The organism is Saccharopolyspora erythraea, assembly GCF_018141105.1.
Lineage (GTDB): Bacteria > Actinomycetota > Actinomycetes > Mycobacteriales > Pseudonocardiaceae > Saccharopolyspora_D > Saccharopolyspora_D erythraea_A.
In genome coordinates this window covers 7317270-7775925 of sequence record NZ_CP054839.1, presented here as the reverse complement: position 1 = coordinate 7775925, position 458656 = coordinate 7317270, and the positions used below count along the sequence as shown (strand labels likewise).

Below are 458656 nucleotides of genomic sequence, written 5' to 3'. Positions count from 1 at the left end.
GGGCGCCGAGGCGCCGCCGGTCGACGAGGCCCAGGCACGGGAGGCCCGCCGGGGCCGCTGGCGCGTGGCCGGTGCGGCCCTGCTGTTCGTCGCGGGCTTCACCGCCGTCTTCTCCGCCGGGACGCTGCTGCTGCTCGGCCTCTCCGACGCCCTGCTCGCCAACGAACTGCTCCTGCAGCGCGTCGGCGGCGTCGTCACGGTCGCGATGGGGCTGGTGTTCCTCGGGTTGATCCCCGGTCTCCAGCGCGACATCCGCATCCACCGGGCGCCGAACGCCGGGGTCTGGGGCGCTCCGCTGCTCGGTGCCGTGTTCGGGCTGGGCTGGACGCCGTGCCTGAGCCCGACGCTGATCGGGGTCATCTCGGTGGCCTCCGGGACCGAGGCGGGCGGCTCCGCCGCGATTCGCGGTGTCCTGCTGGTCGCCGCCTACTGCCTGGGCCTGGGCGTCCCGTTCGTCGTGCTCGCGCTCGGCGCCCGCTGGGCGGTGCGCAGCACGGACTGGCTGCGGCGGCGCGGCCGGGCGATCCAGCTCGCCGGCGGCGCGCTGCTGGTGATCGTCGGCCTGATGCTGGTCACCGGCCTGTGGAGCGACCTGATCGCGCTGCTGCGCGAACCAATCTCCGGATTCGAGACCATCCTCTGATGCCTAGTCCAGTCAAGACCGCGGTCGCGTTCCTGCGCAACACCTGGCGCGGGCTCACCTCGATGCGCACCGCGCTGGTGCTGCTGTTCCTGCTGGCGCTGGCGGCGCTGCCGGGCGCGCTGATCCCGCAGCGGTCGCTGAACCAGCGCGAGGTCGACAGGTACTTCGCCGACTACCCGACGCTCGCGCCGTGGCTGGACGAGATCGGCGCGTTCGAGGTGTTCAGCTCGGTGTGGTTCGCCTCGATCTACGTCCTGCTGTTCATCTCGCTGGTCGGCTGCCTGCTGCCGCGCTGCTTCGAGTACTACAAGCAGCTGCGCGGCAGGCCGGTCCGCACGCCGCGCAACCTCGCCCGGATGCCGCACCACGACAAGTCCACTGTGGACGCTTCGATGGACGAGGTGATGACCGCGGCCAGGAAGCGGCTTCGCGGCTGGCGCACCGAGGAGCACGAGGAGGAAGACGGCTCCCGCTCGATCAGCGCCGAGCGCGGCTACCTGCGGGAGGCGGGCAACCTCGTCTTCCACTTCGCGCTGGTCGGCCTGCTGGTCGGCGTCGCGGGCGGCAAGCTGTACGGCTACGAGGGCCAGGTCATCGTGATGGCCGACGGGTCGGAGTTCTGCAACTCCGGCACCTACAACTACGACTCCTTCCGCGCCGGGCTCACCGTCGACGGAACGAAGCTCTCGCCGTTCTGCGTCCGGGTCAACGACTTCGGCGTCGAGTACCTGCACACCGGCCAGGCCCAGAGCTACAAGGCGAACCTGGAGTACCAGTCCGGTGAGGACCTGGAGACCGGCACCTGGAAGCCGTACCTGCTTGAGGTGAACCACCCGCTGCGCACCGCGGGCGACCGCGTCTACCTCTCCGGCAACGGATACGCGCCGCAGTTCACGGTGACCTTCCCGGGCGGTGAGAAGCGCACCGGGCTGGTGCAGTGGCAGCCGGTGGACATCACGACGATGCTTTCGCAGGGCGCCACCAAGTTCGACCCGCCGGGAGTCACCGACGAGGCGCAGCGGCGGCAGAACCAGCTCGCGGTCACCGGGCTGTTCGCGCCGACGGCCTCCTTCGACGGCGCGCTGGTCACCTCGCGCTTCCCCGACAATCTCGATCCGGTGGCCGCCGTCGACGTGATGCGCGGCGACCTCGGCCTGGACTCCGGGCGTGGGCAGTCGATCTTCGGGGTCGACCAGTCGATGGTCGAGCAGGGCCGCCTGAACCGGGTGGCCCGGCAGAACCTGCGCCCCGGCGAGGAGCTCCGCCTCGACGACGGCACAACGATCCACTTCGACGGGGTGCAGCGCTGGGTCAACCTCCAGATCTCGCACGACCCCTTCCAGCCGTGGGTGCTCGGGTTCGCGATCGCGGTCATCTTCGGCATCGGCGCCTCGCTGAGCATCAAGCGGCGCCGGATCTGGGTGCGCGTTCACCCGCGGGGCGGCGACGGCGAGGGCGGGCGTAGCGTTGTCGAGGTCGGCGGACTCGCCCGCACTGATCAGGCCGGTTATGGCGAGGAGTTCACCAGGCTGGCCGCGGACCTGCTCGCCACCGGCGAGCGTTCACCGGAATCACGCACGAGGGCTGAGACCGTGCGCGAAAAGGAGCACTGATGGCGGTCAACCAGGCGCTGTCGACCTACAGCGACATGGCGTACGCGACTTCGGTCGTCGTCTACATCTTCGCGATGCTGCTCTACTTCGGCGAGTTCGCATACGGGCGTCCCGCCAAGGCCACCCACAAGCGGGAGTCGGCGCTGGTCGGTGCCGGCGGCGGGTCGACCGGCGACGCGCGGGTCGGCCACGTCGAGCAGCCGCACCGCCGGCCGCTGCCGGAGCGGCTCGGCGGCATGGCCGTGGCGATGACCGTCCTCGGCGCGCTGGTGCACGCCGCCTCGCTCGGGCTGCGCGGTTTCGCGACCGGCCGCGTGCCGTGGGGCAACATGTACGAGTTCGGCTCGGCCATCTGTCTCGCGGCGGTAGTCGCGTGGCTCGTCGTGCTGCTGCGCCAGCTGCGCACCGAGCGCCGCGACGCCACGCCCGCGCAGCTGCGCGGACTCGGCGGCTTCCTGCTGCTGCCGATGATCATCCTGCTGTTCCTGTCGGGCACCGTGCTCTACGCCAAGGCGGCGCCGCTGCAGCCCGCGTTGCAGTCCTACTGGATCATCATCCACGTCTCGGCGGCGATCGTCTCCAGCGGCGTTCTGCTGTTCGCCGGCGTGGCCAGCGTGCTGTTCATGCTCCGCTCGCGCTACGAGAACAACCCGCTGAAGATGCGGAAGTTCGGTTCGCGGCTGCCCACGACCCAGGCGCTGGACCGGATGGCCTACCGCACCACTGTGATCATCTTCCCGGTGTGGACCTTCGCGATCATCGCCGGCGCGATCTGGGCGGAGGCCGCGTGGGGCCGGTTCTGGGGCTGGGACCCGAAGGAGACCTGCTCGTTCGTCGCGTGGGTCGTCTACGCCGCATACCTGCACGCCCGCGCGACGGCGGGCTGGCGCGGCGTTCGCGCGGCGTGGATCAACATCTCCGGCCTGGCGGTGATGATCTTCAACTTGTTCTTCATCAACATCGTTGTCGCCGGACTTCACTCGTACGCTGGACTGTGAGCGCGTGATCGACGGCGGGTGGCGGCGGCCGCCCGCCGTCCGCCGGGACGACCGGGACGGGCGCCGGGTGCTGGTGACCAGCGGAATCCGGTGGACCGGACGGCGGTCGGCGGCGGATTCCGCCCGACGACCCCCGATGACGTGGGGGCGTGCCTGGGACTACGGTCCCAGGCGGGGGTCGGAGGGTCTGGATTCGGTCCTGGACGGGTCGACTCAAGTCTTGGAGGGACGGCAACGGTGACCGGACGGTACGAAGAGCCCGAAACGCAGCGTGACACGGGCGCGGCAGTTCCGGCCGACGGTGCGGGGATCGAGCACGCGACGCCGGACTACGGCGACTCCGGAGGGGCGTACGCGCCCGCATCGGCAACCGGCCATCCCGCCTCGTCGTACATGGGTCCCGGACAGGTCGATCCGTCGGCGCAGCAGCCGGCTCCGGCGCCCGACGGCGGGGCGCCCAGGCCGTACTACCCGAGCGGCGCGCCGCAGCCAGGCCAGCCCGCGCCGCAGTACTACGGCGATCCGTCGGTTTCCGGACCGCAGCAGCCGAACTTCCCCGCCGCCGACGCGCAGTCCGGTCCGCATGCGGTGCAACAGGGACAGCAGTCCGGCCCGTACACCGTGCAGGGTTCGGGTCCGTACAACGTGTCCGGCCAGCAGTCCGGTCCGTACAACGTTTCGGGCCAGCAGTCCGGTCCGTACAACGTTTCCGGCCAGCAAAGCGGTCCCTACACCGTGCAGGGGCAGCAGTCCGGGCCGTACGCCGTCGGCGGCCAGTCGGGTCCGCACTCGGTGCAGGGACAGCACTCGGGGCCTTACACCGTGCAGGGGCAGCAATCCGGGCCGTACACCGTGCAGGGTTCGGGTCCGTACAACGTGTCCGGTCAGCAGTCCGGTCCGTACCCGGTGCAGCCCGACCAGTCCGGCCAGTACCCGCCCGGCCAGCAGTACGGCCCGCCCAACCCGGTGCACCCCGGCCAGCCGTACCCGGTGCCGCAGGGCCCGCACCCCGAGCAGCAGGGCCCGGCGCAGGACCTCTCGTCCGCGCAGTTGCTGCGCCAGAGCAAGCGTCCGCCGCAGTCCGGCTGGCGCAAGGCGGTCTACGTCGCCACCGGCCGCTCGGTCAACCTCGGCGAGAGCTCCTCGGACCTGCACAGGCGCGAGCTGATCTCGCGGATCAACCAGCCCCTGCAGGGCTGCTACAAGATCGCGATGCTGAGCCTCAAGGGCGGCGTCGGCAAGACCACGACCACCGCCACGCTCGGCTCGACCTTCTCGTCCCTGCGCGGCGACCGGGTCATCGCCGTCGACGCGAACCCGGACCGCGGCACGCTGAGCCAGAAGATCCCGCTGGAGACCACCGCGACCGTCCGTCACCTGCTGCGCGACTCCGGGCACGTCCGCAAGTACAGCGACGTCCGCTCGTACACCTCACAGGGCCCGAGCAGGCTGGAAATCCTTGCCAGCGAACAGGATCCGGCCGTCTCGGAGGCGTTCAGCGAGGACGACTACCGGCGCACGGTCACGCTGCTGGAGCACTTCTACAACATCGTGCTCACCGACTGCGGCACCGGCCTGATGCACTCGGCGATGAAGGGCGTGCTCGACCTCGCCGACTCGCTGGTGATCGTCTCGTCGGGTTCCATAGACGGTGCCCGCAGCGCCTCGGCGACCCTGGACTGGCTCGACGCGCACGGCTACGGCGCGCTGGTGAAGCGTTCGGTGGCGGTGATCAACTCGGTGCGCCCCGGTTCGGGCAAGGTCGACGTCGACAAGCTGATCGCGCACTTCGGTTCGCGCTGCCGCGCGGTGTCGCGGATCCCGTTCGACCCGCACCTCGAGGAGGGCGCGGAGGTCGAGCTGGACCAGCTCGCGCCGCCGACCAGGATGGCGCTGCTGGAGCTCGCGGCGGTCGTCGCCGACGACTTCCCGCACGCCCTGGGGCGTCAGCGGCAGAGCTGACCGACGACGGCGGCGATCGCGGCGCTGGTCTGGCGGATCTGGTCCGCCGACAGTGCCGCGTAGCCCAGGACCAGGCCGGGGAACGGTGCCGGACCGTGCGCGTAGCCCGACAGCGCCGGTGCGGCGATGCCCTGGTCCGCCAGCGACTCCTGCACCTGCCGGTCGTCGACCCGCGGCGGTAGCCGCAGCACCAGGTGCAGCCCGGCGGCCACGCCGACCGGCTCGCAGCCGTCGACATCGGACAGCGTGGACAGCAGCATGTCGCGCCTGCGGCGGTAGAGCGCGCGGGTGCGGCGCAGGTGGCGGTCGTAGCCGCCGGTGCGTAGCAGGTGCGCGAACGCGGCCTGGGGCAGCGTGGCGCAGCCGAGGTCGTCGAGCCGCTTGCGCTCGACCAGCTCCGGCAGCAGCGCCGGTGGCAGCACCAGCCAGCCCAGCCGCAGCGCCGGGGCCAGGACCTTGCTGACGCTGCCCTGGTAGATGACCCGCGTCGGCGCGAGCGCCTGCATCGCACCGAGCGCCGGCCGGTCGTAGCGGTGCTCGGCGTCGTAGTCGTCCTCGACCACCAGCCCGTCCTGCTCGGCCGCCCACTCCAGCAGCCGGTGCCTGCGGTCGGGGTGCAGCACGACGCCGAGCGGGAACTGGTGCGCGGCGGTCACCAGGACGGCACGGCAGCCGGTGGCGGCGAGGTCGTCGACGCGGATGCCGTGCTCGTCGACCGGCACCGGGACGGGTCGCAGCCCGTGCGAGGCGAGCAGCTCGGACTGGCCGAGGTGGCTCGGGTCCTCGACGGCGATCGAGCGGTGGCCACGCCGGTGGAGCTCGTCGGCGACCAGTGCCAGACCCTCGGCGGCGCCGTTGGTGACCAGCAGCGAGGCGGGCTCGGCCGCGACCGCGCGCACCCGGCCGAGGTAGGCCGCCAGCTCGGTGCGCAGCGCGGGCAGGCCGGCCGGGTCGGGGTATCCCAGCTCGTCGTTCGGCAGGTCGGCCAGCGCCGCCCGGTGCGCCGCGAGCCATTCCGCGCGCGGGAACGAGCTCAGCGACGGAAGCCCGGGGTGCAGGTCGACGCGGGCCCGTGGCGCTCGCGCGGTGGCGTCGCCAGCGGGTTTGCCGATGTGGCTGGTCACCCGGGTTCCCGAGCCGCGTTCGGCGATCAGGTAGCCCTCGGCGACCAGCTGGTTGTAGGCGGCCGCGACGGTGCCGCGGGATAGCCCGAGCTGACCGGCGAGGTCGCGGCTGGAGGGCACGCGGCTGCCGGGCGGCAGCCTGCCGTCGCGGATGGCCCCGCGCAGCTCGTTCTCCACCGTCCTGCCGCGCTTGCCCCGGGTCGTGCCTGCGACCGCGGGGAGCAGCAGCTCGCGCAGGGTCTGCCACTCGCGTTCCATCGGCACCGAGCTTACGTCCGGCGGGCGCCGCCCGAGCGCCGTCGCCGCACGCCGCAGACCTGTCGGGGGATGGCACGCATCACGTCTGCGAGCTGAGCGGGTCGTTTCTCGGTGGGGAAGTGGACCAAAACCTCAGTGTTCAAATGGCGCTTACCATTGGTCCACTTCCGCCCGACCATGGTGCCGTGATCACCACTGGGGTTCGATACCGGGCCGAGCGCGCCGCGATCGCGGGTGCGGCGGTGGCAGCGGCGGCGGTGGGTGCGGCGGTGCCGGTCAACGGCCTGCTGCGCGACTATCCGATGTGGACGGGCCAGGGCTTCCGCTACGCATTGGCCGGGGTTCTGCTCCTGGGATGGGCCAGGTTCCGGGGCCGGTCGCTACCGCTGCCGCGGGTGCGCGACCTGCCCGCGCTCGCAGGGCTGGCCGTGTCGGGGATGCTCGGGTTCTCGTTGCTGCAGATCCACGCCCAGCGCTACGCCGACCCCGGCTTCGTGGCCGCGGTCGTCGGCGCCGGCCCGCTCCTGCTCGGTCTGGTGACACCGCTACTGGCCCGGCGGTGTCCGTCACCGCCCGTCGTGGCGGGTGCCGCACTGGTGGTGTCCGGCATCGCGGTGCTCTCGGGCGGTGGGGCGTGGCGCGCCGCGGGCCTGGTGCTCTCGGTGGGGAGCCTGCTGTGCGAGGCGTCGTTCACGCTCCTGGCCGTCGGTGTGGTGGCGCGGCTCGGCGGACTCGCGGTGTCGACGTGGTGCTGCCTGATCGCCGGAGGTATCGGCCTGGCCGCCGGGGCCGCCACCGAGCCGCTGCGCCCACCGGCAGCGGTGGAGCTGACCGCGCTGCTGGTCGTGGCGGTCGTGGTGACGGCTGTGGCGTTCTGCCTCTGGTACCACGGGCTGGCCGTGCTCGGCGCGGACCGCGTCGGGGTGCTGATCGGCCTGATGCCGGTGTCGGGGTTCGCGGTCGCCGTCGTGCTCGGTGTCCAGCAGCCGACCCCGGCGGCGGCCGCCGGAACGGCAGTGGTCGCGGCCGGCTGCGTGCTCGGCCTGCGCCGCGGGCGCGAGGCAGGCGGCCACGGCCCGTGAGCCTTCCGGGCTGCTGTGGCGTTCCGGAGGGCTCACGGGGTCACGGGTGCGGCCGTGCCCGCCGGGTCAGCTCTCCTCGCCGGGGTTGCGCGGCTTGCGCTGCTGCTCGTCGAGCCTGCGCAGGAACTCGGGGTCGTCGTCCGGTGCGGTCGTGACGCGGCGGCTGCCGCTGGTCGGCCGTGTGGTGGTGTCCGGACCGAACGCCTTCCAGAGCAGCACCGCGACCGTTACGAAACCGATCGCCGCCAGCACGTAGATCATCTTGGCGCCACCTCCACTCGTCCCCCACGAGACTAGCCAAAATCGGGCATCGAGGTCGAAGGCGCCGGCGCGTCCGGAGCCAGGTGACGCCTCCTCTGCGGTGAGGCGTCACCTGGCTCCGCCGGGTCTTCCCGGTCGCTGTCGGCGGTCCGGGACCTACGCGCTGCGGCTGACGTCGTTGGTCAGCTCGGCGAGCAGCGCGCGGACCTCGGACTCGCGGAAGCGGCGGTGGCCACCGGGCGTGCGGATGGAACCGATCCGGCCGGCGGTCGCCCACCGGGTCACGGTCTTGGGATCGACGCGGAACAGCGAAGCGACCTCACCGGGGGTGAGCAGCTGCTCCTGTCCGTTCTGGCGGGTCTGCTGGGGCGTCGCGGTCACTGGTGACCTCCACGGTGCGAGGACGGTTTTCGGGCATTCCGGTCGCATCCTGGCACTTGGGAGGGCAGGTACTCGAACATTTGGGTCCAGGTAAAGGGAAGGTAAGGGACGAAAGCGGCGCTTCGGGCGACGGCCTGCGCCGACGGGCGCCGGAAGGCGTGCTCTACCCTGGTTGACGTGCTGAAACAGCAAGAGGACGAGCAGGTGACCGAGCAGCCCGGCTCCACCCTGGCCCGCGACGTGGCGCTTTACACGCTGGCCAGGCTGGGGATGCTGGCCGCCGCGACCGCGCTGCTGCTGGTCTTCCAGGTGCCGTTGCTGGTGGCCGTGGCCGTCGCGGTCGTGCTGGTGATGCCGATCTCGATGCTGGTGCTGGGGTCGCTGCGGCGCCGGGTCGCAACCGGCATGGCCGAGCGCGCCGAGCGGCGCCGGGCCCAGCGCGACGAGCTGCGCGCCCAGCTGCGCGGCGAGCGCGACGAAGACGACCAGTGACCCTGGTGAGCAGGGATTCCAGCGAGGACGGTGTGATGGCCGAGGTGATCGGCAGCAGCGTGGACCGCTCGTCGGCGCGCGGCCAGCGGTGGACCAGCGAGGCGATCCGGATCATCGAGGCCGACGCCAACCGCAGTGCCGACACCCATCTGCTGCGCTATCCGCTCCCGGCGGAGTGGGGCGTCGATCTTTACCTCAAGGACGAGTCAACACACCCGACGGGTTCTCTCAAGCACCGGCTGGCCCGGTCGCTGTTCCTGCACGCGATCTGCAACGGCTGGGTGACCGAAAACACACCGGTCATCGAGGCGTCCTCGGGCTCGACCGCGGTCTCCGAGGCCTACTTCGCGTCCCTGCTCGGGCTGCCCTTCATCGCGGTGATGCCCCGGTCGACCAGCCGGGAGAAGGTCGCGCTGATCGAGCGCCAGGGCGGTCGATGCCACTTCGTCGACACTCCCGGGGCGATCTACGACGAGTCCCGCAGGCTGGCAGGCGAGCTCGGCGGGCACTTCATGGACCAGTTCACCCACGCCGAGCAGGCCACCGACTGGCGGGGCAACAACAACATCGCCGAGTCGATCTTCGAGCAGATGGCGCTGGAGACCCACCCGGAGCCGGCCTGGATCGTGGTCGGCGCGGGCACCGGCGGCACCAGCGCGACGATCGGCCGCTACATCCGCTACCGCAGGCACCGGACCCGGCTCGCGGTAGTCGACCCGGAGCACTCGGTCTTCTTCGACGCCTGGTGCGACGGCGACGCCACCCGGACCGGGCAGCGCGGCTCGCTGATCGAGGGCATCGGCAGGCCCCGGGTGGAACCGTCGTTCATCGGCCAGGCCATCGACCGGATGATCAAGGTGCCGGACGCGGCGTCCATCGCGACGATCCGGTTCGCCGAGCAGGTGCTGGGCCACCGGGTCGGCGGCTCCACCGGCACGAACCTGTGGGGCGTGTTCGGGCTGGTCGCGCGGATGCGGCGCGCCGGGGAGCGGGGCAGCATCGTCACCCTGCTCTGCGACGGCGGCGAGCGCTACGCCAACACCTACTACGACGACCGCTGGGTGGCCGAGCAGGGGCTGGAGCTGGACGAGGCGCACAAGATCCTGGACCGCTTCCACGCCACCGGCGAGTTCCCGGCAGACTGACCCGAGCAGATCGTCCGCCGAGGTGGGGTAGTTCGTCGATGCGGTGTCCGAGGTTCGTCCAGCGCAGGCCCGGCAGCGGGCCGAAGTTGCTCGCCCTGGCCCCGGTGCTGGGCCTGGCGGTGGCGGGCTGCGCGCCCGGCGGGGCGCCCGGCGCGCCGAGCCAGCCGCCCGCGGCGACGACGTCCGAGGAGACCTCGTCGGAGTCGGTGACGCCGTCGATCACCCGCGACCTGCCGCCGGAGCAGCGGCGTCCGCTCACCGCCATCCCGACGAACGAGCTGTGCGGGCTGGTGAGCCCGGACGAGCTGGCCCGGCTGGCGTTCCCCGTCGAACCGGGGACCGCGCGCGAGGTCGGCTTCGACCCGCCCGCGCGGGGCTGCTCCTACCAGGCGCGCACCGGCGACCAGTCGGTGCTCGTCGCCGCGCAGCCCGAGGGCTACGCCGAACTCGGCACCACGCCGGTGAACCTGGGTTCGGCGCAGGGGACGCAGGCGCTGCACGCCAACGACTGCACGGTTTTCGTGCCGCTGCCCGGTGCCACGTTGCAGATCGTGGTTGGCGCGGGCGAGGCCGACGCGGACCAGTGCGACACCGCGCAGTCGGTGGCGCAGTACGTGCTGGGTGCGCTGGCGCGGTGACGAACTGGCCCCGGAAATGGGGCTTTTCGGGCGAGTTCCCTCCCCCGAATGTCACAGCTTGAACACTTTTGCCGGTTCTCGAGAACCGGCTCGCACCGCGCTGCTGTCATACCTCCGGCGGTACCGGAGGTCGGTACCGCCTGGATTGAACAGCGGGTCGGGAGGCGCGATGGCCGGGAATCTCAAGGCGGTTCCGGAGGAGCTGCGGGGGTTCGAAGGGCTCCTCGAACGGAATGCGAACCATTTCAGGGAAATCGATGCGTGGGCGGAGAGCACCGCGTCCAACACCAGCGGTTTCACCGGCTTGATGATGGTGTTGATCCCGGTCGTAGAGGGCGTCACCGCCCTGTACGGCGAAACCCTCGATTTCGCGCGTTCGGCGCTGATGAAGGTCAAGGAAGAGCTCGGGAACACTTCCGCCGAATACGAACAGCGCGAACAGCGGATGGCCGAGATGTTGCGCGCGATCGAAGCCGATCTCGACAAGATGAAGGTCTGAGGGGATTTCGACATGGGGGCATTCGCCGACGAGGAAGACCCGATCGCGCTGCTCGAAGCCGATCCCACCAAGAGCAACGCCGATGCGCTCGACGCCGCGGTCGAGGACGCCGGATGGCAGGTGCAGGCGGTCAACTGGGTGTACGAGAAGGTCACCGGCGAGAACCTGATCGAGTCGCTGATCGCGCCGATCACCGGTGACTTCTCCAAGATCGAGGTCAACGCCGAGGCGTGGGGCCAGGTCGGTGAGGCGCTCTCGGCGATCCGGACGAACCTCAACGCGGGCATCAGCGAGCTGCGCGAGAGCTGGGACGGCGCCGGGGCCGTGGCGTTCGAGGGGATGCTCGTCGGGACCTGGACGGTGGCGCTGGAGGGCGACGCGCTGCTGGCCCGGCTGATCGGGCAGGGCTTCCAGAAGGCCGCCGACATGTCGCGGCGGATGACCGGCAAGGCGCTGGAGCTGATCAAGAAGCTGGTCGACCGGCTGATCGAGACCGCGGCCACCGGCTGGATCCCGGTGGCGGGCTGGGCGAACGCGGTCCGGCAGGTCGAGCGCTGCGTCAGCATCGTGATGACCATCATCGAGCTCTACGAGGCGCTGACCGCGATGTACGAGGCGGTCGTGGCGCTGGTCGACAGCATCAGGAGCGCGGGGACGAACCTGTCCAAGATCAAGGAGGTCAACAGCCTCGGCGACGCGGTCAACCTCGCGATCGACATCAAGGGCGACGCCACGGCGGTCCGCGACGGGGTCACCGGTGTCCGCGACTCCGCGACGCAGGTCCGCACGAGCGCGACCGAGACGCGCGGCACCATCTCCGGCGGCTCCGGTGGTTCGGGCGGCTCCTCGGGTGGTTCGTCCGGTTCCGCCGGTCAGAACGGCTCCGGCTACCGGACAGCGGCCGCAGGCACCCTCTAGCGCACCCGAGCGGGAGAAGACGTGAGCGAAGACATGCTGAGTCCCGAGATCCGGGCGGCGCGCGACATGGTCGAGGAGCGCATGCGCCGGGTCGAGGAGGCGATGGCGAAGGCCGAGCGGCTCAGCGCCGCACTGCCCGAGGTCAGGCTGACCGAGGAGAAGATCGCCGAGATCGAGCGGCTCATCCGCGACGGCAGGGCGCCCGCGGAACTGGCCGCCCTGCAGGAACGCATCGACGCCGGTGAGCTGACCTGGAACGATGTCGCCGACGGTACGGCGCTGCGCGACGAGTCGGTCCAGGCCGCGTTCGCCGCGAGCATCGCCAACATGCAGAAGGCCAAGGAACTGCTCGACGAGGGCCACGACGTCGCGACGGTCATCAACTCCGACCCCAACGCCACCACGGACGAGAGCTACGACGATGAGCCGCCGGACTCGTTCCTGCGGTGAGGGAAACGGTGAGTGAGCAGGTATGAGTCGCAAGGCACTGATCGGCGTGACCGCGGCCTGGGGGATCGTCGTCGGCATCGCCGCGGCGGTGTTCCTGGCGATCGCGGTCTTCGGCGGCACGAAGCTCGACGAGACCAGCGCCACGCCCGGTTCCAGCAAGGTCGTCGAGCAGTATCGCTGGGACGGCAAGCCGATCCTGGTCACCTCGGCCAGGTCCGGGGGCGGCGTCGCGCGCTGCCAGGTGACGCCGGACAGCGGTGAGCCGCGGGAGATCAGCACCCGCGGTGCCGAGGGCCGCTACGAGGTCCGTGAGACCACCGCGTGGTTCTCCGGCTCGGCGACGCTGGTCTGCCGGGACCGGGCCGTCGTGCGCACCGGGTCGCAGATCACGATGTACGAGCTGGCGACCAAGAACCGGATCGCGCAGATCGCCGCCGTTGTGGTCGGCGCGGGACCGTTCCTGGCGGTGTCCGTCTTCGGGCTCGGTCGCCGCAAGGTCGACGCCTGAGGCGACCCTGCGACGACAGCGGCCCCGGAACTCGCGTTCCGGGGCCGCTTCGCTGCTCGGGTCAGGAACCGTGCCAGTGCGCCGGTCGGCTCAGCCCCGGCGGGATGCTGGTGGCCGCGTCGCCCTTGGCGGCGTTGACCTGCGCCTGGGTGAGGAAGATGCTCCCGGTGAGGTCGGCGCCGCGCAGGTCGGCGTCGCGGAAGTCGGCCCCGATCAGGTCGGCGCCGCGCAGGTCCGCGCCGCGCAGGTCGGCCGCGATGAGGTAGGCGCCGCGCAGGTTCGCCCCGCGCAGGTCCGCGCCCTTGAGCTTGGCCCCCATGAGGTCGGCGCCACGGCGGTTCTTCCTGCGCCCCGGGATCTCCGAACGCACCAGCTCGCTGGTGCGCAGCAGGAGCTCGTTGACCTCCGCGCGCACCGCGGCGACGTCGGCCTCCGCCAGCTCGTCGGCGCTGCCGCGAGTGAGGCGCTCGACCTCGTCGAGCCGACGCCGCAGGTCACCGTGGATCTCGCGGGTCTCGGTGCGGTCGAGCGCCTCGGTCAGGTACCAGAGCAGCTCGTGGAGCTGGCGCATGACGGGGAACACGTCGAACATCCGCCGCGCGGTGCCCTGGTCCTCGCGCCAGCTACGTCCGCCGAAGGTGACCTGCGAGACCTTCTGGCCCGCGCCGAAGCAGTCGAACACGGTGCAGCCGGGAAAGCCGCGCTCGCGCAGGTTCGCGTGGATGCCGCAGCGGTAGTCGGCGAGCAGGTTCGAGCAGGGCGTCCCGCCTGCCTTGTCGACGGCGAAGTCCGCCGACTTCGCGAAGGGCAGCGCGACGCAGCAGAGCCCGAAGCAGCTCGCGCAATCGGCCCGCAGGTCCGCCCGGTCGGTGCTGGTGGTCGCCGGCTGTTCGGACAAGGTGCGTGATCTCCTGCTGCTGGGCGGCGCGGCAGGCCGCCGCGCGCCGCCCATTGTCCCTCAGCCCTGGCCGAGGGCGAACGCGATGCCGGTGGCCACCGCCCACAGCAGCATCGCGAAGCCGGTGTCGCGCAGCGCCGGGATCAGCTTCCGGCCCTTGGCCCCGGTCAGCACCGCGCGCAGCGAGGTGACCAGCAGTGGCAGCGCCAGGAAGCCCAGCAGCGCCCACGTGTTGCGCAGCGCGACGAGCACCGTGATCAGGAACGGCACCAGCACCAGGGTCACGTAGAGCGTGCGTGTGTCGCGGTCGCCGAGCAGCACCGCCAGCGTGCGCTTGCCGGTGGTCCGGTCGGTCGGGATGTCGCGCAGGTTGTTGGCGACCAGCACCGCGCTGGAGAACGAGCCGATCGCGACCGCGCCGCCGATGCCGAAGCCGGTGACGCCTGCCGCCTGGGTGAACTGGGTCCCGAGCACCGCGATCAGCCCGAAGAACACGAAGACGGCGACCTCGCCGAGCCCGGCGTAGCCGTAGGGCTTCCTGCCACCGGTGTAGAACCACGCACCGGCGATGCACAGCGCGCCGAGCGCGAGCATCCACCACTGGCCGCTGAGGACCACGACACCGATGCCGGCCAGGGCCGCCAGGCCGAAGCACACCCACGCGGCGGTGCGCACCGCGCCCGGCTCCGCCGCGCCGGAACCGACCAGGCGGAACGGCCCGACCCGGTCGGCGTCGGTGCCGCGGATGCCGTCGGAGTAGTCGTTGGCGAAGTTCACGCCGAGGATCAGCAGCATCGACACGGCCAGTGCCAGCACCGCGATCGCCGGATCGAACTCGTCGATGCCCGCCGCCGCACCGGTGCCGACGAGCACGGGTGCGATCGCATTCGGGAAGGTGCGGATCCGAGCGCCTTCGATCCACTGCGCGACAGTCGCCATGTGAGCCATCTTCGCTCACGCTTTCGGACGGCCTGCCCGAGCCTCCCCGAGCAGGGACGGGCAGCGGGTGCGGTGCAGTGGTGGGGTTTCCCCGGCGCGGGCCGCTGAACAGCCAGAACTATCCGGCGAAGTGCTGCCGCAGGGCGGTCCGGTCGGGCTTGCCGGGGCCGCGCAACGGCAGCTCCGGCAGGAAGACGATGTTCTTCGGCGTAGCCGCGGGCTGGGCGCGCTCGCGGACCGCCGCGCGCAACGCCTCCGCCGACGGTGGGCGCGCCGGGTCGGCCGGCACCACCGCCGCCACCACGGCCTGGCCCCACTCGGGGTCCTCTACGCCCAGCACGCACACCTCGCGGACACCCTCGTGCTCGGTGAGGATCCGCTCGATCGGCATCGGGGCCACGTTGACCCCGCCCGTGATGATCACGTCGTCGGCCCTGCCGAGGATCTCCAGGCGGTCGCCGGCCCAGCGGCCGAGGTCACCGGTGCGGAACCAGCCGCCCGCGAACGCAGGCGACTCGGGCACGCCCCGGTAGCCCCTGGCCAGGTTCGGCCCGGCCAGCGACACCACGCCGCCCGCGTCGATGCGCACCCGCACGCCGTCCAGCGGCACGCCGTCGTACACGCAGCCGCCTGCTGTCTCGCTCATGCCGTACGTCGTCACCACGCGCACCCCCTCGTCGAGGGCCCGGCGCAGCAGCGCGGGAGGCGTCGCCGCCCCGCCGAGCAGCACGGCGTCGAACCGGCGCAGCGCCGCCAGCCCCTGCCCGCCGTCGTTGACCACGCGGCTGAGCTGCGTCGGGACCATCGAGGTGTAGTGCGGGCCGTCGTTCGCCAGCATCTCCGCGGCGGCCTCGGCGAAGCGGTCGGGCCGGAAGCCGCCCGCGGTGTCGACCGCCACCGGCGTCGTCCCGGCGAGCAGCGCGCGGACCAGTACCTGGATGCCCGCGATGTGGTGCGCGGGCATCGGCAGCAGCCAGTGCCCGGAACCGCCGAGGCGGCGGTGCGTCGCCTCGGCGGAGGCGCGCAGCGCCGAAGCGGGCAGCAGCACGCCCTTCGGCACGCCGGTCGAACCCGAGGTGGCGATGACCAGCGCGGTCGGGTCACCGGCGGTGTCCTCACCCGGCCCGAGCGCGGTGCCGGGCGCCAGCGCCCGCACCGGCTCGGAGCCCTCGGCCACCGGCAGCAGCGCCGGACCGTCCCCGTCGAGCGCCCTACGCAGCGCAGGCAGCACCTCCGGCGCACGCCTTCCGGCGGGCACCACCAGCGGCTCGATGACACGTGGGCTCGGCATGGCGCTCATTCTCGGCCAAGGCCCTCACCAGGCGAAATCATCGACCACGCGTTCGAGTGAGTTCGCTCAAGAATTCGAGTCCCTGCGGCGATGGTGTTGTCGCACTCCCCAGAGGAGATCGAGGTGACGAGCTTGGCGCCGGCCGAAGCGTCGCGGGCCTTCGATCCGCTGGCCGACCTCGCGGGCATGTGGACCACGGGGCTCGCCGAGCGGTACCTGCCCATCCCGGGCATGTCCGCGGTGAAGTACGAATGCCTGGACGGAAGGTTGACCGTGATCCCGCACGACTCGTCGGCCAATTCCCATGCGGCGGGGAAGCTGAACCGGATCTTGGCCCCGCCTGCGGAAGAGGCGGGCTTCCTCGCCTGCCTGACCATCAACGTCGCGTTCTCGCCGAAGCGGTGGATCGATCCAGCCGGACCTGACGATCGTCAAGTCGCTTCCGGAGCCCGATGTCGACGTGTGGGTCCCGACCGACCAAGTGCTGATGCCCGTCGAGTTCGTCTCGCCGTCGAGCCGCCGCAAGGACCGCATCGACAAGCCCGCGCTGTGCGCGGCGGCGAAGATCCCCTACTTCATGGAGGTCGAGGTCCGCCGGTCGCAGGTCCGATCGGAGGTCAAGCTGTTCGCGCTCGACATCGACCACTACGTCGAGGTCGCCGTCGCCGGGGCGGGTTCGCGGTTCGAGATCGAGTACCCGTTCCCGCTGTCGTTCGATCCGAAGGAGCTGCTGCCGCCGCAGCCGCGCTGACGGCAAAGGCCAGGTGTGGGTACCGCCACCATGTGCCGAGCGACACCGCTCGTGGCCGGCGGGCGATGTCTCCACGGCCACGAGCGGGCACTCGCGAGCACTGGCCACTGGTCAGCGCGCAGTGCGACCAGCCGGTAATAGCAGGGATCAGTAGTACCAGGGGAAGGACGACCAGTCCGGCTCGCGCTTCTCGAGGAAGGAGTCGCGGCCCTCGACGGCTTCGTCGGTCATGTAGGCCAGCCGGGTCGTCTCGCCCGCGAAGAGCTGCTGGCCGACCAGGCCGTCGTCGATCGCGTTGAACGCGTACTTGAGCATCCGCTGCGCGGTCGGCGACTTGCCGTTGATCTCGCGCGCCCACTGCAGGGCGATGGCCTCCAGCTCCTCGTGCGGCACGGCCTCGTTGACCATGCCCATCCGGAACGCCTGTTCGGCGGTGTAGGGGCGGCCGAGGAAGAAGATCTCCCGCGCGAACTTCTGCCCCACCTGGCGGGCCAGGTAGGCCGACCCGAAGCCGCCGTCGAAGCTGCCGACGTCGGCGTCGGTCTGCTTGAACCGGGCGTGCTCGGCACTGGCCAGGGTGAGATCGCACACCACGTGCAGGCTGTGCCCGCCACCTGCGGCCCAGCCCGGCACCACCGCGATGACGATCTTGGGCATGAACCGGATCAGGCGCTGCACCTCGAGGATGTGCAGCCGCCCCGCCCGTGCCGGGTCGACGGTGTCGGAAGTCTCACCGCGGGCGTACTGGTAGCCCGAACGGCCGCGGATGCGCTGGTCACCGCCGGAGCAGAACGCCCAGCCGCCGTCCTTGGGCGACGGCCCGTTGCCGGTCAGCAGCACGCAGCCGACGTCGCTGGTCATCCGCGCGTGGTCGAGCGCGCGGTAGAGCTCGTCGACGGTGTGCGGGCGGAAAGCGTTGCGGACTTCCGGCCGGTTGAAGGCGATGCGTACGGTGCCCTTCCCGGGCCCGTCCTCGACGCAGCGGTGGTAGGTGATGTCGGTGAAGTCGAAGCCGTCCACGGGCTCCCACGCGACCGGATCGAACAGCTCAGAGACACGCGGATTCTGCACACCTGGGACAATAGGCCCAGCAAGCACCGGGGCACGGGCCCGCCCGCACCGCCTCGGCGCCTGCCGGGCCGGCGGCCGGGGTGACGTCTGACCGCCGTCCGCAAGCGAATTTCTCAGGGGTGATGGGTTGAATCCGTCCACGGCCCAGGCCGAGGTCATCGTCGACGAGCTCGTCCGCAACGGGGTGCGCCAGGTGGTGCTGGCCCCGGGGTCCCGCAACGCACCCCTGTCCTTCGCGCTGCACGATGCCGCCGAGGCGGGCAGGATCGACCTGCACGTCCGCATCGACGAGCGCAGCGCGGGGTTCCTCGCGCTGGGCATCGCCGCCCGCACGCGGCGCCCGGTGGTCGTGGCGTGCACCTCGGGCACCGCGGCGACGAACCTGCACCCGGCCGTGAGCGAGGCGTGCCACGCCGGGATTCCGCTGATCGTGCTGACCGCCGACCGCCCGCCCGAGCTGCGGGCCGCGGGCGCCAACCAGACGATCGACCAGTACCGCCTCTACGGCACCGCGGTCAGGCTGTTCGACGAGCTCGCGGTGGCCGAGAACCGGCCCGGCCAGAACGCCTACTGGCGCACCCAGGTGTGCCGGGCCGCCTCGATGGCCGCCGGTACCACCTGGGGCGGCCCGGTGCACCTGAACCTGCCGTTCCGGGAGCCGCTGGTGCCCAGCGGCGACCGCGACTGGTGCGAGCCGCTGGACGGACGTGCCGACGGGCAGCGCTGGACCGAGGTCTCCGAGCACGAGAGCGCGCCGAGCACGCTGTCCAAGGTGCGGTCGCGCCGCGGACTGGTCCTGGTCGCCGACGGCGCCGCCGAGAGCGCGAGCGCCTGGGGCGAGCGGTACGGCTGGCCGGTGCTGTCGGAGACCGGCGGTGTCGGGCTCTCCGGCGCGGCCGCGATCAGCACCGGCATGTGGCTGCTCAAGCTGCCCGGCTTCATGCGCGACCACCTCCCGGAGCAGGTGCTGTGCGTAGGCCGCAACACGGTCTTCCGCCAGGTGCAGAGCCTGCTCGCCGACTCCGGGGTCGAGGTCCTGCTGGCCCACGGCGGCTCGCACTGGCCGACCCCCGCGCACAACGTGCGGGAGGTCGCCGAGACCTTCGGCGCCTCGCCGGGACCGGCCGACCCCGACTGGCTGACCGGGTGGCAGCAGGCGGACCAGAAGGCATCGGCGGCCCTGCACGCGGCGCTGGACCTGGAGCGGTGGCCGAACGGGCCGGTCGTCGCCCGCGACGTCGTCGACGCCCTTCCGGCGGGGTCGCTGCTGGTGCTGGGTTCCTCGAACCCGACGCGTGACGTCGCCCTCGCCGCGAACCACCGGCCGGACGTCGTCGTGCACCGCAACCGCGGCGTGGCCGGGATCGACGGCACGGTGTCCGCGGCGATCGGCTCCGCGCTGGCGCACGGCGGCCCGTCCTACGCGCTGCTCGGCGATCTGACGTTCCTGCACGACAGCAACGGGCTCATACTCGGCCCGCAGGAACAGCGCCCGGACCTGACGATCGTGGTCCTCAACGACGACGGCGGCGGCATCTTCTCCCTGCTGGAGCAGGGAAGTCCCGAACACAGCGGCTCCTTCGAGCGGGTCTTCGGCACCCCGCACGGCACCGACATCGGCAGCCTCTGCGCGGCCCACGGCGTCGAGCACACCGTGGTGCGGCAGCGCTCGGAGTTCGGTGCCGCGCTGCGCCGGCGTTCCGGGCTGCGCGTGGTCGAGGTCCGCGCCGACCGCGCCGAACTGCGCGGCGTGCACGAGCGTCTGCACGCGGCGGTGCGCGGCGCACTGCACGGCTGATCGGACGCCGCGCTTCCCGGATTCCCGTTTTTCCTTGTGATATGGGAAAAACCGCTGCCTCCGTTTGGCGCCTGGGAACACCGCTCCTTCCTTAATCTCCTTGCGGGTCACGCCTCGTGGCCCGGATTCCAAGGAGGTAGCGGGTGTTTCGACGACAGGGCCTGCGAGTGGCGGCCGCTTCCTGCTGCGCCGCGGCGTTCCTCGCCACGCCGGCGCTGGCCGGCAGCGACGGTCCCGGCGCGCCAGGGGTGGGCGACGACTACTTCCCCGGCTACGGAAACGGCGGCTACGACGTCTCGCACTACGACGTCCAGGTGCGCTACCAGCCGGCGGACGACTACCTGCAGGGCACGACCACCATCGTGGCCAAGCCGACGCAGAACCTGACCGCGTTCAACCTGGACTTCGCGTTGAACGTGAAGTCGGTGCTGGTCAACGGCCAGCGAGCGCAGTTCGAGCACGATGGGTTGGAGCTTTCCGTGACCCCGCCGCGGACGCTGCCGCAGGGCAGCCTCGCGACGTTCGTCGTCGAGTACGACGGCGTCCCCTCGACGGTCGAGGCAGGCGGGATCAAGCCGTGGATCCGCACCTCCGACGGCGCGCTGGCGATCGGGCAGCCGGAGATCTCGTCCTGGTGGTTCCCCGGCAACGACCACCCGCGCGACAAGGCGACCTTCGACATCGCCGTCACCGTCCCCGACGGCACCGAGGTGCTGGCCAACGGCGTCAACACCGGCAAGTCGAGCCTGGCGGGCCAGACCACGTGGCAGTGGCGGACCACCAAGCCCACCGCGACGTACCTGGCGTTCATGTCGGTCGGGCAGTACGACATCAGCACCAAGCCCGGCGCGTTCGGCCAGCCGTTCGTCACGGCCTACTCCGACAAGCTCGGCGAGTACGAGGGCGCGGCCAAGGCCAGCATCGAGCGGACCCCGGAGGTCGTGGAGTTCCTCTCCGGGCTGTTCGGCGAGTACCCGTTCGAGGCTCAGGGCGGCGTCGCCACTTCCGAGGGCCTGAACTTCGCGCTGGAGAACCAGACCCGGCCGACCTACAGCCACCTGTTCTTCCGCCGTGGCGCGAACATGTCGGTGGTCGTGCACGAGAACGCCCACCAGTGGTTCGGCGACTCGATCTCGGTCGACACCTGGCGCAACATCTGGCTGAACGAGGGCTTCGCCTCCTACGCGGAGTGGCTGTGGTCGGAGGCGCACGGCACCGGCACCGCGCAGCAGCTGTTCGACCACTACTACTCGTCGACGCCTGCCGACGACCCGTTCTGGCAGGTCAAGCCCGGCGATCCGGGCGCTGCCAACGTGTTCCACGGCGCGGTCTACGACCGCGGCGCGATGACCCTGCACGCGCTGCGCAACGTCGTCGGCGACGCGGCGCTGCTGGACATCACGCGCACCTGGGTCGCGGAGAAGCGCTACCAGACCGGCACCATCGAGGAGTTCATCGAGCTGGCCGAGCAGCGCTCGGGCAAGCAGCTCGACGAGTTCTTCAACGCGTGGCTGTTCACACCGGGCAAGCCGGCGGTCGGTGCGGCGACCGGCGTCCCGGCCAGCGCCACCCGCGCGTCGCTCGTGCCGCCTCCGGCGGTCGCCGAGATCGACGCGGTGCACGAGCGCGTGCACGACCACGACTGACGAACGGTTCCGTCCTGCCGGCGGCGCCGGGCACCACGCCCGGCGCCGCCGGTTCGCGTCCGGGCGCCCGCAGACCCGTGTCTTCCTGCGCTAGGCGATGCCTTCCAGCGCCTCCCGCATCGGCAGCAGCTTCGCCTCCGCCTCGGCCACTTCCAGGTCGGGATCGGAGTCGGCGACGATGCCGCATCCGGCGAACAGCCGGACCCGGCCCTCCCGGTCCGCGGGGCCCGACTGGATCTGCGCGCAGCGCAGCGCCACCCCGAACTCGCCGTTGCCGCGGGCGTCGACCCAGCCGACCGGTCCCGCGTAGCGGTCGCGGTCCATCCCCTCCAGCTCGTGGATGAGCTTCACCGCCTGCGGAGTCGGGGTTCCGCCGACAGCGGCGGTCGGGTGCACGGCATCGGTCATCCGCAGCAGCGTCGCCTGGTTGCCGCTCAACACCCCGGAGATGTCCGACGCCAGGTGCATGACGTTGCGCAGGCGAAGCACCGACGGCTCCTCGGGCACCGTCAGCTCGGTGCAGAACGGGCTCAGGCAGGTGGCCAGCGACTTGGCCGCGTAGTCGTGCTCGCTGCGGTCCTTGCCGGAGGCGAGCAGCTCGGCAGCGAGCTCGTCGGCACCGCGGCCCTCGCGCGGCCATATCGTGCCCGCGAGCACCCGGGAGCGGACCAGCTGCCCGGCACGCTCCAGCAGCAGCTCCGGAGTCGCCCCGACCAGCCCGTCCACCGCGAACGTCCAGCAGCTCGGGTAGCGGGCCGCGAGGTTGTTCAGCAGGAAGCGGCCGTCCAGCGGGTCGGACGTGCAGGCCAGCAGGTCGTGGGCCAGTACGATCTTGTCCAGGTCGCCGACCTCCCGCATGCGGCGCACCGCGTCGGCCACGGCCTGCCGGTATCCGGTGGCGCTGAGCTGCCCGTCGCTGTAGCGGACCATGCCGGGGTGCGCGACCGGTTCCGGCGGGCGCGCGGCGGCAGGCTCGCCGACGGTGGTGACCCACCGCACGCCGTCGCGCTGGCCGACGACCACCTCCGGCACCACGAGCACGGAACGGCCGGGCTCCTCGGCGAACGCCATGCTGGTGAACGCGACCGGACCCGTGCCGGGCAGTCCGACCTCGTCGTGCACCTCGACCTGCTCCGTCCAGTCCTGCCACCAGGCGTCGGCCTCGACGAAGCGCTCGGTGCCGGAGGTGTCCAGCCGGGCCGCGCAGCCCCAGCCGACCAGGCCGTCGCCGTCGCGCACCCAGCTCAACGGGGTGTCGCGCGGCAGGAGTTCCAGCAGAGGTCGATCGTGCAGGGGATCACCTGCACGGAGCCTCCGTGTACGCGCGGTCAGCAGACGCGAGGTAGTGGCCACCCTTGGAGGGTAAGCGGAGCGTGCACGAGAGTGGCGGTGGCCGATGCCCTGCCCGCCCGAGCACGCCAAGTCCCTACAATCGGTCACCGTGGCGAGCGACGCGGTGGCACCGGACGCAGCCGACTCGGTGACCGATCCGGGCACGGTAGGTGACGAGCCGACGACTCGCCGTCCCGCGTCCGGCGATGAGACGGCCCGCCGCTCGGAGGACGGCGGCGACGAGGCGACCCGGGACCCGCGCGGCGAGGACACCCGCGATTCGCACGGTGACGACGCAGCCCAGGACTCGCGCGGTGACGAATCAGCCCGGGACGCGCACGGTGACGACGAGACGGCCCGCCGTCCGCGCGCCGGCAGCGGGGCGGCTCGGCGGCCGCGGCGCGATCCGCGCCGGATCGCCGCTCGCGGCGTGCTCGGCCTGTTGCTGCTGCTCACCGGTCTCCTGCTGGCGATCGTCGTCGGCTGCTTCATCAACGACCGCACCATCGAGGAGTCCCGCGGCCAGGCGGTCGCCGAGGTGGTGGACAGCTCCTTCACCCGCACCGTCGTCCGGTTCAGCACCGACGAGGGCCGGGTCTACATCCCGCCGGCAGGCGTCCTCTACCCCGCCGGGCTCCAGCAGGGACAACTGGTCCGCGTCGAGTACGACACGCGCAACCCCGACCTGGTCCGCGTCGCGGGACGGACGATGGTGCTTTCCCTGTTGCCGGTCGGCACGGCGATCGCGGGCACCTGGCTCGTGCTGCTGCCGACATACCTGGTGCTGCGCAGGCGCCGCTGAACGCGGCGCCGGGCGCTGCCGCAGACGGTCGGCGGGAACTGGTGGCAGTTCCGCTGAACCTGGCGCGGACGCTGTGAACCTGGCGTGTGCGTTGCTGAACCCTCCGCACACAGTGGTCCCAAGCGGCGAGCACTGACTTCCGTATCGTGGCGCCCGGTGTGACACTGGTGCGTGCTCCCGGTGCCACACCGCGGCACCGTCGCACTCGCGTGCGAGGTCGTCATGAACACTCCGGGTACGCGATCCAACACGGCGGGATGGGTGCTCGGCGCACCCTCCGCCTCCACTGTGGACAGGTCGGTGCCGGACTCGGTGTCCGCAGTGGACCTCTCCGCCTACTGCCTGATGCTGGGCGACGACGCGCTGGTGCTGTCGGCCCGGCTGTCCGAATGGGGCGTTCGGGGAGCCGACCTGGCGACCGACATCGCGCTGGCCACCATCGCGCTGGACCTGTTGCGCCAGGCCAGGATTCTCCTGGAACGCGCGGGCGAGCTCGAAGGCGCCGGCCGCGACGAGAACCGGCTCGCCCACTTCCGCGACGCGGCGCACTTCCGCAACGTCCGGCTCGCCGAGGTCGACTGCGGACCGGGCCGCGGCGGCGACTTCGCGGCCACCGTCGCCCGGCTGCTGGTGATGTCGACGTGGCGCGCGGCGGTGTTCGAACGCCTCGCCCGCACCCGCGACCCCGTGCTGTCCGACCAGGCGTCCCGCAGCATCGCGACGCTGACCGCGCACCGCGACCACGCCGCGCGCTGGGCCGCGTCGCTGGGCCAGGGCGGCGCCGAGGTCCGCGCCGCGCTTGCCGACGGGTTCGAGCGCATCTGGCCGCTGGTAGGCGAGCTGTTCAGCCCGCACCCGGTCGAACTGTCGCTGGCCGAGGCGGACTGCGCGGTCGACCCGTCGGCGGTGCGCTCCGACGTCGTCGCCCACCTCGACACCGTCCTCGCCGAGGCACGCGTCGACCGCCCCGACCCGGCGGTGTTCACCGCCTTCACCCCGCCCGGCGGGCGGGAAGGGGCCCATACCGGTTCCATGGAGTTCCTGCTCGCCGAAATGCAGTACCTAGCCCGATCGGCGCGGTAAATGAGTAGTTACCCGCAAGAACCCGGTGCCGTCGCGGGTGCACAGTGAAGTGATGGGTCGGGAACCCGTCCACGGCGCGCACCGTCGCAGCAGGTGAGGGGATGGCACGGCGCTCGAGTCCGGCGCGGGTTTCCTTCCAACGCCGAGCGGAAAGGCACAACTCGACATGGACGGGTTCTGGGTGCAGGTGCTGGTAGCGGTCGTCGCGGGCGCCGTCGGCGCCGCGGCGTCGATGGTGTTCGCCGCCTCCGGGCGGCGCCGCGTTCCCGGGCGGCAGCAGCGGCAGGAGGTGCCCGCCCCGCCGCCACCCGCCGCCCCGGCAGTCCCGCCGGACCGGTGGTTACCCCAGCTCCAGCGGTGCGAACAGGCCATCCGCCGCGCGGGCAGCGCCGTCGAGTCGGTGTCCTCGGCGCACGCGCGCCAGACGCTCAACTCCGTCGTGCAGCGGATGGACGCCGAGATGCCCCACATACGCGCGCTGGTCGAGCTCGGTCGCGGTCTCGACGCCGACGCGGTGGGGCAGGAAGTGGTCCTGCACCGGGTGCACCAGCAGCTCGAAGACGCCGCGGTCCGCTTCGCGATGTTCACCGACCACGTGCTCGAGGTCGTGCTGCAACTCGTGGCCGACCCCGACATGAGCCGAGTGCACCAGCAGGTGACGGTGCTTCGGGAGCAGTTCCCGCTGCTGCGGCCGATGTCGGCCGTGCTCGCGCCGGAGTCCGCCCCGCCCCGCTCACTGCTCAACGTCTGAGCCGCGAGGGCCCCTCGGAGGGGCTGCGGTCAGCCCAACCACGGCGTGCGGTCAGCCGGACGTCCGGTCAGCCGGTCGCGCTCCGGCGTTCGGTCAGTCGGTCGACTGCGACCACCAGTGCAGGACGTTGTCGGCGACGCCGGGCGCGGCGACCAGGAGGCCGTCGACGGGCAGCGCGGTGTGCCGGCCGTGGCGGTCCAGCACCGCGGCACCGGACTCGACCGCCAGCGCCAACGCCCCCGCCACGTCCCACTCCTCGTACGAGTCGAGTACCGCGGCCATCGCGTGGCCCAGCGCGACCTGGGTGATCGCCAGCGCCGGCGACCCGAGCAGCCGCACGCCCACCTGCGCGGCCGTGGCGTTGGTGATGAACCGGTCCATGCCGCGCCAAGCGCCGGTCCTGGTCAGCTCCGTGCACACGATCCCGGCGCGGGTCTCCTGCTGGTCGGACAACCGCACCGGAGTCCCGTTCGCCCGCATCCCGCGCCCGCGCGCCGCCGCGTAGATCTGGCCCCGGTACGGGTCGGCGACCACCCCGACCACCGGCCCGTGCTCGTCGAGCATCGCCAGGCTGTAGGCGCACCACGGCAGCCCGGCGACGTAGTTCGCGGTGCCGTCGACCGGGTCGACCGACCACCGGAACCGCGCCGAGCTCGACCGCGCCGCGCACTGCTCGGCGACCGTCGTACCCGGTGAGGAGTCGAACTCCTCGCCGAACACCGGGATGCCCGGGAACTCGTCGGCCAGCACCCGGCGGGTGTGGCGCTCCAGGATGCGGCCGGTGTCGGTCACCCAGTCGAAAGGCGACTCGGTCGCCGCGGGTCTGGCTCCCCGCCCCGCCGTTTCGGTGATGACGTCGGCAGCGTCATTGGCGAGCCGGCCCGCGATCTCCAGAGCGCGGGAAACCAGGCCGGGCTCGACCCGCTGGGCGGGCTCGGATGGCAAGGCGGTCATGCCGCCTCAGCGTCATCGCGCTCGGTGTCCGCAGCGCTACGTGCAGGTGGACGGAGGGGGATGAGCAGGTCACGTTTCCGCGAGTTCTCCGCGACCGCCCAGCGAGCGGGTTTTCCGGACGGTATGGCGGAAAACGGCCGAATGGGGGGAGCGAGCCGAGGTCGGTGCGGTGGGTCGGTGGCGGCGCCGGAGGTCAGCGGAACGCTACCCGAGCGGGGCGCTCGCGGTGGGCGGTTCGGGTTTCGCGGGGTGTGACGTTGGCGATGGCGGGGGTCGGGTGTGCGTGTCCCGGACGGTAAGAGGGGGTTCAGGGCGCCTGCTGGTTGTGGTCGGCTTGGCGGGGCGCTTCCTGACGGCGGTGGTCGGCTCGGCAGTGGTGCCTGCTGGTCACGCGGCCGGCGTGTTGGGGGTGTCTTCGGTTGCCGTTGGCGCACGCGTCATGTCGCGGTCGTCTGATCGCCGGTCCGGCCCGGGACGGTATGAGCGTGCGGATCGCTATCGTCACCGAAAGCTTCCTGCCCCAGGTCAACGGAGTGACCAACTCGGTGCTGCGGGTACTGGAGCACCTGCGCCAGCGCGGGGATTCCGCGCTGGTGGTCGCTCCCGGCGCGGGCCCGGCCGAACACGCGGGCACCCCGGTGGTCCGGCTGCCCGCCGTCGACCTTCCGGTGGTCTCCTCGCTGCCCATCGGCTTCCCGACCCGCAGGCTCGTGCAGTCCCTGCACGAGTTCCAGCCCGACGTGGTGCACCTGGCATCGCCGTTCGTCGTCGGTGCCCGCGGTCTCGCCGCCGCCCGCAAGCTCGGCGTGCCGACGGTCGCGGTGTACCAGACCGACGTGGCGGGCTTCGCGGAGTCCTACGGCCTGGGCCTGACCGCCCGCGCGGCGTGGCGCTGGACGCGCAGGCTGCACAGCGGCGCCGACCGCACCCTCGCCCCTTCGAGTTGGGCCGTCGAAGCCCTGCGCGAACACGGCGTGCCTCGCGTGCACCGCTGGGGTCGAGGAGTCGACACGGTCCGGTTCTCCCCACGCCACCGGGACGAAGCACTGCACCACGAACTCGCCCCCAACGGCGAACTGCTGGTCGGCTACGTCGGCAGGCTCGCCCCGGAGAAGCACATTGAGAAGCTCGCGGTGCTCAACGAGACGCCAGGTGTGCGGGTGGTCGTGGTCGGCGACGGACCGCAGCGCGCGGCGCTGGAAGAGGCGCTGCCCGGCGCGGCCTTCCTCGGCCTGCGCACCGGCGAGGAGCTGGCACGCATCTACGCCAGCCTCGACGTCTTCGTGCACACGGGCCCGTACGAGACGTTCTGCCAGGCCGTGCAGGAGGCGATGGCCTCCGGCGTCCCGGTGGTCGCACCCGACGCGGGCGGCCCCAGGGACCTGGTGCTGCCCGGCCGCACCGGCTACCTGCTCCCGCCGGACGACACGGCCGCGCTGCGCGACGCGGTCAACGCCTTGCGCGACGGCGCGCTGCGCACCCGGTTCGGCCAGGCCGCGCGTACCGCGGTGTCGGGCCGCACCTGGCCGGCGCTCTGCGACGAACTGGTCGCCCACTACCGCGCGGTGCTCGACACACCCCTGCGGGCAGCGGCCTGAGGGCGGAGTCCCGGCAGCGCCCTGGCGGGCGGAGCCCGAGGGGTTTTGGCGGGCGGGTGCCTGACGGGCGCAGCCGCAGCGGCTTGGTCTTCGGGCGCGGGTGCGGCGGCTTGGTCTCGGGCGCGGGCGGCGCGGAGAGTCCGGAGGCGCAGCGGGCAGCGGCCTGACCTCCGGGGCCGCCGCGTAGGCTGATGGCGTGTCTAGGGCAGGTTTGGACAAGAACCCGCGTGAGGTCGCCGCGATGTTCGACGGCGTCGCGCGGCGCTACGACCTGACCAACACGGTGATCTCGTTCGGCCAGGACCGCCGCTGGCGCCACGTCACCCGCGATGCCCTCCAGCCGAAGGCAGGCGAGCGCATCCTGGACCTGGCGGCGGGCAGCGGGGTCTCCACGGTCGAGTTCGGCCGCTCGGGCGCCTGGTGCGTCGCCGCGGACCTGTCGGTCGGCATGCTCCAGGCGGGCCGCCACCGCGAGGTGCCCATGGTCGCGGCGGACGCCCTGCGGCTGCCGTTCGCGGACGAGTCCTTCGACGCGGTGACGATCATGTTCGGCCTGCGCAACCTGACCGACACGGTCGCCGGCCTGCGGGAGATGGCCCGCGTGGTGCGGCCGGGGGGACGGCTCGTGGTGTGCGAGTTCTCCACCCCCACCTGGAAGCCGTTCCGGTCGCTCTACATGCTCTACGTGATGCGGATCCTCCCGCTGGTGGCGGGCACGGTCGCCTCGAACCCGGACGCCTACACCTACCTCGCGGAGTCAATCCGCGACTGGCCCGACCAGAAGGCCCTCGCGGGCAAGATCGCCGAGGCCGGATGGAGCGAGGTCGCCTGGCGCGACCTCACCAACGGAGCCGTCGCCGTCCACCGCGCCCTCAAGCCGGAGAGCTGAGGGAGCGGCACCTCCCGCCGCGGGCCTTGCCCGTCGGCCCGGCACTGCGGTTTTCCTCGACGGCGGGGCCACCACACCAGCGGTCTTTGACGGCGGGGCTGGCATTTGCGGCGGTCTTTGACGTAGGGGCTTTGGCTGTCGGCTCGCCTTGGGTGGTGGGGGCGGGGGTTTACGGGGGACTCACCCTGGCCTCGCGGCTCACTTTGAGGAGCGGGGGCGCGGGGGTTTTCGAGGTACCCACCCTGGCTTTGCGGGTCGCCTTCCGTCGGGGTTTCTGGGGCGCTCGCCGCCCCCAGGCCCCCGGCAGGCCTCCGGGATGAGCGGGTTTTCGGGGCATCCTGCGGTGGGGAGCGGAAGGCCCCCTTGACCCGGTCTGATCGGGCTGGCGCCAGGTCGACGGGATGAGAACCACGGCACCGCCCCTGTGGGTGTGGTGCCCGTGGGGTTGTTGTTTCGGGTGGTGTTCCTCGTTCGGCTGTTCGGATCGTCACGTTCGCCGTTGGGGTGGCGGTGGGGGTGCTCTGCGGGGCGGAACAGGCCGTTCACCTGCGATGACGGTCACCCGGCTGGCCTATTTCGCGGACTCGATCGCGGGCTGGTCGCGGCCTAGACTCGGAGTTAGTGAACTCGTTCACAAGCGGGATCCGGAGGGGTCCCGGGGAGTCGAAGCACGATTCGAGGAGTGTCATGACGAGCGCCACCAGCCGCCGCGGGCCGAACGAAGACGCCGACGTGATCGTCGTCGGTGCGGGTCCGTCCGGATCGACGGCTGCGACGTACCTGGCCCGTGCGGGCCTGGACGTGCTGCTGCTGGAGAAGAGCACGTTCCCCCGCGAGAAGGTCTGCGGCGACGGGATCACGCCGCGGGGTGTCAAGCAGCTCGTCGACCTGGGTGTTGACACTCGTGAGGAGGCGGGCTGGCTGCACAACCGCGGCCTGCGCGTGGTCGGGGGCGGCGTGACGGTCGAGCTGGACTGGCCGAGTCTCGCCGACTTCCCGCCGTACGGGGTCGTGCGGCCGCGCAACGACTTCGACGACCTGCTCGCCGGGTGCGCCAAGCAGGCGGGGGCCCGGATGGTGGAGAACACCACGGTCACCGGCGCGGTGACCGACGACCGGACCGGGCGCGTGGTCGGCGTCGAGGGCAAGAGCGGGCCGGAGCGGGAGCCGGTGACCTACCGCGCGCCGCTGGTGCTGGGCTGCGACGGGGTGTCGGCGCGGCTCGCGCTGTCGGTGGGCATCCAGAAGCGCGAGGACCGGCCGATGGGTGTGGCGGTGCGCCGCTACTACAACAGCCCCCGCACCAAGGACGACTTCCTGGAGTCGCACCTGGAGCTGTGGGACCGCTCGAACCCCGACGAGCCGCGGCTGCTGCCCGGCTACGGCTGGATCTTCGGCATGGGCGACGGCACCTCCAACGTGGGGCTCGGCATCCTTTCGACGTCCAAGGCGTACGGCAAGACGGACTACCGGCAGCTGCTCCGGTCGTGGCTCGACGGCACGCCCGAGGAGTGGGGCTTCCGGGAGGAGAACGCCACCGGCCGGATCGGCGGCGCCGCGCTGCCCATGGGCTTCAACCGGGTGCCGCACTACCGCGACGGCCTGCTGCTGGTCGGGGACGCGGGCGGCATGGTCAACCCGTTCAACGGCGAGGGCATCGCCTACGCCATGGAGTCGGCCCGGCTGGCCGCCGAGTGCGTGGTGCACGCGATGGCCCGGCCCGCCGGGCACTCGAGGGAGCAGGCGCTGGGCCGGTACCCGCGGGTGGTGTCGCAGTCGATGGGCGGCTACTTCCGGATGGGCCACATCTTCACCAAGTTGATTGGCAATCCCACCGTGATGCGGATGGCCACCAAGCACGGTCTACCCAGGACCACGCTCATGCGTTTCGTGTTGAAGCTGCTGGCAAATCTCTACGACGCCAAGGACGGTGACGCCATGGACCGTGTGATCAGTGCCACTACTCGCCTCACCCCTAGCGCCTGATGGCGGGAGTCTGGTCAGATGTGCACGAAGGACGTGTGCGACAAGTCATAAAGTTAGGTTCGCCTCACTACTGAGCCGACACGGTCGACCGCATAGAGTGCGCAACTGACGGCTGTGGCGTGATTTCCGTCTCGGCGGGGGCCATCGAAGGAGGGCAGTGCGGTGCTCAACCAGTACGGGCTCGATGCCTACGTCCCGCTGGTGCTGATGTTCGCGTTGGCACTGGGGTTCGCGGTGTTCTCCGTGGCGATCGCTCCGCTGGTGGGCCCCCGCCGGTACAACCGCGCCAAGCTCGACGCCTACGAGTGCGGCATCGAGCCGTCACCGCAGCCCGTCGTCGGCGGCGGCCGGATGCCGGTCGCCTACTACCTCACGGCGATGTTGTTCATCCTGTTCGACATCGAAATGGTCTTCCTCTATCCGTTCGCGGTCTCCGCGGACGCCCTCGGCCTGTTCGGCGTGGTCGAGATCGTGTTGTTCATCGCCACCGTCGGGTTCGCCTACGTATACGTGTGGCGGCGCGGCGGCCTGGACTGGAACTAGCCGCAGCGACGCGGGAAGGAGTGCCGAGATGGGGCTGGAAGAGAAGCTGCCCAACGGCATCCTGTTGGCCAATGTGGAGAAACTCGTCAACTGGACGCGGAAGACATCCGTGTGGCCTGCGGCCTTCGGGTTGGCGTGTTGCGCGATCGAGATGATGACCGTCGGCGGATCCCGCTACGACATCGCCCGGTTCGGCATGGAGCGGTTCTCCGCCACGCCCCGGCAGGCCGACCTGATGGTCGTCGCAGGCCGGGTGACCAACAAGATGGCCCCCGTCCTGCGGCAGGTCTACGACCAGATGCCCGAACCCCGCTGGGTGATCGCGATGGGCGTGTGCGCCTCCAGCGGCGGGATGTTCAACAACTACGCCGTCGTGCAGGGCGTCGACCACGTCGTGCCGGTCGACATGTACCTGCCGGGCTGCCCACCGCGCCCGGAGATGCTGCTCGACGCGATCCTCAAGCTGCACGCCAAGATCATGGACGAGCCGATCAACGCCAAGCGGGCCGCGCTGCGGCTGGAGAGCGGCGCCCGCACCGAGCTGGTCCCGTCCTCCGAGCGCTATGCGCCGAAGAACCGCTCGCAGCGCAAGCTCGCCGAGCGCCAGCAGGCGGCGCAACGACGTGAGATGGGCGCCGAGAAGCCGTTGGGCGCTCTCGAAGAGCGCGCAGAGCTCAACGCGGGCAGGTGAGTTCGTTGACCGAGAACCAGACAACGCCGGACCCCGGCGAACCCGGCTCCAGCGCCGATCGACCCGGCGGCCTGGTGCCGACCGGCGACGGCGCGGAGTTCGTGGCCGGCCGCTCCCGCAAGGGCATGTTCGGTGTCCGCGGCACCGGTGACACCTCCGGCTACGGCGGCCTGCGGCTGCCGGCCTACGTCCCGGCCCCCGCCGAGCGCCCCTACGGCGGGTGGTTCGACGAGGTGGCCGACAGCCTCTTCCTGGCGCTGCGCGAGCGCGGCGTCCCGGCAGAGTCGGTGCTGCAGGTGAGCGTCGACCGCGGCGAGATCACCTTCTACGTCGCCCGCGAGCACCTGCTGGAGATCTGCCGCAGCCTGCGCGACGATGCCGCGCTGCGCTTCGAGATGTGCGCGTCGGTGTCCGGTGTGGACTACGGCCCCGAGGTGCCCCAGCGGCTGCACTCGGTCTACCACCTGCTGTCCATGACCTACCGGCGGCGCGTCCGGCTGGAGGTCGCGCTGGAGGTCGACGACCCGCACCTGCCGTCGGTGGTCGAGGTCTACCCGACCGCCGACTACCAGGAGCGGGAGACCTACGACATGTTCGGCATCGTCTACGACGGGCACCCCGCGCTCACCCGCATCCTGATGCCCGACGACTGGGACGGTCACCCGCAGCGCAAGGACTACCCGCTCGGCGGGATCCCCGTGGAGTACAAGGGCGCCGAGATCCCGCCGCCCGACCAGCGCAGGGCTTATTCGTGACGCACGCGGCCCGGCCGAAGTGCCACACCACAAAGGGGTGGAGATGAGTACCGAACCACTGGCCGATCCCGCCGCCGGCCTGGGTGATCCCTACGCGGCGTCGTCCCGGGAGACCACCGAGGGACGGGTCTACACGGTCACCGGCGGCGACTGGGACGAGTTCATCGACGAGTCCGCGGGCGAGGAGCGGATCGTCATCAACTTCGGCCCGCAGCACCCTTCCGCGCACGGCGTGCTGCGGCTGGTGTTCGAGCTCGAGGGCGAGACGATCGTCAAGGCCCGCTCGGTCATCGGCTACCTGCACACCGGCATCGAGAAGAACGTCGAGTACCGCACCTGGACCCAGGGCGTCACCTTCGTGACGCGCATGGACTACCTCGCGCCGCTGCACAACGAGACCGCCTACTGCATGGCGGTCGAGAAGCTGCTCGGCGTCGAGGCGCCGCCGCGGGCGCAGACGTTCCGGGTGATGCTGATGGAGCTCAGCCGGATCGCCTCGCACCTGGTCTTCCTGGCCACCGGCGCGATGGAGATGGGCGCCACCACCGGTATGACCTTCGGCTTCCGCGAGCGCGAGGAGGTCCTGCACCTGCTGGAGTACCTCACCGGCCTGCGGATGAACCACGCGTTCGTCCGGCCCGGCGGGGTCGCCCAGGACCTGCCCGAGGGCTACCGGGAGAAGGTCCTGGACTTCATCAAGGTGATGGACTCCCGGCTGCCCTCCTACGACAAGCTGTTCACCGGCCAGCCGATCTGGAAGCAGCGCCTCAAGGACGTCGGCTACCTGCCGCTGGACGGCTGCATGCAGCTCGGCGTGACCGGGCCGGTGCTTCGCTCGTCCGGACTGGCCTGGGACCTGCGCAAGGTGCAGCCCTACTGCGGCTACGAGAACTACGAGTTCGAGGTGCCCACCAGCACCGAGGGCGACTGCTACGCCAGGTACCTGCTGCGGCTGGAGGAGATGCACCAGTCGCTGAAGATCATCCGGCAGTGCCTGGACAAGATGGAGCCGGGCCCGGTGATGGTCTCCGACGCCAAGATCGCCTGGCCGGCCAAGCTGACCATCGGACCCGACGGCATGGGCAACTCGCTTGAGCACGTCCGCAAGATCATGGGTCAGTCGATGGAGTCGCTGATCCACCACTTCAAGCTGGTGACCGAGGGCTTCGACGTGCCGCCCGGCCAGGTCTACGTGCCGGTCGAGTCCCCGCGCGGCGAGCTCGGCTACCACCTGGTCTCCGACGGCGGCACCCGCCCGATGCGGGTGCACGTGCGCGAACCCAGCTTCGTGAACCTGCAGGCGCTTCCGGCGATGGTCGAGGGCGGGCTGATGGCGGACGCGATCGCCTCGCTCGCCTCGCTCGACCCGGTGATGGGCGGGGTGGACCGGTGACGGACATGAGCAACACGGGCGCGGTCTTCGGCGAGGACGTGCGGGCCGACGCCAAGCAGATCATCAGCCGCTACCCGGAGTCGCGGTCGGCGCTGTTGCCGATGCTGCACCTGGTGCAGTCGGTGCAGGGCCACGTCAGCACGGAGGGCATCGGGTTCTGCGCCGAGCAGCTCGGCCTCTCCACCGCCGAGGTCAGCGCGGTCGCGACGTTCTACACGATGTACAAGCGCAAGCCGTGCGGGCAGCACCTGGTGAGCGTCTGCACCAACACGCTGTGCGCGGCGCTCGGCGGCGACTCGATCTACCGGACGCTCAGCGAGCACCTCGGCGTCGGCCACGACGAGACCGCGGGCAGGCCCGGCGAGGAGGGCTCGCTGACGCTGGAGCATGCCGAGTGCCTGGCGGCCTGCGACCTCGGCCCGGTGCTCCAGGTGAACTACGAGTACTACGACAACCAGACTCCGGAGAAGGCGCTGGATCTGGTCAAGGCGTTGCAGCGCGGGGAGAAGCCCGCGCCGACGCGGGGCGCCCCGCTGTCGGACTTCCGGGGCGCCGAGCGCCAGCTCGCCGGGTTCTTCGACCGGCCGGGCGGCAGCTACGAGGACACCGTGGACGGCCCGTCGGCGGCGGAGGAGACGTTGCGCGGAGCGCGCATCGCCAACGAGCGGGGCTGGACCGCCCCGGCGATGCCCGACGACGCCGAGCTCCCGCCGGTGCCGGAGAAGAAGTGAGGGTGGCCATGACCGAATCCAAGCCGAGCCCGCTGACCCCGGTGCTGACGAAGCGGTGGCTGTCACCGAACTCCTGGACGCTGGCGACCTACGAGCAGCTCGAGGGCTACAGCGCGCTGCGCAAGGCGCTGAAGGCCCACCCGGACCAGCTCATCGAGCTGGTGAAGTCGGCGGGCCTGCGCGGTCGCGGAGGCGCCGGGTTCCCGGCGGGCGTGAAGTGGAGCTTCATGCCCAAGGAGCCGGTCAAGCCGCACTACCTGGTCATCAACGCCGACGAGGGCGAGCCGGGGACCTGCAAGGACATCCCGCTGATGATGGCCGACCCGCACTCGCTGATCGAGGGCTGCGTCATCGCCAGCTACGCGATGCGGGCCAACAACTGCATGATCTACGTGCGCGGTGAGGCGCTGCACTGCATCCGCCGCCTCAGCAAGGCCGTCCAGGAGGCGTACGCCGCGGGCTACCTCGGCAGGAACATCCTCGACTCCGGCTTCGACCTCGACATCGTGGTCCACGCCGGCGCCGGCGCCTACATCTGCGGCGAGGAGACCGCGCTGCTGGACTCGCTGGAGGGCAAGCGCGGCCAGCCCCGGCTCAAGCCGCCGTTCCCGGCCGCCGCCGGGCTCTACGCGTGCCCGACCACGGTCAACAACGTCGAGACCATCGCCTCGGTGCCCTACATCGTCAACGGCGGCTCGGACTGGTTCCGGCTGATGGGCAGCGAGAAGTCGCCCGGGCCCAAGATCTACTCGGTGTCCGGCCACGTCGAGCGGCCCGGCCAGTACGAGGCCCCACTGGGCACCACGCTGCGGGAGCTGCTGGAGCTGGCCGGCGGCATGAAGGACGGCATCCCGCTGAAGTTCTGGACGCCCGGAGGCTCGTCGACCCCGCTGTTCACCGCCGAGCACCTGGACGTCCCGCTGGACTTCGAGGGCGCGGCCGAGGCCGGCTCGATGCTCGGCACGACCGCGGTCATGGTCTTCAACGAGACCGTCTCGGTGCCGTGGGCGGTCATGAAGTGGACCCAGTTCTACGAGCACGAGTCCTGCGGCAAGTGCACGCCCTGCCGCGAGGGGACCTTCTGGCTGGCCCAGGTGCTGGAGCGGATGGTCGAGGGCCGGGGCACCCCGGAGGACGTCGACACCCTGCTCGACGTCTGCGACAACATCTTCGGCCGTTCGTTCTGCGCGCTCGGCGACGGCGCGGTCAGCCCGATCACCAGCGGCATCAAGTACTTCCGCGAGGAGTTCCTCGCGCTGTGCACCAAGACCGAAGAGCCCGCACTCGCAGGAGCGGCCCGATGACCGTGGCACCAGAAGCGCAGACCCGCCCCGTACCGGAGGGCCACGTTCGCCTGACCATCGACGGTGTCGAGGTGGACGCGCCCAAGGGCGAGCTGCTGATCCGCACCGCGGAGCGGATGGGCATCGTGATCCCGCGGTTCTGTGACCACCCGCTGCTGGACCCCGCGGGCGCCTGCAGGCAGTGCCTGGTCGAGGTCGAGATGAACGGCAGGCCGATGCCCAAGCCGCAGGCGTCGTGCACCATGACCGTCGCCGACGGCATGGTCGTCAAGACCCAGCGGACCTCGGCGGTGGCCGACAAGGCGCAGCAGGGCGTGATGGAGCTGCTGCTGATCAACCACCCGCTGGACTGCCCGATCTGCGACAAGGGCGGCGAGTGCCCGCTGCAGAACCAGGCGCTCAAGCACGGCAGGGCGGACTCCCGCTTCCGCGACACCAAGCGGACCTTCGCCAAGCCGGTCCCGATCTCCTCGCAGATCCTGCTCGACCGCGAGCGCTGCGTGCTGTGCCAGCGCTGCACCCGGTTCTCCAAGGAGATCGCGGGCGACCCGTTCATCGAGCTGCTGGAGCGCGGCGCGTTGCAGCAGATCGGCATCGGCGAGCAGCAGCCGTTCCAGTCGTACTTCTCCGGCAACACCATCCAGATCTGCCCGGTCGGCGCGCTGACCAGCGCCGCCTACCGGTTCCGCTCCCGGCCGTTCGACCTGGTCTCCACGCCGGGCCAGTGCGAGCACTGCGCATCGGGCTGCGAGATCCGCAACGACTGGCGGCGCGGCAAGGTGATGCGCAGGCTGGCCGGGGACGCGCCGGAGGTCAACGAGGAGTGGATCTGCGACAAGGGCAGGTTCGGCTTCCGCTACGTCACCGCCACCGACCGCTTCACCCGGCCCATGGTCCGGGAGGGCGGTGAGCTGCGGCCGGCGTCCTGGACCGAGGCGCTCGGCGCGGCGGCGGCCGGGCTGGCCGCGGCCCGCGACGGCGGTGGCGTCGGGGTGCTGCCGGGTGGGCGGCTGACCGTCGAGGACGCCTACGCGTACTCGAAGTTCGCCCGAATCGCGTTGCGCACCAACGACATCGACTTCCGGGCACGGGCGCACTCCGCCGAGGAGCTGGCTTTCCTGGAGTCCACTGTGGTCGGCAGCTCGCCGGAGAGCGGCGGCGTGACCTACGCGGACCTGGAAGCCGCACCGGCGGTGCTGTGCGTGGCGTTCGAGCCCGAGGAGGAGTCGCCGATCGTCTTCCTGCGGCTGCGCAAGGCGGCCCGCAAGAGGAAGACGAAGGTCTACCACCTCGGGCAGTGGAACTCGCCGGGCGTGGAGAAGACCACCGTCATCGTGCACGACGGCGGACCGGTGAGCACCGGCTCGCTGGTCGCCTGCCCGCCGGGCGGGGAGGCCGCCGCGCTGGCCGAGCTTCCGTCCGAAGTGGACCAGGCGCTGCGGGCCGAAGGCGCGGTGCTCGTCGTCGGCGAGCGCGCCGCGCAGGTGCCCGGCCTCTGCTCCGCGGTCCTGCGCACCGCCGCGGCCACCGGCGCCCGGGTCGCCTGGGTGCCGCGCCGCGCGGGCGAGCGCGGCGCGATCGAGGCCGGGGCGCTGCCCACGCTGCTGCCCGGCGGCAGGCCGGTCTCCGACGCGGCGGCCCGCGCCGAGGTCGAGCAGAGCTGGGGCCTGGACGTCGGGACGCTGCCTGCCGCACCGGGCCGCGACGGCAACGCCATCCTCGCCGACGCGGCCGAGGGCAGGCTCTCCGGTCTGCTCGTCGGCGGTGTCGACCCGGACGACCTGCCCGACCCCGAACTCGCCGAGCGGGCCCTGCGCAGCGTCGGCTTCGTGGTCAGCCTGGAGCTGCGGCCCAGCGCCGTCACAGAGCACGCCGACGTCGTGCTGCCGATCGCCGCAAGCGTCGAGCGCGCGGGTTCCTACCTCAACTGGGAAGGACGCCGCCGGGAGTTCCAGACAACCATCGACGGCACCGGCGCCCTGCCGGACTGCCGGGTGCTCGACACCCTCGCCGTGGAGATGGACGCCGACCTGTTCACCCAGACACCGGCCGCCGCGGCCGGTGAGCTGGAGCGGCTCGGCACCGGCACCGCCCCCCGGCCCACGGCGCCCGACCAGCCCGCGCCCACCGTCCGGCCCGGCCCGGACCAGGTGCTGCTGGCCACCTGGCGGCAGCTCCTCGACGACGGCTCGCTGCAGGACGGCGAACCCAACCTCGCGGGCACCGCCCGGCGGCCGGTCGCGCGGATCTCCCAGCGCACCGCGCAGCGCGTCGGCCTCCAGCCCGGCCAGCGGCTGGAGGTACGCACCGGGCGCGGCGCGATCACGCTGGAAGCCGAGATCAGCGAGATGCCCGACGACGTGGTGTGGCTGCCCACCGACTCCGGGCCCTCCAAGGTCAACCGCGCCCTCGGCGCGGGGCACGGCTCGGTGGTCGAACTGGCCGCCGCCACCCCGCTGCCCGCGGGCGGCAACGGCCACGTGCCGCACCTCGATGGGGGTAGAGCATGACCAACACCGCGGAACTGCTCGCCGACGACCCGATCTGGCTGGTCCTGATCAAGGTCGTGGTGATCTTCGCCTTCCTCGTGGTGATGACGCTGTTCTCGATCTGGGCCGAGCGGCGCGTCATCGGCCGCATGCAGCACCGGCCGGGCCCGAACCGGGCCGGACCGTTCGGCCTGCTGCAGTCGCTGGCCGACGGCCTGAAGCTGGCGTTCAAGGAGGACATCCGACCGGTCCTGGCCGACAAGTGGGTGTACTTCCTGGCCCCGGTGATCTCGGCGACGCCCGCGCTGGTGGCGTTCTCGGTGATCCCGCTCGGCGGCGAGGTCACCGTCTTCGGCCACCAGACCGCGCTGCAGCTCGTCGAGCTGCCGGTCGGCCTGCTGGTGGTGCTGGCCTGCGCCTCGATCGGCGTCTACGGCATCGTGCTGGCCGGCTGGTCCTCCGGCTCGCCCTACCCGCTGCTGGGCTCGCTGCGCTCGGCGGCGCAGGTGATCTCCTACGAGATCGCGATGGGCCTGTCGTTCGTCGCGGTGATCATGTACGCGGGGACGCTGTCGACCTCGGGTATCGTCGAGGCGCAGAAGGGCGGCTGGTTCGCGCTGCTGCTGCCCTTCAGCTTCCTGGTCTACGTGGTGTCGATGGTCGGCGAGACCAACCGCGCCCCGTTCGACCTCCCGGAGGCCGAGTCCGAGCTGGTCGGCGGCTTCCACACCGAGTACTCGTCGCTGAAGTTCGCGCTGTTCTTCCTCGCCGAGTACATCAACATGGTCACCGTCTCGGCGCTGGCGACGACGCTGTTCCTCGGCGGCTGGCACGCCCCGTGGCCGCTGTCGTCGATCGGCGGCGGGGTCCTCGACACCGGCTGGTGGCCGGTGCTGTGGTTCCTCGGCAAGACGCTGGCGTTCCTGTTCTTCTTCGTCTGGCTGCGCGGCACCCTGCCGCGGTTGCGCTACGACCAGTTCATGAACGTGGGCTGGAAGTTCCTGGTGCCGCTGAGCCTGCTGTGGATCATCGCGGTCACCGTCATCCGGGCCCTGCGCAACAACGACGCGGTCACCTCGCAGCAGTTCCTGATCGCGGGCGGCGTGGTCATCGCCGTCCTGCTCGTCGCGACGTTCCTGATCCCCGACCGCAAGGTCCCAGAGTCCGACGGCGAGGTCCCGCTCGCGGGCAGCGGGTACCCGATCCCGCCGCTGGACCTCGAAGTGCCGAAGGCCCCGCCGCGGCGCAGCGCGGTGCACACGGGTGCGCAGGCCGCGCCTGCCGGGCAGCTGCCGGGCGAAGGCGCCGGCTCGACCAAGGAGGAGCCCAATGGGAGTGTTTGATCCGATCAAGGGCTTCGGCGTCACCTTCTCGACGATGTTCCGCAAGGTCGTCACCGAGGAGTACCCGGAGGTCAAGAAGATCCCGGCGCCTCGGTTCCACGGCAAGCACCAGCTCAACCGTCACCCGGACGGGCTGGAGAAGTGCGTGGGCTGCGAGCTGTGCGCCTGGGCGTGCCCGGCCGACGCGATCTTCGTCGAGGGCGGCACGAACACCGAGGACGAGCGGTACTCGCCCGGTGAGCGCTACGGCATGGACTACCAGATCAACTACCTGCGCTGCATCGGCTGCGGGTTGTGCATCGAGGCATGCCCGACCCGCTCGCTGACCATGACCAACGAGTACGAGACCGCCGACGACAACCGTCGCGACCTCATCTTCACCAAGGAAGACCTGCTCGCGCCGCTGCTGCCGGGCATGGAGCAGCCGCCGCACCCGATGCGGCTCGGCGACGACGAGCAGGACTACTACGTGCGGGGTCCGGAACTGGCGCGGCAGGCCGGGGTTCCCGAGGGCGAGACCGTGGAGACCGGTCCTGAGGAGGCCAGAAGGTGATGGCACTCGCGGCCCAGATCCTCCAGCAAACGCAGTACCTGGCGCAGACCCAGGCCCAGGACGTGGTCGGCGCCGGCGAGGCCGCGGTCTTCTGGACCCTCGGCCCGCTGGCGCTGCTCGGCGCGCTCGGCATGGTCTTCGCCCGCAACGCGGTGCACTCCGCGCTCTGGCTGGTGCTGACGATGCTGTGCCTCGGCGTGCTCTACATGGCCCAGAGCGCGCCGTTCCTCGGTTTCACCCAGATCATCGTCTACACCGGCGCGATCATGATGCTGTTCCTGTTCGTGCTGATGATGGTGGGCCGCGACTCGTCGGACTCGGTCGTGGAGGTGCTGCGCGGGCAGCGGCTGGCCGCGGCGCTGGCGGGCGTGGGCTTCGCCGCGCTGCTGGTGACCGGCCTGGCCAGGGCGCTCACCGACGTGCCGGTCGCCGCGCCGCTGAACCCGTGGTCGCCGCAGGGCGGTGGCGCGGGCGGTCTCGGACGGCTGATCTTCACCGACTACCTGTTCCCCTTCGAGCTCACCTCGGCGCTGCTGATCACCGCGGCGCTGGGCGCGATGGTCCTGGCCTACGGCGGCAAGGGGCGGGCCAAGCGGATGTCGCAGCGCGACATGGCCGACGCCCGCTTCCGCAGCGCGCGGGTCTCGCCGCTGCCCGGCCCGGGCGTCTACGCGACGGCGAACTCGGTGGCCACGCCCGCGTTGCTGCCCGACGGCTCGGTCGCCCCGGAGTCGCTCTCGGAGCTGCTGGACAACCTGCCCGCCGACCGGTTCCGCGAGGAGCGCCGGGCGGTTTCGGGAGAGGCGCCCGAACCCGGGCCGCGCGCGCTGACCGGTGAGCGGGAGGCCGAGCAGGCCACGACGCCGGATCGCTCCGAGCCGGAGCACACCAACGGCGACGGACCGCACCCCGGCGGCGGCAACGGGAACGGCAACGGCAACGGCAACGGCAAGGAATCCGAGCAAGCATCCACCGAGGAGGTCCGGCGGTGACCCCGACCTACTACCTGCTGTTGTCGGCCCTGCTGTTCAGCATCGGGGCGGTGGGCGTCCTGGTCCGGCGCAACGCGATCGTCGTGTTCATGTGCATCGAGCTGATGCTCAACGCCGTCAACCTGACGCTGGTGACCTTCGCCCGCATCGAGGGGTCGGTGAACGGGCAGGTCATGGCCTTCTTCGTGATGGTCGTCGCCGCGGCCGAGGTCGTGGTCGGCCTGGCGATCATCATGTCGATCTTCCGTACGCGTCGCTCGGCCTCGGTCGATGACGCCAACCTCCTGAAGTACTGAGAGGCGCGTGGTGACGGCAATGACGACAACCGGGGAGATCCCCGCCGGGGTCCCGCCGACCTTGGACGTGGTCAGCGCGACGGGCGCGATCCAGCAGAACGCGTGGCTGCTCATCGCGCTGCCCGCGTTCGGCGCGCTGGTGCTGCTGCTGGCCGGGCGCCGGGCCAACGGGTGGGGCCACGTCCTGGGCTGCGCGACGGTGATCGGCTCGTTCGCGTACGCGGTCGCGCTGTTCTTCTCCATCAACGGCCTGCCCGCGGCGCAGCGGGAGCGGGAGCTGTACCTGTTCTCCTGGATCCCGGTCGAGGCGCTGCAGGTCGACTTCGGACTCCGGCTGGACCCGCTGTCGATGGTGTTCATGCTGCTGATCACGGGTGTGGGCGCGCTGATCCACGTCTACTCGATCGGTTACATGGCCCACGACCAGGAAGGCCGCACCGGCAGGGACAACACCGAGCGGCGCCGGTTCTTCGCCTACCTGAACCTGTTCGTCGCCGCGATGCTCGTGCTGGTCATGGGCAACAGCTTCGTGACGCTCTACCTCGGCTGGGAAGGCGTCGGCCTGGCGTCCTACCTGCTGATCGGCTTCTGGCAGGGCCGCCCGTCGGCGGCAGCGGCGGCGACCAAGGCCTTCGTGATGAACCGCGTCGGCGACGTCGGCCTGGCGCTGGCGATCTTCCTGCTGTTCGCCAACCTCGGCACCACCCAGTACTCGGAGGTCTTCGCCAGGGCCGGTGAGCTCACCCCGGGCGTGCTGCTCGCGATCACGCTGCTGCTCCTGCTCGGCGCGTGCGGCAAGTCCGGCCAGGTCCCGCTGCAGGCGTGGTTGCCGGACGCGATGGAGGGCCCGACCCCGGTCTCCGCGCTCATCCACGCCGCGACCATGGTCACCGCCGGTGTCTACCTGATCGCCAGGGCCAACCCGCTCTACACGCTCTCGCCCGACGGCAGGCTGGTCGTCACCATCGTCGGCGCGGTCACGCTGCTGGTCGGATGCGTCATCGGCTGCGCCTACGACGACATCAAGAAGGTGCTGGCCTACTCCACGGTCAGCCAGATCGGCTACATGATCCTCGCGGTGGGCCTCGGCCCGGCGGGCTACGCGCTGGGCATCATGCACCTGCTCACCCACGGCTTCTTCAAGGCCGGGCTGTTCCTCGGCGCCGGCTCGGTGATGCACGGCATGAACGACGAGGTCGACATGCGCAAGTTCGGCGGCCTCTACCGGTACATGCCGATCACGTTCGCCACCTTCGGGATGGGCTACCTCGCGCTGATCGGCTTCCCGTTCATGTCGGGCTTCTACTCCAAGGACGCGATCATCGAGGCCGCGTTCGGCCAGGAGGGCTGGCGCGGCTGGGTGTTCGGCGGCGCGGCGCTGCTGGGCGCGGGCATCACGGCCTTCTACATGACCCGCCTGGTGCTGATGACGTTCTTCGGCGAGAAGCGCTGGGAGAACCTGAAGACGAGCGACGGGAAGGACTTCCACCCGCACGAGTCCCCGGGGGTGATGACCGGGCCGATGATCGTGCTCGCGATCGGCTCGATCGGGGCCGGCGGGTTCTTCGTCGCGGGCAACCGCCTGGTCGACTACCTGACGCCGTCGCTGGGCGGGCTCGCCGAAAGCCACCACGGGGTGCTGCCGCACGAGGTGGTCCCGTACCTGACGGTCGCGCTCTCGGCGCTCGGGGTGCTCGTCGCCTGGCTGGTCGTCGGTCGCAAGCCGGTCCCGGTGGTGCGGCCGGAGCGGGTGTCGCCGGTCGTGCGCGCGGCCCGCGCCGACCTCTACGGCAACGCGCTGAACCGCGGACTCGTGGTGCTGCCGACCAGGCTGCTGACTCGCGGCCTGGTCGAGGTCGACCGCAAGGGCGTCGACGGCACCGTCACCGGGGTGGCCGGCCTGCTCGGGTTCGGTTCCACCCGGATGCGGCGCTGGCAGACCGGATTCGTCCGCTCCTACGCCCTGTCCATGCTCGCAGGCGGCGTGATCCTGATCGCCGCCCTGATGGCCGTGGGGACGCCATGACGAACCTGCCGGTGCCGTGCGCACCTCTGCCCCGCGAGACCGCGCCGGGAAGCCGCCGGACGGCTCCGGCCGCGCCGGGTGAACCGTTGGAGGAGATCCGATGACCGTGCTCCTCGCACTGATCCTGCTACCGCTGTTCGGCTCGGTGGTGGTCTGGCTGCTGCGCGGCAACGAGCCGGTGGCGAAGTGGACCGCGCTGGCGTTCTCGCTCGTCGAGGTCGTCCTGGCCGCCGTCGCCTGGCTGGAGTACGACCCGGCGGGCGCGCGGCTGCAGCTCACCAGCTCGGTTCCGTGGATCCCCGCCTTCGACATCAACCTGTCGTTCGGCGTGGACGGCATCGCGCTGGTCATGGTCGCGGTGATCGCGCTGCTGCTGCCGCTGGTGCTGGGCTACAGCTGGGGCGAGAAGCTGCCCGCGGGCCGCACCCACGGCGGGTTCTTCTCGCTGCTGCTGCTGGAGCAGGCGCTGACGGTCGGCGTGTTCGCCGCGACCGACGTGTTCCTGTTCTACGTGCTGTTCGAGATCATGCTGATCCCGATGTACTTCCTCATCGGCGGGTACGGCGGCGAGCAGCGCACCTACGCCGCGGTGAAGTTCTTCCTGTACTCCTTCCTCGGCGGCCTGATCATGCTGGCCTCGGCGATCGGCGCCTACGTCTACTCGGCGCAGGTGCTGGGACAGGGCACCTTCGACTGGGCGAAGCTGGTGCCGGTGCTGGCCGACGCGCCGACGAACGTGCAGGTGTGGATCTTCCTCGGCTTCTTCACCGCGTTCGCCATCAAGGCGCCGCTGGTGCCGCTGCACACCTGGCTGCCCGACGCCGCCGCGCAGGCGCCGATCGGCGTCGCGGTCATCGTCGTCGGCGTGCTGGACAAGGTCGGCACCTTCGGTTTCCTGCGCTACAGCCTGCCGCTGACACCGGACGCCTCGAAGCTGCTGACTCCGATGGTGCTGGTGCTTGCGGTGCTCGGGGTGCTGTACGGGTCGCTGCAGGCGTTCGGCCAGGACGACCTCAAGCGCTTCATCGCCTACGTCTCGATCGCGCACTTCGGCTTCATCGCGCTGGGCATCTTCGCCTTCACCTCGCAGTCGCAGGTGGGCGCGGTGTCGTACATGATCAACCACAGCATCGCGACCGGCATGCTCATCCTGGCCATCGGCATGGTGATCGCCCGAGGTGGCTCGACCCGCATCGCCGACTACGGCGGCATGGCGCGGCTGACGCCGCTGCTGGCGGGCGTGCTGCTGGTCGCGGGGCTCAGCACGCTGTCGCTGCCCGGCACCAACTCGTTCATCAGCGAGTTCCTGGTGCTGGTCGGATCCTTCCCGACCCAGCCGGTCTACACGGTCCTGGCGACCGTCGGCATGGTGCTGGCCGCGGTGTACGTGCTCCGGATCTACCAGCAGGTGATGCAGGGGCCGGTGCGCGGCGACGCGCTGCTGGCCTCGGCCACCGGACCCGGCGCGGTCGGCGACCCGGCGCTGCCGGAGAAGCACCGGCGCGGCATCACCGACCTCGACCTCCGGGAGAAGGCGGTCCTCGCGCCGCTGATCGTGCTCGTGCTGGCGCTGGGCTTCTACCCGAAGCCGGTGCTGGACGTGATCGGCCCGTCGGTCGGCGCAACCATGAGCGAGGTCGGCGTCACCGACCCCGTCACCTCGCAGGGAGGTAACTGACAGTGAGTCAGGTCGAGCTGCCGCTGATCGACTACGCGGCGATCATGCCGGTCCTGGTGATCCTCGGAGCGGCGTGCCTGGGGGTGCTGGTCGAGGCGTTCCTGCCGCGCCACCAGCGGTGGTCGGCGCAGGTGGGGCTGAGCCTGCTGGCCCTGGTCGCGGCCGGGGTCGCGCTGGCGCTGCACGCCCGGCAGGGCGGCACCGGCGTCACGACGCTGTCGGACTCCCTGGCCATCGACGCGCCGACGCTGTTCCTGTGGGGCACGCTGCTGGCCCTCGGCCTGGGTGCGATCCTGCTGATCGCCGACCGCTCGGTGGAGCCGGGCGGCGCGTTCGTCGCCGAGTCCAACGACACCGGCCCCGCCGGTTCCGGCGAGATGACCCGCGCGACAGCGGCGGTCGCGGGCATGCGCACCGAGGTGTTCCCGCTCGCGCTGTTCGCCCTCGGCGGGATGATGGTCTTCTGCGCGGCCAACGACCTGCTGACGATGTTCATCGCGCTGGAGGTGCTGAGCCTCCCGCTGTACCTGATGTGCGGCCTGGCCAAGCGTCGCAGGCTGCTCTCGCAGGAGGCGGCGGTCAAGTACTTCCTGCTCGGCGCGTTCGCGTCGGCGTTCTTCCTCTACGGGCTGGCGCTGCTCTACGGCTACGCGGGCTCGGTCAAGCTGTCGGCGATCGCCGCCGCGACCGCGGGCACCGACCGCTCCGACACGCTGCTGTTCGCCGGGCTCGGCCTGCTGGTGGTGGGCCTGCTGTTCAAGGCGTCGGTCGGGCCGTTCCACACCTGGACCCCGGACGTCTACCAGGGCGCGCCGACCGCGGTGACCGGTTTCATGGCGGCCTGCACGAAGGTCGCCGCGTTCGGCGGCATCCTGCGGGTCTTCCAGGTCGCCTTCCAGGCGTCGAGCTGGGAGTGGCGCGGGGTGCTGTACGCGGTGGCGATCGTGTCGATGGTCATCGGCGTCGTGCTGGGCCTGACCCAGAGCGACATCAAGCGGATGATCGCCTACTCCTCGGTGGCCCACGCCGGGTTCCTGCTGGTCGGCGCGATCGCGCTGACCGAGCGCGGGCTGGCGGGCACCATGTTCTACCTGCTGGCCTACGGCTTCACCACGATCGCGATCTTCGGCGTGATCAGCCTGGTCCGGACCTCCGATGGTGAGGCTACTCACCTTTCGGACTGGGCCGGGCTGGCCAAGCGGTCGCCGGTGGTGGCCTGGGTGTTCACCTTCCTGCTCCTCGCACTCGCGGGCATCCCGATGACCAGCGGCTTCGTCGGGAAGTTCGTGGTCTTCGAGGCCGCTCTCGCCGACGGTATGGCACCGTTGGTGGTGGTGGCCCTGGTGGCTAGTGCGGTCGCGGCGTTCTTCTACCTTCGTGTCATCGTGCTGATGCATTTCAGCGAACCGGCCGAGGACGGCCCCACCGTCAGCGTGCCGGGCGCGTTCACGACGGCGGCGATCACGCTGGGCGTGGTCGTGACGCTGTTGCTGGGCGTGCTGCCGTCGTTGGCACTGGACTGGGCCAACCTCGGTGGCTTCGTGTCGTAGAGTGCTCGCCCGTAGGGGCTAGCTTGGGGGAGCGAAGGCGACGGTGACGTGAGCAGGCCAGCGGGTGACCCGAACAGCTACCTGACGGGCGTTGTTGCGGGTCCGACGGGATTCGAGATCACCGACTCGGCACTGGCCGAGTCGGTGCGACAGGGCATCGCCGACGTCGAGGCGCTGCTGCACGAGTCGGTGCGCAGCGACCTCGAGTTCGCCACCCGCACGTCGCTGCACCTGGTGGACGCGGGCGGCAAGCGGTTCCGCCCGCTGTTCGCGCTGCTGGCCGCCCAGTTCGGGGACCCCCGCACGGAGAACGTCATCAAGTCCGCCGCGGTCGTGGAGATGGTCCATCTGGCCACGCTCTACCACGACGACGTCATGGACGAGGCGACCATGCGCCGCGGCGCGACCAGCGCCAACGCCCGCTGGGACAACTCGGTGGCGATCCTGACCGGCGACTTCCTGTTCGCCCAGGCGTCCCGGCTGGTCGCCGACCTCGGCACCGACGCCGCCCGCGAGATGGCCAGGACGTTCGAGGCGCTGGTCACCGGCCAGATGCGGGAGACGGTCGGGGTCGGCCGCGACGAGGACCCGGTCGACTTCTACCTGAAGGTGATCCACGAGAAGACGGGTTCGCTGATCGCCATCGCGGGCCGGTTCGGCGCGCTGTTCTCCGGGGCGAACCCGGAGCAGGTGACGGCGATGGAGCGGCTGGGCCGCATCCTGGGCACCGCCTTCCAGATCTCCGACGACGTCATCGACATCGCATCGCCCGCCGGCGAGTCCGGCAAGACCCCGGGCACCGACCTGCGCGAGGGCGTGCGGACGCTGCCCATGCTTTTCGCGCTGGCCGACGAGGGCACCGACGTCCGGCTGCGCGAGCTGCTGGCCGGGCCGCTGGAGCACGACGCCGACGTGGAGGAGGCGCTGAAGCTGCTGCGGGAGTGCGACGGCCTTACGCGCGCCCGGCGCACTCTCGACGAGTACGCGGCGGAGGCGCGCACGGAGCTCGCGGCGCTGCCCGACGTGCCGGCACGCGACGCGCTCGCCACGCTCGTCGACTACGTCGTCGCCCGCACCAGGTAGTCCGGCGAAGGCGTTCGCGGGGTGGTCGTCACGTCCGGTGCCGGTGCAGCCGCCCCGACGGGCTGGGCCGTGTGTGGTTCTGCGAAGCCACGCCGGGTGGTCGGTCCGGGTGAATTCACCCCGGTGAGCGATCGACGCGACACCCCGGCTCCGGCGTTGCGGGTCGCGCGCCGGTCAAGCTGCGGTAAGGATCTGCCCCCGATCACTTCCCGGTCGAGGGGCCGGGACGATACTCGTGCTTCGAGCTCGCCCGGCCGAATGCGCGAGCCCTTGGATTCGGAGGAGGGACGTCGTCCGTGACGTGGCTGTTCACCCAGGTTTGGCTGTGGAGCCTGGCCGCCTTCGCGTTGGGTTCCCTGTTCACCTGGCTGCTGTTCGTCCGGCCGCTGCGGCGCCGCCTGGACGCGGTATCGGCTGACTACGCCGACTACGTGCGCGAAACCGAGGATTCCGGGCGCGACCGGGAGCGGACGCTGACGGCGATGGAGCCGGACGAGGGCCCGCTGGACCTGCTTGAGCCCGCCGAGCCCGTGCGGGCGGACCGGCTCGGCCCGGCGCAGCCGACGGCGCTGGTCGACCGCGACGAGCTGCCCGGCCAGGCCCAGGACGAGGCGGAGGAGCCTGCGTTCGGTGCCTGGGACCGCGCTCCGCGTGCGTGGGCCGCGCCTGTCCCGCCGGCGGGAGACTCCGCGGAGGTGACCCAGCAGGTCGAGCGCATCACCGACGACGACACCGCCCGCCAGCCGGTCGAGCCGGCGCCGCGTCCGCCAGAGCCGGCGTGGGGGTCCGACGGCCCGTCCCGCGAGTTCGCCGCGCGGGTCCGCGCGGACGCCGAGCGCGAACCGGAACCCGTCGAGCCCGCGTGGCAGCCGGCCGGCACCTCGCGCGACGCGGCGGAGTCGGCGCGGGTGCCCGAGGGCATCGAGCTGGCCGACGACGAGGCCGCCGGCCGCAGCACGTGGTTCCAGAAGTCGATGCGGGCGGACAAGCAGGAGAACCCGGAGTGGCCCGCCGAGGCGGACGAGCCGACCGGCTCCGACTCGGCCCAGGACTCCGCCGAGTCGCCGGGGCGCGCTGAGCCGGCAGCCCGGGTGCCGGCTTCCGCGGAGTCCGGTGCGCGGGAGGACACCGAGCGGGATGCGCAGCTCTCCGGGCAGCTCCGCTCGCTCTTCGAGCCGCTCGGTGACCCGGGAGTCGACGAGGCCCGCAAGGACACGCCCTACGTCCCGCCGCTGGGTGCCGAGGCCACCCAGAACATCCCGCGCATCACCGACGACGCCGAACCCGACTCGGACGCGCCGCCGCTGCCGCGCCGCACACCCGGGGTGGGCCCCCGGCCGGGCAAGCCGAAGACGACGTCGAACTCCGGGCGCAACGGATCGTCGAACGGCTCCGGTCCGGCCGCGGCGAACGGCAGCTCCGGCTCCGCGTCCAACGGCTCCGCGGAAAGCCCGTCAGGCGATGCGAGCGGGAAGAACGCTCCCGCCACCGACACCAAGCAACACGTGGGCCCGACGCGGCGGGAGGGCTACATGGTCAAGGGCCACTTCGCCTCCCGGCAGTACCACACGCCGGAGTCGCCGCAGTACGAACGCATCGTGGCCGAGGTGTGGTTCCGCACCGCCGCCGACGCCGAGCAGGCCGGGTTCGAGCCATGGGACGGCCGTCAGCACAACACCTGAGCCGCCGCACAACGCCTTTGCAGACCGCGAGCCGCCGCCGTCCACCGGACGACGGCGGCTCGTCTGCGTCGCTCAGGCCTGCGGCGGTCGCTCCAGCAGCCGCGACAGCACCACCGTCGACACCGTCCGGCTGACGAACTCCACCGCCCGCAGCCGCTCCAGCGCGGTCTCGAGGTGGTGGATGTCCGCGGCGCGCAGGTGCACGATCGCGTCGGCAGGCCCGGACACCGTGTAGGCCGCGACGACCTCGGGCAGCGGCTCCAGGCCGCTGCGGATTCGTTGCGTGGGGACGTTGCCGTGGCAGTGCACCTCCACGAACGCCTCGGTGCCCCAGCCGAGCGCCTCCGGATCGACCACCGCGGTGAATCCCTGCAGGACACCCAGGTCGAGCAGCTTGTCGACCCGTCGTTTCACCGCCGGGGCCGACAGCCCCACCTCCGCGCCTATCTCGGCGTAGCTGGCCCGGGCGTCGGCCACCAGTCGCGAAACGATTCGCTGATCGAGGGAGTCCATACGCAACATTCTGCCGTATCCGCCGCAACGGAGTGACGTTGTAGGCGGTCCGGGCACCGGTTAGATTTCGATTCATGACGGTCTCCGCTGCGCCCGCCGCCGCCGACTCACGCGCCAAGCTCCCGACGGCCAGGCACTACGTGATGTGCCCGCCGAAGCACTTCGCCGTCGAGTACTCGATCAATCCCTGGATGGACCCCACCTCGCCGGTCGACACCGAGCTGGCGATGAAGCAGTGGGAGGCCCTCAAGCAGACCTACGAGCGCCTCGGCCACACCGTGCACGTCATCGAGCCGCAGCCCGGACTGCCCGACATGGTCTTCTCGGCGAACTCCGCGACCGTGATCGACGGCCGGGTGCTCGGCGCCCGGTTCCGCGCACCGGAACGGGCCGCCGAGGCCGAGCACTTCCGCCGTTGGTTCACCACCCGCGGCTACCGCGAGCTGGTCATGCCGTCGCGGGTAAACGAGGCCGAGGGCGACTTCGCCTGGACCGGGACGCTGCTGCTGGCCGGTTCCGGCTTCCGCACCGACCCCGAGGCGCACGCCGAGGCCCAGGAGGTGCTGGGCGTACCGGTCGTGTCGCTGAGCCTGACCGACCCGCGCTACTACCACCTCGACACCGCGCTTTTCGTGCTGGAACGCGGTGAGCACCCGCAGATCGCCTACTACCCGGACGCCTTCTCCGCGGGTTCGCGGCGCGTGCTGGAACGCCTGTTCCCCGACGCGGTGGTCGCCGACGCCGAAGACGCCGCGTGCCTGGGCCTCAACGGCGTCTCCGACGGCCGCAACGTGGTGCTGCCGCTGGAGGCGACGGGTCTGGCCGCCCAGCTCACCGCCCGCGGCTACGAGCCGATCATGCTCGACGTCTCGGAGCTGCGGAAGTCCGGTGGAGGGCCGAAGTGCTGCACGATGGAACTGCACTGACCCCGCTCCACTGACCCGACGACGCTAACCCGGCCGCAGGCGCTGGTGAGCGGGGGCCGACGACCCGCTCACCAGCGCCGAGTGGTGTTCGGCACGCCCGCGCGCTGGAACTTCGGCTCGCGTGACAGCGTTTCCTGAGTGACCTTCGACTGCAACGACGGTTTCCCGGCGGAGGCAGGAACGCTGTGCACAGTCACTTCAACGGGTTGAAGACCGCCCTGCTGCTGGGCGGTATGAGCGCCCTCGTGCTGCTGGTCGGCTCGCTGTTCGGGCGCGGCGGCCTGGTCATCGCGCTCGTCGTCGCGCTGGGCATGAACGGCTACGCCTACTTCAACTCGGCCAGGCTGGCGCTGCGCGCGATGCACGCACGCCCGGTCTCCGAAGCCGAACAGCCCGCGATGTACCGGATCGTGCGCGAGCTGGCCACCTCGGCCAAGCAGCCGATGCCCGCGCTCTACATCAGCCCCACCGCGGCGCCCAACGCGTTCGCGACCGGGCGCAACCCGCGCAACGCGGCGGTCTGCTGCACCCAGGGAATCCTCGAGCTGCTCGACGAGCGCGAGCTGCGCGCGGTGCTCGGCCACGAGCTGTCGCACGTCTACAACCGCGACATCCTGATCTCCAGCGTCGCGGGAGCGCTGGCCAGCGTCGTCACGTTCCTGGCGAACTTCGGGCTGCTGTTCGGCATGTTCGGCGGCGACGACGAGGACCGGCCGAACGCCTTCGCGATGCTGCTGGTCGCCCTGCTGGGGCCGATCGCGGCCGGAGTCGTGCAGATGGCGGTCAGCCGCTCCAGGGAGTACCAGGCCGACGCGTCCGGCGCCGAGCTCACCGGCGACCCGCTGGCGCTGGCATCGGCGCTGCGCAAGCTCGAGCGCGGCACCCAGCTCGCGCCCCTGCCGCCGGAACCCAAGCTGGTGTCCGAGTCGCACCTGATGATCGCCAACCCGTTCCGGCCAGGCGAACGGCTGACGCGGCTGTTCTCGACCCACCCGCCGATCAGCGAACGGGTCCGGCGCCTGGAAGGCATGGCGGGACGCCAGCTGCCCCCGGCGACGTGGTGACTGTCAGCCGGGCGCCCCGGCGTTGCGCGCGACGGACATGACGTACTCGCCGTAGCCGGACTTGGCCAGCTTCGCGCCCAGCGCGAAGCACTCCTCGGGCGAGATGTAGCCCATCCGCAGCGCGATCTCCTCGAGGCACGCGATCCGCACGCCCTGCCGGTTCTCCAGCACCTGCACGAACTGCGAGGCGTCCAGCAGCGAGGCGTGCGTACCGGTGTCCAGCCAGGCGAACCCACGCCCGAGCTCGGTCAGCCGGGCACTCCCGCGCCGCAGGTACTCCATGTTGACGTCGGTGATCTCCAGCTCGCCCCGCGCCGACGGGCGCAGCCCCCGGGCGATCTCCACCACGGCGTTGTCGTAGAAGTACAGCCCGGTGATGGCGGTGTTGGAACGCGGCCGCTCCGGCTTCTCCACGATCGAGAGGAGCCTGCCGTCCCCGTCGATCTCACCGACCCCGTAGCGCTGGGGATCGCGCACCGGGTAGCCGAAGAGCATGCAGCCCTCCAGCTCCCGCGTGCACTGCTGCAGCAGCTTGGAGAAACCCTGCCCGTAGAAGATGTTGTCGCCCAGCACGAGCGCCACCGAGTCGTCACCGACGAAGTCGGCACCGATGACGAACGCCTCGGCCAGACCGTTGGGCTCGGGCTGCTCGGCGTAGTCGATCGAGATGCCGAACTGCGAACCGTCGCCGAGCAGCCTGCGGAACAGCGGCAGGTCGGCCGGGGTCGAGATGAGCAGGACCTCCCGGATGCCGGCCAGCATCAGCACCGACAACGGGTAGTAGACCATCGGCTTGTCGTAGACCGGCAACAGCTGCTTGGACACGACCTGCGTCAGCGGGTGCAGCCTCGTCCCGCTGCCACCGGCCAGCACGATCCCCTTCACCCGGATTCCCCTCCAGCGACGGCGCCGCGGCCCAAGTTACCGGTAGTTCTCGAACTGCAGGGCGACTTCGAAGTCGCTGGACTTCAAAAGCTGGATGACGGTCTGCAGGTCGTCCTTCTTCTTGCCGGACACGCGCAGCTGGTCACCCTGGATCTGCGCCTGCACGCCCTTCGGGGCCTCGTCCCGGATCTTTTTCGAGATCTTCTTGGCCACGTCCTGGGCGATGCCCTGCACGAGCTTGCCGGTTACCTTGTAGACCCGGCCGGAGGAAGCCGGCTCGCCCACGTCGAACGCCTTCAGCGAGATGCCCCGCTTGATCAGCTTCTCCTTGAAGACGTCGATCGCGGCCTTGCAGCGCTCCTCGGTCTCGGACTCCAGGCTGATCGCCTCTTCACCGGACCACTGGATCTTCGTGCCGGTACCGCGGAAGTCGAACCGGTTGGCCAGCTCCTTGGCGGCCTGGTTCAGCGCGTTGTCGACCTCCTGGCGGTCGATCTTGCTCACCACGTCGAACGACGGGTCTGCCACCTGTCCTACCTCCTGTTGCGCTCGCCGATGCGGTCACCGGACACGCTACCGCCACGCCCCCCTGAGAATCCGGTGGACGCCGGTATGTATCCTTTCCACGCAAGCCAGTTCCGACTGGTGCGCGACGCCGGGTTGCCCGAGTGGCCAAAGGGAGCTGACTGTAAATCAGCCGCGCAAGCTTCGGAGGTTCGAATCCTCCACCCGGCACTCGAGAGTGGGTGAGCCCTGTCCGCGGATTGCGCGGACAGGGCTCTCTTCGTTTGTGCTGGTCGGGGGGGGTCGAACCCCCCGGGCCCCCCACGGTGCGGTGGTTGCTTGTGACCTGCTCCTCGCGTTCTGAGCGTTCCCGGCCTGGGGCTTTACCAGCGGGCCTTCGCTGGCGCTCAACCATTTGGGGCGCCTTCTCTGCGGTGAGCTTGTCGGCGCCTTTGGGTTGGTGACTTTGTCGGGCACCTTCTCTGCGGTGGTGAGCTCTTGGGCGCATTCGGCGGGGTGGCTTGTCCGCTGTGACCTTTGTCGTGGTCGTTTGCGGTGGGAGACCTCCTTGGTGTTCTAGGGTTTCTTGTGTGAGTGATCCGTATTTCGTGCTCGTCGAGACCTCCGAGCTGCGTGGGCTGGTGGGGGCGCTGGATGTCGTTGATGAGCGGGCGGAGCTCAACCACCGGTACCGCAAGCTCATCGCCGACTCTCGGCGGGTGCTGGAAGGCCCGCAGGTGCGGCTGACGCAGGCGCGGGGGATCGCAAAGCGGCTGATGGTGCTGGTCAAGGCCGCCGGTCCCGGCTTCGCGGACGGGCTCGACGAGCGCGAGCGCGCTGCGCTGGAGGACGGGCTCGCGCAGGCCGACTCGCTGGTGCACCGCGGTCCCGCCGCGGGTTCGTGAACCTCGGCCTCGGCCTCCACGGCGGCTAGGCTGGTGTGGTGGCCATCGATCGCGCGGCCCGCGCGCGCCGCAGGCGCGAGCAGCGCGCCGCGGCGCAGCACGCGTCTCCGCCGGAGGCGCGGCGGCGGCTGGAAGCCGCCGCGACCGAGGTCGAAGGGCTTTTCAGCACGGGCGCCAAGCACCGGCTCGAACGGCTGGAGTGGGTGGCCGTCGCGCGAGAGGACGAACGCGAGTCCGGTGCGGGGCCGCTGGACTTCGACAACGGGGTGATCCGCTTGGGACCGGCCGACGACGAGCGCACCGGCTGACATCAGCCGGAAATGAACATCCGACGCGGTGGCCCCCGGCCCCGTATGTTCGAGTTGTGCCCCTGAGCGCCCGACCGACCTCCGAGCGCCCCGCCGAAGCCGGCGCCGGATACCTCCACCACCGCCAGTGGTTGAGCTACCAGGAGTTCTTCCCCGGCGGCCTGCGCCTCACCGCCGAGACGGCACCCGACGAGCAGTGGTGGACCTGGCGGGGGATGGACGTGCACCTGGACCGGGTGGCGCACCCGGACGCCCCCGCCAAGCTCGTCGCACTGCACGGCGCGGGCGGCTACGGCCGGATGCTCGCCCCCTACGGCAGGCTCCCCTCGCTGTACGACCTCGACTACCTGGCGCCGGACCTGCCCGGGTTCGGGCTCACCGACCCCGGCCGCCACCACGTCACCTACCGGACCTGGGTGGAGTGCGTCGCGGCGCTGCTCGAGCACGAACGCCGCACCGACCCGCGACCGGTCGTGCTGCTCGGCGTCGGAACCGGCGGCAGGCTGGCCTACGACGTCGCCGCCGCGGCAGCCGGATCGGTCGCGGGAGTCGTGGTGACGTGCCTGGCCGACCCGCGGCGCGGGGAGGTCCGGCGGCGCCTGGCGGTGCGCCCGGAGCTCGGCCAGTGGTCCGGTCTGCTGTCGCTGGCCCCGTGGCCGCTGCGGCAGGCGCGGGTCCCGGTGCACTGGCTGGCCAACGTCGCCGCGGTGTCGAACAACGTCAAGTTCGCCGAGCTGGTGTGGGCCGACGCGCTGGGCGGCGGGAACTGGATCTCGCTGAGCTTCGTGCGCAGCTACCTCGCCAGCGCTCCGGTGACCGAGCCAGAGGAGTTCCGCGGGCCGCCGGTGCTGCTGGCCCACCCCGACGAGGACCGCTGGATACCCACCAGCCTGTCGACCCGCTTCTTCGACCGGATCGCCGGACCGACCCGCTTCGCGGCGTTGCGCGGCGGCGGGCACCTGCCGGTGGAGGAGATCGCGCTGGCCGACCTCGACCGGGCGGTGCGGGACTTCCTCGACGAGCTCGGCCTCACGTAGAAACCGCAGGTCGATCACCTTCCGTTCGAGCCCGGACACATAACGTGAAGGCTTTTTCGGGTTGTTGCGGGACCGCTCACAGCCGACCGGACGACTTTCTCGACAACATTTCCGGCCGGGTGCCCCGAAGCAGGTGATCGGCGATATTCGCAGGTCAGTCCGCCGGACTCGGCCGAGTGCGCGGTTCCACATGGCGAACTCCACACCCGCCGCGGTGCGGTGAGCGTCTCCGGCCACTGGCCAAGGTCGCCTGTCGTGAGTCACGATCCCAACGGCAAACCGGTGCGGCGCCCGTGTCGCCAGGCGACCAGGAGGGTGGATGATCGAGCGTCACCGCTCTCTGGAGTCGCCGGCCGCGCTCGACGCAGCCCGCCCTCCGGTGCGGGCCGAGGTCGACCCGGTGCGGCGGCGGATGTTCACCGCCTTCTCGCTCGCGGTGCTGCTCGCCGGCGTGGCCGCGTCGGCGGCGACCTCGGCGTGGCTGCCGTTCCACTACAGCCCGAACCTGCTGCTCATCGGGCCGCTGCTGGCGATGGGCTTCCTGCTCGCCGAGCAGCTCACCATCGACGTCGACGTCAAACGGGTCGGCTGGACGATCTCCTTCACCGAGATCCCGCTGATCCTCGGCCTGCTCACCGCCCCGTTCGAGGTGGTGCTCGCCGCGAACCTGCTGGCCGGGCTGGGCGCCCAGGTCGGTAGGCGGGCGGCCACCCACGTCGCCTACAACGCCGGCGTGATGTGCCTGGAGATCGCGGTCCCGTTCGCGGTCGCCAGCGTGGTCACCCGGACCGTCGGCACCGCGAGCCCGGAGTGGTTCGGCCCGGTCGTCGGCACCCTGACCTCCCCGCTGATCAGCTGCGGGTTCGCGCTCGCCGCCCTGCACGTGCTCGGCGGCGCCATGCGGGTGTCGGCGGGCGCGCGACTGGCGGTCAACACGCTGGCGGTCGGGCTGCTCAACACCTCGGTTGGTCTGATCAGCTACGAGGTCGCCAGCACCACCCCGTGGGGCTGGCTGCTGGTCGGGCTGGTCGCGGTCGCCGTCCTCGGGCTCTACCGGGCCTACTCCGGCCTGCTGCGCGAGCAGCGCGACCTGGAAGCGCTCAGCGACGTCAGCCTGAGCGTCGCCCGGTCGGGGCAGGCCACCGCGCGCGGCCCGTCCTCCGACGCCGATCTGGAGGCCCCGTCGGTCACCGAGTGGGAGCCGGTGGCCGAACGCATCCGAGAGCAGCTCAACGCGACCAGGGTCGTGCTGCGGCTGCGGCTGGACCCCAGCGGCGAGGTCAGCACCCTGGTCGCGGGCGACCCGCTGCCGGAGGCCGCCGAGCAGGCCGCGCCGTCGGCGCTGCGCGACGACCCGCTGCTGCAACTGCCGGGAAGCCACGTGCGCTCGTTCCGGACGCTGGAGGCTCCGGAGGAGGTGCGGCGGGCGCTGCGCCAGCGCGGTGCCTACGAAGCGCTCGTGGTGCCGCTGAGGGGAGCCAGCCAGCTCCTCGGCGCGGTCGAGGCGCACGACCGGGTCAGCCGCTGGCGCGGCTTCGGGCGCGCCGACGTCCGGCTGCTGCACACGCTGGCCAGCCACCTGGCCACCGCGATGGACAACCGAAGGCTGCTGGCCCGCCTGCGGCATGACGCTTATCACGATCCGCTGACCGGCCTGCTCAACCGGACCGGCTTCCGGGAGATGTCGGCCGAGGAGCTGCGCAACGGCCGGACGGCGGTCGTGCTGCGGATGGACCTCGACGTCCTGACCACCGTCAGCGAGGCGCTCGGCTACACCTGGGGCGACCGGATGGTGGTCGCGGCGGGCCGCCGGATGCGCGACGCGCTGGGGCCGGAACCGCCGCTGGCGCGGCTGGAGGCCAACGCCTTCGCGATGCTGCTGCTCGACCACACCGAGGACGAGGCGCGCGAGGTCGCCACCCGGCTCCGGGAGGTGATCGCCGAGCCGTACCCGCTGGACAAGCTGGTCGTGGAGGCCACCGCGGTCGCGGGCTACGTCTCGTCGGCCCCGGCCGACGGCGAGCCCGAGAACGACGTCGACACCCTGCTGCAACGCGCCGACGTCGCCGTCCGGGCCGCCCGCAACGGCGAGGACGGCGTGCGCCGCTACGCGCCGGCGATGGGCCAGGTCTTCCTGCGCCGCTTCCAGCTCGTCACCCAGTTCCGCCAGGCCATCGACTCCGGCCAGATCGAGGTGCACTACCAGCCGAAGGTCTCGCTGCCGGAGCGGCAGGTGGTCGGGGCCGAAGCCCTGGTGCGCTGGTCGCATCCCGAGTACGGGCGGCTCGATCCCGACGAGTTCGTGCCGGTGGTGGAGGCCACCGGGCTGGTCGACGCCCTGACCTCCTTCGTCATGGAATGCGCGCTGGTGAAGGTGCGCAAGTGGCTCGACCGCGGGCTGCGGATGTCGGTCGCGGTGAACCTCTCGGTCCGCAACCTCGCCGACGAGTCGTTCCCGGACCGGGTCGCCGAAGCGCTCGGCCGCCACGAGATCCCGCCCGAGCTGCTCACCTTCGAGCTGACCGAGTCCAGCGTGATGGAGGACCCGGAGCGCTCGATGCCGGTCCTGAGAAGGCTGCACGCGCTCGGCGTGGTGCTGGCCGTGGACGACTTCGGCACCGGCTACTCCTCGCTGGCCTACCTGCGCCAGCTTCCGGTGGACGAGGTGAAGATCGACAAGAGCTTCGTGCTCGGCATGGGCACCGACCTCGGCGACATGGCCGTGGTGCGCTCCATCGTCGAGCTGGGCCACTCCCTGGAGCTCGTGGTGGTGGCCGAGGGCGTCGAGGACGACGCGGCCCGCGACCAGCTCGTCGCGATGGGGTGCGACATCGCACAGGGCTACCTGATCTCGCGTCCGCTGCCCGAGGACCGGCTGGAGGCGTGGCTGCGGGCCCGCACCGTCCGGCGTCGCGGGCCGAGGTCGGAGACCGTGTTGACATTGGTGCACTGACCAGCGGTTTCCCCGTTAGGGCACCCCCCGTCTCAGGGGCCCCGAGAGGGTGTGTAGAGTTCTAATCGCTCCGCAAGGGCACGCCCCAATAGCTCAGTCGGCAGAGCGTCTCCATGGTAAGGAGAAGGTCTACGGTTCGATTCCGTATTGGGGCTCGGAAGGCAGCCGCGGTGCTCGACAAATGGGTACTGCGGCTGTTTTTGCATGGGATAGGCTGTATCCCAGCGCGGCGGTGTAGCTCAGTCGGTAGAGCAAGCGGCTCATAATCGCTGTGTCGCCGGTTCAAGTCCGGCCACCGCTACCATTGACCGGTTCGCGTTGTAGCGAGCTGTCCCAGCAAGTTCGAAGAGAAAGGCACCCCCGTGGCCGCGACCGACGTTCGCCCCAAGATCACGCTCGCGTGCGAGGAGTGCAAGCACCGCAACTACATCACCAACAAGAACCGGCGCAACGACCCGGACCGTCTGGCGATGAAGAAGTTCTGCCCGAACTGCGGTACGCACCGCGTGCACAAGGAGACCCGCTGACCACAGCGGATCCTCTCGCGAGATCCAGCTTCACCGAAGACCCGTCCCGGCCGAGCCGGGGCGGGTCTTCGTGCTTGCGGGCCCGGTTCGGCAGGAGTTCCTCGTGCCGGAAGTCGCACCCGGCGCCGGGACGTCCAGTGCGCGCGGTCCGGCCGGCGTGCGGGCCGAGGCGAGCCCGCCGATGAGGGCCGCCGCGGTGGTGCCGAGCGGCCGGTAATCTGCACACGTGCCGCTCGACCAGTCATTCATCGGACGTGAGTACCCGCCGACGCCGACCTACGAGGTGGGCCGGGAGAAGATCCGCGAGTTCGCCGAGGCGATCAAGGACCGCTCGCCCCTGCACCGCGACCCCGAGGCCGCCAAGGCCGCCGGGTACCCGGACGTGATCGCCCCACCGACGTTCGCGGTGCTGCTGTCGATGAAAGCCCACGACGCGATCGTGGAGGACCCGCAGCTCGGCCTCGACTACAGCCGGGTCGTCCACGGCCAGCAGGAGTTCACCCACCACCGGCCCATCCAGGCCGGCGACCGCCTCCGCACCGTCGTGCACGTCGACGACATCAAGGCCCGCACGGGCAACGACTTCCTGACCGTGCGCGCCGAGATCACCACGGTCGAGGGCGAACCGGTCTGCACGGCGAAATCGACGCTGGTCGCGCGGGGCACCGCGGAGGACCCGGAAGGTGAGGACGCATGACGCTGCGGATGTCCGAGGTCTCCAAGGGCGACCTGCTGCCGGAGCTCAGCGTCCCCGTCACCCGCGCCGACCTGGTGCGCTACGCCGGGGCCTCCGGGGACTTCAACCCGATCCACTGGAACGAGCGGTTCGCCACCGAGGTCGGGCTGCCGGACGTGATCGCGCACGGCATGCTCACCATGGCGCTGGCGGGCCGGCTGGTCACCGAGTGGACCGGCGACCCGGGCGCGATCGCCAACTACAGCGTCCGCTTCACCCGCCCGGTGGTCGTGCCCGACGACGGCGAGGGCGCGCTGGTCGAGCTCTCCGGCAAGGTCGCGGCCAAGAACGACGACGGCACGGTGAAGGTCAGCATCACGGCCCGCAGCGCGGGCCAGGGCGTCCTGGGCGGCGCCAGCGCGGTGGTCCGCCTGGCGCAGGACTGAAGGCCCGGCACCGCCCGCCGCAGCGGTGCGGGCATCGACATCCGAAACAACCGTGGGCCGCCCGGGAAGTCCGGACGGCCCACGGTTCGCGCGGTTCGGGACGCGCTACTTCGCCTCGCGCAGCAGGTCGCCCATCCGGCGGACGCCCTCGGCCAGGTCGTCGTCGCCCAGCGCGTAGGACAGCCGGAAGTAGCCCGGCGTGCCGAACGCCTCACCCGGCACGACCGCCACCTCCGCGTGCTCCAGCACCAGCGCCGCCAGCTCCACGCTGGTCTGCGGCCGCGAACCCCGGATCTCCCTGCCCAGCAGCTCCTTCACCGACGGGTACGCGTAGAAGGCGCCCTGCGGCTCCGGGCAGCTCACGCCCGGGATCGCCGACAGCAGCTCCACGATCTTGCGCCGCCGCCGGTCGAACGCCTCGCGCATCGACTCGACCGCGTCGAGCGAGCCGCTGACGGCCTCCAGGGCCGCCCGCTGCGAGACGTTGGAGACGTTCGACGACAGGTGCGACTGCAGGTTCGTCGCGGCCTTGATGACGTCGGCGGGGCCGATCATCCAGCCGACCCGCCAGCCGGTCATCGCGTAGGTCTTGGCGACCCCGTTGAGCACGACGCAGGTGTCGGCCAGCTCCGGCACCACCGCGGGCATCGAGACGTGCTCGGCGCCGCCGTAGACCAGGTGCTCGTAGATCTCGTCGGTGACCACCCAGATCCCGTGCTCGACGGCCCAGCGGCCGATCGCCTCGACCTGCTCCGGCGGGTACACCGCGCCGGTCGGGTTCGAGGGCGAGTTGAACAGCAGGACCTTGGTGCGCGGCGTGCGAGCGGCCTCCAGCTGCTCGACGCTCGCCAGGTAGCCGGTCGACTCGTCGGTGCCCACGACGACGGGAACACCGCCGGCCAGCGCGATCGCCTCGGGGTAGGTCGTCCAGTACGGCGCGGGCAGCAGGACCTCGTCGCCCGGGTCCAGCAGCGCGGCGAACGTCTGGTAGACGGCCTGCTTGCCGCCGTTGGTCACCAGTACCTGGCTCGGCTCGACCTCGTAGCGGGAGTCGCGCCTGGTCTTGGCGGCGACCGCCTCGCGCAGCTCCGGCAGCCCGGCGGCCGGGCTGTAGCGGTGGTTGCGCGGGTCGGCGCACGCCGCCGCGGCGACGTCCACGATCGGCTGCGGGGTGGGGAAGTCGGGCTCGCCGGCGCCGAAGCCGATCACCGGACGCCCGGCGGCCTTGAGCGCCTTGGCCTTGGCGTCGACGGCGAGGGTCGCCGACTCGGCGATCCCTCCGACTCGCGCGGAGATCCGCGGCTTCCCGGTGTTGTTCTCGGACTGCGTCTCAGGTGCGGCCATAGCAGCATCCTTGCAGATGAGCTGTGGTGCGCGACACGGGTGCGGGAGCTCGGGGTATGGTGTGCCGGCGGCTCGGGGAGCCCGGCTCCGATGATCTCGACACCCCGCGGGGGGTGCGGTTGGAGCTTGGTCGACTTCGTGCCGTACACTTTTGAACTTGGGATGCCACGGCACCTTCGAAACCCGCCGACCGGACCGGGTGGCGGGTCGGGTACCGGGCGTCCCGAACTGCGGTCGAGAACGCGGGCCGCAAAGGGGTGTAGCTCAATTGGCAGAGCAGCGGTCTCCAAAACCGCAGGTTGCAGGTTCAAGTCCTGTCACCCCTGCGTCGATGCGACGGTGAGCGGAGGATGGGCGTGAGCGAGGACCGCGAGCAGGAGCGGGACGGACAGCGCGAAGACGCTGCCCAACCGTCCAGCGCCGCGGCGCGGCGGGAACGCCGCGCCTCCGCCCGCTCGGCCGCCCGCAAGGGGCGGTCCGGGGAGCCGGCGAACGCCGGCTCGACCCGCACAACTGAGTCGAAGGGTCGGCCGACCCCCTCGCGGGACGGCCGGCAGGGTCGGGTTTCGCCGTTCCGGAAGATCGGACGCTTCCTGCGCGAGGTCGTCGCCGAACTGCGCAAGGTCATCTGGCCGACGCGCAAGGCGCTGATGACCTACACGCTCGTCGTGCTGGTGTTCGTCAGCGTGATGGTGGCGTTCATCGCGGGCGTGGACATCCTCTTCGCCAAGGGCGTGGACTGGCTGTTCGGCGGCTGACCACTTCCGGCCGCGCACCGCGTGGGGCGGCGGATGCCATCGACCCGGCACGCAATGCACGAGAGGAAGCGAGACCGACTGTGACCTCACACGAGGGTCAGGAACTCACCGACCCCACCGATGAGCAGGCGCCAGCCGCCGATTCGACGGCTGACTCGGTCGACGCTGTCGAGACCACCGACGCCGGCGAAGCGGTCGCCGACGAGCAGGCCGCCGAGGACAGCGCGGGTGAGGCCGCGGAGTCCGCTGACGAGCAGGCCGCCGACGCCGACTCCGGTGACGAAGCCGACGAGGAGGCCGAGGAGGCCGACCCGGTCGAGGAGCTGCGCGCCGCGCTGCGCCGCGCCCCCGGCGAGTGGTACGTGGTGCACTCCTACGCGGGCTACGAGAACAAGGTCAAGACCAACCTGGAGACCCGGGCCCAGACGCTCGACGTCGAGGACTACATCTTCCAGGTCGAGGTGCCGACCGAGGAAGTCACCGAGATCAAGAACGGCCAGCGCAAGCTGGTGCAGCGCAAGGTGCTTCCCGGCTACATCCTGGTCCGGATGGAGCTCAACGACGCTTCCTGGAGCGCGGTCCGCAACACCCCGGGTGTCACGGGCTTCATCGGGGCGACCTCGCACCCGTCGCCGCTGAGCATCAACGACGTGCTGAAGTTCCTCGCGCCGCGGGCCGAGAAGGAGGCCAAGCCGGAGGCGGGCAAGAAGGCGGCCGCGCCGGCCGCCACCAAGCCCTCGGTCGAGGTCGACTTCGAGGTCGGCGAGTCCATCACCGTCATGGACGGGCCGTTCGCGACGCTGCCCGCGACGATCAGCGAGGTCAACGCCGACGCCCAGAAGCTCAAGGTGCTGGTGTCGATCTTCGGCCGCGAGACGCCGGTCGAGCTGTCGTTCAACCAGGTTTCCAAGATCTGACCGGCTCCCCGCGCGGGGAGCACGGCGGCCGCGGGAGGACCCGGGCAGGACCCTCCCGCGGGAGCCGACGTCGCCAAGTCGTGGCCCCGTCGGCATCTCGGCTCCGTGGTTCGGGCCGATCAACCGGATAGAAGACCAAGGAAGCGAACATGCCGCCCAAGAAGAAGAAGCTCGCAGCGATCATCAAGCTGCAGATCTCGGCTGGCCAGGCCAACCCGGCCCCGCCGGTCGGTCCGGCGCTGGGTCAGCACGGCGTCAACATCATGGAGTTCTGCAAGGCCTACAACGCCGCCACCGAGAGCCAGCGCGGCGACGTGGTGCCGGTCGAGATCTCCGTTTTCGAAGACCGTTCCTTCGACTTCAAACTGAAGACCCCGCCGGCCGCGAAGCTGCTGCTCAAGGCCGCCGGTGTGCAGAAGGGCAGCGGCGAGCCGCACAAGACCAAGGTCGGCAAGATCTCGATGGACCAGGTCCGCGAGATCGCCCAGACCAAGATGGTCGACCTCAACGCCAACGACCTGGACCAGGCCGCCAAGATCATCGCCGGTACCGCCCGGTCGATGGGCCTGACCGTCGAGGGCTGAGCACGCCCCCTGCCGGGGACTTCAGCGTGGGAGGGCTCCAGCGCAGCCCGACCAACCACAACTGATCCATTGCGAGAAGGACAGACATGGCTAAGCGCAGCAAGGCATATCAGCAGGCGGCCGAACTGATCGACAGGGCGCGGATGTACGCGCCGCTGGAGGCCGCCGAGCTCGCCAAGAAGACCGCCAAGGTCAAGATGGACCCCACCGTCGAGGTCGCCATGCGGCTGGGCGTCGACCCCCGCAAGGCCGACCAGATGGTCCGCGGCACCGTGAACCTGCCGCACGGTACTGGCAAGACCGCCCGCGTCATCGTGTTCGCCGTTGGTGACAAGGCCGCCGAGGCCGAGGCCGCCGGGGCGGACGCCGTCGGTTCCGAAGACCTGATCGAGCGCATCCAGGGCGGCTGGCTCGATTTCGACGCGGCGATCGCCACCCCGGACCAGATGGCCAAGGTCGGCAAGATCGCCCGGGTGCTGGGCCCGCGCGGCCTCATGCCGAACCCGAAGACCGGCACCGTCACCCCGAACGTCACCAAGGCGGTCGCGGACATCAAGGGCGGCAAGATCAACTTCCGAGTCGACAAGCAGGCCAACCTGCACATCGTCATCGGAAAGGCCTCGTTCGACACCGACAAGCTGGTGGAGAACTACGCGGCCGCGCTGGACGAGATCCTGCGGGCCAAGCCGTCGACCTCGAAGGGCCGCTACCTGAAGAAGGTCACCTTCACCACGACGATGGGTCCGGGCATCCCGGTGGACCCGAACCGCACCCGGAACCTGCTCGAGCCCGTCCAGGTCTGAGCGGTTCCAGAGCATTGGCGGAGGCGGGCCGTCCCGGAAGGGGCGGCCCGCCTCTTCGCATTTCGGGGATGGATCCAGCGGGGTGTTCAGGCGCGGGGGCTGCGCGACCTCATCGCCTGCACTTCTCGGGCTCGATCTCATAGCCGGAGATCATCCAGCCGCCGTCGGTGCCCTTGGCGAGCTTGAAACTCCCGAGCAGTGGTCCGCCGCTGACCCGCATTCGGCACCCGTAGACGGCAGCCTCGTCTCCGACGACCTCGACCGCGTTCTCGGCGAAGTTCGGGTTCGCGTACGGGCCCTCCGCGGTGATCTGGGACTTGATCTTCTCGGCTGCGGTGGCGCAGTCCGGTGCCTGGTGGGCGCTTGCGAAGGCCGACTTGCCGGAGTCGGTGAACAGCCGGCACGCCCGGTCCGGGGGCGTCTCCCGGAGGTAGTTGTAGACGCCCTTGACCGCCTGCGTCGGGTTCGTCGAGGTGATCGGGGAGGAGTTGGGCGGGGCGCCGCCGGTGCCTGAGCCGGAGTCGTCGCGGCCGCCGCCGAAGAGGTCGGTGAGGACCAGGCCGATGAGGTTGTAGGCCACGATGACGATTACGAGCAGGTAGATCAGGCGGCGGACGAGCTTGAACCGCAGGGGCCACAGCAGGCGCTTGAACCACGCGGTGCCGCGGTGGGCGGCGCTGGTTTCCGGCCACGCCGGGGGCCCGCCCTGCGGGGCGTCGGGCCACTGGACCGGTTGCGCGGGCGGCGCCTGCGCCGGTGCCGATGGCGGGGTGGGGACGGCGACCTCGGCGCCACCCCCGATGCCCTGCTGGGAGCGCTGCCATTCCTGGAACTTCTGGAACTCCAGGAACTGCTGGTACTGGCGGAACTGCTCGTCGTCGGACGGCGGGGCGGCGCCGGCGCTCGACGCGGGGCCGTTCTCGACGACCTCGGCGTCGACGATCTCCGGCCCCCGGCTCCGGTCGGGCAGGTGGTCGTCGGGTTCCTGCGGGCGGCGGTCGCCGTGCGACTCGTTCGGGTCGGCCACGCACCACATGATGCCGTGCCCGCCGCCCGTGGTCATCAGGCGATCAACGGGCCAGGTGAGCGGGGTCGGTGCGGGCCGCCCGGCGCGGTGCCGTATGCTGGTCGAGGTTCCACCCAAGACCGCTGGTCTTCTTCGCGCTGCGGCGTGGGGAACGAAGGTCCCGTACGACACGGGCGGCCCGCGCAGGAGGACGAGGCAACATCAGTGCGCGCCCGCGCGCGCCCATGGTTTTTCACGCCCCGTGCTTGCTGCGCCGGGGCGTTTTGTCGTCTCAGGGCTTTTCGACAGGTGGATCGGTCCGGACACCGCCCCGGCGGGCGGTCGCCCGGACCTTCTGTAGTCGCGAAGCACTAGAGAGGAGGCGACATGGCGAAGCCTGACAAGGTCGACGCGGTCAACGAGATCGCGGAGCGGTTCAACACCGCGACCGCTGCGGTCGTGACCGAGTACCGCGGGCTGTCCATGGCGAAGCTGGTTCAGCTGCGCCGCGCCCTCGGCGAGGGCGCGACCTACCGTGTCGCGAAGAACACGCTGGTCAAGCGGGCCGCGGAGCAGTCGGGTGTCGAGGGTCTCGACGAGCTCTTCGAGGGCCCGACCGCGATCGCCTTCATCGAGGGCGAGCCCGTGGATGCCGCCAAGGCGCTGAAGGAGTTCTCCAAGGAGAACAAGGCGCTGGTGATCAAGGGCGGCTACATGGATGGCCGCCCGATCTCGGTCTCCGAGGTCGAGTCGATCGCCGACCTCGACTCCCGCGAGGTCACCCTCGGCAAGCTCGCCGGGGCCATGAAGGCCAAGATGAGCCAGGCCGCCGCCCTGTTCGCCGCCCCGGCGACCAAGGCCGCGCGTCTGGCCGCCGCCCTTCAGGAGAAGAGGGAGGGCGGCGAGGCCGACGCCTCCTGAGTCCGTTGTGGACCCAGGTGAGCGCCGGGTGCTTCGGCCGCACCACCACCCAAGATCTGCTCGCGGGTGCGCGGGCACCGATGTGAAAGGAACGCCACCATGGCGAAGCTGAGCAACGAAGAGCTGTTGGACGTCTTCAAGGAGATGACCCTCCTGGAGCTGTCGAGCTTCCTCAAGGAGTTCGAGGAGACCTTCGACGTCACCGCCGCCGCCCCGGTTGCCGCCGCCGCCCCGGCCGCCGCCGGTGCCGCTGCCCCGGCCGCCGAGGAGCAGGACGAGTTCGACGTCATCCTGGAGTCGGCCGGCGACAAGAAGATCCAGGTCATCAAGGTCGTCCGTGAGATCGTCTCCGGCCTGGGCCTGAAGGAGGCCAAGGAGCTCGTCGAGGGCGCCCCGAAGCCGATCCTGGAGAAGGTCGACAAGGAGAAGGGCAACGAGGCGAAGGCCAAGCTGGAGGAGTCCGGCGCCAAGGTCTCCCTCAAGTGATTTCTCGCTGACGCAGCGTGAAAGGGCGGACACCCACGGGTGTCCGCCCTTTTCGCGTTCCATGAGCTTTCCACGATGCGGACCTGGACGCCCGTGACAAATCCGGGAAATGCCGGAGCCGCCGAGATCGGACAAATCATCTATTGATCAAGCGGGTCTGGAAAAGGAACCCAACTCGTGAGTAACCTGCGCGGGTCGTGCTCGTTGCACAGGTGTGATGCGAACGACCTTCGTTAAGCGCATCACGTATGCCAGGCTCCCCGTCCGGGGAGGGTGCAACGCCCGGGGACGACGAAGGATGCGGAGGTGCTCATGGGCGTCGAGGTGGTCGTCGACGGACTCTCCAAGTCGTTCGGCTCCCAGACCATCTGGCGGGACGTGACGCTGACGCTTCCGGCCGGTGAGATCAGCGTCCTGCTGGGACCGTCGGGCACCGGCAAGTCGGTGTTCCTGAAATCCCTCGTCGGATTGCTCAAGCCCGAGCAGGGCCGTGTCCTGATCAACGGCGTGGACGTCTGCGACTGCTCGGAGTCCCAGCTCTACGAGATCCGCAAGCTGTTCGGCGTGCTGTTCCAGGACGGTGCGCTGTTCGGCTCCATGAACCTCTTCGACAACATCGCGTTCCCGCTGCGCGAGCACACCCGCAAGTCCGAGTCCGAGGTCCGCGAGGTCGTTCTCGAGAAGATGGAGATGGTCGGTCTCCTCGGGGCGGAGGAGAAGCTGCCCGGCGAGATTTCCGGCGGTATGCGAAAGCGCGCCGGACTGGCCAGGGCGCTCGTGCTCGATCCGGAGATCATCCTGTTCGACGAGCCGGACTCCGGTCTCGACCCGGTGCGCACCGCGTACCTGAACCAGCTCATCGTCGACCTCAACGCCCAGATCGACGCGACGTTCCTGATCGTCACCCACGACATCGGCACCGCGCGGACCGTTCCGGACAACATCGGCATGCTGTTCCGCCGCAACCTGGTCATGTACGGCCCGCGGGAGGTGCTGCTGACCTCGACCGAACCGGTCGTCGAGCAGTTCCTCAACGGCCGCAGGCAGGGCCCGATCGGCATGAGCGAGGAGAAGGACGCCGGGCAGATGGCCGCCGAGCTGGCGGAGCTGCGCGGCGCCGACAAGGGCGTGCCGCACATCATCCCGCAGCTGGAGGTCTCGCCCGGCCTGCCGGAGCGCTCGGCGGTGCGCCGCAGGCAGGCGCGGGTGATGCGCGACCTCGGCAAGCTGGCCCCGGCCGCGCAGCAGGAGATCATGAAGACGATCCACCCGCAGGACCTCGCGCGCACCGAGTCGATGCAGGGCTCGCTCAACGATCCCGAAGTCGCCCAGGTCCCGAGGCAGGCACCGCTGCCGCACCGCAAGCCGTCGCCGCGCCCGCGCGTGCAGGAGCACGTCCCGGCGGGCGGCGAGCCGGCGTGGACCCGGGAGCCGGAGCCCGAGACCGGCGCCGGGCAGCGCAGGCGCTGGTTCGGCCGCAAGCGGGGCGGTGAGCAGTGAGGGCACCCTCCCAGGTCCGGTTCCCCGGGGCGGGCGGGATCCGCGAGACCGGACGCCTGTTCGCGCTGATGCTCGACGTTGGCCGGGCGTTGCCGAAGCGCCCGTTCCAGGTCCGCGAGTTCGTCCAGCAGTGCTGGTTCATCGCCAGCGTCACGATCCTGCCGACCGCGCTGGTCGCGATCCCGTTCGGCGCGGTGATCGCGCTGCAGCTCGGTTCGCTGACCCGCCAGATCGGCGCGCAGTCGTTCACCGGTGGCGCGAGCGTGCTGGCGATCATCCAGCAGGCCAGCCCGATCGTGACCGCGCTGCTGATCGCGGGCGCGGGCGGTTCGGCGATCTGCGCCGACCTCGGCTCGCGCAAGATCCGCGACGAGATCGACGCGATGGAGGTGCTCGGCGTCTCGCCAGTGCACCGGCTGGTGGTGCCGAGGGTGCTGGCCGCGATGCTGGTCGCGGTGCTGCTCAACGGCATGGTCAGCGTCGTCGGCGTGATGGGCGGCTACTTCTTCAACGTGATCATGCAGGGCGGCACGCCCGGCGCCTACATGGCCAGTTTCAACGCGCTGGCGCAGCTGCCCGACATCTGGATCAGCGAGCTGAAGGCACTGATCTTCGGGTTCCTGGCCGGCGTGGTGGCCGCCTACCGCGGCCTGAACCCGCCGCCCGGCCCGAAGGGCGTCGGCGACGCGGTCAACCAGTCGGTGGTGATCACGTTCCTGCTGCTGTTCGCGGTGAACTTCGTGCTGACCACGATCTACCTGCAGCTCGTGCCGCCCAAGGGGATGTGAGGCGGATGGTGACGGTTTCCCGGCGGGCGCGCCGGATTGTTCGCAGGCCGCTGGAGTTCCTCGACGACCTGGGCGACCAGATGTCGTTCTACCTGCGGACGCTGGCGTGGATCCCCAAGGCGGTCACGCGCTACGCCAAGGAGACGATGCGGCTGCTGGCCGAGGTGAGCTTCGGCAGCGGCGCGCTGGCGGTCATCGGCGGCACGGTCGGCGTGATGGTCGGCATGACCCTGTTCACCGGCACCGTGGTCGGCCTGCAGGGCTACGCGGCGCTGAACCAGATCGGCACCTCGGCGTTCGCCGGGTTCGTGTCGGCCTACTTCAACACCCGCGAGATCGCGCCGCTGGTGGCCGGGCTGGCGCTGTCGGCCACGGTCGGCTCCGGGTTCACCGCGCAGCTCGGCGCGATGCGGATCTCCGACGAGATCGACGCGCTGGAGACGATGGGCGTGCCGAGCCTGCCGTACCTGGTGACCACGCGGGTGGTGGCGGGATTCGTCGCGGTGGTCCCGCTCTACGTGCTGGGGCTGCTGACCTCCTACCTGGCGGCCCGGTTGGTGACGGTGCACGTCTACGGGCAGTCGGCGGGCACCTACGACCATTACTTCAACCTGTTCCTGCCTCCCGAGGACGTGCTGTGGTCCTTCGGGAAGGTCCTGGTCTTCAGCGTGGTGGTGATCATGACGCACTGCTACTACGGCTACCGGGCCAGCGGCGGCCCCGCCGGGGTCGGCGTCGCGGTGGGGCGCGCGGTGCGGACCGCGATCGTGACCACCGCGCTGCTGGACTTCTTCCTCAGCCTCGCGATCTGGGGCACCACGACGACGGTTCGGATCACCGGATGAGCGCCAGAGGGGCGATGACGACGTTGCGGCGCCGCCTTCTGGGCGTCGCCTTCCTGATGACCATCGTGCTGTTCCTGAGCCTGACCGTGGCCACCTACCAGCGCGCGTTCACCTCGAGCGTGGACGTCGTGCTGCACACCGCGTCGGTGGGCAACCAGCTCATGGCCGACTCGGACGTGAAGGTGCGCGGCATGATCGTCGGGCGGGTCAGGGAGATCGAGCCGACCGCCGACGGCGCGAAGCTGCACCTTGCGCTGGAGCCGGACAAGGCGAGCCGGCTGCCCGCCGACGTGTCGGCGCGGTTGCTGCCGCGGACGCTGTTCGGCGAGCGATACGTCTCCCTCGAGGTGCCCGAGAACTCCTCCGGTGCCGTGCTGGCCTCGGGCGACGTGATCGAGCAGGACCGCAGCAGCGCGGCGGTCGAGCTGGAGACGGTGCTGGCCGACACGATGCCGGTGCTGCAGGCGGTGCACCCCGACGAGCTGGCGGTGACGCTGAACTCGCTGAGCCAGGCGCTGGAAGGACGGGGCAGGCCGCTGGGCGAGACGCTGTCGCAGCTCAACACCTACCTCGACGGCCTGAACCCGTCGGTGCCGGACCTGCGGGAGAACCTGCGCGAGCTGGTCGGGGTCGCCGAGACCTACGAGGAAGCCGCGCCGGACGTTCTGGAGGCGCTGGAGAACCTGTCCACCACCTCCCGCACGCTGGTGGCGCAGAAGGACAACCTCTCGGTGCTGACCTCGCAGCTCACCACGACCTCGCAGGACGCGACGCGGTTCTTCCAGGACAACGGCAAGAACCTGATCCGGCTCGGTGAGGCCCAGCGGCCGACGCTGGACGTCCTCGCCAAGTACTCGCCGGAGTACACCTGCTTCCTCAACCAGATGCACGAGTTCGTGCCGATCGTGCGCAAGGCGTTCGGCGAGGGGACCTCCGAGCCTGGACTGCACATCACCCTGGAGGTGGTGCCCCACCGCGGCAAGTACGTCCCCAACCAGGACGAGCCGGAGTTCGCCGACAAGCGCGGCCCGCGCTGCTACGACGTCGAGCCGCTGCCGGACCCGGTGCCGGAGTACCCGCCGGACGGGCCGTTCAAGGACGGTTCGGTGCCGCCGCCGGCGTCCCGGCCGGTCGACGGCGGGCTGCTGCCGCCGTCCATGGGCGAGCAGTACCTGCCCGCGGGCAACGCCCCGGCGAGCACTTCGCCGCAGTCGGCGGGCGGTCTCGGGATGGTGAACTCCCCGATGGAGCGCGACTTCATCTCCGCGCTGCTGGCGCCTTCGATAGGCGTTGAGCCCGCTCAGGTGCCGGGCTGGGGTTCGCTGCTGGTCGGGCCGGTTCTGCGCGGTGCGGAGGTGAGTTACCGGTGAACGGTCGCAGCATCACCGGGCCGCTGGTGAAGTTCCTGGTGTTCGTGCTGGTCACGGTGCTTGCCACCGGGATTCTGGTGCTCACCATCGCCAACAACGACCTGCGTTCGGCCGAGACCTACACCGCGCGGTTCACCGACGTCACCGCGCTCAACGAGGGTGACGAGGTGCGCATCGCCGGGGTCAAGGTCGGCGAGGTGCAGGACATCGCCGTCGTCGACCGCAGGGTCGCCGAGGTGCGGTTCAGCGTCACCGACCGCAGGCTGCCGGAGTCGGTGACGGCCACCGTCAAGTACCGGAACCTGGTGGGCCAGCGCTACATCTCGCTGGAGCAGGGCGCCGGTTCTCCCGGGCGCTACCTGCCCGCGGGCGGCACGATCCCGCTGGAGCGCACCCGTCCCGCGCTGGACCTGACCGTGCTGCTCGGCGGTTTCAAGCCGCTGTTCCAGGCGCTCTCGCCGCAGGACGTCAACAAGCTGTCCTTCGAGATCATCCAGGTCCTGCAGGGCGAGGGCGGCACGGTGGAGAGCCTGCTGGCCCACACCGCGTCGCTGACCTCGACGATCGCGTCGAAGGACCAGGTGATCGGTGAGGTCATCGACAACCTCAACGGCACGCTGGAGACGGTCAACGCACGCGACGATCAGCTCTCCGAGCTGATCGTGCAGCTGCAGCAGGTGGTGTCCGGCCTGGCCGCCGACCGCGACTCGATCGGCGACGCGGTCACCGCGATGGACGGGCTCACCAACACCACCGCCGGGCTGCTGTCGGAGGCACGTCCCGGTCTCCAGCAGGACATCGCGGCGCTGGGCGACCTGTCGAAGAACCTCAACGACCACGAGCGGCTCACCGACCACTGGCTGAAGAACATGCCCGGGAAGGTGGAGACCATCAGTCGCACCGCGGCGCACGGATCGTGGTTCAACTTCTACATGTGCCAGGCGCAGGGCACGGTCGGGGTCGGTGACCTCAACCTGCCGTTGCCGCTCGCGCCGGTCACCCAGCCGAGGTGTCAGCGATGAGCTCCTTCCAGCAGCGCGACCCGCTCAAGATCGGCATCGCAGGCATCCTGGTGCTGGTGCTGGCGGTCGTCCTCGCGATGAACTTCGAGAGCCTGCCGTTCGTGGGCGGCAAGACCTACCAGGCGCACTTCACCGAGGCGGCGGGCATCAAGCCCGACGCCGAGGTGCGGGTGGCCGGGGTGAAGGTCGGCTCGGTCAGCGACGTCGAGCTCGACGGCGACCACGTGACGGTGTCGTTCCGCGTCAGGGACGCCTGGCTCGGTGACCACACCACCGCCGCCATCAAGATCAAGACGCTGCTCGGGCAGAAGTACCTCGCGCTGGACCCGCAGGGCGGCCAGGAGCTTTCCACTTCGGACCCGATCCCGGTGCAGCGCACGATGTCGCCCTACGACGTCATCGAGGCGTTCAGCGACCTGTCCAACACGGTCGGCCAGATCGACACCAAGCAGCTCGCAGACAGCTTCCGGGTCATGTCCGACACCTTCGCCGGCACACCCGACGAGGTCACCGGCGCGCTCGACGGCCTTTCGGCGCTGTCGCGGACCATCGCCTCGCGCGACGAGCAGCTCGAACAGCTGCTGACCAACACCAGCAACGTGTCGAAAACCGTCGCCGACCGCAACGCGGAGTTCGAGAGGCTGCTGGCCGACGGGAACCTGCTGCTGGAGGAGATCCGCCACCGGCGGGAGTCGATCTCGTCGCTGCTGGACGGCACCCGCGAGCTGTCGGCGCAGCTGAGCGGGCTGGTCGACGACAACGCCGCGCAGCTCGGCCCGACCCTGGAGCAGCTCGACCGGGTGACCAAGCTGCTCCAGCGCAACCAGGACAACCTCGACGCGAGCCTGGCGAGGTTCGCGCCGTTCACCCGGCTGTTCTCCAACGTGCTCGGCAACGGCCGCTGGTTCGACACCTACATCTGCGGTCTGCTGCCACCCGCCGTCGGCCCGATCAACCAGAAGGGCTGCCAGCCATGAGGAAACCCCCGCTGACCCGGATGCTGGCCGTGGCCTGCGTGCTCGCGCTGGCCGCCACCGCAGGCGTGTGGTGGCTGTTCAGCGGCAGCGAGCGCCGGATCACCGCCTACTTCGACGCCGCGGTCGGCGTCTACCCGGGCGGCGACGTCCGGATCCTGGGCGTCGCGGTCGGCACCGTCGACGAGGTCAGGCCCAACGGCAGGACGGTGCGCGTGGACATGTCGCTGGACCGCGACGTCGACGTCCCCGCCGACGCGGGCGCCGTGCTGGTCTCGCCCAGCGTCGTCAGCGACCGCTACGTGCAGCTCGCACCGGTCTACAAGGGCGGCCCGACGATGGAGGACGGCGCGGTCATCCCAAGTGATCGGACCGCGACGCCGGTCGAGCTCGACCAGGTCTACCGCAGCCTCAACCAGCTGACCACGGCGCTCGGGCCGCAGGGCGCCAACGCCGACGGGGCGCTGACCGAGCTGCTCAACACCGGTGCGGCCAACCTGGACGGCAACGGCAAGGCGCTCGCCGACTCCATCCGCCACCTCGGCGAGCTGGGCACGACGATGTCGGGCAACAGCGAGGAGTTCTTCGGCACCGTCGACAACCTCCAGCGCTTCACCTCCATGCTGGCTGCCAACGACGAGCAGGTCCGGCGGTTCAACACCCAGATGCAGCAGGTCAGCTCCTTCCTCGCCGCAGAGCGCGGGGACTTCGCCGCGGCGATGGCCGAGCTCGCGGTCGCGCTGGGCAAGGTCGAGGGCTTCGTGCGCGACAACCGGGCGAACCTCAAGTCCAACGTGGACCAGCTCAACGGCGTCGCGCAGGTCCTGGTGAAGCAGAAGGCCGCGCTCGACGAGTCGCTGAACAACGCACCGCTGGCGCTGAGCAACCTGAACAACGCCTACAACGGCGCGTCGGGCACCCTCGACACCCGGGCGAACATCAACGAGCTGAACCAGCCGCCGCTGGTGTCGGTCTGCAAGCTCCTGCGGCAGTCGGGCCGCCAGGACGTGCCGCTGTCGCTGGCCGACGCCTGCAAGTCGCTGCAACCGGTCATCGACGGCGTGGCACCGCTGCCCACACCGGCGCAGGCCATCAACTCCCTGCAGAAGGGCCAGCTGCCACCGCTTCCCCTGCCGCTCGTCGACCCGTCGCAGGGAGGTGGCCGGTGATGGCGCGCAGAATAGGGCCGCGCGGCATGCGGCGGCCGTCCGCGACGGTGCGGCTGGTCGCGCTGGGCGCGGCGGCGCTCGTGCTGCTCAGCGGCTGCGGGTTCCGCGGCGTCGACAGCATGCCGCTGCCCGGCGGCGCCGACGTCGGCAGCGACCCCTACACGGTGAAGGTGCGCTTCCAGGACGTGCTGGACCTGGTGCCCAACGCCGGCGTGCGGGTCAACGACGTGCCGGTCGGCCGCGTCTCGGAGATCGGGCTCGCCCGGGACTCCTGGCAGGCCGAGGTGACGGTGCAGGTCAACGGTGACGTGAGGCTGCCGGCCAACGCCACCGCCCGGCTGCGCCAGTCCAGCCTGCTGGGCGAGAAGTACGTCGAGCTCGGTCAGCCCGCCGAACCGGTGCAGCCGGTGGGCAAACTGGTCGACGGCGACGTGATCGACCTGGCGCGCACCAGCCGCAACCCCGAAGTCGAAGAGGTGCTGGGCGCGATGTCCATGCTCCTAAACGGCGGCGGCGTCGCGCAGCTGCAGAACATCACCAAGGAGCTCAACGCCGCGCTGGAGGGCCGCGAGTCCGACGTGCGCAGCCTGCTGTCCAACGTGGACGAGCTGGTCGCGGGCCTGGACGCGCAGCGCGGCGACATCACCCGCGCCCTGGACAGCGTCAACCGGCTCAGCGCCAGCCTCAACGCCCAGCGCGGCAACATCGACACCGCCCTGCGCGACATCGAGCCCGGACTCCGTGTCCTCAACGAGCAGCGTGGCCAGCTGGTCACCATGCTCCAGTCGCTGGACAAGCTCAGCGGTGTCGCCACGAACGTGGTCGACCAGAGCAAGGACGACCTGGTGCACAACCTCAACCAGCTCGCGCCGACGCTGCGCGAGCTGGCGGCGGCGGGCGAGGACCTGCCCAAGTCGCTGGAGGTGCTGCTCACCTTCCCGTTCCCGGACAACGCCGTGGAAGGCATCAAGGGCAGCGACTACACCAACCTCTACGTCAACGTCGATCTCAACCTGACCAACATCCTGGACAACCTCGGCCGCAGCAGGCAGCCGCTGATCCACCCGCCGAACGGGTTGCCGCCGCTGCCGCTGCCGGGTCTCACGCCGGAGCAGCCCGCCCCGGAGCAGAGCCCGACCACCCACCCCCAGCCGAAACCGGAACCCGAGAAGGAGTCCGGTAGCTGGTGGGAGAACCTCTTCGGTGGAGGAGACAGATGATCTCGCGGAAGGTACGGCTCCAGATCGTCGCGTTCCTCGCCATCGCCCTGGTCGGGGTCGGCTACACCAGCGCCCGCTACGCCGGGCTGGACCGGCTGTTCGGCTCGCGCGGCTACGTCGTGACGATGCAGCTCGCCGACACCGGCGGCGTCTTCGACAACGCCGAGGTGACCTACCGCGGCGTTCCCGTCGGGCGGGTCGGCACCATGCGGCTGACCCACGACGGCGTGGAGGTGCCGCTGGACATCGACTCCGGCACGCGCATCCCCGCCGACGTGGAGGCGGTCGTCGCGCTGCGCTCGGCCGTCGGCGAGCAGTACGTCGACCTGCGGCCCAAGTCCGACCGCGGCCCCTACCTGCGCGAAGGCTCGGTGATCGCCCAGGAGCGGACGCAGACGCCGCTGCCGGTCGAGGACCTGATGACCAACCTGGACGCGTTCTCCAAGTCGGTGCCGACCGAGTCGCTTCGCACGGTCGTCAACGAGCTCGGCACCGCCTTCCGGGACAACGGCGGCAACCTCCAGCGGGTCATCGACACCACCCGCGAGTTCACCGCCGCCGCACAGCAGCACCTGCCGCAGACCAAGCAGCTGCTTGCCGACGGCAAGACGGTGCTGGCGACGCAGAACGAGCAGGGCTCGTCGATCCGCTCCTTCAGCCAGGACCTGCGGCTGCTCTCCGAGCAACTGCAGCGCTCCGACGGCGACCTGCGCTCGGTGATCCAGCAGGCGCCGCCTGCGGCCGCGCAGGTCAGCGGACTGATCCGGGAGAACGACCAGCTCGGGCCGCTGCTGGCGAACCTGACCAGCACCTCGCAGCTGATCTCGGCCCACAAGGACGGCGTCGAGCAGCTCATGACGCTCTACCCGGCCGTGGTCACCGCCAGCAACTCGGTGATGCCCGGTGACGGCCGGGCCCACTTCGGCCTGGTGCTCAACGTTTTCGACCCGCTACCCTGCACCGCCGGTTACGAGTCCACGCAGCGGCGGCCGGGCAACGAGATGACCCCGGTGCCGCTGAACACCCAGGCGTACTGCGCCGAGCCGCCGGGCAGCGACACCTCGGTGCGCGGTGCGCAGAACGCGCCCGGCCAGTAGGACGCCGACGAACCGCAGGCAAACCGAGAGGAGGAGCGATGGTCATCGAGAATCCGCGGCGCAACCCCAGGTGGGGGCTGGTCGCGGCGTCGGCCGCGCTCGCCGTGTCCGTCATCTCGGCGGGGTTCTTCGGCGTGTCGTGGGCGAGCGCGGCGAACAGCGGCTCGCTGGACGTCGCGCGCGAGCGCGATGCCGCGCTCGAGGCGGGCAGGCAGGCGGTGGTCAACTTCAACACGCTCGACTTCCGCGACGTCCAGCACGGCCTGGACCTGTGGGTGGACAGCTCGACGGGTCCGCTGCGCGACCAGATCCAGGCCGGCCGCCAGGCCAACGCCGCCAAGATCTCCGAGGCCAGGACGGTGACCGAAGGCAAGGTGCTCGACGCCGCGCTCACCGAGCTGGACGCGCAGGCGGGCAAGGCGCGGATGATCGCGGTCGTGGAGGTCGCGGTCGCGCCGGAGAACCAGCCACCCGCGGTCAAGCGCAACCGCTACCAGGCCGAGCTGGCCCGCGACGGCGACCGGTGGAAGCTCAGCAACCTCGGCACCGTGGCGGTCGGCTGACGCGCGCGGCGCGTGCCACCGCAGTTCTAGGAGTGACCCAGTGCCCAATCCCCGCCAGCCCGCAAGCTCCCGAGCCCGTCCCCGCGTGGCAGGGCTCCGCAGGCGCGCCACCGAGAACGGCAGGACCGGCACCGGTGGGCGGTCCGCCGCCGAGGTCGAGGAGACGCCTGAGCACGTCGAGCCGACCGGGACGGCCGATGAGCCGGAGCCGACGGAGTCCGCGCAGGAAGTCGTCGTCGAGAACGGTGTGGTCGGCGTCGCGCCCGTGCGGTCCGCCGAGATCGACGACGCCGATGCCGACGATGACTCCGAGAAAGTCGAGTCGACTGACGCCCAGTCCGCGGACACCCGGCCTGCCGAAGAGAAGCCCGCAAGCCCTGCGCAGGAGTCGGTGACCGAGCAGGTGCGCCACGAACCGCGGACGGAGGCCACGCCGCTTCCGCACGAAGAAGGCACCGGCCGCGGCAACCGCGTGCTCATCACCGCACTGCTGGTCGCGACCGCCGTGTTCGCGGTCCTCGCGCTGTTGTTCGGGTTGCAGGTGCGCTCGTTGCAGGTGAGCGGGCCCGCCGCCAACGACGCGCTGACCGACGGCCCGGCGACCAGCGAGATCAACGGCCAGGTGAGCGACGCCGTGACGAAGGTCTTCTCCTACGACTTCGCCGACACCGCCAAGACCGAGCGGGCCGCCAACGAGGTCCTCACCGGCCAGGCGGTCGACGAGTACAACCGGCTGTTCGCCACCGTCAAGCAGCAGGCGCCGCTGCAGAAGCTGGTCGTCACCACCACCGTCAAGGCCAGCGGGGTCACCCGGCTGCAGGACGACCGCGCCGAGGTGCTGCTGTTCGTCGACCAGCAGGCCGTGCGCACCGACAGCGGGCAGACCAACGTGGGCCCGGCGCAGATCGTGGTCGGCGTGGAGAAGCAGGGCGATCGCTGGAAGATCAACAAGATCACGCAGCGCTGAGGTGACGGCCCGGTGCCCCGCCGCACCGGGCCGTCACGGGTGCGATCAGGGGCCGACGTGGACGTGCCCGGCCCAGCGGTCGGGCGAGTCCGGGTAGTACTCGCGCAGCCGCCGGGCGCTGTCGTGCAGGGCGTGGGCGCAGTGGTCGGTGGCCGTCGCGTCCTGCCCGAACGCGGTCTTGTAGACGTCGGCGACCGCCTCCACGCTGCTGTCCTCGTCGACCTCCCACAGCGTCCCCACGACGTGGGTGAAGCCGGTGAAGGCCACCGTCGCGGCCAGCGACATCGCCGCCGCCGACGGGGTGTCGGCGGCGCTCGCGCACTGGCCCAGGTAGCAGAACTCGGCCTGCTCCAGCGCGAGCTGGCCGAACTCGACCACGCCCAGCGGGCGGTGCGGTGCCTCCCGGTCCAGGACCAGGCCCGCCGCGGGCTGCGACGGGTACTGCGTGCTCGGCTCGCACACGTGCAGCCACGGGTGCTGCGGCAGCAGCCGGAGCAGGTCGGTGGGGCTGGTGCTCTCCGTCGACACCACCGCCGCCGTCGGCCAGTACCGCGCCAGCACCTGGTTCTGCCGCGGCAGCTCGCGGCCGACCTGCTCGGCCGAACCCGCCGCCAGCAGCGGCTTGCCGCCTTCCGGGTGCGGTCGGTGCCTGGCGCGGATCAGGCAGCCCAGGGTCGGGGTGTAAGAGGAGATCACGCGGTCCAGCGCGCTGTCGCCGGAGCGCCCGGTGGCGGCGTGCACCGGCAGGAACGCCGCCGCGCCCATCACGTTCCACCAGATCCGCGGCCAGCGCTGGCCGGAGCCGGGCGAGCCCAGGTAGCCCATCCGGTCCAGGACCGGGCGCGTGATGTTCTGCCACAGCCAGTCCAGCGCCTCTGCCAGCGGCTCGGGGTCCTGGTCCTGGACCGCCGCGAGGGCGTTGGCCGCCTGCGTCGCGGCGAAGTCCGGCGTCGCCTTGGACAGCGGCACGGTCAGCACCCGCCCGCCGAAGACGATCAGCGCGTCGGAGCGGTAGCGGCTGAGGTTGACCAGCACCACAGCGCCCTCGTCGGCCGCCCGCGCGAGCTCGCCGATGGGCAGTGGCCGCAGGTGGTTCTCGTGGCCGGGGATCGCGCGCACCTCGTCGACCAGCGCCGCCCACGCGGTGGTGAGCCTGCCCAGGTCGGGATCGACCAGGCCGGCCAGCGCCGGTTCCTCGTCCGGCCGGTCCAGCAGCCTGCGCAGCCGCACCGCCTCGTCGGCCAGGTCCGGATGGTCGCGGTGCAGCTCGCCCAGCTCGCCACCGGTGGGCAGGAAGTCGGCCAGGATCGCCGACCGGCCGTGCTCCAGCAGCTCCACCGCGCGCTCGGGCTCGCCGTTCTCCACCGCGCACGCCGCCGCGTCCGCGGTGATCAACGCCCACCGCTGCTGCACGCCGGGTGAGGCGACCACCCGCTTGCCCCTGGTGACCAGCGGCAGCAGCTCCAGCGCCGTGCTGAACGACTCCAGCGCCTCGGCCCAGCGCTGCGCCTGCGCGGCGAGCCGGCCGCACAGGCTCGCCGCGCGCAGCCGCTGATCGGCCGGGGCGGTGGCCTGCGCCGCCGCCTCGGTGAGGATCCGCCGCGCCCAGCGGTAGAGCTTGCGGCGGCCGGAACGCTGGTGCAGCGTCTGCAGCGCCCGGCCCAGGTGCGTTGCGACGGCCGCCCGCGCGGGCGCGTCCTCGGGCATCGCCGACAGCGCCCGGTCGAAGTGGTCGACGGCGGACTCCAGGTCGCGGGTCCGGGAGGTCTGCCGGAAGCGGTGCATGGTGACCAGCCCGAGCAGCGTCAGCGCGGTGTGCTGCGGCCTGCTCTCCTGCGGCGAGAGCTCGGCGGCCTCCCGCGCGACCTCCTCGGCGCGGTCCAGGTCGGCCAGGTCCGGGCTGTGCTCGTAGCGGGACACCAGCGTCGTGGCCAGCGAGTTGAGCACCGCGTAGCGCTTGGCCGAGTCCGCGGCCGAGTCCGCGGCGGCCTCGCAGGCGGTGACAGCGGCGTCGATCACCGGTGCCTCGGCGCCGTGCAGGAAGTGCCTGCGCAGCAGGGCCCCGTAGCCGGCGAGCGCGACCGCGCGATCCGCGTCGTCGCCCGAGATGCCGCGCACCGCCGGGGTGATCGGACGCAGCACCCGGCGCAGCTGGCTTGGCTCACCCGTGCAGTCGACGTGCTCGATGACCGTGGCCGCGAGGTTCCAGATCGCCTTGCCCAGCAGCGGGTGGCCCGCGTCCAGCACCCCGAGCACGCCGATCAGCTCGTTGATCGCGGCGTTGAGGTCGGCGAGGTCGCCGTTGTGCTGGAAGCGCAGCCGCTGCGCGTTGGCCAGGTGGCACAGCGCGGTGCGGCGCGGGTCGCTGTCGGCCATGGCCCCGGCGCCGGTGCTCAGGTGGGTGATGCCCTCGTCCAGGTCCTCGACCGCCGCGGCCCGCTCGTAGCGGCGCAGCAGCGCCGAGCCGAGGTTGATCAGCAGCTCCGGCGCGGAGTCGCCGGCCGCGCTGCTGCGGACCGCCTCGCGGAAGACGTTGATCGACTCGTCGTCGGACTTCGGGTCGTCGGCCAGCCTGGCGTGCAGCTTGAGCGCGTTGCCGAGGCGCACCAGCGCCATGCCCCTGCGCTGGTCGCGGCGCGGGGTCCCCTCGACCGCCTCGCGCGCCACCCGGATGCTCTCGGCGGCGCCCTCGGCGTCGCCGCTCCGGCCGGCCTGGTCGGCCAGCGCCAGCGCGAGGTTGCAGCGGTAGAGCACCAGGTCGGGGTCGTCGTCGCGGGCGGTCGACGCGGCCGAGCGGTAGTAGGCGACGGCGTCCTCGAGGTCGGCGCGGTCACCGGTCCGCAGGTGGGTGAGCTGCGCCGCGCTGCCCAGGTTGTTCAGCACGCCGGCACGCGCCGGGTCGCTCTCGTGCAGCGCGCTCGCGGTGGTGCGGAAGACGTCGGTGACCCAGTGCAGCGCATCGAAGTCCAGCGTCGCGACGATGCGGTTCATCTCGGCGATCGCCGCGGCGTAGCGCTGCTCGGGCGTCCTGGGCTGCTCGGGCGGCTGCTGCGCGGCCTGCGGGGGCGGCTGCGCGGCCTGCGGCGGCTGCTGCGGGCCGGTGGATGGGTTGGAGAACCAGGTGGAACCGGAGTCGGTCCTGCTCTGCGATCCGGTGTTCCCGCCTGCCCAGCGCTGCAGCCCGCGAAACCTGTCGCTCTGCCGGTCTGCATCGTCCGTCATCGGCCATTTCTCCCGTGGGGTTCTCGCGCGCGTGCCAGCCGCTGGCGTGGCGAGGTCGTTTCACGTTACTGGCGTTCGCTTGTGGCGAGTAGCCCGTTCGGACCACACGCGACTGCGCGGGGCCCGCTCCGGCCTCGTCGCCGGCGGCGGCGGCCAGATCATGTCCGCCGCCAGCCTTCCTACCAGGTCGCGACCACCAGCACGCGCGCCTCGTCGGATCGGCGTCCGGATCGGCCCGGGTCGCAACAAGCGTCCCGGACATCGTCGTAGTGGGTACCGCCAGTTGGACGATCCGTCTCGCGGGGCGGGATCGGAGACGGCCGCACGTCCCGTCCCGCCGGGCGCTCGCCGAAGGCCGCTCCGACGTCGGACGGAGCCGCGTGCGGCTGCCGGCGGGACACGTGGCCGATATCCGATCGCGCGTTCGCTGTGCGAACGCAAGATCGAACTCCCGGCCGGGATTACCAAGATCGAAATCGGTGAATCGTTTCCGAAACGAGCCCGCACCACCCGTGTTGAGATGAACACGAATGGTGACCGTTCGAGGCGTTTTTGCGGAATTGCGGTCCGGTGGGGCGGACGTGGCGAATGGGGAATATCCTGGACGCCGCGCGCGTTGTGATCCCCGTCGCGCGTCCGCAGCGCCCGCGGGCGGGTTTCCGCGTGCCCGATCCGGGCGTGTCGCAGCAAACTGAACAGCGTCTGAAGCTACCGCCGGGTAGCGCCCTGACCAGGCAAGACGTAGCTTAAAGTGATCACGTGCGGTGATCGTGTCTTGCGCCACGAGGGTGATCGAAGCGTGATCTCTTGACTGCGGGCCCGCTCGGGTTCACTCTGGTCGTCGACACGGGGCTGGATCGCCGTCGGCGGGTCCCCCTTGAGAGCTGGCGTCATTCCGGCTAGACTGCTACTTTGCGCTGCCCTCTTTCCGTCTACCCCGCATGGGGGTCGTAGGATCGTGGGCGCCATTGCACCCTTGACAGCCGTGTTAGCGGGCCGGGGTCGGCAGTCGAGCCGCCGGACCTCTTCGCTTTCTGATGCGACTGTAGCCAGTTCAGAGTCCCGGAAGGACGCATCTTGGCAGTCTCCCGCGCGACCAAGGTCTCTGCAGCTTCCAACATGATGTCGGGGATCCCTGGGGCACCCAAGCGGGTCTCGTTCGCCAACATCCGCGAGCCGTTGGAAGTACCCGATCTGCTCGATCTGCAGGTCCAGTCCTTCGAATGGCTCGTCGGTGACGAGACCTGGTTCCAGCGCCGGGTCGACGCCGGCGACGAGAATCCCGTGGGCGGCCTCGAAGAGGTCCTGAGCGAGATCTCCCCCATCGAGGACTTCTCCGGATCGATGTCGCTGTCTTTCTCCGACCCACGCTTCGACGAGGTCAAGGCCTCCGTCGAGGAGTGCAAGGACAAGGACATGACCTACGCGGCCCCGCTGTTCGTCACCGCGGAGTTCACCAACCACACCACCGGCGAGATCAAGAGCCAGACGGTGTTCATGGGTGACTTCCCGGTCATGACCGACAAGGGCACCTTCATCATCAACGGCACCGAGCGGGTCGTGGTCTCCCAGCTCGTGCGTTCCCCTGGTGTCTACTTCGACCAGTCGGTCGACAAGACCACCGACAAGGACGTCTACAGCGTCAAGATCATCCCCAGCCGCGGTGCGTGGCTGGAGTTCGACGTCGACAAGCGCGACACCGTCGGCGTCCGCATCGACCGCAAGCGCCGCCAGCCGGTCACCGTGCTGCTCAAGGCGCTGGGCTGGACCGCCGAGGCGATCCGCGAGCGCTTCGGCTTCTCCGAGACGCTGATGGCGACCCTGGAGAAGGACCACACCGCGGGTCAGGACGAGGCGCTGCTCGACATCTACCGCAAGCTGCGCCCGGGCGAGCCGCCGACCAAGGAGAGCGCGCAGACCCTCCTGGAGAACCTGTTCTTCAAGGAGAAGCGCTACGACCTGGCCCGGGTCGGCCGCTACAAGGTCAACAAGAAGCTCGGCCTCGACCTGCCGTTCGAGTCGGGCGTGCTGACCGAAGAGGACATCGTCACCACGATCGAGTACCTGGTCCGCCTGCACGCGAGCGAGACCGAGATGCCCGACCGCGGCCAGGGCGGCGACGCGACCATCCCGGTCGAGGTCGACGACATCGACCACTTCGGCAACCGCCGCCTGCGCACGGTGGGCGAGCTGATCCAGAACCAGGTCCGGGTCGGCCTCTCCCGCATGGAGCGGGTCGTCCGCGAGCGGATGACCACCCAGGACGTCGAGGCGATCACGCCGCAGACCCTGATCAACATCCGCCCCGTGGTGGCCGCGATCAAGGAGTTCTTCGGCACCTCGCAGCTCTCGCAGTTCATGGACCAGACCAACCCGATCGCGGGCCTGACGCACAAGCGCCGGCTCTCCGCGCTCGGCCCGGGCGGTCTGTCCCGTGAGCGCGCGGGCATGGAGGTCCGCGACGTGCACCCGTCGCACTACGGCCGGATGTGCCCGATCGAGACGCCGGAAGGCCCGAACATCGGTCTGATCGGCTCGCTGGCCACCTTCGCGCGGGTCAACCCGTTCGGCTTCATCGAGACGCCGTACCGCAAGGTCGTCGACGGCCGGGTCACCGACCAGATCGACTACCTGACCGCCGACGAGGAAGACCGCTACGTCAAGGCCCAGGCCAACACCCCGATCGACGACGAGGGCAACTTCCTCGCCGAGCGGGTGCTGGGCCGACGCAAGGGCGGCGAGGTCGAGCTGCTGGCTCCGACCGAGATCGACTACATGGACGTCTCGCCGCGGCAGATGGTCTCCGCCGCGACCGCGATGATCCCGTTCCTGGAGCACGACGACGCCAACCGCGCCCTGATGGGTGCGAACATGCAGCGCCAGGCGGTGCCGCTGCTGCGCAGCGAGGCCCCGCTGGTCGGCACCGGCATGGAGCTGCGCGCCGCGGTCGACGCCGGTGACGTGGTCACCGCCGAGAAGGCCGGTGTCATCGAGGAGCTGTGCGCCGACTACGTCACGGTCATGGCCGACGACGGCACCCGGCGGACCTACCGGCTGCAGAAGTTCAGCCGGTCCAACCACGGCACCTGCACCAACCAGAAGCCGATCGTCAACGAGGGCGACCGGGTCGAGGCCGGGCAGGTCATCGCCGACGGTCCGTGCACCCAGAACGGCGAGATGGCGCTGGGCAAGAACCTGCGCGTGGCCATCATGCCGTGGGAGGGGCACAACTACGAGGACGCGATCATCCTGTCCCAGCGCCTGGTGCAGGACGACGTGCTCACCTCGATCCACATCGAGGAGCACGAGGTCGACGCCCGTGACACCAAGCTGGGCGCCGAGGAGATCACCCGGGACATCCCGAACGTCTCCGAGGACGTGCTGGCCGACCTCGACGAGCGCGGCATCATCCGCATCGGCGCCGAGGTCCAGGGCGGCGACATCCTGGTCGGCAAGGTCACCCCGAAGGGCGAGACCGAGCTGACCCCGGAGGAGCGGCTGCTGCGGGCGATCTTCGGCGAGAAGGCCCGCGAGGTGCGCGACACCTCGCTGAAGGTGCCGCACGGCGAGACCGGCAAGGTCATCGGCGTCCGCGTGTTCAACCGCGAGGACGACGACGAGCTGCCCCCGGGCGTCAACGAGCTGGTGCGGGTCTACGTCGCGCAGAAGCGCAAGATCCAGGACGGCGACAAGCTCGCCGGCCGCCACGGCAACAAGGGCGTCATCGGCAAGATCCTCCCCGCCGAGGACATGCCGTTCACCGAGGACGGCACCCCGGTCGACATCATCCTCAACACCCACGGTGTGCCGCGACGGATGAACATCGGCCAGATCCTGGAGACCCACCTCGGGTGGATCGCCTCCCAGGGCTGGTCGATCGACGGCGACCCGGAATGGGCCCAGCGCCTGCCGGAGGAGCTCTACGACGTCGATCCCGGCACCAACACCGCCAGCCCCGTCTTCGACGGTGCCCGCGAGGAGGAGATCACCGGGCTGCTGGCCTCGACCAAGCCCAACCGCGACGGCGAGCGGATGGTCAAGGCCAACGGCAAGGCCCAACTGTTCGACGGGCGCAGCGGCGAGCCGTACCCGTACCCGGTGGCCGTCGGGTACATGTACATCCTCAAGCTGTCGCACCTGGTGGACGACAAGATCCACGCCCGGTCGACCGGTCCGTACTCGATGATCACCCAGCAGCCGCTGGGCGGTAAGGCGCAGTTCGGTGGCCAGCGCTTCGGTGAGATGGAGTGCTGGGCCATGCAGGCCTACGGCGCCGCGTACACGCTGCAGGAGCTCCTGACGATCAAGTCCGACGACGTGGTCGGCCGCGTCAAGGTCTACGAGGCGATCGTCAAGGGCGAGAACATCCCCGAGCCGGGCATCCCGGAGTCGTTCAAGGTGTTGCTCAAGGAGCTGCAGTCGCTGTGCCTGAACGTCGAGGTGCTCTCCAGCGACGGTGCCGCGATCGAGATGCGCGACGGCGACGACGAGGACCTGGAGCGTGCCGCGGCCAACCTCGGCATCAACCTGTCCCGCAACGAGTCGCCCTCCGTGGACGACGTCGTCCAATGACCTCGCCGCCGGTCCGCGTAGCCGAACTGCGCGGACCGGCGTCCGACCCAACCTGGCATCCGCTGTCGCCCGCCGGCAGCACCTTCCGACAAAGGGAGAAGACCCGACGTGCTTGACGTCAACTTCTTCGATGAACTCCGCATCGGCCTCGCCACGGCCGACGACATCCGCCAGTGGTCGTACGGCGAGGTCAAGAAGCCCGAAACGATCAACTACCGCACCCTGAAGCCGGAGAAGGACGGGCTCTTCTGCGAGAAGATCTTCGGTCCGACCCGGGACTGGGAGTGCTACTGCGGCAAGTACAAGCGGGTGCGCTTCAAGGGCATCATCTGCGAGCGCTGCGGTGTCGAGGTCACCCGTGCCAAGGTGCGTCGTGAGCGGATGGGCCACATCGAGCTCGCCGCCTCGGTGACCCACATCTGGTACTTCAAGGGCGTGCCGAGCCGGCTGGGCTACCTGCTCGACCTGGCCCCCAAGGACCTCGAGAAGATCATCTACTTCGCCGCCTACGTGATCACCTCGGTGAACACCGAGATGCGGCACAACGAGATGTCGACCCTCGAGGCCGAGATCGGTGTCGAGCGCAAGCAGATCGCCGACCAGCGCGACGCGGACCTGGAGGCCCGCGCCCAGAAGCTGGAAGCCGACCTGGCCGAGCTGGAGCAGGAGGGCGCCAAGAGCGACGTCCGCCGCAAGGTCAAGGAGGGCGGCGAGCGCGAGATGCGCCAGCTGCGCGACCGCGCGCAGCGCGAGCTCGACAAGCTCGACGAGATCTGGGAGACCTTCACCAAGCTGGAGCCCCGTCAGCTCATCGCCGACGAGTTGCTCTACCGCGAGCTCTACGACCGCTTCGGCGAGTACTTCACCGGCGGCATGGGCGCGGAGTCGATCCAGGCGCTGCTGCAGGACTTCGACATCAACGCCGAGGCCGAGCAGCTGCGCGAGACCATCCGCTCGGGCAAGGGCCAGAAGAAGCTGCGCGCCCTCAAGCGGCTGAAGGTCGTCGCGGCGTTCCAGGCCACCGGCAACAACCCGAGCGGCATGGTGCTCAACTGCGTGCCGGTCATCCCGCCGGACCTGCGCCCGATGGTGCAGCTCGACGGTGGCCGCTTCGCGACCTCCGACCTCAACGACCTGTACCGCCGGGTCATCAACCGCAACAACCGCCTCAAGAGGCTGATCGACCTCGGCGCGCCCGAGATCATCGTCAACAACGAGAAGCGGATGCTGCAGGAGTCCGTCGACGCGCTGTTCGACAACGGCCGTCGCGGGCGTCCGGTGACCGGCCCGGGCAACCGGCCGCTGAAGTCGCTGTCCGACCTGCTCAAGGGCAAGCAGGGCCGGTTCCGCCAGAACCTGCTCGGCAAGCGCGTCGACTACTCCGGCCGTTCGGTCATCGTCGTCGGCCCGCAGCTCAAGCTGCACCAGTGCGGTCTGCCGAAGGAGATGGCGGTCGAGCTGTTCAAGCCGTTCGTCATGAAGCGGCTGGTCGACCTCAACCACGCGCAGAACATCAAGTCCGCCAAGCGGATGGTGGAGCGCCAGCGCCCGCAGGTGTGGGACGTGCTGGAAGAGGTCATCGCCGAGCACCCGGTGCTGCTCAACCGTGCTCCGACGCTGCACCGCCTGGGCATCCAGGCCTTCGAGCCGCAGCTGGTCGAGGGCAAGGCGATCCAGCTGCACCCGCTGGTCTGCGAGGCCTTCAACGCCGACTTCGACGGTGACCAGATGGCGGTGCACCTGCCGCTGTCGGCCGAGGCGCAGGCCGAGGCCCGCATCCTGATGCTGTCCAGCAACAACATCCTGTCGCCGGCCTCCGGCCGGCCGCTGGCGATGCCGCGTCTGGACATGGTCACCGGCCTGTACCACCTGACCCGTCAGGTGGACGGTGCCCAGGGCGAGGGCCAGTCCTTCTCCTCGGTCGGCGAGGCGATCATGGCCTTCGACCGCGGCGGGCTGGACCTGCAGGCCAAGGTCCGGATCCGGGTCCGCGACCTGGTGCCCAACGCCGAGCAGCGCCCGGAGGACTGGGAGCCCGGTCAGCCGTGGCTGGCCGAGACGACCCTGGGCCGGGTGTGGTTCAACGAGCTGCTGCCCGAGGACTACCCGTTCGTCAACGACCTGCTGCCGAAGAAGAGGCAGGCGGCGATCGTCAACGACCTCGCCGAGCGGTACCCGATGGTCACCGTCGCCCAGACGCTGGACAAGCTCAAGGACGCCGGTTTCCACTGGGCCACCCGTTCCGGCGTGACCGTGTCGATCTCCGACGTGGTCGTGCCGCCGAACAAGACCGAGATCCTCGACGGCTACGAGGCCAAGGCCGACCAGGTCGAGAAGCGCTACCGCCGCGGTGCGCTGTCGTACCAGGAGCGCAACGCCGAGCTGGTCAAGGTCTGGACGGCGGCCAAGGACGAGGTCGCCGAGGCCATGGAGGCGAACTTCCCCGAGGACAACTCGATCAGCATGATCGTCAAGTCCGGGGCCGCCGGTAACATGACCCAGGTCGTCCAGCTGGCCGGTATGCGTGGTCTGGTGTCGAACCCGAAGGGTGAGTACATCCCGCGCCCGATCAAGGCGAACTTCCGCGAGGGCCTGTCGGTGCTGGAGTACTTCATCTCCAACCACGGTGCCCGCAAGGGTCTGGCCGACACCGCGCTGCGGACCGCCGACTCGGGTTACCTGACCCGTCGTCTGGTGGACGTCTCGCAGGACGTCATCGTCCGCGAGACCGACTGCGGCACCGAGCGCGGCATCCGGATGCCGATCGCGGAGAAGCTGCCCGACGGCAAGATCCTCCGGGACGCGCACGTCGAGACCAGCGTCTACGCCCGCACCACGGCCGACGACGTCACCGACGCCGACGGCAACGTCGTGCTGGCCCGCGGTTCGGACCTGGGCGACCCGGCGATCGAGAAGCTGCTCGCCGCCGGCATCACCAAGGTCAAGGTCCGCAGCGTCCTGACCTGCGAGTCCGGCGTCGGCGTCTGCGCGGTCTGCTACGGCCGTTCGATGGCCACCGGCAAGCTGGTGGACGTCGGCGAGGCCGTCGGCATCGTCGCCGCCCAGTCGATCGGTGAGCCGGGCACGCAGCTGACGATGCGTACCTTCCACCAGGGCGGTGTCGCCGGTGACGACATCACCACCGGTCTGCCGCGTGTGCAGGAGCTGTTCGAAGCCCGGGTCCCGAAGGGCAAGGCGCCGATCGCCGACGCCCCCGGCCGGATCCGGATGGAGGACAACGACCGGTACTGGAAGATCACGATCATCCCGGACGACGGCAGCGAGGAGATCGTCTACGACAAGCTGTCCAAGCGGCAGCGGCTCGCGGCGATCTCGGTCGACGGCACCGAGCGGCAGATCACCGACGGCGACCACGTCGACGTCGGCCAGCAGCTGCTGGAAGGTGCGGTCGACCCGCACGAGGTGCTGCGGGTCATGGGCCCCCGCGAGGCGCAGCTCCACCTGGTCCGCGAGGTCCAGGAGGTCTACCGCTCGCAGGGTGTGGGCATCCACGACAAGCACGTCGAGGTGATCGTCCGGCAGATGCTGCGGCGGGTCATCATCATCGACTCCGGTGCGACCGAGTTCCTGCCCGGCTCGCCGGTCGAGCGCTCGCAGTTCGAGGGCGAGAACCGGCGCGTGGTGGCCGAGGGCGGCGACCCGGCTTCGGGTCGTCCGGTGCTGATGGGCATCACCAAGGCGTCGCTGGCCACCGAGTCGTGGCTGTCGGCGGCCTCCTTCCAGGAGACGACCAGGATCCTCACCAACGCCGCGATCGAGGGCGCGAGTGACAAGCTGGTAGGCCTGAAGGAGAACGTGATCATCGGTAAGTTGATCCCGGCCGGTACCGGCATCAACCGCTACCGCAACATCCAGGTGCAGCCGACGGAGGAGGCGCGGGCCGCGGCCTACGCGATCCCGTCCTACGACGACGGCTACTACACCCCGGATGTCTTCGGTACCGGCACCGGTGCCGCGGTTCCGCTGGACGACTACGACTTCGGCCGCGACTACCGCTGAAGTTGACGTCACGGCCGGATCCCGGGCTCGCCCGGGATCCGGCCGCGAGCCTCAGGGCCCCTGTCCGACTCCTCCGGACAGGGGCCCTTCGGCGTTCCTGGGTGGCTACTCCGGAATGCAGGCGGAGGCGTCGCCGGGCACTGAGAAAGCCCGCCGGGCACCGAAAAAGCCCGTGGGGCCTCCCGGCGTCCGCGACCGGAAGGCCCCACGGGCCTGGGTGTTGCTGGATTCAGCCCTCGAGCTCGGCCAGGGCCTTGCGGACCCGCTCGACCTCGGCCTCCAGCTCGGCGAGCTTGGCCTCGTGCTGTTCGCGGGCGGCGCTGATCACGCCGTCGATCGCCTCGGAGATGTCGGAGTGCAGCTCGGCGGCGGCCTTGGACACCGCGGCGGCCGGCACCTGCAGGCCCTGCACGACGCGCTTGCCCTGGTGCAGCAGGTCGGCCTGCCACTCACCTTCGGCGGTACCCGTCACGGTCAGCGTCAGCTCGACCGTGCGGGTCTTCTTGGCGGTGCTCTGCTTGCGGGCACGCGGCTTCTTCGGCGCGGAGTCGGCGGCCTCGGCCGCCGCGGACTCGGCCGCCGGAGCCTGGCTCGACTCCGAGCCCGCCTCGGCGGTGTCCTGGTCGGTCCCCGCGGTCTGCTCCTGACCTGTTTCCTGTTCGCTCAACGTTTCTCCCTCGATGTCACCGGCGCGGCTCAGAATAGAACAGGTGTTCCCTGATTTGGTGGTCGCGGCGAGTCAAGATACTGGGCCTCCCCGATGGTGGCGTCGCCAGGGAACGCGTTCAACGGGCGCGGACCGGCGCCCGCGTCCGACCCGCACGCGGAAATCCCTGATCATCGCGCTCCCGGCCGTACTATCCATCAGCGAGAGCAGCGATGATCGAGGTGAGTCATGGCGTTCCCGACAGCAGAGTGCGAGGCCGCTTTCTCCGCGGTGTACGACTCGGTACTCGCCCGGTGGCCCGACGACGTGGAGGCGCTCGACGTCCCGACGCCCTACGGCAGCACCCGGGTCCACGCGTGCGGCGACGGACCTCCGCTGTTCCTGCTGCACGGTGCCGGGACGACGTCGATGGTGTGGTTCGCCAACGTCGGGGAGCTCAGCCGCAGCCACCGGGTCTACGCCGTCGACCAGATCGGCGACGCGGGCCGCAGCGTCCACGACGGCCGGCCGATCACGGCGCTTGCCGACCTGATGGCGTGGCTGGACGCGGTGCTGGACCACCTGGAGGTCGACCGGGCCCGCATGTGCGGGCACTCCTACGGGGCGTGGATCGCGCTGCACTACGCCCTGTACTCGTCCAGAGTGGACCAGCTGGCGCTGCTGGATCCGACGGCCTGCTTCGCCCGGTGGAAGCTCTCCTACCTGATGCGCGCCGTCCCGATGCTGTGGCCGAACGCGAAGCGGACCCGCGACTTCCTGCGCTGGGAGACTGGCGGAGCGCCGATGGACCCGGCATGCCTGGAGATCCAGGCGCTGGCGGCGTCGTTCGTCGGCGCGAAGGTGGTCATCAAGCCGAACCCGAAGCCGGCCGAGCTGTCGGTACCCACGCTGGTGCTGGTCGCCGAGAACAGCAAGGCCCACGACATCCGCAAGCTCATCGCCCGCGCCCGCCGGGTCGTGCCGCACGTGGAAACCGGCGTGCTGCCCGGAGTCAGCCATCACGGCGTGCCCACCGGCAACGCCGCCGACGTCAACCGCAGGCTCCTGCGGTTCTTCGGCAAGCCCGCCCCGGTTACCGCGGCGACGGACGAGTCCTAGCGACACCACTCGGGCGGCGCCTCTAGGACGTGTTTCGGATGTGGTTCGCGTAGTGGGTCGCCTGGCGGAACCTCAGCCGCCTTCTCGCTCCGGGATCTCCGACTGATGTATGTCCGATACGCGGCGTCGAAATTGTCCTCGCGAGACGACGGCTGAGAACCCGGCGGGTGGTCGGGCTGAGTCCCACACCGCAAGCGGCTGCGCCGCTTGTGAAACAGAACCTAGCGGTCCAGGACCTCCATGAGCACGTCCAGTCCGGGCCGGAAGGCGTCGTCCGCCGGGGCGGCGTAGCCGATCACCACTCCCGCCGGGTGCTCGCCGCGCGTGGCCCAGCACGGCCCCAACAGGTCGAAGTCGACCGAGCGCTTGCGGGCCCTGGCCAGCACCTCCTGCTCCGCCGGCCCCTCGGGGTCGAGCTGGATGGTCAGGTGCAGACCGGCATCGATGGCCGCCGGGAACGGCACGTGACGCAGTCGCAGCCCGTCGAGCGCTTCGAGCAGCCGTTCCCGCCGCCACCGGTAGGTCGCCCTCGAGCGGCGCACGTGCTGGTCGTAGGCCCCGGAACGGATCAGCTCGGCAAGCGTGAGCTGTTCGAGCATCGGCGCGTGCAGTCCGCCGTGCCGCTTGTGCGTCCGCACCCGTTCCACCAGGTGCGGCGGCAGCACCAGCCACGCCAGCCGCAGTGCGGGTGCGAGCGTCTTGCTCGCGGTGCCCGCGTATGCGACGTGGTTGGGCGCCATCCCTTGCAGCGACCCCACTGGCTGCCGGTCGAACCGGAACTCGCCGTCGTAGTCGTCCTCGACGACCAGCCGCTCGCCGGTCTTCGCGCTGCGCACGAGTTCGGTGCGGCGGGCCGACCCCATGGTGGTGCCGAGCGGGAACTGGTGCGCGGGCGTGACCACCACGGCGTCACCGCGCAGCGCCGAGACGTCGATGCCGCCTTCGTCGACGGGCACGCCCCGCACGGTGAGCCCGAGGCTGGCCGGGATGGCGCGCAGTTGTGGCAGCGAAGGGTCCTCGAAGTCGACCGCGTCCCGGCCCATGTCCTGAAGGGCCTTGCTGAGCAGCCACAACGCTTGGCTGTAGCCGTTGCATATGACGATCCGATCCGGTGTGGTCACCACCGCCCGCACCCGGCCCAGGTAGTCGGCCAGGGCCTCCCGCAGCGCCGGGTGTCCCTGCACGTCGCCGTAGTCGAGGTCGCCGGGGGAGGCGTCGCGCATGGCGCGCCTGCCCGCGGCGAGCCAGTCTCGGCGCGGGAACGCGCTCAGGTTCGGCCGGCCGGGCCGGAAGTCCCAGTGCGGGACCGACCAGTCCGCGGTCGGCGGCACGTCCTCCACGTCGTCCGGGTCGCCCAACCGGGCCGCGACGGTCGTCGGCGCGCCCTGCCTGGACAGCAGGAACCCCTCCACGACGAGTTGTTCGTAAGCGCGGGTGACCGTGCCGCGCGCGATGCCGAAGTCCTGGGCGAGGGCGCGCGTCGAAGGGACCCGGCTGCCCGCCGGGAGCCTTCCGTCGCGGATCGCAGTGCGCAGCGCGGCTGCGAGCCCGCGGCTGTCCGCCCGGCCGTCCCAGTCCAGGTGCAGGTCGAGCTGGGGACTGGACCGCGACATCCTCACGGGACCGGACCCTACCCAAGCCCGGCGGCGCACCAGCGTGAGTCGCGCGAGCAGCCGGTGCGGCAACCGAGGTGCTTCTGGTCGCCGGCGGTTGGCCGTGCTCGTTTCCGCCCGTCGCCCGTCGCCCGTCGCCCGCTGGTCGTGCCGGCCGCGCCGCATTGCTCCGAAGGTGGGTGACGACGGATACAGTGCGATCTCCGGGAACCCGCCGGCCTTCGTTGATCGGATTGGTAGCGTTCTCTGCCGCAACCGGAGTTCGGCGACGACGGAAGAGCGTGGGGCATGTTCGGGGACACCAGCGCGACCGAGCGCATGGTCCGGGAGTGGCAGGAACGAGCCACGGAACGTGCCGAGAAGTTCAACCGGATGAGCGAGCAGGTCGAGCAGATCTCGGTCACCGAGTCCTCCCGCGACGGCACCGTCGAGCTCACCGTCGCCTCCAACGGCATCCTGACCGGGATCCAGATCGCCGAGAGCGCCTCCGCCCGGCCGATGTCGCAACTGTCGGCGGAGATCATGCGCACCCTGCGGGTCGCCCAGTCACGCATCCCGGAGCTGATGGAGCGGGCGGTCGCCGACACCGTCGGCTCTGACGACTCCGCGGGACAGCACATCGTCGGTCAGCTCAGGGCGCGGTTCCCGGAACCCCCGGAGGAAGACCAGGACGACCAGGTGCGCTCGCGGCACACGGGAGTCCAAGAGATGGACTACCGCGTCGAGGACGACCACGAGCCGCCGTCGCGACCCGCGCCGCCGCGCCAGGCGCCCGGGCAGGCCCCGTCGCGACCGCCCCAGCGCAGGCGGCCGGACGACGACTTCGACGAGGACTACGGAAGCGGTTCGTTCCTGCGCTGATCTTTCGCATTCGGGGGGAGGCCGTCGTGGCCGATGAGATGAACGTCGTCATCGAGGGACTGCGCGCCCACGCGTCCAAGGTGGACGGTGTGGTCGACCGGCTCGGCACGGCCGTCGACGCCTCGCAGGAGGTCACGCTGAACAACGACGCCTACGGGATCCTCTGCCAGCCCTTCGCGTTCATGATCGAGTCGGTGGAGCAGAACGGCGTCGAGACGTTGCGCAAGGCAGTGGAGGCCATGCGGGAGGTCGCCGACAACGTCCGCGCCACCGCCGAGGAGTACCAGGCCGTCGACGACGACAACTCCAGCATGCTCGGCGAGCTGGGCCGATGACCGACAACCCGCTCGTCGTCACCGAGAGCACCCTGCCCAAGGACCCCAACGCGACCCCGGACGGCTTCAAGGGCGTCGGGATCCTGGAGTCCTACCACGACGTCAGCAGCCTCAACGACGGCTCCAGCTGGGTGGAGTCGGGCTTCGCCTGGGGCGGCATGGTGATGGAGGGCGTCAGCCTCGCCGTCGACCCCGTCGGCACCCTGCTCTCCTACGGGCTGTCCTGGCTCATCGAGCACGTGGAACCCCTGAAGGAGGCGCTGGACTGGTTCGCAGGCGACCCTGACGGAGTCAAGGCGTACGGGGCCACCTGGACGAAGGTCTCCGAGGCGGTCGGCGAGGCCGCCGCCTCCTACGCCGCCGCGACGGCGGCCGACACCGCGGGCTGGACCGGCGCGGCCGGTGACGCCTACCGCGCGCACGCCGCCGAGAAGGGGCAGGCGCTCAACGCCGCGGCCGAGCTGGCGGGGACCATCAGCACCGTCGTGACGATCATGGGCGAGGTCGTCTCCTTCGTCCGGGAGTTCGTCCGCGACCTGGTGGCCGACTGCATCTCCCGGCTGATCACCTACGCGCTCGAAGCGCTGCTCCCGCCCATCGCGTCGCTGGCGTGGGTGGTGCCGCAGGCGGTCGCGTTCATCGGCAAGACCGTCGCCAAGATCGCCGACATCGTGCAGAAGCTGATCAAGACGATCAGCAACGTGGCGCCGAAGCTGGCCCGCATGGCCGAGGTGTTCGGCGAGGTCATGAAGGCCCTCGGCAAGCTGACCAAGCCGGTCGCCGACAAGGTGGGGAACGCGGCGCAGTGGGCGGGCAAGGTCGCCGACAAGATCGACGTACCCGGCAAGATGGCCGACAAGCTCGCCGAGAAGAGCTGGGGCAAGGTCGACGACGTCCTGGGCACCGACATCGTCGGCAAGCACCAGGCGAAGTTCGGCGGCCCGGACGCCCCCGGCGGTGGTGACGGTGACGGCGATGGCTCCGGTGGCGGTGGCGGCGCAGGTAGCGGTGCCGGTAGTGGGGACGGCGCCGGTGGCGGTGCTGCGGACGGCGGCGGTGCCGGGGATGGCGCCGGTGCGGACGGTGCCGGGGATGGCGGCGGTGCTGTGGGCGCGGCCGACGCGCCGGGCACGGGGTCGGGTCCTGGCTCGGGGTCCGGTGATGGCCCGGGGGCCGGTGATGGTTCGGACTCAGGTGTTGGTTCGGGGGCTGGTGACTCGCCGCGATCCGATGAGTCTCCGCGATCCGGTGGTGATCCGGGGTCCGGTGATGGCCCGGGGTCGGGTGACGGTTCGGCGTCTGGTGGTGGGCCGGCGTCTGGTGATGGGCCGGGGTCTGGTGATGGGCCGGGGTCGGGCGTCGGCAACAGCTCCGCCCACCCCGACGGAGACTCGCCATCCTCGACGAACTCGTTCGGACGCGACACCGGCGGACCGCAGAGCACCCCGGACAGTCAGAGCGGCGGCTCCGCGCCAGAGGCTCCTGGCCGGGGTTCGACCGCCGACGGTCGGGGTGCGGGGCCGAGCCCTGAGGCTGGGCAATCCACCCGCTCCACCCCGGAAGCGCCGAGTGCGGCCGCGTCTCCCGAAAGCCCGCGTGCATCCGGCGGCGTCGACTCCTCGCCCGGTACGGGGACTTCCCCGGTAGCCGGTGCCTCTCCCAGCGCCGGTTTCTCTCCTGATTCCGGTTCTTCGCCTGTCTCCGGTTCGTCGCCGGGCTCTGGTACGTCCGCTGACTCTGGTTCGTCGCCGGGCTCTGGCTCTTCCCCTGGTTCCGGCTCTTCTCCTCACTCCGGCTCTTCTTCTCCTCATCCCGGCTCATCTCCGAGCGCTGGGGCTGCTCCATCCGCTGGAGGCGCTCCTACGGGTCCGGATGCGCCCCGGCGGCCAGACGGACCCGCCGCTACAACGGCGTCCAATGTGGATGCACCGGCTCGGCCCGACCTCGGCTCTTCCACGCCCCCACCGTCCGCGCCACGCACCGACCAACCCTCCGGGCCCGGGGCGGGCAACGCCATGGGCGGCACCCCTGCGGGCGGTCCGGCGGGAGGCGCGCCCTCAGCCGGTGGCGCACCTCCGGCCGGACGCGGATCGCGTCCCGGCACCGGTGGCGGCTGGACCGGGACGCCGGGAAGCCCCGGCGCAGCCGGGCGCGCCCCGGCGGGCCCGGACAGCCCCCGCGGGCGCGGGCCGGCGGGCCCGGACTGTTCCGTTCAAGGCCACCGCCGGACTGCACCACGCCGTTCGCCACCGCGACGCGGGCACCGGCTTCACGCACCACGGCTACCTCAACCTGCTGCTGGCCAGCGCGGTGGCCGCGGCCGGCGGCGCCCGGCCAGCGGCCGGGCGGGCCGCGGCCGGACTCCCACCGTCCGGGCGGCCCTGCCCCGAACTCACCTCGCCCGGGCGCCCCGCGCCCGGACGCTCCCAACTCGAACGGACCCCGCCCTGACGCGCCACGTACCGATGCCCCTCGGCCCGGTGCGTCGCGTCCCGACGCTTCCCGCCCGGACGCTTCCCGCCCGGGCGCCCCGCAGGCCAATGCTCCGCGTCCCGACGCTCCGCGTCCCGACGGCCCGCGCACCAACAGCCCCCACTCCGCCACTTCCCGCCCCGATGCCCCCGACCGCCGGGTCGCCGCCGAGCCCGACCACTACCCGTGGGCGGGCGTCAAGCCGACCGACTTCGGCCACATCAAGGGCCACGGTGAGCCGCACTTCGGTCCCGGCTGGCAGCGGAGGATGGCCGAGGACGCCAAGATCCGCGCCGAGTCGCTCGGCTACCACCGGCCCCCGGCCGCCGACACATCCCAGCCCCCGTCCTCGACACCCGAGCCGGAGGTGCCGCCGCGTTCCACGACGGAGTCGATGGCGGCGGAGGAACCGCCGGAGAACCCCTGGCACCACGAGTACGCACGGCACCTGGGGCACACGCGTCCTCCGAAGCTGCCCGACGACCTCAAGGCGAGGCTGGGCAACGACCGCTTCGACATCCAGCTGAACCAGGCCGGGCTGTCGCTGATCCGCAAGCACGATGCCCCGGTGCCCGACGTGCGGGCGCAGCGGATCGGTACGGCGATGCCGGATCCGAAGCGCTTCACCGTCGAGGTCCACGGCAGTCCGACCGGCGTGAAGTTCGGCGGTCACGACATCAGCGCCAAGGAACTCGCCGAGGTCATCAAGGCTTCGCCGGGCTACAGGCAGGGCGAGCCGATCCGGCTGCTGTCGTGCAGGACGGGCGCCGACACACCCGACGGCAGCCCGAACTTCGCCGAGCAACTGTCGAAAGAACTCGGCGTCGAGGTGCTGGCGCCCAAGACCGACGCATGGGTCGACAACTACGGCAACATGTACGCCAGTGGGGACAGGGCGTCCTTCGACGTCGACTCCTCCGGCGCGCCGCAACCGCACTTCGACGACCCGGGCCAGTGGGTCAGCCACAGCCCTGACGGCACCAAGGCCGTCCACGACAGCCCCTTCCCGCCGGGTCACGACCCGCAATGGGTCAAACACGGCGCCCAAGCCCAAGACGCCGTCCGCCGCGGTATCCCTCCCGACCATCCGCAGGCCCCGAAGGAGTTCCACCACCCGGGCGGCCCGCGTTTCTCAGGTATCCACCACCGCAAGGACGCCTACGGCACCGACATCCCCGGACACATCTCGCCAAGCGGCGAGTTCGTGCCCCACGCCCACATCGACGCCTACGGCAGGTGGCACCCGCACGGCCAGGTCGACGCCCAGGGCCGCTGGGTCCCCGGCCACGTCGAGCCCAACGGCCGCCTGGTCCCGAACGGCCACTTCGACGACCGCGGGCGCTGGATCGCCCACGGCCGCACCGACGACGCGGGCCGCTGGGTCCCGGTCCACTTCGACGGGAGCCAGTACCACGACCTCGCGCGGTTCAACCCCCATACGCAGCGACTGGAACCTCTCGGATACGTCAACGGCAACGGGCAGTTCGTGCCGAGCACTCGCACACCGACTCCCCCTGGGCCGACGTCTCCACAGGCGCCGAACCAGCAACTGACGCCGCATACGCCCGGGCAGCAGGCGCACCCCGCGGCGCCTGCCGCTCAGCCACCGCGGAACGCCGAGGGCGGTCAGCCACCCCATCACGGATACGAGCGAACTCCGCAGCACGGCGGCACTCCACCGCGACAAGCCGACGTGCGTCCTGCCGCTGCAACGCCTCCTCCGCGTCAACAGCCGGTGCAACCGCCGGCCGCTCACCAGCAACCGGTTGATGCCGTGCCACCTCGGTCCACAACGTCATCCGAGGTACCCAGTGGGCGTCCCGTGACCGGGCAGGCATCACCGAGGAGCGCCACACCGCCTTTGGACGTCAGTGGCCCCAAGGTCGGCGCACCAGAACCTTCCACGCCACGGACGGGACCCGGGCACGGTCCGGAGGCGCCGGACCGCGTACGTGCCAGCGAGTCCGATCGGCCGCAGCAAGCACCAGCGAGTGAGGTACACGCGCCGCATCGGGATGGGAGCCCTGCGGACCCAGGTACCGATCAGCGCCCGACCTTCGACGAGCGCGTGGAAATGATCCGCGAGAAGGCGCAGGCTCGGCGCACCGAGTTGCTGCAGCAGGTTGAAGAGAAGCTGGGCCCTATGCCCGCGGGCCAGGCGCCGCAGAACCGGTGGATCGCCGAGCGGGCGAAGCTCCGGCAGGAGGTCTTCAACCAGAGTCCGGTGCCGCCGGACAAGGTCTCCGCTGCCGACTACCCCCGGCTCGCCCGGCTCGCCGAGGAGTACGGTGTGCCGCTCGTCGACCGACCGAGCGACCTCGGGTCGCGGGAGTTCGCCGCGGCGCCCGACCCGACGGGGCTCGACGCGCAGGCCTTGCACGCCGCGAACCCGAACCTGCGGATCCAGGAAGGCTTCGGACCGGTCTACCGGCATGACAGGAGGTCCCCCGCGGAGATCCTGGCCGACGGTGGCTTCCGTCCGCGAGAACGCCCGGACACTCACGAAGGGCACGGCTACGATCTCTACCGCCACGTCGACCTCAACGAGTGGTCGCACTTCGTGTCGACCTCGACCGACCTCCGCGAGACCATGAAGCGGTCGATCGTCCGGGGCCCCGGGAACGTGGACTTCGTCTACGCGATGGAGGCGCCCGGCGGGCTCAACGTGAACCGGAGCATGGACAACCGCATCTATGGTGGCGAGCAGGAGATCGCCTTCGCCGGTGGGGTGGACGCCCGTTACATAACCGGCGCATTCATGATCGAACGAACCAGTTCGGGGGACGAGACCGTCACCTGGATCCCTCGCGAGCGGTTCGCCGACTTCGTGCCCCCCGGTGCCGGCTGATCTGGACCGAGCGCCGAGTGGTGGTCCGCCTCGAGTGGAAGTCGGCGACTTAGCAACTAGCGGAAATGTGTGCAACCGATGACGGACAGGCCCCCGATCCACGCCATCACGCCGGAGATGCGAGCTGCCGCGAAGCAGACGCCGGACTCGTGGCACTACGTGATCGACCCGTTTTTCGACCCGAACGGTGAGGTGCCCGCGTGGGGGATCGCGGGTTGGTACCGGATCGGGCCGGACGGCGAGTTCGACGAGAACTTCCAGCCGAACCCGCAGTACCGGCCCTCCCCGGTAGCCATGGGGTTCCGGGCACCACGCACCGAGCTGGAAATGTTGGTGCAGCTCACCGCCACCGGCTACGGATCGGAAGACAGGCTTGCCGAGAAGCTCGTCGAAGGCACGGTGCTCGCTGCCGCCGACGAGAAGGGCACCGGGGTCGCGGTCGTCGATCGAGGCGACGGCCCCGCCAACGTCATCGTCTACAGCTCCCCGCATCTGGTTCCCGAAACGGCGAAGACCGTCGAGCTGTCGGGGCGGACCCTCGCGACGATGTCCGCGCAGGTGGAGATCGTGCTCGACCCGTCGAGCCCGGTATCCGTGCGGTTGCCGCTGGGCGCTCTCCAGAGCTGGGGCGATCGGGCCGCCAACCGCGATCCCGATGGAGCGGCACCCGACACCGCTGGCAGCGACGCGCCGTGGGGCACCTTTCCGCTGGCGTTCCTCTTCGGCTTGGTCCACGGCGGCAGCGCCGGGGTAGCGGCTGGTGCCGTTGCCACGTCGGAGCCGTCGCAAGACGTCAGCGAGCCGACCGTTTTCCGGCGCGCTGTCCATTGGCGGACCAGATCGGGCATCGACCCGTTCGTCGAGCAGACCGTGCGCGGTATCGAACTGCTGATCTCCCTGAGCACAGCGCGACGCCAGGGGGTGGAGCTCGAGCTGCAAGAGGTCCGTTTACCCACCGACGATTCCACATTGCCTCGTCTGGATTGGGCTGTGTCGTTCTGCGCGGGTCTCGCCATGTCACCGGAGACCCACAGCGCAGGCGAGAAGCTGGAGCTGGTCCTCGCCATGTCGAGGCAGTGGGACCTCGACGAGGAAGCACGGGTGACGGCCGCCGCGCACACCGCGATGCTGCACAGGATCGTTTCCGGCGATCCGTTCGGCCGCGCCTTGTTCGCGCTGATCGAGGCTCTTCGCGCGCGTCCGGAGCCGGCTGCCCAGCGGTTGCGCGCGTTGCTTTCGCGTACGGCGTTCGAGTTCCCCGCCGCCGGCGCCGCGGACGTTCTCGACGAGACGCGGGTGTCGGCCCTGGTGGGCGACGGATTCTCGGTGGCGGAGTTGTTCAACGCCGCCGTGGCGGCGGTACGGGGCACCGCATCGTTCACGAGCTCACTGCGCGTCGTCGCACGAGCCGCGGCGAATGCCCCCCTGCTGGGACTGCTCACCGGGCAGTTGTCGGGAGTTCTGCGCTCGTCGAACGATGTGATGTTGGACCTTGAGGACGAGGACGACGCCGCAGCATCGAGTTCGCCGGATCCTGACCCTCGTGGACAGGTGTTCGTGGACTTCGGGATGGAGTTCGAGGACGGGCCGCGGACCGAACGGTGGGACGACGCCGAGTGGCGTCGACGCTTCCCCGTCCCTTCCCGTCTCGATGCCGGTACGGCGCATGTTGTGCAGCAGGGTGCGAGCGACCGACCACCGCAGCCCAATGCCCACGAGCGGTTCCTCGGGAGCATGCTGGCCGGGGCGATGGGGGACGCGCTGGGGTATGCGATCGAGTTCAACGACATCGAGATGATCCGGCGGCACCACGGGCCGGACGGGGTGACCGGGCCGGTGTTGCGGGACGGGCTCGCCCACATCTCCGACGACACCCAGATGATGCTGTTCACGCTCGAAGGGCTGATCCGGGCGCATGTGGCGCGGCGGATCAAGCCGGTCGACAGCGATCCGGTGCCCGAGGTGCAGCACGCCTACCAGCGCTGGTACCACACGCAGAACCAGCCGTGGGAGCGGGCGGCAGGCCCCTACGCGCGGCACCTGGCGCAGCCGGACGGGTGGCTGGTCACCAACCGCGAGCTGTTCAGCCCGCGGGCGCCGGGCAACACCTGCATGTCGGCCCTGGCGAACTTCGCGCAGACGCACCAGCACGCCACGCCGCGGCACCGGATCAACGACTCCAAGGGCTGTGGCGGCGTCATGCGCGCCGCGCCGGTGGCGGTGTGGTCCAACGACCCGGCCGAGGTGTTCAAGGCCGCCGTCGACACCGCCGCCCTGACCCACAGCCACCCCAGCGGGTTCCTCTCCGCGGGCGTGCTCGCCGTCGTCGTGCACCAGCTGATCCGGTCCGTGCCGCTGGCAGACAGCGTGCGCGTCGCCCGGGAGCTGCTGATCCGCTGGCCCGAGCACGAAGAGCAGCTGCGGTCGCTGGACGCGGCAGTGGACCTTGGCGGCAGGGGCCCGGTGTCGCCGGAGGAGCTGAAGCAGACCCTCGGCGAGGGCTGGGTCGGTGAGGAGGCGCTCGCCATCGGGCTCTACGCCGTCCTGGCCACCGGCGATCTGCCGAGCGCACTCCTCTTGTCGGTGAACCACTCGGGGGACTCCGACTCCACCGGCATCGTGTGCGGCAACATTGCGGGGGCGATCTACGGAAACCAGGCCATTCCTCCGGAGTGGCTTGAAAAGCTGGAACTGCACGACGTGATCCACACCCTGGCGCGGGACGCGCTGGCCGAGTTCAGCCCCGGTGCGCCGACCGACCCGGCGTGGAGCAGGCGTTACCCCGCTTGGTGACCCGACAGGAGACATGCCGATGACCGACGCTCGACCGGCCGGGTCCGAACCACCGCGGCTCACCTGGGCCGACCGCTTCCGCGGCGCGATGCTCGGGGGCGCCGTCGGCGACGCGCTCGGCGCCGGGGTCCGCGACATGTCGACCGGTGAGATCCAGGGCTGGTTCGGCCCGCAGGGCGTCACCGAGTTCATCCCCGTCTTCGGGCGGCGGGGCGCGGTCAGCGACGTCACGCAGCTGAGCGTGTTCACCCTCGACGCGCTGCTGCGCGCCAAGGCCGCCGACCCGGCCGGCTCGGCGCAGCCGCCGACACCGCACGTGCTGGCGAATTACCTGCGGTGGCTGTTCACCCAGGGCGTGCCGTGGGAGTACGCGATGTCGGCGTACGTGCGCTCCGAACCCGAACCGACCGGGTGGCTGCTGCAGCGCCAGGAGCTCTACTCCACCCGCAACCCCGCCGGCAACGCGATCGCGCTGCTGGGGCGGATGGCGATGCGCTCGCCCTACGGTCCCGACGGCATGCTGTACCCGCCGACGACGAACCCGGGCCTGATCGACACCGCGGCCTGGGCGGCACCGGCGATGGTGTGGTCGGAGTCCCCGCAGCTGGTGTACTCGGTGGCGGCCGGCATCACGACGCTGTTCACCACCGGTGTGGACGCCCAGCACGCCGCCGGGATGCACAGCGACGTCCTCGCGCAGCTCATCCGCGGTGTGCCGCTGTGGGACGCCGCCGCGGAGGCAGACGGCAAGCGCCTCGGCGTGGCGTTCCCGGCGGCCTGGATGCCCGCCGACGTCCGCCGCACCGTGCACGCGGCGATGTTCGCGGGCACCCGCGGCCGCAGGCCGGAGCCGGGGCAGCTGGACATCGAGTTCGACACCGCCCACAAGCCGGGGGAGCTCGGGATCGCGCTGGCCTCGGTCGGCTGCACCTCGGACTTCGCCGACGCGGTGCGGGTCGCGGTCAACCAGTCCGCCGACAGCTCGGTCACCGGCGCGCTCGCCGGGCAGCTCGCGGGTGCGCTGTACGGGCCGGAGGCGATCCCCTCCCACTGGCTCGAGCAGCTCGACCTGCGCGACATCATCGAGCAGCTGTGCGCGGACGCCTCGGAGGCGTTCGCGCCGCCGCCGGTGCCCAGGTGGGCGCAGCGCTACGTCGACGAGCGCAGCCCGGGTTACGGCGGTCCCCTCGAACTGACCGCGTCGATGCCCGCGGTGGACGCCGAAGCCGCGGTCGAGACGACGATGGTGCTGCCTCCGATCGGTTCCGACGACGTCGTGCCGGCCGCCGACGCCGCTGACGGGGCACCTGGCCGGTTCGCCGCCGTGGTGGAAGAGCCCGTGGAGCGGCGCGACGCAGCGCCCGAGCCGGGTCTGGTCGGTACCGCCTTCGCTCCGGAGGAGTCGCGGGTGGGCTTCGCCCCTGACCAGGAGGACTGGCAGGCGGATGCGGCCGCCGCCCCCTGGGACTTGCAGGCGGGCGCCGCCTTCGGGGACGGGCCCGCCTACCAGGAGGACGGGCGGGCCGGTGCGGTCTTCGCCTCGGACGACCGGCAGCCCGGCGAAACCGCCGGCCGCGAAGGTCCGCAGGTCGGAGTGGTCGGTGGCTGGGAAGACCCGCACTCTGGTGTGGCTGCCGTCCGCGAGGACTTCGAGCCGGCGAGCGTTTGGCAGCCGCCCGCGGTGCCGGAGTCGTTCGCCGAGACGCCGTCCGGCGGCGACCGGCACGCGGAGGAGCGGACGGGGTTCGACCCGCAGCCGGTGACCGGCCCGTTCCGCGACTGGACGCGGCAGGACGCCGGTGTCGCGGGCGCCGGTGTGCCCACCTTCCCGGAGCCGGAACCGCGGATCCCGGAGCCGGGCGACCACGAGCCGCGGTCCTTCCTGCCGCCGGAGCCGGAACCTCGCACCGGCGCGGAAACCGCGCAGGCGTCGGCCGGAGACTTCGACGAGGAGCTGGCGGACGCCGTGCGCGCACACGGCGAAGACCTTCACGGTTTCGAAACACCGGGGACGACCTCGGCTCCCGCCGACGGCTTCGGCGATGAAGAGGACGAGGACGGCGCGGAGGAGTCCGCTGCCGACGATCAGGACGGCCCGGCCGTCGACGACGAGGAACCGTCACTCGCGGACGAACCACTCGCTGACGAAGCGCTCGCGGACGGAACGCTTGCGGACGGAACGCTTGCGGATGACGCGCGCGCGGCCGAACCGCCCATCTACGACCCGGACGAGGGGCTGCCCGCCCAGTCCGCGTCCGTTGGGGAGCTGACCGGCGTCGAGGACCCCGCCGACAACTGGAAGTCGGAGGCCAGGGCCGGGACGTTCCCGGCTGCGATCGGCGCCGAAGCGTCCGCTCCGGAAGTCGTGGAGAGCCCGGTCCTTGCCGAGCGGCGGCTTGCGGCGGTCACGACCCACACGACCTACGCCGCATCGGACGTCGCCGAGGACGAGGCGGAAGACACCGCGAACGACGACCTGAACGACGTCGAAGACGAAACCGCCGACTCGGATGCGGCCCCGGCGTCGGTCGACGAGCCGACCACCGCGCCCGCGGACGAAACCCACGAGCCCACCACCCCGGAAGCGGCGCCAGCCGCACACACCGAACCGGCCACCCCCGTCGAACTCGTCCCGGCTCCGGCCGAACCGCCGGTCGCCGCCGAGAGCGGCGCCGCTCCGGCGATCGCCTCCGGCGGCCACGCCAAGCCGGAAGCCCCCGAGTACGTGGCGCCGTCGCTGACCGAGCGCGTGCTGGGCAGCTTCCTCGGCGGCGCGCTGGGCGACTCGTTCGGTTCCGACCTGGAGTTCATCTCCGCCGACGAGATCACCGCGCGGTTCGGCCCACAGGGGCCCCGCGGGCTGCGCACCGCCTACGGCGTGCGGGGCGCCATCACCGACGACACGCAGATGACCCTGTTCACGGCCGAGGGCCTGATCCGCGGCAGCGTCGCCCAGCGCACGCTGGGCGCCGACGACCCGCTCCCCGAGGTGCAGCTGGCCTACCAGCGCTGGCTGCACACCCAGGGCGTGGCGTGGAAGTCGGCGGCGGGCCCGTTCGTCGCCGAGCACCCGGCACCGGACGGCTGGCTCGTCGAGGTCCCCGGCCTGTTCAGCACCCGCGGGCCGGGCAAGACCGTGTTCCGCGCGCTCGCCGGTTTCGGCGACGGCCATCCCGCGGGTTCGTTCACCGAGAAGATCAACGACTCGAAGGGCTGCGGCGGGGTCATGCGGGCCGCCCCGGTCGCGCTGTACTCGGCGTCGCCGGCCGAGGTGTTCGAGCTGGCCGCCCGCACCGCCGCGCTGACCCACAGCCACCCGGCAGGCTTCCACTCCGCGGGTGCGCTGGCCGTGATCGTCCAGCAGGCGCTGCTGGGCAGGAGCCTGGACGACGGCGTGTGGCTGGCCCTGCAGGTGCTGGAGACCTGGGAGGACCACGACGAGACCACCGCGATGCTCAAGCTCGCGGTCGAGCTGGCCGAGCGCGGGGTGCCGACCCCGCAGCAGCTGGAGGAGGTCCTCGGCGGCGGCTGGGTCGGCGAGGAGGCGCTGGGCATCGCGGTCTGCGCCGCGCTGGTCGGCGGCGACGACGTCGAGCTGGCGCTGCGGGTCGCCGCGCACCACTCCGGTGACAGCGACTCGACGGCCGCGATCTGCGGCAACATCGTCGGCGCGCTGCTCGGCGTGGGGGCGCTGCCGGTGGACTGGCTGGCCGACCTGGAGCTGCGCGACGTCGTGGAGCAGATCGCGCTGGACTGCGTCGCCGAGTTCGGTGTCGGGGCCTTCCAGCCCGACGCCGACGAGTCGGCCCGGCCCGCGGACGAGGACTGGAGCGAGCGCTACCCGGTCCGCCCGCCGCGGTCGGCCCGGCCGGCCACCCCGTCGGCGGCGGGCGAGTTCCCGACCCGCCGCATGCGTGCGGTGTCGCTGGACGAGCCGGACCAGCAGCGGTCGCAGGAGCCGGGTCCGCGCCGGTCGCAGGAGCCGGTCGCGGAGTTCCCCGCGCCGAAGCCCGCGCCGCGGCGGATCAACGGCGTGATGCCGCGGGCGACGAGGTTGGAGGGGGACGACGAGTGATCACCGGTACGCCGGGCTGGGCCACCTGGGGTTCGGTCGATGGGCAGCTGCGCAGGCTGGAGGCGGTCCCGGGCGCCGGGCTGCGCGCTGACGGCGAGCCCGTCGAGCCCGAGCGCGTCGAGCGGGCCTTCGTCGACCACCTCCCGGTGCCGGCTTCCCGCTGCCCGACGTTCCCGCAGCCCGCGGGGTACGGACCGGCCACCGAGCCCGTGCTGCGCGTCGACGTCGAGGCCGAGCTCGCCGGCGCGCTACACCGTCTCGCGCCGGAGGGCTGGCAGCGCGTGTCGCTGTCCTGCGCGGCGCTGGGCGAGCGGATCGCGGTGAGCGCGACCGCCGTCGTCGGTGGTGCGGAGCTGTCCTGGATCGCTCCACACGAGCTGGTCGAGTGGCTGCGGCGGCACCGCGTCCTCACCTACACCCCCGACACCGGTGCGTGGAGCAACCTCGTTGTCGAGGTCGCCGACGGCGGCGAGCGGGCGTTCGCCCCGGACCACGAGCCGCCGCGGTGGCCGCGCGAGACCGGCGACGAGCGCGAGTACTTCGACGAGCTGCGGCACCTGCCCCGCACCGGCGCGCCCGAGTGGCTGCTCGCCCCTGCGATCCGCTACCACCGCGAGCAGCTGGTGTCGGCGGCGGAGCTGCCCGGGCCGGTCCGGATGGCACCGCTGTTCGACGGCCGCGACTCCGAAGGGCGCCCGCAGGTCTTCCGGCCGGTGATCACCGCCTCGGAGAAGGCGATGCTGGCCGAGTACCTGTGGAACGGCCACGTCGTGCTGTCGGCGCGCAGCACGTCGGAGGACGAGGTCGACCCCTCCCGCCCGCCGGAGGTGCCCAAGGTGTTCTGCACCGACGGCGTCTGGGCGTGGCCGCTGTCGATGGCCCATTACCTGGAGCACCACGACATCACCCCGCCCGCCGAGTTCCTCGACCACGTCCGCCGCCACGCCCACCGCGTTCCGAGCAGCGTCGCCGCGCACGCGATCGACCAGGCCAAGGCGCTGGTCCTGGGCACCGACGCCTACTCGGTCGACGGCGGGTACACAGAGAACACAGTCGAGCTGATCCGGAGGCGGATCGCCAGCCTGGGCATCTCCCGGCGCTTCTACAGCACCGACGGTCCGCTGGAGGGCGGCTGGAGCATGGTGCGCGAGGCCGACGGGTGGTGGTCGGTGTACTGCGTGGACGAGGGCGTCCGCAAGGACGAGTCGCGCTTCCCGATCGTCGCCGAGGCCGGTGCGCACCTGATCGGCTGCTTGACCCTGACCCTGGAGCGCTTCCTGCGCACGCCGGAGGAGGAGCTGGCCGACTACGAGTGCATGATCCGGCCGAGCGAGGTCGACCCGCCGCTGACCGCCTTCGACCGCAAGACGGTCTTCATGCTCCCGGCAGGCGCCGAGGTGGACCGGTTCGGGCCGTCGGAGGGCAACACCGTCTTCGTGGCGGGCACCACGCTGCCGCAGCGGTCGATGCCCGTGCACGCGCCGCCCGGCGAGTACCGCAGGTTCCGGGTGACCACCGGGTTCGAGGTGGTCTCGGCGGTGGTCCGGCCGGACCACGGCCAGGTCGGTGGTGGCACCGCCTACTTCCTGCCGCTGACGGTCGCCGACCTGGTGCGGGACGGCTGGCTCGCCCCGGTGTGACGGCCCGGAGCCGTGCGCGGGCGGTGCGCTGATCGCGGGTTCGCGGCGCTGCTACCGTGCTGGGATGGCCGGGGTGTCCCGCGAACTCGACTACGACGGGTCGCCCGTCGTCGTGCCCGACGTCGTCGGGCTGGCACCGGCCGACGCGATCGCCGCGGCCGACGCGGCGGGCGTCCCCATCGTCGCCGCAGGTCCGGGCGACGAGCCCCGCCCGCTGCGGGACGACCGCGGTCCCGTGGTCCGCCAGCGTCCGCCTGCCGGGGAGCGGCTCGGCGCGGCGAACTGGCTCGTGGCCTGGACCGAGCCGTAGTGGAGCGGCTGCGCAGCGTGGCCGGTGATGCGACTTTCGGGCGCAGTGCCGCTCGACGTCTCGGTGTGGCGCGCCGCAGTGGGTAGAGTGGCGGCTCGGACACGACGAGCCCCGCTACCGGCGACGTCGAAGGAGCGCCGGTGCGATCGGGCAGGTCATGGGACCCCCGTTTTGACCCTCTCAGAACGGGGCGGGTATCTTTGTTTATCGGACCCGAGACCGATCGGGTCGATCCGCATGCCCGTGCGTGACAGGTGACTGCGTGCAGCTCCATCCGCGGTTCGCAGTCCCGGACACCGACGCGGGCGGCGGAACTCCTCCTGACAGCCCACTGGGGTAATTCCCGCTGGGACGCCATCAGCGCCGCAAGGCCGAGGAGCGGGCGACACGCCCGACCTCGTGGTGCGGGGGAGTCCCAAGTACACAGTGCCTGCAGGTGCTCGACGCCAGGGGGCACTGTGCGTCAAGCGGAGCTCGGACGAGCGGCGCTTGGCCGAGTACCCAGAAGACGCGAACGCTGACAGAAAGCCGGTCCATGCCCACCATCCAGCAGCTGGTCCGTAAGGGCCGCCAGGACAAGGTCGCGAAGACCAAGACCGCGGCGCTCAAGGGGAGCCCGCAGCGGCGTGGCGTGTGCACCCGCGTGTACACCACCACCCCGAAGAAGCCCAACTCGGCACTGCGCAAGGTCGCCCGTGTCAAGCTCACCAGCGGCATCGAGGTCACGGCCTACATCCCGGGTGAGGGGCACAACCTGCAGGAGCACTCGATCGTGCTCGTTCGCGGCGGTCGTGTTAAGGACCTCCCCGGCGTGCGCTACAAGATCATCCGCGGTTCCGCTGACACCCAGGGTGTGAAGAACCGCAAGCAGGCTCGCAGCCGGTACGGCGCGAAGAAGGAGAAGAGCTGATGCCCCGCAAGGGTCCGGCCCCGAAGCGGCCGCTGCACGCCGATCCCGTGTACAGCTCACCGCTGGTGACCCAGCTGGTGAACAAGGTGCTGGTGGACGGGAAGCGTTCGCTGGCCGAGCGCATCGTGTACGCGGCGCTGGAAGGCTGCCGGGACAAGACCGGCACCGACCCGGTGGTCACGCTCAAGCGTGCGCTGGACAACGTCAAGCCGACCCTGGAGGTCCGCAGCCGCCGCGTCGGTGGCGCGACCTACCAGGTGCCGATCGAGGTCCGTGCCGGCCGTTCCACCACCCTTGCACTGCGTTGGCTCGTCACCTACTCGCGGCAGCGTCGTGAGAAGACCATGGTCGAGCGCCTCATGAACGAGCTCCTGGACGCGAGCAACGGCCTCGGCGCAAGCGTCAAGAAGCGCGAAGACACGCACAAGATGGCGGAGTCCAACAAGGCCTTCGCGCACTACCGCTGGTGACGTCGGGTCGGCTCCTGCCCGCCTCGGCCCACCGCTTCGACAGCTGAATCCGCTGTAGGAACGGGGAAGAATCTCGTGGCACGCGACGTGCTGACAGACCTGACCAAGGTCCGCAACATCGGCATCATGGCCCACATCGACGCGGGCAAGACCACCACGACCGAGCGGATCCTCTACTACACGGGGATCACGTACAAGATCGGCGAGGTGCACGACGGCGCCGCGACGATGGACTGGATGGAAGAGGAGCAGAAGCGGGGTATCACCATCACCTCGGCTGCTACCACGACCTTCTGGGGCGACAACCAGATCAACATCATCGACACCCCCGGGCACGTCGACTTCACCGTCGAGGTGGAGCGCTCGCTGCGGGTGCTCGACGGTGCGGTCGCGGTGTTCGACGGCAAGGAAGGTGTCGAGCCGCAGTCCGAGCAGGTCTGGCGCCAGGCGGACAAGTACGAGGTCCCGCGCATCTGCTTCGTCAACAAGATGGACAAGCTGGGTGCGGACTTCTACTACACCGTGCGGACCATCGAGGAGCGGCTCGCCGCCAAGCCGCTGGTGCTCCAGCTCCCGATCGGCTCCGAGTCCGACTTCCAGGGCGTCGTCGACCTGGTGCGGATGAAGGCGCTGACCTGGCGCGGTGAGGTCAAGAAGGGCGAGGACTACGCGGTCGAGGACATCCCGGCCGAGCTCGCCGACGAGGCCGCCAGCTACCGCGAGCAGCTCGTCGAGGCGGTCGCCGAGACCGACGAGGCCCTGATGGAGGCCTACTTCGGTGGCGAGGAGCTGACCGAGGACCAGATCAAGGACGGCATCCGCAAGCTCACGATCAACCGGGAGGCGTTCCCGGTGCTGTGCGGCACCGCCTTCAAGAACAAGGGTGTCCAGCCGATGCTGGACGCGGTGGTCGACTACCTGCCCTCGCCGCTGGACGTCCCGCCGGTGCAGGGCCTGCTGCCCGACGGCGAGACCGCCGCCGAGCGCAAGCCCAGCACGCAGGAGCCGTTCGCGGCGCTGGTCTCCAAGATCTCCGTGCACCCGTTCTTCGGCAAGCTCACCTACGTCCGGGTCTACTCGGGCAAGGTCTCCTCGGGCACCCAGGTCATCAACTCGACCAAGGAGCGCAAGGAGCGCATCGGGAAGATGTTCCAGATGCACTCCAACAAGGAGAACCCGGTCGACGAGATCCAGGCCGGTCACATCTACGCGGTGATCGGGCTCAAGGACACCACCACCGGTGACACGCTCTGCGACCCCCAGAACCCGATCGTTCTGGAGTCGATGACCTTCCCGGCTCCGGTCATCGAGGTGGCCATCGAGCCGAAGACGAAGGCCGACCAGGAGAAGCTGTCCACGGCGATCCAGAAGCTCGCCGAGGAGGACCCGACCTTCCAGGTCAAGCTGGACGACGAGACCGGTCAGACCATCATCAAGGGCATGGGTGAGCTCCACCTCGAGGTCCTGGTCAACCGGATGAAGTCGGACTTCAAGGTCGAGGCGAACATCGGTAAGCCCCAGGTGGCCTACCGCGAGACGATTCGCAAGACCGTCGACAAGTACGAGTACACGCACAAGAAGCAGACCGGTGGTTCGGGGCAGTTCGCCCGGGTCATCATCTCGCTCGAGCCGATCGAGCAGAGCGCTGACAGTGCGACGTACGAGTTCGAGAACAAGGTCACCGGTGGTCGTGTGCCGCGGGAGTACATCCCGTCGGTCGACCAGGGTGCGCAGGACGCCATGCAGTACGGCGTGCTGGCCGGCTACCCGCTGGTGGGCATCAAGGTGACCCTGCTGGACGGCCAGTACCACGAGGTCGACTCCTCGGAAATGGCCTTCAAGATCGCCGGTTCGATCGCCATGAAGGAGGCCGCCGCCAAGGCGTCCCCCGCGCTGCTCGAGCCGATCATGGCCGTCGAGGTCACCACCCCCGAGGACTACATGGGTGATGTCATCGGCGACCTGAACTCCCGTCGTGGCCACATCCAGGCCATGGAGGAGCGCAGCGGTGTCCGCGTCGTCAAGGCCCAGGTCCCGCTGTCGGAGATGTTCGGGTATGTCGGCGACCTGCGCTCCAAGACGCAGGGTCGTGCGAACTACTCGATGGTGTTCGACTCCTACGCCGAGGTTCCCGCGAACGTGGCTAAGGAGATCATCGCGAAGGCGACCGGGGAGTAATCCCCAGTTCGGCGGCGGGTGGCCGGACTCCTGCGGGAGCGCCGGCCACCGGTCACCAACCCGACAGGACTCCGCCTGGCACAACAAGTCGTACGGCGGAAAGTTAACAAGTCCAGGAGGACAATCCAGTGGCGAAGGCGAAGTTCGAGAGGGACAAGCCGCACGTCAACATCGGGACCATCGGTCACGTTGACCACGGCAAGACCACGCTCACCGCGGCGATCACCAAGGTGCTGCACGACAAGCACCCGGAGCTGAACCCCTTCACGCCGTTCGACGAGATCGACAAGGCGCCGGAGGAGAAGCAGCGCGGCATCACGATCCAGATCGCGCACGTCGAGTACCAGACCGAGAAGCGTCACTACGCGCACGTCGACGCCCCCGGTCACGCCGACTACGTCAAGAACATGATCACCGGTGCGGCCCAGATGGACGGCGCCATCCTGGTGGTCGCGGCGACCGACGGCCCGATGCCGCAGACCCGGGAGCACGTGCTGCTGGCCCGCCAGGTCGGCGTCCCCTACATCCTGGTCGCGCTGAACAAGGCCGACATGGTCGACGACGAGGAGATCATCGAGCTCGTCGAGATGGAGGTCCGTGAGCTGCTGTCGGCTCAGGAGTTCCCCGGCGACGACGTCCCGGTCGTCCGCGTCTCCGCGCTGAAGGCGCTGGAGGGCGACGCCGAGTGGGGCGACAAGATCATGGAGCTGCTGGACGCGGTCGACGAGAACGTTCCGGACCCGGAGCGCGAGACCGACAAGCCGTTCCTGATGCCGATCGAGGATGTCTTCTCCATCACCGGTCGTGGCACCGTGGTGACCGGGCGCATCGAGCGCGGCGTCATCAACGTGAACGAAGAGGTCGAGATGGTCGGCATCAAGGAGAAGCCGCTCAAGACCACCGTCACGGGTGTCGAGATGTTCCGCAAGCTGCTCGACCAGGGCCAGGCCGGTGACAACGTCGGCCTGCTCATCCGCGGTATCAAGCGCGAAGAGGTCGAGCGCGGCATGGTCGTCGTGAAGCCCGGCACCACCACCCCGCACACCGAGTTCGAGGCGCAGGTCTACATCCTGTCCAAGGACGAGGGTGGTCGGCACACGCCGTTCTTCAACAACTACCGCCCGCAGTTCTACTTCCGCACCACCGACGTGACCGGCGTGGTGACCCTCCCCGAGGGCACCGAGATGGTCATGCCGGGCGACAACACCGAGATGTCGGTGCAGCTCATCCAGCCGATCGCGATGGACGAAGGTCTGCGCTTCGCGATCCGCGAGGGTGGCCGCACGGTCGGCGCGGGCCGCGTCGTCAAGATCAACAAGTGATCCGGTAGAGGGCCTGCCTCTCCCCAGGGGAGGCAGGCCCTCTGCGGTTTCCCCGGGAACCGAGATCGAATTCCCGGTGAACCCACCCCCGATTTGGGTTGACATACGGCGTGTGTCATCCTGTATGGGTTGCTCGTTCGGAGCGGTCGGATTTTCGGGCGCAAGCTCGGCTGCAATCCGGCCGCTTCGCTACGAACAGCCTCGCGCCCTTGGTTCGGACCAGGACCGGTTCTTTCGGGCCTGCGCGTGGCCGCCGCGAAGGCGGCCTGCCGATCAGGGTGGCAAGAGAAGGTGTACGGGCCGCGAGGCCCATCCCACCGGCACAGTTCGGCGGGACCGGTATGTGGTCAACAAGGCGACACGCCCGACCGCGTGTACCGGGCACCAAACACCTGAACAGGGGCGGACCGAGGGCTGTGACCCACCTGTGCCGGACATCCGGCACCCGGGGGCGCTCACACGGCTGAGGCCGCGCAGGGCACCAACGCCCAACGGGGGCGGTGCGCCCGCTCCCTGCATGCAACCGCGGCACGAGACTAGAGGAACGGCAAGCCACTATGGCGGGACAGAAGATCCGCATCCGGCTCAAGGCCTACGACCACGAGGCGATCGACGCGTCCGCGCGCAAGATCGTCGAGACCGTGACGCGCACCGGCGCTCGGGTCGTCGGGCCGGTGCCGCTGCCCACTGAGAAGAACGTCTACTGCGTCATCCGCTCCCCGCACAAGTACAAGGACTCGCGGGAGCACTTCGAGATGCGGACGCACAAGCGGCTCATCGACATCCTCGAACCGACGCCCAAGACGGTGGACGCGCTCATGCGCATCGACCTGCCAGCCAGCGTCGACGTGAACATCCAGTAGGCGGAGAGACGAGACCCATGTCTGACAGGCAGATCAAGGGGATTCTGGGCACCAAGCTCGGCATGACCCAGGTCTTCGACGACCAGAACCGGGTTGTCCCGGTGACGGTCGTGCAGGCCGGGCCGAACGTGGTCACCCAGATTCGCACCCCGGAGAAGGACGGCTACGCGGCCGTGCAGCTGGCGTTCGGCGCCATCGACCCGCGCAAGGTGAACAAGCCGCGCACCGGCCACTTCACCAAGGCAGGCGTCACTCCGCGCCGCCACGTCGTCGAGCTGCGCACCGCCGACGCCGGCGAGTACGAGGTCGGCCAGGAAGTCACCGCCGAGGTCTTCGAGGCCGGCACGGTGGTCGACGTGGTCGGCACCAGTAAGGGCAAGGGCTTCGCGGGCACGATGAAGCGCCACGGCTTCCGCGGCCAGGGCGCCAGCCACGGTACCCAGGCCGTGCACCGCAAGCCGGGCTCCATCGGTGGCTGTGCCACCCCGGGCCGCGTGTTCAAGGGCATGCGGATGTCCGGGCGGATGGGCTCCGACCGCGTCACCACCCAGAACCTCAAGGTCCACCGGGTGGAGGGCGAGTCCGGCCTGCTGCTGATCAAGGGCGCCGTCCCCGGCCCGAAGGGCGGACTGGTGCTGGTGAAGAGTCCCGCGAAGGGTGGTGCGTGATGAGCGTGACGCTGGACGTCCGTACCCCGGACGGCAAGACCGACGGCACCGTCGAGCTGCCCGCCGAGATCTTCGACGTGCAGGCCAACATCGCGTTGATGCACCAGGTCGTCGTCGCTCAGCTCGCGGCGGGCCGCCAGGGCACGCACGCGACCAAGACCCGCGGCCAGGTCTCCGGTGGTGGCAAGAAGCCGTACCGGCAGAAGGGCACCGGTAACGCCCGGCAGGGCTCGATCCGCGCCCCGCAGTTCACCGGTGGTGGCACCGTCCATGGGCCGCAGCCGCGCGACTACTCGCAGCGGACCCCCAAGAAGATGAAGGTCGCCGCGCTTCGCGGTGCCCTGTCCGACCGCGTCCGCGCGGGCCAGCTGCACGTGGTCTCCCACGTCGTCGGTGGCGAGCAGCCGTCGACCAGGCAGGCCAAGACCGCGGTGCGGACCTGGACCGAGGCCAAGCGCGTCCTGGTGGTGCTCAACAAGTCGGAGGAGACCTCCTGGCTGAGCCTGCGCAACCTGCAGAACGTCCACCTGATCGACCCGTCCCAGCTGAACACCTACGACGTCCTGGTCAACGACGACGTCGTGTTCACCAAGGCGGCGTTCGAGCGCTTCGTCGCAGGCCCGGCCAAGGGCAGGACGGCAAAGGCGGCGGCTACCTCTGGTGAGGCTGAGGAGGCGAACCAGTGATCCCCGACCCGCGAGACATCATCCTTGCGCCGGTGATCTCCGAGAAGTCCTACGGGCTGCTCGAGGAGAACCAGTACACGTTCCTGGTCCGCCCGGGCTCGAACAAGACCGAGATCAAGATCGCGGTCGAGAAGATCTTCGGCGTGAAGGTCAACAACGTCAACACGATCAACCGCCAGGGCAAGCGCAAGCGCACCCGCACCGGGTACGGCAAGCGCAAGGACACCAAGCGGGCGATCGTAACGCTCTCCCCGGAGAGCAAGCCGATCGAAATCTTCGGCGGACCGGCCGCCTGACCGGCGCTGATTAGGACGAGGTTGCGTTAGAGATGGGCATTCGCAAGTTCAAGCCGACGACGCCAGGGCGTCGCGGCTCCAGCGTGTCCGACTTCGCCGAGATCACGCGGTCGGAGCCGGAGAAGTCGCTGCTGCGCCCCCTGCACGGCCGGGGCGGTCGCAACGCACACGGCAAGATCACCACGCGGCACAAGGGCGGCGGCCACAAGCGGGCCTACCGCCTGATCGACTTCCGCCGCAACGACAAGGACGGTGTGCCGGCCAAGGTCGCGCACATCGAGTACGACCCCAACCGCAGCGCCCGGATCGCGCTGCTGCACTACGCGGACGGCGAGAAGCGCTACATCATCGCCCCGAACAACGTGCGGCAGGGCGACCGGATCGAGAGCGGTGCCCGCGCCGACATCAAGCCGGGCAACAACCTGCCGCTGCGCAACATCCCCACCGGCACCGTGGTGCACGCGATCGAGCTGCGCCCCGGTGGCGGGGCCAAGATCGCGCGCTCGGCGGGTGCCAGGGTCCAGCTGGTGGCCAAGGACGGCCCGTACGCCCAGCTCCGGATGCCCTCGGGCGAGATCCGGAACGTGGACGCGCGCTGCCGTGCCACGGTCGGCGAGGTCGGCAACTCCGAGCACGCCAACATCAACTGGGGCAAGGCCGGCCGGATGCGGTGGAAGGGCAAGCGCCCGACCGTCCGAGGTGTCGTGATGAACCCGGTGGACCACCCGCACGGTGGTGGTGAGGGCAAGACCTCCGGTGGTCGTCACCCGGTCAACCCGAAGGGCAAGCCGGAGGGTCGCACCCGCCGCAACAAGCCCAGTGACAAGCTCATCGTCCGCCGTCGCCGCACCGGCAAGAAGCGCTGAGCAGGGAGGTAGGAGAACATGCCACGCAGCCTGAAGAAGGGCCCGTTCGTGGACGACCACCTGCTCAAGAAGGTGGACGCGCTGAACGAGTCGGGCAAGAAGACCGTGATCAAGACCTGGTCCCGCCGGTCGACGATCATTCCGGACATGCTCGGGCACACCTTCGCGGTCCACGACGGCCGCAAGCACATCCCGGTGTTTGTCAACGAGTCGATGGTCGGGCACAAGCTCGGCGAATTCGCGCCGACCCGCACCTTCAAGGGTCACGTCAAGGACGACCGGAAGTCGCGCCGCCGCTGAGCGGGTCTGTGACACGAACGAACAGCAGCAAGGGGTAGCAGGATGACAGCCCGTATCGACGACACTGCCGCGGAGGAGAACCCGCGCGCAGTGGCGCGGGCCCGCTTCGTCCGCGTGACGCCGATGAAGGCCCGTCGCGTGGTCGAGCTCATCAAGGGCCGTAGCGCCAGCGAAGCCCTGGCCGTGCTCCAGTTCGCGCCGCAGGCCGCCAGCGGTCCGGTGTCGAAGGTGCTCGCCAGTGCGGTCGCCAACGCGGAGAACAACCTCTCGCTCGACCCCGACACCCTCTGGGTGCACCGGGCCTACGTCGACGAGGGTCCGACGCTGAAGCGCTTCCGGCCGCGTGCGCAGGGTCGCGCGTACCGGATCCGCAAGCGGACCAGCCACATCACGGTCGAGGTCGAGTCGCGTCCGAAGAAGGTGGCCAGCAAGTCCAAGAGCCAGAAGGGGAGTGCCCGGTAGTGGGTCAGAAGATCAACCCGCACGGCTTCCGTCTCGGCATCACCACGGACTGGAAGTCCCGCTGGTACGCCGACAAGCAGTACTCGGAATACGTCGCGGAGGACGTCAAGATCCGCCGTCGGCTCTCTCGCGGTATGGAGCGCGCAGGGATCTCCAAGGTGGAGATCGAGCGCACCCGCGAGCGGGTCCGGGTGGACATCCACACCGCCCGGCCGGGCATCGTCATCGGCCGTCGCGGTGCCGAGGCGGACCGCATCCGCGGTTCGCTGGAGAAGCTGACCGGCAAGCAGGTCCAGCTCAACATCCTCGAGGTCAAGAACGCCGAGGCGGATGCGCAGCTGGTGGCCCAGGGCGTCGCCGAGCAGCTCTCGAACCGGGTCTCGTTCCGGCGCGCGATGCGCAAGGCCATCCAGTCGGCCATGCGCTCGCCGCAGGTCAAGGGCATCCGGGTGCAGTGCGGTGGCCGTCTCGGCGGTGCCGAGATGTCCCGGTCGGAGTTCTACCGCGAGGGCCGGGTCCCGCTGCACACGCTGCGCGCGGACATCGACTACGGCTTCTTCGAGGCCCGCACCACCTTCGGCCGCATCGGCGTGAAGGTGTGGATCTACAAGGGTGAGCTCGTCGGTGGCCTGAAGCAGAAGCAGCAGGAGTCCGAGGTGCGCCCGCCCCGCGGTGACCGCGGTGACCGTGGCGAGCGCGGCGAGCGCGGTGGCCGTCCCGAGCGCGGCGGCCGTCGTCGTTCGGGTGCCTCCGGCACCACCGGCTCCGGTGGCACCGAGGCCGGTCGCGCCGCGGCGGACAAGTCCAAGGGCTCCGCGCAGAGTCCCGAGCAGGCGCAGACCTCCGGCGACGTGGCCTCGGCCAACGCCCCGCAGGTCGCCGAGCCTCGGGCCGATGAGAAGACGGAGGGCTGAGACGTGCTGGTCCCACGCAGGGTGAAGTGGCGCAAGAGCCACGCGCCGAAGCGGAAGGGCTTCGCCAAGGGCGGCACCCGGATCAACTTCGGTGAGTACGGCATTCAGGCGATCGAGCACGGCTACGTGACCAACCGTCAGATCGAGTCGGCTCGTATCGCCATCACCCGGCACGTCAAGCGTGGCGGCAAGGTGTGGATCAACATCTTCCCGGACCGTCCGCTGACCAAGAAGCCGGCCGAGACCCGTCAGGGTTCCGGTAAGGGCTCCCCGGAGTCCTGGGTCGCCAACGTCAAGCCCGGTCGCGTCATGTTCGAGCTGAACTTCCCGAACGAGAAGACCGCGATCGAGGCGCTGACCCGTGCGGCGCACAAGCTCCCGATGAAGTGCAAGATCGTGTCCCGAGAGGCTGGTGACTTCTGATGGCAGCGGGCGTCACCGCCACCGAGCTGCGCGAGCTGGCCGACGAGGAGCTCGTGCAGAAGCTGAAGGAATCGAAGGAAGAGCTGTTCAACCTCCGGTTCCAGATGGCGACCGGGCAGCTGGAGAACAACCGCCGGCTGCGCGTCGTTCGCCGGGACATCGCCCGGATCTACACCATCATGCGTGAGCGCGAACTGGGCCTGACGGTTTCACCTGAAGGCGCTGAGGAGGGCGCGGCATGAGTGACGGAGGACAGGGCGTGACCCGCAACACCCGCAAGGTCCGCGAGGGCTACGTCGTCTCGGACAAGATGGACAAGACGATCGTGGTCTCGCTCGAGGACCGCAAGAAGCACGCCCTCTACGGCAAGGTCATGCGCCAGACCACCAAGGTGAAGGCGCACGACGAGGCCAACACGGCGGGCGTCGGCGACCGGGTCCTCCTCATGGAGACCCGCCCGCTGTCGGCGACCAAGCGCTGGCGGCTGGTCGAGGTCGTCGAGAAGGCCAAGTAAGTCGGTCGCGGTCGGCCGGCCGTTGGAGGTTTCAGCGGCCGGCCGAATCGCGTGCCGGTTGACCGCGCGCGTCGGGTCGGAAATCCGTCGCGCCAGAGTGCGACCGGGCGAACGCCCGGACGCTTAGGGTCAGGAGTCAGACGTGATCCAGCAGGAGTCGCGACTTCGCGTCGCCGACAACACTGGGGCCAAGGAGATCCTCACGATCCGGGTTCTCGGTGGTTCCGGTCGGCGCTACGCGGGTATCGGGGACATCATCGTGGCGACCGTCAAGGAAGCCATCCCCGGTGCCGGAGTCAAGAAGGGCGATGTGGTCAAGGCCGTCATCGTCCGGCAGAAGAAGGAGAAGCGTCGTCCGGACGGTTCCTACATCCGGTTCGACGAGAACGCCGCGGTGCTGATCAAGCCGGGCGGCGAGCCGCGCGGTACCCGCATCTTCGGGCCCGTCGGCCGCGAGCTGCGTGACAAGAAGTACATGAAGATCATCTCGCTCGCGCCGGAGGTGCTGTGATGAAGGTGAAGAAGGGTGACACCGTCGTTGTCATCTCCGGCAAGGACAAGGGCGCCAAGGGCAAGGTGATCCAGGCCTTCCCGCAGCGGGAGAAGGTCCTGGTCGAGGGTGTCAACCGGATCAAGAAGCACACCAAGGTCTCCCGGACCGAGCGTGGTGCGCAGTCCGGTGGCATCGTCACCCAGGAAGCGCCGATCCACGTCAGCAACGTGATGGTGGTCGACTCCGACGGCAAGCCCACCCGTGTCGGCTATCGCACCGGTGAGGACGGCAAGAAGGTTCGTATCTCTCGCCGCAACGGTAAGGACATCTGATCATGACCACGACTGAGAAGATCGTCCCCCGGCTGAAGACCCGCTACCGCGACGAGATCCGCCAGGCCCTGAACGAGGAGTTCCACTACTCCAACGCGATGCAGGTGCCCGGCGTGGTCAAGGTCGTGGTCAACATGGGTGTTGGCGACGCCGCACGGGACAGCAAGCTGATCGAGGGCGCGGTGCGCGACCTGGCGATCATCACCGGTCAGAAGCCGGAGATCCGCAAGGCCCGCAAGTCGATCGCGCAGTTCAAGCTGCGCGAGGGCATGCCGATCGGTGCCCGTGTGACGCTGCGCGGCGACCGGATGTGGGAGTTCATCGACCGGCTGGTCACCATCGCGCTGCCGCGCATCCGTGACTTCCGGGGCCTGTCGGGCAAGCAGTTCGACGGCAAGGGCAACTACACCTTCGGCCTCAACGAGCAGTCGATGTTCCACGAGATCGACCCCGACTCGATCGACCGTCCGCGCGGCATGGACATCACCGTCGTTACTACGGCCAACACCGATGAGGAAGGCCGGGTGCTGCTGCGCCGGCTGGGCTTCCCGTTCAAGGAGAACTGAGCCGATGGCCAAGAAGGCGTTGATCAACAAGGCCGCCGCCAAGCCGAAGTTCAAGGTCCGGGGCTACACCCGGTGCCAGCGCTGCGGTCGTCCGCGGTCGGTGTTCCGCAAGTTCGGCCTCTGCCGCGTGTGCTTCCGCGAGATGGCGCACGCCGGCGAGCTGCCGGGCGTGAGCAAGAGCTCCTGGTGACGTCCCGCCCGACGGGGACCCGGCTGCTGCCGGTACCCTCGTCGGGCGTCACCTGGGCGTTCGCCCCTGCGCTGAGGACGCTCGCGCTCGCACGCGAAGAGAACGGCCTGCCGCTGCGGCAGGCGATGACCCCCTAATTCGTCCAGGCCGGGGTCCAGACGGTGCCTCCGGGTACGTGTCGAGACCCGCAGGAACCAGACGAGAAAGGTTGAGAAGGTCACCATGACGATGACCGATCCCATCGCAGACATGCTCACTCGTCTGCGCAACGGCAATTCGGCATACCACGACGAGGTCGTGATGCCGCACTCGAAGCTGAAGGCGAACATCGCCGAGATCCTCAAGCGCGAGGGTTACGTGTCGGGCTACCGCACGGAGCAGGGCGAGAAGGGCCAGAACCTGGTCGTCGAGCTCAAGTACGGCCCGAACCGCGAGCGGAGCATCGCCGGCCTGCGCCGGGTCTCCAAGCCCGGTCTGCGGGTGTACGCCAAGTCCACCAACCTGCCGAAGGTGCTGGGCGGACTGGGCATCGCGATCATTTCGACCTCCGGCGGTCTGGTGACCGACCGGCAGGCCATCAAGCAGGGCGTGGGCGGGGAAGTCCTCGCCTACGCGTGGTAAGGGAGGAGGAACGGCCATGTCGCGCATTGGAAAGTTGCCGATCACCGTCCCCTCCGGCGTCGAGGTGACGATCGACGGCCAGAACGTGACGGTCAAGGGCCCGAAGGGCACCCTGGAGCAGCGGATCGCCGAGCCGATCATCGTCGAGCGGGACGAAGACGGTGCGATCCTGGTGAAGCGCCCGGACGACGAGCGCAACAGCCGCTCGCTGCACGGACTGTCCCGCAGCCTGGTGAACAACATGGTGGTCGGCGTCAGCCAGGGCTACCAGAAGGACCTCGAGATCTACGGCGTGGGTTACCGCGTGCTGCAGAAGGGCTCGAACCTGGAGTTCTCCCTGGGCTACAGCCACCCCGTCCTGGTCGAGCCGCCGGAGGGCATCGAGTTCGCCACCGAGGGCGCCACCAAGCTGTCGGTCAAGGGAATTGACAAGCAGCTGGTCGGCGAGATCGCCGCCAGGATCCGCAAGCTGCGCCGCCCCGACCCGTACAAGGGCAAGGGCGTCCGTTACGCGGGCGAGACCATCCGCCGCAAGGTCGGAAAGACGGGTAAGTGACCATGAGCGAGACCACCACAGCTACCAAGCGCAAGCCAGTGGGCAAGGGCATCTCGGGCGTGCGTCGGACCGCCCGGACCAACCGCCACTTCCGCCTTCGCAAGAAGGTCAGCGGCACGCCGGCCCGCCCGCGGCTGGTCGTCACCCGGTCGACGCGGCACATCGTCGCGCAGGTCATCGACGACATCGCCGGCCACACGCTGGCCTCGGCGACCACGATGGAAGCCGAGCTGCGTTCGTTCGACGGCGACAAGAAGGCCAAGGCCGCCAAGGTGGGCGAGCTGGTCGCCGCCCGTGCCAAGGAGGCCGGGATCGCCGCGGTCGTTTTCGACCGGGGTGGCAACGCCTACCACGGCCGCGTGGCCGCGCTGGCCGACGCCGCCCGTGACGGCGGTCTGGAGTTCTGAGATGCGTAAGACAGCGAACGGAAGGGACGCCTGATGCCTGGACGCACTCGGCGTGACGGCGGTTCGGAGTCCGGCGGCAAAGACCGCCGGGACCGCCGCGACGGTGGCCGTGGCGGGGCGGCCCAAGAGAAGACCCCGCAGTTCGAGCGAGTCGTGACCATCAACCGGGTCGCGAAGGTCGTCAAGGGCGGTCGGCGCTTCAGCTTCACCGCTCTGGTCGTCGTCGGTGACGGCGACGGCATGGTCGGTGTCGGCTACGGCAAGGCCAAGGAAGTTCCGGCGGCGATCGCCAAGGGTGTCGAGGAAGCGAAGAAGAACTTCTTCCGCGTTCCCCGGCTCGGCGGCACGATCACCCACCCGGTGCAGGGCGAGGACGCCGCGGGCGTCGTGCTGCTGCGTCCGGCCAGCGCCGGTACCGGTGTCATCGCCGGTGGCCCGGTGCGTGCGGTGCTGGAGTGCGCCGGTGTCCACGACGTGCTGAGCAAGTCGCTGGGCAGCGACAACCCGATCAACATCGTGCACGCCACCGTCGCGGCGCTGAAGATGCTTCAGCGTCCCGAGGAGGTCGCGGCGCGTCGTGGCCTGCCGCTGGAGGACGTCGCACCGGCGTTCATGCTGCGGGCCCGTGCGGGTCAGGGGGCGTGACATGGCACAGCTGAAGATCACGCAGCACAAGGGTCTGGTCGGCGCCAAGCAGAACCAGAAGGACTCGATGCGGACCCTCGGCCTGCGCAAGATCCGCCAGTCGGTGGTCCGTCCGGACACCCCTGACGTGCGCGGCCTGGTCAACGTCGTTCACCACCTGGTGACGGTCGAGGAGGTCGACTGAGCATGGTCATCAAGATTCACGACCTGCGGCCTGCCCCTGGCTCCAAGCGCGACAAGATCCGCGTCGGTCGCGGTGAGGGCTCCAAGGGCAAGACCGCCGGCCGCGGTACCAAGGGCACCAAGGCCCGCAAGAACGTCTCCCCTCGTTTCGAGGGTGGGCAGATGCCGATCCACATGCGGCTGCCGAAGCTTCGCGGCTTCAAGAACCGCTTCCGCACGGAGTTCCACGGCGTGAACGTCGGCAAGATCGCCGCCGCGTTCCCGCAGGGTGGCACCGTCGGCATCGACGAGCTGATCTCCGCCGGTCTCGCCAACAAGGGCGAGCTGGTCAAGATCCTCGGCGACGGGGACCTGGAGGGCGTCAAGCTGGAGGTGACCGCGCACGCGTTCACCGGCAGCGCCCAGGAGAAGATCACCGCTGCCGGTGGTTCGGTCACCAAGCTGGACCGCTGACAGCGCCTTGAGCCGGTGAGGGCCGGTCGACCCGCGGGGTCGACCGGCCCTCGTCGTTTTCCGGGGACGGCATCTGCCGACGTGGCTGGGGGTGGGACGCCCCGGCGCGGTCTGCTTCTCGAGTCTCTTGTTGGTAAGCCTTTCGGGTTGGGTGGGCACAGCCTTTCGGCAGTGGTGGGCGCGTCCGTTGGCCGCGCGGGTCAGCGCTGTTCGCCGTGGCCGCCAGCGGCCGTACGGCGCAGCGGCCTCCGCTGCGGGGCCTCGGCCGAAGGTGCTGGGCGGCACGCCCGCATGCAGTGTGGGAGCGCTCCCATTCGTCGGTGTTCCGGGCAGTGCGGCCTTCGTACGTTGATCGTGCCGCCCGCCAGGACGGCGTCAGCGGACGAGGGGAGCCACGGACATGCGACATCGACGGACAGGGCGCACCGCCCTGGCGGCAGCGGCCGTGCTGGCCGCGACGATCTCCGGCACGGCCGGGGGCATCGCCGCGCCCGGGGGCAACGCGTCCCCGGGCAGCGCCTCCGCGGCCGAGCCCGGGCAGCCCGGTTCCGCGCGGACCGCGGTCGTGCAGCCGGCAACCGGGCAAGCGGGCTCCACGCACGCCTCACCCGGCCGGCACTGCTCCTACGACCTGCGCACCGCGGAGCGGCACTGCTTCGCGTCCAGGGACCAGGCGGTGACGACGGCCCGCGCCGAATCGGGCGAGGTCATCCAGGCCACGCTCTTCGAGAACCGCGACTACGGCGGCGCCAGCTTCACCGTCTACGGAGAGTCGCTGTGCGAGAAGGACGGGGTCGTCAACTACCAGATCGACCTGCCCGACGACTGGAAGAACCGGGTCTCCTCGGTGCAGCCGTGGGGCAACTGCTGGATCTGGCTCTACCCGGAGCCGGGCCTGGGCGGTGACCGCGACGGGCCGTTCGACGAGAACACCCCGCACGTCGGCGACCTGATGGACGACCGCACCCAGTCGGTCGGCCTGAGCTGAAGGAGGTCCGCGCATGCGCGCACGAGTTTCCCGGGCCCTGGTCGCCTCGGCGGTCGTGACCGGTGCCCTCGCCTTCCCGTTCCCGGCCACCGCCGCGCAGGCAGGCGCCGAGGACGGCCCGACGGTTCGCGAGCTGCTGGAGAAGTGCGACAACGGCACCGACAGCTGCGTCTTCCACCCGCAGGGCGAGCCGGAGTACTTCACCGGTGAGGCCCACCAGGTCGGCGACCCGGTATACAACTGCACCTCCAGCCAGCAGCGGTCGTCGGTGAACTGGTCCGACACGACCTCGCAGAGCAACAGCGTCGGGCTGTCCATGACGACCGAGGCAGGCTTCGGCAAGGTTTTCGCGGTCTCCTACGAGCAGGCCTACGAGCACAAGTGGGAGGAGTCGCACACCGAGGCGCAGACGACCTTCGTCGACACCAACCCGAACCAGGTGGGCTGGGTGCAGAGGGCGCCGCAGATGCAGAAGGTCAAGGGCACCTACGAGCTGCACTTCCCGGACAAGTTCCACGACCACTACATCTGGTACGTCGACCTGGAGGTGACCGGCCCGGCGCCGGACTCGTCATCGGCGGTCAGCCAGCACACCCGCGACATGAGCGAGGAAGAGCAGGCCAACTGCCCGTAGTGGCCGCGCGAACCGCGTTCGGCGCGCCTGCGGGCCGCCGGGAGATGGAGTCCACGATGAGACACGGCGTCACGACCGCGCTTGGATCCGCGGTGGCGATCGGGCTGCTGCTCGTCCCGCCCGCCCAGGCCGACGACGGGCCGACCGCCCGCGAGCTGCTGGAGAAGTGCGACAACGGCACCGACAGCTGCGTCTTCCACCCGAAGGGCGAACCCGAGTACTTCCAGAACACCTCGGAGCAGGTCGGAAACCCGGTGTTCAACTGCACCGACCTGCCGCAGACGATGTCGGTGTCGTGGTCGGACACGACCGCCGAGAGCAACAGCCTCGGACTGTCGATGGCCACCAGCTTCGGCGAAGTCTTCAAGGTGACCTTCAAGGCCACTTACGGCCACGAGTGGCGGGAGGAGCACACCGAGGGCCAGACGACCTTCATCGAGGTCAAGCCCGGTGAGGTCGGCCGGGTGTACCACGGCGCGATGATGCAGAAGGTCAAGGGCACCTACGAGCTGCACTTCCCGGACAAGTTCCACGACCACTACATCTGGTACGTCGACATGGACGCGACCGGCCCGGCCGACGAGCAGGGCGGCACCGTCACGCAGTCGACGCGGCCGATGACCGACGAGGAGCGCGAGGCCAACTGCGGCTGAGCGCTCGTGCGGTGCTCCGCGTGAGACCGGTGGCCCCCGGCCGGTCTCACGCGGAGCCGTGCCGCCGTGCCGCCCCCACGGCCGGGTCGTCCCGTAGCCCGATGGTGTGCTGCGCGTGGTTGCCAGTGGTGCGCTCGACGCGGGTCGCCACGGCGGGCCGCGACCGTCCGTGGTCGTTGCCGCGGGCTTCGCGTGCGCTCCGCAACCGCGCCGGGGAGACGCCCGATCCAGCGGAAACACAAGCGCCGCATGTGAAAAATGGCAACCGGTGCGGTCCCGCGGTTTCGCCGCAGCGCATTTCGCTCAAGGCGAATCGATGATCAGCCGTGAGCCCTCGGTCGCTGCCTGTGTCCACCGCGCGGCCTGCTAGAGTCGCGCCGTAGCGCCGCGTCCGACGCGGCGCTGTGTGAGAGTTTCCCGCCGTGCCGGCTGCTGGAAGCCGGCCACCGTCCCTGGCCGGTCCCGACCGGCTCGCGTACAGGAGGTTCGCGTGCTCGGCGCCTTCCGCTCGGCTCTGGCGACGCCGGACCTGCGGCGAAAGATCCTGTTCACACTGGGCATGGTCGTGCTGTACCGGCTCGGCGCCACGATCCCCTCTCCCGGGGTGTCGTACCCGAACATCCAGCAGTGCATCGTCCAGCTCCAGGGTAGCGGCAGCCAGAGCGTCTACTCCCTGCTGAACCTCTTCAGCGGCGGCGCGCTGCTGCAGCTCTCGGTGCTCTCGCTCGGGATCATGCCCTACATCACCGCGAGCATCATCATCCAGCTCCTGCAGGTGGTCATCCCGCGCTTCGAGCAGCTGAAGAAGGAAGGCCAGTCCGGCCAGGCGAAGCTGACGCAGTACACCCGTTACCTGGCGATCGCCCTCGGCGTGCTGCAGGCGACCGGTGTCGTGGCGCTCGCCGTGCGCGGCCAGCTGTTCCAGGGCTGCTCGGTCCCGGTGATCCCGGACGACTCGGTGCTCAACCTGATCGCCATCGTCGTCGTGATGACCGCGGGTGCGGCGCTGCTGATGTGGATGGGCGAGCTCATCACCGAGCGCGGCATCGGCAACGGCATGTCGCTGCTGATCTTCACCTCGATCGCGGCCCGCGTCCCGGCCGAGGGCGGCAACATCCTCAACTCGCACGGCCCGCTGGTCTTCTCGGTCGTCTGCGCCTTCGCCGTCGCGATCATCGCGACCGTGGTCTTCATCGAGCAGGCCCAGCGCCGCATCCCGGTGCAGTACGCCAAGCGGATGATCGGACGCCGGATGTACGGCGGGACCTCGACCTACCTGCCACTGAAGGTCAACCAGGCGGGTGTCATCCCGGTCATCTTCGGTTCGTCGCTGCTGTACCTGCCGCAGCTGCTGGGCCAGCTGGCGGGCAACCAGAACACCTGGTGGGCGCAGTTCATCCAGACCTACATCGTCGACCCGGCGAGCTGGGTGCACATCCTGCTGTACATGGCGATGATCGTCTTCTTCGCCTACTTCTACGTCTCGATCACGTTCAACCCCGAGGAGCGGGCGGACGAGATGAAGAAGTTCGGCGGGTTCATCCCCGGCATCCGGCCGGGACGCCCCACCGCCGAGTACCTCAACTTCGTGCTCTCCCGGATCACGCTGCCGGGCTCGCTCTACCTGGGCATCATCGCGATCCTGCCGAACTTCTTCCTCGGCATCACCGGTGGTCAGGGCCAGAACCAGAACTTCCCGTTCGGCGGCACCGCGGTGCTGATCATGGTCAACGTCGGCCTGGACACCGTGAAGCAGATCGAGAGCCAGCTCACGCAGCGCAGCTACGAGGGCTTCCTCCGCTAGACTGGACGGTCGGTGCGGATCGGCCACGGCCGTCGAGTCCTCCGGCGGAGGTCCCGGAGACCCGGGACGGAGGTCCCGTTCGGCCGCCCGGCTTCCTTGCGTAAGGTGAGCTGGATCGTGATGCCGGTCGCGCGGCCGGCGAACGCCCTGTGACGGATACCGCCAGCGCTCGGCGAAGGTGGCGCGAGGCCACCAGATTGATTCGGAGGCAGACCCTTGGTGCGATTGGTTCTCGTGGGCCCGCCCGGTGCGGGCAAGGGCACCCAAGCGGCCGTGCTCAGCGAGCAGCTCTCGGTGCCGCACATCTCTAGCGGCGACCTGTTCCGGTACCACATCGGAAACAACACCCCGCTGGGAGAAGAGGCCAGGCGCTACCTCGACGCGGGTGAGCTGGTTCCGGACGAGATCACCAACGAGATGGTGCTGGAGCGGCTGGCCGAGCCCGACGCCGCCGAGGGCTTCCTGCTGGACGGTTTCCCCCGCAACACCTCGCAGGCCGACGTGCTGGCGCGCTCCCTCGCCGAGAAGGGCACCGAGCTGACCGCGGTGCTGGAGTTCGACGTGCCGGAGGAGGAGCTGGTCAAGCGGCTGCTCGGGCGCGGCCGGGCCGACGACACCGAGGACGTCATCCGGCGCAGGCTGCAGGTCTACGGCTCGGAGACCGCGCCGCTGCTGGACTACTACCGGGACAAGCTGATCCGGATCGACGCCGTCGGTTCGGTCGAGGACATCACCGAGCGCGCGCTCAAGGCGCTGCGCGCACCGGCCTGAGCCGGAGGGGACTCGCGTGTTGCGAAGAGGGAAGGGCATCGAGCTCAAGTCCACCGGCGAGATCCAGGCGATGCGAGCGGCGGGTCTGGTCGTCGCCCGCGCGCTGGCGGCGGTGACCGCGAAGGCGCAGCCCGGCGTGAGCACCGGTGAGCTGGACGCGGTCGCCGAACAGGTCATCCGGGACGCGGGTGCGGTGCCTTCCTTCAAGGGCTACCAGGGCTTCCCCGCATCGATCTGCGCGTCGCTGAACGAGCGGGTGGTGCACGGCATCCCGTCGCGCGACGAGGTGCTGGCCGAGGGCGACCTGCTCTCGGTCGACTGCGGGGCGATCCTGGACGGCTGGCACGGCGACTCCGCGGTGACCATCGCCGTCGGCCCGATCAGCGAGCGAGACCAGAAGCTCTCCGACGCGACCCGCGAGTCGATGTGGGCCGGGATCGAGCAGGTGCGGGCGGGCAACCGGCTCACCGACATCTCGCACGCGGTGGAGAGCTCGGCGCGGGCTTCGGCGGCGGCCGACGGCATCGACTACGGGATCATCGAGGAGTACGGCGGCCACGGCATCGGCAGCGAGATGCACATGGCGCCGTTCCTGCCGAACCTCGGCAAGCCGGGCAAGGGCCCGAAGCTGAAGGTCGGGATGGCCATCGCGGTGGAGCCGATGCTGACGCTGGGCTCGGCCGACACGGTGGAGCTCGACGACGAGTGGACCGTCGTGACCACCGACGGCTCGCGGGCGTCGCACTGGGAGCACACCGTCGCCATCACCGAGGACGGTCCCTGGGTGCTCACCCAGCCCGAGGACTGATCACCGCCCGGGGTTTCGCGCTCCGGGCCCAGTCAGCTGGGGTTCTTGAGATTGGTGGGGCTTCTGGGGCTTCGGGGCCGCTGTGACGTTTCGGCCGGGGCGCTCGTCTCTCACGAGGTAGGTTCGCCCGCCGTGCCCGGCTCGATCCGGGGACGGCGGCACACGTAGACGCGGCTGGGCGGCAGGTTGCGCCACACGGTGCTGCGCGGCATCACCTCGTCGAACGTCTCGTGCAGGGCTCCGACGAACTCGCGGGTCGTTGCTCGCCACAGCGTCGTCAGATAGGTGACCGTGGTGAAGACGCCGTCGGTGTTGAGCGCCGCGGCCGCCTCGCGCAGGAGCTCGCGCTGCTTCGCCGGGGGCAGGAGGGTCCAGGGGATACTGCTGATGACGGCGTCCGCCTTCGGGGCGCCCGTGGCGCTCAGCAGCTCCCGCAGCCTTGCCGCGTCGCCCTCGACGACCTCCAGCCACGGCTTCGCCTCGCGCAGGTAGCGCACCATCGCGGGGTCGATCTCCACCGCCAGGTGCCGCCCGCGCTCGGGTAGCCGGGCGTCGATCTCGCCACTGAGGGCTCCGGTGCCGGGTCCCAGCTCGACGACGACCGGTGCGCCGGTGGTGGGCACCACGGTCGCGACCGCGGCCGCGACGTGGCGCGACGTCGGGAGCACCGCGCCGACCACCCCGGGCCGGTGCAGGGCGCGCGAGACGAACGTGCGGTACTCATGGAGCTTGGCGCGCGTGCTCACGGGTGCTCCTGCCTGTCGAGCGCGGGGAATGCGACCGACCGTAGCCGCTCTCCGGTGCGCTCGTGGTGCAGCTCGCCCGATGTGTCCGCCGGACTTCACCGGATCGTTCCGCGTCGTTGGTCGCCGGAACGAGAAGCGCCCCCGCCGGATGGCGGGGGCGCCTCGTCGGTGCCGTCGTCAGACCAGCGGCCTGCGGCAGAGGTAGTGCAGGATCGGCGGGAAGTTCTTCCACGTGGTGTGGGTGAGCACCTCGTCGAAGGTCTCGGCCAGCCGGACCCGGAACCTGCGCCCGCCCGCCGTGCGGTCGGCGGGCAGGTAGGTCAGCGCGGTGAACGCGGCGTGCGGGGCCATGGCCTCGGTGACCTGCTTGAGGACGTGGTCCTGGACGTCGTCGGCCAGCAGCGACCAGGGGATGCTGCTGACGACCGCGTCGACCTTGCCGATCCCCCGCTGGTCGAGGATGGAGAGCAGGTCGCCCGCGTCGCCGTGGACGACCTCCATCCACGGCTTGTGCTCGCGCAGGTGTTCGACCATGTCTTCGCCGAGCTCGATGCCGATGTGGCGGGCGCCCGGGGGCAGCCGGTCGTGGATGCCGTTGCTCAGCGACCCCGTGCCCGGGCCGAGCTCGAGGACGACCGGCTCGCCGGTGGTCGGCACCACCTGGCCGACGGTGGCCGCCACGGCGGACGACGTGGGCGTGGCGGCGCCGACCATGCGGGGGTTGCGGAGCGCGGTCGCGAAGAAGGTGCGGTACTCGTCGAGCATCGTCGCCGCGCCCGCCACGGCCTTGTCGTACAGGGCTTTCGGCGAGTCCGGGCTGCTTTGGTCGTGGTGGGCGGTCACGTCTCTCCTCGTTGGCTTGGCAGTGCGGCCCCGCGAGCGAAGCGATCTCGAAGGTAATGAGCGGCCGATCGGCCCCGCAACCGCCGAGCCGGGCCGGGCCGGATGGGGTGGTCCCCGACCCCCGCCCGGGCGAACTCCCTGGGCAGTCGGCCTGCCCCGATGTGGAGGCGGTTCCACCGGCCGCGTACAGTGGAGCAACGGCGCACTGGCTGCGTCGGTTCGTCGTGCCTGTGCTCACAGGGGCCGCACCGATCGGATCGGGTCCTCGTCGACCCGGACCGGACGGGTGATCGCCTTCTCGTGGCACGTTACCCCGGCTCCTCGAACCGAGGTAGTGGTGTGTCCGCCGCGGAACCCGGGAGACCGGGGATCGCGGTGCGGCAAGGAATTGTCGACAAACCGTCACCGTCACGAAACGCGGAGGACATGGGCAAGAAAGACGGGGCCATTGAGGTCGAGGGTCGCGTGATCGAGCCGCTCCCTAACGCGATGTTCCGCGTCGAGTTGGAGAACGGGCACAAGGTCCTCGCACACATCAGTGGCAAGATGCGTCAGCACTACATCCGCATCCTGCCCGAGGACCGGGTCGTTGTGGAGCTCTCGCCCTACGACCTTTCCCGTGGGCGCATCGTCTACCGCTACAAGTGACCTCCACGGTGTCCGGGAGACCGGACACGCGTCCGAGCAGGAGAGCACGACCGTGAAGGTCCAGCCGAGTGTGAAGCGAATCTGCGACAAGTGCCAGGTCATCCGCCGTCACGGGCGAGTCCTGGTCATCTGCGACAACCAGCGCCACAAGCAGCGCCAGGGCTGATCGCGGATCGCGGTCCGAGTACCGCGACGCAGGCAGCGAACGAAGGAACTCCCTTTCGACCTGCCCGTTCAAGAGCGAACGGGCCGACCCCCGGGCTCCAGGCCGGGGCTGCGCACCCGAAGTGCGCAGATGGTGAGGGAGCAGACCTGGAGCGACAACGAAGGAGACCTGCCAGATGGCACGGCTCGCCGGCGTTGATCTCCCGCGCGAGAAGCGCATGGAGATCGCGCTGACCTACATCTACGGCATCGGCCGTACCCGCTCGAAGGAGATCCTGCGGGCGACGGACATCTCGTTCGACGTCCGTCCCAAGGACCTCGACGACGACCAGCTGGCGAAGCTGCGTGAGGCCATCGACGCCTACCGGGTCGAGGGCGACCTCCGACGCGAGGTCCAGGCCGACATCCGCCGGAAGATCGAGATCGGCTGCTACCAGGGCATGCGGCACCGGCGTCACCTGCCGGTGCACGGGCAGCGGACCAAGACCAACGCCCGCACCCGCAAGGGGCCGAAGAAGACGGTCGCCGGCAAGAAGAAGGCCGGGAAGAAGTAAGCCTCGCTAGGAGACCACGACAGATATGCCACCCAAGTCTCGCGCCGGCGCCGTCAAGAAGGTGCGGCGCAAGGAAAAGAAGAACGTCGCTCATGGCCAGGCGCACATCAAGAGCACGTTCAACAACACCATCGTTTCGATCACCGACCCCACCGGTGCGGTGATCAGCTGGGCCTCCGCCGGCCACGTCGGGTTCAAGGGCTCCCGCAAGTCCACCCCGTTCGCCGCGCAGATGGCCGCCGAGAACGCTGCCCGCAAGGCCGCTGAGCACGGCATGAAGAAGGTCGACGTCTTCGTCAAGGGCCCGGGCTCGGGCCGCGAGACGGCGATCCGCTCGCTGCAGGCCGCCGGTCTCGAGGTCGGCACGATCCAGGACGTGACCCCGCAGCCGCACAACGGCTGCCGCCCGCCCAAGCGGCGCCGGGTCTGATCGCGGGAAGGGAGAGATAGAAGATGGCTCGTTACACCGGTCCCGCGACCCGCAAGTCCCGCCGTCTGAAGGTCGACCTCGTCGGAGGCGACCAGGCGTTCGAGCGCCGGCCGTACCCGCCCGGCCAGCACGGCCGCGCGCGGATCAAGGAAACCGAGTACCTGCTGCAGCTCCAGGAGAAGCAGAAGGCGAAGTTCACCTACGGCGTGCTGGAGCGTCAGTTCCGCTCTTACTACGAGGAGGCCAACCGGCGTCCCGGCAAGACGGGTGACAACCTCCTGCAGGTGCTGGAGTGCCGGCTGGACAACGTCGTCTACCGGGCGGGCCTGGCCCGCACCCGGCGGATGGCCCGCCAGCTGGTCAGCCACGGCCACTTCACGGTCAACGGCAAGAAGGTGAACATCCCCAGCTTCCAGGTGTCGAAGTGGGACATCATCGACGTCAAGCAGAAGTCGCTGGGCAGCACTCCGTTCATCATCGCCAAGGAGACCGTCGGCGAGCGCCCGGTCCCGGCCTGGCTGCAGGTCGTGCCCTCGAGCCTGCGGGTCCTGGTGCACCAGCGCCCGGAGCGCGCGCAGATCGACACCCCGGTCACCGAGCAGCTCATCGTCGAGCTCTACTCGAAGTGACGCCTCCCGCCGGCGGCCACCACGTGGTCGCCGGCGGTGGCAGTCGCGGTGGTGGTGGGCAGATACCACCGCCACCGGCCCGCTTCGAGCGGGCACGCGTCCCATCGGCGTCAAATAGCGGGCGCCGTGAGGAAAGGAAACTCAAGTGCTCATCTCCCAGCGACCTTCACTGGCCGAAGAGGCAGTCGCCGAGACCCGCTCCCGGTTCGTCATCGAGCCGCTGGAGCCGGGCTTCGGCTACACCCTCGGCAACTCGCTCCGGCGCACCCTGCTCTCGTCGATCCCGGGTGCGGCGGTCACCAGCCTGCGCATCGACGGTGTGCTGCACGAGTTCACCACGATCCCGGGTGTGAAGGAGGACGTCACCGACGTCATCCTGAACCTCAAGGAGCTGGTCGTCAGCTCCGAGGAGGACGAGCCGGTCACGATGTACCTGCGCAAGCAGGGCCCCGGTGAGGTCACCGCGGCCGACATCGTGCCGCCCGCCGGTGTCACGGTGCACAACCCCGATCTGCACATCGCCACCCTCAACGGGAAGGGCAAGCTGGAGATCGAGCTGGTCGTGGAGCGTGGTCGCGGCTACGTCCCGGCGGTGCAGAACAAGCAGACCGGTGCCGAGATCGGCCGCATCCCGGTCGACTCGATCTACTCGCCGGTGCTGAAGGTGACCTACAAGGTCGAGGCGACCCGTGTCGAGCAGCGGACGGACTTCGACAAGCTGATCCTCGACGTGGAGACCAAGCCGTCGATCACGCCGCGCGACGCGGTGGCATCGGCGGGGCGGACCCTGGTGGAGCTGTTCGGGCTCGCGCGCGAGCTCAACGTCGACGCCGAGGGCATCGAGATCGGTCCGTCCCCCGCCGAGGCGGACACCATCGCGGCCTACGCGATGCCGATCGAGGACCTCGACCTGACGGTGCGCTCCTACAACTGCCTCAAGCGGGAGGGCATCCACACCGTCGGCGAGCTGGTCTCGCGCAGCGAGGCCGACCTGCTGGACATCCGCAACTTCGGTGCGAAGTCCATCGACGAGGTCAAGCTGAAGCTGGTCGGACTTGGCCTGGCGCTCAAGGACAGCCCGCCCGGGTTCGACCCGTCCGCCGCCGCGGCGGAGTACCCGTCCGAGGGTTGGTCCTCGGAAACCGAGACCGTCGGTGGTCTCGGCCGGGTCGAGGACAACGGCTACGACGACGGCCAGGACTACGCGGAGACAGAGCAGCTGTAGCTGTTTCGCGCGGTGAGGGGAACCGATCCGCGCCTTGAGAGGAGCAACCGATGCCCACCCCGACCAAGGGAGCGCGTCTCGGCGGGTCGCCGTCGCACGAGCGGCTGATGCTGGCCAACCTGGCCACCTCGCTGTTCGAGCACGGGAAGATCACCACGACCGAGGCGAAGGCGAAACGGCTGCGGCCGCTCGCCGAGCGTCTGATCACCAAAGCCAAGAAGGGCGACCTGCACAACCGTCGCGAGGTCATGAAGACCATCCGCGACAAGGATGTCGTGCACAAGCTCTTCGCCGAGATCGGTCCGCACTTCGCCGACCGCAACGGTGGCTACACCCGGATCGTCAAGGCGATGCCGCGTCGTGGTGACAACGCCAAGATGGCCGTGATCGCGCTGGTGACCGAGAAGACCGTCACCGCCGAGGCCGAGGCCGCCCGCGGCACCAAGTTCGCCAAGGACGAGAAGGCCACGGCGGAGGCCCCCGAGGCCAAGGCCGAGGAGACCGCCGAGTCGACCGAGGCCGCCGAGTCCACCGAGGCTCCGGCCGAGGAGGCCAAGGCCGAGGACACTGCCGCGGAGAAGAAGGACGAGTCCTGATCCCTGCGCGCAGCGACGCCGTGGACGAGCCCGCCGCTCCCTCCGGGGAGGGCGGGCTCGTTCGTCTGCGTCTGGAGGTCTCCTACGACGGCACGGAGTTCTTCGGCTGGGCCAAGCAGCCCGACCGCCGCACGGTGCAGGGGCTGCTGGAGGACGCGCTGTGGAAGCAGCCGCCGGGCCGTTCGGTGCCGCGTTCGGTGGTCGTGGCGGGGCGCACCGACACGGGGGTGCATGCGACGGGGCAGGTCGTCCACGTCGACGTGGTGCCCTTCGGTCCCGGTGAGGGCGGGCGGTTGCCGCTGGACGAGCACGGGATCCCCGACCTGGACCGGATGCGCCACCGGTGGAACCGGATCCTGCCCGGTGACGTGCGGGTGCTCGGTGCGAGGGTGGCTCCGCCCGGGTTCGACGCGCGGTTCTCGGCCATGCGCAGGCACTACCGCTACCAGGTCTCCGACGCGCCCTGGGGTGCCGACCCGTTGCGGCGCCGGGACACCCTGGCCTGGAACCGTCCGCTCGACGTGGACGCGTTGAACGCCGCGTCCGAGGACCTGCTGGGGCTCAACGACTTCGCCGCGTTCTGCAAGCAGCGCGAGGGCGCGACCACGGTGCGGGAGCTGCAGCGCTTCTCGTGGGAGCGCGCTGAACCGCACCTGCTGGTGGCGCGCGTGAGCGCCGACGCCTTCTGCCACTCCATGGTCCGCAGCCTGGTCGGCGCGCTGCTCATGGTCGGCGACGGCCGCCGCTCGCGGACGTGGCCCGCCGAGGCGCTGCGCGCCGCCGAGCGAACCAGCACCGTGGCGCCCGCGCACGGGCTGACCCTCGTCGGCGTCGACTACCCGTCCGACGACGAGCTCGCCGACCGCGCCGCCCGCACGCGCGCGGTTCGCACGCTCGGCCTCGGCGGGTAGCCGAAGCCGTTCCGGGCCGTCTGCGGCCCGCTCAGCGCCGGCACGGGCGCGCTGATCGCCGCGGAGTGAGTAGTAATGCTCACCGCGAAACCCGCCCTGCGATGTTGTACTGGCGGGGTTGGGTTTCCTCCCCACAGCTGAAGCTGGGGGAATCCCTTCCGCCTCGCAACGGAAGCTTCCTGCTTCATCGCCGGTTGCCTCCCCGGTTAAGGCGAGGGACGCAGAAAGCGCCCGGAGGTCTTACACCCGCTCCACAGGCCACGTCCCACACCCCGTGGGAACACCGGAACGGCTTGATCAGCATAGCGCCGAGAGGAGGTAGGCGGTGCGTAGACATGACCAAGGGCAAGGTTCTCCGCCGCCAACAAATCCTATGAACGAAACGCATCGTCTGTCGTCGGAGCAACGTGCACGGCTGGAGCGGCTGGCCGACCGGGGTGTGCTGACCCGCGAGCAGGTGGCAGCCGTTCTCGAGGAACTCGACCACCCGCGCCCGGTGCCGGAGAGCGCCGGGACCGGGCTCTGGGAGGTGCTCGGCTACATCGGCGGCGCGCTCGTGCTCGGCGGGGCGTCCCTGCTCGTGGGCATGTCCTGGGAGGACCTCACGCGCCCCGGTCGCGTCGGTCTGCTCGCCGCGGCGACCCTGGTGCTCGCCGTGGCAGGTCTGGTCATCGCCGGTGGACCGCGCGGTGCGCGCGCGTTCGCCGGCCAAGCACCGTCGCCGCGCGGCCGGATCGTGGGGGTGCTGTTCGCGCTCGGGGCCTGTACCGCCGCGCTCGCGGTCGGCAGCGGCTTGGACGCCTACGAGTCGCTGGCGGCCACGACGACGGGGCTGCTGGCCGCGCTGCTCGGTTACGCCGTGGTGCGGGGAGTGCCGCTGCTGGTGGTGGCGATCGGCTTCAGCATCGGCGTGGTGACCTCCGCGGCCGGGGAGTGGTTCAACGACTCGACGCCGCTGACGACGACGGCGTTGGTGGCGCTGGGCGCGGTGTGGACCGCGCTCGCCGTGGCCGGAGTGCTGCGGTACCGGCACACCGCGCTGGGCGCAGGTGTGGTGATCGCCATGGCTGGATCGCAGTACCCGATGAGCTCCGAGCAGCCCTGGTGGGGCTACGGCCTGACGCTGCTGATCGCGCTCGCCTGCTTCGCCGCCTACCTCGTCGAGCGCGCCGCGGTCCTGCTGGTGCTGGGCGTGGTCGGCGTGACGGTGTCGGTGCCGGAGGCGGTCTGGGACTGGACCGGTGGGGCGCTCAGCGGCCCGCTCGTGGTGCTGCTGGTCGGGGTCGTCTTCCTGGCCGCGGGCGGCATCGGGCTGCGGCTGCGCCGGAATCCACCGCCGCTGAGGTCCTGAGTGGACGCACGAAGCCCCGGACCGTCGAGGTCCGGGGCTTCGTCGGTTCCGCGCCTGCTCAGTCGCCGCGGCGGATCGGGCCCAGGATGGCCTGTTCCTTCTCGCGGGTCACCAGCTGGATCGGCGCCCACGCCATGTTGCCCAGCGCGATGATGGTGTCGTCCTTGAGCTGGGTGAGCTGCTGCACCTGCGGCGGCTGGAGGAACCAGATGCGCTGCGCGAGCTGCGCCTGGTTCAGCGGGAGCCGTTGCAGCAGCACCAGGTCCGCCGCGTTGGCCGCGGTGCCGCTGCCGACCTGCGGGTGCAGGTACGGCAGCACGTACATCGTCGTCTGCCACGCCGCGCGGGGCGGGAACAGCTCCTGCGGGACCGCACCGCCGTCGTGGATCACCAGCAGCGGGGCGTCCTCGCTGGCCCTGGGCAGGTCGAACGGGCTGAGCCTGCGGATCTGCGCCAGCGGCACCGGCTTGCCGTCGGGGGTCTGGCCCGCCGCGCGCTCCAGCACCTTCCACGCCGCGGGACGCCCGGTGGCCACCACGACCCACGCGCCTGTGGCCATCGCGCGCAGCGCGATCTGGCGAGCCAGGTACAGGCCGCCGACGGTCACCATGCGGGTCGGCTGCGGACGCAGGATCGAGGATGCGACCGCCTTGCCCGTCGGGTCCGAGCCGATGACCATGCCGCCGCGGTCGCCGGACGGGCTGACCGCGTCGAGGGTCTCGGGTGTGACCAGGAACTGCGGTGCCGCGCCGGTGTTGCCCGGGGTGTCGATCGTCCTGGTTCGGCTCATGCCGCACCTCCCAGCGGCACCGTCGCGGCGTAGCCGGCGAGCTGCATGCCGCGCAGCGGGGTCAGGGTCAGCCCGAGACGTCCGCTGATCGCCTTGAGCCGGTCGTCGGCTGCGTCGAGCTCGCTGGGCGTGCGGGCGCTGACCCGCACCAGCCCGCGCAGGCCGACCTCGCCGTCCTCACCGGCCGGGGAGATCGACAGCGCGATGCTGGTCGACAGCGCCCGGATGCCGGTGAGCGCGTTGAGGCTGCCGCTCATCTGGCCCGGCCAGCTGGTGATGGCGTAGCTGGAGTGGCCGACACCGCCCGCGGTGACGCCGTCCCAGCGCTCCTTGAGCCCGACCGGGCGCTGCGAGCCGAGCACCGACTGCAGCTCGGCGGAGGCCACGCCGGCCTGCAGCAGCTCGTCGGGGTCCAGCGGGCGGGTCGGGATGCCCTGCCGCTCCAGCGCGTTGCGCACGCGCGAGAGCGCGCCGATCAGCGCGCGGTGGGCGCCGACGACACCGCCGCCGCGCTCGCCGATGGCCTTGGCGCAGCGCTGCGGGTCCAGCCGGACCGCGACCCACGTGGTGCGCCGGGCCGCGGCGGCCAGCGGGCCGAGGACCTCCAGGTAGGAGTTCAGCGCGGGGGAGCTCGACGGCAGCGACGCGCTACCGGGGTAGCAGTGCCAGATCACCTGGATCGCGTCGAGCACCACACCGCGGTCCTCCAGGCACGGCGCGAGCACGCCCAGCGGCAGGTTGGGCGCGGAGCCGACCGGGTTGAGCAGCGAGGGGGTGGGCTCCACCATGAGCACCGCGGTCCACTTGCCGTTGTGCCAGGCCATGCCGACCGGGTTGCGGTCATGGTCCTGGCTGCGGGCGATCACCAGATCCTCGACGACCAGCCGCAGCAGCGCGACGCGGTGGTTCTCGTCAGGACCGATGATCCCGTCGCCGTCCTTGTCCTCCGCGGGTTCCAGGACGTCGACCGTGAGCGGCTCCGACACCCTGGTGTGGCTGCGGGAGCGGTACTCGAAGACCAGGCCGACCCACTGGGTGAACCAGCGGCCGCGGCGGCGCAGCAGCGCGATGATCAGTGCGAACGCGGCCACCCCGGCCGAGACCGGCCACAGCGTCTGGTTGATCAGCACGAGGATCAGGCCGATGGCCAGGCCGACCTCGACGAGCACGATGTTGGCCACCGGAATGGCCCCGAGGGTCGCGCCGTTGGTGCGGCGTCGCGCGCGGATGCGCGTGCGCTGCGCACTGGCGGGCCCGGAGGCTTTCGGCTGGGCCGGATGTTGTGTGGTCACGGACATCCGTTCGGTCTCTCCCCCTCGCAGGTAAGTGCGGCACGCGGCGGGCGCGGGTCACTGGCTGGCCCCAGCCGCGTGAAGAGAATACTGATGGAGTCGGCGGAACCGTACCCATTCGGTACCTCCGTGCGGCTAGCATGCCGAACCGTACCTCGGACGGGAGAGCTGTAGGCGAAGAATGGCATCAACACCCACAACCAAGTCACAGGTCCAGGCATATCGGTTCGTGCTGCGCCGAATGGAATCGGCGTTGGTGCGCAAGGACGCGGTGATGCTGCACGATCCGATGGGCTCCCACAAGAGGGCCACGGTGATCGGTGCTGTCCTCGCGTGCATCGGTTTGATCGGGTTTCTCGTTTGGGGGCTGTTCGCGGGCAAGGGCACCGTGCCGGAACCCGGCTCGATCGTGATCGCAAAGGAAAGCGGAAGTGTCTTCGTCGTTACCGCCGACGACAAGGCGCAGAAGCGGCTGATCCCGATGCTGAACATGGCGTCGGCGCGGTTGCTGGTGATGGCGCAGGGCGGCGGTCAGGGCGGCGCGGCGACACCGACGACGGTCAAGGAGTCGGCGCTCGCGGAGTTCCCGCGCGGTCCGAGGACGGGAATCGTCAACGCGCCGAGCTACCTGCCGGCGGCCAACAACGGTGCGCTGCCCGCGTGGGCGGTCTGCGACGTCGGCCAGGTCAAGGACACCCTGAACTCGGCCGACATCGAGCGCTCCGCCAAGGTCGAGACCGTCGTGATCGGTGGTGACAACCACCACGGCACGCCGCTGAACCCGGAGCAGTCCCTCTACGTCAGGGACCAGTCCTCGGGCAAGAGCTACCTGGTCTACCGGGTGGAGAACCTGCCGGGCCAGCAGCGCACCCAGGCGGTCAAGTCCGAGATCGACCGCACCGACTCGGTGGTCGCCGACATCTACCGCCTGCGCGGCAAGACCCCGCGCACGATCAGCACCAACATGCTCAACGCGATCCCGAACGCACCGGGTGTGCCGGTCATGAGGGTGCCGAGCGTGCCGGGCGAGGGGACGCCGATCGACTACATGCAGGGCAAGGACGTCGGCGACGTCGTCAAGCGGACCATCCCGAACCAGCCCAACGAGTACTTCGTGCTGATGCAGGACGGCAAGCAGCGGATCAGCGCCGGTGCCGCCGGTGTCCTGCACGCTTCCCGGGAGAGCAGCAAGGAGATCCCGGACATGACCGGCGCGATCACCGACGCGCCGGACGCACCGAAGCAGCAGGAGATCAACGTCTCCGGCTACCCGATGGCGGTGCCGACCCCGCTGACCTTCCAGCAGGCCGACACGTCCTGCCTGAGCTGGGAGAACATCAACAACGAGCACCACATCACCGTCACCACCAACAAGGGCACGCCCGCGGTCAAGCCCGCCGTGAAGCTGGCCCAGTACGACGGTGCGGGCCCGAAGGTGGACTACTTCTACATGCCGGCGGGCAAGGCCGCGGTGGTGCGCGGTACGGCCAACGAGTCCGGTGCGGGCAGCGGTCCGATCTCGCTGGTCTCCGACCAGGGCGTGACCTACGGCATCAAGGACGTCGCGACGGCGCAGGGGCTCGGTGTGATCGGCACCGCGTTCGACATCAAGGACGCGCCGTCGTGGCTGCTGCGCGGCATCCCGCCGACGCTGCCCAGCGGTGACTTCCTCGACCCGGCGCAGGCGAGCTTCGTCTACGACTCGATCCCGGTGCCGCCGGGTGCGGTCAACCGCCCGCCGCCGCAGAAGCAGGGCGGTGCCACCGCAGGCAGCTGACACCGTGGGCGGGGTGCGAGCACCCCGCCCGCCACGCCGGGGAACCGAACCGGCCCTGACAACGTCCGAGGGAACAGCGAATCCGCCCGCAGCACCTTCCCGGTGCTGCGGGCGGAGCCGCATAATCAGCGACTGACGTGGGAGGTGCCGGGATGCCGGGGATCCAGGTCGACACCGAGTGGTTGACGCGGTATTCGGACGAGGTGCGCGCGGCCGGGGAGGACGTCGCCGATGCCCGGGCCGGACTCGACGCGGCGGACCTGGAGCCGGAGGCGTTCGGCGAGCTGGGCCGCCGGGCCGGAGCGGTGGAGTCCTACCAGCGGCTGGCCACCCTCCTCAAAGACCAGACGCACCGCGCCGCCGAGGTCCTGACCGGCGCGGGTGACGAACTGCGCCAGGTCGTGGATTTCCACACCGGCGGCGACGACGACAACGCCCGCGACATCGCCCGGAAGCAGGAGTGGTGACGATGCTGAGCGCACGGCGAATCGCCGCCGAGGTCTCGCAGCACCTCGAGTACCTGACGAGGGTCGCGGCCGAGCTCGACGCGCCGGAACCGGTGCGCGAGCGCTTCGAGGACGCGGTCGGGCGCGTCGACGCCCTGCGCGAGGCGGCGCTGGTCTGGCGCCGGACCGCCGACCTCGTGGAGAAGTCCGCGCAGGGCGTGGCGGGAAAGCTCGGCGGCATCGACAAGTCGTGGCAGGGCGCCGATGCCGACGCCTTCCTCGCGCACATGCGGGAAACGGGGCTGGCGGGCAACGACGTCGTGGACGCGATGCGGGCGCTGGCCGAGGCCCTCGACCACACCGCCGACGCCGTCGATGCGCTCGTCGAGGACATCGGGCAGACCGTCACCGACACCGCCGACGCGGTGTCGCAGGCGCTCGTCGTCCCGGTCGACGGTGACCAGCGGGCCCGCAAGCACCTGGAGGACCTGGAAGGGCCGGCGGGTGAGCTGTTCTCGGCGGTCGAGGACGTCTTCGGTGCCTTCGCCCGGTTCTGCGACGAGCTCCAGTCCGGCCGCGAGATCGGCGAGCTGCAGTTCGACAAGCGGATGCCCGCCCAGAACTGGCAGCCCTCCGTTCCCGAGCCGCCCGCACCGCCGGCGGCTGCGCCGGCGCCTCCCGTGCCTCCCGCCCCGGCCGCGCCCGAGGGCGCGGGCGCTGGTGGGGGCACTGGCGGCGGCGGTGGCGGCGGAGCGAGCGCCGCAGGGCGGCGGCCCGCCGCCGGGGGGGGGTACCGGGGGCGGAGCCCCCGACCTGTAGCCGGGCGGCAGCTCCGGCGCGGCGGAGCCGTCGGCGACGCCGCCCGCCGTCGCGGCGAGCGGCGGGGCCGCCGCAGGCGGGGCCGCGGCCGCCGCGGGCGGCGGGATGGCCGGCGGCATGATGCCGATGGGCATGATGGGCGGCGCGATGGGCCCGCAGGGTGGCGGCCAGGAGCGCCAGAACAAGTCGAGGCTCAAGAGCAGTTCGGAGGAGCTGTTCGGCGCCCCACCGTCTGCCCCGCCCGCGGTGTTCGGCGAGGACCCCAACAACGCCAAGGAGTCCGAGAAGCAGCCCGCGAAGCCGAAGCCGCTGCCCAAGCCCCCGATGCCGCCCAAGCGCGGCTCGGCAGGCGTCGGCGACGCCCCGCCCCCGAAGATCTGAGACGAAGAGAAGGCCCGGGACCCTCCACAGCGGAGAGTCCCGGGCCTTCCTCGTTCCAGGCCGATGTGAGAAGGCCCGGTGCCGGTCCCACGTGGACAGACACCGGGCCTTCTTCGCATGTGGCGCTACTCGCGCCGCGACTTGGTCTTGGCCGCTGCCTCGGCCTGCCGCAGGCGGACGTTGCGCACCGCGTTCACCAGGAACGCCGTGAAGATCACCGCGGCGACGCCACCGACGGAGCCGCCGAGGGCGACCAGCAGGGCGGGGTAGTCCTTCTGCGGGATCACGTCCGCGCTGAGGCGCGTCGGCTTCATCGGCGCGGGCAGCTTGCCGTGCTCGGGCGGCACGATGTCATTCAGCGCCGCCATGAAGTCGATCATGCCGTAGCCGACGATGTCGTTGCGCCCGTTGTTGCCGCCCGGGTGCATCGCGGTCGCCTTGATCCGGTCCATGATCTGACGGGCGTTGAGCGGGTTGCCCGCCTTCTCGTACTTCTCCTTGATCAGGGTGACGAGACCGGAGACGTATGGTGCGGCGAAGCTGGTGCCCTGGATCGGCTGCATCTGCCCGTCCGCGCCCGCCGCGATCTGGCTGGCGAGGCCGCTGCCGCCGCTGCCCGGGTCGAGTGAGATCAGGTTCTCGCCCGGCGCCGCGACGTCCACCCACGGGCCGGGAACGGTGAACTCTGACGGCTGGCCCTGCTGTCCGACGGAGCCGACGGTCAGCACGTAGTCGTCGAACCAGGCGGGCAGCACCGCAGTGGTCGGGCTGCCCGACGGGTTCTTCTGGCAGGTGCCGTCCGCGTTGCCAGCCGCGGCCACCACGACGATGTTCTTCCGGTAGGCGTTGGCAACCGCCTGGTGCAGCTCGTTGTTGAACCGGTCGGCCGGGTTGCTGGCCTGGGCGATCGTCTGGCACGACGACTGCGAGATGTTGATGACGTCGACGTTCTGGTTCACCGCGAACTGGATCGCCTGCGCCATCGTCTCGGTGTCGCCGATGGTCTTCTTCTCCTGCCGGTACTGGTAGAGCTTCGAAGACTGCCGGATGGACATGATCTGGGCATCAGGGGCCACGCCGACGAAGCCGGTGTTCTCGTCGGAATGTGCGGCGATGATCCCCGCGACGATCGTGCCGTGCCCGTCGCAGTCGGTGTTGGCCCCGCCACCTGGCACCGCACTACCGCCGCCTCCGTTCAGGTTCAGCCGGTGGTGGGGGTTCACGCCGGTGTCGATCACGGCGATCGTCTTGCCCGCGCCCGTCAGGTTCTGCTCGTGAGCCTGCTCGAAGCCGAGCGCGAGCTGGCTCCACGGCTTCTCCTCGATCGTGGAGTCGCCGCTGTTGGCCTGCATGCACCCCTGGGTCTGCTCAGGGGCTCCCTTCACGCCCAGAGGGCTCCCGTTGACCCCCGTCTCGCGCAGTTCCGGCGGGCCGACGAACGGCTGCGCGGTGGCGGCGGGCATCGCGGGTCCGAAGACCGCGATGCCCACCACCGCCGACAGCGCCATGGTGCGCCGCACGCTCCCGCGGCGCGTCAAGCTGGAGCGCATCACGCAGCCCCTCAGAAGAAGTTCAGGTTGAGGTCGCGAACCGCCATGTAGAGGTCCATCACGCCGAAGGCCAGCGGCAGCACCAGCGCGATCAGCACCGCTTCCAGGATGTCCACCATGCGGCGCTGGACCGGCGAGAACCTGCGGTTCGGGAACACCACGCCGAAGACCAGCGCGAGCACGCCGAGCAGCAGCAGCGGCGGGAAGACCCACGCGACCCACAGCGGCGACAGCGCCACCTGCACGATCAGGCCGATGCCCACGCCCAGGGCGGCGAGCAGACCGCACAGCAGCAGGGCGATGGCCTGGCTGCCGTTGGCGTAGTTGCGGCCGCGCAGCAGCAGCACCGCCGCGACGACCGCGGACATCAGCGGACCCCAGATCGCCGGGCCGGCGGCCGAGAGGATCGCACCGATGGCGGCGGTCAGGCCGCAGCCGATGATCAGGCCGGTCATGTAGCGGTGCGCCAGACCGGTCTGGCGCTCGATCTGCCGGTAGTCCGGGAAGCCCTGGTCCTCCTTGAGGTCCTCGGCGCTGCCGGGGACGTGCGGGAGCGGGAGCTTGGCCAGCTGGATCGTGATCCGCGGCAGCAGCGAGATGCCGGCGAGACCGACCGCGGCCGCACCGGCGGCGATGCCCGCCGCGTGGTCCTCGGCACCCGGGACCAGCGTCGCTATGACGAAGGCGATGGTGCCGAAGGCCGACACCGTGGCGGCGGCGATGAAGGTGACGATGCCCGCGCCGATCACCATGATCGAGATCGCGGCGAAGATCAGCACCAGCGCACTGGCCAGCAGCAGCCTCGGCGCCAGCGACGAGCCCGGCACGATGTTGAAGCCGCCGACGAAGGCCATCGGCAGACCGCCGGCGGCCGCGATCACGGTGCCGGTCGTGGCCGCCCCGTAGGCACGGGTGACCATCGAGCCGACACCGGTCGCCAGGATCGCCACCGCGACGCCGACGACCGCCGCGATGATCTGGTAGACCATCGCCAGCGTGCTGTCCAGTTCTGGGTGCAGCATTCCCGCGGGCCCGGCGACGCCGATCGCGGCCGCCGCGGCGACCAGGCCCAGCACACCGGAGATGTGGCCGAGCTTCTGCGCGGTCTCCTTGGTCCACGGGCGGTAGCTGCCCGGCTCGGCCTCGGCCAGCGCGTCGACGACGTCGTCGTACAACGGCGGCGGGGGGTTGTCCGACCTGCGACGGAGCTGCAGCATGTCGCCGTCGACGATGCCCAGCGACGCCAGCGTCTGGCTCGGGTCGAGCTCGTCGCCGCTGAGCTTGGCCAGGCACCAGCCGCCGTGCCGCGAACCGCCGTCCGGAGTGGCCTCACGGGCCATTTCCAGCAGCATCGGTAGCAGGTCAGCCACCGAGACGTCTGCGGGCAGCGCCAGGTCGATGCGAGTTGTCGGCGCCACCACTGTCACGCGGCTGAACACCGTGGTCCCGGTCGCCACTTGGGCCCCCTACTCCCTTGGTCCTTGCATTGCAGTATCCGTCCTGTCGGCTCGATCCAGCCGTGGGCCTGCATCAAACCAAGCCCGGGGTTTTCCTCGAAACCCGCCCGCCCGGCCGGAGAGCGCCCCTAGTATGGCCGCACCGACCACGGCCGGGTGATGGGTTTGGTCCAAGAAGTGCCAACTAGTTGGTATCTGATTGGTCACGTCTGAGGTCCGATCTCCGGCGACCCCGCTGCCGTCGGCCTCGCGGGCAGTACAGAATGCTGCCTGCGAGCAAGCATTTCGGGTATGTCGAACACGGAAAGGGTGCTGCGTCCGGTGAGCACGCTGCAGTTCAAGCGCACGCCACGCCTGGCCGCTCCGAGGCCACCGGGCGGAGAGGTGCACCTCGAACCGCCGCCGGAGATCCCGCGGACCATCCCCGGCAACGTCATCCAGAAGGTTCTTCCGGGCGTCATGATCGTCGCGTCGCTCGGGATGATGGTCTTCATGCTCCAGCGGGCAAAAGACAACCCGATGATGATGATGATGCCGATGATGATGCTCATCTCGACATTCGGGATGATGGCGGGCGGGGGCAAGGACGGCGGCCAGAAGAAGGCCGAGATGAACGAGGACCGCAAGGACTACCTGCGGTACCTCGGCCAGATGCGCGACCGCGCGCGGGAGGCCGCCGAGGAGCAGCGGCTGGCCCGCGAGTGGGTGCACCCCGACCCGCAGACGCTGTGGTCGATCGCCGCCGGCAGCCGCCGGATGTGGGAGCGGCGCGGCAACGACAACGACTTCTGCCAGGTCCGGGTCGGCCGCGGCTCGCAGCGGCTGGAGACACGCCTGGTGCCGCCGCAGACCGGGCCCGTCGACGAGCTGGAGCCGATCACCACTCTGGCGCTGCGCCGCTTCGTGCGCGCGCACTCGCTGGTGGCCGGGCTGCCGATCGCGATCTCGATGCGCGGCTTCGCCGCCGTGGGCCTGCAGGGCGACCGGGAGCTGACCCGGAGCCTCGCGCGCGCCATGATCTGCCAGCTCGCGACGTTCCACACCCCTGACGACGTGATCATCGCGGTCGCCAGCAGCGGGCGCGCCCGCCGCGAGTGGGACTGGGTCAAGTGGCTGCCGCACGCGCAGCACCCCACCGAGACCGACGGCATCGGCCCGATGCGGCTGATGGCCGGTTCGCTGCGGGCGATCGAGGAGATGCTCTCCGAGCAGCTCGCCGACCGCCCGCGCTTCCAGCGCAACGCGGCCCCGCCGGACGGCCAGCCGCACGTGGTGATCCTGATCGACGACGCCGAGATCAGCCGCGAGGAGGCGCTGATCGTCGAGGGCGGCATGGCCGGTGTGACCATGATCGACCTGTCCGACGTGCTCGGCCAGATCACCGCGCGCCGCGGCATGCGCATGGTCGTCGAGGAGGACCGCATCGGTGCCCGCGGCGGCAGCGGTGTCGAGTGGTTCGGCGAGCCGGACGCGGTGAGCATGGAGCAGGCCACTTCGCTGGCCCGCTCGCTGTCGCCGTACCGGGTCGCGGGCGGTCCCGCGGTGGAGGCCGACAGCGGCGGCTACGAGCCGCTGACCACGCCGCTGAACTACATCGAGCAGCTCGGTCTGGCCGGCGACGCGGTCACCTTCGACATCCACGAGGCGTGGCGGCCCCGGTCGAGGGACGACCTGTACCGGGTGGCGATCGGCCCCGGCGAGTACGGCGAGATCGTGCACCTGGACATCAAGGAGACCGCCTCCGGCGGCATGGGCCCGCACGGCCTGTGCATCGGTGCGACCGGTTCCGGTAAGTCGGAGTTCCTGCGCACCATCGTGCTCGGCCTGATCGCCACGCACTCGTCGTCGATGCTCAACTTCGTGCTCGTCGACTTCAAGGGTGGTGCGACGTTCAACGGGTTCGACGACGCGCCGCACGTGTCGGCCAACATCTCCAACCTCGGTGACGACTCCACCCTGATCGACCGCATGCAGGACGCCCTGGCCGGTGAGATGAACCGCCGCCAGGAGGTGCTGCAGGCCGCGGGCGCCAAGAACGTCTGGGACTACCGCAAGCAGGGCGAGGCCGGTGACGAGAAGGCGCAGGAACCGCTGCCCGCGCTGTTCGTCGTCATCGACGAGTTCGGTGAGCTGCTGGCCAAGAAGCCGGAGTTCGCCGACCTGTTCAACGAGATCGGCCGGCTGGGTCGTTCGCTGCAGGTCCACCTGCTGCTGGCGTCGCAGCGGCTGGAGGAGGGCAAGCTGCGCGGTCTCGACGCGCACCTGTCCTACCGGATCGGTCTGAAGACCTTCAACGCCGCGGAGTCCCGCGCCGCGATCGGCATCCCCGACGCCGCGGACCTGCCCGCCACGGGTGGTCACGGGTACCTGAAGCACCCCAACGGCATGGACCGCTTCCGCGCCGCGTACGTGTCGGGCTACCTGCACCAGACGACCGGTCGCAAGCCCGCGGGCGCCGCGGCCTCGCCGGTGACCGGTGAGAAGCAGCCGCGCATCTTCATCCCGGACTACATCGAGAAGCCGCCGGAGCCGGAGACGCCGGTGGTCGAGGAGGTCAAGGAGCAGCCGCAGGACGAGCTGGCCCCGACCGACTTCCAGGTCATCATCCGCAAGACCATCAACGCGGGCCCGCCGCCGCACCAGGTGTGGCTGCCGCCGCTGGACGCACCGCCCACCCTCGACACGCTGCTGCCGCCGTTGCAGGCCACCGACGACCGCGGTTACACGGCGGCGGGCTTCGCGGGCAGCGGCCGGTTGCAGGTGCCGGTGGGTCTGGTCGACGTGCCGTTCCACCAGCGGCAGGACTACTACATGCTGGACCTGGGCGGCGCGAACGGGCACGGCGCGGTCGTCGGCCGTCCGCAGTCGGGCAAGTCCAACGTGCTGCGCACGCTGGTCGCGTCCATGGCCCTGACCCACACGCCACAGGAGGTGCAGTTCTACTGCATCGACCTCGGTGGCGGTTCGCTGGCGTCGCTGAAGAACCTGCCGCACGTCGGTGGTTTCGGCGGTCGCCGCGACCCCGACACGGTCCGCCGGACGGTGTCGGAGCTCAAGGGCCTGATGGCCGAGCGGGAAGGCCGCTTCCAGTCCCAGGGCATCGACGGCATCAGCGACTTCCGCAACCGCAAGCGGCGCGGCGACATCAGCGACGACGCCTACGGCGACGTCTTCCTGCTCATCGACGGCTGGGCGGCGTTCCGGCAGGAGTTCGAGACGCTCGAGCAGGACGTGCTGAACCTCGCCTCGCAGGGTCTGGCGTTCGGCATCCACGTGTTCGTCTCGGCCAACCGCTGGGCGGAGATCCGCCCCGCGCTCAAGGACCTGCTGGGCACCCGGATGGAGCTGCGGCTCGGTGACCACACCGAGTCCGAGATCCACCGCAAGATCGCGGCCAACGTGCCCGAGGGCCGCCCTGGCCGCGGTCTGCACCCGTCGGAGCTGCACTTCCTGGCGGCGGTGCCGCGCGTGGACAGCGAGAACATCGGTGACCGCATCAACGTGGAGCTCACCGCCGCCAACGAGGAGCGCAGGCCCGCCCGCGCCGGGTGGGAGCTCTACAACGACGACCTCGCCGACGGCGTCAGCGACCTGGTCAACCGGGTCAAGAGCTCCTGGAAGGGCCGTCCGGCCCCGCAGGTCCGCCTGCTGCCGGACCTGCTGCCCTACGAGCAGCTGCCGACGCCGGAGCAGCAGCCCCGGCCGAAGCTGGTGCCGATCGGCATCAACGAGGAGGGCCTGCACCCGGTCTACCTGGACTTCCAGCAGGAACCGCACTTCTACGCCTTCGGCGAGCGGGAAGCGGGCAAGACGGCGCTGCTGCGCACGATCGTCCGCGGCATCACCACCCGCTACACCCCGAAGGAGGCGCTGATCCTGCTGGTCGACTACCGGCGGACCATGCTGGGCTTCCTCAACAGCCACCTGCTGGAGTACTCGGTGGGTGCCGACCAGCTCAAGAGCAACGTCAAGGACGTCGTCAACGCGCTGAAGAAGCGGTTGCCGGGTCCGGACGTCACGCAGCAGCAGCTGCGCGACCGCTCGTGGTGGTCGGGTCCGGAGCTGTTCGTCGTGGTCGACGACTACGACCTGGTCGCGCCGTCGGGCAACAACCCGCTGGCACCGCTGGCGGACTTCGTCCCGCAGGCGTCCGACGTCGGTCTGCACTTCGTCATCGCCCGCAACTCCGGTGGCGCGAACCGCGCGCTGTTCGAGCCGATCATCGGCAAGATGCGCGAGTCCTCAGCGCCGGGTCTGGCGATGAGCGCGAACAAGGACGACGGCCAGCTCGTCGGCAACATCAAGTCGCGGCAGCTGCCGCCGGGCCGCGGCACGCTGGTCAGCCGCTCGCTCAAGGGCGGTCCGCAGATGATCCAGACGGCCTTCATCAGGCCGGAGTGATCTGACGGCTCCGCTGGAACCCTCCCCTGTCGACTTGGACGGGGGAGGGTTCCGCTTTTTCGGGGTGTCCGTCGGTGTGTTGTTTCTTCGGCGTGTGCCGAAGCATCCGCGTCCTACGGTTCGAGCCCGTGAACACCACTACATCCGGCACAGCGCACACCGGCTCCTCGACCGATCACGTGACCATCACGCCGAGCGTCCTCTACTTCGGAACGCCGGTCGTGCTGGTCTCCACCGAGAACGAGGACGGCACCACCAACCTCGCGCCGATGTCCTCGGCCTGGGCGCTGGGACAGGTGGTCGTCCTCGGCGTCGGCGCCGAGGGGCAGACCGCGCACAACCTCCGCAGCCGGCCCGACCTGGTGGTCAACCTGCCCGCGCCGGCCCAGTGGCCCGCGGTGGAAGAACTCGCGCCCCTCACCGGACGCACTCCGGTACCCGCGCACAAGCGCGGCAAGTTCCGCTTCGAACCGGACAAGTTCGGTGCCGCGGGTCTGCGGGCTGAACCATCGGAGCTGGTCACGGCGCCCAGAGTCGCCGAGTGCCCCTTGCAGTTGGAGGCCCGTGCCGCCCGGGTCCAGCCCGACATCACCGCCGGGTTCCTCATCGTCGAAGCCCACGTGCTCACGGTCCACGCCGACCCGGGCATCGTCGTCCCCGGTACCCAGCACGTCGACCCGGCGGAGTGGAGCCCCCTGATCTACAACTTCCGCCACTACTTCGGGCTCGGCCCCGAGCTCGGCCACAGCTTCCGCTCCGAGACACCCCGCTGACGCAGGAGCAGGAGGCGGGCGTCAGCGGATGTCGCGGTGCCAGGTCAGCGCGATCGGTTCGAGGTCCCTCGGGTCGGCCGGGTCGTAGGGGAGCCAGCGCTCGGGGAACGCGTACTCCGCGCGCCTGACGCTCAGCCACTCGCCGGGGTCCTTCATCTCGCCCGCACTGTTCAGAACCGGGGTCATCCGCTGGAACGAGTAGGCGGGAAGCGTTGTGTCGGGGTCGATGTAGTAGGTGACTTCGACGCCGCTCGCTCCCGCGCCGCCGTTGCTGTAGGGGTAGGTCAGGGGCTCGATACCGGCGGCGATCAGCGCCCACTGGAAGAGCATCATGCCTGTGTACCCGGCGTCTCCGGTGCGAAGCGGCGTCACCTTGACGGGCAGGCGAACGTAGGATTCGCCGTCGTGCTCGAACAGCGTCGGCCTGCCGACCGAGACCGGGTCGCCGAACTCCCCGCGCAGGTACCGGAGGTAGCGGTCGGCCTGCTGCGCGCTGAGACCGCCGGGCGCGATCCCGTCGCCTGAGCCCACCTTGATGAGTTCCGGCGTGCAGGAGTCCTGCGGCCGTTTGCTCCATGTCCCGGTGTACTCGCTCCACCGGTGGCTTCCCCCGTCGACGCAGCGGCTTTGCGCATGGAGCACCTGGGTTCCGTCCACCACCTCGTAGTCGGCATCGGCCTCGGTTACGCGGTAGTGCTCGTAGTCGACACGGGTTTGCCGGACGGTGTGGCCGAGACGTTCGGAGTCCTCGAACCACTGGGGATTCGAGTAGTGCTCCATGGTGACCTGATGAACCGGCCGCATGAGCTGGTTGCGCAACATCGCTTCGTAGAGCGCGTCCGCGTCTGTTTCGGCCAGCACTGCCTCGTTGATCTCCATGCCCGGCTTGAAACCTGCCTTCTCGTCGAACGCCGCGGTGCTCCGGCGCGCGGTGCTGATCCATGCGACCGATGCGGCGCTGATCGCGAGCACGATCAGCACGAGAACCAACGCGACGACCAGTGCCGCCGCCCTGCGACGACGCGGTTGCCGCACGGCGTAAGGCGGCGGCACATGTGGAAATGACACTCGAACCCCAGTGGTGACTTCCCCGACGTTTCTGTGTTGGGTCGGTGGCCGGGTTCGGGTCGGGGAAGCCGAGCCCGGCCACCGTTCGGTTCGGCGCTGGGGGAGGGGCGGCGCCGAACCGGGTCTCACTCCCTCGCGGAGAGGGCCCGCCAGCAGGCAGCGCAGGTCGTTTCGCAGATCCAGTCGATCTCGCTGCGGTCGTGGAGCTGAGCGGCGTCGGTCTCGGCCCTGCAGTAGGCGGTGGCCTTCGCGTCGCCGGCGAGCTTCAGCGCTGCCACGGGAAACGCGTGCCGACCCGCGCCGGGTATGGGCCGCCAGACGAAGGTCAGTGTCACGGTGTCTCCTCGGGTTGGCGATGTGGCAATTTTTGCCAACTTTTAACAAGTTGCCAATTCCACGATCGAGGGAGATCAGCCGGATGCACGCATCCGTAAGCTGATCGCATGTCGGACACGCCCAGGGCGCGCGCATTGGCCAAGGAGCTTCGGGCTGCTCGCAAGGCCGCTGGTCTGACCCTGCGGGAACTGAGTGAGCGTGTCGGCTGGTCGGAGTCGAAGCTCAGCCGGCTTGAGACCGCGCAGCGCGGCCTCAAGCCGGCCGCGATGACCGTAGTTCTGGACGCACTTGGGGTGACGGGCTCCGAGCGCGATCACTTGCTGAAGATGGCGCGTGAGATCAAACAGCCGACGTGGTGGGAGTTCGGCGGCGGACTGCCTACCCAGCTCACCGAACTGGCTGACGCGGAAAGCCGTGCCGTCCGCATCACCGAAGTCTCCGAAGTGCTCGTTCCAGGGCTGCTTCAGACTCGAGAGCACTCGCGAGCCCTGTTCGCGGCGACCGGCGTCGAACCGGAGCGTATCGAGCAACGGACAGCGGTTCGTCAAGTCCGGCAGGGCATTCTCACCAAGGCGGAACCGGTCGAGTACCTGGTCATCCTCGACGAAGCAGTCCTGTGTCGCGCCGTTGGCGGGCCGAAGGTGATGGCCGACCAGCTGCGCGCCATGCTCAAGGCGGCAGAGCGGCCGAACATCACCATCCAGGTCGTGCCGTTCTCCGCTGGCGCCCACACAGGTCTCGACGGTTCGTTTCTCATCTTGGAGTTCGTGCGCGACCGGCCGATCGTTCATCTGGAACAGCGTCGCTCCGGTGCGTTCCTGAATGACCCGGACGACGTAGCCCCGTTCTTCGTCGCGCGGTCTAACCTGCAACAGGCCGCGATGAGCCCCGACGAGACGGGTGACCTCATCGTGGCGTATGCGCAGAGGTACGACCGCGAGGAGTGACCAGTGGTGGACTTGGCGAACTGGCGGAAGTCGAGCTACAGCGGAAGTCAGTCCGCATGTGTCGAGGTCGGCTCCGCTCCTGGTCTCGTCGGGGTCCGGGATACCAAGGACCGCGACGGCGGGACGCTGGTCTTCCAGCGCCGCAAGTGGGCTTCGTTCGTGGCCGCGTTACGGGATCGGCGCTGGTGACTGCGCCGCCTGGGTGATTTGAGTGAGATGTTCGGGATCGAGGTCCGTCCAGCCCATGCCCCCGGTAATCTCCACGCCGGTGATCTACGGAGGGGTTGATCACCGCCGATCACGGCCGTGGAGGGGGCTCCGTTGACAACGGGGATGGAGGGCTTCGCCCAGCAGGCAGGCGCGCTGGCAGGTCAAGCGCAGGGTCTGCGGGCAGCGGTGGACTCAGGCCACCTGGTCATGGACCCGGAAGCCGCGGAGCGCGTGGCCAAGGTCTACGACGACAAGGCGGACAAGGTACAGACGAAGGTAGCCCGTGCCCAAGAGCTGATCGTCAACGGTGCGTACGGTGACTGCTTCATCGGACGTTCGATGGAGAAGAAGTTCAACGAGAAAGTCCGCGGTACTGAGGGCGATCCAGATGCAGGCTTGATCCGGATTCTCCGAAAGATGGAGACGATCTTGCGGAATATGGCTCAAGCCTATCGGGACTCCGCCAAGGACATGCAGAACACGGACGACGAGAGCGCCCGGAATCTGGGACGGAACATTTGATCTGATGGTGAGTATGCGTACAACACGAACCACGGTCGCCGCCGTGCTCGCTTCTGCGGGTCTTCTGCTCGCTGGGTGCGGTGGACCAAGCGCCGGGCCGACTCCTACCAGTGACGGGCCGCAAGAGTCCGGATTGGCGAACTTCGACCCGTGCACGGCCTTGAGCGCTGAGCAGTTGCAGGCGCAAGGTATCGAAGCGCCGGGTGAGCCGGTGGACCAGGGAATCGGGGAAGTCGGTTGCGACTTCGACGGTCAGGAAATGGTTCTCACTCTCCTCAAGGCCGATGGGCGGAACCTGTCCTACTGGGAAGAACGTCGGAGCAACTTCGACAAGTTCGACAAGAACCAGGTGGCGTCCAGGCAAGGGATCAGCGGGATCGCTGCTGGTGGTATGGGGCAGGGAGTGTGTCGTCAGATCCTCGAAGCTGGCGGTGGCTCCATTATCGCCCAGGTCACCTACAGCTCCGACGCGGTCCAGGGCAACGACCCGTGCGCGAAGGCTCTTGAGATCGCGCAGCAGATCGAGCCGAAGCTGCCGAAGTAATCAACGCCGGAGTGGGGGAGGAAGGCGTGGACAATCCGTTCAAAGCTGTCGCCGGTGGCGCCTACGACATGTACCAGTCGTTCACCGGCGGCAACACCCGGGCGCAGCAGGCGGACATCGTCGCGCACAAGGCGGCACTCGCTGCCGCCGAGAAGGCGCGCGCGGATCTGGCTGCGCAGCAGCGGGGCTTGGAAATCTCGGGTACGGACCCGGCGTCGATCCAGCAGCACGACAACTGGAACGACTGGGATCACCACCGGTTGGTGAACCAGTTGCAGGCGTCGCTGAGGCCCGGCGATATCCAGAGTTCCGGCCGCGCCTGGGAGAAGTTGGGCGCCGACATCGCCAAGATCTTCGCCGATCTGGACAAGCAGGCCCGTGACGCCGCTGGCGACGGGATGCGGGGCCAGGCGGCGGATGCCGGGCTGAACGCCGCGCAGCCCTTGCAGCAGTGGGGGCAGTCCTTCGGCGACTCGGTTCGGATGACCGGGCTGAAGGTGCAGGAAGCCGGGCTCGCCGCCGAGCAGACCAAGGCGTCGATCCAGCCGCCGAACGAGGGCGGGACCGCGCGGTCGCTGCTGGCCGGCGGCATGGGGGGTATGACCGGCGGCGGCTTCGCCATGATGGACGCGGCGATGCAGATGAAGGAGCGCTCCGAGGACGAGAAGCGCGCCCGCGCCATCGCGGAGAACGTCTACAGCCCCGGCTACACCACTGTGGACGGCAGCACTCCGTCGCTGCCTCCACCGGTCGATCCGCTGAACCCGCCGCCTCCTCCACCCCCGCCGCCGGGCCAGTCGAACATCCCGGCGGGGCAGGACCCGTCGGTGTCCGGGCAGACGCCTGGCCGGTCGTTCAACCCGTCGGGCACCACGCCGGGTGGCTCGAATCCTGGAGGGATCGGGTCGGGCGGTGGCGCGCCGAACCTGCCTTCAGTCGATAGCCCCGCCGGTTCCGGATCGCAGTGGGCGGACCAGCCACGCAACCCCTCTTTCCCGCCGAACGGCCCCTTGCCCGGTAACCCCGGCGTCCCGCCAGGGGCCCAACCGCCTGGCGGCCTCGTCACCGGCCCCGGCCCCGGAACGGGCCCCAAGGCCGGTGGTGGCGGTGCGGGTGCCGGTCGCGGCGGTATGGGTTCCGGTGTCGGCGCTCGCGCCGGTGGCCCCGGTGTCGGTGCGGGCGGTCGCGCTGGAGCCGGCGGTTTCGGCGCCGGAGCCGGTGCTGCCGGCGGCGTCGGAGCGAAGGGCGCGGGTGGCGCCGGTGGCCGGGGCGCCGGCGGCGCGATGGGTGGTGCCGGTGCAGGGCGCGGCGGTGAGGGCGGCGAGGACCTGGAACACGAGCGTCCGAGCTGGCTCATCGAAGACCAGGACGTCTGGACCGACGGGATGCCCAGGACCGCACCGCCGGTCTTCGGCGAGTGAGCCGTGGTCCTCACCAGCCACATCGGTCGGTGAGGACCACGCTTTCCATTGCTACAAGGGGGAAATGTGTCCGAGCGATGGCGGCTGCCACCGCTTTGGTTCGACCTGTGCTGGGAGATCGGCGGCTTCGACGAGCAGCCGTTCCCGATCGCGGTCCGCTCGCACGGTCAGACGCTGGAAGAGCGGGCCGTGCTCAAGCAGCGCACGCTGCCCGAGCTGGAAGCGGCGGGACTGATGTCGGGGACCGCCCTGGTTCCCCGCTTCGCCGGCGTGCTGGCGCGGATCGCCAAACCCGGCCTGTGGGTGGAGGGGTTGTGGATGCCCGATGACACCAACCCCTCACCCGTGCGGCTGCTGTCGGTAGTGGCCGAAGCCGCGTCGATCCTGTTGGTGCAGGCTCCCGGCGAAGCCGAGTCCCACGGCGGTGACCTCCACATCTCGGTCCTCCAGCGCACGTCGGTCGCTGCCGCCGTGGTGCAGGGAATGCCGGCCACGCCGCCCGGGCACCGCCCGCCCGTGGCGGTGCCGGTCAGCGCGTTCGCGCCACGTCAGGACGAGAGCTACGAGAACGTCGACCTGATGGACTCCAGCACCCCGGCGCGGCAGCAGCCCGGGGAGCGGGTGCTGCGCGAGATGGTCGACGCCCAGCACTTCCGCGACGGCCAGTTCACCGCCAACCTGCGCGACCGGATGGGGCGCACGCACCGCTCCCGGCCGTTGAAGTGGTTCGACGCCTTCGAGCCGCTCGGCCGGTACGGGTTCACCCAGCGGCATCGGAGTGGCAGCGAGCCCGAGCTCGTCGTCGCGCCGCTTGGCCCGGCGGAGGTCGTCACCGGGCTCGAGAACCGGGTCGCCGAAGTTCGCGGCGCCGCCCGCTGACCGGCCGGGAAGACGACTCGCCCACGGCGGAGTGGTCCGCGGTGATCGTCGTCTGAGAGCCTGTCGGTCCCTGGATCACCGCCGACATGGGCGGTTTGGTGCGATTCGCTCACCGCGCCAACCTTTCGCGCACCGGCGCAGGGAGCCCCGGACTTCGCAAGATGCTCGCGAAGGTCACCCGATCCGGGGCAGACTGTTGTAGCGCTCGCACCCGCAACATCTAGGGTGCGCGGGGGAACCGGCCGGGCCGCGTACCGCGGTGGCCGGACGACATACGCCGGGGGAGCTCACGAGCCGCCGGCGGTGAAGGAGTTCTGGGTGTCCCTGCACGTCTCGATCGACTTCGGCACGTCGAGCACCTGCACCGTGGTGTCGGTCGGTGGCGGAGAACCGCATGTCGTCGTGATCGACGGCCAGCCGCTGGTGCCGTCCGCGGTGTTCGCGGCCCCGGACGGCACGCTGTTCGTCGGGCACGAGGCCGAACGGCAGGCCGCCGTCGACCCCTCGCGCTTCGAACCCCACCCCAAGCGCCGCATCGACGAGGGCGAGCTGCTGCTGGGCAGCACCGTCATGAAGGTCGGCGACGTGGTGCGCTCGGTGCTGCAGCGCGCGGTCGGCGAGGCCCGCCGCTACGCGGGCGGCGCGGTGGTCGACCTGCTGGTGCTGACGCATCCGGCGGACTGGGGCGCGGTGCGCGCCACCGAGCTGCGCAACGCCGCGACCGGGCTCGCCAAGGAACTCGTGCTGGTGCCCGAACCGGTGGCCGCGGCGGTGTTCCACTCCGCGGGCTACGGCCTGCCCGACGGCGGCGCGCTGGCCGTGCTCGACCTGGGCGGCGGCACGGTCGACGCGAGCGTGGTGGCCAAGCAGGGCCGCGCGTTCCAGGTGCTGGCCACCCGCGGCGAACCGAACTTCGGCGGCGCCGACATCGACCAGGCGCTGCTGGACCACATCGGCCGCACCGTCTCCGGCACCGACCCGCAGGCGTGGCGGCAGCTGGTCGAGGGCCGCGAGATGGCCGACCGCAGGCGGCGGCGGGTGCTGCGCCAGGACGTGCGCGGCGCGAAGGAGACGCTGTCGCGCCACACCTACACCGACGTCCCGATGCCGCCGCCGTTCTCCGACGCGCACGTCACCCGTGCCGACCTGGAGGCGCTGATCGCCGAGCCGCTGGGCAAGGCCGCCGACCTGGTGCCGACCGTGCTGCGCGAGGGCGGTGTGTCCCGGCAGCGGCTCGCCGGGGTCTTCCTGGTCGGCGGTTCGAGCCGGATCCCGATGGTGTCGCGGCTGATCCACGAGCGCACCGGCGTCGTGCCGACCACGCTGGACCAGCCCGAGACCGTGGTCGCCAGGGGCGCACTGCGGGCGGTGCGGCTCGACCCGGAGCGCTCCGGAGGTCTGGCGCCGTCCGGGGGCTGGAGCGGTGGCCAGCAGCGCACGGTCCGCAACTACCCGATGAGCGGACCTCCCTCCGGTGGCCACCCCGCGCCGGTCGCCGGGCCGGGCACCACTTCGGGCGACTCGCTGAGCCGCGCCTCGACGATCGTCATCGGCGGCAGCGACCAGACCCGGCCGGTGAGCACCCAGGTGCGCCGCAGCGGGGGACGTAGGCCGAAGACGTCGTGGATGGCCGTTGCCGCGGCGGCCGTCGTCGTCGCGGCGGGGGTCGCCACGGCGATCGCCCTCGCGCCCGAACCGGCACCGTCGGAGCCGGCCGACGGCGACCGCCGGATGGCGCTGTACCAGTACGAGTTCAACTACCCCGCCGACTGGCACCAGACCGGCGGCGACCCGCAGAACTGGCAGACGATCATCTCGCCGCAGAGCGGTCAGGGCAGCATCCTCGTGCAGCAGGGCGAGCTCGGCTACGACACCCAGGCGGGCCGGACCCGGGCGATGCAGGAGGTGCGGTCGCTGTACCAGGACGGGATCAACAAGGGTGCGCAGTTCACCGGCCTGGACGAGAACGCCAGTTTCGCCGGCCGCAACGTGGTGTACTACCGGGAGCACCTCTCGGATTCGACGGTGGAGTGGTACGTCATCCACGAAAAGCAGTACCGGGTCAGCATCGGGTGCCAGTGGACCCAGCAGAGCAGGCAGCAGGTTCTCGCGGCCTGTTCCGACGTCGTCGGTTCCCTCTTGGTCCGCTGAGACAATTCCCGCGGCGCCGTCGCGGTTTTCGAAATGGGGCATTTCCATGGGTGAGCTGGACGATTCCGTGCGGCGGTTGCGGGACGCGCTGGGAACCGCGGTGAGCAGGGGCAGGCGCGCCCGTTCCGAGGTTCTCCAGCGTTCGGAGTCTTTCCGGGCCCGCACGGCCGAACTCGGTGACGGCGTGCGCCGCGGAGAGCTGCGCGCTTCCGCGGACTCGGAGCGGGCCCGTGCCGCCGCGGAGTTCCGGCACGACGCGGGGCTGCCCGCGGAGGACCTCCGGGTCGTCGCGGAGTCCGATGTGGATGGACCGGGCAAAGCCGCGAAATCTCCGGAATCGCAAGAGCAAACGCCGTCCGACGGCAGCGATCTCGACTTTTCCCAAGCGCAAATCCTGCGTTGACCAGCGGGTTTCCGTTCCAGCGTTTACCTCCGCAACGGCTTGCGGGTAAATCCGAGACAAGCGGGAACCAGACGTGGCAATGTCTGCGTCGTAGGTTCATCAGAACTTCGAGTGACCACACGCCGACGAAGGGGGTCAACCCGCAATGAGCGGTTTCGCAGGTGACGTTGAGATCATCGACAAGGCTTCGGGGCAGATCGACGAGGTCCGCGGCAACATCGAGCAGGCCGTGAACACCCTGCAGGGCCAGATGGAGCCGGTCCTGGCGAACTGGAAGGGTGGCGCCTCCGACGTCTTCCGGAAGCTGATGGACGCCTTCCAGGAGAACGCGAAGAAGATCAACGACAAGCTGAACGAGCTCAGCGAGAACGTCAAGAGCTCCGGTCAGGACTACGCGCAGCGCGAAGAGGAGCAGGCGCAGGAGATCTCCAAGATCGAGGGCCTGCTGGGCTGACGCCCGCCGCGCGCGAACGGTTTTCGAGCGACTTCTTCTTTGATCCACATCACTTCTTGAGGGGAAAGCAGCAATGGAAATCAAGGTTGACTTCGGCCAGCTGAGCCAGGCCGCCGACGACCTCGGCCAGGCCGCCACCAAGATCCAGGGCGAGCTGGACGAGCTGGAGCAGATGCTCAAGCCGCTGGTCTCCACCTGGGAGGGTGAGGCCCAGGAGGCCTACCGCCAGGCGCAGGAGGAGTGGGACAAGGCCGCGGCCAACATGCAGGAGATCGCCGCCAAGATGGGCATGGCCGTCTCCACCGCGAACGACGCCTACCAGCAGGGTGAGTCGCGCAACGCCGCCCGCTTCGGCGGCTGATCGCACTTCGGCAGGAAGCCGGCCCCGGGTCTCCGGGGCCGGCTTTTTCGCAGCCGGGGCGGGCTCGCCGGGCGCGGAGCTCGCGCAACCGGGGCCGATGCGGGGCGACCCGAGCCACCGGCTATCCTGATCCGGTCGATGACGCAGGTCAGGGACGACGTTCCGGTAATCATCGGACCCGTTTTGACCCCGCTGTCGGCCACCAAGTACCCTCATTATTTGTTGTGCGGTGCGCGACTGCGATGCCCGATCACCTGCCTAGCGGCGATGGTCCGAAGGCATTGAAGGCGGCGCCGGTTTCTCCGGAGCGGAACAGCTTCGCCCGAGAGGAACCGACCCGGCGCGATTCCGACGGGATCCCCCGTGGGATACACGGGGTCCGCACCGAGATTCCGACGCGAACGACGACGAGGTAGACCCGTGCGCACGTACAGCCCGAAGGCCGGCGAGGTGACCCGCGCCTGGCATGTGATCGACGCCGAGGACGTGGTGCTCGGCCGGCTGGCTACCCAGGCCGCGCTGCTGCTGCGCGGCAAGCACAAGCCGACCTACGCTCCGCACGTCGACACCGGCGACTTCGTCGTCGTCGTCAACGCCGAGAAGGTGGCCCTCACCGGTAACAAGCGGGACCAGGAGTTCCACTACCGGCACAGCGGCTACCCCGGCGGTCTGCGGAAGCAGTCCTTCGGCCAGGTGCTGGACAAGCACCCCGAGCGGCTGCTCGAGAAGGCGATCAAGGGCATGCTGCCGAAGAACAAGCTCGGCCGGGCCATGGGCAAGAAGCTCAAGGTCTACGCCGGTCCCGAGCACCCGCACCAGGCCCAGAACCCGCAGCCGTTCGAGATCAACGCGAAGGTTCAGAAGTGACTGACGAACTGCACGAAGAGCAAGTGACCGCTCCGGCCGACGAAGCCCCGGCCGTCGACGAAGCCCCGGCCGCCGAGGACGCCCCCGTCGCCGAGGACGCCCCCGTCGCCGAGGACATCGCGCCGGTGCCCGCCGGTCGTCCGGTGCAGACGGTCGGTCGCCGCAAGGAGGCCGTGGTCCGCGTCCGGCTGGTGCCGGGCAACGGTGGCTTCAAGCTCAACGGCAAGAGCCTGGAGCAGTACTTCCCGAACAAGGTCCACCAGCAGCTCATCAAGGAGCCCCTGGTGACCGTCGAGCGGGGCGAGAGCTTCGACGTGGCGGCCACCCTGCGCGGCGGCGGCCCCTCCGGTCAGGCCGGCGCGCTGCGCATGGCCATCGCCCGCGCGCTCGTCGAGCTGGACGCCGACGACCGCCCGGCGCTGAAGAAGGCCGGCATGCTCACCCGTGACTCGCGGGAGAAGGAGCGCAAGAAGTACGGCCTCAAGAAGGCCCGCAAGGCTCCGCAGTACAGCAAGCGCTGACCTGGAGAGCACCACACAATCTGCGGGAGCAGTCGTTCGTCCCTGGGGGCGAGGGACTGCTCCCGCAGTTGTATGCACAGGTGTCCACTCCGGTGCGACCCGGCCCCGACGCTTCGCCTCACCGCTTCTGACAGGAGGATCTGCTGCACATGTCCCGGTTGTTCGGCACTGACGGAGTACGAGGGCTGGCCAACGCCGATCTCACGCCCGAGCTGGCGCTGTCGGTGGCATCGGCGGCGGCGCGGGTGCTCTACGAACGCGACGACTCCCGTCGCAGGGTGGCGCTGGTCGGCCGGGACCCGCGGGCGAGCGGTGAGATGCTGGAGGCCGCGGTGACCGCGGGCCTGACCTCGGCGGGCGCCGACGTGCTGCGGGTGGGCGTGCTGCCCACGCCTGCGGTCGCGCACCTGGTCTCGGCGACGGGGGCGGACCTCGGCGTGATGATCTCCGCCTCGCACAACCCGATGCCCGACAACGGGATCAAGCTGTTCGCGGCGGGCGGGCACAAGCTGCCGGACGCGGTCGAGGACGAGATCGCCGACCGGCTCGACGAGCGCGTCGACCGGCCTACCGGGTCCGCCGTGGGCCGCGCGCGCGACGTCCCCGAGGCGGGCAACCGCTACGTCGACCACCTGCTCGAAGCCACCCCGCAGCCGCTGGACGGCCTGCGCGTCGTGGTCGACTGCGCCAACGGCGCCGCCGCCGCTGTCGCGCCCTCGGCGTACCGGCTGGCCGGGGCCGAGGTGATCGCACTCAACGCCGAACCCGACGGGCTCAACATCAACGAAGGCGTCGGCTCCACCCACCTCGACGGGCTGCGGGCCGCGGTCGTCGAGCACGGCGCCGACCTCGGCGTCGCGCACGACGGCGACGCCGACCGCTGCCTGGCGGTGGACGCCACCGGCTCGGTCGTCGACGGCGACCAGATCATGGCGATCCTGGCGGTGGCGATGAAGGAGGCCGGCGAGCTCGCCGACGACACCCTGGTCACCACCGTGATGAGCAACCTCGGCCTGCACCTGGCGATGCGTGAGCACGGGGTCAAGCTGCGCACCACCGCCGTCGGCGACCGCTACGTGCTCGCCGAGCTGCGCGAGGGCGGCTTCTCGCTGGGCGGGGAGCAGTCCGGGCACGTGGTGCTGCCGGACCACGCCACCACCGGCGACGGCCTGCTCACGGCGCTGCGGCTGATGGGCCGGGTGGTGGAGACCGGGCGGCCGCTGGCGGAGCTGGCGGCGACGATGACCCGGCTCCCGCAGGTGCTGGTCAACGTCCGGGTCGCGGACAAGGCGACCGCGTGCGGCGCGCCCGAGGTGGCGAAGGCCGTGGCCGAGGCCGAGGCCGAGCTGGGCGACGAGGGCCGCGTGCTGCTGCGGCCGTCGGGCACCGAGCAGCTCGTGCGCGTGATGGTCGAGGCTCGCAGCGAGGGGACCGCGCAGCGGGTGGCCGGGCGTTTGGCCGAACTTGTTGCCGCGATTCGGTGATCTTTGTGATCTAGGTCTCCGCTCGCCCGCAATATGTGAGAGCCTGCTCACATGGGTGCCATCGTTGTCGCCATCACAGTCGGGCTCGTCGCGGTCGGGCTGGTCGCCGCCATGATCATTCTCTCGGCTCTGGTGCTGGTCGGGCTCAAAGCCGCGAACGTGGCCCACGTGGGTGGCTCGTGGATGTCCACCCGGCTGCGCCGCCGCCGCTCAGAGGAGGCGTGATGCGCGGCGAGTTCTTCGGCGGCGTGCTGGCCCTGCTGGTCCTGCCGCTGGCGGCCATGGCGCTGACCTTCCTGGTCGTCCTCGCCCTCACCCAGCTCTCCTGAGCCTCCCGCCGTCCTCCCCAGAGCGCGCCGGTCTCAGATACCTTCGGGACCAGTCGACCGAAGGGGAGATTCGCCGTGGGCTTCCAGCTCGTGCTCGCAGTATTGGTGGGCGCCGTCGGCGGTGCGGGCGGGGGCGCGCTCGTCGCCATGCTGATGACCAAGAACCAGTCCGGAGCTGCCCCGCCCCCGCAGGGCTTCGCGTCCCAGCAGGGCTTCGGCCAGCAGTACCCGCCTCAGCAGCAGCCGCAGCAGTTCGGCCAGCAGCAGTTCCCGCCGTCGCAGGGTTTCCAGCAGCCGACGCAGCAGGTGTATCCGCAGTCTTCCGCGCAGGGTTTCGAGCAGCCCACTCAGCACGTGTACCCGCCCTCTTCGCCTCAGGGCTCCCAGCAGCCTCCGCAGGGCCCACCGTCGCAGTGACCGCGCGTGGGGCGGCCTCGTCGACGGCCGTGTGCGTTCGGTAGCTTGGGGTTGCCCGACCAGGGAGGTTGTCATGGGGTTCTTGTTCAGCATCGTGCTGCCGCTGATCATCGGCGGCGGAGCGGGGGCGCTCGCCGCGTTCCTCATCGTCAAGAGCAAGTCTGGTCCGGCGCAGCCCCAGGGTGGCTTCACGCCGCAGCAGGGCTTCGGTCAGCAGTACCCGCCGCAGCAGCAGCCGCAGCAGTTCGGCCAGCAGCAGTTCCCGCCGTCCCAGGGTTTCCAGCAGCCGACGCAGCAGGTGTACCCGGCGTCTCCCGCGCAGGGCTTCCAGCAGCCCACGCAGCACGTGTACCCGCCGTCTTCCGCACAGGGTTTCGAGCAGCCCACCCAGCAGGTGCAACCGCCGTCCCCGTCGCAGGGCTTCCCGCAGCCGCCGCAGCAGGGCTACCAGCAGCCCCCGCAGGGCCCCTACCCGCCGCAGTAGCGTCTGTCGCCGCCCTCCGGGCAGGCGTCCCACCCCCGTCTGGTGGCGCAACCCTTCGCTAGTGCAAGTAGATGCGCCGAACCGCGCGGATTCGTGCGTGCGATCTGACAGGATCGGGAACGGAACACGACTTGGGGCCGTCTGAACGCCAGGAACGGCCGCGCGCGACGCGGGCCGTTGGGCGACGGTGAGGGGAGATTCGCGGTGACTGGGATCGGTGCCAACACCGGTGAACTCGCATCCGCCGCGACATCCATCAAAGGATGCTCGGATGCGATCGGTGAGCTGAAGAAGGGGATCGAAGCCTCGAAGCTGGGGGCGGGTGATTTCGGGCGCGAGCACAAGGGTGCCGCGCAGCCCTATTTCGACGGGCTCAAGAAGCTCGGCAAGGCGATCGAGAAGAACGCCCAGGTCACCGATGACTACGCGAACAAGCTGAATTCCGCGGCCCGCGGCTACGAATGGGATGACGCGGCCAACGCCGACACCATCAATCAGTCGGGCGGTGGGCAGTGAGCGACAACTACCCCGACCACCCGTCGTGGGCCGAGGTCAAGAAGGTCCTCGACGACCCCAACGTTCCGGTAGCCCAGAAGCAGGACCTCATCCGAAATCTCAAGGATGAGTCCCACATCATGCCGCACAAGGAATATCGCCGGGTTCAGGACTCTGATTCCGACGATAATCCGATGGACGCCAGCGACAAGGTCCGTGACGAGCTCGCCGAGTACGAGAAGAAGTACCCCGTCGATTACGACAAGACTTCTTCGGCGTCCGACAGCACCGACCTCAAGGGCTCCTACGACGCGGCCAAGAAGAGCGCCGACACCGAGGGCGGCTACGACAAGGCGGTCAAGGACGGCAAGGGCGCGCTGGAGGACATCAAGCGCAAGTCCTCCGACGGCAGCGCCGGGGTGAGCAACTCCAACGAGCTGCTGGACAAGGGCAAGCCGGCGCTGGAGTACTTCAGCAACTTCTCGCCGATCTACAAGGACGTCCCCGGCCACCTGAAGCAGCCGCCGAAGGGCGACACCTCCAGGGAGGGCGTCGAGAAGCGCTACAACGAGCAGCGCGACATCAACTTCGCGAACTTCCAGGCCGACATCGAAGAGCTGAAGAACGCCGCCAAGACCCAGCGCGACCAGAGCAAGGCCATGGCCGACCGGATGACCGGGGTATGGAACGGCTGGAGCGGCGGCGCGTCGCAGGCGTCGCAGAAGGCGTTCGCCGACATGAACGCCGGGGCCTCGAAGGTCGGCGACTACCTGAGTGACACCGGGGAGATCGCAGGTCAGGCGATCCACCAGGTGTCCGACCACGTCAACTCCAAGGCGTCGAAGGTCCTCGACTGCATCAAGGACGTCAGCACGGTCGACGGCAAGGGCAAGGACCAAGTCCGCAAGATCGTCGACGTCGCGACCAACAACTTCGACGACGACAAGCTCAAAGAGGTCTGCGGCTACTTCAACATCGAGGTCGACGACGGCTGCCTCGACGACGAGAACTTCAAGACCAAGGTCGCGAACAAGGCCCAGGAATGGATCGGGAGCGTCTTCTCCCCGAACTTCCAGGAGAAGTACAACGGCGTCATCGGTATCTGCGATGAAGCCAAGAAGGCCGTCGACGACGCGTGGAAGGTGCTGACCGACCACCTCGGCAAGGTCGAGGAGGACCCGTTCAAGAACCCCGGCGGCAGCGACAAGCCGGGGCAGCAGGGCGGCGGTCAGGGCGGTGGCCAGCAGGGCGGCGGCTCCGGCGGTGGCGGCGGCACCGGAGGAGGTTCCGGTGGCGGCGGTACCGGCGGCGGTGGAGCCGGTGCGGGTGCTGGCGGTGGCGCGGGCGCCGGTGGTGGTGGCGGTACGGGTGACATGCCCAAGCCCCCGGAGATGCCGAAGCCGCCGGAGATGCCCGAGGTGCCGCAGCCAGGCAGACCCGGTGGCGCTGCCGGAGGTGCCGGGGGCGGTGCGGGCGAGCAGCCCGAGAAGGTCACCCTCGGCGAGGGCAAGGACGCGGTCAGCATCTCCGAGCCCGGCAAGGACGGCACCGTGCCGGTCCAGGTGATCGGCGAGGACGGCAAGCCCAAGACCTACGACGTGCAGTTCCCGCCCGAAGGCGGCGGCGCTCCCGGCCAGCCGATGCCCGGTGTCACGACCATGCCCGGACAGGGCGGCGCCGTGCCCGGCGGAGTCGGGACGCCGGTGGGCGGTATGCCCGGATCTGCTCCGGGAATGCCTGGTCAGGGACCCGGGATGCCGGGCGGCGGAATGCCCGGCGGCGTTGCGGGCTCGCCCGGCGTGCCTCCGCAGGTCGGAGGCATGCCCGCCGACGGCGGCCAAGCCGGGATTCCCGTGCAGCCTGGTCCCGACGGCAAGGCCGTCATCCACGAGGGTGACCGGACGATCACGCTGGAGCGCACGCCCGACGGCGAGATCAAGGTCAACATCGACAACGGCGGTGGTCAGCCGCCGCTGAACCAGACCGTCGACTTCGGTGACGACGAGCCCGGGGCCGTCCCGCAGTCGCGGATCGGCGAGGTGCCGGAGACCGCGGCCGCGTTCGCGGGCAGCGGGGCGGCGGCGCCGGTCGGCCCGGAGGGCGCCGGTTTCGCGCCGCCGGTCGGTGCCGAGCCGGCCGCGGCTGCCGCGGCGCCCGGCGCGGGCCCGCTGCCTCCGTTCGACGCCGGTAGCGCGGTGCCGGGCTTCGACGGTGGCGCCGTCGGCGCTGCGCCGGGACATGACGGAGGGGCTCCGTCGTTCGGTGGCGGCAGCGCGATGCCCACGTACGACGGTGGCGGCGCCGGTGCGGCGCCCGGCTACGACGGTGGTGCTCCGTCGTTCGGCGGTGGCAGCGCCATGCCGACCTACGACGGCGGTGGCGTCGGCGAACCGCAGCCCGCGGGTGCGGCGGCGGGACCGGCCGCGACGGCTCCCCAGTCGGCCAGCACCAACATGTTCAGCAGCTACGGCGACGGTGGCCAGAACTCCTTCGGCAGCACGTCAGGCCAGCTCTTCGGCGGTCTCGGCCAGGAACCCGGCCAGCCGGGTGGACCGCAGCCCCCGGGCGGCCCCCAGCAGCCGGGCTTCCAGCAGCCCGGTGGCGTGCCCTTCGGGCAGGGGCCGGGTGGCCAGGCCGGAGCGACCGGTCTGGCGTCGATGAGCGACGCCGCGGCGGGAAGTCCGCAGGGCGCGACCGGCCTTGGGTCGATGGGCGACTCCGGCGGCGGGGCCGGTGCGAGCCAGGGCGCCGGTGCGAGCCAGGGCGCGATGGGCGGCGGCATGATGGGCGGCATGGGTGGCATGGGCGGTGGCGGTGCCCAGCAGGGCGGCGACCAGGAGCGGCAGAACTCCAGCCCGTGGCGCACCCAGGGCCAGCTGTTCGACGACGGCGTCGACCCGTCCAACGTGCGGTTCCGTTCGGTTCTCGGCGAAGACAAGGGGCGATGAGCCATGCCGGCAGGTGAGGTCAGCGAGGCGGTGGCCGCTGCTCGACTGAAGTTCGAGGAGATCAGGGCCACGGCGACCGCCCGCATGGAGGTCAACGTCCAGGCCGCCAACGACGCCGATCGCAAAGCGGCGGAGGCGGGCAAGAGCTTCACCGAGAAGGTCCAGAAGATCGAGCAGCGGGTGCGCGAGCGGATCGCCGAGCGCGAGGCCGCCGCGAACCCCAAGCACGGTGCCGAGGAGATCAAGATCGGGGGTGAGGACGACGACCTGGACGAGCCGAAGGACGACATCGCCGACGAGTTCGGCGACGTCATCGACAACTACCCGATCAAGAAGCCCGCTGAAGTGACCCCGGCCGCCGCCGAGCAGGCCCCGCAGCCCACCGGGCCCGCGGGCACCGGCGCCGGCGGTTGGCAGGCGCAGCGGCACGCGGCCGCTGCGGAGCACGCCGCCCCGCAGCCACCGGCACCTGATCGGCGCTGGCAGGTGCAGTCGGGGCGGTTCGGCCGCCGCGACCAGCAGCCGGCACAACCGCCTGCCGCGGCTACGCCGCCACCGCCGAAGCCTGCGCCCAGGCGGGAGCCGCCACCGCGTCAGACGTTCGACGACGATGACGACTACGAGAACCAGAACTGGCTGAGGTGACACCGCGAAGGGGGTCGGGGTCCGGAGCCCCGGCCCCCTTCGGCGTTCACGCCCGGATCACTGCACGCTGCGCTTGAGCTGGGGCAGCAGTCCCAGCACCAGCGCGGCGGCGCCGGCCAGCACGGTGACGATCGAGATCGGCCGGATGATGTCGATGACGTGCTCGAAGCTCATGATCTGCGGCGCGAGCGTCAGGGTGCCGACGATGCTGCCCGCCCAGTCCACCGGGAAGCTGAGCAGAGCCAGCGCACCCCCGAGCCAGGTGAAGCGGACCCCGGCTCGCTTCTTCTGGAACAGCTGCACGGCGCCGAAGCCGAGAACACCGCCCGCGGCGAGCAGGATCAGCGCGGCCAGCGTTGAGAGCAGCTCGCCCGGAACGGACAGGAACTCCGGGTCGGTCCACCCGTCGAGGGACTTGAGACCGAGCAGGACACCCATGACGAGTGCGTAGATCGCGACCGCGATGTCGACGATCGCGGTCGCGAGGACCAGGCCGGGGCTGGGCTTGCCCGGTGGCGGGGCGCCGAACTGCGGCGGCTGCCCGTACTGCTGCGGGGCGCCGTACGGCTGCTGTAGGTAGCCGGGCTGTCCGGGCGGTGGCTGTTGCGGGTATCCGGCCGGCGGTTGCTGCTGGTAGCCGGGGGGAGCCTGCGGGGGCGGACCGGGCGGCGGGGCCTGGGGCGGGTATCCGGGCCCCGGCTGCTGGGGCTGGCCGTAGGGAGGCTGCGGCGTGGTCATGGGGTGGATTCTCTCCGATCTCGCCGGTGCCGAGGCCGGTTCCCGCGACTTGACCGCTTCGCCTCGGCGGTTACCGATAGACCGCCTGACCGGCAGGGGCCGTCGGCTTGAAGGTGTTGCGGACGAACGGCAGCAGCGTGAGGACCATGATGACCGCGGCCGGTACCAGCGTCGCCACGCTGGCCCAGTTGTAGAGGACGTCGGCCACGCTCTGGTCTTCGTCCATGTTCACGACCCGGGTGACCATGATCCTGATCATGTCCGCGGCGAAGAGCGCGGTGGCGGCGATGGTCAGGTAGACCGAGATCCGCTGCCGGAGGATCAGCAGGACACCTGCGGCCATGAGAACCAGGCCACCGGGCACCATGAGGATCATCGTCATCGGGTAGGTGAACGAGATGAAGTCGATGACGACGTAGAGCCCGACGATGATCGCGGCGACACCCACGATGATCGCTCCGACCCTCGAGCCGCCGGATGGCGCCTGCCCGTAGCCGGGGTGTCCGTAGGGCTGCTGCGGGTAGGGCACCTGCTGTTGGCCGGGGTACTGGGGCGGCTGGGGCTGGTAACCAGGCGGGGCCTGCGGCGGGTACCCCGGTCCCGGCTGTTGCGGCAGGTATCCCGGCTGCTGGGGTTGGCCGTACGGCGGGTGCGGCGTGTTCATGGGCGCAGATTGTCGCTGATCTTGCCTGTGCGGAGGCCGGTTTCCGCGATTCGGCCGCTTCGCCTCCCACGCCGTGATCGCTGGCCTATCCTGTCGCGGGCAACCGCGGCGGCCGCGGGCGTTGGGAGGAGAGCGATGACGCAGGGATTCCCGCAGGGAGGGTGGGCGCCGCAGCCGACCGGCTGGCAGGGTGGGCCGCCGCCGGGGGCCCCGCAGCCGTCGCGGGCTCCCGTGCTGGTCGCCGGTATCGCGGGCGCCGTGCTCGGGCTGGTGCATGTGGTGGCCGGACTGTCGGTCCTGGCCGGGCCGGTGGTCCTCTACCGGTTCTTCCCGCTGGCCTCGCTGGACTTCCTGTCGCCGCTGCTGACGATGTTGTTCGGCCTCGCCGCGATCGCGGGTGGGGTGTTGCTCGTCACGCGCTTCGGCTGGGCCCGCTTCGTCGTGGCCGGTGTGGGCGTGGTGGCGGTCCTGGACTGCGTCGGCGCGCTCGCGATGGGGTTCGCCGGTGGTCCCGCGTTCGTGACGCTGCCGGTCTACATGCTGCTCTGGGTGGCGGTGGCCGTGGTGATGCTGCTTCCGGCGGTGGGCCGCGCGGCGGACGGCCGGGCGCCCGGGCAGCCGGTGCCGCAGGGCTGGCAGCCTCAGCCGCAGGGCTTCCCCGTGCCCGGCCACCCGCAAGGTCCCGTTCCGGGGCAGCAGGGCTTCGCCGGGCCGGGACCGCAGCCAGGTCAGCAGCCGATGGCCCCGGGCTATCCCCAGCAGCCGCCGCCTAGCCAGCCGCAGCAGATGCCTCCGCCGCCCCCTCAGCAGTGGGGCCAGCAGCCACCGCGCTGACCTGGCGCTCCCGCCCCGCCCGTCACGCCGCCTTGCGCCGCCGGCGTGACTTCCGCTTGTCCGCCGGCTCCACCGACACCAGGCCGCCGCGGGTGTGCGCGTGGTCGATCGCCGCGCCGGAGAGGTCGCCCTCCAGCAGGGCGTCCCCGCGCCGGTCGCCGGTCAGGGTCCGCAGCAGGAAGGCCGTGACCATGGCCTTGGCGATGCGTTGCGTGCCCCACTCCGACCTGCCGTGCAGCAGTAGCTCCGTCCAGTGGCGTCCCTCGGCGAAGCCGAGGTGGCTGGCCTTCTTCAGAGTCCGCAGCTGCACCGGCCCGCCCCACGCCTGCGCGATCGGTTCGGCGTTGGAGACCGGCGGCGCGAGCAGGTCGTTGGCTCCCGCGAGGTGCAGGCCGGGCACGTGGGCCGCCTTGGCCGCCTCGAACGCCGAGGGGTGGGTCTCCGACGCGGCCAGGGTCGCCACGGCGCGCACCCGCTCGTCCTCGGCCGCGGCCAGCACGGCGCAGCCGCCGCCCATGGCGTGCCCGGCGAGCGCGAGCCTGCCGCCGTCCACGCTGATCCGCCCCTCGCCGAGCCGGACGTTCACGCAGATGTCCAGGGCCGTGCGCAGGTCGGAGGCGAACAGCCGGTGCGACGGGAACAGGCCGCCCTGCGTGCCGGGGGCGGCGACGACGATGCCCCACGACGCGAGGTGCCGCAGCAGCCCCAGGTAGCGTCGCGGAGGCTGCAGCCACCCGTGTCCGAAGGCCACGGCCGGCAGGCCGAGCCCCTCGCGCGGCGTGCAGACGATCCCCGGCAGGCCGACGACGGCGAGGTCGCCGTGCAGCACCTCGTGCGGGCCCCGCCGGGACAGTTCTTCGAGTGCCTTCTTGGCAGTCCGCGCCATGGTCAGCAACGGTAGCGGACCCGGGTGGTTTCGCGCGGTGTCCACCGGTCCTCGCGAGGTATGGACCAATAGCGGTAGTTACGCTGCCGGGTGTGTGCGGAATCGTGGGTTACGTAGGACATCGCCAGGCGCTGGGCGTGGTGCTCGACGGGCTCAGGAGGCTCGAGTACCGCGGCTACGACTCCGCCGGCGTGGCGCTGCTGGACGGCTCCGGCGGTCTGGCCGTCGAGCGGGCGGCCGGTGCGCTGTCGAACCTCGAGACGCGGCTGGCCGAGTTCGACGGTGACCGCTTCGCGGGCACCGCGGGCATGGGCCACACCAGGTGGGCCACCCACGGCGCGCCCACCGACCGCAACGCCCACCCGCACCGCGACGTCGCGGGCCGGGTCGCGGTGGTGCACAACGGCATCATCGAGAACTTCGCCGAGCTGCGCGCCGAGCTGGAGGCCGCCGGTGTCGAGATGTCCAGCGACACCGACACCGAGACCACGGCGCACCTGATCGCCGCCGCCTACACCAACGGCAGCACCGCGGGCGACCTCACCGCCAGCGTCTCGGCCGTGGTCCGCCGCCTCGATGGCGCGTTCACGCTGGTCGTCACGCACGCCGACGACCCGGACCGGGTGGTGGCCGCGCGCCGCAACTCGCCGCTGGTCGTGGGTGTCGGCGAGGGCGAGACCTTCCTGGCCTCCGATGTGGCGGCCTTCATCGAGCACACCCGCGACGCCGTGGAGCTCGGCCAGGACCAGGTCGTCACCATCACCCGCGACGGCTACGAGGTCACCGACTTCGCGGGCGAGCCGGTCGAGGCCCGGCCGTTCACCGTCGACTGGGACCTGTCGGCCGCCGAGAAGGGCGGCCACGACTACTTCATGCTCAAGGAGATCGAGGAGCAGCCGGGCGCGCTGGAGAACACGCTGCGCGGCCACTTCCACGACGGCGGCATCATCCTCGACGAGCAGCGGCTGACCGAGCAGGACCTGCGCGACATCGACAAGGTCTTCGTGGTCGCCTGCGGTACGGCCTACCACTCCGGCCTGCTGGCCAAGTACGCGATCGAGCACTGGTGCCGGATCCCGGTCGAGGTCGAGCTGGCCAGCGAGTTCCGCTACCGCGACCCGGTGCTCGGCCGCGACACGCTGGTGGTGGCGATCTCGCAGTCCGGTGAGACCGCCGACACCCTCGAGGCCGTCCGGCACGCGCGCACGCAGCGCGCCAGGGTGCTGGCGATCTGCAACACCAACGGCGCGCAGATCCCGCGCGAGTCCGACGCGGTGCTCTACACCCACGCGGGCCCGGAGATCGGGGTCGCGGCGACCAAGACCTTCGTCTCCCAGATCGCGGCGAACTACCTGGTCGGCCTGGCGCTCGCGCAGGCGCGCGGCACCAAGTACGCCGACGAGGTCGCCCGCGAGTTCTCCGCGCTCGCCGCGATGCCCGACGCGGTCCGCCAGACGCTGGGCACCGTCGAGCAGATGCGCGCGCTCGGCCAGAAGCTGGCCGACTCCAAGGCGGTGCTGTTCCTCGGCAGGCACGTCGGCTACCCGATCGCGCTGGAGGGTGCGCTCAAGCTCAAGGAGCTCGCCTACATGCACGCCGAGGGCTTCGCCGCCGGTGAGCTCAAGCACGGCCCGATCGCGCTGATCGAGGACGGCCTGCCGGTGGTCGTGGTGATGCCGTCGGCCAAGGGGCGGGCGCTGCTGCACTCGAAGATGCTGTCCAACATCCGCGAGATCCAGGCCCGCGGGGCGCGCACGATCGTCATCGCCGAGGAGGGCGACGAGACGGTGCGGCCGTTCGCCGACGAGCTCGTCGAGATCCCGGCGGTGCCGACGCTGCTGCAGCCGCTGGTGTCCACGGTGCCGTTGCAGGTGCTGGCCGCCGAGATCGCGCGTGCGCGCGGCTACGACGTCGACAAGCCGCGCAACCTGGCCAAGTCCGTCACGGTGGAGTGAGCGGCGGTTGATCGTCGGCATCGGCACGGACCTGGTCGGCGTCGTCCGCTTCGGCGAGTCGCTGGAGCGCACGCCCGCGCTGGCCGAGCGCGTGTTCACCCCGGCGGAGCGGCGGACCCGCGACGGCGCGGCGCGTTCGGTCACCTCGCTGGCCGCGCGGTTCGCCGCCAAGGAGGCGGCTGCCAAGGCGCTCGGCGTGCCGTCGGGGTGCCGGTTCACCGACTGCGAGGTCTTGCAGGCCGACGACGGCAGGCCGTCGCTGCGGGTGTCGGGCCGGCTGGCGCGTGCCGCCGAGGCCCGGGGTGTCACCGCCTGGCACGTCTCGCTCACCCACGACGCGGAGATGGCGTCGGCGTTCGTGGTGGCCGAAGCCTGACCGCGTGCCGGCGGTGATCCCCCCGGTGCTGAGGCCGGTGGCTCGGCCAGACTGTAGGCCGCACAACCGCCGCGTCCAGGGGAGCACGCCGATGTACGGAGCATGGACACCGGACCAGATCCGCGCCGCTGAGCAGAGGCTGTTCGCGCGGACCCCTGAACCGCAGGTCATGCGCCGTGCCGCGTACGCGGTCGCGGTGCACGCCGCCCGCCTGCTCGACGAGAGCACCGGGGCAGTGACCGGCCGCCACGCGACGCTGCTGGTCGGCGCGGGCAACAACGGCGGCGACGCGTTGTGGGCCGGGGCTTTCCTGCGGCGGCGCGGCGCCGGTGTCACGGCGGTGCTGCTGTCGCCGGACAAGGCGCACCCGGCGGGGCTCGCGGCGCTGCGCAAGGCAGGCGGGCGCGTCGTCGAGGCCGAAGGCCCGAGCGCCGACACGGCGGGGATCGGCGCCGAGGCCGCCGACGCCGTCGAGCGCGCGGACGTGGTGGTCGACGGGATCGTGGGGCTCTCCGCGCGCGGCGGCCTGCGGCCCGTGGCGGCGGAGCTGGTCCGCAGGGTCACCGCGCCCGTCGTCGCGGTCGACCTGCCCAGCGGTGTCGACCCGCTCACAGGCGCGGTCGACGGGCCCGCGGTGAGCGCGGATGTCACGGTCACCTTCGGCGGCTACCGGCCGTGCCACGTGCTGGGCGCCGGTGTCGTGCACTCCGGCCGGGTCGAGGTGGCCGACATCGGCTTGGACGACTTCCTCGCAGACCCGGAGCTCTATCTGCTGGAGGACGCCGAGGTCGGCGCCTGCTGGCCGGTCCCGAGCGCTTCGGACGACAAGTACAGCCAGGGCGTCGTGGGTATCGCCGCCGGTTCGGCCACCTACCCGGGGGCCGCGGTGCTCGCCGGAGGCGCGGCGGTGCAGGCGACGTCCGGGATGGTGCGCTACGCCGGTCCTGCCGCCGACGTCGTGCGTGCGCACTGGCCGGAGGTCGTGGCCACCGGCTCGGTCTCCGACGCCGGACGCGTGCAGGCGTGGGCGGTCGGGCCGGGGATCGGTACGGGCGGCAGCGGGCGCGAGGTGCTCCGGCACGTGCTCGAAGCGGGTGTCCCGGTGTGCGCCGACGCCGACTCGATCACGCTGCTCGCGGAGGACCCGACGCTGTGGGACGCCCGCGACCCCGACACGCCGCTGGTGCTGACCCCGCACGCGGGCGAGTTCGCCAGGCTGGCGGGCGAGGTCGGAGCGGACCGGGTGTCGGCGGTGCGGGAGGTCGCGGCCCGCTACGACGCCGTGGTCCTGCTCAAGGGCAACACCACCGTCGTCGCCGCCCCGGACGGGCGGGTCCTGGTCAACTCGGCCAGGCAGTCCTGGCCCGCGACCGCCGGTTCCGGTGACGTCCTCACCGGCCTGATCGGTGCGCTGCTCGCCGCGGGGATCGACCCGTGGGCCGCGTGCGGCTTCGCCGGCCTCGTGCACTCGCGTGCGGGTCTGCTCGCCGCCACCGGCGGCGCCGGCGCCGATGCGGTGGGGGCGCCGATCGGTGCCTCGGCGCTGCTCGCGTCCGTCCCGGACGCGATCCGCGCCGTTCGCGCCGAGGCCGTGTGACCGCGCGAAGCCGGCCGGCCGGCCGCTCGCGGACGCCGCGCATGTCCGGGGTTCGAGCCTCGCGGCGTGCTCACCCGTCCGGCTCGGGGGCCTCACTCGGCCGTGACGCCCGGCGTGGGCGTGGTGACCGTCCGTCGTCCGGCGCCGCGCGCAGGTGTGGCGCCGGGCTGGGCCTGGCTGGTCGCACAGGCCGTGACGGGTGGTTTGGTGCCGATACCACAATGATCGCGCCCCGTCGATGTGCGACGATGGCAAAGCCATGAGTGACCAGCACGCCTACCGCGCTGACCTGCGCATCGACGTCGACGCGATCCGCCACAACGTCGGGGTGCTCGCGGCCCGCGCCGCAGGCGCCCGCACGATGGTGATCGTCAAGTCCGACGGCTACGGCCACGGCGCGGTGACCGTCGCCAGGGCCGCCCTCGAGGCGGGCGCGGACCAGATCGGCGTCGCGGCGCTCGGCGAGGCGGTCGCCCTGCGCGAAGCCGGGATCACCGCGCCGCTGATGTGCTGGCTGTACTCCCGCGGCGACGACTTCGCCCCCGCACTGCGGCATGGCGTCGAGCTGTCGACGTCGTCGGTGCGCGGGCTGCGCGAGATCGCCGCGACGGCCGCCGAGCTCGGCGTCGCCGCCCGGTTGCACCTGAAGATCGACACCGGGCTGAGCCGCAGCGGCTGCCCGGAGGCCGAGTGGCCGAACCTGGTCGACGAGGCCGCGAAGGCCGAGGCGGATGGGCACGTCGAGGTCGTGGCCGTCTGGTCGCACCTGGCGTGCGCCGACGAGCTCGGCCACCCGTCGATCGACGACCAGGCCCTGCGCTTCCGGCGCGCCTACGAGCGGGCGCGAGCCGCGGGTCTGGCCCCGATCCGCCACATCGCGAACTCCGCCGCGGTGCTGACCCGCCCGGACCTGCACTTCGAGCTGGTGCGGCCGGGCATCGCCGTCTACGGCCTGGACCCGGTTCCCCAGGACGGCGACCACGGGCTGCGGCCCGCGATGACCTTCCGCTCTTCGGTGGCGCTGACCAAGCGCGTCGCCGCGGGCGAGAGCGTGTCCTACGGGCACACCTGGACCGCCGACCGTCCGGTGAACCTGGCGCTGGTGCCGGTCGGCTACGCCGACGGGGTGCCCCGGACGCTGTCCGGCCGGATGTCGGTGTGGCTGGCTGGCAGGCGCAGGCCGGTCGCGGGCCGGGTGTGCATGGACCAGCTCGTCGTGCTCTGCGAGGACGACGTGGTGCAGGAGGGCGACGAGGTGATCCTCTTCGGCCCCGGCGACCGGGGCGAGCCGACCGCCGCCGAGTGGGCGGACGAGCTGGGCACCATCCACTACGAGATCGTCACCGGCATGTACCGGCCCAGGGTGACCCGCACCGTCGTCGGGGAGCGGGCGTGAGGCCCGCCCGAGCGGGCCGTGCCTGCGCAGAGCCCGCACCGCGGCTCGCCGTGCGCGGCCGTGTCGCGAAGGTTCCGGCCGCCCCGTGCGAGGCGGTCCCGCTCGGTGTTGCGGAGGTGTCGTGAGACCGCTGTGGCAGGCGTTGGCGTGGACGACCGGTGTGCTGGGCGCCGCTGTCACCGGCGCGGCCGTCGGTGTCGCGGCACGCAGCTCGCGCATCGCGACGCAGCGCAAGGCCGACGATCCCCTCGCCGACGAGCCGCTGGGCGCGCTCAAGCCCGACCGGCAGTCGACGGTGGCCGCCGACGACGGTGTGCCGCTCGTAGTGGAGGAGATCAAGCCCGCCGACGGCGGCCACGCCGAGCTGACCGTCGTGCTCGTCCACGGCTACACGCTGGACGCCCGCTGCTGGCACTTCCAGCGCCGCGATCTGCCTAAGCTGACCGACCCCAGGGTGCGGCTGGTGCAGTACGACCAGCGCAGCCACGGCCGTTCCGGGCGCTCGTCGAAGAAGCGCAGCACCATCGAGCAGCTCGGCAGGGACCTCGACGCGGTGCTGCGGGCGACCGCGAGCCGCGGACCGGTCGTGCTGGTCGGGCACTCGATGGGCGGCATGGCGATCATGGCGCTGGCCGAGCGCCAGCCGCGGCTGTTCCGCGACCGGGTCTGCGCGGTCGCGCTGATCGGCACCTCGGCCGGTGAGATCGGCGCCTCCGGCCTCCCGCGCCCGTGGCTGTCCAAGAGCAACCCGCTGACCAGGGGGCTGGCGCTGCTCGCGGGCATCCAGCCGGGGCTGGTCGAGCGGGCCAGGCGCACCGGCGGGCAGCTGACCTGGGCCGTCATCCGGGGCCTTGCCTTCGGCGACAACAGCGTGTCCCCGAAGCTGGTCGACCTGATGGCCGACATGATCGGCGCGACCTCGGTCGAGGTCGTCACCGACTTCCTGGACACGATCGGTTCCCACGACCGCAAGGCCGCGCTGGCGGGCCTGCGCCACTGCGAGGTGCTGGTGCTCGGCGGCGACGCCGACCGGCTGACGCCGTACTCGCACGCCGAGGTCATCGCGGCCGAGCTGCCGGAGGCCGAGCTGGTGCGGGTCGAGGGCGCCGGGCACATGGTGATGATGGAGCGCCACGAACTGGTCACCGAGCACCTGGTCGCGCTGGTTCGAAGGTCGGCTCCCGGCAAGGAGGAGGTGACCGGCAGTTGAGGTCGTTGCCGACGGCGGAGCTGGCGACGGAGTCCGCCACGCTGGATCTGGGCGCCCGCTTGGGCGCCGAGCTCCGGGCGGGTGACCTGGTGCTGCTGGACGGGCCGCTGGGCGCGGGCAAGACGGTGCTCGCGCGCGGGGTCGCGGCGGGCATGGGCGTGACGGGACAGGTCACCTCGCCGACGTTCGTGATCGCCAGGGTGCACCACCCGGCGGAGGGCGACGGTCCCGCGCTGGTGCACGTCGACGCCTACCGCCTCGGCGGGCTGGACGAGATCGACGACCTCGACCTGGACACCGACCTCACCGACGCCGCCGTCGTGGTGGAGTGGGGCGAGGGCGTGGCCGAGCACCTGTCGGAGGACTACCTCGTGCTGCGCATCCACCGCCGCGAGGACGACGTCCGCGAGATCACCTTCGAGCCGCACGGCGAGCGCTGGGTGCGGTGGCTGGCCGAGCACCCGGGCTTCGTGTGATCGAACTGCTGTCCGCGGTACCGGCGCAGCTGCTGCTCGCGGTGGTCGCGGTGGAGCTGATGGCCGAGTCCGGTCTGCTGGTCGGGGTCTTCCTGCCCGGCTCGCCGCTGGTGCTCGCGCTCGGTTTCCTGGCAGGGCAGGGCGTGGTGGAGGTGTGGGCGGCGATCGCGACCGTCGCCGCGGCCTCCGCGCTGGGCGGTCAGCACGGTTTCCTGCGCGGCCGCCGCCGCGGCGGACCGCTGGAGCAGCGCGTGACCGCGCGCTTGGGCGAAAGGCGCGCGCGGCGTCTGGAAGCGGCGCTGGAGGGCAGGGCCGGTGTCGCGGTCGCGGTGGCGCAGTGCTTCGGCGTGGTGCGGACGCTGGTACCGAGGCTGGCCGCCCGTTCCGGCCTGTCGCACGCCCGCTTCACCGCGTGCAACGTGCCGATGGCGGTGGTGTGGGCGAGTGCGCTGGTGCTGCTCGGCGCCTGGTCCGGAGCCGCCTACGAGCGCGTGGAGTCGGTGGTGGGACTCATGGGTTTGCCGCTCGTGGCGGCGGTCGCCGTGATTCTGCTGGTGGTCCAGTGGGTCCGGCGCCGGGCTCCTCGAGCCGCGTCCGGCTCGCCCGGCACGGCGCCCGCCTGCGCTAACGGGCGCCCGGGATCGAGCCGGTTTCGGTGATCCGGCGGGCGATGTCGCGGAGCTTGACGTTGTTCTCCTGCGAGGTGTGCTTGAGCACCTTGAACGCCTCGTCCTCGGTGATCTTGTAGCGCTCCATGATGATGCCGAGCGCTTCGCCGATGTCCTGGCGGGTCGCGATGGCCGCGTGCAGCTGCGCGGAGGTGCGGGCGCTGGAGAACGCCACCGCCGCGTGCGAGGCGAGCAGCCAGCCCACCAGCTCGGAGTGCTCGGTGAACGCGTTGGGGCGGGAGGAGTAGAGGTCCAGCGCGCCGAGCTCGTCCTCGTCGGTGTAGAGCAGGAAGCCCATCATGCTGCCGATGCCCATCCGGCGGGCGTGCGGGACGTAGCGCGTCCACCGGTACTCCTCGCGGGTCATGTCGGCGATCCGGTAGACATCCTCCTTGTTCCTGGCCGCGTCCAGGCAGGGGCCTTCACCGAGCTCGCCCTGCAGGCGGTCGGACTCGCGCACCAGGTCGCTGGTGGCGGCGGCGGTGTCGATCTCGCGGCCGGGGTGCACCAGCAGGATCCCGGCGTGCTCGCACCCGTCGACCAGGTCGACCGCGTAGGAGGCGATGTGGTCCAGGGTGCTCTGCACGGTGTTCTGGGCGAGCAGGTCGCGTGCCATCCTCGCCAGCGCCACCGCCAGCCCCTCCTGCGAACCGCCGTTCATGTCCGGACATCCTCCAGGTATCCCAGCCGACCTCTACTGGCACACGCTAGCGCCGCGTGGGGGGATCGACACTCCGCGACCCGGTCCGTAGGGTTGATGGTGGCTGGTTGAGCAAACAGCTGGCACAACGGACCCGAGGTGCCGTGTGTTTGCTCCCAAGCCGTTCGTCGCCGAACCGGCGTTTGGGCGGGCACGGCCCTCGCCTTTGGCTCCCCCTCGTCACAAGCGGGCCATTGGGCAATCGACGACGACAAGGAGCACTCGTGCTTGCCAACACGCCCGGCGCAGCCAAGTCGGAGACGACGCGCGCGCCCACCGGCGGTGTGGGCGGCCCGACCGCGGGACTTCCCCTGCGGCTGCGGCTGGACTTCACCGACCCCGAACTGGCCGTCCTCAGCGCTTCCGGCGAACTGGACGCGCTCACCACGCCCGCCCTGGCCGACCTGCTGTGGCCACGCCTGATGAGCAAGCTCTCGGCGATCGTGGTCGACCTCAGCGGGCTCAGGTTCCTCGGCGTCGCAGGTCTGGAGCTGCTCGTCGCGGCCAACCGCTACGCCCAGCACCGTGGCCTCGCCTTCGGCGTGGTCAGCAACACCCGGACCGTGGACAGGGCGCTGGCCGCCAGCGGACTGGACCGGACGCTGGCCTGCTACGACAGCGCGTCCGAGGCCCGCGCGGCCGTCCTGGCCGACGGGTCCGGCAGCTCGGAAGAGCTCGTGCCGCAGAGCCGGCGCGCTCCCGCGGACTGATCCGCGGGTCACCCGCCGGGCCGGTCGGCTCGGTCGCCGTGGGCGGATGCCGCCGGTCAGCCGCTCGCGGCGAGCCGGGCGAGTCGCCGGGGCGTCGGCCACCGGACGTGGCTGACCCAGCCGAGCTTCTCGAAGACCCAGATCAGCCGCGCCGAGATGTCGATCTGGCCGCGCTGGACGCCGTGCCGGGCGCAGGTCGGGTCGGCGTGGTGCAGGTTGTGCCAGGACTCGCCCATGCTCAGCAGCGCCAGCGGCCAGAAGTTCGCCGCCTTGTCCCGGCTGCGGAACGGCCGCTCGCCGACCAGGTGGCAGATCGAGTTCACCGACCAGGTCACGTGGTGCAGGAAGGCGACCCGCACCAGCCCGGCCCAGAAGAACGCGGTGATTGCGCCCCACCAGGTGCCCGCGATGAGCAGGCCCATCAGCGCGGGCAGCACCAGAGTGGCGATGGTGAGCGGACCGAACAGCCGGTGCACGATCCGGATGTCGCGGTCGGCGAGCAGGTCGGGGACGAACCGCTGCTGGTTGGTCAGGTCGCGCTCGAAGACCCAGCCCATGTGGGCGTGCCAGAAGCCGCGAGCCAGCGCCAGCGGTGTAGAGCCGAACGCCCACGGCGAGTGCGGGTCGCCCTCCCGGTCGGCGAAGGCGTGGTGGCGGCGGTGGTCGGACACCCAGTGCAGGATCGGGCCCTGCACCGCCATGCTGCCCACGACGGCGAGCGTGATCCGCAGCCAGCGCTTGGCGCGGAAGGCGCCGTGGGTGAAGTAGCGGTGGAAACCGATCGTGACGCCGAGGATCGTCACCACGTACCAGCCGGCTGCCAGCGCGAGGTCCCACCAGTGCAGCAGGCCCCAGCCCCACGCCAGCGGCACGGCGGTGACCAGGGCGAGCAGCGGCACGAGGATGAACACGTAGACCGAGACGTGCGGGGCCAGTGGACGCCGGCCGGCCAGCATCGGTTTCGGGACGTCGGGCGTCGGAGCGCTCATGTGGACCTCGCATCGGGGTGGCGGGGCTGGGAGGAACACCTCACGTGCGACGTCCACGAAACCGCCATCCCGCCCGGCGGGCAACGAACCGGCCATCAAGACGTGGTGAACACGGCGGGCCCGGTCGGCAACGCCCCGGGGAGCCGCCGCTCCACTGTGGACGACCGGTCGCGATGCGCGGGGACGTCCGAGCGTGGTGTTCCCTCGCGGCCGCTCACGTCTCGGGCAGGATGCCCGAGTCGGTCAGGCCGAGACGCTCAGCTCGTTCGACAGCTCGCGGGCCAGCCGCTGCATGAGCGGGATGACCTCGTCGGTGGAGATGCGCGTCATCCGGCCCTCGGGGCCGCTGATGGAGATGCCGGCCCCGGCCGGTGCGCCGGGCACGGCCACGGCGTAGCAGCGCACGCCGACCTCCTGCTCGCCGTCGTCCAGGGCGTAGCCGTCCTTGCGGATGCGGTCCAGCTCCGCGTGCATGTCCTCGACGGTGGTGATGGTGCGCTCGGTCTGCGGCCGCATGCCCGCCCTGGTCAGCATCTGCGTGACCGCCTCTGCGGGCATGCCCGCCATGACGGCCTTGCCCACGGCGGTCGCGTGCGCGTCGACCCGGCGCCCGACCTCGGTGAACATCCGCATCGAGTGCTGCGAGGGCACCTGCGCGACGTAGACGATCTGCTCGCCGTCGAGCACCGCCATGTTCGAGGTCTCACCGGTGGCCTCGGTCAGCTCGGCCAGGTACGGCCGCGCCCACGCGCCCAGCGCGCGGCTGGCGGTCTCGCCGAGCCGGATCAGCCGGGGGCCCAGCGCGTAGCGGCGCGACGGCTGCTGGCGGGCGTACCCGGCGCTGACCAGCGTTCGCATGATGCGGTGGATGGTCGGCAACGGCAGCCCGGAGGACTCCGCGAGGTCGGAGAGCGCCACCTCGCCGCCTGCGTCGGCCATCAGTTCCAGCAGGTCGAAGGTGCGCTCGACGGACTGCACACCTCCGCCCTGGTTGGCACGGCGCTGCCCGGTCGTCATCGCACACTCTTCCTCTCCACTCGAACTGCCCGACGAGTTTAGTCCGTCGAAGGTGCGACAGCTCATGTTGCTTCGAACGCTATGCGGAAACTAACATCCACGATGCAGAAAACATAACGGGCGTACCGCTAGCGAGCGAGAGCGAGCGCCGTTCAGGTGCGAGGGCGCGCTCCAAGCGGCAAGGTGAGTTTTCAAGCCACCATCTGCGAACCCGGCACTCAGAAAGAGGTGGACTTTCCATGTCCCAAACCACGGCAGAGGGCGTCCAGGTGCTCGGAGGCACGGTCGAGCGCGGGGACGAGATCCTCACCAAGGAGGCTCTCGAGTTCGTCGCCGGCCTGCAGCGCGCCTTCGGCGCGCGCCGCGATGAGCTGCTGGAACGCCGCAAGCAGCGCCGTGCCGAGGCCGCCAGGGCGGGCCGCCTCGACTTCCTGGAGGAGACCCGCGAGATCCGCGAGGGCGACTGGAAGGTCGCCGAGCCCCCGGCGGGCATCCGCGACCGCCGCGTCGAGATCACCGGCCCGACCGACCGCAAGATGTCGATCAACGCGCTGAACTCGGGCGCGCGCATCTGGCTGGCCGACCTGGAGGACGCCAACACCCCGCACTGGGCCAACGTCGTCGGCGGCCAGGTCAACCTCTACGACGTCATCCGCAAGCAGGTAGAGCTGACCACGCCGGAGGGCAAGCAGTACAAGCTGCGCGACGACGTGCAGCACGCGGTGCCGCTGGTCCGCCCGCGCGGCTGGCACTTCGACGAGAAGCACGTGCTGGTCGACGGCAAGCCGGTCGTGGGCGCGCTGCTGGACTTCGGCCTGTACTTCTTCCACAACGCCAAGGAGTCCATCGAGCGGGGCACCGGGCCGTTCTTCTACCTGCCCAAGATGGAGAGCCACCTCGAGGCCCGGCTGTGGAACGACGTGTTCACCAAGGCCCAGGCCGACCTCGGCGTCCCGCACGGCTCGATCCGCGCCACGGTGCTGATCGAGACCTTCCCGGCCGCGTTCGAGATGGAGGAGATCCTCTACGAGCTGCGCGACCACTCCGCGGGCCTCAACGCGGGCCGCTGGGACTACCTGTTCAGCGTCATCAAGACCTTCCGCGAGTCCGACTCCTACATCCTGCCGGACCGCAACTCGGTCACGATGACCGCGCCGTTCATGCGCGCCTACACCGAGCTGCTGGTGCGCACCTGCCACAAGCGCGGCGCGTTCGCCATCGGCGGCATGGCGGCGTTCATCCCGAACAAGAAGGACCCCGAGGCCAACGAGAAGGCCATGCAGAAGGTCCACGACGACAAGAAGCGCGAAGCCGGTGACGGCTTCGACGGCTCCTGGGTCGCCCACCCGGGCCTGGTCGAGATCTGCTTCGAGGAGTTCGACGCGGTGCTGGGCGACAAGCCCAACCAGATCGACAACGTCCGCGAGGACGTCCAGATCACCGCCGACCAGCTCCTCGACGTGGCCTCCACCCCGGGTGAGAAGACCGTCGAGGGCCTGCGCGCGGCGGTGGACGTCGGCGTCCGCTACATCGTGTCCTGGCTGGGCGGCAACGGTGCCGCGGCGATCCACAACCTGATGGAGGACGCCGCGACCGCCGAGATCTCCCGCTCGCAGATCTGGCAGTGGCTGCACACCGGCGTCGTGCTCGCCGACGGCCGGCAGGTCACCAAGGACCTGGTCAGGGAGGTCCTCGCCGACACCGAGAAGCAGCTGCGCTCGGAGGAAGGTTTCCCGGTCGACGACCTCGGCCGGGCCGTCGAGCTGTTCGAGCAGGTCGCGGTGGCCGACGAGTTCGTCGACTTCCTGACGCTGCCCGCCTACGAGCAGATCGACTGAGCCGTCGCCTGCGGTGGTCCCGAGGCCCGTGCGTCCCGCGTGGACGCACGGGCCGAACCCCGTCGGCGACCCGTGAGATAGGAGCGAAAGTGGCCAGAACCTCGTTGGAAGCCGCGGAAGTCGGCCGTCGTCTCGACCGGCTGTCCGCCGTGGACGACCACATCGCCCGCACCTACCCGGGGGCGCGCGACGCGCGCCAGCCCGTGCACACCTGCTACGTGCCCGCGGGCGGGGTCGACGCCCAGACCGTGCGGCAGTGGGGGTCCGAGGCTCTGGCGGTGCTCGACGAGCACGCGGGCAGCCCCGGCGCGCTCGCCGCGGTCCTGGGCATCGACGGCGAGACCGCCGCCGCGGTGCACCCGCGGGTGCGCGCCAAGCTCCAGCAGGCCCCGGTCGAGGACCTGCGGATCGACTTCGAGGACGGCTACGGCCGTCCAGGTGACGAGGCCGAGGACGCCGACGCCGTCCGCACCGCCGGGATCGTCGCGGACTGGCTGCGCGACGGGGTGGAGCCTGCCAACTACGGGCTGCGGGTGAAGTCCTTCGACACCGCCGAGCTGCGGGCCAGGTCGGTGCGGACCCTCGACGTCTTCCTCACCGCGCTGCTGCAGCAGTGGGGGAGCCTGCCACAGGGCTTCGTGCTCACCTTCCCCAAGGTCGTCGACGTGCGCCAGGTCGAGGTGTTCGTCGAGCTGCTGGAGCTGCTCGAGCAGCAGCTCGGCCTGCCGGAGCGGTCGCTGCGCTTCGAGATCCAGGTCGAGACCACCCAGTCCATCGTGGACTCCGAGGGGCGCTTCGCGCTGCCGCGCTTCGTCGCGGCGGGTGCGGGCCGGGTCACCGGGCTGCACTTCGGCACCTACGACTACACCGCGAGCTGCGGACTGACCGCCGCCCACCAGCACCTCGCGCACCGGGCGTGCGACTTCGCCCGGCACGCGATGCAGGTGTCGGCCGCGGGCACCGGGATCTTCCTGTCCGACGGCTCGACCAACGTGCTGCCGGTCGGCGACCAGGTCGAGCACGGCTGGCGCACCCACTACCAGCTCGTGCGGCGCTCGCTGGAGCACGGCTTCTACCAGAGCTGGGACCTGCACCCCGCGCAGCTGGTGACCCGCTACGCGGCGGTGTTCGCCGCGTTCCGCGAGTCCGCCCCGGCCGAGGCCGCACGGCTCTCGGCGTACGTGTCGGCCACCGGCGGTGCCGTGCTGGACGAACCGGCGACCGCGCGTGCGCTGGCCGCGTCGTTCGTGCGCGCCCTCGACAACGGCGGCACCGACGCCGAAGAGGTGCAGCGGATGACCGGCCTCTCCGAGGCCGAGGTCCGCAAGCTCGGCAGGCTGTAGGCGGCCGCACCGCCGGTTCCCGGCACCGGCGGTCCCCGGCGCGCGCATCGCCCCGGCAGGCACCGGCGCAGGTCGCCGGACGCGGTCAGCGGCGGCGCCGGAAAGCGATCGCGAAGGCGATCGCCACCGCGGCGAAGACGAGCTGCCCGCCGAGCACGATCCGGTTGACGTCGACGGCCGGGTGCCAGGCGACCTTGCCGTCGCTGCTCACGCCGAACGCGCCCGCCGGGCGAGCCATCACTCCGCCGCCGCCATTCAGCTCGCGCTTGGCGCGGCCGAAGCCGGCGCCCGCGCGGACGTCGGCCACCGGCACCAGCGTCGTGTCGCCCTGCTGGACCGGGGTGCCGAGCACCTGGTGCCTTCCCAGCCTCTCGGAGAGGACTTCCAGGACCTGCCGGTCGGTGGTGTTGGCGTCGCCGTCGCTCATGGTCGATCCGTCCTCGCTCGTCCGATACCCGCCGCCGACGTTAGCCGTTCGGCAGGCCCCGCGTCGGGCGATCGTCGATCACGCGTCCGCCTTGTCCTGTTCGGTCCGGGACGGCGTGGTCACGGCGCGGTCTGCGTCGTGCGGGCGTGGGCCGCGGGGTTGTCGTGGCGGCCGGCGCGCCTGATGCCGACCAGCAGCAGGATGTTCGCGAGCAGGAGGATCGGCCAGGGCGTGAGCAGGAGGACCACGGCGCCGGAGAGGGTCCAGATCCCCAGCGTCCACGCGATGAACGGCGGTGGGGTGATGCGTCGGTGGTTCAGCCACAGCACGGTCAGGCCGACCACGATGAGTGGCGGTCCGAAGCTGGCCAGGCTCAGCCAGTAGGCGCTGTTGGCTGCGCTCATGTCGGCGAGGTCGTCCCGCCACAGCGCCCCGCTGAACCACGTGCCGGCATGGAGTGCGGCGCTCTTCACCGTCAGGGCGCCGAGCGTGTGCGCGGCGCCGAACAGCGTGATGAGCCAGCCAGCCCACTTGATCATGTCGACTCTCCGTTCTCGTGGTGGAGGTCGGTGCCGCGCGCGGTTCGACCACGGGCGCCATCCGCAGTTCGGGTCGTTATACGGTGGCGTACAAGATGAAGCTAGACTGGTTGTACGGTTACGTACAACCGAACCGAGAGGTGAGGTGGGACACACGATGGGCGCGTTGCGCACACCGCGCGAGAGGTGGATCGAGGAGGGGTTGCGGGCGCTGGCCGCCGGCGGCGTGGACGCCGTGCGCGTCGAGGCCCTGGCCAAGGCACTCGGGGTGACCAAGGGCGGGTTCTACGGGTACTTCGCCGACCGCGCGGCGCTGCTGGAGGCGATGCTGGACGCCTGGGAGCGGGAGAGCGTGGACGATGTCCTCGAGCGGATCGAGCGGGAGGGCGGCGACGTGCTTGACAAGGTCCGCTTGGCCGGACAGCTCACCTTCTCCGGCGACCGCCTGCTCCCCATCGACCTGGCCGTGCGCGACTGGGCCCGCCGCGACCAGGCCGTCGCCGAACGCCTACGCCGCGTGGACAACCGGCGCATGCAACTGTCCCGCGACGCGTTCAGCACCTTCTGCGAGGACCCCGACGAAGTCGAGGCCCGCAGCCTGCTCGCCTTCTGCGCGGCCATCGGCAACCACTTCCTCGCCGCGGACCACCCCGGTCGCACCCGCAGCCAAGTCCTCGCCCGCGCGGCCGACCTCATCCTCAACCAACCGCCCGGCAACCCACCCCGGTAACCGCCCACCCCAGACCAGCGCGGAGCCGTCGGCCCTGCGTGCGAAGTAGGCCGGGGCGTGCGACCGAGGCTTGCCCCAAGCGCTGGTCCAGAACAGCCAGGACACCGCCCCGTGCCGTCACCGCTCGTGCGGCTTGCGGAAGCCGAACTGCCACACGTCGAGGTATCCCGAGCGGAAGCCGGCCTCGCTGTAGGCGAGGTAGAACTCCCACATCCGCCGGAAGTTGTCGTTGAAGCCGAGAGCCGCGGCCTCCGGCCAGCGGTCCAGGAACCCCGTGCGCCAGCGGCGCAGAGTCTCGGCATAGCTGGGCCCGAAGGAGTGCCGCTGCACGATCTCCATCGAGGTGTACCGCCGGAGGCCGTCCTCGATCGCCGGGACCGACAGCAGCTCGCCGCCGGGGAAGATGTACTTGTGGATCCAGTTGTGCGAGCGGCGGGTCGCCAGCATCCGGTCGTGCGGCATGGTGATCGCCTGCAACGCTGCCCGCCCGCCGGGTAGCAGCAGCTCGTCGAGGGCGCGGAAGTACCGCGGCCAGTACTCGGAGCCGACGGCCTCGACCATCTCCACGCTGACCACCGAGTCGTAGCGGCCGTCCTCCTCGCGGTAGTCGCGCAGGTGTACCTCCACGCGGTCGGCGAGCCCCGCCGCGGCGATCCGCTGCCGGGCGAGCTTGCGCTGCTCGGCCGACAGCGTCAGCGACGTGACGCGCGCACCGCGCTCGGCCGCGCGCAGCGCCAGCGACCCCCAGCCGGTGCCGATCTCCAGCAGCCGGGTTCCGGCGCGAACCCCGGCCACGTCCAGCGCCCGGTCGATCTTGTGCCGCTGCGCGTCGGCGAGGTCGGTGGTGTCCGGGCGGAACAGCGCAGACGAGTAGGTCATCGTCTCGTCCAGGAACAGCGCGAAGAAGTCATTGGACAGGTCGTAGTGCTGCCGGATGTTGCGGAGAGCCCCGGCGCGCGTGTTGCGTTCGAGCTCCGGCCGCCGCGCCTGCGCCCAGCGGCGCAGGGCCTGTAGCGGGCGCGGCACGAGCGCGGGCAGCCGCTGCGCGAACGGGGTCAGCAGGTCGGCGGGTTCGGGACTGCTCCACTCCCCGGCCATGTAGGACTCGCCGAAGCCGACGTTGGCGTGCGCGCCGAGCCGGTGGAAGAACGACCGGGCGTCGAGCACCCGCATCAGCGGCGAGCCTGAGTCCCCGGCGCCGAGCCGGGTGCCGTCGGCGAACACCACCCGGACAGGCAGCCGGGAGGCGGCCCGGCGGAACAGCGCCTCGGCGACGCGGGCGCGCGACGGCGAATTCGGCGCAGCCGCCACCGAATCCCACAGCGGGGTCACGGCGGACGGCGTGGTGGTGATCATCTGATGCCTTCCTGGTGCACGTGCGGACGTCGGGGGACTACTGGGATCCGCCGCAGCCACAGGGCGATGCCGTGCCGCCGGATCAGCACCGACACCCGCTGGGGCACCAGCGGACGCCGGAGCGCCAGACGCAGCCGCTCCCGGCGGTTCGCCGGTCGCCTGCGCCCGGCCAGCACGGCGGTCAGCAGCGGTCGGTCGTCGTCGTCGCGGAGCTGCACCCGGACCCGCACGCGTTGACCGGTCAGGTCGAAGCGCATCGCGTACCGGCCGCGTTCGGGGAGGAACGGGGAGACGTAGAACCGCTTTTCCACGTTCGCGCCGCCGGTGGAGTCGGGACGCAGCAGGTAGCAGTGCCGTTCGCCGTAGGTGTTGTGCACCTCCGCGAGGACGCAGGCGAGTTCGCCGCCGCTGTCGTGGCACCAGTACACGGTGAGGGGGTTGAACACGTGGCCCAGGACGCGGGCGTGGGCCAGCATCAGCACCTTCCCGCCGCGCAGGTCGACGCCGTGCAGCGCGAGCCAGGCGTCGACGTTCTCGCGGATCGAGCGGTGCGGTGAGCCGAGGTGGTCGCGGGCGTGGAACCCGGTGAAGGGCCGCAGCCACCAGCGTTGGCGCGGCAGCGCGTCGAGGTCGACCAGCCACGTGTAGAGCCGGTGGCGGAACGTCGTGGCGCGGTCGACGTGGCGGGTGTGGGTGACGATCACGTCGTAGAGCGCCGGTGCCGTCATGCGCCGTCACCATCCGGCCCCGAAGGCGGCCGCGGCGCGCGCGCCCGCCGCACAGCCGTCCTCGTGGAAGCCCCACCCGTGGTAGGCGCCAGCGAAGCGGATCCGGTCGTCACCGAGCTCCGGGAGCCTGCGCTGGGCGGCGAGCGACTCGGGGGTGTAGACGGGGTGGTGGTAGGTCATCCGCGCCAGGACCCGCCCGGGGTCGACGAGCCCTTCGGCGTTGAGGCTGACGACGTGGTCCCGCGGTTCTTCCAGCCGCATCAGCCGGTTCATGTCGTAGCTGACCAGCACCCGCCCGGAGTCGGCGCCGCACGAGGGTTTCAGGTAGTTCCACGACGCTCGTGCTCCGGCAGAGCGCGGCAGCGGGGACGGGTCGGTGTGCAGCCACGCGTCGTTGCGCGAGTAGCGGAAAGCGCCGAGGACCGTGCGTTCGGCGGGGCTCGGCTCGGCGAGCAGGGCGAGTGCCTGGTCGGCGTGGCAGGCCACGACGACGCGCTCGACCCGGTGCGCCACGTCGGCGTCGTCGCGGACCTCCACCCCGTCGGCCAGCCGCCGCACCGCGCGGACCGGGGTGCCGACGTGGACCGCGGTGAGATGCTTGGCGATCCGGCGGACGTACTCCTGCGAGCCGCCGACGACGGTCCGCCACACCGGCGAGCCGGCTATCGACAGCATCCCGTGGTGGCGCAGGAACTCGAACAGGTAGCGCGCCGGGTACGCCCGGCTCGTGTCCCGGTCCGCCGACCACACCGCCGACACCAGCGGCAGCGCGAAGTGCTCGACGAAGTAGGCCGGGAACCGCCCCGCTGCCAGGAACTCGCCGAAGGTCTGCTCGTCGCCGCCGGCACCGCTCTCCAGCGCGCGGCGCGCCAGCCGGTGGAACCTCGGCACGTGCGCGAGCAGCGAAAGGTAGGGCGGGCGCACCAGGTTGGCCCGCTGCGCGAACAACCCGCCGAGCCGTCTGGCACCCGCGTACTCCAGCCCGCAGCCGAGGCAGCGCACGCTCATCGACATCTCGGTGTCCTGGGTGCTGACCCCGAGTTCGCCGAACAGCCGCAGCAACTTCGGGTAGGTGCGGTCGTTGTGCACGATGAAACCGCTGTCGATCCCCAGCACCCGGCCGTCGGGGGCGGGCACCTCGTGGGTGTGCGCGTGTCCGCCGAGCCGGTCGTCGGCCTCGAACAGCAGCACGTCGTAGCGGCGTTGCAGGAGGTGGGCGGCGGTCAGGCCGGAGACACCGGCGCCGACGACCGCGACCCGCGGCCGGATCATCGCCGTTCCTCCCGGTCCGAGACCAGCGCACCGACGAAGTGCTGGACCAGCCGGTCCCAGCGCCCGTGCCGGCGCAGCATCGCGTGGCCGGAACCGGCCACGACCTCGCTGCGCACCGCCGAGGTCACCGCGCGCGCCCGGCGTGCGAAAGCCGCCGAGGCGGCGGGTGAGGTCACCCGGTCCGCGGTTCCGTGCACGATCAGCACCGACCGGTCGGCGAGCTGCTCGGCCGGTTCGCCGTCCTCGATCCAGGGAGCCAGCGCGCACACCCCGGTCACGCCAGCCGCGTCGGCGACGCGGAGCGCGACGCGGCCGCCCATGGAGTGCCCGACCAGCACGATCTGGGCCAGCGGATGGCGCGCGGTGAGTTCTTCCAGCGCCCAACGGGCGTCGGCTACCGCGTCCAGGACCGGTTCGTTCCAGCCCCGGAAGCGGTTGCGCAACGACCACACCGCGGCGCCCGCCGACGCGTTGTCGCGGTGGATGCCGCGCGCGATGGGGACCATGCGCAGGTAGGCGAGGTGGTGGCCGCGCGCCGGCTCGTGGCTGGCGATCTTGCCGCCGTGCAGCACGAGGACCACCGTGTTCGTGCGTGGGGTACCCGCGGGCAGGACCCGCAGTGCGGGTCGGCGTGCGGGAGTGTTCGAGTCGCCCGTGGGCTCTGCCGAGACATGCATATCCGTTGTCGGATCGGCACTACCGCGGTGGCTCTTGATATGAAGTCGGTCACGATCCCCGGTGTCGGTGACGCACCGGTGAGGGCCCGGCACGTCGGCCGCGGTTCGGCCGGCCGACCGGTGCGCGGCCACGGCCCTACGCCGTCTCGGCCCCGGTTTCGCGTGCGCTACCGGACTGATCGCGGTTCCGGGCGTCTCCGGCCCCGTGCCCGCTTCCGGATTCTGCTTCCGCGGCTACTCCGCGTTGGCCGGATCGACCCCGGACCAGGACTGGAGCACGTCGGCAACCTCCTGGACCGTCGGGCGGGAACCCGGGTCCTGGTCGAGGCAGGCGTCGACCGTCCGTGACAGCACGGCAGGCATCCGCCGGTGGGTGCGCAGCGGCGCGGCAGGCGACTCGGTCTGCGGGTAGCGCCTGCTGCCGTCGCCGCGCTTCTCCCGGTGCGAGAACTCCGCCCACGGCGTGGTGCCGGAGAACGCCTCGTAAAGCGTGATGCCGAGTCCCCAGATGTCGGCGGCGGTCGTCATCTCGTCACCGCGCGCCTGCTCCGGTGACAGGTAGTCGAACGTGCCGCCGGAGCTGCGGTCCCCGACCCGGCACACCAGGCTCAGGTCCAGCAGCACCGCCCTGCCGCCCGCCTCGACCACGTTGGACGGCTTGACGTCGAGGTGCACCCAGCCCTGCCGGTGCAGGTAGCCCAGCGCGGAGCAGAGCTGGATGCCCAGCACCGCGACGTCCATCGCGCGCAGCCTGCCGTGCTGCTCGATGAGGAACCCGAGCGTGAAGCCGGGCAGCGTCTCGGTGACGACGGCCGGACGCGCGGGTTCGGCGGTCAGCACGGTCTCGTAGCCGCGCACCAGGTGCGGATGCGTCAGCGTGGTCAGCAACAGTCCTTCGTTGCGCAGCCACCCGGCCGCGGTCTCGTCCTCGGCGCGTTCGGGGCGAAGGGTCTTGCCGACGCAGCGGCAGGACCGCTCCTCGCTCCACAGGTCGTAGACGTCCAGCCGGCTGCCCCGGCGCAGGTGCTCGACGACCCGGTATCCGGGAGCCAGCAGTTCGCCCGGCTCCAGCGGTTCGCCGGGCGGCCCCCAGTCCCGATCCTGTTCGCTGTAGTAGTAACTCAGCGACTCGACGAGCACCGGCTCCCCTTCTGCTCGGCCGTCAACTGTGGCTGCGCCTGCGGTAGGAGCGGTGGTCGCTGCTGCTGTGCCTGCGCCTGCGGTGGTCGCTGCTGCTGTGGCGGCGGCGGTGGTCGCTGCTGCTGCCGCGCCTGCGGTGGCCACCACTGCTGCTGTGCGAGCCGTGGACGTGCTTGGCGGGGGATAAGTGCTTGAAGAACTTGCCGAAGCTCATCTGCCTGGCTCCTGTCTCGACGGCTGTGCCGGCGGTGTCGCCGGACATCTCCTGGTGCCAACGGTGGGCGTTGGTGGGAGGTTCCCGGGCGTGATCATTGTCGCGGTTTCCGTCGGCTCGGTCGAGGCATTTCGGGCAGGTGGTTGCCGGACGCGGCCGGAACTCCCGGAGCCTCAGACCATGTACTGGTCGTGGCGCCGGTAGAGGTCGGTCCACTCCTCTTCGGTGAGCCGGCGGCCCTCCGCCGCGATCGCCGCGAGCTCCTCGAAGTAGGACTCGCGCGGTGCGCCGGGAGCGAACAGCAGCAGCATCGACGCAGGTTCGCCGGACTCGTTGCGGAATCCGTGCACCCCGCCCGGCGGGACGTGCAGGTAGTCGCCCGGCGTCGCGCTGATCGTGCGTTCGCCGTCGAATAGCCGCACCGTGCCGGAGAGGACATAGAAGGACTCCGAGATCGTCCGGTGGAAGTGCGGCGCGGGCCCGGACGGCTTCGGTCCCATCTCCCACCGGTAGAGGCCGAACTGCCCGTCGGTCGTGCCGCCGGTGCCGAGGTAGTGCACCTCGGTGCCCTTGCCGCTCCCGGTGCCCGCCCGGATGACGAGGTCCGGCGGGGTGCTCGCGGGCCGGAAAGCAGCGCTGTGCTCGCCGTTCTCGCCGAAGTAGCGAGCCTCCGGATACGACATCGTGGCCTCCAGCCTGGTTTCGGGTTCATCTCGGCCCACGACCCGTGGAACCTCGACCGGGCGGTCAGAAATCCCAGTTGATGTCGCGGTACTTCCGCTGAGACACCGCCTCGGTGCAGTTCGGGCAGCGCTCGGTGACGTTCTTCGACCTCGGATCCTGCCCGATGACGGTCGGGAACGGCACCCGGATCCACACCTCGCACAGGGTCGGGATCCAGTCGCCGGCCGGAGCCGCACCGGGGCGGATGTCGGTGGCGTGCCGCAGCTTCTCACCCACCCCGACGATCCAGAACGCCATCGGCGTCTCAACACGGTACGGATTCGGCCACATGGCGACCTTCCTTCGACTCAACCGCACGACGGAGTGATGACGCCGGAGAAGCTAGATCGATAGCCTGTGTTTCAGCGAATCTGAGACGGCCCAGTTGGCAGGGTTAGTCGCCCTTTCGATGTCTCAGGTGTGACGCACGGCTATCGCCCGAACCGGAGGTCACGACATGCGGCAGGCTGACAAGCTGCGTCAGGTCGGGCTGGGCGTGCAACTGCGGAAGCTCCGGGAAGGGAAGGGGTTGTCCACCCGTTCGGTCGCCCGATCCATCGGAATCTCGCCGTCCTCGGTGAACCGGAACGAGCTTGGCCTGCGGGCACCGAACCGGGAGGAGGTCAGCGCGCTTTGCGCCCTGTACGGCGTGACGGGCCAGGAGAAGCAGGAACTTGTCGGTCGTGTCGGTGAGACCGAGGAAACGGCCGCATGGTTGGCCACCGGGTACGTACCGGATCAGCTGGCGAGCCTGATGGTTCTTGAGCGCGAGGCCGTCTCGATCGTCAACGTGCAGACGAGCGTGATGCCTGGTTACACGCAGACTGCCGACTACGCGCGCTTGGTCCTCGGGAATCCTGAAGGGCACGAGTTGGAACGGCGGGTGGCTACGAGGCTCGGACGTCAGGCGATCCTGTCCCGACCTCGAGCACCGCAGGTAGACATGCTGATCGACGAGGCTGTGCTCTACCGGACCTTGGGGAATCGGCGCGTGCTGAGGGAACAGCTGGAGCACTTGGTGACCGTCCAGCGCCGTGAGAACGTGAGTTTGCGGGTGATTCCGCTGGACGTGGGCGCGATCCCTCCGAATGATGGCTCGTTTGAGATCTACCGACTCGCCGACGGGACACCGTACGTCTTCCTCGAAGCCCGCAGCCTGGCGGTGTTCGTCACCGATCCTGTGGAAGTGAAGCCTTTTGTGGAAATGTGTGCGTCGTTGGCCGACCACGCGCTGGACGAGCAGGCGTCCAGCGACTTGATCAAAAAGGTTTCGGAGAGTCTTGCCGATGGCTGAGCTCAGGTGGCGGAAGAGTACGAGGTCGTCGCAGACAAGTTGCGTCGAGGCGGCGGTTCTGCCCGAGGTCACGCTCGTCCGCGACTCCAAGGCTCCAGCTGCCGGGCACTTCGCCGTGTCGGCGGTGCGCTGGCGGTCCTTCCTCTCCCGAGTGAAGGCGGGCCGCTTCGACCGCTGAGCGCCGACCTGGGTGACGTTCGGCCACGTGCGGGTCACCCGCGTTGCCGTCCGCGGGATGCGTCCCAGAATCGGCTGGGTCGGACGCCGATCACGAGGAGATGCGGGATGACGCAGCGCGAGGAGTCCAGGGCCGCTGGGACACGACCGTCTTCGCCGAACGGCGAGGTGACGTGGGAGGTCGAGCCGCCACGTGAGCTGTTGAGCCGGTACGGGCCCGCGGTAAAGGCCCAGGTGCACTGGTGGGGGTTCCAGATCTACCTCAACCACGAGGCGGCGGAGGCCGTGGCGGAGATCCGCGAGCTCATCGGAGAAGCCGTCTCGCTGATCGCGGGTCTGGGCGAAGTGCTTGAGGCGGCAATCATCGCCCAAGGGCTCTGGATCAAGGCGGTCGCGGGCGGCCAGTACGGGGTGGTCCTGAACTCGCCGTGGATCTCGCCGACGATGCTGATCCCGACCAGGTGGGTCGAGCCGCAGCCGGACGACGAGCACCTGTGGTGGACGGTCTTCGATCTGGAGAAGGGCGAGTGGGGGCCGGACATCCGCTTCGCCAACGACCAGGCGTCCTCGTCGATGCCGGCGCTGGCCGAGCACCACAGCAAGCTGCTCTGCAACCACCCGGGCACCGGTGACGACCGCGACTCCCTGTTCGAGACCGTCTTCGACTTCTCGGTGGACCCCCACGTGGAGAAGTGGTCGCGCGACCGCAAGATGGGCGATATCACCACCAGCGCGGGGGTTGCCGTCTCCGAGCACAGCGGCACCCTGCGCATGATCGAACGGGTCGGCTCGGACGGATTCGACGACCTGGTGGCGTGGACCCGCGACGAGGAAGGCTGGAGCAACCCGGTCAATCTGGGAATCGACTTCCGCACCTCGGCCGCTCCCGCGATGGTGTCCTGGAACTTCCCGCTCATCGCCTACAGGGATGTCGACGGCGACAAGCTGTGGTGGAGCTGGCTCCAGGGCGCCGGTGCGTGGGCCCCACGGCGCGAGATGGGCTTCGGCAGTGCGGACGGCCCCGCGCTCGCGGTGCTGAACGACGTCCCGTACTGCGTTTTCCGGGGAACCGGTGATGACACGCGCCTGTACTGGTCCAAGCTGAAGACCGAACCCGTTGAGTGGACGGCCCCGGCGCCGCTGGGCAACCACTTCTCGGCGACGTCGCCCGCGCTCGCGGTGCTCAACGGCGCGCTGTACTGCGTGCATCGCGGCAGCAGCGACGAAAAGCTGTGGTGGACGTCCTTCAACGGCGAGAGCTGGACCGCCGACCAGGCTCTGCCCAACCACTACAGCAGCGCCACGCCCGCTCTGATCGCCTACCGCGACCCGTGGCACGGGCGGAAGGACCAGCTGCTGTGCGTCCACCGCGGCCACGGCGCCGGCTGACCGACACAGCTGCCCGGTCGTTGACCGATACGGGTGCGCCGGAATTCACACGTGCACCACGATCACGCGCTCGTCCTTCGGGCGATTCGGCTCGTCGACGAGCCGGTTGAGATCGTCTGGATCACTGGTAAGGAGGACGACGGGACGAGCGAGGCCGAGAGCCGTGGCGGCCATGATGGAGTCGATCGCGCAGCGGTGACCGGAGAGCCCGGTCGCGCCCAGGAGCTCGCCGGCCGCGCGAGCGATCTCCGGTGTCACGGGAAGCACGGAAATCCGGGCGAGCACGCGGTGCACCGAGGCATCGCGAGGACCGCCGCGGAGGACCTCGGTAAGCGTGATGGCGCTGATCACCACTCTGGCACGCCGTGTGCGTGCGGTCTCCAGGTATGCACGGGCACGGCCGTCGCCGATCGCGAGTTTCGACAGTCCCTCGCTGTCGAGGACCAGCGTGCCTCCTCCCCCTACTCGGCGTCCGGCCATGCCGCCCTTGCTTCTGCGAGATCTTCTTCGGAGATGGGACCGTGCTCGGCTTCCAGGAGGTCGGAGAGCTCGGCCAGCAGATCGAGCTCCAGTTGGCGAGCGACCGCATCGGTGACGTATTGGCTGAATGCGCCTCGGCCGACTCGTTCCTGCACGGCGGAGGTCAGCTCTTCAGGCATGGAGACGCTGACCTTGCGGGCCTTGCCGAGGGCGCGGATGTTGCCCGAGGACGCGGCGACTTGCTCCACCGCTTGTCGGAACTCGGGGGAGATCTTCCCGGCGTCGTGGAGCTGAGTCGACAGCCACGCCAGGTGATGAGCCGTCTCAGACAGCTCTCCACCAGGGGGCTCGTGCGGCAAGGCACTCATGCTTCCATGCTACCGGTGGTGGCAACTTGCTGCTAGAGGCGTTCTGGTCAGCCGAAAGGGCGGGTGCCGGGGAGCAGCACCCGCCCTTCTCCGCGCAGCGCACGGCGTCGGCGCGTCACGCCGCGCTCGGCGTCAGCGCGTCGACCCGGTTCCCTTGACCGAGCCCGTGCCCTTGACCGCCTCGGTGTCCTTCTCCGAGGCGCGGGGCGCCGGGACGGCTTCGGGGTCCTGGACGCCGGGCTCCGGGGAGAGCACGGGGGCGGCACCGTCGGGTTCGGCCTGCAGTTCCCGCCGCCGGCGGGAGCTGTTGAACAGCAGGTTCAGCAGCAGCGCGGCGATGCATCCGGTGCTGATGCCCGAGTCGAGCACGGTGCGCAGCGCCGCGGGGAAGTGCTCGTAGAACTCCGGCGAGATCACCGGCACCATGCCGACCGCCAGCGACCCGGCGAATACCAGCGCGTTGAACGGGTCGCCCAGGCCCGCCTTGCTCAGCGTCTTGATGCCGCTGGCGGTGACCGACCCGAACAGCACCAGCGCGGCACCGCCGAGCACCGGCTGCGGCACCAGCGAGACGACCGCGCCCAGCACCGGGAACAGGCCGAGCAGCACCAGCACGCCACCGCCGGTGGCCACCACGAACCGGCTCTTGATCCCGGTCAGCGCCACCAGGCCGATGTTCTGCGCGAACGCGCTGCAGGTGAAGCCGCCGAAGACGGCGCTGACCGCGCTGCCGGCGCCGTCGGCGCGCAGACCGGCGGCGATGAGCTTCTCGTCCGCGGGGCGGTCCACGATCTCACCGAGGGCGATCATGTCCGCGGTGCTCTCCATCATTGCCACCAGCATCACGATGCAGATGGACAGCGTCGCGGTGATGTCGAAGACCGGTGTCCCGAGCTGGAACGGCGTCGGCACGTTGAACAGGGGCGCCTGCTCGAACGTCGTGGTGTCGACCAGTCCCATCGGCCAGGCGGCCAGCGTGCCGACGAGCAGCCCGATCAGCAGCGCGATGCGCTGCAGGAAGCCGCGGAGGAAGCGGTTGAGCAGCAGCACCAGTACCAGCGTCGCGGCCCCGATGGCGATCTTGGGCATCGCCGCGTAGTCCGGTGCCTCGGGGTTCTGCCCGGCGATCCACTTGATGCCCACCGGCATCAGCGACAGCCCGATCAGCGTGATCACGGTTCCGTTGACCAGCGGCGGGAAGAAGCGGACGAGCCGGGAGAAGTAGGGGGCGGCCACGAACGCCAGCGCGCCGGCGATGAGCACCGAGCCGTAGATGACCGGCAGCGCGTTCTGCTGCTGTTGCTGGGCGACGATCGCCAGGATGGGAGCCACCGAGCCGAACGTGACGCCGTTGACGAAGGGGAGCCGGGCGCCGATGCGCCACACACCGACGGACTGGAGCACCGTGGCGATGCCCGCGGTCAGCAGGCTCGCGCCGATGAGGAGGGTGAGCTGCACCGGCGGCAGCCCGAGTGCCTCGCCGACGATCAGGGGCGGGGCCACCACGCCCGCGTACATCGCGGCGACGTGCTGGATGCCGGCGAAGAGCATCTTGCCGGGCGGTAACACCTCGTCTACGGGATGCGCGCCGGTTCTGCCGATGCGGGTGCCACGGTTTCGGCGGACTTTGAAGAGGGCCATCGGGAACTCCAGGGCCGCTGGGACGAATCAGATCACGTCACTATCAATGCCGGGTGTTGGATGTATTTCCTTGCGTATACGAGGAAATGAGACACCTTTTCCACTGTGGAAACAGTGCGCAGAGGTGCCCTTGCCGTTGTGGGTGCCGCTATGGCCGAGGGGGCTGCCAGGTCGTCCCGGCAGCCCCCTCGCGCGCGTCAGAACTCGGCTAGCGAGTACCAGGCCTGCGGGGCCGGGTCCACGTCGTCGCGCAGCACGGTGCCCTCGATGAGCCCGTACGGACGGTCGGCGGCGTAGAAGACCTCGTTGTTGTTCTCCAGCCCGAAGGGCTCGAGGTCGACCAGGAAGTGGTGCTTGTTCGGCAGCGACAGCCGCACCTCGGCGACCTCCGGGTGCGCTTCGAGCACCTGCTTGCCCATCTCGTACAGGCTCTGCTGGAGCGCGAGGCTGTGCGTGGTGGCGAACGCCTCCAGCATCGTGGCGCGCACGGACTCGAAGCTCTTGCCCCAGTCCAGGTCGGTGCCCAGGTAGCGCCAGCGGGCGGTGACCGCGGTGGCCAGGATGCGGTCGTCGGTCTCGGCCAGCGTCGTGTACTTGTCCTTCGGGTAGCCCCAGAACTCCGAGCCGGTGGACTTGAGCACGACCAGGTCCTTCAGGCCCGACACCACGTGCGCCTTGTCGCCGTCGACGGTGACCGCGGTGGTCCGCTTCTCGTCGGTGGAGCGGGCGAAGGAGTGGTCGTGGCCGGTGCCGCCGACCGGGATGCGCTCCCACGCGTACTCGTCGATGAGGATGCGCGCGCCGGTGATGCCCTCGGCGGTGCTGACGAAGTGGCGGCCCAGCCGCAGCGCGAAGTCCTCGATCTCGCCGATCGGCGCCTCCTTGGCGAAGGCGTAGACGGTGTTCTTCTGGGTGTCGGTCGGCAGGCAGTTGCTGTTGTCGCCGGTGAGGTGGACGGCGTCGAGGTCTCCGCGCAGCGAGGTGCCGACGTTGAGGTCCTTGATGGTGTGGCGCGGCGTGTCCTTGTTGACCGAGACGATGCGGACCTCGGCCTTGCCGTACTGGTTGGGGCCCATGACGATGCCCATGGGGTGATCAGCTCCCTCGATACGTGGAATAGGAGAACGGGCTCAGCAGCACGGGCACGTGGTAGTGCTGCTCGGGATCGGTGATCCGGAAGGTGATCTGCACCTGCGGGTAGAAGGAGTCGGTGCCCAGCCGCTCGAAGTAGTCCCCGGTGGCGAAGGTGAGCCGGTAGTCCCCGGTCTCCAGCTGCTCCGGTCCCAGCTCCCGGACCCGGCCGTCGGAGTCGGTCTCCGCGGCGGCCAGGGAGATCCAGTCGGTGCCGTCGGCGCCCTCCAGCCGGACCGCGACGCCCTGCGCGGGCCGGCCCCTGGCCGCGTCCAGCACGTGCGTGGTGACGTGACTCGTCATCCTTCGACCACCTTCGCCAATCTCAGTCGTGCGATCTTGCGGAGCTCTTCGGCGACGATGCCCAGCTCCTCCTCCGGGTCGTTGCCGAGCCGGGAGCGCAGGATCTCCAGCAGCTCGGCGCCGCTGCGGCCGCTGGCGCAGACGAGGTAGACGTGGCCGAAGCGGCGTTCGTACTCCTCGTTGCCCTCGCGCAGCGCCTCCCGCAGCGCGGCGTCGCCGGCGTCGACTCCCGCCTGCTCGCTGCGGGACCACGACGAGGAGGTGTCCGAGCCCTGCACGCGATCGCCGATGCGGGGGTGGGCGGCCAGGGCGGAGTCGATCTCCTCGCGGGTCAGCTCCCGCGCGGCGTCGTCGGCTGCCCGGTAGATCTCGGTGGTCGAGGCGAACGGCCGCCGGTCGGCGACCTCGTCCGCCCAGCGCTGCACGTCCAGGCAGGCGAGCAGCCGCTCGACCAGCTCCGGGCGCGGCAGGGCGTTGAGCCCGTCCGGCCCGGAACCGTTCCCGGAAGGTGAAGGTGGCATTGGAGTTTCCCCACGAGAGAAGCTGGCCTGCGACGGGGTCTGCGTGCCGGCGGCGGACGGGCGAGGTCCGGGCATGCCTGGCAGGCGCGGTGGTGTGGCCTCGGTCGCAAGCTTTGGTGAGACGAGAAGCTACGGCCGCCTCGGCGACGGTGTCAACACTTTGTTGAAATTCCGGGAGCTGGAACTGTGCCACCGCACAACCTCGCCAACGATTAGCGCAGCTAACGGACTGTGTTGCTACCCGAAGTGCCTCGATAGTCGCTGAAGGTAATCGAATGGCGAGGTGGCGGCGCGTCGGAAGTGCGGCGGCTCGAGGCGTGCGAGATCGGCCGCTCGCCGGAAAGGCGTTGCGGATGCGCGGGAAGGCGGGCGGTTAGCGGCAGGCATCCCTCTGCTGTGCGATCGCCGAGCGCGCTGAGGTTCCGGGGGTGCGGCCAGTCAGCTGGACCCCGGCTGCTCCCGGTTGAGGTAGTTGTAGACCGTGAAGCGGCTGACGCCGAGCGCCTTCGCGACCGCTTCCACCGACTTGCGCAGCGTGAACGCGCCCCGTTCCTCCAGCAGTCGCACCGCGCGCTGCTTGTCGGCGCGCGGCAGCTCGGGCAGCGCCGCGCCGAGCTCGGCCTCGACCTGGGCGATCATGCGGTCCAGGGCGCTGGTCAGCTCCTCGCCGGGGAGCCGCACGGCGACGGCGGGCGCGCCCTCCCAGTACAGGACGACGTCACCGGGCGCGCGCTGCTCGGCGGGTACGGCGGTGGCGCCGATCTGCTCCAGCAGCGGGGCGATCGCGGTAGCGAGCGGATGCACGGCCCTAGGACTCCTCAACTGGGGCACCGTCGACGGTGACTTGCAGGGTGATGCGGTGCGCCCCGGCGTCCAGCACGGTCTCCACCACCGCGGCCAGCGCGGGCAGCAGTGTCTCCCGGTCCGCGGTGATCGACGTGCCCAGCGGGCCGAAGTCGGGCTCCAGGCCCGCCTCGCGCAGGCGGTCGCGCGCGGCCAGGGCGTGCGCGGGCGGCTCACCCTCGCCCTCGAACGGCTCGGTGGTGAACTCGGCTCTCAGGATCATCTCGGGACCTCCGGGTGCACGGTAGGCACGGTAGCCCGCCGCGACCTGGCCCGGGGGTCCTGGCGGGAACTGCCCGGACCGGCGTGCGCACTCCGCGTTCGACGTTGAAATCGGACTTCCACCATACGGATGACCCGCAGGTCTCGGGTGGCTGGTGGGTCGGCGACGTGGAGGTTCGGTTCAAGACGTTGGGAGCGCTGGACCGCCGAGCTCCTGGGCGGGCACCTGCCGGTGTCGGCGGAACCGGTCAGCCGAGTCGGGCGAGGGGCAGGAGCATCCGCTACCTGCCCCTTTTCGCGTGAAGGACCCAGGAAACCCGGTTCAACAAAGCGTTGACCCGGAGCCGGTTGCTCGCTAGTCTATCGCTGTACGAAATAACGCTTCCGCAATACGAAATCTCTGGATCTCGGGGATCGCAGCGGAATCGCACCGGAGGACTCCCGGAGGAGGTGCCCGTGGATCTGAAGTACGCCGTGAACGCATCGCTGTTGTTCACCGAGCTCGACGTCCTGGAGCGGCCCGCGGCGGTCAAGGCCGCCGGGTTCGACGCGGTGGAGTTCTGGTGGCCCTTCCCGGTCGCCGTCCCGTCCGACCGCGAGGTGGAGCGCTTCGTCAGCGCGGTGAAGGACGCCGGCGTCCAGCTCGTCGGCCTGAACTTCTTCGCAGGCGACATGCCTGCCGGTGACCGCGGAGTGCTGTCCGACCCCGCCCGCGCGGGCGAGTTCGCCGACAACGTCGACGTCGTCGCCGGCATCGGCGAGGCGCTCGGCTGCCGCGCGTTCAACGCCCTGTACGGCAACCGCATCGACGGTGTCGACCCGGCCGAACAGGACAAGGTCGCCACCGAGAGCCTGGTCCGCGCCGCGCGGGCCGTCGACGGCACCGTGCTGGTCGAACCGGTGAGCGGGGCGCCCGCGTACCCGCTCAAGACCGCCGCCGACGCGCTCGCCGTCATCGACCGGGTGCACAACGAGGGCGGCGTGGACAACCTGCGCCTGCTGTTCGACCTCTACCACCTGACCGTCAACGGCGACGACCTCGACGCGGTTATCGACCGCCACGGCGGCGTGATCGGGCACGTGCAGATCGCCGACGCCCCGGGCCGCAACGAGCCCGGCACCGGCGAGATCGACTTCGACCACTACCTCGGCAAGCTCCAGGCCGGCGGCTACCGGGGCCACGTCGCGCTGGAGTACAAGCCCAGCGGCGCCAGCGCCGACAGCTTCGGCTGGATCAAGCGCTGAGCGCGCGGAAACACACGGAGGTAAGAGCATGACCACGATCGGATTCGTGGGGCTGGGCATCATGGGCAGCCCGATGGCCGCGAACCTGGTGAAGGCCGGCTACGACGTCGTCGGCACCAACCTCACCCAGGACAAGATCGACCTGCTCGTGCAGCAGGGCGGCCGGGGTGCCGCGAGCATCGCCGAGGCCGTCAAGGACGCCGACGTCGTCATCACCATGCTGCCCGACTCGCCCGACGTCGACGCCGCCGTGCTCGGCGAGGACGGCGTCTTCGAGCACATCCGGAACGGCGCGCTGTTCATCGACTGCAGCAGCATCCGGCCCGACACCTCGGTCAAGGTCGCCGAGGCCGGTGCCGCCAAGGGCGTCCGGGTCGTCGACGCCCCGGTCAGCGGCGGCGAGCCCAAGGCCATCGACGGCACCCTGTCGCTGATGGTCGGCGGCGAGGCCGACGGCTTCGAGGCCGCCAAGCCGATCCTGGAGGCCGTGGGCACCACCATCGTGCACGTCGGTCCTGCCGGTTCCGGCCAGACCGTGAAGATCGCCAACCAGCTCATCGTGGCGGGCAACATCGGCCTGGTCGCCGAGGCGCTGATCTTCCTGGAGGCCTACGGCGTGGACACCGAGGCGGGCCTGCGCGCCCTCGGCGGTGGCCTGGCGGGCAGCACCGTCCTGGACGCCAAGGGCGAGAAGATGCGCAACCGCGAGTTCTCGCCGGGCTTCCGCATCGAGCTGCACAACAAGGACCTCGGCAACCTGGAGGCCGCCGCCCGCGGCGCCGGGCTCGCGCTGCCGATCGGCGCCCTGGTCACCCAGCTCATCGCGGCCGCCAAGGCCCAGGGCGACGGCAAGCTCGACCACTCCGGGCTGTTCAAGCAGATCGCCCAGCTCAGCGGGCGCTCGTGAGACCCGCGGCGCCGTGCGGGACGGGACGCCTCGTCCGCACACACTCGAACCCGCGCGGCGCCGCTTCCTCACAACTTCGCACGTACAGGGGCCGGCCGAGGCGACTCGGCACGTGAAGGCGGCGGATCCCGCAGAGGATTCGCGGACCCCGGAAACTCCCACCGGCCACGGGTAGGCGGCTGCAGCCGCCAAGCATCCAGTACCGCCCACCCGCGCCACAGATCGATGCGGCAACGACCGCACCGCTGCCGATGCGGTGAACCGCGACCGGCGTCGGTGCGCCGGACCGCACCAGCGCCAGTGCGGGAGAACCCGCACCCGAGAGGTGTATACACCATGCCCAAAGTTCCTGTCATGCAGGCCGTCGTCGACGTCCTGGAGTCCGAAGGCGTCGACGTCGCCTTCGGCTGCCCGGGCGCGGCGATCCTCCCGCTCTACGCCGCGATGGAGCACCGCGACATCAAGCACCTGATCGTCCGCCACGAAGAGGGCGCGACGCACATGGCCGACGGCTGGGCGCGCACCAACGGCAAGGTCGGCGTCGCCATCGGCACGTCCGGGCCCGCCGGCACCAACATGATCACCGGTCTCTACACCGCGCAGGCCGACTCCATCCCGATGCTCTGCATCACCGGCCAGGCCGTCTCCACCAAGCTGCACCAGGAGGCGTTCCAGGCCGTCGACATCGTCGAGATCGCCAAGCCCGTCACCAAGTGGGCGGTGCAGGTCAAGGAGGCCGCGCAGGCGCCGTGGATCTTCCGCGAGGCGTTCCGCATCGCCCGCTCCGGCCGTCCGGGCCCGGTGCTCATCGACCTGCCGCTGGACGTGCAGAAGCAGGAGATCGAGTGGGACCCGTCGATCGACGCGCCGCTGCCGGTCACGGCGGTGGAGCCGCACCTGCCGCGCGTGGAGCGCGCGCTGGACCTGCTGCTGGAGTCGGAGAAGCCGCTGATCCTGGCCGGTGGCGGCATCATCCTCGGCGAGGCCCACGAGGAGTTGCGCGAGCTCGCCGAGCTCCTCAACGTCCCGGTGCAGACCACGCTGATGGGCAAGGGCTCCTTCCCGGAGGACCACGAGCTGTTCGCGGGCATGACCGGCATCCAGACCAGCCAGCGCTACGGCAACCAGTCGTTCATGGAGTCCGACCTGGTGCTCGCGCTCGGCGCCCGCTTCGGCGACCGGCACACCGGTGCGCTGGACGTCTACCGCGGTGACCGCAAGTTCATCCACGTCGACATCGAGCCGACGCAGATCGGCAAAGTCTTCGGCCCCGACCTCGGCATCGTGTCCGACACCAGGCTGTTCCTGCGGGCGCTGCTCGACGCGATCAAGCGGCGCGGCGCGTCGAAGGACCGCGCACAGTGGGTGTCCAGGGTCGTGGAGCTCAAGCGCACCCTGACCCGCCCGGACGACTACGACACGGTGCCGATCAAGGCGCCGCGGGTGTTCCGCGAGATCAACGCCCTGTTCGACCCCGACACCTACTTCGTCACCGCGATCGGGCTCTACCAGATCTGGTCCGGCCAGTTCCAGTCCGCGCACAAGCCGCGGCACTACCAGGTCTGCGGCCAGGCGGGCCCGCTCGGCTGGGAGATCCCGGCGGCGATCGGCGTCAAGGCGGCCAAGCCCGACGCCGAGGTCGCCGCGGTGGTCGGCGACTACGGCTTCCAGTTCCTGGTCGAGGAGCTCGCGGTCGCCGCGCAGTACAACGTCCCGTTCGTGATCATCATGCTGAACAACGAGTACCTCGGCCTGATCCGCCAGGCCGAAGGCGACGCGTTCGGCATGAACACCGAGGTCGACATCCACTACGACGAGTTCGGCACCGACAACGTCAAGGTGATGGAGGCCTACGGCTGCTCGGGGCGGCGCGTGATCAACCCCGCCGACCTGGGCGACACCATCGAGTGGGCCCGCAAGGAGGCGGTCGCCACCAGCCGCCCGGTGCTGGTCGAGGTGATGATCGAGCGCGAGGCCAACACCCCGCGCGGCATCCGGATCGACGCGATGATCGAGCCGGAGGAAGTCCCCAACCTGTAGGAGCTCCGGGCTCGGGCGGAGCCCGGAAACGGGTCGCTCGCCGGGACACGCGGTGGTGTCCCGGCGGGTGCCCCTTCCCCGAGGCGGGGGTATCGGCTGCAATTGGACCGGTACCCCTCGGCGTCCCCCGCCGGACCACGTGCCGGGCGTGCCCGGCGGGGGACGCTCCTACGTCGAACGTGGAGTGTGTTGTGCCAGGTCATGTCCTGATCGCGCCCGACAAGTTCAAAGGCTCGCTGACGGCTCCGGGAGTCGCCGAGGCGGTGGCCGATGGCATGCGCCGGGTGCGCGCCGACGTCGACGTGCAGGTCGCGCCGGTCGCCGACGGGGGTGACGGCACGGTGAGCGCGGCGATCGCCAGCGGCTACCGCCGGGTGCCGGTGCGGGTCACCGGGCCGGTCGGCGAGCCGGTCGACGCCGAGATCGCCGTCGACGGCGACACCGCGGTGGTCGAGCTGGCCTCGGCGTCCGGGCTCGCGATGCTGGACCCGGCGCGGCTCGCGCCGATGACCGCGACGAGCGCGGGCACCGGTGAGCTGGTGCGGGCAGCGCTCGACGAGGGCGCGCACACCATCGTCCTGGGGGTCGGTGGCTCGGCCTGCACCGACGGCGGTGCGGGCATGCTGGCCGCGCTGGGGGCGCGGCTGCTGGCCGCCGACGGCAGCCCGCTGCCACCGGGCGGCGGCGCGCTGGCGGAGCTGGACAAGCTCGACCTGGGCGACCTGGACCCGCGGCTGAACTCCGCGGAGGTCGTGCTCGCGTCCGATGTGGACAACCCGTTGCTGGGGCCGAAGGGGGCGGCCCACGTCTACGGTCCGCAGAAGGGCGCCGACCCCGCCCAGGTCGAGCAGCTCGACGCCGCGCTGGCGCGCTGGGCGCAGGCGGTGTCGGCCGCCGGGTGCGGTGACGTCTCGGGCCACCCCGGCGCCGGCGCGGCGGGCGGGGTCGGTTTCGGGGCCATCGCGGTGCTCGGCGCCCGGCGGCGCCCCGGCACCGACGTGGTGCTCGACCTGGTCGGCTTCGACCGCCGCCTGGCGGGCGCGCGGCTGGTGGTCACCGGCGAGGGCTCGCTCGACGAGCAGACCCTGCACGGCAAGGCCCCGGCGGGCGTGGCGTCGCGCGCGTCGGCGGCGGGCGTGCCGGTGGTGGCGGTCGCGGGCCGCTGCCTGCTCCCGGCGCAGCGGCTGCACGACGCGGGCTTCGCGGCGGCCTACGCCCTCGCCGACGTCGAGCCCGATCCGGAGCGCAGCATGCGCGAGGGCGCGCAGCTGCTCGTCGGCGTGGGCGAGCGCATCGCACGAGAGTGGCTGTAGGCGGGTTCGGCGCGCGGGGATGGTTCCGGTTCGGCGAGCCTTGACTGGGGCGACTCGACGACGCAGAATTCCATAAAACGGCACGTATACTTCACATCGCGGAATAAGTCGGCTCCGGCGCACGGCGGGCTTCGAGTCTCGCCGGATCGAAGCGCTGCGGCCGCAGATCCGAGTCCGGCTGGAGCCGGGGCTACCTGGGCGCCTGTCGGGCACGCCGCGGGTGTGTCGGTGGACGGCTGCCCGCGGCTCCGGTGCGCCGGAGCCGCGGACCCCGCAGACCCGTTCGGGTCGTGGTCCCTGCTCGGGCAGCGAACCCGCCGGACCGTGGAGTTCGCTCGCGGGGGCTTGACCGCGGGCAAGGCAAGGTTCAACACTTTGTTGAACCGAGTGACAGGAGGTACCCGCGTTGGCCGCACCAGCCACCGGATCGCCGGCGTTCGACGTCGTATTCCGCGCACGACGGCTCATCGGCCCCAACGGCGAGGGCTCCGGCGCAGTGGGCGTGCGCGACGGCCGCATCGCCGCCGTCGAGTCCCTCGACGCCGACCTCGACGCCGCGGAGGTCGTCGAACTGGCTGACGACGAGGTGCTCCTCCCCGGCCTGGTCGACAGCCACGTGCACGTCAACGACCCCGGCCGCGCCGAGTGGGAGGGCTTCGACACCGCCACGATGGCCGCCGCCGAAGGCGGCATCACCACGATCGTCGACATGCCGCTCAACAGCCTCCCGCCGACGATCGACGTCGACGCGCTGGAGGTCAAGCGCAAGGCCGCCCGCGACCGCGCCTTCGTCGACATCGGCTTCTGGGGCGGTGCCGTGCACGGCAACCGGGCCGAGCTGCGCGGCCTGCACGAGGCGGGCGTCTTCGGCTTCAAGTGCTTCCTGCTGCACTCCGGCGTCGACGAGTTCCCGCCGCTGGCGCCGGACGAGCTCGACGCGGCGCTGCGCACGCTGGCCGAGCACGACGCGCTGATGATCGTGCACGCCGAGGACTCCGACGCGATCGAGCACGCCCCCGCCCCGCACGGCGAGGCCTACTCCGACTTCCTGGCCTCCCGCCCGCGCGGCGCGGAGAACTTCGCCATCGCGCAGGTCATCGAGCTGGCACGGCGCATCGGCGGCCGCGTGCACATCCTGCACCTGTCCTCTTCGGACGCCCTGCCGATGATCGCCTCCGCGCGGGCCGACGGGGTGCGGGTCACCGTCGAGACCTGCCCGCACTACCTGAGCTTCGGCGCGGAGGAGATCCCCGACGGCGCGACCCAGTTCAAGGCGTGCCCGCCGATCCGCGAGGCCCGCAACCGCGAACAGCTGTGGAAGGGCCTGGCCGACGGGCTGATCGACTGCGTGGTCAGCGACCACTCGCCCTGCACGCCCGACCTCAAGCGCTTCGACATCGGCGACTTCGGGGTCGCCTGGGGCGGTGTCTCCAGCCTGCAGCTCGGCCTGTCGGCGGTGTGGACGCAGGCCAGGGTTCGCGGTTACGACCTCGCCGACGTGGTGCGCTGGATGGCGCGCAGGCCCGCCGAGATCGCCGGGCTCAAGCGCAAGGGTTCCATCGCGGTGGGCCACGACGCGGACTTCTGCGTGTTCGCGCCCGACGACGCCTTCGTCGTCGACGTCGCGAAGCTGCGCCACCGCAACCCGGTCTCGCCCTACCACGGCAGGCCGCTGTCGGGCGTCGTGCGCGGGACCTGGCTGCGCGGCAATCGCATCGCGGGCGCGGGCGTCGACACCGCGGCCGCCGCCCAGGGCCGTCTCCTGACCAGGGGAGATGCCTGACGACCTTCGGGTACTGATGCCGTCGCGCGCGGGAGCAGCCGCGCGCGGTGAAGCCGGTTTCCTGCGACCGGTGGTGTTGGAGGCTGTCTTCGGGAGCCCGCGCTCGTCGGCTCCCGAAGACAGCCTCGCTCTTCGGCGACCAAGAAGACTCACGGGTCCTTGGTGTGCGCTTGCTCCGTCCAGGCTGTTTTGAATTGGGCATATTGACCTTCGATCGTTGAACCGACAAGCTCCACCGGCAACAGCACAGGTTCAAACAATAAAAAACACAAAGCGTCGCTGTTGAAGCCCAACGGAGGGTTCATGCGAAGCGAGATACGCCGGCCAACGATCGTCGCGACAGTCGCCGCAACCGTTTCGGCGGTCGTGGCGGCCCTGCTCGCCGCTCCGACCGCCGCGCAGCCGCAGCCGCCCGGTGGCCCGGCCGATCCCGCGCAGGTCGAGTCGTACCTGGAAGATCCGCAGCGAACCGGGGAAGGCCAGGAACCGCAGCACGCGCTGCTTCGCCCCTACGCCGACGCCGGGCAGGCGCTGCGCAGCGCGCGGCACGACACCGACGCCGCCGCGGACGAGCCGACCCCGTGGACGCTGCCGCTGGACGGGAGCTGGCGGTTCCGCTACGCCGAGCACCACCGCGACCTGCCCGAGGGCTGGCAGAGCGCAGCGGGTGGCGAGGGCTGGTCGGAGGTGTCGGTCCCCGGCGTGTGGCAGCAGCAGGGCCACGACCGCCCGATCTATCGCAACGTGCCTTCCGAGGTCGCCCCGTACGACCCGCCGAATGTCCCCGACGACGTGAACCCGACCGGCGCCTACGTCCGCGAGTTCGAGGTCCCCGCCGACTGGGACGGCCGCCGCCAGCTGCTCCGCTTCGAGGGCGCGACCAGCGGCTGGTTCGTCTGGGTCAACGGCCGCTACGTGGGCTACGACCAGGGCGGCCACACGCCCGCCGAGTTCGACGTCACCGACCACCTGCGCCCGGGCACGAACACGATCGCCGTCCAGGTGCACCGCTGGGGCTCGGGCTCGTACCTGGAGAACATGGATTTCTGGCACTTCTCCGGCATCTTCCGGGGCGTGCACCTCTACAGCGTGCCGCGCACGCACCTGGAGGACGTCACCGTCCGCACCGAGCTCGACGACACCTACACCGACGCCACCCTGCGGCTCGGGGTCGACGTGCGCCGGGTCGCGGGCGGCACGGCCGGCCCGCACGCGGTGCGGGCGCGCCTGCACGACCCGGGCGGAGCCGTGGTCGCGGAGTTCGAGCGCGGGATCGAGGTGACCGGGCAGGGCGCGTCGGCCGAGCTCGCGCAGCCGGTGGCGAAACCGGCGCTGTGGAGCGACGAGACGCCGCAGCTGTACGCGGTCGTGCTGGAACTGCTCGACGACAAGGGCGCGGTGCTGCACACGACGCAGCAGCCGGTCGGGTTCCGCGAGGTCGAGGTGCGCGACCGGCAGTTGCTGCTCAACGGCAAACCCGTCGACCTGCGCGGGGTGAACCGCCACGAGCACGACCCGGCGACCGGCCGGACCGTCGGCCGCGACCGCCAGCGCCAGGACGCCGACCTGATGCTGCGGCACAACGTCAACGCCGTCCGCACCTCGCACTACCCGAACGACCCGTTCTGGTACCGGCTGGCCGACCGGCGGGGGCTGCTGCTGGCCGACGAGGTGGACGTCGAGACGCACTACCGCGAGGACTGCTCGGCCGCCGACGACTGCCTCGCCGACCGCGACGAGTGGCAGCGGGCGTTCGCCGACCGCTTCGCGGCGCTGCTGGAGCGGGACAAGAACCACCCCAGCGTGATCATCTGGGACACCGGCAACGAGGCCGGGCTGGGCAGGGCGCACTACGCGATGGCCGAGCACGCCCGCGCCACCGACCCGACACGGCCGCTGTACCACCAGTCCAACTCACCCGACGGCGACGCGCCGTTCGCCGACGTCTGGGGCCCGCGCTACCCGTCGCCGGACCGGCTGGAGCAGATCGCCCGCGAGACGACGAAACCCGTGGTCATGGGCGAGTGGCTGCACGCCATGGGCAACAGCCTCGGCCACTACGAGGACATGTGGAAGACCATCCGGCGCGAGCCGTCGTTGCAGGGCGGTTTCGTCTGGGACTGGGTCGACCAGGGGCTCGCGCGTCCGCTGCGGTCGACGCCCGACGTCTCAGGCAACGGCATCCCGGTCCACTACGGCGGAAACCCCGAGGTGGTGGAGGGCGTCTCGGGCAAGGGGCTCGAACTGTCCGGCCTGGACGACTGGGTGGAGGCCTACCGCGACCCGCGGCTGGACGTCACGGGCAAGGCGGTGACGCTGGACATCCAGGTCAAGCCGCTGTCCTGGGAGGGTTCGGGCACGTTCCTCTCCAAGGGCGACAAGCAGTGGGCGCTGCAGATGCCCGATCCCGGCCACGTCGAGTTCTTCGTCTACGGCGAAGGCCGGTGGCACACCGCGCGTGCGGCGGTGCCGCCGAACTGGTGGGGCCAGTGGCACCGGGTGAGCGGCACCTACGACGGGTCGCGGGTCCGGCTCTTCGTCGACGGCACCGAGGTCGCCGCGCAGCCCTATTCCGGGGCCATCGCGCCGAACACGATGTACACGGTCTCGGTCGGCCGCAACCAGGAGAAGCACACCGACGCCTTCGCCGGGCGCACCACGCACGCGGTGGTCGACTCCGCGCGGATCTACGACACGGCGCTGACCCCGGAGCGGCTCGCCGCCGACCCGGTGGACCAGGCGGTGTTTGCGCTGGACTTCGCCAGGGAGGAGCAGCGGGGCGAGTTCCTGGACTACGGCGCGACGAACTTCCTCGCCAACGGTGTGGTCAACGCCGACCGGACCCCGCAGCCCGAGCTGGCGCAGATGGCCTACAGCCACGCGCCGATCAGGTTCGAGGCGGGTGCCGCCGACGGCGAGTTCACCGTCCGCAACCTCAACCACACGCTGTCGACCTCGGCCTACGAGCTGAGCTGGAAGCTGGTCGAGGCCGGACGCGAGATCGCGGGCGGCCCGGTCGAGGCCGAGGCCGCACCGGGCGAGTCGGCTCCCGTGCGGCTCACGCTGCCGCCCGCGGGCCGCACCGAACGGTTCCTGGTGCTCGAAGCGCGGCGCGGCGACCACGTCGTGTCGGCCGAGCAGCTCCGGGCGGGAGGCAGCGAGCCCGCGCCACCGCCGGTCGCCCCCGGCCCCGCCGGTGACCTCGTCGTCGACGACGGGGAGGCGGCGGTGTCGGTGAGGGGTGCGGGGTTCACCTACACCTTCGACCGCGCGGCCGGGACGCTGACCTCGATGGAGGTCGACGGGCGTCAGCAGCTCGCGGGCGGCCCGGAACTCGACGTGTTCCGGGCACCGACCGGCAACGAGTGGAGCGGCTGGAGCGGGCTCGACCCCGAGGCGAAGTTCCGCGCCGCCGGGCTCGACAGGCTCGAGCCGCGGGTGCGGTCCGTGGAGGTCGAGCAGCCCTCACCGCGCGAGGTGCGGGTCAGCGTCGACACCGATGTCGCGGGCGCACCCGGCAACGGCTTCGACAGCAGGTGGGTCTACACCGTCGACGGTTCCGGCGAGGTCCGCGTCGACCACGAGGTGGAGGCGTACGGGCAGCAGATGCGGTCGCTGCCGTGGCTGCCGCGCGTCGGCATGCTGCTGCGGCTGCCGGACGCCGCCGGGGACCTCACTTGGTACGGGCGCGGGCCGGGCGAGTCGTACCCGGACCGCAAGGACTCGCAGCACATGGGGTTGTGGTCGGGCACCGTCGACCAGCAGTGGTTCGACTTCCTGCCGCCGCAGGACAACGGCGTCAAGGTCGACACGGCGTGGGCCCTGCTCTCCGGAGGCGGTGGCGGGCTCCAGATGTCGGGCGAGGGGATGGCGGTAGCCGCGGACCGGCACTCCAACGCCGAGCGGACCGCTTTCGCCCACGAACTCGTCCGCGACGGGTTCGTCAACCTGCACGTCGGCCCTGGCGTGACGGGTCTGGGCGACACCCCGGTGCCGGTGCAGGACCGCTACCGCGTCCGCGCCGACCAGAAGCACGGCTACTCGGTGACGCTGCGCCCGGTTCGGCAGTAGCCGGCCACGTCCCGCGGCACCGCTGGCAGGCGGCGGCGGTGCCGCGGGCACCCGGCCCGGCGCGCGAGATCCGCGCGCCGGGTCCCCGGGGGCGGAGGACCTTCGTGACCAGCACTGACGTAACCTGAGGAACCGTGCTCGTCATCGCGCTGGACACCTCGACCCCCGCGGTCACCGCAGGCCTGGTCGCGCTGGAGGACGGCAGCGCCCGGTCGCTGGCCGAGCGCGTCACGCTCAACCCCCGTGCACACGGTGAGCTGCTGACGCCGCACCTGACCGACGTCATGGCCGAGGCGGGCCGCGAGCTCGCCGAGGTCGACGCGATCGTGGTCGGCTCCGGGCCCGGCCCGTTCACCGGGCTGCGGGCCGGCATGGTCACCGCCGCCGCCCTCGGCCACGCGCTGGACCTCCCGGTGCACCCGGTGTGCGGGCTGGACGCCATCGCCGCGCGGGCCGCCACCGGCGGACCGCTGCTGGTGGCCACCGACGCCCGCCGCAAGGAGGTCTACTGGGCCGTCTACGGCGCCGACCGCGCCCGGCTGACCGGGCCGCACGTCCAGCGCCCCGCCGACGTGCCCGCCGAGATCGCCGGGTACGGCGTCACCGCCGCGGCCGGTGAGATGGCCGGCCTGTTCGGTCTCGACGTCGTCGAGCCGGGCCACCCCACCCCGCTGGGCCTGGTAGAGGCCGCCGACCTCGACGCCCCGCCGCAGCCGCTGGTCCCGCACTACCTGCGGCGCCCCGACGCCGAGGCGCCCGGCCCGCGCAAGCAGGTGACCGCGCGGTGAGCGGGCACGACGGGAACGCGGTGCGCGTCGCCAGGCTTCGGCGCAGCGACCTCAGTCGCTGCGCGGAGCTGGAACAGGTGCTGTTCCCGGGCGACGACCCCTGGTCTCGGGCGGCCTTCGCCGCCGAGCTCGACATGGGCCACTACTACATCGGTGCCTACGACGCCGGCGAGAACCTGCTCGGCTACGCGGGGCTGGCCGTCGTCGGCCGCCCGCCGGACGCCGACGCGGAGGTGCACACCATCGGCGTCGACCCGGAGCACCAGCGCAAGGGCATCGGCCGGATGCTGCTGAAGGCGCTGCTGACCCGCGCCGACCAGCTGCGCGCCGCGGTGTTCCTGGAGGTGCGCACCGACAACGACGCCGCCATCGAGCTGTACCGGCGCCACGGCTTCGAGATCGTCGGGCTGCGCAGGCGCTACTACCAGCCCTCCGGCGCCGATGCCCACACCATGCGACGGGCCGCGCCGACCGCCGCTGCGCTGTCCACTGTGGAGGAGTCACGATGACCGCCGAGGTCGTCGAGCGCGACCGGATCGTGCTCGGCATCGAGAGTTCCTGCGACGAGACCGGCGCGGGCCTGGTCCGGCTGCGCGGCGACGGCACGGTGCAGCTGCTGTCCGACGCGGTGGCTTCCAGCGTCGACCAGCACGCCCGGTTCGGCGGCGTGGTGCCCGAGATCGCCAGCCGCGCGCACCTGGAGGCGATGGCGCCGACCGTGCGCCGCGCCTTCGACGAGGCCGGACTCAAGCTGTCCGATGTGGACGCGATCGCGGTGACGGCGGGCCCCGGGCTGGCCGGCGCGCTGATGGTCGGGGTGGCGGCCGCGAAGGCCTACGCCACGGCGCTGGGCGTGCCGCTGTTCGGCGTCAACCACCTCGGCGGCCACGTCGCGGTGGACACCCTGGAGCACGGGCCGCTGCCGCCGCGATGCCTGGCGATGCTGGTCTCCGGCGGGCACACCCAGCTGCTGCTGGTGGAGGACATCGCCGAGAAGATCACCCAGATCGGCTCGACGATCGACGACGCCGCGGGCGAGGCCTACGACAAGGTCGCCCGCGTGCTCGACCTGCCCTATCCGGGCGGGCCGCCGATCGACCGGATGGCAAAGCAGGGCGACCCGGCGGCGATCGCCTTCCCGCGCGGGCTCACCGGCCCCCGCGACTCCAGGCACGACTTCTCCTTCTCCGGGCTCAAGACCGCGGTCGCCCGCTACGTCGAGCAGGAGCAGCGCGCGGGCCGCGAGATCTCGGTGCCGGACGTGTGCGCCTCCTTCCAGGAAGCGGTCACCGACGTGCTCACCGCGAAGGCGGTGCGCGCCGCCCGCGACCACGACGTGGACACCCTGGTCATCTCCGGTGGCGTAGCGGCGAACTCGCGGCTGTCGGCGCTGGCCGCCGAGCGCTGCGCGGCGGCGGGCATCGAGCTGCGCGTGCCGCGCCCCAGGCTGTGCACCGACAACGGCGCGATGATCGCCGCGCTCGGCGCGCACGTGCTGGCCTCCGGAGCGAAGCCGTCGCCGATGGACATCCCCGCCAACCCCGGCCTGTCCGTGGAGACCATCGTCCTGCGCTGAACCCGTCGTCGTGGTCCGGTCCGTCGTGTCGGCTGGGCGGGGCACCATCGATCTCGTGCCGCACAACGGCCCGATCTTCGTCCTGGTGACCGGTTCCGGTGCCACGTCGTTCCTTCGGAACCCCGCTGGTCACCGAGATCGTGTTGCGCGGGCACCCCGCCCTGCCGGTCGATCTGCCCGGCCACGGCTTCGGCTTCCGGTCGCGGCTCCCATGACTCGCCGACCGGTCAGGCCCGCCACCAGAACGCCTTGATCGTGGCGAGCACCTCGCGCCGCGCCCCGCGCGCGGCGACGCGGCGCAGGCCGTCGGCCGCCGCGTCGTGGCCGACGCCGTAGGCGTCGATGCCGGCGCGGCGGAACAGCGCCACGGAACGCCGCAGGTGGAAGTCGGTGGTGACGACCGTGATCGCGCGCAGGCCGAAGGTCCGCGCCGCGGCGCGGGCGGAGCTGCAGGTGTCCACGCCGGACTCGTCGAGCAGCACGTCGTCCGGCGGCACGCCGCGCGCGACGAGGTAGTCGCGCATGACGACCGGCTCGCTGTACCCGCGCGAGTGCGGGCTGCCGCTGACGATCAGGCGTCGCACCCGGCCCGCGCGGTGCAGCGCGAGCGCGATGTCGAGGCGGCCCTGCAGGATGCGGCTCGGCCGGCCGTCGTAGCGCACTCCGGCGCCGAGCACCAGGCCGAACTCGGTGGCCGGCACGTCCGCGGTGGTGCGGATCCGGCCGGCGCTGCGGGTGAGCGCCCACTGCAACGGCAGCAGCACGAACGCCGCGAGCCCCAACCCGCCCAGCGCCACCAGCCACCAACGTGCGTGCACGAGATCAAGTGTGCCGTGTGCGCGGCCCGGGACGGGGAGCGGGACCCGTCCCGGGCCGCGCAGGCGGGCAAGCCTCCGCCGGTCCGCCATCGGTGGGCGGCGTCCCGGCTGCGGGGCCCAGAGGGCTCAGGCCGGGTTCAGCGTCGGGTTGCCGTCCTCGACAACGAAGCTCTTCGCGGTTTCGGCCGCCGCGTCGGGCTTGGTCACCTGGCCCAGCACGCGGTAGTCCGCGCGAACCTGCGTCTCGGTGAACTTCGTGCGGATGTACCCGCGCCGGTTGGCGTAGAACTTCACGTGCGGGTTCTCGCCGAGCACGTCCTCGTTGCCGTCGTCGTTGCCGTCGCCGCCGCTGGTGACCGACGTGGTGACGAACTCGGTGCCCACGGCGGGGGAGTCGGCGTCGTCGTGGGTCCGCTTGATCTCCGCCGCCCAGTGCCGGTGCACGTCGCCGGTCAGCACGACGCCGTTGCGCACCTTGCTCTCGGCCATCGCGCCCGCGATCCGGTCGCGGTTGGCGACGTAGCCGTCCCAGGCGTCCATGTTGTAGCCCTCTTCCGCACCGGGAGTCAGGTCGATCTTGGAGAAGAAGACCTGCTGGCCCAGTACGTCCCAGCGGGCGCTGGTGGCGTTGAACCCGTCGATGAGCCACTTCTCCTGCTCGGCGCCGGTCAGCGAGCGGTTCGGGTCCTCGCGGTCCGAGCAGCCTGCCTGCACGCCGTCGCCGCAGACCTGGTCACTGCGGTACTGCCGGGTGTCGAGCATGTGGAAGTTGGCCAGCGCGCCCCACTGGTAGCGGCGGTAGAGCTGGGTGTCGATGCCGTTGGGCTTGGAACCGCTGCGCAGCGGCATGTTCTCGTAGTAGGCCTGCATCGCGGCCTTGCGCCGGTCGAGGAAGCCGTCGTCGGGCTTCTCCGGCGTCTCGTCGGCCCAGTTGTTCTCGATCTCGTGGTCGTCCCACACCACCAGCCACGGCGCGACCGAGTGCGCGAGCTGGAGGTCCGGGTCGGTCTTGTACTGGCCGTGGCGCTGGCGGTAGTTGGCCAGCGTGCGGGTCTCCGGCCCCAGCACCTTGCGGACGTCGGAGTCCTTCGCGGCGTACTCGTACTGGTAGTCGCCCAGGTGCAGGATCAGGCCCGGCTCGTCCTCGGCCATCCGCCGGTAGGCGGTGAAGTAGCCCTCGCCGAAGTGCGAGCAGGAGGCGAAGCACATCGTCAGCTCGCCCATGGTGCCCGGCGCGGGCGCGGTGCGGGTGCGCCCGACGGGGGAGATGGTGCCCTCGGCGCGGAAGCGGTAGAAGTACTCGGCGCCCGGCTTCAGGCCCTCCAGCTCGACGTGCACGCTGTGGCCGAGGTCCGGCGCGGCGTCCTGCTCACCGGACTGCACGATCCGGGAGAACGTCTCGTCCTCGGCGACCTCCCACTGCACCTTGACGACCTTGTCGGGCATGCCGCCGGTGCCGTCCTCAGCGGTCGGCTCGGGCGCGAGGCGGGTCCACAGCACGACACCGTCGGCCAGCGGGTCGCCGGAGGCGACGCCGAGCGTGAACGGGTCGGCGAGGCGGCGGCCGAGGCCGGCGCCGGGCGAGGACAGGGCGCTGGCGAGCGAGGTGCCGCCGAGCGTCGAGGCACCCAGCGCGGCGGCACCGCCCAGCAGGACGGCGCGGCGGGACACCGCGCGACGGGGACCGGGGTTGGTGGGATCGGACATGCTCTGGTCCTCCGGTGGTCGGTTCGGGTTCGGGTCCGCACACCTTCACGCGAACGAGTGGGAAAAGGTACCGATTGTCGGCAAGTGATCCGTGAATTTCCGGCGAAATGATCCTTCGGCCTCAGTGGCCGGCACGCGTTCGGAGCAGTCGTCGCAGGGCCGACCGGGTGTGCGGTGGGGTCCGCGATCCTCGGCGGGCGCCGAACGGGTGCTTGGACGGCCGATCGCCTTCGCCGCGGCCCCGGACTGCGGATCATTGGCTGGTTCGCGAAGTTCTCCGCTCCACGAAGACGTCTGGAGGACGTGGATGAGATCAGTGGTCCGCAGAACCGCCATCGCCTTGATCGGCGCCTCCCTGGCGCTGGTCGCGACCGCACCGGCCACGGCGGTCGCGCAGGAAGCCGCCGCGATCAAGTGCAACGACAGCGGCCAGGGTGGAAGGGCCTTCTACCCCGGTCCTTCCGCCGGGAAGGTCTACGACAGCAAGTTCGAGCAGGCCAACCGGATACCCGGCCTGACCGAGGGCTACGTCCCCCAGGGCCTGGGCGCCTGGAAGAACTGGGACGGTGCCGGCCACGACATGATGCTGATCAGCATGTACACGGACGGGTACAAGGGGCGCATCTACGGGATCGAGGCGGGCACCAGCAAGGTCTTCGGCCCGGTCGACATCCGGAGCGACCACGCCGGGGGCATCGCGGTCGTCAAGGGCTGGGTGTTCGTACCCGGCGACAACAACACGTCCATGAACAAGTACAAGGCCGCCGACCTCGCCGCGAAGTTCAAGGCCGGGGGACGGCAGACGCTCGCGCCGAACGGTCCGGCACAGAAGGTCGGAGGGGCTTCGTTCCTCACCGGATACGGCGGTGTGCTCTACACGGGCCATTTCGACGACGACCGGATGTACACCTACGAGGTGAACGGGACGACCGGCAGGCTCGAGAAGACCGCGACCTACCAGACGCCCGACAAGACGCAGGGTGTGATGGTCACGCGCACCCACTTCGTCTACAGCACGTCCTACGGCAGGAAGAACCCCAGCAACATCCACCTCGTCGCCCACGGCAAGAACATCGGTGACCCGTCCGCGAAGTGCTTCCAGGCGCCGAGCATGTCCGAGGGCATGGCCGACTACGAGGGCACGGCGTGGCTGCTGTACGAGTCCGGCGCGACCCAGGCGTACCCAGGCGCTCGCAACGTCATCGAGCACCTGCACCGGGCCCGCACCGCCGACCTGCCGGAGTTCGCGTCACGCTGAGCGGCTCGGCCGCTCGAACATGCCATCGAGCGGGAGGCGTTCTGAAAGACGCTGGTCAGGCCGGTGCGTGGGTACGTACGCGGGCGAACCTAGGTATCGGTACGTGAATTCTCCGGATGTGCGGGGGTGGCCGGGTGCCCGAACCTGGAGAGGTCCGACAGACAGCGTCAGAACGGTGAGTGGTCGTGCGGCCTCTCCGCCCGGCGGGACCCCTCCCCGGCTGGGCAAGAGGGACCGCTCCGGTGGCCGGGCGGGCCTCCCCCCGACTTCGCCCGGTCACACCGCGTGCCGCAAGCCGTTCGCCAACCACGCCCCCCCCTAGCCCCGAGGAAGTGGTTTCGATGGCCCCGAGACCCGCAGCAGGCGGGCACGCCCCGCCGCGGCCCGCCTGCGCGGCAGAAATCCCGCACCAGCGCCTGCCCTACAGCGCGCCACGGTTCCTGTCCCTGCTGCACGTGTACCGGGGCTGCGTCCTCTTCGACAACGGCCTGGTGGGCGGGCGGTCCGGCTACGTGGGTGACGAGCACCTGCGCCGGGACTCGGTCGAGCTCGACCAGGTGGCGCTGTTCGAGCTGTGGAAGGCGGCGATGATCGACGTGGACGCGACGCAGGTCTTCGCCCCGGACGGGCACCGGGTGACCATCACGCGCGCCGGTGAGGAACTGCTGGGCAGGTGGAGCCGCGCGGGCGAGGCCCGCACGGCCTGACCCGGCCCCTCGCGAACCCACCCGAGGGCATTGGCGAGAATCCCGGCCGCCGGCACCACCGACGGCAGCGGCCGGCTCCGACGACGAACGCACGGCAACAACGAGGTTGTAGGCAACGATGGGACTGATCGAGAAGTACACCCTGGCCAGCAGGCAGGAGCGGATCACAGAGGCCCCCGACCGCGTGGACACCGCGAAACCAGGTCACGCGGCGCGCTTCCACGGACGGTTCGACTCCAGCGAGCCCCCGAAGCGCGCGCCGTACCGGCGTTGGCGGCTGCCCTGACCGATCCGCGGCGGCCGTCGCTGCCTTGACCGCACTGCGGCGGCTTCGGCGGCCGCGTTGAGCGGGCCCGCAGCGGCTTCCGCTGCCCCCGCGCCCGATCGAGTCAGCCCGCGGCGGCTGCCGCCGCCGGTCCTGAACCGGAGAGCCTGGCTCCCCGCGAAGTGCGGGATCCGGGCTCAGTGCGTGCCGGGCGCCTCGCCCGCCATCGCGTACGCGCCGCCGGTGAGTCCTCGACAGCCGGGCGGGGAGGTCACTTCGGGCGCCAACTGGATCGCCCTGGTGGTCCCGAGGGTCCGGGTGGCCGGGACGGCCGGGGACGGCGCTCCCACGGCCGGTTGGTCGGTCTGGTCGGGGCCATGGTGAGGAACCTAGGGCACCGGGGGGTCTCGGTGTGAATTCCCCCGGGGGATTGGTGACATATCCCGCATGCGGATCTACCTGCGAAGATCGGCTTCTCTGACGGCATTCCAACCGGCGCGGTCGCCGATGGTCGGCATCCCCGGCTCCACGACCGCTCCCGCCGGGAAGTCGCTGCGGTGCGCAGAGCCGGAAATCGCCTGGTGGCAGGTGATTCCCGGCGCGAGCCGTCCCGCGGCGGGGACTCCCGAGCCCGCATGCGCCGCCGAACCCGTCGGCCGCGGAGCCCGGAATCCGTTCCCACGAGCCGATTCCGGGCCCCGCACGCCGTCAGCGCGCGAAGGTGGACGCTTCCCGCAGCCCCGGAACCTGGTCGGAGACCACGAAGGAAGCCTTCGTCTCCGCCGGGGCGTAAGGCCTGGACACGTAAGGGAGCACGCGGAAGTCCGCCCTCAGCTCGGTGCTGGTGACCTTGGTCCGCACGTAGCCGCGCATGGTGTCGTGGAAGCGGATGTGCGGGTTCTCCGGATCACCGCCGAACTCCTCGCCCGCGGAGTCGCCGTTGGAGGTCACCGACGTGGTCACCAGCTCGGCGCCGACGACCGGTGAGTCCGGGTCGTCGTAGTCGAGCTTCAGGTCGTTGGCGTAGTGCTCGTGGATGTCACCGGTGAGCACGACCGGGTTGCGCACACCCGCATCGACCCAGCCGCGGGTGATCCGGTCGCGGGAGGCCGTGTAGCCGTCCCAGGTGTCCATGTCGGTGACCTTCAGCGGCCCGGCCAGCTTGTCGTGCTGACCCATCATGACCTGCTGGCCGATCAGGTCCCACCGCGCCCGGGACTCGCGGAACCCTCCCAGCAGCCAGGATTCCTGCTCGTCGCCGGTGAGCGTGCGGCTCGGGTCCGACTCCTGCCCGCACGGACCGAGCAGTCCGCCGCACGCCTGGTCGCTGCGGTACTGCCGGGTGTCGAGCATGTGGAGGTTCGCCAGCGCACCCCAGCGCACCCGCCGGTAGAGCTGCATGTCGATGCCCTGCGGCACCGACGACCGCCGCAGCGGCATGTTCTCGTAGTACGCCTGGAAAGCCGCCCGGCGGCGCTCCAGGAACTCCTCGGTGTCGCCCCAGATCTCGTGGTGCTCGTCGGCCCAGTTGTTGTCGACCTCGTGGTCGTCCCACACCACCAGCCACGGCGCGACCGAGTGCGCGAGCTGGAGGTCCGGGTCGGTCTTGGTCTGGGCGTGCCTGCGCCGGTAGTCGGCCAGCGTGAACGTCTCGCCGCCCTCGACCCGGCGGGCGACGCCCGACTGCACCGGGTAGCCGAGGTGGCCGAACTCGTACTGGTAGTCGCCCAGGTGCAGCACCAGGTCCGGGTCGTCCTCGGCGATCCGGCGGTAGGCGGTGTAGAAGCCGTGTTCCCAGGCCGCGCAGGAGGCGAAGCACATCGTCAGCGGGGACGTGAGGGTGCCCGCGGCCGGAGCGGTGCGGGCGCGGCCGGTCCGGCTGAGGTGGTTCCCGCAGCGGAAGCGGTAGAAGTACTCGCGCCCGGGGCGCAGCCCGGCGAGCTCGACGTGCACGGAGTGGCCCAGCTCGGGCGCGGCCCGCTCGGTGCCGCGGCGCACCACGCCGGCGAAGCGCTCGTCCTCGGCGACCTCCCACTGCACCTCGACCGCGCGGGCGGGCATCCCGCCGAGCCCGTCATCGGCGAGCGGCTCGGTCGCCAGCCTGGTCCAGAGCACGAAGCCGTCCGACGCGGGGTCACCGGAGGCGATGCCTAGGGTGAACGGGTCGGCACTGGTGCCGGCCCTGGCGGGTCCGGCGGCCAGGCCGAGCGCGGCGGTCGCGCCCGCGGCCGCGATGAGGGTCCTTCGGGTCAGGGCGTGGCGTTCACCAGCGGGTTCGGGCATCGGGTTCCTCCCTTTGAGCTCGCGGTGGAGTCTGCGCACCAAAAATGAAAAAGATTCGTGTATCTGGTGATCGCATGATGAACACCGCGCGCCGCCGTGTCTGCCGACGAACGGCGCAACCTCGGACGGGTGGTCGTCGCGGGGATCTCGGCAGCCCGTTGTTGAGCGCTGGCACTCGCATGGGTAGAGTGCTAGACGAACGGCGCCGGAGCGCCCCGGCACCCGCGACGGCGGGGAGTCACGGAGCCGTCGTGAAACCAGCCAACGCTTCGAAGGCCCCAGAAGGTGGAGGTCACACCGTGGCGAGCATCAAGCCGCTTGAGGACAAGATCGTTGTCCAGGCGAGCGAGGCCGAGACGACGACTGCGTCCGGCATCGTGATCCCGGACACCGCCAAGGAAAAGCCCCAGGAGGGCAAGGTCCTGGCCGTGGGCCCGGGCCGCGTCGACGACAAGGGCACCCGCATCCCGGTGGATGTCAAGGAAGGTGACGTCGTCATCTACTCCAAGTACGGCGGCACCGAGGTCAAGTACAACGGCGAGGAGTACCTGATCCTCTCCGCCCGCGACGTGCTGGCCGTCGTCAACTGACGACTCGCCACCGCGAGCACCCACCGCCCCGGCGGTCCCACCGGGACCTCCGGGGCGGTCGCATGCCGGGAGCCCGTTGAGCTCCCCTTCTTCGAAACCGAAGGGCTGTTGAACCAATGGCTAAGCAGATCGCTTTCGACGAGCAGGCCCGCCGGGCGCTGGAGCGCGGCGTGAACCAGCTCGCCGACGCGGTTAAGGTCACCCTCGGCCCGCGCGGCCGCCACGTCGTGCTGGACAAGCAGTTCGGCGGGCCGCAGGTCACCAACGACGGCGTGACCATCGCCCGCGAGATCGAGCTGGAAGACCCCTACGAGAACCTGGGCGCCCAGCTCGCCAAGAACGTCGCCACCAAGACCAACGACGTCGCGGGCGACGGCACCACCACCGCCACCGTGCTGGCCCAGGCGCTGGTCCGCGAGGGCCTGCGCAACCTGGCCGCCGGTGCCAACCCGACCGCGCTGGGCCGGGGCATCCAGGCCGCCACCGACGCGGTGGTCGACGCCCTCAAGGCCAAGGCGACCCCGGTCAAGGGCCGCGACAACATCGCCCAGATCGCCACCGTGTCCTCCCGCGACGAGTCCATCGGCGCGCTGGTCGGCGAGGCGATGGAGCGGGTCGGCGAGGACGGCGTCATCAGCATCGAGGAGTCCTCGACGCTGGCCACCGAGCTGGAGATCACCGAGGGCGTCCAGTTCGACAAGGGCTTCGTCTCCCCGTACTTCGTCACCGACTCCGAGCGCCAGGAAGCCGTCCTCGAGGACGCGCAGATCCTGCTGCACCGGGACAAGATCTCCAGCATCCAGGACCTGCTCCCGCTGCTGGAGAAGATCGCCCAGAGCGGCAAGCCGCTGCTGATCCTGGCCGAGGACGTCGAGGGCGAGGCGCTGTCGACGCTGGTCGTCAACGCCATCCGCAAGACCTTCAAGGTCGTCGCGGTCAAGGCCCCGTACTTCGGCGACCGCCGCAAGGCGTTCCTGGACGACCTGGCCGCCGTCACCGGTGCCCAGGTCATCGCCCCCGAGGTCGGTCTCAAGCTGTCCGAGGTCGGGCCCGAGGTGCTGGGCTCGGCCCGCCGGATCACCGTCACCAAGGACACCACGACCATCGTCGACGGCCGTGGCCCGCAGGACGACGTCAAGGCCCGCGCGGAGCAGATCCGCAAGGAGATCGAGGCCAGCGACTCCGACTGGGACCGCGAGAAGCTGCAGGAGCGGCTGGCCAAGCTGGCCGGCGGCGTCGCGGTGATCAAGGTCGGTGCGGCCACCGAGACCGAGCTCAAGGAGCGCAAGTCGCGCATCGAGGACGCGGTCGCCGCGTCCAAGGCCGCGGCCGAGGAGGGCAGCGTCCCCGGTGGCGGCTCCAGCCTCATCCACGCGGCCAAGGAGCTGAACGGCGACCTGGGCCTCTCCGGTGACGAGGCCACCGGCGTCCGGCTGGTCCGGACCGCCCTGGAGGCCCCGCTGTTCTGGATCGCCAGCAACGCGGGCCAGGAGGGCGCGGTCGTGGTCTCCAAGGTCCGCGACCTGGACTGGGGTCAGGGCTACAACGCCGCGACGCTGACCTTCGGCGACCTGGTCCAGCCGGGCATCGTGGACCCGCTGAAGGTGACGCGCTCCGCCGTCGCCAACGCGGCCTCCATCGCCCGCATGGTGCTCACCACCGAGAGCGCTGTGGTGGACAAGCCGGAGGAGGAGGACTCCGCGGCGGCCGGGCACGGCCACGGCCACTCGCACTGACGTTCGTGACGGTGGTGGCCGTGAACGGCGCGCCACGCGAACAGAACTCGGGGCGGCACCCACGTGGGTGCCGCCCCGAGGTGTATCGCCACCCCGCCACGCCGACGAATGACGCCCCTCGTGGTCATTCGGCGGCCGGTGCGGCCGGCGATGCCGGGTCCGCCGCTTCTGCCAGGTCAGCTGGCCAGCGCGGCGACCCGGCGCTTGCGGGACTTTATGATCACTTCGCGTTCGGATTCGGACAGCCCGCCCCAGATTCCGTACGGCTCCTGCACCGTGAGTGCGTGCCGTCGGCACTGCTCAAGTACGGGGCAACGCTGGCAAACCTCTTTTGCCTTCGCCTCGCGCCGGGCCCGCGCCGGCCCCCGTTCGCCGTCGGGATGGAAGAAGTACGCGCTGTCCATGCCTCTGCAGGAGCCCCGTATCTGCCAATCCCAGATATCGGCGTTCGGTCCTGGAAGACGTCGAGTGTCCGCCATTGCGACAACCACCTCCAGTGGTGGATCCCCTCCCTGCCGCGGCGACCGCCGCGGCCTCGCGCGATCTACGGTAGAACCGCGCCAAAACTTGTTCAACCCTTATCGAGTCAAAAGCTGTTCACCGTTGGAGTGATCTCCTTGATCAGCAAGATCCGCCGCGCACCGGCTTGCTCCGGTCGCCCCGGAACCGGAACATGTGCCGGGTGACGACGCCGGAACCTGCGCAAGGGCAGGACGACTCCACTCGCATCGGCGAATCCGGGCATTCCGGCGGTGCCCCCGGCGTCGATGGCGACCAGCCGCGGCTGACCGTCGCGGCGGTCGCCCGCCGACTGGGCGTGGCCCCGGCGACCCTGCGCACGTGGGACCGCAGGTACGGGCTCGGGCCCAGCGACCACACCACCGGCCGTCACCGGCGCTACGGCCCCGACGACATCGCGCGGCTGGAGCAGATGCAGCGCGCCCTGCTGCGCGGCGCCTCACCGGCCGAGGCCGCCCGGTTCGCCCGGTCCACGACCGCGCCGCTGCCGCAGCGCTACTCGGCCGAGTCCGGATCCCCGGCGCACGTGGAGGGCGAGGCGGACGAGCCGGTGCTCTTCTCCGGTGTCCTCGACGGCGACGACGGCGCGAACGCCCTCGAGCCGGGCACCAACACCGGTGGCCGGGGCCTGAAGCTCACCGGTGCCGGGCCGCGGGCGCGCGGGCTGGGCCGGGCCGCCCTGGCGCTCGACTCCTGGTCTATCCAGCGGCTGCTGCTCGAGTCGGTCGTGGCCGACGGCGTGGTGGCGACCTGGAACGACGTGCTCCAGCCGGTGCTGCGGGCGATCAGCGAGCGGTGGCAGCGCTCGGGCACCGGCGTCGAGGCCCTGCAACTGCTGTCGGACTGCGCCTCGACCGCGCTGCGGTCGGTCATCGCCGGCGCCGCGGCACCGCTCAACCCGCGCCCTGTCGTCCTCGCGCCGGTGCCCGGGGAGGGTCAGGAGCTGGAGCTGGTCGCGCTCGCCGCCGCCCTGGCCGCCAACCGGGTCGGGCACCGGCTGTTCGGCGCCGCGCTGCCCAGGGAGGGGCTCGACGCCGCCGTCCGCCGCGCCGCCCCGGCGGCGGTGGTGCTGTGGGCGGGGCAGCCGAACTACGCCTCGGTGAAGCTCATCGGCGACATCCCCATCACCCGCCAGCGGGCGCGCGCGTTCGTGGCCGGAGCGGGCTGGGCACAGGAGCCGCTGCCGGCACATGTCGAGTTGCTCGACTCACTGGGCACGGCGGTCGCACGCGTCTCCGAGACCGTGCTCGCCTGAGTTAAGCTCAGTGTGTCGCAAATCACATAGTGGTGTGCGGGTGAGTGAAGCGATTTCACGAAGACGGGCGATGGCGGTCCGGAACGGAGTGCGTTCGGGTGAATTCCGCAGCTATGGGCCTTGATCGCGGTTCGCTGCTCCGCTCGTGTCGGGCAGTGCTCCGTTCCGGTGAACCGGGTCCGTCCGCGGGGCCGCAGAATTTCTTGACGGATTAAGCACCGGATCGTGTCAAGGTTTGGCCCAAGGCGTCCGATAGGGGTTATGGAACGTCACTCGCCTGCAGGAAGGAGTTCCCGTGACGACGGTCCTGATCTGCGATGACCGGCGTAGCGTCCGGGAAGGGCTCACTCGTGTGATGTCTGCTGTCCCCGGAGTGAGCCGGATAGATTGCGTAGCACACGGTGACGAGTTGCTCGCCCGTTTTTCGCGGCAAGCCGTGGACGTCGTGCTCGTCGGTACCCAACGCGCCGTCCCCAACGGTGTGGAGGCCACGCGCCGGCTTGTCTCGGCCCACCCCCAAGCGAACGTGATCGTGTTCGGTGCCCCGGACGACGCGGGCAGCATCGCGGCGGCGATCGCCGGCGGTGCCCGCGGCTACCTCCGCTGGGACGCCTCGCGGCCGGAGCTGGTCGCGGCCCTGGCGCACACGCTCGCGAGCACCTCGGTGCCCGCTCCCCGGCAGCCCTCGGACCCCGGCGTGCAGCTGACCGAGCGCGAGCTCCAGGTGCTGCGCGGTATGAGCCAGGGCAAGAGCAACGGCCAGATCGGCCGCGAGCTCTACCTCTCGGAAGACACGGTCAAGACCCACGCCCGCCGGCTGTTCCGCAAGCTCGGCGTGCGCGACCGGGCCCAGGCCGTGGCCCACGGGTTCCGGCGCGGTCTGGTCGCCTGATCCGTCGAGCAGGTGCACCTTCCTGCTCTGTGACTCCACTCACGACGAGCCTGCTCCGGCATCGGCGATCCGGGAAGCCGCCCGGCAGGACCATGATCCGCGTCACTCTCTCGAGGACACATGGTCGTACCGGGCGGGCCCCCGGCCCCCTGCTTTACGTGGCGAGCGCCACGATCAGTCCGGACGAGGCGCGCGGGAGCAGGCTTCGGCGTGTCCGGCGACTCCCGCGCTGATCCGTCGTTCCGGTGGAGTCGCCAAGATCATCATTTCTTTCGTTGGACTCGGTTCACCCGTTCGCCTGCCTCGGCAAACGTGGGAAACGGCGGCATCTGGTAAGTGTGGAGAGGTGACGACCACGGCCGCCTGCCCCCACTCCCTGTTCAGGGATCGACCTCTGCCCGGTACGGTGAGCTCGGCGCGGCGTGCGGTGCACGCGAAGTTCGCCGGGACAATCCGAGTCGCTTGAACGCGTAACACCAGGGCTGCTGTCTGCGATGACCAACGTGGGGGACGGGCTGGACGCTCTTGTAAGCGCCGCCGTCGACGGCGATCGCCAGTCGATCGAGCGCTTGCTGGCCGAAATCCGTCCTTTGGTGGTGCGGTACTGCCGCGCCAGAGTCGGACGTAACGAGCGTTCGTTCGCTTCGGCGGACGACGTCGCCCAGGAAGTGTGCCTCGCCGTTCTCACGGCGTTGCCCAGTTACCGGGACCAGGGACGTCCGTTTCTGGCGTTCGTGTACGGCATCGCCGCACACAAGGTGGCTGATGCGCACCGCGCGTCGGCCCGCAACCGCTCCGAACCGGTCGCGGACGTTCCGGACACCCCGGAATCCGAGGCCGGACCAGAGCAGCGGGCCATGCAAGGTGAGCTTTCGGGCAGGATGGCGCAACTTCTGCGCGTCCTCCCGGCCAAGCAGCGGGAGATCCTGCTGCTCCGGGTGGTCGTCGGGTTGTCCGCGGAGGAAACCGCCGAAGCGGTCGGTTCGACGCCGGGGGCGGTGCGAGTGGCACAGCACCGTGCATTGGCCCGGCTGAGAAAGACGCTGTCCGCGGAGGAGGTGGTCTGAGTGGCTGAGCGGAAAGGGCCCGGGGGTGAAGAGGCGGGACACGACCGTGTCGAGTCCGGCCAGCAGGACGACCGTTCGCGCGTCGAGGACGACCGGGAGGCACTTCCCGGCTCCGCCGACGCCGGCGATAGGACCGAACTGAACGAAAACCACCGAGTTTCCGACTCCGCTGAGTCTGGGACCACTGGCACCCGCAACACGGCCTCCGGTCGGCAGGACGCGGCCGGCCTGCGGGTTTCCGGACCGCGCGACGCCGAGGAGTCCGGCGGTACCACCGAGCATGCCATCGGTGCGGCCGACTCGCACGGTACGCGGGCACAGGAGCCGGCAACCGGCGCTGACGAGTGGATTTCCGTTCCCCAGGAGCAGATTTCCGCAGCGGACGTCGCCGGCGACGATGTGTCCCGTGGCGAGGAATCCGCGCAGCGGGCGGAATCCGGCTCCGACAAGACTTCCGACGGATCGGCCGCCGCCGCGGAGCGATCCGACCGGACCGCCGAGGTGATCGCCTTCCGGCCGCGCCCCGACGCCGACGCCGACGAACTGGTCGCGCTGGACGAGGGCGAAGAGGGCGAGCGGGTCGACCTGTCCGAGCTGCAGGCGGACGACGCGCTGCTGGACATGCTCGGCGGCACCAACCCCGACGTCCCGGCCGCCGGCGGTGATCCCACGCTGGACGCGCTGCTGGTCGCGTGGCGCCAGGACATCGACGCCGCGCCGATCGGCGAGCTCGTCGACGTCGACACCGCGGTCGCCACGATCGCCGAGGCCCGTCGGCCCCGGCGCAGGCTCAAGCGCAGGCACCTGGTGCCGGTGGCCTCCGCGGCCGCGGTGCTGATGATCACCTTCACCGGTGTCGGCCTCGCCGCGCGCGACGCCATGCCCGGCGACGCGCTGTGGGGTGTCGCGCAGGTGCTCTACACCGACCACGCCCGGATGGCGCAGGCCGCGTCGTCGGCGAAGGACGACCTGCACCGCGCCGAAGGGGCACTGGACCTCGGCGACCGCAACAGCGCGGAGGCCGCGCTGGACCGGGCGCACGACATGATGCAGGACGTGGACGCCGAGCACGGTCTGGACGACCTGCAGGCCGCGCACGCGTCGTTGACCGCGCGGATGGGCGAGGACGGCACCGGGTCCCCCGACTCGCCGTCGAGCTCGACCGAGCTGTCCTCGTCGTCGTCGGTGCCGCAGCCGCCACCGAGCGGGTCGGTCCCGCCGCCGCCCACGCCGCCGACCTCCACGCCGTCGACGACGCCGAGCACGTCGACGCAGCCGACGGAGACTTCGTCCCGGCCGAGCGAGACCAGCGGCAGCGGCAGCACCGACCACCCGTCGAGCAACACGGGCCCGTCGTGGGGCTCGGGGCTGTTCCCGTCCAACTGATCGAACCGAGGAAAGGGCCCTGCCGCAGGCGGGGCCCTTCTTCCGGCGGGCGGGGTCTTGCCGACGCCAAGGACGGTCGGCCGCTCCGCGTCTCTTCGGGTCCGGGCGGCTCGCTGATCGAGGTGGCGGAACGTCGCCTCGGCCTGGGCGGCGCCGGTCGGACGCCGGCTCAGTGGCTGTTCTCGTTCTCCGACTCGGTCACGCCGTCGGCGAAGCCGCGGCAGTACTCCCAGGTCACGTACTGCTCCGGGTCGGGGTCGAAGGCAGGCTCGTGCGGGCGCATCCGGCCGTCGTTGAGCAGCTGCTCCAGGCTGGCGCGCAGCAGCTCCCAGTCGTGGTAGTGAGATTCACCGCAGTCGGTGCAGTCCACGACGATGCCCCGGACGCCTCGGGGCTCCAGCAGCGCCTGGTAAACCGACAGATCGGTCAGGTCCGCGAGCAGCTCGGCCTGCTCCTCGTCGCCGAGCGGCGGGCCGAACTCGGGATCGTGATCGCCGAGCGTCATGCTCGGGTCGTCCGGGTCACCCGCGAACGGGTCTGGGGGCAACGGATCGTGCGGCACGGCCCGCACGGTACCGGCTACGTCCAGTCCCGCGACGTTCGGCGTCGGCTGGGCTGCCCTGCGGCGTCGGCCGGCGCGGACCGCGACGGCCGCGCACGGCAGCTGCCCACGGACGGGGCATCCGGGCACTGACCAGCGGTCTCTATCATGTTGGAATCCCCCTCGCCGAGTCAGCGTTGCAACCCATGCCAGCGACCCGGCGCCACCCAAGACCGCCCGCACCCTTCGGTTGTGGACCGTAGTTTGAAGGAAGGCACGCCCCCGCCATGACCAGCGAACTCACCGCACCCGGCTTTCCCTCGAAGTTCGCGAGCCTCGGGTTGACCTTCGACGACGTGCTGCTGCTGCCCGACGAGTCCGACGTCATCCCCAGCGGCGTCGACACCGGCACCCAGCTGTCGCGCAACATCAGGCTGCGCGTCCCGCTGCTGTCCGCGGCGATGGACACCGTCACCGAGGCCAGGATGGCGATCGCGATGGCCCGCCAGGGCGGGGTCGGGATCCTGCAGCGCAACCTCTCGGTCGAGGAGCAGGCCGCCCAGGTCGAGGTGGTCAAGCGCTCCGAGGCCGGCATGGTCACCGACCCGGTGACCTGCTCGCCGGAGGACACGCTCTCCGACGTCGACGCGCTGTGCGCGAAGTTCCGCATCTCCGGTGTCCCGGTGACCGACCCCGACGGCACGCTGGTCGGGATCATCACCAACCGCGACATGCGCTTCGAGGTCGACCACACCAGGAAGGTGCGGGAGATCATGACCTCCGCGCCGCTGGTGACCGCGCAGGTCGGCGTCACGGCCGAGGCCGCGCTGGGGCTGCTGCGCAGGCACAAGGTCGAGAAGCTGCCGATCGTGGACAACGCGGGCAAGCTGCGCGGCCTGATCACGGTCAAGGACTTCGTCAAGACCGAGCAGTACCCCGAGGCCACCAAGGACCCGGACGGCCGCCTGCTGTGCGGCGCCGCGGTCGGGGTGGGCGCCGACTCGCACGAGCGCGCGATGGCGCTGGTCGACGCCGGGGTCGACGTGCTCGTGGTGGACACCGCGCACGGCCACTCCCGCGCCGTGGTGGACACGGTGGCCACGCTGAAGAAGGAGCTCGGTAACTCCGTCGACGTCATCGGCGGCAACGTCGCGACCCGCGCGGGCGCGCAGGCGCTCGTCGACGCGGGCGCCGACGCGGTCAAGGTCGGTGTCGGGCCCGGCTCGATCTGCACCACCCGCGTCGTGGCGGGCGTCGGCGTGCCGCAGATCAGCGCGATCTACGAGGCCGACCAGGCGTGCCGCCCCGCGGGCGTGCCGCTGATCGGCGACGGCGGCATCCAGTACTCCGGTGACATCCCGAAGGCGATCGCGGCCGGGGCGAGCAGCGTCATGCTGGGCAGCCTGCTGGCGGGCACCGCGGAGTCGCCGGGTGACCTGGTGCTGGTCAACGGCAAGCAGTTCAAGGTCTACCGGGGCATGGGCTCGCTGGGCGCGATGCAGTCGCGCGGCCAGGGCCAGTCCTACTCCAAGGACCGCTACTTCCAGGACGACGTACTGTCCGAGGACAAGCTGGTCCCCGAGGGCATCGAGGGCCGGGTGCCGTTCCGCGGACCGCTGTCCCAGGTCGTCGCGCAGCTCGTCGGCGGCCTGCGCTCGGGCATGGGCTACACCGGTTCCACCACGATCCCGGAGCTGCAGAACGCCAACCTGGTCCGGATCACCGCGGCGGGGCTCAAGGAGAGCCACCCGCACGACATCACGATGACCGTCGAGGCGCCGAACTACACGACCCGCTGAGCGCCGGGGGCGCGGCCCGGCCACGGGCCGGCGCCACGGGCCCGGGCTCGGCCGCTGCTGGTGGCCGAGCGTGCACCGGGTGCTACCGGGTGCCCCGGATGCACGTCACACGGATGCCGTAGAGACAATGTCTCGTTGGACAGCGGTGCCGCGAGGAAGGGACTGACGTGCGGGATCTGGTGGAGATCGGCATGGGCCGTACGGCCATGCGCGGCTACGACCTCGACGACGTGGAGATCGTGCCGTCACGGCGTACCCGCTCGTCCAAGGACGTCTCGCTGGCCTGGCAGATCGACGCCTACCGCTTCGACATCCCGCTGGTGACGCACCCGACCGACGCGATCGTCTCGCCTGCGACCGCGGTCCGCGTCGGTGAGCTGGGCGGGCTGGGCGTGCTCAACGCCGAGGGCCTGTGGGCGCGGCACGAGAACGTCGAGGAGCGCCTGGCCGAGGTGGTGCGCGCCGCCGAGGAGGAGAGCGACCCGGCGGTCGCGCAGAAGCTGCTGCAGAAGCTGCACGCCGCGCCGATCCGCCCCGACCTGCTGGCGCTGGCGATCAAGCAGGTCAAGGACTCCGGGGTCACGGTGGCGGCGCGGGTCAGCCCGCAGCACGCCGAGGAGCTGACCCCGCACCTGCTGGCCGCGGGGGTCGAGGTGCTGATGGTGCAGGGCACCATCGTCTCGGCCGAGCACGTCGCGCGCGACGGCGAGCCGCTGAACCTCAAGCGCTTCATCGCCGAGCTGGACGTCCCGGTGATCGCCGGTGGTGTCGGCGACTACCGCACAGCGATGCACCTGATGCGCACCGGCGCGGCCGGGGTGATCGTCGGCTTCGGCGAGTCGCGGTCGGCGACCACGACCCAGGTGCTGGGCATCGGCGTGCCGATGGCGACCGCGATCGCCGACGCCGCCGCCGCGCGCCGCGACTACCTCGACGAGACCGGTGGCCGCTACGTGCACGTGCTGGCTGACGGCGCGCTGAACTTCTCCGGTGACATCGCCAAGGCGATCGCGTGCGGGGCCGACGCGGTCATGCTCGGCGAGGCGCTGGCGGAGGCGTCGGAGTCCCCGGCGCAGGGCTACTACTGGACCGCGGCGGCGGCCCATCCGAGCCTGCCGCGCAGCGAGATCACCGCGTTCGACGGTGCCGGGGCCGACCTGGAGACCGTGCTGTTCGGTCCCAGCAGCGACCCGCTGGGCGTGCTCAACCTCTTCGGCGGCCTGCGCCGCGCGATGGCCAAGACCGGCTACCGGGAGCTGAAGGAGTTCCAGAAGGTCGGCCTGATGCTCCGCCGCTGAGGCCGGTGGTGCCGCCCGGGGCACGCGGCCCCGGGCACCGTCAGCGGCCAGCGTGCGGCGATCGAGTAGTGGCGTCGGTGGTCGCGCAGCGGCCGGTCGCGTCAGCGGTCGCGCCAGGCCAGCGGGGACATGTCGAGCGCGGCGTCGGCGATCCGCCGGGCGGTGCCGGTGACCAGCGCCCGCCGCGACGAGTCGATCCACGCCTGCACGCCCTGGTAACCCACCGAGCGGTACTCGACCGCCTGGACCAGGCATTCCAGCCGATCGGCGTCCTTGGCGCACCGCGCCTCGACGCTCTCCTGCGCCTCGTACTCGGCGACCGCGTCCCGGACGGTCCGCGCTGCGGGGTCGGGCATCCGCGCCACTTGGTCCGCGGTGATCTCCTCGTTGGACGGGCCGGTACCGAGGTAGGGCCGCGCGGTGTGCGGGATGTCCCCGGTCCGCGTCTCCTGGCTGTCGTGCCACCGCGAGGAAGGCCGCGCGGGCGGGATCGGCGCCTTCCTGGGCGGCGATCAGCCCGGCGAGCTGCGACACCCTGAGGCTGTGCTCGGCGACCGACTCCGGGTCCCGGACGCCGACGTGCCACCAGCCCGCGCGTCGCATCCGCTTCAGGACCCCGAGTTCGAAGGCGAACTCGGCGATGCCGTCGGCACCATCGCCGCCGCGAGCGCTGTCGTCGGTCAAGGCGGTGACCTCCTCTGCCGTCGTCCGCCACACGCTAGCCCCTGCCCGCACGCTCTCAGCGCAGCGATCGGAAGAACGCGCGGACGTCGTCGACGAGCAGGTCCGGGGCCTGCAGGGCCGCGAAGTGGCCGCCGCGGTCGAACTCCGACCAGTGCGCGACGTTGTTCTCCCGCTCGGCGAACCGCCGGATGCCGCGGTCGCCGGCGAAGATCGCCACGCCGGTCGGTACCGCGCACGGTTGCTGCGGTCCCCAGGCGTCGGGCTCGGCCTCCCGGTAGACGCGGGCGGCGGCTCCCGAGGTCCGGGTGAACCAGTAGATCGAGACGTTGGTGAGGATCTGGTCGCGGTCGATGCGGTTCTCGCCGAGGGCGTGGGCGTCGAACCACTCCAGCAGCTCGGCGTTCCACGCGAGCTGCCCGGTGGGGGAGTCGAGGAGGGCGTAGGCGAGGGTCTGCGGGCGAGTGCCCTGGATGCGGGCGTAGCCGAGCCGGTGGGTGAGGAAGTGGTCGAGGTCGGCCAGCGCGGCCAGCTCGCGGGAGCTGAGCCCCTCGCGTTCGGCCGGATCGCCGGATGGGCTGCCGACGCCGCCGTTGACGTGCATGCCGACGACGCGGTCCGGGGCGAGCAGGGCCAGCTCGCGGTGCACCTTCGCGCCCCAGTCGCCGCCCTGGGTGCCGTAGCGGTCGTAGCCGAGGCGCCGCATCAGCTCCGCCCACGCGCGGGCGGTGCGCCGCAGGTTCACGCCGGTGCTGGTCGTGGGGCCGGAGAAGCCGAAGCCCGGCAGGGAAGGGATGACGAGGTCGAAGGCGTCGCGCCCGTCGGACGGGGCGGTGAGCGGCTCGACGATACCCGCGAAGTCGGCGACCGTGCCCGGCCACCCGTGGGTGACCAGCAGCGGCAGCGCGCCCGGACCCACCCCGCGCCGGGCAGCTCGTCGGGCCACCGGGCGGTGGCCAGCCGGGCGCGCAGGTCGTCGAGGTCGGCCTCGGGGATGTCGATGTGGTGTGGGCGGATCTCGGGCATGGGGCCGGACGCTAGGTACCAAATGGGCCGGAACCCGACCTACATGGTCCGGGAACCGTCTCCCTACTCGCGGTAGCTTTCACCCTTCAGGTCTATCTACTCGCGAGTAATTACGTTTACCCTGTCGCTCATGTCTTCACGTGACGGGGAGCACGACTACGACGTCGTGGTGATCGGGTCGGGGTTCGGCGGCAGCGTGGCCGCCCTGCGGCTCACCGAGAAGGGCTACCGCGTCGCGGTCCTCGAAGCCGGCCGCAGGTTCGCCGACGACGAGTTCGCGAAGACCTCGTGGGACCTGCGCAACTTCCTCTGGGCCCCGCAGGTCGGCTGCTACGGCATCCAGCGGATCCACCTGCTGCGGGACGTCCTCATCCTCGCCGGCTCCGGCGTCGGCGGCGGCTCGCTGGTCTACGCGAACACGCTCTACCGGCCGCTGAAGCCGTTCTACGCCGACCCCCAGTGGGCGCACATCACCGACTGGGAGGACGAGCTCGCCCCGCACTACGACCAGGCGAGCCGGATGCTGGGAGTGGTCACCAACCCCACCACCACCCCGTCGGACGTGGTGATCCGGGAGGTCGCCGAGGACATGGGGGTGGGCGAGAGCTACCACCCCACTCCGGTCGGGGTCTACTTCGGCAAACCGGGTGAGCCGGTCGCCGACCCGTACTTCGGCGGTGCCGGGCCGTCGCGCACCGGCTGCACCGAGTGCGGCGCGTGCATGACGGGCTGCCGCGTGGGGGCCAAGAACACGCTGGTGAAGAACTACCTCTACCTGGCGGAGGAAGGCGGTGCCGAGGTGTGGCCGCTGACCACCGTGCACCGGCTCGCGCAGGGCGCCGACGGCCGCTGGCGCATCGGCACGCGGCGCACCGGGGCGGGGTTCGACCGCGACTCGAAGGTCTTCACCGCCGACCAGGTCGTCGTCGCCGCCGGGACCTGGGGCACCCAGAACCTGCTGCACCGGGCGCGCGAACGCGGTGACCTGCCGCGCATGTCGGAGCAGCTCGGCGTGCTCACCCGCACCAACTCCGAGGCGATCATCGGGGCGCAGACCCCGAAGGTGCTGCCGGGCAAGGACTTCTCGACCGGGGTGGCGATCACCTCGTCGTTCCACCCCGACGAGGACACCCACATCGAGCCGGTGCGCTACGGCAAGGGCAGCAACGCCATGGGCATGCTGCAGACCCTGCCGACGTCGGGCGGTTCGCCGGTGCCGCGCTGGAAGCAGTGGCTGCGCTTCCTCGGCAGGCACCCGATCTTCTCGCTGCGGCTGCTGTGGGTGCGGAACTGGAGCGAGCGCACGGTGATCCTGCTGGTCATGCAGAGTCTCGACAACTCGCTGACCACGAAGCTGCGCAAGGGCCTGTTCGGCCGCAGGCGCCTTACCTCGCAGCAGGGCCACGGTGCTCCGAACCCGACCTACATCCCTGCGGGCGAGGAGGCCAACAACCGGGTCGCCGAGAAGCTCGGCGGCATCGCGGGCGGCACGTGGGGCGAGCTGCTCGACATGCCGATGACGGCGCACTTCATCGGCGGCTGCCCGATCGGCCAGGACGCCGAGCACGGCGTCGTCGACCCCTACCACCGTGCGTTCGGCTACCCGACGATGTCCATCGTGGACGGTTCGGCGATCTCGGCGAACCTCGGCGTGAACCCGTCGCTGACGATCACCGCGCAGGCGGAGCGGGCCTTCGCGCTGTGGCCGAACAAGGGCGAGGCGGACCCGCGTCCCGCGCAGGAGGAGGGTTATCGGCGGGTCGAGCCGGTCGCGCCCAAGGCGCCCGCCGTCCCCGCCGACGCCCCCGCCGCACTGCGGACGCCCTCCGCATAGCCTCGCGTCCCAGGTCTCAGCGCGCTTTCCGCCACCACAGGACCGCGAGCAGGCCGCAGACGGCGACCCAGCCCGGCCAGGCCATCAGTCCGGCGTGCAGCGGATGCGGCGGCTGGCCGGCGTCGGCGAAGACCCACGGGAGCTGGACCGCGGCGGTGCTGGCGAAGGTGTGGGCGACGACCGCCGGGACGACCGACGCCGACCGCGTCCGCAACCAGGTGAACCCCGGCACGACCAGCACGCACGACACCAGGAACGCCCCGATCGACACCGCCCACGGCGTGTCCGGGTACTGGCCGCCGAGCAGCAGCGTCGGCAGGTGCCAGAGCGCGAACACCACACCCGTGCCGGCCAAGGCGAAACGCCGGACCGCGTGGAGCCAGCCTCGGCAGCAGATAGCCCTGCCGGCCCAGCTCCTCACCGAAGAAGAGCGGTAGCGAAACCGCCATCTGCAGCAGCAGTCCGCCCAGCCACCAGCCGAGCGCATCCCACGGAATTCCGGGTTGTCCCAGCGTTTCCGGCGCGAAGCGGCTTCGGAAGCCCGACATGTCGGCGAGGTCGGCGTGATACGTCCCCGCCGCGGCGCCCACCACGAGCGAGATCAGCGTCAGCGCGAGCGGTGTGCCCAGCGCCAGCAGGCACCGCCTCGCCGTGCCCTTCGGCCAGGTCAGCGCCAACGCGGCCCTCAGCTTTCCCGTGGGCTCGGTGCGGCGCAGCACGACGACGGCGGCCAGCGCGGGGGTCAGCATCGCCGCCGCGACGCGGATCTGCTCGAGCACGCCCATCGCCTCGGCGCCGCCCGTGCGCCGGAACCCGGCCAGCCACAACGGCGACATCGCCAGCCACATGCCGGAATACGCGAGCGCGGTGAAGGCGAGCACCGGGCGCCACTGAACACCGGTTCGCCCCTGCGCGGGATCAACCACTGGGATCATGAGACCGACGCTATGGCGGAGAACCGGCCGCGCATCAGGTGGCGACCACCCCTGCCGAAGGTGTCGTGCACTCCACTGCCGAGGCGCTCCCGGCTCGGCAGACTGCCGATCGAAGCCTTCGACCGCGGAGGCGCTGGACGAAGAGTGGGGCGATGGCTACCGACTTGCGCCGAGGGTTCCCGGCTCCGCGTCGCGCGCTGGCGGACGGGAACTTCCTGCTGCCCGGCCTGTTTTCGGGGCTCACCGCGCTGCTGGCGATTCCGCTGGTGCTGTTCGCAGGCGTCAGCGTCGCGCTGGGCATCGGGTTCTTCCTGCTGCCGGTGGGAACGGAGGCGATCCACCGCTGGGCGCAGTGGGAGCGGCAGCGGGCGGGCCGCTTCCTCGGGGTGCCGGTGGTGACCGGCCCGGCGCCGTCCGGGTTCGCCGCCGTCGTCCGCGCGCCCTCGACGTGGCGGCACCTGCTGTGGCTGCCGGTCCACGGCGTCACCGGCACCCTCTCGGCGCTGCTGGCCTTCGCCGGGCTCGTCGCGGCGCCGGTCACCGTGGTGTCGATGCTGATCTGGCCGCTGATCCCCGGTGGCGTGAGCCTGCTGGGCGTCCGGTCGACGTCGTGGCCGGTCGTCCTGGTGACCGGCACCGCGCAGCTCGTGGTCGCGCTCGTCCTGCTGCTGTGGGGTGTCCCCGCGCTGGCGCGGGGACAGGCGCGCGCGACGCTCGCGCTGCTCTCGCCGTCGCGGCGCCGCGCGACCGAGGAACGGTTGGCCGCGCGGGTGGACGAGCTGGCGCAGACCCGGGAGGGCGCGGTGGAGGCCCACGGCGCCGAGCTGCGCCGCATCGAGCGCGACCTGCACGACGGGGCGCAGGCCCAGCTCGTCGCGCTGGCGATGCGGCTGGGAGTGGCCGAGAAGGCCCTCCGCGACGACCCGGAGACCGCGGCCCGGCTCCTGCGCGAGGCCAGGGACGGAGCCGAGGAGGCGATGACCGGCCTGCGCGAGGTCGTGCGCACGATCTACCCGCCGATCCTGGCCGACCGCGGCCTCTCCGGCGCGGTGTCGGCGCTCGGCAGCCGCTGCGCGGTTCCGACGGCGATCAGAGCCGAAGGGCTCGGCGACGTGCCCGCCGCCGTCGAGGCCGCCGCCTACTTCGTCGTCGCCGAGGCGCTGAGCAACGTCACCAAGCACGCCGTGGCCACCCGTGCCTACGCCACACTCACCCGAGTCGGCGAGGACCTGCGCGTCGAGGTCGGCGACGACGGGGTGGGCGGTGCCGACGAGAGCAGGGGCTCGGGGATCGCGGGCATCCGGCACCGGGTCGCCGCGCTGGACGGTACGACCAGCGTGCACAGCCCGGACGACGGGACGACCACGATCCGGGTGAGCCTGCCGTGCGGGTCGTGATCGTCGAGGACAACGTGATCCTCGCCGAGGGCCTCAAGCTGCTGCTGGGCACCGCGGACATCGAGGTGGCTGCGGTGACCGGCGACGCGGAGTCGTTCCTCGAAGCCGTCGCCGCCGATCCGCCCGACGCCGCCGTGGTCGACGTGCGGCTGCCGCCTACGTTCCGCGACGAGGGCGTGCGGGCGGCAGTGCGGGCTCGCGCGCTGCGGCCCGCGCTGCCGGTTCTGGTGTTCTCCCAGTACGTCGAGGAGACCTACGCCCGCGAACTGCTCGCCGACGGCCGCGGCGGCGTGGGTTACCTGCTCAAGGACCGCGTTTCCCGGGTGGACGAGTTCGTCGACGCCCTGCGCCGCATCGCCGCGGGCGGCACCGTGATGGACCCCGAGGTCGTGGCCCAGTTGCTCACCCGCAGGCACGATCCGATCTCCGCGCTGACGCCCAGGGAACGCGAGGTCCTGTCGCTGATGGCCGCCGGATACGCCAACCCGGAGATCGCGGCCCGGCTGGTGGTCACCGAGCGGGCGGTGCTCAAGCACGTCGGCAACATCTTCGCCAAGCTCGACCTGCCGGTGGGCGAATCGGGCCACCGCCGGGTGCTCGCCGTACTGGCCTACTTGGGGGCTTGAGAGGCCGTCTTCGAACCCGCCTCGTCGGCGGTGCCGGTGGCGGGGGTGGGCCGAGCGGCCGCGCCGCTCCAACGATCGGAGACAGGCGTCGAGGCCGCGGGGCCGGTGCCGCTGTGGCCTCGGTTACCTGGGACAATGACGGCCAAAGCTTTCGGCAGGAGGTTTCGACGACGTGTCCGGTACCGCTAGCAGCCAGGGGCGGGGTCCCGTCCTCGTCGTCGACTACGGCGCCCAGTACGCGCAGCTCATCGCGCGCCGCGTGCGGGAGACGCAGATCTACTCCGAGGTGGTCCCGCACGACACGCCCGTCGAGGAGATCGCGCGCCGCGACCCGGCCGCCATCGTGCTCTCCGGCGGTCCGGCCAGCGTCTACGCCGAGGAAGCGCCGCAGGTCGACCCGGCCCTGTTCGACGCGGGCGTGCCGGTGTTCGGCATCTGCTACGGCTTCCAGGCCATGACCGCCGCGCTCGGCGGCACCGTCGAGCACACCGGCACCCGCGAGTACGGGCGCACCGAGCTGGCGGTCACCGGCGACGGCGGCACCCTGCACGAGGACCTGCCCGGCCACCACCCGGTGTGGATGAGCCACGGCGACTCGGTGAGCAAGGCCCCGGAGGGCTTCACCGTGACCGCGGGCAGCAAGGACACCCCGGTCGCGGCGTTCGAGAACGTCGAGCGCCGGCTCGCCGGCGTGCAGTACCACCCGGAGGTCGCGCACTCCCCCCACGGCCAGGAGGTGCTGCGCCGCTTCCTGCACGAGATCGCAGGCATCCGCCCGGCCTGGACCACCTCGTCCATCGTGGACGACACGGTGGCCGCCATCCGCGAGCAGGTCGGCGACAAGCGCGCGATCTGCGGCCTTTCCGGCGGCGTGGACTCCGCGGTCGCCGCGGCGCTGGTGCAGCGCGCGGTCGGCGACCAGCTCACCTGCGTCTTCGTCGACCACGGCCTGCTGCGCGCCGGTGAGCGCGCCCAGGTCGAGCGCGACTTCGTCGCCGCCACCGGCGTCCGGCTGGTCACCATCGACGCGCGCGACCGGTTCCTCGGCGCGCTGGCGGGGGTGACCGACCCGGAGGAGAAGCGCAAGATCATCGGCCGGGAGTTCATCCGGGTCTTCGAACAGGCCGCCCGCGACCTGCAGGCCGAGGCCGGTGCCGAGGGCGAGCAGATCGACTTCCTGGTGCAGGGCACGCTCTACCCGGACGTGGTCGAGTCCGGCGGCGGCTCCGGCGCGGCCAACATCAAGAGCCACCACAACGTCGGCGGCCTGCCGGACGACCTGCAGTTCGGCCTGGTCGAGCCGCTGCGCGCGCTGTTCAAGGACGAGGTGCGCCGGGTCGGCCTGGAGCTGGGCCTGCCCGAGACGATCGTGCACCGCCAGCCCTTCCCCGGCCCCGGCCTGGGCATCCGGATCATCGGCGAGGTCACCGCCGACCGGCTGGAGACGCTGCGCGCCGCCGACGCCATCGCCCGCGAGGAGCTGACCGCCGCCGGCCTGGACCGCGACATCTGGCAGTGCCCGGTGGTGCTGCTGGCCGACGTCCGCTCGGTCGGCGTCCAGGGCGACGGCCGCACCTACGGCCACCCGGTCGTGCTGCGCCCGGTCTCCAGCGAGGACGCGATGACCGCCGACTGGACCCGGCTGCCCTACGACGTGCTGGAGCGCATCTCGACCCGGATCACCAACGAGGTCTCCGAGGTCAACCGGGTCACGCTGGACGTCACGTCCAAGCCGCCGGGCACCATCGAGTGGGAGTGACCTCCGGGGCCGCACCCCGGAGGCGCGACTACTGCTGCTCGACGCGGACCCAGTCGACCAGGTAGCGGACACCGCCCGCGGCGACCTTGTCGACGGTCTCCTGCGGGATGCCCAGGTAGGGCTCGGTCACGCCGTTGACGCCGCTCGGGTAGGTGCCGCCAAGCGCGAAGTTCAGGATCATGAACTGCGGGTCGTCGAACACCCAGCTCCAGCCGTTCTGCTGCATCTGCTGCTTGGTGATGCGGTAGATCTCGCGCTCGTCGACGAAGAAGGTGAAGCCCTCGGCGTTCCAGTCGACGCGGTAGACGTGCCAGTCGGCGGGGTCCATGCCCTCGAAGTGCTGGCGCTGGTGGATCGGGGTGTCGCCGTTGTACTCCGGCCCGTGCAGCGAGACGTTCGTCCACGGTTCGCCGACGTTCTCCATCACGTCGACCTCGCCGCACTGCGGCCACGGCTTGCCGTTGTCGATGTCGGAGCCCAGCGACCACCACGCCGGCCACAGGCCGGAGCCGGTCGCGCCCTCGGGGAGCTTGAGCCGGGCGGCGTAGCTGCCGTAGGTGAACTCGAACTTGTCCTGGGTGCTCAGCCTGCCGGAGACGAAGTCGTAGGTCTGACCGTCGGGGGCCTGGGTGCCGGGCTCGAAGCGGGGGTGCAGCGCGAGCGCGCCGTTGGAGGCGCCGGTGCCCGCGTCGTCGTGGTCGACGTACATCGTCTCGGGGGAGTCGACGTAGGCCTGCTGCTCGGAGTTGACCGTCCCGAAGTTCTCGCCGGTGACCTCGATCTTCCACTTCCCGCGGTCGACCTCGGAGCCGGAGAAGTCGTCGAAGAAGACCTCCCGCGCCGGTGCCGGGCTCGACGCGGCCGCGTCCGGCGGGCCGGGGAACGGGAACAGCGGCAGCATCGCCAGCGCGGCCCCGGAGACGATCAGGCGCCTTGCCGTCATGAGTACCTCCTCGGTGGTCGTGGCCGTTCTCGTCGTGCACGATGGCTCTGAGGTGAGAGCGCTCCCAGGCTTGTGGATGTCGATCGGGGTGTGAAGTTCCGGATCGATCAAGTCGCATCCGAATTGCGTCATCCGGCCCCGCCGCCGCTCGTGCGCTCCCGCTCGGCGCGGCCGGGTGCGCAACCCTGGGGGTGGGGTGGGCATCTGTACCGGTTGAAGGTCATCGGATGCGGCAGGGGTGAGCGCGTGGCGGCGTTGAGGGTCGAGGTGGTGGCCGGGCTGTGCTCGGAGGAGGTGGCCGCGCGACTGTGCGAGCACGACGGCGTGGGACTGCTCGACGTGGCCGTGGTGGACCGACCCGGCGCGGCGGCCGTGGTCGTCGACACCCGGGGCGCCGATGCGGACGAGACCGCGGCCGACGTGGTGCTGCACCCCGACGCGGTCGTCCGCGAGCAGGTGGAACGGTTGTGGGGGCAGCGGCTTGCGCCCTTCGCCCTGCATGCGGCCGGGATCGAAAGACTCCGGCCGGGGCCCGCCGTCCTGCACGAGCACGACCCCGACCTGCCCGTCACCGCGCGGCGGCTGCTGACGCGCCTGCGCGAGGCCCTGCGCCACGCCGGTCTCGACGACGGTAGCTGGACCTACGACCACATCGGGTCGACCGCGGTACCCGGACTGCGCGCCAAACGCTTCGTCGACCTGCAGATCGGCGTCACCGAGCTGCCCGGGGAAGGTTCGGCGACCGACGAGGTCCTGGCCGCGATCGGCTACCTGCCGGAACGGGGTGCCCGCCCGGACTCGCCGGGCGTCCACGACGACCAGATCAGGGACCCCGGCCATGCCCCGGCCGACGCCTACCGCAAGCGGCTGTACTTCCGGGCCGACCCGGCGCGGCCCTCGATCCTGCACGTGCGCCTGCTCGGCAGCCCGTGGTGGGCGTACACGGTGGCCTTCCGGGACTGGCTGCGAGCCGACTCCGCAGGCCGCAGCGCGTACGAGGCGGTGAAGGTGGAGGCGGCCCAAAATCACGCCCGCGACGCCGACTACGACGCCTACACCCGGGCGAAGACGGCGTTCTTCGACCAGTACCAGCACCGGTACGAGCACATGGGAGGCTGTGTCCACAGGGGACAGTGGGCCTTGGGTGCACGCGCTGGCGGTCTGCCCGCTTCGCTACGCGGACTCGCGACGGACCAGCTCCACCGGCAGCACGGTGCGTCCGGTCGGCACCGGTTCACCGGCGATCAGGCGGGCCATGCGGTCCACCATGTGCTCGGTGCGCAGCGAGGGGTCCTGCCGGATGGTCGTCAGGGGCGGGTCGGTGCGCGGGGCGACCGCGGGCTGGTCGTCGAAGCCGACGACCGCGACGTCCTGCGGTACGCGGCGGCCCGCCGCGCGAAGGGCGTGCAGCGCGCCGGCCGCCATCAGGTCGTTGGCCGCGAACACCGCGTCGAGCTCGGGCACGCGTTGCAGCAGGGCGGTCATGGCCCGCTCGCCGCCGTCCTCGGTGAAGTCGCCGCGCTCGCTGCGGTGCGCTGCGGTCCGCTCGTCGAGTCCGGTCGCCTGCCGCCAGCCGTCGAGCCGCTCGATGCCGGCGTACTCGTCGGCCGGTCCGGCCACCGTCACGACGGTCCGCCTTCCGAGCCCGACGAGGTGCTCGGTGGCGAGCCTGCCGCCTCCCACGTTGTCGTGGTCGACCAGGTGCAGCCCGGCCTCCGGAATGCCCAGCCGCCCGCCGAACACGATCGGCAGCGGCAGGTCCCGCACCGCCTCCGGCAGCGGGTCGTCGAGGTGTGGCGCCAGCACCAGCGCGCCGTCGACGTGGCCGCCCGAGAGGTACCGGGCGATCCGCACGTGGTCGTCCTCCCGGTGCACCAGCAGCAGCACCATCTGCGTGTCGGCGGCCGACAGGTGCTGCGAGACGGTCCGCACGGTCGAGGCGAAGAACGGGTCGTCGAAGAACTTGTTCTCGGGTTCGGAGAGCACCAGGGCGACCGCGTCGGTCCGGCGCGTCACCAGCGTGCGCGCGGCGCGGTTGGGGACGTAGCCGAGCTCCCGCACCGCCACCCGCACGAGCTCCCGGGCCTCCGGACTCACCCGCGGGGAGTCGTTGATCACCCTGGACACGGTGGCGCGGGACAACCCGGCTCTGGCGGCGACGTCTTCCAGCGTCGGACGCCCGTCAGCCCTGAGCACGCAACATCCCCCTTCGACGGCTGCGACGAGTGTAGAGAGTCGCCGAGGTGGGCAGGGAAGTTTCGCCCGTTCGCCACCGCGAGGGCCAACCGCGCGCATAGGGTGACCGCCCGACGGACGAAGCCGGGACGGATGGAGTCGCGATGTTCATCGCCGGGGTGGCCCTGCTCGTGGCGGCCGTCGTCGGGTTCTTCCTGATGCGCAACGCCCGCGACGAGCTGCACGCGATGATCGGAGCCGAGACGCTGCCGGTCCAGCAGCTCGAACTGCTGCGCGGAGCCTCGGACTCGGTCGGCGGGCGGGGTGGCTTCCGCAAGCAGTGCGAGGTCGTCGGCGCCGCGCATCCCCGGCCGGAGGGCGTGCTCGTCTCCCAGCTGGGCGGAGCCGAGTGCGTCTGGTACCGCTACGAGGTCAAGCGGCACTACGAGCACGTCCGCCACCGCAACGGGCAGCGCCGGGTCACCCGCCACGCGGAGGTCGTCGCCGGGCACACCTCGTGGGAGGGCTACGCGGTGCGGGACGACCACGGCGTGCTCATCGGGGTGGATCCCAACGGCACCGCGCCGGACAGGCCGGAGCAGGTCGTCAGCCGCTTCGAGCCGTACCGGCCGCAGGGCCCGAGCCTCTTCGGCGTCCAGCTCCCGGCGATCTTCGACGCCAGCGGGACGACCGGCTACGAGTACACAGAATGGGTACTGCGCCCCGGACAACGCCTCTACGTGCTCGGCGAAGTGCACGACCGCATCGGCCCGCTGGTGATCGGCAAGCCCGAGCGCGACGGTCACTTCATCGTCTCCACGCGCAGCGAGGAGGAACTGCGCCGCGGCCGCAGCCGGCTCCACCGGCTGCTCAGCGTTGGGGTGCTCGTAGCCGCTCCCGCCGGGCTGCTGCTCGCCGTCCTCGGTCTTCTGGTCCGCTGACCGGCCGGGGTCCGCCCGCGAAGCGTCGCGCTACGCCCCGCTCACTTCCTCCGGCGGTCTCGCAGCGAGGCCAGCAGCATCAGCAGCCCGATGCCGACCGCACCGACCGCGATGACCCACAGCAGGGTCGCGCCCGAACCGCCGATGAGCACGTGCGCGGCGAGCGCCACCGCGAGCACGCCCGCGGTGAGGGTGATGCCGTCCGGGGTCTGCCGCTTGGCGACCGCTCCGGTGGTCTCGGGGGTGATGTCGTCAGTCACGGATGACCTCCACGCTGCCCGCGCCCGCACGCAGGTCCAGGTCGATGTTGCCGCCGCCGGGACCGTCCGGACCGGCGTCGAAACCCTCGATGCGGGCGTCCTGCCCGGTCCGCTCCTGGCCGAGGCAGGTGGCGATGCCCTGCCCGGCGGTGCACTTGGCGGTCACGTCGGCATTGCGCGGCACGTACACGGTGATGGCTCCGAGCTCCACCTCGGCGCTGGTCCGCAGGTTCTGCCCGGTGGTGATCGCCATGTCGTCCATGTGCAGCTCGATGTTGCCGACCGAGGTCGCGTAGTGCGGCCCGACCTCCTCGACCGTCTCGAACGTCCGCTGCATGTCCTCGACACCGCGCCACGGTCCGCCCACCGGGATCGCCGCCATCACCACCGCGAGCGCGGCGACCGGGATGGCGAACCCGATGAGCCCGCGGCCCGCGTGCAGGAACGCACCGATGATCATGCCCGCGCCCAGCACGGCGAGCGTCAGCGCGAAGGTGAAGGACAGCGGGTTGGCGGCCGTGACCGACATGGCGCCGACGAACGCCGCGATCCCGAGGGTCACCAGCGTGACCCAGCGCCGCTTCGGCCGGGCCGGGGCCGGTTCGGGCTGCGGCTCGGACGGTTCGGGCAGGTCCCAGGCGAATGGCGCGGCGCCCAGCGGGTCCCATGCGGGTGGGTCCGGCCGGGTGCGCACGTCCTGGCCGAGATCGTTGAGTGGCTGCTGGGGCGCGCTCGCACCGGGGTAGACCCAGGTGTTGTCCGCCGTCGCGACGGCGTCGCGCGGCGGGGCGCCCACCCCGCGCTCGCGGTAGTTGCGGTGCAGCAGGTAGACGGCGCCGAAGCCGATGACCAGCCCGATCAGCCCCTCCAGCCGCATCGCCCACATCACCGCCGGGATCAGCAGCAGGATGACCGCCAGCGCGACGACGGCGGAGGTGGAGCGCTTGCCGGCGTTCGCGCCGCCGGTGTCGTCCTCCTTGGGCAGCAGCAACCAGCCGAGCAGGTACAGCACCAGCCCGGCCCCGGTGTAGAACGCGCCGACCACGAACACGATGCGCACCAGCACCGGATCGATGCCGTAGCGCAGACCGATCGCCTCGCAGACGCCGGCGATCTTGCCGCCGCGTTGCGGACGCACCGGACGGTTCGCCCAGAAGTCCCGGAGAGTCTCCTCGAACTTCGCGGTCGAGGAACGACCCAAGCCAGCAGTCCCACTCATGGCTCCAACTATCGCCCGGTGCAAGCGCGCCCGGAATCAGGGACGCCCCTGAGGGCGCCCGGAGAGACGCGGGAAGTTCCCTGATGTCCACGCCCTCGCGCGCGTGTGACCATCGTTGTCGTGAGAGCCCGTGCCCGGCGCAAGCGGGAGAAGATGCGCACAGCGGAACAGCAGACCCGACCGGACGTCGCCATCCGGCAGCGGGCGGTGCCCGCCGCACCGCCGCCCGAGGTCGAGAGGTTGTGGCGGCGGCGCAGCGGGCGCATCGTCGCGGGCGTCAGCGGAGGGATCGCCGACCACCTGGGCATCCCGGTGCTCTGGGTGCGCGCGGTGTTCGCCGTGGCCGCCGCGTTCGGCGGGGCGGGCGTCGTGGCCTACGGGATGTTCTGGATCTTCGTGCCGCAGGCCGCGGGCCGGGACTCCGACATCTCCGGCAGGGAGCGCCAGCAGGGCGTCGGCTTGCTGATCCTCGGCATCGGCCTGACCGCGCTGGTCTCGGCGCTCGGGACGCTGCCCACTTGGCTGCTGACGCCGTTCGCGGTGGCGCTGGTCGGTGCCGCGGTGATCTGGCGGGAGGCCGACGAGTCGCAGCGCAGGCGCTGGCGGGAGGGCGCGCGGTCCGGGGTCGCCGGGGCGCTGCTCGGCGGCGGGCGCCGCGGTTCGCTGATCCGGATCGTCGCGGGCGCCGTGCTCGTGGTCGCGGGCATCGTGTCGTTCCTGGCGGGCAGGATCCCGCTGGGCGACCTGCAGTTCGCGCTCACCGCGGTGCTGGCCACGCTGATCGGGACCGCGGTGCTCACGATCCCGTGGTGGATGCGGCTGGTCAGCGACCTCAACACCGAACGCGCGAGCCGCATCCGCTCGCAGGAGCGCGCCGAGATCGCCGCCCACTTGCACGACTCGGTGCTGCAGACGCTCGCGCTGATCCAGAAGCAGGCCGACTCCTCGAGGGAGGTGCGGCGGCTGGCCCGCGGGCAGGAGCGCGAGCTGCGCAACTGGCTCTACGGGCCCGACGGCTACGGCCGTTCCGGTGGCACCGGGCCGGTCGGGTCCGGCGGTTCGGGCGGGACCGCGGCCGGGACCGTGCCCGGCACCGGCGAGGGCGCGCAGGTGGAGGCCGAGCCGCGGACGCTGGCGGCCGCCCTGGCCAAGGCGTGCGGCGAGGTCGAGGACACCTTCGCGATCAAGGTCCAGCAGGTGGTGGTCGGCGACTGCGACGTCGACGACCGGCACGCCGCGCAGCTCGCGGCGGCCCGCGAGGCCATCGTCAACTCCGCGAAACACGCCGGGGTCGCCGAGGTCAGCGTCTACGCGGAGGTCGAACCGGACCAGGTGTCGATCTACGTCCGGGACCGCGGGGCCGGCTTCGACCCGGACAGCGTGCCCGGCGACCGGCATGGCCTCGCGGACTCGATCCGGGGGAGGATGGAGCGCAACGGTGGTCAGGTCAGGGTGCGCACGGCACCCGGCGCGGGCACCGAGGTGCAGATGGACATGCCGCGGGCGGGCGCCCAGTGAGCGGACCGGCCGGTGCGCTGCGGACGCGGGGCTGGTGCTCGCGGGAGCGTGCCGGGCGGGGTGTGTGCAGGTATGTGGTGGAGCGGGTGCGTGCCGGTGTGCGGTGGACGCGCGGTGAGAAGGAGAGCCAACGGTGAGTGAACCCAACGACAGCCGTCCCGTCCGGGTGTTCCTGGTCGACGACCACGCGCTGTTCCGCACCGGTGTCCGGGCCGAGCTCGCCACCGCGGCCGACCAGGTGGAGGTGGTCGGCGAGGCGGGATCGGTCGCGGAGGCGATCGCGGGCATCGGCCACTACCAGCCGGAGGTCGTGCTGCTCGACGTGCACATGCCCGACGGTGGCGGCGCGGAGGTGCTGCGGCAGGTGCGGGGCAAGCAGCCCGACGTGGTCTTCCTCGCCCTGTCGGTGTCCGACGCGGCCGAGGACGTCATAGCGGTGATCCGCGGCGGCGCGCGCGGCTACGTCACGAAGACGATCTCCGGGCGGGAGCTGGCGGACGCGGTCTGCCGGGTCGCGGCGGGCGACCCGGTGTTCTCCCCGAGGCTGGCGGGCTTCGTGCTCGACGCGTTCGCGGAGGGGCCGAACTCGGCGCCGGTCGGCGACCCCGAGCTCGACCTGCTCACGCCGCGCGAACGCGACGTCCTGCGGCTGCTCGCCCGCGGCTACGCCTACAAGGAGATCGCCTCGGAGCTGTTCATCTCGGTGAAGACCGTGGAAACCCACGTCTCCAGCGTCCTGCGCAAGACCCAGCTCTCGAACCGCTACGAGCTGTCCAGGTGGGCCACCGACCGCCGCCTGGTCTGACGTGGCGGTGCCGCCGGCCTTTCAGCGGGGTGGCTGGCGCTCTGGCACCGCCTGGCCTTCGCGCGTGGGTGGCTGGCGTTGCGGCATCGCCTGGCCTTCGCGCGTGGGCGGCGGGCGCTCTGGCACCGCCTGGCCTTCGCGCGTGGGCGGCGGGCGTTCCGGCATCGCCTGGCCTTCGCGCGTGGGCGGCGGGCGCTCTGGCACCGCCTGGCCTTCGCGCGTGGGCGGCGGGCGTTCCGGCACCGCCTGGCCTTCGCGCGTGGGCGGCGGGCGCTCTGGCACCGCCTGGCCTTCGCGCGTGGGCGGCGGGCGTTCCGGCACCGCCTGGCCTTCGCGCGTGGGCGGCGGGTCGGCCATCGGTGGGGCTCGGCGTTCGGGGGTAGGCCTTCGGCGTGGGGCAGCCCGGCTCCCGGGGTACGGCCTTGCCCAGGCGTCACAGCGGTTTCGGCGGCTGCGTTGGCCACGGTTGGGATGGCGTACACGCGCCTGGTGAGTCGGGTGTCTGACTCGCCGGGCAGTGTCGGTGTTCCGACGCACGCTCGGTGAGTCGACCGCAAGACTCGCCGGGGGACGTGTTGGCGCCCGACTCGCGGGTGGCGTGTTGGATGCCCGACTCGCGGGTGGCGTGTTGGATGCCCGACTCGCCAGGGTTGTGTTGGTGTCCAACTCGCCGAGGCCGTGGCGATCCCCCGGCAATGTGTGGGCTCCAGGCCCACATCGACACCGTGTCGGTGTCTGACTCGCCGGGCCTGTGTCGGTGTCCGACGCACCGGGCCTGTGTCGGTGTTCCGACTCGCCGGGCCTGTGTCGGTGTCTGACTCGCCGGGGCCGTGTCGGTTCACCAGCACCGACACCGTGTCGGTTCCCTGGCACCGTGTAGGCGCCCGACTCACCAGCATCACTGTTGGTCCCGACTCGCCAGGCCTGTGTCGGTGTTCCGACTCGCCGGGCCTGTGTCGGTGTCTGACTCGCCGGGGCCGTGTCGGTTCACCAGCACCGACACCGTGTCGGTTCCCTGGCACCGTGTAGGCGCCCGACTCACCAGCATCACTGTTGGTCCCGACTCGCCGGGCCTGTGTCGGTGTCCGACGCACCGGGCCTGTGTCGGTGTCTGACTCGCCGGGGCCGTGTCGGTTCACCAGCACCGACACCGTGTCGGTTCCCTGGCACCATGTGGGCGCCCGACTCACCAGCATCACTGTTGGTTCCCGACACGCCGGGCCTGCCTCGCCCCCGCGGGTCCACTCCCCTCCCCGCGAGTCGGCATCCTGCCCGTCCCGGCGAGTCGGCGACCCGGCCCGGCGACCCGGCCCGATGGACCGACCCGGCGACCCAGCCCGCCCGACCCAGTCCGGCGACCCGGCCCGGCGACCCGGCCCGATGGACCGGCCCCACGGACCGACACGGCCCGGCGCCCCGGCCCCGCGAGACGGCCCCAGCCCGCCACCCCACGCCCGACGCGTCCGCCGTCGTCACTTCCCCGGATGGTTCGTCGCCAGCTCCGCGTAGAGCTGCGAGCCGCGCAGGAGGCCCCGCACGATCCGCGGCTTCTCCCTCGCCGGCCGGTTCGAGCGGCGGATCAGCAGCACCCCCGCCAGCACCAGGGCCATGCCCGTCAGCACCCGCGCGCCGAGCTGTTCGTCGAGCACCAGCCAGCCGAGCAGCACCGAGACGATGGGCATCAGGTACGCGACGGTCGAAGCCGTCGTCGCGCCCTCGTCGGCGATCAGCCGGTAGTTCATCGCGAACGCGATCCCGGTTCCGAGCACGCCCAGCACCGCGATCGACAGCAGGGCCAGCGGCTCGGGGTGCACGGGCCGCAGCCCGTCGATCGGGAGAGCGACCGCCGCGAAACCCGCTGCGGCGATCATCTGCATCGACGCCAGCGCCAGCGGTGAAAGCCCGTGCTCCCGCAGGCTTTCCCCGGTGAGCTTCCGTCCGATGTAGACGTATCCGACGCCGTAGGAGGCCGCTGCGCCGAGGCAGGCCAGCACTCCCGGCGCCAGCAGGTCGCCGCCCTGCCACGGCGCGAAGATCAGCACCACGCCCGCGAACCCGACTCCGAGTCCGGTGAGCCGGGACTTCGGCGGCGTCTCACGCGCGAGGAGCATGCCGAACAAGGCAGTCCACAGCGGGGTCGTCGCGTTGATGACGCCGGTGAGGCCCGACGCGACCGTCTGCTCGCCGACGCCGAAGAGCACCCAGGGCAGAGCGCTGGCGAACAGCCCGGCGGTGGCGATCCGCCGCCACAGCGCCGCGCTGCCGCGCAGCCGGATGCCGCGCACCGCGCACAGCGCGACCAGCACCAGGGCGCCGAGCACGATGCGCGTCAGCGCGATCTGGGTCGGCGACAGCGCCTCCAGCGCGACCTTGATGAGCAGGAAGCTGGAGCCCCACAGCAGCGCGAGCGCCGCGAGGCGGTAGTAGCTGGCTGGATTGTTCATCGCCCCTCCGCGTTGCCTCCACCGGTCCGGCACCGGGGACCCGTCCGTTGTACGGCCGGGAAGCGTCGGTGCTGACCGAACCGATCTGCTGCTCAAGCTTCGGCCAACCAAGAAGTAAGGACAAGTGAAATAAACTCAACCAACCATTCAGAAATGCTGTAGCGTAGGTCCATGCTCGACACACGACGGATGCAGGTGCTGCGCGCGGTGGTCACCAGCGGCTCGGTCAGCGCCGCCGCTTCGAACCTGGGCTACACGCCTTCCGCGATCAGCCAGCAGCTCTCGGCCCTGGAACGCGAGGCGGGAATCGCGCTGCTGGAGAAGGCGGGCCGCGGCGTCCGTCCCACCCCCGCCGGGACGTTGCTCGCCGAGCGCGCGGCGGACCTCGCCGAGCTGCTGGGCCGCACCGAGATCGAGCTGGCCGACCTGCGCGCCGGACGCACCGGGCTGCTGCGGGTCCGCTTCTTCCACACCGCGAGCGTTGCGCTGATCCCGCCCGCGGTGGCCAAGTTCCGCGCCGAACGCCCCGAGGTGCGGCTCGACCTGAAGATGGTGGACGACGACGGCGGACTCGGCGAGGTCGCCTCCGGGGCTGCCGACGTCGCGGTCATCGTGGTCGGTCGCGAAGCCCCCGAGGTGCGCGGCGTGCGCGTGCTCGAGCTGGTCAGCGAGCCGTACCACGTCGTGCTGCCGAAGGGGCACCCCATGTGCGCCGAGGAACGCATCGACCTCGCCCGGCTGCAGGACGAGGAGTGGGTCGACACCGTCATGAACTCGACGGGCCCGTGCGCGGAGTCTCTCGACGACGCCTTCGCCAGCGCGGGCTTCAAGCCGAAGATCGCGCTGTACACCGACGGCGGGTACTCGGCGCAGGGCTTCGTCGCGGCCGGGCTGGGCATCGCGCTGCTGCCGAGGTTCGCGCTCGACGTCGTGCACCCGGAGGTGGTGGTGCGGTCGGTCGGCCGTCCGGAGCCGGTCCGCAAGGTCTACGTCGCGGTGCGGGAGGCGGTGGCGGAGCAGCCGACCACGCGCACGATGCTCGCCGCGCTGGCCGACGCCGGAGCCTTCGCCGGGCCCGCACAGGGGCCCGCGGACTAGCGAAGAGGCTCGGACGCCCTTGCTGTTGCGAGAACGACCGGGCAGGCAGATCGGAATTACCGGCCGGGCGTGGAACCGCAGCCGCCGGACCGGGCGAGCAACCGTGGGTCTTCCAGTCGCTGTGGCAGCCCGAAGCAGCGCTGCGAACGGAGCCGGACCTCGGCTACTGCCTCTGGTCCGTGTTGATCAGCGGCGTGCCGTCGGTCGTGACGACCATGCCCAGCACGTGCCGCTCGCTGCTGGTGCGGCCGTCCTTGGTGGTGAACCGGATGCCGACGGCGACCTTGTCGCCGCCGTTGTACTGCGGACCGGCGGTGATGTCGACCTTCTCGATCCGCTTCCAGAACCGCTCGTAGGATTCCTTGCCCTGGGCCTGCAGCGACGGCCCGAGCATCTTCCACGCCTGGTCCAGGTGCTTGGGCACCAGCGAGTAGTACGTGCGCACCGCGCCCTCGATCTCCGCGGCCGACGGCTGCTTCCCCGCCGACGTCGGCGCCTGGGAGCTGGTGGTCGCCACGGCGCTGGAGGTGGTGGCCGGCGCGGACGACGTAGTCGTCTTCGCGGCGGCGGTGGTGGCCGGCGGCGGCGCCGGCGTGCCCGCAGGCGGCGGTGCCGGCTGCTGGCCCTGGTTGCTGGGGGCCCCGCTGCTGAGCGCGTTGGCGACGAGGATGCCGAGCAGCACCGCGATCATGATCGCCATGCCCCACAGCAGCGCCTGCCGGGGCTTGCGCTGCGCGGGCTCGGCCGATGGCTGCGGGGCCGCGGTGGCGGTCGTCGGCGCGGCCGGAGGCTTGCCGCCGCTGGGCGGACCGACCCGGGTGGCGGGCGACTCGGAGCGGCCGACGGTCGTCGGCGGTGGCTTCTGCTGCCAGCCGTTGGGCGCGGGCGCCGGGACCGGCCTGCCGTCGGCGACCGCCTGCAGCAGGTTGCGCGCCTGCGCCATCGTCGGCCGGTCCACCGGATCCGGGCGCAGCAGCTGCATCAGCGCCGCTGTCATCGGCCCCGCCTGCCGCGGCGGCTCGATCTGCCCACGTGCGACGCGGTGCAGCAGGCTGATCGCGTTCTCGTCCACGCCGAACGGCGGCTCGCCCTCGATCGCCGCGTAAAGGGTCGAACCGAGCGAGAAGACGTCGGAGGCGGGCGCGGGGTCGCGGCCGAGCGCCACCTCGGGCGCCAGGTAGGCCGGGGTCCCGGCCAGGATGCCGCTCTTGGTGACCGAGACGTCACCGATCGCGCGCGAGATGCCGAAGTCGGTGATCTTGGCCGTGCCGTTGTCGCCGAGCAGGATGTTGCCCGGCTTGAGGTCGCGGTGCACGATCCCCGCCATGTGCGCGGCGGCCAGCGCGCCTGCGACCTGCGCGCCGATGCGGGCCACCTGCTGCGGCGGCACGAGGCCCTTCTCGCTGATCACCGAGGCGAGGCTCTGCGACGGCAGGTACTCCATGACCAGCACCGGCTGGCCCTCGTCCTCGGCGACGTCGAAGACGACGATGGCGTTCTGGTGCTGCAACCGCGCGGCGATCCGGCCCTCGCGCATCGCGCGCTGGCGGGCCTCCTCGGTCTCCTCCGGGGTGTACCCGGGCTGGAGGAGCAGCTGTTTGACGGCGACGGTGCGGTGCAGGCGCTCGTCGACGGCGCGCCACACCACGCCCATCGCGCCACTGCCGATCTGTTGTTCCAAGCGGTAGCGACCCGCTATCAAACGACCCTCGGCGCTCACAGGTGTCTCCTGGTAGTGGCTGTGCCTTCGGCTGGACGGTACTGACCGGACCCCCGTGGCCAGCTTTCACCGGACAGTGTTCAACGTTACTGGGCCCGCCCGGACGGTCGTCCCCCGGGAGGGCCCCAGGCGGACGCGGAAAGCCGGGGCGGGTACCCAGCGGTACCCGCCCCGGCCCACGGCGGAGGAGCTCAGCCCGTCGTTCCGTTCGACGACGCGGTGCCGCTCGGAGTGTTCCTGCTGGAGGTCGGTTCCTCCGGCTGGGTGGTGGGGTCCTCGTCCTGGGTCGAGGTCGGCCTCCCACTGGTCGAGGTCGGCCTGCTCACCGAGGATGTCGGCGCCTGGGTGCGGGTCTGCGTCTGCCGGGTGGTGGTCGGCTCGTCCTCGTCGGAGGACTCGGTCTCCTCCGGCTCGCTCGTCGGCGGTGGCGGCGGTGCCGCGGACGGCTGGTTGCTCTGCTGGGTGGCAGGCACGGTCGGCGGGTTCTGGGTGAACATCGCCGAGACCACCAGCACCGCGATCACCGCGGCCGCCGCCAGCGCGATGCCGGAGACGATCACCGGCCGCTTGCTGCGGCGGGGCTTCTCGTAGATCGCGGCGTCGCCCCGGGTGTCCGAGCCCATGTACGAGGTGGCGTCCTCGTACTGCCGCTGCTCGGAATAGGGGTCCTCGTCGTAGGCCGCGATCGCGGTCCCGTCCTGCCCGCCGCCGCCGACGACGCTGGTCGGAGCCAGGTCGGGGTGGCTGCTGGAGGCGTCCGGCGCGATGGCGGGCGGGATCGGCGCGGCCATGGTGGGCACCGAGGTGACCGCGTGGCCGTCGGCGACCGCCTGCAGCATCTCGCGGACCTGGGCCATGTCCGGCCGGTCCTCGACGCGGTTCTGCATCATCGCCATCAGCGGCTCGGCCATCGGGCCCGCCTGCTGCGGCGGGTCGACCTTGCCGGCCGCGACCGCGTGCAGCAGCGCGAGGGTGTTCTCGTTGAGCCCGAACGGCGGCCTGCCCTCGATCGCGGCGTAGAGCGTGGCACCGAGCGAGAACACGTCCGAGGCCGGCGTGGGCTCCTGGCCCATCGCCACGTCCGGAGACAGGTAGGCGGGCGTACCCGCGAGCATGCCCGTCTTGGTGACCTGGACGTCGCCCTGGGCACGGGAGATCCCGAAGTCGGTGATCTTCACCGTGCCGTTGTCGCCGAGCAGGATGTTGCCGGGCTTGATGTCCCGGTGCACCACCCCCGCGGCGTGCGCGGCGCCGAGCGCCGCCGCCACCTGCGCACCGATCCTGGCCACCTCCCGCGGCGGCAGCGGCCCGTGCTCGGACATCATCGCCGCGAGGCTGGTGGATGGCAGGTATTCCATGACCAGCACAGGCTGGCCTTCGTCCTCGGCTACGTCGTAGACCGAGATCGCGTGCGGGTGTTGCAGGCGTGCCGCGATCCGACCTTCCCGCATTGCCCGCTGCCGCGCTTCCTCGGCCTCACCCGGATCCAGTCCAGGCTGCAGCAACAACTGCTTGACCGCGACAGTGCGGTGCAGGCGCTCGTCGACACACTCCCACACCACGCCCATCGCGCCACTGCCGATGCGTCGCTGCACTCGGTAGCGTCCGGCGACCAGGCGACCTTCGTCGCTCACCGACGTCTCCCCGTACTGCTATCGATGTCCTTCGAGCTCCGCAGGCGACCCGGGAGCGATCCCGGGTGCACGGCCCCGCCGAACATCGGCGGATTTGGCGGACCGGGTCCGGCCCTCCGACATGTACACGTTCTCAGCGCGGCCTGGGTTGGCCGGTCGGCTCGACCCGTCCGCGTTAAGGGAGCCTAGCCGACGTCGTATTCGCGTAGGCCCGAAGTCGGCAGATCGATGCCACCGATCACGACGCTACCTCCCGCGCGGCGCTCCGCCGCACCCGGTCGTTGCGAGTCTCACGGTGTTTTCGCAGTTGATCGGGGTTTTGCTGGCCCTTCGTGGCGGACCGAACCCGTTGCGTGCGGCAACCACCTCGGCCCCGCCCGGTTCCCGGGGCGTCCCAGCAGGTGGTGAACCCGGCGTCGCGGGCGCTCGACGTCGTTGCCGCATTGTTGTGGAAAACCACCGCCCGATGCCCCGGACGGGGCGTCAGCCGGCGTCGAAGTGCCTGGCCGTGACGAGTTCGGCGCCCGAGATCCGCTGCCGCACGCCCGGCTCCACCGTGAACTGGTGGCGCAGGACGACGCGGTCGCCGCCCTGGTAGCCCAGCTCCACCTCGGCGACCACCGTCCCCGCCCGTGCCGACACGGGGCGGGCCCGCACCGACGACGCGTCCCGCCAGGAGGCGGCCAGCTCGGCGCCCTGGCCGTCCACGAGCTCCGGCGCGAGGAGCTCGACCGCGCTGGCCGGGTCGGAGTCCAGCCGGCGGTAGAGCTCGTCGACGAGCAGGACCGCCGACCTGTCGCTGCCGGCGGCCGGGTTCACGGCAGGTGGTGGCATCGGTGGCGCACTGGTGAGCGGAGTCACCGGATCGCCGGACCTGGGGCTCGCCGCCTCCGGTGCTGGGGAGGTGAAGGGCCAGCGGGCATCACGGACGAGATCGGGTCGCAGCGCGAGAACCCCGTCAACCGGTTCCGGGCGCGCGGTGGGGACCGGGGCCGGCCGGGAGATGATCATCGAGGACATCGCCGCCGAGCCGAGCACCAGCGCGACGCCGAGGACGCCGAAGACCAGCCGGGCCGCCAGCGGTGGGGGATGGCCCGCGCGGGCATCGTCGGAGTGCGCCAGCAACTCGTCGGCGCGCTTCTCGTGCCGCGCCCGTTCGTCGTCCTGCGTGGTGCGGGTCTTCGACCCGAGCACCGTGCGGCGCGCCGCGCCGGCCGTCCGGGCGTTCGCGCTGCGACCAGTCGCGTCGTGGGAAGCGCGGCCGAGGGAAGTCCGGTCCGGTTCACGCCTGATCAGCTCGGAGACCGGGATGGAGCCGTCGCGGTCGCGTCTGCGCCCTGTCGATAAGCGGTCCACGGTCTTCCTCGCGCGTCCGGTGGTCAGCGTTGTCCGGTTGCACTCGTACCCCGCACAGCGCCCGGGGAGGAAAGAACCGGCCACGAGTTCACCTGAAGAGGGCGATCAGTTTTACCCGAATGGAGCAGTGATCACGCTCCGTGCGTGCGATATCGCGCTACCGGGCCATCTCAGGAAACCCGCTCGTCGCTGTGCACCAGCGGGTCGTCGCCGCCGGTGAACCCCAGCCGCCGACGCTGCGTGGTCACCGCGCCGTCGGCGCCGGTCAGGCGCAGCGTCACCACCGCCCCTCCCGGGACGTCGCGAACCGTGATGACCTCGATGCCCACCGCGTCGCCGTACCGCGCGGCGAAGGCCCGGAAGCCCTCCTCGCGTAGCTCTCCGGTCGTCATCGCGTAAGCGCCGCGCAGATCGCCTGAGGCGATCGCGCCGTAATAGTCGTTGGTCCGCTGCCTGACCGGCCCGGTGTCCGCCGCGGCCAGCAACTGCGGACGTTGCGCGCTCGCCGGGGGCTCCGCGGTCCGAGACGGCGCCCACACGTCGGCGTCCTCGTCAGGTCCCGCCAACGAGTCGGGCCGCGCCAACGAGTCGGGCCGCGCCAACGAGTCGGGCCGCGCCAACGAGTCGAACGGTCGGGCGGGCCACGCGCTGCGGGCGACCGGCGGTACCGGCACCGGGCTGGACAGGGCCTCGGTGCTGGGCAGCGGCCGCACCCAGCCGGTCGGCCTGGCCTTCGGGCGAGTCGGGTCGCCGGTGAGGTAGTAGGGGTCCAGCGGCGGGTAGTCGCCGCCGCGCGGCATGCCGGGCAGGTCGATGCTCTGCACCGTGGTCTGGCCGCCCAGCGTCGAGGTCGCCCACACCAGTCCGCTCAGCGCGGCGGCCGACGAGGCGACCGCGAACCACCCGGCGCGCCGCCAGGTCGGCGGCGGCGTCACCGACGCGGGCACCATGCCGAGGTCGAACTCGTGCAGGCCGCCCACGGGGCCGGTGTCGGCCAACGGATCGATCGACCGGGAGGCGCGGCCGGTGCAGCGCGTCCGCGAGCGGTGTACGACCGGGGTCCAGGCGCCGGCCGAGCGGGTCTTGCGATGCCGTCCGGGCCGTGGTTCTGCCGGGCTGGGCGGCCAGTCGATCTGGCCGGTCCAGCCGGTGGTTCTGCCGCTGTCCATCGGGTCTCGACTTTCTCGGGGCCGGGGGACCGGCCTTCAGGACGTGTCGACGACGTGGAACGCCTCGGCGAGCCTGCCCACGGCCATGCCGTGGCGCTCGGCGGTGCGCGCCAGGTGTCTGCGGATCGAGCCTTCGAGGTCGCCCAGGTGCCCGGTCTGCGAGCGGTGCGCCGACAGCGCGGCGAGCTTGGCCTCGAAGTGGTCGGTGATGTCCACGGCCCGGTTGGCCCGTTCGTCGGGGGCTTCCGACATCCACAACTCGGGCACCAGCCAGGGGCGCAACCCGTGCTGGAGCAGCAGGTCGGGGTGCGCGAACTCGTTGCGGGCGTCCGGGTACACCGCGGCCAGCGTCGCCTCGCCGACGGCGCGGTGGTCCGGGTGCGACATCGCGATGCGTGCCCAGTTGATCTCCGGTGAGTGCGTGAGCACCCGGTCGGGGCGGACCGTGCGGATCATCCTGGTGATGTCCCGCCGCAGCTCGAGATCGGCGCTGAGCTGGCCGTCGCGGTAGCCGAGGAAGTGCACGTCGGTGACTCCGACCGCGGCCGCGGCGGCGCGCTGCTCCTGCTGCCGGATCACCGGCATGTCCTCGCGCGCCGTGGCGTCGAAACCGCCCGCGTCGCCGTTGGTGCAGATGCAGTAGGTGACCCCCACGCCCGCGGCGGTCCACGACGCGACCGTCCCGGCGGAGCCGAAGTCGACGTCGTCGGGGTGCGCGGTGACCACCAGCGCGCGGCGCGTCCCCGTGGGGGACTCCGGTGCGGTGGTCATGGCGACCAGACTAAGACGGCCGCGCGGCGGCGACGCTTCGGGGTCGTGTGATTACTTCGAGTAACACACTATCGGTGGTGCCCCTCCCGCGTCGCCGCCGGGAAGCTCAGTAGTGGCCCTCGCGGAACCGGCTCTGGCTGGTCTGCAGCGCCTTGACCGACCCGACGCCGCCACCCGCGGCGAGCAGCACCGCGAACACGTCCGCCCCCCAGGTTTCACCTGTGCCGATCAGCATGGCCAGCAGCGTCACGCCGAGCATGACGCCCGCGACCGGCATCCGCTTCTTGGCGAACTCCGCCGCCGGTCCGCCGCCGGGCCGCTTCTTGGCCGCCGACGTAAGCATCGCGAGGTACCCCGCGTGTCCTGCGGCCGCGAGTACCGCCACGAGCGTCACGAGGAAGACAACAAGACCCATGTGTTCAGTCTGCCCTGCTCGGGGCGCGCCCGGTATGGGTGATATCCCGGAAATCGTCCAGGGGTGCCGCGGACCCGTCGCCGAAGTGGACCAAAAGGTTGTGACGATCCTCTGGATTGAGACTCGAATCACGCATAGGTTCCTGGGCTATGAGTGACCGCTCGGACGATCTCGACGCGAACGGTTCGGGGGAAAGCGGGGGTGGCGGCACGACCTTCCTCGCAGGCAGGCGCGCCGTCGTGACCGGTGGGGGCAGCGGCATCGGGGCGGCGGTGTCCCGGCGGCTGGCCGAGGCGGGGGCATCGGTGCTGGTCGTGGACCGGAACGCCGAGTCCGCGGAGCAGGTCGCGGCCGAGATCGGCGGTGAGGCCAGGATCGTCGACCTCAGCGACCCGGACGCCGCGGCCGAGGTCGGCCCGGGCGCCGACATCGTGGTCAACAACGCGGGCATGCAGCACGTGGCACCGGTGCACCAGTTCCCGCCGGACACCTTCAGCCGGATGCTCGCGGTGATGCTGGAGTCGCCGTTCCGGATCGTCCGCGCGGCCCTGCCCGGCATGTACGACCGGGGCTGGGGGCGCATCATCAACGTCTCCTCCATCCACGGGCTTCGCGCATCGCCCTACAAGAGCGCGTACGTGGCGGTGAAGCACGGGCTGGAGGGCCTGTCCAAGACGATCGCGCTCGAAGGCGCCTCGCACGGCGTCACCTCCAACTGCATATGCCCCGGGTTCGTCCGCACGCCGCTGGTCGAGCGGCAGGTCGCCGAGCAGGCGGTCCTGCACCGCGTGCCGGAGGCCCAGGTCGTCGAGGACGTGCTGCTGGCGCGCACCCCCGTCAAGCGGCTGGTCGAGCCCGACGAGGTGGCCGCGCTGGCGGTCTGGTTGTGCGGGCCGGGCACCAGGTCGGTCACCGGCTCTTCGTTCCCCATCGACGGTGGCTGGGCCGCCCACTGACCCGGAAAGGGGTCGCAATGAGCACCGGTTCCGCGAACGCACCCAGCCGCTCCGCCAAGTCGCGGGTCGTAGGAGCGAGCCTGGTCGGCACGACGGTGGAGTGGTACGACTTCTTCCTCTACGGCTCCGCCGCCGCGCTGGTGTTCAACAAGCTGTTCTTCCCCTTCAGCGACGACCCGCTGATCGGCACGATGCTGGCGTTCGTCACCTACGCCGTCGGGTTCATCGCCCGGCCGCTGGGCGGGCTGGTCTTCGGTCACTACGGCGACCGGCTCGGCCGCAAGAAGCTCCTGGTCGTGAGCCTGATCATGATGGGCGGAGCCACGTTCCTGATCGGTCTGCTGCCGACCTTCCAGACCATCGGCGTGGCCGCGCCGCTGGTGCTGACGCTCCTGCGGCTCGTCCAGGGCTTCGCCATCGGCGGCGAGTGGGGCGGCGCGGTGCTCATCGTCTCCGAGCACGGGTCGGCGAAGCACCGGGGCTTCTGGGCTTCGTGGCCGCAGGCCGGGGTGCCGCTGGGCAACCTGCTCGGCACGGCGGTGCTGGCCGTGCTGGCCGCGGTGCAGACCGACGAGGCGTTCCTGGCCTGGGGCTGGCGGATCGCCTTCCTGCTGTCCGGCGTGCTGGTGCTGATCGGGCTGTGGGTGCGGCTGGCGGTGGCCGAATCGCCGCTGTTCGTGGAGGCCGCCCGCAAGGCCGCGGAGGAGGGCACCGAGCAGCACGCGCCGATCATGGAGGTGCTGCGCAGCTACAAGCGCGAGGTGCTCATCGCCATGGGCGCCCGGTTCGCCGAGAACGTCGTCTACTACGTGCTGACGTCCTTCGTGCTCACCTACGTGGCGACGTTCCTGGAGCTGCCGCGCTCGGTCGCGCTCAACGCGTCGCTGATCGCGGCGGTGATCCACTTGATCAGCATCCCGCTGTGGGGAGCGCTGTCGGACCGGATCGGCAGGCGGCCGGTGTACCTGGTCGGCGCGGTCGGCACCGGCCTGTGGGCGTTCGTGTTCTTCACGATGCTCGACACCAGGTCGTTCTTCGTGATCACCTTCGCCACCACGGTGGGGCTGGTGTTCCACGGCGCGATGTACGGGCCGCAGGCGGCCTACTTCGCCGAGCTGTTCGGCACCAGGGTGCGCTACTCCGGCGCCTCCATCGGCTACCAGCTCGCCTCCATCGTGGCCGGCTCGCTGGCGCCGATCATCGCCACCGCGCTGCTGGCGGCCTTCGGCTCGTCGCTGCCGATCGCGATCTACGTGGCGCTGTGCTCGGTGATCACCATCATCGCGGTGGCCGTGTCGCCGGAGACCCGGACGCGCGATCTCGCGGCGAACGACGCCGTGTAGCGCTGCCGGCGGCTGTCCGCGGCAGGAGAAGCCGACCTGTCGACGAGGCTCGCGGGGCGTGGCCGGAGGTCCGGCTGCCGGGGCACTCGGGTGGTGCCCCGGCAGCGAGCGTCCGTCGACTCGGCTGTGCCGGACCCGCCGTCAGTGGCCGAGGCGACCCCGGCCGAGCCGGAGCAGGATCATGGCCAGCTCGCGGCCTTCCGGCCCGAGATCGCGGTAGCGGGCGAGCACGTCCATCTCGCGGTTGTAGACGATGCGGGGTCCGCCCGCGGCCATCCTGGCCTCGCCGACCTGGCGCGAGACCTCCGCCCGGCGCTTGACCAGCCGCAGGATCTCGGCGTCCAGGTGGTCGATCTCGGCGCGGAAGCCGGCGATCGCATCCGCCGTGCCCGTCTCGGCGGACGCTTCGGATCGCGGCTGGTCACCATCCACGGTGGTGTTCATGAGGTCGCCCTCCGGCTCGTGTGCCCGTGGTTCCCGGACCCCGACGCGCGAACGCCCCGGGGTCGAGGACCCCGGGGCGTTCGTAGTGTGTGTGGAGCTCACGCAGCTACGGGCGCCGGAGTCCCGGGCCCGTAGAAAAAGTCGTAGCTCTGCGTCAGCACGCGACCAGTCTGCCACAGCCCGGTAAGGCACTGCCATGTGCTGGGCCGTTCTTCCCGAGAGGTGGGAAGCGGGATGGCCGGCGGTGGTATCGATCACTTGTTCGAGTGAATCTTCTTGAAGGCGGTCCGAACTGCGGGAAACGTGGTCTCATGAGCGAAGATCACCGACTTCCCGTCCCTGCCCGCCGTGACCCCGACTCCCGTGTCACAGCTTTGTTTGTCACAGCCTTCTCCGTCACCGCGTTCCGCATCGCGGATGCCACGGCATTCGGTGCGCCAGACGGCAGCGCCGTCACGCGGACCGTCGTCGCCGCGCGGCCCGGATCAGCACGACACCGGCCCCACCGCCGCCGATGCACGTCAGCAGCAGCGCCATCCAGCCGTAGCCGACGACGCGCGCCGCCTCGCCGAGCGCCACCGCGGCCGTGGTCAGCACCGCCGCCCACAGCGCGGCGCCTACGGCCGCCAGCAGCAGGAAGCGGCGGAACGGCATGCGCAGCGTCCCGACGACGGCGGGCACCACCGCGTGCACCACGGCCACGAACCGCGTCGTGATCAGCGCCCGGCCGCCCGAGCCGTGGACGACCGCCTCGGCCGCCGCCCAGCGCTGCTCGCCGATCTTGCGCCCCGCCCAGGTGCGGCGCAGGCCCGGACCGAGCGTTCGGCCGAGCCAGTAGCCACCGGTCTGCCCGATCAGGTTGGCCAGCACCGCGACGCCGAACAGCGGCAGTGCCCACCGAGCCCCGAGCACGCCCACGGCCAGCAGCAGGGCCGCCTCGCCGGGCACCAGCAAGCCGACGAACAGGGAGGTCTCCAGGGAGAGGACAATGAGAACCGCCAGCACGCACAACCAGGGATCGAGGGCGGACGCCCAGGCCACGAAGTCCCGTATCGCGGTGTCGATCTCGGCTAACCAGGTCATGCGGACGGCTCGTTTCTGCCTCGGCTCGGTTCCGGGCGTCCGGCGGTCGCCGGACCGGCCCGGTGCGGCCGGGCGCGTCCGGCGGCGACGTGTTCCGAGGCCCGTGGCGGTCCGGCCGCGCGCCGCCGACCCGGAGGCGGTGTCGCGGGAGCGGGTGCCCGACCACGGTTGCGGTCGGCGACCCCTCGGCGGATCGGGGAAGTCCCCAGTCGGTCCCCGGAGATGGGTGGGCGCGGATGCGGGCCGGGACCGCACGGGCTGTCAGGGAGTGCCGGTAACGTGGAGCGGCGATGAGCACCCTTTTCGATCTCCCGCAGGACGGATCGTTGCGACCGGCGGAGTCCCCGTCCCCACGGCGCGGACCCGATCCGCAGGACCTGCTGGCGGGGCTGAACCCGCAGCAGCGCGACGCGGTCGAGCACAGCGGTTCGCCCCTGCTGGTCGTGGCGGGCGCGGGGTCGGGGAAGACCCGGGTGCTGACCAACCGCATCGCCTACCTGCTGGCCCAGGGCGTGCACCCGGGGCAGATCATGGCGATCACGTTCACCAACAAGGCCGCCGCCGAGATGAAGGAGCGGGTGGCCGACCTGGTGGGCCGGCGGGCGAACGCGATGTGGGTGTCGACGTTCCACTCGATGTGCGTGCGGGTGCTGCGGCGCGAGGCCAAGACGCTCGGGATGTCGTCGAACTTCTCGATCTACGACGCCGACGACTCGCGGCGACTGATCACGATCATCGCGCGGGAGCTGGAGCTGGACTCCAAGCGCTACCCGGCGCGCACGCTCTCGGTGCACATCTCCAACCTGAAGAACGAGCTGCTCACCCCCGAGGACGCCGCCGAACGGGCCGGCAACGACGTCGAGCGCAAGGTCGCGCAGGTCTACACCGCCTACCAGCGCAGGCTCGGCGAGTCCAACGCGATGGACTTCGACGACCTGATCATGCGCACGGTCGAGCTGCTGCAGGGCTACCCCGCGGTGGCCGAGCACTACCGGCGCCGGTTCCGGCACGTGCTCGTCGACGAGTACCAGGACACCAACCACGCCCAGTACGTGCTGGTCCGCGAGCTCGTCGGCACGAACCGGCCGGGCGAGCCCGACACCGACACCGATGCGAACGCCGACGAGTCCGGCGAGGAGACCGTCGAACCCGGTGAGCTGTGCGTGGTCGGCGACGCCGACCAGTCGATCTACGCCTTCCGCGGCGCGACGATCCGCAACATCGAGGAGTTCGAGCGCGACTACCCGGAGGCCAGGGCGATCCTGCTGGAGCAGAACTACCGCTCCACGCAGACGATCCTCTCCGCGGCGAACGCGGTCATCCGGCGCAACCCCAACCGCCGGGACAAGCGGCTGTGGAGCGACGCGGGCGACGGCGAGCAGATCGTGGGCTACGTCGGCGACAACGAGCACGACGAGGCCGCGTTCGTCGCCGGGGAGATCGACCGGCTGGTCGACGAGGGCGAGGCGACCTTCAACGACATCGCCGTGTTCTACCGGACCAACAACCAGTCGCGGGTGTTCGAGGAGGTGTTCATCCGCCTCGGCCTGCCGTACCGGGTGGTCGGCGGGGTGCGCTTCTACGAGCGCCGCGAGGTCCGGGACGCGCTGGCCTACCTGCGGGTGCTCGACAACCCGGAGGACACCGTCAGCCTCCGGCGGATCCTGAACGTGCCCAAGCGCGGCATCGGCGACCGAGCGGAGGCGGTGGTCGCAGCGCACGCCGAGCAGGAGCGGATCTCCTTCGCCGCGGCGCTGCGCAAGGCCGCGGCCGGCGAGGTGCCGTTGCTGAACACCCGATCGCAGCGGGCGATCGCGGGCTTCGTCGAGATGCTCGACGAGCTGCACGGGATCGCAGCGGAGTCCGACGTCGCCGACGTGCTGGAGGCGGTGCTCGACCGCACCGGGTACCGGGCCGAGCTGGAGGACAGCGACGACCCGCAGGACGCCACTCGGGTGGAGAACCTGACCGAGCTCGTCACGGTGGCGAGGGAGTTCATCGAGGCGCGGTCGCCGGAGCCGGCAGCGGTCCCGGGCGACAACGCCGAGGACTTGGGCGATGCGGCTGGGGACCCGGGCGACAACGCGCGGGACCTGGGTGAGACCGAGGACGCCACCGAGCCCGGCGGCACCGCGACCGGAGAAGAGGGTGCGCAAGCATCCGCGGAGGCGGTGGTCGCGCCTGCCGAGCCCGCCGCGGAGGACGACGACGAGGCAGCGCTCGGGCTGCCCGCCGACGACTCGCTCTCTGCGTTCCTGGAGCGGGTTTCGCTGGTCGCCGACGCCGACTCGCTTCCGGACTCCGGCGACGGCGTGGTCACCCTGATGACGCTGCACACCGCGAAGGGCCTGGAGTTCCCGGTGGTGTTCTGCACCGGCTGGGAGGACGGGATCTTCCCGCACATGCGCGCGCTCGGGGAGCCCGCGGAGCTGGCGGAGGAGCGGCGCCTGGCCTACGTCGGCATCACCCGGGCCCGGCAGCGGCTCTACCTCTCCCGGGCGCTGATGCGCTCGGCGTGGGGGCAGCCGATGACCAACCCGGCGTCCCGGTTCCTCACCGAGATCCCGGACGAGCTGATGCACTGGCGTCGCATCGAGCCAGAGCGCGCGGCCCCGCAGGTGCGCAGCACCTGGGGGCGGCGCAACAGCGGCTTCGACCGCGGCGGCTCCGACTCGGCGCAGGCGGGGCTGGCCGAGCGCGGCATGCGCTCGACTCCGGCGAAGGGCTGGAAGGACGCCGTCGCGATCAAGCTCGCCGCGGGCGACCGGGTCACCCATGACAAGTACGGGCTCGGCACGGTGATCGCGACCGAGGGCGAGGGGCCGCGCGCGACGGCGACCATCGACTTCGGCAGCTCCGGCACGGTCCGCCTGATGCTGATCGGCAGCGTCCCCCTGACCAAGCTCTGATCGAGTCCGCTGACCAAGCTTTGGCCGAGTCGGCTGACCAGGCTTTGGCCGAGTCCGCTGACCAGGCTTTGGCCGAGTCGGCTGACCAAGCTCTAGCCGAGTACCTGCCAACCAAGCTTCAGCCGAGTTCGCTGACCGCCCCCGATCAAGCTCTGGCCGAGTCCTCCTGACCAAGCTCTGACCGACGAGTCTCCGGCCGAGGATCACGCTCGGGTCCGGACGACCGCGCTTGCCAGCCTCCCGCGGCCCCGAAAGGGCGGGGATCTGGGACCGACGTGCGATGTGCGGCCAGTCGGTCAGAGCAGCCGCAGCGAGGTCACGGCTTGGCGGATGTGGTCGCGAAGCCACCGGTGCGCGGGGTCGGCGTCATTGCGCGGATGCCACGCCATGCCGACCTCCACCGGCGGGAGTTCGAGCGGCACCTCGAAGGTGTGCAGGCCGAGGGCGTCCGCGGTGCCGTTGCCGCTTATCGCCGGTGTCAGGCACACGAGGTCGGTGTCGCGCGCGAGGAACATCGCCGCCGTGTGACTGGGCAGCACGACGGCGACCCGGCGCCGCAGGCCGATGGCCGCGAGGCGCTCTGCAGCAGCAGGAGGTCCGCGTCGCGTGCGGCCTCGACGACGCTCTCGCCGAGCTCGTTCATCGTCTCGGTGAAGTCGCCGGCGTGCCGCAACTGCTCGGCGATCCCGCGCACGCCGCTGCCGTGGTCGCGCAGGCGCTTGCCGGCCTCGCCGGCGAGCAGCGCCCGGGCGTCGGCGGCCAGCGGCCGGTGTTCGAGCCCGGCGTCCCGGACCATCGGCGCGAACGAGTCGTGCACGCCGACGACCACCTCGTGCCCGGCCTCCCGCAGCCGCGCGCCCAGGCCGGTGAAGGGTGCGACGTCGCCGCGCGTGCCGAAGGAGAGGATCGCGATCCGCATCGGTCCCGCCCCTCAGTACTCGTAGCGCAGCAGGCGCAGCGCGTTGCTCAGCAGCGGGGTGGTGGTCATGATGCGCGCGGTCAGCCGGTCGCGGGCGGGCATCCGCTCCACCTCGGGCAGCTCCAGCAGCGACTGCTCGACGACGAGCCGCAGGCCCGGCACCTGGCGCTCCAGGTCGTGCGGATCGGCGATGCCCCAGCCGAACGACGCGCCGGTGGCCCGCAGGAAGCCCGAGTACTTCGCCGCCCGGACCGTCCAGGGCAGCACCGCGTCGAACATCATCTCGCCGCCGGGGAACCGGTCGACGATGCGCCGCAGCAGGTTCAGCACGTCGGAGGGCTGGAGGTACATCGTCAGCCCCTCGGCCACGACCAGCGTCGTGCGGTCGGCCGGTACCCGCTCCAGCCAGCCGGTGTCGGTGACCGAGCTGCCGATCAGCTCGTAGCCGTCCGGTGACGGGTACAGGCGCTGCCGGAGCTCGGCCACGTCGGGCTGGTCCACGTCGAACCAGCGCACGCCCGCCGGCAGCGCGAGCCGGAACGCCCGGCCGTCGAGGCCGCAGCCGAGGTGCAGCACCGTGGCGTCGGGGTGGGCCGCGAGGTATCCGCGCACCCAGTCGTCGAGGTGCTTGGCCCGCAGGACCACCGACATGCGGTCGCCGGAGCTCATCTTCAGCCTGCGGAAGTCGTAGCGGACGCGGTCCATCACGTCGGTCGCCGTGGTGTCGCCGAGCACGGGATCGGACCGCGCGGCGTCCAGGCCCTTGGCGTAGAGGGTGCCGAGCAGGGTCTCCTGCGCACCCGTCAGCCGTATCTCTTCGGTCATGGCGCCAAAGGCTACACTAATTTCATGAAACCGTGAAATACGGAAAGCGTATAAAATCCTTGGCGCAGGTGAACGCCGATGACGAGGATGACCGCATGGAGCAGCGACTGCAGCAGACCGGTGACGAGGACGAGGGAGCCGTCCTGCGGTTCGTCGAACGGTTCGCGCTCGACCTGGCCAACGCGGGCGTGCCGCGGATGGCCGCGCGGGTGTTCGTGGGGATCCTGGTCGCCGAGAGCGGCAACCGGACGGCCGCGGAGCTCGCGGACCTGCTCGGCGTCAGCCCGGCGGCGGTCTCGGGAGCGGTCCGCTACCTGGAGCAGGTGCGCCTGGTGGCGCGCGAGCGGGAACCCGGCCAGCGGCGCGACCACTTCGTGGTCCGGGACGACATGTGGTACGAGACGCTGACCAACCGCGACGAGCAGCTCGGTCGCCTGATGCGGACGCTGGAGGAAGGAGTGCGGGCGGTCGGCGAGGAGACCCGCGCCGGGGCCCGGCTCGAGGACACCAGGAGCTTCTTCGAGTTCTTCAGCCGCGAGATCCCGCTGCTGATGCAGAAGTGGCGGGCGCTGCAGGACGAGCGGTCCTGAGGCCGCCGCGGACAGCAGCAGGCCCGGCCGGATCGGGGGACCGGCCGGGCCTGCCGCGCGGGAGTCGGTGGATCAGGCGACGGAGACGCCGCGCTCCGTCAGCCAGGGCAGCGGGTTCACCTTCTTGCCGCTGGCGTTCCACACCTCGAAGTGCAGGTGCGTGCCGGTGGAGAAACCGCGGTTGCCCATCGTGGCGATCTGGTCGCCCGCCTCGACCTTTTCGCCCTCGCTGACCGTGATGGTGTTGACGTGGCCGTAGACGGTGATCGTGCCGTCATCGTGCTGCACGCGAACCCAGAGGCCGAAACCGCTGGCCTGGCCGGCCTCGATGACGATGCCGTCGGAGACCGCGACGATCGGCGTGCCCTTGCTGTTGGCGATGTCGATGCCGTAGTGCGTGGTGCCCCAGCGGCCACCGAAGCCGGAGGTGAACCGGCCGGCGGCGGGAGCGACCACCTTCGGGCGCTTGGCCGCTTCCTCGGCCGCCACCCGGGCGGCCTCGGCCTGGGCCATCGCCTCGGTGACGCGCGAGCTGCGGTTGAGCTTCTCCAGCTCCATGCTCGCGCTGGTGCTCTTGGCGACCGGCAGGACCTCGGGAGCCGGTGCCGAGCCGCCCATCCCGGTGTGGGAGTCGGTCGCGGTGCCGAACGACGCCGAAGCGTCGTTGGCGGTGAACTCGAAGTCGTCGGAGTCGGCGGCGTGGCCTTCGCCTGCGGCCATCGACTGGCCCGCGGCGACGAAGGCGCCTGCGGCGACCGCGGCGACGACGACCCGCCCGCGCAGCACCGACGGGGGTGAGGGGATCCGGTGCGTCCCCCGCGTTCCGGACGCGGCGCCGGGGCGCGCCGGTTCGGCAACGGGGGAATACTGTTCGCCGCCGGGGGAGCGGTGTCGAGCCAATGCCTGCCCTTCCGTCTCGGGGAGCCTGAGCACGCGGGCCGGACGGGGTTCCGGGCCGGTCGGGGAACCGGCGTCGTGATCAGACCGTGACAACGGACCGGAGGACAGTAACCAAGCTGATCCCCTAGGGGCAAATCCCGATCAGTCACCGCGCCTGCACGTTGAGTGTTCGGCGGAAGCTTGCCGGGGGTGGTCACCAACCGTCATCAGGGGCCAGTCGGGTGGATTACGGAGGGGTACTGCCTGGTGCTTCGTGATCGACGAAGACTGTCCCATTGGGAGGACGGGTAACGGCGGATTTCCTCGATCCAGATACCCGCGAGTAGTTACCTGTGACTCATGTCACCCGAAAAAACCAGTTTGACGGCGGCCTAGACTGCTCCATACGGGTGTCCCTGCTAGGGGTGAACCCTCATGCCAGTGACTCGATCACAGGTTCAGACGCGCGTGGGCGCCGGCTTGTTCCCGTCACAACCAGACCTTTGCGGGTGAACTCTGGGGGAACCGGAAGCGACGAGTGATCGACGCAAGCCGCGGCCGCCGAGGCGGACCGCGCGAGTTCGCGGGAGGGCTGCCCTCGGACCGGCGGAGGTTGCTAGCTTCGCCCGGTGACTGCGCGGCCCGACGTCTCATCCGGCGCGAGCTCCACTGGGACTCCGCACCAGCCGAACATCGCGATCGCCGTCTCGGCGGTCGGTGCGCTGCTCGCCGGCGCGGCACCGCTGCTGGGGGCTGTCGCCCCCGCGGCTCCCGCCGCCTTCCTGTCCTGGCCCCTGCTCCTGCTGCTCGCGGCGCTGCCGGCCGTGCTCGCGGTGCTGTTCGGCCGGCGGGACAGGCCCGGTGCGGCCGCCGCCGTCCTGATCGGCCCGGCGGTGCTCGCGCCCGCTCGGATCGTTCTCGACCTGCAGCTCGCCGTCGACGCCGGGCTCGCCGCCCGGCCCGAACTGCTCCTGCCGTTCACGCTCGACCCGCTCGCGCCGGCCACCGGACTCTGGCTCCTGCTGGCCGGTCACGTCGCGGCGGTGGTGGCCGGTGTGCTGGCCTTCCGCGGCCGGGAATCGGGTGACTCGGGTGCCGAGCACGGTCCCCGCAGGCAGGGCCTGCTCGCGCTGGTGCTGTGCGCGTCGGTGGTCGCGGCGGTCGGCGCGCTCATGGCGCCCTTCGGTTCCGACGACCCCTACCTGCTGCCGCGGGCCGCGCTCGACTCGCCGGTCGCGGTGCTGGCGGGCAGCGTCCTGCTGGCGCTGGCGATCCCGAGCGTCGCCGGTTTCGCGGCCAGCTCGCCCGATCCCGACGTCGCGCGCGGCGGCCTGGTCGGCCTTGCCGCCGCGGTCGCCGGAGTGGCGGTCCCGCCGCTGTTCGCCGCCACCGTCGTGCCGACGCTGCACTTCGCAGCCGGGCCGGTGCTGATGCTGCTCGCCGCGCTCGCCGCAGCCGGCTTGGCGGTGCCCGCCGGACGCACCGCCACCACGGCGGAGTCCTCCGAGGTCCGGCTCCCCGCGCTCACCCGGCTGCTGACGACCGCCGGGGTGCTCGCGCTGCTGGCAGGGGCGCTGTGCGTGCTGGGCGCGCTGACCCCGCAGCTGGAAATGCCGTCGTGGCTGAGCGCCCCGCCGCTGTACTCGGCCCGGATGCTCTGGCCCGCCGGAGCCGTGCTGCTCCTGCTCGGTGCGGGCCTGCTGGTGCCCGGCATCGCGCTGCGGGTCCGCCCGGCCCTCGTCGTGGCGTGGGCGGTGCTGCCGCTGACCGCCGCCGCCGTGCTCGACACGGTGTTCACCGCGGTGCAGGGCGCGGGCGCGCACGCCGAGATCGGCGCATGGGCCACCGGAGTCGCGGTGCTGCTCGGCGCGGCATCGGCCGTCGTGGCCGGACTCGCGGGCGGCGTGGAACGCGACGACGTCGACCTCAGCGAGACCACCGCCGACCGCACCGTCCTGGTGCTCAGCGCGTGCGCAGGGCTGCTCGGCGCGCCGGCCTTCGTCCTGCCGGTCGTCACGGCACCGGACTACACCCCGCCGGGGATCTTCACCGACTTCGCCACCACCTCGTGGGGCCTCGTCGCGGGCCTGGGCGCGGTGGCCGGCGCCGCCGTGCTGGCGCACCGCTGCCGTCCCGCCCGCGGCGCCGCGCTGCTGTGCGGGGCCGGCCTGGTGGTGCTCGTCCGGGTCCTCGAGCTACCGCTGACCGCCGCCCGCGCCGACGGGTCGGCGCCCGGCCTCGGGCTGTGGTTCGGGATCGCCGGAGTGCTGGCGTTCGTGTGCGCTGCGTATGCGGCGGCGCGCCGCACGGCAGCAACGCCCGCTGGGACGTTCGGCGCCTCCTGAGGCCCCGGAAGACCCAGTCCCGCTGTTCCGTTCGTCACTGGAATGGCCCCGCGGCGAGTTCGCCCGGTCACAAAAGCCCTGGCCTGTATCCATTCACCAGGCAAGACTGGGCCTTGCGGGTGAGCCAGTTCACCGGATGCGCCGCCCCAAGCGTTACCGCTGGTCGATATCGTCACCCGAGTCCGACACCGACGTCGCAGGAGACTCGCGTGGACCTGTACGAGTACCAGGCGAAGGAAATCTTCGCCTCCCACGGCGTGCCGACGCTGCCCGGCTCCGTGGCTACCGATTCCGATGGGGCCAAGGCAGCCGCCGAACAGCTCGGCGGGCCCGTGGTCGTCAAAGCCCAGGTGAAGACCGGGGGCCGGGGCAAGGCCGGCGGCGTGAAGCTGGCCGAGAACCCCGATGAGGCCAAGACGAAGGCCGAGGCGATCCTCGGCCTGGACATCAAGGGACACATCACCCGCCGGGTGCTGGTCACCACCGCGTCCGACATCGTCGACGAGTACTACTTCTCCTTCCTGCTCGACCGCGCCAACCGCAACTTCCTCGCGATGGCCTCGGTCGAGGGCGGGATGGAGATCGAGGAAGTCGCCGCCACCAAGCCCGAGGCGCTGGCCAAGATCGCGATCGACCCGATCCAGGGCGTCGACGAGGCCAAGGCGCGCGAGATCGTGGACGCGGCGAAGTTCCCGGCCGAGATCGCCGACCAGGTCGTCGACGTGATCGTCAAGCTGTGGGAGACCTTCGTCGCCGAGGACGCCACCCTCGTCGAGATCAACCCGCTGGTCAAGGACCCGCAGGGCAAGGTCATCGCGCTGGACGGCAAGGTCACCCTCGACGAGAACGCCTCGTTCCGCCAGGCCAAGCAGGCCGAGCTGGTCGACAAGGACGCCGAGGACCCGCTGGAGGCCAAGGCCAAGGCCAAGGACCTCAACTACGTCAAGCTCGACGGCGAGGTCGGCATCATCGGCAACGGCGCCGGGCTGGTCATGTCCACCCTCGACGTCGTCGCCTACGCGGGTGAGAAGCACAACGGCGTCAAGCCGGCCAACTTCCTCGACATCGGCGGCGGTGCTTCCGCCGAGGTCATGGCCGCCGGCCTGGACGTCATCCTCGGCGACCCGGACGTCAAGTCCGTGTTCGTCAACGTCTTCGGCGGGATCACCGCCTGCGACGCGGTCGCCAACGGCATCGTGCAGGCGCTGAAGATCCTCGGCGACGAGGCCACCAAGCCGCTGGTCGTCCGTCTCGACGGCAACAACGTCGAAGAGGGCCGCCGCATCCTCGCCGAGGCGAACCACCCCGTCGTGACGATCCTTGACACGATGGACGGCGCGGCCGACAAGGCCGCCGAACTTGCTGCTGCGGGGGCGTGACCGATGGCTATCTTCCTCAACGAGAACAGCAAGGTCATCGTCCAGGGCATCACCGGTTCCGAGGGCACCAAGCACACCGCGCGCATGCTGCGCTCCGGCACCAACATCGTCGGCGGTGTCAACGCCCGCAAGGCCGGCCAGGTCGTCGAGATCGAGGGCAAGCAGCTCACGGTCTTCGGCACCGTGCAGGAGGCGATGAAGGAGACCGGCGCCGACGTGTCGGTGCTGTTCGTGCCGCCGAAGTTCGCCAAGGACGCCGTGATCGAGGCCATCGACGCCGAGATCCCGCTGGCGGTCGTGATCACCGAGGGCATCCCGGTGCACGACTCGGCCTACTTCTGGGCGCACGCCAACGCCACCGGCAACAAGACCCGCATCGTCGGGCCGAACTGCCCCGGTGTCATCTCGCCCGGCAAGTCCAACGCCGGCATCATCCCGGCCGACATCACCGGCCCGGGCAAGATCGGCCTGGTGTCCAAGTCGGGCACGCTGACCTACCAGATGATGTACGAGCTGCGCGACATCGGGTTCTCGACCTGCGTCGGCATCGGCGGCGACCCGATCATCGGCACCACCCACATCGACGCGCTCCAGGCGTTCCAGGACGACCCGGAGACCGAGGCGATCGTGATGATCGGCGAGATCGGTGGCGACGCCGAAGAGCGGGCCGCCGACTACATCAAGGCCAACATCACCAAGCCGGTGGTGGGCTACGTCGCCGGTTTCACCGCGCCGGAGGGCAAGACCATGGGCCACGCGGGCGCCATCGTCTCCGGTTCGTCGGGCACCGCCGCGGCGAAGAAGGAGGCCCTGGAGGCCGCCGGCGTCAAGGTCGGCAAGACCCCCAGCGAGACCGCGAAGCTGATGCGCGAGGTCATCGGGGGCTGAACGCTCCCGCCGAGCTCGTCCGCCGGGGCCGGGCGCCGATCGCGGCGCCCGGCCCCCGCTTTTGTTTGAGGCCCTTGGGCTCCGCTTTCGCCTGTGCCCCCGCGGACGTTCCGCGCCCGATCGGACCACCGCCTTGCTGCGGACGCTCCCTCCGTCGTCGCCCAGGAGTGAGATGAATCGTCCCCGGCCCCTGCCTCGCGCCGGTGTTCGATAGCGTCGAGGCAGTCGGGGTCTCGTCTTCGTCTCCCGCTCCAGGAGGATCCCCCAATGTCCGTGCCGTTCGGATCGCCACCGCCCGCCCCGCAGCGGGAGGCGTCGTCGGGCCCAGACCTGAGCCGCATCCTCACCCTGGTGGTGGCCGGTGCCGGCGCCATCGCATACGTCCTCGGCTTCTTCGACGCCGCGGCCGGCGCCGAGATCTCCGGCAACACCGGGTTCGCGCTGCTCGCGGCGGCCGTTCTCGGTGCGCTGCGCCTGCTCCCGAAGGCCCCCAACACCATGTACGCCGCGGCCCCGCTGTCGGCCTACGCCGCGCTCGCGCTGCTGCAGGGCGTGATCGGCGGCCTCGCCGGCGGGATCGTCGTGGTCGTGCTGCTGGTGGCGCTGGTCCAGTTCGGCGCGGTGGCCTACCTGCTGCTGGTGGAGAACGAGGTCGTCGCGCCGCCGAAGCAGCTGAAGTCGCAGCCTTCGAAGCCCGGCGAGTCCCAGTCCCCGCACCCGCCGCAGCGGCAGCACGGCCAGCCCCACCCGGGCAAGCCGCAGCCGGGCCAGCCGCAGTCCGGCTCGTTCCCCCAGCCCCCGCAGTGGGGCGCCCCGGCCGGTGGCCAGCCGCAGCAGCCGGGCGGTGCACAGCCGCCGCAGCCGGCGGGTGGCCCTCCGCCGTGGAACCCCGGTGGTCAGCCGCCCCAGCCCGGTAGCTGGACCCCCGCCGCAGGTGGTGCGCCGCTGCCCGGCAGCGGCGGTCCCGCGTCGAGCGGTACCGGGCCCCAGCCGCGCGTGCAGCCCGGCGGCCCCGGTCCGCAGTCGGGCCCGCCGTCCGGAAACACCGGCCCCCAGCCGAGCGTCGGCGGAAGCCAGCCGGGCGGGAACCAGCCCAGCGGCAACCAGGCCGGCGGCAACCAGCCGGGCGGGAATCCCCAGAGCGGCGATGCGCCGGGCAACAGCGGTACCTCGCAGCCCGGCGGCACGCAGGGCACGCGGCAGATGCCGCACCCGGGCTTCGGCGAGTAGTCCCGATCCGCAGGTGGAGGGCGCCGCTCACGACGTGGGCGGCGCCCTTCGCGCTTCCGCCCGCGGCATAGCCCGATGGGCGGAGGCGGCGGCGTGTTGAACCCGTTCGGGCTAACGGCGGTGCGACATTCGGGCCCGTGTCAGTGCTCGACTCGATCCCCCACGGCATCGCCGACGGCGAGTCCGACCGGCGCCTGGGCGTCCGGTGGCGGCTGCTCGGCACCGCCGTCGCGGGCGTCGTCCTGACCGGGTACCTCGGCACGGCGGGGCTCCTCGCGCTGGTCGTGGCGACCGCCGAAGGCGCCACCGCGCCTGCCGCCACCGCCTTCGCCGCCGCCCTGCCGGGTTGGCTGGCCGCCCACCAGGTCCCGCTGTCGATCTCCGGCGCGCCGCTCAGCGTTTTCCCGCTGCTGCCGACGTCGTTGCTGGTCCTGCTGAGTGCGGCGGCGTCGGCCCGGGTCGCCCGGCGTTCCCGGCTGCGGCGACCGGGCCAGGCGGCGTGCGTGATCGCGACGATGGGCCTCGCCCACGCCGCGGTGGGCACCGGCATCGCGCTGACCATCAGCGACACCGTCGGCGTGTCCCCTGTGGACGCATTCGTGCGCTGCGGCCTCACCGCGGCGGTCGGCTCGACGGCCGGTGTGGCCAACCGCTGCGGCCTGGCCTACCTGTTGTGGGAGCGGATGGAGGACGAGGTCTGGTCCGGGTTGCGGGCGGGTCTGCTGGCGCTCGCGGCGGTGATCGGCACCGGCACTCTGATCTCGCTCGTCGCGGTCTGCCTGTCGGTCGAGGAGATCAACGGCGGGCTGGCGGCCACCGGACCCGCGGGCGAGGCGTTCGGCAGCATGCTGCTGTCGGTCCTGTACCTGCCCAACGCGGTGGTCGCGGGCTGGTCCTTCGCGGCGGGGAGCGGTCTGGCCATCGGTGATTACGCGCTCACCCCGCTGCACTTCGCCCCCGGCAGGCTTCCCGGGCTCCCGCTCGCCGCGGCCCTGCCTGCGGACGCTCCAGGGGCCTGGTGGACGTTGGCCCTGCTCCTGCCGCCGGCGACCGGCTTCGTCGTCGGCGTGAGCTGTCGGCGCATGCATCCCAAGCGCACGCGCGGCCTCGTCGCGGCCGCGGTGGCCGCGGTGGTGGCGGGCACCGGAGCGGGCGTGCTCGCGGCCCTCTCCGGCGGTCGCCTGGGGACGGCGTTCGACCCGGTGACCCTGCGGCCGGTCCTGCTGGCCGCCGCCACGTCGCTCTGGGTCGCCGTTCCCGCGGGTCTGGTCGTGTGGTTCACCGGCATCCGCGAGTGCGCCGAGCCGCCCGTGACCCGCGACGACCTGGAAGGAACCGACGACGAGCAGGCCGACGCCGACGAGCCCGGGGACGAGGTCGAGCCGGACTGCGACCTGGATTGCGACCCCGAAAGGCAACCTGACGGCGATCCCGGCGGCGAAGAAGTCCCCGGTGAAGCCGCCTCCGCGGACGGCGCCGCGGAACAGCCGTCCCCCGACGACGACCCCGACGACGAGGCCGCGCCGGACGACCCTTCGCGGTGAGGGATGCGCCACTCGGCCCGGGGCCTGACGATGTCAGCGGAACCGCCGACGCATATGGTCTGTGCGAGATCGTGCCCAGGCATGTCAGGAGCGAGAAGCTGAACCCGAGCACCGCTGAACCCCCCGAGCAGCCGGAACCGCTCCGGATCCGCACCGCAGGTCCGGCCCGGGTCGTCGTCCTGGTCTCCGGTTCCGGCACCCTGCTGCAGTCCCTGCTCGACGCCACCGCCGATCCCGCCTACCCCGTGCGCGTCGTGGCCGTCGGGGCGGACCGGCCGGGCATCGAAGGTCTCGCCCGCGCCGAGCGCGCCGGGATCCCGACCTTCGTGCGGCGCGTCAAGGACCACGCGAGCCGGGCCGACTGGGACCGCGCGCTGGCCGAGGCGTGCGCCGAGCACGAGCCGGACCTGGTGGTCTCGGCTGGTTTCATGAAGCTGGTCGGTGAGGTGTTCCTCGACCGGTTCGCAGGCCGCTACCTCAACAGCCACCCGGCGCTGCTGCCGTCGTTCCCCGGCATGCACGGCGTCCGGGACGCCCTGGAACACGGCGTCAAGGTCACCGGCTGCACGCTTTTCGTCGTCGACGCCGGGGTGGACACCGGGCCGATCCTGGCGCAGGAGGCGGTGGAGGTCCGCCCGGACGACGACGAGGCGAGCCTGCACGAACGGATCAAGGAGGTCGAGCGGCGGCTGCTGGTCGACACCTTGGCACAGCTTGCATCGCACGGTTGGACCGTGCAGGGACGGAAGGTGAGTATCCCGTGACCGCGAACTCCCAGGAGCGGCGGCCGGTCCGGCGCGCGCTGATCGGCGTGTCGGACAAGTCCGGCCTGCTCGAACTGGCCACCGGACTGCATGCGGCCGGGGTGGAGATCGTCTCCACCGGCGGCACCGCGAAGACGATCGCCGCGGCCGGGGTGCCGGTCACGCCGGTCGAGGAGCTGACCGGCTTCCCGGAGGCGCTGGACGGCCGGGTCAAGACCCTGCACCCGCGGGTGCACGCCGGGCTGCTCGCCGACCTGCGCAAGCAGGAGCACGCCGAGCAGCTCGCCGACCTGGACATCGCCTCGTTCGACCTGCTCGTGGTGAACCTGTACCCGTTCGTGCAGACGGTCGCCTCCGGCGCGGGCCAGGACGAGGTCATCGAGCAGATCGACATCGGCGGCCCGGCGATGGTGCGGGCGTCGGCGAAGAACCACGCCAACGTCGCGGTCGTGGTCGACCCCAACCGCTACGAGTGGGTCCTGGAGCAGGTCCGCGCGGGCGGATTCAGCCTCGCCGACCGCGTCGAGCTGGCCGCCGCGGCCTTCCGGCACACCGCGTCCTACGACGTCGCGGTCGCGAGCTGGATGAGCCGCACCCCGGCGGGCGACGACTCGGTGTTCCCGGGCTGGATCGGCGAGACCTGGGAGCGCCGTTCGGCGCTGCGCTACGGGGAGAACCCGCACCAGCCGGCCGCGCTGTACGTCTCCGGTGGCGAGGCGACCGGCCTGGCCGCCGCCGCGCAGCTGCACGGCAAGGAGATGTCCTACAACAACTACGTCGACGCGGACGCGGCGTGGCGGGCCGCGCACGACCACGCCGATCCCTGCGTCGCGATCATCAAGCACGCCAACCCGTGCGGCATCGCGGTCGCGGGCGACATCGCCGACGCCCACCGCAAGGCCCACGAGTGCGACCCGGTCAGCGCCTACGGCGGCGTGATCGCCACCAACCGCGAGGTGTCGGTCGAGCTCGCCGAGCAGATCTCGGAGATCTTCACCGAGGTCGTGGTGGCCCCCGGCTACGCGGAGGGCGCCGTCGACGTGCTCTCGCGCAAGAAGAACGTCCGCATCCTCACCGCGCAGCCGCCGAAGTCCGGCCGGGTGGAGATGCGCGCGATCTCGGGCGGCATGCTCGTGCAGGGCTCGGACGCGGTCGACGCCGAGGGCGACGACCCGGCCGCTTGGCGGCTGGTCGCAGGCTCCGCGGTCGACGAGGCGACGCTGGCGGACCTGAAGTTCGCGTGGCGCGCATGCCGCGCGGTGAAGTCCAACGCGATCCTGCTCGCGGCCGACGGCGCGACCGTCGGCGTCGGCATGGGGCAGGTCAACCGGGTCGACTCGGCTCGGCTGTCGGTCGCCCGCGCCGGCGACCGGGCGAAGGGCTCGGTGGCCGCCTCCGACGCGTTCTTCCCGTTCCCGGACGGCGCCGAGGTGCTGATGGAGGCCGGGGTCCGCGCGATCGTGCAGCCGGGCGGCTCGGTCCGCGACGAGTCGGTCATCGCCGCGGCCGAGGCCGCGGGTGTGGCCATGTACTTCACCGGTACGCGGCACTTCGCGCACTGACGCGGTGGGGTGGGCGGGGACGGCCCCGCCCACCTCTCACACCCGCGGTGCGACCTCTCGGGCCACCGCCTTCACGGCCGCCTCGGACTCGGCCTCCGGGATGGGGCCGTTGCTGAACAGGCCCTTGTCCGATCCGTGGTAGCTGATCGTGACGACGGTGTATCCCTTGCGGATGACCAGTTCCGCGCCGCTCCAGCCCTCGGTGGTGACGGCCACGAACGCCTCGTCGCCGAACCCCTCGACGTCGGTCACCCGCGACGGGGTGGAGCCTGACGTGGCGGACTCCTTGGCGTACTCGTAGTCCATCCGGGCCTCGTCCACCGAGTCCTCGTCGGGCTGCGGCTTGGTGTTGATGCTGACGCTCAGCGACCGCGGGTTGTTCCCGTCCTTGCCCAGCGTCTGCTCCCAGTTGCAGTTGTAGGAGCCGGTCTCGGGGTCCTCGTAGCTGGTGGAGTCGGGGTTGGTGGTGCGCAGCCGCTGCAACGTCGGCGCGCCGACCAGGTCGCAGGCCGCGGGCAGGGCCGCGTTGGACGGCGGGTCGCCCACCGGCTCGGAGTACTCGCCGTACAGGTAGTAGAAGATCACTCCGCCGATCACCAGGACCGGGGTGAACAGCACCGCCAGGATGATCGAGACGATGCAGCCTGCCCTGCTCTTCTTCTTCGGCGGCTGCGGCATCCCCGGCCCCCACGGCTGTTGCGGGGGGTGGGGCGGCTGGGGAGCGCCCCAGTACTGCGGCTGTTGTGCCGGGGGGTGTTGCGGGTGGGGTTGTTGCGGTTGCACGGGAGCAGCCTAGGCGTGCTCGATCACGCCTTCGCGTCCATCCTGGACACGGTCCGAGCTGCGACTCCTCTCCGTAGGCGTCACCCGACTCAGCGAAGTTCGAACTCGTGTTCGTCAAATGCTTGACGGGGGCGGCCCGCTCGCGGTTTACTTGTCTTGTTCGAACTGAAGTTCGAAGATCCGGATAACTACGAAGTGGCTGGCGTCGGGGGTCGGCTGCTTCACCGGGTGGTGCTGCGTTCGCGGGGTGCAGGCGCGGCGCCGTCCGGACGCTGTCTTCCCCACAGCGACCAGTGGACGTCCGAGCCGGGGCCGGGACGTCCGAGGAGCCGAGTGAGGGAGGCGGCGATGTCCGTGGCGTCGTTGACGGCGCTGGACGGGGTCACCACGGCGGACGGGGTGTCCGTGGCGACCCCGGCCGTCGATGGCGGGGGCGGTCCTGTTGCGGGACGGGTGCTGCCCACGCGGGCGGAACTCGCCGCCGTGCTGCCATGGCCGGGACTCCGGCGTGGCAGCACGGTGGCGGTCCACGGATCGGTGTCGCTGCTGTTCGCGTTGCTGGCCGAGGCCACGGAGCAGGGCTCCTGGGCCGCGGTGGTCGGCCTGCCGGGGCTCGGGCTGGTCGCGGCCGCCGAGGCCGGCGTGGAGATCGCGCGGCTCGCGCTGGTCCCGCAGCCCGGAGACGACCCGGTGGGCGTGATCGCGGCCCTGCTGGACGGCGTCGATCTCGTGGTGGTGGGCGGACCGCACCGGCTGCTCGAGCCGGACGCGCGCAGGCTGTCGACCCGGGCGCGCAACCGCGGTGCGGTGCTCGTGCCGTTCGGCGAATGGCCGGGGGCCGAGGTGCGGCTGCAGTGCGTGCGGGGCCGCTGGCTCGGTCTCGGCAACGGCCACGGCCACCTGCGGGAACGCGAGGTCACGGTCCAGTCGAGCGGACGCGGCGCGGCGTCGAGGCCGCGTTCGTGCCGCCTGCTGCTGCCCGGCGAGGGCGGCGCGCTCGCCGCGGCGCGGCCGGAAGGCGAGCGCTCCGCGATAAGAGCGCTGCATCCGGAACCGGTTCCCGAGCAGTCCGAGGAGTGCTCCGACGCCCCAGCGGGAAGCCCCGATGCCTTTGCGGCACCGTCCGAACCTTCCGGTGCGCGACCGGACACCCACGATGTGCGGACACCGCACCGCCAGCCCTCCACCAGGCCGTTGCCGTCGGGGCCGGCCAACGCCCACCCCGGAGGCCGCCCGCACTCCGAATCCCGTGACGACCGCTCCGCCGTGCGTCCGCTACGACCGGTGGCGGGGTGAGCGCGATGCCACCGCCCCGTCGTCTCGTCGTCTGGTGCCCGGACTGGCCGGTGGTCGCGGCGGCGTTGGCGGCCGGGCTCGATCCGGTGGCGCCTGCCGCGGTCTTCGTCGCGAACCGGGTGCTGGCCTGCTCGCAGGCCGCGCGCGACAACGGGGTGCGCCGCGGGATGCGCCGCCGCGAGGCGCAGGGCCGCTGCCCGGACCTGGCCGTCTGCGAACACGATCCGGCGCGGGACGCGCGGCTGTTCGAGCCGGTGGTGGCGGCGGTGGAGTCGCTCGCGCCTGGTGTGGAGGTCGTGCGCCCGGGGCTGGTGGCCGTCCCGGCGAAGGGGCCCGCAGGCTACTTCGGGTCCGATGTGGACGCCGCGGAGCGCATCGTGGACGAGGTGGCGGCGCGGGCCGACGCCGAGTGCCAGGTCGGCGTGGCCGACGGCCTGTTCGCCGCGATCTTGGCCGCCCGCAGGGGCGTGGTCGTCGAACCGGGCGGTGTCCCCGGCTTCCTCGCCCCGATGCGCGTCGACGAGATCGACTACCCCGGCGCGGACCGCGGCGAACTGGTGGATCTGCTGCGGCGGCTGGGAATCCGGACGCTCGGCGACTTCGCCGCCCTGCCCGCGTCCGACGTGGCGACCCGGTTCGGGCGGGACGCCCTGGTGGCGCACCGCGCCGCGAGCGGGCGGGAGGAGCGGCCGCCGGAACGCAGGGCGCTGCCGCCGGACCTGGTGGTGTCGGAGAACCTGGATCCCCCGGTGGAGCGGGTGGACGCCGCCGCGTTCGTGGCGAAGGCGCTGGCCGAGCGGCTGCACGTCAGGCTCGGCGAGCTGGGGCTGGCCTGCACCCGGCTGGGGATCTCGGCGCGGACCGAGCACGGCGAGGAGCTGCACCGGATGTGGCGCTGCGCCGAGCCCCTGACGCCGTCGGGCACCGCCGACCGGGTGCGCTGGCAGCTCGACGGCTGGCTCAGCGGGCGGCGGGGCGCCCAGCGGCCGACCGCCGGGGTGGAGCTGCTCTCGCTGCACCCCGACGAGGTGGTCGGCGCGGGAGCGCTGCAGCTCGACCTGGTCAACTCCGCGACCGGCGAGGCGGACGCCCGCGCGGGGCGCGCCTTCGTGCGGGTGCAGGGGATGCTCGGGCCGGACGCGGTGCTGGTCGGAGTGCTCGGTGGCGGACGTGACCTGCGGGACCGGGTCCGTCTGGTGCCGTGGGGCGACGAACGCGCGCCGGCGCTGGACCCCGAGCGGCCGTGGCCGGGCCGCATCCCGGCCCCCTCGCCCGCGGTGCTCCCGGACTCGCCTTGGCCCGTCGCGGTTCTCGACGCGGACGAGCAGCCGGTGCGGATCACCGACCGGAATCGGCTCACGGCGGCGCCCGTGCGGGTGGTGGTGTCCGGCGGCCGGTCGCGTGCGGTCCGCGGCTGGGCCGGCCCGTGGCCGGTCGAGGAGCGGTGGTGGTCGGAGTCGGCGTCCCTGGCTCCGCGCCTGGTGACGCGCATGCAGGTCGTGCTGGAGGCGGAGGACGACGTCGGCGAGGCCGCCCTGCTGCTGGTGCACGAGGACGGCCGCTGGTGGGTGCAGGGCGCCTATCGATGACCGCGGGAACGCCTGGCGAACACTCGTTCGAGTGGATGCGGGCGGATTTGGTGGCATCGCTGTTTCGAACGGGAGTTCACTGGGTTCATGAGCTGGTTCAACCCCCCGCAGACCTGGTCCGAACTGGAAAAAGCGCTCTCCGGCCGCCCAGGGCCCCGCGACGAGCCGTACCCCGGCGACGGCGGTGACAGTCCGGCGTGGACCAGGAAACGAGCGGCGTACGAAGTCCCCGAGGATCCGCCGACACCGCCGTCCGCCGACCCCCCGGCACCCGCGTCTGAGCCGGAGTCCCCGGAAACGTCCGCTTCTGTGCCGGAGTCAGGAGAAACACCCGCATACGCGGAAGCGCCCGCGTCCCAGTCGGCCCCCGCTTCCGCGTCATCACGCCTGTCCCCGGCCGCTGAGCCGCCGGGGACCACATCACCGGGGCTCCGGGCCGTGCCGTCCGGTTCCGCCTCGGGGCGCCCGCCCTCCCGATCGGTCGCCGTCCCCTACGCGGAGCTGCACGCGCACTCGAACTTCAGCTTCCTCGACGGGGCCAGCCACCCGGAGGAGCTGGTCGCGGAGTCGGCACGCCTCGGCCTGGAGGCCGTCGCCCTGACCGACCACGACGGCATGTACGGCGTGGTGCGGTTCGCCGAGGCCGCCGCCGAGCACGGGGTCCGGACGGTCTTCGGCGCGGAGCTGAGCCTGGGGCTCACCGCCGCGCAGACCGGCGTCCCGGACCCCGAGGGCAACCACCTGCTGGTCCTGGCCCGTGATCCCGGCGGGTACGCGCGGCTGTGCCGGGAGATCAGCTCGGCCCAGCTCGCCGGTCAGGAGAAGGGCAGGCCCACCTACCGGTTGGAGCAACTGGCCGAGGCGGCCGAGGACCACTGGCTGGTGCTGACCGGATGCCGCAAGGGCGCGGTGCGCTCCGCGCTGGCCGAGGGCGGTCCGGCGGCCGCCGCCGCGGAGCTCGACCGGCTGGTGGCGCTGTTCGGCGGGGAGAACGTCGCGGTGGAGCTCACCGACCAGGGCCTGCCCACCGACTCCGAACGCAACGACGTGCTGTTCGCCCTGGCCCACGACGCCGGTCTGCCCGCGGTGGCCACCAACGGCGCGCACTTCGCAGGCCCCTGGAACGGCCGGATGGCGAGCGTGGTCGCCGCCATCCGGGCGCGGCGGAGCCTGGACGAGATGGACGGCTGGCTGCCCGCCTGGGCGGGCAGCCACCTGCGTTCGGGCGCGGAGATGGCCGAGCGCTTCGCGCGCTATCCCGGTGCGGTCGAGGCGGCGGCCCGGCTGGGCCGGGAGTGCGCGTTCGACCTGCGGCTGGTGGCGCCGCGGCTACCGCCGTTCGACGTCCCCGAGGGGCGCACCGAGGCCGAGTGGCTGCGCGAGCTGACCTACCGGGGTGCGCTGCAGCGCTACGGGCTCCCGCAGGACAACCCGGCGGCCTACGCGCAGATCGAGCACGAGCTGGCGGTGATCGAGAAGCTCGACTTCCCCGGGTACTTCCTGGTGGTGCACGACATCGTGTCGTTCTGCTGCGAGACGGGAATCCTGTGCCAGGGCCGGGGGTCGGCGGCGAACTCCGCGGTGTGCTTCGCGCTGCGCATCACAAACGCCGACCCGGTGCGCTACGACCTGCTCTTCGAGCGGTTCCTCGCCCCCGAGCGCGACGGTCCCCCGGACATCGACCTGGACATCGAGTCCGACCGCAGGGAAGAGGCGATCCAGTACGTCTACCGCAAGTACGGCCGCACGCACGCCGCGCAGGTGGCCAACGTGATCAGCTACCGGCCGAAGTCGGCGGTGCGGGACGTCGCCAGGGCGCTGGGGTACTCGCCGGGGCAGCAGGACGCCTGGAGCAAGCAGATCGAGCACTGGGGACCACTGCCGGACGACAGCGAGTTTCCCGGCCAGGTCCGGGAGCTGGCCGGGGAGCTCATGGGCTACCCGAGACACCTCGGCATCCACTCCGGCGGCATGGTGATCTGCCACCAGCCGGTGAGCGAGGTGTGCCCGGTGGAGTGGGCGCGGATGCCCGGCCGCACGGTGCTGCAGTGGGACAAGGACGACTGCGCGTCGGTCGGTCTGGTCAAGTTCGACCTGCTGGGGCTGGGGATGCTCTCGGCGCTGCACTACGCGATCGACCTGGCCCGCGAGCACCACGGCATCGAGGTCGACCTCGGCGAGCTGGACCTCGACGACGACGAGGTGTACGCGATGCTGCGGCGGGCCGACGCCGTCGGGGTCTTCCAGGTGGAGAGCCGGGCCCAGCTGGCGACCCTGCCCAGGCTGAAGCCGCGCAAGTTCTACGACCTGGTGGTGGAGGTGGCGCTGATCCGGCCGGGCCCGATCCAGGGCGGGTCGGTGCACCCCTACATCCGCCGCCGCAACGGGGAGGAGGACTGGGACTACGAGCACCCGCTGATGGCGGCCGCGCTGGAGAAGACCCTCGGCGTGCCGCTGTTCCAGGAGCAGCTCATGCAGCTCGCGGTGGACATCGCGGGTTTCTCGGCGGGCGAGGCCGACGAGCTGCGCCGGGCGATGGGCTCGAAGCGCTCCGAGGAGCGCATGGCCCGGCTGCGGGGCAGGTTGTTCGAGGGGATGGCCGTCAACGGCATCACCGGTGAGCTCGCCGAGCGCATCTACCAGCAGCTGCTGGCCTTCGCGAACTTCGGGTTCCCGGAGAGCCATGCGCTCAGCTTCGCGGTGCTGGTGTTCGCCAGTTCCTGGTTCAAGCGCTACTACCCGGCGGTGTTCTGCGCGGCGCTGCTCAAGGCCCAGCCGATGGGCTTCTACTCGCCGCAGTCGCTGGTGGCCGACGCGCGCAGGCACGGGGTCCGGGTGCACGGGCCCGACGTCAACGCCAGCCGGGAGCAGGCGGACCTGGAACCCGACCCGGAGAGCGAGGGCGGGCGCGCCGTGCGGCTGGGACTGGCCTCGGTCCGCACGCTCGGCGACAGCGTGGCCGAGCAGCTCGTGACCGAGCGCAACGAGAACGGCCCGTACACCGGCATGGCGGACCTGAGCAGGCGGATGTCGTTGAACGCCGCGCAGATGGAGGCGCTTGCCACCGCGGGTGCTTTCGGGTGCTTCGGGCTGTCGCGTCGCGAGGCGTTGTGGAACGCCGCCGCGGCTGCCGGGGACCGTCCGGACCGGCTGCCGGGCACCACGGTCTCGGCGGACGCCCCACCGCTACCTGGAATGGACGGGGTCGAGCTGGCCGCCGCGGACGTATGGGCCACGGGGATCTCCCCGGACAGCTACCCGTTGCAGTTCCTCCGCTCCCGGCTGGCGAAGATGGGGGCGCTCTCGGCGGCGGATCTGTCCGAAGTGGACAACGGGGCGCGCGTCCTGGTCGGCGGAGCGGTCACGCACCGGCAACGCCCGGCCACCGCAGGTGGCGTCACGTTCCTCAACCTGGAGGACGAGACCGGGATGATCAACGTGGTGTGCACGCCGGGCCTGTGGGCGCGATACCGCAAGATCGCCCGCACCAGCGCAGCACTGCTGGTACGCGGAACCATCGAATGCGCGGAGGGGGTGGTCAACCTGCGCGCCGACCGCCTCCAGCACCTCGACATGCGCGTGCCGTCGACATCCAGGGACTTCCACTGACCCGGACCCTCGGTTGGCGCCTGGACCTGCTCCCCGCGGCTGTGGGCTCGCCGGGCTCCCCCTGCGGCGTTGGCAACAGGATGCTGCCGTCACCGGGACGTCCGTAGCTGTTCGCACGGAGAGGCCGACGCGCTGTCTTCGGCAAATTCCGCTGCGTCGCAACGGCCGGTCTGCCATCTTGGCGTGCTGTGAACCCCAGTGACCTGGTCATCCGCCGTGCGCTGAGCTCGGACTCAGCTGCGGTGGCCGAACTGTGGCTGCGCTCGTTCGCCGCCGCGTTACCGAGCGTCCGACGGGCGCACACCGATGAGGAGGTGCGGGAGTACTTCCGCGACGTGGTGGTTCCCCAGTGCGAGACGTGGGTCGCGACGGCGGACCGGTCCGTGGTCGGCCTGCTGGTGCTCGACGGTGATCTGCTCAGCCAGCTCTACCTCGCCCCCGAGTGGCGGGGACAGGGCATCGGAGATCTCCTCCTCGAGCTGGCGAAGCAACGCCGCCCCGGCGGCTTGGCGCTGTGGACCTTCCAGGTCAACGGACCGGCGCAGCGCTTCTACGAACGGCACGGCTTCGTCGAGGCCGAGCGCACCGACGGCAGGCACAACGAGGAACGCGAGCCCGACATTCGCTACGTCTGGCCACCCGAGTCCTCGCAGCACGACTCACTGCCGCAGGGCGGGCGCAGGTAGCGACGCCGGCGGCGTTCGCCGTCGAGCGGTCCACGCGGGTGACGTCCGATGCGGTGATCATCAGAACTTCCAGAGATCAACCGGTGCAAGTTGTCATCACGCCTCTGGCCGGGGGCGGATGGGATGACGACGAGCAGGAGTTGATCAGCATGCGACGCGCACTTTCCGCGGCTTTCATCAGTGGTCTGTCATTGGCCGGGGCACTCGTGATGGGCACGGCGCACGCGCAGGAGTCCGTCACCATGGACGACTGCTTCGCAGGTGGCGGTGGGGTCGCGGTCGACCTGCTGTCCCACCAGACGAAGTGCTTCGGCGGCTTGCACCACGCCGCGACCATCATCGACTGACGCGGGCTCGGCGCAGTGAGCTTCCCGGCGGCCGTCAACAGCCGCCGGGCCTCCGGCCTGGCACACCGGGCGCACACCTGCCCCGCCGGATCGACGGGGTCTCGACACCGGCCAAGCACACGGTTCCGGCCGTCACCGACGGCCTTCTGCCGCCAGCGACCTCCTGCCATCGGCAGCCAGCTTCCAGCCGCCGGCCGCCACCGATGGCCTTCTGTCGCCATCTGCCACTATCTGCCACCGGCTGCTGCCACCGGCCCCCCGCACACCTGTTCCGGCCACCACCGATGGCCTCCTGACACCGACCGCCTTCAGCCGCCGATGACCTTCTGCCACCGGCGGCATCCGATCCGATCCTGCGGACCGAGCCCCCTCAGGGCACGACGACCACGGGACGTACGGCCTCCACGACCAGCGTCGCGGGCACGGTGCCGAGCAGGCCCCCGCGCCGGCGAGAGCGGCCGACCACTATCAGGTCGGCCCGGTACTGCTCGGCGACCTGCTCCAGCCCCACGGCCGGGTCGCCGCGCTGGTGCACGAAGTCCCAGTCGATGTCGATCCACTTCAGGTGGTTGACGACTTCCTTCTTCAGCTCCTCCACGAGGCTCTCGGCGGCTTCGCTCGCCACCGCCACCCCCATCGGTGACCAGTAGGCGACGCCGCCCACGGCCTCCACGTAGACCAGCACCAGACGTGCCCGCTCGCGGCGAGCCAGCCCCGCCGCCCACGCGGCGGCGTGGAAGCTCGCCGGGCTGCCGTCCATCCCGACGACGATGCCGCCCAGCCCGTCCTTGCCGATCTCGAATTCCCGCTCGGTTCCGTCGCCTTCGGCCACGCGGCGATGGTAGTGGGCGCCCGTGGTTCCGCTGGACGGATGCGACACACTCGCAACGTGGACACTCCGGGCACCCCCTCCGACCTCGAACGCCGCGCCCTCGACGCCGTCGACGTCGACCGCGTGCTCGCCGACCTCCGCGAGCTGGTCGCCATCCCCAGCGTCGGCGGCACCGCGGCCGAGCAGGACGCGCAACGCTGGTGCGCCGACCGGCTCGGCGGCCTCGGGCACCGCGTCGACCACTGGCGCATCGACGTCGCGGAACTGCGGGAGGACCCCGAGTTCCCCGGCCAGGAAGCCGACCGCGACATCGCCTACGGCTGCGTCGGCGTGCACGGCGATGGCGATCCCGCGCTGGTGTTCTGCGGCCACACCGACGTCGTGCCGCCGGGCGACCTCGACCGCTGGCCCGATCGCGACCCGTACGCGCTGCGCGTGCACGACGGGCTCGCCGCGGGACGCGGCACCTGCGACATGAAGGGCGGTGTCGCCGCGTTCCTCGGTGCTCTGGAGGCGCTGCGTACCGCCGGCATTCGCCTGCGGCGACCAGTGGGCGTGCACACCGTCAGCGGCGAGGAGGACGGCGGACTCGGAGCGTTCGCGACGCTGCGGCGCGGTCACCGCGGGGACGCCTGCGTGCTCGCCGAACCGAGCGCGGGCACGATCGTGGCCGCCAACGGCGGCTCGCTCACCTTCCGACTGGAGATTCCCGGCCAGGGCACCCACGGCTCCACGCGGACCCGGGGCGTGAACGCGCTGGAGAAGCTCGCGGAGTTGCTGCCCGCGCTGCGCGACCTGGAAGCGCGGCGCAACGCAGACCCGGATCCGCTGGTCGCGCACCTCGACGTGCCGTACCCGCTGTCGGTCGGCATGGCCCGCGTGGGGGACTGGGCGAGCACCGTGCCGGACCTAGCGATCGCCGAGGGCCGCTACGGCGTCCGGCTCGACGAAGGCATCGACGACGCCAAGGCCGAGTTCGCCGAAGCCGTCCGCCGCGCGTGCGAGGCCGACCCGTGGCTGTCGCAGCACCCGGTCCGGGTGAGCTGGCCGGGCGGGATGTTCGCCAGCGGCCGCCTCCCCACCGGTCACCCGCTGCTCGAAGAGACGACGCAGGCCGTCGTCGACGTGGGCGGCGCGAAGCCGGAGGTGCTCGGTGCGCCGTATGGCACGGACCTGCGCCTGTACGCGGGCGCCGGCGTGCCGACGCTGCAGTTCGGCCCCGGCGACGTCCGCTACGCCCACGCGCACGACGAACACGTCGCGGTCGCCGAACTGGAACAGGCCACCCGGGCCTACGTCCTCCTGGCGATGCGCCGCTGTGGGGCCGAGAACTGACCAGGAAAGCGGACGGCACGGCCCCGGGGCTTGGACGCGAGTGACATCAGTGGCAACCAACTGCTAATACCACTCACGAATGCGTGGGGGTGTTGGCCACTGACTTCCCGACGATCGCCGTGGCCAGGAGGACCGCAGGCGGGTTCGCCTGGTGACAGGGGCTGTCGTGGCCGTGTGGCAGGCTCGCCGCATGACGATCGCGGTGGGTGAGGACTTCAGCGACGCGGTGCTGACGGGCCAGGAGTGGGACGGCCGCAGCTTCGAGCGCTGCGACTTCACCGACGCCGACCTGCGCGGGCTGCGCACCACCAGCTGCGTCTTCACCGAGTGCACCTTCACGGGTACCGACCTGGGGGAGAGCGTTCACCGCGCGACGGCGTTCCGGTCGTGCCGCTTCGACCGCACCGTGTTCCAGCACTCCACTGTGGAGGGCTGCACGATGCTGGGCTCCGGGTTCGTCGACTGCCGGTTCCGCCCGTTCACCGTCCGCGAGACCGACATGACGCTGGCCGGTATGGGCCGCGCCGACCTGCGCGGCACGGACCTGCGCGGAATCCGCTTCCGCGAGGCCAACCTCAGCGAGTGCGACCTGCGCAAGTGCGATCTGCGGGAGGCCGACCTCAGCGGAGCGCGGCTGCTCGGCACCCGGCTTGAGGAGGCGAACCTGCGCGGGGCGCGCATCGAGGCCGACGGCCTGGTGCAGGCCGTGCTCAGGGGCGCGCGGGTGGACTCGATGACCGCGCTCGCCTTCGCCGCCGCCCACGGCCTCCACGTCGACTGACGACCCGAGCCGAGCCAGGGCAGACACGGGCAGCGGCTGGAGGGAGCGGGTCCCGAGCCCAGCCGGGATGGTTCCCCGGTCAGATCCCGAACCCGCGGGCGGATCTCGAAGAGGGCCAGATCAAGCGCCGGGCGGATCTCGGACAGGCGACCTGATCAAGAACCGCGCGGATCTCGGACAGACGGCCTGGCGGGGCGGATCACGGCGAGGCGGCCAGATCAAGAGCTGGCCAGATCCGGACGGGCAGGCCAATCCCGTGTAGGCGGCCCGATCCCGGATACATGGCACGGTCACGAACCTGCGGGAATCCAGGACAGGTGGGCCGACCAGGACAGACAGGCCGACCCCGGAGAGGCGGAAGGACGGGCCGAACCCGAACCGGCAGACCGCTTCCGGACAGGCAGGCCAATCCCGGATAGCGCGGCCCCGTCCTGGATGGGTGGGTCGATCCCGGGCAGGGGGCGTGGTGCCGAAAAAGGCGGTTCGGTCCCGGAGAGTTACGCCGAACCTGAACCGGCGGATCGAACCTGAACCGGCGGATCGAACCTGAACCGGCGGACGGAACCCGAACCGGCGGACCGGCCCCGGTTAGGCGGCCTGATCCCGGACACGCGCCAGAACCGAACCGGCGGCGAACGAATCCCGTGCGCGTCTGGATCGCGCCCACCGACCGAGCCCGCCGCCTCGCCGACCGACCCCGCCCCTGCGCCCAGGCCGTCCGCCCCCGCGCTGTCGCCCAGCGTTGGGCGCCGTGCGCACTACCCGTCCCGTTCGGCGAGACGCTGCCGCGTCTGCCCCGTGCCACCGTGCCCCGGCGCGCTCGGCCCGCGAGCCCGGATCACCTGCTCCGGACCCCTGAACGCAGTTCGGGGTGCCCGCGGCCTAGCCGCGCGCACCCCGAACTCCAGACTGCGTCCTGGTCACTCCATGGACGGGCGAGGCGGTGCCTCGTTGCCCGTCAGCTCGATCAGCGTCCCGTCGGCGACGAGGTCGCTGATCGAGGTGGGCAGCACGTAGGCCGTGCCACCGCCCGGCTGCTCGAACCACGGCACCGCCGTGCCCCGCAGCACCTGCACCGGCCGCTGCACGCGGTAGGCGAAGTACGCGCGGTTGGCCCACTGCGGCGGCAGCGAACGCTGCGTGTAGGGCGTGCGGATCGCGTACGCGACGTTGCCGTTGGGGTCGCCGAAGCGGTCCAGGTCGGTACCCGGCTGGAGCACGACGTGGCGCCGGTCCCGGTACAGCGTCAGCGGCGGCTCACCGCCGAGCGGCTGGATCTGCTGGCCCGCGCCCTGCGGCGGACGCCCCTGCTCCGGCCCGCCGCCCTGCGGCGGACGGCCTCCGGCCGCGCCGGGCGGGATCGGCGGCCCCTGCCGGGGCGGCCCCGCCATGCCCGGCCCACCGGGGCCGGGGCGGCGCTCCGCGCCACCGGCCGGGCTTGCTGCGCGGGCCGCCGGAGGCGGCGGCACCGCCGCGCCCTGCTCCGGGCGCGGCGAGCGCTTCGGGAGCGGCGGCGGGCCTGCCCCGGTCCGTTCGGACCGCCGGGCGCGGCCGCCTGCGCGGGCATGCCGCCGGGCGGCGACGCCGGGTGCGCGGGGGGCGGCGAGGCAGGCGGACCGGCCGGCGAGGCAGGCGGACCGGCCGGCGGGGCCGGGCGGTCCATCCGCGGGGCGGGCTGGAACCGGGTCGGCTCCTCGACCGGAGCACCGGGCGCGGCGTCCTGCTGGGGAGACTGCCCTGGCTGCGGATCCTGGTTGGCGGTGAACAGGAAGTGGCCGCCCGCGCTCTGCTCCTGGCGGCGGGGTTCGGGATCCGGGCGCTGCGACTGCTCGGCGGCGGCCGGAACCTCGGGCGCGACCGGGTGTTCCGGGGCGACCGTCGGCTGGGCGACCGTCGCCTCGCTGCTGAACTGGGGCTGCTGGGCGACCCTCGTCTCGCCGTCGAACTGCGACTGCTGCGCGGCCGGGGCCTCGCCCGAGGTCGCCGCGTCGTGCGGTTCCCGTGCGTCCGCCTCGGCGTCGGCCGACGCCACGGCGTCCTCGTCCGCCTCGGTTTCCGGCTCGGGCTCGGCGACCGGACGTGCAGGCTCGGCGTCCTGCGGCACCTGGCCGGCCGGCCTGGACAGCAGGAGGCTGCCGAGCAGGTAGGCGGCGGCCTGGTCGGGGCGGGAGAACCGGACGTCGGAGCCGAACTCGTCGTCGGCACCCGCCGTGACGATCCAGTCCGGGCCCTCCTGCACCAGCGAGCGCGCGCCGCTGCTGTGGCTGCCGATGCGGTAGTCGGAGCCGTCGACGGCGTACTCGGTGAGCTTGTCGTGCAGCTTCGCGAAGACTTCCTGCGCGTCGAGCCGCGAGTGGTCGTCGTCGGCCGCGCTCGGCGTCTCCGGCTCCGGCGACCACGAGTCCGCGGTGTCCGACCGCTCAGCGCGCGCCGAGTCGTCGTCGAACGACTCGGCGCCGAAGGGCCGGTCGTCGAGCTCGTCGGTGAACGACCTGTCCTCGTACGGCTCGTCCTCGTACTCGCGCCGGTGGCCGGGCTGGTCGTCGTCCACGTGATCCCCGGAGTCCGCCGCGGCGGGCGTGTCCGCGACCTGCGCCACCGCCGGGCTTTCGGAGTACTCGGTGGAGTCGGCGTAGGAGTCGGCATGCTCGGCCCGCTCGGCGGCGAAGTCCGAACCGGCGTCACCCGGCTCACCGGATTCGCCGAATTCGTCGTCGGCGGGCTGGTCGAGCAGTTCGCTGACGGCCGCGTCGCGGGTGGCGTCGTCGACCTCGGCGAGGGTGAAACGCCGGGCGCGGATGTGCTCGACCAGGTCGGCCTCCGGCGGCACGCCGTACTGCGCGAGGTAGTAGGCCACCGCGCCCTGCCACAGCCAGGAGCCGTCGGTGTGCCAGGTGCCGGGGACCGTGGCCGCGCGGTCGGGAGCGAGCAGGTCCTCCTCGTTCTCCCGGGAGGCCAGCACGATCGGCGCGTTCTCCAGGTACTGGCGCAGCGCGGCGACCTCGTCGGGCTGCACCGGGTTCCTGGTCGCCACCAGTGGGCGGCCCTGCTCGTCGAAGTCGTCGAACGTCTCCGCCGTGCGGAAGCGGGGCGCGCCGCCGGTGCCGGGCTCCGCGGGGGCGACGGCTTCCTGTGCGGCGGTGGGGGTGTCGGCGGTGTCCCGGGCCTCGGAGGGCTCCCGGCCGTCGATCTTCTCGCGCAGCCAGTCGGGCACGTTCTCCTCGGCGCGCGGGTACCGGCGGAGCTCGTCGGCGTAGGCGGCGCGGGGGAGGGGGCGCTGCCACCTCGGCTCGGAGTCGAAGTTGATGTCGATGCGGTAGCTGGACGGGCGTTCCACGACGTAGAGCGCGCTCAGCCACGTTCCCACGTCGGGGCGGTACATGCCGTCGCGGAGCTGCTCGAAGATGCCGCGCAGCTCCTCCGGCGGTTCCCAGGAACGCGCGGTGCCGTCCGGCGTGGTGACCTCACCCAGCAGGTCGTGGTACTCACCGGTGGCGCGGTACTCCACCGTGATCTCCTGCCAGTCCTCGGGGGCGGCCTGTAAAAGCAGGACCCCGATCCTGCGGGCCGCCTGCTCCTGCTCCTCCGGACTGATCGCTGTCGGACGCGACATGGGTGACATCCTCCCCCTCTCAACCAGGCACATCGACTCCACCCCGCACCAGACGCTACTCGACGGGGTGTCCGTGGTGGGTCCGCTGTGCCAGTTCTGTCCCGTTGTCCCAGCACACGTGCGGGTGCCGAGATCATCTTCGTCCGCCGCGGTTCCCAAGCCTGCCGTGTCGGCAGCCCGCACAACATCACACCACCAGGTGCGATTCCGCCAGAGGTCCGCGGGCTGCGGTGGGTGGTTAATCACTAGCGGCACGCCCGTGCCAGAAGGCACAGTTGGATCGTGCTGCGCCCCTACCGCCTGCTGGCCGCCGTCCCGAACGCCACGAGCCTGATGGTCTGCAGCCTCCTGGGACGCTTGCACATGCCGGCGATCGCCATGGTCATGAGCTTCCTGATCGCCGACTGGACCGGTTCCTACGCCACCGGCGGAGTTCTCGGCGCGGCGCTGACGATCGGCCAGGGAATCGCGGGCCCGTTGCGCGGCCGCGCCGCCGACCGCAGCTCGGCGCCGAAGCTGCTGCTGGCCACGGGCGCGCTCTACGGGGTGGGGCTGGTGGTGATCGCGCTGCTGGCGCGGCCGGGCGGCCCGCTCGACCCGGAGCTGTGGTGGGTGCTGCTGCCGCTGTGCATGCTGACCGGGCTCGCGCACCCGCCGGTCACCCAGGTGGGCCGGGCGATCTGGCCGCGGATCTCGCGGGGCCCGGCGCGGGAGGCCGCTTATGCCGTCGAGGCGACCATGCAGGAGTTGCTGTTCGTGGTCACCCCGGTGCTGGCCGCGTCGGCCGTGGCGTTCTGGAACCCCGTGGTCGCGACGTTGCTGTGCGCGGTGGCCTCGGCGGTCGGGCCCGCGGTGTTCGCCGCAGCGCTGTGGCGGGCGGGTCTGCGCGACGCCCCGATCCGCGCCGAGGGCGGCGGCGGCGCATCGCTGTTCCGGTTGCCCGGGTTCGTGCCGATGCTCGCGTTCTCCGCGTTGATCGTCGGCGGGCTGGTGTCGGTGGACCTGGTGCTGGTCGGCTGGTCCCGCGAGCGGGGCACGCCCGAACTGGCGGGGATCCTCGCGGCGGTCTGGGCGGTCGGCTCGCTGGTGGGCGGACTGCTCGTGGGTGGGGTGACGGGCAGACCGAGGCTGTGGCTGCGCGCGCTGCTGGCCGCGCTGGGCCTGGTCGCGCTGGTCCCGGCGCTGCCACCGCTGGCGGAACCGGCCTCGCCGTGGCTGGTCGGTGTGATCCTGTTCGCCGGCGGTACCGCGATCGCGCCGACGCTGGCGGCGGTCAACGGCAGGCTCGCCGAGATCGCTCCGGAGGAGCGCCGCTCGGAGGCGTTCGGCTGGTTCTCCACCGCCACCACGACCGGCGTCGCGGTGGCCTCGCCGGTGGCGGGCTCGATGCTGGACACCGCGGGTCCGGCGGCGGCCGCGGCGGCGGCCGGAACCGCGGCCCTGATGTCGGTGTTGCTTGTCGCACGTCACAGCGTCCGCGGATCGCGCGTCCCCAGGGTGGCGGAGGAGACTGCTCCCACGTGACAACTCGTGCCGACACCACCACAACGCCATCGCGGACGCACTCGTTGCGCAAGGTCCTCGGCCTGGCCGGGGCGACCGCGGTCGGGGTGCTGCTGGCCCTGCAGTCCCGGATCAACGGCACGCTCGGCGTGCGCATGCACGACGGCATCGCGGCGGCGGTGATCTCGTTCGGCTCCGGTCTGGTCGTGCTGGTCGTGTGCACGGCGGTGCTGCCGAAGGCCCGCAACGGAGTGCGGCGGGTGGTCGCCGAGGTTCGTTCCGGCGGCGGTCTGCGCTGGTGGCAGTGCCTGGGCGGGGTGTGCGGCGGCTATCTGGTGATCAGCCAGGGCACGGCCGCCATCGAGCTGGGCGTCGCGCTGTTCACGGTCACGGTGGTGGCGGGGCAGGTCAGCAGCGGGCTGCTGGTCGACCGGCTCGGCCTCGGCCCCGCGGGTCCGCAGCCGGTGACGTTCCCCCGGGCGCTGGGCGCGGGCCTGGCCGTGGTGGCCGTACTGGTCGCGGTGTCGGCGAAGCTCGGGACGGCCCAGGCGAGCTGGCTGGTGCTGCTGCCGCTGTTCGCGGGCATCGGGCTGGCCTGGCAGGCGGCGGTGAACGGCCGGGTGCAGCAGACGTCCCGGTCGTCGGTGATGGCGGCGACGCTGAACTTCGGGACCGGCACCCTTGCCCTGCTCGTGGTGTTCGCCGTGGAGGTGGCGCTTCGCGGGTTGCCGCAGAGCGCACCGCCCGAACCGTGGCTCTACATCGGCGGTTTCCTGGGCATCTTCGTCATCGGCGGTGCCGTCGCGCTCGTGCGCCACACCGGGGTGCTGCTGCTGAGCATGGGCATGATCGCCGGCCAGCTGCTGGGGGCGCTGCTGCTGGACCTGCTGGCGCCGGTGCCCGGCCAGACCGTGCCGATGTCCACAGTGGCCGGGGTCGGGCTGACCCTGGTGGCGGTCTGCATCGCGGCGTTGCCGGACCGGGCGGTGCGCCGCCCGCGCGATCTGGGACGATGAACAGCCGTGAGCGCGACGATTCTCGACGGCAAGGCCACCAAGGACACCATCTTCGAGGAGTTGCGGCCCCGGGTCGCACGCCTCGCCGAGCAGGGCCACACCCCGGGCCTGGCGACGGTGCTGGTCGGGGACGACCCCGCCTCGCACTCCTACGTCCGGGCCAAGCACAACGACTGCGCGAAGGTCGGCATCAACTCCATCCGCAAGGAGCTGCCCGCCGACGCCTCCCAGGCCGACGTCGAGGCCGTCGTCGACGAGCTCAACGCCGATCCGGCCTGCCACGGCTACATCATCCAGCTGCCGCTGCCCGAGCAGCTCGACGCCGGATCGCTGCTCGAGCGCATCGCGCCGGAGAAGGACGCCGACGGCCTGCACCCGATCAGCCTCGGCCGCCTGGTCCTCGGTGAGCAGGCGCCGCTGCCGTGCACGCCGCGCGGGATCATCGAGCTGCTGCGCCGCTACGACGTGCCGCTGGCGGGCGCCCGCGTCGCCGTCGTGGGCCGCGGCATCACCGTCGGCCGCCCCATCGGCCTGCTGCTCACGCGCCGCAGCGAGAACGCCACGGTCACCCTCTGCCACACCGGCACCAAGGACCTGGCCGAGGAGGTCCGCCGCGCGGACGTCGTCGTCGCCGCCGCCGGGCGTCCGCACCTGATCACCGCGGACATGGTGCGCCCCGGTGCCGCGGTGCTCGACGTGGGCGTGACCCGCACCGACTCCGGGCTGGCCGGGGACGTGCACCCCGACGTCGCCGAGGTGGCAGGGTTCCTTTCGCCGAACCCGGGCGGCATCGGCCCGATGACGCGGGCGATGCTGCTGAGCAACGTCGTGGAAGCCGCCGAGCGCGCGGCGTCCTGAAAACGGCGCCGCGACCGTCGGGAGCTCGGGAACGAGGAGGACGCCATGACCGGTGGGTTCGGCGGGAAGACCAGGGCGTCGGCGCACTTCCCCTTCGCCGCGGTGGTGCTGGTCGCCCTGATCGGGTTCCTGCGCATCGCGATGCAGCACTGGCGGCAGGGCTCGGTGCTGATCGGCGTCGCGCTGGTGCTGGCGGCGGTGCTGCGCGCGCTGCTCACCAACGAGCAGGCCGGGCTGCTGGCGATCCGCAGCCGGGCGATCGACATCCTGCTCTACGGCGGGCTGGGTGTGGTGATCGTCGTCGTGGCGATGACGATCACGCGAGGGCCATTCTGAGCGTGGTCGCGCTCTAGGCTGCGGACTCGTGCGAAACGACAGCCCTCCGCACCGAGCGGGCGAACCGGTCCGGGCCGGTGTGCCGGACCACGGCCGCATCCCGCGCTACTACGCGGTCAAGACCGAGCTGCTCGGGCTGATCGAGGAGCTCGGCGAGGGCGCCGTCCTGCCCGCCGAGCGCGAGCTGGCCGAGCGCTACGGCGTGTCCCGGGTGACGCTGCGCCAGGCGGTCGGCGAGCTGGTGCTCGAAGGCAGGCTGCTGCGCAGGCAGGGCAGCCGGACCGTCGTCGCGCCGCCGAAGCTGCTGCAACCGCTGGCGCTGGTCAGCTACACCGAGGGCATCCGCACGCAGGGCCTCGAGCCCGGCCGGACCGTGATCAGCGCCGAGGCGCTGCCCGCCGACCCGCAGCTCGCCACCGATCTCGGGCTGGAGCCCGGTGGCGAGGTGATCCACCTGGAACGGGTGCTGCTTGCGGGCGGTGAACGCGTCGGGCTGGAGTCGAGCTACCTGCCGCGGCAACGGTTCCCGCGGCTGCTCGGCGACTTCGACGCCGACGGCTCGCTGTACGCGTTCCTGCAGCAGGAGCTGGGCGTGGTGTTCGGCGAGGCCGAGGAACGCATCGAGACGGTGCTGGCCACGCCCCGGGAGGCGCTGCTGATCGGCACCAACCCGGCGACGCCGATGATCCTGCTGCACCGGGTGTCGTGGGAGCCGGACGGGACGCCGATCGAGCGGGTCCGGTCGCTGTTCCGCGGCGACCGCTTCAGCTTCGTGACCCGCCTGCGCCGGTGACCCGCCGCGTCAGGAGCGCTCCGGCTCGTAGTGCATCGCGGTGATCCCGCAGTCGAACGGCCGCGCCGTGACGAGCCGGAACCGCTGGTACGTGCCGGTGTCGGGGAACACGGGCAGGCCGGTTCCGATGGCGGTGGGGTTGACGAACAGGTGCAGTTCGTCGAGCAGGCCCCTGGCGATCAGTTCGGACGCGAGCGTCGCGCCACCGTAGGTGATCAGGTCGCCGCCGGGCTCTGCCTTGAGCCGCGCGACGGTCTCGGCGAGGTCGCCGCCCGCGACGACGGCACCGTCCCAGGGCGACTCGGTGAGGCTGTCGGAGATCACCACCTTGGGCGTGCCGATCATCCAGTCGATCGTCTCCTGCGTCTCGCCCTCCGGCCGGGACGCCCACGCCGGGATGAACCCCTCGGCGAGCTTGCGGCCGAGCACGATGCGGTCGACCGGTTCGGTCAGCGCGTCGACGTAGGAGTTCATGTCGTCGGTCCACGGCAGCGTCATCCAGTCCATCTCGCCGTTCGGGCCCGCCAGGTAGCCGTCGGCGGTGACCTGGAGCTGGAGCTTGAAGGTGCGCACGAGAAGTCCTCCCGGTTTCGGCGAGCCGTTCGCTGTGGACGGTGCCGCGCGGACCGCGGGCACCCAGATCGACGGCATTCGACAGTTTGCCCTGTTATGGGCGGTTGCGGTGTTCCGACGGGCATTTCGCGGCGGAATGGACCGCCGAATATAACGGCGGAATAACTGATCTAGACCGTCGCTCGCTGTTCACTCCGCGTTCGTGCCGCCACCACAGCCCATTCGCCCGTGGCCGTGACGGTGTGTCCCGTGCGAGTACTGATCGTCGGCGGCGGCGCGCTGGGCACCATGCACGCGCTGCGCGCCCTGGAGAACGGCCATCACGTGGTGCAGCTGGAGCGCGAGCCGGAGGCGCGCGGCGCATCGGTCCGCAACTTCGGCCTGGTGTGGGTCAGCGGCCGCGAACCCGGCCCCGACCTGGAGCTGGCCCTGCGCGCCCGCGAGGCGTGGGAGCGCATCGGAGCCGACGTGCCCGGGGTGGGCTTCCGGCCCAACGGGTCGCTGACCCTGCTGCGCACCGACGCCGAGGTCGCGGTAGCCGAAGGCATGACCGACCTCGCCGAACGCGGCGCGAAGCTGGTCGGCGCCGCCGAGGCGAGGGCGCTGAACCCGGTGCTGCGGGGCGACTTCCGGGCCGCCCTGTGGTGCGAGCGCGACGGCGCCGTGGAGTCCCGCGTCGCGCTGCCCGCGCTGCGCGCCCACCTGGAGGCCACCGGCCGCTACACGTGGCTGCCCGGCCGCGAGGTCCGCGACGCCGGCGAGGGCTGGGTCCGCGACGACACCGCGCAGCGCCACGAGGCCGACGCGGTCGTGCTGTGCACCGGCGCCGCCCTCGGCGGCCTGGTCCGCGAGCTGCGGCCCGAACTGCCAGTGCGCCGCGTGCGGCTGCAGATGATGCAGACCGACCCGCTCGGCGAGGAGCTGGCGACCTCGATCGCCGACGGTGACAGCCTGCGCTACTACCCCGCATACCGGGGCGCCGCGCTGGACGAGCTGAACCGCGCCGAGCCGCAGCCGCCCGTCGCCGCCGAGAACGGGATGCAGCTGCTGATGGTGCAGCGCCTCGACGGCGGGCTGACCATCGGCGACACCCACGAGTACGCCGAGCCATTCCCCTTCGACGTGCGCGAGGAGCCCTACGACCACCTGGTGCGCCGCTCCGAGGAGCTGCTCGGCCGCTCGCTGCCGCGCGTCACCCGCCGCTGGGCGGGCGTCTACGCCCAGACCGCCGACAAGTCGCAGGTCGTGCACCGCGAGCAGGTCCGGCCGGGGATCTGGCTGGTCACCGGGCCCGGCGGGCGCGGGATGACCGGTTCCCCGGCGATCGCCGAGGACACGCTGCGCGAGATCGAGGAGCGCTCATGATCGAGCTGGTCGTCCTGGACATGGCCGGGACCACCGTCGCCGACGGCGGTCTGGTGGAGGCGGCCTTCACCGACGCGATCGCCGAGGTCGGCGTCGCCGAGTCCGACCCGGCTTTCCCCGGCATGCTCGACCACGTCCGCCGAACCATGGGCGAGTCGAAGATCTCGGTGTTCCGCACGCTGCTCGACGGCGACGAAACCCGGGCGCGGCAGGCCAACGAGGCGTTCGAGCGCGCCTACGGCAGGCGGGTCGGCGAGTGCGCCGAGATCGACGGCGCGGCCGAGACCATCCGGCGGCTCCGCGGCTCCGGCGTGAAGGTCGCGCTGACCACCGGGTTCTCCGAGGCCACGCAACGCCAGATCATCGACGCGCTGGGCTGGGAGGGCCTGGCCGACCTCACCCTCACGCCCGCGCAGGCCGGCCGCGGCCGGCCGTACCCCGACATGGTGCTCACCGCTTTGCTGCGGCTGGGCGTCGACGACGTCCGCCACGTCGCCGTCGTCGGGGACACCGCCTACGACATCGGATCGGGACTGCGCGCAGGCGCGTCGGTCGTCGCCGGGGTGCTCACCGGCGCCCACGGCACCGCCGAGCTCACCGAGGCCGGTGCCACCCACGTCATCGACTCCGTCCGCGACCTGCCCGCCATCGTCCAAGTCCACTGAGGACAGAGAATGTCCAGGAGGTTCCCAGCCATGCGCACCAGCAGACTGGCCGGTGCCGCCGCCGGCTTCGCCGCGGTGGCGCTCACACTCACCGCCTGCGGACCCAGCGCCGCTGACCAAAGCGCTGCCGGCGGCGACGAGATCGTCTTCGCCTCCATCCCCTCCGAGGAGTCGACCAGTCTCCAGGCGAGCTACCAGCCGGTGCTGGACATGCTCGCCGCGGAGACCGGCAAGACCGTGCGCTTCCAGCAGGCGACCGACTACGCGGCCGTCATCGAGGGCCAGCGCGCGGGGAAGATCGACATCGCGCAGTACGGCCCGTTCTCCTACGTGCTGGCCAAGAACAAGGGCGTGGCGGCCACCGCGGTGGCCGGGCAGGTCGAAGCCGAGGGCGAGGCGCCCGGGTACCTCTCCTACGGCATCACCCGGCCGGACTCCGGCATCAACGGCCTCGCCGACCTGCGCGGCAAGAAGGTCTGCTTCGTCGACCCCACCTCCACCTCGGGCTACCTGTACCCGAAGGCCGGTCTGCTGAAGGCCGGGATCAACCCGGACACCGACATCCAGCCGATCTACTCCGGCGGCCACGACTCGGCCGCGCTGGCGGTGGCCAAGGGCGACTGCGACGCCGGGTTCGCCCAGAACGCCACGGTCGACACCCAGCTCATCGAGAAGGGCCAGCTCAAGCCGGGCGAACTGCGCACGGTCTGGCGCTCGGAGACCGTGCCGGGCTCGCCGGCGGCCGTCAGCGACGAGCTCGACCCGCAGGTCCGGGAGAAGGTCACCGCGGCGCTGCGGGAGAAGGCCAACTCCGGCTACCTGCGGGCCAACGGCTTCTGCCAGGGCGACTGCAAGCTCGGCGACATCGGCGGCTGGGGCTACGCCCCGGTCGACGACGCCTTCTACAACGGCATCCGCCAGGTCTGCGACGTGACGAGGGACGAGCAGTGCCAGTGAGCGAAGACCGCGTGATCGCACTCGACCGGGTCGGCAAGACCTTCGACGGCGGGGTGCGGGCGCTCGACGACGTCTCGCTCGAGGTCGCCCGCGGCGAGGTGCTGGTGCTGCTCGGACTGTCGGGTTCGGGCAAGTCGACGCTGCTGCGCCACGTCGACGGCCTGCAGCTCCCCACCTCCGGAGCCGTCGAGGTGCTCGGCGAGGACGTCGGGAGCCTGGGCGGTGCGGGACTGCGCGCGCTGCGGCGCCGCGTCGGGTTCGTGTTCCAGCAGTTCCACCTCGTCGGCTCGCTGACCGTGCTGGAGAACGTCTGCACCGGCGCGCTGGGCACGCTGCGCGGACCGCGGCTCGGCCTGCTGAGCTATCCCAAGCGCATCCGCCACGCCGCGCTGGAACGGCTGGAGCGCGTCGGGCTGAGCGACCAGGCCCTCCAACGGGCGGACACCCTTTCCGGCGGGCAGCAGCAGCGGGTCGCCGTCGCGCGGGCACTGCTGCAACAGCCCGAGATCCTGCTCGCCGACGAACCCGTCGCCTCGCTCGACCCGGACTCGGCGGCGCAGGTGATGGGGCTCATCGCCGAGATCGCCGAGGAGGACGGCCTGACCGTGGTGTGCAGCCTGCACCAGGTCGACCTGGCGCTGAGCTGGGGACACCGCATCGTCGGGCTGCGCTCCGGACGGGTCGTGCTCGACACCCCGGTGCACGGGCTCAGCCGGGACGAAGCCATGTCGATCTACTCCAAGGTCGGCACCGAGCTCACGGCGGTGGCGGTCTCATGACCACCGCGGCGCAGCCGGTCCGCGCCGAGCCCCGCACGCTCGCCCGGCCGGGGGCGGAAGGCGCCGCGGCGGCGCTGACCGCCCTCGCGCTGCTGGCGGCCGCCGTCTGGGCGTTCACCGACCTGCGGCTCAACGTCGCGACCCTGGTGGACGGCGTCGCCAACGCCGCGGACTTCGCGGCCCGGACCTTCCCGCTGGACTTCCCGCCGGTCGGCGAGCTCGTCGCGCTCTGCGGGCAGACGCTGGCCGTGGTGGTCTGCGCGACGTTGCTCGCCTCGCTGATCAGCGTGCCGGTGGCGGTGCTCGCGGCGGGCAACACCGCGTTAGGCCCGGCCACCCGGTACGGCGGCCGCGCGCTGATCGTGCTGGCCCGCGCGGTCCCCGACGTCGTGCTCGCGATCGTGTTCTTCCGCGTCTTCGGCTTCGGCGGGCTCACCGGCGTGCTGGCGATGGGGCTGCACTCGGTCGGCATGATCGGCAAGCTCTACGCCGACGCGGTCGAGCAGATCGACGAGGGCCCGCGCACCGCGATCCGCGCCGCGGGCGGCTCGCGCGCGCAGCAGCTCGTCAGCGGCGTGCTGCCGCAGGTGCTGCCGTCGTTCGTCGCGACCTCGCTGCACCGGCTCGACATCAACCTGCGGGTGTCGGTCGTGCTCGGCTTCGTCGGCGTCGGCGGACTGGGGCAGGCGATCGCCGACGCCCTGCGGACCCTGGACTACCAGCGGGGCATCGCGCTGGCGTCGGTGGTGTTCGGGCTCTGCGTGGCAGTGGAGATCGTCTCCGGCGCGATCCGCGGCGCGCTGCTCGGACCGCGCGACGAACACCGCGGGCTCCTCGCGCGGCTGCGCCGCCGACCGGGTCCCACCGGCGCGCGGATCAGCCGGCCCTGGAACCTCGCGCGGGTGCGGAGGACCGGCTACTGGCTGCTCACCGCGCTGGTCGTCGCGGCATCGGTTTGGGGAACCGAAATCTCGTTCGAGCAGCTCGGCCGGGGCATCACCGAGTTCGGCCCCACCATCGCGCTGTTCTGGCCACCCGAAACCGGTGGCATCCTCCCCGAGCTGCTGTCGGAGCTGCTGGTCACCGTGCAGATCGCGCTGGCAGCCACGCTGATCGGGGCGGTGCTGTCGCTGCCCGTGGGGGCGCTCGCGGCGGCCAACGTCGCGCCGAGCCCCGCGGTGGTCCGGTTCTTCCGCGGCGTGGTGCTGCTGGTGCGCGGTGTGCCGGAACTGGTGCTGGCGATCGTGTTCGTGGTGATCACCGGCCTCGGCCCGGTGGCGGGTGCCCTCGCGCTGGGCGTCGGATCGGTCGGGCTGCTCGGCAAGCTCGTCGCCGACTCGTTGGAGGAGGTCGACCGCGGGCTGGAGCGGGCGCTGCGCGCCACCGGCGCGAGCCGGGTGCAGGTCTTCTTCGCGGCGACCTTCCCGCAGGCCGCACCGGCGTTCGTCGCGCATGTGCTGTACCAGCTCGACACGAACATCCGGTCGGCAACGCTGCTCGGCCTGGTCGGCGCGGGCGGCATCGGCTACTACCTGCTCAACGCCTCGCGGGTGCTCGAGTTCGGAGTGGTGACCACCGTCCTGCTGCTCACCTTCGGCGCGGTGATGGTGGTGGAGGTGTTGGCGGTGTGGTTCAGGCGGCAGACGCGCAGCGTCTGAAGGCGGGGACGCTGGGCCGGGAAGGCGCGAGCGTTCCCGGCCCAGCGGGAGCTCTTCCAGTGGCTTTGCGTGGTCGTCCGGCGGCCCCGCGGTGAGGGTGGGGTGGGTTTTAAAGACCTCCGCCCTCCGGCCGGAAGGCCTTCGGCCTGCTGAACGCCCCATCTGGGGCGTTCAGTCCCACCAGAACGACCAGGTCCTTCTGCCACGGATTTCTCGGGCGTAGGCGGAGATGCTGCCCGATTCCTGGAGGATGCGGTCCGGGCAGAAGGTCCAGTGCTCCGCTGCTACGGCGGCGGCGTGGTGCATCTCCTGCGGGGGTGCGGCGACGCTGAGGTCGAGGCGGTCCGGGCCCAGGCGCAGGAGGCGGACGCCGAAGCGTTCCTCCCAGTTGCGGGCCATCGCGGCCAGGCCGGCCGTGCGGGAGACGTGGTTGGCCGCGCCAGACCAGCCGAGGGTGGCCAGCACGTCGGCGCCGCGCTCCACCGGCACCAGGCCGAGCCTGGTGTCGGCGTCGACGAAGCGCGGCACCTGCTGGTTGGCCAGGATGTCCGGGTCCGCCAGCAGGTTGCCCTCCGCCGCCAGGCCGGGGCAGTCGTAGCCGAACGGCTCGAGCACCTCCAGCTCGTAGGCGGGCCCGAGGTCGTCCTCGGCCTGCACCAGACCGTCCCAGATCCGCGCCATCACGTCGGCGGCGTGCCAGCGCTCGATGTGCTCTCGCGGCTCCGGGGGGACTATCCCCACGGTGCAGCGGTCGCCGTAGACCTCGTTGCTGTCGCACAGCAGCAGCGGCCACAGCCCGGTGCGCTCGTGGTCGGTGCGCAGCGCGGCGAGCAGGTGCGGCGACGGCCGCTCGTCGCTGATCCAGCACAGCGGCGCCGGATCGCCCTTCCCCGGTGACTGGTCGGTGAGGATCTCGCCGGGAGGCAACGGCACGGACGGCGCGACACCGGTACCGAAGGCAGCGGGCAGGTCGGCAGCCGAATCCGCACGCCAGTCTTCTCGCAACACGCCACCGCCTCCTCGCAGAGAGCCTGCCGCCCACCTTAAGGAGCCCGCCCGGCATCCATCCGTTCGGGCTCCGGCGCGTCGGCGGGATTCGCGAACGTGGTCGGTGACGAGCACGACCCGCCCCGACATGTGCGTATTCAGGGCTTCTTCCGCCTGCGAGAGCGGCAGCCGCAGGCCGATCAGCGGCCGCAACCGTCCACACGCGACCAATGGAAGCAGTCCGGCGAGGTCCTTCCGGTACACGCGGTTCGTCCGGACGTAGTACATGCGGGCGCGCCTTCCCGTGGTCTGGCCGACCAGCCGCAGCAGCTCCACCGGCCGATCAGCCCCAGCAGTCCGGTCTGTCCACTGCGGACAAGCTGGAGGAGGTGTCGGAGGCGAGCAGGCGCAAGTCCCCGCCGGTCCGGTTCCGGGAGGTGGCGCAGCGCTTCCGGTCGTGGGCGCTGGTGCGGCCGCACCGGTACCCGCAGTTGTTCGGCACCCCCGGCTACCGAGCCCCGAGTTGACCTTCGGACTTGCCGACCGCGCGATCATCGGCGTGGTGGCCGGCCTGGTGCCGGCCGAGCTGCCCGGGGGACGGTCGGCGCTGGAGCGCCGGCTCGGGTCGTGGCGCGCCGAGCGCGGCGACGAGCAACGGCCGCCCGCGATGCTGCGGCGCGCCCTGTTGACGTGGACGCGGCTCACGGGCTGGTGAGCCTCGAAGTCGAGGGGCAGTTCACCGCAATGGGTGTCGCGCCCGGGCTCCTCTTCCGGCTGGAAGTGCGGACCCCGCTCGACCAGCCCTGGGACCGACCCACCGGGCTGCCGGACGGCTCACTGCTGCGCGGCCGGCTTCTCCACCTCGCAGTCGCCGCCCGGGTAGACCAGGCTCTGGTGCCCGTCCTTGAACCGGACCAGGTAGGGCGGGGCGCCGTCCGCCCCGCGCACCTCCAGGATCTCGCCGGTCTGGTCGGCCTCGTCGACGTGCTTGCTGTGCACGTGCAACTGATCGCCCACCGCTGCCTTCATGACCATCACCTCCGCGACTCAAGGTTAGGTGACCAGGGCCACAGCGCGCAGCGTTGAGCGGCCGCGCCGGACCCGCCCGCGGGAGCCGCGAGGCCCCGGCGGGCGGGTCCGCGAGCGGGTCAGCCGCCGATGGCCTTCGAGCACGTCGTGGTGACCTGCCCGTACTTCTCCAGCTGCGCGGAGGCCCACTCCGCGCTCGACTCCAGGGTCACCGATCCGGAGGCGACCTGCTCGACCGACTTCTGCACGTCGAGCAGGTTCTGCTTGAGGGTCTGGTCGGCGGTCTGGTCGGCCAGGCGCTGCAGCTCCTGCGCCTTCGCCTGGGCGTCGGCCTGGGCCTGCTGCGGGTCGGCGAAGTTCGGCATGAAGTTGGCGATGTTGATCGCCTGAACGCAGGCCGAACCCGCGTCGAGCCGGTCCTGCGCCTGCTGGATGCCCTCCTGGGCCTCCTGGGTGTTCTGCTGGAGCTCGCCGCACGCGCTCAGGCCGGTCAGCAGCGGCAGCGCCAGCGCCACAACGACGAAACGCACTCGGGTTCGCATCTGTCCTCCGGTCCGCGAAGTCGCCAGCCGGGGCGCTGTCGACCACGTCACCCTATCGATACCGAAGGGCGTGATGGGCGATTTGTCGCGAGAACACCGATCAGGAGGAAGGGGCGATCCAGGCCATGACCTCCGGCGGGAGGTCGAGCTGGGCCAGCCACGGCGCCGCGCCCACCCGGTAGAGCACGACCGAGCTGAGGGCCACCGCGACGATCGTCAGGCCCGGGCCGACCAGCACCATCTCGACCTTGCCCCCGGTGCGCATGCGCATCACCTTCGGCGGCGCCACCGGATACCAGGTCTTGCCGGTCAGCGGCACCGGCCAGAGCATCGGGCAGCCCTGCTCGGTGATGGCGTCGCCGACGAAGTGCGCCACGCAGCCGATCATCACCGCCAGGCCGAAGGCGGCGGCGTCGGTGGGCTGGTCGCCCGCCCACGCCCAGCACGCCAGCGTGAGGACCAGCGAGGCGACCGTGATCAGGATGGCGTCCTTGCGGGGGCACCACGTGTGCATCAGGCCGCGCACCGCCAGGCCGGCGAAGAAGAACATCAGCACGCCCAGCGCGGTGCCCTGGCTGGTCTGCACGATCGCCGTCGTGGCCAGGCCGGCGAGCACCGCGAAGATCAGGGTGTGGGTGAAACCGCGGTGCGTGCCGTCGCGGTCGCTGTCGCGCTTGGTGCGGGTGAGGCGGTACAGGAAGCCGCTGAACCCGCTGAGCGCCGCCGAAGCCCCGCGGGAGACCCCGCCGAAGGTGCTGGCGACGGTCGACTTGGGGTGGTCGATGTCGGGCAGCAGCGCGGCCCCGGAGGCCAGCGTCGCCCCGACGACCCAGGTCTTGGGCGATAATTGGCCGATCGCGTGCGTGTCGGCCAGCGCCGTCACCGCCGCCCACGCCGCCAGCCCGCTCATCGCATGCGTCGGTCCCGTCGCCATGGCCCCCTCCTGGATCAGGTGTTCGACGCTCGAGCGTAGAAGAAGATCGTCGCGAGGGGGGCGGCCACCGCCGTGTGCCGCGTCGCGGGCTGTGGGACCGTCACAAACGGCGGCGGGGGCCGGGTGGCGGATGGAACAATCGAATCCGCTAGCAGTACGCTTGTACCGCTTGCATTCTCGCGAGAGGAGCACCCCGCCACATGAGCAAGATCAAGGTCCAGGGCACCATCGCCGAGCTCGACGGCGACGAGATGACGCGGATCATCTGGCAGTTCATCAAGGACAAGCTGATCCACCCCTACCTGGACGTCAACCTCGACTACTACGACCTCGGCATCGAGCACCGGGACGCCACCGACGACCAGGTCACCGTCGACGCCGCGAACGCCATCAAGAAGTACGGCGTGGGCGTGAAGTGCGCCACCATCACCCCGGACGAGGCCCGCGTGGAGGAGTTCGGCCTGAAGAAGATGTGGCGGAGCCCGAACGGGACCATCCGCAACATCCTCGGTGGCGTGATCTTCCGCGAGCCGATCGTCATCTCCAACATCCCGCGCTACGTACCGACGTGGACCAAGCCGATCGTCATCGGCCGCCACGCGCACGGCGACCAGTACAAGGCGACCGACTTCAAGGTGCCGGGCCCGGGCACGGTGACCGTCACCTACACGCCGGAGGACGGCGGCGAGCCGATCGAGTTCGAGGTCGCCAAGTTCGGTGAGGACGGCGGCGTGGCCATGGCCATGTACAACTACAGGCGCTCGATCGAGGAGTTCGCGCGCGCGTCCTTCCGCTACGGCCTCGAGCGCGGCTACCCGGTGTACATGTCCACCAAGAACACGATCCTCAAGTCCTACGACGGCTTGTTCAAGGACGTGTTCCAGGAGGTCTTCGACGCCGAGTACAAGGCCGACTTCGACGCCAAGGGCCTGACCTACGAGCACCGGCTGATCGACGACATGGTCGCCACCGCCATGAAGTGGGAGGGCGGCTACGTCTGGGCCTGCAAGAACTACGACGGTGACGTGCAGTCCGACACCGTCGCGCAGGGCTTCGGCTCGCTGGGCCTGATGACCTCGGTGCTGATGACCGAGGACGGCAAGGTCGAGGCCGAGGCCGCGCACGGCACGGTCACCCGGCACTTCCGCCAGCACCAGCAGGGCAAGCCGACCTCGACCAACCCGATCGCGTCGATCTTCGCCTGGACGCGCGGCCTGCAGCACCGCGGCAAGCTGGACTCGACCCCCGAGGTCGTCGGCTTCGCCGAGGCGCTGGAGAAGGTCGTCATCGAGACCGTCGAGAGCGGCCGGATGACCAAGGACCTGGCGCTGCTGGTCGGCGGCGACCAGGGCTACCAGACCACCGAGGAGTTCCTCGCGACGCTGGACGACAACCTGCAGAAGAGGATGGCCAACCGCTGATCTCCGGCGGCCACCACGCCTGACCTGATCCCAGGCGAAGGTCGAAGAACGCCACTCTCGCCCCCGAGGGGGCGAGAGTGGCGTTCTTTCGTCGGGTCCCCGCGCCGCGGGCTACCTGCAGAACTTCCTGCCCTTGCGGAGCTCGTCGATGCGCATCGCGCTGCCGAGCGCGAAGAAGGTCGGTGCCCACTCGCCGACGAAGATGCCCCAGCGGTCGGCCCGCTCGGTGCTCTCGGCCTTCTTCGAGGTCAGCCAGGAGAGGAACGACAGGCCGATCGAGGCCATCCCGGCCGCGAACATGTGGTCTGAGGTGATACCCATCTCGCGCAGCTTCGTAAGCATGTTCGTCCCCCCGTCGGGCTTCGGTCTCCAGCGCAGGCCCGTCGGATTCCCACTCCGAGCGGTGAGGAAACGCCGCATCACCGACGTGACGCCTTTCGGGGCGCCGCCCCGGCTTCCCTCCCGCTTTCCTTCCGCTTTCCTTCCGCTTCCAGTGCCGCTGACTGCGCGCACATGTCCGCTTGTGGGCGACACCCGACGCGCTGAACCGGACGTGCAGGCGGGTGCCACAGGGTGCCGCCGGGGTCGGCCTGCCCGTATAGCTGAAATCAGGACATGTCGCCTGACCAGGAGGAACGTCATGTTCGGGGTGCCGCGTCCGGTCTTGTACGCAGTTGCGGGTGTGCTCGTCTTCATGTGGGCGACGGGCACCCAGGCGGGCGGCCTGCTCGGCGGATCGGGCCCCTGCGAGTTCCAGGTGAACGCCGACGTGCTCAACGTCCGCGCGGGCCCTGGCACCGGCGAGAATCAGGTCGACTCGCTGCTCAACGGCGCGAAGGTGCGCGGGACCCCCACCGTGGTCAACGGCTTCCGCGACCTCGGCGGTGGGCGCTGGGCCGCCGACGAGTTCCTGACCCGCAAGCCCGGCAGCAAGTGCGAGCCATGATCCACGTCTCCCGGCCGTGAGGAACCCGTGGCGATCCGTCCTCGTTGGCATGGTGAACGTGCAAGGTGACGACGGGGGATCGGATGCCCTACGAATACAAGGTGGTCGAGCTGAGGGAGAAGATGCTCGGCGGCAAGATGTCGGGGGACAAGCTGGAGCGGGTCCTCAACGAGCACGCCACGCAGGGCTGGCAGCTCAAGGCGATCACGGGCGCCGATGTCAAGGGCCGCCTCGGCCCGGGCGGCGTCGAGGGCCTGCTCGTCACCTTCGAACGCCCGGTGTGACCACCCGCCACACGGCCGGGGGTGCCCACGGGTGCCGATCACGCCTCCGCTAGAGTGGTGCGCGCACGCGGTGCTGAACCGCAGGCGCGATTAGCTCAGTGGGAGAGCGCTACCTTGACACGGTAGAGGTCACTGGTTCAATCCCAGTATCGCGCACCATTGGTTCGTGCAGTTCAAAACCCCTGCTGGTGATCATCGCCGGTGGGGGTTTTGCTGTTGCTGGGAGCAAACTGGGAGCAGTTGATCTTGGCTTACTGTGTTCCCGCGATATGTGTTCACCGCTGACTGTCGGCGGATCGCCGCCACCGGTGGTCGAGCGCGGTCGTCAGGTGATCGATCATCGGCTGGGTCACGTGGGAGTAGATGCCTTCGACGCCGGGCATGCGATGTCCGAGTCGTTGGTGTTGCAGGGCTCTGTCGACGTGGTCTTCGTTGAGCCAGGTTTTATGGGTGTGGCGTAGCCCGTGGAAGGTCAGTCCCGGTTGGATCGGTGCCCAGCCCCTCCGCTTGTGCCCGGCGACGGCGGGCAGCCAGATGCGGCCGCGGAAGTTGGCTCGTCGCAGCAGCCCGTCGTTGCCTCCGGTGAAGACATGGTCATGAAACTGGCGTGCGGCGTGTTCGAGCAGGAGCGTGACCAAGAAGGCGGGCAGGTGCAGGGTGCGGGCGCTGGCGGGCGTCTTGGGTGGGCCGAGTTCGAGGCGCCCGCCGATCTCGTGGAGTGCGCCTTTGTCTTTGTCGATGGTGATGGTGGCGGTGCCGTCGAGGGTGACGTTGTGCCATTGCAGCCCGGCCAGTTCGCCCCACCGCATGCCGGTGTAAGCGGCGGTGATGATAAGCGTCCGGTACGCCGGGTCGCAACGATCAGCGACGCGGCGCACGACGCTGGCGGTGGCCGTCTCCTTGGGTGCTGACGGCTCCAGGTTGAGCCTGAGGCGTCGGCACGGGTTCTTGCCGATGTAGTCCTCGTCGACCGCTTCGGCCAGGATCATCGACAGGATCGTGACGATGTCGGCGACGGTGGGGTCACCGAGGCGGCGGCGCAGCCCCTTTGCCCACTGCTTTACCTTGATGTGGCTGATGTCAGCCAGGGGCGAGTCGGCGAATCTGGGCAGGATGTGGTTGCGCAGGTGTGCCCGATACTTCGCCCAGGTGCTCTCAGCGACGTCGTGAGCGTCGGACCAGATCTCGGTCCACTCGCCGAACGTGGTCTGTGCCTTGCGCGGGTCGGTGAACGTTCCTTGCCGGGTCTCGTACTCGATGTCTGCGGCACGATCGCGGGCGTGGTCGGGGTGGGTGTAGCCGGCTTCGCTGGCGATGGTGCCGTCGGGCCGGTGGTAGCGCACCCGCCACCCTGCGCCATGCTGTTCGATCCAGGCCATATTGCATCTCCCTCGATGTAGTGCGTTCGGGCGATCCGTATTCACGCTCCATTGCGCCGGGAATGCAAGCGGTATGTGTTCGCTCTTGAAAAGAGATTCCGGGCGACTGAATCCCGTGGTCGGGTTATCAGTGTCTCTGGGAAGAACGTGCGGCCGGAGAGTGGGAGATGTGGACGATTTCGCGAATGTTTTCGTCGGAGAATCGAAGGTGCTTGCCGAGGAAGGTGCATGGGATGGTGCGCATGCTGGCTTTACGTCGCAGCCATGATTCCTTGATCGCGAGCAGTCTGGCTGCCTCGGCCGGCGTGTAGAGGACCGCCGAGGCGGGAGGTGTGCCCCCGTCTGCTTCGTTGGCGGTGAGGCGTGCGGGTTCCTCGGTGGCGTCCTGTCGGGCCATGGGCGTCCTTCGCAGGAGGGGGCGGGCGCCGCCTGAGCACGGCGCTCGTTGGCACCCTGAACTCCGAAATGTGAGGCCGTTCGGGACACTGACAAGAGAGGTTTCTCGTGATGCACCGGGTCGTCGTCGTTGGGCGACCGTGTGCCATGTATAGACGCTGGCCGCCCGATGTATTTTGCTTCTTTGCCTGCAAGCGAGTCTGGGATACCTCTGGAACCCCTAGTCAGGCACCTGGCCTGCGGTAAAGGCACTAACAGCCGGTACCGCTCTAACCGGACATCGGAATGGAGCCCGCGTTGGCGCCGCTGCTGGAACCCCCAACGGCAGCAATCGGGAAGACCGCTTCCTCAGTCGTGGGTAGCAGGCAGGGCGGCGGGCCCCGGTTACCAGCGCATTTGCCGACGCGATCGTCAGGACTGGAGGTATTTGACAAGCACGTCGAAGATCGGTGATCCGGGTAGGGGGTTACGTTTCTGGGCGACTTTGCGCCATCCCCAGCTCGCGTACGCGTGTTGTGCCGGACCGGCAGCCGGTTGGACCGTCAGGGTCGCCCGCTGTTCCGGACGGTCTTCGAGCAGGAGGTCGTGGAGCTTGGCCGCCACACCGGTACGCCGCCAGGGTGTCCGCACGAGAAGTTCGATCAGGACGAAGGTGCGGCCGCGTGGCTCCTCGGTGAGTCCGGGATCCACGTCGGTGGTGAGGTCGGTCCACCATGGGGCGGACGGGGGCATGGTGAGGCCGAAGCTGAAGCCGGCCATGGTCCCGTCCGATGCACGGGCAATGATCAGGCCTGCGCCTTCGCGCTGGTGTTGGACAGCGAACCGGTCTTTGAACAGGCGAACGTGCTCGTCGGTGTAGTTGTACGGGGGCTCGGAGAACACTTCGCGGTAGACCTCACCGAGCTCGTCGCCGAGCGGGCCTGCCTCCTCGACGGGGACACGGTGGAACTCAACAGGTGAGTCAGTCACGCCAGATCGTTCTTTCTCCCGGGGGCGACCTTGTGCACGTACTCCGTCAGGTTGGCGTGGAAGTCAACGACGGTCACCACGTCACCGTATCGGTCGGTGAGGTTCCTGGAGTGGTCGAGGAGGCGGTTGAGCGCGTGGGAGGAGCTGATCGCCTCGGCCTGGTGCAGTGCTCGTTGTGCGAGCACTGCTGACTCCTCCGGTTCCTGCTGGGCGAGCCGGACCTTGCTCATCCGGAGGTCGTCGAACAACCGGCTGCGCAGCCGGTGCTGCTGTCGATGGGCCGCGGCGTTGAGTGCGTGGACCTCGGCATGCTGCGAATAGGTCGTCACGCGCTCTGACCTGGTGTCTCGTAGTGCGAGCTGGGTGTACGCGGCGGAAGCCAGGCTCTCGACTTCCGCGCGGTCCATGTACTGGTTCCAGGGTTGATGAGCATCCGCGGTCGCTTGATCGAATGCCTCCAACGAGGCTTCGGCCGACCGGCGGGTATTCGTTGCCTCGTCCCTTCCGAACCGCGCATAAGCGCACGCTTCGTGGCCGTGCAGCTCGGAGCGAACCAACGGGTTGGCGTTCCTGGGCAGGGTCGCCAGCGCAGTACGGACCATGGCCAGACTGTCCTCATATTGGCCCAACGCCTTGGACAGCTGCGCCATGTCCCCGACAACCTTCGCCCCGAGATCCAGCGCACCGGCATGTTTGCAGGCATCCAAGGCGTAGAGGAAGTAGCGCTGAGCCCCGACGGGAAAGCCTGCATCCCAAGTCATCCACCCTGCGAGCTGGGCGAGCTGACCGACGACTTCGAACAGCCGACGCTGAGCGGCGGCCGGATGGCTGTGCTCAAGGGTTTCGACCACGGCGTTGAGCTGACCGAGCACGGCTTTGCGGTGCAAGCCCCCTTGGCCTGATGCGTCCCATCGTCGGAACAGGTCCACGGCCTGCTCCAGGCTGTCGATCTCGTCGGGGCCGACCTGGCCGGGCTTGACGGGGACGACCGGGGAAGCAGCGGCCCAGTGCCTCACCGGGACTACGAGAGCTGTGCCGGTGAGCAGCGACAGCTCCAGAAACTCTCGACGTGTTGCCATGTCGCTCCCGATGAACTCCACAATGTTGCCGACCATGGTCTGCGACGAACCGGCCGACCCAGCGGTGACGGCGGGCCGGTAAGCCTGCACGGTGCGAGGCTCTCCAGCTCCGTAGGCGGCCTGCTTGAGTTGGTCGAACCTTTCACGAACGTCGTCTGCTGCTCGAGTGAGCGCGGTGTCGAGGGCCGATTGCATCTCGGGGAGCGGCGTGATTTCGGCTCGCTTTGACTCCCATTTGTTGATCGTCCTTGTGCTCACACCCAGCAACGCTGCGAAGTCATTGACCGTGAGCCGAAGCGCGTCTCGAAGCAGCTTGGCCTCGAACCCGGTCCAACGAGCGATGGTCGGCATTCTCCCATGATCGCTCAGTGGCACCGATGCATCCAGTAGTCAGCGCCGGAGTGCGTCGTGGGTTCGTCTCCGGTGCGCGTTCGGTTCGTTCCGGCTGACGCCCATGAGCGCGAAGCTTGGGCCATGGCAGCTCAACGCACTGTTTCAGACGAGCTCGGCAGCGGCGCTGAGCAGCGGGCAAGACACAAATGTCTCTGAACGCGGTCACGGAGCTGAAGACGTGTGCCATCACAGCTTACTGCGGACCTGGCGTACGCAGCCCGTAGGAAATTGATCAGGGAAAGCGTTTCGAGACGACCGCATAGGCACCTGGTCCGGCGTGGTGCCCCGAACTCGACGCCGGACCAGGGTTCCACGTCCGGGCGGCGCGACCGCCAAGCCCCCCGCCGCGCCGCCCGGACACCCTACCGACCAGGGAAGGCACGCAGTGCAGAAATGGATCGAGATCGCTGCTGAAGATCACCGACGAAATCGGGTTACGCTCCGACTTGCCCGCACCCCACGTGGCATCAAGCTCCTGGCGCCGCCGGCAAACATCACCCATGTCGTCGGCAATCACGTCGAGGCACTGAGCGAGTTGCTAGCCGCTTTGGCTTCCGGATCGGACGACACGATCTTGCCAAACCGCCCGCAATGACTTGCGTCGCTGTGGGCAGACACAGCGCTGACCAAAGCCCCGACGGATACGTGACCGCCTGGACTGGGGACCTCGGCTGGGAATTGCCAGCGGACATGAGAACCATGCCGATTCCACTCCCGGCGCTCACACCGGTCCACAACCCAGTCGAGGCAGCGAAGGATCCGCTTGCCTGCGAGCGGTCCTGCAAGCCTTGAAACGCATCAAGACACGGCCTGCGGTCGAGGACCCCGACACCGACACCAGGCCGTACAGAGGTCGGCCGCAGCCTCGAGCAACGGCGCCTGCTGCGGCCGACCTCATCGCTGAATTCGAAAGAGGAACTACACATGCGAATGAAGATCTCTTCCGAGCGAAGATGCAATCACTATTCCGTAGGGCAAGCGGGCGAGGTAGGCCCGGTGAACGAGACGTACGACACCGATCACTCCCGCGTCGTACTCGTCACGGGCGCAGCCGGTCTGATCGGTGTTCCCGTGGTGCGTGCGCTTCGCGCACGGGGGTTCCGTGTCGTGGCGGTAGATGATGGCAGTGCCGGAACGCTGCACCGACTGAACGAGTTCGCCGATTACCCCGAGGTACGGCGTCAGGTACTCGACATCCGCCAGCGTTCAGAGCTTGTCCAGCTCATGGCGGCAGAACGGCCCTGGGCTGTGGTGCATCTTGCTGCGCAACACTTCATCCCCGCTTGTGACAGAGCACCTGCCGAAACATTGGCGATCAACGTGTTGGGCACCCAACATGTGCTCGATGCCTGTGCGGTCAACCCGCCACAACGGTTGGTGTTCGCCTCGACCGCCGACGTGTATGCGCCGACCAACCGCCCACACCACGAGGACGACCAGCTGCAACCACAGGGCGTGTACGGCTGGTCGAAGCTCTTCAGCGAACGTCTACTGCAGGACCAGGCGCACCGCCTCGGATCATGCACCACCGTGGTCGCTCGCCTGTTCAACGTCTACGGCCCCGGTGATCCGCACCCACACCTGCTTCCCGAGGTCCTCCGGCAGGCCCGACGTAGCCAGACGCTCTATCTCGGTGACCTGGAAGCGGCACGCGATTTCGTCTACGTCGATGACGTTGCCGATGCGTTGCTAGCACTCCTGCGCACCCGCAGGAGCGGAGTCTTCAACATCGGCTCGGGCGTTCCGGCCACTGGTCGTGAGCTCATCGATATTGTCGCCAGCATCATCGGCCAACGCCTGGACACGCGAGTGGACGCAGAGCGTCTCCGACGCCGAACACGGTCGATGTCATTTGCCAACCCGGATCGCCTGCGACAAATTGTGCCGTGGTGGCCTCGTACCCCCTTGCGAGAAGGAATCCGACGAACGATCGCGACAGGCCTCCCCGCACACGGTGTCGAGCCGGAGGACAAAGCATCATGAGCGCTGCCGTCCCGAACCTCGTCTTCGTGCTCGATACGCCGAACGTGTGGCGCGGTCGAGCATTGGCAGGCACGCCTGCACGTGTCCTTGCGCTTGCCGAGCACAGTCACCGCGCCGGCGCCGCTGTCACGCTGGTGCTGTGCGATCGCGGTGCGGACTACGGTGAGGCCACGGACTGGCCGTTCGATGTCGTGCTCATACATCCCAGCGACTTCTACGTGCCCCGCGCACTCGCCGGGCTCCTCGGACGAGCTGTGGTGGACTTCCTTGTTTTGTGCGAAGCGGAATCGCTTGTTGCCATTGGGCGTGAGCTAGCCGGTCTGCTGGGTGGGCGTTTGGTGTACGACATGCACGACGACGACGCCGCAGTCGCAGCCAGCGTCGGTGAGCCGCCGGAGACAGTGCAGACCCACGCGACGACACAGCGCATCGCGCTGCGTACCGCCGACAACGTGATCGTTTCTACGGACAACGAAAATGAGCTGGCAGCCAATGCGGGTGTTCCCGCGCTGCGAACGGCGTTGCTGCCCAACGGTGCCGACCCGAACCAGCGCCGCTACTGGGGACCGGATACCGACGCCGCGACGTTGGTCTTCGTTGGCAACCTCTACTACCAACCCAATGCTCGCGCGGTCGAGGCCATTCGCAGCGTGATCATGCCTGCACTGCGCGCCGACGGTCTCGACGTTCGGGCGCGCATCGTCGGCCGCGGCCCCGCCGCGCTAACCCGCGGAGGTCAAGGCATCGAGTTCACCGGCCGCGTGGACACGATCGACCAAGCCTTGGAACGCACCACCCTCGCACTCGCGCCGCTGACCGCGGGATCGGGCGCGAAAATGAAGGTTCTCGACTACCTCGCTGCAGGGCTGCCGGTGCTGGGCACAAGCGAAGCCGTGACCGGCCTTCCCGCCGCACATCCGGGCGTGCTCGTCGACGACGACTTGCACATGTGGCCCACGCGGATCGCCGCGCTGCTGCGCGACCCCGACACACTCCATCAGATGGGGCGGGGAGGCCGTCGCTGCATCGAACGAGAGCTGTCGTGGCAGCAGATCGGCGCTGGGCTGGTACGGCGCTGCCGAGCGTGGCTCAACGCCATCTCGCCACGAGCGAAGCCGACCGTCGACCGCTACTGCGCCGGTCAGCCGCGGTGGCTGAGCGAGCACGTCGATCAAGACGCCCTGGGAGCCCCGGAGATCACCCAGCCCGGACAACCGCACTGGCTGCGCCGCCGTAGCACCGTCACACCGAAAGGCTGCTGATGGAATCGCGATTCCTTGACCTCGGGACCTGCGTATGCCGGCTCAACGCGTCCAACGAAATCCACGTCGCCGTGCACCACTACGTGAGCCCGTTCCTGTTGTCCGCCGGTGAGAGTGAGCCGCACATGACGATCACGGTCGCGCGCGACGCGGCCACCGTCGCCGAGGCACGCAAGTCCCTCGCCCAGCACCCGCCGACCACGACGCGCACCAGCCACCCCGAACAGCGCTATCACGCCTGGCTCACCGAGGACCGCGAGATCCTACTTCCCGAGAACAGCGCCGACCACGTGATCATCAGAACCGCGGGCCTCGTGCTCATCGCCGCCGAGCACGCCCACGTAGCGGCAACGGTCGGTACTCGAGTCGTGCGCCAGCTCATCATGCGCGGTGGGGAGGTACGGGGAGGTCGCTGTGTACACGCCGCCGCGGTGGACATCGACGGACAGGGCGTGCTCATCGCCGGCCAGTCCGGTTCCGGCAAGACCACCGTGTTCACCCACCTTATCGAAGATCACGGCGCACATCCCGTCTCTAACGATCGCACCGTGCTCAATCCCACGGAGACATGGCAATGGAACGCGACAGGGGTGCCGCTGTCTGCTCGCTTTACCCCGGAAGGCATCAGCGGCTCCCCCACACTGACGACTGCGCTGAAGCGCTACGAGCCCAACCGAGGGCGATACCTCGTGGACGGCAAGCTCGAACTCACACCATGGGAAATCTCCACGCTGTTCGACCGTCGGGTACTTCCGGTGACCGAGGTCGCGCAACTCGTGATCCTCACCCGCTCGGCACAGGCGTCGGCAGCCGAGGACGACGGGAACTTCCTTCGAGAACACCTCGACTTCGGTGCCGAGGACTTCTTCGCTGACGACTGGCTCAACCTCGGCTCAGACCTCAGTAAGGCGCTGCCCGGCTCCAATGTCGGGGCCGACGGACTTTGGGAGCGCTTGGCCAGGACAGTACCTGTGCACTCAATGGCGTGGACCGACCCGGCCGAACTGCCGGCTATCGCTGCGAGGACCTACAAGCAGGCGAGACTGTGAGGGGATGCGTGCTGGCCGGTGTGTGGGGTGCTGGCAAGACCTCCGTCTACCAGCGCATCGTCGAGCGGCTCGTCGACGCCGACTGTCAATCGCTGATCGCGATGCCGCAAGCGGCGACGATCACCACGCACACCTACACTCCCGGCGCACCCCACGAACACGCCGCCCTGATCCTGTCGTGGCTGGACCGCCTGACTGCGTTCCTCGAGGAAACCGACCGTCGATTCCAGGCGAGCACCCTTCCCCGCCATCGCTTCGCGCCCGCGTGGACACCGACGTGCGTGCTGGAAGGACTCGGCTTCGACGTCCCGATGTACGGGCTTCCGATCAGCCGTGAGGTCGTAAGAAACATCGAGACGCGGCTCGCTGCGCTCGGCGTGCACCTGGTCCTACTCAGTGTCCCCGACGACCGAATCCGCGCTCGGTGCGTCGAGTCGACCCGGCAGCATCGGGGACCGAAGTGGGCACGCTACCTGGAGAAGTTCGGCGCCACGGATGCCGCGCGCTCCGAACACATCCGCCAAGTGCAAGCCGAGCTGATCCGGTGGGTGCAGACCTCTCCCATGCCACGTCAAGTCCTCGACACGGCCGCCCAAGACTGGGGCTCTTACGCGAGCCGAGTCGTCCGACTGATCGCCGACCACACATGATCGACCCCGTCAGATTGAACCCATGCTCGCAGTCGCCGCAGGTAGTTCTCGCGCATCGCGTGATCGGCGACCCGCACCCAGTACTCCACCCCAGTCAACAGCTCCAACCCTGTTGCCACGGCCAACCGCTCCGACCAGGCTGCAGGCCATCGATTGGACGCTCGATAGCCGTCGATGAACGCCTCGGCCCACTCTGGTTGATCGGCGAACATCCACATCGCGGGCTTGACGAAGTCCATCACCGGATCGCCCCACCGCACATGCTCCAAGTCCAAGAGCGCACGAAAGCTGCCCTGCTCATCGAGCAGAATGTTGGGCAGGTACACATCCAGGTGCGTGACCGCCGGCCACACCACCGGCGACACCTTCTCGGCCAACTCGCACAACAACTCCAAGCCCGCCTTGATCAACGCAGCCGGAACGCCGTCGACCGATCGATAAGCAGACAGCAGTGCCTCCGCCCGCCCTACGACGACGTCATTCCAGCTCGCTGATGTCGCCTCCCGCCCGGCTAGGGGATCACCGAAGCCTTCGACAGGGACTTGATGTAGCCGAGCCAGCGCCGCGCCGGTATCCCGCATCACCTCCAGCACCGTCTCAGACTCCAGCGAAGGCAACGCCTCCTCGGCGTCCCTGCCCGGCAGGTACTTGAACACGGTCAACGGCCGACCTGCCACCGCCGCGCAGGAGGCGGTGAACGCCAGCACAGCCGGCACCGGTATTCCCTGCTCACACACGCGGCGATGCTCAGCCAGCCGCGCCAATCCGCCCGCCCCGAGACGGCCCAGGAACACCTTGCCCACCAGCCGGCCACGTGACGATTCCAGCACCCATGACGCATGGCTACGGCCTTGCCGCAAGGGCCGCAGCGGGCGAATCGGGGCCGCCTCCGGCAGTAGCTCGCCCACGCCTGCCGCGACATCCTGGCCAGTAAGCTCTGGAATCGCCACAAGCCGTCACACTAAAGGCACGTACCGACACGAAAGGCATACATGGGCGCCGCGACCACCGAGATCATCGCCCGCGCTGTCATCCGCCGCAACGGCCAACTCCTCGTGGTGCGACAACGCACGAAGTCATGGTCCTTCCTGCCTGGTGGCCACGTCGAACCCGGCGAAAAGGTGGAAGCCGCCCTCGTGCGCGAGTTGGACGAGGAACTCGGCACCGAAGCCAAGATCACCGGCTTCCTCGGCGCGGTCGAGCACGGATACATCGAACGCGGCACCACGCATCACGAGATCAACTTCGTCTTCGATGTCACCATCACCGACCCGGAACCCGTCAGCCAGGAAGACCACCTGGAGTTCCGCTGGCTGCCGCATGACCAGCTCGCCGACACCGACGTGCGGCCCCATGCACTGAAGGATGCCCTGATCACCGTCGGGGAGGACCGCACTCCTTTCTGGCACGCCTGGAACGGCTGATCCACCGGCAGCGCCCAGCGCACACCTCTTTGACGAAGACGCTGGCGCTGGGCTGGATGGGTGATCATCCAGAGATCTGCTGACGGTTCAGGACAGGGCCACCTACCGTGTGGCCGCCGGATGACACTGTGGGGAGTGCTGTGAGGAACGACGGTGACCACGGGTAGAGCTCAAGACGAATGGTCGAGTGAGCCCCCAGTTGTGACTGTGGCCAGGCAGGTGTGGTCCGGCGACCGTTCCTACGAGGACTTCCGACTGGCGTTCGCCGAGGCGACGGTGTACGCCCAGCGGACACCGCGACCGGGTGTATGGGTGTCTGACGTTGCGGGCCGGGGGCGATGGACGTCTGTCTTCTCGCGCTTGGAGCGCTTGGCGGCCCATGTGGGGGAGTGCGACTACCTGGCAACCAGCGGTGCAGACCTGCTGGAGCTGGTTCCTGCGGGGGTCGGGGTGATGCTCGACCCCGATGACGAGCACCGGTTCCCCGTGCTGGCACGGGTGGCCTCGGCTACCCAAGTCGCCGAGGCGTGGGAACAGATGACGCGACGGCGAGGATCAACGGACCCCAGTGAGGTGCCGTCCTCTGCCAGAACCCCCATCGCCCCAGGCGCCTGATCGGTCGACGAGAGACTGAGGGGTTCACTGTGGACGGTCCAGGCTTTCACGTCGAGATCGACGTGTTAGAGGCCGCATCGAAGAGCATGGGCGAGATCGTCGCTGATCAGGACAACGCCGAACTACATAACCTGTGCGGCGGCCCCGACGTCTACGGACATGAATGGGTGCACGCCGAGTTCGCGGAGTTCTGCGCGGCGTGGTCGGTCGGCTTGGACGCGTTATGCGACCGGGCCCGCAACATGGGCTACGAGCTGGGCGAAGCCGCACGCACCTATCGCGAGGTTGACAAAGAGGCCGCACGTCACCTCACCGAGGACCCGGCTACGGACGTCATCGACCCACCGAACTTCGAGCCCAGGGGGCACCCCTGATGCCCGCCGAACTCGGTCAGACCAATGACCCGAAAGCACTGGTCCCCGGCACTCCCGAGGCGATCTTGGGAAAGGCACGGCTGCTGGGCGCTCGTGCGGAGGACAGCATCCAGGCCGGCGAAGCCCTCAAGCAGATCGACACCGGCGCATGGACCGGAGAAGCATCCGACCGCTTCCATGACGAGCACCAGACCGAGGTACCTCGCTGGTTGAAGGCCGGCGAATCGCTCAACGCTGCCCGTAGCGCCCTGGAGTCCTTCGCCGGCTGCTTGTCCTGGGCGCAGGGACAGGCGGCGGAAGCCATCGAGCTGTGGAATCAAGGTCAGGAGGCCACACAGCGGGCGCAGGCCGCTCATGAGCAAGCTGTGGCTGAGGCGAACGCCCAGACCCAGGCCAACGCTGGCCGCGGTGACCCCACCGTCATGCAGGCACCTGCATTCTCTGACCCTGGTGAGGCCCAGCGACAGGCCGCCCGGGACATGCTGCAGCGGGCACGCGATCAACTGGCCGACGTCGGTGACCGCACCGCCGACGCCCTCTCTACAGAGGCGGTACTCGCTCCGCAGGATTCTCAGAAGCAGGCCGATGCGAACTTCTACGGCGGCATCTGGAACAGCATTTCGGGGTTCGGCGAGAGCCTCGGGACGCTGATCAGCGATCCCGCCAGCACGGTCTCAGCGATGGCCTACGGCGTTACCCACCCGGTGGAGACGTTTAAAGCGGCTGTCGCATGGGACGACTGGGCCAACGGCCGCGGTGACCGCGCTCTGGGCAAGATCACCGGCGATGTGCTTATGTCCGCAGCGACGCTTGGCGTGGGCAAGGTCGCCAAGACACTGCTGCGCAGGCCCCCACCCAAGCCGCCAGCAGCGGTGAGACCATCGGTAACCGACCCGAAGCTCAACAACATCGTGAACGCGCTGTATAAGGGGATCGACCACCCCGAGCGCACAGGTGACGGGACGACAGCCGACGCTGTACGACATGAGCGGGCGACGAACGAGGACGTCCAGGGCAGGAACCATGAGAGGAAGGCACGAGAGTCGATCCGTGCATTGAACAACTGGCTTCGCAGGAACCCGAACGCCCCGGAAGCCGATCGCCAGATCGCCCAGGCCGAGATAGCCAACCTGCGAGACGCGCTCGGACAATAGTAGGAGGAACACGATGGACGACGCGTCGTTCGAAGAAGAGCTAGAGGCTGGTGCGCGCCTCGTCCGACAGCTTGCCCAGGGGCTGCCGACGGTTGGCGACCTGCTGCAGGAACACGAAGACGACAACGACGAGATCCTGCCGACGATCTTCCTCAGCCAGGTCGCTGACTGGTACGTCGAGGCATGGCGCTCACGACAGACTGAGCTGAACGCCTTCGAAGAGGCCGAGCGTTTCACTGCCCGACTGGCAGCGAGCTACCCCCAAGTGGGGGCTGCTGAGCAGAACATGATCGCGGTGGGGTTCCTTGAAGCGCTCCCGAATCCTGGTGCAGCGGAAAGAGCATGCGTCGACAGCCTCCCGGACGTACTCCGAGAAGAACGCGAGAAGATGGACACCCCTAGGTCGGACACTTAATGACGTCGCATGATACGAGCCGACGACGATCGACAAGATCCTTCCAATACCACCCTTCGCGACCAGCAACAAAGCCCCAGCGCCGGAGGTTTGTGCAGGTGGTGGTGTTGCGGTTCCCTCCGGAACCGCCTTCATCGAGGCGAGCGCGACACCTACCAGGTGCGATACGGCACCGATCCGCCGGTGGTTCCCTTCAGAGAACGCCCTTTATTGAGGCGCGGCCACGAACCCCTTCGGTCGGCTGATCGAGTGACCTGCGATTCCCTCAGGGATCGCACTTCATCGCCTAGCTCAACCGTCCCAGTTATGCCAAGCACGAGCGCCACACCGTTATGACAACGGAAAAGTGCGCTGGTGATCAAGGTTCCGTCGGAACACGGCTGGTCGGACGGTTCCTATCCTTTGGTGCCCCTGGCCGTGGATCGAACCTCCAGACTGCCTCACTCGTCTGTTTGCTGATCGATCGCGGCCTCGTAGAAGGCGTCCGCGAGCGCCACGATGACAGCGCTGATGCCGGGCCCGTCGCTGAAGAAGTAGTCGGCCATGGTGTTGTGCGCTTCCTGGTTATCGACGACCGCTTCGGTGACCGCCGCTTGGAAGTCCTGCGATTCCATGAACTGCTTCTTCGAGTTCACCTTGGTCTGGTTGATCAACTCTGGGCGTGCGAGTAGTTGCTGCACCAGTCCCTGCACGAACTCCCGGACCTGGGACTGGGAGAACGACTCGGCGCCGAATAGGTCATTCATTTTGTTGATGACGACTTGGAGTGCGACGTATTTCGGTTCTTTCCGGGTGCCGGTACCCGCGGCGCTGATGCCCTTGAGCTCGCCGTCACCGGTCAGCGAGATGTCGACCGCGGTGGCCTTGTTGTGCTTGACCCCCACGAGAACCACGTCGGAGAGGTCGACCTCCGCAGCCCAGGAGGAGTCTGCGATGACCTTCTCCAGGAGTCGAAGGAAGATCGACAACATCTCCATGTACGGGTCGCCGTAGTCGACGATCTGGCTCATGAAGTCGTAGAGCCGGACGAGGGTGGAGACGTCCTTGCGGAACAAATCGAGGGTGTTGAGGGTGACCTTGTCATCGGCCTCCATCGCAGCCGCGTAGCGGCGGGCGAACTCGTTCTTGGCCGGGCTGATCGCGGCCGAGAGCGCGTTGTTGCCCTTGCGCTCCACCCAAAGCCGGGCAACCTCACGGACTTGCTCTGGCGTGTAGATCCCAGCCTGGTCGAGTTTGGTCGCGAGGTGGAAGACGACGTACGGGTCGGTCTCGGTCTCCAGCGCGGCGTTGGTGAAGTACGGCTCGAACGCGGCCCGGATGTCCTCGGGTTTGTTCACGAAGTCGATGACGAACGTCTTGCGCTTCTGCTCCCCGCCCGCTGTGCGATGGGTGCGGTTGAGCCGCGAGAGCGTCTGCACGGCAGTGATCCCGGAGAGCTTCTTGTCGACGTACATCGCCGAGAGCAGTGGCTGGTCGAACCCTGTCTGATACTTGTCGGCGACCAACATGATCTTGTAAGTCGATCCCTTGAACGCGGCGGCTAAGTCCGAGCCTGCGCCGGGGTTGAGGTTGGCCTCGGTGAACTCGTCATCCTTGCTCGGCTGCGGCCCCCAATCCGAGACCCACTCCTCGTCGCCGGGCATCGTCACCGCGCCGGAGAAGGCGACGAGGGTGCGGTAGTGGTACGACGCGTCCTCCGCGGCCCGCTTGGCGATGTAGGCGTCGATCGCTTTCTTGTACTTCACCGCGGCCTTACGCGAGTCAGTCACGACCATCGCCTTCGCCCTGCCCTCCAGCAGGTGGGCGACGTTGGCGTGGAAATGCTCGACGATGATCTGCACCTTTTGGCTGATGTTGGTCGGGTGCAGCTTCACCCACCGCATCAGCCCCTTGCGCGCCGCGGCCTCATCCACCACCACGTCACCATCGCCGCTCTCGGCCTGACCTGCGATCTTCAGCGCGGTGTCGTAGGACTGGTAGCCCCTGAGCACGTCGAGGATGTAGCCCTCCTCGATCGCCTGCCGCATCGAGTAGAGGTGGAACTCGACCGGCTTGCCGTCAGGACCCTTGCGGCCGAAGAGTTCCAGGGTCTTGTTCTTCGGCGTCGCGGTGAACGCGAAGTAGGAGATGTTCTTCGACTCCGCCCGCTCGGTCATCTCAGAGGCGAGGATCGACTCGACGTCGACGGAGCCGCCCTCCTCGATTTCCTTGACCTCCTCAGCGGTCAGCACGGCCTTGAGCTTGGACGAGATCTGCCCGGACTGCGAGGAGTGGGCCTCGTCCGCGATCACCGCGAACCGTTTGCCTTTCAGACCCTTGTCGGCTCGGATCTCGTCGAGCGCGAACGGGAAGGTCTGCACCGTCACCGCGATGATCAGCTCACCGTTTTTCAACGCGGTCGCAAGTAGCCCGGACTTCGACTTTGCCCCCGCCTTGCGGACGTCCTCGGGGCTGATCGTGGCCACGATCTTCCCCGACCCGTCGATCTGCCGGATCGCCTCCTGGAGCTGCCCGTCGAGCACCGTGCGGTCCACAACCACGATCACTGAGTCGAATACCTTCTCGTCGTCCACGTGCAGCCGCGCCAGCCGGTGCGCGGTCCAGGCGATGGTGTTGGTCTTCCCCGACCCTGCCGAGTGCTCGATCAGGTAGCGATGCCCCACTCCTTCCTCGCGTACCGCGGCCACGATGTTCGTTACGGCCTCCCACTGATGGAACCGCGGAAAGAGCATGCTCGTACGCCGTACCGAGCTGCCGGTTGCGACGTCCCACTCCTCCCTGGTCTCCACGATCATCAGCCGACCGATGATGTTGAGCCAGGCATGTTTCTCCCAGACCCGCTCCCACAGGTACGCCGTCGCCGACCGCCCGTCCGCGCTGGGCGGATTCCCCGCGCCACTGTCGTGGCCCATGTTGAACGGCAGGAAATGCGTCTTCTCGCCCTCCAACTTGGTGGTCATCGCAGCCAGGTCATTGGAGACCGCGAAGTGCACCAGCGCCCGGTGCCCGAACGACAGCAACGGCTCCGGCCGACCATTGGTCAGCGGGTTCCGGTTCTTCCGGTACTGGTTGATCGCCTCATCGAGGGACTGGGTGAAGTCGGTCTTCAACTCGACGGTGGCGACGGGGAGCCCGTTGACGAAGAAGACCAGGTCGATACTGCGCCGGTCAGCGGTGGAGAAATGCACCTGCCGCATCACCCGCACCCGCATCGCCGCGTACTGCTCGTTGGTGGTCGTGTTCAGACTGGTCTCGGGCCGGAACTGCGCCATCTTCAACCGGCCACCGCCGATGTACTGCACCCCGTTCCGCAGGATATTCAACATCCCGCCGCCGTGTTCGAGGGGCTTGTCGAGCACCGTGGCCAGCACGTCGAGGAACTTCGCCTCCGACCCCGCCGCCCTCAGGGCCTTCTTGTACGCCGCTTTCTGGGTCTGCTCCAGCCACGCGAACAGGTCCTCGGAGAACAGCGCCCGCTCCCGGTCGTACCCGGTGTCATCCGCCGAGTACAACCACCCGTGATCCGCCAGGTACTCGCAGATCTCAGTCTCGAAGACGTCCTCGTGGTGGTCCGCCATCACACCCTCTCCCGCACGTCGATCTGCCCGGTCACTACCGCCGTGATCAACGCCGCCCGCCGCTCGCGAGCAAGCTCGACTAAGCGCTCTGATTCAGCCTTCGTTCTGTCGATCTTCGCAGTCTGCTCATCGAGGTATTCGGCGATAAGTCGCTGTTCGTCAACGGGCGGCACCGGGATCTGGATCGCGCCCAAACGCTGGTTGTTCAAGATCGGAACCCGGTTCATCTGCGAGGCAGCCCAGAGCTCGCTCTTCGTTGCATGTAGGACGTAATACAGGTATCGCCCATCTACCTCGGTCGGAACAACGCTCGTAATCTGCTGATTGGTGGTCGCTGGAACAGGTAGATACCCAACCGAGCCCAGCGAGTACGCGATACATCCAACGAGAACCGAACCAGCTGGGACCGGACGCAAATGACTCCAGCCCTGAGGCGTAAGCCATGCGCTAGCCGTCGTCGCTGAGCTCAAGTCCTGAGGGCGGACCCATGGGCGTTCGTTCGCTTCCTCAGCGAAGTTGCCGCGGTCGTTGGTTGGCGGGGTAGAGCCGGTCAACAGCGTTCCACACCGGCGCAGAGCCTTGACGCTCCACCGTTCCGGGATAGCCCCGATCCACTCCACGCCAGACTCAACGAGAGCCACCCCCGCGCGCACACCCTTCGTCGCAGCTTCGGCGATGACAGCGTCTCGCCGTTCGCCGAGCATCTCGATCAGGCGCTGCTGCTCCTCGATGAGCGTGTCGATGCGGGCGGTCTCGCGGTCGAGGTAGTCGGCGATGGCGCGCTGCTCATCCTGTGGCGGCACAGGCACTTCTAGGGCGGCCAACTGGGCGGCAGAGACCTCCATGAAGGTCGTGCCCCGACCGAGCGAAGTCAACTCGGCCCCGGCGGCGACAAGCGCGTACGTGAGGTATGAGGCTTCGGTTCCCTTAAACGGAACGATGGCTCGGCATCCCTGACTGAAGGACATCACGGTCGCGGTCCTCGCGACGTAACCGATAGGAGCTCGAATCGACAGGAGCACCGAACCAGCCGGAACAGTCGACGAGCCAGCAGCTGCCCCCTCAGCCGTAACGGTTCGCTGCGTCGCGTGGACAACGCCGCCAATCACCGGGCGGAGGTCAGGTGGGGTCGCGAACGGCACCTCACCGTCCCAGTACTCCGCCTTAGCGACTGGCGTTCCACCGCCGACTAATTCCCCCAGGCGACGGATCGGGACACTCTTCCAACGGTCCGACTTCATTGCTCGACCTCCCGCAACAGGTCGAGGATTTTGGCGACCTGTTTTTCCAGGTCGGCGTCGATTTCGGCGAGGGGGCGGGGTGGGATGTACTTGTAAAGTGGCGGGTGAATGGGATTTCGTAGCCGGTCTTGACCTTGGCCCAGTCGATCCAGGCGTCGGGTACGTGCGGCTTCACCTCGGCGTCGAAGTACGCCTGAATGACCTCGGCCTTGCCAGCGGCTCCTACGGTGGAGCCACCGTAAGTGAAGGGGACGTTCTCGGTGTCGCGCTTCTTGGTGTCCGGCTTGGGCTTGCCCTTGTGGTCGGTGACTGGATTGCCGTCCTCGTCCAGCAGGGGCCGCTCGATGGTGATGGTCCAGTAGCCGAACTCGTCGTTGCGGAGCACCTTGGAGGTATCGGGGTCGGCGTCGGTGAAGGCGGCGTACAATTTCACCACGTTGGCGCGGTCGGCATCGCTGATCTCGCGGCCTTTCGAGCCGAGGTTCTTGCGCATCTTGGTCCAGAACGACGTGCCGTCGATGAGGTGGACCAGGCCCTTGCGGTCGGGGTGCTTGGTGTTGTCGAGAATCCAGATGTAGGTGGCGATACCGGTGTTGAAGAACATGTTCGTCGGCAGCGCGACGATCGCATCGACCAGGTCGTTCTCCAGCAGCCATTTGCGGATGTTGGAGGGGCCGGATTCGGCGGCGCCGTTGAAGAGCGGCGAGCCGTTCATCACGATCCCGGCTCGGCCGCCGCCGTCCTCCGGCGCCCGCATCTTGTGCACCAGGTGGAGTAGGAAGAGCATCTGCCCGTCCGAGGTCGACGGGAGGCCCGGGGCGAACCGGCCGTAGGGACCCGCAGACTCCTTCTCTTTCGTGACCGCCTTCGCGTACTGCTTCCAGTCGACGCCGTACGGCGGGTTGGACATGCAGAAGTCGAACTGGCGACCCTTGAACGCATCGTCGGTGAGCGTGTTGCCGAAGGCGATGTTGGTCGCGTCGTGGCCTTTAGCCAGCAGGTCGGACTTGCAGATCGCGTACGACTGGGGGTTGTACTCCTGGCCGAACAGGCTCAGGCTCGCGTCGGGATTGTGCGCGAGCAGGTGTTCCTCGGCCAAGGCGAGCATGCCGCCGGTGCCCGCGGTGGGGTCGTATAGTGTGCGGACGATGTCGGCTTCGGTAAGGTCGGCGTCCTTCTCGGCGAAGAGTAGGTCGACAAGCAGCCGGATCGCGTCCCGCGGGGTGTAGTGGTCGCCCGAGGTCTCGTTCGCGGCCTCGTTGAACTTGCGGATGATGTACTCGAACGCGTCACCCATGTCGGCGTTGGAGACGACGTCTGGATGCAGGTCGACGGCCTTGAAGGACGTGATGACCTCGCGCAGGAGCTCCGCCTTCTCCAGGGCGAGGATCTCCTTCTTGAAGTCGAAGTACTCGAACACGTCGACATCAGACGAGAACCGGTCGATGTAGTCGATCAGGTTGTCGGCCAGCCCGTCGGCATCTTCGAGCAGGTTGGCGAAGGAGTAGTTCGAGGTGTTGTAGAACGGCCTGCCAGTCGCCTTCTTGATCTCGATCTTGAGCCGGTTCGGGTTCTCGTACTTCGCCGCCAGCTCTCGGACCGTCTCCCGGTCCGGTTCGAGGATGCAGTCGAGCCGGCGCAGGATCGTGAGCGGGAGAACCACGTTGCCGTACTGGTTGGGGCGGTAGGGGCCCCGAAGCTGGTCGGCGATCGACCAGATGAAACTACCGAGGGTGCTCACAAGGCTCCTTACGACGGTCACTCGATGATAGACGTTGGACACTCAGCGCGAGCCCATGCGCACCATCCCAACAGGCGGCGCACAGTCTGCAGCAGCCGGTGGTCACAAGAGCATCATTCCGTATCACGACACTGTGCGTGCCAACAACCACATCCACGAAGGTCAAGCACGGCAAGCCACTGTGCATGGACGGGCGGGCTTCCTCGGCGTCGGCCGGTATGCCTCCGTCGGCAGGCTTGAGCGTTCCCTGTTCCAGGCAGCCCGAAAGACTACTCGACGACCAAGCTGCCGCACGAATCATCTACTCAGCCCTGTTGCCGTCCTCTTGCGCTTCTGTCCGTGGATCGACCCTGCGACGCCTGTCGGCTGACAGATCACCAGGTACCGGGTTCCGTTCGATGGTGCGCCGAAGGGCCTGGCTGGGAGGCGCGGTCCGGAAATTGAGAGGCGCCAAGTGCGTCGACCGCGTCGCACGGGTTTGGGCATCTGCGAGCTGCACCGCCCTGACCTGCTCGAATCTTGTCCGTGCAGGTCAGGGCGATCTGGCTGGCTACGTTGACACAGGAGTGCTCCCTCAACTGTGCTCGACTGCGTCGAACGGCACAGAACGCCAGGTAGCGGACCTCAACTGCATGATCACCGGCTGGCTTCGAAGGTGAGCACATACCTTGAGCTCAGTGCTGGTCGGCGCAGCTTGTTTTCGTGAGGTGGGGGGTTCGTCTTGCTCGGATTGTCTACAGGTCTGCGTGATTGAGCCGCTCAAGCAGGCTGGGTTTGCGGGCGTGTTGCTGCCGTAGGGCGGCGGCGCGCTGGGCGAATTCGTGCGAGCGGGCGTCGCGTTCGGCCAGGGCTCGCAGGTCGGTGAGCAGTGAGACAGCGGCGTCGTACTCGGTGGGTTTACGGGTGCCGATCATCGCGTCCACCTTTGACCAGGCGCCTTCTTTGTCGCGAGCCAGTTCGTCCAGCCGTTGTTCGCGGGCGAGGGCTCGTGCTTGCTTGCGGCGTGCGTCCTCCTCGGCGCGCTGCCTGGATTCCTGGTGATGGCGTTCGGCCCGCCGACGTGCTGTCTGGTCCAGCAGGTCGGCTATGGTGCGCCGGGGCGGGCTGGGAACGCTCTGAGTGGATTCGTCTTGGAATCGGCACAGCATTTCCATTCTCACGGTCGCGGATCGACCCTGGAGAATTCGCACGAGCAAGTGGTCTTTCTCGGCGGGGGACAGGTTGGTTACCCACGCGGTAAGCTGTCGGGGGTCATCGGTGGCCTGTTCGAGTGGTGGACTTATCTCGGCGGCTACCGTGAGCAGGTCGTGGTCGAGGCGGAGGAAGTCGCCCAACGCGCGTTGGGCAGCGGTGAGGGTGCGCAGTCCTGGCGGTAGGGGTGGCTCGAGTTCGTCGTCTTCGGTGGGGTCGAAGGCGTATTCGTCGCGTTCCCAGGTGCCGTAGCCGGCCAGCCAGGCGAGGTAGAGGGGTCGGTGGTCGCCGGCGGCGAGTTCGCTTCGAATGCCGACGATGGCCGACAGCGATTCCGGTGCGTCGTCTTCCCAGTCGCTGTACTCGTCGTCGCTTGTCAGATCGAGCACGAGGTGCTCGCCGGAGGTCCAGGCCACCACCTGATGGTCGAGGCAGTACTGCTCGGCGACGTCGAGGTCGAGCACGCTGCGTGGCATGCGGAGCATGATTCGCCGCGTTCCCCAGTTGGCGAGGTAGAGGTGTGCGTCGTAGTAGCGCTCCATCAGCTGGCGTGGGTTACCGCGGAAGTCGCCCCAGTGGTACTCGTTGACGAAGCTGGTCGCGGTGATCCGCGCCCGCGTCGACAGCGAACGCAGCTCGGCTTGCTGGCGAGCGTCGAGCGGCCGGTCGAGGGCGAGGAACTCGTAGTACTGGTACTCGCTCACGGCGCATCCCGGTCTTCTGCTCCGGCGAAGGGCACTGCTTGGAATCTTGAGTCGTCTCCCATGTGGATGAACAGGTGTCCTTCGACTGTGCCGTCTGGGGTCAGGGCGGCCCAGCCGCGGCCGCTGACCTGGTCGCCTTCGTCGTCGCCTTCCCAGCTGAACTCGACGCAGCTGCGACCGTCGCGCTTGGTCGAGCGGCAGTCCACCCATCCGCGGACGGCGATGAACCCGAATTCACCGGTCCCGTCCTTGGTGAATTCGATGAAGCCGGGTTCGACGAGATCGATGGCGTCGCGGTCCCACATGTCCATCTTCACGATCCGCCATCGACCTTTCAGGCTCATCTCCGGTCCTCCACACTTGCTGTCGTCGCGGCGCCAGGGTACTGACCACACGCGTACCAGCCCGCCGGCGGTGTTGAAATGGGTGGCGTGGTGAGCACGGAAGTGGAGCGGGTTCGTCGGTTGATCGACGGCTTGCGACGGGATCGCCGGAAGCATCCGCATCACGGGCGACGGGAGTACTCACAGCGCGTTCGGGAGGTCACTGACGCCTGTGCAAGGTTGATCGAAACCGAGCCGGCGTCTGTGCCTGCCCTAGCGCGGCGGGCGGTCGACCTTGTTGCGACGGCGTTGCAGTACATGGACGACTCATCCGGCGCCATCGGCGGCGACCTGCACGCGCTGATGGCCGTACACGCCCGCGCCTGCGCGGCGGCCCCGCCGGATCCGAAGCGGCTCGCCGGGTGGCTGGCCACGCTGCGGCTCGACGGGCCGGGCTGGCCGGACTTCGAGCTGCATGACTACGCGACACCGCTGGGCAGACCGGCCGCGCTGAGTTGGCGCGGATCGTCGACGAACGCGCCAAGACAGCCGAGCACGACCCGCTCGACAGGACAGGGTTCGGGATCCGCACCTTGCGGGAGCAGCTCGCCGAGATCACCGGCGACGTCCACCACTATGTCACCGTGCTGGCCGAAGACCTCTACGCCGCTTCCCAGTATCTCAAGATCGTGGACGCACTGAGAAGCGCAGGGCGCGCTTGCGAGGCCGAGCGCTGGGCACGCCGCGGGTTGGGGATCGGGAACCCGATCGACCAGGCCAAGCTCCGCGATGCCTACGTGGACTTGCTGTTCGAGCGCGGCGCGGCCGATGAAGCGCTCGCTCTTCGATGGCAACGGTTCGATGAGCACCCGACCAAGTCCCACTACAGAGAGCTGCGGCGCACCGCCGAACGCCTCGGAGGCTGGAGCGAGCTGCGCAGCGAGGCACTGGACCGCATACGGCATGCCACCGCGAAGCGACCTGCATTCGCCGACCATCTCGTTGACGTGCTGCTCGATGAAGGCGAACTGGACGAGGGGTGGCGGCAGGCGGTCGACCACGCCGACGACCTGCTCGAGTCCCGCTGGCATCAGCTCATCAACCTGCGCCAGCCCACGCACCCGCAGGACGTGATCGGGCCATGGCAACGGCTGATCCAGCAGCGACTCGACACCAGCACCGACAAGTACCGCTACAACAAGGCGATCACGATGCTCCGACGGCTCAGCGACGGCTACCGCGCTACCGGCGACACGACCGGCCTGGACACATACCTGGCCGACCTGCGCAAGCTCCACGGGCGCAAGACGTCGTTCATCGCCAAGCTCGACCGCACCGACCTGTGATCGCCCCGGTGAGCGGGTGATCGTGGTGGGAGCGACAAACTTGGGAGAATTCTGGGAGAGCCCATGCGAGCAGAACCGCACTGAATGCTGCTGGACCGTCCACAAGAGATTCGCCCTGACCTGCGAAATCTTCAAAACCGCAGGTCAGGGCGATTTCGCTAGCTACCTTGACACGGTAGAGGTCACTGGTTCAATCCCAGTATCGCGCACCATTGGTTCGTACAGTTCAGAGCCCCTGCTGGTGATCTTTACCGGCAGGGGCTCTGAACTGTTGGGGGGAGGAACCGGGAGGCGTTGATTTTGGCGTACCTGGTTGGCGTCGAACCTGGTCGCGCTGATGGTGGTCGTTTGGTCGTCCACGTGACGGCCGAGTACGTCCAGGCCGCTGTCCTTCCCGGAGACTCCATCGGGGTGCGTGGAACCCGTTCGTCACCGGTTCATCGCAGTCGCCGCGGCCGCCTGCTTGTGTAGCGGCTGCCACTGCCACCAGGTAACGCAACGCCAGGCCCATTCCAGCGGGCCGTAGCGGAAGTGAGCGAGCCAGATCCGGCTCCACACCACCTGCACAGCGATGACTCCGAGCGAGAACACGAGCATGGTTTCCCGCGCATCCGTCGCGGGCCACGGAATTCGCTGGGTAGCAGCCCGTGGGTCGACACCATCGTGGAGCCTGGCATCCCTCTCTCGCATCAAGCCTTTTTCGTTTCTCCGGGTTTCGCTGAATGAGGAGCCAAGCGCCTATCGATCGGCGCATGCTGGGCAACAACGGTGCAAACCGGATCGCCTCCGGCCGGAGGTCAACCCGCTGTGGTCTGTTCGATCCAGCCTCGGTGGGCGGTCAGGTCGGTGTAGATGCCGGGGCCGGTGGAGCACACCGGATCGGCGTCGCCGTCGCGGCTGGTCGCTCCGATCAGCTGCCACTGCCCGGGACGGCCCGTGATCTGCGGTCCGCCGGAGTCGAGGATGCACGCCTGCGCGTTCTCGGTGGGGCTGTCGGTGCACAGCTCGTTGTCCGGGTTGTAGTTCTCGCCGCACCGGTCGTCCGGGACGAGTTCGGTGTCCAGTTCCTGCAACCGGATCGGCAGGTCCGGGCACTCGCTGCCGTCCTCGCAGGTCATTCCCCAGCCGAGAATTCGGGTGTCGGTGCCCGCCGGTGCGGATTCCGCGGCGAGCTCGATGGGCTGCGCGTCCACGGGGTGGTCCAGCTTCATCACGGCCACGTCGTCGCGGAAAGGCTCGTAGGTGAAGTCCGGGTGCGCGATGACCTCGGTGACCTTGGCTTCGGCACCTTTCGTGCGGTCATGGTCGCCGACCCGCACGGAAAGCTGCTCGGGCTTGACGTTCACCGCGCAGTGCCCGGCGGTCACGATCCAGTCCGGTTTGATCAGGGATGCCCCGCAGTAGTGGTGGCCGTCCTTTTGAACGCTCACCATGAACGGGTACTCGGCAGTGGCTTCGTGCCCCCCGATGATCGCCGACGCCGGTGGTGCCAAGACCGCGGTGAGTGCGATCGCTCCCGCTGCTCCGCACAGTGCGGCCTTGCCGAGTTCGGCCATCTGATCCTCCTGCGTGTTCCGCGATTCGGTCACACGCAAAGCTAAAGACCCGCGTCAGCAACGGGATCAGCTTCGTGGCCACCGTGATCTACTACTTTCGTCCATCTCGATGACGTTCTCCTGAGCGCCGCAGATGGACCAAGCGGGTGATGCGTCTCAAGAAGCGCCGCAATTGCTGGGACGATCGATGACCGTGGCGAGCCTTGGTTCCGACGCGCGGTATCCGCGCCTTGCAGGCGAACTGTTCGACGACGAGCAGCATCTCCGCTGGGCGTCCGAAGACTGGGGACATCTCGTCCATGACAGGCCGCGGGCCGTTCTGCGCCCCGAGGGCGTTTCCGACATCCGTGCCATGGCGCGGTTCGCGGCTGAACGCGGGATTCCGTTCGTGCCGCGGGCACAGGGGCACTCGTCCGGAGGGCAGGCGCAGGCGGAGAACGGCATCGTCGTGGACATGAGGGGGCTCAACGGAACACATGCCGTGGCCGGCGACCACGTGGTGGTCGGTGCGGGCGCGCGATGGAGCGAGGTGCTCCGCGCAACCCTTCCGGAGGGGCTGACGCCACCGGTCCTCACCGACTACCTCGAACTGTCCGTCGGGGGCACCCTTTCGGTCGGTGGAATCGGCGGAGCGACTCACCACCACGGGCTGCAGACCGACAACGTCCTCGAGCTGGAGATCGTCACCGGCGACGGCGAACTCCGCACGTGTTCACGTACCCGCGACTCCGATTTGTTCGACGCCGTTCTGGGGGGACGCGGAAGACACGGCACGATCATTCGAGCCACGCTTCGTCTCATTCCCGCCAAGACTCGTACGAGACGGTACAAGCTGTACTACCGGGAGCTCGATACCTTGCTGGCGGACCAATGCCTGCTCGTCGAGGATGGCCGGTTCGACCACCTCGAAGCCCATGCCCGGTTCGACGACGGCGGTGAGTGGGTCTACGCGATGGTGGTGGCGACTCACTTCGATCCCGGGCGGGAACCCGACGATGCCGCCCTTGTCGGCCATCTCGGCCACGAGTCCGTCGAGATCGACGATTCGGGGTACTTCGACTTCCTGAACCAGATGGAGGAGGACGAGGCCTACCTCAGGTCGACGGGGGCGTGGGACCAGCCGCATCCGTGGCTCGACCTCATGCTGCCAGGCTCCGTGGCGGAGGATTTCATCGTCGAAACGATGCGGGAGCTCGTAGTCGACGACATCGGTGAGTCAGGGCTGGTTCTGTTCTATCCGTTCCACACGCGCGTGATCAGGACGCCACGAGTCCGGGTTCCGGCCGAGCCGCGTGCGTTCCTTTTCTCTTTGCTCCGCACCGCACCGCACGACGAGGTCGTGGTGAGCAGGCTCGTGGAGTCCAACAGGGAACTTCGCCAACGCGTTGTGTCCCTCGGCGGCACCGTGTACCTCGAGCACGCGGAGTCCCGATGAACGGAGCCCGCCCGACTGGCGCGACGAACTGCCGGTGGGGCTGAATCCGTCGGGCGATGAACATTGGATGTCGGGATCGGGAAGTCCGGGCCGGGTGACGCGGTGTTGCGCTTGGATTGCGGCGAGTTCACGCTGCCGAGGCCATGGAGGCCCGATGTTCAGGAAGGTCCCCCGCTGCCTGACGGCCGTTGCTCAACCACACTAGCGGGATCAACGATTACGACCACGTCCTGTTCCCGTCGTACCTCCAGGGCAAGCTCGACGACCTGGAGGCGAAGCGCTGGAAGACCTGGCGCCCCGAGGAGCTGATCGCGATCGGGTTGGCCGAGCCGCCGACAGGCGCCCCGGGGGAACGGCTGCAATACGCCAACACCAACTACCTGATCGCGGGCGAACTGCTGGAGAAGGTCACCGGTCAGGACGGGCAGCGCTACATCACCCGGCACGTGATCCGGCCGCTGGGGCTGCGGAACACGTACTTCCCCGGCAGCTTCCCGTTCATGGTCGGCCCGCACAGCGAGGCCTACGAGGCGGTCTTCCACCTGGCCCCGCGGTGGGGTGAGTACAGCGACTACAACATGACCTGGGCGGGGACGGCCGGTGCGCTGGTCTCCACACCGCAGGATCTCAACACGTTCTTCGGGGAGCTGCTCGGGGGCCGGCTGCTGCCCCCCGAGCTGCTGTCCGAGATGAAGCGGACGGTGCCCGTCCGCGACGGCGCCGGCAACGAGGCCGCCCGCTACGGCCTCGGCCTGCTGGCCGTCGACGGCGGCGAGTGCGGCTCTGGGGCCACAACGGCGCCGTGTTCGGCATGACCACGACGTCGCTGAACACCGAGGACGGTGCCCGGCAGCTCACCTACGCGCTGAACCTCACCAACTACCAGCGGTTCGGTCCGGACGGGCAGCTGTTGCCGTCGCCCATCGACGATGCGGTCAACGGCCTGACGGCGAAGGCCATGTGCCCGGCCACGCCGCCGGCAGCGGTGCCGCGCATCGCCGAGAGCTTCTAGAAGTCAGGCGGTGGTGGTTCGAGCGCGCCGCGAATCGCGGCGGCCGAACAGGAACCACAGGGCGCTGCCGAGGAACGGGGCCACGAACGCGAACACGATCCAGGCCAGCTTCATCCCCCCGCTGTGGTCGGACAACAGGATGCTGATCAGCGCGCTGATGAACAGCACCACGTAGGCGAGCATGGCGAGGCCCATCGCGCCGCCGAGTGCGAAGCCGGCGACCTGGGTTGGGTCCACGGCCATTGCGGTGTGGTGGGCGATTGACGCGTGCATCGTTCTTCCTCGTTCCTCGGTCCGGTGGCTGTTGCCCTTGTCGGCGACCCCGACACGACTCATCCTGTCGTTGCGCCGCCGCGCGCACTTCGGCGTTGAGGCTCGCTTCGATTGGCCGAAAGTGGTAGTCGCGGTGCCTGAAGTGCGGACGTGCCCGACCGGTCGTCTGGCCGAGCATTGAGCGGTCAGCGGGCCGGTGCCGAGCCGGCCCTTCTCCCGCAGGAACACGTGAGGCCGATGAGCGGAATGGGCGGGCACTACCGTGGGGCCGTGCGCTTCCTCGATCACCTGAGGGCCCGGTTGTCGTGGTGGGACGGCAGAATCCGGTCGCTGCTGTTCGACCTGGTGGCGGCCGTCTTCACGGTCCGGTTCGGCGTCGACTTCGACACCGCGCTGACGGTGCCCAACGTCTGCCTGATGATCGGCGCGGCGCTGGCGTTCCTCCTGCGCAGGCGGTTCCCGTGGCTGCCGGTCGTCGCGACGGCCGCGATGGCCACCTTCACCGGTCCGGCCGTCGCCGCGTCGGTCGCCGTCTACACCATGGCACGACGGCGGGGACCGTCCACGCAGCTGTGGATCGCCGCTGGACTCCTGACCGCCGTGCTGATCCTGCACACCTACTACAACCAGCCTCCGTCGAACGTGTACGTCTTCGTGATCTCGGTTGCGGTAGCCGTGGGCGTGGCGATGCTGCTGGGTCTGTGGGTCTTCCAGCGCAAGATGCTGCTGGTGACGTTCAGGGAGCGCGCCGAGCAGGCCGAGCGCGAGCGCGACCTGCTCGCCGAACGGGCGGTCGCCGCCGAGCGCAGGCGCATCGCGCGCGAGATGCACGACGTGGTCGCCCACCGGTGCAGCGTGATCTCGCTCCAGGCGGGCGCGCTCACGCTGACCGCTCCGGACGAACGCACCGGGGAGGTCGCCGAGGTCATCCGCAAGACCAGTGCGACCGCGCTGACCGAACTGCGCAGCATGCTGCGCGTGTTGCGTGAGGACGAGAACGACGGGCCGGGGGAGACCAGCGGCGAACTCGCCAACGACCCGACCTTGAGCAGCATTCGACGCCTGGTCGCCGATTCCGTCGAATCCGGGGAGAACATCCGGCTGGACTTTCCCGACCAGCTGCCGGAAACCTCCAGCGAGATCGGCCGGGCCGCCTACCGGGTGGTGCAGGAGTCGCTGACCAACGCTGCCAAGCACGCGCCGCACGCCGCTGTGCACGTCGAGGTCGCCGCGGACGACGGGGAAGTCGTGGTCACCGTGTCGAACCGCCGGAGTCCAGGCACCGGATCCGACGCCGTTCCCGGATCGGGATACGGGCTGATCGGCATGCGGGAGCGGGTCACGCTCGCAGGAGGCGCACTGCGCACCGGGTGGGCCGAGGACGGCGGATACCGTGTGCGGGCGGTGTTCCCCCTGCAATAGATGAGGTGCTGGCGTGGCCGTCAAGGTGGTCCTGCTCGACGACGAGGAACTGGTGCGCGGCGGCATCCGGCTGATCCTCGACCTGGACCCGGACATCGAGGTGGTCGCGGAGGGAAGCGACGGATCGGTGGCCGCGGAGCTGGTGTCCAAGCACCGCCCGGACGTGGTGCTCACCGACATCCAGATGCCCACCGTCGGTGGGCTCGAGGTCACCAAGCGCCTCACCAGGCTGCCGGATCCGCCTGCCGTCGCCGTGCTCACCACGTTCGACCTGGACGAGTACGTCTACGCCGCCCTGCAGAACGGAGCGGCGGGGTTCCTGCTCAAGGACACTCCGCCGCGCGACCTGGCCGCCGCGGTGCACGTCGTCGCCCGCGGTGAGGCGATGCTCTCCCCGCGCATCACCACGAAGCTGCTGTCGACGTTCTCCTCGGGGGTGACCGCCGCGCAGGCGGCGAAGACGCGGATGGAGGAGCTGACGGCCCGCGAGCGCGAGGTGGCCGTGGCCGTGGCCCAGGGGATGAGCAACGCCGAGATCGCAGGCAACCTGCACATGAGCCTGTCCACCGTGAAGGTGCACATCGGCCGGATGATGACGAAGCTCGGCATGACCAACCGCACCCAGGTCGCCATCCTCGCCCACGACGCCGGGTTGGCGTGAGCCGGCGGGCGGCTCCCGCGGAGGCTGTCAGCCGGTTTCCTCGGACTCCTCGCGGGTGCCCGCGATCAGCTCCTCGCGCGCCCGCGCGACGCGCGAGCGGACGGTGCCGACCGGGCAGCCGCAGATGTCGGCCGTCTCCTGGTAGGACAGGCCGAGCACCTGGGTGAGCAGCAGCACCTCGCGGCGCTGTTCGTCGAGCCCGGCCAGCAGCATGTTCAGCTCGACGATGTCCTCGAAGCCCGGCGCCGGACGCTCGGCCGCGGTCGTCCACTCCACGGCGGCGGTCGTGCGCGGCCTGCTCCGGGCGTAGCGGACCTGGTCCACGACCACCCGGCGGGCGATCGAGAGCAGCCAGGTCCGGGCCGAGGCGCGGCCGGCGAACCGGGGCAGGCTGCGCAGCACCCGGACGTAGGTCTCCTGCGCGAGGTCGTCGGCCTGCTCGACGCTCGCCAGGTGCGCGACGAAGCGCCACACGTCTCGCTGGGTGGCCCGGATGAACTCCTCCAGCGCGCGACGGTCACCGGTGCCGGCCGCCAGGGCGAGCTCGGTCAACCAGGCGTCATCTGCGGCGGATCGACTCACGGTCGCCGACATTACCTCGATCGTGATCGCCTGAAGAGCCGGGGAACCGGTGGTTCTCACGATGCGACCACCTGTGCAGAGCCTGGTTTCCGGCCTGCGCGCCGTCTCCGGGCACGCACGACACCGAAAGGCCCCCGATGTCCCCGACTCCGACGGCGCTCCGTGCTCAGCCGGCCACGCGGCAGGTTGAGCTGTCCGTCACAGGCATGACCTGCGCGGCGTGCGCGACCCGGGTGGAACGCAAGCTCGGCAAGCTCGACGGCGTGCGGGCGAGCGTGAACTACGCCACGGGCCGCGCGAGCGTCGAGGTCGCCTCCGCCACCGACGACGCGGCGCTGCTCGACGCCGTGCGACGGGCCGGTTACCAGGCGGAGCCGGTGGTGCCGGAGAGCGCCGAGGAAACCGACTCCGGCGACCGCAGCCGGGACCTGTGGCGCCGGATGCTGGTCTCGGTGCTGCTGTTCGTGCCGCTGTGCGACCTGTCGTTGCTGTTCACCGCACTTCCCGGCTCGCGGTTCCCGGGCTGGCAGTGGGTGCTGGCCGCGTTAGCGCTGCCGGTCGTGGGCTGGGCGGCGCTGCCGTTCCACCGCGCCGCGGTCAGGGGTGCCCTACGCGGGTCGTCGTCCATGGACACGTTGGTCTCGCTCGGGATCTGCGCCGCAAGCGCGTGGTCGGCGTACGCGATGTTCTCGGGGCACGAACCGGCCGGGCTCACCGGGTTCTGGGCGCTGATGCGCGCCGACGGCGCGATCTACCTGGAGGTCGCCGCCGGGGTGACCACCTTCGTGCTCGCCGGTCGCTACTTCGAGGCGCGCGCCCAGCGCAGGGCGGGCAACGCGCTGCACGCGCTCGCCGACCTGCGCGCGAAGACCGTCACCGTCGTGCGCGACGACGGGTCGCGGCAGGAAGTCCCGGTCGACGATCTCCAGGTGGGGCAACGCTTCCTGGTGCGCCCGGGCGAAACGGTCGCGACCGACGGCGTCGTGCGCGACGGCCGCGCCGAGCTCGACTGCGCGGCCATGACGGGCGAGTCGATGCCGGTCGGCACCACGGCGGGCGACGACGTGATCGGCGGAACCGTGCTGCTGACGGGGCATCTGGTCGTCGAGGCGACCCGCGTCGGTCGCGACACGCGGCTCGCCGCGATGGTCCGCCTGGTGGAGGAGGCGCAGACCGGCAAGGCGGCCGTGCAGCGCCTCGCGGACCGGATCTCGGCGTACTTCGTGCCCGCCGTGCTGGTGCTCGCGGTGTTCACATCGGCTGGTTGGCTGCTGGTCGGAGGAACGGCGGAGCGCGCGTTCACCGCAGCGCTGGCGGTGCTGGTGATCGCCTGCCCCTGCGCGCTCGGACTGGCGACCCCGACCGCGCTCATGGTCGCCACCGGACGCGGAGCGATGCTCGGCATCTTCATCAAGGGCCACCGGGCCCTCGAATCGACCAGGCACATCGACACCGTCGTGCTCGACAAGACCGGGACGGTCACCGAGGGACGGATGTCGGTGGTGGGCGTCGAGTGCGTGCCTGGTGTCGAACGGGCTGCGGTGCTGCGTCGCGCGGGTGCGCTGGAGGACGCGTCGGAGCACGCGGTGGCGCGTGCGATCAGCGCCATGGCGCGGGAGGAACTCGGTGCGCTGCCCGGTGTCGCGGAGTTCCGCAACCTGACCGGGCTCGGCGCTCGTGGCGTGGTGGAGGAACGCGAGGTCCTCGCCGGGCGCGCCGCGCTGTTCGGCGAGCTCGGCTGGGAGGTGCCCGGCGACCTCGACGACGTGCGCCGCGAATGGGAGCGGCAGGGCAGGACCGCGGTGCTTTTCGGCTGGGATCGCCGTGCCGTCGCGGTGTTCGCGCTGGCCGACCTGGTCCGGCCGTCCGCGCCCCGGGCGGTGGCCGCACTGCATGGGCTCGGCCTCCGGACGGTGCTGCTGACCGGCGACAACGCCGCGACGGCGGACGCGGTGGCCGCGGCGGTCGGCATTGGCGAGGTGGTCGCCGAGGTGCTGCCGGACGAGAAGGTCGACGTCGTGCGGCGGCTGCGCGCGCAGGGCCGGGTGGTGGCGATGGTCGGCGACGGTGTCAACGACGCGCCCGCGCTGGCCGCCGCCGACCTGGGGCTGGCCGTCGGCACCGGCACCGATGTCGCGATCGGCGCCGCCGACCTGATCCTGGTGCGCGACGAGCTGACGGTGGTGCCCGACGCGATCCGCCTCTCGCGTGCCGCACTGCGCACGATCCGCGGCAACCTGGTGTGGGCGTTCGGCTACAACCTCGCCGCGATCCCGCTCGCCGCGCTCGGTCTCCTCAACCCGCTGGTCGCGGGTGGGGCGATGGCGCTGTCGTCGTTCTTCGTGGTCTCCAACAGCCTGCGCCTGCGCAGGTTCGCGCCATGCGGCGGGGAAGACCAGGGGCGTCGGTCCTAGGCGTCGGGCACCCAGCGCAGCACGTCGCCGGGCTGGCAGCCGAGCGTGCGGCAGATCGCGTCGAGCGTCGTGAACCGCACCGCCTTCGCGCGGCCGTTCTTCAGCACGGCGATGTTCGCGGGCGTGATGCCGACGGCGGCAGCGAACTCGCCGACCGACAGGTTGCTCATGGCGAGCTGGACGTCGAGGCAGGCGACGCCGAGGATCGCCACCGTCACGTAGGGGCACGGCGAACGGCGCGTAGGGGCACGGCGAACGGCGCGTAGGGCGGGAACCGGTCGACCTCATCGGCCACCGTCTGCGAATGACCACGATCTGCCTGAAGAGGCCGGCCAGGATCGCTGCGATGATGCCGGTGCGGAGCGAGACTATGAAGAAGCGGTTCATTTATCGAGGATCGATTGGTTTCTATCGAACATCAATCGATATTCGATAGATCGCCCGCGCTCGCCGCCTCCCGCGGTCACCGCCTGCGGGACTCGGCGAGCCGGGCGAGCATCGCGTTGTAGGCGGCGAGCTCCTCGTCGCCGGAGCGGTTCTCGCGGCGGCCTTGCCGCACGTCGTGGCGGTACCACTGGGTGAGCAGCGCGATCAGCACGATCACCAGCGGCAGCTCGCCGCCCGCCCACGCGATCGCCCCGCCGAGGGACTGGTCGGCGAGCAGGTCCGGCGCCCACGGCAGGTCCAGCGTCCGGTAGAAGTTCTCCGCGATCACCGTGGACTTGCTCATGACGATCACGCCGAAGAAGGCGTGGAACGGCATCACCGCGAACACGACCCCGAGCCGCGCGAGGTGCGGCAGCGGTCGCGGCGCCGGGTCCACGCCGATCACCGGCCAGTAGTACAGGTAGCCGACGAGCAGGAAGTGCGCGTTCATCAGCTCGTGCGCCCAGTGCTGCGACATCGCCCACTCGAACAGCGGCGTGAAGTACAGGACGTAGAAGGAGCCGACGAACAGCACCGTCGCGACCGCCGGGTTGGCCAGCGCCCGCGCCGGCGGCGAGTGCGTCACCGCGAGCACCCATTCGCGCGGTCCGGCCGGGTTTCCCCGACCGCTCGGCGGGAGCGCGCGCAGCGCCAGCGTGATCGGGCCGCCGAGCACGAGCAGGACCGGCGCCAGCATGTTCAGCACCATGTGCACGAGCATGTGCATGCTGAACAACCCCGACGAGTAGACGCCAAGTCCCGACGACGTCGCCACGACCACCGTCGCGCAACCGGCCAGCCACGCGACCGTCCGCCCGGCCGGCCAGGCGTCGCCCCGCCTGTGCAGCCGTCGCACGCCCACCGTGTACAGGACGGCCATGACGACCGCGGCGGTGCCGAGCACGAGGTCGAAGCGCCACGTGGTGATGACCCCAAGCACGCTGGGAGGTACTGGCAGGTCGTAGCCGATGACCACCGCCGTCGGGCTGACGCCGCGGGCGAGCAGGTTCGGGGGCGGGGTGTGCGCCATGCCCGCCGAGACGCCTGCCGTCACCAGGACGAGCGCGAGCTCCGGTCCGAGCAGACCGCGCACCCCGCGGGCCCGGCGTCGGAGGGCGACGCCCACAGCGCCGAGCACGAGCAGGCATCCGGCCTTCGCCAGCACCAGGGCTCCGTACCGGGTGGTGAGCAGCTGCGGCAGCGGCACCAGGACGAGCGCATCGACCACGCCCGACACCGCCAGCGCGGTCCAGCACCAGAACGCGAGCCTGCGGTAGCGGCCGAGCACCAGCGCCGTCCGCGCGCCGTTGCGGCGCAGGTGCGCGACAACGGCGACGAGCACGCCGAGCCACAGCGCGGCCGCCACCACGTGGATCAGCATGGCGTTGGTCGCGATGTCGTGGCCTGCGTTCGAGGCGGAGTGCCCGACCACCGCGGGTGGCAGCACGCCCGCGACCGCCACCCCCGCCAGCAACGTCGTCGGCCGCCACGACAGCACGAAGTGGCAGCTCAGTGCCACGACGAGCGCGACGGCCGACGTCACCAGCCACGCCTTGGGTTCGATGAGCGCGTGCAGCATTCCGGAGAACGAGCCGGGAGCCAGGACGTCGGCCACCGGCTGACCGGAGGAGTCCGACATCTCCAGCGGCACCATCGCGGCGGCCGCCGTGGCCCACACCCACCCGGCGGCCTCGGCGGTCCGCACGGCCGCGTAGCCGTCGGCGCAGACCCCGCCGGACTCCCGCGGTGAGGTGAAGAAGGCCGCGAACACCAGCGATCCCACGCACACAGCCGCCGCGACATCGGCCACCATGCGCGCCGCGTTCACCCCGAACACCGTCACAGCGCCGGGATCGCGGTAGCCGAGGACGGCGTAGACCTCGCCCCCCGCGGTCCACACCAGGACAGCGGCCACCACGACCGCCGTGATCGTCCCGGCCAACATCCATGTGCCGTGCCAGCGCCGGCCCGTTTTCCCGTCCATCTCCAAGGAGGTCGGTAGCGGTGGCGGTGCGGTTCCCGCTCAGCGGTGCGCGCCTGTCGATGGCACCCGCAGGACCTTGATCAGGCTCATGTAGTTCTCGTCGCCGTGGCCCGCCGCGACGGCCCGGTCACCGAGCGTCTTCAGCTGCGACGGGACCTCGTCGCTGATCCCGGCGTCGCGGCTGGTCCGGACGATGTGCTCGATCGCGGTCAGGCACATCGCCAGAGTTCCGCCGTCTCCGGGGAACTCTCCGCGGTCGATCCGCGCCGCTTCGGCCCGCAGGATCTCCCCGATGACCGAGGGAAGGAACCAGTCGACCGCCGTCTCCGCGAAGTCGGCAACCCCGACTCCCGCCGACTCGACCAGGGCAGCGGCGTGCAGGAAACCGTTCACGGTCGCCCACATCAGGCCGAGCAGCGCGGTGTTGTGCAGGACGGCGAGCCCGGCGTCGTCCCCGAGGTACCGGGGGACGCCCCCGAGGGCGTCCAGCGTGCTCCGGTGTGCGTCGAACGGCTCCCGCGCGCCGCTGTAGAAGACCACCGAGCTCGGAGTGCCGATGACCTCCACCGGCACCATGATCGCGCCGTCGAGGTATCCGGCGCCGTGCGCGGTCGCCCAGGTCAGCGCTTCGCGGGCCTCCCGCGGAGTGCCTGAGCAGAGGTTGACCAGCACCTTGCCGGACAGCTCCGCGCCGGTCCGGTCGAGGGCCGCGCGCATCGCGGCGTAGTCCGCCACGCACACGACGACCAGGTCGCTCGCGGCCAGCGCCTCGGCGGCGGTGGCGGCGCGCACGGCGCCCTTGGCCACCAGCGGGTCGGCCTTGTGCGCGGACCGGTTCCAGACGGTGGTGGGATGGCCCGCGGCCAGGAACGCATCGGCGAGCGCGCACCCCATGGGGCCCAGGCCGACGACGGTCACGGGCGCGGCGAAGCCGTTGTTCATGTCGTGCTCCCGAGGTCCAGATTTTCATGCGCCGCAACGGTTTCCGGCGTGCGCCCATCGTCGTCGCGCGGGAATACCCTGGACAAGTACCGACTTGCAAGTGGGGTACGCACCTGGAAGTCAGGGGAGGATCGGATGAAGGGTCGCCAGCCCTACAGCTGCGGACTGGGGCCGGTGTTCGACGCCATCGCGGGCAAGTGGAAGGTCCTGGTCCTGTGGGAGCTGAACCCGGGGCGGCGGCGCTTCGGCGAACTGCGCAGACGGGTCGCCGGGATCACCGAGAAGGTGCTGATCCAGCAGCTCAAGGAGCTGGAGCGCGACGGCCTGGTGCGGCGCGAGGTGCACTACGAGATGCCACTGCGGGTGGAGTATTCCCTCACCGAGCTCGGCATCACGCTCAACGACGCACTGATCCCGTTGGCGGAGTGGGGAAAGCGCTACGAGCGCGTGAAGGAGAACACCCGCGTCTGAGTGCCCGCCTTCGGACTCGCCGTGTCAGCGGTGCCGGTTGCGGGGGTGGGCCAAGCGCCTTCAAAGACCAAAACAGGCTCCGAGAAGGCGCGACGCGCGCACAGCGGCGGACGCGGGCACGTGCGGCCCGCGTCCGCCGCGGAGCGGTCAGGTCACCAGGCGACCACACCGTCGCTGACCGGCTGCAGCGTGCCGACCTGGGCCGCGGACAACGGCAGCTCCGTCACGCGCTCGTCACCGCCGTTGGCGCCGTGGAAGTCGGCCACCACGGGCGCGGCGGCGCCGGGCGAGGTGATTTCGACGGTCGTGGCCACCCAGCACACCGGGTCGGCCTTGTCGCAGGGCGTCCACTTGATCCCGCCGAACGCCGAGCGGCCCGGGAGGAGCTCGATCGGCCGGCCGGGGCCGGGCTGGGGCACCGCCTCGACGCTGACCGGCAGCTCACTGTTGTCGGCGGCGCGGAAGCCGACGCCCGGCGCTCCCTCCACAGTGCACGCACGGTTGCCGATGTTGGTGAGCACGAGCATCGCCTTGCCGCCGCCGGGCTGGGCGTTCAGGTCGGCCGCGACCTCCTCGGCGGCGCACGGCGCGGGCTGCGCGGGGGCGGCCGGGGCGGAGGCCAGCGCGGCGCCGGCCGCGCCCGCCAGGGCCATCGCGGCAGCGGCGGCGGTGGTGGTCAGGTAGAAGGCGGTCTTGCGCATCGGGACCCTCCGTGATCGTCTCGGAAACTCGTTCCGTGAGACGTCCGGCCGCTCCCGCCGTTGCGAAGCTGAGGAGTTCACCACTGCGGAGCAACCTCGGCGGCAGGCGGTTCACGCCCCGCCGGGGACGCGGCCGATGATGCGGGCGTACATCCGCCCCGGGCTCGGCCTCGACGCGGGATCGAGGAAGCCCGGCAGCATCGGCAGCTCGTCGGCGAACGGCTGCAGGCGCTCGTAGAGGGCGCCGGCGTCGGCGAGCCGGTCCTCGGGGTCCTTCTCCAGCAGGTCCTGCACGAGGTCGTCGAGCTCCGCGGGCACCCCGTGCACGGGTGGCGGGGCCTGCTTCACCTGCTTCTCGAAGACCGCGTAGGCGGTGGGGCCGGTGAACAGCTGCCTGCCGGTCAGCATCTCGTGCAGCACGCAGCCCAGGGCGTAGAGGTCGCTGCGCGGCCCGGCGACGCCCTGCTGGATCTGCTCCGGCGCCATGTACGCGGGCGTGCCGAGGATCTGCCCGGCGCGGGTGAACTGCGCGACGTCGGTGTCTCGCAGCACGGCGAGCCCGAAGTCGAGCACCTTGACCGCCCCGTCCGGGCAGAGCATCAGGTTGGTCGGCTTGAGGTCGCGGTGGCAGATCGACAGGGCGTGGGCGGCCGAGAGCACCGCGCACGCCTGCGCGGCCACCGCCGCCGCCCACGGCACCGGGACCGGACCGTGCTCGCTGATCAGGTCGGCCACCGTGACGCCGTCGACGAACTGCATCACCTGGAACAGGCGGTGGTCGTAGGCCCCGAAGTCGTAGAGCGTCGGCGCACCCGCGTGCTCGAGCCGGGCGAGGATGCGCGCCTCCCGGATGAAGCGCTGCTCCAGCTCCTCGTCGGGTCCGCCGGGCAGGTGCAGGAACTTCACCGCCACCCGGCGGTCGAGGTGCAGGTCGTGGCCGCGGTGGACCGCGCCCATGCCGCCCTTGCCGAGGGGGAGCTCGTCGAGCTCGTACCGATCGGCGATGAGCATCCGGCCTCCCACCAGATCAGGGGCTCAGCCGTCCGTCGAGGAGCCCGTCGAAGCCTAGCCGGGCCAGCCTGCCCGCCAGCTCGGCCGTCTCCCGCGCGGTGTCCTCCAGCTCGGCGAGCCTGGCGAAGGCCCGGCCATAGGCCCGCTGCTCCTCCAGAGGAAGCCTCGGCAGCCTGGTGCGCCTGGCGTCGACTCGGCTGGACCCGGCGCCGGGGCGCGGGTCGGCCGAGCGCAGCGCGCCCGCGATGTACTCCGGGTCGACCTGCGCCCGGTCGACCCGGTAGAGCGTGAGGTACGGGCCCAGCACCGCTTGGTCGCCGCGGACGACCCTGGCGGCGCCGGTCGCGGTCGCCACCACGTCGCCGGGGTGCAGCGGGACCATGCCGTCGGTGGCCGTGGTCCAGCCGGACGGCGCGTGGTTGCCCGCTACGTCGTCGGCGGTCAGCACCGGGGTTTCGCCCGCGCCGAGCGGCATTCGCGGTGAGCCGTGCCGGATGGTGATCAGCCCCGCCTTGGCCATCTCACCGATCGTGGTGATCGGCAGCGACCTGCGTTCCGGCAGCACCTCCAGCTCCGGCAGCGGCAGCGAGGCGCCGCGCAGCTCCTCCAGCGCGGTGGCGAAGTCGCGGCCGAGCCTGCGGCCGGTCCGCCGCAGCCGGTTCGCCGCCGGGCTCAGGTCCACGTCGTCGTCGAGCAGGTCGATGATGCGGGTGCCTGCCGATTCCGGTTCGGCGGCGTGGCGTTCCCACACCGGCTCCACCGAGGACAGATCGTCGGCCTCCAGCAGGAGCAGGTGCGAGGGCGGGCGGTCGCCGGGTGCCGGACGCCGCAGCAGCCACAGGTCGTTCCCGCCCGCCGGCAGCGTCACGATCGCCCGCAGCGCTCCGGCGCGCAGCAGGTTCCCGCGGATCCGCTTGCCCGGACGGCGCGAGGCCGCGGCGGGCGGCATCAGGATCGCGACCGGGGCGCCCGGTCTGGCGTGGGCGAGGCAGTGCTGGACCCACGCGAGCTCGGGCTCCCCGCGCGGTGGCATGCCGAACTCCCAGCGCGGGTCGCCGGTCAGCTCGCCGTGGCCCCAGGAGCGTTCGTTGAACGGCGGGTCGCACAGCACCGCGTCGGCCGTGCTCCCGCGGAAGCCGTCCTCCCGGAGGGAGTCGGCGGCCACGACCTCGGCATCGGTCCCGCGCAGCAGCAGGCGTGCGGCGCTGATCGCGGCGTGCGGCCCGTCGGCCTCCTGGCCGAGCGCGCGCGACGCGGGAGCGGCGAGCAGCAGCGTGCCGAGTCCGCACGCGGGGTCGAAAACGGTGCCTTCGGCCTCGCAGAGCCGCACCATGAGCGAGGCGACCGCGTCCGGCGTGGTGACCAGCCGCCGGGAGTGCGCCTCGCGGTAGCGGTCGCAGAGGAACTCGAAGGTCTCGGCCTCGCCGCGCTCGTCGGCGAGCGCGGTCAGCAGCTCCGCGAGCTCGGGGTCGCCCACGCCGCCGTCGAAACCTGGCACCATGAAGTCGCGCCGCCGCAGCAGGAAGGCTCCCGCGTCCGCGACCAGGCGTCCCAGTCGCAGGTCGTCGGAAGCCGTCCGCAACCGCTGCCAGGCGCGTTCGGCCATCGGCACCTGGTAGGGCTTGCCGTTGCGCCGGAGCCACTCCTCGACTTCGCGGAGGGAGAACAGCGGGCTCGCGCTCGTGCCGCCCACGGGCCGCGGGAAGTCGTCGTAGCGGCGCCGCCAGTTGCTCACCGCGGCGCGCCCGACATCGACCAACCGCGCGATGTCACCCGCGTTCACGGTGGCGTCCTGGCTCATTGGACCCACCCTAGCCGCAGTCAGCAAGCGGGTCCACGGCCGAAATGCTTGTGAACTCAGTTCACCGCATGATTCACTGGGGGTATGACGCACAACGAGTCGTTGGTGCTCCGCTTCGCCAGTGGAACGGATCCGGGGCGCCGCCGTCAGCTGAACGAGGACTCCGCCTACGCCAGTCCGCGCGTGCTGGCCGTCGCCGACGGCATGGGCGGCCACGCGCACGGCGAGGTGGCCAGCTCGATCGCCGTCGAGGTGCTCGCCGACCTCGACCGCGACCTCGACCCCCAGCGGATCGACCTGCTCGACGCGCTCTCGGACGTGGTGACCGAGATCGGCCAGCGGCTGGCGAACCTGGGCGTGCGGAACCCGGAGCTCAAGGACATGGGTACCACGCTCACGACACTGGTCTGGGACGGCACCCGCTTCGCGCTCGCCCACGTCGGCGACTCCCGCGGGTACGTGCTGCGCGAGGGTGCGCTGCACCAGCTCACCCGCGATCACACGCTCGTGCAGGAGCTGGTCGACGCCGGCCGCATCACCGAGGAGCAGGCCGCCGAGCACCCGCGGCGATCGCTGCTGACGCAGGCCCTGCGCAGCGGCGAGTCACCCGTCCCGGACCTCTCCTACTGCGAGGTCCGGCCGTTCGACCGCTACCTGCTGTGCTCGGACGGCGTAACCGCGGTGCTGCACGCGGCCGACATCCAGGAGGTGCTCGGGACCGTGCCCGAGCCGGGGGACGCCTGCCGGCGGCTGATCGAGCTGGCCAACGAGGGCGGCGGCCCGGACAACATCACGTGCGTCGTCGCCGACGTCATCGATCCCGCGGCCTTCGACCAGGAGGACGCCGTGCGGGAACCGAACTGGTGGCAGCGGTTGCTCGGAGGATGATGCGGGCGGAGCCGGACCCGTCGGGACGGCTCCGCGGATGATTCGGCTGGACTTCTCAGGGGCCCGGCGGCAGCCGGACGGCCCGGTGCGATGCGTGTGCTGCGATTCCCCGGCTCGCCGGTGCTATGAACGGACCAGCCGCACGATCGCGTCGTTGGCCTCCCGCAGCTTCTCGTCGGCCACGGCGCCGCCCTCGGTGACCGCCTCGGCGACGCAGTGCTTGAGGTGCTGCTCGATCAGCCCCAGCGACACCGCCTGCAGCGCCTTGGAAGCCGCGCCGACCTGGGTGAGGATGTCGATGCAGTACTCGTCCTCGTCGATCATCCGCTGCAGGCCCCGGATCTGGCCCTCGATGCGGCGCAATCGCTTGAGGTAGCCTTCCTTGTCCTCGGTGTAACCACGCATCTCTCAACTCCTGGATCATCCGCGCCCGCAAGTCCGCCTGCGGTGCAAACCGTCGTGGATACGATACCTCCGTACCGCTGCTCCGGAACCCTCCCGCTTCGCCGATCGCCTCGAATCCGCAGGTGGAGCGGCTGATGCCGGTGAACCCGGCAGTCCACAATGGACAACCGGGCTCCTCGGGGCCGAGTGCGTCAGGACGGCCGGAAGCCGCGCAGCCGCAGGCTGTTGGACACCACGAACACCGAGCTGAACGCCATCGCCGCCCCGGCGATCATCGGGTTCAGCAGCCCCGCCGCGGCCAGCGGCAGCGCCCCGACGTTGTAGGCGAAGGCCCAGAACAGGTTGCCCTTGATCGTGCCCAGCGTCCGCCGGGAGAGCCGGATCGCGTCGGCGGCGGCCCGCAGGTCACCGCGCACCAGCGTCAGGTCCCCGGCCTCGATCGCCACGTCGGTGCCGGTCCCCATCGCGAGCCCGAGGTCGGCGGTGGCCAGCGCCGCCGCGTCGTTCACGCCGTCGCCGACCATCGCCACCGCCCGGCCCTCCTTCTGCAGCCTGGCGACCACGTCGACCTTGTCCTTGGGCAGCACCTCGGCGATGACCTCGTCGATGCCGACCTCCGCGGCGACCGCGCGGGCGGAGTCCTCGTTGTCGCCGGTCAGCAGGATCGGGGTGAGGCCGAGGTCGCGCAGCCTGCGCACCGCCTCCGCCGAGGTCGGCTTGATGGTGTCGGCCACCACCAGCACCGCCCTGGCCAGCCCGTCCCAGGCGACCGCGACCGCCGTCGCGCCCTCCGACTCGGCTGCGGCCTTGGCCTCGGCGAGGTCGCTGGGCAGCCGGACGCTCCACTCCTCCAGCAGCGCGACGCGTCCGACGAGCACCGCGTGCCCGTCGACCACGCCGTGCACGCCCAGGCCCTCGGCGTTGGTGAAGCTCTCCACCTCGGGCAGCGACCCCGCGCGCTCCCGGGCCCCGGTCGCGATGGCCCTGGCGATCGGGTGCTCGGAGGCGTCCTCGAGGGCTCCGGCCAGGCGCAGCACCTCGGTCTCGGTCTCGCCGCCTGCGACCGCGACGCCGGTCAGCGACATCTGCCCGGAGGTGACGGTCCCGGTCTTGTCCAGCACGACGGTGTCGATCCGGCGGGTCGACTCCAGGACCTCCGGCCCCTTGATCAGGATGCCGAGCTGGGCGCCGCGGCCTGTGCCGACCAGCAGCGCGGTCGGCGTCGCGAGCCCGAGGGCGCACGGGCAAGCGATGATCAGCACTGCGACCGCCGCGGTGAAGGCCGCCGCCACCTCGCCGCCCGAACCCAGCCAGAAGCCCAGGGTGGCGAACGCCAGCAGGATCACCACCGGCACGAACACCGCCGACACCCGGTCGGCCAGCCGCTGCACGGCGGCCTTGCCGGTCTGGGCGTCCTCGACGAGCTTGGCCATCTGCGCGAGCTGGGTGTCGGAGCCGACCCGGGTCGCCCGCACCACCAGCCGGCCGCCGGCGTTCACGGTCGCGCCGACGACGGTGTCGCCGGGTGCGACCTCCACCGGCACCGACTCGCCGGTGAGCATGCTGGCGTCGACCGCCGAGCTGCCGTCCTCGATCACGCCGTCGGTGGCGATCTTCTCCCCGGGGCGCACCACGAACCTGTCGCCGACCGCGAGCCGGCCGGTCGGGATGCGCTCCTCGCGGCCGTCCCGCAGCACGGCGACGTCCTTGGCGCCCATCTCCAGCAGCGCCCGCAGGGCGGCGCCGGCCCGGCGCTTGGACCGCGCCTCGAAGTAGCGCCCGGCGAGGATGAAGGTGGTGACCCCGGCCGCGACCTCCAGGTAGATGTTGCCGCTCCCGGCGGAGCGCTCGACGGTCAGCTCGAAGCCGTGCGTCATGCCCGGCTGCCCCGCGGTGCCGAAGAACAGGGCGTAGAGCGACCACGCCAGCGCGGCCAGGGTGCCCATGGAGATGAGGGTGTCCATGGTCGCGGCGCCGTGGCGGAGGTTGGTCCAGGTCGCGCGGTGGAACGGCAGCGCGCCCCAGACGACCACCGGCGCGGCCAGCGTCAGCGACAGCCACTGCCAGTTGGTGAACTGCAGCGGCGGCACCATGGCCATCAGGATCACCGGGACCGACAGCACCGCGCTGACGATCAGCCGGGTGCGCAGCGCGTCGTGCTCGTGGTCCTGAGGCTCCTCGCCGGCTTGCTCGGGCTCCTGCGGGCGCGGGAGCGTCGCGGTGTAGCCGGCCTTCTCGACCGCCTCGACGAGGTCGTCGGGCGTGACGGTGTCGGGGAACTCGACGTTGGCCTTCTCGGTGGCGTAGTTGACGGTCGCCTGCACGCCCTCGATCCTGTTGAGCTTGCGCTCCACCCGGGCGGCGCAGGAGGCGCAGGTCATACCGCCGATGGCGAGCTCGATCCGGTCACCTACCCGGTCGGTGGTGGCGGTCATCGTCCTGTCTCGCTTCCGTGTTCGTCGTGGCCGGTGTCCTGCTGGTGCTGCGCCGGGGGAGGGGGCGGGGTGATCCCGTCGGGGTTGACCGTCCTGCCCACGGTGAAAGCGCTGACGAAGGCGAACGCGGCGACCAGCGCGAAGCCGCCGAGTCGGGCCGCTGCGTTCACGGTCGGCTCACCACCTCGTAGCCCGCTTCCCGCACTGCCGCCGCGACGTCGGAGTCGGCAGGCGGCGCTGCGCTGGTCACCGTGACGGTACCGGTGGACAGGTCGACGTCCACGTCGCTGACCCCGGCGATGGCGCTGATCCCGGTCCGCACGGAGCCGGCGCAGTGGTCGCAGGTCATGCCATCGACGGTGTAGGTGGTGGTCGTCATCTTCGGCGTCCTCTCGCGTGCGGGCCGGGTGGAGCGTCCGGCACCCAGTACAATACCCCCCTAGGGTATTAAGTCAAGTACGCAGGTCGGGCCGCTGGATGCTGTTCCTCTGTTCCCTCGACAGGGTTCCGCTGGAGAGTTCCCGATCTTGCCCTGCGTTCGTCCGGGTGCAGGTCGGGCGACGTGCCACCTACCCCAGGGGGGTAGTGCGGGATGGCAAAAAAGCGCCCACGCGGCACTTGCCGCATGGACGCTTGTGTTTGTTGGTCGGCCGGCCTCCGGCGCACTCCGGCTCGCGGCCGGAGCCTGCTTCGAATGCTCCGCTGTCGCCCGGTCCCGTTCGTCCGCCCCGCCCGTGCTGGGCTCGTCGCGGGGTCGGGCAGCCGCGGGCCTCGAGCAGGAGGGGGTCAGGCCGTCGCGAGCTTCAGGCCATCGTGAGGTCGGGCCGTCGCCGAGGTGGTCAGGCCGAGGCCGCCAGCCAGGTGGACCGCCCGGCGTGGGTGGGCATCCAGCAGCCCTTGGCCGCCGTGCCGATCTCCACCGGGTCCTCCAGCCTGAGCACCTGCTTGATGACGTCCCGGGCGCGACCGGAGGTCCGCCAGATGACCGTCTGCGGGAACAGGACGTCGGGCTCGTCGCCGGGGATCCGCGCGGCGTCGGCGTCGTCCTCGCCGTAGAGCTGCACGATGTCGATCACGTTGTGGTGCACGCGCAGGCCGACCACGGCGACCAGGGTCCCCGCGGAGTCCCTCGGGTGTGCGAACTGGAAGTCCCTGGACATCAGCGCCTGCAACCCGTCGGTGATCTCGTTCGTGACACCGCCGGTGATCGTGCGCGGTTGCTGCTCGAGCTGGGTTTCTGTCCGTATCACGACATGTCCCCCTGCATGATCAGGTCGTCGAACTCGCCGTCCTTGGCACCGCTGAGGAACGCCGCGATCTCGTCGCGGGTGTAGACCAGCGCCGGACCCTCCGGGTACCGCGAGTTGCGGACGGCGATGTCGCCGTCGACCAGCGGCGCCAGTTCCACGCAGTTGCCGACCGAGCCGCTGTGCCTGCTCTTGCGCCAGACCGCGTCGAACAACTGCTGTGCGGGCATTCCGTTATGGACCTGCTGCATCGAAATCCCCAACCTCCCCCGGGTGCCGTGCACGGTCACCTGCACGTGCAGATGATCGTGCACGAACCGTAGCAGTTGCGGATGCAAGAGAGAATGCACGTGCACGGCGGTGTGCGTCAGGTCACACGATTGGGCCTGGGGCCTGCGTGAATACTGGTAACTACGAGCGAACCGCGGGGTTCAGAGCTCGTCGAGGAACGCGGAAAGCCGCTTGCGGGTCGCGTCCGGCGTCAGCGCGTCGACCGCGAGCCGGTGGCTGACCTTGCTGTAGAGCTCGACCTCGTCGGGTTTGTCCAGGTAGAGGGCGCCGCAGAGGTGCTCGAGGTAGACGATGTCGGGAATCTCGGGCTCGGCGAAGCGCAGGATCGTGAACGCGCCCTCGGCGGCCGAGCGGCCCACCGCCAGCGGCACGATCTGCAGCGAGATCGTCGGCAGCTTGGTGGCCTCGAGCAGGTGCTCGATCTGCTCGCGCAGCACCTTGCGCCCGCCGATCGGCCGGTGCAGCACCGACTCGTCGATGACCGCCCACAGCCGAGGGGCGCGGGGCTGCTGGAAGAGCCGCTGGCGCTGCATGCGCAGCCGGACCCGGCGCTCGACCTCCTGGTCGGACGCCTCGGGCCGGCCCTGGGTGGCGATGGCCCTGGCGTAGTTCTCGGTCTGCAGCAGGCCGGGCACGAACTGGATCTCGTAGGTCTGGATGCGGGAGGCGGACTCCTCCAGCCCGACGTAGTCCTGGAACCAGGAAGGCACCAGGTCGCTGTAGCGGTGCCACCAACCGGGTTGGTTGGACTTGCGGACCATGTCCAGGAACGTGGCGCGCTCGGCCTCGTCGGTGACCTTGTAGAGCGTGAGCAGGTCGGAGACGTCGCGTTCCTTGAAGCCGACCCGGCCGAGCTCCAGCCTGCTGATCTTCGAGCCGGAGCCGCGGATGGAGTAGCCCGCGTCCTCGCGGGAGATGCCGTTGGCCTCGCGCAGGCGGCGCAGCTGGCTTCCCAGGACAAGCCGTCGGGCGGTGGGGCCGCTGGTGGCGGCACCATCCGTGGTCACGTCCAGACCTCCCGTTGTGTTCCGGCTCCCCGACCCGTTGTCGCAATCTCGCCACGGATCGTTACATGCGGCGGCAGTGTAGTGCAGCGAGACCGCGAAACCAGTGCTACGCGTCAGTACTCGCTCACTTCGACCAGCGGGGGGTGGTCGTGCCACGTGACGATCACGGACGTGCCGTGCGCGCCGCCGCCGAACTCTACGCGCAACCACCCCTGCGCGGTCCAGGTCCGCACGGAGTATCCCGGCTTCGGGGTCGCCGAGACCAGGCTCGCCGAGGTCGCTCCCATCGACAGCACGACGTGCCCGCCGCCGACGTCGTAGGTGCGCACGTCGCCGGCGGGGCTCGGCACGGGATCCCGCGACGACGACTCCGGTGCCGGCTCCGGTGCCGAGGTCTCGGGAGCGGCCGATTCCGGCGGAGCCGACGCGGGCGGGGTGGTGGGCTGCGGTGGGTGCTCGATGACGGGCCGCACGGCCGGCACCGGGTCGGGCCGGTCCAGCACCGCGCCGCGGATCACGTCGCGGACCCCGAGCCACGACAGCGTGACCGCCGCGGTGGTCGCCGCGAGCCACGCGGCGAGGTAGGTGAGGGCTCGTCTGGTCCGCACGGGAGCGACATCCTGCTCGTTGCGGGCGGTTCGGCGCAACCGCGATGCGCGTGCGCGCGTACGCGGGTCCGGGCGCGGCTTCGGTAGCGTCCCGGGCATGGCAGTGGTTCTGGTGGTCGAGGACGACCCGGTTGTGCGGACGGCGATGATCCGCGACCTCAGCGCCCGCGAATGGGTGGTGCGCAGCGTGGGGACCGCACTCGCCTCGCTGCGCGAGGTCGCCGAGAACCCGCCGGACGTGATCGTGCTCGACCTCGGCCTGCCCGACCTCGACGGTGGCGAGACGCTGAAGATGATCCGCGGGATCTCCGACGTGCCGACGATCGTGGCCACCGCCCGCGACGACGAGCGGGAGATCGTGCGGCTGCTGCGCGCAGGAGCCGACGACTACGTGGTCAAGCCCTTCTCCAGCGAGCACCTCAACGCCCGCATCGAGGCGGTCCTGCGCCGGGCGCGCGGTTCGCGCCCGCCGCAGGCGGTGGAGGTCGGCGGGCTGCGCATCGACCTGGACAGCAGGGCCGCGGCGCTGGACGGAGCCGAGCTCGAGCTCACCCGGCGCGAGTTCGACCTGCTGGCCTACCTCGCCGCGCGCCCCGGCAGGGTCGTGCCGCGCCGCGAGCTGCTCGCACAGGTGTGGCGCCAGTCCTACGGCGACGACCAGACCATCGACGTCCACCTGTCCTGGCTGCGGCGCAAGCTCGGCGAGAGCGCGGCAGCACCGCGCTACCTGCACACGGTCCGCGGCGTCGGCGTGAAGCTGGTGGCACCGGAATGAGGCGGGCGCTGGCGTTGGTGGCGCTGGCGGTGACCTCGATGGTGGCGCTGGCGTTCCTCGTCCCGCTCGGGCTGATGATCAGGGAGATCGCGCGCGACCAGGCGGTCTCGGAAGCCGAGCGGCAGGCGACCGCGCTCGCGCCGGTGCTCGCGACCACGACCGACCCGGCTCTGGTGGGCCGGGCCGTCGCGAGCACCCCGGCCGGACAGGCGGGCTGGCTTGCGGTGCACCTGCCCGGCGGCGAGCGGGTCGGAACCTCCCGGACCGACGTCGGCCAGGCGCGCGCGGCCACCGGAGAGGCGCGTGCCGCGAGCCTGCCGGTGCCGGGCGGATCGGCCTTCGTGCAGCCGATCGCGCTCGACGGCGGCCGGACGGCGCTGGCCGAGGTGTTCGTGCCGGAGTCGGAGCTGACCCGCGGCGTGCTGCGGTCGTGGCTGGTGCTGGCGGCGGTCGGGCTCGTGCTGGTGGCCGGTTCGGTGCTGGTCGCCGACCGGCTCGCGGCCAGGGTGGTGCGGTCGGCGGGCAGGCTCGCCGAGGCGTCGTCGGCGCTGGGCTCCGGTGACCTGAACGTGCGGGTGACGCCCAGCGGCCCGCGCGAGCTGGAGGAGGCCGGCCGGGCGTTCAACGTCATGGCCGACCGGGTGCGGCAGTTGCTCGCGGCCGAACGGGAGATGGCCGCCGACCTCTCGCACCGCCTCCGCACCCCGCTGACCGCGCTGCGGCTCAACGCCGAGGCGCTGGGCGACGGCCCCGCGGCGGAGCAGACCCGCGTCGCCGTCGACCGGCTGGAGCGCGAGGTCGACGCCGTCATCACCAGCGTGCGGCGCTCCGCCGACGGCGAGGGCGACTGCGACGTGGCCGAGCTGCTGCGGGAGCGCCTGGAGTTCTGGTCGGCGCTGGCCGAGGACCAGGGGCGGCGGTGGGAGCTGCGTGGCGCGTCGGACTCGGTGGAGGCGCCGGTGCCGCGTTCGGAGCTGGCCGCGGCGGTCGACGCGGTGGTGGGCAACGTCTTCCGCCACACGCCGGAGGGCACGGCGTTCGCCGTGTCGTTGCGGGAGAACGACGGCGTGGTCGGCGTTGTGGTGGAGGACGGCGGGCCCGGCGTCGGCGAGTCCGGCGCCGTGGTGCGGCGCGGCAGCAGCGGGGCCGGGTCGACGGGGCTGGGGCTCGACATCGCGAGCAGGCTGGCCGAGTCGACCGGCGGGCGCCTCAGCGTCGACCGCTCCAGCCTAGGCGGGGCGAGGGTGTGCATGTGGCTGTGGCAGCGACCCGCCGCGCCCAAGCGCGCCGGACTGCGCGAACGCGCCCGTCGCCGCCGCCGTCGCGGTTGAGCTGGGCTTTCGTCCACATTGGCCTGCTCGCTGGTTCGTCGTGGGCTGAACTAGTTGCGGGCTCGTTGCCCGGCCGGGCTGCTGGCGTTGATGTGTCCTAAATGGGCACTGAGGTCGTCCGAGGGTCGTCAATTGGCGGACGTGTCAACGGTTCGCGTTCTGCGCAATGACGGAGAGTGAAGCTCGCAGAGGCCGGCAACACTTAAGGGAATTCCGCTTCCGGTGACGGTTCTCGAACCGCCGGGCTGCCAGTAACGGACACCGCTCACCCGTTGGTGGCGCAGGCCCCACAGCTAGCGTTCTGCTTCGTGCTGGCGTTGCCATCGACGTTGCGAGGAACGACCGAGTGCCAGATGTTGGGGGAGGGCGACCGACCGAGCGAGTCGCCCGCACGAGCGGGACGGAGCCGGTTCGCGCCGGCATGGGGATAAGAGGGGATCTGGGGGCCACGAATCCGGGCGAGCCGGACGACGATCCGCCCGCGGGTGGCGGAGCACGGGACTCGCGTAGGCCGGAGGCCGGCGCGCATGAGGAGCGGTCGGCGGAGGCGGGGGCGCCGGACGGCTGGTCGGCGGGGGCCGAGGGGCCGGGTGAGCACTCGCCCGCTTCCATCCGGCAGCGGCCGACGCGGCTGGGGGAGCAGGAGGTTCGCCATCCGGCGGGAACCGGCTGGGCGACCGAGCGAGGAGACCTGTGCGCGGCGGGCAAGGACCGCGCCGACGCCTCCGGCGCGTCCGACAGCGCCGGTTCGCCGGACGCCGCCACCTCGGCGGACGACACCGGTCCGGTCGACTGCGTCCCTCCTGCTGCCGGCCTGAGGTCGGTTGACGCCACCGGTCCGGTCGACGGCAACCGCCCGGTTGCGGGCCTCAGGTCGGTCGAGGACACCGGCCCGGTCGACGGCGTCCGCTCGGCCGGCGGCCTCAGGTCGGTCGACGGCATTGACCCGGGCGCCGGCTCCCACCGGAACGCCATTTCGGGCCGGGACGCCGGCTCGAACCCAGCCGCCGGCTCCCACTCGGCCGCCGGCTCGCGCCCCGCCGCGGTCACCGGCCGGTTCCCGGGGGTGAGCCGGCGCGCCGATCCGGACCCCTGCTTCAGCGAGTACGAGATCCGGCTCTGCCAGCGCGTTGCGAGCAAGCTCGGCCATTCCGCGGAGCAGCTGGAAGCCCTCGTCACCGATCTCGACGGCCGCCACGCGCGCCTGTTCGCCGAGCTGCGCGCCGGCGGCACCCGGCTCGACCTGGAGTACCTGGTCCGCGAGATCGACGAGCTCGCGTCGATGCGGGTGCTCGGACTGCCGACCGAGCTGCTGGCGCGGATCCAGGGCGGTGCGGAGCGGACGAACCTGGAGATCCTGATCCGCGAGGTGGACCGGCAGATCGCGGTCCAGGCCATGTGCCTGCCGGTGGAGCTGTTCGACGACTGCCCGAGCGACCTGATCGACGCGTGGTGCACGCACGGCGCGGCGTGCACCCCCGACGAGCTGCTCGCGATGCCGCGCGCGGTGCGCCTGACCCTGCTCGCCGCGCTGTGCGCGGTGCGTCGCAGGGAGACCGCGGACATGCTGGTGGCCGTGCTGATCGGGCTGGTCCACCAGCTCCACGCGAGGATCGAGTCCCGGTTCGACCAGTCGCTGCCCCAGGACCCGTGGCTGGAACGCGAGCGGCACGCGCTGCTGCCGAAGCTGCTCGGCGCGGCGCTGGACCGTCCCGACGAGCCGGTGCGCTCGGTGCTGTACCCGCTGGTGAGCGAGAAGACGATGCGCGAGCTGGTGAAGGACGCCGCCACGCGGGAGGCGATGCACGTCCGCCGCAAGCGCGCGGTGCTGCGCAGCACGTACTCATCCCCGTACCAGCAGGTGCTGGCCCTGTTGCTGACGGCGCTGGAGTTCCGCTGCACGGACCCGGCCTGCTGGCCGGTGATGGCGGCGCTGGGCGAGCTCGTCGACGACTGCATGGTGTGCTGGGGCAAGGGGCGGTTCTACGACGCCGGCCAGGACCTCCCGGTCGACGGTGTCGTGCCGGAGTCGTGGCGGCCCGCGGTGTTCGACGCCGAGGGCAGGGTCGAACGGGTGCCGTACGGGCTGTGTGTGCTGCTTTCGCTGCGGGACATGCTCAGCCGCAGGCGTGTCCACATCGCCGGGGCGGGCAGGTGGGGCAGGCCGTCGGAGGTGCGGGACGCCGAACCGGCCGGCGCCAAACCGACCTACCACGGTCGGCGGCCCGTGCGCGCGGACGTGATCGACTGGCCGGCCGGCGCCGACGAATGAGGTCATGGCTCCCCTCGCGATGTTCGCTGGCCGGTTGCCCTTCCGCCTCGAGATCGCCGGGTTTCCCGTCCCAAGATCGTCGGGTCCCTCGCGTATGCTTCGGCGCTGCCCCGGATGGAAGCTGGAAGTAGGTTCACCCCGTGCTCACCGTCTCGACCGTGAACGTGAACGGCCTGCGCGCTGCCGCGAAGAAGGGCTTCGTGGAGTGGCTCGCCGCGACCGGGGCCGACGTGGTCTGCATGCAGGAGACCCGCGCCGAGCCCGACCAGCTGCCGGCGGCGGTGCGTTCGCCGGAGGGCTGGCACACGCTGCTCGCGCCGTCGGCCGACAAGGGCCGCAGCGGTGTGGCGATCTACAGCCGCCGCGAGCCGGACGAGGTGCGCGTGGGTTTCGGGTCGGCGGAGTTCGACGAGAGCGGCCGCTACGCCGAGGCCACCTTCGGTGACGTGGTCGTGGCCAGCCTGTACCTCCCCAGCGGCGATGTCGGCACCCCGCGCCAGGACGAGAAGGAACGCTTCATGAAGGAGTTCATGGTGCACCTGATCGACCTGCGGGCCCGCGCCGAGGCGGCGGGCAGGCAGGTCCTGGTCTGCGGTGACTGGAACATCGCCCACCGCGAGATCGACCTGAAGAACTGGAAGGGCAACCAGAAGTCGGCCGGTTTCCTCCCCGAGGAGCGGGCCTGGCTGACCCAGGTCTTCGACGAGGTCGGCTACGTCGACGTCGTGCGCCGCCTGCACCCGGAGGGCCCCGGCCCCTACTCCTGGTGGTCCTACCGCGGCAAGGCCTTCGACAACGACTCCGGCTGGCGCATCGACTACCACGCCGCGACCCCCGGCCTGGCCGAGCGGTGCACGGAGGCGTACGTGGAGCGGGCGCCGAGCTACGACAAGCGCTGGTCGGACCACGCCCCGGTCACGGCGGTCTTCGACTTCTGAGTGTTGCCAGTGACCCCGAACGCCGGAATTCAGTGCGCCGGTTTGATGCTTTCCGGCTTGGGTGATGGGTGTGGTGCGGCAGACTGATCGTCGTGGCGGAGGACGAGAGGTCCCGCAACGAGATCAGCGGCACGGTTGCCGGCACCGCGTTCCAGGTTGGCACCGTGCACGGCGATGTCGTCTTTCCGCGGTCGTCCACACGGCTGGATGGGGACGAGCCGCGAGCCGTCCTCGCCCGGCAGCTCGCGGATCAGGTTCGAGCGCTCAGCAGGCAGGAAGAAGAAACCTGGCGGGTCGGAGATCCTCGCCCGTTGCCGGTGCGCTGGCAGACGGCTGCCGATGACCTGTTCGATCACTGGGACAACATGTACGGCGAGGCGGAGGACGGCGGCAGCGTGTCGTTGGCGGGTCGCTTCACCTGCGTTCGGGAGACCTACGAGGCAGTGCCTTCGGGGAGGTTGCTGATCCTCGGGCGGGCTGGTGCGGGCAAGACCGTGCTCGCCCATCGCCTCATCCTCGGCCTGCTCGAAGAGGAAGACCGCACCGGCCCGGTGCCGGTGCTGTTCAGCCTCGGCAACTGGGATCCGAGGTCGACCTCGCTGCGGGGCTGGATGGCCCACCAGCTCGTCCGCGACTACCCGTTCCTCGACGCCCCCGACCGCACCGGGAAGAAGGGGGCCGGAGCTCTCGTCGAGAGCAATCGCGTTCTTCCCGTCCTGGACGGCTTCGATGAGATCCCCGAGAGGCACCACCGCGACGCGCTCGGCGAAATGAGCCGATACGACGGGCCACTGGTGGTCACCAGCCGGCCGGACGAGTACTGCAGGGCCGCGCGGGCGGCGAAGGCGCTGGGCAGAGCCGCCGCCATCGAACTCGACGACCTCGCCCTCGATGAGAGCGAACGGTATCTGCGCGCCAGCACCAGCAAAACCCGCACCGCGGAATGGAAAGAGGTGTTCGGCCACCTGCGCGCCGCGCCCGATGACCTCGCGAGCCGGAACCTCGCCCCGGTCCTGGCCTCGCCGTTGATGGTCATGCTCGCCCGCGCCACCTACAACGATGCCCGTGGGAACGACCCTGCCGAACTCCTCGACACCGATCGTTTCCCGGCTCGTGAGGCCATCGAGGAACACCTCCTGGGCGGCTACCTCGACACCGTCTACGACCCTCGGCGCGACACCGGCACGCGCAGAGCAGCGCGGCCGAGCTGGGGCTCTGATCGAGCCCGGCACTGGCTCGGTTACCTCGCCACCCACCTCAAAAAGCGCAACACCCATGATTTGGCCTGGTGGCAGCTCTCCGGCGGCATCCACCTCTACGCCCGCGTCCTCACCACCACGCTCGTGACCACGCTCTTGGCCGGGCTCGCGATCGCACTCGCGGTCGGACTTGCACGCACGCTCGCGGTGTTCAGGCTCGCGGGCGGGCTCATTCCCGGGCTCCCGAGCGGGCTCACGGGCATGCTCACAACCGCCCTCGCGATCGGGGTCGTGGTCGGGCTCGCGGCCGGACCCATGAACAGGATGAGGTTCTCTCGTGGCGGTACGGGACCGGAACCTGAGCGCCTGCGCCTGCGCCTGCGACGACGGGGCAGCACGAAGCGCTCCCGGGTGCCCATCCTCAAGAGTGCCGTGTCTGAGTTCGCAGTCGGTTTCTCGATCGGCCTCACGACCGGGCTCGCGTTCGCGTTCGCGGTCGGGCTCACTTTCAGGTTCTCGTCAGGGATCGTTGTGTCCGGGCTCGCGCAGCAGCTTTCGTTCGGACTCGTGGAGGGGCTCGCGGGCGGGCTCGAGGTCGAACTCGCGTTCGGGGTCGCGGTCGGGCTCGTGTTCGGGCTTGCGCTCGGGGTCGTGAACGTCGTCGTGTTGGTGCTTGGCGATGGTCAGGATCCACGAGACACCATCACCCCGTGGCACCTCCTGGCCATCGACCGAAAGGCCACGCTGGTCCGAACCACCGTGGTCGGAACTGTGGTCGGGCTCGTGCTCGGTCTCGTGGACAGGGGCGCGGTCGGGTTGACGTTCGGGCCTACCTTCGGGGTCGCGGCCGGGATGCTCCGTCTCGCACTCTCCGCGTGGGGAAACTGGCTGTTGTTCGTCCGCCTCTGGCTGCCGCTGACCGGGCGATTGCCCTGGCGACCGAGGAGCTTCCTCGAGGACGCCTACCGTCGAGGTGTACTGCGCCGGGCGGGCGCGGTCTACCAATTCCGCCACGCCCGTCTCCGAGATCACCTCGCCCGTCGACATCAGAGGTCCATCGAGATCGGCGAACAGCCGGCTGCGCCCAGGCGGTGACGAGTGTGACCCGGGCCCGCTCTCTCCTGTCGCTGACCACATACGGGCCTACGCGTTTTTCTGCTCACAGAGCCGGAAATGGTCATGCAGGGTGCCGACGCGTATGCGATCGCCCTGGTGGCCGGGCACTTGTCGTCGTGATCAGTAGTGTGCGTGCATGGCTGACAGTTCGCGGACCGCGCTCTTGCCGATCCTGCACTACGACGACACACGAACAGCGTTGCGGTTCCTCACCGGTGTTCTCGGCTTCCGCGAGGCATTGGCGGCGTCCGACGAGGAGGGCGACGTCGTACACGCTGAGCTGGTGTGGCCCGGTGGCGGCGCCTTGGTCGTCGGCGGCACGAAGCACACCGACAGCGTCCACGGAGGGATGCGAGCGGGAAGCAGCGCGATCTACCTGGCCACCGACGATGTCGACGCCGTCCATGAGCGGGTGCGGAAAGCGGACGGCGACGTGGTCGAGCCGCCTCATCACGCAAAGTTCGGCTCAGGCGCCGACTCGTACACCTTCACGGTGCGGGATCCGGAGGGCAATCTCTGGACGTTCGGAACCTACGGCGGCGCCTTCTGACCGGCGTCGAATGGATCCAGGGGCGCGTCCGGGGCCGCATCGAGCACGGGCCACCCCGGTTGCAAGACCGGCGATGGCGCCCCCGGGTGCGGTACGGGTGACCGTTATGCAGGACCGCGACTGGAAGGCCAACCCACCGCAACGCCCGTGGTACACACGGTGACCATGAAGCTGCGCAAGGTATCCGGGTGCAAGAACGGGACTTGCCCCGCCGTCTACATCAGCGACAGGGGAACGGTCGTCGCCCAGGGCGTGCCGGTGGACCACGCCGAAGGGCTGGACATCAGCCCGGGGGAGCTGGCTGTGGAACTGCCGGCAGAGGTGTTCGCGGGAGCGCTGGCGGTCCTGGAGGGTGGTCTGCATGGCTCCGCTCGATGAGGACCACTTCGCCCGGCACCTGCAGAACTACGAACGCTCGGCTTGGCGGTTCGAGGTGCAACCCGCCTACACCTCACCCGACGAGAACCTCGACCTGTACCTGGCCGGCGAGCCGAAACCCGAGCACGACAACGAGGACTGGCACCGGAGCGTTTGCGGGTTCGTGGCGGCGGGCAAGACCATCGGCCGCGTCCGGGTGGTGCGGCGACCGCTGACCGACTACCAGCGCTACCAGTTCGACTGGATCATCCCGGACAACGTGGCGGCCGGGGAGGACGTCCGGATCCTCGATCTCACCGATCTCGACCTGGCGTTGCCGGACCAGGACTTCTGGCTGTTCGACGACGCCATTGTGGTCCACCTCGACTTCGACCCCGGCGGTGTCCTGACCGGCATCGAGCAACTGGAGGACGCCGACGTCGCCAAGTACCTGCGGTGGCGCGACCTCGCGTTGAGGCACGCGGTTCCCTTCGCGGAACATGGTTGAGGACAACTTCCGGGGACGACCTCGGGAAGAACTCGCCGAGGTACTGCGGAGCCTGCGCAAGGCGGCTGGGCTGTCCGGCGAAAGGCTGGCGGTCCGATGCGCGATGTCGCAGTCGAAGATCAGCAGGATCGAGCGCGGCATGACGCTGCCCAGCGTCTCGGAAGTCGAGCGGATACTCACCGCCCTTGACGTCCCCGGCGAGGTGTGTCGCGAGCTCGTCGCGCTGGCGCGCAGGGCGAACGTCGACTACCGGTCGTGGCGCGCTTATGCGCAGGTCGGGCTGTGGCGCAAGCAAGCGGAGCTGCGAGCCCTGGCGGAATCGGCCTCAATGGTGCGGCAGTTCCTCCCCGCGATCCCGTCCGGTTTGATCCAGACCGAGAGCTACGCCCGCGAGGTGATGGCAGCGGTAGTGCCCGGAGAAGCGGCGCGCGACGTCGAGCGCGCGGTGCGGGCCCGGATGGAAAGCCAGACCGCGCTGGAGTACGAATCCCGCTCCTTCGTATTCCTGCTCACCGAGCAAGCTGTTCGGTGGCGGTATGGAAGTGCCGGGCTGATGGCCGCTCAATGCGAGCACGTGGCGGCGGTCGCCGAACGCCCCGACATCGACATCGCCGTGATACCGCAGTCCGCGACCGCGGAGTGCCCGCCGCTCCACGTGTTCGTGGTCTACGACGAGAGGCTCGTCGAGATCGAGTTGTTCTCGGGCGAGATCGTCCTGCGTGAACCGCAAGAAGTGGCGTACCACCTGAACCTGTTCGACCACTTCCTGCGTTCCGCGCTTCGCGGAGACGACGCGGTGGAATTCCTGAGGACCGTGGCTGGTGAATTCATGCGGGAGGGCGACTGAAATTGGATACCGGTGCAATAGTCACCATAGTCTGCTCGCATGCAGATAATCGTCACTGTTTGCGGTGATTGTTCCGGTGATGGGTGTGAGCACTGCGGGGGTACGGGCACGATCACGATCGTTGAGAACTGACCGTGGGGCTGGAAGGGCTGCCCGCGGGGGCGGTCCGGGAAGTCGTCGAAATCCGTCCCGGCAAGAAGTTCATCTCTTACCGGGTTCCGATGCCGTGTGAAGGTCCGGAGGTCCGGCGCGATCGGGATGGGCGGTTGTTCCTCGTTTACATGTACCTCTGCTACGTCTTCCGCTGGCATCGCGGGGAGTCGCGAGTGCGGATCTATGCCGGGTACGTCGACCAGGATTTCCGGTGGCCGCTGCCGTGGGAGTTGAACATCGACGGGGAGTGGGATCGGGCGACACTCGTAAGACGTGCCAGGGAGTGGACGTTCCGGCATCGGTCGCGGTTCGAGAAAGACGTCCCCGTACCGCCGGATTGAGCCCCGCGGCCGGGGCTGGGTGCTGTCGTACCGACCCCGGCCGCCGGAGTCACCGCCGCTCGTAGGTGAGGTGGAGGACGCCGGATTCGAAGGTCTGGCTCCTGGTCAGCCGGAACTGCGCGGGGTCGAAGTCGCCCTCGAACATCCGGATGCCGTTCCCGACGGTTGCCGGGTGCAGCTTGATGACCAGTTCGTCGATCTCCGGGCGCAGGGCGGCCGCGAGGCTGCCGCCGCCGACGAGCCAGATGCCCTGGCCCGCCTCCCGCTTCAGCTCCCGGACCACGGCGGCCGGGTCGCCGGAGACGATCTCCACGCCGGGGTCCGGGCTTTCGGTCATGGTCCGGGAGAAGACCAGGTGGCGCAGGTGCGGGTAGGCGTTGGGGATGCCCGCGGCGAGCCCTCCCTCGTACGAGACGCGGCCCTCGACGACCGTGTCGAAGTGCTTGTTCGGGGTGCCCGCGACGCCGAGGGCCTCGCGTGCCTGCACCGGGATGATGTCCGGGTACTCGTCCAGGAGGGCCGCCATGTGGTCGCCCTCCATGGTGAAGATCCCGGAGCCGGTGGGGTCGGTCGCGTCCGGCCCCGCGATGAATCCGTCGAGCGTCGCGGCGACGAGATAGGTGAGCTTTCGCATGTGGTCCTCCTCCGGGCCAGTAACCACTCCAGTTGTAGTACTCTGACCGTAGTGGTTGCAAGTCCGTTTTCCTCCAAGGAGGCGTCATGGTCCAGAACCCCGCGCGCCGGACCGCGCTGATCGACGCGGCGATCGAGGTCCTCGCCCGCGACGGGGCCCGCGGCCTGACCTTCCGCGCGGTGGACGAGGAGGCGGGCGTGCCCAAGGGCACCGCGTCCAACTACTTCGCCAACCGCGACGACCTGCTCACGCAGGCCGGCAGGCACGTCCACCACCGCATGGGCCCCGACCCCGCCGAGCTCGCCGAGACGATGAAAGCACCGCCGACGCGGGAGCTGGACTTCGAGCTGCTGCGCGACACCATGCGCCGACTCGAGGACGACCGCACGGGTTACCTCGCGCTGCTGGAGCTGCGGCTGGAGGCCACCCGGAGGCCGGAGCTGCGGGCGGCGCTGACCGAGACGATTCGCTCGAACCTGGCCGAGAACATCCGTTTCCACCTGGACTCCGGGCTGCCTGGCGACCGCTGGACCGTCGTGCTGCTCTACTTCGCGCTCACCGGGCTCGCCGTCGAGAAGCTCACCGTTCCCGACGTGCTGGCCGATTTCGACCACGACGAACTGGTCGACACGGTCATCGACCGCATCCTGCCGGCGGGACAGGACGAGTGAACGAGCCCCGCGCCGCACGGGCCGGGCATGGCAGTGCCCGGAAAACGCGGAAAGCCCCCGCGGCGCGAGGGCTTTCCGGTTTGGACGGCTGTGAACCGCCGCGGTGTCAGCGCACCGCGTCGAGCGCGTCGACCATGCCCGCGCCGTGGAAGCCGGCGCCGGTGCGGCCGCCCTCGCACACCGCGTCGGCCTTGCCGTCGCCGTTCGGGTCGTAGAAGTCCGGGCAGGTCAGGCGGTCCGCCTGCGCCTGCAGGACCCTGGTGACCTGCTTGGCCTTCCAGTCCGGGTGGGTGCTGCGCAGCAGCGCGACGACACCGGCCGCGTGCGGGCCCGACATCGAGGTGCCCTGCTTCCAGCCCCAGCCGCCGCCCGGCAGCGTGGACAGGATGCGTCCGTTGGCCGACGGCGTCTGCGGGATCTGGCGTGCGTCACCGCCGGGCGCGGTCACGTCGACCGAGCCGAGGCCGTAGTTGGCGAAGTAGGACTTCTCGGACTTCACGCCCACCGAGCTGACCGTCACCACGCCGTCGAGCTCGGCGGGCAGGATGCGGCACTCGTCGCCGGTCTCGCGCTCCTGCACCGGGCCGCCGTTGTTCGGGCTGTTCTGGTCGAGGATCGGCTTGGACAGGTCCCAGTTGCTGTTGCCCGCCGACGCCACGGTGACGACGTCCTTGCGCGACGCGTAGGCGACCGCCCGGCGCACCGCCTCCGCCGCGGCCTTCTGGTCCGGGTCGCTGTCGCACCACAGGTACCAGGGGTCGACGAAGTAGGAGTTGTTGGTGACGTCGAAGCCGTGCTCGGCGGCCCAGACGAAACCGCACACCGCGTACTCGGGGTAGATGAAGCCGTCGTCGTCGATGACCCGCACCGAGGCGAGGGTGACGTCGGGGGCCACTCCCGCGACGCCGATGCCGTTGCGCGCGGCGGCGACGGTGCCCGCGACGTGCGTGCCGTGGTCCTGCTCGGCGTTCTCCGGCGCCCACGCGGCGGGGGACTGGTCCGGGATGCCCTGGTCGACGCAGCTGACCGAGCGGGAGACGTCGAGGTTGGGCTTGAGGTCGGGGTGCGCCGGGTCGATGCCGTAGTCGAGCACGCCGACGGTGACGTTCTTGTCGCCCTGGGAGAGCAGATGCGCCTTGTCGGCCTTGATCAGCGGCAGGTCCCACTGCTCGGCTTCCAGCGGTTCGGTGTCGTCGGCGGCGGCGATCGACGCGGGAGCGGGCAGCGTGCCCTCGGTGGGTTCGAGCATCGTGCTGTTCGCGGGCGGCAGCCATTCGACGAGGTTGCGGCTGGCTCCGGCCTGCTGGACTCCGGGACGACCGCGCACCGCGGCGGCGAATCCGGCGTCGGTCGAGGTCGCGACGAGCACCCCGATCTGCGGCCAGCTCTGCACGACGGTGCCGCCCGCCGCGCGGACCGACTTCTCGGTCCGGCTCAGGTCGCCGACCGGGCCGACGACCATGAAGTGCGCAGGTGCGGCGGTAGCCGCGGGCGCGGGGGCGGGGGCAGGTGCGGCACCTGCCGCGCCGGTGGGTACGAGCAGGGCGAGCGCGAGCGCCGGTCCGGCGAAGCGCAAGGCGCGATGCTTACCAATTTTGCGTGACACGCGGGTCCTCCCGAGACGCAGAATCACGACCGCTCAGTAGCGGTTCGTCGGGATTTTGCGCTTGTTTGGGGAAGTCTGATAGGGCGAATCGGAGTAATTGAGTAGCCGTACGTGACATGTGCTGTTCCTCGCCGACGGCTGCGTCGGCACCCGCGCTGGTCTTAGGGTCGCGGGGTGGCCGATCTGCAACTCTCACCACCGCCGGAGCCCGTACCGAGTGCCTCGGCGATGCGCCGGGCGCTGCGCCGCGCGACCGACGGCGTGTCGCTCGACGTCACCGAAGCCGCCGTGCTGCTGCACGCGCGCGGCGACGACCTCGACGCGCTGCTCGCCGCAGCGGGCCGCGCCCGCGACGCGCACCTGCTGGCCGAGGGGCGCCAGGGGGTCGTCACCTACAGCCGCAACGTCTTCATCCCGCTCACCCGGCTGTGCCGGGACCGTTGCCACTACTGCACTTTCGCGACGGTGCCGCACCGGGTCGAGTCGGCCTACCTGGAGCGCGAGGAGGTCCTGGAGATCGCGCGGCGGGGCGCGGCAGCGGGCTGCAAGGAAGCGCTGTTCACCCTCGGCGACCGCCCCGAGGACCGCTGGCCCGCCGCCGCGGAGTGGCTGGAGGCGCGCGGATATTCCTCCACAGTGGACTACGTGCGGTCCTGCGCCGTCGCGGTGCTGGAGGAGACCGGGCTGCTGCCGCACCTCAACCCGGGTGTGCTGAGCTGGTCGGAGCTGACCAGGCTCAAGCCGGTCGCCGCCAGCATGGGCATGATGCTGGAGACGACCTCCGAGCGGCTGTGGAGCGAGAAGGGCAACCCGCACTACGCCAGCCCGGACAAGGAGCCCGCGGTGCGCCTGCGGGTGCTCTCCGACGCCGGACGCGTGGGCGTGCCGTTCACCAGCGGCATCCTGATCGGGATCGGCGAGACCAGGACCGAGCGCGCCGAGTCGCTGATGGCGCTGCGCCGGAGCGCCCGCCAGTACGGGCACCTGCAGGAGATCATCGTCCAGAACTTCCGGGCCAAGCCCGACACCCGGATGCGGGGGATGCCCGACGCCGACCTGCAGGACCTGGCCGCGACCACCGCGGTCGCCCGGCTTCTGATGCCGTCGGACGTGAGCGTGCAGGCGCCGCCGAACCTCATCGGCGACGAACTGCTGCTGTTGCTGCGCGCCGGGATCGACGACTGGGGCGGGGTGTCGCCGGTGACGCCCGACCACGTCAACCCCGAACATCCGTGGCCGCACATCGACGACCTCGCCGAACGCACCGCCGAGGGCGGTTTCGGCATGCGCGAGCGGCTGACCGCCTACCCGCGGTACGTGCGCGCGGGGCTGGCCGGGGACAGCACGCAGTGGATCGACCCGCGCATCGCGGGCCACGTCGCCGCGCTGTCCACACCGGACGGACTGGCGTCGGAGGACGCCGTGCCGGTCGGCCGGGAGTGGCAGGAACCCGACGGCGGATTCGAGTCGATCGGGCGCACCGACCTGCACAGCAGTATCGACACCGTCGGGCGCAGCGGTGACCGCCGCGGTGACTTCGACACCGTCTACGGCGACTGGGACGAGCTGCGCGCCCAGCTGCCGAGCGCAGCCGCCCCGCAGCGGCTCGACTCCGATGTCCGCGCCGGCCTGGACCTGGCCGGGTCCGATCCGGCGGCGCTGCTCGAGGAGTCCAGCACCGCCGCCGCGATGGCCCTGATGACCTGCGACGGAGCCGCGCTGGACACCCTGTCCGGCATCGCCGACGACCTGCGTCGGGAGGTCGCGGGCGACGACGTCACCTACGTGGTCAACCGCAACATCAACTTCTCCAACATCTGCTACGTCGGCTGCCGCTTCTGCGCGTTCGCGCAGCGCGAGCGCGACGCCGACGCCTACCGGCTCTCGCCGCAGGAGGTCGCCGACCGGGCCGAGGAGGCGTGGCTCGCCGGGGCCACCGAGGTCTGCATGCAGGGCGGCATCGACCCGAAGCTGCCGGTCAGCGGCTACGCCGACCTGGTCCGGGCGGTGAAGGAGCGGGTGCCGGAGATGCACGTGCACGCCTTCAGCCCGATGGAGATCGTCAGCGCCTCGGCCAAGGCGGGCGTGAGCGTCGAGGAGTGGCTGTCCGAGCTGGCCGAGGCCGGCCTCGGCAGCATCCCCGGCACCGCCGCCGAGATCCTCGACGACGACGTCCGGTGGGTGCTGACCAAGGGCAAGCTGCCCGCCGCGGAGTGGATCGAGGTGATCAGCACCGCGCACCGGCTGGGCATCCCGTCGTCGTCGACGATGATGTACGGCCACGTCGACACCCCGGAGCACTGGCTCGGCCACCTGCGGACGCTGGCCCGGGTGCAGGACACCGCCGCAGGCAACGGAGCCGGCGGGTTCACCGAGTTCGTGCCGCTGCCGTTCGTGCACCGCAACGCGCCGATCTACCTCGCCGGTCTCGCCCGGCCGGGGCCGACCCGCCGCGACAACCGCGCGGTGCACGCGATGGCGCGGATCCTGCTGCACGGGCGCATCGACAACGTCCAGTGCTCGTGGGTGAAGCTCGGCGACGAGGGCACTTCGGAGGTGCTCACCGGTGGTGCCAACGACCTCGGCGGGACGCTGATGGAGGAGACGATCAGCCGGATGGCCGGGTCCGAGCACGGTTCGGCCCGCACGATCGAGGAGCTCCACGAGGCCGCCGCGCGGGTCGGCCGCCCGGCGCGGCAGCGCGGTACCACTTATGGGCGAGTCGGCCGGGTTCAGCTCGCGATCACCGAGGCGGGTGACGGGTCGCCCGGCTGATTGTGCGGGAACTCATGGCCGCGGATCCGGCCGTCGCGCCGAAGCGGGCGGATCCGCGGCCCGCACCGCGTTTGCCCTGCGGCGAACGGCGTTTCGCCGACCCGGTGCGAAGCCGCCCAGAACGGAAAATATGATCATTCCGTCGTGACAGGTTTACGCAACGCGACTTCGACGTTTACGTCTGGTCGGTACTGTCCGCCACCGAGCTGGAAATGCTTGTGACCCGTACGGGTTACCCGTCGAGGGAGGCAACGCTCGTGCGTAGCCGATTGGCATGCGTGTGCACCCGCGTGTCCGTGCTCAGCGCCGTGCTCGTCACGGGCCTGCTGGTGGCCGGTACGACCGCCAGCGCCGGCGCCAGGTCGACCGTGGTCGCGCAGCCCAGCCCCCTGGAGTCGTTCGGCCCGGTCGGGTCGACCGCCGTGGTGCTCGGCGTCGTGGGCATGGTCGCGGGTGTGTTCCGGAAGAAGAAGATCCAGCCGGAGAACCAGCGCAAGAGCTGACTCGCGGCCGGCTCCCGCCCGCCGAGGCTGTCCAGTGCGGCGGGCCGGGGGTCGATACGCACGGGATGCGGCCGGGCACGCCCTGTTGTCAGTACGTGCGGGAGGCGACCGGGCACGCCCCGTCGTCAAACCGGATCAGATTCGCCGCTTCATGGCTGCCCGGGACGGCGGTCGGCCTGACCGGTGGACGCCTTTCCGGCTGGTATGCGCCCCGGCCGCCGCAACCGGTACCCCGCCCCCGCCCGGTGGCCTCGCCGTGGGCGCGAAACACCGAGACCGGTGACCCGCTCCCGGTCGGCGGGGTGCGCTTGCGAGAATCAGGACGTGAGTGACGCGCCCGCAACCCAGAACGCCGAGACGTCCGCGGCCCGGCCGCGCGTGCTGTCCGGCATCCAGCCCACCGCCGACTCGTTCCACCTCGGCAACTACCTGGGTGCGTTGCGCGAGTGGGTCGTGATGCAGGAGACCCACGACGCCTTCTACTGCGTCGTCGACCTGCACGCCATCACCACGGGCCACGACCCCGAGCTGCTGCGCCAGCGGACCCGCCTGTCGGCCGCGCAGCTCCTCGCGCTGGGCATCGACCCGGACCGCGCCACGCTGTTCGTGCAGAGCCACGTGCCCGAACACACCCAGCTCAGCTGGGTCATGGAGTGCCTGACCGGCTTCGGCGAGGCAGGCCGGATGACCCAGTTCAAGGACAAGTCCGCGCGGCAGGAAGCCGACCACGTCAGCGTGGGGCTGTTCACCTACCCGGTGCTGCAGGCCGCCGACATCCTGATCTACCAGGCCGACGCGGTGCCGGTGGGCGAGGACCAGCGCCAGCACCTCGAGCTGACCCGCAACCTCGCGCAGCGGTTCAACTCGCGGTACGGCACGACCTTCACGGTGCCCGCCGCGCACATCCCCAAGGAGACCGCGAAGATCTTCGACCTGCAGGACCCGACGGCGAAGATGAGCAAGTCGGTGCCCGCGGGCGTCGTCGAGCTGCTGGAGGACCCGAAGCGCTCGGCCAAGAAGATCCGCTCGGCGGTCACCGACGCCGGCCGCGAGATCCAGTACGACCCGGAGAACAAGCCGGGCGTGAGCAACCTGCTGGTCATCTACTCCGCGCTCACCGGCCGCTCGGTCGCCGACCTGGAGACCGCCTACGAGGGCAAGGGCTACGGCGACCTGAAGAAGGAGCTCGGGCAGACCGTGCTGGAGTTCGTCACGCCGTTCCAGGAGAAGGTGCGCGGCTACCTCGACGACCCGGCCGAGCTGGACAAGGTCCTGCGGCGCGGCGCCGAGCACGCCCGCGAGGTCGCCGCGGTCACGCTGAAGACGGTCTACGACCGGATCGGCTTCCTGCCGCCGGCGGGCTGAACTGATCAACCGCCGGTAGCCTTCCGTTCGGGGGCACGGTCCCTGCGCCATGAGGACCACCCCCGCGAGGGACGTGCCGGTGGAGGTGGATCGGTGGCCGAACGGACCAAGGCACCCGGGCTGCTCGCCCGGCTTCGGCAGCGGCACGAATGGCTGGACCGGCTGATCCGGGCCGCGACCCGCTACCAGAACCAGTACGGCGACTACTACGCCGCGGCGATCACCTACTTCAGCGTGCTCGCACTCGTGCCGCTGCTGATGATCGCGTTCGCGATCGCCGGATTCGTGCTGGGCGGCAACCCGGACCTGCTCGCCCAGCTGCGGAACTCGATCACCACCGCGGTGCCGAACCCGGCCATGAGCCAGATGCTCAACAACGTCGTCGACCAGGCGATCGGCCAGGCGGGCGCGGTGGGGATCATCGGCCTGCTCGCGGCGCTGTACTCGGGTCTGAGCTGGATGACCAACCTGCGCGAGGCGCTGACGGCGCTCTGGACGCAGGAGCCCACGCAGCAGCCGATGCTGAAGAAGTACGTCTCCGACCTGCTCTCGCTGATCGGGCTCGGACTGGCGATGGGCATCTCGTTCGGCATCAGCGCGGTCGGCGGCGGTGTCGGCCGGATGCTGCTGGAGCTGGTCGGCATCGCCGACACCCCGTTCGCCAGGGTCGGGCTGCAGGTACTGGCCCTACTGCTCTCGCTCGTCGCGAGTTGGCTGGTGTTCCTGTGGATCCTGGCGCGGCTGCCGCGCAAGCCGGTGTCGCTTCGCAGCGCGGTCTGGGGAGCGTTGCTCGGGGCCGTCGGCTTCGAGATCCTCAAGCAGGTCGGGGTGGTCTACCTGAACAGCGTCACCGGTTCGCCGGCCGCGGCCGCGTTCGGGCCGATCCTCGGTCTGCTGGTGTTCGCCTACCTGACCTCGCGGTTCATCCTGTTCGTGGCCGCGTGGACGGCGTCGGCGCCGGAGAACCAGGAGCGCGCGGTGCCCGCGCCGCCGGAGCCCGCCGTGATCCGGCCCGTGGTGCAGACGCGCGGGCGGACGGGTCCGGCGGCGACGGCGAGCCTGTTCGGCCTCGGAGTCCTCGCCGGCCTCGCCTGGCGCAGGTCACGGCGGTGACAAGCTATGGCAGCCCAGAAGAATCACGGGTGCGCAGCAGGTCGGTGAGCGGCTCGCGGACCTCGGCGGGATACAGGTCCAGCCGGTCGAACTCGTCGGCGCCCGCCCACACGAGTTCGTAGCTGTTCTCGGGGCCGTGGGCCTCGGCTTCCGGACCGGACAGCGCGGGCGCGCCCTCGACGTCGGTCATGAGGAAGTACGACGCCGGGCGCCCGTTGTGGTGACCGGTCCACAGCAGCCGTCCGGTCGTTGCTCTGAGCGAGGTCTCCTCCGTCAGCTCCCGCGACGCCGCCTCGGCGGCGGTCTCGCCCTCCTCGACGTGTCCGCCGGGCAGGAGCGCGTAACGGTGCCCGGGGCACCGCGGCTGCGACCAGCCGATGTGCTCGCAGTTCCGGCAGGCTTCCCGGGACTCGCGCCTGACGTAGCGCCTCATGACCAGCACCCGTGGCCCGTCGACGACCACCGCGACCGCTCTCGGAATCCGCACGTACCCGATCATCCACGCCGCCCCGCTCGGGTCATCCACCCGCAGTGGGATCGGGCAGCAGCCCGGCCTGGCGGTAGACGGCCTCCAGGTACCGGCGCGCGCCCTCGGCGTCGAGGGGTTCCGGCTGGAGCAGGCGGAACATGACCGCACCCACGACCATGTCGATCAGGACCTCCACGACGGTGTCCTCGGACAGAGCACCCGTCGCCTTCGCGTGCTCCAGCAGTGCCCGGATCGCCTTCCGGCGCGGTACGACGTGGTGCTCCCAGTAGGACGCCATCAGCGCGGGATGCCGCGCGGCGGAGCCGAAGACGCGCGCGACCATCGCGCGGACCCGGGGAGAGGACAGCGCCTGCGCCCACACCGGGATCGCGCTCTCGATCTGTTCGCGCAGCGGCACGTCCGCGCGCATCTCGAATCCGACCGCCTCGACGCGCACCGACTCGATCGCCTGCGCGATCACCTCCTCCTTCGAGGACCAGCGGCGGTAGACGGTCAGCTTGCCGACGCCCGCCCGCTTGGCGACCTGCTCGATGCTGGTGCCTTCGACCCCGCCTTCGATGAACAGGTCCATCGCGGCCCGCAGGATCGCCGCGTCCGCCTCGGGGTCACGCGGCCTGCCGCGCGGGCGCGAGCCTCCGCCAGGGCTCGGCGGGCTCATCGGGCCCTCCCGCGTTCGAGAGCGTTCTCCAGCCATCGCCCGAGCTCGGCCTGATCGGTCCCGCGCCAGGCGAGGTGACCGTCGGGACGCACGAGCAGCGTGTCTCCGCTTCCGGTCGGGGTCAACGGGACCACCTGGTCGCCGAGCCACTTGCGCGCGACGGGCGCGTCTCCGACCACGGCCCACCGTCCGCGCAGCTCGGTGTGCAGCCGAGTGCGCGTGCCGTCCGAGCGCAGGCACTCGAAGTCGCGCACCCGGTCGCCGGATCGCGGACGCGGCCCGCGCGCCGGTGCGGCGAGCGGGCCGCGCCGGTAGCTGATCCGCAGCTGCGACGCGGTGTTGGTGCCCGCGCGCTGCACCACGGGCAGGTTGAGCAGCGGCGTCAGCACCCGGTCGCGCAGGAACCGGCCCGCGGCGCCCCCGCCGAGCAGGAGCTTGGTGTTGGCGGTGGTGCCGCGCAGCACGTGTGCCGCGACCGGCCGGCGCTCGGCTTCGTAGGTGTCCAGCAGAGCCTCGCCCGCCATGCCCCGGACCACGAGGGCGAGCTTCCAGGCCAGGTTCTCGGCGTCGCCGATGCCGGTGGTCATGCCCTGGCCGCCGAAAGGGCTGTGGATGTGCGCGGCATCGCCGGCGAGCAGCACGCGCCCGCTGCGGTAGTGGTCCGCCAGCCTGCGGTGGATGCGGAACGCCGATGCCCACTTCGCGTCGGTGATCCGCACGTCGGTGAGCCCGGTGCGCTCGGGCAGCAGCCGTCGGATGCGGTCGAGGATCTGCTGCACGGTGAGTGACTCGTCGGCGCGGGGCACGTCGCACATGATCCGCCACAGGTCGTCGCCGGTTCCGCGCATCGGCATCGCGATCAGCAGGCCGTCCCGGTGGTACCAGGCGGCCGACCCGCTGCGGTCGCGCGCCCAGTCGGCGTGCACGTCGGCGAGCAGCCACTGGTCGACCAGCGGGGCACCCGGGAACCCGATACCCGCGAAGCGCCGGACGGCGCTGTGCGCGCCGTCGCAGCCCACGAGCCACTGCGCCCGGACCCGCTCACCGCCGCTCAGCTCGGCGCTGACGCCGTTGTCGTCCTGGGTGGCGGAGACCAGCTCCACGCCCCACTCGATCTCGATGCCCAGCTCGCCGAGGCGGCGGCGCAGCCGGCCCTCGATCTCGGCCTGGGATATGAACAACGCCGAGAGCCGGGTGCCCTCGACCTCGCCGAAGCGCACCTTCGCGGCCGGACGGCCCTCCAGGTGGACGGTCAGCTCCATGGCGCTGAGCCCCCGTTCGCGCAGGTCACCCAGCGCGCCGAGCCGGTTGAGGACCTCGACGCCGCGTGCGTGCAGGATGTTGGCCCGCGACGTGGTGGCCGGTCCGTCCGCCCTGTCCACCACCCGCACCGCCACGTCGTGCTGGCCCAGCGCACATGCGAGCGCCAAGCCGGACGGGCCTGCTCCGATGATCAGCACCTCGGTCATCGCAACCCCCAGTTTGTTTACGATACGGAGCCGTTAACAAATTGAACCACCGCGCACCGCTGGAGTCCAGCAGTGCGAGGGGAGGGGCTACGGGTGGTCGGCCGGGACCTTCGCGCTTTCCCGTCGGGCGGCGGCGGCCCGCCGCGCTCGGCGTTGCCGCAGACCCACCACGCCGAGCACGACCACGGCCGCGGCGGCCGCCAGCGACAGCGGGCCGCCGACCGTGCCGAACACCGGGTCGCGGCGCGGCGGCTCGACGTTCTGCGCCGGGACGACGGGCGCGGTCTCGGTCGTCGGCTCCAGGGCACCCTCCGGCACGAGCTCGCCGACCCGGCCGCGCAGCGTGAAGCCGTAGTCGAGCAGCCGCATGGTCTGCGACGACAGCCGGAGCGGCTGGTTCTCGCCGCGCAGCAACACCGCGACGATGCGGCGGCCGTCGCGTTCGGCGGCGGCGATGAAGGTGTGCCTGGCGTCGTCGGTGAAACCGGTCTTGCCGCCCAGGGCGCCGGCGTAGTTGAGCAGGACGGCGTTGTCGCTCCACACCTCCAGCGGCTGCCCCGGCGGGCCGGGCAGCACGGTGTGCTGCGTGCCGATCGCCCGCGCGAACTCCGGGCGCTGCATGGCGGCGCGGAAGATCAGGGCCAGGTCGTAGGCCGAGGTGCTCATGCCCGGCCCGTCCAGTCCGGACGGCGTCGCCGCGCGGGTGTCGAGCGCGCCGAGGTGGTGGGCCAGCTCGTTCATCCGGGCCGTCATCACCTCGGGGCCGCCGAGCTTCATCGCCAGCGCGTGCGCGGCGTCGTTGCCCGACTGCATCAGCAGTCCGGTCACCACCTGTTCGACGGAGTAGGTGACGCCGGGGTGCAGCCCGACCCGGCTGCCCTCCTGGTCGGCGTCGGCCTGGGTCGCCACCAGCGTGTCCGACATGTTCAGGTCGCGGATGGCCACCAGCGCGGTCAGGACCTTGATCGCCGACGCGGGCCGGTGCCGCGCGTGCGAGTCGCGTGCCGCGAGCACCTCACCGCTGGTGACGTCGGCGAGGATCCACGACACCGCGCCCACCTCGGGCGGCGGTGCCGGCGCACCCTCCGGCAGCACCGGGCCCGCGCACTCGCCGAGCCGGTCGCCGCCGACCGGCTTCTCCGGCACCGGCAGCGGATCCGGCGAGGCGACGCCCGGCGGCGGCACCTCGGAGGTGTCGACGGGCGGAGGAGGGGCCGTCGCGTTGGAACACGGCGGTGGGGGCGGCGGAGGTTGCGGAGCCGCCATGGCTGGCGTCGGACCGAGCACGGTCGCCGCGAGCACGACCGAGGCGGCCGCGATGCGCAGAGCCGAGGTCGGTTTCGTGCGGAATGCAATTGCCAAACGGGCTCTCACAGGCACACGTTGAAGGCTAACCAATGTCGTTGCGTAGCGGCGGTCGGACGGAGTCGGCTACGCCCCGGTGGAGTGATGCCCGCAGGCGTGGGCCGATACTGGCGGCGTGACACTTTCGCGTGGTTGGTCGCTGTTCCTGCTGGCCTTCGGGGTCTGGACGTACCTGCTGTGGCCGAACTTCATCCGCAACATCTGGACCAGCGAGCGTTCCTGGGCGGACGGTTCGCCGACTTCCTACCTCGTTGTCCATGTCGTGATCGCCGTCGTCTCGATCGTGCTCGGCACCATCATCGGCGTTCTGGGGTGGCGCGGTTACCGAGCGTCGCGACGCTGAGCGCTCGTCCCTGGGCCCACCTTGCGTGGCGGAGCCTCAGGCGCCCCTGACAGAGACCGGCGCCCGCCCCTGTGGTGGGGCGGGCGCCGGTCGGGTGTCGCGGGCGGTCAGCGGCGGAACATCAGGGCCCGCTTGACCTCCTGGATCGCCTTGGTGACCTGGATGCCACGCGGGCAGGCGTCCGTGCAGTTGAAGGTCGTGCGGCAGCGCCAGACGCCGTCGACGTCGTTGAGGATGTCCAGGCGCTCCTCGGCGGCCTCGTCCCGGCTGTCGAAGATGAACCGGTGGGCGTTGACGATCGCCGCCGGGCCGAAGTAGGAGCCCTCCGACCAGTACACCGGGCACGACGTGGTGCACGCCGCGCACAGGATGCACTTGGTCGTGTCGTCGAACCGCGCGCGGTCGGCGACCGACTGCAGCCGCTCGCGGGTCGGCTCGTTGCCCGAGGTGATCAGGTACGGCTTGACCGCCCGGTACGCCTCGAAGAACGGCTCCATGTCGACCAGCAGGTCCTTCTCGACCGGCAGGCCCTTGATCGGCTCGACGCTGATGGTGGTCTCACCGCTCTTGGCGAACAGGTCCTTCATCAGCACCTTGCAGGCCAGCCGGTTGACCCCGTTGATCCGCATCGCGTCCGAGCCGCACACGCCGTGCGCGCAGGACCGGCGGAAGGTCAGCGAGCCGTCGACGTACCACTTGATGTAGTGCAGCAGGTTGAGGACGCGGTCGGTCGGCAGCGCCGGCACCCGGTAGGACTCCCAGTGCAGGCCCTCGTCGACCTCCGGGTTGAACCGCTGGATCCGGACGGTCACCATCGTGGCGCCTTCCGGGATCGGCGGCGCGTCCTCCGGAAGGTCGGTCGTGTCGTGCTTGCTGGTGGTGGTGGCGGTCATCAGTACTTACGCTCCATCGGCTGGTACCGGGTGACGACGACGGGCTTGTAGTCCAACCGGATGTCGGCGGTGAACCCGGTGAGCCCGAGCGGTGCGTTCGGGTCCTCGGCGTCGGGCAGCACCTTGTAGGACATGCTGTGCCGCATGAAGTTGACGTCGTCCCGCGCGGTGTAGTCCTCGCGGGCGTGCCCGCCACGGGACTCCTTGCGGGCCAGTGCGGCGTTGACCAGCGACTCGGCGAGGTCGAGCAGGAAGCCCAGCTCGATCGCCTCCAGCAGGTCGGAGTTGTACCGCTTGCCCTTGTCGTGCACGGCGATCCGGCCGTAGCGCTCCTTGAGCGCCTGCACGTCCGACAGCGCCGTCTTGAGGGTCTCCTCGGTGCGGTACACCGAGGCGTTGGCGTCCATCGTCTGCTGCAGCTCGGTGCGGATGGTGGCGACCCGCTCGCCGCCGCTGGCGGTGCGCAGGTGGTCCACCATGCCCTGGACCAGCTTCTCCGGCTGCTCCGGCAGGTCGATGTGCTCCTGGCCCAGCGCGTACTCGGCGGCGGCGATGCCCGCGCGGCGGCCGAAGACGTTGATGTCCAGCAGCGAGTTGGTGCCCAGCCGGTTGGAGCCGTGCACCGACACGCACGCGACCTCGCCGGCCGCGTACAGGCCCGGCACCAGGTTCTCGTTGTCGCGCAGCACCTGGCCGGTGATGTTGGTCGGGATGCCGCCCATCGCGTAGTGCGCGGTCGGGTAGACCGGCACCAGCTCCTTGGTCGGCTCCACGCCCAGGTAGGTGCGGGAGAACTCCATGATGTCGGGGAGCTTGGTCTCCAGCAGCTCCTCGCCGAGGTGGGTCACGTCGAGCAGGACGTAGTCCTTGTTCGGGCCCGCGCCGCGGCCTTCCAGGACCTCCAGGGCCATCGCGCGGGCGACGATGTCGCGCGGCGCGAGGTCCTTGATCGTCGGGGCGTAGCGCTCCATGAACCGCTCGCCGTCGGCGTTGCGCAGGATGCCGCCCTCGCCGCGGACGCCCTCGGTGATGAGGATGCCCAGGCCCGCCAGGCCGGTCGGGTGGAACTGGTAGAACTCCATGTCCTCCAGCGGCAGGCCCTTGCGGTAGACGATGCCCATGCCGTCACCGGTCAGGGTGTGGGCGTTGGAGGTCGTCTTGAACACCTTGCCGAAGCCGCCGGTGGCGAACACCACGGACTTGGCCTGGAAGACGTGGATCTCGCCGGTCGCCAGCTCGTAGGCGATGGCACCGGTGCAGACCGGGCCGTTCTCGCCCTCGCCCATGACGATGTCGAGCACGTAGAACTCGTTGTAGAACTCCACGCCGTGCTTGACGCAGTTCTGGTACAGCGTCTGCAGGATCATGTGGCCGGTGCGGTCGGCCGCGTAGCAGGCCCGGCGCACCGGGGCCTTGCCGTGGTCGCGGGTGTGACCGCCGAACCGGCGCTGGTCGATCTTGCCCTCCGGGGTCCGGTTGAAGGGCAGGCCCATCTTCTCCAGGTCGAGGACCGCGTCGATGGCCTCCTTCGCCATCACCTCGGCGGCGTCCTGGTCGACCAGGTAGTCACCGCCCTTGATGGTGTCGAAGGTGTGCCACTCCCAGTTGTCCTCCTCGACGTTGGCCAGCGCGGCGCACATGCCGCCCTGCGCCGCGCCGGTGTGGGAGCGGGTGGGGTAGAGCTTGGTCAGCACCGCGGTGCGGGCGCGCTGCCCGGACTCGATCGCGGCGCGCATCCCGGCGCCGCCGGCGCCGACGATGACTACGTCGTACTTGTGGTACTGCATTGTCGCCTCCTGGGGCTGGGTGCCGGGGCCACGTGCCGTGGGCGGGCCCCGGGGAGCTGCTGGGTGCCGGGGTCAGCCGATGTTCGGGTCGAAGGTGAAGAGCACGAAGCTCCCCAGACCGACCGTCAGCAGCACCGACGCGTACAGCAGCACCTTCAGCCAGAAGCGGGTGCCGTCCTTGCGGGAGTAGTCGTTGATGACGGTACGCAGGCCGTTGCCGCCGTGCAGACCGGCCAGCCACAGCATCGCCAGGTCCCAGAACTGCCAGAACGGCGACGACCAGCGTCCCGCGACGAAGGCGAAGTTGACCCGGTGCACGCCGCCGTCCAGGAACAGCATGATCAGCAGGTGGCCCAGCACGAGGAACAGCAGGACGACGCCGGACAGCCGCATGAACAGCCAGCTGTAGAGCTCGAAGTTGCTCCGGCGCGCCGCCGGGCGCGACGGCGAGCGGGGCTTGTCGACCGACAGCGGGGCTTCAGTGGTGGTCATGTCAGTGCCCCCCGAACATGATGTCGACGGCCCGGCCGAGCAGGCTGATCGCGGCGGGCACCATCAGGACCAGCCACAGCACCACGACGGTCCACAGCATGGGCTTCTGGTACTTCGGCCCGTTCGACCAGAAGTCGACGAGCATGACTCGGATGCCGTTGAACGCGTGGAACAGCACCGCGGCGAGCAGACCCAGCTCGAACAGGATCATGACCGGGTGCTTGTAGGTCTCGATGACCGTGTCGTAGGCGTTCGGCGAGACCCGGACCAGGGCGGTGTCCAGGACGTGTACGAACAGGAAGAAGAAGGTGAGTACGCCCGTGATGCGGTGCGCGACCCACGACCACATGCCCAGATCGCCGCGGTAGAGGGAGCCCTTGGCGCGAGGGAGTGCCTCGCGTTGGGGGGCCTCCGCCGCGGAGGCGGTGGTGCTGGCCATGGTGGAAGGCCTCCAACGTCGCTGGTGGACTGACGACCCCAATCTCGGGAACACCGGCGACCGGTTCGAGTCGTCGATGTGTACGCCCGCCACCGGCCACCTGAACTGGGGCCTTGACCCATCGGATGCTAGACCTCGCCGCTCCGCGGAGCCTACTCGCAGGTGCACTCTGTGATCGATGAGACAGACGCCCGGGCCGGGTTGATCGATGTAGAAACCTTTCCGTGACAGTTTCGCGTCAATCGAGGTGACGCGTGCCACCACGCTCGGTTACCGCTGGGCGGTGCGGGCGGCTTGCCGGAACCCGGCCTTTCGCGAGTCGAATGCGCGTTCGGTTCAGTCTTGCACGGGTCGGCGCCGCGGGGCGCCCGGCTCGAAGCGGCGCTCCGCGGTCCTGGACGCTGGGGCCCGCGGCCCGCGCCGTCACGTGGTCCGGAGCACACGCGGTGCTCCAGGCTGGGTGCCCACCCGTTCCGGTACCGTCCGCCCGCTCGCTCGCCCGCGTCGGCATCGTGCGCCCCGGTGCCCGTCCTGCCCGCGTGCTCCTCGCCGTTGGTGCTTCCGGTTCTCCGCTCGCAGTCGCGGAAAGCGCGTTACACACCCGAATTCCGCGTTATTCCCAGAGTTCCGGGCGGTTCCGCCGGCCGTCGGCGCCGCGAAATTCCCCGTTCACCGCGAGTTGATCGATGCAGAAACCAATTCGTGACTGCGTTCGCTCCCGCCGTGGCACCGTTCGGTCCTAAATTCCGGAGATCACGCCACGAATGGCGTGCGCTGCCCACCGGATCAACAATTCACCCCGGAAACGCCTCCGGGGGGAGTCGACCCGGCAGCCCGTCATTGCCCGGTCCTCGGCAGGACCAGCCGGTGGTGGCGCGGGCATGCGGCGATACCGACACGAAAGGGGTACGGCATGCGGCGGACGCCACTTCATCGGCGCTCGGGTGCAGGCTGGTCGCGGTCCAGGGGGCGTTCCGGCGCCACTGCGGTCGCCGTGGTGCTCTCCGGCGCGCTCGCGCTGGCCGGATGCGCCAAGGACACCGGGGGCGGGGGCAGCGACAACGCGAGCGGTCAGCCCTGCAAGACCAGCCCGCCGCCCACCGCCACCGCACCGGCGAACACGCCTGCCGAGCAGCAGGCGCCGCCGAACGCCTCCCACATGAAGGTCGGTCTGGCCTTCGACATCGGCGGCCGCGGCGACGCCTCGTTCAACGACGCATCGATCGCCGGCCTCGAACGAGCCCAGCGCGAGATGGGCCTCTCGGAGATCAAGTCGCTGGACGCCGGTGCGGGTGAGCCCGAGGACGCCAAGCAGACCCGGCTGCGCCAGCTCGCGCGCGAGGGCTTCAACCCGGTGATCGCCGTCGGCTACGCCTACGCCGACGCGGTCAGGATCGTCGCTCCGGAGTTCCCCGGCACGAAGTTCGGGATCGTCGACGAGGAGGTGCAGGGCGTCCCGAACGTCACGCCGCTGGTCTTCGCCGAGGAGCAGGGTTCGTTCCTGGTCGGCGTCATCGCCGCGCACCGGTCCAAGAACTGCACCGTCGGCTTCGTCGGCGGCGTGAAGACCCCGCTGATCGAGAAGTTCCAGGCGGGCTTCGAACAGGGCGCCAAGGCCGCCGCGCCGGACGTCGAGATCAAACACGACTACCTGACCCCGGCCGGTGACAGCAGCGGCTTCCAGGACCCGAACAAGGGCTCCGAGGTCACCCAGGGCCAGTTGGAGAGCGGGGCCGACGTGATCTACCACGCGGCGGGCGCCTCCGGGAAGGGCGTGTTCTCGTCGGTCAGCTCGGCGGGCGCGATGGCCATCGGCGTCGACTCCGACCAGTACAACCAGCCGACCGTGGCCGAGTACAAGGACGTGATCATCACGTCGATGCTCAAGCGGGTCGACCTCGCGGTGTTCGACTACGTCGCCGCGGTCGCGCGCAACGACCTGAGCACGCTGCCCAAGAAGTTCGACCTGGCCATCGACGGCGTCGGCTACTCCACCTCCGGCGGCAAGATCCAGGACCTGGTCCCGGTCGCCGACGCCTACAAGGCGGCGATCGCCTCCGGCCAGATCAGGGTCGTCGACAAGCCGCAGAACTGACCGCACCGACGAGCGGCTCCGCGCGCCGGACGGCCCACACCGGCGCTGCGGCGCGCGGAGCCCGCCAGACCCAGTGCCGCCCGCCCCGACCAGGTGCGGCAGGCGCGTTCCAGCGACGGAGCCATATGCGCAACCCCAGCGAGCCGGACCACGGTGCCGAGCCGGACGTCGGTGCCGGACCCGCCCTCGGTGCCGCACCGGGCGAGATCTCCTCGCCCGCGGTGGAACTGACCTCGATCACCAAGACCTTCCCCGGCGTGGTGGCCAACTCCGACGTGAACCTGCGGGTGCGTGCCGGAGAGGTGCACGCGCTGTGCGGGGAGAACGGGGCGGGCAAGTCCACCCTGATGAAGATCCTCTACGGCATGCAGGCGCCGGACTCCGGCACCATCCGCATCGAGGGCGAGCAGGTGCGCCTGCGCACACCCGCGGACGCGATCCGCGCCGGGATCGGCATGGTGCACCAGCACTTCATGCTCGCCGACAACCTCACCGTGCTCGAGAACATCGTGCTCGGCGCGGAGGGCGTGCGGGGCATCGGCGCGAAGGCGCGCGCCGAGGTGCGCGCCCTGGCGGCGAAGGTCGGGCTGGACGTGCGGCCCGACGTCCTGGTCGAACGCCTCGGCGTGGCCGACCGGCAGCGGGTGGAGATCCTGAAGGTCCTCTACCGGGGTGCGCGGATCATCATCCTCGACGAGCCGACGGCGGTGCTGGTGCCGCAGGAGGTCGACGAGCTGTTCGAGACCCTGCGCACCATGCGGCAGGAGGGCTTCACGTTCCTGTTCATCTCGCACAAGCTCGACGAGGTCCGCGACATCGCCGACACCATCACGGTGCTGCGGCGGGGCACCACGGTCGGCACCGTGCCGGCCGGTGAGGTCAGCTCGCGCAAGCTCGCCGAGATGATGGTCGGCAGCGAGCTGCCGGTGCCCGAGCACGGCGCGTCCACGGTCACCAACCGGGCGGTGCTCACGCTGACCGGGCTCTCGGCCGTCGAACAGGGCCGCGAGGTGCTCTCCGACGTCGACCTCGCCGTGCACGCGGGCGAGGTCGTCGGCATCGCCGGGGTCGAGGGCAACGGCCAGACCGAGCTGGTCGAGGCGATCATGGGCATGCGGCCCGCGCTGCGCGGCCGGATCCGGCTGGGCGAGCGCGACATCACCGACCGCACCACGCTCGAGCGGCGCGAGGCGGGCATCGGCTACGTGCCGGAGGACCGCCACCGCCACGGCCTGCTGCTGGACGCGCCGCTGTGGTTCAACCGCATCCTCGGCCACCAGACGCGCAGGCCGTCCGCGCGCGGGGTGCTGCTGGACCGCCCGGGCGCCAAGGCCGACACCCAGCGCATCGTCGAGCAGTTCGACGTGCGGACCCCCGGCATCGACGTCGACGCGGCGGCGCTGTCGGGCGGCAACCAGCAGAAGCTGGTGATCGGCCGGGAGCTCTCCGGAGACCCCGTGCTGCTGATCGCCGCCCACCCGACCAGGGGCGTCGACGTCGGCGCCCAGGCCGGAATCTGGGAGCACCTGCGGACCGCTCGGTCGCAGGGGCTGGCGGTGCTGCTGATCTCGGCCGACCTCGACGAGCTGATCGGCCTGTCCGACACGATCAAGGTGATGCTGCGGGGCAGGCTCGTCGCCGACGCCGACCCCGCCGACGTCACGCCGGAGGAGCTCGGTGCCGCGATGACCGGTGCGACGGGCGGTGATGCCGCATGAACACCTGGACCGCAAGACTCCTGCCGCCCGCGCTGGCGATCGCGTTCGCCGTCGTGCTGTGCAGCCTCGTACTGATGCTCTCGGGCGCGAACCCGGCCGAGGCGCTGGCCGAGATGGTGCTGCAGGTCGGCCGCGGCTCGACGGCGACCGACATCGTCAACACCGCCGGGGCCTACTACCTGGTCGCGATCGCGGCGGCGATCGGCTTCCAGATGAACCTGCTCAACATCGGCATCGAGGGCCAGTACCGGCTCGGCGCCTGCGTCGCCGCGATCGTCGGCGGCTCGCTGTCGCTGCCCTTCGGCCTGCACGCGCTGGTGGTCATCGCGGTGGGCGCGCTGGTCGGGGCCGCGTGGTCGGGGATCGCGGCGCTGCTGAAGGTCTACCGCGGCGTGTCGGAGGTGATCTCCACGATCATGCTGAACACGCTGTCCTTCGGCGTGATCGCCTACCTCGTGCGCGTCTTCGGCGAGTTCCGCGGCAACACCCAGGGCACGCCGGTCATCGCCGAGTCCGGGTGGATCCCGGGCATCCCGATGGGCGAGGCGGGCACGATGTTCGGCCTCGTGCTGCTCGCGGTCGCGGTCGGCGTCGGCTACGCGCTGATGATGGACCGCACCCGCTACGGCTTCGAGCTCCGGGCCTCCGGGCTCTCGCCGACCGCGGCGCTGGCCGGCGGGGTGAACTCCAGGCGCATGGTGCTGACCGCGATGCTGCTCTCCGGTGCCATCGCCGGGCTCGCCGGCCTGCCCGAGATCCTCGGCCGCGACCACACCTTCACCATCAACTTCTCCACCGGCTACGGCTTCGCCGGGCTGGCCATCGCGCTGCTGGGCCGCAACCACCCGCTGGGTGTCGCGTTCGGCGCGCTGCTGTGGGCGTTCCTGGACAAGAGCTCGCTGACGCTGGACAACATCGGCGTGCCGAAGGAGATCGTGACGATCCTTCAGGGAGCGATCGTGCTGTCGGTCGTCGTCGCCTACGAGCTGGTCCGCCGCTACGACCAGGCCGCCGAGCAGCGGCGGGTCGGGCGGGCAACGGGAACCGCGGCCGAACCGGCCGCCGCGAGCGCGGGAGGTGAGCGCGCATGACGACCACGGTGGACATCACGACCGAACCCGTCCGGCAGCGCACCCGCAGGCCGTTCCCCGGCTGGGCGCGCGCAGCCCTGTGGGTGGCGGTCGCCGTGGTGGCGGTGTCGCTGACCTCCTACCAGACCGGACTGCCCGAGCTGACCGCGTCCGGGACGGTGCAGGCCGCGGTGCGGCTCGGCGTGCCGATCCTGCTCGCCGCGCTCGGCGGTCTGTGGGCCGAACGCGCCGGGGTCATCAACATCGGTCTGGAAGGCATGATGATCCTCGGCACCTGGGGCGGTGCATGGGCCGGTTACCAGTGGGGCCCGGTCGCCGGACTGGTCGCGGCGGCGGTCTTCGGCGCGGTCGGCGGCCTGCTGCACGCGGTGGCGACGGTGACCTTCGGGGTCAACCACATCGTGTCCGGTGTCGCGATCAACCTGCTCGGCGCCGGGACGGCGAAGTACCTGTCGACGCTGGTGTTCGAGCCGATCTCGCACAACCCGCGGGAGTCGCCGCCGGTGCCGAAGTTCGACACCTACTCGGTGCAGCCGCTGGGCGACTGGTTGCAGGAGCTCGAGGACATGCAGCGGGTCGGGCTCTCCGACGTCGCGGGCGTCCTCGGCGGCCTGGTCACCGGCCTGTCGCCGTTGACCGTGCTGGCCTTCCTGCTGGTGCCGGTGAGCTACCTGGTGCTGTGGCGGTCGCCGTTCGGGCTGCGGCTGCGCTCGTGCGGTGAGAACCCGGTCGCGGCGGAGTCGCTGGGCGTCAACGTCTACCGGTACAAGTACCTCGCGGTGATCGTCTCCGGCGCGCTGGCCGGCATCGGCGGCGCGGCGCTGATCCTCAACCCGGGCCAGGCCGGCTACCTGGAGAACCAGACCAACAACCGCGGTTACATCGGCCTGGCCGCGATGATCTTCGGCAACTGGCGGCCGGGCGGGCTGCTGGGCGGCGCGGCGCTGTTCGGCTACTCCGACGGCCTGCAACTGCGCAGCGGCGAGACCACGGTGCACGCGCTGTTCTACGCGGCGGCGCTGGTGCTGCTCGCCGTCGTCGCGGTGCAGATCTGGCGGCGCAAGTGGTTCTCGGCCGGGATCGCGGCGGTGTTCGCCTCGGCGCTGTACTCGGTCTACTGGTTCACCGACGAGCTGCCCGAGGAGCTCACGGCCTACACGCCGCACCTGGTGACGCTGATCGTGCTGGCGGCTGCGTCGCAGCGGTTGCGGCCCCCGGCGGCCAACGGCCTGCAGTACCGGCGCGGCACGGACTGACCGCGGCGGCGGGCCGGCGCCTCAGGTGCCGGCCCGCCGCCTTCCTGCTTCCTGCGAAGGAGAACTCGCTTTGGCTTCAGTGGCTCCCGCAGCGTCCTCGGTCGACTGGGACGCGTTGCGCGCGGCGGCGGTGGAGGTCGCGGGCAAGGCGTACTGCCCGTACTCGAAGCTCCAGGTGGGTGCGGCCGCGATCTGCGACGACGGCCGGATGGTGGTGGGGTGCAACGTCGAGAACGCCTCCTACGGCCTGGCGCTCTGCGCGGAATGCACGATGGCGGGGCAGTTGCGCCTGACCGGCGGCGGCCGGTTCGTCGCCGTGGCGTGCCGCAGCGGCACCGGAGAGCTGCTCATGCCGTGCGGGCGCTGCCGTCAGGTCCTGTTCGAGCTCGGCGGCCCGGAATGCCTTATCGACACACCGCGCGGGGTGCTGCCGATGCGCGATGTCCTCCCGGACGCCTTCCAACTCTGATCGTTCCGTCGGGCTTTGATCACGGTTGGCGGTTGAACTCCGGCCAGGCTGTCCGGTGAACTTCGATCACGGTTGTTCGTTGATCTGGTGGTAGTCCTTCGATTCGTTCGTGTGGAGGCGATGATGGCTCATTCCGTGATCGATGTGATCAGGGCGAAGCGCGACGGCGCACGACTCACCCCCGAGCAGATCGACTGGGTCGTCGACGCCTACACGCGCGGCGCCGTCGCCGACGAGCAGATGTCGGCGCTGGCGATGGCCATCCTGCTGCGCGGCATGGAACCTGTGGAGACGGCGCGCTGGACGGCCGCGATGGTGGCCTCCGGCGCGAGCCTCGACCTCGGTGACGTCGGCGCGCCCACCGTGGACAAGCACTCCACGGGCGGCGTCGGCGACAAGATCACGCTGCCCCTGACGCCGCTGGTGGCCGCGTGCGGAGCCGCGGTGCCGCAGCTCTCCGGCCGGGGGCTCGGCCACACCGGCGGCACGCTGGACAAGCTGGAGTCGATCCCCGGCTGGCGCGCGAGCCTGTCGGCCGACGAGATCCGCGAGCAGCTCGCCGACGTCGGAGCGGTCATCTGCGCGGCGACGGAGGGGCTCGCCCCGGCCGACCGCAAGCTCTACGCCCTGCGCGACGTCACGGGCACCGTGGAGTCCGTACCGCTGATCGCCAGCTCGATCATGAGCAAGAAGATCGCCGAGGGAGTCCGCTCGCTGGTGCTGGACGTCAAGTGCGGTTCCGGTGCCTTCATGAAGGACCTGGGGCAGGCGCGGGAGCTCGCCGCCGCGCTGGTCGAGATCGGCACCGCGAACGGGCTGAACACCAGCGCGCTCATCACCGACATGTCGGTGCCGCTCGGGCGGGCGGTCGGCAACGCGCTGGAGGTGGCCGAGGCGGTGGAGGTGCTCAGCGGCGGCGGCCCGGCCGACGTCGTCGAGCTGACGGTGGAGCTGGCCCGCGAGATGCTGAGCCACGCGGGGATGTCCGATGTGGACCCTGCGGACGTGCTCTCCTCGGGGCGGGCCCACGACACCTGGAGCCGCATGATCAAGGCGCAGGGCGGCGACCCGGACGCGGTCCTGCCGCGGGCGGAGCACGTGGAGGTGCTGGCAGCGCCGGAGAGCGGCGTCCTCACGTCGCTGGACGCCTACGCCGTCGGCGTCGCGGCGTGGCGCCTGGGCGCGGGCCGCTCCCGCAAGGAGGACGACGTCCAGCACGGCGCGGGCATCGTGTGCCGGGCCAAACCGGGCGAGGAGATCGCACAGGGCAGCCCGCTGCTGGAACTGCACACCGACACCCCGGAAGCCTTCGAGGCGGCTCGTGAGGCCCTGCAGGGGGCGTTCACGATCGCGAGGGAAGGGGCGGGGGCTGGAAGCGAGGAGCGGGAGAGCGGACGGCCGCTGATCCTGGAGACCGTTCGGTAGCGGGTGGTGGGGGTGGGGGACTCGCCCTGGCTTTGTGGGTCGCTTTGAGGGTGGGGGCGCGGGGGTTTTCGGGGTAGCCGCCTTCACATCGCGGCTTACTTTGGGAGCGGGGGCGCGTGAGTTTTCGACGCGTCCAGCCAGGCTGGCGGGTCACCTTCAGAGCGGGGGCGCGGGGTTTTCGACGAACTCACCCTGGCTTTGCGGGTCGCCTTCAGAGGGGGTTTCTGGGGCGCTCGCCGCCCCCAGGCCCCCGGCAGGTCTCCGGGATGAGTGGGTTTTCGGGGGATGCTGCGGTTCGGAGCGGGGCGGTTCTCATCCCGTCGACCTCCACGAGGGCTATCAGACCGCGTCAAGGGGGCGATTTTTCGAGGCAGCCTGCGGTTGGCATCAGGGGTGCCCCCTTGACCCGGTCTGATCGGGCTGGCGCCAGGTCGACGGGATGAGAACCACGGCACCGCCCGTGTGCGTGAGGCAGGCGAAGGTGCCTTTTAAGTGAAGTGGGGTGGCTTCCCGGACGTTGCCGGGAAGCCACCCCACTTCAGGTGTTCAGTTGCCTATCGGGCTGCCTGGGGCCGGTGCGTCACGCGCTCTCGGCTGCGAAGCCGTCCTCGTCGCCGTCGGCGGTCAGGGCCTTGTCGCTGTCGCGCTTGGCGCTCTTCGAGCGGCCACGCCGCTGCTGGCGCGGGAGCGTGGTGGGCGGCGGTGGGGACGACGGCCCGCTGCCGCCGAGGATGAGCTCCGCGAAGGTCGCCATGGCCTCGTCGAGCTGGCCGGCGTGGCGCTGCTCGGTCTCGGCGTTGGCCTCCCGCACCAGCGAGCCGAGCTGCTCCGCATCGGGACGCTGGGCGAGGTTGCCGCTGATCTGCGACAGGTTCTTCGCCAGGTTGCCGCCGAGCTCGCCCAGGCCGGTCTTGACGCCCTCCTCGACGGTGTCCAGCCGGGAGCTGAAGCCCTGCTCGACGGTGTCGAGGCGGTTGCTGACGCCCTGCTCCACCGTCTCCAGGCGCTCGTTGACGCCCTTCTCGACGGTCTCCAGGCGGGTGCTGACGTTCTCCTCGACGTTGTCGAGCCGGCTCGAGACCTGGTCGAGGCGCTCGGCGAGCTTCTCCAGCCGGTCGCCCAGCTTCGACAGCCGCTCGGTGGGGTCGGCCGACTCGAGCTTGCCCTGCAACTGGTCCCGGCTGCCCGTGACGGCCTCGCTGAGCGAGCTCTGCACGCCCGCGGCCGACTCGGTCAGCGAGCGCTGCAGCGCCTCGCGGGTGCCGTCGAGGTGCTCGTGCACGCCCTCGTCGATCTCGGCGAAGCGGCCGCGCAGGCTGGTCTCCAGCGAGTCCATGCGCTCGCGCACCGGGCCGTGCACGGCCGTCGGCAGCGACTCCAGCCTGCCGTCCTGCTTGTCCAGGTGCAGCCCCAGCTCGTCGAGCCGCTTGTGGATGTGGGCGAGCTTGTCCTCCAGCCCGTCCATCCGCCCGGCGACGCCGTCGAAGCGGCCGGCCACCCCGTCCAGCCGCCCGTCGAGCTGGGCGAACGGCTTGGCGAGCTTGTCGACCAGGCCGTCGACGGAGCTGCGGAGCTCGGTGATCGCGCCGTCCTGGGCCTCGAGCTTGGCCAGCGCCTCGTCGAGCCGCTCGGCGAGCACGCTGACCTCGGTGCGGTCGGGCAGCTCGGACAACCGCTTGCGCACGGAGCCCAGCGACTCCAGCGGAGACATCCGGGCGTGGATCTCATCAAGTGCGTCGAAGATCTGCTGCTGTTCGCTTTCGCGGATCTCAGCCGCACGCGTGAGCATGTTGCGCATGCGGTCGAACGACATGTTCTCGGTCACGGCTACGGGCGTCCTTCGTCGAGGGGAGGTGAGGACTCCAGGAGCGTAGCTACTCGCTCTCCGTGTTCCCAGACACCCCCCGATACTTTCCGTTATGGTCACGGTTTTGCATACACCGTTCGGACTTTGTCAATTGCACTGAACGGAGTCAATCCGACGGGTGCGAACGTCGCAATGGACATAACTCCACCCGTTCGGAGGAGCGCCGAACATGGCCGGTTCGGCAGGCGGGTGATGTCGTGTCGCCGCTGATGGACGGGGGTGCGGCGGCTCCCCCGGAGTGCCGCCGCGATGCGAGTAGCGTGGGGCCATGGCGACCCCGGTTAGCTTTGACACGATCCGTTCGGCCCCCAAGGTCCTGCTGCACGACCACCTCGACGGCGGGCTGCGCCCGCAGACCGTGATCGACCTCGCTGCGGAGACCGGGTACTCGGGCCTGCCCCACACCGACGCCGCCGAGCTGGGCGAGTGGTTCCGACGCGCCGCCGACTCCGGCTCGTTGGAGCGCTACCTGGAGACCTTCTCGCACACCGTCGGCGTCATGCAGACGCACGATGCGCTGGTGCGCGTCGCCGCGGAGTGCGCGGAGGACCTCGCCGCCGACGGCGTCGTCTACGCCGAGGTGCGTTACGCGCCCGAACTGTTCCAGGACGGCGGAATGACAATCGACGAGGTCGTGCAGGCCGTCCAGGACGGATTCCGCGAAGGTGAACGCCGGGTTGCCGAAAGCGGAAAACAACGTATCCGAATCGGTACCTTGCTGTGCGCGATGCGGCAGAACGCCCGCGCGACCGAAATCGCCAACCTCGCGGTCCGCTACCGGGACGCCGAGGTCGTCGGATTCGACATCGCGGGCCCGGAAGCCGGTTTTCCGCCCACGCGGAACCTGGACGCCTTCGAGTATCTGCGCCAGCAGAACGCGCATTTCACCATTCACGCCGGTGAGGCGTTCGGACTGCCGTCGATCTGGGAGGCGATCCAGCACTGCGGCGCCGAGCGCCTCGGCCACGGGGTGCGCATCGTCGACGACATCAAGGCCGACGAGAGCGGCGAGGTGCAGCTCGGCAGGCTGGCCTCCTACGTGCGCGACCGCCGCATCCCGCTGGAGATGTGCCCGTCGTCGAACCTGCAGACCGGGGCGGCGCCGTCGCTGGCCGAGCACCCGATCGGCCTGCTGGCGCGGCTGCGGTTCCGGGTGACGGTCAACACCGACAACCGGCTGATGAGCCACTGCTCGATGTCGAGCGAGTTCAACGCCCTGCACGAGACGTTCGGCTACGACTGGGCGGACATGCAGTGGTTCACGGTGAACGCGATGAAGTCGTCGTTCCTCGGCTTCGACGAGAGGCTGGCGATCATCAACGACGTGATCAAGCCGGGCTACGCGCGGCTGATGGCGTGATCGGATCACCCGGCTAGTCGCCTGGACGGGGTGCGACGCGGGGGCGACGTCTTCCGCTGCGCCACAGGGGAGAACTCCGTCCTCGCGAAAGCTCCCGTCGGACCGGCCGGGCGAGCGGCACCGCCCAGTCGCCGGGACGTGGCCTCCGATGCTGGCGCGCCCGGCCGGACCCGGCGCACAATCGCAGGTCAGGACATGTTGGAGGTCCGGTTCGTGCCAGGTGCGGACCGGGCCGGGGCAGGAGGGAACGGTGACACGGGGGGACGGGGAGCCCACGCTCATCACGTCGGTGCAGCGTGCCTTGCGCCTACTCGAGGCCGTTGGTGAACACCCCGGAGGCGCGACGGCCAAGTACCTCGCCAGGCGCACCGGTATCGCCTTGCCGACGACGTACCACCTGCTGCGCACGCTGGTGCACGAAGGCTACGTGGAGAAGCTCGACGACGGCTCCTACATCGTCGGTGACGGCGTCGACGGGCTGCACGCCTCCAGCCGGGGACAGGTGCTGCGCAACCGCGTCCGCGCGGTGATGGCCGACCTGCGCGAGGAGCTCAACGCCGCCATCTACCTCGCCCGCTACCACGACGGCGAGGTGCAGGTGTCCGACATCGTCGACAGCCGGCGCGCACCGCGCGTGGACGTGTGGGCCGACTTCCGCCACGCCGCGCACGCCACCGCCATCGGCAAGTGCCTGCTGACGGGGATGAGGAGGGAGCAGCGCGCCGACCACTTCAGCCGTTACCCGCCCGCCGACCTCACCCCGCGCACGCTCACCCGGGTGCGGGACCTGGTCGACGGCGTCGGCTCCTCCTCGGTCGTCGTCGACTCCGAGGAGTACGCCCTCGGCGTGGCGTGCATCGCGGCTCCGGTCCGGATCGGCGGTGAACCCGCGACACTCGCGATTTCGTTCCCCTCGCAACGGCTCCCGGTTTCCGGTGAGCTCGTCGGCTCACTCGCCGACGGGGCGGGGAGGATCACCCGAATGCTCGCGGTGGCCGGAGATTTTCCCACCGCGCGCTGAGTTTCAGCGGGTCCGGCGGTCCGTGCAATCAGTATGTGAAATTCCGTGGCTTGTTGGGTGCCGGGAATGCGAGAAAACATCTTCGGCAGGACGGGGCGACCAGTGCGGCGCACCGGTGGCCGACGCCGTCCTCGAAACCGGATCACCCGCTAGGAGGCGGTGAACCATCGGCGACGAAGGAATCCTGCTGGCCGCGGCGCGGTGCGGATCCGCCGCGGCGTTCGGGGAGCTGTACGCGCGGCACGTCGGCGCCGCGCACACGATGGCGCGGCAGGTCGCCAGGACGGCGGCCGACGCCGAGGACCTGGTGGCCGAGGCGTTCGCCCGGATCCTCGACGTCCTCAACCGCGGCGGCGGCCCGACGACGGCGTTCCGCGCCTACCTGCTCACGACGGTCCGCAACCTGGCCACGACGTCGAACAGCCACGACCGCAGGCTGCACCTGGCCCCGGACGTCGACCTGGTCTTCGCCGAGCAGCCCCGGATGCCGTTCATCGACGCGGTTTCCGAGGCGATCGACCGTTCTCTGCTCGCCCAGGCGTTCGCGCGGCTGCCCCTGCGGTGGCAGCGCGTGCTGTGGCACCTGGAGGTGGAGGACCTGCCCCCTTCGGAGGTGGCCGACCGGTTCGGGATGAGCCCCAACGGCGTTTCCGCACTGGCGTACCGGGCGCGCAAGGGTCTGCGCGAGGCTTACCTGGAGGCCGACCGCGCGATCCCGCGCCCCCGCAAGCGGTCCTCGCGCCCGCTGGCCGACGTCGCCTGAAACCGAGCCCGGCCACCTGGCCTGAACTCGGGTGCCTGCCGCTTGGAGCCGCGCATGCCGGGCCTCGCCTGCAACCGCGCGGATGCCCGCCTGAGCCCGGGCGGCTGAGGGGCCCTGACACGAGAACGCCGACCGCTGCGGGCCCTGTGGCGGGCCGCGCGGTCGGCGTTCGGTCGCGGACGCGGGGTCAGTGCGTGCGGAGGCGTTCCTCGAAGGACTCGACCAGCCCCCGCCATGCCTCGACCTCGGCGTCGAACGGCGGGCTCGGCGGCAGCCGGTTCGGGCTGGGCTGCAGCACGAACGAGACCATCCAGCCCAGCCGCTCCGAAGGCTGCAGCGCCTCCTCGACGGTCTTGTCGTCCGCCCACACCGCGGCGTCGACGAGCAGCTCCTCGGCGAGGTCGAGCTGCACCGGGTCCACTTCGGACGGGCCCGCCGCGAGGTCGGCGTCCAGCCCGGCCAGCACGTAGGTGTTGTCCTCGTCGACCTCGACCGCCAGTTCCCCGGCGGTGGCCTTCTCGGTGACCTTCGGCCAGGTCGCGACCCGGGTCAGGTCGTTGTGCTCCACGGAGTCGGCGTCGGCGAGGAAGCGGGCCAGCGCACGCGGCGAGGAGAACACGTCGATCTTGCCCTCGGACCCCAGGAACACCGGGTCGTCCTCGAGGTAGCAGCGCAGCGAGTAGTGCTCGCCCTGGCTGGTGATGATGCGGATCGGGTCGATGCCGATCTCGCCCCAGAAGCCGAGCTCCTCGTCCTCCACGGCCTCGACGTCGTCCAGCTCGGACGCCTCGGCGCCCTCCTCGTCGTCGGTGTCGAGCGCTTCGGCGAGCTCGGCCTCGGCGGTGGCCACGGCGTCGGCGGCGACCTCGGGAGCGGTGACCACGCCGTCGATGGCGTCCAGGACCTCGTCCCAGCGGTCGACGACCACCTTGCACAGCTCGTTCCAGCGCTTCTGCCCGTCCTTGCCGGAGAAGGCCAGCGTGCCCTGGTCGAGCACGGCGAAGCCGTCGGCGGAGTCGAGGACCTCGTGCACCTTGTCCAGCTCGCAGACGTCGGCCAGCGACCGGGCGATCTCGACGATGTCGGCGAGCTCGTTGATCGTCCAGGTGTCCGGCGGTTCGGCGACGAGCTCGGGCACGCCGACGAGGTCGAACTGGTGGTCCTCGTCGGGGTTCAGCTCCACCGCGGACAACGCGGGCACCACGTGCCACGCCGGGTGGTCGTCGAGGTCGTGCTCCGCGGCCGTGCGGACGAACGCGGCCAGGCGGGCGGAGTCGGGGAAGGCGTACAGGTCTTCCTCGTGCCCGAGGAAGGCCTCCCACTCCTCGCCGTCCTCCCGCCAGCGCGGCGCCCACAGGGTGACGACGTCGCCCTGCGGCAGGCCAAGCTCGATGGGGACGATGTCCTGCGCCATCTCTTCTACCTCCGGTCGCCGAACCAGACGTCGCCGAAGCCTACGGGTTGGCCGACCACGCCCTGTGCGCCGGTCGGGTTCTCACCGTATCCAGCCCGCCTCAGGCAACCACAGGCCCAATTCCAGATAACGATTCTCCTGGTCGGTACTACTGCGCTCGCCGTCCGCGGGCTTCGGCCGTTCGGTCGATCGTGGTCGCGCGGTGTTGCTGCCGGGGCTCCGGAGGCCGCGTGGGATCACGGTTGGCGGTACCGGTGGTAGCGCAACGAGGCGATCATGAGTGGAATGGACGTCACGGAACTGTGGGCGAACATCGTGCGGTGGCTGGAAGATCACGCGCCGGTCACCGCCGCCGCCCTCGAACCCCCCGATCCGGCGGAGCTCGTGACGCTGGAGGAGGAGTTCCACGTCCAGCTCCCCCCGGACCTGCGGGCGTGGTGGACCTGTTGCGGCGGTACCGCAACCGACGTGCTCGCCGACGTCCTGCCGCCCTTCTACACCCCCTACAGCCCGGCTGCGGCGCTGCGCGCGTGGCGTGGGCACCGGGAGCTGTGGACGGCGCGCTGGGAGCGCCCGTCCTGCGACTACTACGCCGGCTCCGCAGGGTCGAGCTTCCACCCCGCGTGGCTCCCGATCGCCGGTGACGGCTTCGCCGACGAGCTCGTCGTGGACCTGCGCCCGGGACCGCTGCACGGCTGCGTGCTCGAGTGGGAGCAGGAGGCGGCGCAGGTCGAACGCCCGGAGTGGAAGGGTGTCTCGGCCATGCTGGCCGACGTCTACCGCGCGCTGACCGACGGCGTGCCCGCCGGGCACAGCCACGCGACGGTGACCGAGGACGGCAAGCTGGACTGGCAGATCCGCTGACCCGGCGGCCCGGGCCGCTCTCCCGGGCGTGGACCTGACGCCCGAGGTTGTCGCCCGGGTGTGTCTGTTCGGGCGGTCCTGTCGCTGTCGCTGGTGTCCTCCCGTGCGTCTGCGCGCGACGGCCTGTGTGCGCTCGTGCGCCCGGCACCGGAGCTTCCGCGGTGCGCGCTCTTGATCCTCCGCGTGGCACCCACCTCCCCTCCCGCGTCCACGTGTCGCTTCCCGTAGGTGCCCAGGCCGGCGCCGTCCTGCCGCCTCGCGTGCTCGCCCAGCTCGCCCGCATACGTCCGGCCACCTCCACGCCCCGGCGTGCGCGTGTCGAGCACCGGCCACACCTACTAGTTTGCGAGACCTACTAGTAGGTGTTACGTTCTCCCCATGGCGGACAAGACGACGGCCGCCCGTCAGACGCAGTGGCTGCGCGGGGTGCTCGATCTCGCGGTGCTGGCGCTGCTGGCCGAAAGCGGCGAGGACTACGGCTACACGCTGCTGCAGCGGCTCAGCGGCGCCGGATTGCCGGACATGAAGGCGGGAACCCTGTACCCGCTGCTCAACCGGCTGGCGGCCGACGGGCTGGTGCGTGCGGAGTGGCGGGCAGGCGAAGGGGGACCGGGGCGGAAGTTCTTCGCCCTGACCGACGAGGGCCGGGCGGTGCTCTCCGAACAGGGTCCGAAGTGGACGGAATTCGCGAAGAACGCGATCGCGGTCGTGGAACGAGGGGTGCGAGCATGATGACGCTGGACAAGAAGTACCGGGACGAGCTGATGTTGGCCCTGCGGCTGCACGACATCTCCGGCAGGCGGGTCGGCGAGGTCCTCGCCGAGGTGGAGACACACGTCGCCGAGACCGGTGAGAATCCGGCCGAGGCGTTCGGGTCGCCGCGGGAGTACGCGGCCCAGGTCGCCGCGCAGCTCGACCGCTCCACCGGCAAGCCGTCGCCGGTGGACAACGCGCTCGGCGCGCTGGGAACCGGCGCGTTCGTGTTCTTCGGGGTCAACTTCCTGCTGGACGGCCTGCGGGCCGGGCCGAACGGGGTCGCCTACACGCTCGCCGACAGCGTCGCGGGCATCCTGACGCTCGCCCTGATCCTGGTGGCGGTCGCCCTGTCGTTCCGCGCGGGGACCGCGCTCGCGGCGTCGCGGCGCCGCTCGCTGGGGATCACCGCGGTCGTGACGTTCGTGGCGGCGATCGCGTGCACGGTCGTGAAGGACTGGTTCGTCGCCGACGCCGCGCCGCTCTTCGAGATGTCGGCCTGGGTGTCGGTCGGGCTCGGCGCGGTGCTGATCGCGGTGGCGCTGGTGTTCCTGGCGCGGGCGATCAGGCGCGGCTGGGTCGTCGACCCGCGCTGACCGGACGGCCTCGACGTCCCCGGGTCGCCCGAGCGGCCCGGGGACGTCGCGCTCTCAGTGCCTGCAACTCACCTTGCGTGGCTACGCCGCTTCAAGATCAAAGGCAGGCTCTCAGGTTCCGACCGGGTGCCACACCGTCTTGACCTCGGTGAACGCGCGCAGCCGCTGAATGTCGGGCTGGCGGTTCCAGTCCGGCTCGCCGCGCACCGGCAGCACGCGCTTGACCGTCTCGGCCGCCGCCCGCTCCAGTTCGCCGCGCAGCTCGCCGGGGGCGCCCACCGGGTCGAGGGCGTTGACGTCGGCGTGCGAGGCCAACCACGGGCCCAGCTCCTCGGCGTGCCCGGTCAGCAGGTTGACCACGCCGCCTGGGACGTCGGACGTCGCCAGGACCTCGGCGAGGGTGATCGCGGGCAGCGGCCGCTCGCAAGAGGCGACCACGACGCAGGTGTTGCCCGCGGCGATCACCGGCGCCACCACGCTGACCAGTCCGAGCAGCGACGACGACTGCGGTGCGAGCACGCCCACCACGCCGGTCGGCTCCGGCACGCTGAACGAGAAGTACGGCCCGGCGACCGGGTTGGCCGCACCCAGCACCGAGGCGATCTTGTCGGTCCAGCCCGCGTACCAGACCACGCGGTCCACCGCGGCGTCCACGGCGGACTCGGCGGCCTTCTGGGAAAGCCCTTCCGCGGCGCGGAGCTCGGCGGCGAACTGGTCGCGTCGCCCTTCCATCACCTCCGCCACCCGGAACAGCACCTGGCCGCGGTTGTACGCGGTCGCCCCGGACCAGCCGCCGAAAGCCTTGCGCGCGGCCGAAACCGCGTCGCGGACGTCCTTGCGCGAGGCCTGCGCGGCGTTGGCGAGGAAGCCGCCCTTGGCGTCGCGCACCGGGTAGGAGCGGCCCGACTCCGAGCGCGGGAACTTGCCGCCGACGTAGAGCTTGTACGTCTTGGCCACTGCCAACCGGTCAGACATCGAGATATGCCTCCAGACCTGCGCGACCGCCCTCGCGGCCGAAACCGGACTCCTGGTAGCCGCCGAACGGCGCGGTCGGGTCGAACCGGTTGAACGTGTTGGCCCACACCACCCCGGCGCGCATCTTCTGCGCCGCCCACAGGATTCGGGAGCCCTTCTCGGTCCAGATGCCGGCCGACAGCCCGTACGGCGTGTTGTTGGCCTTGGCGACCGCCTCGTCCGGCGTGCGGAAGGTCAGCACCGACAGCACCGGGCCGAAGATCTCCTCGCGGGCGATGCGCATCGACTGCTGCACGTCGGAGAAGACGGTGGGGGAGAAGAAGAACCCCTTCTCCGGCAGCGGGCACGGGCTGGTCCACCGGCTTGCGCCCTCGGCGTCGCCGGTCGCGCTCAGCGCGGTGATCCGTTCGAGCTGCTCGGCCGAGTTGACCGCGCCGACGTCGGTGTTCTTGTCCAGCGGGTCGCCGACCCGCAGCGTCGCGATCCGCGAGCGCAGCTTGTCGAGCAGCTCCTCGGCGACCGACTCCTGTACCAGCAGCCGCGAACCCGCGCAGCAGACGTGGCCCTGGTTGAAGAAGATGCCGTTGACGATGCCCTCGACGGCCTGGTCCAGTGGCGCGTCGTCGAAGACGACGTTGGCAGCCTTGCCGCCGAGCTCCAGCGTCAGCTTCTTGCCGCTGCCGGCCAGGGTGCGCTGGATCTGCTTGCCGACCTCGGTGGAGCCGGTGAAGGCGACCTTGTCGACCCCGGCGTGCCCGACCAGCTCGGCGCCGACGTCTCCGGCTCCGGGCAGGATGTTGACCACGCCCGGGGGCAGTCCGGCCTGCTGGCAGATCTCGGCGAAGACCAGCGCCGTGAGCGGCGTGGTCTCCGCGGGCTTGAGGACCACGGTGTTTCCGCAGGCCAGCGCGGGTGCGATCTTCCAGGCCAGCATCAGCAGCGGGAAGTTCCAGGGGATGACCTGGCCCGCGACGCCGACCGGCCGGGGGTCGGGGCCGTAACCGGCGTAGGAGAGCTTGTCGGCCCAGCCCGCGTGGTGGAAGAAGTGCGCCGCCGCGGTGGGGATGTCGGCGTCGCGGGACTCCTTGATGGGCTTGCCGTTGTCGAGCGTCTCCAGCACGGCCAGCTCGCGCCCGCGCTCCTGGATCAGCCGGGCGATTCGGAACAGGTACTTCGCGCGCTCGGAACCGGGCATCTTGCCCCACGTCCTGTCGAACGCCTTGCGCGCGGCGCGAACCGCGTTGTCCACATCGGACGCCGCGGCGCTGGAGACCTCGGCGAGGGTCTCCTCGGTCGCGGGGTTGACGCTCTTGAGAGGTTCGCCCGCGCCGTCGACGAACTCGCCGTCGACGAACATCCGGTAGCTCGGCTGGAGGTTGGCGATCGCCCGCGACTCGGGGGCGGGCGCGTACTCCCACGGGCTGTGGGTCTCCTCGGGCATGTCAGTCCACCGCCACGTAGTCGGGGCCGGAGTAGTGGCCGTCGAGCTGGGTCCGCCGCTGCATCAGCAGGTCGTTGAGCAGGCTGGAGGCGCCGAAGCGGAACAGCTCCGGGGTCAGCCATTCCGGGCCCGCCACCTCGTGCACCGCCACCAGGTAGCGGATGGCGTCCTTGGTGTTGCGGATGCCGCCCGCGGGCTTGACCCCGCGCAGCTCGCCGGTGTGGTCGCGCCAGTCGCGCACCGCCTGCAGCATCAGGTGCGTCACCGGCAGCGTCGCGGCGGGCGAAACCTTGCCGGTGGAGGTCTTGATGAAGTCGCCGCCTGCCAGCAGCGCCAGCCAGGAGGCGCGCCGCACGTTGTCGTAGGTGGCCAGCTCGCCGGTCTCCAGGATGACCTTCAGGTGCGCGTCGCCGCAGGCCGCCTTGACCGCCTGGATCTCGTCGAACACCTGGCCGTAGCGGCCGGACAGGAAGGCGCCGCGGTCGATCACCATGTCGACCTCGGTCGCACCGGCCGACACGGCCAGCTCCACGTCGGCGAGTTTGACCTGCCGCGACGATCGCCCGGAAGGGAAGGCCGTGGCCACCGACGCGACCCCGACGCCGGAGCCGCGCAGCGCCTCCACGGCGACCGCGGCCAGGTCCGGGTACACGCAGATCGCGGCCACGCGCGGCGCGCCGGGCCGGTCCGGGTCCGGGTTGCGGCCCTTGGCGCAGAGCGCGCGGACCTTGCCCTCGGTGTCGGCGCCTTCGAGCGTGGTGAGGTCGACCATGCCGATCGCGGTGTCGATCGCCCACAGCTTCGCGGCTTTCTTGATGCTGCGGGTGGCCAGGCCTGCGGCTCGCTGTTCGAGCCCGACCTGGTCGACGCCGGGAAGCCCGTGCAGGAAGCGGCGCAGGGTGCTGTCGTCCTTGGTCGCCTCGGCGAGCTCGGCCGGCAGACCGGGGGAGCTCGTCACCGACGGCGTTGTTGGTGGCGGGTTGGCCATGCTCCGGAGTCTAAGGGCCGGAGGTCCCGCACGGCCCGCAGTCGTTCGGGCGAGAACTCGTCGGTGTGCGGTGGCAGGCTGCCCACCATGACGGCATCAGATCCGAAAGCGGACCTCCACCACTACCTCCGAGCGGCCCGCGAGGCGCTGCTCTGGAAGCTCGACGGGCTCGGCGAGTACGACGTCCGGCGGCCGCTGACTCCGACCGGCACGAATCTTCTCGGCCTGGTCAAACACGCGGCTTGCTGCGAGCTGGGCTACTTCGGTTTCGTCTTCGACCGTCCGTCCGACGAGCCGTTGCCCTGGTACGAGGAAGGCGCCGAGCCCAACGGCGACATGTGGGCGACCGCCGAGGAGTCGCGGGAGGACATCGTCGCGCTGTACCGCCGGGCGTGGGCGCACGCGGACGCCACGATCGAGGCGCTGTCGCTCGACTCGACCGGCAAGGTCCCGTGGTGGCCGGGCGGCGAGGTGACGCTGCACCGGATCCTGGTGCACGTGATCGCCGAGACCCACCGCCACGCCGGGCACGCCGACATCGTCCGGGAGCTCATCGACGGCGAGGTCGGCATGCGTGAGGACAACGACAACATGCCGCCAGCCGACCGGGCGTGGTGGGAGGACTACCGGGCCCGGCTGGAGCGAGTGGCGGAGGAAGCCGGCCGGCGCTGACCCGGCTAGCGGGCGCGGTCGGCCCAAATTTCCCTCCGTGCGGACCTTTGGACGGCGCCGGCCGGGGTAGTCCCTGAGTAGTGCCTCGGACGTCCCCTGGAGGTGGTCGGTGATGAGAGCAGTGGTGTACCAGGAACCGTTCTCGGTCGCGGTGGACGAAGTGGACACGCCCACCATCCAGCATCCGAACGACGTACTCGTACGGGTGACCTCAACCGCGATCTGCGGTTCCGACCTGCACATGTACGAAGGGCGGACGGCCGCGGAGCCCGGCATCGTGTTCGGCCACGAGAACCTCGGCATCATCGAGGAGGTCGGCTCCGGCGTGGTGAGCCTGCAACGCGGCGACAGGGTCGTGATGCCCTTCAACGTCGCATGCGGCTTCTGCAAGAACTGCCTGGCGCGCGACACCGGGTTCTGCCTGACGGTCAACCCCGGCTTCGCGGGCGGGGCCTACGGCTACGTGGCGATGGGCCCCTACACCGGTGGGCAGGCGGAGTACCTGCGGGTACCCTTCGCCGACTTCAACTGCCTGAAGCTGCCGTCGGACTCCAGCAAGGAGAGCGACTACGTCCTGCTGGCCGACATCTTCCCCACCGGCTACCACGGCTGTGAGCTGGCGCAGGTCTCGCCCGGCGAGACCTGCGTGGTCTACGGGGCGGGGCCGGTCGGCCTGATGGCCGCCTACTCGGCCCTGCTGCGCGGGGCATCGCGGGTGTTCTCCGTGGACCGGGTCCCGGAGCGGCTGGCCAAGGCCGAGGAGATCGGCGCGATCCCGATCGACTTCAGCAAGGGCGACCCGGTGCAGCAGATCAAGGACCAGACCGACGGCGAGGGCACCGACAAGGGCGTCGACGCGGTCGGCTACCAGGCGCAGGTCGGCGACGCCTCCAAGGAGGAGCCGGCGGTCGTGCTGAACTCGCTGATCGAGACCGTGCGGCCCACCGGCCGCATGGGCGTGCCCGGCCTCTACGTGCCGGCCGACCCGGGCGGACCGGACAGCAACGCCCAGCAGGGCAAGCTGCTGGTCAGCATCGGCCGCATGTTCGAGAAGGGCCAGGTCATGGGCACCGGCCAGTGCAACGTCAAGCGCTACAACCGGCAGCTCCGCGACATGATCACGGCCGGACGGGCAACCCCCAGCTTCGTCGTCTCCCACGAGCTGTCGCTCTCGGAGGCGCCGGACGCCTACCGCAAGTTCGACCAACGCATCGAGGGCTACACCAAGGTGGTCCTGCACCCGTAACAACAACAACCGCGACGACGGGGCTTCCAGCACATTCCGGAAGCCCCGTCGCCTCACGCACACGGGCGGTGCCCGGTTCTCATCCCGTCGACCTGGCGCCAGCCCGATCAGACCGGGTCAAGGGGGCACCCCTGATGCCAACCGCAGGCTGCCTCGAAAAATCGCCCCCTTGACGCGGTCTGATAGCCCTCGTGGAGGTCGACGGGATGAGAACCACCAACCGCCCCACCGCAGCATCCCCCGAAAACCCACTCATCCCGGAGACCTGCCGGGGGCCTGGGGGCGGCGAGCGCCCCAGAAACCCCCCACCCCAAGGTGACCCGCCAGCCTGGGCTGGATGCGTCGAAAACTCCCGCGCCCCCGCTCTCAAAGCGCCCCGCCAGCATGAGCCGCTGCCTCGAAAACCCCCGCGCCCCCCCACCCCCAAAGTGACCCGCCAGCTCCGCTGGATGCGTCGAAAACCCCCGCGCCCCCGCTCTGAAGGTGACCCGCCAGCAATAGCCGCTGCCTCAAGAGCCCCCCTGCCCCTCACCGCCCGAGCACGGTCCGCAACGCCTTCTCCAACTCCGCCGTCGTCCCCGCTCCGACACTCCGCCAAGCGATGAACCGGTCGGGCCGCACGAGCACGGCCCCCTGCTCCGACACGCCGTAGGCGTCGGCCCACTCCCCTTCGAACTCTCCGCTGCCGGACCCCGCACGGCCGATCATATGCACCGTCAGCCCCACACCGAGGGAGTCCCGGACCGCGACGCCTGACCGGGCCCAGTCCTCCGACCCCGCCAGGAGGACGAACCCGCGCCCGAAGAGGTCGATCGTCGACACGTCGCCGCCCCGACACCCGTCCCCGCTGCCGCCCGAGCCCTCGCCTCCACCCCTCCTCCGCAGCACGACGTGGGGTGCGCGGGAGCCCGGCCGCCCCGTGGGCTGAATCGGTTCCTCCAGGAGTTCGCCCTCGTCCCCGGGTTCGGCCACGATCGCGCCGTTGTGCCGGTAGCCGAAGCACAGCAGCCCCGGGTCCTCGATCGGCGGCTCCGCATCGCCCTGCGCGTCGCCGGGACGGGCGTTGCGGTAGATCGCGTTGTTGTACTGGTTGCGCGCGATCCATTCGCCCACGGGCCGGCGTTCGGCGTCGTGGCTGTCGAGCAGGGACGCTCCCGCCTCGCCCTTGACCACTGCGGCCAGCTTCCACGCCAGGTAGAAGCCGTCCATCACGGCGGTGTTGCCTCCCATGCCGCCCTGCGGCGGCATGGTGTGGGCGGCGTCGCCGACGAGGTGCGCCCGTCCCGCGCTGAACCGGTCGGCGACGTGCATCCCGGTCTCGACGGCCGCCCGCGCCAGAATCTCGACGTCGAGGTCGTCAATGCCGGCCGCGATCCTGACCTGTTCGAGCGCGCGTTCGTCGGAGAAGTCGGACTCGTCCTCGACGGCCGGGTCATATGCGACCGCGACGATGAAGCGGTCGGGGTCGTCGGTGCTGCACACCACGCCGCTGGCGCCCGACAACTCCGGGTTCCGCAGGTAGTAGAGCACCTGCTGGTCGCCGACCAGCGGGGCGAGGTCGGCGCGGATCGTCCAGTGGATGTAGTGCCCGAACGACCCCTCGCCGTGGGTGCCGATGCCCAGCGCCTCGCGGACCGGACTCCGGTTGCCGTCGGCGCCGACCAGATACCCGGCCCGAAGGGTGCTCCGTGCACCGCTGGTCAGGTCGCGGACGGTCGCCGTCACGCCATGGTCGTCCTGCTCGAAGCTCTCCAGCTCGGTCGAGAAGCGAAGGTCGGCGCCGAGCTCGCGGGCTCGGGCGGCGAGGATCCGCTCCGCGCTCTCCTGGCTGGCGTCGGCCGATCCGGCCGGGGTCAGGTGGTGGAGCTGCACGAACGTGTCGTGCAGGATCTCGCGGAACACCGGGCCGCGCACGCTCTCGGCGATCCGGATGGTGAAGCCGCGGCTCTTCGGCGACGCGGCGTCGAAGGACTCCTCCAAGCCCGCCAGGCGCAACGCTTCCATCGTGTGCGGCTGCTGACCGCGGGCCTTCGGGTGCGTCGACGTGCTCGCGTGGCGCTCGACGACCACGGCGCGCACGCCGTGCAGGCCGAGGAAGACGGCGGTCGACAGCCCCGCCAGGCCCGCCCCCGCGATGAGCACCGGAGTTCCGCCCCCGTCCTCCGCGCCGATCGCTTGGTCCTTCGCGTCGGCCGCTCGGTCCTCGGTGCCGATCGGTCCGTTCTCCGGCTCGATCGGCCCGTTCCCGCTCTTCCGGCCGGTCGCCCCGGTGTCGCCAGTTGTTCCGGTGTTGGTGGTCGTCGTGGACATCGGCGCTCCTAATCGGCATCGAACGGTGTTCGCAACGCTACGAACACCGTTCTATGCGCGAACAGCGTTCGTGTCAAGAACACCGTTCGTCTCAAGTACAGTGTTCGCGACAGTCGGAGGAGGTTCGTGGATGTCGGTTCCGGTTCCGCCGTGGCAGCAGCGGGCGGGCAGGTCGCGGGCGGGCAGGCAACCGCTGAGCCTGGAGGCGATCGTCGGGACCGCGCTCGGCCTGATGGACCGCGAAGGGCTCGACGCGGTGAGCATGCGCCGCGTCGCGCAGGAGCTCGGCACCGGTGCCGCGTCGCTCTACGCCTACGTGCGCAACAAGGGTGAGCTGCACGAGCTGATGCTCGACCTGGTCATCGGCGAGATCCCGGTTCCGGAGCCCGATCCCGGCCGCTGGCGCGACCAGCTCAAGCAGATCGCCCGCGACCAGCTGCGGGTGCTCGCCGCGCACCCGGGCATCGCCCAGGTCGTCATGCGCACGCCGGCGCCGACCGGCCCCAACGCGCTGGCGATGATGGAGGCCATCCTCGCCATCCTGCGCTCGGCCGGGCTTCCGGACCGCGTGGTCGCCTTCGCCGCGGATCTGCTCGCGCTCTACCCGAACGCGGTCGCGTTGGAACGCAGTGCGGCGTTCGGTCTACCCGCCGACGAACTCGGGGAGCGGATGTCCCAAGTGGAGCGCTACTTCTCCGAACTGCCGCGTGAGACCTTCCCCACGATCGTCGCGCTGCTCCCGTCGCTGATGGCCGGCGAGGGCGACGAGCGCTTCGAGTTCGGCCTGGAAGTGATCATGCGCGGGCTGGAGTCCTGGGCCGGGTGACCGGTTAATGTTGTTGGCCATGGAGATCCGGGTCGTAGAGCATCCGCTGGCGAAATCGAGACTGTCCACAATGCGCGATGCGCGCACGGGCAGTGCGGCTTTCCGCGCCGCGTTGCAGGAACTCACCCTCATGCTGATCTACGAGGCGACCCGGGACGCCGAGGTCGCCGAGGAGATGATCCACACCCCCGTGGCGCGCACCACGGGCTACCGGCTGGCCAACGCGCCGCTGCTGGTGCCGGTGCTGCGGGCCGGGCTGGGCATGGCCGACCAGGCGCACAAGATGATCCCCGAGGCGCAGATGGGGTTCGTCGGCCTGGCCAGGGACGAGACGACGCTGCAGCCGACGCCGTACCTCGAGTCGCTGCCCGCCGACCTCGCAGGCCGCCCGGTCTTCGTGCTCGACCCGATGCTGGCCACCGGAGGTTCGATGGTGCACACGATCAACCTGCTGGCCGAGCGCGGCGCGAGCGACGTGACAGCCATCTGCACGCTCGCCGCGCCGGAGGGGCTGGACCGGCTGGAGAAGTCGGGACTGCCGGTGCGCGTGGTCACCGCGAGCGTCGACGAACGCCTCAACGACTCCGGCTACATCGTCCCCGGCCTCGGCGACGCCGGAGACCGCGAGTACGGCGCGGTCTGACCGGCCGCTGGACGATCCGGCTCCAGCGCACGGGCGCGGGCGGCGGTGAAGTGGCACGCCCGCCCGCGCCGAGGTGCTTACCGACCCGGCTCTCGGCTGCGCGACGAAAGCTCCGCGCCTGTTGAATCCGCGCCCCCTGAGTTCGAGGCGCCCTGCCGCGAGGTGAACGCGACCCCGCCCTGTGCCGCACCGCTGCCGCGCGCCGTGTTGCCGCCGCCGCACCGCTGCCTCTCGCCCGCGCCGCACCGGTACCACCGCCGCACCGCTGTTCCCGCGCCACCGCGCGCCGCGGCACCCGGCCGTCAACGCCCCGCGCCGAACCGCTGCCACCGCCGCACTGCTGCCACCGCCGAACCGCTGTTCCCGCCGTGCCGCTGCTGCGCCGCGCCGCCGCGCCCGCGCGCCGTGTTGCCGCCGCCGCGCCCGCGCCGCCGCGCCGTCAACGCTCCGCGCCGCGAGCGCCCCCGCCGTCCGCCCGCCCCACCTCCGGCGAGCAATGCAGTGACGCCGAACGGGCGCTACCGGTGGTCTAGACCTTATCGGAACATGGTCCGAGCCATGTTCTCCCGCGCCGCCGCCGCTTTCCCCCGGGCGCCGGGCGGGTGGCAGGTCATCCCCGAAACCCCAGGAGTTGTGCTATGCCATCAGCTCGAACCCCCTGGCGTTTACCGGCACTGGCCGCCGGTGTCCTCGCAATGGCGCTGGCCGCCCCGCCCACGTTCGCGGCGTCCCCCACCGCCGCCCAGAACCCCGTCGCCACCCAAGCCTCCGCAGCCACCGCGACCTCCGCCCCCGACGAGGTGCCGGACGCGCAGGCGGCCAACCGCAAGGTCGGGTACTTCACCCAGTGGTCGGTCTACGACCGCAACTACTTCGTCAAGAACCTCGACACCTCCGGCTCCGCCGCGAAGCTCACGCACGTCAACTACGCGTTCGGCAACCTCGACGCGTCCGGCAAGTGCTTCCAGGTGAACCAGGCGGGCGAGGGCGACGCGTGGGCCGACTACCAGCGCCGCTTCACCGCCGACCAGACGGTCAACGGCCAGGCCGACACCTACGACCAGCCGCTGGCCGGAAACCTGAACCAGCTCAGGCAGCTCAAGGCCAAGTACCCGCATCTGAAGGTCCACATCTCCTTCGGCGGCTGGACGTGGTCGAAGAACTTCCACGCCGCGGCGGCCACCCCGCAGTCGCGCGAGGCGCACGTGAAGTCCTGCGTCGACATGTGGATCCGGGGCAACCTGCCCAAGCTCGGCGGTGAGCCGCAGGGCGGCGCCGGCGCGGCGGCCGGGATCTTCGACGGTGTCGACCTCGACTGGGAGTGGCCCGGTTCCGAGGGCGGCCCCGGCAACGTGGTCGACCCGGCGGACAAGGCGAACTTCACCGCCCTGCTCCAGGAGTGGCGCAAGCAGCTCGACGCCGCCGGCCAGGAGCTCGGCAAGAACTACGCGATCTCGGCGTTCCTGCCCGCGGACCCGGAGAAGATCGACGCGGGCTTCGAGGTGCCGAAGGTGTTCGGACTGCTCGACTTCGGCACGATCCAGGGCTACGACCTGCACGGAGCCTACGAGCCGACGACCAACCACCAGTCGGCCATCCACAGCCCGGCCGGTGACCCGCACCCGGCGAAGTGGAGCATCGACCAGACCGTCAACGCCTGGCTCGACCGGGGCGCGCCCGCCGACGAGATGGTCCTCGGCGTGCCGTTCTACGGGCGCGGCTGGACCGGTGTGCCGAACCAGAACAACGGCCTCTTCCAGTCCTCGACCGGGCCCGCGCCGGGCCGCTACGAGGGCGGGTTCGAGGACTACGAGCTCCTGAAGGCCAGGGCCGGTTCGTTCCAGCTGCACCGCGACGAGCAGGCGGGGTTCGCGTGGCTCTTCGACGGCACCACGTTCTGGACCTACGACGACCCGACCGAGATCAAGCGCAAGATGGCCTACGTCAAGCAGAAGGCGCTGGGCGGGGCGATGGTCTGGTCGATGGACGGTGACACGCCGCAGGGCGAGCTGATGGCCGCGATCCACCAGGGTCTCGGCGGCTGAGAGCGGGGCTGGTCGCAGCCCTCGGGCCGGTCCCGCGCTCCGATTCCCCCGTCGCGCGGGGCCGGCACCTCCACCTCACCCGGGAAAGCCCGGCCCGGTCTCCGATTGCGCGCGTCCCGGCGGTGGCCGACCGTCGGGGCGTGCGGCTGTTCGGCTTCTACCCGCAGTGGTCGATCCACCAGCGGGGCTACCTGGTCCGCGACGTCGGCGTGGTCGCGGACCGGCTGACCCACCTCGGTTACGCCTTCGGCGACCTCGACGCCTCCGGTGAGGCGGCGTGCGGCGACCCGTGGGCCGACCGCGAACGCCGCTTCAGCGCCGAGGAGTCCGTCAGCGGCGTGGCCGACGGCGACGACCAGCCGTTGGCGGGCAACCTGAACCAGTTGCGGCAGCTCAAGGCCGAGCACCCGCACCTGAAGGTCGTCGTCGCCATCGGCGGCTGGAACTGGTCCCGGCACTTCCACGCCGCCGCGGCGTCGCCGCGGTCCCGCGCGGCGCACGTGGAGTCGTGCATCGACATGTGGCTGCGGGGCGATGCCGCGGGCGTGTTCGACGGCGTGGACCTGGACTGGGAGTGGCCGGGGTCCGACGGTGGCCCAGGCACCGTGGTCGACCCGGCGGACAAGGCCAACTACACCGCCCTGCTGCGGGAATGGCGCACCCGCCTCGACGCGCTCGGCGCCGAGACGGGACGGACCTTCGAGCTGACGGCGTTCCTGCCGTGCGCGCCGGATCGGATGCGGGCCGGGTACCAGGTGCCGGAGGTGTTCGACCTGCTCAGCTTCGCCAACCTGCAGGGCTACGACCTGCACGGGGCGTTCGAGCCGGCGACCAACCACCAGTCCGGCATCCGCAGTCCCGCCGGTGATCCCGCTCCCGGGCGTCCGAGCATCGACCAGGGCGTGCGGGCGTGGATCGAGGCGGGCGCGCCCGCGCACAAGCTCGTCCTCGGTGCTCCCTGCCACGGCAGCGGCTGGAGTGGCGTGCCCGCACGCGGCGACGGGCTGTTCCAGCCGTCGGCCGGTCCGGCGCGCGGGACCTTCGAACCCGGCCACGAGAGCTACCGGGTGCTCAAGGGGCGAACCGGCGTCGCGCCGCGACGGGACGAGCGGGCCGGGTTCGCGTGGCTCTACGAGGACGGAACGTTCTGGACCTACGACGATCCCGTGGAGATCGCACGCAAGGCCGAGTACGTCCGCGACCGCGGTCTCGGCGGCATGATGCTCTGGTCGCTCGACGGGGACACCGACGACGGAGAGCTGGTGCAGGCCGCCCATCGGGGGCTTTCCGGCGGCGCACCGCCGGACGGGGCAACCGATCGGTGGTCTGGTGATCAGTGGTATCAGCCAGATACCATCCCCGCATGGCCATGACACTGCGTCTGACCGAGGAAGAGAACCGGCGGCTGGCCGAACTGGCCGCGGCCGAAGGCCGCTCCAAACAGGAAGTCGTGCGCAGCGCGCTGGCCGAGCGCTGGGCGCGCCAGCAGAAGGAGCAGCGGCTCGACGACGTCATGCAGCGCGTCCTGCCGCGTTATCGGGGATTGCTGGAGCGCCTCGGCCCCGCATGATCGACCATTGATCGGTGATCGTTTACCTCGACGCGTCCGATCTGCTGCTGCTCGCGACCGCCATCACCGCCGGTGACCTGGTGGTGCGCGACAGCGGTCTGCTCGACTCCGCCGCGTACCGGCCGCGGGCGGAGGTACTGGGAGCGCCCTCCTACGAGACGCTTTGGCTGAAGTCGGCGGCCCTGCTGGACTCGATCGTGCGGACCCGCCCGCTGGCGTCGGGCAACTGGCGGCTCGGCTGGGTCGCCGCGGTCACGATGTGCGACGTCAACGGCTGGTGGATCGACGCCGACGAGGACGAGGCGCTGGAGCTGGTCCGCGAGGTCGGCCGCGACCAGCGCGAACTGCCGGAGATCGCCGAGCGGCTGGAGGAGTGGGCCCGCCCCAAGGTCTGAGCCGAGAGCCCGCATCCGGTGCATCCGGACTGCGTGCAACGGCCACGCGCTGTTCGCGTGGAATTCGCGTTTCCGATCTATGCCGGTTCGCCCGTTACGGGTGACCCTCTCCGGCGTGGGTTCTCAGAGCAGCGGACCGCTGCGGAGCGTGATGGCACTGGCGGTCGCGGGGTCGGTCTACCGCAGCGCGAGGACGGTGGCCAGGACGCGCGCTGTCGTCCCGCTGGCCCCGGCCGCGTCCGACACCCCTCTCCCGCCGCCGGTGACCATCGTCGTCCCGGCCCGTGACGAGGCCGGTGTCCTGCACGAATGCCTGAAGGGGCTGCGCGCGCAGACGCACCCGGGCACGCTTCGGATCGTGCTGGTCGACGACGGCTCCACCGACGGCACGGGCGACATCGGCCGCGCCCACGCGGCGGTCGACCCGAGGGTGCGGGTCGTGCGCGTGGAGGGGCCGCCACCGGGCTGGGCGGGCAAGGTGCACGCGATGCACGTCGGCATCGAGCGCGCCGGTGCCGCCGACGCGGGGGAGTGGCTGCTGTTCGTCGACGCCGACACCGTGCTCGAGCCGGAGCTGCTCGGCAGGCTGATCGCCACCGCCGAGTCGGTCGACGCGGACCTGGTGTCAACGCCCGGCGGACCGCCCGCGGGGCACTCGGCGTCCTGGCCGCTGCTGATGCCGGCGGGCCTGCAGATGATCGGGGAGAACGCGTCGCCGGACGGACGGGGCCGCAAGGCGTTCGCCATCGGCCACTGCCTTGCGCTGCGGCGTTCCTACTACGAGAAGATCGGCGGCTGGCGGGCGCTGGCATCGATGCGCAACGAGGACGTCGCGATCGCCACGGCCGTGCGCGACCACGGCGGCACGACCCGGCTCGTCGACGGCGTGGACCACGTCACGACCAGCGGGATGGACCCGTTCGTGCAGGGCTGGGCGTCGTTCCGCAAGAGCTTCGTGGCCGGTGCGGGCGGTTCGGCGCCGGTGCTGCTCGCCGGCGGGCTCGGTCAGATCGCGCTGTCGCTGGCACCTCCGGTGGCGACGCTCGCCGGGCTGCGCGGCAGGCATCCCGCGCTCGCGGCCGTCGGGCTGGCCGGTTGGGCGGCGCAGGGCGTGGCGCACGCGCGCACCGCGAAGCTGATGCGCGCCGACTCCCGTGTGGCCCCGCTGGCGCCGCTGACCGGCGCGCTGTTCGGCGGGGTGCTCCTGGACGGGGCGGCGCGGGTGGTGCGAGGCACCGTGCGGTGGAAGGGACGCCGCACCACGTCGTGAGAAGACGCCGCACCACGGTGCGGGAAGCGGTGGATAACTGCCGCTGTGCGGGAGATGAGGGCCGCGCGTCGGCTCTCGCCGCGGGTGGTGGCCCGGCCGGAACTTCGGGGCCGCACCCGTTCGGCGGCCGGTGTTCGCCGTGGAGCGGGCCACGGCGAACTCGGCGGCGGACTGCTTTCGGTGGTCGGTCTGGTGATCAGCCTGCGGCTTCTGCCGACTGCTTGCGCAGCGCGACCGGCGCGCCCGCCAGATCCTCCTCGTTGCAGAGCAACTTCACGTCGTAATAGGGCTGGCCGTTGCGGTCGTCGTAGTCCAGGTGGACCGCGATGACGTCCAGGGGTTCGCCCAGCCACGTCTGCGCTTCGCGGAGCCAGCGTGCGGACCGTTCCAAGGCGGTCGGCAGATCGTCGTCACGGAACTCGACCGGCCGATATGGGACGCCCTGCACCTGATCGTTCGGATGGGAGGGCTGAGGGAGATCCACAGAGACGCCGGAGTCGTCGAGTTCGAGTTCGATCGTTTCCTCACTCACCTGACGAAGCGTAACCCCTATGCCCTGACCAGGTCGAACAAAAGGGAGTCTGAATTGATACCCGATCGACGCCGCGAGCGGGCGCGCGGAGCCGGTCCGAGAATTCCTGGCATATACCATCGGGTGGCACGGGGCGCCCTGAACATCGCACGTTGATGAGGGAAGGCGGGCTCTGCTCAGGGCGCCCGTGCCGTCGTCCGGGGGCGCGCCCCGACGACCTGATCAGGTTAACCCGGCGCCCACTAGCAAGATCAACTGGGTTTGCCCTGGGAGTGCCCGTGGGCGATCCGTGTGCGGGTGCGGCTGTTCCGCTGTGACGGACTCGACAAATTCGGCCCGACTACCGGACCGGAGCGAGCCCCGGCCCGGTAGGCGCATCCGCGGTTCCGCACTGCACCGCACGCGAAGGCATGGCGAATCTCACCCGATCGCGCGCACCGCGCTCGCCGAGATCCGGACCCGAACGCCGATGCCGTCACGAAGGGCGGCGCAGCACGGGATTCGCCAGCTCCGCGCACGGGCGGTGACCGTGCGAGCGGACGATGTCCTTGCCGACCTCGTTGGTCAGGTAGCGCAGGAAGCTCGCCGTCAGGGAGTCGGCCTTGGGCTCCCCGTAGGTGTAGGCGTACTCGGTCTCCCAGAACGGATACGCGCCGTAGTCGGCGCCTTCCAGCGTCGCCGGGTGGCCGTCGATGCGCACGAGCAGCAGGTCGTCGCGTCCGGCGGCGGCCCCGACCTCGCTGTAGCCGAGGGCACCCGGTGTCGCGGCCACCGCGTCCAGCACGTCCCTGGTGGACGCCCGCGCGCAGCGGACGACGCCCGGCGGGGCGCCCGGAGCCAGGTTCGCGCAGTCGTCGGAGGTGTCGCCCGGCTCGCGGCGGCCGTCGAGGATGCGCTGCTCGAAGGTCCTGCGGGTGCCGGAGTCGGAGAACCGGCTGACCAGCTGGACCGGCTGGTCGTTGCCGCCGACCTGCCGCCAGTTGACGATCTCCCCGGCGTAGAGCCGCCGGACCTGGTCCGGCGAGAGGTCCTGGATGCCCGCCTCCCTGTTCACCACCAGCGTGAACAGCGAGAAGGCGATGGGGCGGGGCAGCAACTGCGGGTAGCCCTCGCCCTTGGCCCCGTCGGAGAACGCCAGCAGACCGGGTGACACGTGGCCTTCGCGGTCGAGTTCCTGCAACCCCGCGGTGCTTCCCCTGGTGCTGGTGGTGATCTCGGCACCTGGGCAGGTGCGGCGGTAGGAGTCGGCGGCCTCCCGCAGCACCGGGGCGAACGCCGTCGAACCGACGACGGTGAGCTTGCCCGTGGCGCAGTCCAGCGGCGCGGAGCCGCCCCCGAGCGACACCGCGACCTGGGCGAGGATCACCAGCACCAGGAACCCGATCAGCGCGACGGCCTTGCGCGGTGTACCGGTCTGGCTCCGCGTCTCGTGGATGCCGCCGCGGCCCACGCCGCCCTTGATGCCGCCGACGATCTTCGGGTCCTCGAAGTTCTCCGGCGTGCCCCCGGCGGCGTCGAGCGCGGCCAGGACCTTGTAGTGCGCGGTGCGGTTCAGCGGCACCTTGGGCAGCTCGATGACGTCGTCGCGCACGCTGAGACCCGAGTCGTCGCCGAAGGAGTGGCGCAGGAAGTCGTCGCTGAGCTCGGTCACCACCATCCCGGCGACCCGCCGCCCCGGGAACCTGACGCGGATGCCCACCTTGTCGTCGTCGAGCACTGCGTAATCGCTGGTGTCGATGGGCGTCGCGCCGGTGTTCTCGATGCGCAGCAGCACGAACGACGGGGCGCTCAGCCGCTCGCCGTTCTCGCCCAGGCGCAGCTCCTGGAGCGCGCCGGAGTGGTTGGAGGAGACCGCGTCGGTGGCGGTGGTGTCCATCTGCACGCGGTAGCCGAGCCGCTTGCGGCCGACGAAGACGAACTCGTAGAGCGCCGCGATGATCGGCACCACGACACCGAGGAGCGCGAAAACGATCTCCCAGGGAATTCCGTCCATGACCGCCCCCGCATTTGTTCAGTCGAACGCTGAACGAACATACGAGCGGGCGGCATTCGGCGATGCCGCGTTGCGTTCACCCTTCGGCGGCTGTTCACCTGGCGTTCGGCCGCGCAGCCCGGTGCGTTCGGCGAATTGGGCCATACGGCCGCATTTCCGCGCTGCCGAGGCATTCCCGCCGAAGTCGCCTCCGGAGTCCGGCGCACCGCGGAACAATTGTCAGGTCACGGCGGGATCGCCGAATTCGCGGCCGAATTCGCTAGGGCATCAGGCCCGCGGCGACCGTGGCGCCGAGCTCCCAGCACGCCTGCAGGTCCTCCTTGCCCGGCTCCCCGGTCACCGACACGTTGGGGGTGGCCTTCTCCCAGCCCAGGCCGGTGGTGACCGACTCGATCCCCCGGACCGCGCCGGTGGTGTCGTTGTTGCCGTGCACGTACAGGCCGTACGGGCGGCCCTTCGTCGAGTCCAGGCACGGGTAGTAGGCGAGGTCGAAGAACACCTTCAGCGCCCCGCTCATCATCCCCAGGTTGGCGGGCGTGCCCAGGACGTAGCCGTCGGCGGCCAGCGCGTCGGACGGGGTGGCCTCCAGCGCGGCTCGGCGGACCACCTCGACGTCCTCGATCTCCTCGGTCGTCGCGCCGGAGATGACCGCTTCGAGCATGGCCTGCAGGTTCGGCGACGGCGTGTGGTGGACGATCAGCAAACGGGGCACGTCGCGAGGGTGCCGCCTGCGGCGCCCTCGTGCAACGCCTACCGGTTGTGACACCGCGCCTGCTACCAACGGCCGCCGCCTTGCGCCCTCCGGGGCGCCGGTAATCATTCTTCTGGGCGCATCCCTCCGGGTCGTGTTCGGCTGTACGGTGGTCGATCAATCACCCGGTCGCGGCAGCGGTTCCCGCGGTTCACCCGCCCGGCCGGTGAAGGAGTGAACGACCCGGCGAGGTGGCTGATGGCCGAGGAAGCGCAGTGGGTTCCGGCGAGCATCGACGTGGAGGTGCCGAGCGCGGCGCGCGTCTACGACTTCCTGCTGGGCGGCGGGCACAACTTCGCCGCTGACCGCGCGGTGGGGCACAAGGTCCTCGAGGTGCAGCCGCAGGGACGCCGGATCGCGGCGTCGAACCGGGCTTTCCTGCACCGCGCCGTGCAGTACATGGTCGACGAGGGCATCACGCAGTTCCTCGACCTCGGTTCGGGCATCCCCACCGCGGGCAACGTGCACGAGATCGCGCAGAAGGCCGACCCGGACTGCCGCGTCGTCTACGTCGACTACGACCCGGTCGCGGTCGCCCACAGCGAGCTGCTGCTCAAGGACGACCCGCGCACCGTCGTCGTCGACGCCGACCTCTGCGAGCCGGAGGCGGTGCTTGAGTCCGCCGCGGTGCGCGAGCACCTCGACTTCAGCAGGCCGATCGGACTGCTCACCGTCGCGATCTTCCACTTCGTGGCCGACGACCGGGACCCGTGGAAGATCCTCTCCCGCTACCGGTCCGCGCTGGCCCCGGGCAGCCTGGTGGCGCTGTCGCACCTGACCGCCGACCAGATGCCCGGCGAGATGGCCGCGGTGGTCGAGGCGATGAAGCACAGCCGCGACCCGATGTACTTCCGCACCTACTCCGAGGTCGTCGCCATGTTCGAGGGCCTGGAGCTGGTGGAGCCGGGCGTGGTCAGCGCCCCGGTGTGGCGCTTCGCCTGGGACGCCGACGAGGAACCGCCGCAGGACGGCGTCTACGTCGGCGTCGGCCGCAAGAGCTGACCGGCCGCGTCAGGAAGCGACCAGCTCGGTCACCGCCGTCTCCAGCTCGGCGAGCCGCTGCGCCGCCTGGCGCTTGGCGGTGCCGATCGTGCCGCAGGTGACCTGCTCGACCACCTGCAGGTAGCACTTGAGCTTCGGTTCGGTGCCCGACGGCCGGATCACCACCCGGAGTCCGCCGGCGCCGGTCACCACCAGCGCGTCGGTCTCGGGCAGCAGGTCCTGGACCTCCACCGGTGAACCGGCCAGCTCGGCGGGCGGCTGCCGCCGGAGCCCGCGCATCGTCTCGGCGATGACGCCCAGGTCGGTCACGCGCACCGAGACCTGCCCGGTCTGGTGCACGCCGTGGGAGATCGCGAGCGCGTCGAGCAACCCGGCGATGCTTCGCCCGTCGGCGGCGACGTGCGCGGCCAGGTCGCAGGCCAGCACCGCGGTCGCGATGCCGTCCTTGTCGCGCACCCACTCCGGGTCCACGCAGTGGCCGAGCGCCTCCTCGTAGGCGTAGACCAGGCCGGTGCCCGCCCCGTCGCCCGCGCGCACGAGCCACTTGAAGCCGGTCAGCGTCTCGTCGTAGCGGGCGCGGAACTCCTGCGCGATCGAGCGCAGCATCGTCGAGGAGACGATGGTGGTGGCGACCAGCGGGTCCGGGTGCGCCTGGCGGTCCAGCGTCGACAGGATGTGCTGAGCGAGCAGCACGCCGGTCTCGTCGCCGCGCAGCATCCGCCAGCCGCCGTCCTCGCGGATGCCCAGTGCGCAGCGGTCGGCGTCGGGGTCCAGGGCGATGGCCAGGTCGGCATCGATCTCGGCGGCCAGCGCGAGCAGCGCGTCGGTCGCTCCCGGCTCCTCCGGGTTCGGGAACCCGACGGTGGGGAAGTCCGGGTCGGGTTCGGCCTGCGACGCCACCAGGTGCACGTCGTCGAACCCGGCGCGTCGCAGCGCCTCGCGCAGCGGCGTCGCGCCGACCCCGTGCAGCGCCGTCGCGGCTATCCGCAGCGGCCGCGGGGAGCCCTTCGCCAGTTCGGCCACCCGCGCCAGGTAGTCCTCCAGGGCGCTGTCGTGGACCGAGTAGTCCTGGCTGCGCGGTACCGAAGCGGCGTCGGGGGTCCGCGCGATGGCCTCCTCGATCTCGGTGTCGGCCGGACCGACCAGGTGCACGCCGCCGCGCAGGTAGAGCTTGTAGCCGTTGTCCTGCGGCGGGTTGTGGGAGGCGGTGATCTGGATGCCCGCCACCGCGTCGAGCGCCCGGGTCGCGAACGCGAGCACCGGCGTCGGCAGCGGCGCGGGCAGCACCCGCACGTCGAAGCCGGCGGCGGCGAGCACTCCGGCGGCGTCGGCGGCGAAGTCCTCGGAACCGTGCCGCGCGTCGCGGCCGACCACCACGATCCCGCCACCGTGGCCCCGGTCGCGCAGCCACTCCGCGACACCGGCGGTGGTGCGCACGACCACCGCGCGGTTCATCCCGTTGGCACCGGCTCGCACCGGGCCGCGCAGACCGGCCGTGCCGAAGGTCGGCATGCCCGACATCCGGTCGGCGAGCTCGGCGGCGGCATCGGCGGAACCCGAGCCGGCCGCGCCGACCAGCTCCCGCAGCTCGTCCCGCGCCCGCGCATCGACGTCACCGGCGACCCAGCGTTCGGCCGCCTCCCGCACCTGGGGGTCCAGACCGCTCAACTCAGGCCCGTTCCACCAGCGACCGCAGCAGCCCGCCCATGCGGCCTGCCGCCGCCCGGCCCGCGTCGAGCACCTCCTGGTGGCTCAGCGGCTCACCGCTGAGACCGGCCGCCAGGTTCGTCACCAGCGAAAGGCCGAAGACCTCGGCTCCCGCGGCGCGGGCGGCGATCGCCTCCAGCACGGTGGACATGCCGACCAGGTCGACGCCGAGGCCGCGCAGCATGCGGATCTCGGCGGGCGTCTCGAAGTGCGGACCCGGCAGCCCCGCGTAGACGCCCTCCTCGAGCGTGGAGTCGATCTCGCGGGCGATGCCGCGCAGCCGCGGGGAGTACAGGTCGGTCAGGTCGACGAAGTCCGCGCCCACCAGCGGCGAGCGCGCCGTCATGTTGACGTGGTCGCTGATCAGCACCGGCTGCCCGACGAACATGCCCTCGCGCAGGCCGCCTGCCGCGTTGGTCAGCACGATCGTCCGGCACCCTGCCGCGGCGGCGGTGCGCACCCCGTGCGCGACCGGCTCGACGCCCTTGCCCTCGTACATGTGGGTGCGCCCGAGCATCACCAGCACGTGCTTGCCCGAGACCGGCACCGACCACACCTTCCCGCTGTGGCCGATGGCGCTGGGCGGGGCGAAGCCCGGCAGGTCGGACATGTGCATCTCGGTCTCGGCAGCGCCGATCTCCTCGGCGGCGGGCTGCCAGCCCGAACCGAGCACCACTGCCATGTCGTGCCGTTGGATGCCGGTGGCGTCGGCGATCGCCGAGGCCGCCGCGTGCGCGTCGGTGGTAGTCGTAGCCGTCACGGTGCAGAGCTTAGTGGCGCGCGCGTGGCGGCGAATGCGGTGTTCACCCCGCTCGCGCGGGCGAACGGTCATGCGCGCGGAAGGTCGTACGGATCCCGGGTGCACGGGTGAACGCGGCGTCCGTCCGGCCCACCACGGTCCGTTCCACTGTGTCCACAGTGAACTGACGGCGGTCCTGCTAGGAGAAGCGGCGGAAGGTGGGCACCACGGTGTCGAACAGTTCCTGGCCCTTCGCGGCGTTCTCCGCGGGAACGGTCACCCGCACCAGCCACAGGTCGTCGCCGCCGCGGATCAGCCTCGCCACCGTCGAGCGGCTCAGCCTGCCCTGCCCGCCGGTCAGCGGAACCTCCACCGAGGTGTAGTTCAGCCGCCGCTCGCCCGCGTCCATCGGCTCGGCCACCTCGGAGTGCAGGGTGAACAGGCCCTTGGAGCCCGCCGCCATCTCCGGCAGCGCGGCCAGGTAGTCGGCCACGTCGTGGCCACCGCGGAAGAAGCCGCCGAAGCGTTCCACGGCGACCTCCCTCCTGCCGTCGGGCGAGACGAACGAGACCGCCTTGCTGTTGGTCAGCTCGTCGCGTTCACCCTGGAAGACCGTCCAGTCCTCGGCCACGGTGATCTCGAAGGCCCCGGTGCCCGAATCCGACGAGTGCTGCGTGTCGAGCCGCACCGGGACGAGTTTCGGGGACGGCCGGGCAGCTGGCGGCGCGGGCAACACGGTGTCCCCGGCGAGAGTGCGGGCCGCGGCGAAGCCGCCCGCCAGCGCGAGGGTGAAGACCACGACCGCGGCCAGGCCCAGCGCGGTGGCTGCCAGCGGCGAACGGTGCCGCACCGGTGGCGGCGCGGGGGCGTTGAGCATGAACGGCAGCACGCCCGGGTCGCTCGCGAGCGGCGCGGGAGCGGGCTCGCGCTCGGTTTCCTGGCGGCGCGGCACGGCCTGCGCGGGACGCCGCACCCGGACCGTCGGCGCGTCCGGGTCGAGCAGCATCGCGAACGGGCGGGCACCCGGCTCCGGCATCAGGTGCCGGATCCGGCGGCGGACCTCGGTCAGCGACATCCGCTCGGCGGGGTCCTTGACCATCAGGCCCGCGATCACCTCGCCGACCGGTCCCGGCCGGGCACTGGAGGGCACCGGCCCGCGCACCACCTCGGTGACCGTGGCGACCGGGTCGTCACCGGCGTCGTAGGGCGGCCTGCCCTCCGCGGCGGCGAACAGGGTGGCGCCCAGCCCCCACAGGTCGGCCGATGCGGTGACCCCGTCGCCGGAGGCGATCTCCGGCGCGATGAACGCCGGGGTGCCGAGCATGATCCCGGTCCTGGTGATCGTCTGCTCGGAGATGTTGCGGGAGATGCCGAAGTCGCTGAGCTTGATCCGCCCGTCGTCGCCGATCAGCACGTTGCCGGGCTTGACGTCGCGGTGCACGATCCCGGCGCGGTGGGCGGCCTCCAGCGCGGAGGCGACGCCGTCGGCGATCAGCGCGAGCTGCTGGTCGTCCAGCGGTCCGTGCTCGTCGAGGACCGCGGCCAGGCTCTGCGAGGGCACCAGCTCCATCACCACGAACGGCTCGCCCGCCTCGCGGGCGACGTCGTAGAGCGTCACGACGTTGGGGTGGGTGACCACCGCGATGGCCCGCGCCTCCCGCAGCGCGCGCTCGCGCAGCTCGGCGGCCTCCTCCTCCGGCATGCCCGGGGGAAGCCGCACCTCCTTGACGGCGACCGGCCTGCGCAGCAGCTCGTCGACGGCCGACCACACGGTGCCCATCGCACCGCCGCCGAGCCGGCTTTCCAGGCGGTAGCGGTCGGCGATGAGCCGGCCCGCGCCGGCGAGGGTCGTGTCGTCGTCTGGTGTGGGCACGCCGACATTCTCCACGGGGCACCCGGCCCGCTGTGGCGAAACCCGCAAGGTCGGCGCGGGTGAGCTGGTGCGTCGCTCACCTGGAAAGCCGCCTTGATCACGCGGCGTGATCAAGGCGCGCTTGGTCGCCGTGACCGCGTTACAGGTAGTGAAGTTTCCCACGCCCGCCCCGGCGCCACCGCGGCCCGCGAAACCGCGCAAGGTCATTTCGCCGCAACGAAAAAATGGCTCTGACCGGCCCGGATTTCCCCGCGAGAGCGATCACGCGGGATTGGCCCCGACTGGGGCGTTTCGGATAACTTGGGCGCTGATCGGACCGTGCTGACCGTCTGGCCCGAGCCTTCTCAGCCGACACCCGCGTGCCGGCGTCGAACGTCGCCACCTAACCCGATGCGGTGAAGTGGATCGACACTCGTTGTCACGGTGCGCCCGAGGTGGCGGTGGCGAACAATCCCGATGGCCGGGTGTTGGTGGGTCGCGTTCGCCGTACTGCCGGCCGCCTGAGGAGGTGCCTTTGCTCGCGTTCGTCGTCGTGCACCTGCTGGTCGCCCTCGCACTCGTGTTCGTCGCCCGCCGCAACACCCGCGCCGCCTTCCTCGTCGCGGCCGTGCCGCCCGCCGCGGCGCTGGGCTGGGTGCTGGCGAAGTCCGGGCCGGTGCTCTCCGGCCAGGCCGTCGACGAGGTGGTCGAGTGGGCGCCGGCGATCGGCCTGGAGCTGGCCTTCCGGCTGGACGCGCTGGGCCTGCTGATGACGGTTCTGGTCGCGGGCATCGGGGCGCTCGTGCTGGTCTACTCGGCCTGGTACTTCCACGCGGGCAGCGGTGACGCGCGGCGCTCCGCGCCGCTGCTGCTCACCTTCGCCGCCGCGATGCTCGGTCTGGTGCTGGCCGACGACCTGATCACCGTCTACGTCTTCTGGGAACTGACCACCATCTGCTCGTTCCTGCTGGTCGGGCAGGCCGGCGTGAGCCGGGAGTCGCGGCGTTCGGCGATGCAGGCGCTGATGATCACCAGCCTCGGCGGCCTCGTCATGCTGCTCGGTTTCGTCGTGCTCGGCGACACCGCGGGCACCTTCCGGATCTCGGAGCTGGTCGCGCACCCGCCCGCCGGACCCCAGGTCGCGGTGGCCGCCGTGCTGATCCTGGTGGGCGCGTTCACCAAGTCCGCGCAGATCCCGTTCCACAACTGGCTGCCCGCGGCGATGGTCGCGCCGACGCCGATCAGCGCCTACCTGCACGCCGCGTCGATGGTCAAGGCGGGCGTGTTCCTGGTCGCCCGGCTCGCGCCGGTCTTCGTCGGCGTCGTGCAGTGGTGGCTGCCCGCCGTGCTGTTCGGGCTGGCCACCATGCTCGTCGGCGGCTGGCGGGCGATGTTCGAGACCGACCTGAAGAAGCTGCTCGCCTACGGCACGGTCAGCCAGCTCGGCTTCATCATGGTGCTGGTCGGCGCCGGAACGCCGACCGCCGCGATGGCGGGCGCCACGATGCTGCTGGCCCACGGCATGTTCAAGGCGACGCTGTTCCTGGTCGTCGGCATCGTCGACCACAACGCGGGCACCCGCGACGTCCGGGAGCTCTCCGGGCTGGGCCGCGCGGTGCCGTCGTTGAACGCCGTCGCCTGGCTGGCGGCGGTGTCGATGGCCGGCTTGCCTCCGACGCTGGGCTTTCTCGGCAAGGAGGCCGCCTTCACCGCCTACCTCCGCCACGAATGGGTGCTGGCCGGACTGGTCGTGGGCTCGATGCTGACCGTCGCCTACACCGCGAGGCTGCTGTGGGGCGCGTTCTCCACCAAGCCCGGTGTGACGCCGACCGAGGTCAAGCCGGTCGGGCCGGGGCTGCTGCTGCCGACCGCGGTGCCCGCGGTCGTCGGTCTGGTGCTCGGCGTGGTTTACGGGGTGCCCGACCACCTAGCCGCCGCCTACGCGTCGCAGTTCGGCCCCACCACCTACCACCTCGCGCTGTGGCACGGCGTGAACGTGGTGCTGGTGTGCACCGCGCTCGCGCTGGCGGGCGGCGCGCTGCTGCACGCGGTCCGCTTCCGGCTGGCCGCGTTCCGCCGCGATCTGCCCAGACCGCTGGACGCCCAGCGCGGCTACGAGCGGGTGATGGGGCTGCTGGAGCGGGTCGCCGTCGGCGTGACCGGCAGGCTGCAGGTCGGTTCGCTGCCGACCTACGTCGCCATCATCCTGCTGACCGTCCTGGCCGTCCCCGGCAGCGCGCTGCTGCTGAACGCCGGCGTCCCCGAGGACCTGCGGTTCGTCGACAACCTGCTCCAGGTGCCCCTGGCGATCGTGGTCGTCGTCGCGGCCGTCGCGGCGCTGCGCTCGCACCGCAGGCTCACCGCGATCCTGATGGTCGGCGTCGTCGGCTACGGCATCGGCGGCCTGTTCATCGTCGACGGCGGACCCGACCTGGCGCTGGCGCAGTTCCTGGTCGAGACGCTGACGCTGGTCGCGTTCGTGTTCGTGCTGCGCAGGCTGCCCGCCCACTTCTCCACCGGGGAGACGACGCTGCGGCTGCCGAAGATGCTGCTCGCCGCGGCGGCCGGGACCTTCATCGCCTTCGCCGCGCTGATCTTCAGCTCCGCTCGCCAGGTGCCGCCGGTCAGCCACTCCTACCTCGCGCGGGCGGAGGAGGGCGCCGGGGCCACCAACGTCGTCAACTCGATCATCGTCGACTTCCGCGCCTTCGACACCGTCGGCGAGATCTCGGTGCTCGCGGTGGCCGCCACCGGCGTGGCGAGCCTGATCCTGGCTTCGCGCTTCGAGCGGCGCAAACGCAGCTCCCGCGCCACAGCGGTCGTCCGGCAGGAGAAGCAGAAGGAGGAGGTGCGCGATTGAGCCCCGACACCAAGACCCGGTCATGGATCGGGTGGGACGCCCCGCGCGAGCGGTTCCTGCTGACCGGCTTCCTGCGGCCCGGCCAGGAGCGCACCGTGCTGCTGGAGCTCACCGCGCGCATCGCGTTCCCGACCGTCCTCGTGCTGTCGCTGTACCTGCTGTTCGCCGGGCACGACCGGGCGGGCGGCGGCTTCAGCGGCGGGCTGGTCGCGGGCCAGGCGTTCGTGCTGCGCTACCTGGCGGGCGGCCGGCTCGACGACAGCTCCACGGTGCCGCTGCGGCCGCCGGTGCTGATCGGCATCGGCCTGACCATCGCCACCGTCGCCAGCTTCGTGCCGCTGCTGGCAGGTGGGCAGGTGCTGGAGAGCGCCATCTACAAGTTCACCCTGCCGCTGCTGGGCCAGATCAAGCTCGTCACCAGCGTCGTGCTCGACACCGGGGTGTACCTGCTGATCGTCGGCGTCGTGCTGGACCTGCTGCGGACGCTGGGCTCGGGCATCGAGGCCGACGTCGACGCCGCGGCGAGGGAGCAGGCCCGATGACGATCAACCTGACGATGGCCTTCGTGCTCGCCGTGCTGTACTCGGTGGGCTTCTACCTGATCATGCAGCGCTCGCTGATGCGGATCCTGGTCGGCATCGTGATCCTCGGCCACGGCGCCAACCTGATGCTGCAGACGGTCGGCGGCCCGCCGGCCAAGGCGCCGATGCTCTTGGTCACGCCCCCCGGGGAGATGGCCGACCCGCTGCCGCAGGCGCTGGCCCTGACCGCGATCGTGATCACCTTCGCGCTGACCACCTTCCTGCTCGCGCTCGCCTACCGGTCCTGGATGCTGCTCGGCCACGACGAGGTCCAGGACGACGTCGAGGACCGCCGGATCATGCGCCTGGAGCGCAGGCTCGCCGAGTCCGACGAGGCCGAGGAGGAGTTCGAGGAGGAGGTGAGCAGGTGACCGTGCTGGTGGCTCTGCCCGTGCTGCTGCCGCTGGCCGCGGCCGCGCTGTCGCTCGCGCTCGGCCGCTTCGCCGACGTCCAGCGGGTGATCGGCATCGTCGTGCTCGGCGTGATCATCGCCGACGCCGCCGTGCTGCTGCACATCTCCGACGCGCACGGGCCGCTGGTGCTGCAGATGGGCGGCTGGCCCGCCCCGATCGGCATCAGCCTGGTCGCCGACCGGTTGTCGGCGCTGCTGCTGCTGGTGTCGTCGGTGGTCACCTTCGCGGTGCTGATCTACTCGATCGGGCAGCGCGTCGCCGACTATGGCCGGGAACGCTCCAGCACCACGTTCCACCCGATGTACCTGATGCTGTGCGCGGGCGTGTCGCTGGCGTATCTGACGGGCGACCTGTTCAACCTCTTCGTCGCGTTCGAGATCATGCTGTCGTCGTCGTACGTGCTTATCACCCGGCGCACGACGAGCGTGCGCATCCGGGCGGGGATGACCTACACGATCGTCAGCCTGGTCTCGTCGCTGCTGTTCATCACGATGATCGCGCTCGTCTACGCCTCGACGGGCACGATCAACCTGGCCGACCTGGGCGCCAAGGCCGACGCGCTGCCCGACGGCCTGACGGTCGCGCTCGGCCTGCTGGTGGTGATCGTCTTCGGCGTCAAGGCCGCGATGGTGCCGCTGCACTTCTGGCTGCCCGACAGCTACCCGACCGCGCCCGCGCCGGTCACGGCCGTGTTCGCCGGCCTGCTGACCAAGGTCGGCATCTACGCGCTGATCCGCACCCAGACCCTGGTGTTCCACCACCACGAGAGCTGGAAGCTGATGCTGGGCATCGCGCTGATCACCATGACCGTCGGCGCGCTCGGCGCCCTGGCGCAGAACGACCTCAACCGGATGCTGTCCTTCCTGCTGGTCAGCCACATCGGGTACATGCTGTTCGGGCTCGGCGTCTACGACGTCGCGGGCCTGACCGGGGTGATCCTCTACGTGGTGCACCACATCACCGTGCAGGCGACGCTGTTCCTGGTCAGCGGTCTGATCACGCGGCACACCGGCACGGTGGCGCTGAGCCGGATGGGCGGGCTGGCCAAGGCCGCGCCGCTGGTCGCCGTGCTGTTCGCGCTGCCGGCGCTGAGCCTGGCGGGCGTGCCGCCGTTCTCCGGCTTCGTCGCCAAGCTCGCGCTCCTGGAGGCCGGTGTCGGCGCCGGCACCGCCGCGGCGTTCGCCGTCACCGCGGGCGCGGTGCTGACCAGCCTGCTCACCCTGTACGCCATGGCGAGGGTCTGGACCCGCGCCTTCTGGGGCCAGGTCCGCGCCCCCGAGCCGGACCCGGACCCGACCGACGAGCTCGTCGTCGGCACCGGCACCTCGTCGCCGCCGATGGTCGTCGCGACCGGCGTGCTGGTCGCCTCCAGCGTGGCGATCGCGGTGCTCGCCGGGCCGCTGGCCGCCATCAGCGAACGCGCCGCGACCGACCTCATGCACGGCGAGACGTACCGGACGGCGGTGCTGGGAGGTGTCGCTCATGAGTAGGCGCAAGCGCCTGCTGCGTCGCGTGCCGCTGCTGGTCTGGCTGACGCTGGTGTGGGTGATGCTCTGGGGCACCCTCGACGCGGGCACCGTGTTCTTCGGCGTGATCGTGGCGCTGCTGGTGTCGGCGGTGTTCCCGATGCCGCCGATCACGACCAACATCGTCGTCCGGCCGCTCCGGCTGGCGCAGCTGGTGCTGTACCTCGCGTGGGACCTGCTGATCTCCACGGCCAGGGTCGCGTGGCAGGCCGTGCGCTACGGGCCCGGCACCAAGGCAGGCATCGTCGCGGTGACGATGCTGACCGACTCCGACCATCTGACCGCGATGGTGGCCAACGCGGTTTCGCTGGCGCCGGGCAAGTTCGTCATGCAGATCGACCGCGCCAACCGCATCTGCTACGTCTACGCGCTCGGTATGGGCGAGCACGACGCCGAGGCGGTGCGCCGCGACGTGCTGGGCCTGGAGGCGAAGGTGGTGCGGGCCGTCGGCTCGCCCGCCGAGGTGGCGATGGTCGAGGCGCACCCGAAGGCGGAGGGCTGAGCGATGTCCGTGGTTTTCGCGATCACCTTCGCACTGTTGTCGGTCGCCGGGCTGCTGGTGATCGTCCGGCTGCTGCGGGGCAGGACCACGCTGGACCGGATAGTCGCGGTCGACGTGTTCGTCACGCTGATCGTCGCGTCCGCCTGCGTCGGGATGGGCTACCTGCAGGACGCCTCGAACATCGCACTGCTGCTGGCGTTCGCGCTGCTGGCGTTCATCGGCTCGGTGAGCGCGGCGCGGCTGGTGGAGCGGAAGGAGCCGTACCGGTGAACTGGATCGACGTGGTCTCGGCCGTCCTGATGATCGGCGGCGCGCTGTCCTGCCTGCTCGGCGCGATCGGCCTGCTGAGCTTCCCCGACGTGGCGGCCCGGCTGCAGGCCGCGACCAAGCCGCAGACGCTCGGGCTGATCCTGGTGCTGATCGGTGCCGCGTTCCAGCTCGGCTTCCCGGAGGCGCTGGCGCTGGCCCTGGTGGGACTGTTCCAGATGCTCACCGCGCCGATCGTCGCCCAGCTCGTCGGACGCGCCGCCTACCGGGCCGACAGCATCCGCCGCGACACGCTGGTCATCGACGAGCTCGGCGAACGGCTCGACCGCGAGCGCAGCTCCGCGAGGTGAGCCCCCGGGGCGGCTCAGTCGGCCACCGCCCGGTCCGTGATCGGCGGGGCGGCGCGGGCGCGTTCGAGCAGGGCGCGGATGGCGTTGACCGCGTCGGGATCGCGGTCGGCCAGCCAGGTCAGCGTCGCCTGGTCCCGGGTGTCGAGGTCGAGTCCCGCCAGCGGGGCGCGCAGCAGCGCCAGGTTGGTCCGGCAGCGGCGGCTGCGGGCCTCCGCGGCGATCACCTGCCCGTCGCGATCCGGCGTCATCGGATCCACCTGGCCGCGCCGCCTGAGTACGGCCAGCATCTCGCCTAGCGGTTCGTCGGTCCAGTTCATGCGGGCTCCTTGCTGTGCAACACCAGGATGGCCGCGCGCCGTTCACTCGAAAGAGAACAAAGTCCCGGCGGCGAGGTCCTGACCTCGGGATCTGCGCCACATGAGCGGATTCGGGCAAGCTCGCAACGGTGGACGACCTCCTGCCACCCGACCTCCCCATCTTCGCCGAGATGCGGCACAACGACTCGCAGCGCGAATGGCTGGCACGATTGCCCGGGATGATCGCGGAGCTGCGCGACCGCTGGTCGGTCGACCTCGGCGACCCCATCCGCGGCGGGAGCTGCTCCTGGGTCGCTCCCGCGTCGCCGCCGGACGGCGCCCGCGCGGTCCTGAAGATCACCTGGCCGCACCGCGAGATGGCGGGGGAGGCGGAAGCCCTGCGCCTGTGGGACGGCGTCGGTGCGGTGCGCCTGATCCACCACGCCCCGGACCTCTCCGCGCTGCTGGTGGAGCGCTGCGAGCCCGGCACCGCGCTGGCCGAGCACGACGGCACGCCGGAGGAGCTGCTGACCATCGCCGCCAACGCCCTGCGCGACCTCTGGCGCCCGCCGGCTGCGGGCTCGGGGTTCGAACGGGTCGCAGACGTCGCCGCCGAGTGGGCCGACGAGGTCGAGGACCGCATGCGCCGCCACCGGCCCGGCATCGATCCGGGGCTGGTCGCGCTGGGAGCGGACCTGTTGCGCGAACTGCCGCGCACGGCCGAGCGCGAGGTCGTCGTGCACGGCGACTTCAACCCGGGCAACCTGCTGGCCGCGCACCGCGACGGCGGCCGGCTGGCGATCGACCCCAAGCCGATGATCGGCGACCCGGCCTACGACCCGTGGCCGCTGCTGGAGCAGATCGACGACCCCTTCGATCACGACGACCCCGGCGTGCCGCTCAAGGAGCGGTTCGCCCTGGTGGCCGACGTCCTCGGGGAGGACGTCCGGCGCCTGCAGGCGTGGTCGGTCGCCCGTCAGGTCGAGACGGCCCTGTGGTGCGTCGAGCACGGCGAGGCGAAGGACGGCGCCGGGGTGATGGACTGCGCACGGGTCGTCGCCGACCTCGCCGGCCTGTGATCGGACCCGGAGACGCGCAGCGCCGGTGGCTCGTCGGCGCGTCGGTGTGCGGTGCCGGGGTCGGTGAGCCACGCCGTGCCGGGGCCTGGCGGTGTTCGGCTCGTCCCGACCCTTGTGCGGCCGCCCATCCGGCGGACGCCATCATGGTCAGGGCTGCACGACGGCCGGGCGGGGGTGCCAGGCGGCGCGTGCGGACGAGCGGCTGCCCGTCGACCACTGCGACGTTCCGGGGTAAGTCGGACGCATCGAGTTACGGGAGCCGGTGCATATGATCAAATGAACCGGTAAGGGTGACCACGTCGGGGTGACCCGGCAACGCTGTGCTTGGGGAAGGGTGTGCTGCCATCATGTCGCGGACAGCCCATGCGCTCGCAGTCCTCGTGATCGGCTGCCTCTTCGTCCTGGCTCCCGCGGCGGTCGCTGCCGACGCGCGCCACGCCGTTTCCGCAGGCCAGGCCGTGCTCGCCCAGACCCCCGCCCCGCCGCCGGGCCCGGGCCAGCAACCGGGCCAGGGCCAGCAGCCAGGTCAGCAGCCGGGCCCCCAGCAACTTCCCGAACGTCAGCGCTTGGCGATCGGTGTGACCGGAGCGGTCATCCTGGGCCTGGTCTTCATCTCCCGGAAAGTGCGCGGCAAGCCGGTGTTCTTCGTGCAGTGGAAGAAGAAGTGAAACCGCGAAAAGAGTCCGAGCGGTCTGTTTTCACGACATTCTTTCGGAAGATTTCCGGCCATGGACTAGACCTGGCGGCGAACCTGTGGGATTTTCACAACCGAGCGTGAGCGGCTAGCGAACCCGTCCGCCTGCTCCGCGAACAACGTGCGAGTGGCTGGGGCATGAGCCCCCACAGACGTGGGTCGGCACCGGGAAGCCCCCCGACCGGTGCCGACCCACACCCTCACGTCCGGATGCTTTCTTAGGTCGGGCCGAATCGTTTTCGGCCGCTCGCCGCAAGACCCGTACCGGTGGGCTTCTCAAGACGTGGTCGGCCCCGCGCGAAGCGTTCTCGTCGTGCAGGATGGGCCGCAAATGAGTACTGGTCCCAACCACCGAGATGACGCTCGAACCGATTCGTTGCGCGCCACCTGCCAACGCACCGTGCAGTGCGCCGAGCAGGAGCTGACGGAACTCTCGCGCTCCATCCACGCCGAGCCCGAGCTCGCGTTCTCCGAGCACCGCAGCGCCGCCAAGATCGCCGAGCTGATGCGCTCGCACGGCTTCGACCTGCGACTTCCGGTGGCCGGCCTGGACACCGCGTTCGTCGCCGAATACGGCAGCGGAGAGCTGGTCGTCGGGGTGTGCGCCGAGTACGACGCGCTGCCGGAGGTCGGTCACGCCTGCGGGCACAACATCATCGCGGCCGCCGGCGCCGGAGCGGCCCTCGCGCTGGCCGCGGTGGCCGACGACCTCGGCATCACCGTCCGGCTGATCGGCACCCCGGCCGAGGAGACCGGCGGCGGCAAGGTGCTGATGCTGGAGCGCGGCGTGTTCGACGACGTGGCCCTGGCCATGATGGTGCACCCGGGCCCCGAGGAGGTGTGCCGACCGGGTTCGCTGGCGATCACCGACCTCGAGGTCCGCTACTCGGGACGTGCGGCGCACGCCGCGTCGGCCCCGGACCTGGGCGTCAACGCCGCCGACGCGATCACCGTCGCCCAGGTCGCCATCGGCCTGCTGCGCCAGCACCTCGAGCCCCGGCAGATGGTGCACGGTATCGTTACCGCAGGTGGCGCTGCGCCGAACATCGTGCCCGCGGCCACCGCGGCGGTCTACAACCTGCGAGCCGCCGAATCGCACTCCTTGCAGCGCTTGGAGAACCGCATTCGAGCCTGCTTCGAGGCGGGCGCGACCGCGACCGGGTGCGCCGTCGAGGTCGTGCAGGTGTCGCCGGTGTACGCCGAGCTGGACACCGACGAATGGCTGTCGGAGGCGTACCGGGCGGCGATCACCGAACTCGGGCGCGAACCGCTCGACCGGTCCGCGGAGCGCGACCGCATCATCGGCAGCACCGACATGGGCAACGTCACCAGGCGGCTGCCCGCGATCCATCCGATGATCTCGGTGGACTGCGGTGCGGCGGTCAACCACCAGGCGGAGTTCGCCGCCGCCTGCGCGTCGCCCTCGGCGGACCGCGCGGTGGTCGACGCGGCAGTGGCGATGGCGTGGACCGGCGTGGCCGCCGCGACCGACCCGGACCAGCGGGTCCGGCTGCTGGCCGCGGCGCAGGGACGGCCGGGTGCTTCAACAGAAGAGTTCTTCGCGTCGGGAGGCGTGGCGTGACGGTAGTGGATTCGGATCCAGGGCAGTTCCCGAACGGGCGTTCCGCGGTGCCGGGAGACGGCTGGGACACCGCCGAGCGGGTCGCGGTGCTCGACGGGCCGACCACCGGCATCGGCAGCACCATGTCCAGCGTGGGGTCCAGTGTGGAATCCGCGGTTGAGGACATCGGTGCGGGGCACGGACCGACCTGGCTGGACGCCTGGATCGAGGACAACGCGCACCGGGTGGTCGCGTGGCGCCGGCACATCCACGCCCACCCCGAGCTCTCCCGCGCCGAGCACCGGACCACGGCCTTCCTGTCCGACCGGCTCGCCCGAGCCGGCCTCAACCCCAAGCTGCTGCCCGTCGGCACCGGGCTCATCTGCGACATCGGCCCCGACACCGCGGCGCGCACCGTCGCGCTTCGCGCCGACATCGACGCCCTGCCGCTGACCGAGGCGACGGGTCTGCCGTATTCCTCCACAGTGGATGGTGTCGCGCACGCGTGCGGGCACGATGCGCACACCACGATCCTGCTCGGCGCGGCGTCGGCGCTGGCCGACGCGCCGGAGCTGCCCGGGCGGGTGCGGCTGATCTTCCAGCCCGCGGAGGAGGTCATGCCCGGCGGCGCCCTCGACGTGCTCAACGCGGGCGGCCTGGAAGGCGTGGACAGCATCTACGGCCTGCACTGCGACCCGCGCCTGCCGGTCGGCAAGATCGGCACCAGGGTCGGCCCGATCACCTCGGCGAGCGATCTCATCGAGCTGCGGCTGACCTCGCCGGGCGGGCACACTTCCCGCCCGCACCTGACCGCCGACCTGGTGCACGCGCTCGGCACGGTCATCACCGGCCTGCCGACCCTGCTGTCGCGCCGGATCGACCCGCGCACCGGCACCGTGCTGGCGTGGGGCGCGGTGCACGCGGGCGAGGCGGCCAACGCCATCCCGCAGTCCGGCGTGCTCACGGGCACGCTGCGCACCGGCGACCGGGACACCTGGGCGGAGCTGGAACCGCTGATCCACGAGCTCGTGCACAGCCTGCTGGCACCGCTGGGCGTCGGGTTCGACCTGCACCACCGCCGCGGTGTGCCGCCGGTCGTCAACGACGCGGCGAGCACCGAGATCATGCGCGCGGGCATTACCGCAGCCCTCGGCGAGCAGGCCCTGACCGGGACCCCGCAGTCCTCCGGTGGTGAGGACTTCGGCTGGTACCTGGAGCACGTGCCCGGCTCGTTCGCCCGGCTCGGCGTGCACTCGAACGTCGTGCGGCCCAAGGACCTGCACCAGCCGACCTTCGAGCTGGACGAGCGGGCCCTGCTCGTCGGAGTCCGGGCCATGGTGGGAACGGCCCTGCGCGCTCTGGAGAACTGACAGACGCTGCCGCGTCTGGCCCCCGCGGGCCCGGCTTCACCCGAACGAGGTGAATCCACAGGCGGTGTTCGGGCCTCTTTTATGTATGCGCCCGAACACCGCTCACCCCGAAACCCTCACCGACCGTCCGACCGGCCGTGCCGCTGGCCGTGCAGTTGGCTGTGCCGTCGACCGCGTCGCCGCCCGCCCCGCGGACCGCGCTGTCGACCGCGTCGCCGACCCGTCAGCACGTCCGTCGGCCCACCGCCCGGTCGAGCCAGTGCCCACCGATCTGTCTGTCCGGATTGGACAGGTAGCCCGCAGCAAAGCACCCGTGACTCTCTCGGATTGCCATGAGAGCCCGAAAGACTCCCGGCTGTCATCCGGTACTGGTACACCGTCCAAACCCGACGGGACGGACTCCGAATACGGACCATCTCCAGGGCGAAATCCCGGGCCGGACTCCAGTCCTGAGGGGGCTGCCGAAACGTCATGCTCAGCGAAGAGTGCTCCTGCCCAGCCCTGTGGCGCGATGCTGCGTGCGGAGGCTGAGCAGCTGCTCGGTGGCGACGAACTCGCTGCCGCGCTCGAAGATCGGCGGCTTGTCGAGCTGTGGCCGGGTGTCGTGTTGCCAGCCGCACTCGAGCACGATCCGCGCACCCGAGCACGCGCCGCTCTCCTCCGTGCGGGACCGGCCGGTGTGCTGTCGGGCGCAACGGCCGCTGCCATGCACGGCTGCGTGGCGGCGGCCGGACCGGTCATCCATGTCACGATCCCGTATTACCGCGAGAAGCGCTCCGTCCCCGGGCTGACGTTCCACCAGGCATGGATCCGCGAGGAAGACGTGGTGGAGCTGGACGGCCTGCGCGTCCACGCGCTCGACGTCGCGATCGCGGATCTGCTCTGCACAGGTCCGCAACGAATGGCCCTGGCCTGCCTGGAGCAGGCACTGGCCGGTCTCGGCGAGCGCGGACCGCATTTCCGCGCACTGGTCGAGCAACGCCTCGCCCGACGCCGCGACCGCCGGGGCACACGACAAGCCGCCGCACTCCTCGAACTGGCATGGACCGAATCGCCTGGCCGCCAGCTCCCGTCGCAGGAAGGAGGACTCGCGATGGCGTCCTGACACCCGATACCCGTCACGTCGAGCCGTACCGGTGCACTCCATCTGCCAGCGCGCACAGGTGAGCGCCGCGCCGGTCCAGCCGCGCGCCGGTCCAGCCCCGCGCCGGTCGAGCCATGAGCCGGTCCAGCCGCGCGCTGGTCAAGCCCCGCGCCGGTCGAGCCATGCGCCGGTCGAGCCATGCGCCGGTCCATCCGCGCGCGGGTCCAGCCGCGTGTCGGCGATCGGCGGTGCCGGGGCTCGGAGTTGCAGGGGTGCCACTGCTGGAGTTGCCGCGCCGGGAGTTGCCGCCTGCGGGAGTCGCGAGCAGCCGGGCTCGCCTCTTCCGGACTCGCCAGCCGGACGGCACAGCGCCGGAGCCACTACCTGCGGAGCACCGCCGTGCTGGGGTCGCCAGTAGTCGGCCCGTGACCGTGGTGGGGCGCCGGTAGTCGACTCGTCACCGTGTCGGGACTGCCAGCAGCGATTCGCGGGCGTGCTGGGGCCGCCAGCACTGGAAGTCGTCACCCGGCCGGAGTTTGTCGCCGAGGCGGGAGCTGCCCTTGGGCGGCTACTTCGGCCAGGGGCGAATACGACCGCCCCGCGTCGGCCCGCCCGCTGCCTGTCGCGTCGGCTCACCCCGTCGTGCTCCGCGTCGCCCGGGCTCGCACCGTTCCACCGCCGCTTGGCCCTGCCCGCCGCTCTACCTGCGCTCACTCAGTGAGTGATGCCGCGCCCGGGGCAACCAACGCCGGGCTGCCCCGCGCCGGCCCGTCCCCGCCGCTGCCGCCCTGCTCGTTCCGTGGGTGGAGCTGCCCGCTACGCTGGGCTGCCCGCGCCGGTCCGCCCCACGCAGTTGCCGCGCCGCTTGCTCCGTGGAGCGGTGCCGCGCGTCCGGGCTGCCCACTACGCCGGTCCGCCCAGCGCAGGTCCCGCCCCGCTCGCTCAGTGACCGGTGTCGCGCTCGGAGTAGCCCGCAACGCCGGGCTGCCCCGCGCCGGTCCGTCCCCGCCGCCGCTCCGCCCGCTCCGCGAGCGGAGCTACCGCGTTCCCCGCTCGCGCCGCTCGCTGCGCACCGGGAGCCGTTGCTCCGCCGGACTGCCGCACCCGGAGCTACCGCGCCGCAGGTGGCCGCTGCGCCGCCCCGCCGCCGGTCGCCGCTGCGCCACCCCGCGTCCGTGCCCCTTCGTCAGTCCGCTGGGCGGAACCAGTGCGCTGTCCGGGCGGCGTTGCGGGCGGCGAGGAACCGGGTGTAGGCGTCGTCGTAGCGGGGGCGGTTCGCCGGGAGCGGGTCCACGGGGTCGGAGGTGCCGACCAGGTCGGCGGCGACCTCGGGGATGGTCCGTCCTTCCAGCACCGCGTGGGCGGTGACGGTCGCGCCGCGTGCTCCGGCCTGCGCGTCGGAGGTCCGCACCACGGGCAGTCCGGTCGCGTCCGCGATGACCTGGCGCCAGAGGGGGTTCGCCGAGCCGCCACCGGTGAGCCGCAGCTCCGTGGGGGTGGCCGTGCTCGCGTCGAGGCACTCCCTGATGACCAGGGCCAGGCCCTCGAGGCACGCTCGGGCGATCTCCGCCGGGCCGTGCTCCAGGCTCAGCCCGTGCAGGCTGCCTCGCGCACGCGGGTCGTAGAACGGCGCCCGCTCTCCGCCCGGCGAGAGGTAGGGCAGCATCAGCAGGCCCTCGCTGCCGGGCTCGGCGTTCTCGGCGAGCGCGGTGAGGTTCTCGGGGTTCGGCAGCCCCAGCATGCGGCAGGTCCACTCGACGACCTCGGTGCCGGCGAGGGTCGCGTAGGCGAGCATCCAGCGCTGCGGCATCGGCGTGCGCAGCGACATGCCCACCGGGCTGCGCTCGAGGCGCGGGCTGTCGCTGAGCACCTCGGTGCACACCGTTGTCCCCAGGATCGTGCACGCCTGCCCGGGCTTGGTGGTTCCGGCACCGATGGCGGTCGAGATGACGTCGTAGGCGGCCAGCACCACCGGCGTTCCGGCGGGGACGCCCAGGCGGCGCCCGGCGGCTTCCGTCAGCGGTGCGACGCGCTGCTCGCCGTCCACGACCTCCGGCAGCAGCTTCCGCGCCCAGTCGAGTCCGAGCTTGGTCAGCACCGCGTCCGAGTACTCGCCGCTGCGGGCGTCCAGGAACGGGTTCGAGGCCTCGGAGACGTCCTGCGCGAGCCGCCCGGTCAGGCAGCGGTAGAGCCATCCGCCGCACGTCAGGACCTTCGACGCCGAGGCGAGCCGTCCGGGTGCGTGTTCGGCGAGCCAGGTGAGCTGCGCGTGCGGCAGCCCCGCGAAACCGACCGAGCCGTTGATCTCGAACAGCTCGTCGAGAATCCCGCTGCGGGCCCAGCCGGCAGCAGTGCCCGCGGCTCGGGCGTCGTTCCACAGCATCGCGGGCCCGACCGGACGGCCGTCGGCGTCGACCAGCCAGCATCCGTCGCCCTGCGCGGTCACGGCCACCGCCCGCACGTCCTGCCCGACCGCGGAGACGAGTTCGGCGACGGTGGTCGCGACGGCTTCCCACACCTCGTCCATGTCCTGCTCGGCCCACCCCGGTTCGGGGTGCACGACCCTGGTCGGGCGCCGGACGACGGCCAGCTCCACGCCGTCGTCGGCGTAGGCGACGGCCTTCACGACGGACGTGCCGGCGTCGATGCCGATCGTGATCACGACCGCTCCTCCCTGGTGGCCGCTCGGGCATCGGACCTGCCCCGACGCCTCGAAGCACAAACATCACAGCAGTAGGTGTTATAAATGGCAAGAGTTGTGTTAAATCTAGCGGTAGAGTTGAGATGAAGGCCGTTGCGCTCGGCAGGCGCGAGTGGCCAAGCGAGGAGGACGCACTGTGCCGGACCAAGCTTCACCGCAGGTCAACGCGGACATCGGTCAGGACGCCGGGCGCGGCGCGCCGATCGAGCTCGTGCTGCTCGACGTCGGCGGTCCGATCTACGACGACGTGACCTACCGCGACGCGCTGTGGCGGGCCACCCGCGAACTGGTGGCCGAGCGCGGCGGCGAGGTCGCCGAAGACGAGTTCCAGCGGGTCTACGACGAGCGCAGGCAGGCGCAGAGCGGCTCGCTGCGCACCGCCGTGGCCGAACGGTTCCTGGAGCCGGGCGACCGGCAGCGCCTGTCCGACCTCGCCGACGCCTACTGGGTCTACCCGCCGTCCGCGCTGCACTCCGACGTGCTCCCGGTGCTGCGCGCGCTTTCCGGCAGGTACGCGCTCGCGGTCGTGGCCAACCAGCGGGCGGTGGTCGTCGACGCGCTCCGCAGGGACGGGGTCGCCGACTTCATCGACCACTGGGCGATCTCCGAGGTCGTCGGCGCCTCCAAGCCCGACCCCGCGATCTTCCAGCACGCGCTCGACGCGGCGGGCGTCGACGCGAGCCGCGCGGTGCACGTGGGCAACCGGCTCGACACCGACGTCCGCGGCGCCCGCCGGCTCGGCCTGCGAACCGTGTGGGTGGTGCGCGGAGAGGCGCCGCCGGAGCCGACGCCTGAGCAGCTCGCCGAGCCCGACGTCTCGATGTTCACGATGGCCGACCTGCCCGCCGCTCTCGAGCGGTTGCAGGAGGCGCGGTGATGGGCGAGTTGGTCGCGGGAGTGGACATCGCGACGGCGAACGTCCGCGTGCAGGTCCACGACCCTTCGGGCGCGCTGGTCGCGGCGGCGTCCCGCCCGCTGCCGCAGCCGGTGCGCTCGTCGGGCGGCCGTTCCGAGCAGGACGCCTCGACGTGGTGGCCCGCGGTCCGCGACTGCCTCGGAGAGTGCACCGCTGCGCTCGGAGAGCGGTCGTCCGGCATCGCCGCGCTCGCGGTGTCGGCGACCTCGGGCACCGTCGTGCTCGTCGACCGGCACGGCGACCCGGTCACCCCCGCGCTGATGTACGACGACCGGCGGGCCGGCGCGGAGGCGTTGACGGCGGCCGAGGCGGGCGCCCGGCGGTGGGCTCGGATCGGCATCCGGCCGTCAGCGGGGTCCGGGCTGGCGCGCATCGCGCGGCTGGCGTCGGACGCCCCGGACGAGGCGGTGCTGGCCTGCCACACACCTGACGTGATCGGGTGGAAGCTCGTCGGGCGCCCGGTCGCCACGGACTCCAGCCACGCGCTCAAGAGCGGCTACGACGCAGTGGCCGGTGAATGGGCATCGGAGGTCTTCGACGCGCTCGGGGTCCCCGCGACGCTACTTCCCGAGGTCGTGCGGCCGACGACCGTGCTCGGCGCGGTGAGCGCGCAGGCCGCCGAGCTGACCGGCCTGCCGGTCGGCTGCGAGGTCCGGGCGGGCATGACCGACGGCTGCGCCGGTCAGCTCGCCTGCGGTGCGGTGGACGTGGGGCAGTTCGTGACCGTGCTGGGCACGACCCTCGTGCTCAAGGGCGTGTCGAAGCAACTCGTGCGCGACCCGGCCGGAGCGGTCTACAGCCACCTGCATCCGGACGGCGTGTGGCTGCCGGGCGGAGCCGCCAACGTCGGCGGAGCGGCACTGTCCGATGTGGACGCGGCGGAGCTGCGCTCGCTCGACGAGGCCGCGACGGAGCGCGGGCCCTCGGGGGTGGTGAACTACCCGCTGCGAGGTGAGGGCGAGCGGTTCCCGTTCCTGGCCGAAGGCGCGCGCAGCTTCGTGCTCGGCGAGCCCGCGGACCGGGTCGACGAGTTCCGCTCCAGGCTCGAAGGTGTCGCCTTCTGCGAACGGCTGGCGGTGGAACGCCTCGCCGAGCTGGGCGCACCGGCCGAGGGGCCGATGCGCACCGCTGGCGGCGGAGCGCGCAGTCTCGCGTGGTGCCGGATCCGTGCCTCGGTGCTGGACCGGCCGGTGGTGCGGATGCGGGACGCCGGAACAGCTCTGGGCGCGGCGCTGCTCGCGGCAGCCGGTTCGGTCCACCCGGACCTCAGCCGCGCCGCGGCGGCGATGGTCCCCACGGGCGAGGTCGTGGAGCCGGAAGCTGCGGAGGTCCCCGCCCTGGAGGCGTCCTACCAGCGCTTCCTGGCCGAACTGCGCGAGCGCGCCTGGCTCTGACCCTGGGGCGGTCCGGTAAGCGCGCTCAGAGCTGGACGCTCAGGTGCGCCGAACCGCATTGACGCCGCCTGCCTGGGAGCACCTGATCACGGCTCGTCGAGGTACCCGGCTCCGTGTGCCGTCCCGGTCAGCCTTCGGCGACCTCGACCGCGACCTCCGCCAGCCGCAGGTCCTCGACGGTGGCCTCCGGGGTGTCCGCGTCGACGATGACGACGTCGAACTCGGTCAGCGGCGCCAGTTCGTGGACGGCGCGGCGTTCGAACTTCGAGTGGTCGAGCAGCAGCACCCGCTTCGCGGTGGTCCGCATCAGCGCCCGCTTGACCTGAATCGTCTCCTGCGACCGGTGCAGGCAGTGCCCCTCGACGACCGCCGTCGTCGACATGAACAGCACGTCGGAGCGCATGGTCAGGGCCATGTCCGCCGCGTGCAGCCCGAGGAAGGCGTCGTAGTCGGGGCGGTAGTCCCCGCCGAGGCCGATCACGTGCAGCCCGGGCTCACCGCCGAGCAGGCTGATCACCGGCAGGAAGTTGGTCACCACCGTCAGCGGGCCCAGCGAGGTGAGGCGGTTCGCCACGGCCAGCGCGCTGGTGCTGTCGTCCAGCGCGACTACCTGACCTGGGGATACGTGTTGCAGGGCGTGTGCGGCGATGCTCGCCTTGGCCTCGGCGGCGTCGCTCATGCGCGCGCGCAGCGAGGTTTCCAGCACGGCCGTCGGAGTCGACGTCGCGCCACCTCGCACCTTGCGCAGCCAGCCCTGCTCTTCGAGCACGTCCAGGTCGCGGTGGATGGTCATCCCGCTGACGCCGTGCTCGGCGGCGAGCTGTTCGATCTTCACGTAGCCGCTGTCCAGCACCTCGCGGCGGATCTGCTCCCGGCGCTGGAGCTGGTTCACCGGCATGCCTGCGTCGGCCACGCGCACCCCTCACCCGGCGATCTCTGGCACGAGTGATTATCACACGGTGGGTGTGATGTCCGGTGCGGACATCACGTCACGCGAGCGTGGGCCAAGCCGACCGGATCAGGGGCCGATGTTGCCGCACGGGCGCTTGCGCAGCTTCTCCACGTAGTCCGACGGAGCCCCGGCCGCTTCGGCCGCGTCGGCCATCACGCCGAGGTAGCGCGCCGAGGGCAGACCGCCCTCGTAGGCGTCGAGCACGTACAGCCACGCCAGGACCGGGCCGTCGAGCGTGTGGACCCGCAGCCGCAGCTTCTTGTGCATCCCCAGCTCGGAGCCTTCCCAGCGGTCGAGCTGTCGTTCGTCCTCGGGGCTGACGTCGTACAGGACGGTGAACACTTGGGAGCCGGCGGCCTCGACGATCGTGGCCAGCGCGCCTTCCCAGCCGTAGTCCTCCCCGCCGAAGGTCAGCCGCCAGTCCATCAGCCAGCCCGTTCCCGCCATCGGGGAATGCGGAGCTCGCTCCATCATCTGGGCCGGATCCATGTTGGACCCGTACGCGGCGTACAGCGGCACGCCCCACAGGGTAGCGATCGACGGGCCACCTGTCGGAGTGGACCGCATCACGAAGGGGTGTACGGCGGTGCGACGGGCGGTCCCGGAAGCCGTGCGGGGTTCGCCCGAACGTCCCGCTCCCGTCCCGTACCCGGGGACTTCGGCGGCTCGGGCCGCGTGGTGAGGCTCACCCGAAGCGGTGGCACCACCCGGAATGACCGATCGCGGCGCAGCGTACGGTGAGGTCGGCGCCCACAAGGCAGGCGGACCGGGGAGGAATCGCACAGTGACCCGCATCGTGATCATGGGAGGCGGCCCGGCGGGCTACGAGGCGGCTCTGGTCGCCGCGCAGAACGCGGCGGAGGTGACGCTGATCGAGCCGGAGGGCCTCGGGGGCGCCTGCGTGCTCTACGACTGCGTGCCGTCGAAGACCTTCATCGCCTCCTCCGGTGCGCGCTCCTCGGCGCGCGACGCCCGAGAGCTGGGCATCCGCAGCCGCAATGAGGACACCGACGTCGATGTCGCGGTGGTCCACGGCCGGGTCAAGGGCCTCGCGCTCGCGCAGTCCGCGGACGTGCGGTCGCGCGTCCGCCGGGAGGGAGTGCGGGTCCTCACCGGAAGGGCGCGGTTCACCAGCCCGGCCAAGGGCATGGCACAGCACCACGTGGGTGTCGACCTCGCCGACGGCGGCTTCGAGGAGCTGCTCGCCGACGTCGTGCTGATCGCCACCGGCGCCACGCCGCGCATCCTCAAGGGCGCCGAACCCGACGGCAAGCGCATCCTCACCTGGCGCCAGCTCTACGACCTGCCCGAACTGCCCGAGCACCTGGCCGTCATCGGCTCCGGTGTCACCGGTGTGGAGTTCGCCTCCGCCTACACCGAGATGGGCGTGAAGGTCACCATGATCTCCAGCCGCGACCGCGTGCTGCCGCACGAGGACGCCGACGCCGCCGCCGTGCTGGAGGAGGTCTTCGCCGAGCGCGGAACCGAGGTCGTCAAGCACGCCAGGGCCGAGAAGGTGGAGCGCACCGACACCGGCGTGCTGATCCACCTCGCCGACGGCCGCCAGGTCGAGGCCAGCCACGCGCTGATGACGGTCGGTTCGGTGCCCAACACCGACGACATCGGGCTGGAGCGCATCGGCATCGAGCCGGACCGCGGCGGCTACATCCCGGTGGACCGGGTGTCGCGGACCAGCGTCCCCGGCGTCTACGCGGCCGGTGACTGCACCGGCTTGCTGCTGCTGGCCTCGGTCGCGGCGATGCAGGGCCGGATCGCGATGTGGCACGCGCTGGGGGAGGGGGTCACCCCGATCAAGCTCAAGACCGTCGCGGCGAACGTGTTCACCCACCCCGAGATCGCCACCGTCGGCATCAGCCAGCAGGCGATCGACAGCGGCGAGGTGCCCGCGCGGACCGTGATGATGCCGCTGGCGACCAACCCCCGGGCCAAGATGGAGGGTCTGCGCCGCGGTTTCCTCAAGGTGTTCTGCCGCCCGCAGACCGGTGTGGTCGTCGGCGGCGTGGTGGTCGCGCCCAACGCCAGCGAGCTGATCCTGCCGATCGCGATGGCGGTGCAGAACCAGATCACCGTGGACAACCTGGCCGCCACCTTCTCGGTGTACCCGTCGCTGTCGGGGTCGCTGACCGAGGCGTGCCGCCAGCTCATGCGCCACGACGACCTCGACTGACGGCGGCGTGGCCGGCCGCGGCCGCTGGTGCTGCCGGGGAACCTGTACCTGCTGATCTGGGACTGGCCGCAGCTCCGGCCTATCGTGGGTGCCACGAAGCCTGGTGCGCTTCCGCCGGGAGGAGGTCCCCATGCCATCGGTGCCGGTGCTGGTCTACGACGGTGACTGCGGTTTCTGCACGCGCAGCGCGCGACTGGTGGAGCGGTTGCCCGTGCGGGTGCGGCTCGTCCCGTGGCAGGAGGCCGACCTCGCGGCGCTGCGGATCACCGAGGACCGCGCCCGGCACGAGATCGTCTGGGTCGACACCTCGGGGCGTCGGTTCGGCGGAGCCGCCGCCGTCGCCGAGTTGCTGAAGGACTGCAGGGGCGTTTGGCCGCTGCTCGGCCACCTCATGTCGCTGCCCGTGCTGCGTTTCCTGGCGCACGCCGCCTACCGGTTGGTCGCGGCGAACCGCTACCGGCTGCCGGGGTCGACGCCCGCCTGCCGCCTTCCCGCGCAACAGCGCCCCGGCGCGCAACGCCACTGAAGCAACGGGGTCGCCGCGCGAGAGAGGCGCGGTGAACCTCCGCCCGGTGTTGATCTCGGCCGAAAGTACGAGCCGGGTTCGGCTCCGCTGGCCGTTCGATCGATCTCGCGCTGCCAATTCGGCCGATCCGAACATTCCCCGTACCCGCATAACGTGAGGTCATCGGGGGTTCGGGTACCGCCGGTGCTCCGGATCAGGGGACAGCGGAGCGCCGGCGGTCCGGCAAGGGTCGAGGCTGGGTCCTCGACCGAGGTGCTGATCGCGAAGGTGGCTCGCATGTACGGCAAGGCGTTCGCACCGGAGTACCAGGGGGCACTCCGGGAACTGTCGGTCAACACGGCGTACGAGGACGTCCTCGCCGCCGCGCGGGAGCGGGAAGGCCGCGCCGAGGCCGACGGCACGCCGCTGGAGCTGGCGCAGGCGCGGCTCGGCGTGGCCGAGGCGTGCCGCCGACTCGGCAGGCTCGACGAGGCCGACGCCGCGTGGCGGGCGAGCTACCACGCGGCCAAGAGCGTGTCGGCGCAGGGCGCGATGGCGTGGGCGCTGTGGAGCGGCGGCACGCTGGCCCGCCAGTGCGGCAAGCTCAACGTCGCGGTGCGCTGGCTGACGGCCGGCCGCGACCTCGCCGAGCAGGCGGGCGACATCGTCGCCTACGGCTACACCTTCGCCGGGATCGCCGAGACGCTGCGGATCAGGGGCGACCACGAGGAAGCGCGGGTGCTGCACGAACACGTGCTGGCCGAGGCGCGCAGGCGCGGCGAGTCCCGGCACATCGTGTGGGCGCTGGAAGGGCTGGCGCAGATCGACCGCTTCGCCGGTGATCTCGACTCCGCCTGGAACCGCTTCGACGAGGCCGCCCGCACCGCGGAGGAGTCCGGCGACGAGCGCGGGCACGCGTGGGCCTTGCGCGGTCTGGCCGACGTGTCGTCGCTGCGCGGTGACCACGACCAGGCGTTGATGCTGCTTTCGCAGGCCGAGCAGACGTGTAGGCAGATGGACCTCTCCAGCGCGCTGGCCTACAACCGCAAGATGCGCGGCAACGTGCTCTTCCGCGCGAGCTGGTACGGGGAGGCTTCGCGCACCTACCGGGACGCGCGCGAGAAGTTCCGCGTCATCGGCGAACCCCGCGGCGAGGCGCTTGCGCAGCTCGGACTGCTCAAGAGCCTCGACAAGCTGGGGCGTCCGCGTCCGGACACCGAGCGCGACCTGGTCGCGTTGCGGGAATCGCTGCAGAGCAGGGAACTGCGGCACACCCGGCAGATGGTCGAGAACACCATCGAAGAAATGACGTCGCGCCCCTGAGCCGGAAATGCTCCCCGGGCCAGGGCCTACCGCGCGGGTCCTGGCCCTGGGCCTTCGGAGCGCGACTGCTTCCGCTGCTGCCAACCGGCCGGTAACTTACGGCCCCACGACGTTGACCGGTGAGCGTTCGGAGGACCCCGTGACCGCTGGCGAATCCTTCGGGCGCGCCGTCCAGTCGCAGATCTACCGCGCCGGCCTCTTCGGCCGCACGCCAGGCGTGCCCGTGTCGCCCGACGCGCTGGAAGCCGCCGCGCACCGCCGGATGAGCCGGACCGCGTGGGCCTACGTCGCGGGGTCGGCCGGCCGCGAGCGGACCGCGCACGCGAACCGGGCCGCGCTCGACAGGTGGGAGATCGTGCCGCGCATGCTGCGCGACGTCGAGGTCCGGGACACCGGTGTCGAACTCTTCGGCGCCCGCCTGCCTTCACCGTTCCTCTTCGCGCCGGTCGGGGTGCTGGAGATGGCCCACCGGGAGGCCGACCTGGCGGTCGCGGCCGCGGCCCGCGAGCTGGGCGTGCCGATGGTGATCTCCACGCAGGGCTCGGTGCCGATGGAGGAGACCGCGGTGGCGCTGGGCGAAACGGTCCGCTGGTACCAGCTCTACTGGCCAGGTGACGACCGGCTCGCGGCGAGCCTGCTCCGGCGCGCCGAGGCGATCGGAGCGGCGGCCATCGTGGTCACCCTCGACACCGACCTGCTCGGGTGGCGCACCCGGGACCTGGACCTGGCGTGGCTGCCGTTCGGCCGGGCCATGGGCATCGCGCAGTACCTCAGCGACCCGGTCTTCGCCGAACTCGTCGCCGAGCGGGCATCCCGCTCCCGGCAGGACGCACCGGTGAGACCCGGGATCGCGGCGCTGAAGACCCTCGCCGGGATCGCCCGGCGATACCCGGGCGGCTTCCTGCGGAACCTCACTTCTCCGATGCCGCGCGCAGCGGTCGAAACCTTCCTCGACGTCTTCTCCCGGCCCGCGTTGACCTGGGAGCACCTCGCCTGGCTGCGCGAGCGGACGTCGTTGCCGATCGTCCTCAAGGGACTCCAGCACACCGACGACGCGGCGCTGGCGCTCGACCACGGGGTGGACGGGATCATCGTGTCCAACCACGGCGGCCGGCAGGTCGACGGAGCCGTCGGTTCCATCGACGCGTTGCCGGGGATCGCCGAACGCGTCGGGGGTCGAATCCCGGTGCTGTTCGACAGCGGTGTCCGCACCGGCACCGACGCCTTCAAGGCGCTGGCCCTCGGGGCGAGTGCGGTTCTCGTCGGCAGGCCCTACGTCTACGGGCTCGCGTTGGCGGGCGCGGACGGCGCGCGGGAGGTCGTGCGGAACCTGATGGCCGAGTTCGACCTGACCATGGCGCTGACCGGCTGCACGACCACATCGGACATCACCCGTGGGGCCCTCCGCTGACCCGGTCTCGGTGCTGGCCCCGGTCGCTGCGAGTGGACTGGTTGGTGTCGCGGTAACGAACCGTTCACCTCCTGCGACGAGGTGAACGGGTTGATCAAGAACTGCAGAGGGGGAAAAGCTCACATGCCTCGCGTGGTGGTGTCCTGGGCGTTGGCGGTCGTCGCGCTGGTGGGCTGCGTGGTCGTCGTGATGGTGGGTGGGACCCCGATGGCGCGACCCGCCGAGATCGGCAGCGGCCCATCGGTCACGGTGGGCACGCTGCCGCACCCGTGACGGGGAATCTGACCGCGATGTGCCCCGCACCTGGCCTTTCCGGGTGCGGGGCACATCCGTTTCCGGCCCGGGGCGGCGGTGGTGCGTCCGTGGCCGGGTGAGTGGCGTGACCGGGTGATCTTCGGCGGTCGAAGGGACGAAAACCGGGCTCTCGGACAGCGGGCGAGCGGCGTTGGAACTGCACTTCGGTGCGGGTGTCTTCCGGCGCTGTCCGCTGGAACGGGAAGGGAGTCTCGCAATGATCCGACTCAGGTGGACGATGGCCGCGGCGGCCCTCGGCGCGGCGGCCGCGATGGCATCGGCGCTGATCGCCGGACCCGCACGCGCCGACGAAGCGGCGTGCGTCGGCTACCTGGCGGGCATGAAGTCCGATACCTCGGTCGTGGCAGCGGATGCCGCCGGGGCGTGCGTGCGGGCTGTCGTCCCACCGGGCCTCGCCCGGATGTGATCACCTCTGCCGTTGGTGGCGACGTCGAAGGCGTGTCTTCTGCTGTCGCCTGTCCGCCACCCGGAGGTGTGACCGTCGATCAGCGCACCGAGCAGGCGAGGGCCGGAAACGTCGGGTACTCCTCGGAAATCGGTGATCGACACTTGGAAAGGGTTACCCCATGCGCGTGCGTTCTCTGATCCTCGCGATGTTGGCCACTGCCGGACTCGCCGTCATGGGCGCGGCACCCGCGTCCGCGGTGGTGGGTCCGTTCGGCGATCTTCTCGGCGGCGTCGGCAAGGGCTCGCCCGTCTCGTCCCTCCTGGGCGGCGGCAAGTAGCAGCGGCACCACTGCCCGTGCCGCTGGTCGGCGTGTCGGGCTCCCGCGCCCGGAGTCCAGCGTTCAACCCGCTGGACTCCGGGCCCGCTGCCGGGTAGCCTTCCCGCTGCCCGGCCAGGGCACGCCAGGGTCGGGTCCAAGCAACCGCCCCCGCATCCTTCCGGTTCGCCGGTCGGGTGCGGGGGCGTTTTTTCGGCTTGCGCACACTGGTTGGCATCGCCTGGGTGGGCGCCGTCGCGGTCGCACGGAGTCACCTCTAGAGCGAATGTCCTTCGTGTGACACACGTTGGTGGTACTTGATCGGCTGGCGCGGCGATCTCGGGTCAAAGTGATCGCGGAAACGCAACCTGATCAAATCCCCGAGAAGGACGGTGTTTCACGTGATGAGCATTTCCGAGATCGAGAACGAGCGGATCGAGCTGCTCCCGGCACGTACCGTGCTGACGACGTTCGCCTTCGCCTTCGGCCCGCGTCATGCGGATTGGGGCGGTGACACCAACAACTCCGCCGCCGGCAACGGCGGCAACGGCGGCGGTGTGGGCGGCGGCAACGGCGGCGGTGCGGGCGGCGAGGCCGGTGCCGGCGGCACGTTCGGCCACGGCGGCCACGGCGGCCACGGCGGCGACTTCGGCCACGGTGGCTTCGGCGTCGGCGGCGACGGCAAGGGCGGCCCCGGCGGTGACGCCTTCGCCCGCTGAGGCAGCAGGCGGGTCAGCGGCCTTCCGCTGGCCCGCCGCTTCTTCTTGCGAGAGCGGAGATCTCCGCGCAGAGATTCGGAAAAGCCGAGATCGCCAAAGCTCTTCTCGGTCTGGGATCTCGCGATACATCCCAGTCGAACCACTGAGTGTTCACAGGACCTACTGCTCGCTGTCGGCGCAATCCTGTTCCCGGCCAGCGCCTCGCCGAAATGCTGATACCAGCAAGGGCTGGTGCACCCCGCCGGCTTCCGCCGCGTGGGCGACTGCATCGGTGACGAGCGCGGCCATGTCCAGCGACCATTCCCGGGCCTGGCACAGCAGGTGGAGCTGGGCCAGGTTGTCGCCGAGCAACCAGCGGCCTTCCAGCTCGTCCGGGGACGGCGCTCCTGCGGATGGCTCGTCGACGGGCTCGACGTTGAGCAGAGACGTCGTCGACGAACGGAATTCGGCGACCAACGCGTCGGCATCGAACGCCTTGTCACCATTGGTGGTGTACAGCGAGATCGTGAATTCCCGCTTCGGGGCCTCGCTCTGCAGCGAGAACCATTCGACCGCGTTGACCAGGCGCGGCCGGGGCGGTGTTCGCCGATGCAGTGGAAGCACGGCGTGGGCGCCGACGGTTTCCAGCGTGCCGATCTTGGCCACGGCGTCGTCCACGCATGCGAGCGCCATCCAGACCGGGATGCGCTGCTTGTCCAGGTTCACGGCCTCGGCCTGGAGCCAGGCGACCTGGCGGGCGTTGCCGTCCTGGGTCCAGTCGCCACCCGCTTCTTCCTGACGCCAGCGGGCCAGCTCGTTCACCTCGGAGGCGAACTCGACCAGGGGTGCAGGCGCAGCACACCGTGGACCCCGACGACGAAGGTCGCCGGGGTCCCTTCCTCGTCCTCTGCTGTCAGGGTCGGCATGGCCTCACTTGTTCCGGAGTGACGAGCACACCAGGGCTGTCTATCACCCGATCGATGTCCACATCAACCGTACTGCGCCAGTGTCCCAGCGCATTCGACGCGCACCGCACGCGTGCATTGGCGCGCTTCTGGTTCTGGTCGGGTGGAATGCTTCGTGCCCCCGGGCTCCCGACCGGTTTCCATCCGTCGGGAAAGAAGTATTCGAGCTGGACGGTCACCGTGGCCGTCTTGTCCTTCATGTCGGTACCCGCATTGCTCGCGGGAGCGTCTGCAGCAGCGACACCGCTATTGCTCGCCAACAAACCCCCAGCCAACGCAGCAACCATGACACGGCTGCCGAACCGCATAAAGCACAACTCCTTGTCCTTGTCCTCCAGCGCGGGGCTGCGTTGCAACTTGATGGCCGTGGACGAGGGTGGCAAAGAGTTCAGCGCATGTCCGGCATTTTGCTGTGAAGGCTCTATCTCGATTGTTTGACCACCCGATTGGATGAGCGCGAGTTCCACTGCGGAGCTGCCGCGAGAAGTGCAGCTGCCCCGCGTCCGGGGTGAGCGGCAACTAGAACACGGAGACCAGTGCCTTGACATGACCCGCTCGCGGGCCTGGTGCGCAGACACGAAGCGAGGGGGCTCCAACGCCGAACCCGGCGTTGGAGCCCCCTCGGTCAGCCGACGCTCACTCGACCCAGTCGAAGGTCTTGGTCACGGCCTTCTGCCATTGGCGGTACTCGGCTTCCCGCTTCTCCTCCGGCATGAGCGGGTCCCACTGCTTGTCCTTGGCCCAGTTGGAGCGGATGTCCTCCTCGCTGCCCCAGAAGCCGACGGCGAGGCCCGCCGCGTAGGCGGCGCCGAGCGCCGTCGTCTCGCTGACGACCGGCCGGATCACCGGGACGCCGAGGATGTCGGCCTGGAACTGCATGAGCAGCTCGTTGCCGACCATGCCGCCGTCGACCTTCAGCGACTTCAGCGGCACCCCGGAGTCGGCGTCCATCGCCTCGATCACCTCGCGGGTCTGGAACGCCGTGGCCTCCAGCACCGCGCGGGCCAGGTGCCCGCGGTCGACGAACCGGGTCAGGCCGACGATCGCGCCGCGCGCGTCGGACCGCCAGTGCGGCGCGAAAAGCCCGGAGAACGCCGGGACGAAGTAGGCGCCGCCGTTGTCGTCGACGGTGCGCGCGAGCTGCTCGATCTCCGGCGCGCTGGCGATGAGCCCGAGGTTGTCGCGCAGCCACTGCACCAGTGAGCCGGTGACCGCGATCGAGCCCTCCAGGCAGTAGACGGTGTCGTTGCCGCCGATCTTGTAGCCGACCGTGGTCAGCAGCCCGTTCTCGCTGAGCACCCGCTCGGTGCCGGTGTTGAGCAGCAGGAAGTTGCCGGTGCCGTAGGTGTTCTTGGCTTCACCGGGCGACAGGCACGCCTGCCCGAAGGTGGCGGCCTGCTGGTCGCCGAGGATGCCCGCGATCGGCAGCCCGCCGAACACCCCGCGCTCGCGGAAGTGCCCGTAGACCTCCGACGACGAGCGGATCTCCGGCAGCATCGACGTCGGGATGCCGAACTCGGCGCAGATGTCCTCGTCCCAGGACAGCGTCTCGAGGTCCATCAGGAGGGTGCGGGAGGCGTTGGTCGGGTCGGTCACGTGCAGACCGCCGTCGGGGCCGCCGGTGGAGTTCCACAGCACCCAGGTGTCCATGTTGCCGAACAGCAGCTCGCCCTTCTCGGCGCGGGCGCGGACACCGTCCACGTTGTCCAGGATCCAGCGGATCTTGGTGCCGGAGAAGTAGGTGGCCAGCGGCAGGCCGGTCTTGCGGTGGTAGCGGTTCTGCCCGCCGTCGGCGGCGAGCTCGTTGACGATGCTGTCGGTCCTGGTGTCCTGCCAGACGATGGCGTTGTAGACCGGCTTGCCGGTCTTGCGGTCCCACACCACGGTCGTCTCGCGCTGGTTGGTGATGCCGACGGCGGCGATCTCGGAGGTCACCAGGTCGGCCTTGGCCAGCGCACCGGCGCAGACCTGCCTGGTGTTGCTCCAGACCTCCTCCGGGTCGTGCTCGACCCAGCCCGCGCGCGGGAAGATCTGGCGGTGCTCCACCTGGTCCACGGCGACGACCCGGCCCGAGTGGTTGAAGATCATGCACCGGGTCGAGGTGGTGCCCTGGTCGATTGCGGCGACGTAGGAAGCCATTTCCATCTACCTTCCGAGGAGTTTCGACGTCAGCTCGCGGGCAGGGCGAGCGCCAGCAGACCGGCCAGGACACCACCGGCGATCGGTCCCACGACGGGGACCCAGGAGTAACCCCAGTTGGCCGAGCCCTTGCCGCGGATCGGCAGCACCGCGTAGGCGATGCGAGGACCGAGGTCGCGCGCCGGGTTGATCGCGTACCCGGTGGGACCGCCCAGCGAGTTGCCGATGCCGATGACGATGAAGGCGACCGCCGCGTATCCCAGCGCGGCGTTCCCGAACTCCGGCACGCCGGCCTGGCCGACCTCCGCCGACGGGTTCTGGATGATCCAGAAGACCAGCACGAAGGTGCCGATGATCTCGGTGACCAGGTTCCACGGCGCGCTCGGCACGGTCGGGCCGGTGGAGAAGATCCCCAGCGTCTCGCCCGGGGCGTCGTGGGTGTCGAACTGCAGCTTGTAGGCCGCCCAGCAGAGCAGCGCGCCGAGGATGCCGCCGAGGAGCTGCGCGACGATGTAGAAGGGCACCTGGCTCCACGAAATCTGGCCGTTGACCGCGAGTCCCAGTGTCACCGCGGGGTTGATGTGCGCACCGCTGGGAGCGGCGATGCTGGCACCGGCGAAGACCGCGAAGCCCCAGCCGAAGTTGACCAGCAGCCACCCTCCATTGTGGCCGAGCGACCTGCGAAGCACGTTGTTCGCGACCACACCGCACCCGAGCAGGGTGAGCATGGCGGTGCCCATGAACTCCCACAGAAAGATCTGACCAGGACTCATCGTGTCGATCCCCTTATCGTGCCGCCGTTGGCGCGGACGGGTTCAGCAAATGTCCGACGTGGAATGAGTCGGGACGGTACTGCCGCATGGCAACACGTGTCCACGCATGCCGCCAGTCGTAGGCAAGCGGTTGGGCTGTCCCGGCTAATCCCTGCTTCCACTTCGCTTCGCCGCAGGTCGCGGCGGTTGCGGCCGGGGAGGTCGTGATCCGCTTCGAGCGCGGTTGCGACGCGATCATGCCCGCGACGACCTCCTCCGTTGGAGCTGCCGGCCTCGGCTACCTGCCGAAGAGTGAGGTCACACTAGACTTGGTGAAACAAACATTGCAATAGCTCTCCGATGGTGTTTTTATCGTGTTACACGATGACGACGTGGTCAGGCCGGTGCAGGCCGGAGGTGGACCCGCCGTATGAGGCCCGGCCGAGGAGGATGGGAACCGCCAGTGGAGGAACCCCGAGAGGGATGTGCGGTGAGGGGAACGACGATGTCCGGGACCTCCGGTCGACGCCCGTCCGGCAAGCAGCAGGACCGGCGCCGAAAGATCACCGAGCTGGTCATGGAGGAGGGCTCGCTGCGGATCGACGACCTCGTCGCGACCGTGGGCGCCAGCGCCATGACCGTCTACCGCGACCTCGCCGACCTGGAGTCGCAGGGGCTCGTGCACCGCAACCGCGGCTACGTCTCGGCGGCCTCCTCGCTGCTCTACGAGGCGGCGTCGGAATACCGGATGCAGCAGAACCAGGCGGAGAAGGAAGAACTGGCCCAGGCCGCCGCCGAGCTCGTCGAACCCGGCCAGGCGGTGGTGCTCGACGACTCGACGACCGGGGTGTTCCTGGCCAGGCTGCTCCCGGAGCGGGCGCCGCTGACCGTGGTGACCAACCACCGCGGGGTCTTCGGCGAACTCGCGGGGGTGCAGGGCATCCACCTCATCGGCGTGGGCGGGGACTACCTGCCGTGGGCGGACGCGTTCGTCGGCGGCATGGCCATCGACGCGATCCGCGGCATGCGGGTCGACCTGGCGATCATGTCGGTCTCGGCGGTGACCGACGGCATCGGCTGCTACCCGCAGCAGGAGATGGTGCAGCTCAAGAAGGCCATGCTGGCCTCGGCGAGCAAGCGGGTCCTCTACGTCGACCACACGAAGTTCCGCAGGCGGGCGCTGCACGCGGTCGCCCCGGCCGAGGACTTCGACATCGTGATCGTGGATTCCAAGACCGAGCGCTCCGACATCGAGGTGCTGCGCGAGCGGGGCGCGAAGGTCGAACAGGCGGGCGTCGCGGACGGCGCGGAGCCTGCCCGTCGGGCATGATGACCACCGAAGACGTACCGGCGCCAAGTCCGTGCCCGCGTCAATAGGTGGGACGCGATTCGAGCAAGGAGGACGTCTGGTGTCCAAGCAGAGCACGGGGTCGGCCCCGTCCGAAGTGACCAGGGCCGAGGGCAGGCTGGGGCCGGCCGACCGGGTCGAGAACTGGCGGCGGCTGGGTTCCGAGGAGTTCGACGTCGTGGTGATCGGCGGCGGTGTGACCGGCGCGGGCGCGGCGCTGGACGCCGCGACCCGCGGGCTGCGGGTCGCGCTGGTCGAGTCCAGGGACCTGGCCTCGGGCACGTCGAGCCGCTCCAGCAAGCTGTTCCACGGCGGTCTGCGCTACCTGGAGCAGCTGGAGTTCAACCTGGTCCGCGAGGCCCTGCGGGAACGCGAGCTGATGCTGACCACGCTGGCGCCGCACCTGGTGAAGCCGGTCAGCTTCCTCTACCCGCTTACCCACCGCATCTGGGAACGTCCTTACTCCGCGGCGGGACTGTTCCTCTACGACACGATGGGCGGCGCCCGCTCGGTGCCGGGGCAGAAGCACCTGACGCGCGCGGGCGCGCTGCGGATGGCCCCTGCGCTCAAGCGCGACGCGCTCATCGGCGGCATCCGCTACTACGACGCGCAGGCCGACGACGCCCGCCACACCATGACCGTCGCCAGGACCGCCGCCCGCTACGGCGCGGTCGTCACGAGCTCGACCCAGGTCATCGGGTTCCTGCGGGAGGCCGACCGGATCGCGGGCGTGCGGGTGCGCGATGTCGAGACCGGCGCCGAGACCGAGGTGCGCGCCCAGGCGGTCATCAACGCCACCGGCGTGTGGACCGACGAGCTGCAGAAGCTCTCCGGAGGTCGCGGGCGCTTCCGGGTGCGGGCCAGCAAGGGCGTGCACATCGTCGTCCCGCGCGACCGGATCGTCGCCGAGACCGGGATGATCCTGCGCACCGAGAAGTCGGTGCTGTTCGTGATCCCGTGGGGCAGCCACTGGATCGTCGGCACCACCGACACCGACTGGAACCTCGACCTCGCCCACCCGGCGGCGACGAAGAAGGACATCGACTACATCCTCGAACACGTCAACACCGTGCTGGCCACGCCGTTGACCCACGACGACATCGAGGGCGTCTACGCCGGGCTGCGGCCGCTGCTGGCCGGGGAGAGCGAGGAGAGCTCGAAGCTCTCCCGCGAGCACGCGGTCGCCCGCGTCGCGCCCGGACTGGTCGCCATCGCGGGCGGCAAGTACACGACGTACCGGGTGATG

Annotated in this window: 437 protein-coding genes, 6 tRNA genes and 2 pseudogenes (2 of these 445 only partly in view); 301 read left to right on the top strand and 144 right to left on the bottom strand. The window is 70.8% G+C overall.

The window, feature by feature from the left end; translation table 11 throughout:
• The 4 genes from HUO13_RS34910 to HUO13_RS34895 all read left to right on the top strand — a co-directional run.
• On the top strand, positions 1–643 hold the 3' portion of the coding sequence (locus HUO13_RS34910) for a cytochrome c biogenesis CcdA family protein (protein WP_211899106.1). 140 nt of this gene lie to the left of the window's left edge; only the last 643 of its 783 coding nucleotides appear in the window; its start codon lies off the left edge, out of view; it ends in the stop codon at positions 641–643.
• Positions 643–2256: a cytochrome c biogenesis protein ResB gene (gene resB / locus HUO13_RS34905; protein ID WP_211899105.1), complete on the top strand. Its 1614-nt coding sequence runs from the start codon at positions 643–645 to the stop codon at positions 2254–2256. Before HUO13_RS34910 ends, resB begins: the two co-directional genes overlap by 1 nt.
• On the top strand, positions 2256–3254 hold the full coding sequence (gene ccsB, locus HUO13_RS34900) for a c-type cytochrome biogenesis protein CcsB (protein WP_211899104.1): 999 nt from the start codon (positions 2256–2258) through the stop codon (positions 3252–3254). Before resB ends, ccsB begins: the two co-directional genes overlap by 1 nt.
• 237 nt (positions 3255–3491) lie before the next feature.
• Positions 3492–5216, top strand: coding sequence for a MinD/ParA family ATP-binding protein (locus tag HUO13_RS34895; protein WP_211899103.1), 1725 nt, complete (start codon positions 3492–3494; stop codon positions 5214–5216).
• On the opposite strand, the gene HUO13_RS34890 is transcribed toward HUO13_RS34895, so the two are convergent.
• Entirely contained in the window at positions 5201–6598 is a 1398-nt protein-coding gene (locus HUO13_RS34890) for a PLP-dependent aminotransferase family protein (RefSeq protein ID WP_211899102.1), read from the bottom strand. The two genes, HUO13_RS34895 and HUO13_RS34890, sit on opposite strands and share 16 nt — an antisense overlap.
• Positions 6599–6783: 185 nt before the next feature.
• On the opposite strand from HUO13_RS34890, the gene HUO13_RS34885 reads away from it, so the two are divergent.
• Positions 6784–7680, top strand: a complete 897-nt coding sequence (locus HUO13_RS34885) for a DMT family transporter (RefSeq protein WP_249124297.1) — start codon at positions 6784–6786, stop codon at positions 7678–7680.
• A gap of 66 nt (positions 7681–7746) precedes the next feature.
• Here HUO13_RS34885 and HUO13_RS34880 read toward each other — a convergent pair whose 3' ends face one another.
• Entirely contained in the window at positions 7747–7941 is a 195-nt protein-coding gene (locus HUO13_RS34880) for a hypothetical protein (RefSeq protein WP_211899100.1), read from the bottom strand.
• 156 nt (positions 7942–8097) lie between these two features.
• Positions 8098–8322, bottom strand: coding sequence for a BldC family transcriptional regulator (locus HUO13_RS34875; RefSeq protein WP_009944010.1), 225 nt, complete (start codon positions 8320–8322; stop codon positions 8098–8100).
• Between the two features lie 177 nt (positions 8323–8499).
• Between HUO13_RS34875 and HUO13_RS34870 the strand changes: the two genes are divergently transcribed.
• The 7 genes from HUO13_RS34870 to HUO13_RS34840 all read left to right on the top strand — a co-directional run bounded on the left by HUO13_RS34870 (position 8500) and on the right by HUO13_RS34840 (position 12972).
• Complete coding sequence (locus HUO13_RS34870) at positions 8500–8814, top strand: DUF4229 domain-containing protein (RefSeq protein WP_211899099.1); 315 nt, start codon at positions 8500–8502, stop codon at positions 8812–8814.
• 35 nt (positions 8815–8849) lie between these two features.
• Positions 8850–9959 (top strand): PLP-dependent cysteine synthase family protein, encoded by a 1110-nt coding sequence (locus HUO13_RS34865; protein WP_249125235.1) that lies wholly within the window; start codon positions 8850–8852, stop codon positions 9957–9959.
• Positions 9960–9997: 38 nt separating this feature from the next.
• Entirely contained in the window at positions 9998–10597 is a 600-nt protein-coding gene (locus HUO13_RS34860) for a DUF3558 family protein (protein ID WP_211899098.1), read from the top strand.
• Positions 10598–10766: 169 nt separating this feature from the next.
• On the top strand, positions 10767–11096 hold the full coding sequence (locus HUO13_RS34855) for a hypothetical protein (RefSeq protein ID WP_211899097.1): 330 nt from the start codon (positions 10767–10769) through the stop codon (positions 11094–11096).
• Positions 11097–11108: 12 nt separating this feature from the next.
• Positions 11109–12014 (top strand): WXG100 family type VII secretion target, encoded by a 906-nt coding sequence (locus HUO13_RS34850; protein ID WP_211899096.1) that lies wholly within the window; start codon positions 11109–11111, stop codon positions 12012–12014.
• A 21-nt stretch (positions 12015–12035) separates the two neighbouring features.
• Positions 12036–12464, top strand: a complete 429-nt coding sequence (locus HUO13_RS34845; protein WP_249124296.1) for a hypothetical protein — start codon at positions 12036–12038, stop codon at positions 12462–12464.
• A 22-nt stretch (positions 12465–12486) separates the two neighbouring features.
• A complete protein-coding gene (locus HUO13_RS34840; protein ID WP_211899095.1) occupies positions 12487–12972 on the top strand; it encodes a hypothetical protein in 486 nt (161 codons plus the stop codon).
• Positions 12973–13033: 61 nt separating this feature from the next.
• Here the strand turns inward: HUO13_RS34840 and HUO13_RS34835 are convergent, their stop codons facing one another.
• The 3 genes from HUO13_RS34835 to menE form a co-directional block, all read right to left on the bottom strand.
• Positions 13034–13870: a pentapeptide repeat-containing protein gene (locus HUO13_RS34835; protein WP_211899094.1), complete on the bottom strand. Its 837-nt coding sequence runs from the start codon at positions 13868–13870 to the stop codon at positions 13034–13036.
• A 60-nt stretch (positions 13871–13930) separates the two neighbouring features.
• Positions 13931–14809: a 1,4-dihydroxy-2-naphthoate polyprenyltransferase gene (locus HUO13_RS34830; RefSeq protein ID WP_211899093.1), complete on the bottom strand. Its 879-nt coding sequence runs from the start codon at positions 14807–14809 to the stop codon at positions 13931–13933.
• Positions 14810–14927: 118 nt separating this feature from the next.
• Positions 14928–16100, bottom strand: a complete 1173-nt coding sequence (gene menE, locus HUO13_RS34825) for an o-succinylbenzoate--CoA ligase (protein ID WP_211899092.1) — start codon at positions 16098–16100, stop codon at positions 14928–14930.
• A gap of 409 nt (positions 16101–16509) precedes the next feature.
• Between menE and HUO13_RS37950 the strand changes: the two genes are divergently transcribed.
• On the top strand, positions 16510–16851 hold the full coding sequence (locus HUO13_RS37950) for a hypothetical protein (RefSeq protein ID WP_349253388.1): 342 nt from the start codon (positions 16510–16512) through the stop codon (positions 16849–16851).
• A gap of 147 nt (positions 16852–16998) precedes the next feature.
• On the opposite strand, the gene HUO13_RS34815 is transcribed toward HUO13_RS37950, so the two are convergent.
• Complete coding sequence (locus HUO13_RS34815) at positions 16999–17922, bottom strand: 1,4-dihydroxy-2-naphthoyl-CoA synthase (RefSeq protein ID WP_211899091.1); 924 nt, start codon at positions 17920–17922, stop codon at positions 16999–17001.
• Positions 17923–18049: 127 nt separating this feature from the next.
• On the opposite strand from HUO13_RS34815, the gene menD reads away from it, so the two are divergent.
• Both menD and HUO13_RS34805 read left to right on the top strand, forming a co-directional pair.
• Entirely contained in the window at positions 18050–19720 is a 1671-nt protein-coding gene (gene menD, locus HUO13_RS34810; RefSeq protein WP_211899090.1) for a 2-succinyl-5-enolpyruvyl-6-hydroxy-3-cyclohexene-1-carboxylic-acid synthase, read from the top strand.
• A 143-nt stretch (positions 19721–19863) separates the two neighbouring features.
• On the top strand, positions 19864–21366 hold the full coding sequence (locus HUO13_RS34805) for a M1 family metallopeptidase (protein ID WP_211899089.1): 1503 nt from the start codon (positions 19864–19866) through the stop codon (positions 21364–21366).
• A 90-nt stretch (positions 21367–21456) separates the two neighbouring features.
• On the opposite strand, the gene HUO13_RS34800 is transcribed toward HUO13_RS34805, so the two are convergent.
• Positions 21457–22719, bottom strand: a complete 1263-nt coding sequence (locus tag HUO13_RS34800; protein WP_249124295.1) for an isochorismate synthase — start codon at positions 22717–22719, stop codon at positions 21457–21459.
• A gap of 88 nt (positions 22720–22807) precedes the next feature.
• Between HUO13_RS34800 and HUO13_RS34795 the strand changes: the two genes are divergently transcribed.
• The 3 genes from HUO13_RS34795 to HUO13_RS34785 all read left to right on the top strand — a co-directional run bounded on the left by HUO13_RS34795 (position 22808) and on the right by HUO13_RS34785 (position 25334).
• On the top strand, positions 22808–23500 hold the full coding sequence (locus tag HUO13_RS34795; protein ID WP_249124294.1) for a DUF3592 domain-containing protein: 693 nt from the start codon (positions 22808–22810) through the stop codon (positions 23498–23500).
• 222 nt (positions 23501–23722) lie between these two features.
• Positions 23723–24583, top strand: coding sequence for a 1,2-phenylacetyl-CoA epoxidase subunit PaaC (gene paaC / locus HUO13_RS34790; RefSeq protein ID WP_249124293.1), 861 nt, complete (start codon positions 23723–23725; stop codon positions 24581–24583).
• Between the two features lie 166 nt (positions 24584–24749).
• Positions 24750–25334: a hypothetical protein gene (locus HUO13_RS34785; RefSeq protein WP_211899087.1), complete on the top strand. Its 585-nt coding sequence runs from the start codon at positions 24750–24752 to the stop codon at positions 25332–25334.
• A gap of 93 nt (positions 25335–25427) precedes the next feature.
• On the opposite strand, the gene HUO13_RS34780 is transcribed toward HUO13_RS34785, so the two are convergent.
• The gene (locus tag HUO13_RS34780) at positions 25428–26288 is read right to left on the bottom strand and encodes an inositol monophosphatase family protein (protein WP_211899086.1); all 861 of its coding nucleotides are present in this window, start codon (positions 26286–26288) and stop codon (positions 25428–25430) included.
• Positions 26289–26773: 485 nt separating this feature from the next.
• Between HUO13_RS34780 and HUO13_RS34775 the strand changes: the two genes are divergently transcribed.
• The 19 genes from HUO13_RS34775 to HUO13_RS34685 all read left to right on the top strand — a co-directional run bounded on the left by HUO13_RS34775 (position 26774) and on the right by HUO13_RS34685 (position 49870).
• Positions 26774–27886, top strand: coding sequence for a glycosyltransferase family 4 protein (locus HUO13_RS34775; RefSeq protein ID WP_211899085.1), 1113 nt, complete (start codon positions 26774–26776; stop codon positions 27884–27886).
• Positions 27887–28082: 196 nt separating this feature from the next.
• Complete coding sequence (locus HUO13_RS34770; RefSeq protein WP_211899084.1) at positions 28083–28775, top strand: demethylmenaquinone methyltransferase; 693 nt, start codon at positions 28083–28085, stop codon at positions 28773–28775.
• Positions 28776–29462: 687 nt separating this feature from the next.
• Positions 29463–30761, top strand: a complete 1299-nt coding sequence (locus HUO13_RS34765; RefSeq protein WP_211899083.1) for a geranylgeranyl reductase family protein — start codon at positions 29463–29465, stop codon at positions 30759–30761.
• Between the two features lie 162 nt (positions 30762–30923).
• Positions 30924–31304 (top strand): NADH-quinone oxidoreductase subunit A, encoded by a 381-nt coding sequence (locus HUO13_RS34760; protein WP_211899082.1) that lies wholly within the window; start codon positions 30924–30926, stop codon positions 31302–31304.
• A gap of 28 nt (positions 31305–31332) precedes the next feature.
• Positions 31333–31995, top strand: a complete 663-nt coding sequence (locus HUO13_RS34755) for a NuoB/complex I 20 kDa subunit family protein (RefSeq protein WP_009944047.1) — start codon at positions 31333–31335, stop codon at positions 31993–31995.
• Between the two features lie 5 nt (positions 31996–32000).
• The gene (locus HUO13_RS34750; protein ID WP_211899081.1) at positions 32001–32750 is read left to right on the top strand and encodes an NADH-quinone oxidoreductase subunit C; all 750 of its coding nucleotides are present in this window, start codon (positions 32001–32003) and stop codon (positions 32748–32750) included.
• 43 nt (positions 32751–32793) lie between these two features.
• Positions 32794–34143 carry an NADH-quinone oxidoreductase subunit D gene (locus HUO13_RS34745; RefSeq protein WP_211899080.1) on the top strand — a complete coding sequence of 450 codons (1350 nt, stop codon included), beginning with the start codon at positions 32794–32796 and terminating at the stop codon, positions 34141–34143.
• Positions 34144–34148: 5 nt separating this feature from the next.
• On the top strand, positions 34149–34874 hold the full coding sequence (gene nuoE / locus HUO13_RS34740) for an NADH-quinone oxidoreductase subunit NuoE (RefSeq protein ID WP_211899079.1): 726 nt from the start codon (positions 34149–34151) through the stop codon (positions 34872–34874).
• A gap of 8 nt (positions 34875–34882) precedes the next feature.
• The gene (nuoF, locus tag HUO13_RS34735) at positions 34883–36178 is read left to right on the top strand and encodes an NADH-quinone oxidoreductase subunit NuoF (protein WP_211899078.1); all 1296 of its coding nucleotides are present in this window, start codon (positions 34883–34885) and stop codon (positions 36176–36178) included.
• Positions 36175–38688, top strand: coding sequence for an NADH-quinone oxidoreductase subunit G (locus tag HUO13_RS34730; protein ID WP_211899077.1), 2514 nt, complete (start codon positions 36175–36177; stop codon positions 38686–38688). The genes nuoF and HUO13_RS34730 overlap by 4 nt, the downstream gene beginning before the upstream one ends.
• On the top strand, positions 38685–40010 hold the full coding sequence (gene nuoH / locus HUO13_RS34725; protein ID WP_211899076.1) for an NADH-quinone oxidoreductase subunit NuoH: 1326 nt from the start codon (positions 38685–38687) through the stop codon (positions 40008–40010). Before HUO13_RS34730 ends, nuoH begins: the two co-directional genes overlap by 4 nt.
• On the top strand, positions 39997–40563 hold the full coding sequence (gene nuoI / locus HUO13_RS34720) for an NADH-quinone oxidoreductase subunit NuoI (RefSeq protein ID WP_211899075.1): 567 nt from the start codon (positions 39997–39999) through the stop codon (positions 40561–40563). The genes nuoH and nuoI overlap by 14 nt, the downstream gene beginning before the upstream one ends.
• Positions 40563–41555 (top strand): NADH-quinone oxidoreductase subunit J, encoded by a 993-nt coding sequence (locus HUO13_RS34715; RefSeq protein ID WP_211903367.1) that lies wholly within the window; start codon positions 40563–40565, stop codon positions 41553–41555. The genes nuoI and HUO13_RS34715 overlap by 1 nt, the downstream gene beginning before the upstream one ends.
• Positions 41552–41851 carry an NADH-quinone oxidoreductase subunit NuoK gene (nuoK, locus tag HUO13_RS34710; protein ID WP_211899074.1) on the top strand — a complete coding sequence of 100 codons (300 nt, stop codon included), beginning with the start codon at positions 41552–41554 and terminating at the stop codon, positions 41849–41851. Before HUO13_RS34715 ends, nuoK begins: the two co-directional genes overlap by 4 nt.
• 88 nt (positions 41852–41939) lie before the next feature.
• Positions 41940–43877: an NADH-quinone oxidoreductase subunit L gene (gene nuoL / locus HUO13_RS34705; protein WP_211903366.1), complete on the top strand. Its 1938-nt coding sequence runs from the start codon at positions 41940–41942 to the stop codon at positions 43875–43877.
• Between the two features lie 100 nt (positions 43878–43977).
• Positions 43978–45555 carry a complex I subunit 4 family protein gene (locus HUO13_RS34700; RefSeq protein ID WP_211899073.1) on the top strand — a complete coding sequence of 526 codons (1578 nt, stop codon included), beginning with the start codon at positions 43978–43980 and terminating at the stop codon, positions 45553–45555.
• A gap of 2 nt (positions 45556–45557) precedes the next feature.
• The gene (gene nuoN / locus HUO13_RS34695; RefSeq protein ID WP_211899072.1) at positions 45558–47105 is read left to right on the top strand and encodes an NADH-quinone oxidoreductase subunit NuoN; all 1548 of its coding nucleotides are present in this window, start codon (positions 45558–45560) and stop codon (positions 47103–47105) included.
• 48 nt (positions 47106–47153) lie between these two features.
• Positions 47154–48188 carry a polyprenyl synthetase family protein gene (locus HUO13_RS34690; RefSeq protein WP_211899071.1) on the top strand — a complete coding sequence of 345 codons (1035 nt, stop codon included), beginning with the start codon at positions 47154–47156 and terminating at the stop codon, positions 48186–48188.
• A gap of 296 nt (positions 48189–48484) precedes the next feature.
• Entirely contained in the window at positions 48485–49870 is a 1386-nt protein-coding gene (locus HUO13_RS34685) for a sunset domain-containing protein (protein ID WP_211899070.1), read from the top strand.
• Between the two features lie 72 nt (positions 49871–49942).
• Here HUO13_RS34685 and HUO13_RS34680 read toward each other — a convergent pair whose 3' ends face one another.
• A complete protein-coding gene (locus HUO13_RS34680; RefSeq protein ID WP_009944067.1) occupies positions 49943–50383 on the bottom strand; it encodes an Lrp/AsnC family transcriptional regulator in 441 nt (146 codons plus the stop codon).
• A 74-nt stretch (positions 50384–50457) separates the two neighbouring features.
• Between HUO13_RS34680 and ddaH the strand changes: the two genes are divergently transcribed.
• Positions 50458–51309, top strand: a complete 852-nt coding sequence (ddaH, locus tag HUO13_RS34675) for a dimethylargininase (protein ID WP_211899069.1) — start codon at positions 50458–50460, stop codon at positions 51307–51309.
• Positions 51310–51494: 185 nt separating this feature from the next.
• The gene (htpX, locus tag HUO13_RS34670) at positions 51495–52373 is read left to right on the top strand and encodes a zinc metalloprotease HtpX (protein WP_211899068.1); all 879 of its coding nucleotides are present in this window, start codon (positions 51495–51497) and stop codon (positions 52371–52373) included.
• A gap of 3 nt (positions 52374–52376) precedes the next feature.
• On the opposite strand, the gene rfbA is transcribed toward htpX, so the two are convergent.
• Together rfbA and HUO13_RS34660 are read right to left on the bottom strand one after the other, a co-directional pair.
• The gene (rfbA, locus tag HUO13_RS34665; RefSeq protein ID WP_211899067.1) at positions 52377–53258 is read right to left on the bottom strand and encodes a glucose-1-phosphate thymidylyltransferase RfbA; all 882 of its coding nucleotides are present in this window, start codon (positions 53256–53258) and stop codon (positions 52377–52379) included.
• Between the two features lie 36 nt (positions 53259–53294).
• On the bottom strand, positions 53295–53786 hold the full coding sequence (locus tag HUO13_RS34660; RefSeq protein ID WP_211899066.1) for a YajQ family cyclic di-GMP-binding protein: 492 nt from the start codon (positions 53784–53786) through the stop codon (positions 53295–53297).
• 126 nt (positions 53787–53912) lie between these two features.
• Here HUO13_RS34660 and HUO13_RS34655 point away from each other — a divergent pair.
• The 10 genes from HUO13_RS34655 (at position 53913) to HUO13_RS34610 (ending at position 60614) form a co-directional block, all read left to right on the top strand.
• A tRNA-Tyr gene (locus tag HUO13_RS34655) sits at positions 53913–53993 on the top strand.
• 359 nt (positions 53994–54352) lie between these two features.
• Entirely contained in the window at positions 54353–54667 is a 315-nt protein-coding gene (locus tag HUO13_RS34650) for a hypothetical protein (protein ID WP_211899065.1), read from the top strand.
• A gap of 38 nt (positions 54668–54705) precedes the next feature.
• Positions 54706–54975, top strand: coding sequence for a hypothetical protein (locus HUO13_RS34645; RefSeq protein ID WP_211899064.1), 270 nt, complete (start codon positions 54706–54708; stop codon positions 54973–54975).
• A gap of 56 nt (positions 54976–55031) precedes the next feature.
• Positions 55032–56012 carry an alpha/beta hydrolase gene (locus HUO13_RS34640; RefSeq protein WP_249124292.1) on the top strand — a complete coding sequence of 327 codons (981 nt, stop codon included), beginning with the start codon at positions 55032–55034 and terminating at the stop codon, positions 56010–56012.
• Positions 56013–56331: 319 nt separating this feature from the next.
• Positions 56332–58965: a putative bifunctional diguanylate cyclase/phosphodiesterase gene (locus HUO13_RS34635; protein ID WP_211899063.1), complete on the top strand. Its 2634-nt coding sequence runs from the start codon at positions 56332–56334 to the stop codon at positions 58963–58965.
• An 82-nt stretch (positions 58966–59047) separates the two neighbouring features.
• Positions 59048–59120: transfer RNA gene (locus HUO13_RS34630), tRNA-Thr, on the top strand.
• A gap of 73 nt (positions 59121–59193) precedes the next feature.
• Positions 59194–59269: transfer RNA gene (locus HUO13_RS34625), tRNA-Met, on the top strand.
• Positions 59270–59327: 58 nt separating this feature from the next.
• The gene (gene rpmG, locus HUO13_RS34620) at positions 59328–59492 is read left to right on the top strand and encodes a 50S ribosomal protein L33 (protein WP_009944078.1); all 165 of its coding nucleotides are present in this window, start codon (positions 59328–59330) and stop codon (positions 59490–59492) included.
• A 226-nt stretch (positions 59493–59718) separates the two neighbouring features.
• Positions 59719–60189, top strand: coding sequence for a MaoC family dehydratase N-terminal domain-containing protein (locus HUO13_RS34615; RefSeq protein WP_211899062.1), 471 nt, complete (start codon positions 59719–59721; stop codon positions 60187–60189).
• The gene (locus HUO13_RS34610; protein ID WP_211899061.1) at positions 60186–60614 is read left to right on the top strand and encodes a MaoC family dehydratase; all 429 of its coding nucleotides are present in this window, start codon (positions 60186–60188) and stop codon (positions 60612–60614) included. Before HUO13_RS34615 ends, HUO13_RS34610 begins: the two co-directional genes overlap by 4 nt.
• A 105-nt stretch (positions 60615–60719) precedes the next feature.
• On the opposite strand, the gene HUO13_RS34605 is transcribed toward HUO13_RS34610, so the two are convergent.
• Entirely contained in the window at positions 60720–61958 is a 1239-nt protein-coding gene (locus tag HUO13_RS34605) for a pyridoxal phosphate-dependent aminotransferase (protein ID WP_211899060.1), read from the bottom strand.
• Between the two features lie 253 nt (positions 61959–62211).
• Between HUO13_RS34605 and HUO13_RS34600 the strand changes: the two genes are divergently transcribed.
• The 5 genes from HUO13_RS34600 to rplA all read left to right on the top strand — a co-directional run bounded on the left by HUO13_RS34600 (position 62212) and on the right by rplA (position 65020).
• Positions 62212–62284: transfer RNA gene (locus HUO13_RS34600), tRNA-Trp, on the top strand.
• A gap of 30 nt (positions 62285–62314) precedes the next feature.
• Positions 62315–62716, top strand: a complete 402-nt coding sequence (secE, locus tag HUO13_RS34595) for a preprotein translocase subunit SecE (protein WP_211899059.1) — start codon at positions 62315–62317, stop codon at positions 62714–62716.
• Positions 62717–62796: 80 nt separating this feature from the next.
• Positions 62797–63633 carry a transcription termination/antitermination protein NusG gene (nusG, locus tag HUO13_RS34590; RefSeq protein ID WP_211899058.1) on the top strand — a complete coding sequence of 279 codons (837 nt, stop codon included), beginning with the start codon at positions 62797–62799 and terminating at the stop codon, positions 63631–63633.
• A gap of 149 nt (positions 63634–63782) precedes the next feature.
• Positions 63783–64217, top strand: coding sequence for a 50S ribosomal protein L11 (gene rplK / locus HUO13_RS34585; RefSeq protein ID WP_211899057.1), 435 nt, complete (start codon positions 63783–63785; stop codon positions 64215–64217).
• 86 nt (positions 64218–64303) lie between these two features.
• Complete coding sequence (gene rplA, locus HUO13_RS34580; protein ID WP_211899056.1) at positions 64304–65020, top strand: 50S ribosomal protein L1; 717 nt, start codon at positions 64304–64306, stop codon at positions 65018–65020.
• Positions 65021–65129: 109 nt separating this feature from the next.
• Here rplA and HUO13_RS34575 read toward each other — a convergent pair whose 3' ends face one another.
• Positions 65130–66056, bottom strand: a complete 927-nt coding sequence (locus HUO13_RS34575) for a hypothetical protein (protein WP_249125225.1) — start codon at positions 66054–66056, stop codon at positions 65130–65132.
• Positions 66057–66413: 357 nt separating this feature from the next.
• Between HUO13_RS34575 and rplJ the strand changes: the two genes are divergently transcribed.
• The 13 genes from rplJ to HUO13_RS34510 all read left to right on the top strand — a co-directional run bounded on the left by rplJ (position 66414) and on the right by HUO13_RS34510 (position 78948).
• Positions 66414–66947 carry a 50S ribosomal protein L10 gene (gene rplJ / locus HUO13_RS34570; RefSeq protein WP_211899054.1) on the top strand — a complete coding sequence of 178 codons (534 nt, stop codon included), beginning with the start codon at positions 66414–66416 and terminating at the stop codon, positions 66945–66947.
• A 99-nt stretch (positions 66948–67046) separates the two neighbouring features.
• The gene (gene rplL / locus HUO13_RS34565) at positions 67047–67433 is read left to right on the top strand and encodes a 50S ribosomal protein L7/L12 (RefSeq protein ID WP_211899053.1); all 387 of its coding nucleotides are present in this window, start codon (positions 67047–67049) and stop codon (positions 67431–67433) included.
• 312 nt (positions 67434–67745) lie between these two features.
• Positions 67746–68933: an ABC transporter ATP-binding protein gene (locus HUO13_RS34560; RefSeq protein WP_211899052.1), complete on the top strand. Its 1188-nt coding sequence runs from the start codon at positions 67746–67748 to the stop codon at positions 68931–68933.
• Complete coding sequence (locus HUO13_RS34555; RefSeq protein ID WP_211899051.1) at positions 68930–69721, top strand: MlaE family ABC transporter permease; 792 nt, start codon at positions 68930–68932, stop codon at positions 69719–69721. The genes HUO13_RS34560 and HUO13_RS34555 overlap by 4 nt, the downstream gene beginning before the upstream one ends.
• 5 nt (positions 69722–69726) lie before the next feature.
• The gene (locus tag HUO13_RS34550; protein ID WP_211899050.1) at positions 69727–70566 is read left to right on the top strand and encodes an MlaE family ABC transporter permease; all 840 of its coding nucleotides are present in this window, start codon (positions 69727–69729) and stop codon (positions 70564–70566) included.
• A complete protein-coding gene (locus HUO13_RS34545; protein ID WP_211899049.1) occupies positions 70563–71936 on the top strand; it encodes an MCE family protein in 1374 nt (457 codons plus the stop codon). The genes HUO13_RS34550 and HUO13_RS34545 overlap by 4 nt, the downstream gene beginning before the upstream one ends.
• On the top strand, positions 71933–72958 hold the full coding sequence (locus tag HUO13_RS34540; protein WP_211899048.1) for an MCE family protein: 1026 nt from the start codon (positions 71933–71935) through the stop codon (positions 72956–72958). Before HUO13_RS34545 ends, HUO13_RS34540 begins: the two co-directional genes overlap by 4 nt.
• Positions 72955–73935: an MCE family protein gene (locus HUO13_RS34535; protein ID WP_211899047.1), complete on the top strand. Its 981-nt coding sequence runs from the start codon at positions 72955–72957 to the stop codon at positions 73933–73935. The genes HUO13_RS34540 and HUO13_RS34535 overlap by 4 nt, the downstream gene beginning before the upstream one ends.
• On the top strand, positions 73932–75101 hold the full coding sequence (locus HUO13_RS34530) for an MCE family protein (RefSeq protein ID WP_432757802.1): 1170 nt from the start codon (positions 73932–73934) through the stop codon (positions 75099–75101). The genes HUO13_RS34535 and HUO13_RS34530 overlap by 4 nt, the downstream gene beginning before the upstream one ends.
• Positions 75101–76321, top strand: a complete 1221-nt coding sequence (locus tag HUO13_RS34525; protein WP_211899046.1) for an MCE family protein — start codon at positions 75101–75103, stop codon at positions 76319–76321. The genes HUO13_RS34530 and HUO13_RS34525 overlap by 1 nt, the downstream gene beginning before the upstream one ends.
• A complete protein-coding gene (locus tag HUO13_RS34520; protein WP_211899045.1) occupies positions 76318–77418 on the top strand; it encodes an MCE family protein in 1101 nt (366 codons plus the stop codon). The genes HUO13_RS34525 and HUO13_RS34520 overlap by 4 nt, the downstream gene beginning before the upstream one ends.
• 38 nt (positions 77419–77456) lie before the next feature.
• On the top strand, positions 77457–77981 hold the full coding sequence (locus HUO13_RS34515; protein ID WP_211899044.1) for a hypothetical protein: 525 nt from the start codon (positions 77457–77459) through the stop codon (positions 77979–77981).
• A gap of 40 nt (positions 77982–78021) precedes the next feature.
• On the top strand, positions 78022–78948 hold the full coding sequence (locus HUO13_RS34510; RefSeq protein WP_211899043.1) for a hypothetical protein: 927 nt from the start codon (positions 78022–78024) through the stop codon (positions 78946–78948).
• Positions 78949–78993: 45 nt separating this feature from the next.
• Here the strand turns inward: HUO13_RS34510 and HUO13_RS34505 are convergent, their stop codons facing one another.
• Complete coding sequence (locus HUO13_RS34505; protein ID WP_211899042.1) at positions 78994–82170, bottom strand: CHAT domain-containing protein; 3177 nt, start codon at positions 82168–82170, stop codon at positions 78994–78996.
• A gap of 1077 nt (positions 82171–83247) precedes the next feature.
• Here HUO13_RS34505 and rpoB point away from each other — a divergent pair.
• Both rpoB and HUO13_RS34495 read left to right on the top strand, forming a co-directional pair.
• Complete coding sequence (gene rpoB / locus HUO13_RS34500; protein WP_211899041.1) at positions 83248–86742, top strand: DNA-directed RNA polymerase subunit beta; 3495 nt, start codon at positions 83248–83250, stop codon at positions 86740–86742.
• A 108-nt stretch (positions 86743–86850) separates the two neighbouring features.
• Positions 86851–90762: a DNA-directed RNA polymerase subunit beta' gene (locus tag HUO13_RS34495; protein ID WP_211899040.1), complete on the top strand. Its 3912-nt coding sequence runs from the start codon at positions 86851–86853 to the stop codon at positions 90760–90762.
• A gap of 229 nt (positions 90763–90991) precedes the next feature.
• On the opposite strand, the gene HUO13_RS34490 is transcribed toward HUO13_RS34495, so the two are convergent.
• Positions 90992–91429, bottom strand: coding sequence for a DUF6319 family protein (locus HUO13_RS34490; RefSeq protein WP_211899039.1), 438 nt, complete (start codon positions 91427–91429; stop codon positions 90992–90994).
• A 228-nt stretch (positions 91430–91657) separates the two neighbouring features.
• Between HUO13_RS34490 and HUO13_RS34485 the strand changes: the two genes are divergently transcribed.
• Positions 91658–92527, top strand: a complete 870-nt coding sequence (locus tag HUO13_RS34485; RefSeq protein WP_211899038.1) for an alpha/beta fold hydrolase — start codon at positions 91658–91660, stop codon at positions 92525–92527.
• A 221-nt stretch (positions 92528–92748) separates the two neighbouring features.
• Here HUO13_RS34485 and HUO13_RS34480 read toward each other — a convergent pair whose 3' ends face one another.
• Positions 92749–94140 (bottom strand): PLP-dependent aminotransferase family protein, encoded by a 1392-nt coding sequence (locus HUO13_RS34480; protein ID WP_211903363.1) that lies wholly within the window; start codon positions 94138–94140, stop codon positions 92749–92751.
• A 288-nt stretch (positions 94141–94428) separates the two neighbouring features.
• Between HUO13_RS34480 and HUO13_RS34475 the strand changes: the two genes are divergently transcribed.
• Together HUO13_RS34475 and HUO13_RS34470 are read left to right on the top strand one after the other, a co-directional pair.
• Complete coding sequence (locus HUO13_RS34475) at positions 94429–95001, top strand: YbaB/EbfC family nucleoid-associated protein (protein WP_211899037.1); 573 nt, start codon at positions 94429–94431, stop codon at positions 94999–95001.
• 26 nt (positions 95002–95027) lie between these two features.
• Positions 95028–95336 carry an ESX-1 secretion-associated protein gene (locus tag HUO13_RS34470; RefSeq protein ID WP_211899036.1) on the top strand — a complete coding sequence of 103 codons (309 nt, stop codon included), beginning with the start codon at positions 95028–95030 and terminating at the stop codon, positions 95334–95336.
• A 568-nt stretch (positions 95337–95904) separates the two neighbouring features.
• Here HUO13_RS34470 and HUO13_RS34465 read toward each other — a convergent pair.
• Positions 95905–96195, bottom strand: a complete 291-nt coding sequence (locus HUO13_RS34465) for a hypothetical protein (protein WP_211899035.1) — start codon at positions 96193–96195, stop codon at positions 95905–95907.
• Positions 96196–98076: 1881 nt separating this feature from the next.
• On the opposite strand from HUO13_RS34465, the gene HUO13_RS34460 reads away from it, so the two are divergent.
• The 37 genes from HUO13_RS34460 to map all read left to right on the top strand — a co-directional run bounded on the left by HUO13_RS34460 (position 98077) and on the right by map (position 130450).
• Positions 98077–100656, top strand: coding sequence for a scabin-related ADP-ribosyltransferase (locus HUO13_RS34460; protein WP_211899034.1), 2580 nt, complete (start codon positions 98077–98079; stop codon positions 100654–100656).
• A gap of 78 nt (positions 100657–100734) precedes the next feature.
• Positions 100735–103449, top strand: coding sequence for a type VII secretion system-associated protein (locus tag HUO13_RS34455; RefSeq protein WP_211899033.1), 2715 nt, complete (start codon positions 100735–100737; stop codon positions 103447–103449).
• A 19-nt stretch (positions 103450–103468) separates the two neighbouring features.
• Positions 103469–107524 (top strand): ADP-ribosylglycohydrolase family protein, encoded by a 4056-nt coding sequence (locus tag HUO13_RS34450; RefSeq protein ID WP_249124291.1) that lies wholly within the window; start codon positions 103469–103471, stop codon positions 107522–107524.
• On the top strand, positions 107521–109164 hold the full coding sequence (locus tag HUO13_RS34445) for a TNT domain-containing protein (protein ID WP_211899031.1): 1644 nt from the start codon (positions 107521–107523) through the stop codon (positions 109162–109164). Before HUO13_RS34450 ends, HUO13_RS34445 begins: the two co-directional genes overlap by 4 nt.
• Before the next feature lie 64 nt (positions 109165–109228).
• Positions 109229–109474 (top strand): PASTA domain-containing protein, encoded by a 246-nt coding sequence (locus HUO13_RS34440; protein WP_249124290.1) that lies wholly within the window; start codon positions 109229–109231, stop codon positions 109472–109474.
• Between the two features lie 535 nt (positions 109475–110009).
• Positions 110010–110384, top strand: coding sequence for a 30S ribosomal protein S12 (gene rpsL, locus HUO13_RS34435; RefSeq protein WP_009948619.1), 375 nt, complete (start codon positions 110010–110012; stop codon positions 110382–110384).
• Positions 110384–110854 (top strand): 30S ribosomal protein S7, encoded by a 471-nt coding sequence (gene rpsG, locus HUO13_RS34430; RefSeq protein ID WP_009948621.1) that lies wholly within the window; start codon positions 110384–110386, stop codon positions 110852–110854. Before rpsL ends, rpsG begins: the two co-directional genes overlap by 1 nt.
• Before the next feature lie 75 nt (positions 110855–110929).
• Complete coding sequence (gene fusA / locus HUO13_RS34425) at positions 110930–113032, top strand: elongation factor G (RefSeq protein ID WP_211899030.1); 2103 nt, start codon at positions 110930–110932, stop codon at positions 113030–113032.
• 128 nt (positions 113033–113160) lie between these two features.
• Positions 113161–114354, top strand: coding sequence for an elongation factor Tu (tuf, locus tag HUO13_RS34420; RefSeq protein WP_211899029.1), 1194 nt, complete (start codon positions 113161–113163; stop codon positions 114352–114354).
• Between the two features lie 557 nt (positions 114355–114911).
• Positions 114912–115217 (top strand): 30S ribosomal protein S10, encoded by a 306-nt coding sequence (gene rpsJ, locus HUO13_RS34415; protein WP_009948626.1) that lies wholly within the window; start codon positions 114912–114914, stop codon positions 115215–115217.
• Positions 115218–115234: 17 nt separating this feature from the next.
• Positions 115235–115885 carry a 50S ribosomal protein L3 gene (rplC, locus tag HUO13_RS34410; protein ID WP_211899028.1) on the top strand — a complete coding sequence of 217 codons (651 nt, stop codon included), beginning with the start codon at positions 115235–115237 and terminating at the stop codon, positions 115883–115885.
• Positions 115885–116571 carry a 50S ribosomal protein L4 gene (rplD, locus tag HUO13_RS34405; protein ID WP_211899027.1) on the top strand — a complete coding sequence of 229 codons (687 nt, stop codon included), beginning with the start codon at positions 115885–115887 and terminating at the stop codon, positions 116569–116571. The genes rplC and rplD overlap by 1 nt, the downstream gene beginning before the upstream one ends.
• Entirely contained in the window at positions 116568–116867 is a 300-nt protein-coding gene (gene rplW / locus HUO13_RS34400; protein WP_249124289.1) for a 50S ribosomal protein L23, read from the top strand. The genes rplD and rplW overlap by 4 nt, the downstream gene beginning before the upstream one ends.
• 32 nt (positions 116868–116899) lie before the next feature.
• Positions 116900–117733: a 50S ribosomal protein L2 gene (gene rplB, locus HUO13_RS34395; RefSeq protein WP_211899026.1), complete on the top strand. Its 834-nt coding sequence runs from the start codon at positions 116900–116902 to the stop codon at positions 117731–117733.
• An 18-nt stretch (positions 117734–117751) separates the two neighbouring features.
• The gene (rpsS, locus tag HUO13_RS34390; RefSeq protein WP_009948631.1) at positions 117752–118033 is read left to right on the top strand and encodes a 30S ribosomal protein S19; all 282 of its coding nucleotides are present in this window, start codon (positions 117752–117754) and stop codon (positions 118031–118033) included.
• A 42-nt stretch (positions 118034–118075) separates the two neighbouring features.
• Complete coding sequence (gene rplV, locus HUO13_RS34385; RefSeq protein WP_029621862.1) at positions 118076–118495, top strand: 50S ribosomal protein L22; 420 nt, start codon at positions 118076–118078, stop codon at positions 118493–118495.
• Positions 118495–119409: a 30S ribosomal protein S3 gene (rpsC, locus tag HUO13_RS34380; RefSeq protein ID WP_211899025.1), complete on the top strand. Its 915-nt coding sequence runs from the start codon at positions 118495–118497 to the stop codon at positions 119407–119409. Before rplV ends, rpsC begins: the two co-directional genes overlap by 1 nt.
• Before the next feature lie 3 nt (positions 119410–119412).
• Positions 119413–119832, top strand: coding sequence for a 50S ribosomal protein L16 (gene rplP / locus HUO13_RS34375; protein WP_009948636.1), 420 nt, complete (start codon positions 119413–119415; stop codon positions 119830–119832).
• A complete protein-coding gene (rpmC, locus tag HUO13_RS34370) occupies positions 119832–120074 on the top strand; it encodes a 50S ribosomal protein L29 (protein WP_211899024.1) in 243 nt (80 codons plus the stop codon). Before rplP ends, rpmC begins: the two co-directional genes overlap by 1 nt.
• A complete protein-coding gene (gene rpsQ / locus HUO13_RS34365; RefSeq protein ID WP_211899023.1) occupies positions 120071–120346 on the top strand; it encodes a 30S ribosomal protein S17 in 276 nt (91 codons plus the stop codon). Before rpmC ends, rpsQ begins: the two co-directional genes overlap by 4 nt.
• A 142-nt stretch (positions 120347–120488) precedes the next feature.
• Positions 120489–120857 (top strand): 50S ribosomal protein L14, encoded by a 369-nt coding sequence (gene rplN, locus HUO13_RS34360; RefSeq protein WP_211899022.1) that lies wholly within the window; start codon positions 120489–120491, stop codon positions 120855–120857.
• Positions 120857–121171: a 50S ribosomal protein L24 gene (gene rplX / locus HUO13_RS34355; RefSeq protein WP_211903361.1), complete on the top strand. Its 315-nt coding sequence runs from the start codon at positions 120857–120859 to the stop codon at positions 121169–121171. Before rplN ends, rplX begins: the two co-directional genes overlap by 1 nt.
• A gap of 2 nt (positions 121172–121173) precedes the next feature.
• Positions 121174–121737, top strand: a complete 564-nt coding sequence (gene rplE, locus HUO13_RS34350) for a 50S ribosomal protein L5 (RefSeq protein WP_211899021.1) — start codon at positions 121174–121176, stop codon at positions 121735–121737.
• A gap of 4 nt (positions 121738–121741) precedes the next feature.
• A complete protein-coding gene (locus HUO13_RS34345) occupies positions 121742–121927 on the top strand; it encodes a type Z 30S ribosomal protein S14 (RefSeq protein ID WP_009948644.1) in 186 nt (61 codons plus the stop codon).
• The gene (locus HUO13_RS34340; protein WP_211899020.1) at positions 121924–122064 is read left to right on the top strand and encodes a hypothetical protein; all 141 of its coding nucleotides are present in this window, start codon (positions 121924–121926) and stop codon (positions 122062–122064) included. Before HUO13_RS34345 ends, HUO13_RS34340 begins: the two co-directional genes overlap by 4 nt.
• 85 nt (positions 122065–122149) lie before the next feature.
• A complete protein-coding gene (rpsH, locus tag HUO13_RS34335) occupies positions 122150–122548 on the top strand; it encodes a 30S ribosomal protein S8 (RefSeq protein WP_211899019.1) in 399 nt (132 codons plus the stop codon).
• A gap of 16 nt (positions 122549–122564) precedes the next feature.
• Positions 122565–123104: a 50S ribosomal protein L6 gene (gene rplF, locus HUO13_RS34330; RefSeq protein WP_211899018.1), complete on the top strand. Its 540-nt coding sequence runs from the start codon at positions 122565–122567 to the stop codon at positions 123102–123104.
• 2 nt (positions 123105–123106) lie between these two features.
• Positions 123107–123511 carry a 50S ribosomal protein L18 gene (gene rplR / locus HUO13_RS34325; protein WP_432757801.1) on the top strand — a complete coding sequence of 135 codons (405 nt, stop codon included), beginning with the start codon at positions 123107–123109 and terminating at the stop codon, positions 123509–123511.
• Between the two features lie 33 nt (positions 123512–123544).
• Positions 123545–124156, top strand: coding sequence for a 30S ribosomal protein S5 (gene rpsE, locus HUO13_RS34320; protein WP_211899017.1), 612 nt, complete (start codon positions 123545–123547; stop codon positions 124154–124156).
• Between the two features lies 1 nt (position 124157).
• On the top strand, positions 124158–124340 hold the full coding sequence (rpmD, locus tag HUO13_RS34315; RefSeq protein ID WP_211899016.1) for a 50S ribosomal protein L30: 183 nt from the start codon (positions 124158–124160) through the stop codon (positions 124338–124340).
• A gap of 2 nt (positions 124341–124342) precedes the next feature.
• The gene (gene rplO, locus HUO13_RS34310) at positions 124343–124792 is read left to right on the top strand and encodes a 50S ribosomal protein L15 (protein WP_211899015.1); all 450 of its coding nucleotides are present in this window, start codon (positions 124343–124345) and stop codon (positions 124790–124792) included.
• A 400-nt stretch (positions 124793–125192) separates the two neighbouring features.
• Entirely contained in the window at positions 125193–125780 is a 588-nt protein-coding gene (locus HUO13_RS34305; RefSeq protein ID WP_211899014.1) for a hypothetical protein, read from the top strand.
• Positions 125781–125793: 13 nt separating this feature from the next.
• On the top strand, positions 125794–126414 hold the full coding sequence (locus tag HUO13_RS34300; RefSeq protein ID WP_211899013.1) for a hypothetical protein: 621 nt from the start codon (positions 125794–125796) through the stop codon (positions 126412–126414).
• 56 nt (positions 126415–126470) lie between these two features.
• Positions 126471–127067: a hypothetical protein gene (locus HUO13_RS34295; RefSeq protein WP_211899012.1), complete on the top strand. Its 597-nt coding sequence runs from the start codon at positions 126471–126473 to the stop codon at positions 127065–127067.
• Between the two features lie 490 nt (positions 127068–127557).
• Complete coding sequence (gene secY, locus HUO13_RS34290) at positions 127558–128871, top strand: preprotein translocase subunit SecY (protein WP_211899011.1); 1314 nt, start codon at positions 127558–127560, stop codon at positions 128869–128871.
• A gap of 216 nt (positions 128872–129087) precedes the next feature.
• Complete coding sequence (locus HUO13_RS34285; protein WP_211899010.1) at positions 129088–129642, top strand: adenylate kinase; 555 nt, start codon at positions 129088–129090, stop codon at positions 129640–129642.
• A gap of 16 nt (positions 129643–129658) precedes the next feature.
• On the top strand, positions 129659–130450 hold the full coding sequence (gene map / locus HUO13_RS34280) for a type I methionyl aminopeptidase (RefSeq protein WP_211899009.1): 792 nt from the start codon (positions 129659–129661) through the stop codon (positions 130448–130450).
• Positions 130451–130560: 110 nt separating this feature from the next.
• Here map and HUO13_RS34275 read toward each other — a convergent pair whose 3' ends face one another.
• Entirely contained in the window at positions 130561–131196 is a 636-nt protein-coding gene (locus HUO13_RS34275) for a class I SAM-dependent methyltransferase (RefSeq protein WP_211899008.1), read from the bottom strand.
• Positions 131197–131373: 177 nt separating this feature from the next.
• Positions 131374–132039 carry a class I SAM-dependent methyltransferase gene (locus HUO13_RS34270; RefSeq protein WP_249124287.1) on the bottom strand — a complete coding sequence of 222 codons (666 nt, stop codon included), beginning with the start codon at positions 132037–132039 and terminating at the stop codon, positions 131374–131376.
• 426 nt (positions 132040–132465) lie between these two features.
• Between HUO13_RS34270 and infA the strand changes: the two genes are divergently transcribed.
• The 9 genes from infA (at position 132466) to HUO13_RS34225 (ending at position 138548) form a co-directional block, all read left to right on the top strand.
• Positions 132466–132687 (top strand): translation initiation factor IF-1, encoded by a 222-nt coding sequence (gene infA, locus HUO13_RS34265; protein ID WP_009948665.1) that lies wholly within the window; start codon positions 132466–132468, stop codon positions 132685–132687.
• A gap of 52 nt (positions 132688–132739) precedes the next feature.
• Positions 132740–132853, top strand: coding sequence for a 50S ribosomal protein L36 (rpmJ, locus tag HUO13_RS34260; RefSeq protein WP_009948666.1), 114 nt, complete (start codon positions 132740–132742; stop codon positions 132851–132853).
• 175 nt (positions 132854–133028) lie between these two features.
• Positions 133029–133406: a 30S ribosomal protein S13 gene (rpsM, locus tag HUO13_RS34255; protein ID WP_211899007.1), complete on the top strand. Its 378-nt coding sequence runs from the start codon at positions 133029–133031 to the stop codon at positions 133404–133406.
• A gap of 25 nt (positions 133407–133431) precedes the next feature.
• Positions 133432–133836, top strand: coding sequence for a 30S ribosomal protein S11 (rpsK, locus tag HUO13_RS34250; RefSeq protein ID WP_009948668.1), 405 nt, complete (start codon positions 133432–133434; stop codon positions 133834–133836).
• Positions 133837–133859: 23 nt separating this feature from the next.
• The gene (gene rpsD / locus HUO13_RS34245) at positions 133860–134465 is read left to right on the top strand and encodes a 30S ribosomal protein S4 (RefSeq protein ID WP_211899006.1); all 606 of its coding nucleotides are present in this window, start codon (positions 133860–133862) and stop codon (positions 134463–134465) included.
• 145 nt (positions 134466–134610) lie between these two features.
• A complete protein-coding gene (locus HUO13_RS34240) occupies positions 134611–135690 on the top strand; it encodes a DNA-directed RNA polymerase subunit alpha (protein ID WP_211899005.1) in 1080 nt (359 codons plus the stop codon).
• Positions 135691–135740: 50 nt separating this feature from the next.
• Positions 135741–136286 (top strand): 50S ribosomal protein L17, encoded by a 546-nt coding sequence (rplQ, locus tag HUO13_RS34235; RefSeq protein WP_211899004.1) that lies wholly within the window; start codon positions 135741–135743, stop codon positions 136284–136286.
• 20 nt (positions 136287–136306) lie between these two features.
• Positions 136307–137197: a tRNA pseudouridine(38-40) synthase TruA gene (gene truA, locus HUO13_RS34230; protein ID WP_211899003.1), complete on the top strand. Its 891-nt coding sequence runs from the start codon at positions 136307–136309 to the stop codon at positions 137195–137197.
• 373 nt (positions 137198–137570) lie between these two features.
• Positions 137571–138548 (top strand): DUF2157 domain-containing protein, encoded by a 978-nt coding sequence (locus tag HUO13_RS34225; RefSeq protein WP_211899002.1) that lies wholly within the window; start codon positions 137571–137573, stop codon positions 138546–138548.
• Between the two features lie 58 nt (positions 138549–138606).
• Here HUO13_RS34225 and HUO13_RS34220 read toward each other — a convergent pair whose 3' ends face one another.
• Together HUO13_RS34220 and eccE are read right to left on the bottom strand one after the other, a co-directional pair.
• Positions 138607–139338, bottom strand: a complete 732-nt coding sequence (locus HUO13_RS34220) for a hypothetical protein (RefSeq protein WP_211899001.1) — start codon at positions 139336–139338, stop codon at positions 138607–138609.
• Positions 139335–140519, bottom strand: a complete 1185-nt coding sequence (eccE, locus tag HUO13_RS34215) for a type VII secretion protein EccE (protein ID WP_211903358.1) — start codon at positions 140517–140519, stop codon at positions 139335–139337. Before eccE ends, HUO13_RS34220 begins: the two co-directional genes overlap by 4 nt.
• A 292-nt stretch (positions 140520–140811) precedes the next feature.
• On the opposite strand from eccE, the gene eccB reads away from it, so the two are divergent.
• From eccB to HUO13_RS34200, 3 genes are all read left to right on the top strand, one after another.
• Positions 140812–142407: a type VII secretion protein EccB gene (eccB, locus tag HUO13_RS34210; RefSeq protein WP_211899000.1), complete on the top strand. Its 1596-nt coding sequence runs from the start codon at positions 140812–140814 to the stop codon at positions 142405–142407.
• A gap of 152 nt (positions 142408–142559) precedes the next feature.
• Positions 142560–142874: a hypothetical protein gene (locus HUO13_RS34205; protein ID WP_211898999.1), complete on the top strand. Its 315-nt coding sequence runs from the start codon at positions 142560–142562 to the stop codon at positions 142872–142874.
• A 903-nt stretch (positions 142875–143777) separates the two neighbouring features.
• Positions 143778–144053 carry a hypothetical protein gene (locus HUO13_RS34200; RefSeq protein WP_211898998.1) on the top strand — a complete coding sequence of 92 codons (276 nt, stop codon included), beginning with the start codon at positions 143778–143780 and terminating at the stop codon, positions 144051–144053.
• Positions 144054–144178: 125 nt separating this feature from the next.
• On the opposite strand, the gene mycP is transcribed toward HUO13_RS34200, so the two are convergent.
• Both mycP and eccD read right to left on the bottom strand, forming a co-directional pair.
• A complete protein-coding gene (mycP, locus tag HUO13_RS34195) occupies positions 144179–145603 on the bottom strand; it encodes a type VII secretion-associated serine protease mycosin (protein ID WP_249124285.1) in 1425 nt (474 codons plus the stop codon).
• Between the two features lie 11 nt (positions 145604–145614).
• On the bottom strand, positions 145615–147060 hold the full coding sequence (gene eccD / locus HUO13_RS34190; protein WP_211898997.1) for a type VII secretion integral membrane protein EccD: 1446 nt from the start codon (positions 147058–147060) through the stop codon (positions 145615–145617).
• A 321-nt stretch (positions 147061–147381) separates the two neighbouring features.
• On the opposite strand from eccD, the gene eccCa reads away from it, so the two are divergent.
• Entirely contained in the window at positions 147382–151461 is a 4080-nt protein-coding gene (gene eccCa, locus HUO13_RS34185; protein ID WP_211903356.1) for a type VII secretion protein EccCa, read from the top strand.
• Between the two features lie 128 nt (positions 151462–151589).
• Complete coding sequence (locus tag HUO13_RS34180) at positions 151590–152234, top strand: flavin reductase family protein (RefSeq protein WP_249124284.1); 645 nt, start codon at positions 151590–151592, stop codon at positions 152232–152234.
• Positions 152235–152255: 21 nt separating this feature from the next.
• On the opposite strand, the gene HUO13_RS34175 is transcribed toward HUO13_RS34180, so the two are convergent.
• Both HUO13_RS34175 and HUO13_RS34170 read right to left on the bottom strand, forming a co-directional pair.
• Positions 152256–153269, bottom strand: a complete 1014-nt coding sequence (locus tag HUO13_RS34175) for a hypothetical protein (RefSeq protein WP_249124283.1) — start codon at positions 153267–153269, stop codon at positions 152256–152258.
• 158 nt (positions 153270–153427) lie between these two features.
• A complete protein-coding gene (locus tag HUO13_RS34170; RefSeq protein WP_211898996.1) occupies positions 153428–153637 on the bottom strand; it encodes a hypothetical protein in 210 nt (69 codons plus the stop codon).
• Positions 153638–153745: 108 nt separating this feature from the next.
• Between HUO13_RS34170 and HUO13_RS34165 the strand changes: the two genes are divergently transcribed.
• The 19 genes from HUO13_RS34165 (at position 153746) to HUO13_RS34075 (ending at position 169720) form a co-directional block, all read left to right on the top strand.
• The gene (locus HUO13_RS34165) at positions 153746–154585 is read left to right on the top strand and encodes a helix-turn-helix domain-containing protein (RefSeq protein WP_211898995.1); all 840 of its coding nucleotides are present in this window, start codon (positions 153746–153748) and stop codon (positions 154583–154585) included.
• A gap of 3 nt (positions 154586–154588) precedes the next feature.
• The gene (locus HUO13_RS34160) at positions 154589–154774 is read left to right on the top strand and encodes a DUF397 domain-containing protein (protein WP_211898994.1); all 186 of its coding nucleotides are present in this window, start codon (positions 154589–154591) and stop codon (positions 154772–154774) included.
• Positions 154775–154906: 132 nt separating this feature from the next.
• Complete coding sequence (locus HUO13_RS34155; RefSeq protein ID WP_249124282.1) at positions 154907–155317, top strand: hypothetical protein; 411 nt, start codon at positions 154907–154909, stop codon at positions 155315–155317.
• A gap of 4 nt (positions 155318–155321) precedes the next feature.
• Complete coding sequence (locus tag HUO13_RS34150; protein ID WP_349253350.1) at positions 155322–155861, top strand: DUF3558 domain-containing protein; 540 nt, start codon at positions 155322–155324, stop codon at positions 155859–155861.
• A 26-nt stretch (positions 155862–155887) separates the two neighbouring features.
• On the top strand, positions 155888–157282 hold the full coding sequence (locus HUO13_RS38225) for a hypothetical protein (protein ID WP_211898992.1): 1395 nt from the start codon (positions 155888–155890) through the stop codon (positions 157280–157282).
• A 66-nt stretch (positions 157283–157348) separates the two neighbouring features.
• Positions 157349–158161, top strand: coding sequence for an ESX secretion-associated protein EspG (locus HUO13_RS34140; RefSeq protein WP_211898991.1), 813 nt, complete (start codon positions 157349–157351; stop codon positions 158159–158161).
• A gap of 318 nt (positions 158162–158479) precedes the next feature.
• Positions 158480–160312 (top strand): type VII secretion-associated protein, encoded by a 1833-nt coding sequence (locus tag HUO13_RS34135; RefSeq protein ID WP_211898990.1) that lies wholly within the window; start codon positions 158480–158482, stop codon positions 160310–160312.
• A 46-nt stretch (positions 160313–160358) separates the two neighbouring features.
• Positions 160359–160715 carry a hypothetical protein gene (locus HUO13_RS34130; protein WP_211898989.1) on the top strand — a complete coding sequence of 119 codons (357 nt, stop codon included), beginning with the start codon at positions 160359–160361 and terminating at the stop codon, positions 160713–160715.
• Between the two features lie 145 nt (positions 160716–160860).
• Positions 160861–161169, top strand: a complete 309-nt coding sequence (locus tag HUO13_RS34125) for a WXG100 family type VII secretion target (RefSeq protein WP_009943270.1) — start codon at positions 160861–160863, stop codon at positions 161167–161169.
• Positions 161170–161242: 73 nt separating this feature from the next.
• Positions 161243–161530: a WXG100 family type VII secretion target gene (locus tag HUO13_RS34120; RefSeq protein ID WP_211898988.1), complete on the top strand. Its 288-nt coding sequence runs from the start codon at positions 161243–161245 to the stop codon at positions 161528–161530.
• Positions 161531–161950: 420 nt separating this feature from the next.
• Positions 161951–162397 (top strand): 50S ribosomal protein L13, encoded by a 447-nt coding sequence (rplM, locus tag HUO13_RS34115; RefSeq protein ID WP_211898987.1) that lies wholly within the window; start codon positions 161951–161953, stop codon positions 162395–162397.
• 23 nt (positions 162398–162420) lie between these two features.
• A complete protein-coding gene (gene rpsI / locus HUO13_RS34110; protein ID WP_432757870.1) occupies positions 162421–162918 on the top strand; it encodes a 30S ribosomal protein S9 in 498 nt (165 codons plus the stop codon).
• A gap of 149 nt (positions 162919–163067) precedes the next feature.
• The gene (gene glmM, locus HUO13_RS34105) at positions 163068–164402 is read left to right on the top strand and encodes a phosphoglucosamine mutase (RefSeq protein WP_211898986.1); all 1335 of its coding nucleotides are present in this window, start codon (positions 163068–163070) and stop codon (positions 164400–164402) included.
• A gap of 51 nt (positions 164403–164453) precedes the next feature.
• Positions 164454–164627 carry a hypothetical protein gene (locus HUO13_RS34100; RefSeq protein ID WP_211898985.1) on the top strand — a complete coding sequence of 58 codons (174 nt, stop codon included), beginning with the start codon at positions 164454–164456 and terminating at the stop codon, positions 164625–164627.
• A 179-nt stretch (positions 164628–164806) separates the two neighbouring features.
• The gene (locus tag HUO13_RS34095) at positions 164807–165148 is read left to right on the top strand and encodes a hypothetical protein (RefSeq protein WP_211898984.1); all 342 of its coding nucleotides are present in this window, start codon (positions 164807–164809) and stop codon (positions 165146–165148) included.
• Positions 165149–165221: 73 nt separating this feature from the next.
• Positions 165222–165632: a hypothetical protein gene (locus HUO13_RS34090; RefSeq protein WP_211898983.1), complete on the top strand. Its 411-nt coding sequence runs from the start codon at positions 165222–165224 to the stop codon at positions 165630–165632.
• 204 nt (positions 165633–165836) lie between these two features.
• A complete protein-coding gene (locus tag HUO13_RS34085) occupies positions 165837–166148 on the top strand; it encodes a type VII secretion target (protein WP_211898982.1) in 312 nt (103 codons plus the stop codon).
• Entirely contained in the window at positions 166145–169075 is a 2931-nt protein-coding gene (locus HUO13_RS34080; protein WP_211898981.1) for a hypothetical protein, read from the top strand. Before HUO13_RS34085 ends, HUO13_RS34080 begins: the two co-directional genes overlap by 4 nt.
• A 3-nt stretch (positions 169076–169078) precedes the next feature.
• On the top strand, positions 169079–169720 hold the full coding sequence (locus HUO13_RS34075; RefSeq protein ID WP_211898980.1) for a hypothetical protein: 642 nt from the start codon (positions 169079–169081) through the stop codon (positions 169718–169720).
• 57 nt (positions 169721–169777) lie between these two features.
• Here HUO13_RS34075 and HUO13_RS34070 read toward each other — a convergent pair whose 3' ends face one another.
• Together HUO13_RS34070 and HUO13_RS34065 are read right to left on the bottom strand one after the other, a co-directional pair.
• Positions 169778–170458, bottom strand: a complete 681-nt coding sequence (locus HUO13_RS34070; RefSeq protein WP_211898979.1) for a hypothetical protein — start codon at positions 170456–170458, stop codon at positions 169778–169780.
• A gap of 70 nt (positions 170459–170528) precedes the next feature.
• Positions 170529–171122 (bottom strand): hypothetical protein, encoded by a 594-nt coding sequence (locus tag HUO13_RS34065; protein ID WP_211898978.1) that lies wholly within the window; start codon positions 171120–171122, stop codon positions 170529–170531.
• A gap of 135 nt (positions 171123–171257) precedes the next feature.
• Here HUO13_RS34065 and HUO13_RS34060 point away from each other — a divergent pair, with 135 nt between their 5' ends.
• Positions 171258–171956 (top strand): hypothetical protein, encoded by a 699-nt coding sequence (locus HUO13_RS34060; protein ID WP_211898977.1) that lies wholly within the window; start codon positions 171258–171260, stop codon positions 171954–171956.
• Between the two features lie 22 nt (positions 171957–171978).
• Here HUO13_RS34060 and HUO13_RS34055 read toward each other — a convergent pair whose 3' ends face one another.
• On the bottom strand, positions 171979–172842 hold the full coding sequence (locus HUO13_RS34055) for a dienelactone hydrolase family protein (RefSeq protein WP_211898976.1): 864 nt from the start codon (positions 172840–172842) through the stop codon (positions 171979–171981).
• Positions 172843–172934: 92 nt separating this feature from the next.
• Here HUO13_RS34055 and glmS point away from each other — a divergent pair, with 92 nt between their 5' ends.
• The 7 genes from glmS (at position 172935) to HUO13_RS34020 (ending at position 180511) form a co-directional block, all read left to right on the top strand.
• Complete coding sequence (gene glmS, locus HUO13_RS34050; RefSeq protein ID WP_211898975.1) at positions 172935–174797, top strand: glutamine--fructose-6-phosphate transaminase (isomerizing); 1863 nt, start codon at positions 172935–172937, stop codon at positions 174795–174797.
• Between the two features lie 7 nt (positions 174798–174804).
• The gene (locus HUO13_RS34045; protein WP_211898974.1) at positions 174805–175173 is read left to right on the top strand and encodes a holo-ACP synthase; all 369 of its coding nucleotides are present in this window, start codon (positions 174805–174807) and stop codon (positions 175171–175173) included.
• Positions 175174–175264: 91 nt separating this feature from the next.
• The gene (locus tag HUO13_RS34040) at positions 175265–176770 is read left to right on the top strand and encodes an NAD(P)H-hydrate dehydratase (protein WP_211898973.1); all 1506 of its coding nucleotides are present in this window, start codon (positions 175265–175267) and stop codon (positions 176768–176770) included.
• A gap of 259 nt (positions 176771–177029) precedes the next feature.
• Positions 177030–178166: an alanine racemase gene (gene alr / locus HUO13_RS34035; RefSeq protein ID WP_211898972.1), complete on the top strand. Its 1137-nt coding sequence runs from the start codon at positions 177030–177032 to the stop codon at positions 178164–178166.
• A 121-nt stretch (positions 178167–178287) separates the two neighbouring features.
• Complete coding sequence (locus HUO13_RS34030; RefSeq protein ID WP_211898971.1) at positions 178288–179376, top strand: alpha/beta fold hydrolase; 1089 nt, start codon at positions 178288–178290, stop codon at positions 179374–179376.
• A gap of 5 nt (positions 179377–179381) precedes the next feature.
• Positions 179382–179852: a tRNA (adenosine(37)-N6)-threonylcarbamoyltransferase complex ATPase subunit type 1 TsaE gene (gene tsaE, locus HUO13_RS34025; protein WP_211903351.1), complete on the top strand. Its 471-nt coding sequence runs from the start codon at positions 179382–179384 to the stop codon at positions 179850–179852.
• Positions 179849–180511: a DedA family protein gene (locus HUO13_RS34020; protein ID WP_249124281.1), complete on the top strand. Its 663-nt coding sequence runs from the start codon at positions 179849–179851 to the stop codon at positions 180509–180511. The genes tsaE and HUO13_RS34020 overlap by 4 nt, the downstream gene beginning before the upstream one ends.
• Here the strand turns inward: HUO13_RS34020 and HUO13_RS34015 are convergent.
• A complete protein-coding gene (locus tag HUO13_RS34015; RefSeq protein WP_211898970.1) occupies positions 180477–181181 on the bottom strand; it encodes a GAF and ANTAR domain-containing protein in 705 nt (234 codons plus the stop codon). The genes HUO13_RS34020 and HUO13_RS34015 overlap by 35 nt on opposite strands.
• A 263-nt stretch (positions 181182–181444) precedes the next feature.
• Here HUO13_RS34015 and HUO13_RS34010 point away from each other — a divergent pair, with 263 nt between their 5' ends.
• Positions 181445–181930 (top strand): STAS domain-containing protein, encoded by a 486-nt coding sequence (locus tag HUO13_RS34010; protein ID WP_211898969.1) that lies wholly within the window; start codon positions 181445–181447, stop codon positions 181928–181930.
• A 56-nt stretch (positions 181931–181986) separates the two neighbouring features.
• Here the strand turns inward: HUO13_RS34010 and HUO13_RS34005 are convergent, their stop codons facing one another.
• Both HUO13_RS34005 and HUO13_RS34000 read right to left on the bottom strand, forming a co-directional pair.
• Complete coding sequence (locus tag HUO13_RS34005; protein WP_211898968.1) at positions 181987–182919, bottom strand: acyl-CoA desaturase; 933 nt, start codon at positions 182917–182919, stop codon at positions 181987–181989.
• 243 nt (positions 182920–183162) lie between these two features.
• Entirely contained in the window at positions 183163–183936 is a 774-nt protein-coding gene (locus tag HUO13_RS34000; RefSeq protein ID WP_211898967.1) for an IclR family transcriptional regulator, read from the bottom strand.
• Positions 183937–184175: 239 nt separating this feature from the next.
• On the opposite strand from HUO13_RS34000, the gene aceB reads away from it, so the two are divergent.
• Together aceB and HUO13_RS33990 are read left to right on the top strand one after the other, a co-directional pair.
• Positions 184176–185774, top strand: coding sequence for a malate synthase A (gene aceB / locus HUO13_RS33995; protein ID WP_211898966.1), 1599 nt, complete (start codon positions 184176–184178; stop codon positions 185772–185774).
• A gap of 89 nt (positions 185775–185863) precedes the next feature.
• Positions 185864–187117 (top strand): DUF6986 family protein, encoded by a 1254-nt coding sequence (locus HUO13_RS33990; RefSeq protein ID WP_211898965.1) that lies wholly within the window; start codon positions 185864–185866, stop codon positions 187115–187117.
• 85 nt (positions 187118–187202) lie between these two features.
• Here HUO13_RS33990 and HUO13_RS33985 read toward each other — a convergent pair whose 3' ends face one another.
• On the bottom strand, positions 187203–187544 hold the full coding sequence (locus HUO13_RS33985) for a hypothetical protein (RefSeq protein ID WP_211898964.1): 342 nt from the start codon (positions 187542–187544) through the stop codon (positions 187203–187205).
• A gap of 119 nt (positions 187545–187663) precedes the next feature.
• Positions 187664–188083 carry a DUF6463 family protein gene (locus HUO13_RS33980; RefSeq protein ID WP_249124280.1) on the bottom strand — a complete coding sequence of 140 codons (420 nt, stop codon included), beginning with the start codon at positions 188081–188083 and terminating at the stop codon, positions 187664–187666.
• Positions 188084–188240: 157 nt separating this feature from the next.
• On the opposite strand from HUO13_RS33980, the gene HUO13_RS33975 reads away from it, so the two are divergent.
• The gene (locus tag HUO13_RS33975) at positions 188241–188813 is read left to right on the top strand and encodes a TetR/AcrR family transcriptional regulator (protein WP_211903349.1); all 573 of its coding nucleotides are present in this window, start codon (positions 188241–188243) and stop codon (positions 188811–188813) included.
• Between the two features lie 117 nt (positions 188814–188930).
• On the opposite strand, the gene HUO13_RS33970 is transcribed toward HUO13_RS33975, so the two are convergent.
• The 7 genes from HUO13_RS33970 to HUO13_RS33940 form a co-directional block, all read right to left on the bottom strand.
• Positions 188931–190169: a class I SAM-dependent methyltransferase gene (locus tag HUO13_RS33970; RefSeq protein WP_211898963.1), complete on the bottom strand. Its 1239-nt coding sequence runs from the start codon at positions 190167–190169 to the stop codon at positions 188931–188933.
• The gene (locus HUO13_RS33965; RefSeq protein ID WP_211898962.1) at positions 190166–190897 is read right to left on the bottom strand and encodes a DUF1365 domain-containing protein; all 732 of its coding nucleotides are present in this window, start codon (positions 190895–190897) and stop codon (positions 190166–190168) included. The genes HUO13_RS33970 and HUO13_RS33965 overlap by 4 nt, the downstream gene beginning before the upstream one ends.
• Positions 190898–190903: 6 nt before the next feature.
• Positions 190904–192169, bottom strand: a complete 1266-nt coding sequence (locus HUO13_RS33960; RefSeq protein WP_211898961.1) for an NAD(P)/FAD-dependent oxidoreductase — start codon at positions 192167–192169, stop codon at positions 190904–190906.
• Positions 192166–192750 (bottom strand): alpha/beta hydrolase, encoded by a 585-nt coding sequence (locus HUO13_RS33955; RefSeq protein ID WP_249124279.1) that lies wholly within the window; start codon positions 192748–192750, stop codon positions 192166–192168. Before HUO13_RS33955 ends, HUO13_RS33960 begins: the two co-directional genes overlap by 4 nt.
• A gap of 330 nt (positions 192751–193080) precedes the next feature.
• On the bottom strand, positions 193081–193986 hold the full coding sequence (locus tag HUO13_RS33950; protein WP_211898959.1) for a serine/threonine-protein kinase: 906 nt from the start codon (positions 193984–193986) through the stop codon (positions 193081–193083).
• 387 nt (positions 193987–194373) lie between these two features.
• A complete protein-coding gene (locus tag HUO13_RS33945; RefSeq protein WP_249124278.1) occupies positions 194374–194922 on the bottom strand; it encodes a cupin domain-containing protein in 549 nt (182 codons plus the stop codon).
• Positions 194923–194947: 25 nt separating this feature from the next.
• On the bottom strand, positions 194948–195181 hold the full coding sequence (locus HUO13_RS33940) for a hypothetical protein (RefSeq protein ID WP_211898958.1): 234 nt from the start codon (positions 195179–195181) through the stop codon (positions 194948–194950).
• Between the two features lie 199 nt (positions 195182–195380).
• On the opposite strand from HUO13_RS33940, the gene HUO13_RS33935 reads away from it, so the two are divergent.
• The 3 genes from HUO13_RS33935 to HUO13_RS33925 all read left to right on the top strand — a co-directional run bounded on the left by HUO13_RS33935 (position 195381) and on the right by HUO13_RS33925 (position 197783).
• Positions 195381–196217 (top strand): helix-turn-helix domain-containing protein, encoded by an 837-nt coding sequence (locus tag HUO13_RS33935; RefSeq protein ID WP_211898957.1) that lies wholly within the window; start codon positions 195381–195383, stop codon positions 196215–196217.
• A complete protein-coding gene (locus tag HUO13_RS33930) occupies positions 196210–196395 on the top strand; it encodes a DUF397 domain-containing protein (protein WP_211898956.1) in 186 nt (61 codons plus the stop codon). The genes HUO13_RS33935 and HUO13_RS33930 overlap by 8 nt, the downstream gene beginning before the upstream one ends.
• 107 nt (positions 196396–196502) lie before the next feature.
• Positions 196503–197783 (top strand): hypothetical protein, encoded by a 1281-nt coding sequence (locus HUO13_RS33925; RefSeq protein WP_211898955.1) that lies wholly within the window; start codon positions 196503–196505, stop codon positions 197781–197783.
• Positions 197784–197828: 45 nt separating this feature from the next.
• Here HUO13_RS33925 and HUO13_RS33920 read toward each other — a convergent pair whose 3' ends face one another.
• The 8 genes from HUO13_RS33920 to HUO13_RS33885 all read right to left on the bottom strand — a co-directional run bounded on the left by HUO13_RS33920 (position 197829) and on the right by HUO13_RS33885 (position 203293).
• Positions 197829–198263, bottom strand: coding sequence for a type II toxin-antitoxin system VapC family toxin (locus tag HUO13_RS33920; protein WP_211898954.1), 435 nt, complete (start codon positions 198261–198263; stop codon positions 197829–197831).
• Positions 198245–198631 carry a hypothetical protein gene (locus tag HUO13_RS33915; RefSeq protein WP_211898953.1) on the bottom strand — a complete coding sequence of 129 codons (387 nt, stop codon included), beginning with the start codon at positions 198629–198631 and terminating at the stop codon, positions 198245–198247. Before HUO13_RS33915 ends, HUO13_RS33920 begins: the two co-directional genes overlap by 19 nt.
• Before the next feature lie 132 nt (positions 198632–198763).
• Positions 198764–200272, bottom strand: a complete 1509-nt coding sequence (locus HUO13_RS33910; protein ID WP_211898952.1) for a nucleobase:cation symporter-2 family protein — start codon at positions 200270–200272, stop codon at positions 198764–198766.
• A gap of 197 nt (positions 200273–200469) precedes the next feature.
• Positions 200470–201360 (bottom strand): factor-independent urate hydroxylase, encoded by an 891-nt coding sequence (gene pucL / locus HUO13_RS33905; protein ID WP_211898951.1) that lies wholly within the window; start codon positions 201358–201360, stop codon positions 200470–200472.
• A gap of 7 nt (positions 201361–201367) precedes the next feature.
• Positions 201368–201706, bottom strand: a complete 339-nt coding sequence (uraH, locus tag HUO13_RS33900; RefSeq protein ID WP_211898950.1) for a hydroxyisourate hydrolase — start codon at positions 201704–201706, stop codon at positions 201368–201370.
• On the bottom strand, positions 201703–202227 hold the full coding sequence (gene uraD, locus HUO13_RS33895) for a 2-oxo-4-hydroxy-4-carboxy-5-ureidoimidazoline decarboxylase (RefSeq protein ID WP_211898949.1): 525 nt from the start codon (positions 202225–202227) through the stop codon (positions 201703–201705). Before uraD ends, uraH begins: the two co-directional genes overlap by 4 nt.
• Positions 202228–202665: 438 nt before the next feature.
• Positions 202666–203031 carry a helix-turn-helix domain-containing protein gene (locus tag HUO13_RS33890; RefSeq protein WP_211898948.1) on the bottom strand — a complete coding sequence of 122 codons (366 nt, stop codon included), beginning with the start codon at positions 203029–203031 and terminating at the stop codon, positions 202666–202668.
• A 4-nt stretch (positions 203032–203035) separates the two neighbouring features.
• Positions 203036–203293, bottom strand: a complete 258-nt coding sequence (locus HUO13_RS33885) for a thiamine-binding protein (protein ID WP_009943333.1) — start codon at positions 203291–203293, stop codon at positions 203036–203038.
• 455 nt (positions 203294–203748) lie between these two features.
• Between HUO13_RS33885 and HUO13_RS33880 the strand changes: the two genes are divergently transcribed.
• The 5 genes from HUO13_RS33880 (at position 203749) to allB (ending at position 210580) form a co-directional block, all read left to right on the top strand.
• Complete coding sequence (locus tag HUO13_RS33880; RefSeq protein ID WP_211898947.1) at positions 203749–204537, top strand: hydroxypyruvate isomerase family protein; 789 nt, start codon at positions 203749–203751, stop codon at positions 204535–204537.
• A gap of 28 nt (positions 204538–204565) precedes the next feature.
• Entirely contained in the window at positions 204566–205444 is an 879-nt protein-coding gene (locus tag HUO13_RS33875; RefSeq protein WP_211898946.1) for a 2-hydroxy-3-oxopropionate reductase, read from the top strand.
• 336 nt (positions 205445–205780) lie between these two features.
• Entirely contained in the window at positions 205781–207484 is a 1704-nt protein-coding gene (gene gcl / locus HUO13_RS33870) for a glyoxylate carboligase (RefSeq protein ID WP_211898945.1), read from the top strand.
• A gap of 191 nt (positions 207485–207675) precedes the next feature.
• Positions 207676–208797 carry a glycerate kinase gene (locus HUO13_RS33865; RefSeq protein WP_211898944.1) on the top strand — a complete coding sequence of 374 codons (1122 nt, stop codon included), beginning with the start codon at positions 207676–207678 and terminating at the stop codon, positions 208795–208797.
• 406 nt (positions 208798–209203) lie between these two features.
• Positions 209204–210580, top strand: a complete 1377-nt coding sequence (gene allB / locus HUO13_RS33860) for an allantoinase AllB (protein ID WP_211898943.1) — start codon at positions 209204–209206, stop codon at positions 210578–210580.
• A 149-nt stretch (positions 210581–210729) separates the two neighbouring features.
• On the opposite strand, the gene HUO13_RS33855 is transcribed toward allB, so the two are convergent.
• Entirely contained in the window at positions 210730–210885 is a 156-nt protein-coding gene (locus HUO13_RS33855) for a hypothetical protein (RefSeq protein WP_211898942.1), read from the bottom strand.
• Between HUO13_RS33855 and HUO13_RS33850 the strand changes: the two genes are divergently transcribed.
• The 4 genes from HUO13_RS33850 to tsaD all read left to right on the top strand — a co-directional run bounded on the left by HUO13_RS33850 (position 210884) and on the right by tsaD (position 217015).
• Positions 210884–214651, top strand: coding sequence for a glycoside hydrolase family 2 TIM barrel-domain containing protein (locus tag HUO13_RS33850; RefSeq protein WP_211898941.1), 3768 nt, complete (start codon positions 210884–210886; stop codon positions 214649–214651). The two genes, HUO13_RS33855 and HUO13_RS33850, sit on opposite strands and share 2 nt — an antisense overlap.
• A 134-nt stretch (positions 214652–214785) precedes the next feature.
• Positions 214786–215439: a tRNA (adenosine(37)-N6)-threonylcarbamoyltransferase complex dimerization subunit type 1 TsaB gene (gene tsaB, locus HUO13_RS33845; protein WP_211898940.1), complete on the top strand. Its 654-nt coding sequence runs from the start codon at positions 214786–214788 to the stop codon at positions 215437–215439.
• Between the two features lie 20 nt (positions 215440–215459).
• Positions 215460–215948: a ribosomal protein S18-alanine N-acetyltransferase gene (gene rimI, locus HUO13_RS33840; RefSeq protein WP_211903347.1), complete on the top strand. Its 489-nt coding sequence runs from the start codon at positions 215460–215462 to the stop codon at positions 215946–215948.
• Positions 215945–217015 (top strand): tRNA (adenosine(37)-N6)-threonylcarbamoyltransferase complex transferase subunit TsaD, encoded by a 1071-nt coding sequence (tsaD, locus tag HUO13_RS33835; RefSeq protein ID WP_211898939.1) that lies wholly within the window; start codon positions 215945–215947, stop codon positions 217013–217015. Before rimI ends, tsaD begins: the two co-directional genes overlap by 4 nt.
• Positions 217016–217242: 227 nt before the next feature.
• On the opposite strand, the gene HUO13_RS33825 is transcribed toward tsaD, so the two are convergent.
• Together HUO13_RS33825 and HUO13_RS33820 are read right to left on the bottom strand one after the other, a co-directional pair.
• Positions 217243–217833, bottom strand: coding sequence for a SanA/YdcF family protein (locus HUO13_RS33825; RefSeq protein ID WP_211898938.1), 591 nt, complete (start codon positions 217831–217833; stop codon positions 217243–217245).
• A 126-nt stretch (positions 217834–217959) separates the two neighbouring features.
• The gene (locus HUO13_RS33820; protein ID WP_211898937.1) at positions 217960–219540 is read right to left on the bottom strand and encodes an alkaline phosphatase D family protein; all 1581 of its coding nucleotides are present in this window, start codon (positions 219538–219540) and stop codon (positions 217960–217962) included.
• 307 nt (positions 219541–219847) lie between these two features.
• On the opposite strand from HUO13_RS33820, the gene HUO13_RS33815 reads away from it, so the two are divergent.
• The 3 genes from HUO13_RS33815 to HUO13_RS33805 all read left to right on the top strand — a co-directional run bounded on the left by HUO13_RS33815 (position 219848) and on the right by HUO13_RS33805 (position 221791).
• Positions 219848–220798, top strand: a complete 951-nt coding sequence (locus HUO13_RS33815; RefSeq protein ID WP_249124277.1) for a hypothetical protein — start codon at positions 219848–219850, stop codon at positions 220796–220798.
• A gap of 341 nt (positions 220799–221139) precedes the next feature.
• Positions 221140–221505 carry a hypothetical protein gene (locus HUO13_RS33810; RefSeq protein ID WP_211898936.1) on the top strand — a complete coding sequence of 122 codons (366 nt, stop codon included), beginning with the start codon at positions 221140–221142 and terminating at the stop codon, positions 221503–221505.
• Positions 221506–221623: 118 nt separating this feature from the next.
• Complete coding sequence (locus tag HUO13_RS33805) at positions 221624–221791, top strand: hypothetical protein (RefSeq protein WP_211898935.1); 168 nt, start codon at positions 221624–221626, stop codon at positions 221789–221791.
• 687 nt (positions 221792–222478) lie between these two features.
• On the opposite strand, the gene HUO13_RS33800 is transcribed toward HUO13_RS33805, so the two are convergent.
• The gene (locus tag HUO13_RS33800; RefSeq protein WP_211898934.1) at positions 222479–224053 is read right to left on the bottom strand and encodes an alkaline phosphatase D family protein; all 1575 of its coding nucleotides are present in this window, start codon (positions 224051–224053) and stop codon (positions 222479–222481) included.
• A gap of 299 nt (positions 224054–224352) precedes the next feature.
• On the opposite strand from HUO13_RS33800, the gene groES reads away from it, so the two are divergent.
• The gene (gene groES, locus HUO13_RS33795; protein WP_009943351.1) at positions 224353–224643 is read left to right on the top strand and encodes a co-chaperone GroES; all 291 of its coding nucleotides are present in this window, start codon (positions 224353–224355) and stop codon (positions 224641–224643) included.
• A 116-nt stretch (positions 224644–224759) separates the two neighbouring features.
• Positions 224760–226379, top strand: a complete 1620-nt coding sequence (groL, locus tag HUO13_RS33790) for a chaperonin GroEL (protein ID WP_211898933.1) — start codon at positions 224760–224762, stop codon at positions 226377–226379.
• A 176-nt stretch (positions 226380–226555) separates the two neighbouring features.
• Here the strand turns inward: groL and HUO13_RS33785 are convergent, their stop codons facing one another.
• Positions 226556–226858 (bottom strand): WhiB family transcriptional regulator, encoded by a 303-nt coding sequence (locus HUO13_RS33785; RefSeq protein ID WP_021341378.1) that lies wholly within the window; start codon positions 226856–226858, stop codon positions 226556–226558.
• A gap of 203 nt (positions 226859–227061) precedes the next feature.
• Between HUO13_RS33785 and HUO13_RS33780 the strand changes: the two genes are divergently transcribed.
• From HUO13_RS33780 to HUO13_RS33765, 4 genes are all read left to right on the top strand, one after another.
• Positions 227062–228153, top strand: coding sequence for a MerR family transcriptional regulator (locus tag HUO13_RS33780; RefSeq protein WP_211898932.1), 1092 nt, complete (start codon positions 227062–227064; stop codon positions 228151–228153).
• Positions 228154–228448: 295 nt separating this feature from the next.
• Entirely contained in the window at positions 228449–229045 is a 597-nt protein-coding gene (locus tag HUO13_RS33775) for a response regulator transcription factor (protein ID WP_029621413.1), read from the top strand.
• 494 nt (positions 229046–229539) lie between these two features.
• Positions 229540–230112 (top strand): sigma-70 family RNA polymerase sigma factor, encoded by a 573-nt coding sequence (locus tag HUO13_RS33770; RefSeq protein WP_021341376.1) that lies wholly within the window; start codon positions 229540–229542, stop codon positions 230110–230112.
• Positions 230113–231498, top strand: a complete 1386-nt coding sequence (locus HUO13_RS33765) for an anti-sigma-D factor RsdA (RefSeq protein WP_211898931.1) — start codon at positions 230113–230115, stop codon at positions 231496–231498. It abuts the gene before it with no gap.
• Positions 231499–231667: 169 nt separating this feature from the next.
• On the opposite strand, the gene HUO13_RS33760 is transcribed toward HUO13_RS33765, so the two are convergent.
• Positions 231668–232069 (bottom strand): DUF5319 domain-containing protein, encoded by a 402-nt coding sequence (locus tag HUO13_RS33760; RefSeq protein WP_211898930.1) that lies wholly within the window; start codon positions 232067–232069, stop codon positions 231668–231670.
• A gap of 257 nt (positions 232070–232326) precedes the next feature.
• On the opposite strand from HUO13_RS33760, the gene guaB reads away from it, so the two are divergent.
• Positions 232327–233838: an IMP dehydrogenase gene (gene guaB / locus HUO13_RS33755; protein ID WP_211898929.1), complete on the top strand. Its 1512-nt coding sequence runs from the start codon at positions 232327–232329 to the stop codon at positions 233836–233838.
• Between the two features lie 167 nt (positions 233839–234005).
• On the top strand, positions 234006–235136 hold the full coding sequence (locus HUO13_RS33750; RefSeq protein ID WP_211898928.1) for a GuaB3 family IMP dehydrogenase-related protein: 1131 nt from the start codon (positions 234006–234008) through the stop codon (positions 235134–235136).
• A 101-nt stretch (positions 235137–235237) separates the two neighbouring features.
• Here the strand turns inward: HUO13_RS33750 and HUO13_RS33745 are convergent.
• Positions 235238–235820 (bottom strand): annotated as a pseudogene (locus HUO13_RS33745) (HD domain-containing protein).
• A gap of 55 nt (positions 235821–235875) precedes the next feature.
• Entirely contained in the window at positions 235876–236763 is an 888-nt protein-coding gene (locus tag HUO13_RS33740; RefSeq protein WP_349253348.1) for an alpha/beta fold hydrolase, read from the bottom strand.
• A gap of 210 nt (positions 236764–236973) precedes the next feature.
• Between HUO13_RS33740 and HUO13_RS33735 the strand changes: the two genes are divergently transcribed.
• Positions 236974–238677 carry a GMC family oxidoreductase N-terminal domain-containing protein gene (locus HUO13_RS33735; protein WP_211898927.1) on the top strand — a complete coding sequence of 568 codons (1704 nt, stop codon included), beginning with the start codon at positions 236974–236976 and terminating at the stop codon, positions 238675–238677.
• 16 nt (positions 238678–238693) lie between these two features.
• Here the strand turns inward: HUO13_RS33735 and HUO13_RS37940 are convergent, their stop codons facing one another.
• Entirely contained in the window at positions 238694–239032 is a 339-nt protein-coding gene (locus tag HUO13_RS37940) for a CPBP family glutamic-type intramembrane protease (protein WP_249124276.1), read from the bottom strand.
• Positions 239033–239298: 266 nt separating this feature from the next.
• Here HUO13_RS37940 and HUO13_RS37935 point away from each other — a divergent pair, with 266 nt between their 5' ends.
• From HUO13_RS37935 to guaA, 4 genes are all read left to right on the top strand, one after another.
• Positions 239299–239571, top strand: a complete 273-nt coding sequence (locus HUO13_RS37935) for a hypothetical protein (protein WP_249124275.1) — start codon at positions 239299–239301, stop codon at positions 239569–239571.
• A gap of 193 nt (positions 239572–239764) precedes the next feature.
• Positions 239765–241009: a sensor histidine kinase gene (locus HUO13_RS33725; protein ID WP_211898926.1), complete on the top strand. Its 1245-nt coding sequence runs from the start codon at positions 239765–239767 to the stop codon at positions 241007–241009.
• A complete protein-coding gene (locus HUO13_RS33720; protein WP_211898925.1) occupies positions 240997–241635 on the top strand; it encodes a response regulator transcription factor in 639 nt (212 codons plus the stop codon). The genes HUO13_RS33725 and HUO13_RS33720 overlap by 13 nt, the downstream gene beginning before the upstream one ends.
• A gap of 172 nt (positions 241636–241807) precedes the next feature.
• Positions 241808–243394, top strand: a complete 1587-nt coding sequence (guaA, locus tag HUO13_RS33715; protein ID WP_211898924.1) for a glutamine-hydrolyzing GMP synthase — start codon at positions 241808–241810, stop codon at positions 243392–243394.
• A 28-nt stretch (positions 243395–243422) separates the two neighbouring features.
• Here the strand turns inward: guaA and HUO13_RS33710 are convergent, their stop codons facing one another.
• Positions 243423–244103 (bottom strand): glycoside hydrolase family 16 protein, encoded by a 681-nt coding sequence (locus HUO13_RS33710; RefSeq protein ID WP_249125215.1) that lies wholly within the window; start codon positions 244101–244103, stop codon positions 243423–243425.
• Between the two features lie 306 nt (positions 244104–244409).
• On the opposite strand from HUO13_RS33710, the pseudogene HUO13_RS38275 reads away from it, so the two are divergent.
• Positions 244410–245372 (top strand): annotated as a pseudogene (locus tag HUO13_RS38275) (GrpB family protein); the annotation flags it as partial.
• A 138-nt stretch (positions 245373–245510) separates the two neighbouring features.
• On the opposite strand, the gene HUO13_RS33700 reads toward HUO13_RS38275, so the two are convergent.
• Positions 245511–246533 carry a LacI family DNA-binding transcriptional regulator gene (locus HUO13_RS33700; protein ID WP_211898923.1) on the bottom strand — a complete coding sequence of 341 codons (1023 nt, stop codon included), beginning with the start codon at positions 246531–246533 and terminating at the stop codon, positions 245511–245513.
• 143 nt (positions 246534–246676) lie between these two features.
• Between HUO13_RS33700 and HUO13_RS33695 the strand changes: the two genes are divergently transcribed.
• Positions 246677–247453: an E3 ubiquitin ligase family protein gene (locus HUO13_RS33695; RefSeq protein ID WP_211898922.1), complete on the top strand. Its 777-nt coding sequence runs from the start codon at positions 246677–246679 to the stop codon at positions 247451–247453.
• A 41-nt stretch (positions 247454–247494) separates the two neighbouring features.
• On the opposite strand, the gene HUO13_RS33690 is transcribed toward HUO13_RS33695, so the two are convergent.
• Together HUO13_RS33690 and HUO13_RS33685 are read right to left on the bottom strand one after the other, a co-directional pair.
• Entirely contained in the window at positions 247495–247713 is a 219-nt protein-coding gene (locus HUO13_RS33690) for a hypothetical protein (RefSeq protein ID WP_211898921.1), read from the bottom strand.
• Positions 247706–248932: a PspC domain-containing protein gene (locus HUO13_RS33685; RefSeq protein ID WP_249124274.1), complete on the bottom strand. Its 1227-nt coding sequence runs from the start codon at positions 248930–248932 to the stop codon at positions 247706–247708. The genes HUO13_RS33690 and HUO13_RS33685 overlap by 8 nt, the downstream gene beginning before the upstream one ends.
• Before the next feature lie 120 nt (positions 248933–249052).
• Here HUO13_RS33685 and HUO13_RS33680 point away from each other — a divergent pair, with 120 nt between their 5' ends.
• Together HUO13_RS33680 and HUO13_RS33675 are read left to right on the top strand one after the other, a co-directional pair.
• Positions 249053–250450: an ATP-binding protein gene (locus HUO13_RS33680; RefSeq protein ID WP_211898920.1), complete on the top strand. Its 1398-nt coding sequence runs from the start codon at positions 249053–249055 to the stop codon at positions 250448–250450.
• A 133-nt stretch (positions 250451–250583) separates the two neighbouring features.
• A complete protein-coding gene (locus HUO13_RS33675) occupies positions 250584–251255 on the top strand; it encodes a response regulator (protein ID WP_009943379.1) in 672 nt (223 codons plus the stop codon).
• 21 nt (positions 251256–251276) lie between these two features.
• Here the strand turns inward: HUO13_RS33675 and HUO13_RS38220 are convergent, their stop codons facing one another.
• Positions 251277–251612 (bottom strand): hypothetical protein, encoded by a 336-nt coding sequence (locus tag HUO13_RS38220; protein WP_211898919.1) that lies wholly within the window; start codon positions 251610–251612, stop codon positions 251277–251279.
• Between the two features lie 1115 nt (positions 251613–252727).
• Positions 252728–253699 (bottom strand): DMT family transporter, encoded by a 972-nt coding sequence (locus tag HUO13_RS33665; protein WP_211898918.1) that lies wholly within the window; start codon positions 253697–253699, stop codon positions 252728–252730.
• A gap of 171 nt (positions 253700–253870) precedes the next feature.
• Here HUO13_RS33665 and HUO13_RS33660 point away from each other — a divergent pair, with 171 nt between their 5' ends.
• The gene (locus HUO13_RS33660; protein ID WP_211898917.1) at positions 253871–254797 is read left to right on the top strand and encodes a LysR family transcriptional regulator; all 927 of its coding nucleotides are present in this window, start codon (positions 253871–253873) and stop codon (positions 254795–254797) included.
• A 163-nt stretch (positions 254798–254960) separates the two neighbouring features.
• On the opposite strand, the gene HUO13_RS33655 is transcribed toward HUO13_RS33660, so the two are convergent.
• From HUO13_RS33655 to HUO13_RS33630, 6 genes are all read right to left on the bottom strand, one after another.
• On the bottom strand, positions 254961–256517 hold the full coding sequence (locus tag HUO13_RS33655) for a serine/threonine-protein kinase (protein WP_432757800.1): 1557 nt from the start codon (positions 256515–256517) through the stop codon (positions 254961–254963).
• A 191-nt stretch (positions 256518–256708) separates the two neighbouring features.
• Positions 256709–258151: a serine/threonine-protein kinase gene (locus tag HUO13_RS33650; protein WP_211898915.1), complete on the bottom strand. Its 1443-nt coding sequence runs from the start codon at positions 258149–258151 to the stop codon at positions 256709–256711.
• 483 nt (positions 258152–258634) lie between these two features.
• Entirely contained in the window at positions 258635–259507 is an 873-nt protein-coding gene (locus HUO13_RS33645) for a hypothetical protein (protein WP_211898914.1), read from the bottom strand.
• A gap of 170 nt (positions 259508–259677) precedes the next feature.
• Positions 259678–260676, bottom strand: coding sequence for a hypothetical protein (locus tag HUO13_RS33640; protein ID WP_211898913.1), 999 nt, complete (start codon positions 260674–260676; stop codon positions 259678–259680).
• 36 nt (positions 260677–260712) lie between these two features.
• Positions 260713–261447: a PIG-L deacetylase family protein gene (locus HUO13_RS33635; protein WP_211898912.1), complete on the bottom strand. Its 735-nt coding sequence runs from the start codon at positions 261445–261447 to the stop codon at positions 260713–260715.
• A 106-nt stretch (positions 261448–261553) separates the two neighbouring features.
• Positions 261554–261862, bottom strand: a complete 309-nt coding sequence (locus HUO13_RS33630; RefSeq protein WP_211898911.1) for a hypothetical protein — start codon at positions 261860–261862, stop codon at positions 261554–261556.
• 149 nt (positions 261863–262011) lie between these two features.
• On the opposite strand from HUO13_RS33630, the gene HUO13_RS33625 reads away from it, so the two are divergent.
• Positions 262012–262818 carry a 3-hydroxybutyrate dehydrogenase gene (locus HUO13_RS33625; protein WP_211898910.1) on the top strand — a complete coding sequence of 269 codons (807 nt, stop codon included), beginning with the start codon at positions 262012–262014 and terminating at the stop codon, positions 262816–262818.
• 17 nt (positions 262819–262835) lie between these two features.
• On the top strand, positions 262836–264161 hold the full coding sequence (locus HUO13_RS33620) for an MFS transporter (protein ID WP_211898909.1): 1326 nt from the start codon (positions 262836–262838) through the stop codon (positions 264159–264161).
• A gap of 141 nt (positions 264162–264302) precedes the next feature.
• On the opposite strand, the gene HUO13_RS33615 is transcribed toward HUO13_RS33620, so the two are convergent.
• Positions 264303–264605 (bottom strand): chorismate mutase, encoded by a 303-nt coding sequence (locus HUO13_RS33615; RefSeq protein WP_211898908.1) that lies wholly within the window; start codon positions 264603–264605, stop codon positions 264303–264305.
• Positions 264606–265058: 453 nt separating this feature from the next.
• A complete protein-coding gene (locus HUO13_RS33610; RefSeq protein ID WP_211898907.1) occupies positions 265059–265688 on the bottom strand; it encodes a DedA family protein in 630 nt (209 codons plus the stop codon).
• A gap of 290 nt (positions 265689–265978) precedes the next feature.
• On the opposite strand from HUO13_RS33610, the gene HUO13_RS33605 reads away from it, so the two are divergent.
• Complete coding sequence (locus HUO13_RS33605) at positions 265979–268597, top strand: UvrD-helicase domain-containing protein (RefSeq protein ID WP_211898906.1); 2619 nt, start codon at positions 265979–265981, stop codon at positions 268595–268597.
• A gap of 296 nt (positions 268598–268893) precedes the next feature.
• Here HUO13_RS33605 and HUO13_RS33600 read toward each other — a convergent pair whose 3' ends face one another.
• From HUO13_RS33600 to HUO13_RS33590, 3 genes are read right to left on the bottom strand one after another with little or no spacing between them, the layout of a single operon-like run.
• Positions 268894–269112: a hypothetical protein gene (locus HUO13_RS33600; RefSeq protein WP_249124273.1), complete on the bottom strand. Its 219-nt coding sequence runs from the start codon at positions 269110–269112 to the stop codon at positions 268894–268896.
• Entirely contained in the window at positions 269076–269516 is a 441-nt protein-coding gene (locus HUO13_RS33595) for a glycosyltransferase (RefSeq protein WP_249124272.1), read from the bottom strand. The genes HUO13_RS33600 and HUO13_RS33595 overlap by 37 nt, the downstream gene beginning before the upstream one ends.
• Positions 269517–269528: 12 nt before the next feature.
• On the bottom strand, positions 269529–270341 hold the full coding sequence (locus HUO13_RS33590) for a class I SAM-dependent methyltransferase (protein ID WP_211898905.1): 813 nt from the start codon (positions 270339–270341) through the stop codon (positions 269529–269531).
• 95 nt (positions 270342–270436) lie between these two features.
• Here HUO13_RS33590 and HUO13_RS33585 point away from each other — a divergent pair, with 95 nt between their 5' ends.
• Positions 270437–270931, top strand: coding sequence for a GbsR/MarR family transcriptional regulator (locus HUO13_RS33585; protein WP_211898904.1), 495 nt, complete (start codon positions 270437–270439; stop codon positions 270929–270931).
• Between the two features lie 72 nt (positions 270932–271003).
• Here the strand turns inward: HUO13_RS33585 and HUO13_RS33580 are convergent, their stop codons facing one another.
• Positions 271004–271717, bottom strand: a complete 714-nt coding sequence (locus HUO13_RS33580; RefSeq protein WP_211898903.1) for a M23 family metallopeptidase — start codon at positions 271715–271717, stop codon at positions 271004–271006.
• Positions 271718–272439: 722 nt separating this feature from the next.
• Here HUO13_RS33580 and HUO13_RS33575 point away from each other — a divergent pair.
• The 7 genes from HUO13_RS33575 to purH all read left to right on the top strand — a co-directional run bounded on the left by HUO13_RS33575 (position 272440) and on the right by purH (position 281522).
• Entirely contained in the window at positions 272440–274155 is a 1716-nt protein-coding gene (locus tag HUO13_RS33575; protein ID WP_249124271.1) for a hypothetical protein, read from the top strand.
• A 209-nt stretch (positions 274156–274364) separates the two neighbouring features.
• Positions 274365–275534 (top strand): ADP-forming succinate--CoA ligase subunit beta, encoded by a 1170-nt coding sequence (sucC, locus tag HUO13_RS33565; RefSeq protein ID WP_211898902.1) that lies wholly within the window; start codon positions 274365–274367, stop codon positions 275532–275534.
• 3 nt (positions 275535–275537) lie between these two features.
• Positions 275538–276422 carry a succinate--CoA ligase subunit alpha gene (sucD, locus tag HUO13_RS33560; protein ID WP_211898901.1) on the top strand — a complete coding sequence of 295 codons (885 nt, stop codon included), beginning with the start codon at positions 275538–275540 and terminating at the stop codon, positions 276420–276422.
• A 267-nt stretch (positions 276423–276689) separates the two neighbouring features.
• A complete protein-coding gene (locus HUO13_RS33555) occupies positions 276690–277652 on the top strand; it encodes a DUF5336 domain-containing protein (RefSeq protein ID WP_211898900.1) in 963 nt (320 codons plus the stop codon).
• Between the two features lie 137 nt (positions 277653–277789).
• Positions 277790–279196 carry a cell division protein PerM gene (locus HUO13_RS33550; RefSeq protein WP_211898899.1) on the top strand — a complete coding sequence of 469 codons (1407 nt, stop codon included), beginning with the start codon at positions 277790–277792 and terminating at the stop codon, positions 279194–279196.
• Positions 279197–279267: 71 nt separating this feature from the next.
• Positions 279268–279960, top strand: coding sequence for a phosphoribosylglycinamide formyltransferase (purN, locus tag HUO13_RS33545; protein WP_249124270.1), 693 nt, complete (start codon positions 279268–279270; stop codon positions 279958–279960).
• A complete protein-coding gene (gene purH, locus HUO13_RS33540; RefSeq protein WP_211898898.1) occupies positions 279957–281522 on the top strand; it encodes a bifunctional phosphoribosylaminoimidazolecarboxamide formyltransferase/IMP cyclohydrolase in 1566 nt (521 codons plus the stop codon). The genes purN and purH overlap by 4 nt, the downstream gene beginning before the upstream one ends.
• A 36-nt stretch (positions 281523–281558) precedes the next feature.
• Here purH and HUO13_RS33535 read toward each other — a convergent pair whose 3' ends face one another.
• Complete coding sequence (locus tag HUO13_RS33535; protein ID WP_211898897.1) at positions 281559–282200, bottom strand: hypothetical protein; 642 nt, start codon at positions 282198–282200, stop codon at positions 281559–281561.
• 453 nt (positions 282201–282653) lie between these two features.
• On the opposite strand from HUO13_RS33535, the gene HUO13_RS33530 reads away from it, so the two are divergent.
• From HUO13_RS33530 to HUO13_RS33510, 5 genes are all read left to right on the top strand, one after another.
• Positions 282654–283601, top strand: coding sequence for a hypothetical protein (locus tag HUO13_RS33530; protein ID WP_211898896.1), 948 nt, complete (start codon positions 282654–282656; stop codon positions 283599–283601).
• 5 nt (positions 283602–283606) lie between these two features.
• A complete protein-coding gene (locus HUO13_RS33525; protein ID WP_211898895.1) occupies positions 283607–285190 on the top strand; it encodes a DNA polymerase Y family protein in 1584 nt (527 codons plus the stop codon).
• A gap of 438 nt (positions 285191–285628) precedes the next feature.
• The gene (locus HUO13_RS33520) at positions 285629–288799 is read left to right on the top strand and encodes an error-prone DNA polymerase (RefSeq protein ID WP_282975329.1); all 3171 of its coding nucleotides are present in this window, start codon (positions 285629–285631) and stop codon (positions 288797–288799) included.
• 188 nt (positions 288800–288987) lie between these two features.
• Positions 288988–289485 carry a GNAT family N-acetyltransferase gene (locus HUO13_RS33515; protein WP_211898894.1) on the top strand — a complete coding sequence of 166 codons (498 nt, stop codon included), beginning with the start codon at positions 288988–288990 and terminating at the stop codon, positions 289483–289485.
• 149 nt (positions 289486–289634) lie between these two features.
• The gene (locus HUO13_RS33510; protein ID WP_211898893.1) at positions 289635–289832 is read left to right on the top strand and encodes a hypothetical protein; all 198 of its coding nucleotides are present in this window, start codon (positions 289635–289637) and stop codon (positions 289830–289832) included.
• A gap of 370 nt (positions 289833–290202) precedes the next feature.
• On the opposite strand, the gene HUO13_RS33505 is transcribed toward HUO13_RS33510, so the two are convergent.
• Positions 290203–290664: a universal stress protein gene (locus HUO13_RS33505; RefSeq protein ID WP_021342087.1), complete on the bottom strand. Its 462-nt coding sequence runs from the start codon at positions 290662–290664 to the stop codon at positions 290203–290205.
• 57 nt (positions 290665–290721) lie between these two features.
• On the opposite strand from HUO13_RS33505, the gene HUO13_RS33500 reads away from it, so the two are divergent.
• Together HUO13_RS33500 and HUO13_RS33495 are read left to right on the top strand one after the other, a co-directional pair.
• Positions 290722–291999 (top strand): ArgE/DapE family deacylase, encoded by a 1278-nt coding sequence (locus HUO13_RS33500; RefSeq protein ID WP_249124269.1) that lies wholly within the window; start codon positions 290722–290724, stop codon positions 291997–291999.
• A 190-nt stretch (positions 292000–292189) separates the two neighbouring features.
• A complete protein-coding gene (locus HUO13_RS33495) occupies positions 292190–292780 on the top strand; it encodes a pentapeptide repeat-containing protein (RefSeq protein ID WP_211898891.1) in 591 nt (196 codons plus the stop codon).
• 920 nt (positions 292781–293700) lie between these two features.
• Here HUO13_RS33495 and HUO13_RS37925 read toward each other — a convergent pair.
• Positions 293701–294000: a TNT domain-containing protein gene (locus HUO13_RS37925; RefSeq protein ID WP_249124268.1), complete on the bottom strand. Its 300-nt coding sequence runs from the start codon at positions 293998–294000 to the stop codon at positions 293701–293703.
• A gap of 26 nt (positions 294001–294026) precedes the next feature.
• Positions 294027–296393, bottom strand: coding sequence for a hypothetical protein (locus HUO13_RS37920; protein WP_249124267.1), 2367 nt, complete (start codon positions 296391–296393; stop codon positions 294027–294029).
• A gap of 282 nt (positions 296394–296675) precedes the next feature.
• Here HUO13_RS37920 and HUO13_RS33485 point away from each other — a divergent pair, with 282 nt between their 5' ends.
• Genes HUO13_RS33485 through HUO13_RS33465 form a run of 5 tightly spaced genes read left to right on the top strand, consistent with a single transcriptional unit; the run spans position 296676 to position 300899 of the window.
• Positions 296676–297917 carry an MFS transporter gene (locus HUO13_RS33485; protein ID WP_211898889.1) on the top strand — a complete coding sequence of 414 codons (1242 nt, stop codon included), beginning with the start codon at positions 296676–296678 and terminating at the stop codon, positions 297915–297917.
• Positions 297914–298912 carry a DMT family transporter gene (locus tag HUO13_RS33480; RefSeq protein WP_249124266.1) on the top strand — a complete coding sequence of 333 codons (999 nt, stop codon included), beginning with the start codon at positions 297914–297916 and terminating at the stop codon, positions 298910–298912. Before HUO13_RS33485 ends, HUO13_RS33480 begins: the two co-directional genes overlap by 4 nt.
• 6 nt (positions 298913–298918) lie before the next feature.
• Positions 298919–299770 carry a bifunctional methylenetetrahydrofolate dehydrogenase/methenyltetrahydrofolate cyclohydrolase gene (locus HUO13_RS33475; RefSeq protein ID WP_211898888.1) on the top strand — a complete coding sequence of 284 codons (852 nt, stop codon included), beginning with the start codon at positions 298919–298921 and terminating at the stop codon, positions 299768–299770.
• 45 nt (positions 299771–299815) lie between these two features.
• The gene (locus HUO13_RS33470) at positions 299816–300106 is read left to right on the top strand and encodes a DUF3017 domain-containing protein (protein ID WP_211898887.1); all 291 of its coding nucleotides are present in this window, start codon (positions 299816–299818) and stop codon (positions 300104–300106) included.
• Between the two features lie 28 nt (positions 300107–300134).
• Entirely contained in the window at positions 300135–300899 is a 765-nt protein-coding gene (locus HUO13_RS33465; protein ID WP_211898886.1) for a GntR family transcriptional regulator, read from the top strand.
• A gap of 9 nt (positions 300900–300908) precedes the next feature.
• On the opposite strand, the gene HUO13_RS33460 is transcribed toward HUO13_RS33465, so the two are convergent.
• Positions 300909–301472 (bottom strand): dihydrofolate reductase family protein, encoded by a 564-nt coding sequence (locus HUO13_RS33460; protein WP_211898885.1) that lies wholly within the window; start codon positions 301470–301472, stop codon positions 300909–300911.
• 249 nt (positions 301473–301721) lie between these two features.
• Between HUO13_RS33460 and HUO13_RS33455 the strand changes: the two genes are divergently transcribed.
• From HUO13_RS33455 to phnE, 5 genes are read left to right on the top strand one after another with little or no spacing between them, the layout of a single operon-like run.
• Entirely contained in the window at positions 301722–302837 is a 1116-nt protein-coding gene (locus HUO13_RS33455) for a TIGR03364 family FAD-dependent oxidoreductase (protein ID WP_211898884.1), read from the top strand.
• Positions 302834–303502 carry a phosphonatase-like hydrolase gene (locus tag HUO13_RS33450; protein ID WP_211898883.1) on the top strand — a complete coding sequence of 223 codons (669 nt, stop codon included), beginning with the start codon at positions 302834–302836 and terminating at the stop codon, positions 303500–303502. The genes HUO13_RS33455 and HUO13_RS33450 overlap by 4 nt, the downstream gene beginning before the upstream one ends.
• 30 nt (positions 303503–303532) lie before the next feature.
• Positions 303533–304459, top strand: coding sequence for a phosphate/phosphite/phosphonate ABC transporter substrate-binding protein (locus tag HUO13_RS33445; RefSeq protein ID WP_211898882.1), 927 nt, complete (start codon positions 303533–303535; stop codon positions 304457–304459).
• On the top strand, positions 304456–305238 hold the full coding sequence (gene phnC, locus HUO13_RS33440; protein ID WP_211898881.1) for a phosphonate ABC transporter ATP-binding protein: 783 nt from the start codon (positions 304456–304458) through the stop codon (positions 305236–305238). Before HUO13_RS33445 ends, phnC begins: the two co-directional genes overlap by 4 nt.
• Positions 305235–306896 (top strand): phosphonate ABC transporter, permease protein PhnE, encoded by a 1662-nt coding sequence (gene phnE / locus HUO13_RS33435; RefSeq protein ID WP_211898880.1) that lies wholly within the window; start codon positions 305235–305237, stop codon positions 306894–306896. The genes phnC and phnE overlap by 4 nt, the downstream gene beginning before the upstream one ends.
• 171 nt (positions 306897–307067) lie before the next feature.
• On the opposite strand, the gene HUO13_RS33430 is transcribed toward phnE, so the two are convergent.
• The gene (locus tag HUO13_RS33430; protein WP_249124265.1) at positions 307068–307904 is read right to left on the bottom strand and encodes a DUF4253 domain-containing protein; all 837 of its coding nucleotides are present in this window, start codon (positions 307902–307904) and stop codon (positions 307068–307070) included.
• 368 nt (positions 307905–308272) lie between these two features.
• On the opposite strand from HUO13_RS33430, the gene HUO13_RS37915 reads away from it, so the two are divergent.
• Together HUO13_RS37915 and HUO13_RS37910 are read left to right on the top strand one after the other, a co-directional pair.
• Positions 308273–308410, top strand: coding sequence for a TetR-like C-terminal domain-containing protein (locus HUO13_RS37915; protein ID WP_249124264.1), 138 nt, complete (start codon positions 308273–308275; stop codon positions 308408–308410).
• Entirely contained in the window at positions 308407–308598 is a 192-nt protein-coding gene (locus HUO13_RS37910; RefSeq protein ID WP_249124263.1) for a hypothetical protein, read from the top strand. The genes HUO13_RS37915 and HUO13_RS37910 overlap by 4 nt, the downstream gene beginning before the upstream one ends.
• A gap of 119 nt (positions 308599–308717) precedes the next feature.
• Here the strand turns inward: HUO13_RS37910 and HUO13_RS33420 are convergent, their stop codons facing one another.
• The 3 genes from HUO13_RS33420 to HUO13_RS33410 form a co-directional block, all read right to left on the bottom strand.
• On the bottom strand, positions 308718–308912 hold the full coding sequence (locus HUO13_RS33420; RefSeq protein ID WP_211898879.1) for a DUF1918 domain-containing protein: 195 nt from the start codon (positions 308910–308912) through the stop codon (positions 308718–308720).
• Between the two features lie 119 nt (positions 308913–309031).
• Positions 309032–309454 (bottom strand): hypothetical protein, encoded by a 423-nt coding sequence (locus tag HUO13_RS33415; protein WP_249124262.1) that lies wholly within the window; start codon positions 309452–309454, stop codon positions 309032–309034.
• 100 nt (positions 309455–309554) lie between these two features.
• On the bottom strand, positions 309555–310388 hold the full coding sequence (locus tag HUO13_RS33410) for a metal-dependent hydrolase (protein WP_211898878.1): 834 nt from the start codon (positions 310386–310388) through the stop codon (positions 309555–309557).
• 200 nt (positions 310389–310588) lie between these two features.
• On the opposite strand from HUO13_RS33410, the gene HUO13_RS33405 reads away from it, so the two are divergent.
• The gene (locus HUO13_RS33405) at positions 310589–311809 is read left to right on the top strand and encodes an NADP-dependent isocitrate dehydrogenase (protein WP_211898877.1); all 1221 of its coding nucleotides are present in this window, start codon (positions 310589–310591) and stop codon (positions 311807–311809) included.
• A 111-nt stretch (positions 311810–311920) separates the two neighbouring features.
• Here HUO13_RS33405 and HUO13_RS33400 read toward each other — a convergent pair whose 3' ends face one another.
• Positions 311921–312151: a hypothetical protein gene (locus HUO13_RS33400; protein WP_211898876.1), complete on the bottom strand. Its 231-nt coding sequence runs from the start codon at positions 312149–312151 to the stop codon at positions 311921–311923.
• 298 nt (positions 312152–312449) lie between these two features.
• On the opposite strand from HUO13_RS33400, the gene HUO13_RS33395 reads away from it, so the two are divergent.
• From HUO13_RS33395 to HUO13_RS33385, 3 genes are all read left to right on the top strand, one after another.
• Entirely contained in the window at positions 312450–312755 is a 306-nt protein-coding gene (locus HUO13_RS33395; RefSeq protein ID WP_211898875.1) for an SH3 domain-containing protein, read from the top strand.
• A gap of 83 nt (positions 312756–312838) precedes the next feature.
• Positions 312839–313039, top strand: coding sequence for a DUF4177 domain-containing protein (locus HUO13_RS33390; protein WP_211903337.1), 201 nt, complete (start codon positions 312839–312841; stop codon positions 313037–313039).
• 84 nt (positions 313040–313123) lie between these two features.
• Positions 313124–313198: transfer RNA gene (locus HUO13_RS33385), tRNA-Val, on the top strand.
• A 116-nt stretch (positions 313199–313314) separates the two neighbouring features.
• On the opposite strand, the gene HUO13_RS33380 is transcribed toward HUO13_RS33385, so the two are convergent.
• From HUO13_RS33380 to HUO13_RS33365, 4 genes are all read right to left on the bottom strand, one after another.
• Entirely contained in the window at positions 313315–314418 is a 1104-nt protein-coding gene (locus tag HUO13_RS33380) for a tyrosine-type recombinase/integrase (protein WP_211898874.1), read from the bottom strand.
• 127 nt (positions 314419–314545) lie between these two features.
• Positions 314546–314815: a helix-turn-helix domain-containing protein gene (locus tag HUO13_RS33375; RefSeq protein ID WP_211898873.1), complete on the bottom strand. Its 270-nt coding sequence runs from the start codon at positions 314813–314815 to the stop codon at positions 314546–314548.
• Between the two features lie 410 nt (positions 314816–315225).
• A complete protein-coding gene (locus HUO13_RS33370) occupies positions 315226–315783 on the bottom strand; it encodes a GNAT family N-acetyltransferase (RefSeq protein ID WP_211898872.1) in 558 nt (185 codons plus the stop codon).
• Positions 315780–317213: a helix-turn-helix domain-containing protein gene (locus tag HUO13_RS33365; RefSeq protein WP_211898871.1), complete on the bottom strand. Its 1434-nt coding sequence runs from the start codon at positions 317211–317213 to the stop codon at positions 315780–315782. Before HUO13_RS33365 ends, HUO13_RS33370 begins: the two co-directional genes overlap by 4 nt.
• A 427-nt stretch (positions 317214–317640) precedes the next feature.
• Here HUO13_RS33365 and HUO13_RS33360 point away from each other — a divergent pair, with 427 nt between their 5' ends.
• The 5 genes from HUO13_RS33360 (at position 317641) to HUO13_RS33340 (ending at position 322199) form a co-directional block, all read left to right on the top strand.
• Positions 317641–317850: a hypothetical protein gene (locus HUO13_RS33360; RefSeq protein ID WP_211898870.1), complete on the top strand. Its 210-nt coding sequence runs from the start codon at positions 317641–317643 to the stop codon at positions 317848–317850.
• A gap of 401 nt (positions 317851–318251) precedes the next feature.
• On the top strand, positions 318252–319238 hold the full coding sequence (locus HUO13_RS33355) for an NAD-dependent epimerase/dehydratase family protein (RefSeq protein ID WP_249124260.1): 987 nt from the start codon (positions 318252–318254) through the stop codon (positions 319236–319238).
• Positions 319235–320500, top strand: a complete 1266-nt coding sequence (locus HUO13_RS33350; RefSeq protein ID WP_211898869.1) for a glycosyltransferase family 4 protein — start codon at positions 319235–319237, stop codon at positions 320498–320500. Before HUO13_RS33355 ends, HUO13_RS33350 begins: the two co-directional genes overlap by 4 nt.
• A complete protein-coding gene (locus HUO13_RS33345) occupies positions 320500–321549 on the top strand; it encodes a hypothetical protein (RefSeq protein WP_211898868.1) in 1050 nt (349 codons plus the stop codon). Before HUO13_RS33350 ends, HUO13_RS33345 begins: the two co-directional genes overlap by 1 nt.
• Positions 321550–321557: 8 nt before the next feature.
• Complete coding sequence (locus HUO13_RS33340) at positions 321558–322199, top strand: hypothetical protein (protein WP_249124259.1); 642 nt, start codon at positions 321558–321560, stop codon at positions 322197–322199.
• On the opposite strand, the gene HUO13_RS33335 is transcribed toward HUO13_RS33340, so the two are convergent.
• A complete protein-coding gene (locus HUO13_RS33335; RefSeq protein ID WP_211898867.1) occupies positions 322157–323149 on the bottom strand; it encodes an aminoglycoside phosphotransferase family protein in 993 nt (330 codons plus the stop codon). The two genes, HUO13_RS33340 and HUO13_RS33335, sit on opposite strands and share 43 nt — an antisense overlap.
• 42 nt (positions 323150–323191) lie before the next feature.
• Between HUO13_RS33335 and HUO13_RS33330 the strand changes: the two genes are divergently transcribed.
• From HUO13_RS33330 to HUO13_RS33315, 4 genes are all read left to right on the top strand, one after another.
• Entirely contained in the window at positions 323192–323623 is a 432-nt protein-coding gene (locus HUO13_RS33330; RefSeq protein WP_211898866.1) for an NUDIX domain-containing protein, read from the top strand.
• Between the two features lie 701 nt (positions 323624–324324).
• Positions 324325–324612: a hypothetical protein gene (locus HUO13_RS33325; RefSeq protein ID WP_249124258.1), complete on the top strand. Its 288-nt coding sequence runs from the start codon at positions 324325–324327 to the stop codon at positions 324610–324612.
• Positions 324612–325766 (top strand): putative T7SS-secreted protein, encoded by a 1155-nt coding sequence (locus tag HUO13_RS33320; protein ID WP_211898864.1) that lies wholly within the window; start codon positions 324612–324614, stop codon positions 325764–325766. Before HUO13_RS33325 ends, HUO13_RS33320 begins: the two co-directional genes overlap by 1 nt.
• Positions 325767–325779: 13 nt before the next feature.
• Entirely contained in the window at positions 325780–326181 is a 402-nt protein-coding gene (locus HUO13_RS33315; RefSeq protein WP_211898863.1) for a hypothetical protein, read from the top strand.
• Positions 326182–326621: 440 nt separating this feature from the next.
• On the opposite strand, the gene HUO13_RS33310 is transcribed toward HUO13_RS33315, so the two are convergent.
• The 5 genes from HUO13_RS33310 to HUO13_RS37905 form a co-directional block, all read right to left on the bottom strand.
• A complete protein-coding gene (locus HUO13_RS33310) occupies positions 326622–329759 on the bottom strand; it encodes a type I restriction endonuclease subunit R (protein WP_211898862.1) in 3138 nt (1045 codons plus the stop codon).
• Positions 329759–331000, bottom strand: a complete 1242-nt coding sequence (locus tag HUO13_RS33305; protein ID WP_211898861.1) for a restriction endonuclease subunit S — start codon at positions 330998–331000, stop codon at positions 329759–329761. Before HUO13_RS33305 ends, HUO13_RS33310 begins: the two co-directional genes overlap by 1 nt.
• Positions 330924–332741 (bottom strand): N-6 DNA methylase, encoded by a 1818-nt coding sequence (locus HUO13_RS33300; protein ID WP_249124257.1) that lies wholly within the window; start codon positions 332739–332741, stop codon positions 330924–330926. Before HUO13_RS33300 ends, HUO13_RS33305 begins: the two co-directional genes overlap by 77 nt.
• A 734-nt stretch (positions 332742–333475) precedes the next feature.
• Entirely contained in the window at positions 333476–334636 is a 1161-nt protein-coding gene (locus HUO13_RS33295) for a hypothetical protein (protein WP_211898860.1), read from the bottom strand.
• Entirely contained in the window at positions 334633–335142 is a 510-nt protein-coding gene (locus tag HUO13_RS37905; protein ID WP_249124256.1) for a hypothetical protein, read from the bottom strand. The genes HUO13_RS33295 and HUO13_RS37905 overlap by 4 nt, the downstream gene beginning before the upstream one ends.
• Before the next feature lie 332 nt (positions 335143–335474).
• Here HUO13_RS37905 and HUO13_RS33285 point away from each other — a divergent pair, with 332 nt between their 5' ends.
• Together HUO13_RS33285 and HUO13_RS33280 are read left to right on the top strand one after the other, a co-directional pair.
• A complete protein-coding gene (locus tag HUO13_RS33285; protein ID WP_211898859.1) occupies positions 335475–336305 on the top strand; it encodes a DUF6880 family protein in 831 nt (276 codons plus the stop codon).
• Between the two features lie 147 nt (positions 336306–336452).
• Positions 336453–336517, top strand: a tRNA-Leu gene (locus HUO13_RS33280).
• Positions 336518–336734: 217 nt separating this feature from the next.
• On the opposite strand, the gene HUO13_RS37900 is transcribed toward HUO13_RS33280, so the two are convergent.
• Both HUO13_RS37900 and HUO13_RS33270 read right to left on the bottom strand, forming a co-directional pair.
• The gene (locus HUO13_RS37900; RefSeq protein ID WP_249124255.1) at positions 336735–336902 is read right to left on the bottom strand and encodes a DUF418 domain-containing protein; all 168 of its coding nucleotides are present in this window, start codon (positions 336900–336902) and stop codon (positions 336735–336737) included.
• A gap of 200 nt (positions 336903–337102) precedes the next feature.
• A complete protein-coding gene (locus HUO13_RS33270) occupies positions 337103–337861 on the bottom strand; it encodes a S1 family peptidase (protein WP_211898857.1) in 759 nt (252 codons plus the stop codon).
• A 187-nt stretch (positions 337862–338048) separates the two neighbouring features.
• Between HUO13_RS33270 and HUO13_RS33265 the strand changes: the two genes are divergently transcribed.
• The 3 genes from HUO13_RS33265 (at position 338049) to HUO13_RS33255 (ending at position 340308) form a co-directional block, all read left to right on the top strand.
• Positions 338049–339296, top strand: a complete 1248-nt coding sequence (locus HUO13_RS33265) for an FAD-binding protein (protein WP_211898856.1) — start codon at positions 338049–338051, stop codon at positions 339294–339296.
• Positions 339297–339484: 188 nt separating this feature from the next.
• Positions 339485–340111, top strand: a complete 627-nt coding sequence (locus HUO13_RS33260; protein ID WP_211898855.1) for a serine hydrolase domain-containing protein — start codon at positions 339485–339487, stop codon at positions 340109–340111.
• Complete coding sequence (locus tag HUO13_RS33255) at positions 340108–340308, top strand: hypothetical protein (protein WP_211898854.1); 201 nt, start codon at positions 340108–340110, stop codon at positions 340306–340308. The genes HUO13_RS33260 and HUO13_RS33255 overlap by 4 nt, the downstream gene beginning before the upstream one ends.
• A gap of 3 nt (positions 340309–340311) precedes the next feature.
• Here HUO13_RS33255 and HUO13_RS37895 read toward each other — a convergent pair whose 3' ends face one another.
• Positions 340312–340809 carry a PLD nuclease N-terminal domain-containing protein gene (locus HUO13_RS37895; protein ID WP_249124254.1) on the bottom strand — a complete coding sequence of 166 codons (498 nt, stop codon included), beginning with the start codon at positions 340807–340809 and terminating at the stop codon, positions 340312–340314.
• Between the two features lie 42 nt (positions 340810–340851).
• On the opposite strand from HUO13_RS37895, the gene HUO13_RS33245 reads away from it, so the two are divergent.
• Both HUO13_RS33245 and HUO13_RS33240 read left to right on the top strand, forming a co-directional pair.
• A complete protein-coding gene (locus HUO13_RS33245; protein WP_249124253.1) occupies positions 340852–342003 on the top strand; it encodes a sensor histidine kinase in 1152 nt (383 codons plus the stop codon).
• Positions 342004–342016: 13 nt separating this feature from the next.
• Positions 342017–342664: a response regulator gene (locus HUO13_RS33240; protein ID WP_211898852.1), complete on the top strand. Its 648-nt coding sequence runs from the start codon at positions 342017–342019 to the stop codon at positions 342662–342664.
• A gap of 27 nt (positions 342665–342691) precedes the next feature.
• Here the strand turns inward: HUO13_RS33240 and sigC are convergent, their stop codons facing one another.
• Positions 342692–343258 carry an RNA polymerase sigma factor SigC gene (gene sigC, locus HUO13_RS33235; protein WP_211898851.1) on the bottom strand — a complete coding sequence of 189 codons (567 nt, stop codon included), beginning with the start codon at positions 343256–343258 and terminating at the stop codon, positions 342692–342694.
• 125 nt (positions 343259–343383) lie between these two features.
• Between sigC and HUO13_RS33230 the strand changes: the two genes are divergently transcribed.
• Positions 343384–345660 (top strand): heavy metal translocating P-type ATPase, encoded by a 2277-nt coding sequence (locus HUO13_RS33230; protein ID WP_211898850.1) that lies wholly within the window; start codon positions 343384–343386, stop codon positions 345658–345660.
• Here the strand turns inward: HUO13_RS33230 and HUO13_RS33225 are convergent.
• From HUO13_RS33225 to HUO13_RS33215, 3 genes are all read right to left on the bottom strand, one after another.
• The gene (locus HUO13_RS33225; protein WP_432757799.1) at positions 345657–345878 is read right to left on the bottom strand and encodes a helix-turn-helix domain-containing protein; all 222 of its coding nucleotides are present in this window, start codon (positions 345876–345878) and stop codon (positions 345657–345659) included. The genes HUO13_RS33230 and HUO13_RS33225 overlap by 4 nt on opposite strands.
• A gap of 245 nt (positions 345879–346123) precedes the next feature.
• On the bottom strand, positions 346124–348031 hold the full coding sequence (locus tag HUO13_RS33220) for a cytochrome c oxidase assembly protein (protein ID WP_211898849.1): 1908 nt from the start codon (positions 348029–348031) through the stop codon (positions 346124–346126).
• A 78-nt stretch (positions 348032–348109) separates the two neighbouring features.
• The gene (locus HUO13_RS33215; protein ID WP_211898848.1) at positions 348110–349012 is read right to left on the bottom strand and encodes an NAD(P)-dependent oxidoreductase; all 903 of its coding nucleotides are present in this window, start codon (positions 349010–349012) and stop codon (positions 348110–348112) included.
• Positions 349013–349147: 135 nt separating this feature from the next.
• Between HUO13_RS33215 and HUO13_RS33210 the strand changes: the two genes are divergently transcribed.
• Positions 349148–349483 carry a winged helix-turn-helix transcriptional regulator gene (locus HUO13_RS33210; protein WP_211898847.1) on the top strand — a complete coding sequence of 112 codons (336 nt, stop codon included), beginning with the start codon at positions 349148–349150 and terminating at the stop codon, positions 349481–349483.
• A gap of 152 nt (positions 349484–349635) precedes the next feature.
• Here the strand turns inward: HUO13_RS33210 and HUO13_RS33205 are convergent, their stop codons facing one another.
• The 3 genes from HUO13_RS33205 to HUO13_RS33195 all read right to left on the bottom strand — a co-directional run bounded on the left by HUO13_RS33205 (position 349636) and on the right by HUO13_RS33195 (position 352996).
• The gene (locus HUO13_RS33205) at positions 349636–350184 is read right to left on the bottom strand and encodes a DUF4232 domain-containing protein (protein WP_211898846.1); all 549 of its coding nucleotides are present in this window, start codon (positions 350182–350184) and stop codon (positions 349636–349638) included.
• Positions 350185–350295: 111 nt separating this feature from the next.
• On the bottom strand, positions 350296–351195 hold the full coding sequence (locus HUO13_RS33200) for a serine/threonine-protein kinase (RefSeq protein WP_211898845.1): 900 nt from the start codon (positions 351193–351195) through the stop codon (positions 350296–350298).
• A 16-nt stretch (positions 351196–351211) separates the two neighbouring features.
• Positions 351212–352996: an N-6 DNA methylase gene (locus HUO13_RS33195; RefSeq protein WP_211898844.1), complete on the bottom strand. Its 1785-nt coding sequence runs from the start codon at positions 352994–352996 to the stop codon at positions 351212–351214.
• 84 nt (positions 352997–353080) lie between these two features.
• Here HUO13_RS33195 and HUO13_RS33190 point away from each other — a divergent pair, with 84 nt between their 5' ends.
• Positions 353081–353884 (top strand): PP2C family protein-serine/threonine phosphatase, encoded by an 804-nt coding sequence (locus tag HUO13_RS33190; protein WP_211898843.1) that lies wholly within the window; start codon positions 353081–353083, stop codon positions 353882–353884.
• Between the two features lie 123 nt (positions 353885–354007).
• Here the strand turns inward: HUO13_RS33190 and HUO13_RS33185 are convergent, their stop codons facing one another.
• From HUO13_RS33185 to HUO13_RS33150, 8 genes are all read right to left on the bottom strand, one after another.
• Positions 354008–354289 carry a metal-sensitive transcriptional regulator gene (locus tag HUO13_RS33185; RefSeq protein WP_211898842.1) on the bottom strand — a complete coding sequence of 94 codons (282 nt, stop codon included), beginning with the start codon at positions 354287–354289 and terminating at the stop codon, positions 354008–354010.
• Between the two features lie 191 nt (positions 354290–354480).
• Positions 354481–356724, bottom strand: a complete 2244-nt coding sequence (locus HUO13_RS33180) for a heavy metal translocating P-type ATPase (protein WP_211898841.1) — start codon at positions 356722–356724, stop codon at positions 354481–354483.
• The gene (locus HUO13_RS33175; RefSeq protein WP_211898840.1) at positions 356721–356894 is read right to left on the bottom strand and encodes a hypothetical protein; all 174 of its coding nucleotides are present in this window, start codon (positions 356892–356894) and stop codon (positions 356721–356723) included. Before HUO13_RS33175 ends, HUO13_RS33180 begins: the two co-directional genes overlap by 4 nt.
• A complete protein-coding gene (locus HUO13_RS33170) occupies positions 356891–357103 on the bottom strand; it encodes a heavy-metal-associated domain-containing protein (protein ID WP_211898839.1) in 213 nt (70 codons plus the stop codon). The genes HUO13_RS33175 and HUO13_RS33170 overlap by 4 nt, the downstream gene beginning before the upstream one ends.
• Before the next feature lie 460 nt (positions 357104–357563).
• Positions 357564–357974, bottom strand: coding sequence for a hypothetical protein (locus HUO13_RS33165; RefSeq protein ID WP_249124252.1), 411 nt, complete (start codon positions 357972–357974; stop codon positions 357564–357566).
• The gene (locus HUO13_RS33160) at positions 357971–358222 is read right to left on the bottom strand and encodes a DUF397 domain-containing protein (RefSeq protein WP_211898838.1); all 252 of its coding nucleotides are present in this window, start codon (positions 358220–358222) and stop codon (positions 357971–357973) included. Before HUO13_RS33160 ends, HUO13_RS33165 begins: the two co-directional genes overlap by 4 nt.
• Before the next feature lie 180 nt (positions 358223–358402).
• A complete protein-coding gene (locus HUO13_RS33155; RefSeq protein WP_211898837.1) occupies positions 358403–359269 on the bottom strand; it encodes a helix-turn-helix domain-containing protein in 867 nt (288 codons plus the stop codon).
• Positions 359270–359382: 113 nt separating this feature from the next.
• On the bottom strand, positions 359383–359877 hold the full coding sequence (locus HUO13_RS33150; RefSeq protein WP_211898836.1) for a hypothetical protein: 495 nt from the start codon (positions 359875–359877) through the stop codon (positions 359383–359385).
• A gap of 97 nt (positions 359878–359974) precedes the next feature.
• Between HUO13_RS33150 and HUO13_RS33145 the strand changes: the two genes are divergently transcribed.
• The 9 genes from HUO13_RS33145 to HUO13_RS33105 all read left to right on the top strand — a co-directional run bounded on the left by HUO13_RS33145 (position 359975) and on the right by HUO13_RS33105 (position 369770).
• Entirely contained in the window at positions 359975–360652 is a 678-nt protein-coding gene (locus HUO13_RS33145; protein WP_211898835.1) for a response regulator transcription factor, read from the top strand.
• Complete coding sequence (locus tag HUO13_RS33140; protein ID WP_211898834.1) at positions 360649–361983, top strand: sensor histidine kinase; 1335 nt, start codon at positions 360649–360651, stop codon at positions 361981–361983. Before HUO13_RS33145 ends, HUO13_RS33140 begins: the two co-directional genes overlap by 4 nt.
• Positions 361984–362404: 421 nt before the next feature.
• Positions 362405–364255: a hypothetical protein gene (locus tag HUO13_RS33135; RefSeq protein WP_211898833.1), complete on the top strand. Its 1851-nt coding sequence runs from the start codon at positions 362405–362407 to the stop codon at positions 364253–364255.
• A gap of 140 nt (positions 364256–364395) precedes the next feature.
• Entirely contained in the window at positions 364396–365193 is a 798-nt protein-coding gene (locus tag HUO13_RS33130; protein WP_211898832.1) for an exodeoxyribonuclease III, read from the top strand.
• A 92-nt stretch (positions 365194–365285) separates the two neighbouring features.
• Positions 365286–367487 (top strand): NACHT domain-containing protein, encoded by a 2202-nt coding sequence (locus tag HUO13_RS33125; RefSeq protein WP_211898831.1) that lies wholly within the window; start codon positions 365286–365288, stop codon positions 367485–367487.
• Positions 367488–367671: 184 nt separating this feature from the next.
• Entirely contained in the window at positions 367672–368058 is a 387-nt protein-coding gene (locus HUO13_RS33120; protein WP_349253347.1) for a VOC family protein, read from the top strand.
• Positions 368059–368217: 159 nt separating this feature from the next.
• Positions 368218–368436 carry a hypothetical protein gene (locus HUO13_RS33115; RefSeq protein WP_432757798.1) on the top strand — a complete coding sequence of 73 codons (219 nt, stop codon included), beginning with the start codon at positions 368218–368220 and terminating at the stop codon, positions 368434–368436.
• On the top strand, positions 368420–368923 hold the full coding sequence (locus HUO13_RS33110; RefSeq protein WP_211898829.1) for a DUF6879 family protein: 504 nt from the start codon (positions 368420–368422) through the stop codon (positions 368921–368923). The genes HUO13_RS33115 and HUO13_RS33110 overlap by 17 nt, the downstream gene beginning before the upstream one ends.
• Positions 368916–369770, top strand: a complete 855-nt coding sequence (locus HUO13_RS33105) for a helix-turn-helix domain-containing protein (RefSeq protein ID WP_211898828.1) — start codon at positions 368916–368918, stop codon at positions 369768–369770. Before HUO13_RS33110 ends, HUO13_RS33105 begins: the two co-directional genes overlap by 8 nt.
• Positions 369771–370313: 543 nt before the next feature.
• Here HUO13_RS33105 and HUO13_RS33100 read toward each other — a convergent pair.
• Positions 370314–370898, bottom strand: a complete 585-nt coding sequence (locus tag HUO13_RS33100; RefSeq protein WP_211898827.1) for a dihydrofolate reductase family protein — start codon at positions 370896–370898, stop codon at positions 370314–370316.
• Positions 370899–370984: 86 nt separating this feature from the next.
• Between HUO13_RS33100 and HUO13_RS33095 the strand changes: the two genes are divergently transcribed.
• The gene (locus HUO13_RS33095) at positions 370985–371569 is read left to right on the top strand and encodes a TetR/AcrR family transcriptional regulator (RefSeq protein ID WP_211898826.1); all 585 of its coding nucleotides are present in this window, start codon (positions 370985–370987) and stop codon (positions 371567–371569) included.
• Positions 371570–371675: 106 nt separating this feature from the next.
• On the opposite strand, the gene HUO13_RS33090 is transcribed toward HUO13_RS33095, so the two are convergent.
• Positions 371676–373145, bottom strand: coding sequence for a S8 family peptidase (locus tag HUO13_RS33090; protein ID WP_211898825.1), 1470 nt, complete (start codon positions 373143–373145; stop codon positions 371676–371678).
• 204 nt (positions 373146–373349) lie between these two features.
• Between HUO13_RS33090 and HUO13_RS33085 the strand changes: the two genes are divergently transcribed.
• The 4 genes from HUO13_RS33085 to yhjD all read left to right on the top strand — a co-directional run bounded on the left by HUO13_RS33085 (position 373350) and on the right by yhjD (position 378931).
• A complete protein-coding gene (locus tag HUO13_RS33085) occupies positions 373350–375950 on the top strand; it encodes a bifunctional FO biosynthesis protein CofGH (RefSeq protein ID WP_211898823.1) in 2601 nt (866 codons plus the stop codon).
• A gap of 257 nt (positions 375951–376207) precedes the next feature.
• Positions 376208–376453 (top strand): hypothetical protein, encoded by a 246-nt coding sequence (locus HUO13_RS33080; protein WP_249124251.1) that lies wholly within the window; start codon positions 376208–376210, stop codon positions 376451–376453.
• Between the two features lie 324 nt (positions 376454–376777).
• Positions 376778–377818: a tryptophan--tRNA ligase gene (gene trpS / locus HUO13_RS33075; protein WP_249124250.1), complete on the top strand. Its 1041-nt coding sequence runs from the start codon at positions 376778–376780 to the stop codon at positions 377816–377818.
• A 93-nt stretch (positions 377819–377911) separates the two neighbouring features.
• Positions 377912–378931 carry an inner membrane protein YhjD gene (gene yhjD / locus HUO13_RS33070; protein WP_211898822.1) on the top strand — a complete coding sequence of 340 codons (1020 nt, stop codon included), beginning with the start codon at positions 377912–377914 and terminating at the stop codon, positions 378929–378931.
• Positions 378932–378935: 4 nt separating this feature from the next.
• Here the strand turns inward: yhjD and HUO13_RS33065 are convergent, their stop codons facing one another.
• The 4 genes from HUO13_RS33065 to HUO13_RS33050 all read right to left on the bottom strand — a co-directional run bounded on the left by HUO13_RS33065 (position 378936) and on the right by HUO13_RS33050 (position 382910).
• Entirely contained in the window at positions 378936–379418 is a 483-nt protein-coding gene (locus HUO13_RS33065) for an NUDIX domain-containing protein (RefSeq protein ID WP_249124249.1), read from the bottom strand.
• Between the two features lie 31 nt (positions 379419–379449).
• Positions 379450–380079 carry a TetR/AcrR family transcriptional regulator gene (locus HUO13_RS33060; RefSeq protein ID WP_211898821.1) on the bottom strand — a complete coding sequence of 210 codons (630 nt, stop codon included), beginning with the start codon at positions 380077–380079 and terminating at the stop codon, positions 379450–379452.
• On the bottom strand, positions 380076–381548 hold the full coding sequence (locus tag HUO13_RS33055) for an FAD-dependent monooxygenase (protein ID WP_211898820.1): 1473 nt from the start codon (positions 381546–381548) through the stop codon (positions 380076–380078). Before HUO13_RS33055 ends, HUO13_RS33060 begins: the two co-directional genes overlap by 4 nt.
• Positions 381549–381635: 87 nt before the next feature.
• Entirely contained in the window at positions 381636–382910 is a 1275-nt protein-coding gene (locus HUO13_RS33050; protein ID WP_249124248.1) for a D-alanyl-D-alanine carboxypeptidase family protein, read from the bottom strand.
• A gap of 118 nt (positions 382911–383028) precedes the next feature.
• Here HUO13_RS33050 and HUO13_RS33045 point away from each other — a divergent pair, with 118 nt between their 5' ends.
• Positions 383029–383256 carry an SCO4848 family membrane protein gene (locus HUO13_RS33045; protein WP_211898818.1) on the top strand — a complete coding sequence of 76 codons (228 nt, stop codon included), beginning with the start codon at positions 383029–383031 and terminating at the stop codon, positions 383254–383256.
• A gap of 107 nt (positions 383257–383363) precedes the next feature.
• Here HUO13_RS33045 and HUO13_RS33040 read toward each other — a convergent pair whose 3' ends face one another.
• The 4 genes from HUO13_RS33040 to sdhC form a co-directional block, all read right to left on the bottom strand.
• Complete coding sequence (locus HUO13_RS33040; protein ID WP_211898817.1) at positions 383364–384149, bottom strand: succinate dehydrogenase iron-sulfur subunit; 786 nt, start codon at positions 384147–384149, stop codon at positions 383364–383366.
• Positions 384149–385936: a succinate dehydrogenase flavoprotein subunit gene (gene sdhA / locus HUO13_RS33035; protein ID WP_211898816.1), complete on the bottom strand. Its 1788-nt coding sequence runs from the start codon at positions 385934–385936 to the stop codon at positions 384149–384151. Before sdhA ends, HUO13_RS33040 begins: the two co-directional genes overlap by 1 nt.
• 72 nt (positions 385937–386008) lie before the next feature.
• Positions 386009–386428: a succinate dehydrogenase hydrophobic membrane anchor subunit gene (locus tag HUO13_RS33030; RefSeq protein ID WP_211898815.1), complete on the bottom strand. Its 420-nt coding sequence runs from the start codon at positions 386426–386428 to the stop codon at positions 386009–386011.
• A 1-nt stretch (position 386429) separates the two neighbouring features.
• Entirely contained in the window at positions 386430–386867 is a 438-nt protein-coding gene (sdhC, locus tag HUO13_RS33025) for a succinate dehydrogenase, cytochrome b556 subunit (RefSeq protein WP_009945025.1), read from the bottom strand.
• Positions 386868–387861: 994 nt separating this feature from the next.
• On the opposite strand from sdhC, the gene HUO13_RS33020 reads away from it, so the two are divergent.
• From HUO13_RS33020 to HUO13_RS32995, 6 genes are all read left to right on the top strand, one after another.
• Complete coding sequence (locus HUO13_RS33020; protein WP_249124247.1) at positions 387862–388962, top strand: BMP family lipoprotein; 1101 nt, start codon at positions 387862–387864, stop codon at positions 388960–388962.
• Between the two features lie 125 nt (positions 388963–389087).
• Complete coding sequence (locus tag HUO13_RS33015) at positions 389088–390680, top strand: ABC transporter ATP-binding protein (RefSeq protein WP_249124246.1); 1593 nt, start codon at positions 389088–389090, stop codon at positions 390678–390680.
• Positions 390677–391771, top strand: coding sequence for an ABC transporter permease (locus HUO13_RS33010; RefSeq protein ID WP_211898813.1), 1095 nt, complete (start codon positions 390677–390679; stop codon positions 391769–391771). Before HUO13_RS33015 ends, HUO13_RS33010 begins: the two co-directional genes overlap by 4 nt.
• Positions 391768–393027, top strand: coding sequence for an ABC transporter permease (locus tag HUO13_RS33005; RefSeq protein ID WP_211898812.1), 1260 nt, complete (start codon positions 391768–391770; stop codon positions 393025–393027). The genes HUO13_RS33010 and HUO13_RS33005 overlap by 4 nt, the downstream gene beginning before the upstream one ends.
• Before the next feature lie 25 nt (positions 393028–393052).
• Entirely contained in the window at positions 393053–393496 is a 444-nt protein-coding gene (locus HUO13_RS33000) for a cytidine deaminase (RefSeq protein WP_432757797.1), read from the top strand.
• A 120-nt stretch (positions 393497–393616) separates the two neighbouring features.
• Positions 393617–394921 (top strand): thymidine phosphorylase, encoded by a 1305-nt coding sequence (locus HUO13_RS32995; RefSeq protein ID WP_211898810.1) that lies wholly within the window; start codon positions 393617–393619, stop codon positions 394919–394921.
• 580 nt (positions 394922–395501) lie between these two features.
• Here the strand turns inward: HUO13_RS32995 and HUO13_RS32990 are convergent.
• Complete coding sequence (locus HUO13_RS32990; protein WP_211898809.1) at positions 395502–396746, bottom strand: hypothetical protein; 1245 nt, start codon at positions 396744–396746, stop codon at positions 395502–395504.
• Between the two features lie 310 nt (positions 396747–397056).
• Here HUO13_RS32990 and HUO13_RS32985 point away from each other — a divergent pair, with 310 nt between their 5' ends.
• The 3 genes from HUO13_RS32985 to HUO13_RS32975 all read left to right on the top strand — a co-directional run bounded on the left by HUO13_RS32985 (position 397057) and on the right by HUO13_RS32975 (position 399932).
• Complete coding sequence (locus tag HUO13_RS32985) at positions 397057–398148, top strand: adenosine deaminase (protein ID WP_211898808.1); 1092 nt, start codon at positions 397057–397059, stop codon at positions 398146–398148.
• A gap of 250 nt (positions 398149–398398) precedes the next feature.
• On the top strand, positions 398399–399169 hold the full coding sequence (locus HUO13_RS32980) for an IclR family transcriptional regulator (RefSeq protein ID WP_249124245.1): 771 nt from the start codon (positions 398399–398401) through the stop codon (positions 399167–399169).
• Positions 399170–399335: 166 nt separating this feature from the next.
• Positions 399336–399932, top strand: coding sequence for an RNA polymerase sigma factor (locus tag HUO13_RS32975; RefSeq protein ID WP_211903325.1), 597 nt, complete (start codon positions 399336–399338; stop codon positions 399930–399932).
• A 187-nt stretch (positions 399933–400119) separates the two neighbouring features.
• On the opposite strand, the gene HUO13_RS32970 is transcribed toward HUO13_RS32975, so the two are convergent.
• Positions 400120–401346, bottom strand: a complete 1227-nt coding sequence (locus HUO13_RS32970) for a primosomal protein (protein ID WP_211898806.1) — start codon at positions 401344–401346, stop codon at positions 400120–400122.
• Positions 401347–401631: 285 nt separating this feature from the next.
• Here HUO13_RS32970 and HUO13_RS32965 point away from each other — a divergent pair, with 285 nt between their 5' ends.
• From HUO13_RS32965 to HUO13_RS32955, 3 genes are all read left to right on the top strand, one after another.
• Positions 401632–402210, top strand: coding sequence for an SMI1/KNR4 family protein (locus HUO13_RS32965; protein ID WP_249124243.1), 579 nt, complete (start codon positions 401632–401634; stop codon positions 402208–402210).
• Positions 402211–402588: 378 nt separating this feature from the next.
• A complete protein-coding gene (locus tag HUO13_RS32960) occupies positions 402589–402942 on the top strand; it encodes a PadR family transcriptional regulator (protein WP_211898804.1) in 354 nt (117 codons plus the stop codon).
• Positions 402939–403559 carry an HAAS signaling domain-containing protein gene (locus HUO13_RS32955; protein WP_211898803.1) on the top strand — a complete coding sequence of 207 codons (621 nt, stop codon included), beginning with the start codon at positions 402939–402941 and terminating at the stop codon, positions 403557–403559. Before HUO13_RS32960 ends, HUO13_RS32955 begins: the two co-directional genes overlap by 4 nt.
• Before the next feature lie 111 nt (positions 403560–403670).
• Here the strand turns inward: HUO13_RS32955 and HUO13_RS32950 are convergent, their stop codons facing one another.
• From HUO13_RS32950 to deoC, 3 genes are read right to left on the bottom strand one after another with little or no spacing between them, the layout of a single operon-like run.
• The gene (locus HUO13_RS32950; RefSeq protein ID WP_211898802.1) at positions 403671–404534 is read right to left on the bottom strand and encodes an aldehyde dehydrogenase family protein; all 864 of its coding nucleotides are present in this window, start codon (positions 404532–404534) and stop codon (positions 403671–403673) included.
• Positions 404527–405975 carry an aldehyde dehydrogenase family protein gene (locus HUO13_RS32945; RefSeq protein ID WP_211898801.1) on the bottom strand — a complete coding sequence of 483 codons (1449 nt, stop codon included), beginning with the start codon at positions 405973–405975 and terminating at the stop codon, positions 404527–404529. Before HUO13_RS32945 ends, HUO13_RS32950 begins: the two co-directional genes overlap by 8 nt.
• 1 nt (position 405976) lies before the next feature.
• Positions 405977–406963: a deoxyribose-phosphate aldolase gene (deoC, locus tag HUO13_RS32940; RefSeq protein WP_211898800.1), complete on the bottom strand. Its 987-nt coding sequence runs from the start codon at positions 406961–406963 to the stop codon at positions 405977–405979.
• Between the two features lie 87 nt (positions 406964–407050).
• Here deoC and HUO13_RS32935 point away from each other — a divergent pair, with 87 nt between their 5' ends.
• Both HUO13_RS32935 and HUO13_RS32930 read left to right on the top strand, forming a co-directional pair.
• The gene (locus HUO13_RS32935; RefSeq protein ID WP_211898799.1) at positions 407051–407635 is read left to right on the top strand and encodes a DinB family protein; all 585 of its coding nucleotides are present in this window, start codon (positions 407051–407053) and stop codon (positions 407633–407635) included.
• Positions 407636–407747: 112 nt separating this feature from the next.
• Entirely contained in the window at positions 407748–408881 is a 1134-nt protein-coding gene (locus HUO13_RS32930; RefSeq protein WP_211898798.1) for a glutathione-independent formaldehyde dehydrogenase, read from the top strand.
• A 528-nt stretch (positions 408882–409409) separates the two neighbouring features.
• On the opposite strand, the gene HUO13_RS32925 is transcribed toward HUO13_RS32930, so the two are convergent.
• Entirely contained in the window at positions 409410–411191 is a 1782-nt protein-coding gene (locus HUO13_RS32925; RefSeq protein ID WP_249124242.1) for an FAD-dependent monooxygenase, read from the bottom strand.
• Between the two features lie 130 nt (positions 411192–411321).
• On the opposite strand from HUO13_RS32925, the gene HUO13_RS32920 reads away from it, so the two are divergent.
• From HUO13_RS32920 to HUO13_RS32890, 7 genes are all read left to right on the top strand, one after another.
• Positions 411322–412017 (top strand): TetR/AcrR family transcriptional regulator, encoded by a 696-nt coding sequence (locus HUO13_RS32920; RefSeq protein ID WP_211898797.1) that lies wholly within the window; start codon positions 411322–411324, stop codon positions 412015–412017.
• A gap of 19 nt (positions 412018–412036) precedes the next feature.
• Positions 412037–412660: a uracil phosphoribosyltransferase gene (gene upp / locus HUO13_RS32915; RefSeq protein ID WP_211898796.1), complete on the top strand. Its 624-nt coding sequence runs from the start codon at positions 412037–412039 to the stop codon at positions 412658–412660.
• Between the two features lie 638 nt (positions 412661–413298).
• A complete protein-coding gene (locus HUO13_RS32910) occupies positions 413299–414705 on the top strand; it encodes a glycoside hydrolase family 18 protein (RefSeq protein ID WP_249124241.1) in 1407 nt (468 codons plus the stop codon).
• A 122-nt stretch (positions 414706–414827) separates the two neighbouring features.
• Positions 414828–416078: a glycoside hydrolase family 18 protein gene (locus HUO13_RS32905; RefSeq protein ID WP_211898795.1), complete on the top strand. Its 1251-nt coding sequence runs from the start codon at positions 414828–414830 to the stop codon at positions 416076–416078.
• Entirely contained in the window at positions 416069–416275 is a 207-nt protein-coding gene (locus HUO13_RS32900) for a ribbon-helix-helix protein, CopG family (protein WP_009945058.1), read from the top strand. Before HUO13_RS32905 ends, HUO13_RS32900 begins: the two co-directional genes overlap by 10 nt.
• Before the next feature lie 14 nt (positions 416276–416289).
• Entirely contained in the window at positions 416290–416670 is a 381-nt protein-coding gene (locus HUO13_RS32895) for a type II toxin-antitoxin system death-on-curing family toxin (RefSeq protein WP_211898794.1), read from the top strand.
• Between the two features lie 115 nt (positions 416671–416785).
• The gene (locus HUO13_RS32890) at positions 416786–417940 is read left to right on the top strand and encodes a glycosyltransferase (RefSeq protein WP_249124240.1); all 1155 of its coding nucleotides are present in this window, start codon (positions 416786–416788) and stop codon (positions 417938–417940) included.
• A gap of 196 nt (positions 417941–418136) precedes the next feature.
• Here HUO13_RS32890 and HUO13_RS32885 read toward each other — a convergent pair whose 3' ends face one another.
• The 3 genes from HUO13_RS32885 to HUO13_RS32875 form a co-directional block, all read right to left on the bottom strand.
• On the bottom strand, positions 418137–418472 hold the full coding sequence (locus tag HUO13_RS32885; RefSeq protein ID WP_211898793.1) for a hypothetical protein: 336 nt from the start codon (positions 418470–418472) through the stop codon (positions 418137–418139).
• 475 nt (positions 418473–418947) lie between these two features.
• Positions 418948–420465 carry a PstS family phosphate ABC transporter substrate-binding protein gene (locus HUO13_RS32880; RefSeq protein ID WP_211898792.1) on the bottom strand — a complete coding sequence of 506 codons (1518 nt, stop codon included), beginning with the start codon at positions 420463–420465 and terminating at the stop codon, positions 418948–418950.
• A gap of 259 nt (positions 420466–420724) precedes the next feature.
• Positions 420725–421177: a flavodoxin family protein gene (locus tag HUO13_RS32875; RefSeq protein WP_211898791.1), complete on the bottom strand. Its 453-nt coding sequence runs from the start codon at positions 421175–421177 to the stop codon at positions 420725–420727.
• A 237-nt stretch (positions 421178–421414) separates the two neighbouring features.
• On the opposite strand from HUO13_RS32875, the gene HUO13_RS32870 reads away from it, so the two are divergent.
• Positions 421415–422218 (top strand): SAM-dependent methyltransferase, encoded by an 804-nt coding sequence (locus tag HUO13_RS32870; RefSeq protein ID WP_211898790.1) that lies wholly within the window; start codon positions 421415–421417, stop codon positions 422216–422218.
• A 9-nt stretch (positions 422219–422227) separates the two neighbouring features.
• Here the strand turns inward: HUO13_RS32870 and HUO13_RS32865 are convergent, their stop codons facing one another.
• The 3 genes from HUO13_RS32865 to HUO13_RS32855 all read right to left on the bottom strand — a co-directional run bounded on the left by HUO13_RS32865 (position 422228) and on the right by HUO13_RS32855 (position 426537).
• Complete coding sequence (locus HUO13_RS32865) at positions 422228–423886, bottom strand: phospho-sugar mutase (protein ID WP_211898789.1); 1659 nt, start codon at positions 423884–423886, stop codon at positions 422228–422230.
• A gap of 1 nt (position 423887) precedes the next feature.
• A complete protein-coding gene (locus tag HUO13_RS32860) occupies positions 423888–424685 on the bottom strand; it encodes a purine-nucleoside phosphorylase (protein WP_211898788.1) in 798 nt (265 codons plus the stop codon).
• Between the two features lie 178 nt (positions 424686–424863).
• Positions 424864–426537 (bottom strand): serine/threonine-protein kinase, encoded by a 1674-nt coding sequence (locus tag HUO13_RS32855; RefSeq protein ID WP_211898787.1) that lies wholly within the window; start codon positions 426535–426537, stop codon positions 424864–424866.
• Between the two features lie 514 nt (positions 426538–427051).
• Here HUO13_RS32855 and mbhE point away from each other — a divergent pair.
• Genes mbhE through mnhG form a run of 7 tightly spaced genes read left to right on the top strand, consistent with a single transcriptional unit; the run spans position 427052 to position 433015 of the window.
• Positions 427052–429376, top strand: coding sequence for a hydrogen gas-evolving membrane-bound hydrogenase subunit E (mbhE, locus tag HUO13_RS32850; protein ID WP_211898786.1), 2325 nt, complete (start codon positions 427052–427054; stop codon positions 429374–429376).
• A complete protein-coding gene (locus tag HUO13_RS32845) occupies positions 429373–429918 on the top strand; it encodes an MnhB domain-containing protein (protein ID WP_211898785.1) in 546 nt (181 codons plus the stop codon). The genes mbhE and HUO13_RS32845 overlap by 4 nt, the downstream gene beginning before the upstream one ends.
• Complete coding sequence (locus HUO13_RS32840; protein WP_211898784.1) at positions 429915–430328, top strand: Na(+)/H(+) antiporter subunit C; 414 nt, start codon at positions 429915–429917, stop codon at positions 430326–430328. The genes HUO13_RS32845 and HUO13_RS32840 overlap by 4 nt, the downstream gene beginning before the upstream one ends.
• A complete protein-coding gene (locus HUO13_RS32835; protein WP_211898783.1) occupies positions 430325–431860 on the top strand; it encodes a Na+/H+ antiporter subunit D in 1536 nt (511 codons plus the stop codon). Before HUO13_RS32840 ends, HUO13_RS32835 begins: the two co-directional genes overlap by 4 nt.
• Positions 431853–432398 (top strand): Na+/H+ antiporter subunit E, encoded by a 546-nt coding sequence (locus HUO13_RS32830; RefSeq protein WP_211898782.1) that lies wholly within the window; start codon positions 431853–431855, stop codon positions 432396–432398. The genes HUO13_RS32835 and HUO13_RS32830 overlap by 8 nt, the downstream gene beginning before the upstream one ends.
• Positions 432399–432401: 3 nt before the next feature.
• Positions 432402–432668 (top strand): monovalent cation/H+ antiporter complex subunit F, encoded by a 267-nt coding sequence (locus tag HUO13_RS32825; RefSeq protein ID WP_211898781.1) that lies wholly within the window; start codon positions 432402–432404, stop codon positions 432666–432668.
• Positions 432665–433015: a monovalent cation/H(+) antiporter subunit G gene (gene mnhG / locus HUO13_RS32820; protein ID WP_211898780.1), complete on the top strand. Its 351-nt coding sequence runs from the start codon at positions 432665–432667 to the stop codon at positions 433013–433015. The genes HUO13_RS32825 and mnhG overlap by 4 nt, the downstream gene beginning before the upstream one ends.
• 14 nt (positions 433016–433029) lie before the next feature.
• Here the strand turns inward: mnhG and HUO13_RS32815 are convergent, their stop codons facing one another.
• Positions 433030–433332, bottom strand: coding sequence for a hypothetical protein (locus HUO13_RS32815; RefSeq protein ID WP_211898779.1), 303 nt, complete (start codon positions 433330–433332; stop codon positions 433030–433032).
• A gap of 128 nt (positions 433333–433460) precedes the next feature.
• Between HUO13_RS32815 and HUO13_RS32810 the strand changes: the two genes are divergently transcribed.
• The 5 genes from HUO13_RS32810 (at position 433461) to HUO13_RS32790 (ending at position 439120) form a co-directional block, all read left to right on the top strand.
• Positions 433461–434390, top strand: coding sequence for an aminoglycoside phosphotransferase family protein (locus HUO13_RS32810; protein WP_211898778.1), 930 nt, complete (start codon positions 433461–433463; stop codon positions 434388–434390).
• 347 nt (positions 434391–434737) lie between these two features.
• Positions 434738–435058, top strand: coding sequence for a hypothetical protein (locus HUO13_RS32805; protein ID WP_211898777.1), 321 nt, complete (start codon positions 434738–434740; stop codon positions 435056–435058).
• A gap of 402 nt (positions 435059–435460) precedes the next feature.
• Positions 435461–436666, top strand: a complete 1206-nt coding sequence (locus HUO13_RS32800) for a M20 family metallopeptidase (protein ID WP_211898776.1) — start codon at positions 435461–435463, stop codon at positions 436664–436666.
• Positions 436663–438015: a M20 family metallopeptidase gene (locus tag HUO13_RS32795; protein ID WP_432757796.1), complete on the top strand. Its 1353-nt coding sequence runs from the start codon at positions 436663–436665 to the stop codon at positions 438013–438015. The genes HUO13_RS32800 and HUO13_RS32795 overlap by 4 nt, the downstream gene beginning before the upstream one ends.
• 511 nt (positions 438016–438526) lie before the next feature.
• Positions 438527–439120, top strand: a complete 594-nt coding sequence (locus tag HUO13_RS32790; protein WP_211898775.1) for a hypothetical protein — start codon at positions 438527–438529, stop codon at positions 439118–439120.
• 1165 nt (positions 439121–440285) lie between these two features.
• Here HUO13_RS32790 and HUO13_RS32785 read toward each other — a convergent pair.
• Positions 440286–441761 carry an FGGY-family carbohydrate kinase gene (locus HUO13_RS32785; RefSeq protein ID WP_211898774.1) on the bottom strand — a complete coding sequence of 492 codons (1476 nt, stop codon included), beginning with the start codon at positions 441759–441761 and terminating at the stop codon, positions 440286–440288.
• Between the two features lie 175 nt (positions 441762–441936).
• Between HUO13_RS32785 and HUO13_RS32780 the strand changes: the two genes are divergently transcribed.
• Entirely contained in the window at positions 441937–442677 is a 741-nt protein-coding gene (locus tag HUO13_RS32780; protein WP_211898773.1) for an HAD family hydrolase, read from the top strand.
• Positions 442677–444110, top strand: a complete 1434-nt coding sequence (locus HUO13_RS32775; protein ID WP_211898772.1) for an FGGY-family carbohydrate kinase — start codon at positions 442677–442679, stop codon at positions 444108–444110. Before HUO13_RS32780 ends, HUO13_RS32775 begins: the two co-directional genes overlap by 1 nt.
• Positions 444111–444237: 127 nt before the next feature.
• On the opposite strand, the gene HUO13_RS32770 is transcribed toward HUO13_RS32775, so the two are convergent.
• Positions 444238–445023 carry a DeoR/GlpR family DNA-binding transcription regulator gene (locus tag HUO13_RS32770; protein WP_211898771.1) on the bottom strand — a complete coding sequence of 262 codons (786 nt, stop codon included), beginning with the start codon at positions 445021–445023 and terminating at the stop codon, positions 444238–444240.
• Positions 445024–445128: 105 nt separating this feature from the next.
• On the bottom strand, positions 445129–445581 hold the full coding sequence (locus HUO13_RS32765; protein ID WP_211898770.1) for a gamma-glutamylcyclotransferase: 453 nt from the start codon (positions 445579–445581) through the stop codon (positions 445129–445131).
• 265 nt (positions 445582–445846) lie between these two features.
• Between HUO13_RS32765 and HUO13_RS32760 the strand changes: the two genes are divergently transcribed.
• From HUO13_RS32760 to HUO13_RS32725, 8 genes are all read left to right on the top strand, one after another.
• Entirely contained in the window at positions 445847–447250 is a 1404-nt protein-coding gene (locus HUO13_RS32760; protein ID WP_211898769.1) for an NAD(P)H-quinone dehydrogenase, read from the top strand.
• A gap of 130 nt (positions 447251–447380) precedes the next feature.
• Positions 447381–447776: a thiol-disulfide oxidoreductase DCC family protein gene (locus HUO13_RS32755; RefSeq protein WP_211898768.1), complete on the top strand. Its 396-nt coding sequence runs from the start codon at positions 447381–447383 to the stop codon at positions 447774–447776.
• Between the two features lie 276 nt (positions 447777–448052).
• Positions 448053–449078, top strand: a complete 1026-nt coding sequence (locus tag HUO13_RS32750) for a tetratricopeptide repeat protein (RefSeq protein ID WP_211898767.1) — start codon at positions 448053–448055, stop codon at positions 449076–449078.
• A 139-nt stretch (positions 449079–449217) separates the two neighbouring features.
• Positions 449218–450489 (top strand): alpha-hydroxy-acid oxidizing protein, encoded by a 1272-nt coding sequence (locus HUO13_RS32745; RefSeq protein WP_249124239.1) that lies wholly within the window; start codon positions 449218–449220, stop codon positions 450487–450489.
• A 123-nt stretch (positions 450490–450612) separates the two neighbouring features.
• Positions 450613–450762 carry a hypothetical protein gene (locus HUO13_RS32740; RefSeq protein ID WP_211898765.1) on the top strand — a complete coding sequence of 50 codons (150 nt, stop codon included), beginning with the start codon at positions 450613–450615 and terminating at the stop codon, positions 450760–450762.
• Positions 450763–451000: 238 nt separating this feature from the next.
• Entirely contained in the window at positions 451001–451210 is a 210-nt protein-coding gene (locus HUO13_RS32735) for a hypothetical protein (RefSeq protein WP_211898764.1), read from the top strand.
• A 160-nt stretch (positions 451211–451370) separates the two neighbouring features.
• A complete protein-coding gene (locus HUO13_RS32730; protein ID WP_211898763.1) occupies positions 451371–451529 on the top strand; it encodes a hypothetical protein in 159 nt (52 codons plus the stop codon).
• 383 nt (positions 451530–451912) lie between these two features.
• A complete protein-coding gene (locus tag HUO13_RS32725; RefSeq protein WP_211898762.1) occupies positions 451913–452227 on the top strand; it encodes a hypothetical protein in 315 nt (104 codons plus the stop codon).
• Positions 452228–452386: 159 nt separating this feature from the next.
• Here HUO13_RS32725 and HUO13_RS32720 read toward each other — a convergent pair whose 3' ends face one another.
• The 4 genes from HUO13_RS32720 to HUO13_RS32705 all read right to left on the bottom strand — a co-directional run bounded on the left by HUO13_RS32720 (position 452387) and on the right by HUO13_RS32705 (position 456083).
• A complete protein-coding gene (locus tag HUO13_RS32720; protein ID WP_211898761.1) occupies positions 452387–453028 on the bottom strand; it encodes a hypothetical protein in 642 nt (213 codons plus the stop codon).
• Positions 453029–453119: 91 nt separating this feature from the next.
• Positions 453120–453638, bottom strand: coding sequence for a hypothetical protein (locus HUO13_RS32715; protein WP_211898760.1), 519 nt, complete (start codon positions 453636–453638; stop codon positions 453120–453122).
• 169 nt (positions 453639–453807) lie between these two features.
• Positions 453808–455310: a glycerol kinase GlpK gene (glpK, locus tag HUO13_RS32710; protein ID WP_211898759.1), complete on the bottom strand. Its 1503-nt coding sequence runs from the start codon at positions 455308–455310 to the stop codon at positions 453808–453810.
• Positions 455311–455339: 29 nt separating this feature from the next.
• On the bottom strand, positions 455340–456083 hold the full coding sequence (locus HUO13_RS32705) for an MIP/aquaporin family protein (RefSeq protein WP_211898758.1): 744 nt from the start codon (positions 456081–456083) through the stop codon (positions 455340–455342).
• A 484-nt stretch (positions 456084–456567) separates the two neighbouring features.
• Between HUO13_RS32705 and HUO13_RS32700 the strand changes: the two genes are divergently transcribed.
• Together HUO13_RS32700 and glpD are read left to right on the top strand one after the other, a co-directional pair.
• Positions 456568–457392, top strand: a complete 825-nt coding sequence (locus HUO13_RS32700; protein WP_211898757.1) for a DeoR/GlpR family DNA-binding transcription regulator — start codon at positions 456568–456570, stop codon at positions 457390–457392.
• A 79-nt stretch (positions 457393–457471) separates the two neighbouring features.
• On the top strand, positions 457472–458656 hold the 5' portion of the coding sequence (gene glpD, locus HUO13_RS32695) for a glycerol-3-phosphate dehydrogenase (protein WP_211898756.1). Its footprint extends 570 nt past the window's final position; 1185 of the gene's 1755 nt are visible here — the first part of the coding sequence; it begins with the start codon at positions 457472–457474; the stop codon falls past the right edge of the window.

Coding starts and splice junctions, on each gene's coding strand:
- HUO13_RS33630 (WP_211898911.1), bottom strand. CDS start 261,862: ATGGGTCTTGTTGTCTTCCTCGTGACGCTCGTGGCGGTACTCGCGGCC.
- HUO13_RS34860 (WP_211899098.1), top strand. CDS start 9,998: ATGCGGTGTCCGAGGTTCGTCCAGCGCAGGCCCGGCAGCGGGCCGAAG.
- HUO13_RS33215 (WP_211898848.1), bottom strand. CDS start 349,012: ATGAACAACGGCTTCGCCGCGCCCGTGACCGTCGTCGGCCTGGGCCCC.
- HUO13_RS33855 (WP_211898942.1), bottom strand. CDS start 210,885: ATGAACCCTCCGTTGGGCTTCAACAGCGACGCTTTGTGTTTTTTATTG.
- HUO13_RS38220 (WP_211898919.1), bottom strand. CDS start 251,612: ATGGCCGACCCGCCGCCCACGCGCGAAGGCCAGGCGGTGCCGGAACGC.
- HUO13_RS32935 (WP_211898799.1), top strand. CDS start 407,051: ATGACGGCATCAGATCCGAAAGCGGACCTCCACCACTACCTCCGAGCG.
- HUO13_RS37920 (WP_249124267.1), bottom strand. CDS start 296,393: ATGTCGCGTCCGACAGCGATCAGTCCGGAGGAGCAGGAGCAGGCGGCC.
- HUO13_RS33920 (WP_211898954.1), bottom strand. CDS start 198,263: ATGGCCGGACGCCGAGTAGGGGGAGGAGGCACGCTGGTCCTCGACAGC.
- nuoH (WP_211899076.1), top strand. CDS start 38,685: ATGACCAACACCGCGGAACTGCTCGCCGACGACCCGATCTGGCTGGTC.
- HUO13_RS33095 (WP_211898826.1), top strand. CDS start 370,985: ATGGTCCAGAACCCCGCGCGCCGGACCGCGCTGATCGACGCGGCGATC.
- HUO13_RS33205 (WP_211898846.1), bottom strand. CDS start 350,184: ATGCGCAAGACCGCCTTCTACCTGACCACCACCGCCGCCGCTGCCGCG.
- HUO13_RS33160 (WP_211898838.1), bottom strand. CDS start 358,222: ATGCAGCAGGTCCATAACGGAATGCCCGCACAGCAGTTGTTCGACGCG.
- HUO13_RS33170 (WP_211898839.1), bottom strand. CDS start 357,103: ATGACGACCACCACCTACACCGTCGATGGCATGACCTGCGACCACTGC.
- HUO13_RS33640 (WP_211898913.1), bottom strand. CDS start 260,676: ATGGACAGCGGCAGAACCACCGGCTGGACCGGCCAGATCGACTGGCCG.
- HUO13_RS33055 (WP_211898820.1), bottom strand. CDS start 381,548: ATGACCGAGGTGCTGATCATCGGAGCAGGCCCGTCCGGCTTGGCGCTC.
- HUO13_RS34480 (WP_211903363.1), bottom strand. CDS start 94,140: ATGTCGCGGTCCAGTCCCCAGCTCGACCTGCACCTGGACTGGGACGGC.
- HUO13_RS34730 (WP_211899077.1), top strand. CDS start 36,175: ATGACCGTGGCACCAGAAGCGCAGACCCGCCCCGTACCGGAGGGCCAC.
- rpsJ (WP_009948626.1), top strand. CDS start 114,912: ATGGCGGGACAGAAGATCCGCATCCGGCTCAAGGCCTACGACCACGAG.
- rpsM (WP_211899007.1), top strand. CDS start 133,029: ATGGCACGGCTCGCCGGCGTTGATCTCCCGCGCGAGAAGCGCATGGAG.
- HUO13_RS32985 (WP_211898808.1), top strand. CDS start 397,057: ATGGCGACCCCGGTTAGCTTTGACACGATCCGTTCGGCCCCCAAGGTC.
- HUO13_RS33015 (WP_249124246.1), top strand. CDS start 389,088: ATGCGCAACCCCAGCGAGCCGGACCACGGTGCCGAGCCGGACGTCGGT.
- rpsE (WP_211899017.1), top strand. CDS start 123,545: ATGCCTGGACGCACTCGGCGTGACGGCGGTTCGGAGTCCGGCGGCAAA.
- HUO13_RS32755 (WP_211898768.1), top strand. CDS start 447,381: ATGCCATCGGTGCCGGTGCTGGTCTACGACGGTGACTGCGGTTTCTGC.
- HUO13_RS34125 (WP_009943270.1), top strand. CDS start 160,861: ATGAGCGGTTTCGCAGGTGACGTTGAGATCATCGACAAGGCTTCGGGG.
- HUO13_RS34525 (WP_211899046.1), top strand. CDS start 75,101: ATGGCGCGCAGAATAGGGCCGCGCGGCATGCGGCGGCCGTCCGCGACG.
- HUO13_RS33805 (WP_211898935.1), top strand. CDS start 221,624: ATGGGACTGATCGAGAAGTACACCCTGGCCAGCAGGCAGGAGCGGATC.
- HUO13_RS33785 (WP_021341378.1), bottom strand. CDS start 226,858: ATGGCGGACACTCGACGTCTTCCAGGACCGAACGCCGATATCTGGGAT.
- HUO13_RS33445 (WP_211898882.1), top strand. CDS start 303,533: ATGCGCACCAGCAGACTGGCCGGTGCCGCCGCCGGCTTCGCCGCGGTG.
- HUO13_RS33040 (WP_211898817.1), bottom strand. CDS start 384,149: ATGACCGCCACCACCACCAGCAAGCACGACACGACCGACCTTCCGGAG.
- HUO13_RS33100 (WP_211898827.1), bottom strand. CDS start 370,898: ATGCGAAAGCTCACCTATCTCGTCGCCGCGACGCTCGACGGATTCATC.
- HUO13_RS33615 (WP_211898908.1), bottom strand. CDS start 264,605: ATGAACACCACCGTGGATGGTGACCAGCCGCGATCCGAAGCGTCCGCC.
- HUO13_RS32955 (WP_211898803.1), top strand. CDS start 402,939: ATGATGACGCTGGACAAGAAGTACCGGGACGAGCTGATGTTGGCCCTG.
- HUO13_RS33320 (WP_211898864.1), top strand. CDS start 324,612: ATGCCCGCCGAACTCGGTCAGACCAATGACCCGAAAGCACTGGTCCCC.
- HUO13_RS32960 (WP_211898804.1), top strand. CDS start 402,589: ATGGCGGACAAGACGACGGCCGCCCGTCAGACGCAGTGGCTGCGCGGG.
- rplA (WP_211899056.1), top strand. CDS start 64,304: ATGGCTAAGCGCAGCAAGGCATATCAGCAGGCGGCCGAACTGATCGAC.
- HUO13_RS34635 (WP_211899063.1), top strand. CDS start 56,332: ATGATCGAGCGTCACCGCTCTCTGGAGTCGCCGGCCGCGCTCGACGCA.
- HUO13_RS33985 (WP_211898964.1), bottom strand. CDS start 187,544: ATGAGCGACGGCGACGCCAACACCACCGACCGGCAGGTCCTGGAAGTC.
- sdhA (WP_211898816.1), bottom strand. CDS start 385,936: ATGCAGTACCACAAGTACGACGTAGTCATCGTCGGCGCCGGCGGCGCC.
- HUO13_RS32790 (WP_211898775.1), top strand. CDS start 438,527: ATGCTGCGTGCGGAGGCTGAGCAGCTGCTCGGTGGCGACGAACTCGCT.
- HUO13_RS33525 (WP_211898895.1), top strand. CDS start 283,607: ATGCCACCGCCCCGTCGTCTCGTCGTCTGGTGCCCGGACTGGCCGGTG.
- HUO13_RS34505 (WP_211899042.1), bottom strand. CDS start 82,170: ATGACGGACGATGCAGACCGGCAGAGCGACAGGTTTCGCGGGCTGCAG.
- HUO13_RS34060 (WP_211898977.1), top strand. CDS start 171,258: ATGACGCAGGGATTCCCGCAGGGAGGGTGGGCGCCGCAGCCGACCGGC.
- HUO13_RS34680 (WP_009944067.1), bottom strand. CDS start 50,383: ATGGACTCCCTCGATCAGCGAATCGTTTCGCGACTGGTGGCCGACGCC.
- rplX (WP_211903361.1), top strand. CDS start 120,857: ATGAAGGTGAAGAAGGGTGACACCGTCGTTGTCATCTCCGGCAAGGAC.
- HUO13_RS33395 (WP_211898875.1), top strand. CDS start 312,450: ATGTTCGGGGTGCCGCGTCCGGTCTTGTACGCAGTTGCGGGTGTGCTC.
- HUO13_RS33635 (WP_211898912.1), bottom strand. CDS start 261,447: ATGACCACCGCACCGGAGTCCCCCACGGGGACGCGCCGCGCGCTGGTG.
- HUO13_RS34300 (WP_211899013.1), top strand. CDS start 125,794: ATGCGCGCACGAGTTTCCCGGGCCCTGGTCGCCTCGGCGGTCGTGACC.
- HUO13_RS34530 (WP_432757802.1), top strand. CDS start 73,932: ATGAGGAAACCCCCGCTGACCCGGATGCTGGCCGTGGCCTGCGTGCTC.
- HUO13_RS33555 (WP_211898900.1), top strand. CDS start 276,690: ATGTCCGTGCCGTTCGGATCGCCACCGCCCGCCCCGCAGCGGGAGGCG.
- rplO (WP_211899015.1), top strand. CDS start 124,343: ATGGTCATCAAGATTCACGACCTGCGGCCTGCCCCTGGCTCCAAGCGC.
- rpsK (WP_009948668.1), top strand. CDS start 133,432: ATGCCACCCAAGTCTCGCGCCGGCGCCGTCAAGAAGGTGCGGCGCAAG.
- HUO13_RS33415 (WP_249124262.1), bottom strand. CDS start 309,454: ATGCGAACCCGAGTGCGTTTCGTCGTTGTGGCGCTGGCGCTGCCGCTG.
- HUO13_RS33535 (WP_211898897.1), bottom strand. CDS start 282,200: ATGCCGCAGCCGCCGAAGAAGAAGAGCAGGGCAGGCTGCATCGTCTCG.
- HUO13_RS34295 (WP_211899012.1), top strand. CDS start 126,471: ATGAGACACGGCGTCACGACCGCGCTTGGATCCGCGGTGGCGATCGGG.
- alr (WP_211898972.1), top strand. CDS start 177,030: ATGAGTGACCAGCACGCCTACCGCGCTGACCTGCGCATCGACGTCGAC.
- HUO13_RS34100 (WP_211898985.1), top strand. CDS start 164,454: ATGGGTGCCATCGTTGTCGCCATCACAGTCGGGCTCGTCGCGGTCGGG.
- rplK (WP_211899057.1), top strand. CDS start 63,783: ATGCCGCCCAAGAAGAAGAAGCTCGCAGCGATCATCAAGCTGCAGATC.
- HUO13_RS33200 (WP_211898845.1), bottom strand. CDS start 351,195: ATGCTCATCGCCGATCGGTACGAGCTCGACGAGCTCCCCCTCGGCAAG.
- HUO13_RS34005 (WP_211898968.1), bottom strand. CDS start 182,919: ATGAGCGCTCCGACGCCCGACGTCCCGAAACCGATGCTGGCCGGCCGG.
- HUO13_RS33940 (WP_211898958.1), bottom strand. CDS start 195,181: ATGGCGTTCTGGATCGTCGGGGTGGGTGAGAAGCTGCGGCACGCCACC.
- HUO13_RS32880 (WP_211898792.1), bottom strand. CDS start 420,465: ATGGACGGAATTCCCTGGGAGATCGTTTTCGCGCTCCTCGGTGTCGTG.
- HUO13_RS33420 (WP_211898879.1), bottom strand. CDS start 308,912: ATGAAGGCAGCGGTGGGCGATCAGTTGCACGTGCACAGCAAGCACGTC.
- HUO13_RS32920 (WP_211898797.1), top strand. CDS start 411,322: ATGTCGGTTCCGGTTCCGCCGTGGCAGCAGCGGGCGGGCAGGTCGCGG.
- HUO13_RS33960 (WP_211898961.1), bottom strand. CDS start 192,169: ATGATCCGGCCGCGGGTCGCGGTCGTCGGCGCCGGTGTCTCCGGCCTG.
- HUO13_RS34000 (WP_211898967.1), bottom strand. CDS start 183,936: ATGACGACCGGGCAGCGCCGTGCCAACCAGGGCGGAGGTGTGCAGTCC.
- HUO13_RS33375 (WP_211898873.1), bottom strand. CDS start 314,815: ATGGCCCGACAGGACGCCACCGAGGAACCCGCACGCCTCACCGCCAAC.
- glmM (WP_211898986.1), top strand. CDS start 163,068: ATGTCCCGGTTGTTCGGCACTGACGGAGTACGAGGGCTGGCCAACGCC.
- HUO13_RS37900 (WP_249124255.1), bottom strand. CDS start 336,902: ATGCTCGTGTTCTCGCTCGGAGTCATCGCTGTGCAGGTGGTGTGGAGC.
- ccsB (WP_211899104.1), top strand. CDS start 2,256: ATGGCGGTCAACCAGGCGCTGTCGACCTACAGCGACATGGCGTACGCG.
- HUO13_RS34130 (WP_211898989.1), top strand. CDS start 160,359: ATGGGTGAGCTGGACGATTCCGTGCGGCGGTTGCGGGACGCGCTGGGA.
- rpsG (WP_009948621.1), top strand. CDS start 110,384: ATGCCCCGCAAGGGTCCGGCCCCGAAGCGGCCGCTGCACGCCGATCCC.
- HUO13_RS34225 (WP_211899002.1), top strand. CDS start 137,571: ATGAACGAAACGCATCGTCTGTCGTCGGAGCAACGTGCACGGCTGGAG.
- HUO13_RS34120 (WP_211898988.1), top strand. CDS start 161,243: ATGGAAATCAAGGTTGACTTCGGCCAGCTGAGCCAGGCCGCCGACGAC.
- HUO13_RS33185 (WP_211898842.1), bottom strand. CDS start 354,289: ATGCGTGGTTACACCGAGGACAAGGAAGGCTACCTCAAGCGATTGCGC.
- nuoI (WP_211899075.1), top strand. CDS start 39,997: ATGGGAGTGTTTGATCCGATCAAGGGCTTCGGCGTCACCTTCTCGACG.
- HUO13_RS33265 (WP_211898856.1), top strand. CDS start 338,049: ATGACCGTGGCGAGCCTTGGTTCCGACGCGCGGTATCCGCGCCTTGCA.
- HUO13_RS33975 (WP_211903349.1), top strand. CDS start 188,241: ATGGGCGCGTTGCGCACACCGCGCGAGAGGTGGATCGAGGAGGGGTTG.
- HUO13_RS34200 (WP_211898998.1), top strand. CDS start 143,778: ATGGCCGGCGGCATGATGCCGATGGGCATGATGGGCGGCGCGATGGGC.
- HUO13_RS33510 (WP_211898893.1), top strand. CDS start 289,635: ATGCGACGCGCACTTTCCGCGGCTTTCATCAGTGGTCTGTCATTGGCC.
- HUO13_RS32775 (WP_211898772.1), top strand. CDS start 442,677: ATGGGCGAGTTGGTCGCGGGAGTGGACATCGCGACGGCGAACGTCCGC.
- HUO13_RS33850 (WP_211898941.1), top strand. CDS start 210,884: ATGCGAAGCGAGATACGCCGGCCAACGATCGTCGCGACAGTCGCCGCA.
- pucL (WP_211898951.1), bottom strand. CDS start 201,360: ATGGGCATCGTCATGGGCCCCAACCAGTACGGCAAGGCCGAGGTCCGC.
- HUO13_RS33595 (WP_249124272.1), bottom strand. CDS start 269,516: ATGCGGATCGCGATCCTCTCCTTCGGCACGCGCGGCGACGTCGCACCC.
- sdhC (WP_009945025.1), bottom strand. CDS start 386,867: ATGGCCAGCACCACCGCCTCCGCGGCGGAGGCCCCCCAACGCGAGGCA.
- HUO13_RS34165 (WP_211898995.1), top strand. CDS start 153,746: ATGTCGGACACGCCCAGGGCGCGCGCATTGGCCAAGGAGCTTCGGGCT.
- rplR (WP_432757801.1), top strand. CDS start 123,107: ATGAGCGAGACCACCACAGCTACCAAGCGCAAGCCAGTGGGCAAGGGC.
- HUO13_RS33010 (WP_211898813.1), top strand. CDS start 390,677: ATGAACACCTGGACCGCAAGACTCCTGCCGCCCGCGCTGGCGATCGCG.
- HUO13_RS34455 (WP_211899033.1), top strand. CDS start 100,735: ATGACGGACAGGCCCCCGATCCACGCCATCACGCCGGAGATGCGAGCT.
- eccB (WP_211899000.1), top strand. CDS start 140,812: ATGGCATCAACACCCACAACCAAGTCACAGGTCCAGGCATATCGGTTC.
- HUO13_RS33325 (WP_249124258.1), top strand. CDS start 324,325: ATGGGCGAGATCGTCGCTGATCAGGACAACGCCGAACTACATAACCTG.
- HUO13_RS33210 (WP_211898847.1), top strand. CDS start 349,148: ATGAAGGGTCGCCAGCCCTACAGCTGCGGACTGGGGCCGGTGTTCGAC.
- HUO13_RS34040 (WP_211898973.1), top strand. CDS start 175,265: ATGTACGGAGCATGGACACCGGACCAGATCCGCGCCGCTGAGCAGAGG.
- rpsQ (WP_211899023.1), top strand. CDS start 120,071: ATGAGTGACGGAGGACAGGGCGTGACCCGCAACACCCGCAAGGTCCGC.
- HUO13_RS34865 (WP_249125235.1), top strand. CDS start 8,850: ATGGCCGAGGTGATCGGCAGCAGCGTGGACCGCTCGTCGGCGCGCGGC.
- HUO13_RS32870 (WP_211898790.1), top strand. CDS start 421,415: ATGGCCGAGGAAGCGCAGTGGGTTCCGGCGAGCATCGACGTGGAGGTG.
- HUO13_RS34560 (WP_211899052.1), top strand. CDS start 67,746: ATGGGCGTCGAGGTGGTCGTCGACGGACTCTCCAAGTCGTTCGGCTCC.
- HUO13_RS32735 (WP_211898764.1), top strand. CDS start 451,001: ATGATCCGACTCAGGTGGACGATGGCCGCGGCGGCCCTCGGCGCGGCG.
- HUO13_RS32995 (WP_211898810.1), top strand. CDS start 393,617: ATGATGGCTCATTCCGTGATCGATGTGATCAGGGCGAAGCGCGACGGC.
- ddaH (WP_211899069.1), top strand. CDS start 50,458: ATGACGGTCTCCGCTGCGCCCGCCGCCGCCGACTCACGCGCCAAGCTC.
- HUO13_RS33585 (WP_211898904.1), top strand. CDS start 270,437: ATGGAGCAGCGACTGCAGCAGACCGGTGACGAGGACGAGGGAGCCGTC.
- HUO13_RS33380 (WP_211898874.1), bottom strand. CDS start 314,418: ATGGCCTGGATCGAACAGCATGGCGCAGGGTGGCGGGTGCGCTACCAC.
- HUO13_RS32900 (WP_009945058.1), top strand. CDS start 416,069: ATGGCCATGACACTGCGTCTGACCGAGGAAGAGAACCGGCGGCTGGCC.
- HUO13_RS32965 (WP_249124243.1), top strand. CDS start 401,632: ATGGACGTCACGGAACTGTGGGCGAACATCGTGCGGTGGCTGGAAGAT.
- uraD (WP_211898949.1), bottom strand. CDS start 202,227: ATGCCACCTTCACCTTCCGGGAACGGTTCCGGGCCGGACGGGCTCAAC.
- HUO13_RS32970 (WP_211898806.1), bottom strand. CDS start 401,346: ATGGCGCAGGACATCGTCCCCATCGAGCTTGGCCTGCCGCAGGGCGAC.
- resB (WP_211899105.1), top strand. CDS start 643: ATGCCTAGTCCAGTCAAGACCGCGGTCGCGTTCCTGCGCAACACCTGG.
- HUO13_RS34440 (WP_249124290.1), top strand. CDS start 109,229: ATGGCCGGGGTGTCCCGCGAACTCGACTACGACGGGTCGCCCGTCGTC.
- HUO13_RS33030 (WP_211898815.1), bottom strand. CDS start 386,428: ATGACCACCACTGAAGCCCCGCTGTCGGTCGACAAGCCCCGCTCGCCG.
- HUO13_RS32910 (WP_249124241.1), top strand. CDS start 413,299: ATGCCATCAGCTCGAACCCCCTGGCGTTTACCGGCACTGGCCGCCGGT.
- infA (WP_009948665.1), top strand. CDS start 132,466: ATGGGCAAGAAAGACGGGGCCATTGAGGTCGAGGGTCGCGTGATCGAG.
- HUO13_RS33140 (WP_211898834.1), top strand. CDS start 360,649: ATGAGGCGGGCGCTGGCGTTGGTGGCGCTGGCGGTGACCTCGATGGTG.
- HUO13_RS33105 (WP_211898828.1), top strand. CDS start 368,916: ATGGTTGAGGACAACTTCCGGGGACGACCTCGGGAAGAACTCGCCGAG.
- rplL (WP_211899053.1), top strand. CDS start 67,047: ATGGCGAAGCTGAGCAACGAAGAGCTGTTGGACGTCTTCAAGGAGATG.
- rpsS (WP_009948631.1), top strand. CDS start 117,752: ATGCCACGCAGCCTGAAGAAGGGCCCGTTCGTGGACGACCACCTGCTC.
- phnE (WP_211898880.1), top strand. CDS start 305,235: ATGACCACCGCGGCGCAGCCGGTCCGCGCCGAGCCCCGCACGCTCGCC.
- HUO13_RS34880 (WP_211899100.1), bottom strand. CDS start 7,941: ATGATCTACGTGCTGGCGGCGATCGGTTTCGTAACGGTCGCGGTGCTG.
- HUO13_RS32830 (WP_211898782.1), top strand. CDS start 431,853: ATGAGTAGGCGCAAGCGCCTGCTGCGTCGCGTGCCGCTGCTGGTCTGG.
- HUO13_RS33925 (WP_211898955.1), top strand. CDS start 196,503: ATGACGCAGCGCGAGGAGTCCAGGGCCGCTGGGACACGACCGTCTTCG.
- HUO13_RS32730 (WP_211898763.1), top strand. CDS start 451,371: ATGCGCGTGCGTTCTCTGATCCTCGCGATGTTGGCCACTGCCGGACTC.
- HUO13_RS33980 (WP_249124280.1), bottom strand. CDS start 188,083: ATGATCAAGTGGGCTGGCTGGCTCATCACGCTGTTCGGCGCCGCGCAC.
- HUO13_RS33270 (WP_211898857.1), bottom strand. CDS start 337,861: ATGGCCGAACTCGGCAAGGCCGCACTGTGCGGAGCAGCGGGAGCGATC.
- HUO13_RS33930 (WP_211898956.1), top strand. CDS start 196,210: ATGGCTGAGCTCAGGTGGCGGAAGAGTACGAGGTCGTCGCAGACAAGT.
- HUO13_RS34550 (WP_211899050.1), top strand. CDS start 69,727: ATGGTGACGGTTTCCCGGCGGGCGCGCCGGATTGTTCGCAGGCCGCTG.
- HUO13_RS33410 (WP_211898878.1), bottom strand. CDS start 310,388: ATGGCGACGGGACCGACGCATGCGATGAGCGGGCTGGCGGCGTGGGCG.
- HUO13_RS32700 (WP_211898757.1), top strand. CDS start 456,568: ATGTCCGGGACCTCCGGTCGACGCCCGTCCGGCAAGCAGCAGGACCGG.
- HUO13_RS34220 (WP_211899001.1), bottom strand. CDS start 139,338: ATGAGCCGAACCAGGACGATCGACACCCCGGGCAACACCGGCGCGGCA.
- HUO13_RS33605 (WP_211898906.1), top strand. CDS start 265,979: ATGAGCACCCTTTTCGATCTCCCGCAGGACGGATCGTTGCGACCGGCG.
- HUO13_RS33255 (WP_211898854.1), top strand. CDS start 340,108: ATGACCACGACGTCGCTGAACACCGAGGACGGTGCCCGGCAGCTCACC.
- groL (WP_211898933.1), top strand. CDS start 224,760: ATGGCTAAGCAGATCGCTTTCGACGAGCAGGCCCGCCGGGCGCTGGAG.
- nuoF (WP_211899078.1), top strand. CDS start 34,883: ATGACCGAATCCAAGCCGAGCCCGCTGACCCCGGTGCTGACGAAGCGG.
- rplE (WP_211899021.1), top strand. CDS start 121,174: ATGACCACGACTGAGAAGATCGTCCCCCGGCTGAAGACCCGCTACCGC.
- rpsD (WP_211899006.1), top strand. CDS start 133,860: ATGGCTCGTTACACCGGTCCCGCGACCCGCAAGTCCCGCCGTCTGAAG.
- rpmD (WP_211899016.1), top strand. CDS start 124,158: ATGGCACAGCTGAAGATCACGCAGCACAAGGGTCTGGTCGGCGCCAAG.
- HUO13_RS32925 (WP_249124242.1), bottom strand. CDS start 411,191: ATGTCCACGACGACCACCAACACCGGAACAACTGGCGACACCGGGGCG.
- rpsL (WP_009948619.1), top strand. CDS start 110,010: ATGCCCACCATCCAGCAGCTGGTCCGTAAGGGCCGCCAGGACAAGGTC.
- HUO13_RS34065 (WP_211898978.1), bottom strand. CDS start 171,122: ATGAACACGCCGCACCCGCCGTACGGCCAACCCCAGCAGCCGGGATAC.
- HUO13_RS33770 (WP_021341376.1), top strand. CDS start 229,540: ATGACCAACGTGGGGGACGGGCTGGACGCTCTTGTAAGCGCCGCCGTC.
- HUO13_RS33600 (WP_249124273.1), bottom strand. CDS start 269,112: ATGTTCCTCGCGCGCGACACCGACCTCGTGTGCCTGACACCGGCGATA.
- HUO13_RS32725 (WP_211898762.1), top strand. CDS start 451,913: ATGAGCATTTCCGAGATCGAGAACGAGCGGATCGAGCTGCTCCCGGCA.
- HUO13_RS33135 (WP_211898833.1), top strand. CDS start 362,405: ATGGGGATAAGAGGGGATCTGGGGGCCACGAATCCGGGCGAGCCGGAC.
- HUO13_RS32815 (WP_211898779.1), bottom strand. CDS start 433,332: ATGAACTGGACCGACGAACCGCTAGGCGAGATGCTGGCCGTACTCAGG.
- HUO13_RS34055 (WP_211898976.1), bottom strand. CDS start 172,842: ATGGCGCGGACTGCCAAGAAGGCACTCGAAGAACTGTCCCGGCGGGGC.
- HUO13_RS34890 (WP_211899102.1), bottom strand. CDS start 6,598: ATGGAACGCGAGTGGCAGACCCTGCGCGAGCTGCTGCTCCCCGCGGTC.
- HUO13_RS33190 (WP_211898843.1), top strand. CDS start 353,081: ATGACGCACAACGAGTCGTTGGTGCTCCGCTTCGCCAGTGGAACGGAT.
- HUO13_RS34700 (WP_211899073.1), top strand. CDS start 43,978: ATGACCGTGCTCCTCGCACTGATCCTGCTACCGCTGTTCGGCTCGGTG.
- HUO13_RS33875 (WP_211898946.1), top strand. CDS start 204,566: ATGACCACGATCGGATTCGTGGGGCTGGGCATCATGGGCAGCCCGATG.
- rplC (WP_211899028.1), top strand. CDS start 115,235: ATGTCTGACAGGCAGATCAAGGGGATTCTGGGCACCAAGCTCGGCATG.
- HUO13_RS33590 (WP_211898905.1), bottom strand. CDS start 270,341: ATGACCGAAGAGATACGGCTGACGGGTGCGCAGGAGACCCTGCTCGGC.
- HUO13_RS34450 (WP_249124291.1), top strand. CDS start 103,469: ATGACCGACGCTCGACCGGCCGGGTCCGAACCACCGCGGCTCACCTGG.
- HUO13_RS32950 (WP_211898802.1), bottom strand. CDS start 404,534: ATGTCTGACCGGTTGGCAGTGGCCAAGACGTACAAGCTCTACGTCGGC.
- HUO13_RS33660 (WP_211898917.1), top strand. CDS start 253,871: ATGCTCGACACACGACGGATGCAGGTGCTGCGCGCGGTGGTCACCAGC.
- menE (WP_211899092.1), bottom strand. CDS start 16,100: ATGCCGAGCCCACGTGTCATCGAGCCGCTGGTGGTGCCCGCCGGAAGG.
- HUO13_RS34850 (WP_211899096.1), top strand. CDS start 11,109: ATGGGGGCATTCGCCGACGAGGAAGACCCGATCGCGCTGCTCGAAGCC.
- HUO13_RS33330 (WP_211898866.1), top strand. CDS start 323,192: ATGGGCGCCGCGACCACCGAGATCATCGCCCGCGCTGTCATCCGCCGC.
- HUO13_RS33365 (WP_211898871.1), bottom strand. CDS start 317,213: ATGCCGACCATCGCTCGTTGGACCGGGTTCGAGGCCAAGCTGCTTCGA.
- HUO13_RS34305 (WP_211899014.1), top strand. CDS start 125,193: ATGCGACATCGACGGACAGGGCGCACCGCCCTGGCGGCAGCGGCCGTG.
- HUO13_RS34715 (WP_211903367.1), top strand. CDS start 40,563: ATGGCACTCGCGGCCCAGATCCTCCAGCAAACGCAGTACCTGGCGCAG.
- HUO13_RS33620 (WP_211898909.1), top strand. CDS start 262,836: ATGAGCACCGGTTCCGCGAACGCACCCAGCCGCTCCGCCAAGTCGCGG.
- HUO13_RS33145 (WP_211898835.1), top strand. CDS start 359,975: ATGGCAGTGGTTCTGGTGGTCGAGGACGACCCGGTTGTGCGGACGGCG.
- HUO13_RS34015 (WP_211898970.1), bottom strand. CDS start 181,181: ATGAACGGCGGTTCGCAGGAGGGGCTGGCGGTGGCGCTGGCGAGGATG.
- HUO13_RS33195 (WP_211898844.1), bottom strand. CDS start 352,996: ATGAGCCAGGACGCCACCGTGAACGCGGGTGACATCGCGCGGTTGGTC.
- HUO13_RS33665 (WP_211898918.1), bottom strand. CDS start 253,699: ATGAACAATCCAGCCAGCTACTACCGCCTCGCGGCGCTCGCGCTGCTG.
- HUO13_RS34515 (WP_211899044.1), top strand. CDS start 77,457: ATGGTCATCGAGAATCCGCGGCGCAACCCCAGGTGGGGGCTGGTCGCG.
- HUO13_RS33885 (WP_009943333.1), bottom strand. CDS start 203,293: ATGATCCTGAGAGCCGAGTTCACCACCGAGCCGTTCGAGGGCGAGGGT.
- HUO13_RS34785 (WP_211899087.1), top strand. CDS start 24,750: ATGGACGGGTTCTGGGTGCAGGTGCTGGTAGCGGTCGTCGCGGGCGCC.
- HUO13_RS33405 (WP_211898877.1), top strand. CDS start 310,589: ATGAGCAAGATCAAGGTCCAGGGCACCATCGCCGAGCTCGACGGCGAC.
- HUO13_RS33305 (WP_211898861.1), bottom strand. CDS start 331,000: ATGAAGTCGGACCGTTGGAAGAGTGTCCCGATCCGTCGCCTGGGGGAA.
- HUO13_RS33450 (WP_211898883.1), top strand. CDS start 302,834: ATGATCGAGCTGGTCGTCCTGGACATGGCCGGGACCACCGTCGCCGAC.
- HUO13_RS33345 (WP_211898868.1), top strand. CDS start 320,500: ATGGAATCGCGATTCCTTGACCTCGGGACCTGCGTATGCCGGCTCAAC.
- HUO13_RS34610 (WP_211899061.1), top strand. CDS start 60,186: ATGACGCTGCGGATGTCCGAGGTCTCCAAGGGCGACCTGCTGCCGGAG.
- HUO13_RS33390 (WP_211903337.1), top strand. CDS start 312,839: ATGCCCTACGAATACAAGGTGGTCGAGCTGAGGGAGAAGATGCTCGGC.
- mycP (WP_249124285.1), bottom strand. CDS start 145,603: ATGCGCTCCAGCTTGACGCGCCGCGGGAGCGTGCGGCGCACCATGGCG.
- HUO13_RS33470 (WP_211898887.1), top strand. CDS start 299,816: ATGACCGGTGGGTTCGGCGGGAAGACCAGGGCGTCGGCGCACTTCCCC.
- glpK (WP_211898759.1), bottom strand. CDS start 455,310: ATGGCTTCCTACGTCGCCGCAATCGACCAGGGCACCACCTCGACCCGG.
- HUO13_RS34605 (WP_211899060.1), bottom strand. CDS start 61,958: ATGGCCGCACCTGAGACGCAGTCCGAGAACAACACCGGGAAGCCGCGG.
- guaB (WP_211898929.1), top strand. CDS start 232,327: ATGACCAGCGAACTCACCGCACCCGGCTTTCCCTCGAAGTTCGCGAGC.
- HUO13_RS34475 (WP_211899037.1), top strand. CDS start 94,429: ATGTTCGGGGACACCAGCGCGACCGAGCGCATGGTCCGGGAGTGGCAG.
- HUO13_RS34545 (WP_211899049.1), top strand. CDS start 70,563: ATGAGCGCCAGAGGGGCGATGACGACGTTGCGGCGCCGCCTTCTGGGC.
- HUO13_RS34575 (WP_249125225.1), bottom strand. CDS start 66,056: ATGTGGTGCGTGGCCGACCCGAACGAGTCGCACGGCGACCGCCGCCCG.
- HUO13_RS34840 (WP_211899095.1), top strand. CDS start 12,487: ATGAGTCGCAAGGCACTGATCGGCGTGACCGCGGCCTGGGGGATCGTC.
- HUO13_RS34745 (WP_211899080.1), top strand. CDS start 32,794: ATGAGTACCGAACCACTGGCCGATCCCGCCGCCGGCCTGGGTGATCCC.
- HUO13_RS34205 (WP_211898999.1), top strand. CDS start 142,560: ATGCCGGGGATCCAGGTCGACACCGAGTGGTTGACGCGGTATTCGGAC.
- HUO13_RS32945 (WP_211898801.1), bottom strand. CDS start 405,975: ATGCCCGAGGAGACCCACAGCCCGTGGGAGTACGCGCCCGCCCCCGAG.
- aceB (WP_211898966.1), top strand. CDS start 184,176: ATGTCCCAAACCACGGCAGAGGGCGTCCAGGTGCTCGGAGGCACGGTC.
- HUO13_RS34460 (WP_211899034.1), top strand. CDS start 98,077: ATGGCCGAGGACGCCAAGATCCGCGCCGAGTCGCTCGGCTACCACCGG.
- HUO13_RS33610 (WP_211898907.1), bottom strand. CDS start 265,688: ATGACCTGGTTAGCCGAGATCGACACCGCGATACGGGACTTCGTGGCC.
- HUO13_RS33110 (WP_211898829.1), top strand. CDS start 368,420: ATGGCTCCGCTCGATGAGGACCACTTCGCCCGGCACCTGCAGAACTAC.
- HUO13_RS33005 (WP_211898812.1), top strand. CDS start 391,768: ATGACGACCACGGTGGACATCACGACCGAACCCGTCCGGCAGCGCACC.
- rplD (WP_211899027.1), top strand. CDS start 115,885: ATGAGCGTGACGCTGGACGTCCGTACCCCGGACGGCAAGACCGACGGC.
- HUO13_RS33970 (WP_211898963.1), bottom strand. CDS start 190,169: ATGATCACCACCACGCCGTCCGCCGTGACCCCGCTGTGGGATTCGGTG.
- HUO13_RS33310 (WP_211898862.1), bottom strand. CDS start 329,759: ATGGCGGACCACCACGAGGACGTCTTCGAGACTGAGATCTGCGAGTAC.
- HUO13_RS34345 (WP_009948644.1), top strand. CDS start 121,742: ATGGCCAAGAAGGCGTTGATCAACAAGGCCGCCGCCAAGCCGAAGTTC.
- HUO13_RS33915 (WP_211898953.1), bottom strand. CDS start 198,631: ATGAGTGCCTTGCCGCACGAGCCCCCTGGTGGAGAGCTGTCTGAGACG.
- HUO13_RS34485 (WP_211899038.1), top strand. CDS start 91,658: ATGGCGTTCCCGACAGCAGAGTGCGAGGCCGCTTTCTCCGCGGTGTAC.
- sucD (WP_211898901.1), top strand. CDS start 275,538: ATGGCTATCTTCCTCAACGAGAACAGCAAGGTCATCGTCCAGGGCATC.
- HUO13_RS34780 (WP_211899086.1), bottom strand. CDS start 26,288: ATGACCGCCTTGCCATCCGAGCCCGCCCAGCGGGTCGAGCCCGGCCTG.
- tsaD (WP_211898939.1), top strand. CDS start 215,945: ATGACCGCCGAGGTCGTCGAGCGCGACCGGATCGTGCTCGGCATCGAG.
- HUO13_RS33230 (WP_211898850.1), top strand. CDS start 343,384: ATGTCCCCGACTCCGACGGCGCTCCGTGCTCAGCCGGCCACGCGGCAG.
- nuoE (WP_211899079.1), top strand. CDS start 34,149: ATGAGCAACACGGGCGCGGTCTTCGGCGAGGACGTGCGGGCCGACGCC.
- HUO13_RS33910 (WP_211898952.1), bottom strand. CDS start 200,272: ATGGCCCTCTTCAAAGTCCGCCGAAACCGTGGCACCCGCATCGGCAGA.
- rplV (WP_029621862.1), top strand. CDS start 118,076: ATGACAGCCCGTATCGACGACACTGCCGCGGAGGAGAACCCGCGCGCA.
- rplQ (WP_211899004.1), top strand. CDS start 135,741: ATGCCCACCCCGACCAAGGGAGCGCGTCTCGGCGGGTCGCCGTCGCAC.
- uraH (WP_211898950.1), bottom strand. CDS start 201,706: ATGACGAGTCACGTCACCACGCACGTGCTGGACGCGGCCAGGGGCCGG.
- HUO13_RS33800 (WP_211898934.1), bottom strand. CDS start 224,053: ATGCCCGAACCCGCTGGTGAACGCCACGCCCTGACCCGAAGGACCCTC.
- HUO13_RS33815 (WP_249124277.1), top strand. CDS start 219,848: ATGAGATCAGTGGTCCGCAGAACCGCCATCGCCTTGATCGGCGCCTCC.
- HUO13_RS32750 (WP_211898767.1), top strand. CDS start 448,053: ATGTACGGCAAGGCGTTCGCACCGGAGTACCAGGGGGCACTCCGGGAA.
- HUO13_RS32740 (WP_211898765.1), top strand. CDS start 450,613: ATGCCTCGCGTGGTGGTGTCCTGGGCGTTGGCGGTCGTCGCGCTGGTG.
- upp (WP_211898796.1), top strand. CDS start 412,037: ATGGAGATCCGGGTCGTAGAGCATCCGCTGGCGAAATCGAGACTGTCC.
- HUO13_RS33735 (WP_211898927.1), top strand. CDS start 236,974: ATGTCTTCACGTGACGGGGAGCACGACTACGACGTCGTGGTGATCGGG.
- HUO13_RS33625 (WP_211898910.1), top strand. CDS start 262,012: ATGAGTGACCGCTCGGACGATCTCGACGCGAACGGTTCGGGGGAAAGC.
- HUO13_RS32805 (WP_211898777.1), top strand. CDS start 434,738: ATGTCGCGGACAGCCCATGCGCTCGCAGTCCTCGTGATCGGCTGCCTC.
- HUO13_RS34855 (WP_211899097.1), top strand. CDS start 10,767: ATGGCCGGGAATCTCAAGGCGGTTCCGGAGGAGCTGCGGGGGTTCGAA.
- HUO13_RS34520 (WP_211899045.1), top strand. CDS start 76,318: ATGATCTCGCGGAAGGTACGGCTCCAGATCGTCGCGTTCCTCGCCATC.
- HUO13_RS33710 (WP_249125215.1), bottom strand. CDS start 244,103: ATGTACGTCGACCACGACGACGCGGGCACCGGCGCCTCCAACGGCGCG.
- HUO13_RS34765 (WP_211899083.1), top strand. CDS start 29,463: ATGACGAGCGCCACCAGCCGCCGCGGGCCGAACGAAGACGCCGACGTG.
- HUO13_RS33400 (WP_211898876.1), bottom strand. CDS start 312,151: ATGCTTACGAAGCTGCGCGAGATGGGTATCACCTCAGACCACATGTTC.
- rpsH (WP_211899019.1), top strand. CDS start 122,150: ATGACGATGACCGATCCCATCGCAGACATGCTCACTCGTCTGCGCAAC.
- HUO13_RS34755 (WP_009944047.1), top strand. CDS start 31,333: ATGGGGCTGGAAGAGAAGCTGCCCAACGGCATCCTGTTGGCCAATGTG.
- deoC (WP_211898800.1), bottom strand. CDS start 406,963: ATGGCCAACCCGCCACCAACAACGCCGTCGGTGACGAGCTCCCCCGGT.
- HUO13_RS34075 (WP_211898980.1), top strand. CDS start 169,079: ATGCCGGCAGGTGAGGTCAGCGAGGCGGTGGCCGCTGCTCGACTGAAG.
- HUO13_RS32930 (WP_211898798.1), top strand. CDS start 407,748: ATGAGAGCAGTGGTGTACCAGGAACCGTTCTCGGTCGCGGTGGACGAA.
- HUO13_RS33530 (WP_211898896.1), top strand. CDS start 282,654: ATGTCCGTGGCGTCGTTGACGGCGCTGGACGGGGTCACCACGGCGGAC.
- HUO13_RS33820 (WP_211898937.1), bottom strand. CDS start 219,540: ATGTCCGATCCCACCAACCCCGGTCCCCGTCGCGCGGTGTCCCGCCGC.
- HUO13_RS34535 (WP_211899047.1), top strand. CDS start 72,955: ATGAGCTCCTTCCAGCAGCGCGACCCGCTCAAGATCGGCATCGCAGGC.
- HUO13_RS33350 (WP_211898869.1), top strand. CDS start 319,235: ATGAGCGCTGCCGTCCCGAACCTCGTCTTCGTGCTCGATACGCCGAAC.
- HUO13_RS33315 (WP_211898863.1), top strand. CDS start 325,780: ATGGACGACGCGTCGTTCGAAGAAGAGCTAGAGGCTGGTGCGCGCCTC.
- HUO13_RS33495 (WP_211898891.1), top strand. CDS start 292,190: ATGACGATCGCGGTGGGTGAGGACTTCAGCGACGCGGTGCTGACGGGC.
- HUO13_RS37905 (WP_249124256.1), bottom strand. CDS start 335,142: ATGCGGATGCTTCCGGCGATCCCGTCGCAAGCCGTCGATCAACCGACG.
- HUO13_RS34090 (WP_211898983.1), top strand. CDS start 165,222: ATGGGGTTCTTGTTCAGCATCGTGCTGCCGCTGATCATCGGCGGCGGA.
- HUO13_RS33685 (WP_249124274.1), bottom strand. CDS start 248,932: ATGAGTGGGACTGCTGGCTTGGGTCGTTCCTCGACCGCGAAGTTCGAG.
- HUO13_RS33965 (WP_211898962.1), bottom strand. CDS start 190,897: ATGACGGCACCGGCGCTCTACGACGTGATCGTCACCCACACCCGCCAC.
- rplJ (WP_211899054.1), top strand. CDS start 66,414: ATGGCGAAGCCTGACAAGGTCGACGCGGTCAACGAGATCGCGGAGCGG.
- HUO13_RS32840 (WP_211898784.1), top strand. CDS start 429,915: ATGACGATCAACCTGACGATGGCCTTCGTGCTCGCCGTGCTGTACTCG.
- rplF (WP_211899018.1), top strand. CDS start 122,565: ATGTCGCGCATTGGAAAGTTGCCGATCACCGTCCCCTCCGGCGTCGAG.
- sigC (WP_211898851.1), bottom strand. CDS start 343,258: ATGTCGGCGACCGTGAGTCGATCCGCCGCAGATGACGCCTGGTTGACC.
- gcl (WP_211898945.1), top strand. CDS start 205,781: ATGCCCAAAGTTCCTGTCATGCAGGCCGTCGTCGACGTCCTGGAGTCC.
- HUO13_RS33810 (WP_211898936.1), top strand. CDS start 221,140: ATGGCCCCGAGACCCGCAGCAGGCGGGCACGCCCCGCCGCGGCCCGCC.
- HUO13_RS33220 (WP_211898849.1), bottom strand. CDS start 348,031: ATGTTGGCCGGGACGATCACGGCGGTCGTGGTGGCCGCTGTCCTGGTG.
- HUO13_RS34150 (WP_349253350.1), top strand. CDS start 155,322: ATGGTGAGTATGCGTACAACACGAACCACGGTCGCCGCCGTGCTCGCT.
- rpmC (WP_211899024.1), top strand. CDS start 119,832: ATGGCAGCGGGCGTCACCGCCACCGAGCTGCGCGAGCTGGCCGACGAG.
- HUO13_RS33060 (WP_211898821.1), bottom strand. CDS start 380,079: ATGAGCCCGCCGAGCCCTGGCGGAGGCTCGCGCCCGCGCGGCAGGCCG.
- HUO13_RS34070 (WP_211898979.1), bottom strand. CDS start 170,458: ATGACCACGCCGCAGCCTCCCTACGGCCAGCCCCAGCAGCCGGGGCCC.
- HUO13_RS33725 (WP_211898926.1), top strand. CDS start 239,765: ATGGCTACCGACTTGCGCCGAGGGTTCCCGGCTCCGCGTCGCGCGCTG.
- HUO13_RS32825 (WP_211898781.1), top strand. CDS start 432,402: ATGTCCGTGGTTTTCGCGATCACCTTCGCACTGTTGTCGGTCGCCGGG.
- HUO13_RS33695 (WP_211898922.1), top strand. CDS start 246,677: ATGTTCATCGCCGGGGTGGCCCTGCTCGTGGCGGCCGTCGTCGGGTTC.
- HUO13_RS33935 (WP_211898957.1), top strand. CDS start 195,381: ATGCGGCAGGCTGACAAGCTGCGTCAGGTCGGGCTGGGCGTGCAACTG.
- paaC (WP_249124293.1), top strand. CDS start 23,723: ATGAACACTCCGGGTACGCGATCCAACACGGCGGGATGGGTGCTCGGC.
- HUO13_RS32705 (WP_211898758.1), bottom strand. CDS start 456,083: ATGAGTCCTGGTCAGATCTTTCTGTGGGAGTTCATGGGCACCGCCATG.
- rplB (WP_211899026.1), top strand. CDS start 116,900: ATGGGCATTCGCAAGTTCAAGCCGACGACGCCAGGGCGTCGCGGCTCC.
- HUO13_RS33180 (WP_211898841.1), bottom strand. CDS start 356,724: ATGACCGCCACCACCGACCGGGTAGGTGACCGGATCGAGCTCGCCATC.
- HUO13_RS34830 (WP_211899093.1), bottom strand. CDS start 14,809: ATGGCGACTGTCGCGCAGTGGATCGAAGGCGCTCGGATCCGCACCTTC.